Annotated in this window: 304 protein-coding genes, 1 tRNA gene, 1 pseudogene and 1 riboswitch (1 of these 307 only partly in view); of the genes and pseudogenes, 146 read left to right on the top strand and 160 right to left on the bottom strand. The window is 61.1% G+C overall.

Features of this window, described 5'->3' with window-relative positions; all coding sequences use genetic code 11:
* Nucleotides 1-135: 135 nt before the first annotated feature.
* Nucleotides 136-1,335, bottom strand: coding sequence for a tyrosine--tRNA ligase (gene tyrS / locus LCH64_RS19040; protein ID WP_226500994.1), 1,200 nt, complete (start codon nucleotides 1,333-1,335; stop codon nucleotides 136-138).
* 212 nt (nucleotides 1,336-1,547) lie between these two features.
* Between tyrS and LCH64_RS19035 the strand changes: the two genes are divergently transcribed.
* Together LCH64_RS19035 and LCH64_RS19030 are read left to right on the top strand one after the other, a co-directional pair.
* Entirely contained in the window at nucleotides 1,548-2,972 is a 1,425-nt protein-coding gene (locus LCH64_RS19035) for a peptidoglycan DD-metalloendopeptidase family protein (protein ID WP_226500993.1), read from the top strand.
* A 3-nt stretch (nucleotides 2,973-2,975) separates the two neighbouring features.
* Complete coding sequence (locus tag LCH64_RS19030) at nucleotides 2,976-4,067, top strand: anhydro-N-acetylmuramic acid kinase (RefSeq protein ID WP_226500992.1); 1,092 nt, start codon at nucleotides 2,976-2,978, stop codon at nucleotides 4,065-4,067.
* Between the two features lie 75 nt (nucleotides 4,068-4,142).
* Here LCH64_RS19030 and erpA read toward each other — a convergent pair whose 3' ends face one another.
* A complete protein-coding gene (erpA, locus tag LCH64_RS19025; RefSeq protein WP_003228776.1) occupies nucleotides 4,143-4,493 on the bottom strand; it encodes an iron-sulfur cluster insertion protein ErpA in 351 nt (116 codons plus the stop codon).
* A gap of 168 nt (nucleotides 4,494-4,661) precedes the next feature.
* The gene (gene argC, locus LCH64_RS19020; RefSeq protein ID WP_226500991.1) at nucleotides 4,662-5,696 is read right to left on the bottom strand and encodes an N-acetyl-gamma-glutamyl-phosphate reductase; all 1,035 of its coding nucleotides are present in this window, start codon (nucleotides 5,694-5,696) and stop codon (nucleotides 4,662-4,664) included.
* Nucleotides 5,697-5,831: 135 nt separating this feature from the next.
* Between argC and hemJ the strand changes: the two genes are divergently transcribed.
* The 6 genes from hemJ (at nucleotide 5,832) to coq7 (ending at nucleotide 10,412) form a co-directional block, all read left to right on the top strand.
* Nucleotides 5,832-6,260: a protoporphyrinogen oxidase HemJ gene (gene hemJ / locus LCH64_RS19015; RefSeq protein WP_226500990.1), complete on the top strand. Its 429-nt coding sequence runs from the start codon at nucleotides 5,832-5,834 to the stop codon at nucleotides 6,258-6,260.
* 35 nt (nucleotides 6,261-6,295) lie between these two features.
* On the top strand, nucleotides 6,296-7,264 hold the full coding sequence (locus LCH64_RS19010) for a nitronate monooxygenase family protein (RefSeq protein WP_226500989.1): 969 nt from the start codon (nucleotides 6,296-6,298) through the stop codon (nucleotides 7,262-7,264).
* Between the two features lie 79 nt (nucleotides 7,265-7,343).
* Nucleotides 7,344-8,291 (top strand): DUF805 domain-containing protein, encoded by a 948-nt coding sequence (locus tag LCH64_RS19005; protein WP_226500988.1) that lies wholly within the window; start codon nucleotides 7,344-7,346, stop codon nucleotides 8,289-8,291.
* A gap of 61 nt (nucleotides 8,292-8,352) precedes the next feature.
* On the top strand, nucleotides 8,353-9,141 hold the full coding sequence (locus LCH64_RS19000; RefSeq protein ID WP_045122654.1) for an SDR family oxidoreductase: 789 nt from the start codon (nucleotides 8,353-8,355) through the stop codon (nucleotides 9,139-9,141).
* A gap of 80 nt (nucleotides 9,142-9,221) precedes the next feature.
* Nucleotides 9,222-9,560, top strand: coding sequence for a histidine triad nucleotide-binding protein (locus LCH64_RS18995; protein WP_003228789.1), 339 nt, complete (start codon nucleotides 9,222-9,224; stop codon nucleotides 9,558-9,560).
* A 204-nt stretch (nucleotides 9,561-9,764) separates the two neighbouring features.
* Entirely contained in the window at nucleotides 9,765-10,412 is a 648-nt protein-coding gene (gene coq7 / locus LCH64_RS18990) for a 2-polyprenyl-3-methyl-6-methoxy-1,4-benzoquinone monooxygenase (RefSeq protein ID WP_027610738.1), read from the top strand.
* 120 nt (nucleotides 10,413-10,532) lie between these two features.
* Here the strand turns inward: coq7 and speD are convergent, their stop codons facing one another.
* Nucleotides 10,533-11,327, bottom strand: coding sequence for an adenosylmethionine decarboxylase (gene speD, locus LCH64_RS18985; RefSeq protein ID WP_003228791.1), 795 nt, complete (start codon nucleotides 11,325-11,327; stop codon nucleotides 10,533-10,535).
* A gap of 237 nt (nucleotides 11,328-11,564) precedes the next feature.
* Nucleotides 11,565-11,987: an OsmC family protein gene (locus LCH64_RS18980; protein ID WP_003228794.1), complete on the bottom strand. Its 423-nt coding sequence runs from the start codon at nucleotides 11,985-11,987 to the stop codon at nucleotides 11,565-11,567.
* Between the two features lie 238 nt (nucleotides 11,988-12,225).
* Between LCH64_RS18980 and crp the strand changes: the two genes are divergently transcribed.
* The gene (gene crp, locus LCH64_RS18975; RefSeq protein ID WP_003228797.1) at nucleotides 12,226-12,870 is read left to right on the top strand and encodes a cAMP-activated global transcriptional regulator CRP; all 645 of its coding nucleotides are present in this window, start codon (nucleotides 12,226-12,228) and stop codon (nucleotides 12,868-12,870) included.
* A 9-nt stretch (nucleotides 12,871-12,879) separates the two neighbouring features.
* Here crp and LCH64_RS18970 read toward each other — a convergent pair whose 3' ends face one another.
* The 4 genes from LCH64_RS18970 to LCH64_RS18955 all read right to left on the bottom strand — a co-directional run bounded on the left by LCH64_RS18970 (nucleotide 12,880) and on the right by LCH64_RS18955 (nucleotide 16,197).
* Nucleotides 12,880-13,578, bottom strand: a complete 699-nt coding sequence (locus LCH64_RS18970; RefSeq protein WP_226500987.1) for a lipoate--protein ligase family protein — start codon at nucleotides 13,576-13,578, stop codon at nucleotides 12,880-12,882.
* 134 nt (nucleotides 13,579-13,712) lie between these two features.
* Nucleotides 13,713-14,549 carry an indole-3-glycerol phosphate synthase TrpC gene (gene trpC / locus LCH64_RS18965; RefSeq protein ID WP_226500986.1) on the bottom strand — a complete coding sequence of 279 codons (837 nt, stop codon included), beginning with the start codon at nucleotides 14,547-14,549 and terminating at the stop codon, nucleotides 13,713-13,715.
* Nucleotides 14,546-15,595, bottom strand: coding sequence for an anthranilate phosphoribosyltransferase (gene trpD, locus LCH64_RS18960; protein ID WP_003228800.1), 1,050 nt, complete (start codon nucleotides 15,593-15,595; stop codon nucleotides 14,546-14,548). The genes trpC and trpD overlap by 4 nt, the downstream gene beginning before the upstream one ends.
* 8 nt (nucleotides 15,596-15,603) lie before the next feature.
* The gene (locus LCH64_RS18955) at nucleotides 15,604-16,197 is read right to left on the bottom strand and encodes an aminodeoxychorismate/anthranilate synthase component II (protein ID WP_003228801.1); all 594 of its coding nucleotides are present in this window, start codon (nucleotides 16,195-16,197) and stop codon (nucleotides 15,604-15,606) included.
* 408 nt (nucleotides 16,198-16,605) lie between these two features.
* Here LCH64_RS18955 and estP point away from each other — a divergent pair, with 408 nt between their 5' ends.
* Complete coding sequence (estP, locus tag LCH64_RS18950; protein ID WP_226500985.1) at nucleotides 16,606-18,516, top strand: esterase EstP; 1,911 nt, start codon at nucleotides 16,606-16,608, stop codon at nucleotides 18,514-18,516.
* Between the two features lie 175 nt (nucleotides 18,517-18,691).
* On the opposite strand, the gene trpE is transcribed toward estP, so the two are convergent.
* From trpE to LCH64_RS18900, 10 genes are all read right to left on the bottom strand, one after another.
* Nucleotides 18,692-20,173, bottom strand: coding sequence for an anthranilate synthase component I (gene trpE, locus LCH64_RS18945; RefSeq protein WP_003228804.1), 1,482 nt, complete (start codon nucleotides 20,171-20,173; stop codon nucleotides 18,692-18,694).
* Nucleotides 20,174-20,244: 71 nt separating this feature from the next.
* The gene (locus LCH64_RS18940; RefSeq protein WP_226500984.1) at nucleotides 20,245-21,063 is read right to left on the bottom strand and encodes a phosphoglycolate phosphatase; all 819 of its coding nucleotides are present in this window, start codon (nucleotides 21,061-21,063) and stop codon (nucleotides 20,245-20,247) included.
* Nucleotides 21,060-21,734 (bottom strand): ribulose-phosphate 3-epimerase, encoded by a 675-nt coding sequence (rpe, locus tag LCH64_RS18935; RefSeq protein ID WP_003228808.1) that lies wholly within the window; start codon nucleotides 21,732-21,734, stop codon nucleotides 21,060-21,062. Before rpe ends, LCH64_RS18940 begins: the two co-directional genes overlap by 4 nt.
* 80 nt (nucleotides 21,735-21,814) lie before the next feature.
* Nucleotides 21,815-22,963, bottom strand: a complete 1,149-nt coding sequence (locus LCH64_RS18930) for an iron-containing alcohol dehydrogenase (RefSeq protein WP_226500983.1) — start codon at nucleotides 22,961-22,963, stop codon at nucleotides 21,815-21,817.
* 224 nt (nucleotides 22,964-23,187) lie between these two features.
* The gene (locus LCH64_RS18925; protein WP_103520816.1) at nucleotides 23,188-24,012 is read right to left on the bottom strand and encodes an ABC transporter permease; all 825 of its coding nucleotides are present in this window, start codon (nucleotides 24,010-24,012) and stop codon (nucleotides 23,188-23,190) included.
* Nucleotides 24,013-24,024: 12 nt separating this feature from the next.
* The gene (locus tag LCH64_RS18920) at nucleotides 24,025-25,272 is read right to left on the bottom strand and encodes an ABC transporter permease (RefSeq protein ID WP_003228813.1); all 1,248 of its coding nucleotides are present in this window, start codon (nucleotides 25,270-25,272) and stop codon (nucleotides 24,025-24,027) included.
* A 240-nt stretch (nucleotides 25,273-25,512) separates the two neighbouring features.
* Complete coding sequence (locus tag LCH64_RS18915) at nucleotides 25,513-26,556, bottom strand: ABC transporter substrate-binding protein (protein ID WP_103485889.1); 1,044 nt, start codon at nucleotides 26,554-26,556, stop codon at nucleotides 25,513-25,515.
* Nucleotides 26,557-26,604: 48 nt separating this feature from the next.
* On the bottom strand, nucleotides 26,605-27,729 hold the full coding sequence (locus LCH64_RS18910; protein WP_108591995.1) for an ABC transporter ATP-binding protein: 1,125 nt from the start codon (nucleotides 27,727-27,729) through the stop codon (nucleotides 26,605-26,607).
* 350 nt (nucleotides 27,730-28,079) lie between these two features.
* Nucleotides 28,080-28,709, bottom strand: a complete 630-nt coding sequence (locus LCH64_RS18905) for a response regulator transcription factor (protein WP_003228820.1) — start codon at nucleotides 28,707-28,709, stop codon at nucleotides 28,080-28,082.
* An 84-nt stretch (nucleotides 28,710-28,793) separates the two neighbouring features.
* Complete coding sequence (locus tag LCH64_RS18900) at nucleotides 28,794-31,190, bottom strand: sensor histidine kinase (protein ID WP_226500982.1); 2,397 nt, start codon at nucleotides 31,188-31,190, stop codon at nucleotides 28,794-28,796.
* Nucleotides 31,191-31,264: 74 nt separating this feature from the next.
* Between LCH64_RS18900 and LCH64_RS18895 the strand changes: the two genes are divergently transcribed.
* The gene (locus tag LCH64_RS18895) at nucleotides 31,265-32,254 is read left to right on the top strand and encodes an alpha/beta hydrolase family protein (RefSeq protein WP_226500981.1); all 990 of its coding nucleotides are present in this window, start codon (nucleotides 31,265-31,267) and stop codon (nucleotides 32,252-32,254) included.
* A 131-nt stretch (nucleotides 32,255-32,385) separates the two neighbouring features.
* Here LCH64_RS18895 and LCH64_RS18890 read toward each other — a convergent pair whose 3' ends face one another.
* The 3 genes from LCH64_RS18890 to LCH64_RS18880 are packed head-to-tail and all read right to left on the bottom strand — an operon-like array spanning nucleotide 32,386 to nucleotide 34,842.
* On the bottom strand, nucleotides 32,386-33,153 hold the full coding sequence (locus LCH64_RS18890; protein ID WP_226500980.1) for a TerB family tellurite resistance protein: 768 nt from the start codon (nucleotides 33,151-33,153) through the stop codon (nucleotides 32,386-32,388).
* A gap of 1 nt (nucleotide 33,154) precedes the next feature.
* The gene (gene murU / locus LCH64_RS18885; RefSeq protein ID WP_201136429.1) at nucleotides 33,155-33,826 is read right to left on the bottom strand and encodes an N-acetylmuramate alpha-1-phosphate uridylyltransferase MurU; all 672 of its coding nucleotides are present in this window, start codon (nucleotides 33,824-33,826) and stop codon (nucleotides 33,155-33,157) included.
* Nucleotides 33,823-34,842 (bottom strand): phosphotransferase, encoded by a 1,020-nt coding sequence (locus LCH64_RS18880; RefSeq protein WP_226500979.1) that lies wholly within the window; start codon nucleotides 34,840-34,842, stop codon nucleotides 33,823-33,825. The genes murU and LCH64_RS18880 overlap by 4 nt, the downstream gene beginning before the upstream one ends.
* A gap of 130 nt (nucleotides 34,843-34,972) precedes the next feature.
* Between LCH64_RS18880 and LCH64_RS18875 the strand changes: the two genes are divergently transcribed.
* The 11 genes from LCH64_RS18875 (at nucleotide 34,973) to LCH64_RS18825 (ending at nucleotide 49,072) form a co-directional block, all read left to right on the top strand.
* Nucleotides 34,973-37,771 (top strand): LPS-assembly protein LptD, encoded by a 2,799-nt coding sequence (locus tag LCH64_RS18875; protein ID WP_226500978.1) that lies wholly within the window; start codon nucleotides 34,973-34,975, stop codon nucleotides 37,769-37,771.
* On the top strand, nucleotides 37,752-39,068 hold the full coding sequence (gene surA, locus LCH64_RS18870; RefSeq protein WP_003228836.1) for a peptidylprolyl isomerase SurA: 1,317 nt from the start codon (nucleotides 37,752-37,754) through the stop codon (nucleotides 39,066-39,068). Before LCH64_RS18875 ends, surA begins: the two co-directional genes overlap by 20 nt.
* On the top strand, nucleotides 39,065-40,054 hold the full coding sequence (gene pdxA / locus LCH64_RS18865; RefSeq protein ID WP_226500977.1) for a 4-hydroxythreonine-4-phosphate dehydrogenase PdxA: 990 nt from the start codon (nucleotides 39,065-39,067) through the stop codon (nucleotides 40,052-40,054). The genes surA and pdxA overlap by 4 nt, the downstream gene beginning before the upstream one ends.
* Nucleotides 40,051-40,869 carry a 16S rRNA (adenine(1518)-N(6)/adenine(1519)-N(6))-dimethyltransferase RsmA gene (gene rsmA / locus LCH64_RS18860; protein ID WP_226500976.1) on the top strand — a complete coding sequence of 273 codons (819 nt, stop codon included), beginning with the start codon at nucleotides 40,051-40,053 and terminating at the stop codon, nucleotides 40,867-40,869. Before pdxA ends, rsmA begins: the two co-directional genes overlap by 4 nt.
* 114 nt (nucleotides 40,870-40,983) lie before the next feature.
* Entirely contained in the window at nucleotides 40,984-41,364 is a 381-nt protein-coding gene (gene apaG, locus LCH64_RS18855; protein ID WP_003228843.1) for a Co2+/Mg2+ efflux protein ApaG, read from the top strand.
* Entirely contained in the window at nucleotides 41,364-42,245 is an 882-nt protein-coding gene (locus tag LCH64_RS18850; protein ID WP_003228845.1) for a symmetrical bis(5'-nucleosyl)-tetraphosphatase, read from the top strand. The genes apaG and LCH64_RS18850 overlap by 1 nt, the downstream gene beginning before the upstream one ends.
* 33 nt (nucleotides 42,246-42,278) lie before the next feature.
* Nucleotides 42,279-42,608 (top strand): thiosulfate sulfurtransferase GlpE, encoded by a 330-nt coding sequence (glpE, locus tag LCH64_RS18845; RefSeq protein WP_003228847.1) that lies wholly within the window; start codon nucleotides 42,279-42,281, stop codon nucleotides 42,606-42,608.
* Nucleotides 42,609-42,903: 295 nt separating this feature from the next.
* Nucleotides 42,904-44,826 carry a PrkA family serine protein kinase gene (locus tag LCH64_RS18840; RefSeq protein ID WP_003228848.1) on the top strand — a complete coding sequence of 641 codons (1,923 nt, stop codon included), beginning with the start codon at nucleotides 42,904-42,906 and terminating at the stop codon, nucleotides 44,824-44,826.
* A 121-nt stretch (nucleotides 44,827-44,947) separates the two neighbouring features.
* On the top strand, nucleotides 44,948-46,219 hold the full coding sequence (locus tag LCH64_RS18835) for a YeaH/YhbH family protein (RefSeq protein ID WP_003228849.1): 1,272 nt from the start codon (nucleotides 44,948-44,950) through the stop codon (nucleotides 46,217-46,219).
* On the top strand, nucleotides 46,216-47,778 hold the full coding sequence (locus tag LCH64_RS18830; protein WP_003228850.1) for a SpoVR family protein: 1,563 nt from the start codon (nucleotides 46,216-46,218) through the stop codon (nucleotides 47,776-47,778). The genes LCH64_RS18835 and LCH64_RS18830 overlap by 4 nt, the downstream gene beginning before the upstream one ends.
* A 64-nt stretch (nucleotides 47,779-47,842) precedes the next feature.
* Nucleotides 47,843-49,072 carry a multifunctional CCA addition/repair protein gene (locus LCH64_RS18825; RefSeq protein WP_226500975.1) on the top strand — a complete coding sequence of 410 codons (1,230 nt, stop codon included), beginning with the start codon at nucleotides 47,843-47,845 and terminating at the stop codon, nucleotides 49,070-49,072.
* An 84-nt stretch (nucleotides 49,073-49,156) separates the two neighbouring features.
* Here the strand turns inward: LCH64_RS18825 and folK are convergent, their stop codons facing one another.
* Together folK and folB are read right to left on the bottom strand one after the other, a co-directional pair.
* Nucleotides 49,157-49,675 carry a 2-amino-4-hydroxy-6-hydroxymethyldihydropteridine diphosphokinase gene (gene folK / locus LCH64_RS18820; RefSeq protein ID WP_103521082.1) on the bottom strand — a complete coding sequence of 173 codons (519 nt, stop codon included), beginning with the start codon at nucleotides 49,673-49,675 and terminating at the stop codon, nucleotides 49,157-49,159.
* Nucleotides 49,666-50,022 (bottom strand): dihydroneopterin aldolase, encoded by a 357-nt coding sequence (gene folB / locus LCH64_RS18815; RefSeq protein ID WP_003228857.1) that lies wholly within the window; start codon nucleotides 50,020-50,022, stop codon nucleotides 49,666-49,668. Before folB ends, folK begins: the two co-directional genes overlap by 10 nt.
* Nucleotides 50,023-50,096: 74 nt before the next feature.
* Between folB and plsY the strand changes: the two genes are divergently transcribed.
* Nucleotides 50,097-50,666 (top strand): glycerol-3-phosphate 1-O-acyltransferase PlsY, encoded by a 570-nt coding sequence (gene plsY, locus LCH64_RS18810; protein WP_103485902.1) that lies wholly within the window; start codon nucleotides 50,097-50,099, stop codon nucleotides 50,664-50,666.
* A gap of 23 nt (nucleotides 50,667-50,689) precedes the next feature.
* On the opposite strand, the gene tsaD is transcribed toward plsY, so the two are convergent.
* Nucleotides 50,690-51,715, bottom strand: coding sequence for a tRNA (adenosine(37)-N6)-threonylcarbamoyltransferase complex transferase subunit TsaD (gene tsaD / locus LCH64_RS18805; protein WP_103485903.1), 1,026 nt, complete (start codon nucleotides 51,713-51,715; stop codon nucleotides 50,690-50,692).
* A 199-nt stretch (nucleotides 51,716-51,914) separates the two neighbouring features.
* Here tsaD and rpsU point away from each other — a divergent pair, with 199 nt between their 5' ends.
* The 16 genes from rpsU to LCH64_RS18725 all read left to right on the top strand — a co-directional run bounded on the left by rpsU (nucleotide 51,915) and on the right by LCH64_RS18725 (nucleotide 72,595).
* Nucleotides 51,915-52,130 (top strand): 30S ribosomal protein S21, encoded by a 216-nt coding sequence (gene rpsU, locus LCH64_RS18800; protein WP_002551877.1) that lies wholly within the window; start codon nucleotides 51,915-51,917, stop codon nucleotides 52,128-52,130.
* Between the two features lie 483 nt (nucleotides 52,131-52,613).
* The gene (gene dnaG, locus LCH64_RS18795; RefSeq protein WP_226500974.1) at nucleotides 52,614-54,578 is read left to right on the top strand and encodes a DNA primase; all 1,965 of its coding nucleotides are present in this window, start codon (nucleotides 52,614-52,616) and stop codon (nucleotides 54,576-54,578) included.
* A 67-nt stretch (nucleotides 54,579-54,645) separates the two neighbouring features.
* Nucleotides 54,646-56,493: an RNA polymerase sigma factor RpoD gene (gene rpoD / locus LCH64_RS18790; RefSeq protein WP_003228865.1), complete on the top strand. Its 1,848-nt coding sequence runs from the start codon at nucleotides 54,646-54,648 to the stop codon at nucleotides 56,491-56,493.
* Between the two features lie 126 nt (nucleotides 56,494-56,619).
* On the top strand, nucleotides 56,620-60,366 hold the full coding sequence (locus LCH64_RS18785) for a bifunctional diguanylate cyclase/phosphodiesterase (RefSeq protein ID WP_226500973.1): 3,747 nt from the start codon (nucleotides 56,620-56,622) through the stop codon (nucleotides 60,364-60,366).
* 15 nt (nucleotides 60,367-60,381) lie between these two features.
* Nucleotides 60,382-60,458 (top strand) — tRNA-Ile (locus tag LCH64_RS18780).
* Between the two features lie 395 nt (nucleotides 60,459-60,853).
* Entirely contained in the window at nucleotides 60,854-61,228 is a 375-nt protein-coding gene (locus LCH64_RS18775; RefSeq protein WP_346269200.1) for a PBECR2 nuclease fold domain-containing protein, read from the top strand.
* Between the two features lie 296 nt (nucleotides 61,229-61,524).
* A complete protein-coding gene (locus LCH64_RS18770; RefSeq protein WP_007966501.1) occupies nucleotides 61,525-61,986 on the top strand; it encodes an Lrp/AsnC family transcriptional regulator in 462 nt (153 codons plus the stop codon).
* Nucleotides 61,987-62,330: 344 nt separating this feature from the next.
* Nucleotides 62,331-64,013, top strand: a complete 1,683-nt coding sequence (locus tag LCH64_RS18765; RefSeq protein WP_003228871.1) for an NAD(P)/FAD-dependent oxidoreductase — start codon at nucleotides 62,331-62,333, stop codon at nucleotides 64,011-64,013.
* Between the two features lie 12 nt (nucleotides 64,014-64,025).
* Entirely contained in the window at nucleotides 64,026-64,820 is a 795-nt protein-coding gene (locus LCH64_RS18760; RefSeq protein WP_226500972.1) for a carbon-nitrogen hydrolase family protein, read from the top strand.
* 48 nt (nucleotides 64,821-64,868) lie between these two features.
* A complete protein-coding gene (pqqF, locus tag LCH64_RS18755; RefSeq protein WP_226500971.1) occupies nucleotides 64,869-67,286 on the top strand; it encodes a pyrroloquinoline quinone biosynthesis protein PqqF in 2,418 nt (805 codons plus the stop codon).
* A gap of 158 nt (nucleotides 67,287-67,444) precedes the next feature.
* Complete coding sequence (gene pqqA / locus LCH64_RS18750) at nucleotides 67,445-67,519, top strand: pyrroloquinoline quinone precursor peptide PqqA (protein WP_003422658.1); 75 nt, start codon at nucleotides 67,445-67,447, stop codon at nucleotides 67,517-67,519.
* An 81-nt stretch (nucleotides 67,520-67,600) separates the two neighbouring features.
* Nucleotides 67,601-68,512, top strand: a complete 912-nt coding sequence (pqqB, locus tag LCH64_RS18745) for a pyrroloquinoline quinone biosynthesis protein PqqB (protein ID WP_103520389.1) — start codon at nucleotides 67,601-67,603, stop codon at nucleotides 68,510-68,512.
* A gap of 137 nt (nucleotides 68,513-68,649) precedes the next feature.
* The gene (gene pqqC, locus LCH64_RS18740; RefSeq protein WP_003228879.1) at nucleotides 68,650-69,402 is read left to right on the top strand and encodes a pyrroloquinoline-quinone synthase PqqC; all 753 of its coding nucleotides are present in this window, start codon (nucleotides 68,650-68,652) and stop codon (nucleotides 69,400-69,402) included.
* Nucleotides 69,399-69,674 (top strand): pyrroloquinoline quinone biosynthesis peptide chaperone PqqD, encoded by a 276-nt coding sequence (gene pqqD, locus LCH64_RS18735; protein WP_003228880.1) that lies wholly within the window; start codon nucleotides 69,399-69,401, stop codon nucleotides 69,672-69,674. Before pqqC ends, pqqD begins: the two co-directional genes overlap by 4 nt.
* On the top strand, nucleotides 69,646-70,818 hold the full coding sequence (pqqE, locus tag LCH64_RS18730) for a pyrroloquinoline quinone biosynthesis protein PqqE (RefSeq protein ID WP_226500970.1): 1,173 nt from the start codon (nucleotides 69,646-69,648) through the stop codon (nucleotides 70,816-70,818). The genes pqqD and pqqE overlap by 29 nt, the downstream gene beginning before the upstream one ends.
* A complete protein-coding gene (locus LCH64_RS18725) occupies nucleotides 70,784-72,595 on the top strand; it encodes a S9 family peptidase (RefSeq protein WP_226500969.1) in 1,812 nt (603 codons plus the stop codon). Before pqqE ends, LCH64_RS18725 begins: the two co-directional genes overlap by 35 nt.
* A gap of 133 nt (nucleotides 72,596-72,728) precedes the next feature.
* Here the strand turns inward: LCH64_RS18725 and LCH64_RS18720 are convergent, their stop codons facing one another.
* The 4 genes from LCH64_RS18720 to LCH64_RS18705 form a co-directional block, all read right to left on the bottom strand.
* Complete coding sequence (locus LCH64_RS18720; protein WP_003228885.1) at nucleotides 72,729-72,887, bottom strand: YqaE/Pmp3 family membrane protein; 159 nt, start codon at nucleotides 72,885-72,887, stop codon at nucleotides 72,729-72,731.
* A gap of 109 nt (nucleotides 72,888-72,996) precedes the next feature.
* Nucleotides 72,997-73,317, bottom strand: coding sequence for a DNA-binding transcriptional regulator (locus LCH64_RS18715; RefSeq protein ID WP_003228888.1), 321 nt, complete (start codon nucleotides 73,315-73,317; stop codon nucleotides 72,997-72,999).
* Nucleotides 73,310-73,666 (bottom strand): type II toxin-antitoxin system RelE/ParE family toxin, encoded by a 357-nt coding sequence (locus tag LCH64_RS18710; protein WP_226500968.1) that lies wholly within the window; start codon nucleotides 73,664-73,666, stop codon nucleotides 73,310-73,312. Before LCH64_RS18710 ends, LCH64_RS18715 begins: the two co-directional genes overlap by 8 nt.
* Nucleotides 73,667-73,901: 235 nt before the next feature.
* Nucleotides 73,902-75,185, bottom strand: a complete 1,284-nt coding sequence (locus LCH64_RS18705) for an aminotransferase class III-fold pyridoxal phosphate-dependent enzyme (RefSeq protein WP_226500967.1) — start codon at nucleotides 75,183-75,185, stop codon at nucleotides 73,902-73,904.
* Between the two features lie 169 nt (nucleotides 75,186-75,354).
* On the opposite strand from LCH64_RS18705, the gene LCH64_RS18700 reads away from it, so the two are divergent.
* Nucleotides 75,355-76,284, top strand: coding sequence for a LysR family transcriptional regulator (locus tag LCH64_RS18700; RefSeq protein WP_226500966.1), 930 nt, complete (start codon nucleotides 75,355-75,357; stop codon nucleotides 76,282-76,284).
* A 227-nt stretch (nucleotides 76,285-76,511) separates the two neighbouring features.
* On the opposite strand, the gene LCH64_RS18695 is transcribed toward LCH64_RS18700, so the two are convergent.
* The 9 genes from LCH64_RS18695 to bioB form a co-directional block, all read right to left on the bottom strand.
* Nucleotides 76,512-78,290, bottom strand: coding sequence for an acyl-CoA dehydrogenase C-terminal domain-containing protein (locus LCH64_RS18695; RefSeq protein WP_201136416.1), 1,779 nt, complete (start codon nucleotides 78,288-78,290; stop codon nucleotides 76,512-76,514).
* A gap of 188 nt (nucleotides 78,291-78,478) precedes the next feature.
* The gene (locus LCH64_RS18690; protein ID WP_003228895.1) at nucleotides 78,479-79,768 is read right to left on the bottom strand and encodes a GGDEF domain-containing protein; all 1,290 of its coding nucleotides are present in this window, start codon (nucleotides 79,766-79,768) and stop codon (nucleotides 78,479-78,481) included.
* A gap of 193 nt (nucleotides 79,769-79,961) precedes the next feature.
* The gene (locus tag LCH64_RS18685) at nucleotides 79,962-81,767 is read right to left on the bottom strand and encodes a phenylacyl-CoA dehydrogenase (RefSeq protein ID WP_226500965.1); all 1,806 of its coding nucleotides are present in this window, start codon (nucleotides 81,765-81,767) and stop codon (nucleotides 79,962-79,964) included.
* Between the two features lie 276 nt (nucleotides 81,768-82,043).
* On the bottom strand, nucleotides 82,044-82,340 hold the full coding sequence (locus LCH64_RS18680; protein WP_003228898.1) for a hypothetical protein: 297 nt from the start codon (nucleotides 82,338-82,340) through the stop codon (nucleotides 82,044-82,046).
* A gap of 108 nt (nucleotides 82,341-82,448) precedes the next feature.
* The gene (gene bioD, locus LCH64_RS18675; RefSeq protein WP_003228900.1) at nucleotides 82,449-83,129 is read right to left on the bottom strand and encodes a dethiobiotin synthase; all 681 of its coding nucleotides are present in this window, start codon (nucleotides 83,127-83,129) and stop codon (nucleotides 82,449-82,451) included.
* Nucleotides 83,126-83,938, bottom strand: a complete 813-nt coding sequence (gene bioC, locus LCH64_RS18670; protein WP_003228902.1) for a malonyl-ACP O-methyltransferase BioC — start codon at nucleotides 83,936-83,938, stop codon at nucleotides 83,126-83,128. Before bioC ends, bioD begins: the two co-directional genes overlap by 4 nt.
* Nucleotides 83,931-84,662, bottom strand: a complete 732-nt coding sequence (locus tag LCH64_RS18665; protein WP_226500964.1) for an alpha/beta fold hydrolase — start codon at nucleotides 84,660-84,662, stop codon at nucleotides 83,931-83,933. The genes bioC and LCH64_RS18665 overlap by 8 nt, the downstream gene beginning before the upstream one ends.
* Nucleotides 84,655-85,833, bottom strand: a complete 1,179-nt coding sequence (gene bioF / locus LCH64_RS18660; protein ID WP_226500963.1) for an 8-amino-7-oxononanoate synthase — start codon at nucleotides 85,831-85,833, stop codon at nucleotides 84,655-84,657. The genes LCH64_RS18665 and bioF overlap by 8 nt, the downstream gene beginning before the upstream one ends.
* 146 nt (nucleotides 85,834-85,979) lie before the next feature.
* Nucleotides 85,980-87,035, bottom strand: a complete 1,056-nt coding sequence (bioB, locus tag LCH64_RS18655) for a biotin synthase BioB (RefSeq protein ID WP_103486447.1) — start codon at nucleotides 87,033-87,035, stop codon at nucleotides 85,980-85,982.
* Between the two features lie 91 nt (nucleotides 87,036-87,126).
* Here bioB and LCH64_RS18650 point away from each other — a divergent pair, with 91 nt between their 5' ends.
* From LCH64_RS18650 to rarD, 5 genes are all read left to right on the top strand, one after another.
* Nucleotides 87,127-87,861 carry a ComF family protein gene (locus LCH64_RS18650; RefSeq protein WP_226500962.1) on the top strand — a complete coding sequence of 245 codons (735 nt, stop codon included), beginning with the start codon at nucleotides 87,127-87,129 and terminating at the stop codon, nucleotides 87,859-87,861.
* Between the two features lie 187 nt (nucleotides 87,862-88,048).
* Complete coding sequence (locus LCH64_RS18645; protein ID WP_226500961.1) at nucleotides 88,049-88,813, top strand: TOBE domain-containing protein; 765 nt, start codon at nucleotides 88,049-88,051, stop codon at nucleotides 88,811-88,813.
* 71 nt (nucleotides 88,814-88,884) lie between these two features.
* The gene (locus tag LCH64_RS18640) at nucleotides 88,885-90,786 is read left to right on the top strand and encodes a PhoX family phosphatase (protein WP_226500960.1); all 1,902 of its coding nucleotides are present in this window, start codon (nucleotides 88,885-88,887) and stop codon (nucleotides 90,784-90,786) included.
* 209 nt (nucleotides 90,787-90,995) lie between these two features.
* Nucleotides 90,996-91,970 (top strand): serine/threonine protein kinase, encoded by a 975-nt coding sequence (locus LCH64_RS18635; RefSeq protein WP_226500959.1) that lies wholly within the window; start codon nucleotides 90,996-90,998, stop codon nucleotides 91,968-91,970.
* 193 nt (nucleotides 91,971-92,163) lie between these two features.
* The gene (gene rarD / locus LCH64_RS18630) at nucleotides 92,164-93,051 is read left to right on the top strand and encodes an EamA family transporter RarD (RefSeq protein WP_226500958.1); all 888 of its coding nucleotides are present in this window, start codon (nucleotides 92,164-92,166) and stop codon (nucleotides 93,049-93,051) included.
* A 222-nt stretch (nucleotides 93,052-93,273) separates the two neighbouring features.
* Here rarD and LCH64_RS18625 read toward each other — a convergent pair whose 3' ends face one another.
* Nucleotides 93,274-93,792 (bottom strand): glycine cleavage system protein R, encoded by a 519-nt coding sequence (locus tag LCH64_RS18625; RefSeq protein ID WP_003228919.1) that lies wholly within the window; start codon nucleotides 93,790-93,792, stop codon nucleotides 93,274-93,276.
* A gap of 606 nt (nucleotides 93,793-94,398) precedes the next feature.
* Between LCH64_RS18625 and LCH64_RS18620 the strand changes: the two genes are divergently transcribed.
* A complete protein-coding gene (locus LCH64_RS18620; RefSeq protein WP_226500957.1) occupies nucleotides 94,399-96,576 on the top strand; it encodes a malate synthase G in 2,178 nt (725 codons plus the stop codon).
* Between the two features lie 206 nt (nucleotides 96,577-96,782).
* Here LCH64_RS18620 and LCH64_RS18615 read toward each other — a convergent pair whose 3' ends face one another.
* Nucleotides 96,783-97,229, bottom strand: a complete 447-nt coding sequence (locus LCH64_RS18615; RefSeq protein ID WP_226500956.1) for a response regulator — start codon at nucleotides 97,227-97,229, stop codon at nucleotides 96,783-96,785.
* 259 nt (nucleotides 97,230-97,488) lie between these two features.
* Between LCH64_RS18615 and LCH64_RS18610 the strand changes: the two genes are divergently transcribed.
* From LCH64_RS18610 to LCH64_RS18575, 8 genes are all read left to right on the top strand, one after another.
* Nucleotides 97,489-99,423, top strand: coding sequence for a DUF294 nucleotidyltransferase-like domain-containing protein (locus LCH64_RS18610; RefSeq protein ID WP_315975171.1), 1,935 nt, complete (start codon nucleotides 97,489-97,491; stop codon nucleotides 99,421-99,423).
* Nucleotides 99,420-100,127: a 3'-5' exonuclease gene (locus tag LCH64_RS18605; RefSeq protein WP_226500955.1), complete on the top strand. Its 708-nt coding sequence runs from the start codon at nucleotides 99,420-99,422 to the stop codon at nucleotides 100,125-100,127. Before LCH64_RS18610 ends, LCH64_RS18605 begins: the two co-directional genes overlap by 4 nt.
* Before the next feature lie 206 nt (nucleotides 100,128-100,333).
* Nucleotides 100,334-100,852 (top strand): RNA polymerase sigma factor, encoded by a 519-nt coding sequence (locus LCH64_RS18600; RefSeq protein WP_226500998.1) that lies wholly within the window; start codon nucleotides 100,334-100,336, stop codon nucleotides 100,850-100,852.
* On the top strand, nucleotides 100,849-101,820 hold the full coding sequence (locus LCH64_RS18595; protein ID WP_226500954.1) for a FecR family protein: 972 nt from the start codon (nucleotides 100,849-100,851) through the stop codon (nucleotides 101,818-101,820). The genes LCH64_RS18600 and LCH64_RS18595 overlap by 4 nt, the downstream gene beginning before the upstream one ends.
* Before the next feature lie 234 nt (nucleotides 101,821-102,054).
* Entirely contained in the window at nucleotides 102,055-104,481 is a 2,427-nt protein-coding gene (locus LCH64_RS18590) for a TonB-dependent siderophore receptor (RefSeq protein ID WP_226500953.1), read from the top strand.
* A gap of 75 nt (nucleotides 104,482-104,556) precedes the next feature.
* Nucleotides 104,557-105,681 (top strand): PepSY domain-containing protein, encoded by a 1,125-nt coding sequence (locus tag LCH64_RS18585; RefSeq protein WP_201136407.1) that lies wholly within the window; start codon nucleotides 104,557-104,559, stop codon nucleotides 105,679-105,681.
* Nucleotides 105,678-105,857, top strand: a complete 180-nt coding sequence (locus LCH64_RS18580; protein WP_226500952.1) for a hypothetical protein — start codon at nucleotides 105,678-105,680, stop codon at nucleotides 105,855-105,857. The genes LCH64_RS18585 and LCH64_RS18580 overlap by 4 nt, the downstream gene beginning before the upstream one ends.
* Nucleotides 105,858-106,050: 193 nt before the next feature.
* Entirely contained in the window at nucleotides 106,051-106,680 is a 630-nt protein-coding gene (locus LCH64_RS18575) for a glutathione S-transferase (RefSeq protein ID WP_103521261.1), read from the top strand.
* A gap of 172 nt (nucleotides 106,681-106,852) precedes the next feature.
* Here LCH64_RS18575 and creD read toward each other — a convergent pair whose 3' ends face one another.
* The 4 genes from creD to LCH64_RS18555 all read right to left on the bottom strand — a co-directional run bounded on the left by creD (nucleotide 106,853) and on the right by LCH64_RS18555 (nucleotide 111,071).
* Nucleotides 106,853-108,223, bottom strand: coding sequence for a cell envelope integrity protein CreD (gene creD, locus LCH64_RS18570; RefSeq protein ID WP_226500951.1), 1,371 nt, complete (start codon nucleotides 108,221-108,223; stop codon nucleotides 106,853-106,855).
* A 174-nt stretch (nucleotides 108,224-108,397) separates the two neighbouring features.
* Nucleotides 108,398-109,816: a two-component system sensor histidine kinase CreC gene (gene creC / locus LCH64_RS18565; RefSeq protein WP_226500950.1), complete on the bottom strand. Its 1,419-nt coding sequence runs from the start codon at nucleotides 109,814-109,816 to the stop codon at nucleotides 108,398-108,400.
* On the bottom strand, nucleotides 109,816-110,496 hold the full coding sequence (creB, locus tag LCH64_RS18560) for a two-component system response regulator CreB (protein WP_103486457.1): 681 nt from the start codon (nucleotides 110,494-110,496) through the stop codon (nucleotides 109,816-109,818). The genes creC and creB overlap by 1 nt, the downstream gene beginning before the upstream one ends.
* Nucleotides 110,497-110,564: 68 nt before the next feature.
* Nucleotides 110,565-111,071: an ATP-dependent zinc protease gene (locus LCH64_RS18555; protein ID WP_103486433.1), complete on the bottom strand. Its 507-nt coding sequence runs from the start codon at nucleotides 111,069-111,071 to the stop codon at nucleotides 110,565-110,567.
* Between the two features lie 310 nt (nucleotides 111,072-111,381).
* Between LCH64_RS18555 and LCH64_RS18550 the strand changes: the two genes are divergently transcribed.
* The gene (locus tag LCH64_RS18550) at nucleotides 111,382-112,269 is read left to right on the top strand and encodes an acyltransferase (RefSeq protein WP_226500949.1); all 888 of its coding nucleotides are present in this window, start codon (nucleotides 111,382-111,384) and stop codon (nucleotides 112,267-112,269) included.
* 1 nt (nucleotide 112,270) lies between these two features.
* On the opposite strand, the gene LCH64_RS18545 is transcribed toward LCH64_RS18550, so the two are convergent.
* Nucleotides 112,271-112,828 carry a DUF2780 domain-containing protein gene (locus LCH64_RS18545; protein WP_003228952.1) on the bottom strand — a complete coding sequence of 186 codons (558 nt, stop codon included), beginning with the start codon at nucleotides 112,826-112,828 and terminating at the stop codon, nucleotides 112,271-112,273.
* Nucleotides 112,829-112,976: 148 nt separating this feature from the next.
* Here LCH64_RS18545 and LCH64_RS18540 point away from each other — a divergent pair, with 148 nt between their 5' ends.
* Together LCH64_RS18540 and LCH64_RS18535 are read left to right on the top strand one after the other, a co-directional pair.
* Nucleotides 112,977-113,612: a sigma-70 family RNA polymerase sigma factor gene (locus LCH64_RS18540; protein ID WP_226500948.1), complete on the top strand. Its 636-nt coding sequence runs from the start codon at nucleotides 112,977-112,979 to the stop codon at nucleotides 113,610-113,612.
* On the top strand, nucleotides 113,609-114,283 hold the full coding sequence (locus tag LCH64_RS18535) for an anti-sigma factor (protein ID WP_226500947.1): 675 nt from the start codon (nucleotides 113,609-113,611) through the stop codon (nucleotides 114,281-114,283). Before LCH64_RS18540 ends, LCH64_RS18535 begins: the two co-directional genes overlap by 4 nt.
* A 125-nt stretch (nucleotides 114,284-114,408) precedes the next feature.
* On the opposite strand, the gene fdhA is transcribed toward LCH64_RS18535, so the two are convergent.
* The 8 genes from fdhA to LCH64_RS18495 all read right to left on the bottom strand — a co-directional run bounded on the left by fdhA (nucleotide 114,409) and on the right by LCH64_RS18495 (nucleotide 124,565).
* Nucleotides 114,409-115,608, bottom strand: a complete 1,200-nt coding sequence (fdhA, locus tag LCH64_RS18530) for a formaldehyde dehydrogenase, glutathione-independent (protein WP_103484819.1) — start codon at nucleotides 115,606-115,608, stop codon at nucleotides 114,409-114,411.
* 201 nt (nucleotides 115,609-115,809) lie between these two features.
* On the bottom strand, nucleotides 115,810-116,667 hold the full coding sequence (gene purU, locus LCH64_RS18525; RefSeq protein ID WP_003228959.1) for a formyltetrahydrofolate deformylase: 858 nt from the start codon (nucleotides 116,665-116,667) through the stop codon (nucleotides 115,810-115,812).
* Nucleotides 116,668-116,872: 205 nt separating this feature from the next.
* On the bottom strand, nucleotides 116,873-117,505 hold the full coding sequence (gene soxG / locus LCH64_RS18520) for a sarcosine oxidase subunit gamma family protein (protein ID WP_226500946.1): 633 nt from the start codon (nucleotides 117,503-117,505) through the stop codon (nucleotides 116,873-116,875).
* Nucleotides 117,506-117,699: 194 nt separating this feature from the next.
* Nucleotides 117,700-120,717 carry a sarcosine oxidase subunit alpha gene (locus LCH64_RS18515; RefSeq protein ID WP_226500945.1) on the bottom strand — a complete coding sequence of 1,006 codons (3,018 nt, stop codon included), beginning with the start codon at nucleotides 120,715-120,717 and terminating at the stop codon, nucleotides 117,700-117,702.
* The gene (locus tag LCH64_RS18510; protein WP_003228964.1) at nucleotides 120,714-121,043 is read right to left on the bottom strand and encodes a sarcosine oxidase subunit delta; all 330 of its coding nucleotides are present in this window, start codon (nucleotides 121,041-121,043) and stop codon (nucleotides 120,714-120,716) included. The genes LCH64_RS18515 and LCH64_RS18510 overlap by 4 nt, the downstream gene beginning before the upstream one ends.
* Before the next feature lie 14 nt (nucleotides 121,044-121,057).
* Nucleotides 121,058-122,308 carry a sarcosine oxidase subunit beta gene (locus LCH64_RS18505; RefSeq protein ID WP_003206307.1) on the bottom strand — a complete coding sequence of 417 codons (1,251 nt, stop codon included), beginning with the start codon at nucleotides 122,306-122,308 and terminating at the stop codon, nucleotides 121,058-121,060.
* Between the two features lie 20 nt (nucleotides 122,309-122,328).
* On the bottom strand, nucleotides 122,329-123,582 hold the full coding sequence (glyA, locus tag LCH64_RS18500) for a serine hydroxymethyltransferase (RefSeq protein ID WP_226500944.1): 1,254 nt from the start codon (nucleotides 123,580-123,582) through the stop codon (nucleotides 122,329-122,331).
* Between the two features lie 272 nt (nucleotides 123,583-123,854).
* On the bottom strand, nucleotides 123,855-124,565 hold the full coding sequence (locus LCH64_RS18495; RefSeq protein WP_226500943.1) for a TraX family protein: 711 nt from the start codon (nucleotides 124,563-124,565) through the stop codon (nucleotides 123,855-123,857).
* Nucleotides 124,566-124,691: 126 nt separating this feature from the next.
* On the opposite strand from LCH64_RS18495, the gene LCH64_RS18490 reads away from it, so the two are divergent.
* Entirely contained in the window at nucleotides 124,692-125,732 is a 1,041-nt protein-coding gene (locus LCH64_RS18490; RefSeq protein ID WP_003228968.1) for a low specificity L-threonine aldolase, read from the top strand.
* A gap of 262 nt (nucleotides 125,733-125,994) precedes the next feature.
* Nucleotides 125,995-126,819 carry an NAD(P)-dependent oxidoreductase gene (locus tag LCH64_RS18485; protein WP_226500942.1) on the top strand — a complete coding sequence of 275 codons (825 nt, stop codon included), beginning with the start codon at nucleotides 125,995-125,997 and terminating at the stop codon, nucleotides 126,817-126,819.
* Nucleotides 126,820-126,940: 121 nt separating this feature from the next.
* Here LCH64_RS18485 and gbcB read toward each other — a convergent pair whose 3' ends face one another.
* A complete protein-coding gene (gene gbcB / locus LCH64_RS18480) occupies nucleotides 126,941-128,041 on the bottom strand; it encodes a glycine-betaine demethylase subunit GbcB (protein WP_103484824.1) in 1,101 nt (366 codons plus the stop codon).
* Nucleotides 128,042-128,321: 280 nt separating this feature from the next.
* Here gbcB and gbcA point away from each other — a divergent pair, with 280 nt between their 5' ends.
* Nucleotides 128,322-129,617 carry a glycine-betaine demethylase subunit GbcA gene (gene gbcA, locus LCH64_RS18475; RefSeq protein WP_016772823.1) on the top strand — a complete coding sequence of 432 codons (1,296 nt, stop codon included), beginning with the start codon at nucleotides 128,322-128,324 and terminating at the stop codon, nucleotides 129,615-129,617.
* A 103-nt stretch (nucleotides 129,618-129,720) separates the two neighbouring features.
* Here the strand turns inward: gbcA and LCH64_RS18470 are convergent, their stop codons facing one another.
* The 9 genes from LCH64_RS18470 to LCH64_RS18430 form a co-directional block, all read right to left on the bottom strand.
* Nucleotides 129,721-130,965, bottom strand: coding sequence for a metallophosphoesterase (locus tag LCH64_RS18470; protein WP_226500941.1), 1,245 nt, complete (start codon nucleotides 130,963-130,965; stop codon nucleotides 129,721-129,723).
* A gap of 25 nt (nucleotides 130,966-130,990) precedes the next feature.
* Nucleotides 130,991-132,859 (bottom strand): hypothetical protein, encoded by a 1,869-nt coding sequence (locus LCH64_RS18465; protein WP_226500940.1) that lies wholly within the window; start codon nucleotides 132,857-132,859, stop codon nucleotides 130,991-130,993.
* A gap of 198 nt (nucleotides 132,860-133,057) precedes the next feature.
* Nucleotides 133,058-136,510, bottom strand: a complete 3,453-nt coding sequence (locus tag LCH64_RS18460; protein ID WP_226500939.1) for a GMC oxidoreductase — start codon at nucleotides 136,508-136,510, stop codon at nucleotides 133,058-133,060.
* Nucleotides 136,511-137,581: 1,071 nt separating this feature from the next.
* Nucleotides 137,582-138,352 carry an electron transfer flavoprotein subunit beta gene (locus LCH64_RS18455; RefSeq protein WP_226500938.1) on the bottom strand — a complete coding sequence of 257 codons (771 nt, stop codon included), beginning with the start codon at nucleotides 138,350-138,352 and terminating at the stop codon, nucleotides 137,582-137,584.
* Nucleotides 138,353-138,362: 10 nt separating this feature from the next.
* Nucleotides 138,363-139,583: an electron transfer flavoprotein subunit alpha/FixB family protein gene (locus LCH64_RS18450; RefSeq protein ID WP_226500937.1), complete on the bottom strand. Its 1,221-nt coding sequence runs from the start codon at nucleotides 139,581-139,583 to the stop codon at nucleotides 138,363-138,365.
* On the bottom strand, nucleotides 139,583-141,532 hold the full coding sequence (gene dgcB / locus LCH64_RS18445) for a dimethylglycine demethylation protein DgcB (RefSeq protein ID WP_226500936.1): 1,950 nt from the start codon (nucleotides 141,530-141,532) through the stop codon (nucleotides 139,583-139,585). The genes LCH64_RS18450 and dgcB overlap by 1 nt, the downstream gene beginning before the upstream one ends.
* A 154-nt stretch (nucleotides 141,533-141,686) precedes the next feature.
* Complete coding sequence (gene dgcA, locus LCH64_RS18440; protein ID WP_226500935.1) at nucleotides 141,687-143,747, bottom strand: dimethylglycine demethylation protein DgcA; 2,061 nt, start codon at nucleotides 143,745-143,747, stop codon at nucleotides 141,687-141,689.
* A 15-nt stretch (nucleotides 143,748-143,762) separates the two neighbouring features.
* Nucleotides 143,763-144,293 carry a DUF5943 domain-containing protein gene (locus LCH64_RS18435; protein WP_003228980.1) on the bottom strand — a complete coding sequence of 177 codons (531 nt, stop codon included), beginning with the start codon at nucleotides 144,291-144,293 and terminating at the stop codon, nucleotides 143,763-143,765.
* A 214-nt stretch (nucleotides 144,294-144,507) separates the two neighbouring features.
* Nucleotides 144,508-145,485: a dipeptidase gene (locus LCH64_RS18430; RefSeq protein WP_126367160.1), complete on the bottom strand. Its 978-nt coding sequence runs from the start codon at nucleotides 145,483-145,485 to the stop codon at nucleotides 144,508-144,510.
* Nucleotides 145,486-145,719: 234 nt separating this feature from the next.
* On the opposite strand from LCH64_RS18430, the gene LCH64_RS18425 reads away from it, so the two are divergent.
* On the top strand, nucleotides 145,720-146,121 hold the full coding sequence (locus tag LCH64_RS18425; RefSeq protein WP_003228981.1) for a lysozyme inhibitor LprI family protein: 402 nt from the start codon (nucleotides 145,720-145,722) through the stop codon (nucleotides 146,119-146,121).
* A gap of 48 nt (nucleotides 146,122-146,169) precedes the next feature.
* Nucleotides 146,170-146,586 (top strand): DUF3010 family protein, encoded by a 417-nt coding sequence (locus LCH64_RS18420; RefSeq protein WP_064589572.1) that lies wholly within the window; start codon nucleotides 146,170-146,172, stop codon nucleotides 146,584-146,586.
* A gap of 137 nt (nucleotides 146,587-146,723) precedes the next feature.
* On the opposite strand, the gene LCH64_RS18415 is transcribed toward LCH64_RS18420, so the two are convergent.
* Nucleotides 146,724-147,668 carry a GlxA family transcriptional regulator gene (locus LCH64_RS18415; protein WP_226500934.1) on the bottom strand — a complete coding sequence of 315 codons (945 nt, stop codon included), beginning with the start codon at nucleotides 147,666-147,668 and terminating at the stop codon, nucleotides 146,724-146,726.
* Between the two features lie 190 nt (nucleotides 147,669-147,858).
* Here LCH64_RS18415 and LCH64_RS18410 point away from each other — a divergent pair, with 190 nt between their 5' ends.
* Together LCH64_RS18410 and LCH64_RS18405 are read left to right on the top strand one after the other, a co-directional pair.
* Nucleotides 147,859-148,803, top strand: coding sequence for a choline ABC transporter substrate-binding protein (locus tag LCH64_RS18410; RefSeq protein WP_226500933.1), 945 nt, complete (start codon nucleotides 147,859-147,861; stop codon nucleotides 148,801-148,803).
* A gap of 75 nt (nucleotides 148,804-148,878) precedes the next feature.
* Nucleotides 148,879-149,766 carry a 3-keto-5-aminohexanoate cleavage protein gene (locus LCH64_RS18405; protein ID WP_103484867.1) on the top strand — a complete coding sequence of 296 codons (888 nt, stop codon included), beginning with the start codon at nucleotides 148,879-148,881 and terminating at the stop codon, nucleotides 149,764-149,766.
* Nucleotides 149,767-149,833: 67 nt separating this feature from the next.
* Here LCH64_RS18405 and LCH64_RS18400 read toward each other — a convergent pair whose 3' ends face one another.
* On the bottom strand, nucleotides 149,834-151,210 hold the full coding sequence (locus LCH64_RS18400; RefSeq protein ID WP_003228991.1) for an L-serine ammonia-lyase: 1,377 nt from the start codon (nucleotides 151,208-151,210) through the stop codon (nucleotides 149,834-149,836).
* A gap of 434 nt (nucleotides 151,211-151,644) precedes the next feature.
* Here LCH64_RS18400 and LCH64_RS18395 point away from each other — a divergent pair, with 434 nt between their 5' ends.
* The 3 genes from LCH64_RS18395 (at nucleotide 151,645) to choV (ending at nucleotide 154,679) form a co-directional block, all read left to right on the top strand.
* Nucleotides 151,645-152,592 carry a choline ABC transporter substrate-binding protein gene (locus tag LCH64_RS18395; RefSeq protein WP_003228992.1) on the top strand — a complete coding sequence of 316 codons (948 nt, stop codon included), beginning with the start codon at nucleotides 151,645-151,647 and terminating at the stop codon, nucleotides 152,590-152,592.
* 66 nt (nucleotides 152,593-152,658) lie between these two features.
* Entirely contained in the window at nucleotides 152,659-153,504 is an 846-nt protein-coding gene (choW, locus tag LCH64_RS18390; RefSeq protein WP_003228993.1) for a choline ABC transporter permease subunit, read from the top strand.
* Nucleotides 153,501-154,679 carry a choline ABC transporter ATP-binding protein gene (gene choV / locus LCH64_RS18385; protein ID WP_003228994.1) on the top strand — a complete coding sequence of 393 codons (1,179 nt, stop codon included), beginning with the start codon at nucleotides 153,501-153,503 and terminating at the stop codon, nucleotides 154,677-154,679. The genes choW and choV overlap by 4 nt, the downstream gene beginning before the upstream one ends.
* 201 nt (nucleotides 154,680-154,880) lie before the next feature.
* On the opposite strand, the gene betT is transcribed toward choV, so the two are convergent.
* Nucleotides 154,881-156,878, bottom strand: a complete 1,998-nt coding sequence (gene betT, locus LCH64_RS18380; protein WP_003228995.1) for a choline BCCT transporter BetT — start codon at nucleotides 156,876-156,878, stop codon at nucleotides 154,881-154,883.
* A 428-nt stretch (nucleotides 156,879-157,306) separates the two neighbouring features.
* Between betT and betI the strand changes: the two genes are divergently transcribed.
* From betI to yccS, 9 genes are all read left to right on the top strand, one after another.
* Entirely contained in the window at nucleotides 157,307-157,927 is a 621-nt protein-coding gene (gene betI / locus LCH64_RS18375; RefSeq protein ID WP_003228996.1) for a transcriptional regulator BetI, read from the top strand.
* A 62-nt stretch (nucleotides 157,928-157,989) separates the two neighbouring features.
* Nucleotides 157,990-159,462, top strand: coding sequence for a betaine-aldehyde dehydrogenase (gene betB / locus LCH64_RS18370; RefSeq protein WP_003228997.1), 1,473 nt, complete (start codon nucleotides 157,990-157,992; stop codon nucleotides 159,460-159,462).
* A 180-nt stretch (nucleotides 159,463-159,642) separates the two neighbouring features.
* The gene (gene betA, locus LCH64_RS18365; RefSeq protein ID WP_226500932.1) at nucleotides 159,643-161,346 is read left to right on the top strand and encodes a choline dehydrogenase; all 1,704 of its coding nucleotides are present in this window, start codon (nucleotides 159,643-159,645) and stop codon (nucleotides 161,344-161,346) included.
* Between the two features lie 271 nt (nucleotides 161,347-161,617).
* On the top strand, nucleotides 161,618-163,060 hold the full coding sequence (locus LCH64_RS18360) for a TldD/PmbA family protein (RefSeq protein WP_226500931.1): 1,443 nt from the start codon (nucleotides 161,618-161,620) through the stop codon (nucleotides 163,058-163,060).
* The gene (locus LCH64_RS18355) at nucleotides 163,060-164,397 is read left to right on the top strand and encodes a TldD/PmbA family protein (protein WP_103485212.1); all 1,338 of its coding nucleotides are present in this window, start codon (nucleotides 163,060-163,062) and stop codon (nucleotides 164,395-164,397) included. Before LCH64_RS18360 ends, LCH64_RS18355 begins: the two co-directional genes overlap by 1 nt.
* Nucleotides 164,398-164,584: 187 nt before the next feature.
* Nucleotides 164,585-166,024, top strand: coding sequence for a multidrug transporter subunit MdtD (gene mdtD, locus LCH64_RS18350; protein WP_201136380.1), 1,440 nt, complete (start codon nucleotides 164,585-164,587; stop codon nucleotides 166,022-166,024).
* A 230-nt stretch (nucleotides 166,025-166,254) separates the two neighbouring features.
* Nucleotides 166,255-167,640, top strand: a complete 1,386-nt coding sequence (gene dbpA / locus LCH64_RS18345) for an ATP-dependent RNA helicase DbpA (RefSeq protein WP_103485210.1) — start codon at nucleotides 166,255-166,257, stop codon at nucleotides 167,638-167,640.
* A gap of 152 nt (nucleotides 167,641-167,792) precedes the next feature.
* Nucleotides 167,793-168,971: an NAD(P)/FAD-dependent oxidoreductase gene (locus LCH64_RS18340; RefSeq protein ID WP_226500930.1), complete on the top strand. Its 1,179-nt coding sequence runs from the start codon at nucleotides 167,793-167,795 to the stop codon at nucleotides 168,969-168,971.
* Nucleotides 168,972-169,198: 227 nt separating this feature from the next.
* Nucleotides 169,199-171,382, top strand: a complete 2,184-nt coding sequence (gene yccS / locus LCH64_RS18335) for a YccS family putative transporter (RefSeq protein ID WP_103522146.1) — start codon at nucleotides 169,199-169,201, stop codon at nucleotides 171,380-171,382.
* Between the two features lie 127 nt (nucleotides 171,383-171,509).
* Here the strand turns inward: yccS and LCH64_RS18330 are convergent, their stop codons facing one another.
* Nucleotides 171,510-172,247 carry a transporter substrate-binding domain-containing protein gene (locus LCH64_RS18330; protein WP_003229003.1) on the bottom strand — a complete coding sequence of 246 codons (738 nt, stop codon included), beginning with the start codon at nucleotides 172,245-172,247 and terminating at the stop codon, nucleotides 171,510-171,512.
* Between the two features lie 256 nt (nucleotides 172,248-172,503).
* Here LCH64_RS18330 and LCH64_RS18325 point away from each other — a divergent pair, with 256 nt between their 5' ends.
* Nucleotides 172,504-172,956, top strand: a complete 453-nt coding sequence (locus LCH64_RS18325; protein WP_226500929.1) for a GNAT family N-acetyltransferase — start codon at nucleotides 172,504-172,506, stop codon at nucleotides 172,954-172,956.
* A gap of 116 nt (nucleotides 172,957-173,072) precedes the next feature.
* On the opposite strand, the gene LCH64_RS18320 is transcribed toward LCH64_RS18325, so the two are convergent.
* Genes LCH64_RS18320 through LCH64_RS18310 form a run of 3 tightly spaced genes read right to left on the bottom strand, consistent with a single transcriptional unit; the run spans nucleotide 173,073 to nucleotide 176,049 of the window.
* Nucleotides 173,073-173,369 carry a winged helix-turn-helix domain-containing protein gene (locus tag LCH64_RS18320; protein ID WP_003229005.1) on the bottom strand — a complete coding sequence of 99 codons (297 nt, stop codon included), beginning with the start codon at nucleotides 173,367-173,369 and terminating at the stop codon, nucleotides 173,073-173,075.
* Nucleotides 173,370-173,390: 21 nt separating this feature from the next.
* A complete protein-coding gene (locus tag LCH64_RS18315) occupies nucleotides 173,391-173,882 on the bottom strand; it encodes a M48 family metallopeptidase (protein ID WP_003229006.1) in 492 nt (163 codons plus the stop codon).
* A 43-nt stretch (nucleotides 173,883-173,925) separates the two neighbouring features.
* On the bottom strand, nucleotides 173,926-176,049 hold the full coding sequence (locus LCH64_RS18310; RefSeq protein WP_226500928.1) for an EAL domain-containing protein: 2,124 nt from the start codon (nucleotides 176,047-176,049) through the stop codon (nucleotides 173,926-173,928).
* Between the two features lie 334 nt (nucleotides 176,050-176,383).
* On the opposite strand from LCH64_RS18310, the gene LCH64_RS18305 reads away from it, so the two are divergent.
* Nucleotides 176,384-177,052, top strand: a complete 669-nt coding sequence (locus tag LCH64_RS18305; protein WP_226500927.1) for a polysaccharide lyase family 7 protein — start codon at nucleotides 176,384-176,386, stop codon at nucleotides 177,050-177,052.
* A 495-nt stretch (nucleotides 177,053-177,547) separates the two neighbouring features.
* Here LCH64_RS18305 and fba read toward each other — a convergent pair whose 3' ends face one another.
* From fba to tkt, 6 genes are all read right to left on the bottom strand, one after another.
* Entirely contained in the window at nucleotides 177,548-178,612 is a 1,065-nt protein-coding gene (gene fba, locus LCH64_RS18300) for a class II fructose-bisphosphate aldolase (protein ID WP_003229012.1), read from the bottom strand.
* Nucleotides 178,613-178,864: 252 nt separating this feature from the next.
* Nucleotides 178,865-179,197, bottom strand: coding sequence for an MliC family protein (locus tag LCH64_RS18295; protein ID WP_064589596.1), 333 nt, complete (start codon nucleotides 179,195-179,197; stop codon nucleotides 178,865-178,867).
* 57 nt (nucleotides 179,198-179,254) lie between these two features.
* Entirely contained in the window at nucleotides 179,255-179,476 is a 222-nt protein-coding gene (locus LCH64_RS18290) for a hypothetical protein (RefSeq protein WP_003229014.1), read from the bottom strand.
* A gap of 34 nt (nucleotides 179,477-179,510) precedes the next feature.
* Nucleotides 179,511-180,674, bottom strand: coding sequence for a phosphoglycerate kinase (locus LCH64_RS18285; RefSeq protein ID WP_226500926.1), 1,164 nt, complete (start codon nucleotides 180,672-180,674; stop codon nucleotides 179,511-179,513).
* 26 nt (nucleotides 180,675-180,700) lie between these two features.
* Nucleotides 180,701-181,759 carry an erythrose-4-phosphate dehydrogenase gene (epd, locus tag LCH64_RS18280; RefSeq protein ID WP_103485200.1) on the bottom strand — a complete coding sequence of 353 codons (1,059 nt, stop codon included), beginning with the start codon at nucleotides 181,757-181,759 and terminating at the stop codon, nucleotides 180,701-180,703.
* Between the two features lie 152 nt (nucleotides 181,760-181,911).
* Nucleotides 181,912-183,909 carry a transketolase gene (gene tkt, locus LCH64_RS18275; protein WP_226500925.1) on the bottom strand — a complete coding sequence of 666 codons (1,998 nt, stop codon included), beginning with the start codon at nucleotides 183,907-183,909 and terminating at the stop codon, nucleotides 181,912-181,914.
* Between the two features lie 258 nt (nucleotides 183,910-184,167).
* On the opposite strand from tkt, the gene LCH64_RS18270 reads away from it, so the two are divergent.
* The 4 genes from LCH64_RS18270 (at nucleotide 184,168) to LCH64_RS18255 (ending at nucleotide 188,774) form a co-directional block, all read left to right on the top strand.
* Entirely contained in the window at nucleotides 184,168-185,163 is a 996-nt protein-coding gene (locus tag LCH64_RS18270; protein ID WP_226500924.1) for a metalloregulator ArsR/SmtB family transcription factor, read from the top strand.
* A gap of 18 nt (nucleotides 185,164-185,181) precedes the next feature.
* Nucleotides 185,182-186,372, top strand: coding sequence for a methionine adenosyltransferase (metK, locus tag LCH64_RS18265; protein WP_103485198.1), 1,191 nt, complete (start codon nucleotides 185,182-185,184; stop codon nucleotides 186,370-186,372).
* A 234-nt stretch (nucleotides 186,373-186,606) separates the two neighbouring features.
* A complete protein-coding gene (gene ligB, locus LCH64_RS18260; RefSeq protein ID WP_226500923.1) occupies nucleotides 186,607-188,283 on the top strand; it encodes an NAD-dependent DNA ligase LigB in 1,677 nt (558 codons plus the stop codon).
* A 95-nt stretch (nucleotides 188,284-188,378) separates the two neighbouring features.
* Nucleotides 188,379-188,774: a DUF1090 domain-containing protein gene (locus LCH64_RS18255; RefSeq protein WP_003229029.1), complete on the top strand. Its 396-nt coding sequence runs from the start codon at nucleotides 188,379-188,381 to the stop codon at nucleotides 188,772-188,774.
* A 178-nt stretch (nucleotides 188,775-188,952) separates the two neighbouring features.
* Here the strand turns inward: LCH64_RS18255 and LCH64_RS18250 are convergent, their stop codons facing one another.
* On the bottom strand, nucleotides 188,953-189,402 hold the full coding sequence (locus tag LCH64_RS18250) for a cytochrome c (RefSeq protein WP_003229030.1): 450 nt from the start codon (nucleotides 189,400-189,402) through the stop codon (nucleotides 188,953-188,955).
* 128 nt (nucleotides 189,403-189,530) lie between these two features.
* On the opposite strand from LCH64_RS18250, the gene LCH64_RS18245 reads away from it, so the two are divergent.
* Nucleotides 189,531-190,715 (top strand): MltA domain-containing protein, encoded by a 1,185-nt coding sequence (locus LCH64_RS18245; RefSeq protein WP_226500922.1) that lies wholly within the window; start codon nucleotides 189,531-189,533, stop codon nucleotides 190,713-190,715.
* A gap of 140 nt (nucleotides 190,716-190,855) precedes the next feature.
* On the opposite strand, the gene LCH64_RS18240 is transcribed toward LCH64_RS18245, so the two are convergent.
* A complete protein-coding gene (locus LCH64_RS18240) occupies nucleotides 190,856-191,239 on the bottom strand; it encodes an MAPEG family protein (protein ID WP_003229034.1) in 384 nt (127 codons plus the stop codon).
* Nucleotides 191,240-191,278: 39 nt separating this feature from the next.
* Nucleotides 191,279-192,112 (bottom strand): EamA family transporter, encoded by an 834-nt coding sequence (locus LCH64_RS18235; RefSeq protein ID WP_226500921.1) that lies wholly within the window; start codon nucleotides 192,110-192,112, stop codon nucleotides 191,279-191,281.
* Nucleotides 192,113-192,269: 157 nt separating this feature from the next.
* Here LCH64_RS18235 and LCH64_RS18230 point away from each other — a divergent pair, with 157 nt between their 5' ends.
* Nucleotides 192,270-193,535 (top strand): sodium:proton antiporter, encoded by a 1,266-nt coding sequence (locus tag LCH64_RS18230; protein WP_064589608.1) that lies wholly within the window; start codon nucleotides 192,270-192,272, stop codon nucleotides 193,533-193,535.
* On the opposite strand, the gene LCH64_RS18225 is transcribed toward LCH64_RS18230, so the two are convergent.
* Both LCH64_RS18225 and LCH64_RS18220 read right to left on the bottom strand, forming a co-directional pair.
* On the bottom strand, nucleotides 193,536-194,435 hold the full coding sequence (locus LCH64_RS18225; protein WP_226500920.1) for a formate/nitrite transporter family protein: 900 nt from the start codon (nucleotides 194,433-194,435) through the stop codon (nucleotides 193,536-193,538). It abuts the gene before it with no gap.
* 237 nt (nucleotides 194,436-194,672) lie between these two features.
* Entirely contained in the window at nucleotides 194,673-195,080 is a 408-nt protein-coding gene (locus LCH64_RS18220; RefSeq protein ID WP_275948736.1) for a hotdog domain-containing protein, read from the bottom strand.
* Nucleotides 195,081-195,276: 196 nt separating this feature from the next.
* Nucleotides 195,277-195,375: riboswitch (S-adenosyl-L-homocysteine riboswitch) on the top strand.
* Nucleotides 195,376-195,398: 23 nt separating this feature from the next.
* On the opposite strand from LCH64_RS18220, the gene ahcY reads away from it, so the two are divergent.
* The 4 genes from ahcY to LCH64_RS18200 all read left to right on the top strand — a co-directional run bounded on the left by ahcY (nucleotide 195,399) and on the right by LCH64_RS18200 (nucleotide 200,909).
* Nucleotides 195,399-196,808, top strand: a complete 1,410-nt coding sequence (gene ahcY / locus LCH64_RS18215; RefSeq protein WP_003229045.1) for an adenosylhomocysteinase — start codon at nucleotides 195,399-195,401, stop codon at nucleotides 196,806-196,808.
* Nucleotides 196,809-196,968: 160 nt separating this feature from the next.
* Nucleotides 196,969-197,814 carry a methylenetetrahydrofolate reductase [NAD(P)H] gene (metF, locus tag LCH64_RS18210; protein WP_003229047.1) on the top strand — a complete coding sequence of 282 codons (846 nt, stop codon included), beginning with the start codon at nucleotides 196,969-196,971 and terminating at the stop codon, nucleotides 197,812-197,814.
* A gap of 192 nt (nucleotides 197,815-198,006) precedes the next feature.
* Nucleotides 198,007-198,819: a transporter substrate-binding domain-containing protein gene (locus tag LCH64_RS18205; protein WP_226500919.1), complete on the top strand. Its 813-nt coding sequence runs from the start codon at nucleotides 198,007-198,009 to the stop codon at nucleotides 198,817-198,819.
* A 221-nt stretch (nucleotides 198,820-199,040) separates the two neighbouring features.
* Nucleotides 199,041-200,909, top strand: coding sequence for a DEAD/DEAH box helicase (locus LCH64_RS18200; RefSeq protein ID WP_003229051.1), 1,869 nt, complete (start codon nucleotides 199,041-199,043; stop codon nucleotides 200,907-200,909).
* Nucleotides 200,910-201,175: 266 nt separating this feature from the next.
* On the opposite strand, the gene LCH64_RS18195 is transcribed toward LCH64_RS18200, so the two are convergent.
* The gene (locus LCH64_RS18195; RefSeq protein ID WP_003229053.1) at nucleotides 201,176-201,769 is read right to left on the bottom strand and encodes a YceI family protein; all 594 of its coding nucleotides are present in this window, start codon (nucleotides 201,767-201,769) and stop codon (nucleotides 201,176-201,178) included.
* 31 nt (nucleotides 201,770-201,800) lie between these two features.
* Entirely contained in the window at nucleotides 201,801-202,352 is a 552-nt protein-coding gene (locus tag LCH64_RS18190; protein WP_103485193.1) for a cytochrome b, read from the bottom strand.
* Nucleotides 202,353-202,664: 312 nt separating this feature from the next.
* On the opposite strand from LCH64_RS18190, the gene LCH64_RS18185 reads away from it, so the two are divergent.
* Both LCH64_RS18185 and LCH64_RS18180 read left to right on the top strand, forming a co-directional pair.
* Nucleotides 202,665-204,071 carry an adenosylmethionine--8-amino-7-oxononanoate transaminase gene (locus LCH64_RS18185; protein WP_226500918.1) on the top strand — a complete coding sequence of 469 codons (1,407 nt, stop codon included), beginning with the start codon at nucleotides 202,665-202,667 and terminating at the stop codon, nucleotides 204,069-204,071.
* Nucleotides 204,072-204,222: 151 nt separating this feature from the next.
* A complete protein-coding gene (locus LCH64_RS18180) occupies nucleotides 204,223-204,942 on the top strand; it encodes a 16S rRNA (uracil(1498)-N(3))-methyltransferase (RefSeq protein ID WP_226500917.1) in 720 nt (239 codons plus the stop codon).
* A gap of 74 nt (nucleotides 204,943-205,016) precedes the next feature.
* On the opposite strand, the pseudogene LCH64_RS18175 reads toward LCH64_RS18180, so the two are convergent.
* Nucleotides 205,017-205,127: pseudogene (locus LCH64_RS18175) on the bottom strand (metal ABC transporter ATP-binding protein); the annotation flags it as partial.
* The gene (locus LCH64_RS18170) at nucleotides 205,124-205,741 is read right to left on the bottom strand and encodes a hemolysin III family protein (RefSeq protein WP_003229061.1); all 618 of its coding nucleotides are present in this window, start codon (nucleotides 205,739-205,741) and stop codon (nucleotides 205,124-205,126) included. The pseudogene LCH64_RS18175 and the gene LCH64_RS18170, both read right to left, overlap by 4 nt.
* Before the next feature lie 142 nt (nucleotides 205,742-205,883).
* Between LCH64_RS18170 and LCH64_RS18165 the strand changes: the two genes are divergently transcribed.
* Complete coding sequence (locus tag LCH64_RS18165) at nucleotides 205,884-206,798, top strand: LysR substrate-binding domain-containing protein (protein ID WP_226500916.1); 915 nt, start codon at nucleotides 205,884-205,886, stop codon at nucleotides 206,796-206,798.
* A 111-nt stretch (nucleotides 206,799-206,909) separates the two neighbouring features.
* Here the strand turns inward: LCH64_RS18165 and madM are convergent, their stop codons facing one another.
* From madM to pilG, 16 genes are all read right to left on the bottom strand, one after another.
* On the bottom strand, nucleotides 206,910-207,674 hold the full coding sequence (gene madM / locus LCH64_RS18160; RefSeq protein ID WP_226500915.1) for a malonate transporter subunit MadM: 765 nt from the start codon (nucleotides 207,672-207,674) through the stop codon (nucleotides 206,910-206,912).
* Nucleotide 207,675: 1 nt separating this feature from the next.
* Entirely contained in the window at nucleotides 207,676-208,092 is a 417-nt protein-coding gene (gene madL / locus LCH64_RS18155; protein WP_003229065.1) for a malonate transporter subunit MadL, read from the bottom strand.
* Between the two features lie 66 nt (nucleotides 208,093-208,158).
* Complete coding sequence (mdcH, locus tag LCH64_RS18150) at nucleotides 208,159-209,079, bottom strand: malonate decarboxylase subunit epsilon (RefSeq protein ID WP_226500914.1); 921 nt, start codon at nucleotides 209,077-209,079, stop codon at nucleotides 208,159-208,161.
* The gene (locus LCH64_RS18145) at nucleotides 209,076-209,696 is read right to left on the bottom strand and encodes a malonate decarboxylase holo-ACP synthase (protein WP_226500913.1); all 621 of its coding nucleotides are present in this window, start codon (nucleotides 209,694-209,696) and stop codon (nucleotides 209,076-209,078) included. The genes mdcH and LCH64_RS18145 overlap by 4 nt, the downstream gene beginning before the upstream one ends.
* Nucleotides 209,690-210,475, bottom strand: coding sequence for a biotin-independent malonate decarboxylase subunit gamma (gene mdcE, locus LCH64_RS18140; RefSeq protein WP_226500912.1), 786 nt, complete (start codon nucleotides 210,473-210,475; stop codon nucleotides 209,690-209,692). Before mdcE ends, LCH64_RS18145 begins: the two co-directional genes overlap by 7 nt.
* Nucleotides 210,472-211,323, bottom strand: a complete 852-nt coding sequence (locus LCH64_RS18135; RefSeq protein WP_226500911.1) for a biotin-independent malonate decarboxylase subunit beta — start codon at nucleotides 211,321-211,323, stop codon at nucleotides 210,472-210,474. Before LCH64_RS18135 ends, mdcE begins: the two co-directional genes overlap by 4 nt.
* Nucleotides 211,316-211,615 (bottom strand): malonate decarboxylase subunit delta, encoded by a 300-nt coding sequence (locus tag LCH64_RS18130; protein ID WP_003229075.1) that lies wholly within the window; start codon nucleotides 211,613-211,615, stop codon nucleotides 211,316-211,318. Before LCH64_RS18130 ends, LCH64_RS18135 begins: the two co-directional genes overlap by 8 nt.
* The gene (locus LCH64_RS18125; protein ID WP_226500910.1) at nucleotides 211,615-212,487 is read right to left on the bottom strand and encodes a triphosphoribosyl-dephospho-CoA synthase; all 873 of its coding nucleotides are present in this window, start codon (nucleotides 212,485-212,487) and stop codon (nucleotides 211,615-211,617) included. The genes LCH64_RS18130 and LCH64_RS18125 overlap by 1 nt, the downstream gene beginning before the upstream one ends.
* The gene (gene mdcA, locus LCH64_RS18120; RefSeq protein WP_226500909.1) at nucleotides 212,487-214,157 is read right to left on the bottom strand and encodes a malonate decarboxylase subunit alpha; all 1,671 of its coding nucleotides are present in this window, start codon (nucleotides 214,155-214,157) and stop codon (nucleotides 212,487-212,489) included. The genes LCH64_RS18125 and mdcA overlap by 1 nt, the downstream gene beginning before the upstream one ends.
* A 230-nt stretch (nucleotides 214,158-214,387) precedes the next feature.
* Entirely contained in the window at nucleotides 214,388-214,753 is a 366-nt protein-coding gene (locus LCH64_RS18115) for a hypothetical protein (RefSeq protein ID WP_226500908.1), read from the bottom strand.
* A gap of 534 nt (nucleotides 214,754-215,287) precedes the next feature.
* Nucleotides 215,288-215,758 carry a chemotaxis protein CheW gene (locus tag LCH64_RS18110; RefSeq protein ID WP_027610587.1) on the bottom strand — a complete coding sequence of 157 codons (471 nt, stop codon included), beginning with the start codon at nucleotides 215,756-215,758 and terminating at the stop codon, nucleotides 215,288-215,290.
* On the bottom strand, nucleotides 215,751-221,651 hold the full coding sequence (locus LCH64_RS18105) for an Hpt domain-containing protein (RefSeq protein ID WP_226500907.1): 5,901 nt from the start codon (nucleotides 221,649-221,651) through the stop codon (nucleotides 215,751-215,753). The genes LCH64_RS18110 and LCH64_RS18105 overlap by 8 nt, the downstream gene beginning before the upstream one ends.
* A gap of 11 nt (nucleotides 221,652-221,662) precedes the next feature.
* Complete coding sequence (locus LCH64_RS18100; RefSeq protein ID WP_003229088.1) at nucleotides 221,663-223,717, bottom strand: methyl-accepting chemotaxis protein; 2,055 nt, start codon at nucleotides 223,715-223,717, stop codon at nucleotides 221,663-221,665.
* Between the two features lie 144 nt (nucleotides 223,718-223,861).
* A complete protein-coding gene (locus LCH64_RS18095) occupies nucleotides 223,862-224,401 on the bottom strand; it encodes a chemotaxis protein CheW (protein WP_003229089.1) in 540 nt (179 codons plus the stop codon).
* Nucleotides 224,402-224,411: 10 nt separating this feature from the next.
* The gene (pilH, locus tag LCH64_RS18090) at nucleotides 224,412-224,777 is read right to left on the bottom strand and encodes a twitching motility response regulator PilH (protein ID WP_003229091.1); all 366 of its coding nucleotides are present in this window, start codon (nucleotides 224,775-224,777) and stop codon (nucleotides 224,412-224,414) included.
* Nucleotides 224,778-224,837: 60 nt separating this feature from the next.
* On the bottom strand, nucleotides 224,838-225,242 hold the full coding sequence (pilG, locus tag LCH64_RS18085; protein WP_003229093.1) for a twitching motility response regulator PilG: 405 nt from the start codon (nucleotides 225,240-225,242) through the stop codon (nucleotides 224,838-224,840).
* A 225-nt stretch (nucleotides 225,243-225,467) separates the two neighbouring features.
* Between pilG and gshB the strand changes: the two genes are divergently transcribed.
* The 7 genes from gshB (at nucleotide 225,468) to LCH64_RS18050 (ending at nucleotide 231,555) form a co-directional block, all read left to right on the top strand.
* A complete protein-coding gene (gene gshB, locus LCH64_RS18080) occupies nucleotides 225,468-226,439 on the top strand; it encodes a glutathione synthase (RefSeq protein WP_003229095.1) in 972 nt (323 codons plus the stop codon).
* Nucleotides 226,440-226,546: 107 nt separating this feature from the next.
* Nucleotides 226,547-227,446, top strand: a complete 900-nt coding sequence (locus LCH64_RS18075; protein WP_003229097.1) for an energy transducer TonB — start codon at nucleotides 226,547-226,549, stop codon at nucleotides 227,444-227,446.
* A 211-nt stretch (nucleotides 227,447-227,657) separates the two neighbouring features.
* A complete protein-coding gene (locus LCH64_RS18070) occupies nucleotides 227,658-228,230 on the top strand; it encodes a YqgE/AlgH family protein (RefSeq protein ID WP_103485179.1) in 573 nt (190 codons plus the stop codon).
* Nucleotides 228,230-228,667, top strand: coding sequence for a Holliday junction resolvase RuvX (gene ruvX / locus LCH64_RS18065; RefSeq protein ID WP_003229101.1), 438 nt, complete (start codon nucleotides 228,230-228,232; stop codon nucleotides 228,665-228,667). Before LCH64_RS18070 ends, ruvX begins: the two co-directional genes overlap by 1 nt.
* An 80-nt stretch (nucleotides 228,668-228,747) precedes the next feature.
* Nucleotides 228,748-229,254, top strand: a complete 507-nt coding sequence (pyrR, locus tag LCH64_RS18060) for a bifunctional pyr operon transcriptional regulator/uracil phosphoribosyltransferase PyrR (RefSeq protein WP_003229104.1) — start codon at nucleotides 228,748-228,750, stop codon at nucleotides 229,252-229,254.
* Between the two features lie 28 nt (nucleotides 229,255-229,282).
* Nucleotides 229,283-230,287 carry an aspartate carbamoyltransferase catalytic subunit gene (locus tag LCH64_RS18055; protein WP_003229107.1) on the top strand — a complete coding sequence of 335 codons (1,005 nt, stop codon included), beginning with the start codon at nucleotides 229,283-229,285 and terminating at the stop codon, nucleotides 230,285-230,287.
* On the top strand, nucleotides 230,284-231,555 hold the full coding sequence (locus LCH64_RS18050) for a dihydroorotase (RefSeq protein ID WP_226500906.1): 1,272 nt from the start codon (nucleotides 230,284-230,286) through the stop codon (nucleotides 231,553-231,555). The genes LCH64_RS18055 and LCH64_RS18050 overlap by 4 nt, the downstream gene beginning before the upstream one ends.
* A gap of 107 nt (nucleotides 231,556-231,662) precedes the next feature.
* Here the strand turns inward: LCH64_RS18050 and LCH64_RS18045 are convergent, their stop codons facing one another.
* Nucleotides 231,663-232,094: a TM2 domain-containing protein gene (locus tag LCH64_RS18045; protein ID WP_041063521.1), complete on the bottom strand. Its 432-nt coding sequence runs from the start codon at nucleotides 232,092-232,094 to the stop codon at nucleotides 231,663-231,665.
* Nucleotides 232,095-232,342: 248 nt separating this feature from the next.
* Here LCH64_RS18045 and LCH64_RS18040 point away from each other — a divergent pair, with 248 nt between their 5' ends.
* Complete coding sequence (locus LCH64_RS18040; RefSeq protein ID WP_103521226.1) at nucleotides 232,343-232,969, top strand: C40 family peptidase; 627 nt, start codon at nucleotides 232,343-232,345, stop codon at nucleotides 232,967-232,969.
* Between the two features lie 132 nt (nucleotides 232,970-233,101).
* Here the strand turns inward: LCH64_RS18040 and LCH64_RS18035 are convergent, their stop codons facing one another.
* Nucleotides 233,102-234,136, bottom strand: coding sequence for a type IV pilus twitching motility protein PilT (locus tag LCH64_RS18035; RefSeq protein WP_103485177.1), 1,035 nt, complete (start codon nucleotides 234,134-234,136; stop codon nucleotides 233,102-233,104).
* A 56-nt stretch (nucleotides 234,137-234,192) separates the two neighbouring features.
* On the opposite strand from LCH64_RS18035, the gene LCH64_RS18030 reads away from it, so the two are divergent.
* The 11 genes from LCH64_RS18030 (at nucleotide 234,193) to LCH64_RS17980 (ending at nucleotide 241,865) form a co-directional block, all read left to right on the top strand.
* Nucleotides 234,193-234,879 (top strand): YggS family pyridoxal phosphate-dependent enzyme, encoded by a 687-nt coding sequence (locus LCH64_RS18030; RefSeq protein WP_226500905.1) that lies wholly within the window; start codon nucleotides 234,193-234,195, stop codon nucleotides 234,877-234,879.
* 28 nt (nucleotides 234,880-234,907) lie between these two features.
* On the top strand, nucleotides 234,908-235,726 hold the full coding sequence (proC, locus tag LCH64_RS18025) for a pyrroline-5-carboxylate reductase (RefSeq protein WP_226500904.1): 819 nt from the start codon (nucleotides 234,908-234,910) through the stop codon (nucleotides 235,724-235,726).
* A 10-nt stretch (nucleotides 235,727-235,736) separates the two neighbouring features.
* Nucleotides 235,737-236,327, top strand: coding sequence for a YggT family protein (locus LCH64_RS18020; protein WP_003229120.1), 591 nt, complete (start codon nucleotides 235,737-235,739; stop codon nucleotides 236,325-236,327).
* The gene (locus LCH64_RS18015; RefSeq protein WP_182402856.1) at nucleotides 236,324-236,617 is read left to right on the top strand and encodes a DUF167 domain-containing protein; all 294 of its coding nucleotides are present in this window, start codon (nucleotides 236,324-236,326) and stop codon (nucleotides 236,615-236,617) included. The genes LCH64_RS18020 and LCH64_RS18015 overlap by 4 nt, the downstream gene beginning before the upstream one ends.
* Before the next feature lie 184 nt (nucleotides 236,618-236,801).
* The gene (locus LCH64_RS18010; protein WP_003229124.1) at nucleotides 236,802-237,941 is read left to right on the top strand and encodes a homoserine O-acetyltransferase; all 1,140 of its coding nucleotides are present in this window, start codon (nucleotides 236,802-236,804) and stop codon (nucleotides 237,939-237,941) included.
* Nucleotides 237,942-237,948: 7 nt separating this feature from the next.
* Entirely contained in the window at nucleotides 237,949-238,569 is a 621-nt protein-coding gene (gene metW / locus LCH64_RS18005; protein WP_003229126.1) for a methionine biosynthesis protein MetW, read from the top strand.
* A gap of 26 nt (nucleotides 238,570-238,595) precedes the next feature.
* The gene (locus LCH64_RS18000) at nucleotides 238,596-239,030 is read left to right on the top strand and encodes a DUF4426 domain-containing protein (RefSeq protein WP_003229128.1); all 435 of its coding nucleotides are present in this window, start codon (nucleotides 238,596-238,598) and stop codon (nucleotides 239,028-239,030) included.
* Nucleotides 239,027-239,623 (top strand): RdgB/HAM1 family non-canonical purine NTP pyrophosphatase, encoded by a 597-nt coding sequence (gene rdgB, locus LCH64_RS17995; protein WP_226500903.1) that lies wholly within the window; start codon nucleotides 239,027-239,029, stop codon nucleotides 239,621-239,623. Before LCH64_RS18000 ends, rdgB begins: the two co-directional genes overlap by 4 nt.
* On the top strand, nucleotides 239,620-240,825 hold the full coding sequence (gene hemW, locus LCH64_RS17990; protein WP_226500902.1) for a radical SAM family heme chaperone HemW: 1,206 nt from the start codon (nucleotides 239,620-239,622) through the stop codon (nucleotides 240,823-240,825). Before rdgB ends, hemW begins: the two co-directional genes overlap by 4 nt.
* A 29-nt stretch (nucleotides 240,826-240,854) precedes the next feature.
* Nucleotides 240,855-241,178 carry a DUF3392 domain-containing protein gene (locus LCH64_RS17985; protein ID WP_003229134.1) on the top strand — a complete coding sequence of 108 codons (324 nt, stop codon included), beginning with the start codon at nucleotides 240,855-240,857 and terminating at the stop codon, nucleotides 241,176-241,178.
* A 138-nt stretch (nucleotides 241,179-241,316) separates the two neighbouring features.
* The gene (locus LCH64_RS17980; protein ID WP_003229136.1) at nucleotides 241,317-241,865 is read left to right on the top strand and encodes an RNA 2'-phosphotransferase; all 549 of its coding nucleotides are present in this window, start codon (nucleotides 241,317-241,319) and stop codon (nucleotides 241,863-241,865) included.
* Between the two features lie 129 nt (nucleotides 241,866-241,994).
* On the opposite strand, the gene trmB is transcribed toward LCH64_RS17980, so the two are convergent.
* From trmB to LCH64_RS17960, 4 genes are all read right to left on the bottom strand, one after another.
* Complete coding sequence (gene trmB / locus LCH64_RS17975) at nucleotides 241,995-242,720, bottom strand: tRNA (guanosine(46)-N7)-methyltransferase TrmB (protein WP_226500901.1); 726 nt, start codon at nucleotides 242,718-242,720, stop codon at nucleotides 241,995-241,997.
* Between the two features lie 9 nt (nucleotides 242,721-242,729).
* Nucleotides 242,730-243,524, bottom strand: a complete 795-nt coding sequence (locus LCH64_RS17970; RefSeq protein WP_047297148.1) for a thiazole synthase — start codon at nucleotides 243,522-243,524, stop codon at nucleotides 242,730-242,732.
* A gap of 60 nt (nucleotides 243,525-243,584) precedes the next feature.
* Complete coding sequence (thiS, locus tag LCH64_RS17965; RefSeq protein WP_177434703.1) at nucleotides 243,585-243,785, bottom strand: sulfur carrier protein ThiS; 201 nt, start codon at nucleotides 243,783-243,785, stop codon at nucleotides 243,585-243,587.
* A 79-nt stretch (nucleotides 243,786-243,864) separates the two neighbouring features.
* Entirely contained in the window at nucleotides 243,865-244,236 is a 372-nt protein-coding gene (locus LCH64_RS17960; protein ID WP_226500900.1) for a DUF423 domain-containing protein, read from the bottom strand.
* A 74-nt stretch (nucleotides 244,237-244,310) separates the two neighbouring features.
* Here LCH64_RS17960 and mtgA point away from each other — a divergent pair, with 74 nt between their 5' ends.
* Nucleotides 244,311-245,033, top strand: coding sequence for a monofunctional biosynthetic peptidoglycan transglycosylase (gene mtgA / locus LCH64_RS17955; protein ID WP_003229145.1), 723 nt, complete (start codon nucleotides 244,311-244,313; stop codon nucleotides 245,031-245,033).
* Between the two features lie 198 nt (nucleotides 245,034-245,231).
* Here the strand turns inward: mtgA and rpoH are convergent, their stop codons facing one another.
* From rpoH to ftsY, 4 genes are all read right to left on the bottom strand, one after another.
* Nucleotides 245,232-246,086 carry an RNA polymerase sigma factor RpoH gene (gene rpoH / locus LCH64_RS17950; RefSeq protein WP_003229146.1) on the bottom strand — a complete coding sequence of 285 codons (855 nt, stop codon included), beginning with the start codon at nucleotides 246,084-246,086 and terminating at the stop codon, nucleotides 245,232-245,234.
* A 115-nt stretch (nucleotides 246,087-246,201) separates the two neighbouring features.
* Nucleotides 246,202-247,227: a permease-like cell division protein FtsX gene (gene ftsX, locus LCH64_RS17945; protein WP_003229147.1), complete on the bottom strand. Its 1,026-nt coding sequence runs from the start codon at nucleotides 247,225-247,227 to the stop codon at nucleotides 246,202-246,204.
* Entirely contained in the window at nucleotides 247,224-247,895 is a 672-nt protein-coding gene (gene ftsE / locus LCH64_RS17940) for a cell division ATP-binding protein FtsE (RefSeq protein ID WP_003229148.1), read from the bottom strand. The genes ftsX and ftsE overlap by 4 nt, the downstream gene beginning before the upstream one ends.
* Complete coding sequence (gene ftsY / locus LCH64_RS17935) at nucleotides 247,892-249,400, bottom strand: signal recognition particle-docking protein FtsY (RefSeq protein ID WP_226500899.1); 1,509 nt, start codon at nucleotides 249,398-249,400, stop codon at nucleotides 247,892-247,894. The genes ftsE and ftsY overlap by 4 nt, the downstream gene beginning before the upstream one ends.
* Before the next feature lie 344 nt (nucleotides 249,401-249,744).
* On the opposite strand from ftsY, the gene LCH64_RS17930 reads away from it, so the two are divergent.
* The 5 genes from LCH64_RS17930 to LCH64_RS17910 all read left to right on the top strand — a co-directional run bounded on the left by LCH64_RS17930 (nucleotide 249,745) and on the right by LCH64_RS17910 (nucleotide 255,133).
* Nucleotides 249,745-251,100, top strand: coding sequence for a pitrilysin family protein (locus LCH64_RS17930; protein WP_226500898.1), 1,356 nt, complete (start codon nucleotides 249,745-249,747; stop codon nucleotides 251,098-251,100).
* On the top strand, nucleotides 251,093-252,580 hold the full coding sequence (locus LCH64_RS17925; RefSeq protein WP_226500897.1) for a pitrilysin family protein: 1,488 nt from the start codon (nucleotides 251,093-251,095) through the stop codon (nucleotides 252,578-252,580). Before LCH64_RS17930 ends, LCH64_RS17925 begins: the two co-directional genes overlap by 8 nt.
* Nucleotides 252,580-253,185 carry a 16S rRNA (guanine(966)-N(2))-methyltransferase RsmD gene (gene rsmD / locus LCH64_RS17920; RefSeq protein ID WP_083367657.1) on the top strand — a complete coding sequence of 202 codons (606 nt, stop codon included), beginning with the start codon at nucleotides 252,580-252,582 and terminating at the stop codon, nucleotides 253,183-253,185. Before LCH64_RS17925 ends, rsmD begins: the two co-directional genes overlap by 1 nt.
* 113 nt (nucleotides 253,186-253,298) lie before the next feature.
* Nucleotides 253,299-254,297 (top strand): hydrolase, encoded by a 999-nt coding sequence (locus LCH64_RS17915; protein ID WP_226500896.1) that lies wholly within the window; start codon nucleotides 253,299-253,301, stop codon nucleotides 254,295-254,297.
* The gene (locus LCH64_RS17910; RefSeq protein ID WP_226500895.1) at nucleotides 254,294-255,133 is read left to right on the top strand and encodes an AraC family transcriptional regulator; all 840 of its coding nucleotides are present in this window, start codon (nucleotides 254,294-254,296) and stop codon (nucleotides 255,131-255,133) included. The genes LCH64_RS17915 and LCH64_RS17910 overlap by 4 nt, the downstream gene beginning before the upstream one ends.
* A 111-nt stretch (nucleotides 255,134-255,244) precedes the next feature.
* Here LCH64_RS17910 and LCH64_RS17905 read toward each other — a convergent pair whose 3' ends face one another.
* Both LCH64_RS17905 and LCH64_RS17900 read right to left on the bottom strand, forming a co-directional pair.
* Nucleotides 255,245-256,099 carry a sulfurtransferase gene (locus LCH64_RS17905; RefSeq protein ID WP_226500894.1) on the bottom strand — a complete coding sequence of 285 codons (855 nt, stop codon included), beginning with the start codon at nucleotides 256,097-256,099 and terminating at the stop codon, nucleotides 255,245-255,247.
* Between the two features lie 31 nt (nucleotides 256,100-256,130).
* On the bottom strand, nucleotides 256,131-256,802 hold the full coding sequence (locus LCH64_RS17900; protein WP_027610562.1) for a TetR/AcrR family transcriptional regulator: 672 nt from the start codon (nucleotides 256,800-256,802) through the stop codon (nucleotides 256,131-256,133).
* 145 nt (nucleotides 256,803-256,947) lie between these two features.
* Here LCH64_RS17900 and LCH64_RS17895 point away from each other — a divergent pair, with 145 nt between their 5' ends.
* The 5 genes from LCH64_RS17895 (at nucleotide 256,948) to LCH64_RS17875 (ending at nucleotide 261,650) form a co-directional block, all read left to right on the top strand.
* Nucleotides 256,948-258,378, top strand: coding sequence for a coniferyl aldehyde dehydrogenase (locus LCH64_RS17895; protein ID WP_226500893.1), 1,431 nt, complete (start codon nucleotides 256,948-256,950; stop codon nucleotides 258,376-258,378).
* 28 nt (nucleotides 258,379-258,406) lie between these two features.
* The gene (locus LCH64_RS17890) at nucleotides 258,407-258,952 is read left to right on the top strand and encodes a twin-arginine translocation pathway signal protein (protein ID WP_103484297.1); all 546 of its coding nucleotides are present in this window, start codon (nucleotides 258,407-258,409) and stop codon (nucleotides 258,950-258,952) included.
* Nucleotides 258,953-259,072: 120 nt separating this feature from the next.
* Nucleotides 259,073-260,668 (top strand): GMC family oxidoreductase, encoded by a 1,596-nt coding sequence (locus LCH64_RS17885; RefSeq protein WP_226500892.1) that lies wholly within the window; start codon nucleotides 259,073-259,075, stop codon nucleotides 260,666-260,668.
* 115 nt (nucleotides 260,669-260,783) lie between these two features.
* Nucleotides 260,784-261,263: a pantetheine-phosphate adenylyltransferase gene (coaD, locus tag LCH64_RS17880; protein WP_003229157.1), complete on the top strand. Its 480-nt coding sequence runs from the start codon at nucleotides 260,784-260,786 to the stop codon at nucleotides 261,261-261,263.
* 135 nt (nucleotides 261,264-261,398) lie between these two features.
* Nucleotides 261,399-261,650, top strand: a complete 252-nt coding sequence (locus tag LCH64_RS17875) for a YfhL family 4Fe-4S dicluster ferredoxin (RefSeq protein WP_003195146.1) — start codon at nucleotides 261,399-261,401, stop codon at nucleotides 261,648-261,650.
* 133 nt (nucleotides 261,651-261,783) lie between these two features.
* Here the strand turns inward: LCH64_RS17875 and LCH64_RS17870 are convergent, their stop codons facing one another.
* From LCH64_RS17870 to LCH64_RS17860, 3 genes are all read right to left on the bottom strand, one after another.
* The gene (locus tag LCH64_RS17870; RefSeq protein WP_096795774.1) at nucleotides 261,784-262,107 is read right to left on the bottom strand and encodes a multidrug transporter; all 324 of its coding nucleotides are present in this window, start codon (nucleotides 262,105-262,107) and stop codon (nucleotides 261,784-261,786) included.
* 69 nt (nucleotides 262,108-262,176) lie between these two features.
* On the bottom strand, nucleotides 262,177-262,989 hold the full coding sequence (gene mutM, locus LCH64_RS17865) for a bifunctional DNA-formamidopyrimidine glycosylase/DNA-(apurinic or apyrimidinic site) lyase (protein WP_003229159.1): 813 nt from the start codon (nucleotides 262,987-262,989) through the stop codon (nucleotides 262,177-262,179).
* Between the two features lie 12 nt (nucleotides 262,990-263,001).
* Nucleotides 263,002-263,814: an HDOD domain-containing protein gene (locus LCH64_RS17860; RefSeq protein WP_177434710.1), complete on the bottom strand. Its 813-nt coding sequence runs from the start codon at nucleotides 263,812-263,814 to the stop codon at nucleotides 263,002-263,004.
* A 228-nt stretch (nucleotides 263,815-264,042) separates the two neighbouring features.
* Here LCH64_RS17860 and LCH64_RS17855 point away from each other — a divergent pair, with 228 nt between their 5' ends.
* The 6 genes from LCH64_RS17855 to ilvD all read left to right on the top strand — a co-directional run bounded on the left by LCH64_RS17855 (nucleotide 264,043) and on the right by ilvD (nucleotide 271,795).
* On the top strand, nucleotides 264,043-264,582 hold the full coding sequence (locus LCH64_RS17855; RefSeq protein ID WP_003229161.1) for a type 1 glutamine amidotransferase domain-containing protein: 540 nt from the start codon (nucleotides 264,043-264,045) through the stop codon (nucleotides 264,580-264,582).
* Nucleotides 264,583-264,789: 207 nt separating this feature from the next.
* Nucleotides 264,790-265,986: a class I SAM-dependent rRNA methyltransferase gene (locus LCH64_RS17850; RefSeq protein ID WP_003229162.1), complete on the top strand. Its 1,197-nt coding sequence runs from the start codon at nucleotides 264,790-264,792 to the stop codon at nucleotides 265,984-265,986.
* Nucleotides 265,987-266,423: 437 nt separating this feature from the next.
* Nucleotides 266,424-267,497, top strand: a complete 1,074-nt coding sequence (locus LCH64_RS17845) for a SagB family peptide dehydrogenase (RefSeq protein WP_226500891.1) — start codon at nucleotides 266,424-266,426, stop codon at nucleotides 267,495-267,497.
* A complete protein-coding gene (locus LCH64_RS17840; protein ID WP_003229164.1) occupies nucleotides 267,494-268,471 on the top strand; it encodes a diiron oxygenase in 978 nt (325 codons plus the stop codon). The genes LCH64_RS17845 and LCH64_RS17840 overlap by 4 nt, the downstream gene beginning before the upstream one ends.
* Nucleotides 268,464-269,696, top strand: a complete 1,233-nt coding sequence (locus LCH64_RS17835; RefSeq protein ID WP_226500890.1) for an MFS transporter — start codon at nucleotides 268,464-268,466, stop codon at nucleotides 269,694-269,696. The genes LCH64_RS17840 and LCH64_RS17835 overlap by 8 nt, the downstream gene beginning before the upstream one ends.
* 257 nt (nucleotides 269,697-269,953) lie before the next feature.
* Entirely contained in the window at nucleotides 269,954-271,795 is a 1,842-nt protein-coding gene (ilvD, locus tag LCH64_RS17830; protein ID WP_003229166.1) for a dihydroxy-acid dehydratase, read from the top strand.
* A gap of 225 nt (nucleotides 271,796-272,020) precedes the next feature.
* On the opposite strand, the gene LCH64_RS17825 is transcribed toward ilvD, so the two are convergent.
* Nucleotides 272,021-273,076: a hypothetical protein gene (locus tag LCH64_RS17825; protein WP_003229167.1), complete on the bottom strand. Its 1,056-nt coding sequence runs from the start codon at nucleotides 273,074-273,076 to the stop codon at nucleotides 272,021-272,023.
* A gap of 241 nt (nucleotides 273,077-273,317) precedes the next feature.
* Here LCH64_RS17825 and LCH64_RS17820 point away from each other — a divergent pair, with 241 nt between their 5' ends.
* A complete protein-coding gene (locus LCH64_RS17820; RefSeq protein WP_226500889.1) occupies nucleotides 273,318-274,709 on the top strand; it encodes an L-cystine transporter in 1,392 nt (463 codons plus the stop codon).
* A gap of 106 nt (nucleotides 274,710-274,815) precedes the next feature.
* On the opposite strand, the gene LCH64_RS17815 is transcribed toward LCH64_RS17820, so the two are convergent.
* Nucleotides 274,816-275,328, bottom strand: a complete 513-nt coding sequence (locus tag LCH64_RS17815; RefSeq protein WP_003229170.1) for a dihydrofolate reductase — start codon at nucleotides 275,326-275,328, stop codon at nucleotides 274,816-274,818.
* Nucleotides 275,329-275,413: 85 nt separating this feature from the next.
* Here LCH64_RS17815 and LCH64_RS17810 point away from each other — a divergent pair, with 85 nt between their 5' ends.
* Complete coding sequence (locus LCH64_RS17810; RefSeq protein ID WP_226500888.1) at nucleotides 275,414-276,787, top strand: DUF2868 domain-containing protein; 1,374 nt, start codon at nucleotides 275,414-275,416, stop codon at nucleotides 276,785-276,787.
* Nucleotides 276,780-278,156: a GTPase/DUF3482 domain-containing protein gene (locus tag LCH64_RS17805; RefSeq protein WP_226500887.1), complete on the top strand. Its 1,377-nt coding sequence runs from the start codon at nucleotides 276,780-276,782 to the stop codon at nucleotides 278,154-278,156. Before LCH64_RS17810 ends, LCH64_RS17805 begins: the two co-directional genes overlap by 8 nt.
* A gap of 122 nt (nucleotides 278,157-278,278) precedes the next feature.
* On the opposite strand, the gene LCH64_RS17800 is transcribed toward LCH64_RS17805, so the two are convergent.
* The 7 genes from LCH64_RS17800 to LCH64_RS17770 all read right to left on the bottom strand — a co-directional run bounded on the left by LCH64_RS17800 (nucleotide 278,279) and on the right by LCH64_RS17770 (nucleotide 287,366).
* Nucleotides 278,279-278,836, bottom strand: a complete 558-nt coding sequence (locus LCH64_RS17800; RefSeq protein ID WP_226500886.1) for a phosphonate degradation HD-domain oxygenase — start codon at nucleotides 278,834-278,836, stop codon at nucleotides 278,279-278,281.
* A complete protein-coding gene (locus LCH64_RS17795; protein WP_226500885.1) occupies nucleotides 278,836-279,969 on the bottom strand; it encodes a TIGR03364 family FAD-dependent oxidoreductase in 1,134 nt (377 codons plus the stop codon). Before LCH64_RS17795 ends, LCH64_RS17800 begins: the two co-directional genes overlap by 1 nt.
* Before the next feature lie 146 nt (nucleotides 279,970-280,115).
* A complete protein-coding gene (locus tag LCH64_RS17790) occupies nucleotides 280,116-281,141 on the bottom strand; it encodes a putative 2-aminoethylphosphonate ABC transporter substrate-binding protein (protein WP_003229178.1) in 1,026 nt (341 codons plus the stop codon).
* Between the two features lie 47 nt (nucleotides 281,142-281,188).
* A complete protein-coding gene (locus LCH64_RS17785; protein WP_226500884.1) occupies nucleotides 281,189-282,913 on the bottom strand; it encodes a putative 2-aminoethylphosphonate ABC transporter permease subunit in 1,725 nt (574 codons plus the stop codon).
* Nucleotides 282,913-283,989 carry a putative 2-aminoethylphosphonate ABC transporter ATP-binding protein gene (locus LCH64_RS17780; RefSeq protein ID WP_201136312.1) on the bottom strand — a complete coding sequence of 359 codons (1,077 nt, stop codon included), beginning with the start codon at nucleotides 283,987-283,989 and terminating at the stop codon, nucleotides 282,913-282,915. The genes LCH64_RS17785 and LCH64_RS17780 overlap by 1 nt, the downstream gene beginning before the upstream one ends.
* A 241-nt stretch (nucleotides 283,990-284,230) precedes the next feature.
* Complete coding sequence (locus tag LCH64_RS17775) at nucleotides 284,231-285,094, bottom strand: LysR family transcriptional regulator (RefSeq protein ID WP_041072184.1); 864 nt, start codon at nucleotides 285,092-285,094, stop codon at nucleotides 284,231-284,233.
* A gap of 16 nt (nucleotides 285,095-285,110) precedes the next feature.
* Nucleotides 285,111-287,366 carry a heavy metal translocating P-type ATPase gene (locus LCH64_RS17770; protein ID WP_226500883.1) on the bottom strand — a complete coding sequence of 752 codons (2,256 nt, stop codon included), beginning with the start codon at nucleotides 287,364-287,366 and terminating at the stop codon, nucleotides 285,111-285,113.
* A gap of 84 nt (nucleotides 287,367-287,450) precedes the next feature.
* Here LCH64_RS17770 and cadR point away from each other — a divergent pair, with 84 nt between their 5' ends.
* Nucleotides 287,451-287,900 carry a Cd(II)/Pb(II)-responsive transcriptional regulator gene (gene cadR / locus LCH64_RS17765; RefSeq protein WP_003229189.1) on the top strand — a complete coding sequence of 150 codons (450 nt, stop codon included), beginning with the start codon at nucleotides 287,451-287,453 and terminating at the stop codon, nucleotides 287,898-287,900.
* A gap of 126 nt (nucleotides 287,901-288,026) precedes the next feature.
* Here the strand turns inward: cadR and LCH64_RS17760 are convergent, their stop codons facing one another.
* The 3 genes from LCH64_RS17760 to LCH64_RS17750 form a co-directional block, all read right to left on the bottom strand.
* Nucleotides 288,027-288,998 carry a thymidylate synthase gene (locus LCH64_RS17760; protein WP_047596629.1) on the bottom strand — a complete coding sequence of 324 codons (972 nt, stop codon included), beginning with the start codon at nucleotides 288,996-288,998 and terminating at the stop codon, nucleotides 288,027-288,029.
* A 50-nt stretch (nucleotides 288,999-289,048) separates the two neighbouring features.
* Nucleotides 289,049-289,864 (bottom strand): prolipoprotein diacylglyceryl transferase, encoded by an 816-nt coding sequence (gene lgt, locus LCH64_RS17755; protein ID WP_226500882.1) that lies wholly within the window; start codon nucleotides 289,862-289,864, stop codon nucleotides 289,049-289,051.
* A gap of 93 nt (nucleotides 289,865-289,957) precedes the next feature.
* Entirely contained in the window at nucleotides 289,958-290,740 is a 783-nt protein-coding gene (locus LCH64_RS17750; protein WP_003229195.1) for a sulfite exporter TauE/SafE family protein, read from the bottom strand.
* A 130-nt stretch (nucleotides 290,741-290,870) separates the two neighbouring features.
* On the opposite strand from LCH64_RS17750, the gene LCH64_RS17745 reads away from it, so the two are divergent.
* On the top strand, nucleotides 290,871-291,617 hold the full coding sequence (locus LCH64_RS17745; protein ID WP_003229197.1) for an NRDE family protein: 747 nt from the start codon (nucleotides 290,871-290,873) through the stop codon (nucleotides 291,615-291,617).
* A 116-nt stretch (nucleotides 291,618-291,733) separates the two neighbouring features.
* Here the strand turns inward: LCH64_RS17745 and ptsP are convergent, their stop codons facing one another.
* Both ptsP and LCH64_RS17735 read right to left on the bottom strand, forming a co-directional pair.
* Nucleotides 291,734-294,013, bottom strand: coding sequence for a phosphoenolpyruvate--protein phosphotransferase (gene ptsP / locus LCH64_RS17740; RefSeq protein WP_003229199.1), 2,280 nt, complete (start codon nucleotides 294,011-294,013; stop codon nucleotides 291,734-291,736).
* A 22-nt stretch (nucleotides 294,014-294,035) separates the two neighbouring features.
* On the bottom strand, nucleotides 294,036-294,515 hold the full coding sequence (locus tag LCH64_RS17735; RefSeq protein ID WP_003229203.1) for an RNA pyrophosphohydrolase: 480 nt from the start codon (nucleotides 294,513-294,515) through the stop codon (nucleotides 294,036-294,038).
* A gap of 143 nt (nucleotides 294,516-294,658) precedes the next feature.
* Between LCH64_RS17735 and LCH64_RS17730 the strand changes: the two genes are divergently transcribed.
* Entirely contained in the window at nucleotides 294,659-295,315 is a 657-nt protein-coding gene (locus LCH64_RS17730) for an HAD family hydrolase (RefSeq protein ID WP_003229206.1), read from the top strand.
* 106 nt (nucleotides 295,316-295,421) lie between these two features.
* On the opposite strand, the gene LCH64_RS17725 is transcribed toward LCH64_RS17730, so the two are convergent.
* Nucleotides 295,422-295,847 carry a DUF2269 domain-containing protein gene (locus tag LCH64_RS17725; RefSeq protein ID WP_226500881.1) on the bottom strand — a complete coding sequence of 142 codons (426 nt, stop codon included), beginning with the start codon at nucleotides 295,845-295,847 and terminating at the stop codon, nucleotides 295,422-295,424.
* Between the two features lie 39 nt (nucleotides 295,848-295,886).
* Nucleotides 295,887-297,401, bottom strand: coding sequence for a threonine ammonia-lyase, biosynthetic (ilvA, locus tag LCH64_RS17720; protein ID WP_003229210.1), 1,515 nt, complete (start codon nucleotides 297,399-297,401; stop codon nucleotides 295,887-295,889).
* A 301-nt stretch (nucleotides 297,402-297,702) separates the two neighbouring features.
* Between ilvA and rpiA the strand changes: the two genes are divergently transcribed.
* Nucleotides 297,703-298,377 carry a ribose-5-phosphate isomerase RpiA gene (rpiA, locus tag LCH64_RS17715; RefSeq protein WP_007913886.1) on the top strand — a complete coding sequence of 225 codons (675 nt, stop codon included), beginning with the start codon at nucleotides 297,703-297,705 and terminating at the stop codon, nucleotides 298,375-298,377.
* A gap of 149 nt (nucleotides 298,378-298,526) precedes the next feature.
* On the opposite strand, the gene LCH64_RS17710 is transcribed toward rpiA, so the two are convergent.
* From LCH64_RS17710 to LCH64_RS17695, 4 genes are all read right to left on the bottom strand, one after another.
* On the bottom strand, nucleotides 298,527-299,444 hold the full coding sequence (locus LCH64_RS17710) for an SdiA-regulated domain-containing protein (RefSeq protein ID WP_226500880.1): 918 nt from the start codon (nucleotides 299,442-299,444) through the stop codon (nucleotides 298,527-298,529).
* A 190-nt stretch (nucleotides 299,445-299,634) separates the two neighbouring features.
* A complete protein-coding gene (locus tag LCH64_RS17705; RefSeq protein ID WP_226500879.1) occupies nucleotides 299,635-300,558 on the bottom strand; it encodes an SdiA-regulated domain-containing protein in 924 nt (307 codons plus the stop codon).
* 222 nt (nucleotides 300,559-300,780) lie between these two features.
* Nucleotides 300,781-301,446, bottom strand: a complete 666-nt coding sequence (locus LCH64_RS17700) for a fumarylacetoacetate hydrolase family protein (protein WP_003229216.1) — start codon at nucleotides 301,444-301,446, stop codon at nucleotides 300,781-300,783.
* Between the two features lie 39 nt (nucleotides 301,447-301,485).
* Entirely contained in the window at nucleotides 301,486-302,880 is a 1,395-nt protein-coding gene (locus LCH64_RS17695; protein WP_226500878.1) for an FAD-binding oxidoreductase, read from the bottom strand.
* Between the two features lie 204 nt (nucleotides 302,881-303,084).
* On the opposite strand from LCH64_RS17695, the gene serA reads away from it, so the two are divergent.
* Nucleotides 303,085-304,314, top strand: a complete 1,230-nt coding sequence (gene serA / locus LCH64_RS17690) for a phosphoglycerate dehydrogenase (RefSeq protein WP_003229219.1) — start codon at nucleotides 303,085-303,087, stop codon at nucleotides 304,312-304,314.
* A 62-nt stretch (nucleotides 304,315-304,376) separates the two neighbouring features.
* Here serA and LCH64_RS17685 read toward each other — a convergent pair whose 3' ends face one another.
* A complete protein-coding gene (locus LCH64_RS17685; protein ID WP_226500877.1) occupies nucleotides 304,377-304,802 on the bottom strand; it encodes a DUF4399 domain-containing protein in 426 nt (141 codons plus the stop codon).
* 135 nt (nucleotides 304,803-304,937) lie between these two features.
* Between LCH64_RS17685 and LCH64_RS17680 the strand changes: the two genes are divergently transcribed.
* Nucleotides 304,938-305,504 carry a transporter substrate-binding domain-containing protein gene (locus LCH64_RS17680; RefSeq protein ID WP_226500876.1) on the top strand — a complete coding sequence of 189 codons (567 nt, stop codon included), beginning with the start codon at nucleotides 304,938-304,940 and terminating at the stop codon, nucleotides 305,502-305,504.
* A gap of 120 nt (nucleotides 305,505-305,624) precedes the next feature.
* Here the strand turns inward: LCH64_RS17680 and LCH64_RS17675 are convergent, their stop codons facing one another.
* Together LCH64_RS17675 and LCH64_RS17670 are read right to left on the bottom strand one after the other, a co-directional pair.
* Nucleotides 305,625-306,110: a DUF523 domain-containing protein gene (locus tag LCH64_RS17675; RefSeq protein ID WP_226500875.1), complete on the bottom strand. Its 486-nt coding sequence runs from the start codon at nucleotides 306,108-306,110 to the stop codon at nucleotides 305,625-305,627.
* A 1-nt stretch (nucleotide 306,111) separates the two neighbouring features.
* A complete protein-coding gene (locus LCH64_RS17670; protein ID WP_226500874.1) occupies nucleotides 306,112-306,744 on the bottom strand; it encodes a 2OG-Fe(II) oxygenase in 633 nt (210 codons plus the stop codon).
* Between the two features lie 108 nt (nucleotides 306,745-306,852).
* Here LCH64_RS17670 and LCH64_RS17665 point away from each other — a divergent pair, with 108 nt between their 5' ends.
* Nucleotides 306,853-307,605, top strand: a complete 753-nt coding sequence (locus LCH64_RS17665; RefSeq protein ID WP_201136304.1) for a DUF2059 domain-containing protein — start codon at nucleotides 306,853-306,855, stop codon at nucleotides 307,603-307,605.
* A gap of 103 nt (nucleotides 307,606-307,708) precedes the next feature.
* Here the strand turns inward: LCH64_RS17665 and LCH64_RS17660 are convergent, their stop codons facing one another.
* Complete coding sequence (locus LCH64_RS17660) at nucleotides 307,709-308,656, bottom strand: alpha/beta hydrolase (protein WP_226500873.1); 948 nt, start codon at nucleotides 308,654-308,656, stop codon at nucleotides 307,709-307,711.
* A gap of 99 nt (nucleotides 308,657-308,755) precedes the next feature.
* Here LCH64_RS17660 and LCH64_RS17655 point away from each other — a divergent pair, with 99 nt between their 5' ends.
* Nucleotides 308,756-309,334: a DUF6436 domain-containing protein gene (locus LCH64_RS17655; RefSeq protein ID WP_226500872.1), complete on the top strand. Its 579-nt coding sequence runs from the start codon at nucleotides 308,756-308,758 to the stop codon at nucleotides 309,332-309,334.
* Nucleotides 309,335-309,436: 102 nt separating this feature from the next.
* Complete coding sequence (locus tag LCH64_RS17650) at nucleotides 309,437-311,848, top strand: penicillin acylase family protein (protein ID WP_226500871.1); 2,412 nt, start codon at nucleotides 309,437-309,439, stop codon at nucleotides 311,846-311,848.
* 114 nt (nucleotides 311,849-311,962) lie between these two features.
* On the opposite strand, the gene LCH64_RS17645 is transcribed toward LCH64_RS17650, so the two are convergent.
* Entirely contained in the window at nucleotides 311,963-312,928 is a 966-nt protein-coding gene (locus LCH64_RS17645; RefSeq protein ID WP_226500870.1) for a GlxA family transcriptional regulator, read from the bottom strand.
* A 314-nt stretch (nucleotides 312,929-313,242) separates the two neighbouring features.
* On the opposite strand from LCH64_RS17645, the gene LCH64_RS17640 reads away from it, so the two are divergent.
* Nucleotides 313,243-313,884: an HD domain-containing protein gene (locus LCH64_RS17640; protein WP_103484331.1), complete on the top strand. Its 642-nt coding sequence runs from the start codon at nucleotides 313,243-313,245 to the stop codon at nucleotides 313,882-313,884.
* Between the two features lie 142 nt (nucleotides 313,885-314,026).
* Here the strand turns inward: LCH64_RS17640 and LCH64_RS17635 are convergent, their stop codons facing one another.
* From LCH64_RS17635 to LCH64_RS17600, 8 genes are all read right to left on the bottom strand, one after another.
* Entirely contained in the window at nucleotides 314,027-314,917 is an 891-nt protein-coding gene (locus LCH64_RS17635) for an ABC transporter permease subunit (RefSeq protein WP_226500869.1), read from the bottom strand.
* Complete coding sequence (locus LCH64_RS17630) at nucleotides 314,914-315,795, bottom strand: ABC transporter permease subunit (protein WP_177434709.1); 882 nt, start codon at nucleotides 315,793-315,795, stop codon at nucleotides 314,914-314,916. Before LCH64_RS17630 ends, LCH64_RS17635 begins: the two co-directional genes overlap by 4 nt.
* Before the next feature lie 35 nt (nucleotides 315,796-315,830).
* On the bottom strand, nucleotides 315,831-316,973 hold the full coding sequence (gene potA, locus LCH64_RS17625) for a polyamine ABC transporter ATP-binding protein (RefSeq protein WP_003229245.1): 1,143 nt from the start codon (nucleotides 316,971-316,973) through the stop codon (nucleotides 315,831-315,833).
* A gap of 67 nt (nucleotides 316,974-317,040) precedes the next feature.
* Nucleotides 317,041-318,138, bottom strand: a complete 1,098-nt coding sequence (locus tag LCH64_RS17620) for a polyamine ABC transporter substrate-binding protein (protein WP_275948735.1) — start codon at nucleotides 318,136-318,138, stop codon at nucleotides 317,041-317,043.
* A 187-nt stretch (nucleotides 318,139-318,325) separates the two neighbouring features.
* The gene (locus tag LCH64_RS17615) at nucleotides 318,326-319,435 is read right to left on the bottom strand and encodes a polyamine ABC transporter substrate-binding protein (protein ID WP_226500868.1); all 1,110 of its coding nucleotides are present in this window, start codon (nucleotides 319,433-319,435) and stop codon (nucleotides 318,326-318,328) included.
* Between the two features lie 171 nt (nucleotides 319,436-319,606).
* Entirely contained in the window at nucleotides 319,607-320,971 is a 1,365-nt protein-coding gene (locus tag LCH64_RS17610) for an aspartate aminotransferase family protein (protein WP_103485652.1), read from the bottom strand.
* Nucleotides 320,972-321,027: 56 nt separating this feature from the next.
* Complete coding sequence (locus LCH64_RS17605) at nucleotides 321,028-322,386, bottom strand: glutamine synthetase family protein (RefSeq protein WP_003229252.1); 1,359 nt, start codon at nucleotides 322,384-322,386, stop codon at nucleotides 321,028-321,030.
* A 95-nt stretch (nucleotides 322,387-322,481) separates the two neighbouring features.
* Nucleotides 322,482-322,838, bottom strand: a complete 357-nt coding sequence (locus LCH64_RS17600) for a glutamine amidotransferase (RefSeq protein WP_226500867.1) — start codon at nucleotides 322,836-322,838, stop codon at nucleotides 322,482-322,484.
* 278 nt (nucleotides 322,839-323,116) lie between these two features.
* Here LCH64_RS17600 and LCH64_RS17595 point away from each other — a divergent pair, with 278 nt between their 5' ends.
* On the top strand, nucleotides 323,117-324,493 hold the full coding sequence (locus LCH64_RS17595) for a glutamine synthetase family protein (RefSeq protein ID WP_003229254.1): 1,377 nt from the start codon (nucleotides 323,117-323,119) through the stop codon (nucleotides 324,491-324,493).
* Between the two features lie 249 nt (nucleotides 324,494-324,742).
* A complete protein-coding gene (locus tag LCH64_RS17590) occupies nucleotides 324,743-325,375 on the top strand; it encodes a TetR/AcrR family transcriptional regulator (RefSeq protein WP_226500866.1) in 633 nt (210 codons plus the stop codon).
* Nucleotides 325,376-325,534: 159 nt separating this feature from the next.
* On the opposite strand, the gene LCH64_RS17585 is transcribed toward LCH64_RS17590, so the two are convergent.
* From LCH64_RS17585 to LCH64_RS17550, 8 genes are all read right to left on the bottom strand, one after another.
* The gene (locus LCH64_RS17585; RefSeq protein ID WP_003229256.1) at nucleotides 325,535-325,750 is read right to left on the bottom strand and encodes a TOBE domain-containing protein; all 216 of its coding nucleotides are present in this window, start codon (nucleotides 325,748-325,750) and stop codon (nucleotides 325,535-325,537) included.
* Between the two features lie 33 nt (nucleotides 325,751-325,783).
* Nucleotides 325,784-326,590, bottom strand: a complete 807-nt coding sequence (gene ssuB, locus LCH64_RS17580; protein WP_103486210.1) for an aliphatic sulfonates ABC transporter ATP-binding protein — start codon at nucleotides 326,588-326,590, stop codon at nucleotides 325,784-325,786.
* On the bottom strand, nucleotides 326,587-327,369 hold the full coding sequence (gene ssuC / locus LCH64_RS17575) for an aliphatic sulfonate ABC transporter permease SsuC (RefSeq protein ID WP_093429771.1): 783 nt from the start codon (nucleotides 327,367-327,369) through the stop codon (nucleotides 326,587-326,589). The genes ssuB and ssuC overlap by 4 nt, the downstream gene beginning before the upstream one ends.
* Nucleotides 327,370-327,377: 8 nt before the next feature.
* Nucleotides 327,378-328,526 (bottom strand): FMNH2-dependent alkanesulfonate monooxygenase, encoded by a 1,149-nt coding sequence (ssuD, locus tag LCH64_RS17570; protein ID WP_003229262.1) that lies wholly within the window; start codon nucleotides 328,524-328,526, stop codon nucleotides 327,378-327,380.
* Nucleotides 328,527-328,551: 25 nt separating this feature from the next.
* Nucleotides 328,552-329,532 carry a sulfonate ABC transporter substrate-binding protein gene (locus tag LCH64_RS17565; RefSeq protein WP_003229264.1) on the bottom strand — a complete coding sequence of 327 codons (981 nt, stop codon included), beginning with the start codon at nucleotides 329,530-329,532 and terminating at the stop codon, nucleotides 328,552-328,554.
* Nucleotides 329,533-329,620: 88 nt separating this feature from the next.
* The gene (ssuE, locus tag LCH64_RS17560) at nucleotides 329,621-330,214 is read right to left on the bottom strand and encodes an NADPH-dependent FMN reductase (protein ID WP_003229266.1); all 594 of its coding nucleotides are present in this window, start codon (nucleotides 330,212-330,214) and stop codon (nucleotides 329,621-329,623) included.
* Nucleotides 330,215-330,533: 319 nt separating this feature from the next.
* Nucleotides 330,534-331,172: a peroxiredoxin gene (locus LCH64_RS17555; protein ID WP_103521769.1), complete on the bottom strand. Its 639-nt coding sequence runs from the start codon at nucleotides 331,170-331,172 to the stop codon at nucleotides 330,534-330,536.
* Between the two features lie 294 nt (nucleotides 331,173-331,466).
* Nucleotides 331,467-332,810, bottom strand: a complete 1,344-nt coding sequence (locus LCH64_RS17550; RefSeq protein ID WP_226500865.1) for an OprD family porin — start codon at nucleotides 332,808-332,810, stop codon at nucleotides 331,467-331,469.
* A 366-nt stretch (nucleotides 332,811-333,176) separates the two neighbouring features.
* Here LCH64_RS17550 and tauA point away from each other — a divergent pair, with 366 nt between their 5' ends.
* Complete coding sequence (gene tauA / locus LCH64_RS17545; protein WP_226500996.1) at nucleotides 333,177-334,163, top strand: taurine ABC transporter substrate-binding protein; 987 nt, start codon at nucleotides 333,177-333,179, stop codon at nucleotides 334,161-334,163.
* Between the two features lie 134 nt (nucleotides 334,164-334,297).
* Here tauA and argA read toward each other — a convergent pair whose 3' ends face one another.
* Entirely contained in the window at nucleotides 334,298-335,596 is a 1,299-nt protein-coding gene (gene argA, locus LCH64_RS17540; RefSeq protein WP_003229273.1) for an amino-acid N-acetyltransferase, read from the bottom strand.
* 267 nt (nucleotides 335,597-335,863) lie between these two features.
* Nucleotides 335,864-337,018, bottom strand: coding sequence for an acetylornithine deacetylase (argE, locus tag LCH64_RS17535; protein WP_226500864.1), 1,155 nt, complete (start codon nucleotides 337,016-337,018; stop codon nucleotides 335,864-335,866).
* A gap of 156 nt (nucleotides 337,019-337,174) precedes the next feature.
* Between argE and LCH64_RS17530 the strand changes: the two genes are divergently transcribed.
* Nucleotides 337,175-338,545 (top strand): CYTH domain-containing protein, encoded by a 1,371-nt coding sequence (locus LCH64_RS17530; RefSeq protein ID WP_003229277.1) that lies wholly within the window; start codon nucleotides 337,175-337,177, stop codon nucleotides 338,543-338,545.
* A gap of 142 nt (nucleotides 338,546-338,687) precedes the next feature.
* Here LCH64_RS17530 and LCH64_RS17525 read toward each other — a convergent pair whose 3' ends face one another.
* A complete protein-coding gene (locus tag LCH64_RS17525) occupies nucleotides 338,688-339,152 on the bottom strand; it encodes an Lrp/AsnC family transcriptional regulator (RefSeq protein ID WP_027610503.1) in 465 nt (154 codons plus the stop codon).
* A 126-nt stretch (nucleotides 339,153-339,278) separates the two neighbouring features.
* Here LCH64_RS17525 and LCH64_RS17520 point away from each other — a divergent pair, with 126 nt between their 5' ends.
* Both LCH64_RS17520 and LCH64_RS17515 read left to right on the top strand, forming a co-directional pair.
* A complete protein-coding gene (locus tag LCH64_RS17520) occupies nucleotides 339,279-339,617 on the top strand; it encodes a hypothetical protein (RefSeq protein WP_226500863.1) in 339 nt (112 codons plus the stop codon).
* Between the two features lie 90 nt (nucleotides 339,618-339,707).
* Nucleotides 339,708-339,785: the beginning of a type II/IV secretion system protein gene (locus LCH64_RS17515; protein ID WP_226500862.1), read on the top strand. The gene runs 1,707 nt beyond the window's last position; only the first 78 of its 1,785 coding nucleotides appear in the window; the start codon lies at nucleotides 339,708-339,710; the stop codon falls past the right edge of the window.

Genomic DNA, 339,785 nt, shown 5'->3' with positions numbered 1-339,785 from the left:
CTCGATGAACTGAAGCAAGCCGCTGTCGAAAACTGCGTAACTCATTGAATCTCAAGGAGTTTTCCGTTTCGACTGCGCCGGAAGTGGGGCGAATTATAGACCTCTGAAATTCGCCGTCAACCCTTATTTCAAACTTTATTCAGCTTTCAGTGTGATACGTGCAAATGCCTTCTTGCCTGCCTGGCAAACGTGGGTCGCACCCAGTACATATATAAAGGAGCGATCAACCACCTCACCATCCACACGCACACCACCGGAAGCCAACAGATCACGCGCAGCCGCCGAGTTCTTCACCAGGCCGGCCTTATTAAGGACAGCCGCAATCGGCATATCTTCAGCAGAAGCCAGCTCAATCTCCGGCAGATCATCCGGCAGTTCACCATCCTTCATACGGTTACCAGCAGCGCGATGCGCATTGGCGGCAGCCTCCTCACCGTGGAAGCGAGCGACAATCTCTTCTGCCAGCTTGATCTTGATATCGCGCGGGTTAGCCCCTGCCTCTACATCCGCACGGAAGGCATCGATCTCATCCATCGAACGGAAGCTGAGCAGCTCAAAGTAACGCCACATCAACGCATCCGGGATCGAAACCAGCTTGCCGTACATCACACCTGGCGCTTCCTGGATACCGACGTAGTTGCCCAACGACTTGGACATCTTCTTCACGCCATCCAGACCTTCTAGCAGTGGCATGGTCAGAATGCACTGAGCTTCCTGGCCATATCCACGCTGCAGCTCACGCCCCATCAGCAAGTTGAACTTCTGATCGGTACCGCCCAACTCGACATCCGCGCGCAGAGCAACCGAGTCATAGCCCTGAACCAGCGGATAGAGGAACTCGTGAATGGCGATAGGTTGGTTGGTGGTGTAACGCTTGTCGAAGTCATCACGCTCAAGCATACGCGCGACGGTGTATTGCGAAGTCAGACGAATGAAGTCCGCCGGACCCATCTGATCCATCCAGGTGGAGTTGAACGCAACTTCGGTTTTCGCCGGATCAAGAATCTTGAATACCTGAGACTTGTAGGTCTCGGCGTTTTCCAAAACCTGCTCGCGAGTCAAAGGAGGACGAGTAGCGCTCTTGCCGCTTGGATCACCGATCATGCCGGTGAAGTCACCAATCAGGAAGATCACCTGATGCCCCAATTCCTGGAACTGGCGCAGCTTATTAATAAGCACGGTGTGACCCAAGTGCAGATCCGGGGCGGTTGGATCGAAACCAGCCTTGATACGCAGCGGCTGGCCGCGCTTGAGCTTCTCGATCAGCTCGGACTCGACCAATAGTTCTTCCGCACCACGTTTAATCAGCGCTAGCTGCTCTTCAACCGACTTCATAACAGACCCGCAAGGCTCAGATTCAAAGGGAACCAACCATACAAGATCGTGCACCAATTACAAGTTTTGCCCGGCGCACGGACACCAATCTGCAGACAGGCTGTCTGTAGACTTGCTTCGGGGATGATTTGGTTATATTTTATACAGTTATTTCATCTTCATCATGTCATTCATCTTTTCCAATTCATCTTTTTTCAAAGTCAAAATTACTTATGACCACTGAACCGTCTAAAGCGCCACCGCTTTACCCGAAGACCCACCTGCTTGCCGCAAGTGGAATCGCCGCCCTTCTCAGCCTGGCGCTCCTGGTATTCCCTTCCAGTGATGTTGAAGCCAAAAAGACGACCCTGAGCCTTGAACTGGAAAGTCCTGCTGAACAACTGACACAAGATCAAGACGCTGCTGACGCGCTTCAAGCCACAAATGAGCCAGTAGCCTCACCTTTCGCCCAAATCGAAAACAGCACCGAAGACACCCCGAAAACCGCTGAGGCCGCACCTGCGCCTGCTCCGGCTGCGGAAAAACCGAAAGCCCCGGGACATCGCGAAGTCATCGTCTCAAAGGGCGATACGCTCTCTACATTATTCGAGAAAGTCGGCCTGCCAGCCGCCGCCGTGCATGAAGTCCTGGCCAGTGACAAACAAGCCAAACAGTTCAGCCAGCTCAAGCACGGCCAGAAGCTCGAGTTCGAACTGAACCCGCAAGGCCAACTGACCAGCCTGCACAGCAAGGTCAGCGACGTTGAAACCATCACCCTGACCAAGAACGACAAGGGCTATGCGTTCAACCGCGTCACCGCTAAACCTACCGTTCGCACGGCTTACGTGCACGGCGTGATCAATAGCTCACTGTCACAATCCGCTGCCCGCGCAGGCCTGTCCCATAGCCTGACCATGGATATGGCCAGCGTATTCGGCTACGACGTCGACTTTGCGCAGGACATCCGCCAGGGTGACGAATTCGACGTGATCTACGAGCAGAAAGTGGTCAACGGCAAGGCAGTGGGCACCGGCCCGATTCTGTCTGCACGCTTCACCAACCGCGGCAAGACCTACACCGCCGTGCGTTACACCAATAAACAAGGCAACAGCAGCTATTACACCGCCGATGGCAACAGCATGCGCAAGGCATTCATCCGTACCCCGGTGGACTTCGCCCGCATCAGTTCTAAATTCTCCATGGGCCGCAAACACCCGATCCTCAACAAGATCCGCGCCCACAAAGGCGTCGATTACGCAGCTCCACGCGGTACGCCAATCAAGGCTGCCGGCGACGGTAAAGTGCTGCTGGCTGGTCGCCGCGGTGGCTACGGCAACACGGTGATCATTCAGCACGGCAACACCTACCGTACGCTCTACGGCCACATGCAAGGCTTCGCCAAAGGCGTGAAAACCGGCGGCACCGTCAAGCAGGGCCAGGTAATCGGCTATATCGGTACCACCGGCCTGTCCACCGGACCGCACTTGCACTACGAGTTCCAGGTCAACGGCGTTCACGTCGACCCACTGGGCCAGAAGCTGCCGATGGCTGATCCGATCGCCAAATCCGAACGCGCACGCTTCCTTGCACAGAGCCAGCCGTTGATGGCCCGCATGGACCAAGAGAAGGCCACCATGCTGGCTTCGAGCAAGCGCTAGGCCATGGCTCTTTATATCGGCGTGATGTCCGGCACCAGTCTCGACGGGCTGGACATCGCCCTGATCGAGCAGACCTCGGCGATCAGACTGATCGCCACGCACTACATCCCCATGCCCGAATCCCTGCGCACCGAGTTGCTTGGCCTGTGCGCCAGCGGCCCTGACGAGATCGCCCGCTCGGCGCACGCCCAGCTGCACTGGGTAAAACTCGCCGCACAGGGCATCAACACCCTCCTCGATCAGCAGCAACTCAAACCAGAAGCCATTCGCGCAATCGGCAGCCACGGTCAGACCATTCGCCATGAGCCCGCTCGCGGCTTCACCGTGCAGATCGGCAATCCCGCACTACTGACCGAGCTGACCGGCATCACCGTGATCAGTGACTTCCGCAGCCGTGATGTGGCTGCTGGCGGCCAGGGTGCGCCGCTGGTGCCTGCCTTCCATGAAGCTTTGTTCGAGGAGCGTAGCGGTAACCGTGCGGTCTTGAATGTCGGCGGTTTCAGCAATCTGAGTCTGATTGAGCCGACCAGGCCTGTAGCCGGTTTCGACTGCGGCCCTGGGAATGTGCTGATGGATGCCTGGATTCATCAGCAACGCGGCGAGAACTATGATCGCAACGGTCAGTGGGCAGCCACCGGCACTGTCGAGCCAGTCTTGCTGAAAGCGCTGCTCAGCGATCCGTTCTTCGTGACCAAAGGTCCAAAGAGTACTGGCCGGGAAGTGTTCAACCTGCCTTGGCTGGAACACCATCTCTCAGAGCTACCGAGCTTCGCCCCTGAAAACGTCCAGGCAACGCTGCTCGAACTGACGGCGCTGACCATTGTCGAGTCGCTGCAAACCGCTCAATCCGATACCCGGGAAATGCTGGTCTGCGGCGGCGGCGCTCACAACGCTACGCTGATGAAACGTCTTGCCGAACTGCTGCCAAACACTACCGTTGCCAGCACCGCCACGCATGGCGTAGATCCGGACTGGGTCGAGGCAATGGCCTTCGCCTGGCTGGCCCATTGCTGCCTCGAAGGCATTGCCGCCAATCGCCCGAGCGTCACAGGGGCCAAAGGCCTGCGGGTACTCGGCGCCATCTACCCCAACTGAACAAAACGCCGGCAACAAAAAACGCCGCAGAACCGTAAGGCTCTGCGGCGTTTTGTTGTGTGTAGCGAGGGGCGATCAGATCGAGAACGAAGAGCCGCAACCACAGGTCGTGGTAGCGTTCGGGTTCTTGATCACAAAGCGCGAACCTTCAAGACCTTCCTGATAGTCCACTTCGGCACCCGCCAGGTACTGGAAACTCATCGGATCGACCACCAGACTCACGCCTTCGCGCTCGACGATGGTGTCGTCCTCGGCCACATCTTCATCGAAGGTGAAGCCGTACTGAAACCCCGAACAACCGCCGCCCGTAACGAATACGCGCAGCTTCAAGCGATCATTCCCCTCTTCATCGACCAGGCTCTTCACCTTGTGCGCAGCACCTTGGGTGAATTGCAAAGCCGTGGGGGTGAAGGATTCGACGCTCATGCTGACTATCTCCCGGCGTTACGCCGCCATAATGCGTGATGACGCGCATTATCCGCTTGTCCTAGAAAATCGGTCAACTATTGTTACGGTATATCAATAAACCCGACCAACTGCCCAGAATGTAAAAAGGCCCGTTTGACGGGCCTTTTTGCTGTGTTGCCGAAAGTGTTACGGCAGCATGCCGGCGTGGGACAGGCCGAAGCGCTCATCCAGGCCGAACAGGATATTCATGTTCTGCACCGCCTGACCCGACGCGCCTTTGACCAGATTGTCGATCACCGACAGCACCACCACCAGATCACCATCCTGCGGACGATGCACTGCAATGCGGCAGACGTTTGCGCCGCGCACGCTGCGGGTTTCCGGATGGCTGCCAGCCGGCATCACATCGACAAACGGTTCGTTGGCATAACGCTTTTCAAACAGCGCCTGCAGATCCACCGAGCGATCGACCACGGTCGCATAGAGCGTGGAGTGAATGCCACGGATCATCGGCGTCAGGTGCGGCACAAAGGTCAGATCAACGTCCTTACCGGCAGCGCGACGCAGACCCTGGCGAATTTCCGGCAGATGACGGTGACCTTTCACCGCGTAAGCCTTCATGCTTTCCGACGTCTCGGAGTACAGCGAGCCTACAGACGCGCCGCGACCGGCACCGCTGACGCCGGATTTGCAGTCAGCGATCAGACGCGAAGTGTCAGCCAGACCCGCCTCAAGCAGCGGCAGGAAACCCAACTGCGTAGCGGTTGGATAGCAGCCGGGAACGGCGATCAGACGAGCCTTCTTGATCTGCTCGCGATTGACTTCCGGCAGACCGTAGACCGCCTCGTCCAGCAATTCCGGCGCACCGTGTGGCTGGCCGTACCACTTGGCCCATTCTTCAGCGTCCTGCAGACGGAAGTCCGCTGACAGATCGATGACCTTGGTGCCCGCCGCCAGCAATTCACCGGCCAAGGCATGGGCAACGCCGTGCGGAGTAGCGAAGAACACCACATCACAAGCGCCAAGGGTCTTGATATCGGGAACGCTGAACGCCAGACCGTCATAGTGGCCGCGCAGGTTCGGGTACATGTCAGCCACGGCCAGACCGGCCTCGGATCGGGAAGTGATTACCACCACTTCTGCCTGCGGATGCTGTGCCAACAGACGCAGCAGTTCGACACCGGTGTAACCCGTGCCGCCGACGATACCGACCTTGACCATAAACCTGCCCTCAACGAACCCACTGGAAAGCCGTCGATAATAGGGGCCGCGCGCCCCTGCGACAACCATCAAGGTGACGTGCGGACGCTCAAGCCTCTACTATCCCGGCTACCGTGAACCTGGGAATAACTAAAAATGCTCTATCTGTGGATCAAAACGTTTCACATCGTCAGTGTCGTGTGCTGGTTTGCCGGGCTGTTCTATCTGCCCCGGCTGTTCGTTTATCACGCGCAAAGTGAAGACGCGATCAGCAAGGAACGCTTCAGCGTCATGGAGCGCAAGCTGTATCGCGGCATCATGGGCCCGGCGATGATCGCCACGCTGATCTTCGGCGGCTGGCTGATCTACCTCAATCCGGGCATCTTCAGCATGGGCGGCTGGATTCACGCCAAGCTGACCCTGGTGGTCTTGCTGATCGGTTACCACCACATGTGCGGTGCGCAGGTAAAACGCTTCGCCCGTGGCGAGAACACCCGCAGCCATGTCTTTTATCGCTGGTTCAATGAAGTGCCGGTTCTGATATTGCTGGCTATCGTAATTCTGGTCGTGGTCAAGCCGTTCTAACTTCTATACAGGCATAACACCTCGGGGGATTTCCAATGTCGCTGCCCGCTCTGCTCGAACAACGTCTGCGCCTGCCGGTAGTGGCAGCGCCGATGTTCCTGATCTCCAACCCGGAGTTGGTGCTCGCCTGCTGCCGTAACGGCATGGTCGGCAGTTTCCCGGCGCTGAACCAACGTGAAAGCAGCGGTTTCAAGGCCTGGCTGGAGGAGATTGAAGCGGGCCTGGCGACACTGGACAACCCGGCACCGTATGCAGTGAACCTGATCGTGCACAACAGCAATCCGCGCCTGCAGGCGGATCTGGACATCTGCGTCGAACACAAGGTGCCGATTGTCATCACCAGCCTCGGCGCGGTGAAGGAGCTGGTGGATGCCGTGCACAGCTACGGCGGTCTGGTGTTCCACGATGTGACCACGCGCCGGCATGCCGAGAAGGCCGCCGAAGCCGGAGTCGACGGCTTGATCGCCGTTGCGGCGGGCGCCGGGGGCCATGCCGGCACCTGGAGCCCGTTTGCGCTGATCGCCGAGATCCGCGAGTTCTTCGATAAAACCCTGCTGCTTGCAGGATGTCTGAACCACGGCCATGAGATCCTGGCCGCACAACTGCTCGGCGCGGATCTGGCCTACTTCGGAACGCGATTTATCGGCACCACCGAAAGTCATGCGCCTGACGCCTACAAGGACATGCTGCTGACGGCCAAGGCGGCGGACATCATTCATACTCCTGCCGTCTCTGGCGTGCCGGCCAGCTTCATGCGCCAAAGCCTGGAGGCGGCAGGTTTCGACATGGCCGCGCTGCAAGGCAAGGGTGAGGTCAATTTCGGCGACAAGCTCAAACCGATCAACGACGAAGCCAAGGCCTGGAAGACCGTATGGTCCGCCGGCCAGGGCGTGGGCCAGATTGATGACTTGCCGAGTGTGGATCAGTTGATCGCCCGGCTCGACGCGGAATATCGTCAGGCGCTGGAACGCGCGGCGCAATTGCCCAAACGCTGGCCGCGCTGAGAAAAATCAGGCCAGTGATCGACCGACTGGCCTTACACTTGCTGACTTTCAATTGATTCGCGACAAGGATGCCCCGACCATGAGCGAACCTCGTTACAAGATCGTTTTCGACGGTGCTCTGCAGCCCGGCGTCGATCTCACCACCGCCAAGCTCAATCTGGCGGCCCTGTTCAAAAGCGATGTCGCTGCCATCGAGCGCCTGTTCAACGGCAGCACCGTCGCCCTCAAGCGCGACCTGACTCACAGTGATGCTCAGACTTATCTGCAAGCACTGAGCAAAACCGGGATCGACGCGCGGATCGAGGCGGAAACGGCAATCGAGCTGAATCTGGCGGACGTGCACGAACATCAGCCCGTCATTGCAGAACCAGCCTCCCCCTACGCACCACCACGCGCCGACGTTGGCGAGAACCTGCCGGCCTTCGCTGTGCTCAAGCCTTTCAGCGTTGAAGGCCGGATCGGTCGCCTGCGGTTTTTGGCCTGGACGATGGTACTGAGCCTGGTAACCCTGCCGATCGTTGGCATATTCGCTCTGCTCGCGCTCGGACTGGTCAGTGGCGACTCCACCACCGGTCTGATCATCGGCGGGATATTCGCGTTCTTCCTGTTCCTCGGCTTCATCATTGTCAGCATCCTGTTCAGCGTGCAGCGCCTGCACGATATCGGATGGTCCGGCTGGCTGTGGCTGCTGAACCTGGTGCCGTTCGTGGGCAGCTTCTTCCCACTGGTGATCATGGTCATGCCGGGCAACACCGGCGCCAACCGTTACGGCCCGCCACCGCCACCCAACAGCACGGCGGTCAAAGTGCTGTGCTCGCTATGGATCGTGTTCTTCGCCCTGGTGTTTGCCGGTGGCATGCTCGGCGGTATTTCGGCCATTCAGCAAGAATATGAAACCAACCTCGAGAGCAGCTACGAAAGCGGCTCGGTCACCACCGATGAAGTCGAGGTCGAAACTGAACCGGCGAATTCCGTGGACGATGCAGCCGAAGCGGCCCCGGCCCCTGTAGACTCTGCGAAAGAATGAACAGCGCTCCCCGCCGTGGCACCTGCGTCGCTGGCGCGGAGCTGTTGCGATGGAGAATTGCATGACCCGTTACGCTCTGATCACTGGCGCCTCCAGCGGCATCGGCCTGGCCCTGGCTGAAGCTCTGGCCCGGCGCGGCCGCAGCCTGATTCTGGTGGCTCGCCAGCGTGATCAGCTGGAAAGTATCGCGATCGAACTGACCCAGCGCTTTGGCGTGGAGGTGTTGTTCCGCGCCTGCGATCTCGGCGAGCCATTGCGCTTGTCCGGGTTCCTGCTGGAACTGGAAGAAGGCGACCGGCAGATCGATCTGCTGGTCAATTGCGCTGGCATCGGCACCTGCGGCCCATTCCTCGCTCAGGACTGGATGACCGAGCAGGACCTGATCGAAGTCAACATCCTCGCCCTCACCCGCCTGTGCCACGCCATTGGCAACAGCATGGCGCTGCAGGGCGGCGGGCAGATTCTCAACGTCGCCTCGGTAGCGGCGTTCAATCCCGGTCCGTGGATGAGCACTTATTACGCCAGCAAAGCCTACGTATTGCACTTCTCCGAAGCCCTGCGAGTGGAGCTCAAACAGAGCGCGGTCAAGGTTTCGGTGCTTTGCCCCGGCCCGACCCGCACTGCATTTTTCCGCACGGCGCAGCTCAACAGCGACAAACTCAAGGACAGCAAACTGCTGATGAGTCCCGAGGAAGTCGCGCTGTACACCGTGCGTGCGCTGGAGAAAAACCGCGCCATCATCATTCCCGGGAGGCGCAATCGCTGGTTCGCCTTCCTGCCACGCCTCGGCTCGCGCTGGCTCAATCGCACCCTCGTCGGCATGGTCAACAAGGCTTACTGCCCGCGCTGAACTGTCCTACGGCAAAACACTGGGCGGGGGCATTCCCCATGCGTACACTCAGGCCAGCCCACACAACGGAGAAAACAGCAGTGGATACTCTGTTCACCAAGATCATCAACCGGGAGATCCCGGCCAAGATCATTTACGAGGACGACCAGGTTCTGGCGTTCCACGACATCGCTCCTCAGGCACCAGTGCATTTTCTGGTGATCCCGAAGAAACCGGTGCGTACCCTCAACGACCTGACCGAAGACGACAAGGCACTGGCCGGGCACATCCTGTTCACTGCCCAGCGTCTGGCACTGGAGCTGGGCTGCGAGGAAGGCTTCCGGGTCGTGATGAACTGCAATGAAAAGGGTGGGCAGACCGTCTATCACATTCATATGCATGTATTGGGTCAGCGCCAGATGAACTGGCCACCGGGCTGATTCACTGCATCAGACCCTGTGGGAGCGGGCTTGCTCGCGAAAGCGGATTGTCTGGCACTGATACTTTGAATGTGCCGACGTCTTCGCGAGCAAGCCCGCTCCCACAAAAACACCACCGTGCTCTCTGCATGGCAATGACCCAGCGCAAACCTTCCCCGGCCGATTCGGTTAAACTGGCCGTCGAGATTTTTCCCGGAGGTCAGCATGACTACCCAACGTCACTACTCGCCGATTGACCGTCTTCTGCTGCAAGCCGATGCCGCGATGCGCACCCTGCTGCCCTTCAGTGGCCAGCCGTACCGCCCGTCACCCGCCATCGTGCAGCCGGATGTGCAGATGAGCGACGAAGACACCCGCCACGTCGCCGGCCTGATGCGCATCAACCACACCGGTGAAGTCTGCGCCCAGGCGCTGTATCAGGGGCAGGCGCTGACCGCCAAGTTGCCGCAGGTACGTGCCGCCATGGAACACGCCGCCGAAGAAGAAATCGACCATCTGGTATGGTGCGAACAGCGCATCCATCAACTGGGCAGCCATACCAGCGTGCTCAATCCGTTGTTCTACGGGATGTCGTTCGGCATTGGCGCTGTGGCCGGCCTGATCAGTGACAAGGTCAGCCTCGGTTTCGTCGCGGCCACCGAGCACCAGGTGTGCAAGCACTTGAACGAACACCTGGAGCAATTACCGGCCGAGGACGAGAAGTCCCGGGCGATTCTGGAGCAGATGCGCATTGATGAAGAACATCATGCGGAGAGTGCACTGGATGCGGGTGGTTTCCGCTTTCCGGCGCCGGTGAAGTTCGGGATGAGCCTGTTGGCGAAGGTGATGACCAAGAGTACTTATCGGATTTGAGATTTGTATTGCCACAAAGGGCCTCTTCGCGAGCAAGCCCGCTCCCACAGGGTTCTGTTTTTCGGCAATAAAAAAGGCGACTACCGCACGGTAGTCGCCTTTTTTTTGTGCCCGGGAATCTTACGTCGGCATGTTGCGCGCGTAGAAGATTTCCAGCATTTCGTGTTTCACACGCTCGGTCACCTGAGCGCGCTGCTCGGACGACAGATTGCTGGTGGCGTCGCCGAACAGGTAGTTGTCCAGTTCGAAATTCTTCAGCAGCATTTTCGTGTGGAACAGGTTTTCCTGGTACACGTTCACGTCGGTCATCTGGTACGCGTCGCGAGTGTCTTCGGACAGGTAGTTCTGGATCGAGTTGATCTCGTGGTCGATGAAGTGCTTGTTGCCTTCAACGTCACGGGTGAAGCCGCGCACACGGTAATCCACGGTCACGATGTCCGAATCGAACTGGTGAATGAGGAAGTTGAGCGCTTTAAGCGGTGAAATGACACCACAGGTCGACACGTCGATGTCCACACGGAACGTCGCGATACCGGCGTCCGGATGGATTTCCGGGTAGGTATGCACCGTGATGTGACTCTTGTCGAGGTGGGCAAGGATAATTTCGGGCAAGGGCCCCGGGGACTCTTCGATCTGGCTGTCAGTCGGGGTCACCGGCTCTTCCGAGATCAGAATCGTGACGCTGGCACCCTGAGGCTCATAATTCTGACTGGCAATGTTCAGAATGTTGGCACCAATGATTTCGACAACTTCCGTGAGAATCTGCGTCAGGCGTTCGGCGTTGTACTCTTGATTGATGTACTCGACGTAAGCCTGCTGGTCTTGCGGGGTTTCCGCGTAGCAGATGTCATAGATGTTGAAGCTCAAGGTCTTTGTCAGGTTATTGAACCCGTGGAGCTTGAGTTTGCTTTTCACCGTTAAAAACTCTCTATGTATGCGGCGCAGCCGCGTGATCAAGCATGCCCGTCAAGTGCGAACAACGCACCTGCGTAGGACGGTTAACACCTCTTCGCGATGGCGATTTTGGTTATCTGTTCAGGCGGATGACCCGTCGGCTGACCGATCACTGCCCTGAAAAAAGTGGCGCATTATGCAGACGTCAGCGAGGGATCGCCAGAGTCTGCACTGCTTTTATGATAGTTGAATGTCGGCTCAGCCGAGTTCGACGATTTCATAATCGTGAGTGATCGCCACGCCGGCCGCGCCGAGCATGATCGAGGCCGAGCAATACTTCTCGGCAGACAGTTCGATGGCGCGCTTGACCTGGGCTTCTTTCAGACCCCGGCCCTTGACCACGAAGTGCATGTGGATCTTGGTGAACACCTTCGGATCTTCGGTCGCGCGTTCGGCTTCGAGGAACGCTTCGCAGCTTTCAACCGCCTGACGCGACTTCTTCAGGATGCTGACCACGTCGAAGTTGCTGCAACCGCCAACGCCCAGCAGGAGCATTTCCATCGGGCGAACACCCAGATTACGACCACCGGCGTCCGGCGGACCGTCCATGACCACGACATGACCGCTACCGGATTCGCCGAGGAACATGGCTTCGCCAGCCCATTGGATGCGTGCCTTCATCGCCAAGACTCCACTGTAGAAAAAAGGGTCGCCAGCTTAGCACAGGCCCTTGCTCTGACAGCGCCTGGCGTTCCTAGGACGGATGCCTCTGCGGTGTAGGTAATTTCTCGAATTTTCGACGAAGTGTCTGGTAAGCTGGCGCCAATTCGCTGGCGCCAATTGTCAGCCTGTGTAGCGACCGCCTTCAGCGCCTCATAAAAAATCAAACATCACCGTGCAGTCTTTTCGGGATACAACCATGGTTGCTATTACCCCCACACCCAAAATCAAGAACCTCGACAAGCTGTTGATGCATTGTCAGCGCCGTCGCCATGCGGCCAAGAGCAACATCATCTGCGCCGGCGATCGCTCGGACACGCTGTACTTCATCATCAAGGGCTCGGTGACGATCCTCATCGAAGATGACGACGGTCGCGAAATGATCATCGCCTACCTCAACGCCGGGGACTTCTTCGGCGAGCTGGGCCTGTTCGAACAAGCGGGTCAGGAGCAGGAGCGCAGTGCCTGGGTGCGGGCCAAGGTTGAATGTGAAATCGCCGAAATCAGCTACGTGAAGTTCCGCGAATTGTCGCAGCAGGATCCAGACATTCTTTACGTTCTCAGCGGACAAATCGCACAACGCCTGCGCAATACCACGCGCAAGGTCGGCGACCTGGCGTTCTTCGATGTCACCGGTCGCGTGGCCCGTTGCCTGCTGGAGTTGTGCAAGCAACCTGACGCGATGACCCACCCGGACGGCATGCAGATCAAGGTGACGCGTCAGGAAATCGGGCGGATTGTCGGTTGTTCGCGGGAGATGGTCGGTCGCGTGCTCAAGGATCTTGAAGAACGCAACCTGGTCGATGTGAAAGGCAAGACCATGGTGGTCTTCGGCACGCGCTAAGCGCGCTACTCAGGCGCTGTAGACCTGCGCCAGCATCAGTCGAAACAGCTCATCAAGACGCGCCAAAGCCGTTGGCGCGACGAACTTCTCATGCAGGGCGATGTGGCTTTCGGCCCGTACCCGCTGCTCCAGACCGCAAGCCTCGTTGAAGCGATTGACCGCCGCGACCATCGACTCGCGCTCGTTATCCATCAGCATCGCCCCATGCACCAACCCTACCGGACGCTGACCACCCTGACTCTGGCGCCAGCGCTGAGCGGTGCCGACCATCTTGCGGCCATCGAGATTGACGTTGAAGCGACCGTCGCAGAACGCGCCGGCGATTTCGCCCAACGACGACGTGCCGCCCAACTCATCCAGCAACTCGCAGATCGGATCGCACAGACGCCGGTAGCCGGTTTCGATGCGGTTCAGATCACCCTCACTGCGGGGCGGGGCGTAGACCAACGCGATGTTGATGGTTGAAGCGGATTGCGGGACCGGTTCGCCACCGGTTTCCCGCAGCAATACCGGCCAACCGGCAGCAGCGGAGACTTCGCAGGCATGCTCGAAACCGGGCAGACGATTGAGCCGGCGCGGCATGACCAAGGCGCGATCACTGGGTTGCCAGAACAGCAGGCCGAATTCGGCATCGCCGGCGCAGACGGAAGCGAGCAAGTCTTGTTCGGCTTGCAGGCCGGCTTCGATGGTGAGGGAGGCAGGGATCATAAGGTTTCCGTAGGACGTTCAGTCTGAGGTGAATCTTATGTCGTCATCGCGAGCAGGCTCACTCCTACAGGGGGAACGCATTCCAAGTGTAGGAGTGAGCCTGCTCGCGATGGCGTCTACTCGGTCTGACTGAGTCAGTCGAGGGTCGAACCACTGACCGGCACACCACGTTCCGGGAAGAACAGGCGCTGCAGTTCGGTGCCTGGGCTTTCCGCGCGCATGAACGCTTCGCCGACCAGGAATGCGTAGACGTCGCTGATTTCCATCAGCTCGACATCGGCACGGTTGAGAATGCCGCTCTCGGTGATCACCAGGCGATCGCGCGGGATGCGCGGCAGCAGGTCGAGGGTGGTTTCCAGGCTGACGTCGAAGGTGTGCAGGTTACGGTTGTTGACCCCGACCAGTGGCGTGTCGAGAGTTTTCAATGCGCGTTCCAGCTCATCGCCATCGTGCACTTCAACCAGCACATCGAGACCGACGCCTTTGGCAACCGAGGCCAGCTCGGCCATTTTCACGTCGTCCAGTGCGGAGACGATCAACAGCACGCAGTCGGCGCCCAGCGCACGGGCTTCGACGATCTGGTACGGATCGATCATGAAGTCCTTGCGGATCACCGGCAATTTGCACGCGGCGCGGGCCTGTTGCAGGTAGAGATCAGCGCCCTGGAAGTAGTCGATATCGGTCAGCAAGGAAAGACAGGTCGCCCCGCCCTTCTCGTAGCTCTTGGCGATATCGGCAGGCACGAAGTTTTCGCGGATCACGCCTTTGCTCGGCGAAGCCTTTTTGATTTCGGCGATCACCGCCGGTTGCTTCGTCTTGGCCTGCGCCAGCAGGGCCTGGGCAAAACCACGGGGTGCATCGGCCGCCTTGGCCAGACTTTCCAGCTCGCTCAGGCTGACGCGAGCGCTGCGCTCGGCGACTTCCTGGACTTTGCGCGCCAGAATGTTTTCCAGAACCGTCGGTACACTCATCCCTCATTCTCCACTTTGAATACCGCGGTAAAGGCACCCAACTCCTCGAGTTTTTCCCGAGCAAGACCGGTGTGCAGAGCATCGTGCGCAAGTGCCACGCCTTCTTTGAGACTGGTCGCCAGGTCAGCCGCGTACAGCGCCGCACCGGCATTGAGCACAATCATTTCGGCAGCCTTCTGGCCGTTTTCGGTCTTGCGCTTGCCCAGTGCATCGCGGATCAGCGCCAGCGAAGCTTCCGGGCCTTCGACCGACAGACCGTGCAGGCTCTGGCTCTTCATGCCCAGATCTTCCGGCTCGACCCAATATTCGGTGATTTCGTTGTTCTTCAGCTCAGCCACAAAAGTCGGCGCGGCAAGACTGAACTCGTCCAGACCGTCCTTTGAATGCACCACCAGTACGTGCTTGCTGCCCAGGCGCTGCAAGACTTCGGCCAATGGCCGGCACAGCGCGGGCGTAAACACGCCCACCACCTGATGTTTCACACCGGCCGGATTCGTAAGCGGGCCGAGCATGTTGAACAGCGTACGCAGGCCGAGATCGCGGCGCGGGCCGGCGGCGTACTTCATGGCTTTGTGGTGAGTTTGGGCAAACATGAAACCGATGCCGACGTTGTCGATGCAACGGGCGACCTGTACCGGCGTCAGGTTCAGGTAGATGCCGGCGGCTTCCAGCAGGTCGGCGCTGCCGCTTTTGCCCGACACCGCACGGTTGCCGTGCTTGGCCACGGTGCAACCCGCCGCCGCGACGACGAACGCAGACGCCGTCGATACGTTGAAAATGTTTGCACCGTCACCGCCGGTGCCGACCACATCGACCACGCCGTCGAGGGTCTTGAGTTCGACCTGATCGGCCAGCTCACGCATCACGGAAACCGCGCCGACGATTTCGTCGATGCTCTCGCTCTTCATGCGCATCGCCATCATGAACGCGCCAATCTGCGCCTCGGTGCATTGACCGGTCATGATTTCGCGCATCACGTCGCGCATTTCTTCGGTGCTGAGGTCGAGGTGTTCGACGATACGGCTCAGGGCTGTCTTGATGTTCATGGGAGTCCTTAGCGCGTGCCGCCGGTTTGTTTGAGGAAGTTGGCAAACAGTTCATGGCCCTGTTCAGTCAGGATCGACTCAGGGTGGAACTGTACGCCCTCAATGTTCAGGGTCTTGTGACGCAAGCCCATGATTTCATCGACCGAGCCGTCGTCGTGCTGCGTCCACGCGGTCAGCTCCAGGCACTCGGGCAAAGTATCGTGTTTGACGATCAGCGAGTGGTAGCGGGTAACCGTCAGCGGATGATTCAGACCGGCAAAAACGCCCTTGTCCTCGTGGAATACCGGGCTAGTCTTACCGTGCATTACCTGACGGGCACGCACGACATCGCCGCCGAAGGCCTGACCGATGGACTGATGGCCCAGGCAGACGCCAAGGATCGGCAGTTTGCCGGCGAAATGTTTGATGGCTTCGATGGAGATGCCAGCTTCGGTCGGCGTGCACGGGCCTGGCGAGACCACGATGCGCTCCGGGTTGAGCGCTTCGATTTCAGCGATGGTCAGTTCGTCGTTGCGCACGACCTTGACCTCGGCACCCAGCTCGCCGAGGTATTGCACAACGTTGTAAGTAAAGGAGTCGTAGTTGTCGATCATCAGCAACATGGCGTTTCGAACCTCTTGAATTCTGACTTGAAGACAGCCTTCGAATGACTTGCCCGCAGGGCGCTGCACGATGTCGGACGCGCACAGGTGGCGTCGGCACAGCGGTATTTCAAACGGGCAAGGAAGGCAAAGCGATACAGATCCGGCCGGGCCGGCAGAAAAGATTCAGGCGCGCCAACGCCAACGGGCGTGTGCCTTGATGACTTGATCCAGAAGTTTGCTGACGATCAACACGGGGAAGGTCTCGTTCATACGTTCCGGCACAGTAACTTAGCTGGGCAGAGCGTGCAATATGGCGGGGCTGACGGGGAGCAAAACAACAGGGGTGTTCGCGACCGATGGCAAAAGGCCGGAAGTTTTTGGTACTGTCGTTTTGTTCACTACAACAATAAATAAACGGACTTGCTCATGATCAAACAGACGTTGTTTGTACCGCTCGCCGGTTGCCTGCTCGCCATGGCTTGCGCCCAGGCGTACGCAGCACCCGCGCCCTACTCCAACTTCATCGTGTTCGGCGACAGCCTGAACGATGCCGGGACCTTCAAGGACAGCGGCGGCCCGGCCGGCGCCACGCAACGCTACACCAACCGCACCGGCCCGCTGTACAAGGATGGCACTGGGGAAAACCGCGACCTCAACGCCACCCAGATCATCGGCGGCAAACTGGGTTTCAGCCCGGATCAGACCGCGTCGTCGTCATCGGCCGTGCGTGCCGGTGAAGGTCTGGCCGATGGCAACAACTGGGCGGTGGGCGGCTACCGTACCGACCAGATTCTCGACTCGATCACCACCCAGTCCGCCACCGGCGAACGCACCCGCAGCGGTTACCTGCCGTCGAACGGCTTCCGCGCCGACCCGAACGCGCTGTATTACCTGTCCGGCGGCGGCAACGATTTCCTTCAGGGGCGCGTACTCAGCCTTGATCAAGCCAGCGCCGCGGCCGATCGCCTGGCCGACAGCGCCCGCACGCTGCAAGGCGCCGGGGCCAAATACATCATGGTCTGGCTACTGCCGGACATCGGCCTGACCCCGGCGATCAACGGCTCGCCGCTGCAGGGTTTCACCTCCCAGCTCAGCGCGCAGTTCAACACCGAACTGGTCAGCCAGTTGCAGGGCATCAACGCTGAAATCATCCCGCTCAACATTCCAGTGTTGCTCAAGGAAGTGTTCGCCAACCCGGCGCAGTTCGGTCTCGCCACCGACCAGAACCTGACCGCCACCTGCTTCAGCGGCAACAGCTGCACCGAGAACGCCCGATACGGCATCAACAGCGCCACGCCGGATCCGACCAAGTTGATCTACAACGACTCGGTGCACCCGACCGAAGCCGGCCAGCGCCTGATTGCCGATTACGCCTACTCGCTGCTGGCCGCCCCTTGGGAGCTGACCCTGCTGCCGGAAATGGCCCAAGGTTCGTTGCGCGCGCATCAAGATGAACTGCGCAATCAATGGCTGGCCGACTGGGAAAACTGGCAGGGCATCGGTCAATGGCGGGCGATTGTCGCCGGTGGCGGCCAACATCAGGATTTCGACGGCCAGCACAGCGCAGCCAGTGCCGATGGCAATGGCTATAACCTGAACATCGGCGGCAGCTATCGCGTCAACGAAGCCTGGCGGGTCGGTCTGGCCGCGGGTCTCTACCACCAGAAACTCGAAGCCGGCGACGCTGACTCCGAATACAAACTCAACTCCTACATGGGCACCGCGTTCGCCCAGTACCAGCAAAATCGCTGGTGGGGCGACCTGGCGATGACCGCCGGCAAACTCGACTATGACAGCCTCAAGCGTAAATTCCAGCTCGGGGTCAACGAGCGCGGGGAGAAAGGCGACACCGACGGCTATGTACTGGCGATCAGCGGCCGCATCGGCTACGACATTGCGCAGCAGGCCAGCAGTCCGTGGCACCTGTCGCCGTTTGTCAGCGCCGACTTCGGCAAGACTGAAGTCGATGGTTATTCGGAAAAAGGCGCGGACGCCACAGCGCTGACCTTCGATGACCAGTCACGCAACTCGCGACGTCTGGGCCTGGGTATTCAAGGCAAGTACCAGATCACGGCGCAGACCGAAGTGTTCGGCGAATTCGCTCACGAGCGTGAGTACAACGACGACCGCCAGGATCTGACCATCAACCTCAACAGCCTGCCAGGTAATCGCTTTACCCTCGAAGGCTACGAGCCGCAGACCAACCTCAATCGCCTGAACCTGGGCGTGAGCCACAAGCTCACGCAGGATTTGGCGTTGCGCGCCAGCTACAACGTGCGCAAGGATGATGACTTCACCCAGCAAGGGGTGAACGTGGGGGTCAGTCTGGATTTCTGATCTGTAGGCATAAAAAACGCGGCGCCTGTGAGGGCGCCGCGTTTTTTTATGCCAGACCACAATCCAATGTGGGAGCGGGCTTGCTCGCGAAAGCGGTGTATCAATCGACATCAATGTTGAATGTCAGGCCGCATTCGCGAGCAAGCCCGCTCCCACCCGGGGGAATTGTGCGAACTCAGCTTTCCGGAGTCTGCTCAGCCAGGGCCACGGCACGGAACATTGCCCGGCGCTTGTTCAGGGTTTCTTCCCATTCCAGCGCCGGCACCGAGTCGGCCACAATGCCGCCACCGGCCTGCACGTGCAGTTCGCCGTTCTTGATCACCGCGGTACGAATCGCAATCGCGGTGTCCATGTTGCCGTTCCAGGCGAAGTAACCGACCGCACCGCCATACACGCCACGCTTGACCGGCTCCAATTCGTCGATGATTTCCATCGCACGGATCTTCGGTGCGCCAGACAAGGTGCCCGCCGGCAGAATCGCCCGCAGCGCGTCCATCGCGGTCAGCCCGGCCTTCAACTGGCCGGTGACGTTGGAGACGATGTGCATCACGTTGGAATAGCGTTCGATGACCATTTTCTCGGTGAGCTTCACCGAACCGATTTCCGAAACCCGGCCAGTGTCGTTACGACCGAGGTCGATCAGCATCAAGTGCTCGGCGATCTCTTTGTCGTCCGACAGCAGATCCTCTTCCAGCGCCAGATCCGCCTCTTCGGTAGCTCCGCGTGGACGAGTGCCGGCAATCGGGCGCACGGTGATCAGGTTGTCTTCGACCCGCACCAGCACTTCCGGCGAGCTGCCGACGACGTGGAAGTCGCCGAAGTTGAAGAAGTACATGTACGGCGTCGGGTTGAAGCAACGCAGGGCGCGGTACAGATCGATCGGCGCCGCCTTGAAGTCGATCGACATGCGCTGCGACGGCACGACCTGCATGCAGTCACCGGCCAGGATGTATTCCTTGATGGTGTCGACGGCTTTTTCGTAGTCGCTCTGGGTGAAACTGGAGCGAAACACCGGATCAGCCGCTTGTTGCTTGCTGAAATCCAGGCCACGGCGCGGGGTGATCGGCTGGCGCAGTTTCTCCAGCAGTTCCTGCAATTGCGCCTGCCCCTGCTCGTAAGCATCGGCTTGCGCCGGGTCAGCGAGGACAATCGCGTGCATCTTGCCGGCGAGGTTGTCGAACACCACCACCGCATCAGAGACCATCAGCAGAATGTCCGGCACGCCCAGTGGATCCGGGTTCGGGCATTTGCCCAGACGTTTCTCGACATAGCGCACGCAGTCGTAACCGAAGTAGCCGACCAGACCACCGTTGAAACGCGGCAGACCGGCGATGGTCGGCACGTTGTAGCGGGCCTTGAAGGTTTCGACGAAGGCCAGCGGGTCTTCGACGTCATGGCTTTCGGTCTCGACGCCATCGACGGTGATGCTCACGTGATGGTCGTGCACCCGCAACACGGTGCGGCACGGCAGGCCGATGATCGAATAACGGCCCCATTTCTCGCCACCCTGCACCGATTCGAGCAGATAGGAGTTGGGCTGGTCGGCCAGTTTCAGGTAGATCGACAGCGGCGTGTCGAAGTCGGCCAGGGTTTCGCAGGCCAACGGAATGCGGTTGTAGCCGTCAGCGGCCAGGCGCAGGAATTCTTCGCGGATCATGGGGTGCCTCGTGGTGTGAGGGGCAAATCTGTCAGGTGTGCAAACGCGCCGGCAAGCCGGCCAGGAATCAGTCAGGCGCGCCAACGCCAGCGGGCCAGGGCCTTGATGACTTTCATCCAGAGTTTGCGGGTGACCACCACGATGGCGTTTCCAGAAGGAGATTGAGAAGCGTCGGGCAACGTTATCTCAGCGGCAGTACCGAGGCAACCGGGAATTAGCTTGCGCAGATCGTCGATCACCAGTGCCGGGGATTCCTCGGCAATCGGCCGGCCATGGTTGTAGCCGTAGCTCAGCGCCACGCACTTGACCCCCGCCGCCTTCGCCGCCAGCACGTCGCTGCGCGAGTCGCCGACGAACAGCGATTGCGAGGCCGGGATATTGGCCATTTTCATCACGAAGAACAGCGCGGCCGGATCAGGCTTCTTCTGCGGCAGGGTGTCGCCGCCGATGATCCACTTGAAGTAGCGGCCGATCTTCATCTGATCCAGCAGCGGTGCGACGAAACGCTCCGGCTTGTTGGTGATCAGCGCCATGGCCACGCCCTGTTTGTGCAACCACTTGAGGGTGTCGCGCACGCCGGGATAGACCACGGTCAGCTCATGACTCGCGCCGTAGGCTTCCATGAACACTTCCAGCGCGTGCTCGGCCTCGACGTCGTCCACCGCCGAATGATCGATGCCACCGGCCAGCGCCCGGCGCACCAGCACCGGTGCGCCGTTGCCGACCCACTCGCGCACCGCCTCGATGCCGGCAGGCTTGCGGCCGAGGGAGAGCAGCATGGTGTCCACCGCGGCCGCCAGGTCGGGAACCGAGTCGATCAACGTGCCATCCAGATCGAACATCACCAACCGTGGCAGTTGCCCCGGGAACAGCTGCTCAAAACCGCTCATGGGCGCGCCAGCGCCAGTTCGGAACGCATCTTGTCGATGACTTCCTGATAGTTCGGCGCATTGAAGATCGCCGAACCGGCGACGAAGGTGTCCGCACCGGCCGCGGCGATTTCACGGATATTGTTGACGTTGACGCCGCCGTCGATTTCCAGACGGATGTCGCGGCCCGAGGCATCGATGATCGCCCGCGCTTCGCGCAGTTTATCGAGGGTACCGGGGATGAACTTCTGCCCGCCGAAGCCCGGGTTGACGCTCATCAGCAAGACCATGTCGACCTTGTCGATCACGTACTTGAGCACGTCCAGCGGGGTCGCCGGGTTGAACACCAGCCCGGATTTGCAGCCGCCTTCACGGATCAGTTGCAGCGAACGATCGACGTGCAGCGTGGCTTCCGGGTGGAAGGTGATGTAGGTCGCGCCGGCCTCGATGAAGTCGCCGACAATGCGATCCACCGGGCTGACCATCAGGTGCGCGTCGATCGGCGCGGTGATGCCGTATTTGCGCAATGCCGCGCAGACCATCGGGCCAATGGTCAGGTTCGGCACGTAGTGGTTGTCCATGACATCGAAGTGGACGAAGTCGGCACCGGCGGCCAGAACATTGTCCACTTCTTCGCCGAGGCGGGCGAAGTCGGCGGAGAGAATCGACGGAGCAATTACGAAGGGCTGCATGACGCACCTTTTCTGAGCTAAATCACGATGGCGCGCATTGTATACCTCAAGTTTCCGTGCGCGCACCGTGACCGCGATGATCAGTACGCCGCTCGGTAGATCTTCTCGATATCCGCAGCGCTGAGCTTGCGCGGGTTGTTGCGCATCAAACGCTCGATTCCCGCGGCCTCCACAGCCATGGCCGGGATCGCCTCTTGCGGCACACCGAAACTGCGCAGCCCGGCCGGAATTTCCACCGCCGCGCACAACTCGGTCATGGCCTGCACGGCTTTGTCCGCGGCCTCAGTGGCGCTCAGATGAGCGGTCTTCACCCCCATGGCCTCGGCGATATCCTGCATGCGCTCGACGCAGGCCATCTTGTTCCAGGTCATGACATACGGCAGCAACAACGCGTTACTGACGCCATGGGCAATGTTGAAACGCCCGCCCAACGGATAGGCCAACGCATGCACCGCGCCGACCCCGGCATTGCCGAACGCCATGCCGGCCATCAGGCTGGCGGTGGCCATGTCTTCACGGGCTTGCAGGTTGCCGCCATTGGCGTAGGCCTTGGGCAGCGCCCTGGCGATCAACTTGATTGCGCCGAGCGCCAGCGAGTCGGTGATCGGCGAAGCGTTGACCGACAGATAGGATTCGATGGCATGCACCAGCGCATCGACGCCACTGGCGGCGGTGACGCTGCGCGGGCAGGTCAGGGTCATTTGCGGACTGACCAGCGCCACGTCCGGCAGCAGATAATCGCTGACGATGCCTTTCTTCAGTTGCGCAACCTTGTCGGAGAGGATGGCGACGTTGGTCACTTCCGAGCCGGTGCCGGCGGTGGTCGGGATGGCGATCAGCGGCGGACCTTTGCGCGGTACCTGATCGACGCCGAACAGGTCTTCCAGCGCGCCGTGATAGCCGGCGTACGCGGCAACGCTCTTGGCGATGTCGATGGCACTGCCGCCGCCCAGGCCGATCAAGCCGTCGTGCCCGCCCTCGCAATACACGCGCATGCAATCTTCGACGATGGCGATTTCCGGGTCCGGCAGCACCCGGTCGAAAATCTCGTACTCGCGCCCGCCCAATTGGCACAGCGCCAGCTCCACGGTGCCGGACTTGACCAGCGCGGCGTCGGTGACGATCAGCGGGTTGTCGATATCCAGCCGCGTGAGTTCCGCCGCCAGTTGCTCGATGGCCCCGGCGCCGGTGATCAGTTTGTGAGCGATTTTGAACTGGGACAGACTCATCGTGCGCAGCCTCTTATAGATGTGGGAGCTGAGCACAAGCGTAGTCGAGGGTTTCGGGTTGTCTGGCATTCACCCCATGAATGAGACAAAACTTCGCATACAACACAAATCCCTTGTGGGAGGGGGGCTTGCTCCCGAAAGCGGTGGGTCAGTCGACATCTACTTCAACTGATCCACCGCTTTCGGGAGCAAGCCCCCTCCCACAGTTTTTATCGTGTACAGCTTCAGACTTGGGCAGTGCGAAGTTTTTCGCTGCGACCGCGCAGCCATTCGAGGGTTAACAGCAGGACGACGGAGAAGGCGATCAACAAAGTTGCCGCAGCAGCAATCGTCGGACTGAGGTTCTCGCGAATCCCGCTGAACATCTGCCGTGGCAGCGTCGCTTGCTCGGGGCCGGCGAGGAACAGCGTCACCACCACTTCATCGAACGATGTGGCGAAAGCAAACAACGCCCCGGAAATCACTCCCGGCGCAATCAGCGGCAGGGTCACCCGGCGGAACGTGGTCAACGGCGATGCGCCGAGGCTGGCCGCCGCCCGCACCAGATTCTGATTGAAACCCTGCAACGTCGCCGACACGGTGATGATCACGAACGGCACACCCAGCACCGCGTGCACCACGATCAGCGAGAAGAAGCTGTTGCCCAGACCCAGCGGCGCGAAGAACAGATAACTCGCCACACCAATGATCACCACCGGCACCACCATCGGCGAAATCACCAGCGCCATCACCAACGCCTTGCCGGGGAAATCGCCACGGGTCAGGCCAATGGCGGCCAGGGTGCCGAAGACCATCGCCAGCACGGTCGCCGCAGGAGCGACGATGATGCTGTTCTTCAGCGAGCGCATCCATTCCGCCGAAGCGAAGAAGTCCTGATACCAGTGCAGGGAGAAGCCCTGCAGTGGGTACACCAGAAAACTGCCGGAGTTGAACGACAGCGGCACGATCACCAGCACCGGCAGAATCAGGAACAGCAGGATCAGGCCGCAGAGAATCCGCAAGCTGTAGAACCACACCCGTTCGATGGGCGACATGTAAGGACTCAGCATTTCAAATTCCCCTTAGCTCAGGCGCAGGCGACTGGCGCCCACCAGCCAGCTGTAGATCAGATAAAGCACCACGGTCGCCAGCAGCAACAGGCCGCCCAGCGCAGTGGCCATGCCCCAGTTGATGCTGGTGTTGGTGTAGAACGCGACGAAGTAACTGACCATTTGATCGTTCGGGCTGCCAAGCAGCGCCGGGGTGATGTAGTAGCCGATGGCGAGGATGAACACCAACAGGCAACCGGCGCCGACGCCGGCATAGGTCTGCGGGAAATACACCCGCCAGAAACTGGCGAACGGATGGCAGCCCAGCGAGATCGCGGCGCGCATGTAGGTCGGCGAGATGCCTTTCATCACGCTGTAGATCGGCAGAATCATGAACGGCAGCAGAATGTGCACCATCGAGATGTAGACCCCGGTGCGGTTGAACACCAACTCCAGCGGCTTATCGATGATGCCCATGGCCATCAGCGCGCTGTTGATCAGCCCGCCCGACTGCAGCAACACGATCCACGCCGCGACCCGCACCAGAATCGAAGTCCAGAACGGCAGCAGCACCAGAATCATCAGCAGGTTGCTCTGCCGCGAGGGCAGGTTTGCCAGCAGGTAGGCCAGTGGATAGGCGAGGAACAGGCAGATCACGGTGATGACCAGCCCCATCCAGAAAGTCCGGGCAAAAATGTCGAGGTAGATCGCCTGATCCGGGGTGGCCGGCGCCACTTCACCAAGGTCGTCGATGCGGTGATCGACTGCCGCCAGCAGGTAGTAAGGCGTGATGTTGCTGGTGTTGCGGCGCACCGCTTGCCAGTAGGCCGGATCGCCCCAACGCTCGTCGAGCGCTTCGAGGGCTTCTTTATAGGAGGCCGGCTCGCTGGCGAAAGGCAGCGCGCGGGCGGTTTTGGTCAGCAGGCTGCGATAGCCGGCCAACTCCATGTTCAAGCGCTTGGACAGATCGCCCAAGGTCTGGTTTTTGCGGGCTTCGGCGAGGTCTTCACCGGCGGCTTTATAAACCGGTTCGGCGGGCAGGCCGCGGCCGTCCCAACTGGCGATGGCCGCCACGGTGCGCGGCATGCCGCCGACCACTTCCGGGTTGCCGACGCTTTTATAGAGCAGCGCCACAATCGGCACCAGGAACACCAGCAACAGAAACAGCACCAGCGGCGCAATCAACGCCTGAGCCTTCCAGCGGTTGACCCGCTCGGCGCGCTTGAGCTTCTGCTTCAAGGTGGGGCTGGTGCCCTCGTTCAGGGGAACGGCGATGGCCATGACGTACTCCGCAAATCTTTGATCGTTACAGAGGTGGCGAACCACCTCTGTTGTGTTGAAACACCATGCCTGATGATGGCGATTCCCTGTGGCGAGCGAGCTTGCTCGCGCTGGGCTGCGAAGCGGCCCCAAAATTGTGTGGGCAGTGCCAATTTTGTGAGTGCTGCGCACTGGTGCGCCAGCCCGGTCAAGCGGGAGCAAGCTCCCTCGCCACAGGAGCCCTCATAGTGGGAGCGATGGTTACTTCGCAGCCCAGGAATTGAAGCGCTGCTCCAGTTGCTCACCGTTGTCAGCCCAGAAGCTGACGTCGATCTGCACCTGGTTGGCGATGTTCTCCGGGGTGGTCGGCATGTCTTTCAGTACGTCCTTGCTCAGCAGCGGTACCGCTTGCGTGTTGGCCGGGCCGTAGGCGATGTTTTCCGAGTAGGTCTTCTGTTGCTGCGGCTGAACCGAGTAGGCAATGAACTTCTTCGCAGCATCGGCGCGGGTCTTGTCCAGACCTTTCGGGATGGCCCACGCGTCGAAGTCGTAGATGCCGCCGTTCCAGACGACCTTGAGGTTGGATTCTTTCTGCACGGCCGCGATGCGACCGTTGTAGGCCGAGCTCATGACCACGTCACCGGAAGCGAGGTATTGCGGCGGTTGGGCGCCCGCCTCCCACCACTGGATGTAAGGCTTGAGTTCGTCGAGTTTCTTGAAGGCGCGATCCTGACCGTCCTTGCCGGCCAATACTTTGTAAACGTCTTTTGGTGCAACACCGTCAGCCATCAACGCGAATTCCAGAGTGTACTTGGCGCCTTTACGCAGGCCGCGCTTACCCGGGAATTTCTTGGTGTCCCAGAAATCTGCCCAACTGGCGGGTGGCGCTTTGAGCTTGTCGGCGTTGTATGCCAGCACGGTCGACCAGACGAAGAAGCCCACGCCGCACGGCTGGATCGCGCCTTTTACATAGTCTTCGGTCTTGCCGAACAGCGCCGGGTCGAGTTGTTCGAACATGTCTTCATCACAACCACGGGCCAGCTCCGGGGATTCAACTTCCACCAGATCCCAAGACACACTCTTGGTATCGACCATGGCTTTGACCTTGGCCATTTCACCGTTGTACTCGCCAGCAACGATCTTGCCGTTGCCCGCCGCCTGCCACGGTGCGTAGAACGCTTTTTCCTGGGCGGCCTTGTTCGCCCCGCCAAACGACACCACAGTCAGATCAGGGCCGGCGGCCATCGCGTGTGCCGCACCCATCAGGCCCAGGGTCAGGGCTGTCAACTTCAGGGATCTCAACATTTATTGTTCTCTCCACGTGCAGGGTTGGTGTTGGTATTGCGGGGGCGATCAGTTCGCCTCTAACAGCGGGTCGAGCGCACGAACGTGCTCGACCTGCCAGCCAAGCGGAACCACGTCGCCGACCGCGAGCGCTGGATCGAGCTCGGCAATCGGCTGTTTCACGAAGAAGTCGGTCTTGCCGCAGACTTCCAGGCGCACCCGGACGTGGTCGCCCAGATAGATGAATTCCGCCACCCTCCCTGAGAAGCGGTTGACGCATTGGTCGCTCGAACCGTTGAGGCTCACGCGCTCCGGGCGAATCGACAGGGTCACGGGTTCGCCGGTCTGGCCGACGTTGACCGCCAGCGCCTCGACCTTCTCGCCACGGCCCAGCTCGACCACGCAGCGCTCGCCGCTCTGACTGAGCAGACGGCCGTTGAGGCGGTTGTTCTCGCCGATGAAGTTGGCGACGAAGGTGTTTTTCGGCTCTTCGTAGAGGGTGCGCGGCGGGGCGATCTGCTGGATTTCGCCCTGATGGAACACGGCGACGCGGTCGGACATGGTCAGGGCTTCACCCTGGTCGTGGGTCACGTAGACCACGGTCACGCCGAGGCGCTGGTGCAGGTGCTTGATCTCCATCTGCATGTGTTCGCGCAGTTGTTTGTCGAGTGCGCCGAGCGGTTCGTCCATCAGCACCAATTGCGGTTCGAACACCAGCGCCCGGGCCAGCGCCACACGCTGCTGCTGACCGCCAGACAGTTGCGCCGGATAACGCGAAGCGAACGCGTCGAGCTGGACCATGCTCAGGACTTTCTTGACCTTGTCGCTGACGTCACTCTTGTTCAAGCCACGGACGGTCAGCGGGAAGGCCAGGTTCTCGGCCACGGTCATGTGCGGGAACAGCGCGTAGTTCTGGAACACCATGCCGATGTCGCGCTTGTGCGGCGGCACGTTGTTGATCGCACGGCCGGCCAGGAGGATTTCACCGGCGGTCGGGGTTTCGAACCCGGCGAGCATCATCAGGCTGGTGGTCTTGCCCGAGCCGGACGGCCCCAGCAAGGTCAGGAACTCGCCCTTGCGAATGTCCAGGTTGAGGTCTTTGACGATCAGGTTCTCGCCGTCGTAGCTCTTCTGCACTCCACGAAAGCTGACCAGCACGTCACTGGCCCCTGCGTTTGAATCGACCTGGCTCATACCCACACCTTTGTTATTGGTAACTGCTGTGGAACAAGCCTAGTGGCTGGCGCCAGTCACGCAAATCGGGGCGCAGGAGAGAATCGCCTCAGCCGGATGGAAGGTTGGGGGTAGGGATTGCCCTACAAGGATGGCGCGTTTTGGCAAGCGCGGCGGAATCGACAAGCGGCGAGCCGCAAGAACAGGCAAAAGCGCCTGTCGCTAATGGATATGCCCACAATTTCGGGCGCTATGAAGATCCCCTGTAGGAGTGAGCCTGCTCGCGATAGCGGTGGCTCAGTCACTGAAGTGTTGCCTGACAGAACGCTATCGCGAGCAGGCTCACTCCTACAGTTTTAACTGCGGTGTGCTTAGAGGAGTTTATGTTCCATCGCGTATTTCACCAGCTCGGCCAGCGAGGTGATGTTGAGCTTCTGCATCAGCCGCGCCTTATGGGTGCTGATGGTCTTGCTGCTCAGGGCCAGTTGCTGGGCGATGTCGTTGACGTTGGCGCCTTGGGCCAGGCGCTCGAACACCGAGAACTCGCGTTCGGACAACAGCGAATGCAACGGACGCGTGTCAGTCAGGCCGACCTCGAAGACCATCCGGTCGGCCAGCTCCGGGTCGATGTAACGCCCGCCGGCCGCGACCTTGCGAATCGCCGTCAGCAACAGCGCCGGATCACTGTCCTTGGTCGCATAGCCAGCGGCGCCAACCTTCAGCGCACGGGCAGCCATTTGTGCTTCGTCGTGCATCGACAACACCAGAATCGCCGGCGGATTGTTCAGCGCGCGAATCCGCGGAATCGCTTCCAGTCCATTGACCCCGGGCATCGAGATGTCCAGCAACACCACTTCACATGGCACGCTGCGCAGCGTTTCGAGGAGTTGTTCGCCATTACTCGCCTCCCCCACCACTTGCAGATCCTTGGCCAGGCCGATCAATTGCTTGATGCCTTCACGGACGATGGTGTGGTCTTCGGCTACCAATACACGGATCAAGTTTTTCTCCAGATTTCAGGTACACACCAAACCCTGTGGGAGCGAGCCTGCTCGCGATAGCGTCAGCTCAAACACCACAAACCTTCAGACCTCACTCACCGGCACCCACACATGCAGACTGGTGCCCTCCCCCGGCTCACTCTCAAGTTGCAAGCGCCCGCCCATGATCAGCACCCGCTCGCGGATGCCGACCAGGCCAAAGGACGTCGGCCGATCCGCAGTGGCGACAAAGCCTACGCCATCATCGCTGACCGTCAGACACAACTCATCGCCCTCCAGCACCAGCGTCAGCTCCACAGTATGCGCCTGGGCATGGCGCATGACGTTGGTCAGCGCCTCCTGCAGGATACGGAACAGGCCAATGGCCTTGGCATCGCTGAGCGCCGGCAGATTGTCCGGCACCTGCACCAGACACGGAATCTGCGTACGCGCCTCGAACCGCCGCGCCTGCCACTCGATCGCCGAGGCGATCCCGGCATCGAGGATCGGCGGGCGCAGCGCCGTCGCCACATCGCGCACCAACTGGAACAACTGGGCGATCAGGCGTTTCATGCTGTTCAAGCGCTCGTTCAGCCCCGGGTCGAGCTGCGCATAGGCCAGCTCGCACATCGAGGTTTCCAGTTTCAGAACCGTGAGCATCTGCCCCAGCTCATCGTGCACTTCCCGGGCGATCCGCGCCTTCTCTTCTTCGCGCACGCTTTCCAGGTGCGCCGACAATTCGCGCAGTTGCTCGCGGGACGCGGCCAGCTCCAGTTCAATGCGCTTGCTTTCGCTGATGTCCCAGACGATGCCGTCCCAGACATAAGCGCCATCCTCCAGTTGGCGGGTGATCGCCTTGATCTCGGCCCAGCGCTGTTCGCCCTGGCGAGTGAGGATGCGGCCCTGCCACGACCAGTCACTGTCGGTGTCCAGCGCCTGATCCTGGGTCTGGTGGTAACTGGCCCTGTCGTCGGGATGCACCAGACTGCGCAAGCCCATGTCACGGTGCGCGATGGCGGCCGGCGCGTAACCGACCAGGCTCTCGCTGCCCTCACTGATGTAGGCGAAATCGATCTGCCCGGTTACCGCCGCCCGCTCCAGGCGGAACACCAGCCCCGGTACGTTGGCGGCAATGCCTTGCAAGCGCGCTTCACTTTCCTGCAACGCAGCCAGTGCTCGGCGACGCTCGGTGACGTCGGTGAGATAAACCACCAGATACTCACTGTCGCGAAAGCGCAGAAAACTCAGCGAGACGTCCGCCGGCAGGATGCTGCCATCAGCGCGCACGCAACTGGTTTCAAAGCTCAGCGGCCCTTCTTCACTGGCCCGCGCGCGTTTCCACAGGTTGAGCCAGCGGTCCATGTGCAGACCGGGTTCGAAGTCGATCAGCGGCCGTTCGATCAGCGCACCCTGTGGATAACCGAGCATGTGTTCCGCCGCGCGGTTCGCGTAGCGCACATGGCTGTCCCAGTTGACCCAGAGAATGCCGACGGTGCTTTGATCGATGGAAAACTGGGTCAGGCGCAAGGCTTCTTCACTGGCCGCGCGCAGGGCAATATCTTCCCGGGCCGTCAGCAGGCGCTGTTCGAGGCTATGTTGCTGGCGTCGCTGCCAGACCACGATGGCCACACAACTGAGCAGCAAAACGGCAAACAGCAGACTGAGGTTCTGCCAGAACCCCGGCGATTCGGTGAGCCGCGGGTACTTGGGTTGCAGCCATTGGTTGTGCAGGCGCTCCAGATCCTTGGCCGGGATCGCCCGCAAGGCACTTTCGATAATCCCGGCCAACTGTGGCCAGTCCCGCCGCGAGGCGACTCGCAACAGCTGCGGCAAGCCGATATCGCCGACCACCACCAGCCCGGCGAACTCCGGCTCGGCGGACAATCGCCCGAGTTGCGCTTCGTCCACCACGGCGTAGGACGCTTGCTGAGTCAACAACAGTTGCAACGCCTGACGTTCCAGCGGCACGCCTTGCAGATTCAGGTGCGGATAATTGCTGCGCAAATAATCGGCGGTAACGCTGGGCATGCGCACGGCGACGCGGGACAGGCTGTCGAGCTTTTCCAGCTCGACCACGCCGCCGCTCTTCTGGTCGCTGACCACCAGTTGCGGCACACGCATGTAAGGATCGGAAAACAGCCACAGGCGCAGTGCCTCCGGGGTCTGGGTCAGGCCCGGGGCGATGTCGATTTCACCTTCGCGAGCGGCCTCCTCCAGTTGTGTCAGATCCTGAAAATTGCGCCAGCTCAGATCGACATTCAGGGTTTTGGCCAGTGACTTCATCAATTCGACATTGGCCCCGGACAAGCGCTGCAGACGCCGGTCGTACTGTGCGTACGGTGCCTGCAAGACCAGACCGACGCGCAGCTCTCGGTGCTGCGCCAGCCATTGCTGCTCGCCGGGCGTCAACAGCGCCGCGTGCGCCGCCGGCGCAGACGCCGCCCAGCCCATCAAGGGAAAACACAACCAGCCGATAACCCACAGGCAGCAAAAACGCATCATTGAAGTCTCGTACACTGACAAATTCTGACCAACCCATTAGGCTGCCGGGATACTTTTCTGGCCTGGAATAACCGATGCCCTCTGTCTACCGCCTGGCAATGCCAGCATTGTGCCTGTCGCTGATCCTGCCTTGTGCGTTTTCCGTCGAAGCCGCCGATCCGGCGCCCGCCTCCACCGCCGAGCAACCGGCTACCGAAAAACCGGCCGAACGCCAGCCACTGCTTGAGCGTAGTCAGGAAGAAGCCGCGGCACTCGAACGCAAAGTCCCGGCGCAAGAACAGCAGCAACTGCAGGCTGGCGCCGACACTTTCCTCGCCCTGTGGAAACCGGCCAACACCGCCGACCCGAAAGGTGCGGTGATTATCGTGCCGGGCGCCGGCGAAACCGCTGACTGGCCGCAAGTGATCGGCCCGCTGCGCAACAAATTGCCCGACGTCGAGTGGAGCAGCCTGAGCATCACCCTGCCGGATCTGCAAAGCGATGTCATCGCCCCGCGGGTGATTGCGCCCGCCGCCGCGCCGAAAGCCCCGGAAAGTGGCAGCAAGGATTCCACCACCGCGCAACCGATCGAACAGGCGGCGGGCGGTGAAGCGGAAGTGGCGGATCAGGTGGTTGCCGAAACGACTGAAGAACAGTCCAAGGCGGATGCCGAGCGCATCTTCGCGCGGATCGACGCGGCGATTGCCTACGCTGAGCAACAAAGCGCACGCCGGGTCGTCGTCCTCGGTCACGGCACGGGCGCGTACTGGGCAGCGCGTTTTCTCAGCGAGCGACAGAGTTCGCAGGTCGAGAAGCTGGTGATGGTCGATGCGCAAACGCCAAGCAAGGCCAAGCCGCCACTGGCCGAGCTGACGCCGACCCTGAAGTTGCCGACGGCGGATATTTTCTACATGGACAAGGCGCTGGATCGCACCGCGGCGCTGGAACGCATGCAGGCCAGCAAGCGCTTGAAGACTTCAGCATTCAGCCAGGTGGCACTCAAGGCGTTGCCGGATAAAAAGGCTGAGCAGGAACAGGTGTTCCGGCGGGTGCGTGGCTGGTTGAATCCGCAGAAGGCTGACTGATAGACCGAGTCGCCCCATTCGCGAGCAAGCCCGCTCCTACAGGTGATCGCATTCCACCTGGAGGAATTCGATCACATGTAGGAGTGAGCCTGCTCGCGAAGAGGCCCTCATCAACAACTCAACTCTAGCGATCAGCGAAAATCCCGTCGCGCCCGAATCAACGTAAACGCGTTGTGCAGCTCGCGGGTTTTCTCGGTCGCGTCACGCACCTGCTCCGGCGTTGCGCCGCTGCCGGCGATCTTGTCCGGGTGATGACGGCTGAGCAGTCGTCGATAGGCGCGCTTGATCTGCGCCGGCTCGCTGGTCGCCGACACGCCGAGCAGGCGCATCGCTTCCTGATAACTCATCGCAGCACTGACAATCGGCCGTTTGTTCGGCTCGTAATCATTGGCCAGCGCCTGGATCTGGTGCGTTGTCCACCCCAGCCACTTGCCCCACTGCGCCAATAATTCACGCTCACTGACGCCCGCGCGGCCGTCGGCCCAGACCATCCGCCAGCAGGCGCGCAACACGCCTTCGGCAGCATGCGGCTGAGCACTCAGGCGACGCAGATAACCGCGCAGGCGGTCGCCGCCGGACTTGCCGCGATTGAACGCGGCAATCGCCCGCCGCCGCGCCGGTTCGCTCATTTCCAGGGCGTTCATTTCATGGCGCGCCTGCTGGATATGACCGTCCGTCACCCGCCCGTCACTCTTGGCCAGACGCCCGAGCAACACGAACAGCAATTCGTCGTTGCGCAACATCGGCCGGCCGCCGAGTTTTTCCCGCAAGTGTCCCCAGCTCTGCAAGTGCAGACGCCGATCCAGCGCCTGTCCCAACAATGCCCCAAGCATGGCCCCCGGAATGCTGGCAATCGCAAAACCTGCTCCGGCTCCAATCAGAGTCCCTGGCCACAACATATCAACGACTCGCTTCTATCAATGCTTCAGCTTCGGCCAGACGCTCATGCGTACCGACATCCACCCAATGGCCTTTCAGACGCTCGCCCGTGACCTGTCCATCGGCCATGGCTTTGCGCAGCAATGGTGCGAGCTTGAACGCGCCGTCCGCGCAGCCATCGAACAACTGCGGATGGAGCACGGCGATGCCGCTGTAGGTCAGGGTTTGCGCACCCGCCTGGCCATCGCTCACCCGACCGTCAGTCAGGGTGAAATCGCCCGTCGGATGATGGGCCGGGTTGTCCGCCAGTACGAGATGCGCCAGACCATTGATCGGTTGATGCAGCACGCTGAAGTCGTAATCGGTCCAGATGTCACCGTTGACCACCAAGAACGCGTCGTCACCGAGCAATGGCAAGGCGCGGAAAATCCCGCCGCCGGTTTCCAGCGGCTCACCTTCCGGCGAGTACTGGATGCTCACGCCGAACTGCGAACCGTCGCCCAGATAATCCTCGATCTGCTGACCGAGCCATGCATGGTTGATCACGATCTCGCTGAAACCGGCCGCTGCCAGCGCGCGCAGGTGATATTCGATCAACGGTACGCCGCCGGCACGCACCAGCGGTTTGGGGGTGGTCAGGGTCAGCGGGCGCATGCGCTCGCCCTTGCCTGCCGCCAGAATCATGGCCTTCATGCAGTCACTCCGCCACGCAGACTGGCGAGCAACGCCTGCAGGTCCGCCAGTTCCGGACGACGAGCGATCACCGCTTCTATATAGGCGAAGAAACGCGGCACGTCGGCCAGATAGCGCGGCTTGCCATCGCGATGGCAGATGCGGGCGAAGATGCCGATGACTTTCAGGTGACGCTGTACGCCCATCAGGTCGCTGGCGCGCAGGAAGTCCTCGAAATCGGCCTGCACCGGGATGTTCAGCGCAGCGGCTTGCTGCCAGTAACTTTCCAGCCAGCCACGCACACGCTCTTCAGGCCAACTGAGGAAGGCATCCTTGAACAGGCAGGTGACGTCGTAGGTGACCGGGCCGTAGACCGCGTCCTGAAAGTCGAGCACACCGGGATTCGGCGCGCTGAGCATCAGATTGCGCGGCATGTAGTCGCGGTGCACCAACACTTTCGGCTGGGCCAGAGCGCTGTCGATCAGCAGATCGCTGACGGCTTGCCACTGTTGCTGCTGTGCTGCATCAAACTCGATGCCGAGTTCGCGCTTCACGTACCACTCGGGGAACAGTTCCAGTTCGCGGCGCAGCAGTGCCACGTCGTAACTCGGCAGTGGTGCGACCATCGGCAATTGCTGAAAAGCCAGCAGAGATTGCAAGGCATCGCTGAACAAAGCGTCGGCATTTTCACTGTCGATTACGTCGAGATAGGTCTTGTTGCCCAGGTCATTGAGCAAAAGAAATCCGCGTTCGAGGTCTTCTGCATAAATTTTCGGCACGTTAATTCCGGATTTCGCCAGCAAAAAGGCGATATCCACGAACGGTTTGCAGTTTTCCTGGGGTGGCGGAGCATCCATCACGACGAAGCTGCGGCCCGCTCCTTCCCAACGGAAATACCGCCGGAAACTCGCGTCGCTGCTGGCCGCGGTCAACGTGGCCGGGGGTACGGCGCCCCAGCCCTGATCTGCAAAAAGAATTGCCAACTGTTCATCGAGCCAAACTTTCAGGTGTTGCAAGCGTACATCTTGGTCAGGCATTGCAAGGGTCTCCGACGGCGCTAGCCGTCAAGCGGGTCATGCTTTATTATCCAGCATCTTTTTCAGACCATCGAGAGGCGTGCGGCCCACACCGCGGGCAGATGGCACGCAGGAAGCCCGGACTAATAAGATGGCATTGAAATCCCCCGCGTTTCGTAAAAAATTTCCGTTGTTGGTAACCGGCAGTCTGCTGGCTATGCAACCTCTGGCCAGTCAATTCGTTGTCGCCGCCGAGCAGTATGACTGCGCCGTCTCGGCAACGGGTGGCTGGGCTTGTGCGCCCAAGACGTCGGCAGCTGCATTGCCGCCGCGTCCGGTGCATGACGGCAGTGCCGTCAGCGCCGCTGGCGAAGCCCCGGCCCAGAACGGTTCCACTTCCGACACCGGCGCCAAGCCTGTGCTGGTCACCGAAGCCAAAGGCCGCGGCCTGAAATCCCGTAGCGAAGACTACAGTCACCTCGACTGGGTTCCGCGCGAGAAGCTCACCGCCGCCCAATTGGCCGAGACCGGTCCTTACTGCTCTGGTTCCTATATCGAACCGATTCGTCCTGGCATGAATGACAAGACGAATAAAAGTGACGCACCGACCTTTATCGGCGCCAAAGCCTCGCGCTACAACACCCAAGATCAGGTGGGTACGCTGGCCGGCGACGTGGTCCTGCGTCAGGGCAGCATGCAGGTCGAGTCCGACGAGGCCAGCCTGTACCAGGCCGAGAGCCGCGCCGAACTCAATGGTGACGTGCGCATTCGCGACAACGGTGCACTGATCGTCGGCGACCACGCCGATGTGCAGCTCGATACCGGTGAAGCCAAGGTCGACAACGCCGAATACGTGCTGCACAAATCGCGCATCCGCGGTAACGCGCTGTACGCCAAGCGTGCCGAAAACGCGATCATCCGCTTGAAGGACGGCACGTACACCACGTGCGAACCGAACAGCAACGCCTGGCAGCTCAAGGGCAACAACATCACCCTGAACCCTGCCACCGGCTTCGGTACCGCGACCAACGTGACACTGCGGGTCAAGGACATTCCGATCCTGTACACGCCGTACATCTACTTCCCGATCGATGACCGTCGTCAGTCGGGCTTCCTGCCGCCGACCATCGGCACCGGCAGCGACACCGGCTTCATGCTGGTCACCCCGTACTACTTCAACCTGGCACCGAACTACGATGCCACGTTGTATCCGCGTTACATGAGCAAGCGTGGCATGCTGGTCGAAGGCGAGTTCCGATACCTGACCAAGTCCAGCGAAGGTCAGTTCGGTGCGGCGTACCTCAACGATGAAGATACCGATCGCAGCAAACAGTCCGATTACGAAAAAAATCGCTATATGTACAACTGGCAGCACAAGGGCGGTCTCGACTCCCGCGTGTATACCCAGGTTGACTACACCAAGATCAGCGATCCGTATTACTTCCAGGATCTGACCACCGATCAGATCGGTGTGAAGAGCTCTGACTATGTGAACCAGCAGGGTTCGGTGACCTACCGCGGCGACAGCTACACCGCTCGCCTGAATGCGCAGCAGTACCAATTGGCAACCGTTTCGAACATCACGCCTTACGGCCGTCTGCCGCAGATCACCTTCAATGGTCAGTTGCCGTATCACCCGGAAGGTTTGAATTTCGATTATGAGACCGAAATTGTTCGGTTCGATCGTGACCTGCAAAACGGTAACTTTACCGATGAAGATGGCACCATCTCGCCACGCCTGGATACAAACATCCAAGGCTTGGCGCGCGCTAACGGCGACCGTCTGAATCTGAAGCCAGGCGTCAGCCTGCCGATGAACTGGACTTACGGCTTCCTGAAGCCATCGCTCAAATACCAGTACACCCAGTACCAGCTGGATCTGGACAGTATCGGCAAAGGCCAGATCGCAAATCAAACCGCTGAGCAGAACAAACTCAACGGCACCTTCGACAGCAACCAGAACCGTGGCGTACCGATTGCCAGCGTCGACAGCGGCCTGTATTTCGACCGCAACACGTCGTACTTCGGCACGAACTATCGCCAGACCCTGGAACCGCGTCTGTTCTACCTCTATGTACCCAAGGTTGATCAGGAAGACATTCCAGTATTCGACACCAGTGAATACACCTTCAACTACGCGTCGTTGTTCCGCGACAACCGCTTCTCCGGCTCCGACCGCGTCGGCGACGAGAACAAGCTGTCGCTGGGTGTAACCAGCCGCTGGATCGAAGACAACGGTTTCGAACGTCAGCGCATCAGCGTGGGCCAGGCTTACTACTTCAAGGATCGTGAAGTACAACTGCCAGGCATCGCGTTCAAGGATCGCAAAGATGCCCAGTCCGACGTATCGCCATACGCACTGGAATACGAATACCGCTGGAACCGCGACTGGCGCACCACTGCCGATTACAACTGGGACCCGGACAGCCGCAGCCCACGTTCCGGCAGTGCGATGTTCCATTACCAGCCTGAGGACAACCCGAACAAGATCGTCAACGTCGGCTATCGCTATCGTAATGACCAGGTTCGCTACGACCAGACCACCGGTAAGTGGTCGGTGGGCGGTGGCGACTACGGCACCCCGGGGCAGCCTGGCTACGTGAAGGACTACTACAAGATCCAGCAGCATGACTTCTCGGTCATCTGGCCGATCGTTCCACAGTGGAGCGCGATCAGCCGCTGGCAGTACGACTACAACCGCAACCGTACGCTGGAAGCCTTCGGTGGTTTCGAGTACGACAACTGCTGCTGGAAACTGCGCCTGATCAACCGTTACTGGGTTTCCTATGACGAATTCAGTCAGGAAGCTCCGCAAAACGAAAAAGGCGACCACGGCGTCTTCCTCCAAATTGTTCTGAAGGGACTCGGCGGCCTCACCGGCGCCAAAACCGAGAGCTTCCTCGACAAAGGCATCCAAGGTTATCGTCAACGTGAAGACCAAGCTTTCTGATTGTCTGCGCCCGCTGCTGCTGGGCGCGCTGTTCCTGGGTACTGCGGCCAATGCCGCAGTTCAGTCCATCGATAAAGTGGTCGCGATCGTTGATAACGACGTGGTCATGCAGAGCCAACTGGACCAGCGTGTCCACGAAGTTCAGCAGACCATCGCCAAGCGCGGGGGCGGCATGCCGCCTCCCGGCGTGCTGGATCAGCAGGTGCTCGAGCGTCTGATCGTCGAAAACCTGCAACTGCAGATCGGCGAACGCTCCGGCATTCGCATTACCGATGAAGAGCTGAACCAGGCGGTCGGCACTATCGCTCAGCGCAACAACATGACCGTGGATCAATTCCGCGCTGCTCTGGCTCACGACGGCTTGTCCTACGACGACGCCCGTGACCAGATCAAGCGCGAGATGATCATCAGCCGTGTGCGTCAGCGCCGCGTGGCAGAACGCATCCAGGTCTCCGAGCAGGAAGTGAAGAACTTCCTCGCCTCCGATCTGGGCAAGATGCAACTGTCCGAAGAGCTGCACCTGGCGAACATCCTGATTCCAACGCCGGAAAGCGCCAATTCTGAAGCGATTCAGAGCGCTTACCGTCAGGCCATGGACGTTTACCAGCAACTCAAGCAAGGCGCTGACTTCGGTCAACTGGCCGTTGCCAAGTCCGGCAGCGACAACGCTCTGGAAGGCGGCGACATGGGCTGGCGTAAAGCCGCTCAACTGCCACCTCCGTTCGATCGCGAGCTGAGCAACATGGCGGTGGGTGATATCACCCAACCGGCACGCACACCAGGTGGCTTCATCATCCTGAAAGTGCTCGGCAAGCGTGGCGGTGAAACCCAGATGCGTGATGAGGTGCATGTGCGCCACATTCTGGTCAAGCCAAGCCCGATCCGCGACGAAGCCAAGACCAAAGCGCTGGTGCAGTCGCTGTACGAACGCATCCTGGCGGGTGAAGACTTCGCTGAACTGGCAAAGAACTACTCCGAAGACCCGGGTTCGGCGCTCAACGGCGGCGACTTGAACTGGATCGACCCGAACGCACTGGTACCGGAATTCCGCGAAGTGATGGCCAAGACCCCACAAGGTCAGCTGTCCAAGCCGTTCCAGACTCAGTACGGCTGGCACGTTCTGGAAGTCCTTGGCCGCCGCGCCACCGACAGCACCGAGCAGGCCCGCGAGCAACAGGCAATGACCGTTCTGCGTAACAAAAAATACGATGAAGAGCTGCAAAACTGGCTGCGTCAGATTCGTGAAGAAGCCTACGTAGAAATCAAACTCCCTGGTGCAGACCAGGCAGCGCAGTGAAACCCAAGCGTTTCGCGTTGACACCCGGCGAACCAGCCGGCATCGGTCCCGACCTGTGCCTGCTGCTCGCCTCGCAAGCCCAGCCACACCCCCTGATTGCCATCACCAGCCGCGACCTGCTCCTCGAGCGGGCCGCGCAGCTGGGGCTGGCCGTCACTTTGCTGGAGGTGGCGCCAGATCACTGGCCGGATGTACCGGCACCCGCCGGCAGCCTGTACGTCTGGGATACCCCGCTCAGCGCCCCCGTGGTTGCCGGGCACCTGGACAAGGCTAACGCCGCATTCGTTCTGGAAACCCTGACCCGCGCCGGCAACGGCTGTCTGAACGGCGATTTCGCCGGGATGATCACCGCTCCGGTACACAAAGGCGTGATCAACGAATCAGGCATCCCGTTCTCCGGGCATACGGAATTCCTCGCCGACCTGACCCATACCGCACAAGTGGTGATGATGCTCGCCACCCGCGGTTTGCGCGTGGCGCTGGTCACCACCCACCTGCCGCTGCGCGAGATTGCCGATGCAATCACCCCTGATCGGCTGGAGCGGGTCACACGGATTCTGCACGCCGACCTGCAAGACAAATTCGGCATCGCCCAGCCACGCATCCTGGTCTGCGGACTCAACCCGCACGCCGGTGAAGGCGGCCACCTGGGCCATGAAGAAATCGACATCATCGAACCTACATTAGAGCGCCTGCGCGGCGAGGGCATGGACCTTCGTGGCCCGCTGCCTGCCGACACTCTGTTTACCCCCAAATATCTGGAGCACTGCGATGCAGTGCTGGCGATGTACCACGACCAGGGCCTGCCCGTGCTGAAGTACAAAGGCTTCGGCGCCGCGGTCAACATTACCCTTGGCCTGCCGATCATCCGCACCTCGGTCGACCACGGCACCGCCCTGGATCTGGCCGGCAGCGGCAAGATCGACACCGGCAGCCTGCAGGTCGCCCTGGAAACCGCCTACCAGATGGCCGAGACCCGTTTATGACCGAGCAATACCAACACAAGGCGCGCAAACGCTTTGGCCAGAACTTCCTGCACGATGCCGGCGTCATCGACCGCATCCTGCGCTCCATCAGCGCCAAATCCGGCGACCGCATGCTGGAAATCGGCCCGGGCCAGGGCGCACTGACGGCTGGCCTGCTCTACTCCGGCGCGCAACTCGACGTGGTGGAACTGGACAAGGACCTGATCCCGATCCTCAACCAGCAGTTCGCCGGCAAGAGCAACTTCAACCTGCATCAGGGCGATGCGCTGAAGTTCGACTTCAATACACTGAACGCCGCGCCGAACAGCCTGCGCGTGGTCGGCAACCTGCCGTATAACATCTCCACGCCGCTGATTTTCCACCTGCTGAATAACGCCGGCATCATTCGCGACATGCACTTCATGCTGCAGAAGGAAGTGGTCGAGCGCCTGGCCGCGGGCCCCGGTGGTGGCGACTGGGGTCGTCTGTCGATCATGGTTCAGTACCATTGCCGCGTGGAACACCTGTTCAACGTCGGCCCGGGCGCGTTCAACCCGCCGCCGAAGGTCGACTCGGCCATCGTCCGTCTGGTGCCGCACGCCGTATTGCCACACCCGGCCAAGGATCATCGCCTGCTCGAGCGCGTGGTACGCGAAGCGTTCAACCAGCGCCGCAAGACCCTGCGCAACACCCTCAAGCAATTGATGACCGCTGCCGAGATCGAAGCCGCCGGCGTCGATGGCAGCCTGCGCCCCGAGCAACTGGACCTGGCCGCATTCGTGCGCCTGGCCGACAAGCTCAGCGAACAAGCCCCGCAAGCCCCCGCCGCCGACTGACCGGCGATGAACGCTATCGGGCAGGACGCCACTCTGGTTTACTGCCCGATACTTGCCTAGACTGATTCCCCATCAGCTACGCCTCGCGTTCCGCTTTGCTTAAGGCCCTTTTGCATGTCCGATTCTCGCTATCAGGTCGATGTCAGTGTCGTCACCCACTATCTGGCAGACCAATCGCAACCCGAGCACAACCGCTTCGCCTTCGCCTACACCATCACCGTGCAAAACAATGGCGCGCTCCCGGCCAAGCTGTTGTCGCGGCATTGGGTGATCACCGACGGTGACGGGCATGTCGAAGAAGTGCGCGGCGCCGGTGTCGTCGGCCAGCAACCGCTGATCGACACAGGCAAGAGCCACACTTACAGCAGCGGCACAGTGATGACCACCAAGGTCGGCACCATGCAGGGCTCTTATGAAATGGTCGCCGACGACGGCAAGCATTTCGACGCGATCATCAAGCCTTTCCGCCTCGCTGTACCCGGAGCCTTGCACTGATGACGACGTACGCCGTCGGCGACCTGCAAGGCTGCCTCGAACCGCTCAAATGTCTGCTCAAGCAAGTGGCTTTCGACCCGAAGCTCGATCGGCTGTGGCTGGTCGGCGACCTGGTCAACCGCGGCCCGCAATCGCTGGAAACCCTGCGGTTTCTCTACGGCATGCGTGACTCGCTGGTTTGCGTATTGGGTAACCATGACCTGCACCTGCTCGCTGCGGCCAACAACATTGAGCGCCTGAAGAAGTCCGATACCCTGCGCGAGATCATTGAAGCCCCCGACGCGGCCGATCTGCTCGAGTGGCTGCGCCAGCAAAAGCTCATGCACTACGACGAGCAACGTGAAGTGGCCATGGTGCATGCGGGCATTCCTCCGCAGTGGTCCTTGCGCAAGGCCCTGAAGTACGCGGCCGAGGCCGAAGCGGCACTGCGTGACGACAACCTGTTTCCGCTTTACCTGGACGGCATGTACGGCAATGAGCCGGCGAAATGGGACAGCGAGCTCACGGGCGTGACCCGCCTGCGCGTCATCACCAACTATTTCACCCGCATGCGCTTCTGCACCGCCGAGGGCAAGCTCGACCTCAAAAGCAAGGAAGGCCTCGATACCGCCCCGCCGGGCTACAAGCCCTGGTTCCAGCACAAGGAGCGCAAGACCCGCGGTCTGCGGATCATCTTCGGTCACTGGGCCGCGCTGGAAGGCGACGTTCACGAACCGGGTATCTCGGCGCTGGACACCGGTTGTGTCTGGGGCGGCAGCCTTACATTGATGAACGTCGACAGCGGCGAGCGCGTGTCCTGCAAGTGCGATGAACATGGCGGGCTTGCACCATCAGTCGCACCACTTATCCCCGAAACGTCGCCAGTCAGCGCGCCGCGTTAGACTGCGCATTCTGCCGAGCTACAGGAACCCGCCATGAGCGAATTCAAACGAATCCCCCCGGAACAGGCCCAGGCCCTGCGTGAACAAGGCGCAGTCGTGGTTGATGTCCGTGATCCCGCCACCTTTGCCGCACTGCATATCAGTGGCTCGAAGCATTTGGACAACCATTCCTTGCACGCTTTTATCCAGGGCGCCGACCTTGATGCACCGACTGTCGTCGTTTGCTATCACGGCAATTCCAGCCAGGGTGCCGCCGCGTACCTGATCAGTCAGGGCTTCTCCGACGTCTACAGCATGGACGGCGGTTTCGAGTTGTGGCGTACGACTTATCCTGCAGAAACCGCGCAAGGCACGCCCGAATAATTTTTTTTGTCCCGCGCAGGCCCCGGCTGCCGTGGGCCTGCGCGGGGCAGACGAACGGTCTGCCACAACTAATTACGTATCTCCCCTTTACCTCCCGAATTCCCAACTATCCTTAAGCCCAGGCCATCCAAAACAGGGGAGAGCCGGTACACCGGCGCACGGGTCATCGGGAGTGACTTTCAAGGTTGTCGACCGCGAAAGTGTTCTGGGGGGTAAACAAGTGGCCACAGCGGCTGCTTGCCAGCATCGACTGAGTGATCCGGCGTCGGCTCCACGTATCGAGCGAGGTGACGTCATGAGTATCTTTAGCCACTTCCAACAACGCTTCGAGTCCACACGCCAGGAAGAACTCTCGCTGCAAGAGTACCTGGAGCTGTGCAAGAAAGACCGGAGCGCCTACGTTTCCGCAGCCGAGCGTCTATTGATGGCCATCGGCGAACCGGAACTGCTCGACACATCGACCAATTCGAGGCTGTCGCGCATCTTCTCCAACAAGGTGATCCGTCGCTATCCGGCCTTTGAAGACTTCCACGGGATGGAAGAATGCATCGACCAGATCGTCTCGTATTTCCGCCATGCCGCCCAAGGCCTGGAAGAGAAGAAACAGATCCTCTACCTGCTCGGTCCCGTCGGGGGCGGTAAATCGTCCCTGGCCGAGAAGCTGAAACAGCTGATGGAAAAGGTGCCCTTCTACGCGATAAAGGGTTCGCCGGTATTCGAATCGCCCCTGGGTCTGTTCAACGCCACCGAAGATGGCGCGATCCTCGAGGAAGACTTCGGCATTCCACGGCGCTACCTGAACACCATCATGTCGCCTTGGGCGACCAAACGCCTGGCCGAATTCGGCGGCGACATCAGCCAGTTCCGCGTGGTCAAGTTGTACCCGTCGATCCTCAATCAGATCGCCGTGGCCAAAACCGAACCGGGCGACGAGAACAACCAGGACATCTCGGCGCTGGTCGGTAAGGTCGACATTCGCAAACTCGAGGAATACCCACAGAACGACGCCGACGCCTACAGCTACTCCGGTGCGCTATGCCGGGCCAACCAGGGTCTGATGGAATTCGTCGAAATGTTCAAGGCACCGATCAAGGTGCTGCACCCATTGCTGACCGCCACCCAGGAAGGCAACTACAACAGTACCGAGGGCCTCGGCGCGATTCCGTTCACCGGGATCCTGCTCGCGCACTCCAACGAATCGGAGTGGCACACCTTCCGCAACAACAAGAACAACGAAGCCTTCATCGACCGGATCTACATCGTCAAAGTGCCGTACTGCCTGCGGGTCAGCGACGAGGTGAAGATCTACGACAAGTTGTTGTTCAACAGTTCGCTGGCCAAGGCGCATTGCGCACCGGACACTCTGAAGATGCTGGCGCAGTTCACCGTGCTGTCGCGCCTCAAGGAGCCGGAAAACTCCAACATCTACTCGAAGATGCGCGTCTACGACGGGGAAAACCTCAAGGACACCGACCCGAAAGCCAAGTCGATTCAGGAATACCGCGACTCGGCCGGCGTCGACGAGGGCATGAACGGCCTGTCGACCCGGTTTGCATTCAAGATCCTGTCCAAGGTGTTCAACTTCGATCCGCATGAAATCGCCGCCAACCCGGTGCACCTGCTGTATGTGCTGGAACAGCAGATCGAACAGGAACAGTTCCAGGCCGAGACCCGCGAACGCTACCTGCGCTACCTCAAGGAATACCTGGCGCCGCGTTATATCGAATTCATCGGCAAGGAGATCCAGACCGCGTACCTGGAGTCTTACAGCGAATACGGGCAAAACATCTTCGACCGCTACGTGCTGTATGCAGACTTCTGGATTCAGGATCAGGAATACCGCGACCCGGAAACCGGCGAGATTCTCAACCGTGTCGCCTTGAACGAAGAACTGGAGAAAATCGAGAAACCGGCCGGCATCAGCAATCCGAAGGATTTCCGCAACGAGATCGTCAACTTCGTATTGCGCGCCCGAGCCAACAACAACGGCAAGAACCCGACCTGGCTCAGCTACGAAAAACTGCGGGTGGTCATCGAGAAGAAAATGTTCTCGAACACCGAAGACCTGCTGCCAGTCATCAGCTTCAATGCCAAGGCCAGCAAAGAGGATCAACAGAAACACAACGACTTCGTTACTCGAATGGTCGAACGCGGCTACACCGACAAACAGGTACGACTGCTGTCCGAGTGGTACCTGCGGGTCCGGAAGTCGCAGTGAAGCAGTTGCAAGCTTCTAGCTATCAGCTGCAAGAACAAAGCGCGTAACCCACAGATGCCCGGGAACCTGCTTTTACTTGCAGCTTGAAGCTCACAACTTGAAGCTGCCCGGAGGGCTTCCTATGAGTTATGTGATCGACCGACGTCTCAATGGCAAGAACAAGAGCACGGTGAACCGCCAGCGCTTCCTGCGGCGTTACCGTGATCACATCAAGAAGGCTGTCGAAGAGGCGGTCAGCCGGCGTTCCATCACCGATATGGAACACGGCGAACAGATCAGCATTCCCGGTCGCGACATCGACGAACCGGTGCTTCACCACGGTCGCGGCGGCAAGCAGACCGTGGTTCATCCCGGCAACAAGGAATTCACTGCCGGCGAACATATCGCCCGTCCACCGGGGGGTGGCGGCGGACGCGGTCCGGGCAAGGCCGGCAATTCCGGCGAGGGGATGGACGAGTTCGTCTTCCAGATCACCCAGGAAGAATTCCTCGAATTCATGTTCGAAGACCTCGAACTGCCGAATCTGGTGAAACGCAACCTCAGTGGTACCGACACGTTCAAGACTGTGCGCGCCGGGATCAGCAACGAGGGTAACCCGTCGCGGATCAACATCATCCGCACCCTGCGCTCGGCTCACGCCAGGCGCATTGCGCTGTCCGGCAGCAGCCGTGCCAAACTGCGCGAGGCCAAAGAGGAACTGGCGCGATTAAAGCGCGAAGAGCCGGATAACTTCGGCGATATTCAGGAACTCGAAGCGGAAATCGAAAAACTCAGCGCGCGCATTCATCGCGTGCCGTTTCTCGACACCTTCGACCTCAAGTACAACCTGCTGATCAAGCAACCCAACCCCAGCTCGAAAGCGGTGATGTTCTGCCTGATGGACGTTTCCGGCTCGATGACCCAGGCGACCAAAGACATCGCCAAACGCTTTTTCATCCTGCTGTACCTGTTCCTCAAGCGGAATTACGACAAGATCGACGTCGTGTTCATCCGCCACCACACCAGCGCCCGGGAAGTGGACGAGGAAGAATTCTTCTATTCACGGGAAACCGGCGGCACCATCGTCTCCAGCGCGCTGAAGCTGATGCAGGAGATCATGGCCGAGCGCTACCCCAGCAACGAATGGAACATCTATGCCGCGCAGGCTTCCGACGGCGACAACTGGAACGATGACTCGCCGATCTGCCGCGACATCCTGATCAACCAGATCATGCCGTTTGTGCAGTACTACACTTATGTGGAGATCACCCCGCGCGAGCACCAGGCCCTCTGGTACGAATACGAACGCATCGCCGAAGCCTTTTCCGACACGTTTGCCCAGCAGCAACTGGTCTCGGCCGGGGATATCTATCCGGTCTTCCGTGAACTCTTCCAGCGCAGGTTAGTGACATGACCGCCAAAGAGCAGAAACGCCAACCCATCTCCACCGGCTCCGAATGGACGTTCGAGCTGATCCAGGCCTACGACCGCGAAATCGCCCGGATTGCGGCCGGCTACGCGCTGGATACCTATCCCAACCAGATCGAAGTGATCACCGCCGAGCAGATGATGGATGCCTATGCCTCGGTCGGCATGCCACTGGGCTATCACCACTGGTCCTACGGCAAACACTTCCTCAGCACCGAGAAATCCTACAGCCGCGGCCAGATGGGGCTGGCCTACGAAATCGTGATCAACTCGGACCCGTGCATCGCCTACCTGATGGAGGAAAACACCATCTGCATGCAGGCGCTGGTGGTCGCTCACGCGTGCTACGGGCACAACAGTTTTTTCAAGGGCAACTACCTGTTCCGCACCTGGACTGACGCCAGCTCGATCATCGATTACCTGGTGTTCGCCAAGCAGTACATCATGCAATGCGAAGAGCGCCACGGTATCGACGCGGTGGAGGACCTGCTCGACTCCTGCCATGCGCTGATGAACTACGGGGTCGACCGCTACAAGCGCCCGTATCCGATCTCCGCCGAGGAAGAACGCCGGCGGCAGAAAGATCGCGAAGAGCACATGCAGAAGCAGATCAACGACCTATGGCGCACCATCCCCAAAGGCGCGGACAAATACAGCGACAAGGACAACGCGCGCTTCCCGGCCGAGCCTCAGGAAAACATCCTGTACTTCATCGAGAAACACGCCCCGCTACTGGAGCCGTGGCAGCGGGAGATCGTGCGGATCGTACGCAAGATCGCCCAGTATTTTTATCCACAGCGCCAGACTCAGGTGATGAACGAAGGCTGGGCCACGTTCTGGCACTACACGCTGATGAACGACCTGTACGACGAGGGCCTGGTGACCGACGGCTTCATGATGGAATTCCTCACCTCGCACACCAGCGTGGTGTTCCAGCCGGGCTTCGACAGTCCTTACTACAACGGGATAAACCCCTACGCACTGGGTTTCGCGATGTATCGCGACATCCGCCGCATGTGCGAAAACCCCACCGAGGAAGACCGGCGCTGGTTCCCGGACATCGCCGGCTCCGACTGGCTGTCGAGCATCAAGTTCGCCATGAGCAGCTTCAAGGATGAGAGTTTCATCCTGCAATACCTGTCACCGAAGGTGATCCGTGACCTGAAACTGTTCAGCATTCTCGATGACGATCAGAAGGACGATTTGCTGGTACCGGCGATCCATGACGAAACCGGCTACCGGATCATCCGCGAAACCCTGGCTGCGCAGTACAACCTCGGCAACCGCGAGCCCAACGTGCAGATCTACAGCATCGACCGGCGCGGCGACCGCTCGCTGACCCTGCGTCACCAGCAACATGACCGCAAACCCTTGGGCGACTCCACCGACGAGGTACTGAAACATCTGCACCGCTTGTGGGGCTTCGATATTCATCTGGAAACCCTGCAGGGTGACCAGATCATGAAAACCCACCATGTACCACCGCGAAGTGAACACAGCGAAGGCGATTACGGTCGGCTCGACCTGGCCGTGATTCATCTTTAGATGCGGCTCTGACCTCCGAAAGTCCGGCGCAAGGGTTATCCTGTCGGGCTAACGGAGGTTTTTTATGCAGATTTTCAAGGTTGGCGGTGCGGTGCGCGATCGCTTGCTCGGCTTACCGGTAACCGATATTGATTGGGTGGTGGTCGGCGCCACGGCAGACGAGATGCTCGCCAAGGGTTATCGCCCGGTTGGAGCGGATTTTCCGGTATTCCTTCACCCCAAGACCGGCGAGGAATACGCCCTCGCCCGCACCGAACGCAAAAGCGGTCGCGGTTATGGCGGCTTCACCTTTCACGCCAGCCCCGAAGTCACCCTCGAAGAAGACCTGATCCGCCGTGATCTGACGATCAACGCGATCGCCGAGGACGACCTGCAAAACCTGACCGATCCGTATCATGGCCAGCGCGATCTCGAAGCGCGCATCCTGCGCCACGTTTCCCCCGCATTCGCCGAAGATCCGCTCCGTGTGCTGCGCGTTGCGCGCTTTGCTGCCCGATATGCCAGTCTTGGCTTCACTGTCGCACCAGAAACACTGGAACTGATGCGCCAGCTCAGTGAGTCCGGTGAACTGCAGGCGCTGACCGCCGAACGCAGCTGGAAAGAAATCTCCCGCGCACTGATGGAAGATCAGCCGCAGGTATTCATCCAGGTGCTGCGCGACTGTGGCGCCTTGAAAGTATTGATGCCGGAAGTCGACGCGCTGTTCGGCGTACCGCAACCGGAAGCGCATCACCCGGAAATCGACACCGGCCTGCACACTCTCAGCGTTCTGGAGCAATCAGCGCTGCACGAACAACCGCTAACGGTACGCTGGGCTTGTCTGCTGCATGACCTCGGCAAAGGCCTGACGCCGGAAGAAGAGTGGCCACGACATATCGCCCATGAACACACCGGGTTGAAGCTGATCAAAGCGGTCAACGAACGCTTCAAGGCACCGAAGGATTGTCAGGAGTTGGCCTTGCTTGTCGGCAAGTACCACACCCACTGTCACCGGGCGCTGGAATTGAAGGCCTCAACATTGCTGGAGCTGTTGCAGAACTTTGATGTGTATCGACGACCGCAGCGGTTTGAAGAGTTTATCGGCGCATGCGAAATGGACGCCCGAGGCCGTAAAGGGCTGGAGCAGAGAAGTTATCCACAGGCGGATTATCTGCGCGGCGCTGCCAGGGCTGCACGGGAAGTCGCGGTGCAGCCGTTGCTGGAGAAGGGATTCAAAGGCCCGGAACTGGGCGAAGCGCTGAAGCGAGAACGACTGAAGGCGCTAAAAGCCTACAAAGACGAGGCGTCAGCCTGAAAAGCTTCACGAGCAAGCCCGCTCCCACAAGGGCAATGCATTCCACATGTGGGAGCGGGCTTGCTCGCGAAAGCGGCAGTCAATTCAACGCAAATCCGAAGACGTGAGCTGCTGCCCACGCCACTCAAAGGCCACCGGCGCCAACACCTGATCAATCTGCGCCTCGGCCCACAACGTCGCGAAGCTTTTTCCCACACCTGGATGCACCCGATCCGGCGCAATCAGCGACAGCGGCCACAGCACAAAGGCGTTTTTCAGGATTTCAGCACGCGGCAGAATCAAGCCGTCGAAGTTACCGGTCAGATCGCCGTATAACAGCACGTCGATATCCAGCGGCAGCCCCTTGCGATCCGGCGCATAGCGACCGTTATCGGCTTCGATGAATTTCAGGCGCCGATCCAGCTCCATCAACGGCAGATCGGTCAGCGCCGAGACTACGAAGTTGTAGAACGGCCCGCTCTTGATCCCCACCGGCTGACTCTCGAACACCGCCGAACAGCGGATATCCACCAGAAACGTCGCCAACGCGTCGAGACCGGCGCGCAAATGGGTTTCGCGCTCGATATTGCTACCGAGCCCGAGGTACACCTGAGTCAGCGACATCCGCGCTCGATCTCCACACCCACGCCACCCTTGGCTGCCGGCACGGCGCCAGGTTTAGTCAGCTTCAGACGAACCCAGGTGATCTTGAATTCGGCCATCAGCACTTCGACCAGACGCTCGGCAAAGGTCTCGACCAGTTGATACTGGGATTGCTCGGCAAAGGCCTGGATGCGCGTGGAAACGCTGGCGTAATCGAGCGCCAGGGTCAGGTCGTCACCGGCCGCTGCCGGGCGATTGTCCCAGGCGAAGCTCAGATCAAGACGCAAGCACTGTCGGATGCCGCGCTCCCAGTCGTAGGCACCGATCACGGTGTCAACTTCCAGGCCCTCGATAAACACTCTGTCCAAGCACTTTTCTCCGCTGCACGACAAGGGCGCAATGCGCCGTTAGAATCAGGGCGTCCTCGCCCGGAATAGTTAGCATGTTTTGGTTAGTGGCGATCCTCGCCTACCTGCTCGGCTCTCTGTCCTTCGCCATTTTGCTCAGCCGCCTGACCGGAAATCCGGATCCGCGAATGAGTGGCTCGGGTAATGCCGGCGCCACCAACATGCTGCGCCTGGCCGGTCGCAAACTGGCGATCCTGACCCTGCTGGGTGATCTGTGCAAAGGCCTGGTACCGGTGCTGATCGCAGCGGCCATAGGCCTTTCGCTGCAGGATCAGGCCTGGATCGGCGTGTGCGCCGTGATCGGTCACCTGTTCCCGCTGTATTTCCGTTTTCGCGGCGGCAAAGGCGTCGCCACGGCTGCCGGCATGTTGCTAGGCCTGTATCCGCCCGCCGCACTGCTGGCGGTGTGTGCCTGGCTGCTGACGTTCTACCTGACCCGCACCAGCTCGCTGGCGGCGCTGATTGCCACGCCCCTGACCCTGCCCTTGCTTGCGTGGCAAGAACCGGAGGCGCTACTGCCGATGAGCGCGTTGACGCTACTGATCGTCTGGCGCCACCGCGGCAATCTACGCGACCTGTTTGCCGGGCGCGAACGGCATTTTTAAATACCGCTCAGCCACACTGCCCATCACAGCGCCGACAACTGCTCCATCGGCCAGCGCGCCTGCACGCTGATCGCCAGACTTTCCTGCTGACCGGCCTGCAAACGCTGGCAACCGGCAAACGCGATCATCGCGCCATTGTCGGTGCAGAACTCGGGACGGGCGTAGAACACCTCGCCCTGCATGTCGCCGAGCATCTTTTCCAGCGATGCGCGCAACGCCTTGTTGGCGCTGACGCCGCCAGCGATCACCAGACGCTTCATGCCCGCGTGTTTGAGCGCGCGCTTGCACTTGATGGTCAAAGTCTCCACCACGGCCTGCTGGAACGCCAGCGCGATGTCGCAACGGACTTGCTCGCTGTCGTCCCCGGCGCTGACGCATTGCTGCCAGGTGTTGAGGGCAAAGGTTTTCAGACCGCTGAAGCTGAAATCCAGACCCGGACGATCACACATCGGACGCGGGAAGGTGAAACGCCCTGCGACGCCCTTCTCGGCCAGCTTGGCGATTTCCGGCCCGCCCGGATAATTGAGGCCCATCATTTTCGCGGTTTTGTCGAACGCTTCGCCGGCAGCATCGTCGAGCGTCTCGCCGAGCAGGCTGTATTGGCCAATGCCATCGACCTGAACCAGCTGCGTATGACCACCGGAAACCAACAAAGCGACGAACGGGAATTCCGGCGGTTTTGGCTCCAGCATTGGCGCCAGCAAGTGGCCTTCCATGTGGTGAACTCCGAGTGCCGGAATACCCCAGGCAAACGCCAGCGCCTGCGCGCAAGAGGCACCGACCAGCAGCGCTCCGACCAGGCCGGGGCCCGCGGTGTAGGCGATCGCGTCGATCTCGGTCGGCACGCAGTCAGCCTCGGCCAACACCTGACGAATCAAGGGCAGCATGCGCTTGACGTGGTCACGCGAGGCCAGCTCCGGCACCACACCGCCATAAATGCGGTGCAGGTCGATCTGACTGAACAGCGCGTCGGCCAGCAGGCCGCGTTCACTGTCGTATAATGCGACGCCGGTTTCGTCGCAGGAAGTTTCTAATCCCAGTACTAGCATGGGTTTGCGCCTTGTTTAGGCTGAATTCGAAGGCGCGCATAATAGTCGCCATGCGATGCCCCGACTAGCGGTTTTCGATCAGAGGCTTTGCATTCCGAGCGATGAGGGGTTAACATCCGCAACCCTTAAAAACCGACGTCTTCAAGTGCTCTTTTGCCGCGAGGATGTTGACCCCGGTAATGAATGAAGGTAGCTCTGGATGCCAGCCGTCAAAGTTAAAGAGAACGAACCCTTCGACGTAGCTCTGCGTCGTTTCAAGCGCTCCTGCGAAAAAGCCGGTGTACTGGCTGAAGTTCGTAGCCGCGAATTTTACGAGAAGCCAACTTCTGAGCGTAAGCGCAAAGCAGCAGCCGCTGTTAAGCGTCACGCCAAGAAAGTTCAGCGCGAACAGCGCCGCGCCGTTCGTCTGTACTAATACACAGACGATCGTAGCAAGCTTCTTGCCTAAGCCCGGCCCTCAGCCGGGCTAATGGCATTTGCGTAAAACGCTTGATGCTTCACCGTCGAAGCCGCACATGCGATCGAGACAAAACTGCTTCACCGCGTCAGGCCTGGCTCTTTTGCCAGCGGTGCACGTCTTTTCTGACGAGCCTTTCAAGGCTACTGACGAGCACACCCACTGATTCCTCTCACGACGATCAGCCCAAGGCACCTGCATGCGTGCCCGTTTTATTGAGCTATCCGAGGCCATTTATCGGCCGTCAGCGGATTCAGCGCAACACTTTCAAATAGTCGAAGACTGATAGGCACTAACGTCAGTGGATTTTCGGCAGATACACTTCCCGACAGCGATCACGCAAACGACACCGGTCGAGCCGCCCATTTTGTGCGCTTCACTCAAGACCTGCGTCCGGCCGCCTTTCGCATCGGACTCATTACAAGCACAGACGAGAACGCCATGGCCGGGCTGATTCCCCAGAGCTTTATTGACGACCTCCTGAACCGCACCGACATCGTCGACGTGGTCAGCTCGCGTGTGCAACTGAAAAAGGCCGGCAAGAACTACACCGCCTGCTGCCCGTTTCATAAAGAGAAAACCCCGTCGTTCAGCGTCAGCCCCGACAAGCAGTTCTATTACTGCTTCGGCTGCGGCGCCGGCGGCAACGCCCTCGGCTTTCTCATGGACCACGACAACCTGGATTTCCCCCAGGCCGTCGAGGACCTGGCCAAAGCCGCCGGCATGGAAATCCCCCGCGAGGAAAGCGGTCGCCCGCACAAACCGCGGCAACCGACCGATTCACCACTGTATCCGCTGCTCACCGCCGCCGCCAATTTTTACCGGCAGGCGCTCAAGAGCCATCCCGCACGCAAAGCCGCCGTGGATTATCTCAAGGGCCGTGGCCTGACTGGCGAGATCGCCCGGGACTTCGGCCTGGGTTTCGCACCGCCGGGCTGGGACAATCTGTTCAAGCATTTGAGCAGCGACACGTTGCAGCAGAAAGCCATGATCGACGCCGGCCTGCTGATCGAGAACGCCGAAACCGGCAAACGCTATGACCGCTTTCGCGATCGCGTGATGTTCCCGATCCGTGATACCCGTGGCCGGATCATCGCTTTCGGTGGCCGGGTACTCGGCGACGACAAGCCGAAATACCTGAACTCACCGGAAACTCCGGTGTTCCATAAAGGCCAGGAACTCTACGGCCTCTATGAAGCACGCAAGAACAACCGCAATCTCGATGAAATCATCGTCGTCGAAGGCTACATGGACGTCATCGCTCTTGCCCAGCAAGGCTTGCGCAATGCCGTCGCGACCCTGGGCACAGCGACCAGCGAAGAACACCTCAAGCGCCTGTTTCGCGTCGTGCCGAACGTTCTGTTCTGTTTCGACGGCGACCAGGCCGGCCGCAACGCTGCATGGCGCGCCCTGGAAGCAACACTGCCGTGCCTGCAGGATGGACGCCGCGCACGCTTCCTGTTTCTTCCGGAAGGCGAAGACCCGGACACCCTGGTTCGCGCCGAAGGCACTGACGCTTTCAAGGCACGCATCAATCAGCATGCGCAGCCGCTGGCAGACTATTTCTTCCAGCAACTGACCGAGGAAGCCGATCCGCGCTCGCTCGAAGGCAAGGCTCACATGGCCACCCTCGCCGCACCGTTGATCGACAAAGTGCCGGGCGCCAACCTGCGCATCCTGATGCGTCAGCGCCTGACCGAAATCACCGGTCTGAGCAGCGAAACCGTCAGTCAGCTGGCCCAAAGCGCACCACAGGAAGCGCCGCCCGCCTACGATCCAGGCATCGATTACGACGCAATGCCGGACTACAGCGACTACCATCAGCCGCAGGCACAGGATATGTACGTGCCGCAGCAAGAGTGGACGCCAAAGAAACCCGGCGCCGGCGGCAAGAAATGGGACAAGAAACCCTGGGACAAGAACGGCAAGCGCGGTGGTGATCGCGATCAACAGCGCCCACGCACGCCGATTGGCGTCGAGTCGCCAACCCTGACCGCCCTGCGTACATTGCTGCACCACCCGCAACTGGCCAAGCGCGTTGAAGACGCCGGACACATTGCGGACGAAAATCAGACCAACGCACAGTTACTTGTGGCGCTGCTCGAGGCCGTACAGAAGAATCCCAAGCTAAACTCATTTCAGTTGATCGCGCGATGGCACGGCACTGAACAAGGTCGGTTGCTCAAGGCACTGGCGGAAAAGGAGTGGCTGATTGACGGAGAAAACCTTGAACAACAGTTTTTCGACACCATTACTAGCTTGTCAGCCCGCCAACGCGAGCGAAATCTGGAACAGTTGCTCAGGAAAGCGCGTCAAAGCGAACTGAGCGCCGAAGAGAAAAATCAACTGCGCGACCTTCTAAGTCGCAATGTTTCCGCATCAAACCCGACCTCAACTGGCGCGTGAGGTCATAGCTCAGGTATAATCCTCGGCTTGTTTTTTGCCCGCCAAGACCTTCAGTGGATAGGGTGTTATGTCCGGAAAAGCGCAACAGCAGTCTCGTATTATTGAGTTGATCAAACTGGGTCGTGAGCAGAAGTATCTGACTTACGCCGAGGTCAACGACCACCTGCCCGAGGATATTTCAGATCCGGAGCAGGTGGAAGACATCATCCGCATGATTAACGACATGGGGATCCCCGTACACGAGAGTGCTCCGGATGCGGACGCCCTTATGTTGGCCGACGCCGATACCGACGAGGCCGCTGCGGAAGAAGCAGCTGCCGCGTTGGCAGCGGTGGAGACCGATATCGGTCGCACCACTGACCCTGTGCGCATGTATATGCGTGAGATGGGTACGGTCGAGCTTCTGACTCGTGAAGGCGAAATCGAAATCGCCAAACGTATCGAAGAAGGCATCCGTGAAGTGATGAGCGCTATTGCGCACTTCCCTGGCACGGTTGACCACATTCTCTCCGAGTACACTCGCGTCACCACCGAAGGTGGTCGCCTGTCCGACGTTCTGAGCGGTTACATCGACCCGGACGACGGCATTGCGCCGCCGGCTGCCGAAGTGCCACCGCCGATCGACGCGAAAGCCGCCAAGGCTGACGACGATACCGACGACGATGACGCCGAAGCTTCGGATGACGAAGAAGAAGCCGAAAGCGGTCCGGATCCGGTCATCGCTGCCCAGCGTTTCGGCGCTGTGGCCGATCAGATGGAAATCACCCGCAAGGCCCTGAAAAAGCACGGTCGTCACAACAAGGCAGCGGTTGCCGAGTTGCTGGTCCTGGCCGAGCTGTTCATGCCGATCAAACTGGTACCGAAGCAATTCGAAGCCCTGGTCGAGCGTGTTCGCAGTGCCCTGGATCGTCTGCGTCAGCAAGAGCGCGCGATCATGCAACTGTGCGTACGTGATGCACGTATGCCACGCGCCGATTTCCTGCGTCAGTTCCCAGGCAATGAAGTCGACGAAAGCTGGTCCGACGCCTTGGCCAAAGGCAAGAGCAAATACGCCGAAGCCATTGGTCGCGTTCAGCCGGATATCATTCGTTGCCAGCAGAAGCTGACCGCGCTGGAAACCGAGACTGGTCTGACCATCGCTGAAATCAAGGACATCAACCGTCGCATGTCGATCGGTGAGGCCAAGGCCCGCCGCGCGAAGAAAGAGATGGTTGAAGCCAACTTGCGTCTGGTGATCTCGATCGCCAAGAAGTACACCAACCGCGGCCTGCAATTCCTCGATCTGATCCAGGAAGGCAACATCGGTCTGATGAAAGCGGTGGACAAGTTCGAATACCGTCGTGGTTACAAGTTCTCGACTTATGCCACCTGGTGGATCCGTCAGGCGATCACTCGCTCGATCGCCGACCAGGCCCGCACCATCCGTATTCCGGTGCACATGATCGAGACGATCAACAAGCTCAACCGCATTTCCCGCCAGATGCTGCAGGAAATGGGTCGCGAACCGACCCCGGAAGAGCTGGGCGAACGCATGGAAATGCCTGAGGACAAGATCCGCAAGGTATTGAAGATCGCTAAAGAGCCGATCTCCATGGAAACCCCGATCGGTGATGACGAAGACTCTCATCTGGGTGACTTCATCGAAGACTCGACCATGCAGTCGCCAATCGATGTTGCAACCGTTGAAAGCCTGAAAGAAGCGACCCGCGAAGTGCTGTCCGGCCTCACTGCCCGTGAAGCCAAGGTACTGCGCATGCGCTTCGGTATCGACATGAACACCGACCACACACTCGAAGAAGTGGGCAAACAGTTTGACGTAACGCGTGAGCGGATCCGTCAGATCGAAGCCAAGGCGCTGCGCAAGCTGCGCCACCCGACGCGAAGCGAGCATCTGCGCTCCTTCCTCGACGAGTGATACCAGAACCCCCGGCCCAGGCCGGGGGTTTTGTTTATGGGCAGATTAAATCCCTCTCACCGCCCCTCCCCTGCATACCCCGTCTACACTCGAAAACAATGAATCCCGTGCCATAACGAGACGGTTATGCCCAGACTGGCGCCCTTGCTTTTCTTGCTGTCACTGATGATCTGGACCGCAACGGCTGACGCGCTGACTCTGACCGATGAAGAACGTAGCTGGCTGGCGGCTCACCCGGACTTGCGCCTGGGTGTCGATGCTTCGTGGCCGCCTTTCGAGTTCCGCGATGATGAAAACCGCTATCAGGGCCTGGCCGCCGACTATATCGGCGTGATCCGCCAGCGACTGGCGATCAATCTCACCCCCGTCGAACCGTCGAGCTGGACCGAAGTACTGGAGCAGGTCAAACACGGCAAGATCGATCTGCTGCCGGGCATCATGTCCACCCCGGAGCGGCAAAACTATCTGTCATTCACCCGCCCCTACCTCGACTTCCCCATTGTCATCCTCGCCCACGTCGGCGGCGCCCAGCCTCGCAAGATAGAGGATTTGTACGGTTTGAAAATTGCGGTCGTGGAAAACTACGCCCCCCATGAACTGCTGCGTACACACCACCCGGATCTGAATCTGGTGGCCATGCCCAATGTCAGCTCGACCTTGCAGGCATTGGCCACCGGCCAGGTCGACGCGGTTGTCGGCGATCTCGCTTCCAGTGTCTGGAGCCTGCGCCAACTCAAGCTCGAAGGCTTGTACGTCAGCGGCGAAACACCGTACCGCTACCAGTTGGCGATGGCTGTACCGCGCGACAACAAAATGCTGGTGGAGATTCTGGACAAAGTCCTCGCCGACATGACTCCGGACGAGATCAGCAGCATTCAGGAACATTGGGTCGGCAACGTCCTCGACCATCGGACATTCTGGTCGGACCTGCTGATTTATGGTCTACCCGGTCTGTCGCTGCTGGTGATCATTCTGGCGGTGGTCATTCGCATCAATCGCCGCTTGAGTTCGGAAATTGCCCGACGTGTCGACCTCGAACAGGAATTGCGCAGCAGCGAATACCACTACCGCGGGCTGGTGGAAAGCCTGTCGGCCATCGCCTGGGAAGCGCGCATAAGCGACTTCACCTACAGCTATGTGTCGCCCCATGCCGAGGATCTGCTCGGTTATCCACAGGCGCACTGGCTGATTCCGGGCTTCTGGCGCAACATCATCCACCCCGCCGACCTGACCCGCGCCGAGGCCATCTGTGATGACGCGGTACGTGAAGGACGCGATCACACCCTCGACTATCGGGTGATCACCGCAGACGGGCGCTGTCTGTGGGTACGCGACATTGTCAGTCTGATTGAACATGGCCATGAGCCGGTGATGCGCGGCTTGATGATCGACATCAGCGAAACCAAACGGACCGAAGAAGCGCTGCGCCTGTCGGAACAGAAGTTCGCCTCGGTGTTCCAGCAATGCCCGGACATTCTGGTGATCGCGCGGCTGTCCGATGGCTGCCTGCTGGAAGTCAACGAGGCCTTTGAAGAACAGATAGGCCTGAAAGCGGAAGAAGTCGTCGGCCAGACCGCCACTGAACTCAACATCTGGGGCATTCCCGGGGTCGGCCCGGGATTGTTGCAGCGCTTGCAGGCCGGCAGCATCCGCAACCTGGAGATGCCTTTTCGCCGCAACAATGGCCATGTGTTCACCGGCCTGATTTCCGCCGAGCCGTTCGATCTCGACACCACTCCGGCGCTGGTGGTGGTAGTGCGCGACATCACCCAGCTCAAGGAAACCCAACAGCAACTGCAAACTTCCGAAGAGAAGTTCGCCAAGGCCTTCCACGCCTCGCCGGATGGATTACTGTTGTCGCGGCAAAGCGATGGTCTGTTACTGGAGGTCAACGAGGGCTTCAGCCGCATCACCGGCTTCAACAGCGCGATGTCGGTGGATCGCTCGGCGCTGGACCTGGGGATCTGGGTCAACCTCAACGAACGCAAGCTGATGCTCGATCTGCTGCACCGCGACGGCTTCGTACGCGACTTTACCTGCCATATCCGTCGCAGCGACGGGCAGATCCGTCTGTGCGAAGTGTCCAGCCGCCCCCTGCCAATCGGCGACGAAGACTGCATGCTGACCATCGCCCGGGACATCACCGAGCGCCATTTGATGCAGGAAAAGCTGCAGCAGGCCGCCACCGTATTCGAGAGCACTGCCGAAGGCGTACTGATCACTGACACTCAACAGCACATCAGCGCGGTCAACCGCGCGTTCAGCGAAATCACCGGTTATAGCGAAAGTGAAGCCCTCGGCCACACCCCGCGTCTGCTCGCCTCCGGCCTGCACGACAGCGCGTTCTACGCGGCGATGTGGCACCAGTTGACCGACGAGGGACACTGGCAGGGCGAGATTTCCAACCGGCGCAAGAACGGCGAACTGTACCCGAGCTGGCTGACCATCAGCGCCGTGCGCAACCGCGACAAGTTCATCACCCACTTCGTCGCGGTATTTGCTGACATCTCCAGCCTCAAACACGCGCAAGCCAAGCTCGACTATCAAGCGCACCATGACCCGCTCACCGGCCTGCCGAATCGCACGCTGTTCGAAAGCCGCCTGCTGACCGCGCTGAACAGTCAGCAGGAAAACGGTGGTCAGGGCGCCGTGCTGTTCCTTGATCTCGACCGTTTCAAACACATCAACGACAGCCTCGGCCACCCGGTCGGCGACCTGCTGCTCAAGGGCATTGCCGTGCGCCTGAAAGAACAGCTGCGTGATATCGACACCGTCGCGCGGCTGGGGGGCGACGAGTTCATCATCCTGCTGCCGGGCCTGCAACAAGTCAGCGATGCGGACAACATCGCAATCAAACTGCTCAACTGCTTTAGCGCACCGTTTCAGGCTGGTGAGCACGAGTTTTTTATCAGCGCCAGCATCGGCACCAGCCTGTATCCACGGGACGGCTGTGATGTCGCCACCCTGGTGAAAAACGCCGACGCGGCGATGTACCGCTCCAAGGCCAAGGGCCGCAACCGCGTCGAAAGCTACACCCGTGACCTCACCGCCCAGGCCAGCGAGCGCGTGGCTCTGGAGCACGAACTGCGCCGGGCCATCGAGCGCGAAGAATTGTTCCTCTACTACCAACCGAAAATCAGCCTCGACGACCATCGCCTGGTCGGTGCCGAAGCGCTGATCCGCTGGCGCCACCCGACCTTCGGCGAAGTGCCGCCGGAGCACTTCATCCCGTTGGCCGAAGAGAACGGCATGATCCTGCAGATCGGCGATTGGGTGCTCGAGACCGCCTGCCGGCAGATGTTCGAGTGGAATCAGATCTACGACAGCCTTGGCCCGCTGTCGGTCAACCTGGCCGGCGCGCAACTGCGGCAGCCGAATCTGCTCGGGCGCATCGAACAACTGCTCAGGGACAACCGTCTGCAGCCGGATTTACTGCAACTGGAAATTACCGAAAACTTCATCATGAGCCAGGCTGAAGAAGCACTGGCGGTGCTGCACCAGCTCAAACATCTGGGCGTTCAACTGGCGATCGACGACTTCGGCACCGGTTATTCTTCGCTCAGTTACCTGAAACGCCTGCCGCTGGACATCCTCAAGATTGACCAGTCATTTGTCCGCGGACTGCCCGATGACCCCCACGATGCGGCGATTGTCCGAGCGATCATCGCCTTGGGCCGGAGCATGCAATTCACCGTGATTGCCGAAGGCGTGGAAACTCAGGCCCAGCAACAATTCCTCGCCGCCGAAGGCTGCGAACAGATTCAGGGCTACATCGTCAGCCTGCCACTGCCCCCGGAAGAATTCGCCGCAACGTTTCTTCGTGTAACCGTATCGGATTATTCGGATAGCACAGCCGCCAAACCGTCGCTATAATCCGCGGCCTACTGAGGGCCTATAGCTCAGTTGGTTAGAGCAGAGGACTCATAATCCTTTGGTCCACGGTTCAAGTCCGTGTGGGCCCACCACATTTGAAAGCCGCGCTCCATGCGCGGCTTTTTCTTGGGCGATCGGTTGAGGGGACAATCTTTGCGAGCGCAGTGTTCGGAAGACCTCCCCGAAGGCTGTAGGAATGTTCCGAAGCGATGTTTTCTCCCCTCCCCGTGCCTTGTTGACTGTTTCTCCAGACAAGTAATCTCCGGACGCCACCGCCCGTCCAGAATTGTTTTTATGCTTGTGAATGCTGCGCCACTGATAAGGGAAGCAGCCGACCAACTAATCTGGATCGACCTTGCTCTACCAGATCTGAGAACATTGCCCAGAGAAATTCTGGTCAGCCGCAATCGAAGAAGTCAAAAGGGCTGACGACGCAGAAGGCGCTCTCAAAATCCTTCTGAATCACTTCGGGTTCGTCGACGATTCCGTGCTGGCCGTTACTATCCTCACGCCTATTGGAAACGTTGCAGTCATGCGAGACAAACTGGCCCATATCGTCGAGAAACGTCCAGACTCCCGAGAACGCTATGTTCGGCATGCCATCGATACGCTCACGGGACCATTCGAAGTATGTAAAGTCCTCTACGATAACGGCGGTTTCCGATTGGCATTCATCAACGCCTATGAGGCAAAAAACGACATGCTCGTCGTGGTCGATGTGCGAAACGGGCACGTCCTCTGGAATTTCATGCACGCTCCGTCAAGAGCAATGAACAAGCACCGCCAAGGCGATCTTTTGTACAAGCGGTACATTCTTGAAGACAAAGAAAAGGGCAGCCCGTTGGCTGCCCTTGATATTTGAATCCTGATATTTGCATCCTCAGGAAATAGGATGAAGAGGTCTCACCTTACACCGATGTTGCAGCATCGCTGAGGTACCTACGTCCGCTAAAGCCCTGCAAGGCAGCAGATTTCGCGCTCTTGTTGGCATTCTTGATAACTAGGCCAGGCAAGTCAAACCAAATATTTGATGTTTGTTTTGGCGCAACGATTGCCTCCACGCATAAGTGACGTGCTCAGTCAGCGCCAGCAGCGTGTCGCTGATAGTGCCTGTAACATGCAAACTCATCCGTCCTCGACAGTCATGGAGCCACACCGTTGCCCGACACCCGCCCCCCCGCACTCGACGAAATCGACCGCCAGCTGATCGCCGCCCTGCAAATCAACGCCCGCGAAAGCGTGGCGATGCTTGCCCGGCAGTTGGGCATTGCGCGGACCACCGTCACATCGCGGTTGGCGCGGCTGGAGAAGGCCAAGGTGATCACCGGTTATGGCGTACGTTTGGGGCAGCGCGTGGTCGATGGCGGGTTGCAGGCGTATGTCGGGATCAAGGTGCAGCCGCGTTCTGGCAAGGAAGTGCTGCGTCGCTTGAGTGCGATGGCACAGGTGCAGCAGTTGTGTGCGGTGAGTGGCGAATTTGATTATGTGGCGTGGCTGCGCACGGACTCGCCGGAGCAACTGGATCAGTTGCTGGATCAGATCGGCAGTGTGGACGGGGTGGAGAAGACCACGACGTCGATCATTTTGAGTAGCAAGATTGATCGAGGGCAGCCGGTTTGAGTAATGGCAATAACCTTCCGGTTGGCAAATAGGGCCTCTTCGCGAGCAAGCCCGCTCTCACATTTTGACCGGGTTGAGCGCAGAATCTGCGCCAGACACAAATCCACTGTGGGAGCGGGCTTGCTCGCGAAAGCGGTCTGTCAGCCGCCTTCTTTAGTGGAAGGAATATAGCCTTCGCTCCCACAATGATCGAAGTGACGTCTGAGATTGTCACTTTGATCAATAGAATGGCAAAACGACGACACTTTGCGTCTTATTAACGTGTTCTACGCTCCCTAGAATGGCTGGCATCTTTTCCTATACTCAGACGCGCATCCTGCGTCGGGTCGCCAGCAAGGTCAGCCATGAACAAGAACAATCGCCATCCTGCAGACGGTAAGAAACCAGTCACCATTTTCGGCCCGGACTTTCCGTTCGCCTTCGACGACTGGATCGAACACCCGGCCGGTCTCGGCAGTATTCCTGAACAGCACCATGGCGCTGAAGTGGCGATTGTCGGCGCGGGTATCGCTGGCCTGGTGGCCGCTTACGAACTGATGAAGCTCGGTTTGAAACCGGTGGTGTACGAGGCCTCGAAACTGGGTGGCCGTCTGCGTTCGCAAGCGTTCAACGGCACCGATGGCATCGTCGCGGAACTGGGCGGCATGCGTTTTCCGGTATCCTCCACGGCGTTCTATCACTACGTCGACAAGCTCGGTCTCGAGACCAAACCCTTCCCGAACCCACTGACGCCGGCCTCCGGCAGCACGGTGATCGATCTCGAAGGCAAAACCCATTACGCACAAAGCCTGAAGGATCTTCCTGCACTGTTCCAGGAAGTGGCTGACGCCTGGGCGGATGCACTGGAGGCTGGCTCGCAGTTCGCCGATATCCAGCAAGCGATCCGTGACCGCGACGTACCACGCCTCAAAGAACTGTGGAACAAACTCGTTCCGCTGTGGGACGACCGCACCTTCTACGACTTCGTTGCCACCTCCAAGGCCTTCGCCAAACTCTCGTTTCATCACCGCGAAGTGTTCGGTCAGGTCGGTTTCGGTACCGGCGGCTGGGACTCGGACTTCCCCAACTCGATGCTGGAAATCTTCCGCGTGGTGATGACCAACTGCGATGATCACCAGCATCTGGTGGTCGGCGGTGTGGAGCAAGTGCCGCAAGGCATCTGGCGGCATGTGCCGGAGCGCTGCGTGCACTGGCCGGAAGGCACCAGCCTGAAATCCCTGCACCGTGGCGCGCCGCGTTCCGGGGTGAAGAAAATCGCCCACGCGCCGGACGGCCGTTTCGCCGTCACCGACAACAACGGCGACACCCGCGAATACGCCGCCGTGCTGACCACCTGCCAGAGCTGGCTGCTGACCACCCAGATCGAATGCGACGAAACCCTGTTCTCGCAGAAGATGTGGATGGCGCTGGACCGCACGCGCTACATGCAGTCTTCGAAGACCTTCGTGATGGTCGACCGGCCATTCTGGAAGGACAAGGATCCGGAAACCGGTCGCGACCTGATGAGCATGACCCTCACCGATCGCCTGACCCGTGGCACTTATCTGTTCGATAACGGTGACGACAAGCCGGGCGTGATCTGCCTGTCGTACTCGTGGATGAGCGACGCGCTGAAGATGCTGCCGCACCCGGTCGAGAAACGCGTGGAACTGGCGTTGAACGCGCTGAAGAAGATCTACCCGAAAGTCGACATCGCCGCGCGGATCATCGGCGATCCGATCACCGTGTCGTGGGAAGCCGACCCGCACTTCCTCGGCGCATTCAAAGGCGCCCTGCCGGGCCACTATCGCTACAACCAGCGGATGTACGCGCACTTCATGCAGGACGACATGCCAGCCGAACAGCGCGGGATTTTCATCGCCGGCGATGACGTATCGTGGACGCCGGCATGGGTCGAAGGCGCGGTGCAGACCTCGCTCAACGCGGTGTGGGGCATCATGAAACACTTCGGCGGGTCGACACATAAAGCGAACCCGGGCCCGGGTGATGTGTTCAAAGACATCGGCCCTATCGCCCTGCCCGAGTAAGAGGATTCCCCGATGCGTGTAGCCCTTTACCAATGCCCACCGCTGCCCCTGGACCCCGCCGCCAACCTGCATCGCCTGCAGCAACTGGCGATGGAGGCCAAGGGTGCCGACCTGCTGGTGCTGCCGGAAATGTTTCTGACCGGCTACAACATCGGCAAGGAAGCGGTCAGCACCTTGGCCGAGGTCTACAACGGCGAATGGGCGCAGCAGATCGGTCGAATCGCCAAAGCCGCCGGGCTGGCAATTGCTTACGGGTACCCCGAGCGCACGGCCGACGGGCAGATCTACAACGCCGTGCAGTTGATCGACGCGCACGGCGAGCGCCTGTGCAACTACCGCAAGACCCATCTGTTCGGCGACCTGGATCGTTCGATGTTCAGCCCCGGCGAAGATGCGTTTCCGGTGGTCGAGCTCAACGGCTGGAAGCTCGGTTTCCTGATCTGCTACGACCTGGAGTTTCCCGAGAACGCGCGGCGTCTGGCGCTGGCCGGCGCCGAGCTGATTGTGGTGCCGACGGCGAACATGATTCCTTTCGATTTCGTCGCTGATGTCACCGTGCGCTCCCGCGCCTTCGAAAACCAGTGCTACGTGGCGTACGCCAACTATTGCGAGCATGAAGGTGAGATCCACTATTGCGGGCAAAGCAGCATCGCCGCGCCGGACGGCAGCCGTATCGCCCAGGCTGGCCTCGATGAAGCATTGATCGTCGGTGAGCTGGATCGCCAGTTAATGGTCGATTCCCGTGCCGCCAATCACTACCTCAACGATCGTCGCCCCGAGCTTTACCACGCGTTGAACAAGCGCTGACCCCACGCAATCCGCTAGCATTGGCACTTCACTGTTCTGGAAGTGCCCATGCCTGCGCCAACTCCCCCTCGCCCCCTCACTGAAACCCTGGCCAACGGCTTGCGCGTGACCCTGCGTCAGATGCCCGGCTTGAAGCGCAGCGCCGCTGCGTTGCGGGTGGCGGCCGGTAGCCATGATGTGCCACTCGAGTGGCCGGGGCTGGCGCATTTCCTTGAGCATCTGCTGTTTCTCGGCACTGAGCGTTTTCCTGCGAGTCAGGCGCTGATGGCCTACGTGCAAAGTCACGGTGGGCAAGTGAATGCCAGTACCCGTGAACGCACCACCGACTTCTTCTTCGAATTGCCGACCTCGGCCTTCAGCGCCGGGCTTGAGCGTCTGTCAGACATGCTCACCCACCCGCGTATGAATCCGCACGATCAATTGCGCGAACGGGAAGTGCTGGACGCGGAATTCGTCGCGTGGTCGCAAGATCCGACGGCTCAGCAGGAACTGGCGCTGTACGAGGGATTGCCGGTCACACATCCGCTACGCGGATTTCATGCGGGGAATCGCGACAGCCTGAAAGTTGAGTTACCAGCGTTTCAGCAGGCACTGAAGGATTTCCATCAGCAGTTTTATCGCACCGGGCAAATGACGCTGAGCCTGGTCGGGCCGCAGAGCGTTGAGGAATTGCGCGTCCTTGCGCAGCAGTTCGCCGCAGCGCTGCCGGTTGGGGATAAAGTCCAGCAGGCTGCGCCGCTGCCGTTGACGGTGAAAAGTTATCAACAGGTCGGCGAGCGAAGCAGCAATCTGTTGTTCGTTTTCGAAGCACTGCCCGATCCATCCGCCGAGGCGTTGGCATTTCTCTGCCATTGGCTGAACAGCGCCAAGCCCGGCGGGCTGCTCGCCCATCTGCAACAACAAAGCCTCGCGGACGGTTTGAAAGCCGTGCCGCTGTATCAGTTCGCCGGGCAAGCGTTGCTGCACCTGCAATTCACCGGTCCCGCCGAATCCCTCAGCGCCATTCGTGAACAGCTGCTGGACTGGTTGAGCTTCTTTGCCGCGCAACAGGACTGGGCAGCGTTGCGCGAGGAGTACATCAAGTTGCTTGAGCGTCAGCAGCAAATCAGCGGCGCCCTGCCACTGGCGCGGCTCGACAGTGAACAACGCGAAAGCGGTCTGTCGGAAAGCGGCGTCGTTGCGCTCAAACAGATCCTGCGCGACCTCGGTGTTGTGGATAACTTCAGCGACCATTGGCACCTGCCTGCCGCCAACCCTTTCCTGCGCTCCAGCGAACCGCTGGCCAACGCCGGCCTGATTCGCGGCCAGACCAGCGCTCACCGTGGTTTGCGTACTTTCGCTCAGGATCGCTCCCGCGGGCGGCGTGAGCGTTCACCGATGCAATTCAGCCAGGCGTTGCCGGACAACAGTGATCTCGGCGCGATTTACCTGCGCTGGCAAACCGAAGCGGTGGCCAGTGTAAAACTGCAAGCCGAGCTGCAACGCAGTCTGCGGGAAACGCAGGAAGATGCGCGGCAGGCCGGCGTCGAGTTGGCGTTCAGTGCCACCGGTACGCAGTGGCTACTGAAACTGACCGGCCTGCAGGAGCCGATGCCCAGTGTCCTCGAACACGCGCTGAAATGCCTGACACGAATTGACGTCGATTCCGTCAACGCAGAGCCGAAAGCACCGCTGATACCGATCCGCCAGTTGCTCAAGGCATTGCCTGAGCATTGCCTGCCATCGGCCGTCGAGTCGGACGACGCCAGACAGCTGTGGAAAAGTTCGCGCTGGGACGGACTGGCCCTTGGCCTCAACGCGCAGACGCAATCGGCCATGGGCCTGGCCCTGAGCCGCATTCCCGGCACACCGGACAATCAATTGCCGGCAACGCCTGCGATCAACACGCAACATCTATGGAGCCACATCGACACCGCGTCCAGCGAACACGCCTTGCTGCTGTTCTGCCCGACCGCCAGCCACGAGATTGCCGATGAGGCTGCCTGGCGCCTGCTCGCGCAACTGTGCCAGACCCCGTTCTATCAGCGTCTGCGGGTCGAATTGCAATTGGGCTACGCGGTGTTCAGCGCCCTGCGGCAGATGCATGGCCAGAGTGGATTGCTGTTTGGTGTGCAGTCGCCAAATACTGCGCCAGTTGAACTGCTTGGGCATATCCAGCAGTTCCTCGAGGGCATTCCTGCGCTGATCGAAAACCTCGATGAAGAGGACTTCAAACAGCAACGCCAGTCACTCGCGGATCAGTTCGATGAGAGTCATCTGTCCGGCAAAGACGCCGCCGAGTTGCTGTGGCAGGCCAAGCTCGCCGGCCACTCGTCGGATTATCTGGCGCAACTGCACACAGCCATTGGTCAACTGGAACGCTCAACATTGCTGGCGGCAGCGCAGCGCTTGCTCAACGCCGAGGGCTGCCGGCTGTGCCTGGCCAGCGAATCGGTACCCGGCGCACCTTGGCAAGCGACAAAATGATCATTACCAAGGCTGCAAGGAGCTTTCTCAAAGATTCACGGGCAATCGTGCTGAAATTTTGAGTAACATAGCAGCCTAACTATTTGGAACATCCCGGCGCGGCCATGGACTATACCTATGGATAGCGCTATCCCACCCACCCAATGAGGAGTCACCTTATGTCCTGGACAAAACCGGCTTACACCGACCTGCGTATCGGCTTCGAAGTCACCATGTACTTCGCCAGCCGCTGAGTTCTGCCTACGCAGACTTGCAGTGCAACGCCTCGGCTCGCCGGGGCGTTTTATTTTCAGCGTTGAAAGATGGGAGCGTTCATGTTCGTCCAGATTCTGGGTTCGGCCGCCGGTGGCGGATTTCCGCAGTGGAACTGCAACTGCGTCAATTGCGCAGGCTTTCGCGACGGCAGCCTGAATGCCAAGGCCCGCACCCAATCGTCCATCGCGATTTCCGATGACGGCGTGAACTGGGTGCTGTGCAACGCTTCGCCGGACATCCGCGCGCAATTGCAAAGTTTCGCCCCGATGCAACCGGGCCGAGCCCTGCGCGACACCGGCATCAGCGCGATCATCCTGATGGACAGCCAGATCGACCACACCACTGGCCTGCTGAGCCTGCGCGAAGGCTGCCCGCATCAGGTCTGGTGCACGGACATGGTTCACGAAGATCTGAGCACCGGTTTCCCGCTGTTCAAGATGCTGACCCACTGGAACGGCGGACTGAACTGGAACCGCATCGAGCTCGACCAGAGCTTCACCGTCGCTGCCTGCCCTAACCTGCGCTTCACCCCGCTGCCGTTGCGCAGCGCCGCGCCACCGTATTCGCCGCACCGTTTCGACCCGCACCCGGGCGACAACATCGGCCTGATCGTCGAAGACCTCAACACCGGCGGCAAACTGTTTTACGCCCCGGGCCTGGGCAAGGTCGACGCGCCGCTGCTGGAGATCATGGCCGGCAGCGATTGCCTGCTGGTGGACGGCACAATGTGGGATGACGATGAAATGCAGCGCCGTGGCGTCGGCACCCGCACCGGTCGCGAGATGGGCCACCTGGCGCAGAACGGCCCCGGCGGCATGCTCGAAGTGCTGGAGCAGTTGCCTGAGCAGCGCAAGGTGCTTATCCACATCAACAACACCAACCCGATTCTCGATGAGGATTCGCCGGAGCGCGCGGAGCTGGCGCGGCGTAATGTTGAAGTGGCGTTCGATGGCATGAGTATTGTGCTGTAGCGGATGGCCTCTTCGCGAGCAAGCCCGCTCCCACATTGGATCTGTGGCGTTCACAAACCCTGTGGGAGCGGGCTTGCTCGCGAAGACGTCCGAACAGACACCCAGAATTCCAACGGTTGTTCCCCCGGAGAACCGCAATGACCGACACCCCGCTGTCCCCCACCGAATTCGAAGCGGCCCTGCGCGCCAAAGGCGCCTATTACCACATCTACCACCCGTATCACGTGGCGATGTACGAGGGCCGTGCCACCCGCGAGCAGATTCAGGGCTGGGTCGCCAACCGCTTCTACTATCAGGTGAACATCCCCCTGAAAGACGCGGCGATCCTCGCCAACTGCCCGGATCGCGAGATCCGTCGCGAGTGGATTCAACGCCTGCTCGATCACGACGGTGCCCCGGGTGAGGACGGCGGGATCGAAGCCTGGCTGCGTCTCGGGCAGGCGGTCGGCCTCGACCCGGATCAACTGCGCTCCCAGGAACTGGTGCTGCCCGGCGTGCGTTTCGCCGTCGACGCCTACGTCAACTTCGCCCGCCGTGCCAGTTGGCAGGAAGCCGCCAGCAGCTCATTGACCGAACTGTTCGCGCCGCAGATCCACCAGTCGCGCCTCGACAGCTGGCCGCAGCATTACCCGTGGATCGACCCGGCCGGTTACGAATATTTCCGCACCCGCCTCGGTCAGGCGCGGCGCGATGTCGAGCATGGTCTGGCGATCACGCTCGAGCACTACAAGACCCGCGAGGGTCAGGAGCGCATGCTGGAAATTCTCCAGTTCAAACTGGACATTCTTTGGAGCATGCTCGATGCCATGAGCATGGCTTACGAACTGAACCGCCCGCCCTATCACAGCGTCACCGAGCAGCGGGTCTGGCACAAAGGAATCACCCTATGAGTTTTGATCGCAGCAAGATCCCGACCTGGCGTCCCGGCTACCGTTTTCAGTATGAACCGGCGCAAAAAGGCCACGTGCTGCTCTACCCCGAGGGCATGATCAAGCTCAACGACAGCGCCGCGCTGATCGGCGGCTTGATCGACGGTGAACGCGATGTCGCGGCGATCATCGCCAAACTCGACGAGCAGTTCCCCGGCGTGCCTGAGCTCGGTGAAGACATCGAGCAATTCATGGAGGTTGCCCGTGCGCAGCACTGGATCGAACTTGCCTGAGGCATCGGTGCAAGTACCGCCAAAACCTGAAGTCGGCCTGCCGCTGTGGCTGCTCGCCGAGCTGACCTACCGCTGCCCGCTGCAATGCCCGTACTGCTCCAATCCGCTGGATTTCGCCCAGCAGGGCAAAGAGCTGAGCACCGAACAGTGGATCAAGGTGTTCCGCGAAGCGCGGGAGATGGGCGCGGCGCAACTGGGCTTTTCCGGTGGCGAACCGCTGGTGCGTCAGGACCTCGCCGAGCTGATCCGTGAAGCGCGGCAGTTGGGTTTCTACACCAATCTGATCACTTCCGGCATCGGTCTGACCGAGCAGAAGATCAGTGACTTCAAGAGGGCTGGTCTCGATCACATCCAGATCAGTTTCCAGGCCAGTGACGAACAGGTAAACAACCTGCTCGCCGGCTCGAAAAAGGCCTTCGCGCAGAAGCTGGAAATGGCCCGGGCGGTGAAGGCCCACGGCTATCCGATGGTGCTGAACTTCGTCACCCACCGGCACAACATCGACAAGATCGACCGTATCATCGAGCTGTGTATTGCGCTCGAAGCAGACTTCGTCGAACTCGCCACCTGCCAGTTCTACGGCTGGGCGCAGCTCAACCGTGTCGGCCTGTTACCGACCAAGGAACAACTGGTGCGTGCCGAACGCATCACCAACGAATACCGCGCCAAACTGGAAGCCGAAGGGCATCCGTGCAAGCTGATATTCGTCACCCCGGACTACTACGAAGAACGCCCGAAAGCCTGCATGAACGGCTGGGGCAGCATCTTTCTGACGGTTACTCCGGACGGCACTGCCCTGCCCTGTCATGGCGCCCGACAGCTGCCGGTACAATTTCCCAACGTGCGCGACCACAGCATGCAGCACATCTGGTACGACTCGTTTGGCTTCAACCGCTTTCGCGGTTACGACTGGATGCCCGAGCCGTGCCGCTCGTGCGACGAGAAGGAACAGGATTTCGGCGGCTGCCGCTGTCAGGCGTTCATGCTCACGGGGGACGCGAGCAATGCCGACCCGGTGTGCAGCAAGTCCGAACATCACGGCGTGATTCTCAAGGCCCGCGAAGAAGCCGAGACCGCCACCCAGACCATCGAACAACTGGCCTTCCGTAATGAACGAAACTCACGCCTCATCGCCAAGGGCTGAGCCTTTCAGCGCCGCCCAAGCCGTCGCCGCCGGCATGGATTTCGCCGAGCTGCAACTCGGCGCCCACGGTTTGTTCTGGAATGAATATCGCCCGCAAGACGCCGCGTGCCGGATCTGGCAGTGGCGCGACGGCGTGGCGAAATGTCTGACGCCGGACGGTTTCAGTGTGCGTAGCCGGGTGTACGAATATGGCGGTGGCGCGTTTTGTCTGACGCCGGACGGAGTGGTTTTCGTCAATGAGGCGGATCAGCAGTTGTATCGGCAAGTGCTGGATGGCGCGCCTGAAGCGCTCACGTCTGGCGAGTGTCGTTATGGCGATCTGCATTTTGCTTTCGGCCAGGTGCTGGCGGTTGAGGAGCTGCGCGACCAGCATCGACTGTTAGCAATCGATCTGGCCGACGGCACACGGCATTTGCTGGCTGAAGGTGCAGATTTTTATGCAGCGCCGGTGATCAGCCTGGACGGTTCGCGGTTGGCGTGGATCGAGTGGAGTCGGCCGCATCAGCCGTGGACCTCCACGCGATTGATGGTGGCCGAGCGTCTGGCTGAGGGTGGCTTTGGCGCACCGCGTTGCGTGGCGGGGGCTGACCTTGAAGAGTCGATCCAGCAACCGCGGTTCGACGTGAAAGGACGCTTGTTGTGCCTGACTGATCGCGACGGTTTCTGGCAGCCGTGGGGCGAAACGTCCGACGGTTTGCATCGACTGCCCTGTGCCGAGGCCGATCATGCGCCCGCCCCGTGGCAAATGGGTGGCTGCACCTGGTTGCCGGTGGGCGATTCGTTTCTGGCGAGCTGGAGCGAAGGCGGTTTTGGTCGTCTGGCGCTCGACGGCGAGGACTTTACTGGCGACTACAGCCGCTTCCGGCATCTGGCGCTGGATCAGCAGTTCATCTACTGCATCGCCGCTTCGCCGATCAGCCCTTCGGCGGTGATCGCCATTGATCGCGCTACCCGCGAAGTGAATGTGCTGGCCGGCGGTGTGGCGCCTTTGCCGGCGGAGCGCATCAGCTGTCCGCAGACCTTGCGCTACCCGAGTTGCAGCGGTGAGGCTCACGGCTTCTTTTATCCGGCGATGAACGACGAAGCGCGACCGCCACTGGTGGTGTTCATCCACGGCGGCCCGACCTCGGCCTGCTACCCGATGCTCGACCCGCGCATTCAGTACTGGACGCAGCGTGGTTTCGCCGTCGCCGACCTCAACTATCGCGGCAGCAGCGGTTATGGTCGCGAATACCGTCAGGCGTTGCATCTGAGTTGGGGTGAGGTGGATGTCGAGGACGCCTGCGCGGTGGTGGCGTATCTGGCCGAACAAGGTCTGATCGATGGCGAGCGGGCATTTATCCGCGGTGGCAGCGCCGGGGGTTACACCACGCTGTGCGCGCTGGCGTTTCAGCAAGTGTTCCGCGCGGGCGCCAGCCTCTATGGCGTCAGCGACCCGGTGGCACTGGCTCGGGCAACCCACAAATTCGAAGGTGATTATCTCGACTGGCTGATCGGCGATCCCGAACAGGATGCTGAGCGCTACGCCGCCCGCACGCCGCTACTGCACGCGAGCAACATCCGTGTGCCAGTGATTTTCTTTCAGGGTGAACTGGATGCGGTGGTGGTGCCGCAACAGACGCGCGACATGGTCGCTGCGCTGGAGCACAACGGCATCCCGGTCGAGGCGCATTACTACGCCGAGGAACGCCATGGCTTCCGCCGGGCGGCGAACCAGGCGCATGCGCTGGAGCAGGAATGGAAGTTTTATCGGCGGGTGATGGGGTTGACGGACTGAGCACCGCGCCTCTTTCAAAATAGCGTCGTCCCATTCGCGAGCAGGCTCGCTCCCACATTGGATCTGTGTTGTTCACAAAACCCCTGTGGGAGCGAGCCTGCTCGCGAATGCTATCTATCAGATGCCGCTGAACTCAACGCTTGGCGATGATATACACCGCATGCACGATCCCGGGAATGTAGCCGCACAGCGTCAGCAGAATGTTCAGCCAGAACGCCCCGCCGAACCCGACCTGCAGAAACACACCCAGTGGCGGCAACAGAATGGCGATGATGATACGAATGAAGTCCATGGGTCAGCTCCTGAATGGGGGTTGGCTCACATGAGCCATACAAGCTAATCGACCTGCGCCGTTCTTCAGGGTTCACTGCCAATCAAAGTCTCAGTGCCAAATTGATGGCTCAGGCAAGAATTTGCAGCCCATGCTTCTGCACGATGCTCAGCAGTTTCAGCGCCATTCCGCTGGGATGTTTATCTCCCGACTCCCATTGCTTGACTGTCGATGCACTGGTATTCAAGTAGCGTGCAAATACCGGCTGGCTGACGTTATTACGCTCGCGCAGCGCCTTGATCTGTTCCGCCGGGATCGCGTCAGGCACCGTCGCCAGGCAGGACTCGTCAAACTCACGCATCGTCGCCTTGCTGATGGCTCCGACCGCGAGCAAAGCCTTGGCCGACTCATGTACCGACTGAAAAACTTCACTTTTGTATTTCTTACTCATGGGAAATCTCCACAAACTCCTTCATCGCTAGCAATCCCTGAAGCTGCTCATGCGACAGTTGCGCATAAGCCTTGGCCAATTTGCGTAAATCCTTTAGCTCTGCGGTACTGATATTGCTCCGGTCCTTCTTGGCGAACAGCACTTGATAAATCCAGTAACGACCGCCCTTCGCCAGAACAATCGAGCGGTGGCGATTGGCATTCAGACGTTTCTTCCAGACCCCACCGCCAAGATTGTCAGCCTGTCCATCGAGCATCTCGGCGAATGCCTCCAGTAATTCCTCATCCGTGATCCATGCCTTGCTGGCCTGTACCGCAAAGCCTTTGGTCTTGAACAATCTGAATGACATCGGTATCCCTTCCAAAAAACATACCACCTGGTGGTACATATTACAAAGCCAGTCTTGGTGACACCGCACTCCCTGTCGGCACCTTCTAAAAGAGCATTCGTCCGATAAGTTCTCAAGTGCCAGAAAGCACTTGGCAAAACCCGGGTACAAAAAAACGCCCCACGCCAAAAGAATCAGGCGTGGGGCGTGCGTTATACCGCGAGACGGTTCTTGAAATCGGGTAGGAAACTTCAGCTCAGACGGCAATCCCTTTGCGGCATTGCAGTTGCGCGGTGCGCACTCGTGAGAAGGCGCGGGTCAGGCGCAGGAGCATTTCGTCGATGTTGGCCTTGCTGACGGTGAGTGCCGGGGTGAAACGCAGGCAGTTGGCTTGCGGCGCGTTGAGCAGCAGGCCTTCATGCAAGGCGGCTTTGACTACGGCATCGGCGGAATCCTCTGACAGGCTCAGTCCCCAGAACAGGCCTTGCCCGCGCAACTCGCCATGTCCGTAACGGTGCGCCAGTCGCGCGAGTCCCTCGCGCAGGTGCTGGCCGTGGTGTTTGATCTGCTCGAGAAATACCCGATCCTGCACGCTATCAAGCACCACCAGACCGGCCGCTGTCATCAGCGCATTGCCGTGATGAGTGCCGCCCAGTTCACCGGCGTCAAAACAGCAGGCCTTGCCACGGGCCAATAACGCCGCCAGAGGAACACCACCGCCGAGGCCTTTGCCGAGCACAACGATATCGGCGCGCACGCCGTAGGACTGTTCGGCGAGCAATGTGCCGCAGCGCCCGATGCCGGTCTGCACTTCGTCGAGGATCAGCAAAATGCCCAATTCTCGGCACAGGCGCTCGACGCCTTTGAGGTAATGCTCGGTGGCCGGAATCACTCCGGCATCGCTCTGGATCGGTTCGAGCATGATCGCCACGGTTTGCGCATCGACGGCGGCATGCAGCGCCGGCAAATCGTTGAAGGGCACCCGATCGAAACCCGGCAACAAGGGTGCGAAACGGTTGTGCAGGTTGCAACTGTCCGACGCGGAAATCGTCGCCAGACTATGGCCGTGACAGCCTTGTCTGGCAACAATGATCCGCGAGGCGCCGCCACGATGCAGTTGGCCCCATTTGCGCGCCAGTTTGATCGCCGCTTCACAGGCCTCGCTGCCGCTGTTGAGCAGGTAAGCCTGATCGCTGGAGGTGCTGGCGCACAGGCGCTCGGCAAGGCTGAGCATGCCGCGATTGTGCAGATTGAAACCGGGGTTGATCAGCGCCTGGGCCTGGCCGGCGATGGCTTTGACCAGTGCCGAAGGGCTGTGGCCGAGGCTATTGGCACCGCCGGCCTGGGAAAAGTCGAGGTAGGCGCGGTCATTGCTGTCCCACAGCCATGAGCCCTGACCGCGAACGAACACCTGCTGCGGCCGTTCGACACTGGGCATCAGGCGCTCGGCATTCAGGCTGTCGCCTGCCTGGGGTGAAGCGGCCTCGAAAGCGAGGTCATCAAGACTCGGCGCCTGGCGCCGCAAACTGAACAGATTCATTGAAAAAAACCTCGGTTGAGGTTTTTTGAACTGCCTATGCAAACACTGTCGAAGCAAACGCTATTCATCGCGCTCTCTGGCCCTGTAAGCCTTGTGATTGCGGTTAGACTAGGCTCACTGACGGCTTCGGGCCATTTCGATTTACCAGCATTTTCGATAAGCGCTACTTATGGATTTCAAACAACTGCGTTATTTCGTCGCGGTCTACGAAGAGGGCCATGTCGGCCGCGCTGCCGAGCGCCTGTCGATCTCGCAACCGGCGCTGTCGCAGCAGATTCGCCAGCTCGAACAGAACCTCGACGTCACCCTGTTCGAACGCAGCAGCAAACGTCTGTTGCCGACACTCGCTGCACACACGCTGTACAACCACGCCCTGCCGCTGCTCGACGGTCTGCAGCGGGCGCGGGAAGCGCTGGGCAACTTCAAGGGACAGGCCCTGCGCACGCTGGCGATCGGCGTACTGCAAACCGTGCACACCAGCCTCGTGCCGCAAATGCTCGAACGGGTGCGCAAGGCGCAGCCGCATCTTGTGGTGCAGATCTATGAACTGACGGGGCTGGAGATCGAGCGCCGTTTGCTCAACGGCTCGCTGGACATCGGCATCAGCTACCTGCCGCCGCGCCAACCAGGGCTGCATGGCGTGCTGCTGTACGAAGACGAACTGACGCTGGTCATCCCGGCGGATCACCCGCTGCGTGAATTCAAGAAGGTCTCGATGCGCCAGGCTGCTGAATTGCCCATGTTGCTGCTGGGCGAAGAGTTTCAGATCCGGCAGATCTGGCAGGCGCAGCTGACCAGCCTGGGGCGGCGCCCGCAAGTACAGGCCGAGCTGAACAATATGCTGGGGATTCTCGACAGTCTGCCGCACACCAAACTGGCGACGGTGTTGCCCGGGCGCTCACAGAGGGAATACGACGAACAGGATCTGCTGTGGAAACCGTTGAGCGAACCACGGGTGCCGCTGAAGGTTGGGCTGGTATGCCGAGACGTGCAGCGCCAGCAGGCGTCTTTGGCGTTGCTGCGTACGTTGCTGGAAGAGGTGATTCAGCGTGAGGACAAACCGCATAAAGCTGCTCCGCCACTGGATCCGCTGGCCTGAAAACTTTTCTGCAGGCAAAAGAAAACCCCGCCGAAGCGGGGCTTTGCAGACTGTTTCCCTGACATCCATTTCACTCCGCCACCCTGGCAGAATCCTACGTGTCCGTGTTGTTGCTTTGCGCTTCCTGCGCGACGTCCATGAGTTGTAGATTAGCTGTGGATCCAATCCACGCCTATGGGAGAACAGCAGCACGTCATGTAAGAGAATGCTTACATGACGTTACATCATCAAAACTGTTCAGCGTTCAGCAGGAACAACGACTCGCTGCCAGCCTTCACCGATGCACTCAGTGAGTGGATACGCGGCAGCAGACGGGCGAAATAGAAGCGCGCGGTGCCCAGCTTGCTGGCGTAGAAATCGTCTTGGGCTTCTTTACCCAGCGCGGCTTTCGCCATCAGTGCCCACATGTAGGCATAAGCGGTGTAGCCAAACGCTTGCAAATATTCGACCGAGGCCGCGCCGATTTCGTTCGGATTGGTTTTCGCCCGATCCAGCAGCCACGCAGTCAGTTCATCAAGGGTGCTGACGGCATCGTTCAGCGGCTTGGTGAATTCGCCGAGGTCAGCGCTGGCAGTCGCGGTGAAGTGGCGGATCTCGTCAGCGAACAGCTTGTAGAACGCGCCGCCGCTGCCGACGATCTTGCGCCCGACCAGGTCCAGCGCCTGAATGCCGTTGGTGCCTTCGTAGATCTGGGTGATGCGCACGTCACGCACCAGTTGCTCCTGACCCCACTCGCGGATGTAGCCGTGGCCGCCGAAAATCTGCTGGCCGTGCACGGTGGTTTCCAGGCCCAGGTCCGTGAGGAATGCCTTGGCCACCGGAGTCAGCAACGCGACCAGGTCTTCTGCGCGCTTGCGGGTGGTCGCGTCTTCGCTGAACTTGGCGGTGTCGAGTTGCATCGCCACGTAGGTGGAGAAGGCGCGACCGCCCTCGTTCGAGGCTTTCATGGTCAGCAGCATGCGACGCACGTCCGGGTGGACGATGATCGGGTCGGCAACCTTGTCCTTGTTCTGCGCGCCGGTCGGCGAACGGCTCTGCAGACGATCACGCGCATATTCGACGGCGTTCTGATAAGAGCGCTCGCCGCTGGCCAGGCCTTGAATGCCGACGCCCAGACGCTCGTAGTTCATCATGGTGAACATCGCCGCCAAGCCCTTGTTCGGCTCGCCGACCAGATAACCCACGGCTTCGTCGAAGTTCATCACGCAGGTCGCGGACGCCTGGATGCCCATCTTGTGCTCGATCGAACCGCAGTTCGCCGGGTTGCGCGCGCCCAGGCTGCCATCGGCATTGACCATGAACTTCGGTACCAGGAACAGCGAAATGCCTTTCGGGCCGGCCGGGGCGTCCGGCAGTTTCGCCAGCACCAGGTGAATGATGTTCTCGGTCAGGTCGTGCTCACCGCCGGTGATGAAGATCTTGGTGCCGCTGACCTTGTAGGAACCGTCGGCCTGCGGTTCGGCCTTGGTGCGAATGATCCCCAGGTCGGTGCCGGCGTGCGGCTCGGTCAGGCACATGGAACCGGCCCAGACGCCGGCGTACATGTTCGGCAGGTACGCGGCCTTCAGCTCCTCGCTGGCGTGGGCGTTGATCGACAGGCAGGCGCCGGCGGTCAGCATCGGGTACAGACCGAACGACAGGCTGGCGGAGTTGACCATTTCTTCGACCTGCGCCGAGACAGCCTTGGGCATGCCCATGCCGCCGTAGGCCGGATCGCCACCGACGCCGACCCAGCCGCCCTCTGCGTAAGTCTGATAGGCCTGTGGGAAACCGGCCGGAGTGCTGACGGCGCCGTCCTTCCAGTGGCAGCCTTCTTCGTCGGCTGCGCGGCTCAGGGGGGCAATGCTTTTGCTGGTGACCTTGCCGGCTTCTTCGAGAATGGCTTCTACGGTTTCTGCATCGACGGTCTCGGCCAAGGCCGGCAGTTCGGCCCAGAGTTTGGCGACTTCGAATACTTCATTGAGGACGAAGCGCATATCGCGCAGCGGCGCTTTGTAGTCAGCCATGGCAAACCTCGCAAGATCTAAACAGGTGATTCGTGGAAGAGTGTTTTCGTTGAGGCCGAGTGTACCTCAACAACTTTTGCGACACATAGGGTCAACCGGTGACTGATTTGTTATTTTTGGTCACCAGCGTTCAGCGATAAAACAAAGCCCGCAATCAGCGGGCTTTTTAGTGATGGTTGTGGCGTGATTCAGCCAGCGGCGCTGTCCATGCGCACTGCGCCGCGACGGTTCTGTCCGAACGCCATGACGCAGTTACGCCCGGCGCCCTTGGCGCTGTACAACGCCTGGTCGGCGGACTTGAGGACTTCTTCCGGCGTCCGCTGCTCGACCCGTTCGGCAACGCCAATACTGACCGTGACCGAGACACTGGAAGCACCGCTGCCGCTACGGCGCTGGCGACCTTGCTGGTCGTCCTGCGGGCGGTTCTCCTGATTGCGCAACTGGATGTTGTAGGAGGCAATCGACTCGCGGATCACTTCCAGGTGCGGCATGCATTCCTCGAGGGTTTTGCCCGCAAACACCAGGGCGAATTCCTCACCACCATAGCGATATGCCCTACCGCCGCCGCTGATTTTCGACAGTTTGCTGGCGACCAGTCGCAGCACTTGGTCACCAACATCGTGACCGTGAGTGTCGTTGAATTTCTTGAAGTGATCGACGTCGCTCATCGCCAGCACATAGTTGCGCCCCAGGCGCTGCATCCGCTCATTGAGCGCGCGCCGCCCCGGCAGACCGGTGAGTTCATCGCGGAAGGCCATTTGATAGGCCTCGTGCGCCACGGCAGCCGCAACCATCAGCATCACCTGACTGCACATGATGTTCAGGGTGAATGGCAGGATGAAGGTTTTCGGCAGCATCCAGAACAAACCGAGCAAGCCGACCAGTTGCGCCGCATGCAGCGGGCGCGGGTTGCGCCAGTACTGCCAGGCCAGCAGCAGGAACGCCGAGAGGAATACCGGATAGGACATCTGGATCAGGCTCATCCAGGCGCCATGCAGCGCCGGCCAGCGGATTTCCGAGAGCCACATGAGCAGAGCCTGGGGATAACTCTGCTCAAGGCCGAGGGCGACGCTGCCGAAGGCCAGCAACACAGCGAACCGCGCCACCATGTCCTGAAACAGATGGGTACGTTCCTGCCACGCGGCGAACAGCCCGAACAGCAGCGGCAACAACAGACAGACAAGGTGGAATACCACGGCAGCGTCTTCGCGCACTTTGCCATTGTCGCGGTAATAGTCGGTCTGGGTGTCGAGCAAAAAGTAGGCGATGTACACCGTGAGCATCAGAAACAGTTCGCGCTGACGTCGGTAAACCGCACAGTAAGCGCCGCCCAACAGCAGCACCAGGGTCGGCAACACGTTGAACAGCGAAGTGAAGAATACGTTGAGGTCTTTGACGTACGCAGCCGCCAACCCCGCAAGTAACAACAGCAGTGAAGGTAGGAAATGGCTGAAACGTACAGCAGAAGAACGCGGCAAGGGTAAAGCTCCGACCCGTCAAATCAAAGAGATGGCATTGTGCCTGCAATGTGGCCAGTTAAGCACACACAATGTGATCCAGATCACACGCAGTCTCTTTAACGGCAGAAAACTCGGGTTTCTGAGCGATTCAGAAACAAAAAAAAACCGCTGCCCCATGGGAGCAGCGGTTTTCGTCAGACCGCGTTGAGGCTTAGTAGCCCAGTGCGAAGTCTTCTTCTTTCATGTCCATCAGGTTGTTGGCGCCCGACAGCATGGTGGCCACGTGAGTACGGGTACGTGGCAGGATGCGCTGGAAGTAGAAGCGCGCGGTTTGCAGCTTGGCGGTGTAGAACGCTGCGTCGCCGGTGCCTTCTGCCAGCTTCTCGGCCGCCACACGTGCCATGTCGGCCCAGAAGTAGGCCAGGCAGGCGTAACCGGAGTACATCAGGTAGTCCACGGAGGCCGCACCGACTTCTTCGCGATCTTTCATGGCCGCCATACCGACCTTCATGGTCAGCTCGCCCCATTCCTTGTTCAGTGCAGCCAGCGGTGCAACGAACTCTTTGACGGCTTCGTTGCCTTCGTTGTTCTGGCAGAACTTGTGGACGATCTTGGTGAAGCCTTTCAGAGCCTCGCCTTGGGTCATCAGCACTTTACGGCCCAGCAGGTCGAGTGCCTGGATGCCGGTGGTGCCTTCGTACAGCATCGAAATACGGCTGTCGCGGACGTTCTGCTCCATGCCCCACTCGGCGATGAAACCGTGGCCACCGTAGATCTGCACGCCGTGGTTGGCGGCTTCGAAACCGACTTCGGTCATGAACGCTTTGGCGATCGGCGTCATGAACGCCAGCAGAGCGTCGGCCTTCTTCTTCTCTTCTTCGTCGACGCCGTATTTGACGATGTCGACCTGCTTGGCAGTGAAGTACACCATCGCGCGATTGCCTTCGGCGAAGGCCTTCATGGTCAACAGCATGCGACGTACGTCAGGGTGCACGATGATCGGGTCAGCAGCCTTTTCCGGCGCTTTCGGGCCAGTCAGGGAGCGCATTTGCAGACGATCGCGAGCGTATTTAAGGCCACCCTGGAAGCCGATTTCGGCGTGGGCCAGACCTTGCAGCGCGGTACCCAGACGTGCGGTGTTCATGAAGGTGAACATGCAGTTCAGGCCTTTGTTCGCCGGGCCGATCAGGAAACCGGTCGCGCCGTCGAAGTTCATCACGCAAGTGGCGTTGCCGTGAATGCCCATCTTGTGTTCCAGCGAACCGCAGCTCACTGCGTTGCGCGCACCGAGGGTGCCATCGGCGTTCGGCAGGAACTTTGGAACGATGAACAGGGAAATGCCTTTGGTGCCAGCCGGTGCGTCCGGCAGACGAGCCAATACGATGTGGACGATGTTGTCGGCCATGTCGTGTTCACCGGCCGAGATGAAGATCTTGGTGCCGGAAACTTTGTAGGAACCATCAGCCTGAGGCTCGGCCTTGGTGCGCAGCATGCCCAGGTCGGTGCCGCAGTGCGGTTCGGTCAGGCACATGGTGCCGGTCCACTCGCCGGAAACCAGTTTGGTCAAATAGGCTTCTTGCTGCTCAGGGGTGCCATGCTCGGAGATGGTGTTCATCGCGCCGTGCGACAGGCCTGGGTACATGCCCCACGACCAGTTGGCTTCACCGACCATTTCGCTGACGGCCAGACCCAGCGACTCCGGCAGGCCTTGACCGCCGTGCTCAACGTCGTGCGCCAGGCTTGGCCAGCCGCCTTCAACGAACTGCTTGTAGGCTTCTTTGAAGCCAGTCGGGGTCTTCACGCCGGACTCGCTCCAGGTGCAGCCTTCGAGGTCGCCCACGCGGTTCAGCGGTGCCAGTACCTGCTCACAAAACTTGGCGCCTTCTTCGAGAATGGCGTCAACCATGTCTGGCGTTGCGTCGGCGCAAGCCGGAAGGCTCTGATAGTGCGCTTCGTAGCCGAGCAGTTCGTCACGAACGAAGCGAATATCACGCAAGGGGGCCTTGTAGTCAGGCATAGCGATAAACCTCTGCTGATGTAACCGGGAATGAACGACCGTGTTGATTTGTTGTGACGGTCAAACAGTTGTTTGAAACATACGTTTACGCCGAAATCTTGTCAAGCGTCGATCTTTTGCCGTTCGTCATCACTTTTTTCAAACGCCGGACACAGCAAACCGCCATGGACTGCACAACGCCACGGGCCATAAAAAAAGATTAGTTGAGGGAGAAGGACTTACAACGAAAAACGCCGCGACAAGGCGCGGCGTTCAGCAGGCGGGAGACGCGAAAAATCAGGCAAACGTATCGATGATCGTACCGAGCATTTCATCGGAAGCCTTGGCGACCTTGGTGCCCAGCTCTACCTGAAATTTGCCCTGGGCCATCTCGGCCATGGCGCTGCCCGGATCCATTTGCTGACTGCGGTCGATACCACGCAGACGATCGACCTGAGCCTCCGAAGACTGGCTGGTGACCGAACGCTCGATGGTGTTGTTGGCGATCTGGCTCGCGGCCTGGTCGACACGGTTCTGCCCGGTTTGAATGGTGCTCAAACCTGCATAAAAAGCTGTGTTACCGGAGATTTCCATAGCACTCTCATCCTTGGGAAGGATCAATGGTGGTCATTGAAGCAGAGGCGCCAGAAAAACACCCGTCAAAAATACTGATGGCACAGTGCCTTGTCATAGCCAAAAGCATTAATCCAGCAGATCGAGTTGCAGATGATCGGCCACAGCCTCTGCGCTGAGCGATTTCAGTTTCGGTACCCGCCCCAGACACGGCGCCGGAAGCCGCTCGGCCAACGTCGCCAGATTCTCCTCCAGCCGCGACGTCTTCGGATCGATGATATTCGCCACCCAACCCGCCAGTTGCAGGCCATCGCGAGCAATTGCCTCGGCCGTCAGCAACGCATGGCTGATGCAGCCCAGGCGCACACCCACCACCAGAATCACCGGCAGCTTCAACGCGATGGCCAGATCCGACAGATTGTCCTGATCGGCCAACGGCACCCGCCAGCCACCCGCCCCTTCGATCAACGTGAAATCGGCATTCAGCGCCAGAATTTCGCGCATCGGCGCCAGCAACGATTGCACGGTCAGCGCGACGCCGGCCTCACGCGCTGCCAGATGCGGCGCAATCGCTGGCTCGAATGCCACCGGATTGACCTGTTGATAAGTCAGCGGCACCGAACATTCAGCCAGCAACGCCAGCGCATCGGCATTGCGCAAACCCTTGGGGGTGACCTCGCAGCCCGAAGCAACCGGTTTCCCCGCCGCCGTACTCAGCCCTGCCGAGCGCGCAGCATGCAGCAACCCGGCAGCCACGGTGGTCTTGCCGACATCGGTGTCAGTCCCGGTGATGAAATAGGCTGCGCTCATAAGGGTTTCTCCAAAACGGCGTAGACCACCTGGTAAGTCGCCGGCAATCCCTGCGCCTCACGGAACTGCTCGTAAGCCTCGATCAAGCCGAGAATCCGCGCGCGCCCGGTCAAGCCACCCGGCCGGCCAGGGTTCAGATTGTGCGCGCCGAGCGCCTTGAGTTCATGGGTCAGGCTGCGCACATCCGGGTAGTGCAGCACATGCGCCTGATTCTGCAGACTCACCGTACGCAAGCCACTGGCGGCACACAACTGCTCATACCGGGCGAACTCGCGGAAGCGGTTGACGTGCACCAGACCATCGACCTGCCGCCAGCTGTCCCGCAACTCGTACAACGTCCCTACACAAAGACTAGCAAACGCAAAAATCCCACCGGGTTTCAGTACGCGAAAAGCCTCACTGAGCACCGATTCGAAGTCCGCACACCACTGCACCGCAAGGCTGGAAAAGATCAGCTCACAGGTCGAATCCTGCAACGGCAGACGTTCCGCATCGCCAGCGATGAAATGCTGCGCACCACCCAAAGGACGGGCGTGATTGAGCATGCCCTCGGCGATATCCAGTGCCAGACCATGACCCTCGACAAATCGCTCGGCCATTGCGCGAGTGAAATACCCGGTGCCGCAGCCCAGATCCAGCCACCGCGCCGGCACAAAACCCGCTGGCAAGCGTGCGAGCAACTGCGAACCGACATCACGCTGCAGCTCGGCAACACTGTCGTAACTGGCCGCCGCACGTGAGAAAGACGCCGCGACCTGGCGCTTGTCAGGCAAGCCGCCAGGCAGCGCAACAAGAGACAAATCAGTCATCACCGCACTCGTGTAGAAAAGCCTGGATCGCACCCGCCACGCCATGGGGGTCTTCCAGAAGAAATGCATGACTGGCCTGTTCGATCAGACCAATTTCGATATCCGGCAACAACGCGAACAACGCCCCTGCTGCTTCTGCCGGCACCAGGCCGTCCTGCCCGGCGAACAGATGCAACTGCGGGCCGCGAAAGGCCTGCAACGCTTCACGGGTATCCAGTTGTGCGAGCAATTCCAGGCCGGCCATCAAGGTCTCGGGGGCTGCATTCGGCGCCCCGCCCAGCATCAGCCGCGACAAGCCGCGCGGATCTTGCGCGCCTTGGGCACACAGCAGCGAGAAACGCTTGAGGGTCATTCGCGGGTTGGTCTGGCAGCCGGCGAGAAACGCATCGAACGTCTCGCCGGGCATCGCGCTCGGCCATTGCTCATGGGCGACAAACGAAGGATTGCTCGCCAGTGTCAGCAGCCCGCAGCAATGTTCTCCACGCCGCGCCGCCAACTCGCCGGCAAGCATGCCGCCGAGCGACCAACCGCCCAGCCACACGTCCTGAGGGATCCGTTCATCGAGTTCGTCGAGCCAATTCTGCAAGTCGCAAGAATCGAGTTCCGGCAACGGCTCGATCTCGACATGCAGGTGCTCGTCGAGCCCATGCAATGCCGCGGCCAGAGGCTCCAGCGGCGAAACGCCGAGGCCCCAGCCGGGCAGCAGAATCAGGCGATCACGCATGGCTTGGCTCCGACGAGAGTTGGGCAAAGCAATCGGCCAGTCCTTCTAACAATAGCTGCACCTGCGCCTCGCTGTGGGCGGCGGTCAGGGTCACGCGCAGGCGTGCACTTCCCGCCGGAACGGTAGGCGGACGGATGGCCGTGACCATCAAGCCGCGCTCGCGCAACATCTGCGACAGACGCACGGCGCGACCGGCATCGCCGATCAGAATCGGCTGGATCGGGGTGAAGCTGTCCATCAGTTGCAGACCGATCTGCTCGGCCCCTCGACGAAATTGGCGGATCAGCAGGTTAAGGTGCTCACGCCGCCAATGCTCGGTGCGCAGTAATTCCAGACTTTTCAGGGTCGCGCAGGCCAGCGCCGGCGGCTGGCTGGTGGTGTAGATGTAGGGCCGGGCGAACTGGATCAGGCTTTCGATCAGCTCTTCACTGCCAGCGACAAAAGCGCCAGCAGTACCGAACGCTTTGCCAAGGGTGCCGACCAGCACCGGCACATCCTCCTGACTCAGACCAAAATGCTCGACGATCCCGCCGCCATTGGCGCCGAGCGGGCCGAAGCCATGGGCATCGTCGACCATCAACCACGCGCCTTTGGCCTTGGTTTCCCGGGCCAGCGCTGGCAGATCGGCGAGGTCGCCATCCATGCTGAATACACCATCGGTGACCACCAGCGTATTGCCGGTGGCTTTCTCCAGCCGCTTGGCGAGGCTGTCGGCGTCGTTGTGCAGGTAACGATTGAACCGCGCGCCGGACAACAGACCGGCATCCAGCAACGACGCATGGTTGAGCCGGTCTTCCAGCACCGTATCGCCCTGCCCGACCAGCGCCGTGACCGCACCGAGGTTGGCCATGTAGCCGGTGGTGAACAGCAACGCACGGGGCCGGCCGGTGAGATCGGCAAGGGCTTCTTCCAGTGCGTGATGCGGGCCGCTGTGACCGATCACCAGATGCGACGCGCCGCCGCCCACGCCCCAGCGCTCGGCACCGTCGCGCCAGGCTTCGATCACCTGCGGATGATTGGCCAGGCCAAGGTAATCGTTGTTACAGAACGCCAGCAACGGCTGGCCGTCGACCACCACTTCAGGCCCCTGCGGGGACTCGAGCAGCGGGCGCTGACGATAGAGATTTTCGGCACGGCGGGCAGCAAGGCGTGCGGCGAGATCGAAAGACATGCAGGCCTCGACTTTCAAGTGACACAGATCTCCTGTAGGAGTGAGCCTGCTCGCGATGGCGGTGTATCAGTCGACATTATTGGTGAATGTCAGACCGCTATCGCGAGCAGGCTCACTCGTACAGGGTTTTGCGTTTCGAGCGAAGATCAGACCGCAGCGTTATAGAACTGCTCGCTGCTCTTCTGCTCCACTAGCGCCTGCTCGATCGCGGCCTGATGCACCTCGTCGGAATGCTCTTCGCGCGCTTCCGGTTGAATGCCCAGGCGCGCGAACAGTTGCATGTCCTTGTCGGCCTGCGGGTTGGCGGTGGTCAGCAGTTTGTCGCCGTAGAAAATCGAGTTGGCACCGGCAAGGAATGCCAACGCCTGCATTTGCTCATTCATCGCCTCGCGGCCGGCGGACAGGCGCACGTGGGATTGCGGCATGAGGATGCGCGCCACGGCGAGCATGCGGATGAAGTCGAACGGATCGACGTCATCGGCGTTTTCCAGCGGCGTGCCGGCCACCTTCACCAGCATGTTGATCGGCACCGACTCCGGATGCTCCGGCAGATTGGCCAACTGGATCAGCAGGTTGGCGCGGTCGTCCAGCGACTCGCCCATGCCGAGAATGCCGCCGGAGCAGATCTTCATCCCCGACTCACGCACGTAGGCCAGCGTCTGCAAGCGTTCGCTGTAGGTGCGGGTGGTGATGATGCTGCCGTAGAACTCAGGCGAGGTGTCGAGGTTGTGGTTGTAGTAATCGAGGCCAGCCTTGGCCAGCGCCTCGGTCTGTTCCTGATCGAGACGACCGAGGGTCATGCAGGTTTCCAGGCCCATGGCCTTCACGCCTTCGACCATCTTCAGCACATACGGCATGTCTTTGGCCGACGGGTGCTTCCACGCAGCCCCCATGCAGAAGCGGGTCGAGCCGATGGCTTTGGCGCGGGCAGCCTCTTCGAGGACTTTCTGCACTTCCATCAGCTTTTCTTTTTCCAGGCCGGTGTTGTAGTGACCGGACTGCGGGCAGTACTTGCAATCTTCCGGGCAGGCACCGGTCTTGATCGACAGCAGCGTGGAAACCTGCACGCGGTTGGCGTTGAAATGGGCGCGGTGCACCGTCTGCGCCTGGAACAGCAAGTCGTTGAATGGCTGTACGAAGAGCGCTTTGACTTCGGCTAAAGACCAGTCGTGACGCAGGGTGGCAGAGGTGCTGGCGCTCATGGGCAGTTCCTTGGTTATGCTTGGCTGGCGGCTGCGGGAACGGAATACCCACAGGCGCGACACGGATGTTCGGCATATTTAAGGAAGAGTCATGCGCTGTCAACCACTACACGAACAACAGGTTTACATCTGTTTAAAAAACGTACAGACCTGCTTGCTGTGCGATGAACCCGCAGAAGCAGAAATGCCAATCTGCGTCGCCTGCGAAACCGATCTGCCTTGGCTCGGCGACCAATGCCAGACCTGCGCCTTGCCGCTGCCCAGCGCTGGCATGACCTGCGGCGGGTGCCTGCTAGAGCCGCCGGCGTTCGAACAGGTGGTGGTGCCATGGCGCTATGACTTCCCGGTGGACAGTTTGATTACGCGTTTTAAACACAACGCGAAATGGCCGTTTGGTCACCTGCTCGCCGACGTTGCCGGACAATACCTGCAACATCGCTTCGATGAAGGTTTGCCGCGACCCGACCTGTTGGTGCCGGTGCCACTGGCCAGCAAACGTCTGCGTCAACGTGGGTTCAATCAAGCGGCAATGCTGGGGCGATGGTTGAGCCAACAGCTGGATCTGCCTTTTGAGGAACAGGCTCTAAGGCGGATTCATGACACCAGCGCCCAACAGGATCTCGACGCCAAGGCACGCAAGCGCAACTTGCGTCACGCCTTCGCCCTGGCCCCGGACGCAAAGGTAAAAGGTCGGCACTTCGCATTGATCGATGACGTGCTGACCACCGGCGCCACGGCCCAGGCACTGGCGCGACTGTTAAAAGATGCCGGTGCAGCGCGGGTTGACGTGTATTGCCTGGCGCGCACACCAAAACCCGGAAGCTGAAACCGACAAAATCCCTTGTAGGAGTGAGCCTGCTCGCGATAGCGCAATCACTGCCAACATTGATGCTGACTGTTCCACCGCCATCGCGAGCAGGCTCACTCCTACAAGGGCACTGTGTTTGGCTTGACTGATGCGTCGCAAGCCGCCAACTTCACTTCCCACCGCCACTGTGAAAAAGCCCCCACCAATGTCCCTGCCCACCCTGTTGTCCCAGCACATCGTCCGCCGTCCGCAGCGCATCGCCCTGCTGCAACACATTGCCGAACAGGGCTCGATCACCCGCGCCGCGAAAAGCGCCGGGCTCAGTTACAAAGCCGCCTGGGATGCAATCGATGAGCTGAACAACCTGGCGCAGAAACCGCTGGTGGAACGTGCGGTCGGTGGCAAGGGCGGCGGTGGCGCCAAACTGTCCAGCGAAGGCGAACGGGTGTTGCGCCTTTATCAAAAGCTGCAGGCCTTGCAGGCACAGGTGCTCGAAGCCGCCGAAGACGCCAGCGATCTGGATCTGCTCGGGCGCCTGATGCTGCGCACCAGCGCGCGCAACCAGTTGCACGGCAAAGTCGTCGCCATCGAAGGACAGGGCCGCAATGACCTGATTCGCCTCGAACTGGCCGAAGGCCTGTGGATCAACGCGCAGATCACCCACGACAGCACCGTGCACCTGGAACTGCAACCGGGCACCGAAGTGGTGGCACTGATCAAGGCCGGCTGGCTTGAATTGCTGGCCCCGGAGCAAGTTGCAACATCTGGACACAATCTTCTGCAGGGCACCATTGAAGCCATTCTCGATGCCGAGGACGGCCCCAGCGAAGTGCGCATCACCTTGCCCAACGGCCAGACGCTCTGCGCTCTGGCGGAGCCGCTGCAGCTTCGCACCCGCAACCTGAATGTCGAGCAACCAGTGCAGGTGCAATTTTCGCCGTCCAATGTGCTGATCGGCACGCCGCTGTAACGGACTTTCTGCAACAAAAGCTTCATCGCCCCCCATTAAGGTTGCTGCCAAAACCAAGCAGGGAGCCTGATGTGAGCCTATTAGAAGAAAACCAATCGACTGATCTGGAAAAAATGGTCGGCCTCAGCCGTCGCGGTTTCATCAGTGCCGGGGCACTGTGCGGCGCCGCCATGTTCCTCGGCGGCAACCTGCTGAGCCGTAGCGCGCTGGCCACCGGCATCAGCGCCGGCAATAGCCGCCTGCTCGGTTTCGAGAGCATTCCCGCCGCGACCACCGACGTCATCAGCCTGCCCAAGGGCTACAAGTCCTCGGTGCTGATCAGTTGGGGTCAACCATTGCACAAGAACGGCCCGGCGTTCGACCCGAGCGGCAATGGCACCGCCGCCGCCCAGGAAGTGCAGTTCGGCGACAACAACGACGGCATGAGCCTGTTCGAATTCCCCGACGACCGAAACCGTGCGTTGATGGCGATCAACAACGAATACACCAACTACCGCTACCTCTACCCGCACGGCGGCATGCCGCAATCGGCCGAAGACGTGCGCAAGGCGCTGGCCTGCGAAGGGGTGTCGGTGATCGAAGTGCAGCGCAAAAATGGTCAGTGGCAGTTCGTCCAGGGCTCGCGCTACAACCGTCGCATCCATGGCAACTCGCCGCTGCGCATCAGCGGGCCGGCGGCCGGTCATGAGCTGATGAAGACGGCCGCCGACAAGCACGGCAAAAAAGTCCTCGGCACCTTCCAGAACTGCGCCAACGGCAAGACGCCGTGGGGCACCTACCTGACCTGCGAAGAAAACTTCACCGATTGCTTCGGCAGCAGCAACGCGCAGCAGCAGTTCGACCCGGCACAAAAGCGCTACGGCGTGTCGGCCGCCAGTCGCGAAATCAACTGGCACCCGTTCGACCCGCGTTTCGACATGGCGAAGAACCCCAACGAACTCAACCGTCACGGCTGGGTGGTCGAGATCGATCCGTTCGATCCGCAATCGACCCCGGTCAAGCGTACGGCGCTGGGTCGCTTCAAGCATGAAAACGCCGCCCTCGCCGAGACCGATGACGGTCGCGCCGTGGTGTACATGGGCGACGACGAACGCGGCGAGTTCATCTACAAGTTCGTCAGCCGCGATCGCATCAACCATCGCAACCCGAAAGCCAACCGCGACATTCTCGACCACGGCACGCTGTATGTGGCCAAGTTCGACGCCGGTGACGGCAACCCGGATCACCCGAAGGGCCAGGGCCAGTGGATCGAACTGACCCACGGCAAGAACGGCATCGACGCCAGCAGCGGTTTCGCCGATCAGGCCGAAGTGCTGATCCACGCCCGCCTCGCCGCCAGTGTGGTCGGCGCCACGCGTATGGACCGCCCGGAGTGGATCGTGGTCAGCCCGAAGGACGGCCAGGTTTATTGCACCCTGACCAACAACGCCAAGCGCGGCGAAGACGGGCAGCCGGTGGGCGGGCCGAACCCGCGCGCGAAGAACGTCTACGGGCAGATCCTGCGCTGGCGCACCGACCGCGACGATCACGCGGCGAAGACCTTCGCCTGGGACCTGTTTGTGGTCGCCGGCAATCCGGGTGTGCATGCCGGCACGCCGAAGGGCGGCTCGTCGAACATCACCCCGCAGAACATGTTCAACAGCCCGGACGGTCTGGGCTTCGACAAGGCCGGGCGCTTGTGGATTCTGACTGACGGCGACTCGAGCAACGCCGGCGACTTCGCCGGGATGGGCAACAACCAGATGCTCTGTGCCGATCCCAAGACCGGCGAGATTCGCCGGTTCATGGTCGGGCCGATTGGTTGCGAAGTCACCGGGATCAGCTTCTCGCCGGATCAGAAAACCCTGTTTGTCGGGATTCAGCACCCGGGCGAAAACGGCGGTTCGACCTTCCCCGAGCATCTGCCGAATGGCAAGCCACGGTCTTCGGTGATGGCGATTACTCGTGAGGATGGCGGGATCGTCGGCGCCTGATAAACCGCTTTCGCGAGCAAGCCCGCTCCCACATTGGATCGGCTGAGTGCATGAGATGGTCGGCACACCGGAGATCCACTGTGGGAGGGGGCTTGCTCCCGAAGAGGCCCTTCCAGGCAGCCCACTATTCAAGGCAAAACCCTCAACCTCCACAGTCTGCGCTACCATGCTGGGCCGGACGCGGCAGCCTGCTGCGCGCAGGAGTCAGCATGGCCCACCCGTTTGAAACCCTTACCCCCGACCTTGTACTCGATGCCGTTGAAAGCATCGGGTTTCCCAGTGATGCGCGCATTCTCGCGCTCAACAGCTATGAGAACCGCGTCTATCAGGTCGGTATCGAAGACTCCGAACCGCTGATCGCCAAGTTCTACCGTCCGCAACGCTGGACCAACGAAGCCATCCTCGAAGAACACCAGTTCACCTTCGAACTGGCCGACGTCGAAATCCCGGTGGTGGCGCCGCTGATCCACAACGGCCAGACCCTGCACGAACACGCGGGTTTCCGTTTCACCCTGTTTCCGCGTCGCGGCGGCCGTGCGCCGGAGCCGGGCAATCTCGATCAGTTGTATCGTCTCGGCCAGTTGCTCGGGCGTATTCATGCGGTCGGCGCGACCAAGCCGTTCGAACACCGTGAAGCACTGGGCGTACAGAACTTCGGCCATGCCTCGCTGGCGACGTTGCTTGAAGGCAACTTCATCCCCAAGAGCCTGCTGCCGGCCTACGAGTCAGTGGCCCGCGACCTGCTCAAGCGGGTCGAAGACGTCTACGCCGCCACGCCGCACCAGAACATCCGCATGCACGGCGACTGCCACCCCGGCAACATGATGTGCCGCGATGAAATGTTCCACATCGTCGACCTCGACGACTGCCGCATGGGCCCGGCCGTGCAGGACATCTGGATGATGCTCGCCGGCGACCGTCAGGAATGCCTGGGCCAGCTCTCGGAACTGATGGACGGCTACAACGAATTCCACGACTTCGATCCGCGCGAACTGGCGCTGATCGAACCGCTGCGCGCCCTGCGCCTGATGCACTACAGCGCCTGGCTGGCGCGGCGCTGGGACGACCCGGCGTTCCCGCACAGCTTTCCGTGGTTTGGTACGGAGCGGTATTGGGGCGATCAGGTGCTGGCGCTGCGCGAACAACTGTCCGCGCTGAATGAAGAGCCACTGAAACTCTTCTGATTCACCACAAACCTTTGTGGGAGGGGGCTTGCTCCCGAAGGCGGTGTGTCAGGCAATTATTCTGCTGCTGATACACCGCATTCGCGAGCAAGCCCGCTCCCACATTTGGCCAGTATTCACAAATTCAAAACTCATTTGCCAACAAATCTCCTTACAATCCCTGCTTTGTCAGCTGCCTAAGCAAGGATTCTGCATGCAAGCCGCCAACCCGCGTCGCGGGTACATTCTGGGCCTGAGTGCCTACATCATCTGGGGCCTGTTCCCGATCTACTTCAAAGCCATCGCTGAAGTCCCCGCTGTCGAGATCATCATTCACCGCGTGCTGTGGTCGGCACTGTTCGGCGCCTTGCTGCTGATGGTGTGGAAGCATCCGGGCTGGTTGCGTGAGTTGCTCGACAACCCGAAACGCCTGGCGATTCTGGCCTTGAGTGGCACCTTGATTGCGGCCAACTGGCTGACCTATGTGTGGTCGGTAAACAACGGACGCATGCTCGAGGCGAGCCTCGGTTACTACATCAACCCGCTGGTCAACGTGCTGCTGGGGATGCTGATTCTCGGCGAACGTCTGCGGCGCATGCAGTGGGTCGCGGTGGGCCTGGCGGCCATCGGCGTGGCGCAGCAGGTGTGGCAGGTCGGCAGTCTGCCGTGGGTCTCGCTGGTGCTGGCACTGACCTTCGGCTTTTACGGTTTGATCCGCAAACAGGCGCCGGTCAAGGCCTTGCCGGGGCTGGTGGTGGAAACGTGGATGCTGGTGCCGATCGCCTTCGCCTGGTTGCTGTTCAACCAGACCGCGACCAGCGCACAACCGGCGTTCTGGGCCACCTCCCAAGCCTGGTGGCTGGTGGCTGCCGGCCCGGTCACGCTGGTGCCGCTGGTGTGCTTCAACGCCGCTACCCGGCACTTGCCCTACACCACCATCGGCTTCCTGCAATACCTGGCACCAACGCTGGTACTGCTGCAGGCGGTGCTGCTGTTTGGTGAGCATTTGTCGTCGAGCACGCTGATCGCGTTCATCTTCATCTGGGCCGGTCTGGCCGTTTACAGCGTCGATGCAGTGATCAGTTTGCGCCGGCGCAGCTGATCAAAAAACGCACAAAGCTTCGCAGGCCACGGTTCTCGTGGCCTGCAACGTTCCTTCCCAAGGTTATCCACAGCGTGATCCCCGCCGTTTGTGCGCAAGTCACTGAATGCTGGCGGTTTTTTGATCAGTTCCCGGCAAGCCACGGCTGACGCGGGGTTGCGCCCGGTCTCTACAGGTTACCCACAGGCAGGTGCACGTTAAAACTGGATAACCCGGCGGCGCTTAAAGGTCTGTGCGTAACACCAGTTCGACCATCAGATCATCGGCCAGGGTTTCCAGCCGCGATTGCAGCACGTCCAGCGACAGGGTCAGCGGCACCGCCAGAATCGCTTCGGCGTGGAACAGCGGCTCGCTGCTCATCGGTGCCGGGCGCACTTCGGTCACCAGCCGTTCGAGGTTCACCCCCTGCTCGCTGAGCAACCGGGTGATGTCGCGCACGATGCCCGGGCGGTCATTGCCCACCAGCTCCATGGCGATCGGTTTCCAGGTGCAGGACTGCTCGATGCCACTCTCGGCGATCAGCACGCGAATGCCCTGTGCCGCCAGTGCTTGTAAGGCATCGACTAATTCGTCGTAAGCCTCCGCCGGTACGCCCACCCGCAAAATCCCGGCGAACTGCCCGGCCATCCGTGACATGCGGCTTTCCAGCCAGTTGCCGCCGTGCTCGGCGATGCATTGGGCGATGCGCTCGACCTGCCCGGGCTTGTCCGGGGCAAACACAGTGAGTACGAGATGGTCCATGGCGCCGCCCTCTTGTCATGACTTTTGTTATAGAAAGGCAAGTATAGGCAAGCACCGACATTCAGCCGCCATGCTCAACTGAACAACACCTGTGGCGAGGGAGCTTGCTCCCGCTGGCGGCCGCAGGACGCCCTCTCCAGTCAGTAATAGCTTTTGCGGGTGCTTTGCACCCGAGCGGGAGCAAGCTCCCTCGCCACAAATGCAGGCTCAGCGACGCTGAATGGAAGCCGCACAGGATTTATGTGTACAACTTTTTATATTTAGCTGGAACAATCCGATGGTTTTTTGAGAACATCCCGTTCCGCGACGTGACCGCAATGCGTCATGAGGTCGCAGAACGACGTAATTAGTCTGATTTTCACAAGCGCAACGCATCATGTAGTATGCCTCGGCGCGCACTACATAACGCTGGATCGATGTCTGCCCAAGGCACGTTCGCAACCTTGAAAGCCCCGTCAGCAAGGCCCCCAAGCCGTTGATTGGTCCCAGCCCAGCCGCCAGCAATGGCATGTACTGGTCGGAAGGTTTGTGGTTTAAATGGCCAGAGGCTTCATTGTCAAATTGAAGAGCTGAAAAGCGAAATAGCTGAGCAGAGTGAGGCAAGCAATGACTGAACACGTTCAAGTCGGTGGCCTGCAGGTCGCCAAAGTCCTGTTCGACTTCGTGAACAACGAAGCCATTCCCGGTACCGGCCTCACCGCCGAAAAATTCTGGGAAGGTGCCGACAAGGTCATTCATGACCTGGCGCCGAAGAACAAAGCCCTACTCGCCAAACGCGATGACTTCCAGGCTCGCCTTGATGCCTGGCTCCAGGAACATGCCGGCCAGGCGCACGACGCCGTGGCTTACAAAGCCTTCCTGCAAGAAATCGGTTATCTGCTGCCAGAAGCGGCTGATTTCCAGGCAACGACGCAAAATGTCGATGATGAAATCGCCCGTACCGCCGGCCCGCAACTCGTGGTGCCGGTGATGAACGCCCGCTTCGCCCTCAACGCCTCGAACGCCCGCTGGGGTTCGCTGTACGACGCCCTCTACGGCACCGACGCGATCAGCGAAGACGGTGGCGCGGAAAAAGGCAAAGGCTACAACAAGGTGCGTGGCGACAAAGTCATCGCCTTCGCCCGTGCGTTCCTCGACGAAGCGGCTCCCCTGGCCGCTGGCTCCCACGTCGATTCGACGGCTTACAAAATCGTTGACGGCAAACTGCTGGTCACCCTCAAGGGCGGCAGCAACACCGGCCTGCGCAACGATGCACAGCTGATCGGCTTCCAGGGCGATGCCAATGCCCCGATCGCGATCCTGCTGAAGAACCACGGCCTGCATTTCGAAATCCAGATCGACGCCAGCACCCCGGTCGGCCAGACCGATGCCGCCGGCGTCAAAGACATCCTGATGGAAGCGGCACTGACCACCATCATGGACTGCGAAGACTCCGTGGCCGCCGTCGATGCCGACGACAAAGTGGTGATCTACCGCAACTGGCTCGGCCTGATGAAGGGCGACCTGTCCGAAGAAGTCGCCAAGGGCGGCCAGACCTTCACCCGCACCATGAACCCGGATCGCACCTACACCAGGGTCGATGGCAGTGAACTGACCCTGCACGGTCGCTCGCTGCTGTTCGTGCGTAACGTCGGTCACCTGATGACCATCGACGCCATCCTGGACAAGGACGGCAACGAAGTGCCGGAAGGCATCCTCGACGGTCTGGTGACGTGCCTGGCGGCGATGCACAACCTCAACGGCAACACCTCGCGCAAGAACACCCGCACCGGCTCGGTCTACATCGTCAAACCGAAGATGCACGGCCCGGAAGAAGCGGCGTTCACCAACGAGTTGTTCGGTCGCATCGAAGATGTGCTGGGCCTCAAGCGCAACACCCTGAAAGTCGGGATCATGGATGAGGAGCGCCGCACCACGGTCAACCTCAAGGCCTGCATCAAGGCTGCCAGCGAGCGCGTGGTGTTCATCAACACTGGTTTCCTCGACCGTACCGGCGACGAAATCCACACCTCCATGGAAGCCGGCCCGATGGTGCGCAAGGCTGACATGAAGGCCGAGAAGTGGATCGGCGCCTACGAGAACTGGAACGTCGATATCGGTCTGAGCACCGGCCTGCAAGGTCGTGCACAAATCGGTAAAGGCATGTGGGCGATGCCCGATCTGATGGCGGCGATGCTCGAACAGAAAATCGCTCACCCGCTGGCCGGTGCCAACACCGCCTGGGTGCCATCGCCGACCGCGGCTGCGCTGCACGCGCTGCATTACCACAAGGTTGACGTGTTCGCCCGTCAGGCCGAACTGGCCAAGCGTGCCCGTGCTTCGGTGGACGACATCCTGACCATTCCGCTGGCGGTCAACCCAAGCTGGACGCCGGAGCAGATCAAGAACGAACTGGACAACAACGCCCAGGGCATTCTCGGTTACGTGGTGCGCTGGATCGACCAGGGCGTGGGTTGCTCGAAGGTGCCGGACATCAATGACGTCGGCCTGATGGAAGACCGTGCAACGCTGCGGATCTCCAGCCAGCACATCGCCAACTGGCTGCGCCACGGTATCGTCACCGAAGCGCAAGTGATGGAAAGCCTCAAGCGCATGGCGCCGGTGGTCGACCGTCAGAACGCGAACGACCCGCTGTACCGTCCGCTGGCACCGAACTTCGACAGCAACATCGCCTTCCAGGCGGCGGTCGAACTGGTGATCGAAGGCACCAAACAGCCGAACGGCTACACCGAGCCGGTACTGCACCGTCGTCGTCGCGAGTTCAAGAAGGCCAACGGCCTGTAACTAGCGCTCAATGCCGGACATGAAAAAGCCCTGATCTTGCGATCAGGGCTTTTTTGTTGGCCGCTAAAATCTAACAACCACTGATGATCCATTGTGGGAGCGGGCTTGCTCGCGAAGGCGGTGGGACAGTCACCACAGGTGTTGAATGTTACTGCGCATTCGCGAGCAAGCCCGCTCCCACAGGGGGGGGCGGTGTCGCTTGAGAGTCAGGGTTCGATGCCCAATTCGTGTTTGACCAGACCCAGCAACTTCGCCGTATCAATCGGCTTGAGCAGAAAATCCACCACGCTCAGGTGCATCGCGGCAATCGCGTCCTTCACATCGGCATCGCCGGAAACAATGATGATCGGCAACGCCGCCCGCTCCGACTCACGCACCTGCCGAATCAGATCCAGCCCACCGACGTGGCCCATGCGCAGATCAGTGATCACCAATCCAATCGAGGGCTTTTCCGCGAGCATCTTCAGCGCGGTTTCACCGCTGGCGGCGGTCATGCAATGAATGCCATCCAACGCGAGTATCTCCGACAAAAGCTCCCGGGCGTCCTTGTCGTCATCGACGATCAGTACACGCTGCGGCGGCAGATCGGGTTCGAGCATTACAGCACTGAGCGCTTCACGCTCGGCGTCGCTCAAAATATCGTGGTCGGACATGGGATTCTCTACGTTTTCAATTCAGTCACCTGGCACAGTCGTCAGACATCGCTAAGCAGAGCTTCAATGTGCACTTCGTCGGATTTTTTTCCAAGAGGCTGGCGGGAGAATTTCCGACTGTTTTTGTAGGGCACTTCCCAAATGTGCCGAACGGCAGCGCAAACCTAGACTTACGTCCAATGGGCACCCCGCGCGCAGGGGCCGACCATGGCTGCAACGATCCGACAACAACAATTCAAAAAAGACTGCGGTAATGGTTATGAGTAAAGCGGACGCCTTCACCCAGGCAGGGAAAACCGCGGTGTTGCAGAACATTCAGGGCACCCTGCAATTCCTTCAGCGCTTCCCGCCCTTCAATCAGATGGAACACGCGCACTTGGCTTATCTGGTGGAACAATGTCAGCTGCGTTTCTATGGCCAGGGCGAGAGCATCATCAAACCCGCCGACGGGCCGGTCGAATATTTCTACATCGTCAAACAGGGTCGCGTGGTCGGCGAACGCCAGCACATCACCCGGCCCGGCACCGAAACCACCTTCGAGATCACCACCGGGGAATGCTTCCCGCTGGCCGCGCTGATTGGCGAACGGGCGACCCGCACCGAGCATCTGGCCAGCGAAGACACCTTCTGCCTGCAACTGAACAAACCGGCGTTCATCAAACTGTTCGCCCTGTCCAACAGCTTCCGCGATTTCGCTTTGCGCGGGGTCAGCAGCCTGCTCGATCAGGTCAACCAGCAAGTCCAGCAGAAAGCCGTGGAAACCCTCGGCACCCAGTACTCGCTGAACACCCGCCTCGGCGAATTGGCGATGCGCCATCCGGTGACGTGCAGCCTGGACACGCCACTGCGCGAAGCGGTGAAGCTGATGCACGAGCAACAGGTCGGCAGCATCGTCGCGGTGGATGAACACAAGGCGCCGCTGGGGATTTTCACCCTGCGCGATCTGCGCGAAGTGGTCGCCAATGGCAGCGGTGATTTCAGCGAGACCATCGAGCGGCACATGACCTGTTCGCCGTTCTTTCTGTCGCCCGATCACAGCGCATTCGACGCGGCGATTGCCATGACCGAACGGCACATCGCCCACGTTTGTCTGGTCAAGGATCAGCGTCTGTGTGGCGTGGTTTCCGAGCGCGACCTGTTCTCGCTGCAACGGGTCGACCTGGTGCACCTGGCCCGGACCATCCGCAGTGCCCAGCGCATCGAGCAACTGGTGAGCCTGCGCGGCGAGATCGGCCAACTGGTCGAACGCATGCTCGCCCACGGTGCGTCTTCGACGCAGATCACCCACATCATCACCCTGCTCAACGACCACACCGTGTGCCGGGTGATCGAACTGACCCTCGCCGAAAAAGGCGACCCCGGCGTGCCGTTCAGTTGGCTGTGCTTCGGCAGCGAAGGCCGGCGCGAACAGACGCTGCACACCGATCAGGACAACGGCATTCTGTTCGAAGCGCGGGACGCGGCACATGCGGCGGAGATTCGCGGCAAGCTGCTGCCAATCGCCCAGCAGATCAACCAGAGCCTGGCGCAGTGCGGCTTCAGTCTGTGCAAGGGCAACATCATGGCCGGCAACCCTGAGCTGTGTCTGTCGCGAGCAGAATGGGCGCGGCGCTTTGCGGCGTTCATCCGCGAGGCGACGCCGGAGAACCTGCTCGGTTCGAGCATTTACTTCGACCTGCGGGTGGTCTGGGGCGACGAGAAAGGCTGCGCGCAACTGCGCCGGGGGATTCTCGATCAGGTCGGCGACAACCGTTTGTTCCAGCGCATGCTGGCCGAGAACGCCCTGCGCAATCGTCCGCCGGTGGGGCGTTTCCGCGAGTTTGTGCTGGCGCGCAAAAACGGCGAGAAAGCCACCCTTGATCTCAAGGTTCAGGGCCTGACGCCCTTCGTCGACGGCGCACGCCTGTTGGCACTGGCCAATGGCATCGAAACCAACAACACCCTCGAACGCTTGCGCCAACTGGTTGAAAAAGAGGTGATCGAACGTCTCGACGGCGCCGCGTATGAAGAGGCCTACCACTTCATTCAGCAGACGCGCATGCAGCAACACCAGATTCAGACGCGGGAAAATCTGCCGTGGTCGAACCGGGTCGATCCCGACAGCCTCAATCATCTGGACCGACGCATCCTGCGTGAATCCCTGCGCCAGGCGCAGCGCCTGCAGAGCAGCCTGGCCCTGCGGTATCAGCTATGAGCCTGTTCTCGTGGCTGCGGCCGGCCAGCCCTCTGCTGTCGGTAGACCTGCAACAACGTCTGGCAAAACTGCCGGCGATCAGCGAACTGAAAGAATGCAGCCTGCGTGAACAGCGCTGGGTGGTGCTCGATCTGGAAACCACCGGGCTGAACCTGAACAAGGATCGCGTGCTGTCGATCGGCGCGGTGGTCATCGAAGACGGCGCGATCGACTTCAGTCAGCAGTTCGAGCGCACTCTGCAATGTCGGGAGCTGAAGCTCAGCCCGAGCGTGTTGATCCATGGCCTGGGGCCGAACGCGATTGCCGCCGGCAGCGACCCGGCCGAGGCGTTGCTGGAGCTTATGGAATTTATCGGTAACAGCCCGGTGCTGGCGTTTCATGCGCCCTTCGATCAGCACATGCTTGGGCGCGCGCTGCGGGAACACCTGGGTTACAAGCTGCAGAATGTGTTTCTGGATGTCGCGGACATGGCGCCGCTGCTGTGTCCGCAGGCGAATATCCGCGAGGCCGGGCTGGACGAATGGATCGACTGGTTCAGGCTGGAGGTGTTCGAGCGGCACAACGCGAGTGCCGATGCGCTGGCCACGGCAGAGCTGGCGTTGATTCTGTTCAGCCGCGCGCGACAGCAGCAGATTCATAGTCCGCTGAATCTGCAGCAGCGCTTGAGTCAGTGGAAGCGCCGACAGCAGGCGCCTTCCTTGTAGATTTTCTGCGCCTGTTCCGGCCCCTTCGCGAGCAAGCCCGCTCCCACCCTGGAACGCATTCCCCTGTGGGAGCGGGCTTGCTCGCGAAGAACGATGACGCGGTCCTGCTGATACCACCCGACCAGTGGCCAATTGCTAACCATTCCCACCTCTGCGAGAATCGCGAACAATTCTCGTTGGTTAACATTTCCCAATCGGTGCGTCTGGTGTCGTCAGTCCCAAGCCCTCACAGTGAACTCGTCGGTGCGTTGTATCGCGACCATCGCGGTTGGCTGCTGAGCTGGTTGCGGCGCAATGTGGCTTGCCCGCAACGGGCCGAAGACCTGAGCCAGGACACCTTCGTCCGTCTGCTCGGTCGCGATGAGTTGCTGACGCCGCGCGAACCCCGGGCGTTTCTGGTGGCGATCGCCAAGGGCCTGCTGTTCGACTACTTCCGCCGCGCCGCACTGGAGCAGGCCTACCTCGCCGAACTGATGCTGATCCCCGAAGGCGAACAACCCTCGGTCGAAGAGCAGCAACTGATCCTCGAAGACCTCAAGGCTATCGACCGCCTGCTCGGCAAGCTGTCGACCAAGGCCCGCGCCGCCTTCCTTTATAACCGCCTCGACGGCCTCGGCCATGCTGAAATCGCCGCGAAGCTTGGCGTCTCCGTGCCGCGTGTGCGGCAGTATCTCGCGCAGGGCATCCGCCAGTGCTACATCGCCCTGTACGGTGAGCCGACATGAGTCCGGCCAGCTCCAAACCGGTCTCCGCGCAGGTGCTGGACGCGGCGATTGCCTGGCAGTTGTCGCTGGATTCCGGCAGCCCGCTGGAGCGCGAAGAGTTCGCCAAATGGCATGCAGCGAATGAAGAACACGCCCGCGCCTGGCGGCAGTTGGGCATGCTCGATCAGCGCTTCAGCGTCGCCAACGGCCCGGCCCGCGCAGCCTTGCTGCAATCGCGCGAAGGCATTCGGCGGCGCGTGCGCAAGCTCGGCAGCGGATTGGCCAGCGTGGTGGCGCTCGTCGGTCTGGCGTTGTTTGCCGGTGATCGCTACTTGCCGCTGGATTACTGGCTCGCCGATCAACGCACCGCCACCGGCGAGCAGCGTACGGTGCGCCTGGCCGATGGCACCGTGCTCAACCTCAACACCCACAGCGCGGTGGATGTGCGTTTCGATGCCAGGCAGCGGCTGATCGTGTTGCAGGAAGGCGAGATCATGGTCGAGACCGGTCACGGCGACGCGCGGCCGTTCATCGTCGAAACTCGCGAAGGCAGCATGCGCGCATTGGGCACACGGTTTCTGGTCAAGCGCGAGGAACAAGGCACGCGCCTGAGCGTGTTGCAGTCAGCGGTGGCGGCGCATCCGCAAAGTCACCCCGAAGAGCAGATCCTGCGCGAAGGCCAGCAAGTGCTGATTCGCAACGACGGCCTCGACACAGTCGCTGCGCTCACGCCCGGCGCCGATGCCTGGACCCGCGGCATGCTGGTAGTGGACAACGCGCGGCTCGCAGACCTGGTGCATGAACTGGCTCGTTATCGCCGCGGATATCTGGGCGTGGCGCCGGAAGTCGCTGACCTGCGCATTACCGGCAGCTTCCCGCTGCACGACACCGACAAGGCCCTGAGCGCCCTGCTGCCGACCCTGCCGGTACAGATCGAGCAGCACACGCCGTATTGGGTCACGGTGGCGAAGGCTGGTACCAAGCCTTAAAAAATTCGTTGTCAGGGAAATAGCTATCGCGAGCAGGCTCACTCCTACAGTAGGAATGCGTTCCCCCTGTAGGAGTGAGCCTGCTCGCGATAGGGCCACCCGCAGCACTCGAAAATTCCGAATCAGCAGCCCCACTCCCAGTTAATCGAAATTATTTTCATCCAGCCCTATCACTTTTCAATTCTCGTCCGGCACACAGGCAATTGAGAAATATTTCCATTCAGGAGCCTTCGCATGTCCCGTTCGCTAGACACCTTGCTGCGCCCCAGTCTGCTGGCCGTCGCCATCGCCCTCAGCGCGCCGCTGATCAGCAGCCCGTTGCTCGCCGCCGAACAGGCCTCCAGCGTACGCGCCTACAACCTGCCGGCGGCGCCGCTGTCGACCACCCTGAACCAGATCGCCAGCCAGGGCGGCCTCGCGCTGTCACTGAATCCGTCGCTGGCGGCGGGCAAGACCTCCGCACCGGTCAGCGGCCAATACGATGCCGCCGGTGCGCTACGCGCTGCCCTGCGTGGCACCGGTCTGCAACTGGAACAAAGCAGCACCGGCACTTACACCCTGGTGGCGGTGCCGGAAGGGACACTGGCGCTGCCGGAAACCGCAGTCATCGGCGTGGAAAACCTGGAAACCGCCTGGGGCCCGGTCGAAGGCTACACCGCCACCCGGACCGCCGCTGGCACCAAGACCGACACCGCGCTGGTCGAAGCACCGCGCTCGATCTCGGTCGCTACCCGTCAGCAAATGGATGACCGCAGCGTACACAGCCTCGATGACGCCGTGCGCTACATGCCGGGCATCACCGCCAGCAGCTACGGCAGCGACACCCGCGCCGACTGGCTGCGCGTGCGCGGTTTCGAGCCGACCCAGTTCCTCGACGGCCTGCCCCTGCCAAAAGGCGTGTACGCCAACCCGAAACAGGAAACCTGGAACCTCGACCGTCTCGCCCTGCTCCGTGGCCCGGCCTCTTCCGTCTACGGCCAGACCCCGCCGGGCGGCCTGCTGGACATGGTCAGCAGGCGCCCGAGCAGCGACGCCAGCAGCGAAATCCAGTTGCAGTACGGCAGCGACAACCACCGTCAGATCAACTTCGCCAGCACCGGCAAGATCGACGACGCCGGCCAGTTCCTCTACGGCATCAGCGGCGTGGTGCGTGACAGCGGTACCCAGATCGACCACATCGACAACAAGCGCTACAACATCGCGCCGAGCCTGACCTGGAACATCGACGACGACACCAAATTCACCCTGCTGAGCCAGTTCACTCGCGACGATACCGGTATTACCAGCCAGTTCCTGCCGGTGCAGGGCACCAAGATCGACATGCCGTTCGGTAGCGTCTCGCACCACAAAAATCTCGGCGATCCGGATTGGGAATACTACGACCGCACTTACTACGCGCTCGGTTATGCCTTCGAACACCGGCTGAACGATGTCTGGCAGTTCAAGCAGAACCTGCGTTACACCAAGTCGGACCTGTCGTTCCAGGCCCTGACCGTCGGTTCTTACCCGTACACCATGGTGGACGATCAAGGTAACGTCGGGCGCACCAGCACCAGCGTTGACGAAGACATCAGCCAGTTCGCGGTGGACAACAACTTCCAGGCCGACTTCGCCACCGGTGACATTCGCCACACCGTGCTGTTGGGGCTGGATCACCAGCGCAGCAACACCAACTACCTGTCGATCTACGGTGACGGCCTGAAAACCAACGTGCTGAACCCGATCTACGGCCAGCCGATCGTTCGTCCGGATCGCTCGACGGCGTATTACGACTACGACCAGAAGACCTACCAGACCGGCCTCTACGTGCAGGACCAGATGGCCCTCGACCAATGGCGCCTGACGCTGGGCGGTCGTGAAGACTGGGTCCACACCGGCACCACGTTCTTCAACAAGGCCGACGCGACCAACACCCAGCGCGACAAGAACTTCAGCGGTAACGCAGCGCTCAGCTACGTGTTCGACTCGGGCTTCGTCCCGTACATTTCCTACGCCGAATCCTTCCAGCCAACCACCGGCGCCGACGCCTCCTCCAGCGGTTCGCTGAAACCGACCGAAGGCAAGCAGTGGGAAATGGGCGTCAAGTACCAGCCACCGGGCAGCAAGACCCTGCTGACCGCCGCCGTGTATGACCTGACGCAGAAAAACGTCGCGGTCACCACCACCGTCGGCAACACCCCGATCACCAGCCAGACCGGCGAAGTGAAAGTCAAAGGCCTGGAACTGGAGGCGACCTCGGACGTCACCGATAACCTCAAAGTGATTGCCGCCTACACATTGGCCAAGTCCGAAGTGCAGAAAGGCGACTACAAAGGCAACCGCCTGCAACTGATGCCGAACCAGCAAGCCTCGCTGTGGACTGATTACACCTGGCACAGCGGCGTGCTCGACGGCTTCGGTATCGGCGGTGGCGTGCGTTACACCGGCAACACCTATGGCGATCAGGGCAACACCTGGCTGGGCAAGGCCAATGCCTACACCGTGTTCGATGCCTCGGTGCATTACGACCTCGGGCGTCTGGACAACAGCCTCAAAGGTGCGTCGCTGGCCGTCAACGCGACCAACCTGTTCGACAAGGACTACATCTCCACCTGCGATGGCTTCTACTGCTACTACGGCGACCAGCGCAGCGTCGTCGCCAGCGCCACCTACAAGTGGTAAGCGACTGAGTGCCAACCGGTCCTGTCATCAGGCCGTCCCTGCGGGGACGGCTTTGGTGTTTTTGAAGGTCACGAAATGAAAAGTAAAACCATCCGCCGCTGGTCGTTCATCCACACCTGGACCAGCCTGATCTGCACCGTGTTTCTGCTGTTGTTGGCATTGACCGGCCTGCCGCTGATTTTCCATCACGAGATCGAGCACCTGCTCGGCGATGCGCCGCAAGTGCGCGAGATGCCCGCCGACACGCCGCGCCTGAATCTGGCGCAACTGGTCGACGCCGCAGAAAAACATCGTCCCGGCGAAGTGGTGCAGTACTTCGGTTTCGAAGACGACGAGCCCAACGCCGTGCTGACGATCATGGCGAAAACCGCCGGTACCGAACCGAACTCTTCGCACACCTTCATGCTCGATGCGCGTACCGGTGAAGCGCTGGAAACCCCGTCGGCCAATGGCGGCCTGATGCTGTTCATCCTGCGCCTGCACGTCGACATGTTCGCCGGGTTGCCGGGCAAGTTGCTGCTGGCATTCATGGGCCTGCTGTTTGTGGTCGCGATCATTTCCGGGACGGTGCTGTATCTGCCATTCATGCGCCGTTTGCAGTTCGGCACCGTGCGTCAGGACAAGTCCACCCGCCTGCGCTGGCTCGATCTGCACAACCTGATCGGCATCGTCACCCTGACCTGGGCCTTGGTGGTCGGCGTCACCGGAGTGATCAGCGCCTGCGCCGACCTGATCATCGCCGCGTGGCGCAATGACACGCTGACCGCCATGGTCGCGCCCTACCGCGATGCCCCGCCGCTGACCCGACTGGCCCCGGCCACCCGCCTGCTGGACATCGCCCGCGACGTGGCGCCGGGCATGAACCCGGATTTCATCGCTTTCCCCGGCACGCGGTTTTCCAGCGAGCATCATTATTCAGTCTTCATGAAGGGTGGCACGCACCTGACCTCGCACCTGCTGACGCCGGTACTGATCGACGCCAGCACCCTGCAAGTCACCGCCGTCGGTGAACGCCCGTGGTACATGGACGCCATGGGCATGTCACAGCCGCTGCACTTCGGCGACTACGGCGGCATGCCGATGAAAATCCTCTGGGCGACCCTCGACGTGCTGACCATCATCGTGCTCGGCAGCGGCGTGTACCTGTGGGTGGTGCGGCGTAAAGCGGCGAAACCGGTGACGGCGGAGGCTGCTGCATGAAGCCGCGTCAGTCGAGTTTCTGGAAAGTGTTCAGCACCCCGCTGGTGATTGCGCTGCTGAGTGCGGCGGGGCTGTTCGCGGCGTTGTTGGGGGATGGAATCTGGGATGCGTTGAGCTGGGTCGGGCTGGGTGTGCCGGCGTTTCTGGCCGTAAGAGGCTTGCTGCAGCGTGGGTGATTTTTGTGCTGCCTGACAGGGCCTCTTCGCGAGCAAGCCCGCTCCCACAGGGGATTTGTGAACGAAACAGATCCAGTGTGGGAGCGGGCTTGCTCGCGAAGGCGGCCTCATGAGCACCCGCAAATCCCTCGCCAGCCGCTCTGTATCTGACTAGGCTAACCTCCTGCTCTTCGATGACCACCGAGGTTTGCCAATGTCCGCCCCCAGCATGACCCTGTTCCATAACACGCTTTCCCCGTTCGTGCGCAAAGTGATGGTGCTGCTGCACGAGACCGGCCAGCAGGATCGCGTCGCTCTGCAAGACTGCGTCCTCAGCCCGGTCAGCCCGGATCCGGCGCTCAACGCCGACAACCCGCTGGGCAAGATTCCGGCCCTGCGTCTGGCCGACGGCAGTGTGATTCATGACAGTCGCGTGATTCTCGAATACCTCGACCAGCAGCACGTCGGCAATCCGCTGATCCCCCGCGAAGGTGCGGCCCGCTGGCGGCGTCTGACCCTGGCATCGATGGCCGACGGGATCATGGACGCCTCGGTGATGGTGCGTTACGAACTGGTGCTGCGCGCCCCGGAAAAGCACTGGGACGAGTGGCTCGACGCCCAGCGCGACAAGATTCGTCGCGCCCTGGCCTATCTGGAAAGTGACGCCATTGCCGAGCTGACCAGCCATTTCGACGTGGCGGCGATCAGCGTCGCTTGTGCACTGGGTTACATCGATCTGCGTCATCCGGATCTGGACTGGCGCAGCGCCAATCCGCAACTGGCCAACTGGTATTTCGACGTGAGCCAGCGACCGTCCATGGTCGCCACCCTGCCCAAGCCCTAAGGCTGCGGCGTCTGATCCGGCCCCTTCGCGAGCAAGCCCGCTCCCACATTGGAATGCGTACTCCTGTGGGAGCGGGCTTGCTCGCGAAGGCACCACCTCGTTTCCACAGGCAGAAACCCGACAATCCGCGTCACCAACTCTTCCTTCCAGCGCTGCTCCTCTCGCAATCCACTCATTGCATCCCCCCCACATCAAACTCCAGCGGCTTGGCCGGTTTCTGCCCGATCCCGTACCAGTCGAGTTTGCGCGTCAGCACCATGAACACCCCGAGCAGGCCGAACAACAGCAGCGAGCCCATCAGCAGCGCGTAATCCTCGGCGCTCAGCAAGCCATACAGCAGGCCATACAACGCCGCCAACCCCGCGGAAAAACTCAGGCCATGACGCACGCTGTGCAGCACGTGGCAAACATAAAACCCGATCAACAACACACAGCCACTGGCCGACAGCAGATACGCCAGAGCAAAGCCGATGTGCTCCGACAACGACAACAGCAACAGGTAAAAGAACGCCAGCGCCACCCCGACCAATGCGTATTGCACCGGGTGCACCGCCAGACTTTTGAGCACTTCGAACAGGAAGAAACCGGCGAACGTCAGGACGATGAACAACAGCGCATATTTGATCGCCCGATCACTCTTCAGGTACTGATCCACCGGATCGATGAAGCTCACACCAAAGCTGCGCCCGTTGAACGCCTCGCAGTCATTGCCGATCACGCAACGGCTCATGGCTTCTTGCAGGTTGGTGGAGAAGAACGTGGTCTGCCAATCGGCGCTGAAGCCCTGATCGCTGATCTCGCGTTTGCCCGGCAAGAAGTTGCCGACAAAGCTTGGATGCGGCCAGTTGGCGGCAAGACTGACGTGGCTGGTCTTGCCCACCGGCAGCACCTGCAACGAACCGGTGCCTTGCAGACGCAGGTCGAAACCGAAGGTCAGCTCTGTAGCGTTGCGAGTGTCCAGCACCGGCAGCGTGACCCGTACACCTTCGCCGAGCCAGCCGACCTGGGTGCCGGGTACGAAGTCCAGGCGTTGGCCGTCGAGTTCCAGTTTCAGCGCGTTTTCGATGCCGCGAATATCGCTGATGCCCACCGCCAGAAACGGCGCATCGAACTGGTAGTCGGCGAAATCTTCCTGGATCCCCAACTGCGCCGGCAACGAGAAATGCCCATTGATGCGATTGTCGGCGTGGAACAGTCGCGCTTCGTAAATACCGCGATTGCGCAACTCGGTCTGCACCTGGCCGTCGAGCTCGAAGCGCTCCGGCAAAAAATACAGACGACCGCGTTCTTCACTTGGCTCGTCGTAGCGCTGGTTGGTTTTGTCGTTGAGCTTCCAGTTGTGAATCACTTTGCGATACGGCACTACCATCACCGGCCCGCTCAGTTGCTGGCTGTTACTGGAGCTGCGGGCAATGTCTTCAAGCACGCCATCGCGCCGTTGCTGGCGGTCATCGATGATGCCGTCAATCATCAGCAGCGGTATCAGCAACAGCAGGATCAGCAGGGCAATCGCCCCGAGCTTGATGGTCAGATTCTTGTTCATGGGACTCTCCCTGTTTGGATGGGCAGAGTCTGGTGTTGATGTATGAGGTGAATGTGGGGGGAATATGGAGATTGTGTGGAGACTGTTATGGCCCCATCGCGAGCAGGCTCACTCCTACAGTTGATCGCGTTTTCCCGTAGGAGTGAGCCTGCTCGCGATAGCAGCGACGCGGTTTCAAGGCAGGCGCAAAATCACTTCCACGCCATTCTCGACGTTGCGGATCTGCATCGACCCACCGTGCAACTTCACCACCTCTTCAACGAAGTTCAGCCCCAAACCGGTGCTCTTGCGCCCACTGTCCGGACGCGGCAATGAGTAAAACCGCTCACTCAGACGCGGCAAGGCGTACTCGGGAATCGCCGCCGCTTCGTTGAACAAGCGCAACTCGACCTGCTCTCCAACACGCTCGGCACTGAAACGCAGCAACCCGCCGACCGGGGTGAAATCCAGCGCATTCTCCAGCAGATTGCCCAACGCCTGACGCAGCAGAAACGGCTCGCCGATCAGCAACAGATCCGACGCAATCGTCTGCTCGACCTTGAGCCCCCGGCCTTCGATCCGCGCTGCCTGCGCCTGCAACAACTCGTCGACCAGTCCTGCCAGCGGCACCGCCACCCGCTCCTCAAGCCCCTGCCGCTGCTCGACTTGCGCGAGGTTCAACAGGCGCTCGATCAACTGCTGCATCCGCGCGCTTTCGCTGTCGATGTTGCCGATAAAGCGCAGGCGCTGAATCGCTGGCATGTCACCCTGCAGCAATTCCGCCGCACCGCGAATTGCTGCCAGCGGACTTTTCAATTCATGGGTCAGGGTGTGCACGTAGCGTTCGACGTAAGCTTTGCCTTCGAGCTGGGTGCGCATCTGCTCCAGCGCCGTGGCCAGTTGCTCCAGCTCGCCGCCACGGTAATGCGGCACTTCAACCCGGCGCCCTTCACTCACCGCTTTGGCGTAGCCGGTCAAACGGTGCAGCGCGCGGCTCAGCCACCACGACAGCAAGGCGCCGAACAGCAGGCCGAGGCCGATCAGCCCGGCACCGTAAAACAGCAAGCGCCGCTCGGTGCGATCGACATAAGGCTGCAACGAGCTGTTGGGCTTGGCCACGGTGACCACTCCGATGATCCGCCCGTTGTCGCGGATCGGCGCGCCGACGTGCATCACCGAGGACGCCGGGTCGTTCGGATCGCTGCGGGTCGAGCGCGCGCCGTATTCGCCGCGCAGGGTCAGGTAGACGTCGTTCCAGCGCGAGTAATCCTTCCCGACCGCCACGCCGCTGGAATCCAGCACCACGATGCCTTTGGCGTCGGTGACGTAGATGCGGTGGTTGACCTGGTTTTTCGGCAGGCCCCAGATCGTCGCCTGTGGCTGGCGTTCGCCGTAGGCGCGCAGCAATTCGGGCCAGCGGTTCTCGCTGAGCGTGCCGGCCTTGAAATCATCACGGAGAATTTCCGCCATCAGGTTGGCGGTGTCGACCAGGGTTTCTTCGGTGGACTGGCGCACGCCGGGGCGGATTTCTTCCATCACCGTGTTGAGCACGAAATAACCGGTCAGGCCGACAAACAGCACATACACCAGAAAAATCCGCAGCCCCAGCGACATCAGCTGTGCCCCGGGCTGTAGCTGTAACCGAGGCCGCGATGGGTCTGGATCGGCTCGGCGTCGGCCCGCACCAGACGCAGTTTGGCACGCACGCTCTTGATGTGGCTGTCGATGCTGCGCTCGTAGCCGGCGTCGGCGGCAACCCCCAGCGCGTCGAGCAATTGCTCGCGGCTGAACACCCGCTGCGGTTGTTCGAGCAGGCATTGCAACAGGCGGAATTCGTGGCGGGTCAGGTTCAGCGGCTGGCCCCGGTAGACGATCTGCACGCGCTCGGGATCGATGCGAAACAGCGCCGAGGAGGCTTCAACCACGGGACGCGGCGCCATGCGCTTGAGAATCGCCCGGACCCGCGCCGCGACCTCACGCGGGCTGAACGGCTTGACCACGTAATCGTCGGCGCCGATCTCCAGCCCCACCACCCGGTCGATCTCGGCGTCCCGGGCGCTGAGGAACAGCACCGGCACTTCACTGAAGCGCCGCAGCTGTTTGCAGGTTTCGAAACCGCTGATGTCCGGCAGGCCGATGTCGAGAATGATCAAGTCAGCCGGGGTCTGCCGTTGATGCTCCAGCGCCGCCGCGCCGAGGCTCAGCCACGTGGTAGCAAACCCCTCGCCCTGCAGGGCAAAAATCAGCGTGTCGGCAATCGCCGCTTCGTCTTCGACAATCAGGATATGAGGCATGGCGTCCGAGCCCATGGGTTAAGTGCGCGAACGGTGCCCCAAGCCTGACCTTACGTCAATGAGACCACTTAGCAGTCCGGCTTGTCGGCAGTGAAACGCCGTGCCGGGTTCACTGCCGCGCCGAACTCGCGCAGGGCCTTGGCGCCGATCAGCAGTGGATAGTTGAAGTGACTGCGGTCGGTCAGGTTGACCTCAACGGTGCGCTTGACGTTGCCCAGGCACAGCTCCAGATCGACCACCGGACGCTTGGCGACTTCGGTGACGTCGCGATCTTCATCGTCCTCGTCGGAGCGACTCTTGATCTTGCTGATCCGCGCGACCTTGTGCTCGTAGACCTTGTTATCGGCATCCTTGGTAGCGAGGCGAAAACGCACCCAGTCTTCGCCATCGCGGGTGAAGGTCTCGATGTCCTTGGCCGACAGCGAAGCGGTCAGCGCGCCGGTGTCCATCTTGGCCTTGAGCACCTCACCACCGATTTCCGGCAGCGCGATGTATTCGTAACGCCCGTACAGGGTCGGCTCGGCGGCCATGACCGGCAGGGCGACGAGGGCAAACAGTGCAAGGAGGGATTTCACGTAGAGGGCTTCCTTGGAAAATGAGGGCGTCAGACGCGAGATTTTAGACAGCCATTGGGCAATTCGTTCGCCCTGAATCCGCCTTCGCGAGCAAGCCCGCTCCCACAGGGGATCGGGGATCTGTTGAAGATGGCATGCACACTGAACATCCACTGTGGGAGCGGGCTTGCTCGCGAAGAGGCCAGCCCTGCCAGCACAGTAATCAGCTCCAGCATAGCCAGCCAAAAGTGAAACATTCGTCACCATCGATTTGGCCTCTCACCCGAAGCCACTTATCATGGCGCGCCCATCCGCCTTCATAGAGTTGCTTATGCGCCGCCTGCTCACCGGCTGTTTCGTCACCCTGCTGCTGTTGCTCAACACCCTGATTCTGATCGGGCCGTTGCTGGTCTTTGCCCTGCTCAAATTTATTGCGCCGGGGCGCTGGCGCGATTACGCCTCGTGGGCGGTGATGTGGATTGCCGAGACCTGGGCGGAAATCGACAAGCTGATCTTTCGCCTGTGCATCCCCACTCAATGGGACATTCGCGGCGGTGACAACCTGCGTGGTGACACCTCGTATCTGGTGGTCAGCAACCACCAGTCGTGGGTCGACATTCCGGCGCTGATCCAGACCCTCAACCGGCGCACGCCGTTCTTCAAGTTCTTCCTCAAGAAAGAGCTGATCTGGGTACCGTTCCTCGGTCTGGCGTGGTGGGCGCTGGATTACCCGTTCATGAAGCGCTACAGCAAGGCGTTCCTCGCCAGGCACCCGGAGCTGGCGGGCAAGGATCTGGAAATCACCCGACAGGCCTGCGAGCTGTTCAAGCGCCAGCCGGTAACGGTGGTGAATTATCTGGAAGGTACTCGCTACACCGCGGCGAAAAGCGCGCAGCAGCAGTCACCGTTCAAGCACCTGCTCAAACCCAAGGCGGGTGGCGTGGCATTTGTTCTGGCGGCGATGGGCGAACAGCTGGACGCGCTGCTCGACGTGACCGTGGTGTATCCACAGCAGAAGATCCCGGGATTCTGGGATTTGATCAGCGGCAGCGTGCCGCGGGTGATCGTCGACATCCAGACCCGCGAACTCGACCCGGCGCTGTCGCAGGGCGATTACGAGAACGATCCGCTGTTTCGCCAGCAGGTCCAGAACTGGGTCAACCAGCTCTGGACCGAGAAGGATCAGCGCATCAGCCAACTGCGCGGCGAGCGCGCCTGAATCAGCTACCGGTACCGGCGCCCCAGATACTGCCCAGGCTCTGCAGCAGTGGGCCGCCGACGCCTTGATCACCCAGGTACTTGAGCAGCACCGGGGCAAACTGACCGACCATGCCGCTGTCCATGCCCAACGCACCGAAGGCATTGTTCAGGTCGCTGGTGTTCTTGACGTTACCCAGCGCGTTTTCCAGCCCGGCGGATTTGCCCGACGAGCCGAGCAACCCGCTCAACGCCGCCAGGTTGCCGCTACCGCCCGACAGTTTGTCGATGCCCGGCACTTCTTTGGCCAACTGCGAATAATCGGTGCTGCTCAATTGGTTCTTGGCCAGGCCAAGCATGGCGCTGGTGCCACCGACGGCTTGCTGCGGCGTAACACCGAGATCGGTGACCGCTTTCAGCAAACCAGCCGTTTCCGAGGTCGGCGCGGCGGCGGTGGCAGCGTTGCCACCCTGCATGCTCGAAGCCGCTTTGGTCACGTCTTCCAGACTGAACCCTGCGAACACCGGGCCAGCCGCAAGGGTCATCAGTGAAGCCAAGGCAATACCGCGTGAAATCTTCATTCAGACATCCTCTTGCGCTGTGGTGACCGCCCCTCAATGGGCGGCAAAACTGCCGATTTGACCGGGTTTCAGCCAGCATGTTCCTCGCCGGCGCATCCATTTTCAGCATGCCCACGTATATAAAACGTGAAACCGCGGATAACCCGAGATGAATGGCACAAGCGCTGTCCCTGAACTAGCCTGTGAACAGCCCGAGCACCGCCCTCGTCGCCCGCTCATTGCCTGGAGAGCCGTCATTTCCATCGCCGACCCCGATCAGTTGCGCCAGCTGCTGGCCCAGTGCTCACTGGGTGACCGTACTGCGTTCGAAACGCTCTATCGCAGCGTTGGCCCGCGTCTGCACGGCGTGGCCCTGCGCATCATCGGCCGGGCGGATCTGGCCGAGGACGTGCTGCAGGAAAGCTTCGTCCGCATCTGGAACAACGCCTCGCGCTACGAAGCCCACTTGTCGGCGCCGCTGACCTGGATGATCAACATCACTCGCAATCAGGCCATCGACCAATTACGCAAACAGCGCGAGCGGCCGCTGACCGACTTCGAACAGGACACCCTGCCGGACGATGGCCCTTCAGCCCACGACCTGTTGAACAGCAGCCGCGAAGCCAGCGCGCTGCATCGCTGCCTGGACACCCTCGACGGCATGCAGCGCCAGTCGATCAGCGTCGCCTACTTCCAGGGCCTTTCCTGCTCGGAACTGGCCGAACAGCTGGCCGCACCGCTGGGCTCGGTGAAGTCGTGGATTCGCCGAGGCATGGAGCGTCTGCGCAGGTGCCTTGAATCATGAACTACCAGACCCCCGCCCTGCGCCGCGCCCTCGCTGCCGATTACGCCATTGGCCTGATGTCTGCGGCGGCGCGCAGGCGCTTTGAACAATTGCTGCTGGATGACGCAGCACTGCGAAGCGAGTTGGCGCAGTGGCAGGAGAGCCTTGCCAGCCTTACCGAAACGCTGCCGGAGCAACCGGTGCCGGATCGGGTGTGGCAAGGCATCACCGCGCGGATCGAACCGCAAGTGCTGCACGTCCCGGAAAAACGTCCGTTCTGGAACTGGCTACGGGTCACCGCCGCGCTGTGTTCGATCGTGATCCTGGTATTCCTCGGCCCGCTGTACAACCGCGATGACGCCCGCTACCGCGCCACCCTGCTGACCGCCGACGCGCAGCCGGCACTGAAGGTCGAGGCGCATGCCGATTATCTGCAAGTCGAGCCGCTGACATTGGCGGCAGTCGGGCCTGATCGCAGCCTGGAATTGTGGGCGATTCCAGCGGATGGCAAGCCGATTTCGCTGGGGGTGATTCCGGCGGGGGGCAAGGGCAAGGTTGAATTGAGCGCGGCGCAGAAAGTCTTGATCGGCCAGCCGATTGCGCTGGCGGTGAGTCTGGAGCCGAAGGGTGGCTCGCCGACCGGGCAACCGACCGGGCCGGTGCTTTACCAAGGCGCTTTGGCAGCCCTCTGATTGCAAAAATCAAAAGATCGCAGCCTTCGGCAGCTCCTACAGGGATCAGTGTAGGAGCTGCCGAAGGCTGCGATCTTTTGATCTTTTGACGTAAGAAGGGCGACCTGCGGGTCGCCCTTTGTTACTTACGCCGCACTGAACAACCGATGCGGATCGATCACAAACTTCTTCGGCACACCGGCATCGAACTCGCCGTAACCTTCCGGCGCCTGATCGAGGCTGATCACTTGCACGCCCACCACTTCGGCGATGTTGATGCGGTCCCACATGATCGCCTGCATCAGTTGGCGGTTGTACTTCATCACCGGGGTCTGGCCGGTGTGGAAGCTGTGGGATTTGGCCCAGCCCAGACCGAAGCGGATGCTCAGGCTGCCCATTTTCGCGGCGGCGTCCACGGCACCCGGATCCTCGGTGACGTAGAGGCCCGGAATACCGATCTTGCCGGCGACACGCACCACGCCCATCAGCGAGTTGAGCACGGTGGCCGGGGCTTCGGATTTCACCCCGTCATGGCCGTGACCACGGGCTTCGAAGCCCACGCAGTCCACCGCGCAATCGACTTCCGGTTCGCCCAGCAGCTCGGCGATCTGCTCGTGCAGCGGCGTGTCCTTGGACAGGTCGACCACTTCAAAACCCTGAGCCTTGGCGTGCGCCAGGCGGATGGTGTTGACGTCGCCGATGATCACCACCGCCGCGCCCAGCAGACGCGCCGAGGCAGCCGCGGCCAGACCGACCGGGCCGGCGCCCGCGATATAAACGGTGCTGCCCGGGCCAACGCCCGCCGTCACCGCACCGTGATAGCCGGTCGGGAGGATGTCGGAGAGGCAGGTCAGGTCGCGGATTTTCTCCATGGCCTTGTCGCGATCCGGCAGTTTCAGCAGGTTGAAGTCGGCGTACGGCACCAGCACGTACTCGGCCTGGCCGCCAGTCCAGTCGCCCATGTCGACGTAACCGTAGGCACCGCCGGCACGGGCCGGGTTAACGGTCAGGCAGACACCGGTGTGTTGCTCCTTGCAGGAACGGCAGCGCCCGCAAGCTACGTTGAACGGTACGGAAACCAGATCGCCGATTTTCAGGTTCTCGACGTCGGAACCCTTTTCGATCACTTCGCCGGTGATTTCATGACCCAGCACCAGACCGGTCTGCGCCGTCGTACGGCCGCGCACCATATGCTGGTCGGAGCCACAAATGTTGGTGGATACCACACGCAGGATTACACCGTGCTCGATCTTCCTGCCGCGCGGGTCCTGCATTTTCGGATAGTCGATTTTCTGCACTTCGACCTTGCCAGCGCCGAGATACACCACACCACGATTGCCAGACATGCTTTCACCTCGCTGTTGTTTTTATGGAACCGCGTTGCCCAGGCAGGCAGCGCGTTAAGTGCTCGGGTTATTGCTTGTTGGTCTTGCGTTGTCAGTTATGGCCCCTTCGCGAGCAAGCCCGCTCCCACATGATCTTTGGTGTGACAGAGAGCTGTGTTTCAACACAAATCCCTGTGGGAGCGAGCCTGCTCGCGAAAGCTTCTAAAGAACGACAGTTCTGTTGGCGTTCAAAAACACCCTTCTTTCGATGTGATAACCAACGGCCCGGGCCAGGGTCAGGCCCTCGATATCGCGCCCCTTGGCAATCAGATCCTCGGGGTAATGACTGTGATCCACCGCCTCGACGCCCTGGGCAATGATCGGCCCTTCATCGAGGTCGTTGTTGATGTAATGCGCTGTCGCGCCGACCAGCTTCACGCCCTTGTTGTAGGCCTGGTGATACGGCTTGGCACCCTTGAACCCCGGCAGCAGCGAGTGATGGATGTTGATCGCCTTGCCATCGAGCTTGCGGCACAGCTCCGGCGACAGCACCTGCATGTAGCGGGCGAGGATCACCAGTTCGGCGCCGGACTCTTCGATCACCTGCCACACCTGACGCTCCTGCGCCGGCTTGTCGTTGGGGTCGAGGGGGAAATGGTAGTAGGGAATCTGGTGCCAGTCGGCCAAAGGCTTGAGATCCGGATGGTTGGACACCACCGCCGCGACGTCCATCGACAACTGGCCGATGCGCTGGCGGTAGAGCAAGTCGTTGAGGCAGTGATCGGCCTTGGAAACCATGATCACCACTTTCGGCCGGTAGTTCGGCGCGGTCAGTTCGAAGACCATGCCGAACGCCTGACCGCGCTCGGCAAGGCCGGCGCGGAAGGATTGTTCGTCGAAACCGTCAGGCTGACGGAATTCCACGCGAATGAAGAAACGGCCCGAGAGCCGGTCATCGAACGAATGGTGCTCGGTGACGTAGCAACCCTGCTCGAACAGAAAACGCGTCACCGCGTCCACCGTGCCGAGCACGCTGGGGCAGTCGGCGGTCAGAATCCATGTGTCTGGGGCGCGGCTCATGGTGCGGTGACTCCTGTTTCAACATCTGTGAGCAGAGTGAACTCTGTGGCGAGGGAGCTTGCTCCCGCTGGGTTGCGAAGCAACCCCAAGATCAGCAACCGCGTTCTTTCAGAAAGAATGCGCTCGCAGGTTTTTGCGACTGCTTCGCAGCCGAGCGGGAGCAAGCTCCCTCGCCACAAGAAGCAATCGCGGCAACCACTTAGTGTTACGCCTGAACGCTCAGCCCGTACTCGGCCGAAGCATCCTGCAGCCACAACCACCAGTAGTCCGAGAAGCTGCGGCGGATCAGCAGTTCCCAGGTGTCTTCGGCGGTGTGGCGGATCATCAGCTGCGACTTGGCGAACACCGTGCCCACCGCTTTGCCGACCGGGAAGTTGTTCGGGTGCACGTCATAGCTGGTGGATTTCATCAGCACCTGACGCACGTTCGGCCCGCTCAGTTCGAGCACTTGCTGGCCGCCGCTGACGTTGACGATCGCGATATGCTGGTCGCCCAGCGCTTCGCGCAGTTTCTGCTCGGCGGCGAACTCTTCGCCGCTTGGCACGATCAGCAGCCACTCGTCCGGGCCCATCCATTGCAGGCTGGTGTCGCCTTTGACGATCACGCTCAGGGCTCCCGGCAACTCGATGCCGAGGGCCTTGTGCACACCGGCGGCGAAGGCTGCATCGTGGCCATCGCCACGAATGGTCAGGTGACCGAGGAGTTTCTTTTCACGAACGATGACGCCGGCGTTCTTGCGACCCTTGCCGACCAGGCTGGCGAGGTCGGCATGGTGCAGCGACGACTCGGCACGGGCCCCGGTGGTCGGGCGTTGTTGGTACACGTTGGCTGTGGTCATAAAGCACCTATCTCAATTCTGTTGGTCCGGTCCTTGTGGTGGCTGTACTGCCGCCTTCGCGAGCAAGCCCGCTCCCACAGGGGACTGATGCCTGACACAAATTCCATTAACGACCCGGAACCTGTGGGAGCGGGCTTGCTCGCGAATCGATCAGACGACTCGCACCCACTGACACCCCACCGTCCCCCGAGCAATCAGATGTTCTGCCGATCACCCTTCGGATCGAAGAACACCGAAGACACAATCTCCGCCTCGATCACGCTGCCATCGGCCAGCGGCGCAAACACCCGCTCGCCCATACGCTTGAGACCGCCTTTGACCACGCCCATGGCAAACGAATAACCGAGGGAGTTGTGCGCGTAGCTGGAAGTCACGTGGCCGACCATGGTCATCGGGATCGCCTGCTTGGTGTTGAACACCAGTTGCGCACCTTCCGGCAGCCAGACGTTCGGGTCGATCGGCTTCAGGCCCACCAGTTGTTTACGCTGATCCTTCACGCAGTCTTCACGGTTCATGCCGCGCTGGCCGATCCACGAGAACGGTTTGGTACGACCGACGCACCAGCCCATGTTCAGGTCGTCCGGGGTCATCGAGCCGTCGGTGTCCTGGCCGACGATGATGAAACCTTTCTCGGCGCGCAGGACGTGCATGGTTTCAGTGCCGTACGGCGTCAGGTTGTACTGCTTGCCGGCCTCGACGATTTTCTCCAGCACGCCCATCGCGTAGTCGGCCTGCACGTTGACTTCGTACGACAGCTCACCGGTGAACGAGATGCGGAACACCCGCGCCGGCACGCCGCCGACCAGGCCTTCTTTCCAGGTCATGAACGGGAACGCTTCGTTGCTCAGATCGATGTCGGTCACGGCGCTGAGCAGCTTGCGGCTGTTCGGCCCGGACAGGGTCATGGTCGCCCAGTGGTCGGTGACGGAAGTGAAGTACACCTTCATCTCCGGCCATTCGGTCTGGTGGTACAGCTCCAGCCATTGCAGGACGCGCGCGGCGCCGCCGGTGGTGGTGGTCATGACGAAATGGTTGTCGGCCAGGCAGGCCGTTACCCCGTCGTCGAAGACCATGCCGTCTTCTTTGCACATCAGGCCGTAACGCGCCTTGCCCACGTCGAGCTTGGTCCAGGCGTTGGTGTAGACGCGGTTGAGAAACTCGCGGGCATCCGGGCCTTGAATGTCGATCTTGCCGAGGGTCGAGGCGTCGAGCAGGCCGACGCTGTCGCGTACGGCTTTGCATTCACGCTTCACCGCGGCGTGCATGTCTTCACCGTTTTTCGGGAAGTACCATGGACGTTTCCACTGGCCGACGTCTTCAAACTCGGCGCCGTTCTTCACATGCCAGGCATGCAGCGCGGTGTAGCGCACCGGTTCGAAAATGTGCCCACAGTGACGACCGGCCACGGCGCCGAACGTTACCGGCGTGTAGTTGGGACGGAACATCGTGGTGCCCATCTGCGGGATGGTCACGTTCAGCGAACGCGCGGCGATGGCCAGACCGTTGACGTTGCCGAGCTTGCCCTGATCGGTGCCGAAACCCAGCGCGGTGTAGCGTTTGACGTGCTCGACCGACTCGAAACCTTCGCGGGTCGCCAGTTCGATGGCGGCGGCGGTGACGTCGTTCTGCAGGTCGACGAATTGCTTCGGTGCCCGCGCAGTGCCCTTCTCATGCGGCACCTGGAACAGCGCCAAAGTCGCTTCTTCGAGACGGCTCAGGGCCTTGGGCAGCGTGCCTTCGACCACCCCGAATCCGGCTTCACTGGCAGCGCGAGCGCCCCCTTCGAAACCATCGGCCAGCGAATCACCGAGGCCGTAAACGCCGTTGATGCCGCCGACGCACACACGCTTCTGCGGTGCTTCGCCCGGTACGAAACCGAGGATGTCTTCACGCCAGATCGGCTTGCCGCCGAGGTGCGAAGCCAGGTGAACCACCGGGCTGTAACCGCCGGAACTGGCGATCACGTCGCAGTCGAGCCATTCGCCCGGGCTGGTCACGCTGTGCGCTTTGACGTCGATCGCAGCGACGCGGGCAGCGGTGACGCGCTTGCTGCCACGGGCCTCGATCACGGCGCTGCCGGTGAGGATGCGAATGCCTTTGGCGCGGGCTTCTTCCACCAGCGCACCCCGCGGATTGCTCCGCGCATCGGCGATGGCCACCACTTGCAGGCTGGCGTCGAGCCAGTCCAGCGCCACGCGGTAGGCGTGATCGTTGTTGGTGCTCAGCACCAGCTTCTTGCCCGGTGCCACGCCGTAACGGCGTACGTAAGTCGAGACCGCACCGGCAAGCATGTTGCCCGGCACGTCGTTGTTGCCGTAGACCAGCGGACGCTCGTGGGCGCCGGTCGCCAGCACCACACGCTTGGCGCGGACGCGGTGGATGCGCTGACGAACCTGACCGATTGGCGCACGATCACCGAGGTGATCGGTGAGGCGTTCGTGAATGGTCAGGAAGTTGTGGTCGTGGTAACCGTTGACCGTGGCGCGCGGCAACAGCAGCACGTCCGGGGTGTCCTTGAGTTCAGCGATGACGCTGGCCACCCACTCCATCGCCGGTTTGCCGTCGAGGCTTTCGCGGGAATCAAGCAGGCTGCCGCCGAACTCTTCCTGCTCATCAGCGAGGATTACCCGCGCACCGCTGCGCGCAGCCGCCAGGGCAGCGGCGAGACCGGCAGGGCCGGCGCCGACGATCAGCACGTCGCAGTGCTGGTTCATGTAGTCGTAGGTGTCCGGATCGACTTCGGTCGGCGAACGGCCCAAACCGGCAGCCTTGCGAATGTACTTCTCGTAGGTCATCCAGAACGATTGCGGGTACATGAAGGTTTTGTAGTAGAAACCCGGCGGCATCAGCTTGCCGCCGACCTTGCCGAGAATCCCCATCATGTCGTTGTTGACGCTCGGCCAGCCGTTGGTGCTGGTGGCGACCAGGCCTTGGTACAGCGCCTGTTGCGTGGCGCGCACGTTGGGAATCTGCGTGGCTTCGGTGGCACCGATCTGCAGCACGGCGTTCGGCTCTTCGGCACCGGCGGCGAAGATCCCGCGTGGACGCGAATACTTGAAGCTGCGACCGATGATGTCGACGCCGTTGGCGATCAGTGCCGAGGCCAACGAGTCGCCCTCGAAGCCTTTGTAGCTCTGACCGTTGAAGGTAAAGCTCAGCACTTTGTTGCGGTCGATCCGTCCACCGTTGGACAGGCGATTGGTCTGGCTCATACCTTCTCTCCCAGCGCCGTCGTGGCTGTTTTCGCCGTATCAGCCTTGTCGGTGAATTGCGGCTTGGTGCCGATCTTGTAGGTTTCGAGAATCTCGTAGGTCACGGTGTCGCGGGTGACGTTGAAGTACTGGCGGCAACCGGCGACGTGATCCCACAGCTCGTGGTGCAGACCGCGCGGGTTGTCGCGGAAGAACATGTAGTCGCCCCACTCTTCATCGGTGCAGGCGTTCGGATCCAGCGGACGCGGGATGTGCGCCTGACCGGATGCATGGAATTCCTCTTCGGAGCGCAGTTCGCCGCAGTGAGGACAGAAGATATGCAACATGGGGATTTCTCCTGTTAGTGGGCGACGGCAGCAGCGCCGTGTTCGTCGATGAGTGCGCCGTTGTGGAAACGGTCGATGGAAAACGGTGCAGCCAACGGGTGCATTTCACCCTTGGCGAGGCTGGCGGCAAACACGTTGCCCGAGCCGGGAGTTGCCTTGAAGCCACCGGTGCCCCAACCGCAGTTGAAGAACATGTTCGGCACCGGGGTTTTCGAAATGATCGGGCAAGCGTCCGGGGTGGTGTCGACGATGCCGCCCCACTGGCGGTTCATGCGCACCCGCGACAGCACCGGGAACATCTCGACGATGGCCTGGATGGTGTGTTCGATCACCGGGTACGAACCGCGCTGGCCGTAGCCGTTGTAGCCGTCGATACCGGCGCCGATCACCAGGTCGCCCTTGTCCGACTGGCTGATGTAACCGTGCACGGCGTTGGACATGATCACGCTGTCGATAATCGGTTTGATCGGCTCGGACACCAGCGCTTGCAGCGGGTGGGATTCGATCGGCAGACGGAAACCGGCGAGCTTGGCCATGTGCCCGGAGTTACCGGCGGTGACCACGCCGACGCGCTTGGCGCCGATGAAACCCTTGTTGGTTTCAACGCCGATGCACACGCCGTTTTCCTTGCGGAAACCGATGACTTCGGTCTGCTGGATCAAGTCCACGCCCAAGGCGTCGGCGGCACGGGCAAAGCCCCAGGCCACGGCATCGTGACGGGCGACGCCGCCGCGACGCTGAACAGTCGCGCCCATTACCGGGTAACGGGTGTTTTTCGAGCAGTCGAGGTACGGAATCTCGTCGGCCACTTGCTTGGCATTGAGCAGTTCGCCGTCGACGCCGTTGAGGCGGTTGGCGCTGACCCGACGCTCGGAATCACGGATGTCCTGCAGGGTGTGGCACAGGTTGTAGACGCCACGCTGGGAGAACATCACGTTGTAGTTCAGGTCCTGCGACAGGCCTTCCCACAGTTTCATCGCATGTTCGTACAGGTGCGCCGACTCGTCCCACAGGTAGTTGGAGCGCACGATGGTGGTGTTGCGCGCGGTGTTACCGCCGCCCAGCCAGCCTTTCTCGACCACGGCCACGTTGGTGATGCCGTGCTCTTTCGCCAGATAGTAGGCGGTCGCCAGACCGTGCCCGCCGCCGCCAACGATGACCACGTCGTAGACCTTCTTCGGCGTCGGCGTGCGCCACATGCGCTGCCAGTTTTCGTGGTGGCTGAGGGAGTGTTTGAAGAGGCCGAAGCCCGAATAGCGTTGCATAGTCATTTACTCCAAACCGCTCAGCGATAAACCGGGTAGTCGGCGCACAGTGCCGCGACGTTCTTGGCCACATTCGCTTCAACGTCGGCGTCACCGAGGTTGTCGAGGATGTCGCAGATCCAGCCGGCCAGCACTTCGCACTGGGCGACCTTGAAGCCGCGGGTGGTGACGGCCGGGGTGCCGATGCGCAGGCCCGAGGTCACGAACGGCGATTGCGGATCGTTCGGCACGGCGTTCTTGTTGACGGTGATGTGCGCACGGCCAAGGGCGGCGTCAGCATCCTTGCCGGTCAGGCCCTGACGGATCAGGCTGACCAGGAACAGGTGGTTGTCGGTGCCGCCCGACACTACATCGTAGCCACGTTTGATAAACACGCTGGCCATCGCCTTGGCGTTGTCGATCACTTGCTGCTGATAAGCCTTGAAGCCAGGCTCCAGCGCTTCCTTGAAGCACACCGCTTTACCGGCGATGACGTGCATCAGCGGGCCGCCCTGGGCACCGGGGAATACCGCGGCGTTGAGCTTCTTCTCGATCTCTTCGTTGGACTTGGCCAGGATCAGCCCGCCACGCGGACCGCGTAGGGTCTTGTGCGTGGTGGTGGTGACCACGTCAGCGTACGGCAGCGGATTCGGGTACAGGCCAGCAGCGACCAGGCCGGCGACGTGGGCCATGTCGACGAACAGCAGCGCACCGACCTTGTCGGCGATCTGCCGGAAACGCGGGAAGTCCAGGGTCTTGGAGTAGGCGGAGAACCCGGCAACGATCATCTTCGGCTTGCACTCGACGGCCAGACGCTCGACTTCGTCGTAATCGATCAGCCCGGTATCGGTGTTGATCCCGTACTGCACCGCGTTGTACAGCTTGCCCGAGGACGACACTTTCGCGCCGTGGGTCAGGTGGCCGCCGTGGGCCAGGCTCATGCCCAGAATGGTGTCGCCCGGCTGGATCAGCGCCAGGTACACCGCGCTGTTGGCCGAGGAACCGGAGTGCGGCTGGACGTTGGCGTAATCGGCGCCGAACAGCTGCTTGGCGCGCTCGATGGCCAGCGCTTCGACTTTATCCACATGCTCGCAGCCACCGTAGTAGCGCTTGCCCGGATAGCCTTCGGCGTACTTGTTGGTCAGGCCGCTGCCTTGCGCTTCCATCACGCGTTTGCTGGTGTAGTTTTCCGACGCGATCAGCTCGATGTGATCTTCCTGACGCTGCTCCTCGGCATTCATCGCCGTCAGCAGTGCATCGTCATAACCCTGGATCTGGTCTTGCTTGCTGAACATCGCGTCTCTCCCAGCGGCGGCAGTGCGCCATTTTGTCTTGGTCAGGCACGCGGCTTGCGACGGTGCCCTTTGATGCGATGGTATGGCCGGCGCAGACAGCCCAGATGCCTACGGACGCCACACAAAGGTGCGTTTACGACATGGCGGGAAATGACCGATTGAATCCACGCAGATCCCTTGTGGGAGCGGGCTTGCTCGCGAAAGCGGTGTGTCAGTCGACATCTATGCCGTCTGATACAACGCTTTCGCGAGCAAGCCCGCTCCCACCGGGGTTATGTGCAGGCCGTGCGAATGGCGAGCAGCAAGAGGAAATGCAGGGGATAGAGCGCGTACGCCCAACGGCGCATGGGCAGCGGATGGATAGATCTGAAGTGTCGCAACAAGAACAGCCCGAGCATTGGCGCAATCAGGCATGCCGCGATGCCGAACACCGCCACGTAGTTGCCAAACTCCGCCGCCTCATACAGCACCTGCCACTGATTCCCCGCCAGACACACCAGCCCCGGCAGCAGGCCGAAGTACCAGGGGCGACGGATCACCCACAGCAGCGCCAGCGGCAGCAACACGCCAAACACGCCGAACATCAGCCACTGCGAAAACAGCGCCGCCAGCAGCAAGGCACCGACGCCCAACAGGCGCGATAGTAAGGTTCGACCCTGCCACCCTCGCGCCACCAGCAAACCGAGCGCCAGCGTGGGCATCACGTTCAAGGTGTCGGGATCAGGAATGTACAAGCGGTAGGGAATCTCGCTGATCAGGCTGAACAGCAGCAACCAGCCCAGATAGCGCCACTCGGTCTTCTGCGCACCGGCCCGGGCAAGGTTCGCCGCCATCGCCAGACAGAACCACGGGAACGCCAGACGCCCCGGCACATACAGCCAATCGGCGCTGATCCCGACATATCGCAGGTGATCGAGCAGCATGCTCAGCAGCGCCAGCCACTTGAGCAAATCCAGCGCGCCGTCGCGTTTAGTCACGTGCATAATCGGGCAACAAACTGGTAATTTTCTGACAGCGACATCCCGTGTGCTCCCCGGAAGATCTTCGGTAAAGTGCGCACCATCATTGACCACGAGCCTTCACAAGAGTCTCGACCACGGAAGCCGGCCATGACCGACAAGAGCCAACAATTCGCCAGCGACAACTACTCCGGTATCTGCCCTGAAGCCTGGGCTGCCATGGAACAGGCCAACCACGGCCACCAGCGCGCTTATGGCGACGATGAATGGACCGCACGCGCTTCGGACTATTTCCGCAAATTGTTCGAAACCGACTGCGAAGTGTTTTTCGCCTTCAACGGCACCGCCGCCAACTCGCTGGCGCTGTCGTCGCTGTGCCAGAGTTACCACAGCGTGATCTGCTCGGAAACCGCCCACGTCGAAACCGACGAATGCGGCGCACCGGAATTCTTCTCCAACGGCTCGAAACTGCTGATCGCCGGCACCGAAAACGGCAAGATCACCCCGCAGTCGATTCGCGAAGTCGCGCTCAAGCGGCAGGACATCCACTACCCGAAACCGCGCGTCGTGACCCTGACTCAGGCCACTGAAGTCGGCAGCGTCTACACCCCGGAAGAAGTCCGCGCCATCAGCGCCACCTGCAAGGAACTGGGCCTGCACCTGCACATGGACGGCGCGCGTTTCTCCAACGCCTGCGCCTTCCTCGGCTGCTCGCCGGCCGATCTGACCTGGAAGGCCGGTGTCGACGTGCTGTGCTTCGGCGGCACGAAAAACGGCATGGCCGTGGGTGAAGCGATTCTGTTCTTCAACCACAAACTGGCCGAAGACTTCGACTACCGCTGCAAACAGGCCGGGCAACTGGCGTCGAAAATGCGCTTCCTCTCGGCACCGTGGGTCGGCATCCTCGAAAACGACGCCTGGCTCAAATACGCCCGCCACGCCAACCACTGCGCACAACTGCTGGCCGAACTGGTCAGCGACATTCCGGGCGTGGAACTGATGTTCCCGGTGCAGGCCAACGGCGTATTCCTGCAACTCTCGGAACCGGCCATCGCCGCGCTGACCGCGAAAAACTGGCGTTTCTACACCTTCATCGGCAAGGGCGGCGCACGCTTCATGTGCTCGTGGGACACCGAAGAAGAACGCGTACGCGAACTGGCTCGTGACATCCGCGAAGTGATGTCGGCCTGATTCCTTGGCAAATGAACTCCTGTAACGAGTTGATCCCCTGTGGCGAGGGGATTTATCCCCGATCGGCTGCGCAGCAGTCGTAAATCCTGAAAACGCGGTCTTGCTGGTAGATCGCGTTCATAGGTTTTGGGGCTGCTGCGCAACCCATCGGGGATAAATCCCCTCACCACAAGTCATCTTCGCCGCCCCTATCGCGCCAGCTGCTTGGTCTACATTGTCTGTCGAGCCCCCCGCTCACATAACAACAAGCAGGAGCATCGGCATGTCGCTACAAGGCAAAACCCTGTTCATCACCGGCGCCAGCCGTGGCATCGGCCGTGAGATTGCGCTGCGGGCCGCGAAGGACGGGGCTAATATCGTGATTGCGGCCAAGAGCGCCGAAGCTCATCCGAAACTGCCCGGCACCATCCACAGCGTCGCCGCAGAAGTCGAAGCGGCGGGCGGCAAGGCATTGGCGCTGCAAGTCGATGTGCGTGATGAAGACGCGGTGCGCAGTGCGCTGGCCCAGGCCAACGAGCATTTCGGCGGCATCGATGCGCTGATCAATAACGCCGGGGCGATCAAGCTCACCGGTGTGCAACACATCGAACTCAAACGCTTCGACCTGATGCACCAGATCAACACCCGCGCGGTGCTGCTGTGCAGCCAGGCCGCCCTGCCCTATCTGAAAAAATCCGCCGGACACATCCTCAACCTGTCGCCGCCGCTGAATCTGGCAAGCAAATGGTTCGCCCAGTACAGCCCCTACACCGTGACCAAATACGGCATGAGCATGCTGACGGTGGGCATGAGCGAGGAATTCGCCAATTACGGGATCAGCGTCAATTCGCTGTGGCCGCAGACCATGATTGCCACGGCGGCGATCGAGTTTCAGCTGGGCAACAGAGAGTCGTTCAAGCATGCGCGCACGCCAGCGATCATGGCGGATGCGGCGCATGTGATCCTGAGCAGCAGCGGGCGGCAGATCAGCGGTCGGCTGTTGATTGATGAGGAGATTTTGCGAGAAAACGGCGTGACCGAATTCGATCAATACCGATTCGAGCCGGACAGCGACGCAACCCTGATGCCCGACCTGTTCATCGATTGAAAACACATCCCCCTGTGGGAGCGGGCTTGCTCGCGAAAGCGGTGTGTCATTCAACACGTTTGCCGACTGATCCGACGCTTTCGCGAGCAAGCCCGCTCCCACAGGGGATTTGCATCGATCCTTAGAACTCGATGCGCACGTCGCCCTTCGGCACGCTGCAGCACGACAGGATGAAACCTTCCGCCTCGTCGTCCTCGGTTATCCCGCCGTTGTGCTCCATCTCCACTTCGCCACCGAGCTTGAGCACCTTGCACGTGCCGCAGATCCCCATGCCGCAGGCTTTCGGGATCATCAGGCCAAGCTTGGCCGCGGCTGCGTGCACGGTTTCGCCCGGGCCCACGCGAATGCTTTTGCCGGAGGCGGTGAACTCGACCTGATGCAGATCCGCCGCATCAATTTCCGGTGCCTCGGCCGCCTGTTCGGCTTGTTCCACCGCGTCGGCACGGGCCTCGGGTGGCGTGGCGCCGAAGGATTCCTCGTGATACCGCGACATGTCGTAACCGGCGGCTTCCAGCAAGCGCTTGACCGCGGTCATGTACGGCGTCGGGCCGCAGCAGAACACTTCGCGTTCGAGGAAGTCCGGCACCATCAGTTCGAGCATCTTGTGATTGAGGTAGCCGCGATAGCCGGCCCATGGCTCGCCCAGCCCGTGTTTTTCGCAGATCAGGTGCAGGCTGAAGTTGTCGATCCGCGACGCCATGTGCTCCAGTTCGCGGTGGTAAATGATGTCTTTCGGCGAGCGCGCGCTGTGGATAAAGGTCATGTCGACGTTGGCGTTGGTATCGTAGAACCAGCGCGCCATCGACATGCAAGGGGTGATCCCCACGCCGCCGCTGAGATACAGCACTTTCGGACTCGGGAAGTCGATCGCGTTGAACAGCCCGACCGGCCCGTGCACCGCCAACTCCTGGCCTTCATGCAGGGTGTCGTGCAGCCAGTTGGAAACCTTGCCGCCCGGCACGCGCTTGATGGTTACCGAGAAGCTGTAAGGCACCGACGGCGAACTGGAAATGGTGTACGAACGCATGATCGGCTGGCCGTCGATTTCCAGCTCCAGGGTCACGAACTGCCCGGGCTTGAAGAAGAACAGGATCGGCTGGTCGGCCATGAAACAGAAGGTGCGCACGTCCCAGGTTTCCTGGATGACTTTGACGCAACGGACGATGTGTCGGCCATTGGCCCAGGTCTGGGTGGTGACCGGATTCAGGAAGCTGTTGGACATGCTGTTCTCCACGGCCGACTGTCGGCCTTCATGTGGCGATTCTGCGTATAGCGTGAACCGTCCGTTTACCTATCCGCGACATCGGCATGCTTATCGCGACCAGCCCCCAACCACCGGGGGTTGCGCGTCGGGAACAGATTGCACCATGTCGCCCATGGATAAGGTTCCGCCCAGCGCCGGCCCCACACTCGCCTCACATCAAACAGATTCTTTACACCTTGCGTAGCAACCCTGATCAGCCACTTTCGCGGCCACGCAGATGGCCTTGAGGAATACATCGATGGACGTCACCGCAAAAATCAGCCTGGGCGATCCGCTGGAACCCGCACGCAAGGCCACCGCACAGATGCTGCAAGAGCGCGAGCGCACCTTTTCCCTGCCGCAACCGTTCTACAGCGATGAGCGCCTGTTCGATATCGACATGCAGGAGATCTTCCAGAAAGAGTGGTTGATCGCTGGCATGACCTGCGAGATCCCGGCCAAGGGCAACTACCTGACCCTGCAGGTCGGCAAGAACCCGATCATCGTCATTCGTGGCGCTGAAGGTGTGGTGCATGCTTTCCATAACGTATGCCGTCACCGTGGCTCGCGCCTGTGCACCAGTGAAAAAGGCAAGGTCGCCAAACTGGTCTGCCACTACCACCAGTGGACCTATGAGCTGGACGGTCGTCTGCTGTTCGCCGGCACCGAGATGGGCGCCGACTTCGACATGAAGCAGTACGGCCTCAAACCGGTGAACGTGAAGACTGCCGGCGGCTACATCTTCATCAGCCTGGCGGAGAATCCGCCGGCCATTGATGACTTCCTGTCGACGCTGAACCACTACATGGAACCGTACGACATGGAGAACACCAAGGTGGCGATCACCACCACCTTGATGGAAAAGGCCAACTGGAAACTGGTACTGGAAAACAACCGCGAGTGCTACCACTGCAACGCGTCGCACCCGGAACTGCTGAAAACCCTGCTGGAGTGGGACGACGTCACCGACCCGCGCGCCGATCAGGCGTTCAAGGATCACGTCGCCGCCTCCGCCGCGGCGTGGGAAGCCGAGAAGATCCCTTACGCCCACGCCAGTTTCGGCCTGCGCAACCGTATCGTGCGCATGCCGCTGCTCAAAGGCACCGTGTCGATGACCCTGGACGGCAAACAGGGCTGCGCCAAACTGATGGGCCGGATCAAGAACCCCGACCTCGGCTCGATGCGCATCCTGCACCTGCCGCACTCGTGGAACCACTGCATGGGCGACCACATCATCGTGTTCACCGTGTGGCCGATCAGCGCCCAGGAAACCATGGTCACCACCAAATGGCTGGTGCACAAGGATGCGGTCGAAGGCGTGGATTACGACGTCGAACGCATGCGCCAGGTGTGGGACGCGACCAACGACCAGGACCGGCGTCTGGCTGAAGAGAACCAGCGCGGGATCAACTCCACCGCTTATCAGCCGGGGCCGTATTCCAAAACCTATGAGTTTGGTGTGGTCAACTTCGTGGACTGGTACAGCGAGCGGATGCTGAACAACCTTGGGGCCGAGCCTGCGCCGTACCTCAAAGGCGTCCCGGTTCAGGGCTAAGATCAAAGGCAAAAGCTTCGCGAGCAAGCCCGCTCCCACATTTGGAATGCATTCCACCTGTGGGAGCGAGCTTGCTCGCGAAGAGGCCGGCCCAGTCACCGCGTCACTTGGATGACCACCTCACCGAACCATCCTCGCCAATAAACTCCTCAAAAATATCCTCCCCCACCAGCCTGATTTTCGCGTAGCCATTCAACACCCGCAGCGGATACGCCGGATCGTTGGCATCCTGCGTCTCCGACCACAACACCCGCGAATGCCCGTCCAGCTCGCTGGCATTGCCATAGGGAATCGCCCCGTGCCCGGCGCAGCGCGCATGCAAACCGCCCTGTTGTGCGTAGACGATGCCGTTGTGCAGATGTCCCCAGTACCAATAATCCGGCTCGCGCCCCAGGGCATCGCACACCGGTTGATACAGCGCGGTCTTGTTGTGCCCGGAAATGTCGAAGCCCTGATGATGGCTGAGCACCATGATCTTTTTGCGTTTCGGCAGGCCCTTCATCCAGACGATCTGCGGCTCGTTCAGCGTGCCATCCATGTACAGGTTCATCGCATCCGAGGCGTAGGCCGAATCGAGGCCGACCACCAGCCAATCGTCATTGATCAAGGCGAAATAACTGGTGCCCTGCTGCCCCGGAAAGCGCTTGGCCAGTTCCTTGAAATAGCCGTGGGCGCCGCTGTACATCTCGTGGTTGGAGTTGAGGGTGAACGAGCCGTGGCTGCCCATCGGCCAACCGGCCATGTCGACGTCTTCCTGCGAATGGCTGCCGGCGTAGTAGACGTCGCCCAGATGGATGGTGAAATCGGCCTGCGCCAGTTGCATCTGGTTGGCGACTGAAACCGCCGGCGCATGACTGTCAAAGGGGCCGGTGCCCCAGTCGCCGGCAATCGCCAGGGTCACGTCGCGCTCCATCTGCACCACCGCCGGGTCAGTGCCGAAGGTCGCGTGATGACGCAGGTTTTCAATCCACTTGAGCAAAGCCTCGCTCCACAGCAGGTCGAGCAACTCCCACTTGCGACAGCCGAGCAGGCTGCCGTCCTTCAGCACACGGGTTTGCAGTTGATCGCTCGACTGCGGCAACGGCGTGGCATTGCCGATGCGCAGGATCGACAAACCGTGGGACAGCTCCCAGGGTACGCTCGGCTCGTCGCCCGGCAACTCGCCGTTTTTCAGCACGTACTGCGCCTGATCGTGACCACGCTGTAGCAACTTGATAATGGCCTCGAACTCCTTCGGTTCAAGTTCGCTGATGAGCTTCATCCAGGCCATTTCCATGCGCGTGAACAAGCCGTGAATGCGCACTTTGACCTTGTCGTATTCGTGTTTCAGATGACCGACCGCTGACATGGCGTATTCCTCTATCCGTAAGGGCTCACAGGGTTTTCATGAATTCGATCAACGCACGCTTGTCGTCGTCCGACAGCGTCGTGCCATACAGGTGACCGCTGTTGTGGTTGCCCTCCAGCCGCGTGTCGTATTTGAAGTCCGCCGAGGCCTTGGCCTGGGCGCCGCTGGTGACGAAACCGACGTTGACCGGGTCGTAGACGTCGGACCCGGTGATGAACACCACCGGACGTTTTTCCGGCGGTTGCAACAGATCCCACAGGGTCGGTACCGAACCGTTGTGCAGATACGGCGCGCGCAGCCAGATGCCGTCAGTCGGCGTGTTGCTGTAGCTCTGGGTCTTGCGATACGCGCCGAAGTCGAACGGCGGTTTCTTGAAGGTGTGGAACGCCGTCACCAGACCGGTGGTAAACGAGTCCAGCCGATGCGGATCGGTACCGAGCTGATCGATGTTGGTGGTGACCTGCCCGGTGTCGGCACGCCCGAAGTCATGGCAACCGGCGCAAGTGGCTTCCCAGATCGGTTTGCCCTGCGCGACTTTCGCTTGATCCAGCGCCCACGGCCACGCCGGCGGCTTGTGCCCGAGCAGCCAGTTGGTCACCCGGTTGAAGCTCGGCGGCAGCACCGATTCCGGGGTCGCGCCCACGGCCATAGCGGCGGCGTAGTTGCGTTCGTGGATCTTGTTGTTATTGCCGTCCCAGTGCAGGTACATCGATTCCCGCGGTTTCTGGTTCCACACTTGCGGCAGGTCGACGGTGCCGATGGTCGAGTCATCCGGGAAGCCGAACACCACCATTTTCGTCGGGTTGAAGGTGTCGGTGCGACCCGGCCCCTGAGCGGGCCGCAACTTCTGCCAGGCATAGGCCTGTTTCTGTTTGAGCAGCGCGCTCTTGGCCATCGGGATGATCAGGTAGCGGTTGTAGAGCTTCTCGAAAAAGCCCAGCTGGAACTTGCTGTTGATCGCCGCCATCACCGCGTCGGTGGTGAATTTCGGATCGCTGGCGCAATCGTAGGCGTACCACTGGAAGGCTTGCAGTTGCAGGGTGTTGGCCGGCGCGCTCGGCACATTGACCGCGACGTCGCTGGCATTGGCCCGGTAGGAGCCGGTGTGGCACAGCGCGCAGTTCGGCTCTACGGTCGGGTAACCGATTTGTCGCTTGGCCATGCCGATCGGCAGGTCCTTGCCGTTTTCATAGAGGAAGCCGAACACTTCCCAGCCGCCGGGTTTGGGCATTTTTTCCGGGCACATCTGCGGCAGCACGGCGAACAGGTAATACGGGATCCGCGCTTCGATGCCCAAGCCGATGGCGGCGTATTTGTAGTGGTCTTCGTCGGAGGCGTATTCCTGCTCCGGCACCACGCGCAGCATCTGGTACCAGGTTTCGTAACCGATGAAACTTAGTAGCGCCACCACGATCAAGGTGCCGACCTTGAAGGCGTGGCTCTGCCATTGCCGCGCCCAGGCCGCGCGCCACTCGCGCCAGCCATCGCAGAGCAATGCCCATGGCCGGTGCTCGGGCGTGGTGCCCAGGTACAGCAGAATGCCGAGGATCAGAAAGAAGCTCAGATCGCCCATCAGCATCGGCACGAACACCGAACCCTGACTGCTGGTATTGATCAGGTAAATCCAGAACACCACGGCGATCAGCCGCGTCAGTACGCACAACCAGGAATACACCACATAGCGCGGCGCGTTGAAGCCCGACGGCATGTAAAACACGCTGATGCCCACCAGCAGCATCCCGGCGTTTTCCAGCCACGGGTCGGAGAGTTGCGGCGGCAGGCCGACCACCGATGTCAGCAACCCTGGCGCAAACAGCGCTGGGATCGCGAACACCATGTTCATTGCAATGCCGATCCAGATGAAGCGTTGAAACCAGCGGATACAGGTATCCATGTCATCCATTTCCTTGTGCAGACCTTAGGAGAGTCCCTCTGTGTGATGAGCTTTTGTGGCGAGGGAGCTTGCTCCCGCTCGGCGGCGCAGCCGTCGTAAACCCGGCAGATGCGGTGTTTCAGGAAAACCGCACGCTCAGATTTTGGGGCCGCTTCGCAGCCCAGCGGGAGCAAGCTCCCTCGCCACAGGAAGACTTCCTCAACCGAGGGCCGTTTTCTCCAGGTGTTCAAGGATGATCGGATACACATCGACCACCGCGTTCTTGCCGAACATGCAATCGATGTGGCCATAGCCCGGCACCACATGCCGGCTGTAGCGCTCCGGTCCGTGCTTCTCGCAAAACCGCTGGTAAGTCTTGAGCGTGCTTTCCGGCAGATAACACTGGTTTTCCGCGCCGCTGATGAAACAGATCGGCATGGTCAGCCGGTCGAAGTGCGGCATGTACACATCGTTGCCCTTGAAATCCACCAGATGCCCTTTGCGCACGATCAGCGCCAGGTGCTCGAAGGTCTCGATGTTCGACTCGCCGAACAGTTCGTGCAGGTTGTCATGCAGCGTCTCGTTGAGGGTGTCGTGGCGGTACAGCGAGGCGTACATGAAGGTGATGCGGTGGCACACCGGATTGGTGCAATAACCCTGTGCTTCAATCCGCGCGTAGCCGTTGAGGGCCTTGTCGTAGAGCCGGTTGAACCAGTTCTCCTTGCTGTCGGCGTAAGCGGTCATCGACTTGATACCGATGGCGTCGAGCATCCCCGGCAGGTGCAGACCGGCTTTCAACCCGGTAGCCGTGGCGACCACGGTGTCAGCGGCAATCTGCGAGCAGACCACCGAACGCACGCCCTGCAGCCCCGCCAGCAACGACATGAAGAACGTGGTCGCGCCGTAGCAATGCACCACGCACTGCACGTCTTTGGCCTGGGTCTCCCGCTGAATCTGCGCGATGGCAGCCTTGAAGTCGTACTGGGCAATCTGATCGCCGTTCCATTCTTTCTTGCTCGCTGGCAGCAGAATGCTCACGCGGAAATCCAGCAGCCACACGTCATAGTCGTGCTTGCACAGGTATTCCAGCAGGTTGGTCTGGATGGTGTCGGTGGAAAAGATATTCGAACCGACGCCCAGGCCATGCACCAGCATCACCGGGCCTTTGCTGCCGGCCTGATAGCGGGTCAGGCGCAGCTCGACGCCGTCCTCGGTGGGGAAGAAATGCACCGCCGGGGTCGGCGCATCCAGCGGCCGTTTCAACCGTGGCGGCGCGTCGGGATTGAAGTAGACATCACCGGCAAACACTCCGCCGTAACTCTCCCAGAGGATTCCGGCGAAGAACTTGCCGAAGCGTGCCAGGCCCTCGATGCGCTCACGCTCGTTGCGCGCGTTGAGCACTTTCATGGTGGTCATCTGCTTGGCGAAATCGGTCGGATGAATATGCATCACCCCGGAGCCGATCACCTCGCCGCTCTTGTCCGGCCCGCGATACAGCGTCACATACAAGGTGCTGGTGTCGTGCCAGATGTTCAGCACGCCGTTGTCTTCCGGCACGGTTTTGAAAGCGCTGAAGAAATAGTCGTTGCCGTCCTCGGCGGTCAGTTTCATGTCGTATTTCATGTGGCGCGTGTCGACCTGTTGCTCGAATTGCTCGAACAGGTTGAACACGCCATTGCTGGCGGTCAGCGGTTGCGGCGACAGCGCCGGGGCGATCACCGTACCGACAATGGTCGCGGCGTGTTCCGGCTCCTTGATCATCCGATTGAGGTCGTTGGCGGTGATGGTCAGGGTGAAGTCGATCGGCGAATTGTCCGCCTCGCCGCGTTTGGCCGCCGCTTCATAGACTTTCAGATCGGTGCTCTGCGCGGCGGTGAAGGCCCGGGAAAAATAGCCCTTCATGGTTTCGGTGAACTGCACGCCGAGGGTCGGTGGTGCCACCTGTTTGCGCGGTGCCGACGGCAGCGTGTAGTCGATCTTCCAGCCACGGTCGGCGGCCAGCAGGCCCATGTTGCGTTCACTCACGGCGGAGATGGTCAGCAGCGGATTGACCGCCAGCGAGGTCGGGATCACCGCGCCATCGGTCACGTAGAGGCTGGCGTAGACATCAGTGCCGTTGGCGCCGCTGAACACCTGGCCCTTGTGATTGACCACGCCTTGCGCGGCGTCCTCGCCCATCACGCAACCGCCCAGCGGATGCACCGAGACGATGCTGTGCTTGAGCAGTTGGGTCCAGATCGGATTCTCCACCCAGACCCCGCCCAACGCCTTGGTGCTCTGGTACAGACGTTCGTTGCCGAGCTTGAAGTTTTCCTGCTCGCCGACACCCGGCCAGTCGATACGCAACTGGTCCTTGTTGTCGAGAAGCATCCGGCCCTGGCCGCTGTCGTGGCTCATGATCAGGTAGGTCTGCATGTTGTGCAGCGCGCCGTAATACGGGCCGCGCAGAAAGCTTTCGGCTTCGCGTTCCTTGTAGCCGAGCTTGCCGCTGAAACTGTCGTCAGTGGCCACACCGATCATCTCGGCAAACCCGGCCATCGCCGGCACCATCGGCCGGCCGAGGGCGCCGGGGATCGAACCTTCCTCGATGACCATGCGGCTGCGCCAGTCACCTTCGGTGCGCATGTCGATGACCGAGGTGATGCACGGGCCAACCGGCTGCAGCTCCTTGGCCGAGTGCGCGCCGAAACCGATGCCATTGATGGTCTGCTCGCAGTTATGGCCGAAGCCGAGGATGTCGCCGTTGCCGCTCATGTTCTCGCCGAGCTGACCGGACATCACCAGGCCCTTGTCCCGCGAGCGCAGAAGAATCTCGGTCGAACCAAGAGTGCCGGCGGAGACCACGACGATATCGGCCTTCACAAACAACGTTGGCGCGTCGAATTTCTCGCGACCGCTGTCGAGATACTGGAAGTGCACGATCCAGCCATCGCCATCGCGCTCCAGATAGCGCACCTCGGCCTGACAGAAAATCTCCGCGCCGTGGTTCCAGGCGTCCGGCAGATAGTTCATCAGCGTGGTGTTCTTGGCCTTGTTGTTACAGCCCGAGACACAGTCGCCGCACTGATTGCACGGCAGCTGTTCGACGCCGACGTGGTTGAGGTTGTTCGGCAGTTTGTCGAAGGTCACGTTGATCGGCGGCTTGTAGAAATGCGCGCCCTGCTTGAGGTAGTCCGCAGACTTTTTGTTGGCGTCGAGCTTGGGCAGGTTCGGCGCGTTGTTCGGGTACGGATTGGGCTTGAGCATTTCCCGGGCGCGGGCGTAACCGTCCTTGAGCAAGGTGTCGCGGTGTTCGCGCACAGCTTGAGGCCAGCGTGGGTCCTCGAACACGCCGGGCTCGGGTTCAAGCGCGACGTTGGCATTGATCAACGACGTACCGCCGAGGCCGCAACCGACCACCACGTTCTGCTGCGCATTCACATGCAGGTCGAACAGTCCGGTGCGCGAACCGATATGGCCGTCGGGGTCGTGCACCTGCAATTCTTCGGTCGCGGCAATCATCGTGTTGGGGTATTCGCCGGGCTGGATCTCCCGGCCCCGCTCCAGCAGGCACACCTGCTTACCCGCCCTGGACAGGCGTGACGCAGCAATGCCGCCGCCATAACCGGAGCCGATGACAATGACGTCGTAGTGTTCCTTGATCTCGCTGATGGGCGTTGCGATGCGTGTCATGAGACTGATCCTTTCTCAGGCTGATGGGGCAACTCTGCGGTTGCCTGCAATCAATGGGCGAACGAGCACCTGGCCTCCGGGGCAAACCCGGCGACAGCACAGCGGTTAAAGCAGGAGGTCGCTACAGACGAGCGCGTTGATTGGCCGCACGACGTAACGTGCGCTTGCGTGGCAAGGGGGGATGGCGGTGTGGGCGGCTATCCATCATGCGTTCTCCCAGAACCTGATGTGGATAAGTGACGGCTGTCCTTGTGCCATTGCAGTGAAGACAGCGCAGGAATCGAAGTCAAGGCAACGCCTTAGAACTGTATGAAATCTGATCAATTGCTGTTTGGACTATGCCTGGCGGGGCCTGCAGGGTTTGGCGAACAACTTATCCACATAGCCACCCACAGCAAATGGGGGTAACTGTGGATGAGTGGAAAAATAACTGACTGATTTGTGAAGAAAAATCGTGACTTATCCAGAAGGACGGATTGCGCGCCGGATTGGCTGTTTTTTAATCAACACCCTGCAAGCCACGTTTCACTTGGCCTGTAGAGGATGGCGAACACGTTATCCACAGAAGCGCCAACAGACTTCGGGGGTAACTTTGCGGATGCTGTGGAAAAGCACTGAGGGCTGTGTGAAATCGGGGTTTTCGCAGGGATTACCAGCCTGAATAGCCCAATTGATCACTTATTGACCAAATCTCTACGGGCCACGTTTTATATGGCTTGCAGCGGACAGCGAACATCTTGTCCACAGAAGCGCCAACAGAGATTGGGGGCAACTTGCAAAGTTATTCAGGAGAAAAAGCCCGGAAAAACCGTGACTTAGGCTGGTCGTTTTTTGAGCTAAGGCCTGGAGGGCTTGATTGGCGTGGGGTGCAGGGATGGGCAAACACGTTATCCACAGATCCGCCAACAGGGATTGTGGGTAAACACACTGAGATCTGCTGCCCCCTTAACCAATGTGGGAGCGGGCTTGCTCGCGAAAGCGGTGGGTCATTCAACTTTGATGCAGCTGAAACGACGCTTTCGCGAGCAAGCCCGCTCCCACAGGGGGTGTTCACTGTCTGGAGGATTGTGGCTAGCGGACGACGCCTTCTTCGATCAGAAGTTTGAGAATCGCGTCCGCCCCGGCCTGCGCGGTCACGCCTTTGAGCACCTGCCCACCGCCACCACTGGCCTTGGCCGTCGCGGCTTTCATCCGGTCAGCGCCGCTCTTGGCCTTGATCACCTTCAGGCGTTTCGGCCGTGGCTTGGCCGGTTGCAACGTGGCAACCGCCAGCAATTCATCATCCAGCACCTCCACGTCTTCGGCGTTCAACACGCCACGCTGCGCCGGGCCATACGCACTCTGCCGCGGCTTGGGTGCGGCGTTATCCACAGTCGCCAGAAACGGCAGGCGCACCTTCAAGCGCCGCCGCTGGCCACGGGGCAAGGCTTGCAGCACCAGCGCCGAACCGTCGGTGATCGACTCGACCTGCGCCAGCCCCACCACCAGCGGCCAGCCCAGCCCTTCGGCGAGCAGGAACGGCAACATGCCCGAGCCCTCACCGGTTTCCGCCTGACTGCCGGTCAGCACCACCTGAGCGCCAGCCTCGCGCAGATACGCGGTCAGCGCCGGCAAGGCGTCGGCGCCAGCGGGTTGCTCCAGCACATGCAGCTGTTCCAGGCCCATGCCCAGATAGGCGCGCAGCGCCGGTTCCGCGACATCCCCGGCATGCAGCACTTGCAGGTTATCCCCAGCCAGTTGCAGGCCCAGTTCCACGGCGCGGGCGTCCTGTTCGGCGCGGCGTGGCCGGCCCGACGTCGGGTGCGCACCGATGGAAACCAGACTGATGATCTTTGTGCTCATAACCCGTTCCTTAAGCCGCATCGCGCTTTGCTTCGTTGCGGTAAGCCGCTACCGCCGCGATCAACGCCTGAAGAATTTCTGCGCTTTCGCCAATCACCGAAAGATCGGCGCGTTTGATCATGTCGCAACCGGGGTCGAGATTGATCGCCACCACCTTGTCGCAGGCACCGATGCCTTGCAGGTGCTGGATCGCCCCGGAGATACCCACAGCCACGTAAACCCGTGCGGTGACCCAGGTGCCGGACGCACCGACCTGCCGATCACGCGCCATGAAGCCGTCGTCCACCGCGACCCGCGAGGCGCCTTCGGTGGCGCCGAGCGCCGCTGCGGTCTGGTGGAACAGCGCCCAGTCCTTGACCCCGTTGCCGCCGGAGAAAATGAATTCGGCCTCGGCCATCGGAATCGCCGCCGGGTCCACCGCCACCGCGCCAAGATCCTCGATCCGCGACAGGCTGCGCGCAATCGTTGTGGATAACTCCACTGGCAGGGCTTCGTGACGGGTTTCGCTGACCGGTTCTGCGCATTCGGCGGAAGCCAGAATCAAGCGTGCGACCGGCCGCGCCAAATCTTGCAGGCCCGCACCAGCACGGCCGATGCATTGCTCATCCTTGACCTGCCACACCCGCGTCGCCGGGCGTTCGCCCAGTGCCGCGGCAAAACGCCGACCGAGTTCACCGCCACAGCTGCGGCTGTCCGGCAGCAGCCAGTGACGCGGGTTGAACTGGTTATCCACAGCCCGCAGGCCCTGCACCCGTTGCTCCGGGGCATAACCGCTGAATTGGTCGCCCTCCAGTACCAGCAAGCGATCAACGCCGGCCGTGGCGAAGGTGTTCTCTTTGTGTTCGCCAAACACCACCGCCAACACCGCGCCGTCGCTGCCGGCCAGTTGATGAGCGAGGCCGAGCAAGTCGCGGTCGTGGCTGCTCAAGCGACCGCCGACCATGTCCGGCACCACGCTGATGTAGAACGCCGGGGCCGGTACCTGATGCAGCGGCAATTGCACTTCAACCGTGGCCGAGCGTTTGACCGCCCCGCCCTGTTGCGCGCCGCTGCGGTCGATCCGCTTGATGCCGTTGGGGCCGATGAAACCGATGCCGTGCAGGTTCTTGCGGATGACGCCGTTAGGCCCCATCCAGCTGTGTTGCGCCGGTTGCATCGCCGCGTGCAACGGGTGCAGGCGGTTACGCGCAATCCATTCGGCGCGTGGGTCGCGGCGGATAATGTCGCTCATCAGTGGGCCTCCGCAGGTTCACGTTTGGCCGGTGCAGTCGGCTTGCCTGGCGCGGCGTCTTCAAGCAGCGCGTCGGCCACCAGTTCGGCGATGTCCTTGATCAGCGGACGCGGTTCGACCACGCCTTCCAGCATCGCCGTGCACTGTGGACAACCCACGGCCACCAGCTCGGCGCCGGTCTCGCGAATGTCGTCCATGCGCATGTCGGGAATCCGCTGCTTGCCCGGAATATCAGTGATCGGCGCGCCGCCACCACCGCCGCAGCAGCGCGAGCGGAAGCCGGAGCGTTGCATCTCTTTGACCTCGATGCCGAGGGCACGCAGCACTTCGCGCGGTGCCTCGTACTCGCCGTTGTAGCGACCGAGGTAGCACGGATCGTGGTAGGTCACGCTGTTGCCTTTGTGCTGACCGAGGTTCAGCGCACCGGCCTGAATGATTTCCGCCATGTAGGTGCTGTGGTGCTGGACGAGGTAGTTGCCGTCGAAGGCGCCGTACTCGTTTTTCAGCACATGGAAGCTGTGTGGATCGCAGGTGACGATGCGGTTGAAGCTGTATTTGGCCAGGGTCTGGATATTGCGTTTGGCGAGCAACTGAAAGGTCGCTTCGTCACCCAGACGACGGGCCACGTCGCCGCTGTCGCGCTCTTCCAGGCCGAGTACGGCGAAGTCGATTTTCGCGGCTTTCAGCACTTTGACGAACGCGCGCAAGGTGCGCTGGTTACGCATGTCGAAGGCACCGTCGCCGACCCAGAACAGCACGTCGGTGGATTTCTTTTCGCTGAGCAGATTGAGATTCAGATCCGCCGCCCAGTTCATCCGCCCGCCCGGGGCGAAACCGCCGGGGTTGTCGGTGGCGATCAGGTTCTCGAGAACTTCGGCGCCCTTGTTCGGGGTCGCGCCTTTTTCCAGCGTCAGGTGGCGGCGCATGTCGACGATGGCATCGACGTGCTCAATCATCATCGGGCACTCCTCGACGCAGGCGCGGCAGGTGGTGCACGACCACAAGGTCTCGGCATCGACCAGACCGTTGACAATCGGTTGATGCGGATTGCCGCTGTGTTCGCCAATTGGCTTGCCCGGATACGGGCTGCCGGCAAAGTTGGCATCGGTGCCGCCAGCGAGGCCGACGACCATGTCCTGAATCAGCTTTTTCGGGTTCAGCGGCTGGCCGGCAGCGAAGGCCGGGCACGCCGCTTCGCACTTGCCGCACTGCACGCAGGCGTCAAAACCGAGCAACTGGTTCCAGGTGAAATCCTTGGGTTTTTCCACGCCCAGCGGTGCGGATGGATCGTTGAGGTCCAGCGGCTTCAAACCGGTGGAACGACCGCCGCCAAAGCGTTCGGCGCGACGGTGCCAGGCCAGGTGCAAGGCGCCGGCGAACGCGTGCTTCATCGGCCCGCCCCAGGTCATGCCGAAGAACAATTCCGACACGCCCCACAAAACCCCGAGCCCGAGAATCGCCGCGATCAGCCAGCCGCCGAAGTTCTCCGGGAGGATGCCGGCCACCGGCAGGGTCACCAGGAAGAACGACGCGGAGAACGCCAGCAGGCTTTTCGGCAGGCGCATCCACGGGCCTTTCGACAGGCGTGCCGGCGGATTGAGCCGGCGCCGGTAGACGAAGATCGCCCCGACGAACATCACCGCCGTCATCAACAGCAACGCGTAACCGAGGATGCGGTTATGCAGGCCGAAACCGTGCACCAGAATCGCCAGCACGATCGACGCCACCGCGCCGCCCGCCGTGGCGACGTGGGTGTTGGCGATGTATTTGTCTCGCGCCACCACGTGGTGCAAGTCGACCATGTAGCGCTTGGGCATGGCGAACAGGCCGCCGAGCAGATCGACCTTCGAGGCCCGGCCCCGACGCCACATGGCCACCCGCCGCAACGCGCCGAGGACACCAAGGCCCAGGGCGGCGAACAACAGGATTGGAAGAAGGGTGTTCAACATGGTGAAGCTCCCACCAGTACAGCCTGGAGAAACACGGTCTGCATTACTGTGGGAGCGGGCTTGCTCGCGAAAGCGCTGGATCAGTCAACTCATGCAGAACTGACAGAATGCATTCGCGAGCAAGCCCGCTCCTACAGGGGTCATGTGCAAGTCCTTAGAAGTCTTTGCACAACCGCAGGGCGTCGTAGATCGCAGCGTGGGTATTACGCTGCGCCACGCAGTCGCCGATACGGAACAGCAAGTAGCCGTCACCGGTGCTGCTCAACGATGGCTGCGGCTTGATCGCGAACAAGGCATCGATGTCGATCTGCCCCTTGTTGCGCGAACCGTCCTTGAGTCCGTAATACAGCTCTTCATCCGGACGCACGCCGTTTTCCACCACCACCTGATCAACCACCCGCTCCTCTTTGGCGCCGGTGTATTCGTTCTCCAGCACCGCCACCAGCTTGTCGCCTTCGCGGTAGACCTTCTCCAGCATCATGTCACCGGTCATGATCACTTCTTTCGGGTACATGCTGCGGTAGTAGGTCGGGAACGATGTTCCGCCAATGGCCACACCCGGCTTGATATCGTCGGTGACGATCTCGACCTGGCTGCCCTTGTCGGCGAGGAAGTCGGCGACCGACATGCCGGTGAACTCGCAAATGGTGTCGTAGACCAGCACGTTCTTGCCCGGCGCCACCTTGCCGTCGAGCACGTCCCAACTGCTGACCACCAATCCTTCGGCGGCGCCCCAGTGTTCGTTCTGCTCAAGGAACGGATGCCCACCGACCGCCAGCACCACCACGTCCGGACGCAGATCGAGGATGGTTGCTGCATCGGCTGCTGTACCCAGACGCAGGTCGACTTTCAGCCGCGCCAGCTCCAGCTGGAACCAGCGGGTGATGCCGGCGATCTGGTCACGCTGCGGCGCTTTCGACGCGGTAGTGATCTGCCCGCCGATAAATTCTTTCTTCTCGAACAGGGTCACGTCGTGGCCCCGTTCGGCCGCCACGCGCGCGGCTTCCATCCCGGCCGGGCCGGCACCGACCACCACCACTTTGCGTTTCGGCCCGGTGGATTTCTCGATGATGTGCGGCACGCCCATGTATTCACGGGACGTCGCGGCGTTCTGGATGCACAGCACGTCCAGACCCTGGTACTGACGGTCGATGCAGTAGTTGGCGCCGACGCATTGTTTGATCTGGTCGACCTGGCCCATCTTGATCTTGGCGATCAGGTGCGGGTCGGCGATGTGCGCGCGGGTCATGCCGACCATGTCGACGTAACCACCTTCAAGGATGCGCGTGGCCTGGTTCGGGTCCTTGATGTTCTGCGCGTGCAGCACCGGTGCTTTCACCACTTCCTTGATCCCGGCCGCCAGGTGCAGGAACGGCTCCGGTGGATAACTCATGTTGGGGATCACGTTGGCCAGGGTGTTGTGGGTGTCGCACCCTGAACCCACGACACCAATAAAATCGATCATGCCGGTGTCGTCGTAATACTTGGCGATCTGTTTCATGTCCTCGTGGGACAGGCCGTCAGGGTGGAATTCGTCACCGCAGATACGGATGCCGACGCAAAAATCGTCGCCGACTGCCTTGCGCACAGCCTTGATCACTTCGAGGCCGAAACGCATGCGGTTCTCGAAGCTGCCGCCCCACTCGTCAGTCCGCTTGTTGACGCGCGGGCTCCAGAACTGGTCGATCATGTGCTGGTGCACGGCAGACAATTCGACGCCGTCCAGGCCACCGGCCTTGGCCCGTGCCGCAGCAGTGGCGTAGTTGCCGATCACCCGCCAGATTTCTTCCGGCTCGATGGTCTTGCAGGTCGCACGGTGCACCGGCTCGCGGATGCCCGACGGCGACAGCAGGGTCGGCCAGTGCTCGCCGTCCCAGCGCGAGCGACGGCCCATGTGGGTAATCTGGATCATGATCTTGGCGCCATGCTTGTGCATGGCGTCGGCCAGATTCTGGAAGTGCGGGATGATCCGGTCATCTGCCAGGTTCACCGATTTCCACCAGCCTTGCGGGCTGTCGATGGCCACGCTGGAAGAACCGCCACAGATCGCCAGGCCGATGCCGCCCTTGGCCTTCTCTTCGTAGTATTTGACGTAGCGGTCGGTGGTCATGCCGCCGTCAGTCGCGTAGACCTCGGCGTGCGCGGTGCTGAGCACGCGGTTGCGGATGGTCAGTTTGCCGATCTGGATCGGCTGGAACATTGCTTCGAAAGCCATGGCGGGTTCCTCGACTTACAACGGCTTGACGGTGAACAGGCCGTCGTCGTGGCCTTCTTCGGAGCCACCGTAGACTTGCTCGGCCACCGTACGAATCTTGCTGCCGCGTGCGGCGAGGATCTGATCCATGGCGCCGGCAAACCAGCCGGTGAACATGTAGTCGACCTTGCGCCCGACCTTGCCGTACACATAGACGAATGCCGAGTGTTCGAGCTTGACGCTGGCGGTGCCTTTGTCGAGGTCGATGTCCTGAATCTTGAACAGGCCCCAGCCGCGTTGCGACAGGCGTTTCATGTAGTGTTCGAACACCGCGACGCCTTCCAGGCCGTGGCATTCGGCTTCTTTTTCACACCAGTGCCAGGCGGACTTGTAGCCAGCCTTGTAGAGGATTTCGGCATAGGCTTCGGCGCCCAGCACTTCCTCGATACCCATGTGGTTGTTGACGAAGAAATGCCGTGGCACATAGAGCATCGGCAGGGCGTCGGAGGTCCAGACACCGGTCTCGCTGTCGACTTCGATTGGCAATTGCGGGGCGATCTTGGCCATGGAAACTTAACTCCAGAAAAATTCGTGGTCGGTGCAGAGCAAAGCTTTTGCTTTGCTCTTATAAAAAAGCCGTATGAATGACTTTGGAGCCGTAGCGAGCACGTCGAGAGCAAGGAAGGACCGGAGCGACAAGCGAGACAGTACGGGACGTACGGCGAGTTTGGCGCGAGGACCTGACGCAGCTATCGGCGAGCGGAGTAGGCTCCAGAGTTATTCATTCGCCCCAGACGTCCTTTAGGACATTGACCCAGTTTTCGCCCATGATCTTGCGCACCACGCGCTCGGAGTGGCCGCGCTTGAGCAGGGTTTCGGTCAGGTTCGGGAATTCGCCGACAGTGCGGATGCCCAGCGGGTTGATGATCTTGCCGAAGCTGGTCAGTCGACGGGCGTAGCCCTTGTCGTGGGTCAGGTATTCAAAGAACTCCTGGCCGTGACCCTGGGTGAAGTCGGTGCCGATGCCGATGGCGTCTTCGCCGACAATGTTCATGGTGTATTCGATGGCTTCGGCGTAGTCGTCGATGGTCGAATCGATGCCCTTGGCGAGGAACGGCGCGAACATGGTCACGCCGACAAAACCACCGTGGTCGGCGATGAACTTCAGTTCAGCATCGGACTTGTTGCGCGGGTGCTCTTTCAGACCCGACGGCAGGCAGTGGGAATAGCAGACCGGTTTTTTCGATTCGAGGATGACTTCTTCGGACGTCTTGGAGCCGACGTGGGACAGGTCGCACATCACGCCGACGCGGTTCATCTCGGCGACGATTTCGCGACCGAAGCCCGACAGGCCGCCATCACGCTCGTAGCACCCGGTGCCCACCAGGTTCTGGGTGTTGTAGCACATCTGCACGATGCCGACGCCGAGCTGCTTGAACACCTCGACATAGCCGATCTGGTCTTCGAACGCGTGGGCATTCTGGAAGCCGAAGAGGATGCCGGTCTTGCCCTGTTCCTTGGCGCGACGGATGTCGGCGGTGGTGCGCACCGGCATCACCAGGTCGCTGTTTTCGCGGATCAGCTTCTGGCTGGCGGCGATATTGTTCACAGTCGCCTGAAAGCCTTCCCACACCGACACAGTGCAGTTGGCCGCCGTCAGACCGCCCTTGCGCATGTCTTCGAACAGCTCGCGGTTCCATTTGGCAATGATCAGACCGTCGATAACGATGCTGTCGGCGTGTAATTCGGCTGGGCTCATCAGGCGTCCCCTTATTGGCGATTCATGCGCCGAATCGTCTGCCGGCGCTTTGGGGCCAGCATATGCCTCGGTGCCGGGGCGACCGGGTGCAAAAACGACAGGGGAATTGCCGAAAGCGTCAATCCGCGACAAAGCGTCATCAGGCGACCCGACCAGCCACCTGTTCAAGCCCGCAAGCTTGAGCCAGAATCTGGCGCATCTTGGATACACCACTGGATTAGAGCGGCGACATCAATGAAATCGATCTTCCTGGCCTTGGCACTGATTGCGACCGGCGTACACGCCGCCGAAGACACCGACAACAACCCGTGCGACGCGGTGGAAAACGACGTCCAGACCCTGGAATGCTCGACCTACAGCCGCACCACCGCCGAAGACCTGCTCAAGGACAACTACGCCAGCCTCAACGAACGCATGCAGGCCACCTACGGCAAAAACGCCGCGCAACTGGCCGACATCACCGCCAAACTCAAAACCGCCCAGCAACAATGGCTGAAAACCCGCGATGCCGATTGCGCCGTGGAAGCATTCCCCGCCACCGAAGGCAGCAAGGCGTTCAAGATTGCGCAGAATGACTGTGTGGCGCGGATGAGTGACGAACGGTCGGAGTTTTTGGAGTCGATTGGGCAGGAGTGAGGATCTGCGCTGTAAGCTGCACCTCATATAGCCAATCAAGGGACACTCATGAACATCTGCGGCATCGAAATCAAAGGCAGCGAAGCGATCATCGCCGTGGCCTCCCTTGACGGGGCAACGCTGAGCCATGTGGCGCTCAACACCAAGAAAATCGCCCTCGACGATGATGACGAGGCGGCCAACGTCAAACGCTTCGCGGCGCAGGTGGCGTCGTTTGTACGCGAGCATTCGATTGACCGGATTGCGATCAAGAAGCGCAGCAAGAAGGGTGAGTTTGCCGGTGGCCCGACCACGTTCAAGATCGAGGGTGTGTTTCAGCTGCTGGACGGGTGTGAGGTGACGTTGTTGTCGCCGCAGACGATCAATGCGCAGGCCAAGAAGCACAACTTTGAGCTGCCGGGGACGCTGAACAAGTATCAGCATGAGGCTTACAAGGCGGCGTGTTCGGCGTTGGTGAAGAAGTAAGCGTCCTGTCAGGCAACATAAAACCTATGTGGGAGCGGGCTTGCTCGCGAATGCAATCTGTCAGTCGACAATGGTGTTGAATGACACTCCGCATTCGCGAGCAAGCCCGCTCCCACATTAGTTTTGAGTGCATCCGTTCAGACTTGTGCAGTACGCCGGTCTTCGCGAGGGCAGCGTGCGAACTTCGCCCGGTAGCTGCGGGTGAAATACGACGGCGATTCAAACCCGCAGGCGATGCTGACTTCCAGCACGCTCATATCGGTCTGGCGCAATAACTGCCGGGCCTTTTCCAATCGCAACCGCAGATAGAAATTGCTCGGCGTGTCGTTCAGGTGCAGCCGAAACAAGCGCTCCAGCTGTCGCCGCGTCACCTTGATCGATTCCGCCAGTTGCAGTGTGGTCAGCGGTGGTTCGCTGTGCTGTTCCATCTCGCCAATCACTTGCACCAGTTTCTTGTTGCTGATGCCGTAGCGCGTGGCGACTTCCATGCGCTGGTGGTCTTTGCGCGGACGAATCCGCCCCAATACAAACTGCTCGCTGACCTGAATCGCCAGTTGCGGGCCATGGGCCTGGGCGATCAGGTCGAGCATCAAATCGATGGAGGCGGTGCCGCCCGCCGAGGTGATGCGTCGGCGATCGATCTCGAACAGCTCCTGGGTCACGCTGAGCTGTGGATAAGACTCTTTGAACGCATCGATGGCTTCCCAGTGCAGGGTCAGGCGATGACCGTCGAGCAGGCCGGCCTCCGCGAGCACGAAACTGCCGGTGTCGATGGCGCCGAGGGTCACGCCTTCGTTGTCCAGCCGGCGCAGCCAGTGTTCCAGCGTTGGCGTGGCGAACTTCAGCGGTTCGAATCCGGCGACCACCAGCAGCGTCGCGCCCTTTTTCAGCGGCTCCAGCGCCGCGTCGGCATTGACCGACATGCCGTTGCTCGCCAGCACGGCCCCACCATCGGCGCTGAGCACATGCCAGCGGTACAACTCGCCGCGAAAGCGGTTGGCCACCCGCAGCGGTTCGATCGCAGAGATGAAGCCGATGGCGGAGAACCCCGGCATCAGCAGAAAGTAGAAATCCTGGGACATGGGCGCACTCGGTTAGCGGGGAGCGTGAATCGTTGATACGCCGTTTGGCGTCGGCGTTCAAGCGCACAGGTCGCTACAGTGCAAGAGCCAGTCGCCGCAGTGCGCTTTCAAGGGCGTCCAGCTGCGTAACTTGGCATCACCGGCGCGCAGACGCCGGAACTCACAATAATGACCTGCCGAGGAACCCGACATGAAACGACTGATCAGCAGCTGCGTTCTTGCACTCAGCGGTACCGCTTTCTTGAGCGCCAGTGTCATGGCGGCCGAACCTGCGTCGTGCCAGAACGTACGCATGGGCGTAGTCAACTGGACCGACGTGATCGCCACCAGTGCCATGACCCAGGTGCTGCTCGATGGCCTCGGCTACAACACCAAACAAACCAGCGCCTCCCAGCAAATCATCTTCGCCGGGATTCGCGATCAGCGGCTGGACCTGTTCCTCGGTTACTGGAACCCGCTGATGACCCAGACCATCACCCCGTTCGTCGACGCCAACCAGGTCAAAGTCCTCGAAGCCCCGAGCCTGAAGGACGCCCGCGCGACCCTCGCCGTGCCGACTTATCTGGCCGACAAGGGCCTGAAAACCTTCGCCGACATCGCCAGATTCGAGAAGGAACTGGGCGGCAAGATCTACGGCATCGAACCGGGCTCGGGCGCCAACACGCAGATCAAGGCGATGATCGCCAAAAACCAGTTCGGCCTCGGCAAGTTCCAGCTGGTCGAGTCCAGCGAAGCCGGGATGCTCGCCGCCGTCGACCGCGCCGTACGCCGCAAGGAAGCCGTGGTGTTCTTCGGCTGGGCGCCGCACCCGATGAACGTCAACGTGAAAATGACTTACCTCACCGGCAGCGACGACGCCCTCGGCCCGAACGAAGGCATGGCCACGGTGTGGACCGTCACCGCGCCGAAATACACCGAACAATGCCCGAACGTCGGTCGCCTGCTGAGCAACCTGACGTTCACCGCCGAAGAAGAGAGCCGGATGATGCAGCCGCTGCTCGATCACAAGGACGCCTTCGAATCGGCCAGGCAATGGCTCAAGGACCACCCCGAAGACAAGCAGCGCTGGCTCGACGGTGTGACCACCTTCGACGGCAAACCGGCGGCTGACAACCTGCAACTGACCAGCCAATAACGCACCCCGAATCAATCCTTCGCAGCCTGAAAAAGGGCTGCGAACAGACCCATCACGCCTGAAGGAAACCGCACCATGAACCACGACGTCATCATCACCTGCGCACTCACCGGTGCTGGCGACACGACCGCCAAGAGCCCGCATGTGCCGGTCACCCCGAAACAGATCGCTGCCGCCGCCGTGGAAGCCGCCAAGGCCGGTGCCACGGTTGTGCACTGCCATGTGCGCGACCCGCAGACCGGCAAGTTCAGCCGCGACGTGGCGCTGTACCGCGAAGTGATGGAGCGCATCCGTGAGGCTGACGTCGACATCATCGTCAACCTCACCGCCGGCATGGGCGGCGACCTGGAAATCGGTGCCGGCGAGCACCCGATGGAGTTCGGCCCGAACACCGATCTGGTCGGCCCGCTGACCCGTCTGGCCCACGTCGAAGAGCTGCTGCCGGAAATCTGCACCCTCGATTGCGGCACGCTGAACTTCGGCGATGGCGACACCATTTACGTCTCGACCCCGGCGCAACTGCGCGCCGGCGCCAGGCGCATCACCGAGCTGGGGGTGAAGGCCGAGCTGGAGATTTTCGACACCGGTCACCTGTGGTTCGCCAAGCAGCTGATCAAGGAAGGTTTGCTCGACAACCCGTTATTCCAGCTGTGCCTGGGCATCCCGTGGGGCGCGCCGGCTGACACCACCACCATGAAAGCCATGGTCGACAACCTGCCCGCCGACGCGGTCTGGGCCGGGTTCGGCATCGGCCGGATGCAGATGCCGATGGCCGCGCAAGCGGTACTGCTCGGCGGTAACGTGCGGGTCGGGCTGGAGGACAACCTGTGGCTGGACAAGGGTGTGCTGGCAACCAATGGCCAACTGGTCGAACGCGCCAGCGAGATCCTCAGCCGCCTCGGCGCCCGGGTGCTGACCCCGGCTGAGGGCCGCAAGAAGATGGGCCTGACCCAGCGCGGCTAAATCATCACTCATTCCCCCCCTGTGGGAGCGGGCTTGCTCGCGAAGAATTCCACTCGGTATTGCTGATTCAGCACTCAACCGCACTGACCGCCAACCCACCGCGCGATGTCTCTTTATATTTGTCATGCATATCCGCGCCGGTATCACGCATGGTGCGGATCACCCGGTCCAGCGAGATGAAGTGCTGACCATCGCCACGCAAGGCCATCTGCGCCGCGTTGATCGCCTTCACCGCGGCAATCGCGTTGCGCTCGATGCACGGCACCTGCACCAGCCCACCCACCGGATCGCAGGTCAGGCCGAGGTTGTGTTCCAGGCCGATTTCCGCCGCGTTGCACAGTTGCTCCGGCGTCGCGCCCAAAATCTCCGCCAGCCCCGCCGCCGCCATCGCGCAGGCCGAACCGACCTCGCCCTGGCAACCGACTTCGGCACCGGAGATCGAGGCGTTCTTTTTGCACAGAATGCCCACCGCCGCCGCGCCCAAGAAGTAGTCGACCACGTTGGCGTCGGTGACCGCTTCGCTGAATTTCATAAAGTAGTGCAACACCGCCGGGATGATCCCCGCTGCGCCATTGGTCGGTGCGGTGACCATGCGCCCGCCGGCAGCATTTTCTTCGTTGACCGCGAGGGCAAACAGGTTGACCCACTCCATGGCACTGAGGGTCGAGCCGATCACGTTGGGTTTGTTCAATTCCTGCAGGCTGCGATGCAGCTTGGCCGCGCGCCGTCGCACATTCAAACCGCCAGGAAGAATGCCTTCGTGCTTGAGGCCCTGCTCGACGCAATCCTGCATCGCCCGCCACAACTTCATCAGCCCGGCACGGATTTCCTCTTCGCTGCGCCAGACCTTTTCGTTGGCCATCATCAGTTCGGCGACGCGCAGGTTGTTCTGCTTGCACAGCTCCAGCAGCTCCACCGCGCTGGAAAAGTCATAAGGCAATTCGGTGCGATCCAGATCGACCACGCCGCTGGATGCCTGCGCTTGATCCACGACAAAACCGCCACCGACCGAATAGTAGGTGTCGCGATGAATCTCGCCGTGATCGCCTTCGGCAATCAGGGTCATCGCATTGGGGTGGAACGGCAGGTTCTCGTCGATCAGACGCATGTCGCGAGCCCAGACAAACGGCACCGACAAGCGCCCATCCAACAGAAGTGTGTGGGTTTCACGCAGCGCCTGAATCCGTGGGCCGATCTGCGACGGGTCGATTGCGTCCGGCCACTCGCCCATCAGGCCCATGATCACTGCGTTGTCGCTGCCGTGCCCGATACCGGTGGCCGACAGCGAACCGAACAGTTGCACCTCTATACGCCGTACCTGCTCCAGCAGGAATTTGTCGCGCAACGACTCGACAAACAGGGCGGCGGCGCGCATCGGCCCGACGGTGTGAGAACTGGACGGGCCAATGCCGATCTTGAACAGGTCGAAAACGCTGATAGCCATTGCTGCAGAGCTCCTGAGGATGCCGTTCCCGGGCATTAAGCGCCCGCTGGCGGAGCTGCTACGCTCAAGCTGCGATCCGCCGGAATGCCCGCATCATCAGGCTTTTGCCGAGTCGCTCGGCGTCTGACACCGACGCACTCATGCCCACCAACGCCGTGCCGGTTTTCTCCCGTGTTTTCGCCGTTTTTATGCGGTTCAGATGGCCAGACGGGGCAGAAAAAAGCTGTAAACGACGTCACTGACACTGGATGCGACCATCCCTGTACTGGATACGACCCACCCTGTAGGCGTCAGATTTTCACTGGTACATGATCGTTATGACTCGATTGCAAGGCGCCGTGGTAGAGCTGTCTCCAGAACGCCATCCAACCGCAACCTATAAGTGCGGTGGTCCAGTCGGAACACTGCCAAAAAAAACACCAAGGAGTCCATCCATGAAAGGTTCCCCGTCGTTGTTGTTGGCCGCCATGCTGAGTCTGCCGTTACTGGCTCAAGCTGCAGAACCCGCTCAGTGCAGTACCGTGAACTTCTCCGATGTCGGCTGGACCGACATCACCGCCACCACCGCCACCACCTCGGTGGTGCTCGATGCGCTCGGCTACAAGACCAAGACCACCATGATTTCCGTGCCCGTGACCTACAAGTCGCTGGCCGACGGCAAGAACATGGACGTGTTCCTCGGTAACTGGATGCCGACCATGGAAAACGACATCAAGGCCTACCGTGACGCCGGCACCGTGGAAACCGTGCGCACCAACCTCAAGGGCGCCAAGTACACCCTCGCCGTACCGCAGGCGCTGTATGACAAAGGGCTGCATGACTTTGCCGACATCGCCAAATTCAAGAAAGAGCTCGATGGCAAGATCTACGGCATCGAGCCTGGCAACGACGGCAACCGCCTGATCCAGAGCATGATCGACAAAGACGCCTTCGGTTTGAAAACCGCCGGCTTCAAGGTCGTCGAGTCGTCCGAAGCGGGCATGCTCTCGCAGGTCGACCGCGCGCAGAAACGCGACACCGCCGTGGTCTTCCTCGGCTGGGCGCCGCACCCGATGAACAAGCGCTTCAAGATTCAATACCTGACCGGCGGCGATGACTTCTTCGGCCCCGATTTCGGTGCTGCCACCGTGGCGACCAACACTCGCAAGGGCTACAGCACCGAATGCAGCAACGTCGGTCAGTTGCTGAAAAACCTGGAGTTCACCGTCGACATGGAAAGCGAACTGATGGGCAACATCCTCGACGACAAGATGAAGCCTGACGCGGCCGCCAAGGCCTGGCTGAAAAAGAATCCACAGGTGCTCGATACCTGGCTCGCTGGCGTGACCACCATTGACGGTAAACCAGGCCTGGAGGCCGTGAAAGCCAAGCTCGCACAGTAATTGCCTTACGCCGGGCGAGTTCGCTCGCCCGGGCTGTTTATTCCTTGCATGCGGACGTTCACTACCATGCTGATTGATCAGAAAATCCCTTTAGGCCAGTACATCGCGGGCTTCGTTGAATGGTTGACGCAACACGGCGCCAGCACCTTCGACGCAATCGCCGTGACACTGGAAACGATGATCCACGGCGTGACGTTTGCGCTGACCTGGTTCAATCCTTTTGTGTTGATCGGCCTCATTGCCCTGCTCGCACATTTCATCCAGCGCAAATGGGGGCTGACTGTTTTTGTGATTGCCTCGTTCCTGCTGATCCTCAACCTGGGGTACTGGCAGGAAACCATGGAAACCCTCGCCCAGGTCATGTTCGCGACCCTGGTCTGCGTGGTCATCGGCGTGCCGTTGGGCATCGTCGCCGCGCACAAGCCGATGTTCTACACACTAATGCGTCCGGTACTCGATCTGATGCAGACCGTACCGACCTTCGTTTACCTCATTCCTACCCTGACCCTCTTCGGGCTGGGTGTGGTGCCGGGCCTGATCTCCACGGTGGTGTTCGCCATCGCTGCGCCGATCCGCCTGACCTACCTGGGCATCCGCGATGTCCCGCAAGAACTGATGGACGCCGGCAAGGCCTTCGGCTGCTCGCGTCGCCAATTGCTCTCACGGATCGAACTGCCTCACGCCATGCCGAGCATCGCTGCCGGCATCACCCAGTGCATCATGCTGTCGCTGTCGATGGTGGTGATCGCGGCACTGGTGGGCGCCGACGGACTCGGCAAACCGGTGGTCAACGCACTGAACACTGCTGATATCGCCCTGGGCTTCGAAGCAGGCCTGGCGATCGTACTGCTGGCGATCATGCTCGACCGTATCTGCAAACAACCCGACGCCAAAGCAGGGGGTGACGCATGAGCATAATTCGCTTCGAAGACGTCGACGTAATCTTCTCCAAGGATCCACGCGAGGCGCTCAAGCTGCTGGATCAGGGCATGACGCGTAACGAGATCCTGAAAAAGACCGGACAGATCGTCGGTGTGGAAAAAGCCACGCTGGATATCAACAAGGGCGAGATCTGCGTGCTGATGGGCCTGTCCGGCTCCGGCAAGTCGAGTCTGCTGCGCTGCATCAACGGCCTCAACACCGTGAGTCGCGGCAAGCTGTTCGTCGAGCACGAAGGCAAGCAGATCGACATCGCCTCCTGCACCCCGGCCGAACTGAAGATGATGCGCACCAAACGCATCGCCATGGTGTTCCAGAAGTTCGCCCTGATGCCGTGGCTGACCGTGCGCGAGAACATCAGTTTCGGTCTGGAAATGCAGGGCCGACCGGAAAAGGAACGGCGCAAGCTGGTCGACGACAAGCTTGAGTTGGTGGGCCTGACCCAGTGGCGCAACAAGAAACCCGATGAACTCTCCGGCGGCATGCAGCAGCGTGTGGGCCTGGCCCGGGCACTGGCGATGGACGCCGACATTCTGCTGATGGACGAACCGTTCTCGGCACTCGACCCGCTGATCCGTCAGGGCCTGCAGGATGAACTGCTGGAACTGCAACGCAAGCTGAGCAAGACCATCGTGTTTGTCAGTCACGACCTCGACGAGGCACTCAAACTGGGTAGCCGCATCGCGATCATGAAGGACGGCCGGATCATCCAGTACAGCGTGCCGGAAGAAATCGTGCTCAATCCGGCGGACGACTATGTGCGCACCTTCGTTGCCCACACCAACCCGCTCAACGTCCTGTGTGGCCGCAGCCTGATGCGCACGCTGGACAACTGCAAACGCATCAACGGTTCGGTGTGCCTCGACCCGGGCGGCGACTCGTGGCTGGATCTGGCCGAAGGCAACACCATCAAAGGCGCGCGGCAGAACGGTTCGGTGCTGAACCTGCAGAACTGGGCACCGGGGCAAGCGGTGGAAGCGCTGGAGCGCAAGCCGACACTGGTGGATTCGAATATCGGCATGCGCGATGCGTTGCAGATCCGCTACCAGACCGGCAACAAACTGGTGCTGCACGACAACAACCATGTGGTGGGGATTCTTGGCGACAGCGAGCTGTATCACGCGCTGCTGGGCAAGAACCTGGGGTAAGAACCCCGCAGACACAAAAACGCCGCGAGAGGATCGCGGCGTTTTTGTTTATACAGAAATTTGACCTGAAACACGGACAACTGTGGCGAGGGAGCTTGCTCCCGCTTGAGTGCGCAGCACTCACAAATTCTTGGGGTCGCTTCGCAACCCAGCGGGAGCAAGCTCCCTCGCCACAACAGCTTTGCCGCATTCACTCAAGGTTTAGCTATACACCCGGCCAAGGAGCTGCCGATGGCTTTCAAACTGATCGAGCACATCGCGTGTGATCTGATCCTGCGTGAAGCCCATCAGGTCGTAATCCTGGCTGCCGTTGTGCAGGTACACCTCGGCGCGATAGTAACGCTGGCGCGCTTCATCGGACTGGGCCGATTCGGTCGGGGTCGCCAGATAACCATCCAGGCTCACTTCGTAGACGAAAGGGTTGCCCTCTTCCATCTCGACGCGCACGCCCATGCAGCGCTTGGATTTGCCCAGCAGCGTCTGCACTTCCAGACCCTGCGCACGCATTTGTGCGGCAGCGTCTTCCAGCGCCGGGCTGACCTGCTTGTCCATGAAACGCTGCACCACCGATTGGCTCGGTTGCAGGTCCAGCTGCGTCAGACGCTCGCTGAAGCCACGACGACCGCGCTCGGCCAGTTGCGCCTGCTCCTGTTCGATCTGCACGTCCTGACGCATCGCCTTGTGCAGGCCGAACATGAAGAACACCAGCACCACCGAGAACGGCAGACCGGCCAGCACCACCATGGTTTGCATGGCTTCGAAGTTACCGGCGAACAGCAGACCGATGGTCACCAGCGTGATCACCACCGACCAGAAGATCCGCAGCCAGTGCGGCGCATCTTCGTCAACGTTACCGCCCTTGCAGGACAGGTTGGCCATCATCACCGCGCCGGAGTCGGCCGGGGTCAGGAACAGCACGAAACCGACGAAGATCGACACACCGATAACGACTTTCGACGCCGGGTAGTGTTCCAGCAACTGGTAGATCGCCATCGACGGCTGTTCCAGCGCCGTCTTGCCGAGTTCCACCGCCCCCTGGTTCATCACCAGATCCAGCGCCGAGTTACCGAAGATCGACAACCAGGCCAAGGTGAAGCCCAGCGGGATCAGCAGCACACCGGCCACCAGTTCACGCACGGTACGACCGCGGGAAATACGCGCGATGAACATGCCGACGAATGGCGCCCAGGAAATCCACCACGCCCAGTAGAACAGGGTCCACAGGCCCAGCCAGCGGTCCGACTTGGCGCTGTCGCCTTCATAGACGTACAGGTCGAAGGTTTTCAGCACCACGCCGTTGAGGTAGTCGCCGATGTTCTGCACAAAGCCGTTAAGCAAGTGCAGGGTCGGGCCGAACAGCAGGACGAAAATCAGCAGACCGCTGAACAGCACGATGTTCAGGTTGGACAGACGACGGATGCCGTTTTCCACACCGGACACGGCAGCGATGGTCGCCACGGTGCTCATCACGATGATCACGATCAGCAGGTTGGTGTTGCTGTGTTCCATGCCGAACAGGTTTTCCAGGCCGGAGGACACTTGCAGCGAACCGATCCCCAAGTTGGTCACCAGACCCAGCAGGGTCACGAACATACCGAAGCCGTCCACCGCATGACCGGCCGCGCCCTTGACCCAACGCTCGCCGACCAGTGGATACAGCGCAGAGCGCAGGGCCAATGGCTGGTTATGACGGTAGGCAAAGTACGCCACGGCCAGACCGACCAGTGCGTAGATCGCCCAGCCGTGCAGGCCCCAGTGCAGGAAGGTCAGCTGTACAGCTTGACGCGCGGCCATGTTGGTGGCCGATGCGCCTTCCGGCGGATTGAAGTAGTGGTCCAGCGGCTCGGAGGCGCCGAAGTACAGCAGCGAAATACCGATACCCGACGAGAACAGCATCCCCGCCCAGGCGCCGTAACTGAAATCCGGGGTGTCGTCCTTGCTGCCCAGTTTGAGTTTGCCGTAGGAGGAAAACGCCAGGCCCACCACAAACACCAGGTAGGCGGCGATCACCACCATGTAGTACCAGCCGAAGCTGCGCGACAACCAGGCCTGAGCGATACCCAACAATCTGCCGGCCTCTTGCGGGGCGATGATCAGAATGGCGGTCAACAACAGAATCAACGCGGTAGAGGTGTAAAACACCCAACCGTTGACCGTCACCTTCTCGGGCGGGGTCTTTATAAGAGAGGCAGAACTCATGGCACAAATGCTCCAGGCAGTGCGAGAGAAGAACACAAGGCAACACGGAACCCGACCAATCGGTTAGTTGGCAGCCGACCGGCGGGTGATATAAAGACACCCCGAAAAAAGCCCGAACCTGCCGAAATGGCGTTGCGAATCGCTTTCGTGGCCAAAGCAGTGCGGACGTTCATCCGAAACCTGGCCCCGAGCGTCTTGCCCTTTCAACACGTCCATCGAATAGCGAACCGCGCCATGCCCCACGCAGGTTTCAAGCATTTTCGGATGTCGTTTTATCGCCATTTACAAGCAGAAAAAATCTGTAGGCAGCGACGATTTGTCGCAGATCTTATTCTTTGTTGATTGAACGTTCAATCAAAACAAAATAGACTGGCCCTCAATCCGATAGGCGTTTATCGCCCGTCGGAAGGCCTAAGGAGATGTGCAAGATGCCCAAGGTCGGTATGCAACCCATCCGCCGCCAACAACTGATCGAAGCCACGTTGCAAGCGGTCGATCAGGTCGGAATGGGGGACGCCAGCATTGCGCTGATCGCCCGTTTGGCCGGTGTCTCGAATGGCATCATCAGTCATTACTTTCAGGACAAGAACGGCCTGATCGCCGCCACGATGCGGTATCTGATGAACGTCCTCAGCGAGAACGTCACCGCGCGCCGTCAGGCGCTGGCAGACAGCAGCCCACGGGCGCATCTGCAGGTGATCATCGAAGGCAACTTCGACGCCAGCCAGGTCAATGGCCCGGCAATGAAAACCTGGCTGGCCTTCTGGGCCACCAGCATGCACCAGCCGTCTTTGCACAGGTTGCAGCGGATCAACGATCACCGTCTGTATTCCAACCTGTGCTGCGAGTTCCGCCGTGTGTTGCCGCTCGAAGAGGCGCGCAGCGCAGCGCGTGGACTGGCAGCGTTGATCGACGGCTTGTGGTTGCGCGGCGCGCTGTCGGGAGACGCTTTCGACACGGCGCAGGCGCAACAGATCGCTTACGAATACATGGATTTCCAATTGGCCAAGCAGGTGAGCCAGAGCACACAGAAAACGCTCGGCACCTGAACCGCCACCGCAGTTTCAGCGCGGTGGTCGACGCCAACCACTAATGCACTTGCGAGGACACTATGGCCCGTTTCGAACTGCAAAAACTCTACATCGATGGCGCGTACTCCGACGCTGGCAGCGATGCCACCTTCGAAGCCATCAACCCGGCGAACGGTGAAGTCCTCGCCCAAGTGCAACGTGCGACCAAGGAAGACGTCGAGCGCGCTGTGGTCAGCGCTGAAAAGGGCCAGAAAATCTGGGCTGCGATGACCGCCATGGAGCGTTCGCGCATCCTGCGTCGCGCCGTCGACATCCTGCGCGAGCGCAACGATGAACTGGCGGCTCTGGAAACCCTGGACACCGGCAAGGCTTACTCCGAAACCAAATACGTCGACATCGTCACTGGCGCCGACGTGCTGGAATACTACGCAGGCCTGGTGCCGGCGATCGAAGGCGAGCAGATCCCGCTGCGCGACACGTCCTTCGTCTACACCCGTCGCGAGCCGCTGGGCGTGGTCGCCGGTATCGGCGCGTGGAACTACCCGATCCAGATCGCGCTGTGGAAATCCGCACCGGCCCTGGCGGCCGGTAACGCGATGATCTTCAAGCCAAGCGAAGTCACCTCGCTGACCACCCTGAAACTGGCCGAGATCTACACCGAAGCCGGCCTGCCAAACGGCGTGTTCAACGTACTGACCGGTAGCGGCCGTGAAGTCGGCACCTGGCTGACCGAGCACCCGCGCATCGAGAAAGTCTCCTTCACCGGCGGCACCGACACCGGCAAGAAAGTCATGGCCAGCGCTTCGGCTTCGTCGCTGAAAGACGTGACCATGGAACTGGGCGGCAAGTCGCCGCTGATCATCTGCGACGACGCCGACCTCGATCGCGCCGCCGACACCGCGATGATGGCCAACTTCTACAGCTCCGGTCAGGTTTGCACCAACGGTACTCGCGTATTCGTACCGAGCCACCTGAAAGCCGCTTTCGAAGCCAAGATCGTCGAGCGCGTAGCGCGTATCCGCATCGGCAACCCGGAAGACGAAAACACCAACTTCGGCCCACTGGTCAGCTTCGCCCACATGGAAAGCGTGCTGGGCTACATCGCCAAGGGTAAAGAAGAAGGTGCCCGCGTCCTGTGCGGCGGCGAGCGTCTGACCGACGGCGAATTCGCCAAAGGCGCCTTCGTCGCGCCGACCGTGTTCACCGATTGCACCGACGAGATGACCATCGTCCGTGAAGAAATCTTTGGCCCGGTGATGGCGATCCTCTCCTACGAGACCGAAGAAGAAGTGATCCGCCGCGCCAACGACACCGACTTCGGCCTGGCCGCCGGTATCGTCACCAAAGACCTGAACCGCGCGCACCGCGTAATTCATCAACTGGAAGCCGGTATCTGCTGGATCAACGCCTGGGGCGAGTCCGACGCAAAAATGCCGGTGGGCGGTTACAAGCAGTCGGGCGTGGGCCGCGAAAACGGCATCAGCTCGCTGACCAACTACACACGCATCAAATCGGTACAGGTCGAGCTGGGCGATTACGTTTCGGTGTTCTAAGCCCCGAGTCTTGTATTGCCTGCGAGGGCCTCTTCGCGGGCAAGCCCGCTCCCACAGGTCTGGAGTCGTCCATCAAATCTGTGGCAGCTCCCAATCCTTGTGGGAGCTGGCTTGCCAGCGATTCGAGTGCGCAGCACTCGCCGAGGTCCTACCTGACCACATCTAAAGAGGGTGCATTCAATGTCCCAAGAATTCGATTACATCATCATCGGTGCCGGCTCGGCCGGTAACACCCTGGCGACCCGTCTGACTGAAGACGAAGGCGTCACCGTTCTGCTGCTCGAAGCAGGCGGCCCGGACTACCGTTTCGACTTCCGCACGCAAATGCCGGCCGCGCTGGCGTTCCCGCTGCAGGGTCGTCGCTACAACTGGGCGTACGAAACCGATCCAGAGCCACACATGGACGGTCGCCGGATGGAATGCGGTCGCGGCAAAGGCCTCGGCGGTTCCTCGCTGATCAACGGCATGTGCTACATCCGTGGCAACGCGATGGACTACGACAACTGGGCGAAACTGCCAGGTCTGGAAGACTGGACCTACCTCGACTGCCTGCCGTACTTCCGCAAAGCGGAAACCCGCGACATCGGCCCGAACGACTACCACGGTGGCGACGGTCCGGTCAGCGTGACCACGCCGAAGGCGGGCAACAACCCGCTGTTCCACGCCATGGTTGAAGCCGGCGTGCAGGCCGGTTACCCGCGCACCGAAGACTTGAACGGCTACCAGCAGGAAGGCTTCGGCCCGATGGACCGCACCGTGACGCCGAACGGCCGTCGTGCATCCACCGCCCGTGGCTACCTCGACGTCGCCAAAAAGCGCTCGACCCTGACCATCGTCACCCACGCCCTGACAGACAAGATTCTGTTCGAAGGCAAGCGTGCGGTCGGCGTACGTTACCTGGTCGGTTCGGCGGAAGAACGCGTTGAAGCCAAAGCACGCAAAGAAGTCCTGCTGTGCTCCGGCGCCATCGCTTCGCCACAGATTCTGCAGCGCTCCGGTGTCGGCCCGGCCAAACTGCTGGAAAGCCTCGACATCCCGGTGGTCCACGACCTGCCGGGCGTCGGTGAGAACCTGCAGGATCACCTTGAGCTGTACCTGCAATACGCTTGCACCCAACCGGTCTCGCTGTACCCGTCGCTGCTCTGGTACAACCAGCCGGCCATCGGTGCCGAGTGGCTGTTCAACGGCACCGGTATCGGCGCCAGCAACCAGTTCGAAGCCGGCGGTTTCATCCGTACTCGCGAAGAGTTCGAATGGCCGAACATCCAGTACCACTTCCTGCCGGTGGCGATTAACTACAACGGCAGCAACGGTGTGAAAGAGCACGGTTTCCAGGCGCACATGGGTTCCATGCGTTCGCCGAGCCGTGGCCGCATCCAGGTCAAATCCAAGGATCCGCGCCAGCACCCGAGCATCCTGTTCAACTACATGGCCACCGAGCAGGACTGGCAGGAATTCCGTGACGGCATCCGCCTGACCCGCGAAATCATGCAACAGCCGGCACTGGACGCCTTCCGTGGCCGCGAAATCAGCCCGGGCATCGAAGTGCAAACCGATGAGCAGTTGGACAAGTTCATCCGCGAGCACGCCGAAACCGCGTTCCACCCGTCCTGCTCGTGCAAGATGGGCACCGACGAGATGGCCGTAGTGGATGGCGAAGGTCGCGTGCACGGCATGCAGAGCCTGCGTGTGGTCGATGCTTCGATCATGCCGATCATCACCACCGGCAACCTGAACGCGCCGACGATCATGATGGCCGAGAAAATCGCCGACAAGATCCGTGGCCGCAAACCACTGCCGCGTAGCACCGCTGCCTACTACGTCGCTGGCAATGCGCCGGTGAAAGGCAAGCCGATGCGTGATATCACGCCTGTTGCTCAGTAAGACGTAATACCGAGGCGCGGCCTTCGTCGGAACGCCGCCCGGAGACAAGCTCGCTCCCACATTGGAATGCATTTCAAAGGTGGGAGCGAGCTTGCTCGCGAAGGGGCCCTCACATTCAGCACAAATTCCCCTGCTGCACAGTAAATCCTCCTACACCCCCTCTTCACTTGATCCTACCCCCACGCAGGCCTACTCTAGACCTCGCGCAACCGTTTCACCCCTCCCCGCCGAATCGCTTCACCCCGCAACTCCATAACAAGGAGGTTCCCGAATGTTCGATTTCCACCCCCAGCTCAAGCAGCGCTTCGCTGCCTTGCGCACGGGCGCCGAGTTTTTTTCCCTGCGGTATGTACGCGAGTCCGGCCAGTACCTGTCGGTGCGCAAGAACGTCGCCGAGCCACCAAGCCTGAGCCGCGACGAAGGGGCGATGCTCACTGTGCGCGTCAACGGCGTTGAAGCCTACGCGGCGACCAACGACCTGTCGCAGCAAGGCCTGCAAGCCGCCCTTGCACGCGCCGAGCAGCAGGCCCGGCGGCTCAAGCCGCACGCCCTGCTCGACCTGCGCGACCAGCCAGTGTCGAGCGACCGCGCTGATTACTTTTCGCCCAATCTCGAGCAACCCTTCCCGTCCCTGAGCGAATGCTTCGAGCTGCTCGGCGCGGAATCCGCCTCGGTGCCAAAGGATGAGCGCCTGGTGAATTGGGAAGCGAGCATCGGCATCACCCATGTCGAACAGATCTACCTGAGCAGCGCCGGTGCCGAATTGCGCCAGGCCCAGCGCTTCGTCTATCCGAGCCTGGATGTCACCGCCTACGACGGCAACGACAGCCAGACCCGCTCCCTCGGCCGCGAGAACTTCGGCCAGCAGGGCGGCGCGGACGTGATCAGCCGTTGCGGCCTGGTCGGCGCCGGCCCGAAAGTGGCCGATCAGGCCCTGCAACTGCTGCTCGCGCCGAACACCCCGCAAGGCCCGCGCGATCTGTTGCTGATGCCGGACCAGATGATGCTGCAGATCCACGAGTCCATCGGTCATCCGCTGGAGCTGGACCGCATCCTCGGTGACGAGCGCAACTACGCCGGCACCAGCTTCGTCAAAACCAGTGACTTCGGCAGCCTGCAATATGGCTCGAAGCTGCTCAACGTGACCTTCGATCCAGACATTCCCGAAGAGCTCGCCAGCTACGGCCACGATGACGACGGCAGCAAGGCCAGCAAACAATTCCTGATTCGCGAAGGCTTGCTGCTACGGCCACTGGGCGGCGCGCTGTCGCAGTTCCGCGCCGGTCTCGACGGCGTTGCCAACAGCCGCGCCTGCGGCTGGAACCGGCCGCCGATTGACCGCATGGCCAACCTCAACATCGAGCCGGGCGATCAGTCGCTGACGCAACTGATCAGCAGTATCGAGCATGGCATTCTGATGAGCACCAACCGTTCGTGGTCGATTGACGACGCGCGCAACAAATTCCAGTTCGGTTGCGAGTGGGGTCAGTTGATCGAGAACGGTGAACTTAAAGGTGTGGTGAAAAATCCGAACTACCGGGGCATATCCGCGCACTTCTGGAAGAGTCTGCGCGCGGTCGGCGACGCCGGCACCCGTAGGGTGCTGGGCACGCCAAACTGCGGCAAGGGCGAGCCGAACCAGGTGATCCGCGTCGGCCACGCTTCGCCGGCCTGCGTATTCAGCAACGTTGATGTGTTTGGGGGAGACGCCTGATGAGCATTTCGAAGAGTCAGTCCGACGCCTTCAAGGTCATCGTCAATTGGCTGCGCGACAGTGTGCGCGAGCCGGAACAGTTCACGCTCAGCTATGCCGCCGAATCGTCGGCGTTCGTCCGTTTCAACCACGCCAAGGTGCGTCAGGCCGGCCAGGTGCAGCAAGCCGACGTCGGGCTGAAGCTGATCAACGACGGCCGCCACGCTGACCTGCACATCACCCTGTCCGGTGATCAGGAAGCCGATCTGCAACGCCTCGCCGAAGGCCTGCAGCAACTGCGCGAAACCCTGCCGCTGCTGCCGCAGGATCCGTACCTGCTGCTCAACCACAACGGCTGGCAGAGCAACAACGTGCAGGAACACCCGTTGCCGGACACCGAGCAGGTGGTCGAGGAAATCTGCACCGCTGCTGAAGGTCTGGATCTGGTCGGTTTCTATGCTGCCGGCCCGATCAGTCGTGGTTTCGCCAGTTCCTCGGGAGCGTTCGGCTGGCATCAGGCCAACAGCTTCAACTTCGACTTCAGCCTGTTCCACGAAAATGGCGAAGCGGTAAAGGCCAGCTACGCCGGGCACGACTGGAGCAGCGAAGGCTTCGCCCGACGCTTCCAGCAGGCCCGCGAGCAACTGGCGTTCCTCGGTCGCCCGCTACGTACTCTGGCACCGGGGCAATACCGCGCTTATCTGGCGCCGGCCGCGCTGGAAGAAATCATGGGCATGCTCAGTTGGGGCGGTTTCTCGGCGCAGTCGATTGCCAGCAAGAGCAGCCCGCTGCAGAAGCTGTATGTCGGCGATCAGACGTTCAGTCCACTGGTATCGCTGGATGAGAAAGTCAGCGAATCGTTGAGTCCGGCGTTTTCCGCCGAGGGTTATCCGCGCAGCGATCTGCGGCTGATCGTCGAAGGCAAGGCCGGTGATCAATTGGTCGGTTCACGCAGTGCCGCCGAATACGGCCTGACCGCCAACGGTGCCAGCGGCGGCGAATCGCCGAGCGCACTGAACATGGCGGCCGGTGATCTGTCACAGGCAGAGATTCTCAAGCAGTTGGGCACCGGGTTGTACATCAGCAACCTGTGGTACCTGAACTTCTCGGATCAACCGGCGGCGCGCCTGACCGGCATGACCCGCTTCGCAACTTTCTGGGTCGAGAACGGCGAGATTCAGGCGCCGGTCAGCACCATGCGTTTCGACGACAGCGCCTACAACCTGCTGGGTTCGCAGCTGGAAGCGTTGACCGCCGAGCGTGAGTTGCTGCTGTCGGCGAGCACGTACAGCCAGCGCAATACGTCGTCGGCACTGCTGCCGGGGGCGCTGGTGAGCCGACTCACGCTAACGCTATAACACTGTGGCGAGGGAGCTTGCTCCCGCTGGGGTGCGAAGCGCCCCCAAAACCTGTCAACTCGGTGTTCCTGTAATACCGGGTTGGCTGAATTTACGGCTGCTGCGCAGCCGAGCGGGAGCAAGCTCCCTCGCCACAAAAGCTTCAAGCCAGGACAAGCATTCGGATCAATAACCCACAAGAGGTTCCATGCCCACACGCCCGCCTCTCGACGCCATTACCGCCCGCTGGTTGCCGTGGGTCGTCGCCATTGCGTTCTTCATGCAGTCCCTCGACGGGACCATCCTCAACACCGCCCTGCCGGCCATGGCCAAGGATCTGGCCGAAAACCCGTTGCGCATGCAAGGCGTGGTCATCGCCTACATGCTCACCGTGGCCTTGCTGATTCCGGCCTCGGGCTGGATCGCCGACCGCTTCGGCACCAAGAAAATCTTCTTCGGCGCGATCCTGCTGTTCAGTTTCGGCTCACTGCTCTGCGCGTTATCCAGCAGCCTGACCATGCTGGTCGGCGCGCGGGTCATTCAGGGCCTCGGTGGTGCGCTGATGTTGCCCGTCGGGCGGCTGGTGGTGCTGCGCGCCTACCCGCGTTCGGAACTGGTGCGGATCATGGGGTTCATCACCATTCCCGGTCTGCTCGGCCCGCTGATTGGCCCGACCATGGGCGGCTGGATGGTGCAATACCTGACGTGGCACTGGATCTTTCTGATCAACCTGCCGGTCGGCCTCATCGGTTGCTACGCGGTGTGGAAATTCATTCCCGACCTGCGCGGCACCGAGCGCACGCGTTTCGATAGCCTCGGTTTCCTGCTGTTCGGCGCGGCGATGATTCTGATCACCATCGCCATGGAAGGCCTGGGCGAACTGCACTTGCCGCACCTGCGGGTGATGTTGCTGCTGTTCGGCGGGCTGGCCTGTCTGGCGGCTTACTGGTTGCGTGCCGGGCGTGTCGAAAATCCACTGTTCTCGCCATCGCTGTTCAAGACCCGGACCTTTGCGGTCGGAATCATCGGCAACCTGTTCGCCCGTCTGGGCAGCGGTGCCCTGCCGTTTCTGGTGCCGTTGCTGCTGCAAGTGGCGCTGGGTTATTCACCGGCGCAAGCCGGGATGAGCATGCTGCCACTGGCGGCGGCGGCAATGATCGCCAAGTGGGTGGCGCGACCGCTGATCGAACGTCTTGGCTATCGCATCGTGCTCACCGGCAACACCCTGGCGCTGGGGATCATGCTGGCGAGCATGGGCCTGGTCAGTGAGCAGACGCCTTATTGGCTGTTGCTGTGCCTGCTGGCGATTCTCGGCGCAATCAACTCGCTGCAGTTCACCGCGATGAACACCGTGACCCTGATCGACCTCGACGACGCCAGCGCCAGCAGCGGCAACAGCTTGCTGTCGGTGGTGGCGCAACTGTCGCTGAGTCTGGGGGTGGCCTGTGCCGGTGCGTTGCTTGGCGGGTTTACGGCGGAGATCGGCAACGACGGTGTCGAAACCGTGTTGGGCGCGTTCCAGCTGACGTTTGTCACGGTCGGAGTGATGGCGATGCTGGCGGCGACGATCTTCTCGCAACTGTCGAAAGAAGACGGCCGCCGGGTCAAACGCCCGGATGAACATCCGGATGAACACATCGAACACTGACCAAACAGCGAAGGCCTTTGTGGCGAGGGAGCTTGCTCCCGCTGGACTGCGCAGCAGGCCCCCGCTTTTTGAGTTGAAGAGCGGGGCCGCTTCGCGCCCCAGCGGGAGCAAGCTCCCTCGCCACAGTTGATCTCTTTCCATGAGATTCAGGCACTGTTCGTCCAGAACTTTCGAGGAAAGTGGCACGGGGCTGCTACACTGCGCGACATTTTGTTTTGCAGGCCAGTCCCGTGACCACCATCGCCACCGCTTTTAATACTCTGCCGCTGTCCGCCGCCATGCTGGCTAACCTCGAATCCCTCGGTTATGCCCAGATGACGCCGATCCAGGCGCAGAGCTTGCCGGTGATCCTCAAGGGGATGGACCTGATCGCCCAGGCCAAGACCGGCAGCGGCAAGACCGCCGCGTTCGGCATCGGCCTGCTCAACCCGATCAACCCGCGCTACTTCGGTTGCCAGGCGCTGGTGATCTGCCCGACCCGTGAGCTGGCCGACCAGGTCGCCAAGGAAGTCCGGCGTCTGGCCCGTGCCGAGGACAACATCAAGGTCCTGACCCTGTGCGGCGGCGTGTCGTTCGGCCCGCAGATCGCTTCGCTGGAGCACGGCGCGCACATCATCGTCGGTACCCCGGGACGTATCCAGCAGCACCTGCGCAAGGGTTCGCTGGTGCTCGACGGTCTGAACACGCTGATCCTCGACGAAGCCGACCGCATGCTCGACATGGGCTTCTACGACGCCATCGAAGACATCATCGAAAAGACTCCGGCACGCCGTCAGACCCTGCTGTTCTCCGCCACGTACCCGGTGGGCATCAAGCAACTGGCGTCGAAATTCATGCGCGATCCGCAAACGGTGAAAGCCGAAGCGTTCCATGACGACACGCAGATCGAACAGCGCTTCTACGAAATTTCTCCGGAAGAGCGCATGAGCGCAGTGACCAAAGTCCTGCACCACTTCCGCCCGGACTCCTGCGTGGCGTTCTGCTTCACCAAGCAGCAGGTGCAGGAAACCGTCGATCACCTGACCTCCAAAGGCATCTCCGCCGTCGGCCTGCATGGCGATCTGGAACAGCGTGACCGCGACCAGGTGCTGGCGATGTTCGCCAACCGCAGTACGTCGGTCCTGGTTGCCACCGACGTGGCCGCCCGTGGTCTGGACATCGATGCGCTGGACATGGTGATCAACGTCGAGTTGGCCCGTGACTCGGAAATCCACATTCACCGCGTTGGCCGTACCGGTCGTGCCGGCGAGAAAGGCATCGCGGTCAGCCTCGTTGCGCCGTCCGAAGCGCATCGCGCGCAAGCCATCGAACAGCTGCAGAAAGCTCCGCTGAACTGGGATCAGGTCGACAACCTCAAGTCCCAGGGCGGCGCCCCGCTGCAGCCACCGATGAGCACGCTGTGCATCGCCGGCGGGCGTAAAGACAAAGTGCGTCCGGGCGACATCCTCGGCGCACTGACCGGCGACGCCGGCATCCCGGGCGCGCAGGTCGGCAAGATCGCGATCTTCGACTTCCAGTCGTACGTGGCCGTTGAACGCACCGTGGTCATGCAGGCGCTGCAGCGCTTGAACAACGGCAAGATCAAGGGCCGTTCGCTGCGCGTGCGGGTTTTGTAAACGATCTTCCACCCAAAGAAGATCCCCTGTGGGAGCGGGCTTGCTCGCGAATGCAATCTGTCAGTCGACATCATGTTGAATGACACACCGCTTTCGCGAGCAAGGCCGCTCCCACAGTTTGTTTTGTAGCGACCCACCAAGAGGACACCGTTTTGCGCTCTACCGAAGTCGTGATCATTGGCGCTGGCGCCGCAGGGTTGATGTGTGCACTGACCGCCGCCGGGCGTGGGCGTCAGGTATTGCTGCTCGACCACGCGAACAAGGCCGGCAAGAAAATCCTGATGTCCGGTGGTGGCCGCTGCAATTTCACCAACATGTACACCGAGCCGAGCAATTTCCTCTCGCACAATCCGCATTTCTGCAAATCGGCACTGGCGCGCTACACCCAGTGGGATTTCATCGGCATGGTCGCCAAGCACGGCGTGCCGTACCACGAGAAGAAACTCGGCCAGTTGTTCTGCGATAACAAATCCAGCGACATCCTCGGCATGCTGCTCGACGAGTGCGATCAGGTCGGCGTCGAGCTGCACCTGGACACCTCGATCCAGACCATCGAGAAAGTCGAGAACGGTTACCTGCTCGACACCACCCTCGGCCAGCTCCAGTGCCAGTCGCTAGTGATTGCCACCGGCGGGCTGTCGATCCCGACGCTGGGCGCTACAGGCTTCGGTTATCAGGTGGCCAAACAGTTCGGCCATGAACTGCTGCCGACCCGCGCCGGGCTGGTGCCGTTCACCATCACCGATCAGCTCAAGGAACTGTGCACCGAGCTGTCCGGTACTTCGGTGGATTGTCTGGTCAGCTGCAACGAGCAGAGCTTTCGCGAGAACATTCTGTTCACTCACCGTGGCCTCAGTGGCCCGGCGATTCTGCAGATCTCGTCGTTCTGGGAGCCGGGCGACACCGTGGAGATCAACCTGCTGCCGGATCACGACACCGCCGCATGGCTGCAGCAGCAAGTGGCCGAGCGTCCGAACAGCGAACTGAAAACCCTGCTCGGCGAGATCTTCACCAAGAAGATGGCCAATCTGCTGGCGGACAACTGGTTCGTTTCCAAACCGATGAAGCAGTACACCCACGCCGAACTGGCGCAGATCGCCGACAAACTCGGCAGCTGGAAAGTCGTCCCGGCCGGCACCGAAGGCTACCGCACCGCCGAAGTCACGCTGGGTGGCGTCGATACTCGCGAAGTGTCGTCCAAGACCATGGAATCGCTGAAAAGCCCTGGCCTGTATTTCATCGGTGAAGTGCTCGACGTCACCGGGCATCTGGGTGGCTTCAACTTCCAGTGGGCCTGGGCCTCGGGTTACGCGGCTGCGCAGTACGTCTGATCCAACACAAATCAAAAACTGTGGGAGCGGGCTTGCTCGCGAATGCGCTGGATCAGTCGACATACATGTTGAATGACACACCGCTTTCGGGAGCAAGCCCCCTCCCACAGTTGTTATGAGTGATGCAGTAAGGAACACTTTTTGCTGTCAGATGTGATCGGCGCCATTGCGTCGGCGTCATTACTGGCTCAATTTAGCGGCATCGCCTCGGAAGGCCTTCGCACTTCATGTCCTCGACCTCGTTTCGTCAGTCTTTGCGGCGCCTGTGGGCGCTGGATAAATTCAGCTACAGCGTGCGGGTGTTCATCGCCCTGACCGGCAGCATGGCGCTGTGTTGGTATCAGGATGAAATGGGCCTGTTGATCCCGTTGTTCCTGGGGATTATCGCCAGCGCCCTGGCCGAGACCGACGACAGCTGGCAGGGCCGCCTCAACGCACTGGCGGTCACACTGGTGTGTTTCAGTATCGCCGCGCTGTCGGTGGAACTGCTCTTCCCCTACCCCATCGTATTTGCCATTGCTCTGGCACTGGCCAGCTTCGGCCTGACCATGCTCGGCGCGCTCGGCGAGCGTTACGGGGCGATCGCCTCGGCGACGTTGATTCTGTCGGTCTATACCATGATCGGCGTGGATCAGCGCGGCGGCGCGGTCACCGATTTCTGGCACGAGCCGATGCTGCTGGTGGCGGGTGCCGCGTGGTACGGCCTGCTCTCGGTGCTGTGGCAGGCGATGTTTTCCAACCAGCCGGTGCAGCAGAGTCTGGCGCGGCTGTTCCGTGAACTCGGTTTCTACCTGAAGCTGAAAGCCTCGTTGTTCGAGCCGATCCGCCAACTGGACGTCGAGGGGCGACGGCTGGAACTGGCGCAGCAGAACGGTCGAGTGGTGGCAGCGCTGAACAGCGCCAAGGAAATCATTCTGCACCGGGTCGGCAACGGCCGTCCGGGCTCGAAAGTCAGCCGTTATCTGAAGCTGTACTTCCTCGCCCAGGACATCCACGAACGCGCCAGCTCTTCGCACTATCCGTACAACGCGCTGGCCGATGCGTTCTTCCACAGCGACGTGCTGTTCCGCTGCCAGCGTTTGTTGCGCCAGCAGGGCAAGGCCTGCCGCGCATTGGCCGAATCGATCCAGATGCGCCAGCCGTTCGTCTACGACGCCAGTTTTGCCGAAGCCCTGACGGACCTCGATGCCTCCCTTGAACACCTGCGCATCCAGAGCAATCCGGCGTGGCGCGGCCTCCTGCGTTCGCTGCGTGCACTGGCGGCCAACCTCGGCACCCTCGACCGTTTACTCAGCGACGCGAGCAACCCGGATGCCTTGGCGGACGCCACCGACAGCAGCCTGCTCGACCGCTCGCCGCGCAACCTCAAGGACGTGTGGATTCGTCTGCGCACGCAACTGACACCGACTTCCCTGCTGTTCCGCCATGCCCTGCGCCTGCCGCTGGCGCTGAGTATTGGCTACGGCATGGTGCACCTGATTCACCCGTCGCAGGGCTACTGGATTATCCTCACCACCCTGTTCGTCTGCCAGCCGAACTACGGCGCAACCCGGCGCAAACTCGGTCAACGGATTCTCGGCACCGCCATCGGCCTGACCGTGGCCTGGGCGCTGTTCGATCTGTTCCCCAGCCCGCTGGTGCAGTCGTGCTTCGCGATCGCCGCCGGGGTGGTGTTCTTTACCAACCGCACCACGCGCTACACGGTGGCGACCGCCGCGATCACGATCATGGTGCTGTTCTGCTTCAACCAGATCGGCGATGGCTACGGGCTGTTCCTGCCGCGCCTGTTCGATACCCTGCTCGGCAGCCTGATCGCCGGCCTGACGGTGTTCCTGTTCCTGCCGGACTGGCAGGGTCGACGCCTGAATAAAGTGCTGGCCAACACCCTGACCTGCAACAGCATCTATCTGCGCCAGATCATGCAGCAATACGCCGCTGGCAAGAGTGACGACCTCGCCTATCGCCTGGCCCGACGCAACGCGCACAACGCCGATGCGGCGCTGTCGACCACCTTGGCCAACATGCTGATGGAGCCGGGGCATTTCCGGAAGGAGGCGGATGTCGGCTTCCGTTTCCTGGTGCTGTCACACACCCTGCTCAGTTACTTGTCCGGACTCGGCGCGCATCGCGAAACGCAGCTACCGGCGGACGTGCGCGAACAGCTGATCGACGGTGCCGGGGTGAAACTGGCCGCGAGCATCGACGACATCGCCCAAGGCTTGGCGAACAAGCAACCAGTGGCGATTCAGAGTGACGAAGAGGAAGCACTGGCCAACGAGCTGGAGCAGATGCCGGACGAGATCGATGAAGGGCAGCGACTGGTGCAGACCCAACTGGCGTTGATCTGCCGGCAGCTGGGGCCGTTGCGGACGTTGGCGGCGCATTTGATCAAGGACACCAGCGAAGCCTGAGTTTTGCGGTGTTTGTCAGGGCCTCTTCGCGAGCAAGCCCGCTCCCACAGGAGAACGCATTCCAAATGTGGGAGCGGGCTTGCTCGCGAAAGGGCCATCAGCCACACAGCCATTTCCGGATCAACCCCTACATCCCATGCTGACGCAGCAACTTGTCATAACTCCCATCCGCCTTCATCGCCGCAATCGCCTTATCAAACCCGGCCACAATCTGTTCATGCTCAGGGTTCTTCAGGCTCACCAGAATGTGCAGGCTGTTCTCGCTCAACGGCTTGGGCAGAAACTCCACGGCGTTGCGCACTTTCGGTGATTCGCGGGCCAGGTAATAACGCGCGACGTATTCATCTTCCAGGGTCAGCTTGACCCGATCCGCCGCGAGCATGCGCACGGCCATGGCGAAGTTATGCACAGGGACTTTCTCGAGCGCGGTATCCGCATCGAACGCCTGCGAGTAGGCATAGCCGCGCACCACCGCCACCGGATAGGTGTGCAGTTGCTCCAGGTTGCTGTAGTCCAGCGGCGTGTCTTTGCGCTTGAGAAAGCGGATGCGATTGAGCAGGTATTCGCCAGAGAACTGGCCGAGTTTGGTGCGTTCGTCGTTGTACCAGGCGTTGACCAGAACGTCGTAGCGCCCCTCGCCAACCCCCAGCAGCGCCCGCGCCCACGGCACCTGCTCGTAGTCGCTGGCATAACCGGCCCGGGCCAGCGCAGTGCTGACGATGTCGGTGGCCAGGCCGCCGTTGACCAGCGTGTCGTCGGTAAACGGTGGCCAGATATCAAACACCAGCCGCAACTTGTCCGCTGCGGCGGTTTGGGCCAGCAAGAGCAATCCGACCAACGCAAAGGCTCGATGCAGTCGCGGCATGCTTGAAAATCCTTAGCGGGCGAGTTGCCCGGCGTGTTTTCAGTCAAAACCCCAAGGCCCCTTACCGGCGAAACCCAGGCCCTAACATTAGCTCATTGAAGCCAGTGCACAGCGCTTTCCAGCAGATTACACAAAGCAGCCGCCGCCGCGAGAAAGGAATGATGGCATTTTGACCTTTGTCACAGACTCTTCCGCCATACAGACATCCAGGGCCTGTGCGCTTAGTATCGGGCGACGGAGTTCAAGGAGTTGGAAGATGACAATCGAGTGGATCTGCAAGCATCACAGCGATCTGGGCAAAGAGCAGCTGTACGCGCTGTTGAAGCTGCGCTCGGAGGTGTTCGTGGTCGAACAGAAATGCGCCTACCCGGACCTCGACGGCCAGGATCTGGACGGCGACACCCATCACCTCATGGGTTGGGAAAATGATCAGTTGATGGCCTATCTACGCCTGCTGGATCCCGAATCCCAGGGCGGTGACGTGGTGATCGGCCGCGTGATCATTGCGCCGCAGGGCCGTGGCAAAGGGCTGGGGCATGTGATGATGGAACACGCACTGAAACAGGCCGAGAAGCATTGGCCGCAGGTGCCGATCTATCTGTCGGCGCAGGCGCATTTGCAGGGGTATTACGGCAGGTACGGGTTTGTCGTGGCGGGTGAGGAGTATCTGGAGGATGACATTCCGCACATAGGCATGCGTCGTCCTTGAGGGCCCCTTCGCGAGCAAGCCCGCTCCCACATTTTGATCGCATTCCATCTGAAGGAACTCGGTCTACTGTGGGAGCGGGCCTGCTCGCGAAGGCGTCAGCTCAGGCACTGCGAAACTCAGGGATACTCCAGCACAGCCTTGATCTGCCGCAGATTACGCTCGATCCACCCGCGATCAATCGCCCCCCACTCGCGAATCCGATAGCGCCCGGCATGGTTGCGCGCGCCCTCTTCCTGCTCGAATTCACAGACGATATCCAGATCCGCCAGCGCGGCGATCGTGTCCTGCGCCGTGCGCCGGGGCATGCCGGTCACTTCGGTCAGCGCCGGGACGCTTGGGGCCAGGCCGCTGTCGATCAGGTAGGCCACGTACAGGCGCCGGTAAAAACTGCTTTTGGTCTTGCTGACGTCCATCCACACGCTCCTTGTTAACGGCTATTGCAGATCCCGCCACGTCAGGTACACCCGCAGATCGAACTCGACCTGGTGATACCCCGGCAGCATGTGCTCGCACAATTTATAGAAGGCCTTGTTGTGATCCGATTCCTTGAAGTGCGCCAGTTCATGCACGACGATCATCTTCAGGAACTCGGGCGCTGCCTCCTTGAACAACGAGGCGATGCGAATCTCTTTCTTGGCCTTGAGCTTGCCGCCCTGCACCCTTGAGACCGTGGTGTGCAGGCCCAGCGCGCGGTGCGTCAGGTCGAGGCGGTTGTCGAACAGCACCTTGTCGATGGCCGGCGCGTTGCGCAGGTATTCCTGCTTCAGGTCCAGCGCGTAGCTGTACAGCGCCTTGTCGCTCTGCACGTCGTGACGCCCCGGATAGCGTTGGCTCAGGTAGTCACCCAGACGCTGTTCGGCGATCAGTTGGCGCACCTGATCCTGCAATTGCGCGGGGTAGGCCTGGAGGTATTTCAACGCAGTCATGGACACGGCAACACGGTTCGAAAAGAGCGCCAGTGTAGCGAATTCAAACCGGCAGCGCGCCCCAGTCGAAGGGCTCGGCGAAGCTGGCGGCGTCTTCGGAGGTCAGCGGGCGCGCCACCAGGAAACCCTGCACATATTCGCAGCCATGCGCTTGCAGCCATTGGTACTGTTCGATGGTTTCCACGCCTTCGGCGATCACCAGCAAACCGTACTGCTTGCACAGATTGATCACGTTGCTGACCAGCGCCGCGTCGCGCGTCGAATCCGGCAGCCGCGCAATCAGGTGTCGATCGAGCTTGAGCGTGTCCAGTTCCAGATCTCGCAGATGCGCCAGCGAACACGGTCCCGAACCAAAATCATCCAGCGCCACGCGCACCCCGAGATTACGCAGCAGGCGCAGCTGTTTGCGGGTCTCGTCGGGGTTGTGCATCAGCGCGTCTTCGGTGATTTCCACCTCCAGTTGCCGCGGCTGCAGCGAGTGCCGCTCCAGCACCTGGCGTAACTCGGTGACCAGGTTCGGCAGCCCGAACTGGGTGTTGCTCAAACTCACGCCAAGCACCAGATCCTCGGCGAACAGGGTTTCCCAGGCTTTACGCTGGCCGGCGCCGCGATGATAGATCCAGCTGCCGAGCCGACTGATCAGCCGCGCCTCTTCCAGCAACGGCAGGAACAACCCCGGCGGCACATCGCCGACGCTCGGATGCTGCCAGCGCAGCAACGCCTCGAAACCGCGGATCTGCCCGCTGTCGATCGCGACCTGTGGCTGATACACCAGATTGAAATCACGGCTCTCGATGGCATTGCGCACGCTCTCTTCGAGCATCAGCCGCGAGCGGGCGCGGCCGTTCATTTCGTGATCATAAAAGCGATATTGCTGACGCCCGGCGCGCTTCGCCTCATACATGGCGATGTCCGAGGCGCGCAGCAAGCCGTCGAGGTTAGAACCGCAGTCCGGGTAAGTGGCGATGCCGATACTCGCGCCGAGGGCGATGTCCAGTCCTTCGATTTGCTGACAGATCGACACCCGTTCGATGAGTTTTTCGGCAATCTTCGCCGCTTGCTCGGGGAATTCCAGATCGAGCAGCGCAGTGAACTCATCACCGCCCATGCGCGCCAGAATGTCGAACGGTCGCAAACAGGCTTTCAACTGCTCGGAGACCCAGCGCAGCACTCGGTCGCCGGCATCGTGGCCGAGGGAATCGTTGACCCGCTTGAAACCATCGAGGTCGAGGTACAACAGCACCCAACTGCTGTCGCTGCGTTCACCGCGCAGCAGCAGGTTTTCCACCGTCTGATAAAAGCCCCGGCGATTGAGCAGACCGGTCAACGGATCGGTGACCGCTTGAAATTCCAGCTGCTGATGCAGGTGACGCACCACCGACATGTCCAGCACCGTCACCACCATCGCCCGCTGCTCGGCGGGCAGCGGCGCGCAGGACAACGCCACCGGCACCTGCTGCCCCGGCGCCGTGCGCAACAACGCATCGTGCAGACGCAGGGTCTCACCGCGCTTATAGCCAGCCAACAACTCGGAATCGGCCCACAGCGGGATGTGCGGTTTCTGCAGGTAATCGAGAAACTCTTTGCCCGCCAGCTCTTTCACCGGCGCATTCAGCAGTCGCGAAATCGCCGGATTGGCGAAGCGGATCAAGCCGTCCTCGCCGAGTACCAGAATGCCTTCCGCCGCGTTATCCAGCACCGAGGCATTGAAGGCCCGCGCGACCTCCAGATCATGACTCAGGCGCTGCAAGGCGCGGCGGTTGCGCTGGTGTTCGAGCAACGCGTGGACTTTCGGTTTGAGGATCTGCGGATCGAACGGCTTGAACAGATAATCCACCGCACCACTGGCGTAGCCCTTGATCACGGCGTCCTGGGACTGTTCGTTGGCGGTGAGGAAAATGATCGGCGTGAGGCGTGTGCGCTGGCTGCCGCGCATCAATCGCGCGACTTCAAAGCCGTCCATGCCCGGCATCTGCACATCCAGCAGCACCAGGTCGACGTCGTGTTCGAGCAGCAGATTGAGTGCCTCGAAGCCGGAGGCGGCGGTCATGACGTGCCAATCCTGACGCTGCAGCAACGCGCGCATGCTGATCAGGTTTTCAGGGTAATCATCAACGATCAAAAGGACAGAGCTGCCTTCACCTGGCTGGGGTTGCGCGCATTCCATGCTGCTTCTCTTGTCGGGACATCTCTTGTCGGACTATCGGCCGGTTCTTGGGAAAACCGTACAGTTACTGAGCCATCACTCTAGTCGCGGATCTGTGAAAGCAGAAGCTGTCACGCCGCCATCATTTAGCCAAAGCGGCGACTTACCGACTAACGGTCACCCCTGCAGCCCGCGGAAACCGGCACACATGGCATTTCGACAGGATGTTGACGCCAATCATCTGCCAAACGGGCGTTAACAAAAAACTCCTCTACGCTTATAACTGCCGCCCGAAAAGGCGCGGGCTAGAGCTTCTGGCACTCGCGTTCAGGATGAATTGAGTGGAAGAACCGACATGATCGATCTCGCAACCTGGAACCTCAGCGTTCCCGTCGGCAATCCGCCGTACACCGTCGAAACCTCCAAACTGGTGAATGGCTTCAAGGATCAGTACTTCCATTCCGACACCGGCACGCTGTTTTTCTGGTCCCCGGTCACCGGGTCAAAAACCGAAAACGCCATCTACCCGCGCACCGAACTGCGCGAAACCTTCAGCAACGGCACCCTGCGCAACTGGTACTACCCGGACGCCGACAACACCCTGCGCGCGACCCTCGCGGTGAACAAGGTGCCCAGCTCCGGCAAGATCGTCATCGGCCAGATCCACGCCTATGAAAGCCAGAAGCCGATGGTCAAACTCGAATACCAGTACAAGGAAAAGACCCAGACCGGCAACCTGGTGATCAAGGTCCGCATGCACCCGGACGATGACGAAAGCCGTGTCATCACCCTGGCGACCGGTATCAAGCTGGACAACGAATTCAACTACCTCATCCACCTCAGTCCCGGCGGTGCGCTCGGCGTGAGCGCAGCGGGTTACCAGTGGGATTCACAGATCAGCGCAACCTGGCGGAATAAGCCGCTGTACTTCAAGGCCGGCGTGTATGTGCAGGACAACACCGGGTATACCAGTGAGGGTGGGCAGGTGACATTTACCAAGCTGGATATTGATCACGATAAATAACGCTTCATTGGCACAAATCCCTGTGGCGAGGGAGCTTGCTCCCGCTGGGGCGCGCAGCGGCCCTAAAAAAGCAAGGCCTGCTGCGCAGTCCAGCGGGAGCAAGCTCCCTCGCCACAGTGTTGTTTATTGCCAGTCGGACATCCTTTAAACGGTGTTGTTTAGATCGCTCGGCGGTTACTTCCCGATGCCTACAACAACTTGCGTGGATACCTATGGCTACGCCAGAATCCGCCGGCTTGTGCGCAGGGCGCCTTCGGGCGCGCCGGTCGCGTCTCCCCGGTCTACTAACCTGCGTTCAGCTACCACCCCTTCGTTTAGTAGCGATCCGGTGTCGGCTCCATTTACCGGAGACGAAACATGACCAGATCAACACCACACCCGCTAGACACAGATCCAGCCTCCCCTACGAATCCCTCAACCCCAAATTTGTTTAATTACGCCCATAAAAAACCCGCCTCTCGGCGGGTTTCTTGTATCAGCGGTTCAAGCTAAGGCTTAGTTAACCTTCGCGTTCAACTCACCTTTCAGATAACGCTGGAACATCGCTTCCAGCGAGATCGGCTTGATCTTCGAAGCATTACCGGCAGTACCGAACGCTTCATAACGAGCGATACACACGTCACGCATCGCCGTCACGGTCGCGCCGAAGAATTTACGTGGGTCGAATTCGCTCGGGTTGGTGGCCATCAGGCGACGCATGGCGCCGGTGGATGCCAGGCGCAGGTCGGTGTCGATGTTGACCTTGCGTACGCCGTACTTGATGCCTTCGACGATTTCTTCAACCGGTACGCCGTAGGTTTCTTTGATGTCGCCGCCGTACTGGTTGATGATCGCCAGCCACTCTTGCGGAACCGAAGAGGAACCGTGCATCACCAGGTGGGTGTTCGGGATGCGTTTGTGGATTTCCTTGATGCGGTCGATCGCCAGTACGTCGCCGGTAGGTGGCTTGGTGAACTTGTAGGCGCCGTGGCTGGTGCCGATGGCGATAGCCAGGGCATCGACCTGAGTCTTCTTGACGAAATCAGCGGCTTCTTCCGGGTCGGTCAGCATCTGGCTGTGATCCAGAACGCCTTCAGCGCCGATGCCGTCTTCTTCACCGGCCATGCCAGTTTCCAGCGAACCCAGGCAGCCCAGCTCGCCTTCAACCGAAACGCCGCAGGCGTGAGCCATGGCCACGGTCTGCTGGGTCACGCGGACGTTGTATTCGTAGTCGGTCGGGGTCTTGCCGTCTTCGCCGAGGGAGCCGTCCATCATCACCGAGCTGAAGCCCAGTTGAATCGAGCGCTGGCAGACGTCAGGGCTGGTGCCGTGGTCCTGGTGCATGCACACCGGGATGTGCGGGAATTCTTCGATCGCGGCCAGGATCAGGTGACGCAGGAATGGCGCGCCGGCGTATTTGCGAGCGCCGGCCGAAGCCTGGACGATCACCGGGGAGTCAGTCTTGTCAGCGGCTTCCATGATGGCGCGCATCTGCTCAAGGTTGTTGACGTTGAAGGCTGGAACGCCGTAGCCGAACTCGGCTGCGTGGTCCAGCATCTGGCGCATGCTGATAAGTGCCATTGTGTGTGTCTCTCCCGGTTGAGGGTCGTTAATCGTGCCAGCCTGCCGGAGCGGCGGCGGCTATTCAAGTGATTGCAGATCGGGGGTCGAAGCCCGGTCTGGTGATTCGATAAAGCAAAATCCTGAGAACTGCACAGATCCCCTGTAGGAGCGAGCCTGCTCGCGAAAGCAATCCTGCAGCCAGTACTGCAGCGACTGTCATACCGCTATCGCGAGCAGGCTCACTCCTACAATGGGCCTGCGGTGTGTCAATTACTGCGCCTTGCAGCCGCGACCGATCAGGTCATTGGTGGCGACCCAGTACACAAGGCCTTCATCACCCTTGACGTGAAACGCCAGCATGCCGTCGCTGTACAGCACGCCCGAGGCGCCCGGTTCTTCTTTCAGGCGATAGACCTGATCGCCGCCGCCCAGTCGAACATCGACTTCCTTCTGGCTGGCATCGGTGTAGCGCCACAGCACTTTGGCCTGGCTGTCGCAGGTCCATGTCGTCCAGTTGTCAGCAGGGGCGGACGACTGAAACAGATTCATCTGCGCGCAACCGCCCAACAATGCCAACGCCGCAATGGCGATCAAGCCTTTCATCCGTGTTCCTCGACTGACGGCGCACGCCGCCAGTCCTGAGTTAAAGAGTCAGACCGGTCAAGGACAACCATGTTCCTTGGCCGGGGTTTGCGTCTCGTACTTGTCCAGGCCGTCCGGCCCCGAGCGCTTGTTCAGCACCGGGTTGGTTTCGGCCTGCCAGTCGGCCTGGTAGCAGCCTTTCTGCACCGCATCCGGCGCAGGTGTCGCCTCGGCCTTAGGGTTACTCCCGCAGGCCGCCAATGTACCGGTCAGCAACAACAGCACTAACGACTTGACCATGTAACCACTCCTTTGCCTGGCCAAACGGGCGGCCTCAGGCCTTGGCCCGGCTTTCCAGAACTTCAACGGCCGGCAGCACCTTGCCTTCGACGAATTCGAGGAACGCGCCACCACCGGTGGAAATGTAGGAGATTTGCTCAGCCACGCCATATTTATCGATGGCCGCCAGGGTGTCGCCACCGCCGGCAATGGAGAACGCCGCGCTGTCAGCGATGGCCTGGGCCAGCATTTTGGTGCCGTTGCCGAACTGGTCGAATTCGAACACGCCGACCGGGCCGTTCCACAGGATGGTTTTCGACGATTTCAGCAGTTCGGCGAAGTTGGCCGCGGTCTGCGGGCCGATGTCCAGAATCATGTCGTCAGCAGCCACGTCAGCGATCAGCTTGACGGTGGCTTCGGCGCTTTCCGCGAATTCCTTGGCGACGACCACGTCCACCGGCAGCGGCACGCTGACCTTGGCGGCGATGGCGCGTGCGGTGTCCAGCAGGTCCGGCTCGTACAGCGACTTGCCGACCGGGTGACCGGCGGCAGCGAGGAAGGTGTTGGCGATGCCGCCACCGACGATCAGTTGATCGCAGATCTGGCTCAGGCTGTTGAGTACGTCAAGTTTGGTCGACACCTTGGAGCCGGCAACGATCGCAGCCATTGGCTTGGCCGGTGCGCCCAGCGCCTTGCCCAGTGCGTCCAGCTCAGCGGCCAGCAGCGGGCCGGCAGCGGCGACTTTGGCGAACTTGGCCACGCCGTGGGTCGAACCCTCGGCGCGGTGCGCGGTGCCGAAGGCGTCCATCACGAACACGTCGCACAGGGCGGCGTATTGCTGGGCCAGGTCGTCGGCGTTCTTTTTCTCGCCCTTGTTGAAGCGTACGTTTTCGAACAGCACGATGTCGCCGGCCTTGACGTCAACGCCGCCCAGGTAATCGGCCACCAGCGGCACTTCGCGGCCCAGGGCCTTGCTCAGGTAGTCGGCGACTGGCTTGAGGCTGTTCTCGGCGGAGAACTCGCCTTCGGTCGGACGGCCCAGGTGCGAACACACCATCACCGCCGCGCCTTTTTCCAGGGCCAGCTTGATGGTCGGCAGCGAAGCCAGGATACGCGCATCGCTGGTGACAACACCGTCCTTGACTGGGACGTTGAGGTCTTCGCGGATCAATACGCGCTTACCTTGCAGATCGAGGTCGGACATCTTCAACACGGTCATGGGTCGCACTTCCTGAGTAGCTGTTCTTAGAGAGCAGGTTTTTTTGAAATCGCTGTTTGCAGATAGTGTTCTGCAACGTCCAGCATTCGGTTGGCAAAACCCCATTCGTTGTCGAACCAGGCCAGGATGTTCACCAGCTTCGGGCCGGAAACACGGGTCTGACTGGCATCGACGATGGCCGAATGTGGGTCATGGTTGAAATCACAGCTGGCATGCGGCAACTCGGTGTAGGCCAGCAGACCTTTGAGCGGGCCATTGGTGGCGGCCTCGCGCAGGATCCGGTTGACCTCGTTCGCGTCGGTCGCGGTGGCGGTCTGCATCGTGATGTCGAGGCAGGACACGTTAACCGTCGGCACGCGTACGGCTTTGGCCTGAATTCGCCCGGCAAGTTCCGGCAGCAGGCGCTCGATGCCACGCGCCAGACCGGTGGACACCGGGATCACCGACTGGAACGCCGAACGGGTGCGGCGCAGGTCTTCGTGGTGATAGGCGTCGATCACCGGCTGATCGTTCATCGCCGAGTGAATCGTGGTGATCGACACGTAATCCAGGCCAATCGCCTTGTCCAGCAGACGCAACAGCGGCACGCCGCAGTTGGTGGTGCAGGAGGCGTTGGACACCAGCAGTTCGGCGCCGGTCAGGCAATCCTGATTGACGCCGTAGACGATGGTGGCGTCGACATCCGCCTCGCTGGCCATCGGCTGCGAGAACAGCACGCGTGGCGCGCCGGCGTCGAGGAAACGCTGGCCGTCTTCACGGGTGTGATAGGCGCCAGAGCACTCCAGCACCAGATCGACGCCAAGAGCGGCCCAATCGATGCCTTCGGGGGTGGCACTGCGCAAGACCTTCACGCAGTCGCCATTAATATGCAGACAATCGCCTTCTACTCGCACTTCGCCGGGAAAGCGGCCGTGGGTGGAGTCGAAGCGTGTCAGGTATTCGATGCTGGCCATGTCCGCCAGATCGTTGATCGCGACAATTTCAAACCCTGCCTTCGCCCCTCGCTCAAACAATGCACGCAAGACGCAACGACCAATCCGGCCGTAGCCGTTGAGTGCAACTTTGTAGGGACGCGGTTGAGGCATGGGGTTCTCGATTACCGTGGTGAATCAGAAAGCTCTTTATTGTCTGAATCGACGCTATCGCGAGCAGGCTCACTCCTACATGGGCAACGTACAACCCTGTAGGAGTGAGCCTGCTCGCGATGGCGTCAGCCCGGACAACACAACTGTCGGACTTAGTCTTCCAGCAGTTCTTCAGCCTGACCCAGGATGTTTTCCAGGGTGAAGCCGAACTCTTCGAACAGTGCCGAAGCCGGAGCCGATTCGCCGTAGGTGGTCATGCCGATCACGCGACCTTCCAGACCCACATACTTGAACCAGAAGTCGGCGTGAGCCGCTTCGATCGCGATACGGGCGCTGACCTGCAGCGGCAGAACCGATTGCTTGTAGCCAGCGTCCTGAGCGTCGAACACGCTGGTGCAAGGCATGGAAACCACGCGCACCTTGCGGCCCTGCTCGGTCAGCTTGTCGTAGGCCTGAACGGCCAGGCCGACTTCCGAACCGGTGGAGATCAGGATCAGCTCAGGCTCGCCTGCGCAGTCCTTCAATACGTAGCCACCGCGGCTGATGTCGGCGATCTGGCCGGCATCGCGTTCCTGGTGCTGCAGGTTCTGACGCGAGAAGATCAGCGCCGATGGGCCGTCTTTACGTTCCAGAGCGTTTTTCCAGGCCACCGCCGATTCCACGGCGTCGGCTGGACGCCAGGTGTCGAGGTTCGGTGTGGTACGCAGGCTGGTCAGTTGCTCGATCGGCTGGTGCGTCGGGCCGTCTTCGCCCAGACCGATGGAGTCGTGGGTGTAGACGTGAATCACACGCTTCTTCATCAGCGCCGACATGCGCACTGCGTTGCGCGCGTATTCCATGAACATCAGGAAGGTCGCGCCGTAAGGCACCAGGCCGCCGTGCAGGGACACGCCGTTCATGATCGCGGTCATGCCGAATTCGCGCACGCCGTAGTACATGTAGTTGCCGCTGGCGTCTTCAGCGCTGACGCCTTTGCAACCTTTCCACAGGGTCAGGTTGGAACCGGCCAGGTCAGCCGAACCGCCGAGCAGTTCCGGCAGCAGCGGGCCGAACGCGTTCAGGGTGTTCTGGCTGGCTTTACGGCTGGCGATGGTTTCGCCCTTGGCAGCCACTTCAGCGATGTAGGCCGAGGCTTTTTCAGCGAAGTCAGCCGGCAGTTCGCCGCTCAGACGACGAATCAGCTCGTTGGCTTCGGTCGGGAACGCCGCGGAGTAAGCAGCGAAACGCTGATCCCACTCGGCTTCGGCGGCGCGACCTTTTTCCTTGGCATCCCACTCGGCATAGATGTCGGCCGGGATTTCGAACGGGCCGTAGTTCCAGTTCAGCGCCTTGCGGGTCAGGGCGATTTCGGCGTCGCCCAGTGGCGCGCCGTGGCAATCTTCCTTGCCCTGCTTGTTCGGCGAACCGAAACCGATGGTGGTCTTGCAGCAGATCAGGGTCGGCAGCGGGCTCTTGCGCGCGGTTTCGATGGCGGTCTTGATCTCTTCCGGATCGTGACCGTCGACGTTGCGGATCACCTGCCAGTTGTAGGCTTCGAAACGCTTCGGGGTGTCGTCGGTGAACCAGCCCTCGACTTCGCCGTCGATGGAGATGCCGTTGTCATCGTAGAAGGCGATCAGCTTGCCCAGGCCCAGGGTACCGGCCAGGGAAGCGACTTCGTGGGAAATGCCTTCCATCATGCAGCCATCACCGAGGAACACGTAGGTGTGGTGATCCACGATGTCGTGGCCAGGACGGTTGAACTGCGCGGCCAGCACTTTTTCTGCCAGGGCAAAACCCACAGCGTTGGCCAGACCCTGACCCAGCGGGCCGGTGGTGGTCTCGACGCCCGGGGTGTAGCCGAATTCCGGGTGACCCGGGGTGCGGCTGTGCAGCTGACGGAACTGCTTGAGGTCGTCGATCGACAGGTCGTAACCGGTCAGGTGCAGCAGCGAGTAGATCAACATCGAGCCGTGGCCGTTGGACAGCACGAAGCGGTCACGGTCGGCGAACGACGGGTTGCTCGGGTTGTGCTTGAGGTAGTCGCGCCAAAGTACTTCGGCGATATCTGCCATACCCATGGGGGCACCGGGATGGCCGCTGTTGGCTTTTTGCACGGCATCCATGCTGAGGGCACGAATGGCGTTGGCACGCTCACGACGGCTAGGCATCGCTGATCTCCTGGGTGTGAATAATTGAAACGGAAAAAAGGAGGGCATTTTCCCTCACCGGAGCGCCTCGGGGCAATGACAGATAGTCATACGGAGGCGTTTTTCCCATGGTTAACAGTGGATTCGCCTGGTGAAACCTTTCCGCTGTTCGTTTGTAGAGCTAACCAGCCAGTGAGAAGTGCCATCTATCGTGCAATATCAAAACTTTTTGATATTGCCCTTGCGGCGATTTCCCGCCGTCACTAGACTGCTGGCCCTATGAACTTACGCGTGCCTTCCATTCGCCATGACGACTGCGACGAGCTGGCGGCCCTGTGCAAGGCCGGTGGCGACCCGCTGCGCCTGAATGTACTGCGCGCGCTGGCCAACGATTCGTTCGGTGTACTGGAGCTGGCGCAGATTTTCGGTATCGGTCAGTCCGGCATGAGCCATCACCTGAAGGTTCTGGCCCAGGCCGATCTGGTGGCAACGCGCCGCGAAGGCAACGCGATTTTCTATCGTCGCGCCCTGCCTCACACCGAATTGCTGGGCGGTAAACTGCACGCAGCGTTGTTAGAAGAAGTCGACAACCTGGCGCTGCCAGAGGACGTGCAAGCGCGTATCGCCCAGGTTCACGGGCAACGTGAAGCGGCCAGCCAGGAATTTTTCGCTCGGGTCGCAGAGAAATTTCGCGCCCAGCAAGACTTGATCGCAGGCCTGCCGCAGTACCGCGACAGCGTGCTGGCCCTGCTCGACAAACTGAACTTCAATGGTGCTGCCACGGCCATTGAAGTCGGCCCCGGCGATGGTGCTTTTCTGCCGGAACTGGCCCGTCGCTTCGGCACCGTAACCGCGCTGGACAACAGCCCGGCGATGCTCGAACTGGCGCGTCAGGTATGTGAACGTGAACAGCTGGCTAACGTCAGCCTGCAATTGGCCGATGCATTGAATGGCTCCAGCCTTCAGGCCGATTGCGTGGTACTGAACATGGTGTTGCACCATTTCGCCGCGCCGGCCGAAGCGCTCAAGCACATGGCCGGCCTGCTGCAACCGGGCGGTAGCCTGCTCGTGACAGAGTTATGTAGCCACAACCAGAGTTGGGCCAGGGAGGCCTGCGGTGATCTGTGGTTGGGGTTTGAACAGGACGATTTGGCCCGTTGGGCCACCGCTGCGGGACTCGTTCCCGGGGACAGCCTCTATGTAGGCTTACGTAATGGTTTCCAGATCCAGGTTCGCCACTTTCAGCGACCGGCTGGCGACACTCACCATCGGTAAATTCAGGAAAACATCGAGATGAGCGAATACTCCCTCTTCACCTCCGAGTCCGTGTCCGAAGGGCATCCGGACAAAATCGCCGACCAGATTTCCGATGCGGTGCTGGACGCCATTATCGCCCAGGACAAACACGCACGCGTTGCCGTGGAAACCCTGGTCAAGACCGGCGTAGCCATCGTCGCCGGTGAAGTGACCACCAGCGCCTGGGTCGACCTGGAGCAGATCGTTCGTGACGTGATCTGCGACATCGGCTACACCAGCTCCGAAGTCGGCTTCGACGGCGCTACCTGCGGCGTGATGAACATCATCGGCAAGCAGTCCCCAGACATCAACCAGGGTGTTGACCGTGCCAAGCCTGAAGATCAGGGCGCCGGCGACCAGGGCCTGATGTTCGGCTACGCCAGCAACGAGACCGACGTTTTGATGCCGGCGCCGATCACCTTCTCGCACCAGCTGGTGCAGCGTCAGGCCGAAGCCCGCAAATCGGGTCTGCTGCCGTGGCTGCGTCCGGACGCCAAGTCGCAAGTGACCTGCCGTTACGAAGGCGGCAAGGTGGTCGGTATCGACGCCGTTGTACTGTCGACCCAGCACAACCCTGAAGTGTCGTACAAAGACCTGCGCGAAGGCGTGATGGAGCTGATCGTCAAGCACGTACTGCCTGCCGAACTGCTGAGCAAGGACACCCAGTTCCACATCAACCCGACCGGCCAGTTCATCATTGGCGGCCCGGTAGGTGACTGCGGTCTGACCGGTCGCAAGATCATCGTCGACAGCTACGGCGGCATGGCCCGTCACGGCGGTGGCGCGTTCTCCGGTAAAGATCCATCGAAGGTTGACCGTTCGGCTGCCTACGCTGGCCGTTACGTTGCCAAGAACATCGTCGCGGCCGGCCTGGCCGAGCGTTGCGAGATCCAGGTGTCCTACGCCATCGGTGTCGCTCAACCGACTTCGATCTCGCTGAACACCTTCGGTACCGGCAAGATCAGCGATGACAAGATCATCAAACTGGTGCGTGAAGTGTTCGACCTGCGTCCATACGCGATCACCACCATGCTCGATCTGCTGCACCCGATGTACAAGGAAACTGCAGCCTACGGCCACTTCGGTCGTGCTCCGCAGACCAAGACGGTTGGCGAAGACACCTTCACCACCTTCACCTGGGAAAAAACCGACCGCGCCGACGCTCTGCGTTCTGCCGCTGGTCTGTAAGCCTTCCCGGCTGCACAAAAAGCCCCGCACGGTTCGCGCCCTGCGGGGCTTTTTCATGCCTGAAATACCATTCCAATATCAATCAAGAACCCTGTGGGAGCGGGCTTGCCCGCGAAGAGGCCAGTCCCGGCAACCCGAGTTTGAGCATGGAAACACCATGCAAAACACCCACCCGGTGCGTCTCTGAATCCTCACCTAGCCTTCAAGCATTGCCCCTGAGCAAGGACGCTCAAAATGCTTGTCACGCTGCGCCTGCTTTCAACGCTTCTACTGAGCTTCACCCATCTGATCGCTTACGCAGCCTGCCCGGACTGGTCAGCCAGCAAGGCGCAAATTGAAGTCTCGGCCCTGCAAAAGCAGATCGATCAATGGGACGACGCCTACCACCGCGAAGGCCGCTCGCTGATTGCCGACGAGCTCTACGATCAATCGCGCTTGCGACTCATCGAATGGCGCCAGTGCTTCGCGCGGCACTCGGCGCCCGCCCCTTTGCGCACAGCATCAGGCTCCGTCGCGCATCCGATCGCCCACACTGGCCTGGACAAGATTCACGAGGCATCGGCCATTGAAACCTGGCTGCGGGATCGAAAGGATGTCTGGGTACAACCCAAAGTGGATGGCGTTGCCGTGACGCTGATCTATAGCGGTGGCGTCTTGCGGCAGGCGATCAGTCGTGGCGACGGAGTCAACGGTCATGATTGGACTCCTTCCGCGCAGAAGATCAGCGCCATTCCCCAACGCTTGACACGCCCGGTGGATCTGCTGGTCCAGGGCGAACTCTATTGGCGCCTGGACAAGCATGTTCAGGCCAGTTCCGGCAGCGTCAACGCCCGTGCGACCGTTGCCGGCCTTATGGCGCGCAAAACCTTGAGTGCCGAACAAGCGGCCGGGGTCGGCCTGTTCGTCTGGGACTGGCCGCAAGGGCCGATCGAACTGCCGGATCGAATTTCCATGCTGGCGACATTGGGCTTCGCCACGACCGCACCTTACAGCCAGCCGATCAGCCATTTCGCCGAGGCTCAGACATGGCGCGAACACTGGTATCGCTCACCCCTGCCGTTCGCCACGGACGGGATCGTTCTGCGCCAAAGCCAGAGGCCTCCCGCCGAACGCTGGCAGGCGCGCTCGCCCTACTGGGCCATCGCCTGGAAATATCCGTTCGCGCTGGCCTTGGCACAGGTGCGCAAAGTCAATTTCAAAGTCGGTCGCACCGGGCGTATCAGCCCCGTTCTGGAACTGAAGCCCGTTGCCCTCGATGACCGTCAGATCAAACGTGTCAGCGTCAGCTCGCTGAAGCGCTGGCAGGAACTGGACATTCGTCCCGGCGATCAGGTTGCCATCAGCCTGGCCGGACTGACCATTCCGCGACTCGACAGTGTGGTGCTGCGCAGTGTCGAACGCGTCGATCTGGAGATCCCCGACGCCCGCGACTTTCATGCCCTGAGCTGCTGGCAACCGACGCCGGAATGCAAAAGCCAGTTTCTCGCTCGACTGACCTGGCTCAGTGGCAAACAAGGACTGGCGCTGCAGAATGTCGGGCGCGGCACCTGGGAGAAACTTCTGGAAACAGGCCGCCTGAACAACCTGCTGGATTGGTTAACCCTTGATGAGCCAGAGCTTGCTAACATTGCCGGCTTCGGCGAACGCAGCAGCGCACGCCTGATCAACAGCTTTCACAGCGCCCGGCAACGGCCGTTCGCCCAGTGGCTCAAAGCGTTGGGCATGCCGCCGACAGGTCAGGCCCGACTGGCCGACTCGTGGCAGGCGCTGGCGCAACGCGACACCGAACAATGGCAGGCACAAGCCGGAATCGGCCCGGGCCGCGCGGCGCAATTGAGCGCATTCTTCCGCGACCCGCAGGTGCTGGCCCTGAGTGAAACATTACGCGCCGCCGGAATCGACGGTTTCTGATCACGCAATCCCCCGCCAGCCGGGAACCCAAGGGCCGTCAGACGCTCAAACAGCGCAGTGCCCCCAACCCGACTGCCTTTGCACATGGAGCTTTTATGAAATTTCTTGCACCGCTCGCCTTGCTGACTCTCTGTGGCGTCCTGGCCGCGCCTGTGATGGCCGACGAAGATGCACCGGGCCTGACCGGTTGCGCCGCCAAGAAGCAGGGCATCATCAATCAGCTCGAACAGGCCAAGTCCCGGGGCAACACCGATCAGCAGGCCGGCCTGCAAACCGCCCTGGATGAAGTGACGAAGAACTGCACCGATGCCGGCCTGAAGAAAGAACGCGAAAACAAGGTGCTGGAAGCCAAGCACGAAGTGAGCAAGCGCCAGGCTGATCTCGACAAGGCGATGAAGAAAGGCGATCCGGAGAAGATCGACAAGCGCAAGAACAAGCTCGCCGAGTCGCGCAAAGAACTGCAGGACGCGCTGGACCAGATCGACAAGTAACCCGTATTGAAGGCGATGTCCTGTGGCGAGGGAGCTTGCTCCCGCTCGGCGGCGCAGCCGTCGTAAACCCATTCAATCGAGTTGAGTCTGTTACAGCGCGATTGAATGGGGTTGGGGCCGCTTCGCGGCCCAGCGGGAGCAAGCTCCCTCGCCACAGTTTTCCAGCAGTCTCAGACAATCAATGATCCCGAAACTCTTTATGGCAAGCGCTGCAGGCATCTTCAACCTTCTGCACCGCCGGCCCGAGGTTACTGGCCTTGTACGGCTGAACCTTGCTGGCGGTCACCAGCTCACCGGTGGCGGCCTCAAGGTTGCGGGCCAGTTCCTGAAAGCGTGCCTGACGCGACCAGACATCGTCCTTGGCGCTGGTGTGATCTTCCTCACGCACCTGCGGGAAATGCTTCCACGGCTCATGGGACAGCGCGTCGAGCTTCACTGCACCCTCGGTGAATTTCGGCCCGTCGAACGGAATGCGTCCGCGCAACATGCCGCCCAGGTCTTCGCCGGTCTTGAGCATCTGCTTGAAGATCGCTTTGCGTTGCCCCAGCGGAGAATTCGGATCGACACCGCCACAGGCGGACAAGGTCAGACAGGCCAGCAATACAACAGAAATTCTTTTAAGAGTCATGGTGGCTTCAAGTCACGGAATTCGGCGGCCAGTATCCTCGCGTCGCCGACAAACACCAATAGCCCTATTAAAAATACGGGTTGCCCGAGCGCATGGAGCACTTGGGCAACCGGCACAGGAATCACTCCATGAACAGCCGTTTCAAGGCCTGGCGTCACCCACTGATCGCAACCCTGCCGCTGCTGGCAATCCTTGCCGGCTGTACGGGCGGCGACAATGCCAAACCGAAAACCCACGCCTTGGCCACTTATTCCAGCACCACCTGGGAAGCCCTGCCGGCGGTGTCCGACAGCGATCTGGTGGCCGGTTTCGGCTCGTGGCGCAGCGCCTGCACCCGACTCAAGGCCGACCCGGTCTGGGGCGGCACCTGCGCCGCAGCGGCCAACGTGCCGCCGAGCGCCAACGAGATCCGCGCGTTCCTCAAGCAGAACCTCGATGTGTTCGGCCTGCGCGCCGAGCATGACAACCCCAACGGTCTGATAACCGGTTACTACGAACCGGTCTACCCCGGCGGCCTGACGCCCACCGACGTAGCCAACGTGCCGGTGTATGGCGTGCCGGAAGACATGATCATCGTCTCGCTGGACAGTATTTATCCGGAACTCAAGGGCAAGCGCTTGCGCGGCCGCCTTGAAGGTCGGGTGCTCAAGCCTTACGACGACGCGGCGACCATTGAATCCAAAGGCGTAAAAGCGCCGGTGGTGGCGTACCTCACCGACCCGATGAACCTGCAGTTTTTGCAGATCCAGGGCTCGGGGCGGATTCAGACGCCGGATGGCAAGCAACTGCGCATCGCCTACGCCGACCAGAACGGCCACCCGTACCGACCGATCGGCCGCTGGCTGGTGGAACAGGGCGAGTTGAAGAAAGAAGACGTGACCATGAGCGCGATCAGCAACTGGGCCAAGGCCAACCCGTCGCGCATCCCGGAACTGCTGGGCAGCAACCCGAGCTACGTGTTCTTCACCCGTAACCCGGACAGCAACGAAGGTCCGCGCGGCTCGCTCAATGTGCCGCTGACCGCCGGCTACAGCGCAGCGGTGGATCGCAAGGTGATTCCGTTGGGCAGCCTGCTGTGGCTGTCGACCACCCGCCCGGATGGCACCGCTTTGGTTCGCCCGGTCGCGGCGCAGGACACTGGCGGCGCGATTGCCGGCGAGGTGCGCGCGGACCTGTTCTGGGGCACGGGCGACGCGGCCGGGCAGTTAGCCGGGGACATGAAGCAGCAGGGACAGATCTGGATGCTCTGGCCTAAAGGTGCGGCGTTGCCGCAAGTGCCGCAAGTCGCCGATACGGTGAAGGACAAACCTTAAGCGCCTCGGCGCCTGATCTATCGCCTTCGCGGGCAAGCCCGCTCCCACAGGGTTCTTTGGTGTACACAGGATTTGTGCTCGCCATTGATACCTGTGGGAGCGGGCTTGCCCGCGAAGAGGCCAGCAGCAACACCCGAGATTCAGACAGACACAAAGAAGAACGCAGCAATCAGCCCCATCCCGACAAACCACACCAGCGACCGCAGAATCGCCCAGTCCGCCAGGTAGCAGATGATGTACAGCAGGCGACTGGTGATGAACATCACCGCCAGCACATTCACCGTCACCAACTGCGCCGTGCCCACCAGATGCGCAACGATCACCGCTGCCGCAAACGCCGGCATCACCTCGAAACTGTTCAACTGCGCCGCATGCGCCCGTCGGGCCACGCCGTTCAGACTTTCGAGAAAGTCCCGGGGATCATGGTTGTCCTGAAGCCTGAAACCGCCGCTGGCCTTGGCCACGATCGTGCACACATACGGCAGGAAAATCGCGATCAATACGCACCACAGAGCCACCGTCATAAAGCCGTCCTTCTTCGAGTGATAGAGAATTGCGGGCGGTCAGAACTTCATCACCAGCATGCCGATCAGCACCAGCCCACAGGCTAAGAGCCGCGGTCTGCCGAAAGGTTCTTTCAGGTAACGCATGCCGAACAGCACCACCAGAATCACGCTGATCTCGCGCAACGCCGCCGCTTCGGCAATCGAGCCCAACTGCATCGCCCACAGCACCAGAGCGTAGCTGAACAACACGCAGAACCCGACCGCCAGCCCCAACTTCCACTGCTCGCGCCAGAACAACAGAAATGCCGGGCGTTTCGCCACCCATGCCAGCAACGGAAACGGCCAGGCGCTGAGCAACGTGACCCAGACCAGGTAATCCAGTGGATGCGACCAGCGCCGCAAGGCCTGGCCATCGATGTAGGTGTAGCAGCCAATGCACAACCCGATCAGCGCCACCACCGGCAGCATCGACCACGGCAGATGTTTGCCGCCGCCGCCCTGCCAGAGCAGGCAGGCCATGCCCAGCGGAATCAGCATGATCCCGAAGATCTGCTGCGCCGTAAGCACTTCGCCGGCGAAGATCAGGGTCAACGCCAGCACCACCAGCGGCGACAAGCCGCGCATCAGCGGATAGACCAACCCGAGGTCGCCGACCCGATAGGCTTGAATCAGCAAATAGCGATACAGCAACTCGAACGCCGCCGAAGCCAGAATCCACGGCCAGATTTCCGCCGGCGGCAGGCTGATGAATGGAAATGCGAGGGCGACAAACAGCAGCGCCACCGTGTCCATGCACGCCACCACCAGCAGCCGTTCGGCGCTGAACTTGATCAGCGTATTCCACGTCGCATGCAACAGCGCCGCCATCAACACCAGAACTGTCGCCAGCACGTTCCACTCCTTGATTTTTATTGTTGACCCTACACCAATGTGCGCGGCCGACCAACCGAGGGGACATAGTTGTGTCCCCACCCCGAATCAGCCCATCCAACCTTTGCGCCGAAGAATCGGGGCGCTGTCTTTCCACCCCCCATCCAAAGGAGCCCGGATGCTTGAACTCGTAGCCGCATTCATCTGCCTCACCACCCTTCTCACCTTCGTCAACTACCGCTTCATCGGCCTGCCGCCGACCATCGGCGTGATGGTCACCGCGCTGATGTTCTCCCTGTTGCTGCAAGGCCTGAGCCTGCTCGGCTATCCCGGCCTCGAAGAACGCGTGCAGCAACTGATCGGCCAGATCGACTTCGGCGATCTGCTGATGAACTGGATGCTGTCGTTTCTGCTGTTCGCCGGCGCCCTGCACGTCAACCTGAACGACCTGCGCAGCTATCGCTGGCCGATCGGCCTGCTGGCCACTTTCGGCGTGCTGATTGCGACCGTCGTGATCGGTAGCCTCGCCTATTACATTTTTGCCCTGTTCGGCTGGCACGTGAGCTTCCTCTACTGCCTGTTGTTCGGCGCGCTGATTTCGCCGACCGACCCGATTGCGGTGCTCGGCGTCCTGCGCACCGCCAACGCTTCGAAGCCGCTGAAAACCACCATCGTCGGCGAGTCGCTGTTCAACGACGGCACGGCGGTGGTGGTGTTCACCGTGCTGCTGGGTATCGCCCAATTGGGTGAAACACCGACGATCAGCGCCACGGCGATGCTGTTCGTTCACGAAGCCATTGGCGGCGTGTTGTTCGGCGGGCTGATCGGTTATGGGGTGTACAGGATGATCAAAAGCGTCCAGCAGCATCAGATCACCGTGATGCTGACCCTGGCGCTGGTGATCGGCGGTTCGGCGATGGCCACCGAGCTGCACGTCTCGGCGCCGATTGCGATGGTGGTCGCCGGTCTGATCATCGGTAACCTGGGGCGCAACCTGGCGATGAACGACATGACCCGCAAGTACCTCGACGGCTTCTGGGAGCTGCTCGATGACATGCTCAACGCTCTGCTGTTCGCGCTGATCGGCATGGAGCTGTTGCTGCTGCCGTTCAACTGGGCGCACGTGGCGGCGGCCAGTCTGCTGGCGCTGGCGATTCTGCTGTCGCGCCTGCTCACCGTGGCCCCGGCCATCGTTCTACTACGCCGTTGGCGCACAGTGCCGCGCGGCACCATCCGCATCCTGACCTGGGGCGGTTTGCGCGGTGGTGTCTCGGTGGCACTGGCGCTGGCCCTGCCGCTGGGCCCGGAGCGCGATCTGCTGCTGAGCATCACCTACATCGTGGTGCTGTCGTCGATCCTGTTGCAGGGTCTGACCATCGGCAAACTGGTCAAGCACGCCACCCGTGACGAGCCGGCCACAGCGGCCGAGCCCGCGCATCACTGATCATTTTCTGATCTGCTGCGGATCGGGCTTCTTGGCCTGATCCGCAGACTCTTTGCCAGTTTCTTTCGGCGCGCCGCTCTCGCTGCGGATCTGCGCATGGCTGATCAGGGCGAAGATGAAACTGCCGCCGATGATGTTCCCCGCCAGCGTCGGCCCGGCAAACACCATCCAGAAATCACTCCACGGCAGCTCGCCGGCAAACACCAGATACGACACTTCCGCCGAACCGACCACGATATGGGTGAAATCGCCCAGCGCCATCAGGTAGGTGATGAGGATGATGATCCACATCTTCGCGCTCTCCATGGACGGGATCATCCAGACCATGGTGGCGATCATCCAGCCGGAAACGATGCCCTTGGCGAACATTTGGCTGGCGTGGTTTTCCATGACCTTGCGGCCGATTTCAAGGAAGGCGTGATCGGTCTTGGCGTCGAAGATCGGCAGCTCGAGCATCACGTACGCCACCAGAATCGTCCCGCACAAATTACCGAACAGGACCACGCCCCACAGGCGGATCAGCCGGCCGAAATTGGCCAGGGTCGGTTTGCTCATCACCGGGAGGACGGCGGTCAGGGTGTTTTCGGTGAACAGTTGCTGGCGGGCGAGGATCACCGCGAGGAACCCCGCGCAGTAGCCGAAACTGGCGATCACCTTGAATTCCTCGCCCTCGGGCAGGCGCGAATTGAGCAGGCCCATGCCCATCAGCGACAGGCCCATGGTCAGCCCGGCGGCGAGCGCCGACCACCACAGCGCGGCGATGCTGCGCTCCAGTTCCTGATCGCCTTGAGTGCGGATGATTTCATGCAGAACCGCCGCGCGGGGCGGCTGGTTTTTCTCGACTTCGTGTTGTTCATCGGTCGAGAGGTTGGGGGTCTTGCCGTCTGTAGGCGTGGTCATGGCGTGGGAACCGGGTGGGGGCTTTTAGCTACGACCGTTCTTGCCTGGAATACGTTCTGTATGCGCCACGCAAATCCCCGATTTTACGCATGCCCCTGTAGGAGCTGCCGCAGGCTGCGATCTTTTGACTTTGTTTATGTAAAGCAAGATCAAAAGATCGCAGCCTGCGGCAGCTCCTACAGGTTCAGTGTCAACCCTGTGGGAGCGGGCTTGCTCGCGAAGGGCGCGCCGCCGATGTCACTTGGTTACGAGTTCATCTTCCTTGGACTGATCTTTCACATACTTGATTTCAGTGCGCCCGTGCGGGGCCGGCAGGCCATCCTCGCCAAGGTTGACGAAGACCATCTTCTCGACCGTGAGGATGCTCTTGCGGGTGATCTTGTTACGCACTTCGCAGGTCAGGGTGATCGAGGTGCGGCCGAACTCGGTGGCGGTGATGCCCAGCTCGATGATGTCGCCCTGGCGCGAGGCGCTGACGAAGTTGATCTCGGAAATGTACTTGGTCACCACGCGCTGATTGCCCAACTGGACGATGGCGTAGATCGCCGCTTCTTCGTCGATCCAGCGCAGCAGGCTGCCGCCGAACAGGGTGCCATTGGGGTTGAGGTCTTCGGGTTTTACCCATTTGCGGGTGTGGAAATTCATGTTCACTCCTGAGCGTTTGCCGAAAGATGGCGCCATCTTGGCAGACCGGACGGTCATGCTCCATGAGCCTTCTACTATGGTCGCTATTAGCGATCTTCATTTGGCCGACAGAAACCCTTTGGAAGATCAGTCTAGACGGCTATAATCGCCCCCGTTTCAAAACGGTAACGTTCACCTGCTACCGTTTTCCCGCCACCTGTCCGAGGGGCGCTGCAGCAGGATCAACCTGTCAGGCTCGGATGGGGCGTTGACTGGCCACGGCCGGACACTAAACGCACAACGGCGCCCATTCGCATACATTACGAATGGAGGCTCTTCATGAGCGCTGTTATCACGCCTGCAGATTTTAACGATTACAAAGTTGCCGATATGTCCCTGGCCGCCTGGGGCCGTCGCGAAACCATCATCGCCGAATCGGAAATGCCGGCCCTGATGGGTCTGCGCCGCAAGTACGCCTCCGAGCAGCCGCTCAAGGGCGCGAAAATCCTCGGCTGCATCCACATGACCATTCAGACTGCCGTTCTGATCGAAACCCTGGTTGCCCTGGGTGCCGAAGTACGCTGGTCGTCCTGCAACATTTTCTCGACTCAGGATCAGGCCGCTGCGTCCATCGCTGCCGCCGGCATCCCGGTTTTCGCCTGGAAAGGCGAGACTGAAGAAGAGTACGAGTGGTGCCTGGAGCAGACCATCCTGAAGGATGGCCAGCCATGGGACGCCAACATGATCCTCGACGACGGCGGCGACCTGACTCAGCTGCTGCACGACAAGTACCCACAGGTGCTGGACCGCGTTCACGGCGTGACCGAAGAAACCACCACCGGCGTTCACCGCCTGCTGGACATGCTGGCCAAGGGCGAGCTGAAGATCCCGGCGATCAACGTCAACGACTCGGTGACCAAGTCCAAGAACGACAACAAGTATGGCTGCCGTCACAGCCTGAACGATGCGATCAAGCGCGGTACCGACCACCTGCTGTCCGGCAAGCAAGCGCTGGTCATCGGTTACGGTGACGTGGGCAAGGGCTCTGCTCAGTCGCTGCGTCAGGAAGGCATGATCGTCAAGGTTTCCGAAGTTGACCCGATCTGCGCCATGCAGGCCTGCATGGACGGTTTCGAACTGGTTTCGCCGTTCATCGACGGTATCAACGACGGCACCGAAGCAAGCATCGACAAAGCGCTGCTGGGCAAGATCGACCTGATCGTGACCACCACCGGTAACGTCAATGTTTGCGACGCGAACATGCTCAAAGCCCTGAAGAAGCGCGCTGTTGTCTGCAACATCGGTCACTTCGACAACGAAATCGACACCGCTTTCATGCGCAAGAACTGGGCATGGGAAGAAGTGAAGCCACAGGTACACAAGATCCACCGTACCGGCCCGGGCGCTTTCGACGCACAGAACGACGACTACCTGATCCTGCTGGCCGAAGGCCGTCTGGTGAACCTGGGCAACGCCACCGGTCACCCGAGCCGCATCATGGACGGTTCGTTCGCCAACCAGGTACTGGCACAGATCTTCCTGTTCGGCCAGAAGTACGCCGACCTGTCGCCAGCCGAGAAAGCCAAGCGTCTGACCGTTGAAGTACTGCCGAAGAAACTCGACGAAGAAGTGGCCCTGGAAATGGTTCGCGGCTTCGGCGGCGTGGTTACTCAACTGACCAAGCAACAGGCTGACTACATCGGCGTCACCGTCGAAGGCCCGTTCAAGCCGCACGCTTACCGCTACTGATTGACGCGGCGGCCTGCTCTCCCTGTGGGAGCGGGCTTGCTCGCGAAAGCGGTCTGTCATTCAGCATTGATGTTGCCTGACCCGCCGCTTTCGCGAGCAAGCCCGCTCCCACATGGGCGGTGCAAGCCTCACAGGCTTCGTGTTTCCAAGGGTATTTCCCATGTCCCAAGACCGTCGCTACAGCTTCGAGTTCTTCCCGACCAAGACCGATGCTGGGCATGAAAAGCTGCTCAACGTTGCCCGTCAGTTGGCAACCTACAATCCCGATTTTTTCTCCTGCACCTATGGCGCTGGTGGTTCGACCCGTGATCGCACCCTCAACACCGTTCTGCAGCTGGAAAGCGAAGTCAAAGTACCGGCCGCACCGCACCTGTCGTGCGTCGGCGACAGCAAGGACGACCTGCGCGGCCTGCTGAACGAATACAAGGCTGCCGGTATCAAGCGCATCGTTGCCCTGCGCGGCGACCTGCCGTCCGGCATGGGCATGACCAGCGGTGAGCTGCGTCACGCCAATGAACTGGTTGAATTCATTCGTGAAGAAACCGGCGATCATTTCCACATCGAAGTTGCCGCTTACCCGGAGATGCATCCGCAAGCGCGCAATTACGAAGACGATCTCGCCAACTTCGTGCGCAAGGCCCGCGCCGGCGCCGACAGCGCGATCACCCAGTACTTCTTCAACGCCGACAGCTACTTCTACTTCGTCGATCGTTTGCAGGCACTGGGCGTGGATATTCCGGTGGTACCGGGGATCATGCCGATCACCAACTACAGCAAACTCGCGCGCTTCTCCGATGCCTGCGGTGCGGAAATCCCGCGCTGGATCCGCAAGCAACTGGAAGCCTACGGCGATGACAGCCAAAGCATTCAGCGCTTCGGCGAGCAAGTTGTCAGCGAAATGTGCGAACGCCTGCTGCAGGGTGGCGCACCGGGGCTGCACTTCTATTCCATGAACCAGGCTGAACCTAGTCTGGCGATCTGGAATAACCTGAAGTTGCCGCGTTGAAACAGCTGCAAGCTTCAAGCTGAAAGCAACAAGCAAGATCAAAAGATCGCAGCCTTCGGCAGCTCCTACGGGTGTAATCAATACCCATGCAGGAGCTGCCGAAGGCTGCGATCTTTTGCTTTTGAATCCCCGAATTAGAGCTTGTGCAGGCACTTTCTGGCTCTTTCGCGTTTCTCGTCGTAATCTCAAGTCATGCCTTTGATCGCGCAACTATTCACGGTACTGGTTTTTGCTTGCCTGAGCTTTGCCGCTCGGGGCGAGAAGTTGCGTATTGTCACCGAGCCGTGGGCTCCTTACGTGTATGAGGAGGACGGCAAGAACCTCGGGCTGGACTACGAAACCACCGCCATCGTGTTCAAGCGTTTGGGAATCGAAGTCGAATGGCAGTTCCTGCCGTGGAAACGCTGCCTGTCGATGCTCGAGACCGGCCAGGCTGACGGCGCGCTGGATATCTTTCACAGCGACGAGCGCGACGCCACCCTGCTCTATCCGAGTGAACCGTTGTCGGACGTCGAGTTCGTGATGTTCTATGCCAACGACCGGCCACACCCCTTCAGCAAGCTCGAAGAACTCAAAGGCCTGACGATCGGCACTTCGCCGGGCTATCTGTACAGCGCCGATTTCAGCCAGTCGCCACTGTTCACCCGCGAGCCGGCACCGACCCACGAGGCCAACTTCGGCAAACTGCTGCGCGGACGCATCGACTTGCTGATCACCGATCGCCGCGTCGGTCAGCATTTGCTCGATCAGCTGAATATTCGCGATCAGATCAGCGAAAACCCGACGATCATCAGCCGTCAGAGCCAATATCTGGCCGTTCGACGCAATGCCGGGATGGATCTGCTGGTGGCGCGTTTCGGTGCCGAACTCAAGCGTTTCAAGCGTGAACCGGCCTACGCCGAGCTCAGCGCACGCTACGGCGCAGCCCCGGTCGACGCCGCTCCGCTGAGCAACGCCTCGGCCAGCCGCAAAACCGTTGAGCAGCAGGAAAGCAGCGCGCAGTGATTGCTCTGTTATACTCCGGCGTTCCCGCCAGGCTCACGCCCGGACGCCCGGAACCGTAACAGGCCTCTCGACCCGCTACAGCGCAGCTTTCAGCCCGCGCGAGCGCTCCTGACGTGCCTTCGGAACCGCAGCAGGACCGGACGGGATTGCGTCCTCTTAAACGTGATTCGCGCCAGGCAAGACTCCCATTGGGCCAAGCCCTAACTAAAACAGGATTACTCATGTCCTTTGCTTCCCTCGGTCTCTCCGAGGCTTTAGTCCGTGCCATCGAAGATGCGGGCTATACCGAGCCTACTCCGGTGCAACAGCGGGCCATTCCCGCCGTGTTGCAAGGTCGCGACCTGATGGTTGCGGCACAGACAGGTACCGGTAAAACCGGCGGTTTCGCCCTTCCGATCCTGGAGCGGTTGTTCCCCAACGGTCACCCGGACAAATCCCAGCGTCATGGCCCGCGCCAACCGCGCGTTCTGGTCCTGACCCCGACCCGCGAACTCGCGGCCCAGGTACACGAGAGCTTCAAGATCTACGCCCGTGACCTGAAATTCGTCAGCGCCTGCATCTTCGGCGGCGTCGGCATGAACCCGCAAGTCCAGGCCATGTCCCGTGGCGTTGACGTACTCGTCGCCTGCCCGGGTCGTCTGCTCGACCTCGCAGGCCAAGGCAGCGTCGATCTGTCCCACGTCGAAATCCTCGTCCTCGACGAAGCCGACCGCATGCTCGACATGGGCTTCGTCCACGACGTGAAGAAAGTCCTCGCGCGTCTGCCGGCCAAGCGTCAGAACCTGCTGTTCTCGGCGACATTCTCCAAAGACATCACCGATCTTGCCGGCAAGCTGCTGCACAACCCGGAACGCATCGAAGTGACACCGCCGAACACCACGGTCGAGCGCATCGAACAACGCGTGTTCCGTCTGCCGGCCAGCCACAAGCGTGCCCTGCTGGCGCACCTGATCACCGCCGGCGCCTGGGAACAGGTACTGGTGTTCACCCGTACCAAACACGGCGCCAACCGTCTGGCCGAGTACCTGGACAAACACGGCCTGCCGGCTGTGGCGATCCACGGCAACAAGAGCCAGAACGCCCGCACCAAAGCCCTGGCCGACTTCAAGGCCGGTGAAGTGCGCATTCTGGTAGCGACCGACATCGCCGCGCGCGGTCTGGACATCGACCAGTTGCCACACGTGGTCAACTTCGAACTGCCGAACGTCGATGAAGACTACGTGCACCGTATCGGCCGTACTGGCCGTGCCGGTCGTTCGGGCGAGGCGATCTCGCTGGTGGCCCCGGACGAAGAAAAACTGCTGAAAAGCATCGAACGCATGACCAAGCAGAAAATCGCCGACGGCGACCTGATGGGCTTCGATGCCAGCACCATCGAGGCCGAGAAGCCTGAAGTGCGCGAGCGTCCGGACATGCGCAACCCGCGCAACGCCCGTGGCCCGCGTGGCGACGGTCCGAATGGCGGCGGTGGTGGCGGCGGTCGCAAGGACAAAGGCAAAGACAAGGGCAAGGAAAAACCGGCCGGCGAACGCGGCGAGCGCCCTGCCCGTCAGCAGAAACCACGTGAAGGCACCCCGGCCCGCGAACAGCGTCCGAGCCAGCCACCACGTGCGGCGGCTGATCGTGCACCGGACGAGTTCCTCGACGACGATATCGATAACTTCGGTAACCGCGTGGATTACGTGCCGAAAGCCGCCCCTGCCGGTGGCCGTGGCCGTCGTCCGGGTGCGCCGGCACAAGGTGCAGGCGCTGGCGCCCCTCGTGGCGGGCAGCCGCAAGGTCGCCAGAACGGTCCGCGCAACAGCAACGGTTCGAGCACCGGCACCCCGCCGGCCAAACGCAACGGCCCGCGCAACGGCGCGCCGCGTGATGGCCAGGGCCGTCGTGACGAGTCCTCGTCGCGCAACCGCCGCCCGGCTCGCGACGATCAGCCACGTACCGAGCCAGCCGTGCAGAACCCGCGCAGCAACGGGCCGAAGATCATGCACAAGGAATCGAAAGCCGACCGCTTCCCGACGCCTGAGCAGCTCGATCAACTGCCGACCCGTCCGCGCGGCGAGAAACCAGCACTGCTGACCCGCAATCGCTGAGTTATCGCAGCAATGAAAAATGCCCCGGCTCGCAAGAGCCGGGGCATTTTTCATGAGCAAGCCAATATCCCTGAATCACCACATCACTTGTGGGAGCGGGCTTGCTCGCGAATGCAGTCTGTCTGTAACGGAAGTATCGACTGGCCCGCCGCATCCGCGAGCAAGCCCGCTCCCACAGTGGATCTGCGGTGAGATCAGTGTTGTGAAGGACAATAAAAAACGCCCCCGGCCTTGCGACCGGGGGCGTTTTTGCATGGCGGCGAAAATTACTTCGCTTTCACACCTTCGAACGAGATGTACAGATCGACGTTGTCGGACTGTGGACCCAGATCCATCATCTTGCCGAAATCAGAGCGCTTGATGCTGGTGGTGCCTTCAAAGCCGGCACGGTAGCCGCCCCATGGATCCTTGCCTTCGCCCAGGAACACAGCCTTGACCACGATTGGCTTGGTCACGCCGTGCAAGGTCAGGTCGCCGGTCACGTCAGCAGTGTCTTTGCCCTCGGCGTTCTTGCCGGTGGATTTGACGCTGGTGGAGACGAATTTGGCGTCAGCGTATTTGCCCACGTCCAGGAAGTCTTTGCTGGAGATGTGCTTGTCGCGCTCGGCGTGGTTGGTGAACACGCTGGCGGTTTTCACGTTGAATTCGATTTTGCTGTCTTCAGGCTTGGCGGCGTCAAAGCTGAACTTGCCGTCGATGTCCTTGAAGGTACCGGTGATGTAGCTGTAGCCCAGGTGGCTGATCTTGAAGTCGACGAAAGCGTGCTGGCCTTCCTTGTCGACAGTGTAATCAGCAGCCATCACGTTCGCGGACAGTACGGCAGAACCGATTGCCAGAGCGGCCAGAGTCTTTTTCAACATGCTTTCTTTTCCTTTGAGTCGAGGTTGAATTTCAGGCTTTGCGACCGAGCATTCGCGTCAGGGTCGCATCACGATCGATAAAGTGGTGCTTCAATGCTGCCAACGCATGGAGACCGGAAAAAATTACCAGCGCCCACGCCAGCCAGAGATGAATCACCCCAGCGGTATCTGCCTGATCCGGTAGTCCGGAAACCAGTGCAGGAACTTCAAACAGGCCAAACACCGGGATCCCGACACCGTCTGCGGTGGAAATCAGGTAACCGGCAATCATCACGGCGAACAGCGCGAGGTACAGAAACCCGTGGCCGAATTTGGCGCCGATGCGGGTCATGCGGCTGTAGCTCTGCAGCGTTGGCGGCGGCGGGCTGACAAAGCGCCAGAGCACCCGCAACACCATCACGCCCAGCAACACCAGACCGATGCTCTTGTGCAGATCCGGCGCGTCTTTGCGCCAGCTGCTGTAGTAATCCAGCCCCACCATCCACAGACCCAACGCGAACAGTCCGAAGACCGCCAGCGCCACGCCCCAGTGCATGAAGATGCTGACCCAACCATAGCGAGAAGCAGAGTTACGTAGCTGCATTGCCCAAATCCTGTGAGAACTGCGAACCAAGACTAGCGAGTTATCTATCGAATTAAAGCGGAAAATTTTGCTTTGAAATATCGAGAAATGCGATCAAGAGTCTTGAACAGATGAGTTAAGGAAAGATTAAAGGGGATTCCTTGCTGGCTCTCGAGTGTTTTTTGGCAGGCAATGACAACGCCATCTGCGTCCTCTGTCAGCCCATACAAAGTAGCTCAATCCACACAATGGGTTGTCCCGGCGCGATGCATTGCATAGGCTTGCGCGATTGTTTGCCCGCGCCTGACGCGAGCCGCCTCGAGGAGACTGTAAATGGGCCTGAATAACCAGTGGATGCAACGCGACCTCGCGGTGCTGTGGCATCCCTGCACCCAGATGAAAGACCACGAACAGCTGCCGCTGATCCCGATCAAACGCGGTGAAGGCGTCTGGCTCGAAGATTTCGAAGGCAAGCGCTACCTCGATGCCGTCAGCTCCTGGTGGGTCAACGTGTTCGGCCACGCCAATCCGCGGATCAACCAGCGCATCAAGGATCAGGTCGATCAGCTGGAACACGTGATCCTCGCCGGTTTCAGCCACCAGCCGGTGATCGAGCTGTCCGAGCGTCTGGTGAAGATGACGCCCGAAGGCCTGAACCGGGTGTTCTACGCCGATAACGGTTCGTCCTGCATCGAAGTCTCGCTGAAAATGAGCTTTCACTACTGGCTCAATCGCGGCCAGCCGAACAAGAAACGCTTCGTCACCCTGACCAACAGCTACCACGGTGAGACCATGGCGGCGATGGCGGTCGGCGACGTGCCGCTGTTCACCGAAACCTACAAAGCGCTGCTGATGGACACCATCAAGGTGCCAAGCCCGGATTGCTACCTGCGCCCGCAGGGCATGAGCTGGGAAGAACATTCACGCAACATGTTTGCGGCGATGGAACAGACGCTGGCCGAAAACCATGACAGCGTCGCGGCCGTGATCGTCGAGCCGTTGATTCAGGGCGCCGGCGGCATGCGCATGTACCACCCGGTGTACCTCAAGCTGCTGCGCGAAGCCTGCGACCGCTATGGCGTGCACCTGATCCTCGACGAAATCGCCGTCGGTTTCGGCCGCACCGGCACCATGTTTGCCTGTGAACAGGCCGGCATTCGCCCGGACTTCCTCTGCCTGTCCAAGGCCCTGACCGGCGGCTACCTGCCGCTGGCGGCGTGCCTGACCACCGACGAGGTCTACAGCGCGTTCTACGACGACTACCCGACCCTGCGCGCCTTCCTCCACTCGCACAGCTACACCGGCAACCCGCTGGCCTGTGCGGCGGCGCTGGCGACGCTGGACATATTCGAGCAGGACAACGTCATCGAGAACAACCAGGCCCTGGCCCGGCGCATGGCCTCGGCCACTGCGCATCTGGTCGATCACCCGAACGTCTCGGAAGTGCGCCAGACCGGCATGGTGCTGGCCATCGAGATGGTCAAGGATAAAGCCACGAAAGAGGCCTACCCTTGGCAGGAGCGACGCGGCCTGAAGGTGTTCCAGCATGCGCTGGAGCGCGGCGCGCTGCTGCGTCCGCTGGGCAGCGTGGTGTATTTCCTGCCGCCGTACGTGATCACCCCGGAGCAGATCGACTTCCTCGCCGAAGTCGCCAGCGAAGGCATCGACATCGCCACCCGTGACAGCGTCAGCATGGCCGTGCCGAAGGATTTCCACCCGGGGTTCCGCGATCCGGGCTGATTTGAATTGTTCAAGATTGTGGTGCCTGGGCTGCCGCTTTCGCGAGCAAGCCCGCTCCCACATTTGGAATGCATTTCCCTGTGGGAGCGGGCTTGCTCGCGAATGAAGTCGACACCGTTCCAACTGATTCACATCTTTCCAGAGACCCGAAATGAGACTGTCCCGCTTCTTTATCGACGCCCCCCTGAGCACCGGCGAACACGAACTGCCGGAAGCCCAGGCGCATTACATCAGCCGCGTGCTGCGCATGGCCGAGGGCGATGCGGTGCAGTTGTTCGACGGTTCCGGCCATGAGTTTCGCGGCTCGCTGGTGGAAGTCGGCAAGAAACGCGTCGTCGTGCAGATCGACGAGCAACTGCCCGGCCAGATCGAATCGCCGTTGCAGATCCACCTCGGTCAGGGCCTGTCCCGGGGCGAGCGGATGGACTGGGCGATCCAGAAAGCCACCGAGTTGGGCGTGAGCGAAATCACCCCGATCTTCAGCGACCGCTGCGAAGTGCGCCTGAAGGACGAACGCGCCGACAAACGCCTGGTGCACTGGCGTCAGGTGGCGATCAGCGCCTGCGAGCAGTGCGGTCGTTCGCGGGTGCCGGTGATTCACCCGCCGCTGCTGCTGGCCGACTGGCTGAAGCAGGCCCAGGCCGAATTGAAACTGGTGCTGCACCCGGTGGCCGAGCCGCTGGTGAGCCATGCCAAACCGGCGACACTGGCGTTCCTGATCGGGCCGGAGGGTGGCTTGTCGGATGCCGAGGTTGAGCAGGCCAAGGGCAATGGTTTTCACGCGGCACGCCTTGGGCCGCGCGTGTTGCGTACCGAGACCGCGCCGGTGGTGGCGCTGGCGGTAGCCCAGCAGCTTTGGGGTGACTTCTAGGGCCTCTTCGCGAGCAAGCCCGCTCCCACAGTAGTTCTTGGGTGTACACGGCATTTGTGTTCACTGCAAATCCACTGTGGGAGCGGGCTTGCTCGCGAATGCGGTGTGTCATTCAACAAAGATGTTGGTTGACTTGACGCCATCGCGAGCAGGCTCACTCCTACAGGGGATGGCGGGGCGTTCAGAGGACATAAAACAGAATCGCCACAAAGTGCAGCAGACTCCCGGCGATCACAAACAGATGCCAGATCCCGTGCGCATGCCGCAACCGGTGATCGAGGGCAAAAAAGATGATGCCCACGGTGTACAGCACCCCGCCCGACGCCAGCCAGGCAAACCCTGTCGTACCCAGCGCCGCGATCAACGGCTTGACCGCCACCAGCACGATCCAGCCCATCACCGCATAGATCACGATCGACAGGATCCGCGCCTCCGAGCGTGGCTTGATCTCCTGCAAGATGCCGATCAGCGCTAGCCCCCAGACAATCCCGAACAGCGTCCAGCCCCACGGCCCGCGCAGGGTCACCAGACAAAACGGCGTGTAGCTGCCGGCGATCAACAGGTAGATCGAAAAGTGATCGACCTTCTGCATGATCGCTTTCTTGCGCCCGCGCACGCTGTGGTACACGGTCGAGGCGCTGTAGAGCACCAGCAAGGTAAAGGCGTAGATCGCCACGCTGACAATTTTCCACGGACTGCCGTCGAGGCTGGCAATCACCAGCATCCACACGCCGCCGATAAACGCTGCCACTGCCCCGACCAAGTGCGTCCAGGCGTTGAGTTTTTCTCCGTGATACATGTGTCACTCACCTCGTTATTCGTCACCGCAGCGCGCAAGGCTCGGGCCTTGAGCGTAAAAGCGCAATGTTTCTGTTCAAAGCCAGGCTGCGATCTTTTGCTCTTCCGGGCACAATCGGCCGACATAAAAAAGAGTCCGCGCCATGCTGATCGACGAAGAATTGACCCTGAAAAAACTCGAGGTGTTCCTCGCCTTCATGCGCACCGGCAATCTGGCGCGCGCCGCTGCCGAGCTGCAGACCAGCAATGTCAGCGTGCACCGGGCGATCCATTCGCTGGAAAGCGCCCTGCGCTGCCCGCTGTTCAAGCACGAAGGCCGCAACCTGACGCCACTGGAAAGCGCTTACGTGCTCGAAGAGCGCGCGCAGAAGCTGATCCAGGACGTGGTCGAAAGCGTACGCCTGACCCGCGAGGCTGCCGGATTCTCCGCTGAACGCTTCAAACTCGGCTCGTTGTATTCGCTGACGGTGAAAACCGTACCGCAACTGATCATGGGCCTGAAGATCCGCCGCAGCGAACTCAACATCGACCTGATCCTCGGCTCGAACATCGACCTGCTCTACAAGCTGAAGAACATGGAAGTCGACGCGATCCTGGTGTCGCTGGATGACACGGTCAGCGATCCGGACTGCGAGCAGATCCCGCTGTTCTCCGACGACATTTTCCTCGCCACGCCGGCAGATTCAAGATTCGCCCAGCGTCAGGAGGTCGATCTGGCGGAAGTGCGCGACGAAACCTTCATCACCCTGACCCAAGGCTTCGCCACCCATCAGGACGGCATTCGGGTGTTCAAGCAGGCGGGGTTCGAGCCGAAGGTGGCGATGCAGGTCAACGACATCTTCACCCTGCTGAGCATGGTCAGCTCGGGGGTCGGTTATGCGTTGCTGCCGGGAAGGATTGCAGCGGTGTACGAGAACCGCGTGAAGCTGATTCCGTTGCAGGAGAAGTACCGCCTGCAGCAGCACATTGGCGTGGTGTTTCTCAAGGCCAAGGAGCGCGATCCGAATCTGCTGGCGTTGCTGGCGGAGTGTCGGATGTATGCCAATCGCCAGACTTGAGACCGAGTCGCGCCCTTCGCGAGCAAGCCCGCTCCCACAGGGGAACGCATTCCAAATGTGGGAGCGGGCTTGCTCGCGAAAGCGTCAGCCCAGACAACTCAAATTCCGTATCTAGCCAACAATACCGCGAACAATGAAGAACAGCAGCGAAGGCCCCAGCAAACAGCCAAGCCCAGTGTGGAACGTAGCGGTCAACGCCCCATAAGGCACCAAGCGCCGATCCGTCGCCGCCAGCCCCGCGGTTACCCCGCTCACCGTACCGGCCAAGCCGCCGAACACCATCGCCGAACGTGGGTTATCCAGGCCCATCCAGCGCGCTGCGACCGGCGTGCCGACCATCACCAGAATCGCCTTGATCAATCCGGTGGCAATCGACAGCGCCATCACATCCGAGGTCGCGCCAATCGCCGCGCCGGTCACCGGGCCGACGATATAGGTCACCGCGCCCGCGCCGATGGTGGTCATGCTTACCGCATCGCGATAGCCGAAGGCCCAAGCCATACACGCGCCGACGATGAACGGCAGGATCGTACCGAGCAGCAGCGCAATCACGCCGATCAACCCGGCCTTCTTCGCCTCGGTCGCCTGCACTTCGAACGCCGTGGCGACAATTGCGAAATCACGCAGCATCGCCCCGCCCATCAGGCCGATGCCGGAGAACAGCGTCAGATCCGCCAGGCCTTTCTGACCGCCAGTCAGGGTGCCGCCGACCCAGGCCAACACCAGACCGATGACGATGGCAATCGCCGAGCCGTGAATGCGCCCGAAGGTCAGGCGTTTCGAGAGAATCACCGAGACCCACATGATCACGCCGACGAAAGCGAATGCGGTGATCAGGCCGTTGTGTTCCAGACCATTTTCAATGAGATCCCACATGTCAGCGACCTCCTACCGGGGTGCCGACCGGAGTGACTTCCACCGGTTCGTCGGGCAACGGTTCGCCCTTGTGGGTGCGGCTGATCAAGGCAATCGTGCAGCCACAGACCACTACCGAACCGATTGCCGCGAGCACCGCCACCGGGCCGCCGTGCAGGGCGGTGACGACGTTCTGTTGCGCGGCCATCGCCACCACCACCGGAATGTACATCGCGCCCCAGAAGCCGACGCCCATTTCGCAATCCTTGGTCATGCCGCCGCGCTTCTGCATCCACAACCGCGCGCAGATCAACAGGATCATGGCGATGCCGACCCCGCCGACGTTGGATTTGACGCCCAGCAACACGCCGAGCATGTCACCCATGATCACCCCTGCCAGCGTACAGATCGCCAACAGCGCCACACCGTAAATAATCATTGTTGTAGTCCTCAAAGTGCATCGTCGAATGTTGTTTTTGTTGTTCGAAGCCTGAGTCGCGGCGGTTTATGGTCGGCGGCCACCCTCCTCTCGCAACAGCGCCTGCAAGGTGTCCAGACGCGCACTGTCGAAGGCAGTGACCGTGCCCGATTCAAACACCCGGCGCGCCAGCCCGGTCAGCACCGCACCGGGCGGCAGTTCGATTTGTAAACGTACGCCGCGCTCGTAAGCGCTTTGCACGGTGCCGCGCCAGTCCACCACGCGGCACATGTTGAAAGCGAGGTCGTCGCGCAGGGCTTCAGGCTTGATCAGCGGACGCGCGCGGCTGCCACTCAGGTAAGCGATTTTCGGGGTCTTCAGTGCAACCTTGGCAAAGACTTCGGCGAGGGTTTGCGCCGGTGCCTCCAGCAGCGGGCAGTGCGACGGCATACTCACCGCCAGGCGTTTCGCCAGACCGGCACCACGACTGCGCGCCAGTTCGGCCACCGCTTGCATGGCCTGCTCGCTGCCGGCAATCACCACCTGGTTATCGGCGTTGATGTTGGCCAGGTACACCGGCGACTCCGCGCTGTGTACCTGCGCCAGCAGCGTTTCGACGGTGGATAATTGCAGGCCGATGATTGCGGTCATGCCAAAGCCTTGTGGATAAGCCTGCTGCATCAACTCGCCACGCAGGCTGACCAGATGCAACGCGTCGCTGAAGCTCAGCGCCCCGGCGACCACCGCTGCCGGGTACGCACCGATGGACAGGCCGGCGACGTAATCCGCCGTGAGTCCGTCCTGCAGCAATTGTCGTGAAGCAGCGACCCCGGCGATCAACAGGCACAGCTGAACCGCCCGGGTGCTGCGCAACGCATCGGCAGAATCGAGCAGCGCGACATCTTCACCGAGCACGTCGCTGGCCTCGATCAACGCTTCCCGAGGCAAACGCTGGAGCATGCCCGGTTGCTGCGCGCCCTGGCCGGGGAACACCAACAGGCTGCTCACGCTGCCTGCTCCTGCGGGTTCCATGGATCAGCGACCAGACAGGCTTGATGGGCGTTTTTCAGCAGCACCCGTGCAGACCCGCTGGCCCATTCGCGCAACGCGACTGCACCGAACGGCGTCTGCAATTGCATGTCGACCCGGCACACGGCTTGATCAAAAACCGCGACCAGTTTGCGTGCCTGATTACGCGTGATCAGTTGCGGTGTCCGCAGAATCAGATCGAGGTCACTGGCCGCGTGCATCGCGGTAAAACCACTGGCCAACTCAAACCCGACACTGCCACTGATGCCCCAGACCCAACCGCAGTCATCGAGCATTGGCCGCAGTTGTTTGAGGGCCTGCATCACTGGCAGATCGCGCGCGCAATCGACATGACTAAGCGCTTCGGGGCTGACCCGACAGGCAATCGAATCGAGCGCCATAAACGCCGCTAGCCGCTGCTCACGCAACACACCGCGAATGCCCACCGCGACCCAACCTTCCGCGCTCACCGCGCGCCGCACGACCACCGGTTGCCCGGTAGCCAACGACTCGATTGCCCACTGCGGCGCATCCGCCGGTAGCTGCGCCGGGGTCATGCCCCACAGCAGGTCGTGGGCCAGTGGCATGTTCACCACTGCGCCCTCAACAGTTCGCGCACGCGGCTGGAGGCTTGGCGATTTTTTGCGCCGAGACGATTGCTCAAGTCAGTGCTGGAGATATCGCCGATGGCCTGTTTCAGGCACTCGGTCACCCGCGCCAGATCCTCCGCCGTCGGCTGCTCGATCTGCTGCACCGAAAAAGTCTCCCAGAGCAAACCGAGGCTGGCGTAGCTGTCGATGTCATAGGCCATCGGCGGCACGCTGGCGGCCAGCGCTTCCAGTTCCTCGACACTGCGCAGCGTCACCCGCGCCGCCGAAGCCTTGCCCATCGCATGCACCATCACCCCCGGATCGCGCAGGGCAATCAAACGGTTGGCCTGATAACCGTGGGCGAGAAACGCTCCGGACATGGCCTTGCCCACCAGCAGCGCAATCACCGGATGCCCGGCCAAACGGGCGCGGGCATAGCTGTCCGCCGCACCGGCCAGGGCCTGATGAATGCCGAGGGCTTCTTCGCGACGACCGTAAGCCTGGCTCGGAACATCGACGATGGCGATGATCGGGCGCTTCTGCGCTTCGTCGCGATCTGCCGTGATCACGTCATCCACAGCTTTGGCCAGACCCCAGCCTTCGAGCAAGCCAACTTCACCGTTGCGAGCCCGTGGGAAACGGTTGTCCGGGTCAGCGACCACCGCGATAAACCGCCCAAGTTCGCCGTCGGCGACCTTCAACGATGGCGGCAAACCTTCGACCGTTTTCGCACCAGCGCTCAGGGCATTGAACCAGTTCAAACCGCGCACGGAATAACCACTCATGAGCGCTCTCCTTGATACAGATCGCGAACCACCGACGGTTCGATTTGCTTGGCGGTGTCCAAACGGTTCAGGCGTTGCAGGAACCAATCGGCGCGCTGACTGCGTGGCTGGGTTGGCAAGCCTTGTTGCAACAACTCGCCCACCTGCTGGCGAATCTGCGCCACATCATCGGCGACATAACGATCCACCAGAGCACTGGCGAAACGCTGTTCGCCACCGGTCAGGCTCCAGATGAAGGGCCGGTCGCGGGAGTCGTATTCTTCGATCCCGGCCTCCTGCTCGATCACTTGCGGGCCGTTGAGGCCGAGGCGTGCTTCCTGGGTCACCAGCAAATAGCTGCACAGCGCGGCGGCAATCGACATGCCGCCGAAACAGCCGACGCTGCCCGCGACCACGCCGACCACCGGTTGGTACTGCTGCAAATCGACAATCGCCGCGTGAATATCGGCAATCGCCGCCAGCCCGAGGTTGGCTTCCTGCAAACGCACGCCGCCGGTTTCCAGCAGCAACACGGCGCGAGTCGGGATGCCTTTGCGGTTGTCTTCGGCGGCCAGTTCCAGCGCGCCGGCAATCTTCGCCCCGCCGACTTCGCCGAGGCTGCCGCCCTGAAACGCGCCTTCGATGGCGGCGATCACCACCGGCAAACCGTCGAGGCTGCCCTTGGCGATTACTACGCCGTCATCGGCTTGCGGCACCACGCCCTGGCGTTCGAGCCACGGCGACATGACCCGTTGAAACGGGTCGAGCAATTCGCGGAAGGTCCCGGCATCGAGCAAGGCTTTCGCCCGTTGCCGTGCGCCGAGTTCGACGAAGCTGTGTTTGTTGAGCAACGCTGCGCTGTCAGTCATGGCCGATCTCCTCGAAACCTTGTTCCAGACGCAGACGCACCACACCCGGCGTGGCGCCGAAATCGTGGATATCGATGGCCATTGCCGGTGGCGTGGTGCCGTCGAACATCCGCGCGAACAGGTGCTGCCAGCGCTGCTGCGCACCGTTGACCGAGGTCTGCACATTGATCGTCAGCTTGCCGGCCAGCCCCGGTTCGATCAGCACTTCCAGATCGCCCGAGCCGACACAACCGACCAGCGCCCGCCCGCGTGGCGGCTGCCCGGCGGGGAATTCAAAGGATAAGGTTTCCATCAAAACGCTCCCTGAAGGATGCCGTCGCGCTCGATACGGTCGAGCAGCAGCGTGGCGGCGAGCAAGTCGGCGGCGCCACCGGGCGAGGCATTCAATGCGATGAGTTGTTGATCCAGTTCGTGCAGGCGACGACGCCCGGTGAGGCTGGCGCTGCCACCAGCGTCAAGCACCGCTTGCGCACCTTGTTGCATAGCGTGCAGGCCCTGTTCACCGGCGCGGTAGAGCACGCAGGTGTCGGCCAGATCGGTCATGATCGCCAGCAGCGCATCGAGCCGGGCGTTCTGTTCGCCGTGGCCGTTGGCGCGGCTGCGCTTGAGTTGCGGCAGGCCACGTTGCAGCACGGACGGAAAGCCGAGTTGCGCTTCTTCGCGGGCACCGCGTGCGCCGTAGCGCAGGGCAACTTGCGCGCCGTGGCTGAGTGGGCGCGGTGCGTGGCGGTCATCGATTAAAGCCAATCGCGCAGCGCGTACGGCGACGGCACTGGCGCCGCTGGATTTAGGTTCCAGTGCCACGGCGGTGATCAACAACCCCAAGGCCCAGATCGCCCCGCGATGAGTGTTCACGCCGTTGGTGGTCGTGAGCATGGCTTGCTCGCCTTCACGGCCGATCCGACCAATCGCTTCGCGCAACGTTGAATCGACTTCGCCGATGTCCACCGCCGCTTCAGCCATTTCCTTGAACGCCGGCCATAACGACAACGCCGAAGCGTGCATCAGGCCCAAGTGCAGATCGCTGTGCGCGCCATTGCCACGCCGGTCGACCAGCGCCGGTTTCGGCGACAGATCGGCTTCGTCGATCAGCGCATCCACCGCCAGATCGGCCAGGCGTTCGCTGAGGCTCAGGGGTTTCGCTTGCAGATTGAGTGCGTGCATTACCAGCTCCTGAATTTGGCGGGCGGGTTGTACAAACCGCCGGACCACTCGACCAGATCGGCCACGCTTTTCGCCGCCAGCAGTTCGCGGGTGGCGTCGGTGCGGCGGATGCCGAGGTCTTCGGGCAAGGCAATCAGGCCTTCGCGGCGCATGCGTTCGGTGTCTTTCGGGTTGTGGCGCAGACCGATGGCGGTCACGCCGGCCACCGCTGCGATCATCGCCTGGCGCTCTTCCAGCGAGCGCGCCTTGTACAGGTAGGCGATGCCCTCTTCGGTAAGCAGGTGGGTGACGTCGTCGCCGTAGATCATGATCGGCGCCAGCGGCATACCGCTTTTCTTCGCCACTTCCACCGCGTCGAGGGTTTCGACGAAGGTCGGTTTGCCGCCCTCCTGGAAGGTCTCGACCATTTGCACCACAAGTTTCTTGCCGCGTTCGAGCATCGGTTGCGGCGCGTCGTCGTGGCGCATGTCGAGCCACGCCGGGGTGCCGTGACGGCGACCGCGCGGGTCGTGGCCCATGTTCGGCGCACCGCCGAAACCGGCGAGGCGGCCACGGGTCACGGTCGAGGAATGCCCGTCGCCATCGACCTGCAATGTTGCGCCGATAAACAGATCCACCGCGTACTGCCCCGCCAGTTGGCAGAACATCCGGTTGGAACGCAGCGAGCCGTCGCGCCCGGTGAAGAACACGTCCGGGCGCGCGGCGATGTAGTTTTCCATGCCCAGTTCAGTACCGAAGCAATGCACGCTCTCGACCCAGCCGCTCTCGATCGCCGGGATCAGCGTCGGGTGCGGGTTGAGCGTCCAGTTGCGGCAGATCTTGCCTTTGAGGCCGAGGGATTCGCCGTAGGTCGGCAGAATCAATTCGATCGCGGCGGTGTTGAAACCGATGCCGTGGTTGAGCGACTGCACGTTGTGTTTTTCGTAGATCCCACGGATCGCCATCATCGCCATCAACACGTGCACCGGTTTGATGTGCCGTGGGTCGCGGGTGAACAGCGGCTCGATGTAGAACGGCTTGTCGGCCACCACCACGAAATCCACCCATGAGGCCGGGATGTCGACGCGCGGCAGTTCGCTGACGTCATCGACCAACTGGTTGACCTGGACAATGACGATGCCGTCGCTGAACGCGGCCGGTTCGATCAGTGCCGGGGTGTCTTCGGTGCTGGGGCCGGTGTAGATATTGCCGGCGCGGTCGGCCATGAACCCGGCCGAGAGCACGACGTTGGGGATCAGGTCCACCACCAGCCGGGCGTAGAGTTCGATGTAGGTGTGAATCGCGCCGATTTCCAGCAGGCCGTCTTCGAGCAACTGGCTGATGCGCAGGCTTTGGGTGCCGGCGAAGGAGAAATCGAGCTTGCGGGCGATGCCGCGTTCGAACAGATCCAGATGCTCGGAGCGACCGACGCTGGGCATGATCATGTGCAGATCATGCAGCTTTTCCGGATCGGCTTTGGCCAGCGAACGGGAAAGGAAATCCGCCTGCTTCTGGTTATTGCCCTCCAGCACCACCCGGTCGCCGGGATGGATCAGCGCTTCAAGCGCCGCGACGATCTTGTCGCTGGGCAACACCACACCGTCGGCCAGCCCGCGCACCTTGTCGAGACGCCGCTGCTTCTCGTCACGCCGCCGCGTCCAGCGCGAGTCGGGGGAAATTGTTGTTGTCATGCTCACTCCACGGGGTTCGCTGTCGTGGAGCCAAGGTAGGCGTGTGAGCGGGGCGCATCAATCAAGCGCGGTGGTGAATCATTACGCTGAGCGTAACGTTCGCTGACGCATTCGCGAGCAAGCCCGCTCCCACAGGGGGATCTTTGTCGTACACAACATCTGCATCCACTGGAGATCCCCCTGTGGGAGCGGGCTTGCTCGCGAAGGGGCCAGTGCTATCACCGCATGACTCAGCCAGTTGGCACCAGCTTGTCCAACACCCGATTGACCGCCATTTCCGCCACCATCACCACCTGAGCAATACCCTGCAACGTCTTGCGGTGCGAGCCTTCAACCAGCGCCGCATGATTGTTGAGCATGACCGTGGCCGAGCCGAGGGATTCACTGGCGTCGGCCAGCAGGGATTCGCTGTCGGCGTCGGGGTTGGCCATGTACAGCGTGTTGGGGGTGTAGGGCGTGGCCATGAGGTCGGGTTTTGGCGGGCCGAGGTAATGGTCGAGGGCGCGTTCGGCGGCTTCGTGGAATTTCTTTGATTCGGGGGCTTCGTAGGGGGACGCCGTGTCTGTGGACGGCGGGTTTGGTGTTGGTTTGAACATGGTGACTAACCTCGGTGAGGCCGCAATCCTTTCGCCGCTAAGCAAAAGGGTGGCGGCTATGCGCAAGTTAGCGGACCGGTAGTCACCAAAAACCCGGCGCACCCGAAGGTGCCATGCGCACAGCCACCATCAAGTGCAGGCGAATGCCTGACTGGATGAGACATGTGCAACCGTAGGGACTAGCCGAGCCGCTAAGCTCGATCACTGGAAATCAGTGACGGGATCAAGTTACGCAGCCTGCCCAAGGCGCACAAGCCGGCGGATTCTGGTGCATGCGTAGGCAGCGGCGCAAGGATTTGTAGGCTGCTGACCGTAACCTTGGGTGTCTTTAAACAGCTGTGCTGAATGGTGTTTATTGCGCTGTAGAAATTGAGGGTTTGTCTGTCGGATCAGAGTGAAGCGACTGGCGCCTTCGCGAGCAAGCTCGCTCCCACAGGGGATGTGTGTCGTGTCCAAAATCTGTGTTCACTGAAGTTCCAATGTGGGAGCGAGCTTGCTCGCGAAGAGGCCAGCAAGATCACCACAAACTCTGGATCAGTGAACCAGCCCAGCCTCCACCAACAACTGTTCCAACCCCAACAAATCCGGCACCTTGGCTACCTGCTCCCCCACCTGCACCGCTGCCTGTTCCAGCGCACACAACGGCACATCGACATAACTCAACTGACTGTCGAGCTTGTACGAACGCGGGATCCCCTGCACCAGCAGCGCAATGAATTTCAGCTGTGGCAAGCCGCCAAGTGCGTTGAGGATGACGATCCGCGCGCGTTCGCCGATGACGATTTTCTGCCCGCAGGCTGACTCGAAACTCAGTAGCGGAATCTGCCGTTCGCGCCAGCTCACCCGCCCCAGATACCACGGCGGTGTGTCGAGGTCGAAGGCGCTGGCCTGGTAGTCGATCAGTTCGGCAACGGCGACGTTGGGCAGGATCAGGTTGCGGTCGGCCAGCGGCAGCAGCAGGCCGGTGAGTTGGCTGGTGCGCGCGTTGTGGCGGCGCTCATGCATGTTTCTTGCTCCAGTGGGCAATGCTTTCGAGCAGCACCGATTCCTGATACGGCTTGCCGAGGTAGTCGTTGACGCCGATGGCCATCGCGCGGTCGCGGTGTTTCTGCCCGGTGCGCGAGGTGATCATGATGATCGGCAGGTGTTGCAGGCGTTCGTCATTGCGTACCTGGGTGGCGACTTCGAAGCCGTCCATGCGCGGCATTTCGATGTCGAGCAGCATCAGGTCAGGCATGTGTTCTTCGAGCAGCAACATGGCGTCGACACCGTCCTTGGCGGTCAGCACATTCATGCCGTGGCGTTCGAGTAAACGGCTGGTGACCTTGCGCACGGTCACCGAGTCATCGACCACCAGCACCAGCAGTGGCTTCTGCGGTTCGCTGTCGATTTCCGCCTGCGCCGGACGCTGCGCAACCCGCGCCTGCATCGCGCGGATCGGTGCGAGCAAATCAAGAATCAGCACCACCCGGCCATCGCCGAGAATCGTCGCCCCGGACACGCCCTGCACTGCCGCGAACTGCGGGCCGAGGCTCTTGACCACGATCTCGCGGGTGCCAGCCATCGCATCGACCTGCACCGCGATGTGCCGGTCATTGCACTGCACCAGCAGCACCGGCAACGGCAGGCTCTGGCCGAGCAGTTTCGGCCGTGGCGCGGTTTTCAGCAGCTCGCCCAGATAGCACAACTCGTAGCGCTGACCGGCGTAGTGATAGCTCGGCGGATCGTTGCGGTAGTGCCCTTCCAGATCATTCGGCAACACGCGGACGATGCCTTCGATGGTGTTCAGCGGAATCGCGTATTGATCCTCGCCGCACTGCACCATCAGCGCGCGGTTGACCGACACGGTGAACGGCAGACGAATGCGGAAGTGCACGCCCTGCCCCGGCACCGAATCGATGCTCATGGTGCCGCCGAGCTGGCGGACTTCCTCATGAACCACGTCCATGCCAACGCCGCGCCCGGAAATCTGGGTGATCTTTTCCGCCGTGGAGAAGCCCGGCTGCAGGATGAATTGCAGCACGTCGCGGTCGCTGATCTCGGCGTCCGGTGCCAGCAGGCCGCGCTTGATCGCCTTGCGCCGCACCGCGTCCAGCGGCACCCCGGCACCATCGTCACGAATATCGAAAACGATGTCGCCACCCTCGCGGGTCAGGTCGAGGGTGATCGTACCCTGCGCCGGTTTGCCCGCCGCCAGCCGCACTTCGGCCGACTCCAGTCCATGGTCGACGGCGTTGCGCAGCATGTGCTCCAGCGGCGCGGCCATGCGCTCCAGCACGTTGCGATCCATCTCGCCTTCGGCGTTGCCGATGATGAACGCGACGTCTTTGTTCAGCTCTTCGGCGACCTGACGCACGATGCGTTTCAGGCGCGGCAGCATGCGTTCAAACGGCACCATGCGCGTACGCATCAGGCCTTCCTGCAACTCGGTGTTGATCCGTCCCTGTTGCTGTAACAGGTTCTCGGCGTCGTGGTTGCGGCGGTCGAGGGTTTCCTTGAGATCGAGCAAGTCGGAGGCAGATTCGAACAGCGCCCGCGACAGTTGCTGCAACTGCGAATGACGGTCCATTTCCAGCGGATCGAATTCTTCGTAGCCGAGGCGTTCGGCATCGACTTGCTGACGGCTGAGAATCCGCCCCTGGGTTTCGGTGTCGAGCCGGCGAAGCTGATCGCGCATGCGCTCGATGGTGGTTTCCATCTCGTTCAGCGCGGTTTGCGCATCGCTGACTTGCTGCTCGATACGCCCACGGAAAATCGAGGTTTCCCCAGCCAGGTTGACCAGCTCATCGAGCAGTTCGGCGGAGACCTTGACCATGTCCGCGCCGGCATCAGCGGCGGGTGACGCAGGCTCGGTCTTGGTTGGAATCGGCAGCAGCGGCGGCGTGTCAGGGGTCACCGGGTGGCTGAAATTCTGGATCGCGTTGATCAGCCGATCCGCCGGTGGGCATGGCTGCCCGGCGCGCACGCCATCAAGCATTTGCGCCAGCCGGTCATGCCCGCGCTGCACCAGCGCGAACAGTTCGGCGGACGGTTGCAGCACGCCGGTGGCGAGGCTTTCGTAAAGGTATTCGAGCTCATGGGCGAGGTCACCGATCGGGCCGATCTCGACCATCCGCGCACCGCCCTTGAGGGTGTGCAGATCGCGCAGCAGGGTTTCCACTTCCTGGCGATTGCCGGGTTCGGCCTGCCAGCGCAGCAGCGCCGCGCCGGAGCTTTCAATGATGTCGAAACCTTCTTCGAGGAAGATTTCCAGCAGCTCCGGATCATGCGCCGCGCTGTCGTGTTCAGCCGTCGGCTGCGCCGTTTCGGCACTGCCGGCCTGGCCCTGGCGGAACTGGCGGATCGCTTCGATCAGGTCTTGCGCCGGGGTCAGCGCCTGATGGTTTTGCAACTGTTCGAGCAACTGCGCCAAGCGGTCGTGGCTCTTGTGCAGCAAGCGTCCGAGCAGCTCACTGTAGCTGTGGCGACGATCTACCAGACCTTCGTAGAGACTTTCCAGCTCATGGGCCAGATCGCCGATGGCGTCGACTTCGGCCATCCGCGCGCCGCCCTTGAGGGTGTGCAAATCGCGCTGCAACGACGACAGCGGCGCAGCGTTGTCCGGGTCGCTCACCCAACGCTGCAAGGCCTGACCGGCACTGTCGAGAATATCCACCGCTTCTTCGAGGAAGATTTCAACGATCTCGTCGTCCGGTGCGGTCTCGGCATGGGTGTGGGCGAGTTCGGCGGTCGCGGCGCCCAGTTCGCTGATGCTCAAGGTGCGGCTGCCGTCGCTGCGAATCAGCCCCATCGCCGTCGGATCGAGGCTTTCATCGAGCAGTTCGTGCAAGGCGCGGACGCGCTGCGGCTGTGGAGTGATTTCCTGGCCTGCAGCCAGTTCGTCGAGCATGTTGATCAACGCTTCGTGGGCGTTCTGCGCCTCCTGGAAAAACCTGTCGCTGACCGCCAGGCTGCTTTCTTCGACGGCGCCATAGAGGTCGAGCAAGGCTTCGCACAACACGTCCACCGGCAGCAGATCGGCGAGGTGCGCGCCTTCGCCAAGGGTCGTCAGTTCGTCCAGCAGCGCGCTGAGTTCCTGACGTTCGCCGGGGTGTTGTTGCCAACGCTGCAACAGGCTTTCGGCGTCGAGCAGGATGTCCATGCCCTGGGCGAGGAAGTTGTTGATCAGTTGCGCATCGCGCTTGATCCGCAGACCGGTATTCGGTGCGCTGAGGATCGCTTCCAGACGTTCGGCGAGCAGCGTTTCGGTGCGTTTGATCAGCGACTGCGCACCGACAATCGGCGCCAGCGGATCGTGCTTGAGCTGGCGCAGACCGACGCGGAACAGGCCTTCGGCTTCGAGGAGCAATTCCACTTCATCGAGATCCAGCGGCAACTGATGCGCCTTGAACTCGCGCGCCAACTTATCCAGCGGCGCCGCCAGTTCGGCAATCGGCAACACGCCGGCCATCGACGCACTGCCCTTGAGCGTGTGCAAGGCGCGTTGCAATTCGTCGCTGGCCGGCAGCGGCACATGCTCGGCGGCCTGATCGAGGAAGCGGTTGAGGCTGGCGAGGTGGGTTTCGGCCTCGTTGCGGAAAATCTCCAGCAACAGCGGATCGAGGGCCGCCACATCATCGACGTCTTCGGCCGCCAGCGGCTCGACACCTTTGGCCAGCGCATGCGCACGGGCCGCCAGTTGATCGACATCGCTGCGCTGACGCTGGCGGTGCGTGGCAAATTCGCTGATCAGTTCCGGCAGCAGCAACACCGTGTCGGTGAGCAACTGCTGCACCTGCGCGCCGGGTTCTACGCTGTGTTCCAGCACGCGGTTGAGCAGGTTTTCCACGGCCCACGCCAGCTCGCCAAGGATCAACGCGCGAACCATGCGCCCGCTGCCCTTCAAGGTGTGAAAGGCCCGACGCAATTCAGTCAGTGCGGCGCGGTCATGGGTGTCGGCCGACCAGCGCGGCAGGTATTCGTGCAGAACCTCAAGCACCTCGTCGGTCTCTTCGAGGAACACTTCGCGCAGTTCATCGTCCACCGGTTCTTCGTCGGCGGGCGGTGGCATCAGGTTGCCGGGGGTGATCAAGGCCGGCGGGTTGACCGCCGACACCGGGCTGGCCAGCACCTCGGCCAGCGACTTCACGGTCTCGGGGTCATCCAGTGCCTGCAGGTCCTGCATCACCAGCGCTTCGCTGGGGCTGAGTACATCGTCGAGCACCGGCACGTGCTGCTCATGTGGAAAGAAACCGAGGCTGGCGAGGCTTTTCTGTGCGACATCCAGCAGTTGTTCATTCGGTGCCTGCGGGTCGTCGCTCAGGCGCTCGAGGTAATACTCGAGGCTGGTGATGACGTCGGCGAGGTGATCCAGTTGCTGCCAGCCCGGCTCGTGCGGATCCAGCAGCAAGTGTTCGCGAATGAAGCTGTTGCAGGCCTCGACCAGACTCGCCGCGCGGCTCAGAGGAATCATCGCCAGCGCGCCGCGCACCTGGGTCAGCAGTTCCGGCAGCGGTTGCAGTTGCTGGCGATCCCAGTCGGCGTCGATGTAGTCGACGATCATGTCCTTGGCCTGTTGCAGGCAGATGCGTGCTTCCTTGATCACGATCTGATGGATCTGCGTCAGATCAGTGGTCGGCAGGCGCGCGTCTTCGGGGCTTTCCGGCTCTACGGTGCCGACCATTCCGGCGAGGTTGGCTTCGACGTAAAGCAGCGCGCCGGCCACGTCCATCAGGGTCGCGTCGTTCGGTTCGCGCTGGCCCTGAACGAGGCCGAGTACCACCGCCAGTTGATCGATGATGACTTTGCGCGGCTGGCCGAAACCGAGCACCGCGAGGGTGTCGGCGATCTGCCGCAGCGGCGCCAGCAGACTCTCCAGATCGGAGGTGTGCTGACGGTCGCTGCGCACGAACAGGTCGAGGCGTTCCTTGACCCGCACCAGTTCTTCGCACAATGCCGCCAGCACCGAGCGCATCGCATCGCGGTCGGGACCGGCCAGACGCGCGCGTTCTTCGTCGACCATCGCGCTGTCGGGCAACGCGTCGTCCAGGGAGTAGCGATCTTTCATGGTCAGCATCTGCCCGGTGGGATGTTCGGCTTTGGCAATATAGAACAGCAGGCTTTTCAGCAGCTCCGGCGGGGGCGGCTGATTGAGGCCGCGCATGCCCTGTTCGAGCAGGCGCTTGAGCTCCTTGTCGGCGTCCTTGAACAGGCTGCGCAACGCCGGACTGTTGGCGATGGCACCTTCGCGCATGCCTTCGACCAGGGCTGAAGCGACCTGCCACAGCGGACTTAACGGCGCGTCAAAGCTCAGCGCTTCGAGGCGCTGGAAGACTTTCGCCAGGTATTCGAGGTGGGTCTGGTCATCCTGCTCGCGCAGCAAACCGACCAGCGCCATTTGCAGCATCTGGCGCAATTTGCGCAGCACATTGGGCAGGTCGGGAGGCTCCAGCGCGGCCAAGGCTTGTGCGCTCAACGGCGGCAAGTCAGGCAAGGGCGGGCTGAACAGGCTGGTTTCCGAGAGCAGGCTGTCGCCGCGTGCACTGCGCAAATCGTTGATCAGCGGCAGCACCACCAGCGGCAGGTCGCGGCGGGCGCTCTGCACGCGATCGAGGTAGATCGGCAATTGCCCGAGGGCTTGCAGCAGCAGGTGCAGGGCTTCGTCACGATGGCTGACGCGCTCCTGCTGCAAGGCTTCGACCAGATGCTCCATCTCTTCGGCGAGCAAAGCGGCGCCGTAGAACTCGACCATCTGCAGGCTGCCGTGCACCTGATGAATATACGTCAGACACTCGTCCAGCCCCGGTGAGGCCTGCGGGTCATCGAGCACGGCTTCAATCGCCTGATGCGCCTGCCTCAGCGTTTCGGCAATTTCACCCTTGACCCATTCGAGGGCCACGTAGTCGTGCCGGTCACCCATAACCACTCCACTCACGCCTTGTCCGTCGCGGACGCCGACGGCAAGGTGAAACCGGATACCGAACGACGCAGCTGACTGGCCATCTTCGCCAGATTGCCGATGCTCTCGGCGGTGGCGGTCGAGCCGGATGACGTCTGCGTGGTGATCTGCTGGATCACGTTCATCGTCATGGAAATCTGCCCGGCCGACGAGGTCTGCTGCTGCGCCGCATTGGAGATGCTTTGAATCAGCGCGGCAAGGGTCTTCGATACGCCTTCGATTTCTTCCAGCGCCACTCCGGCATCCTGCGCCAGTCGCGCGCCGCGCACCACTTCGGTGGTGGTCTGCTCCATGGAAATCACCGCTTCGTTGGTGTCAGCCTGAATCGCCCGCACCAGCGTTTCGATCTGCCGGGTGGCCGCGGACGAGCGCTCGGCCAGCCGCTGCACTTCGTCGGCGACCACGGCAAAACCGCGTCCGGCATCTCCGGCCATCGAGGCCTGAATCGCCGCGTTGAGCGCGAGGATGTTGGTCTGGTCGGCAATGTCGTCGATCAGGCTGACGATGTCGCCGATTTCCTGCGACGACTCGCCCAGGCGCTTGATGCGCTTGGCGGTGTCCTGGATCTGCTCGCGGATGTTGTCCATGCCGTGGATGGTGTTGTGCACCACCTCGTTGCCCTTGTTGGCGATTTCCACCGAACGCTCGGCCACCGCCGATGATTCAGCGGCGTTGGCCGAGACCTGATCGATTGACTGGGCCATGTCGCTGATCGCGGTCGAGGCTTCGGAGATCTGCTGCGCCTGATGTTCCGAGGCCTGGGCCAGGTGCATGGCGGTGGCCTGGGTTTCCTGCACGGCGGCGGCGACTTGGCCGGCGGTGAGGTTGATGGTCGCGACCAGATCGCGCAGTTGATCGACCGAGTAGTTGATCGAATCGGCGATGGTCCCGGTGAAGTCTTCGGTCACCGAGGCGGTCACGGTCAGGTCGCCGTCGGCGAGGTCTTCGATCTCGTCGAGCAGGCGCATGATCGCGTTCTGGTTGCGTTCGTTCTTCTCGGCGGTCTCGCGCAACTGGCGATTGGTTTCACGGACCATGACCATGCCGATCAGGATGATCGAGGCCAGCGCCAGCAAGCCCAGCACGTAGCCGCCGATGGTGTCGGTGCTGCGCCCGCCGGCAAGGTTTTCGAAACCGGTAGCGAGGTGCGAGGCTTCGTCGAGCAGGGTCTGCGACAGGCTGAAAATGTTGCTCGCCGACTCCCGGACCTTGAACAGCTCCGGTGAGGTTTCGAGGATTTCATCCACGGAGCCGGAGACGAACTGGAACAGCTCGGAAATTTCACTCAGCCGCGCACGGGCATCACGGTCTTCAACCTGGCTGATTTTCAGGGTCGGGTTGCCCTGCAACATGCCGTTGAGGACTTGGCCGAAACGGGTGGCATCGCGGCCAAAAGCGTCGGCAGCCTGCTGCGAGTTTTCGTCACCGGCCAGCACGGTGTTGACCGCGCCGAGAATGCGTTCAGCGAGCAGCGATTGGCGCTGGGCCATCGCCACTTGCGCTGCCGGGGCGCCGCGTTGCAGAAGGATCTCGACGACTTTTTCGTATTCGATCTGCAACTGCGGCACGGTTTCGGCCAGCGTCGCGGCGACTTGATGCAGCGAGAGCACGGTCTGTTCGCTGGAGAGAATCGCATCGGTATTTTTCAGCAGGCGTTCCCAGTCCAGCTGCACCGCGCGCATTTCCGGGCGCACGCTGGCCGGCGCGGGTGGCAGGCCGGTGGCCGGATCGCCCTTCTTCAAGTAACCCCAGCGCTGGGCGAAATCGTTGCGCGCATCGCTCAGCAACTTGAACGCGGCGGCCTTGCCGGCGGCGGCTTCAGTGGCGTTCTTGGCAATCCGCTGCGACAGCACGCGCAGCTCACCGGCGTGGCCAATGTACTGCTTGTCGTAGTTGGCCTGGGTGTTGAGGTAGGCGAAGTTGGCGAACAGCAGCATGATGAACACGATCAGTGCGATGAACAGCACAATGATCTGCGAACGACTGCGCGACCCTTCCGCCGATTTGCCTGTTTTTGCTTTTGTCATCGGTCCTCGCCTGTTTGAAGCTCACCCGTAGAACCTGTAGGAGTGAGCCTGCTCGCGATTGAACGATAACGCGGTGTATTTGATACACCGCGGTGCCTGAACCGCGAGCAGGCTCACTCCTACAAGGGATCTTTGTTGTTACGGCTATATCGCGACGCTCATGAACACCGGCGACTTGGCCAGTGCAAACAGGCTGAACACCCGCCAGTTCTGCTCGCGCCGGAAATAGCCTTTGACGAACTCCGCCTTGGAACCCTGGCGCTTGCTGATCGAGATCGGCTCGAAGCTGTCCTGCTCGAAGTGCTGCAGGCCGAACACCTCATCAACCAGCAGCCCGGCGAACACGTCCTGATGCTCCACTACCAGCACCCGCCGCTGTTTGCGCAGCGGCGACAGCTCATGGCCGAAGAAGCCGCACAGGTCCATGATCGGCAGCAAGCGCCCACGCAGGTTAGCCACCCCTTTGACCCACGGCTTGACCCCGGGCAACTGAGTGCAGCGCGGTTCGTGCAGCACTTCGCTGACTTCGCCCATCGGCGTCACGTACCAGTGCTCGCCGAGGCGAAAGCCGATGCCGCTCCAGCGATCCTGACGACCGGCTTGCGACGGCAGGTCCGCCGCCAGCAGGCGGCAGCGCTGGTCGATCTGCCACAGCAGTTCGAACGCGGTCAGCGACTGGTTCATGGCGGCGCGATCAACCGGCCAATACGTTGTTCAGGGTCTTGATCAGGGTGTCTTCTTCGACCGGTTTGGTCAGGTAATCCTTCGCGCCCTGGCGAGTACCCCAGACCTTGTCGGTTTCCTGATCCTTGGTGGTGATGATGATCACCGGAATATGGCTGGTCTCGGCATCCTTGGTCAGTTGCCGGGTGGCCTGGAAGCCATTGAGGCCGGGCATGACGATGTCCATCAAGACCGCGTCGGGCTTTTCCTGACGGGCCAGGGCCACGCCGTCGGCGCCGTTTTCGGCCTTGAGCACTTCATGGCCGTGCTTTTCGAGCATGCCGGTGAGTTTGTACATTTCAGTCGGCGAATCATCGACGATCAGGATACGTGCCATGGTCTTCCCCATTTTTCTTGTCGACATCCGGCCCGCTGGCCGAGCGTCACTGTACGTGTCTTACTGCGGCAAAACGGCGGCAAAGCCCGGAACGTGGGCCTGAATCGCGTCGAGCAGTTCTTCCTTGCTGAAAGGCTTGGTCAAAAATTGATCAGAACCGACAATCCGCCCCTTGGCCTTGTCGAACAGCCCGTCACGCGACGACAGCATGATCACCGGCGTGGCCTTGAACGCACTGTTGTTCTTGATTAAAGCGCAGGTCTGATAACCATCCAGACGCGGCATCATGATGTCGACAAAAATGATCCCGGGGTGGTGGTCGGCGATCTTCGCCAAAGCGTCAAAACCATCAATCGCCGTGATGACTTCGCAGCCCACATTTTTCAACAGTGTTTCGGCGGTGCGACGAATCGTTTTCGAGTCATCGATCACCATGACCTTCAAGGCGCTGGACTGCTGTTCCATAAGGGGGCTCTACCGTCGCCTTTGCGAATCAAATTGTCCGTTTTGCAATGAGTAATGGCTGGAAACCCTTGATGCTCAAGGGCCAGCACGATATGCCAGCCTTTTTAGCACAGTCTCCAGATGCAATCTATCGACGGGTTTTTCCTTGACCGAAAACCCGCCCGGCGCCACTCTGGCGGCACTTTTTCAATACCGATCCGGTAGCCAATTTTCGAGGAAAACCCAATGAGCGTTCGCGTCGGGATTGTCATGGACCCTATCGCCAGCATTTCCTATAAAAAGGATAGCTCGCTGGCCATGCTGCTGGCCGCGCAGAAACGTGGCTGGGAACTGTTCTACATGGAGCAGCGCGACCTGTATCAGGCCGAAGGTCAGGCGCGGGCGCGCATGAAGCCGCTGAAAGTCTTCGCCAACCCGGAAAAATGGTTCGAACTGGACGCCGAGCAGGACAACCTGCTGAGCGATCTGGACGTGATCCTGATGCGCAAGGATCCGCCGTTCGACATGGAGTTCGTCTACTCCACCTACCTGCTGGAACAGGCGGAAACCGCCGGCGTGCTGGTGGTCAACAAGCCGCAGAGCCTGCGCGACTGCAACGAAAAACTGTTCGCCACGCTGTTCCCGCAGTGCACCCCGCCAACCGTGGTCAGCCGCCGCGCCGATGTGCTGCGCGAATTCGCCGCCAAGCACGGTGACGTGATCCTCAAGCCGCTGGACGGCATGGGTGGCACTTCGATTTTCCGCCACCGCGCGGGCGATCCGAACCTGTCGGTGATCCTCGAAACCCTGACCGCCCTCGGCAACCAGCAGATCATGGGCCAGGCCTACCTGCCGGCGATCAAGGATGGTGACAAGCGCATCCTGATGATCGACGGCGAGCCAGTGGATTACTGCCTGGCGCGGATTCCGGCCCAAGGCGAAACCCGTGGCAACCTCGCGGCCGGTGGTCGTGGCGAAGCGCGGCCGCTGACCGACAAGGATCGCTGGATCGCCGCTCAGGTCGGACCGACTCTGCGCGAGAAAGGCCTGCTGTTCGTCGGTCTGGACGTGATCGGTGAAAACCTCACCGAAATCAACGTCACCAGCCCGACCTGCATCCGCGAAATCGACAACGCTTTCGGTACCGACATCGGCGGCCTGCTGATGGACGCGATCGACAAGAAGCTGCAAGCCGCCGGCAAAAAGCCGCAAGCTTGACGTGTGTCACATGCAGCTTGTCGCTTGAAGCGTGAAGCCCAAGGCGTGAAACCAACATTGCGTTATCATGCGCAGCCTCTGAAAAACGCGATGTTGGTTTTCTTGTCATGACCCTCCCGTCCGATCTGCCCGCAGAACTCGCCCATCGTGGCGTGCGCCCGGCCGATCGCCTCGGATTTACCCTGTTTCTCGCGGCGCTGATTCATTTGGCGCTGCTGCTCGGTGTCGGCTTTACCATGGTCGAGCCCAAGCAGATCAGTAAAACCCTGGAAATCACCCTTGCCACCTTCAAGAGCGAAACCAAGCCGAAAAAGGCTGATTTCCTCGCTCAGGAAAACCAGGAAGGCAGCGGCACCCTGGACAAGAAGGCGATTCCCAAGACCACCGAGGTCGCGCCGTTCCAGGACAATCAGGTCAAGAAGGTCACCCCGCCCCCGGCCGCCAAACCGGAAGTGCGCGAAGCCGCGCCCAAGGCTGCAGTGACGACGGTGGCGCCGAAACAGCAAAAGGCGCCGACCAAGAAAGAAGAAACCAGGACCGAGACCAAACCTGCGGTCAACGCGCCGACGTTCGACAGCTCGCAGCTGTCCAGCGACATCGCCAGCCTCGAAGCGGAACTGGCCAACGAACAGCAGCTGTACGCCAAGCGCCCGCGCATTCACCGTTTGAGCGCCGCCTCGACCATGCGCGACAAGGGCGCCTGGTACAAGGACGACTGGCGCAAGAAGGTCGAGCGCATCGGCAACCTCAATTACCCGGAAGAAGCGCGGCGCAAGCAGATCTACGGCAACCTGCGGCTGATGGTCTCGATCAACCGCGACGGCTCGCTGTATGAAGTGCTGGTGCTGGAATCCTCCGGCCAGCCGCTGCTGGATCAGGCGGCGCAGCGCATCGTCCGACTGGCGGCACCGTTTGCGCCGTTTACCGGCGATCTGTCGGATATCGACCGACTGGAAATCATCCGCACCTGGAAATTTGCCCGGGGCGACAAGCTTTCCAGCAACTGACCGCCGGCATAAGGGCTTTTGTGGCGAGGGAGCTTGCTCCCGCTGGGCTGCGAAGCGGCCCCCTGCATTTATCAGATACACCGAGATATCAGTTTTTACGACTGCTGCGCAGCCGAGCGGGAGCAAGCTCCCTCGCCACAGTGGGCGGGAAGACCATTCGCAACGCATCCCCAGCTTGTCAGTTCGCCCCTTGAACGCCACACTATCGCTCATGAAAAACGTCAGCCCCAGCTACCTCAAGCATCACTTCCTGATCGCCATGCCACACATGGCCGACCCGAACTTTGCCCACACCTTGACCTACATCGTCGAGCACACGGCCAATGGCGCCATGGGGCTGGTGGTCAATCGACCGCAAGAGCTGAATCTGGCTGACATCCTCGAGCAATTGCGCCCGGACATCGATCCGCCAGCGCTGTGCCAGCATGTGCCGATCTTCATTGGTGGCCCGGTGCAGACCGATCGCGGTTTCGTCCTGCACCCGGCGGGCAAGACCTTTCAGGCCACCGTCGAGCTGGACGGTAATCTGGCGCTGTCCACCTCCCAGGACGTGCTGTTCGCCATCGCCGACGGTGTGGGCCCGGCGAAAAGCCTGATTGCCCTCGGCTATGCCGGTTGGGAAGCCGGGCAACTGGAGGCCGAACTGGCCGACAACGCCTGGCTGACCTGCCCGTACGACGCCGACATCCTGTTCAACACCAGCAGCGAACTGCGGCTTGAGGCAGCGGCCCGGCACCTGGGGATCAACCTCAGCCTGCTGACCAGCCAGGCGGGGCACGCCTGATGGCCCTGCGCCTGATTCTCGGCTTCGACTACGGCACCAAACAGATCGGCGTTGCGGTCGGCCAGGTGATTACCGGCCAGGCCCGCGAGCTGTGCACCCTGAAAGCGCAGAACGGCGTGCCCGACTGGAATCAGGTCGAAGCGCTGTTCAAGGAATGGAAACCCGACGCCGTGGTGGTCGGCCTGCCGCTGAACATGGACGGCACGCCGAGCGAGATGTGCCTGCGCGCGGAGAAATTCGCCCGGCGCCTCAATGGCCGCTTCAATGTGCCCTTCTATACCCACGACGAACGTCTGACCACCTTCGAAGCCAAGGGTGAGCGACTGGTGCGTGGCGGGCAGAAAGGCAGTTACCGCGACAACCCGGTGGACGCCATCGCCGCCGCCCTGCTGCTGCAAGGCTGGCTCGACGAAAACACTGCATTGTTTGAATCCTGACAAGCGCTTCGGCGCTTTTCTTTTGAGCTACGACCCGAGCCGCGTCCAAGGACCCGGCTCGGCCCCAAGAAGGAGCAACCATGAGCCTGCCCAATCCCGCCGATCTGATCAGCCAGATGGCGATCCGCCTCAAGGCGCACCTGGCACAGCGTGATATCCGCGAACCGCGTTACATCGGCATCCGCACCGGTGGCATCTGGGTCGCGCAGGCCCTGCTCAAGGAATTGGCCAGCGACGCGCCACTGGGCACGCTGGATGTTTCCTTCTACCGCGACGACTTCAGCCAGAACGGCCTGCACCCACAGGTGCGCCCGTCGGCCCTGCCCTTCGAGATCGAAGGCCAGCATCTGGTGCTGATCGATGACGTACTGATGAGCGGCCGGACCATCCGCGCCGCCATGAACGAATTGTTCGACTACGGCCGCCCGGCCAGCGTGACCCTGGTCTGCCTGCTCGACCTGGACGCTGGCGAACTGCCGATCCGCCCGAACGTGGTCGGCGCGACCCTGTCGCTGGCCGCCAACGAGCGCGTCAAGCTGTCCGGCCCGGAGCCGCTGACGCTCGAACTGCAAGACCTGAATCCTTAACCCGCCCTTATTGAGAGTCCCCCTCGCGATGACGCCTCTAGATACCAAGCGCCCGCTGCAGCTCAATGATCAGGGCCAGCTGCGCCACTTCCTCTCGCTCGACGGCCTGCGCCGCGAGTTGCTGACGGAAATCCTCGACACTGCCGACTCGTTCCTCGAAGTCGGTGCCCGGGCGGTGAAGAAGGTCCCGTTGCTGCGCGGCAAGACCGTGTGCAACGTGTTCTTCGAAAACTCCACCCGCACCCGCACCACCTTCGAACTGGCGGCCCAGCGGCTGTCGGCGGACGTGATCACCCTGAACGTGTCGACCTCCTCGGCCAGTAAAGGTGAAACCCTGCTCGACACCCTGCGCAACCTCGAAGCGATGGCTGCCGACATGTTCGTCGTGCGCCACGGTGACTCCGGCGCCGCACACTTCATCGCCGAACACGTCTGCCCGCAAGTAGCGATCATCAACGGCGGCGACGGCCGTCACGCCCACCCGACCCAGGGCATGCTCGACATGCTCACCATCCGTCGGCACAAGGGCGGTTTCGAAAACCTCTCGGTGGCGATCGTCGGCGACATCCTGCACTCGCGAGTGGCGCGCTCGAACATGCTCGCCCTGAAGACCCTCGGCTGCCCGGACATCCGCGTGATCGCGCCGAAGACCCTGCTGCCGATCGGCATCGAGCAGTACGGCGTCAAGGTCTATACCGACATGAACGAAGGCCTGAAGGACGTCGACGTGGTGATCATGCTGCGCCTGCAGCGTGAGCGCATGACCGGCGGCCTGCTGCCGAGCGAAGGCGAGTTCTACCGCCTGTTCGGCCTGACCACCGCGCGTCTGGCCGGGGCCAAACCCGATTGCATCGTCATGCACCCGGGGCCGATCAACCGTGGGGTAGAGATCGAGTCCGCAGTGGCCGACGGCCCGCACTCGGTGATCCTCAATCAAGTCACCTACGGCATCGCCATCCGCATGGCCGTGCTGTCGATGGCCATGAGCGGGCAAACAGCGCAACGTCAATTCGAGCAGGAGAACGCCCAGTGAAGCTCAGCATTCTCGGCGCCCGCGTCATCGATCCAAGCAGCGGCATGGATCAAATCACCGACATCCACGTTGAAGCCTGCAAGATCGTCGCCCTCGGCGCCGCACCGGCCGGTTTCACCGCAGTAGAAACCATCGACGCCAGCGGGCTGGTCGCCGCACCGGGGCTGGTCGACCTGAACGTCGCCCTGCGCGAACCGGGTTACAGCCGCAAAGGCAGCATCGCCAGCGAAACCCGCGCCGCTGCGGCCGGCGGCGTGACCAGCCTGTGCTGCCCACCGAAGACCAAACCGGTGCTCGACACTTCGGCCGTGGCCGAACTGATCCTTGACCGCGCCCGCGAGGCCGGCAACACCAAGGTGTTCCCGATTGGCGCACTGAGCAAAGGCCTGGACGGCGAGCAACTGGCTGAACTGGTGGCGCTGCGCGACGCCGGTTGTGTGGCGTTCGGCAACGGTCTGGAGAGCTTCCGCAACACCCGCACCCTGTGCCGGGCGCTGGAGTACGCAGCCACCTTCGACCTGACGGTGATTTTCAATTCGCAGGATCACGATCTGGCGGATGGCGGTCTGGCCCATGAAGGCCCGGTCGCCAGTTTCCTCGGTCTGCCGGGGATTCCGGAAACCGCGGAAACCGTGGCCCTCGCTCGCGATCTGCTGCTGGTCGAGCAGACCGGCGTGCGCGCGCACTTCAGCCAACTGACCAGCGCGCGCGGTGTGGCCCTGATCGCCCAGGCGCAGGCCCGTGGCTTGAAGGTCACCGCAGATGTCGCCCTGTATCAGCTGATCCTCACCGATGAAGCGCTGATCGACTTCAGCAGCCTGTATCACGTGCAACCGCCGCTGCGCACCCGCGCCGACCGCGATGGCCTGCGCGAAGCGGTGAAATCCGGGGTCATTTCGGCGATTTCCAGCCATCACCAACCGCATGAGCGCGACGCCAAACTGGCACCGTTCGGCGCGACCGAGCCGGGCATCAGCAGTGTTGAATTGCTGCTGCCGCTGGCGATGACGCTGGTTGAGGATGGCTTGCTGGACCTGCCGACCCTGCTGGCGCGCCTGAGTGCCGGGCCTGCGGATGCGCTGCGTCTGCCGGCGGGCAAACTGGCGGTGGGCGGTGCGGCGGATATCGTGCTGTTCGACCCGAAGGCGTCCACCGTGGCCGGTGAAGGCTGGCTGTCGAAGGGCGAGAACTGCCCGTTCCTTGGGCATAGTTTGCCAAGTGTGGTGCGCTATACGCTGGTGGACGGGCGAATCAGCCACCAGGCGTAACTCTGTGGCGAGGGAGCTTGCTCCCGCCGGGCTGCGCAGCAGACCTTCTTTTGGATCAAGAGAGGGGCCGCTTCGCGGCCCAGCGGGAGCAAGCTCCCTCGCCACAATTACTGGAAGGCGCCTCTGTTCTGCGCGTTGCGCACCGACACCTGATCATTCAGGGTCCAGAAGTCATACAACACGCCGACAAAGAACAACCCGCCGGTCAGCAGATACAGCAAGCCGCTGATCCACTTGCCCTGGTACATCCGGTGCACGCCGAATACGCCCAGGAAGGTCAGCAGAATCCACGCCACGTTGTATTCGATCGGTCCTGCGGTGAAACGCAGATCCGCCTCGCGATCCATTGCCGGGATCAGAAACACGTCGATCAGCCAGCCAATGCCCAGCAGACCGAAGGTGAAGAACCAGATCGTCCCGGTCACCGGCTTGCCGTAATAGAAGCGGTGCGCGCCGGTGAAACCAAAAATCCACAGCAGATACCCGATGATTTTGCTGTGCGTATCCTGCGGTGCAGCAACCTGCTGATAGCGGTTCATGAAGACCTCGATTCACCCAATAGATAAATTTTCTTTAATTCTTTGTGACTTTTTTACATGTGGCCGACGTACGGCAAATGTTACCGTGTCGTCCGTCAAAGCCTTATAGCACCGGACTTCTGTCCGACAATTGCGTCCATTTGCCGCTTGTTTGGTTCCGTTGCCCTCAGATGGAATCGACCAACGGCCTCGGAAGGGACGAAAAAGCTGTTATAAAGTTGCGCGCTACCACATAAGAGCCACGCCTAATGCGACCATTTTTCAAGACATGGCTAACTATTTGCCTATTAATGCCACTGGCCGCCCACGCCACCAATCGTGAGCAACGTCTTCCCAACGTTAACGGTTTCACCCCTAAATCCCATGCTTCGGCTCCTTCGAGCAAGAGCAGCAAACAAACGAAACACACCACGCTCGCCAGCAAGCATCACGGCAAGCTGGTGCCACCGATGGCCAACAAGGAAAGCAGCAACGTCCTGAGCCGTGCGGTGAACGTCCTTGGTACTCCTTATCGTTGGGGCGGCAGCAGCCCAAGTAAAGGGTTCGATTGCAGTGGTCTGGTGAAATATGCGTTCAACGACGCGACCTTCGACCTGCCACGTACGTCCAACGCGATGGCCAGCGGTCATGGCGAGAAAGTCGAACGCAAGGATCTGAAACCGGGCGACCTGATTTTCTTCAACATCAAGAGCCGTCGGGTCAACCACGTTGCCATCTACCTGGGCAACGACCGCTTCATCCACGCCCCACGCCGTGGCAAAGCGGTGAGCATCGATACGCTGAACAAGCCTTATTGGGAACAGCATTACGTGGTTGCCAAGCGTGTATTGCCGAAAGAACCGGCTGGCAAGCAGATGCGTGTGGTTCAGCGCTGAGCTGACTGATCCAGAATCTGTTCAAGCAGTACTGACCCCTTCGCGAGCAAGCCCGCTCCCACATGGAAATGCATTCCAATGTGGGAGCGGGCTTGTTCGCGAAGAGGCCAGTGAAAGCAACACAAGCCTCTCTCAGAAATTATCCGGCGTACGCGCCTTCTCCCGCGCATGCTCGCGGCTGATCAGGCCCTTGGTCACCAGCTCCTTCAGGCACATGTCAAGTGTCTGCATCCCCAACGATCCGCCGGTCTGAATCGCCGAATACATCTGCGCCACCTTGTCCTCGCGGATCAGGTTCCGGATTGCCGACGTTCCCAGCATGATCTCGTGCGCCGCCACCCGTCCACCGCCGATCTTCTTGATCAGGGTCTGCGACACCACCGCCAGCAATGACTCGGACAGCATCGAACGCACCATGGACTTCTCGTCGCCCGGGAACACATCGACAATACGGTCGATGGTCTTGGCGGCTGACGTCGTGTGCAGCGTGCCGAACACCAGATGCCCGGTCTCGGCAGCGGTCAGGGCCAGGCGAATGGTTTCCAGGTCGCGCATCTCGCCCACCAGAATCACATCCGGGTCTTCGCGCAGCGCCGAGCGCAACGCCGTGGCGAAGCTGCGGGTATCGCGATGGACTTCGCGCTGATTGATCAGGCATTTGCGCGATTCGTGGACGAACTCGATCGGGTCTTCGATGGTGAGAATGTGGTGATGGCGATGGGTGTTGAGGTAGTCGATCATCGCCGCCAGCGTGGTCGACTTGCCGGAGCCGGTCGGCCCGGTCACCAGCACCAGCCCGCGCGGGGCATCGGTGATCTTGCGAAAGACATCGCCCATGCCGAGGTCTTCCATGCTCAACACTTTCGAGGGAATGGTGCGAAACACCGCGCCAGCGCCACGGTTCTGATTGAACGCATTGACCCGAAAGCGCGCGACACCGGGGACTTCGAACGAGAAATCCGTTTCCAGGTGTTTCTCGAAGTCGACCCGCTGGGTGTCATTCATGATGTCGTAGATCAATTCGTGCACTTGTTTGTGATCCAGCGCCGGCAGATTGATCCGCCGCACATCGCCATCGACGCGGATCATCGGCGGCAGACCGGCCGACAGGTGCAGGTCGGAAGCGCCCTGTTTGGCGCTGAACGCCAGCAGTTCAGTGATATCCATAGCGTCCCTCAATTCCAGTAGAATGCCGCGAACCTTCAGACCGCCGGCGCCTCTTGATGTCCACGATAGCAGACAACATTCTTCAGGTTAGTTCGCGTATCCAGGCAGCGGCTAAAGCTGCAAACCGCGATGAACACAGCATCCAGTTGCTGGCCGTGAGCAAGACCAAACCGGCGCAAGACCTGCGTGAAGCCTACGCCGCCGGCCTGCGTGACTTTGGCGAGAACTATCTGCAGGAAGCCCTGGGCAAACAGCTCGAACTGGCCGACCTGCCCTTGATCTGGCACTTCATCGGCCCCATTCAATCGAACAAGACTCGCGCCATCGCCGAGCATTTCGACTGGGTGCACTCCGTGGATCGCCTGAAAATCGCCCAACGCCTGTCCGAACAGCGCCCGGCCGAGCTGCCGCCGCTGAACATCTGCATTCAGGTCAACGTCAGTGGTGAAGCCAGCAAGTCAGGCTGCACCCCGGCCGACCTGCCGGCGCTGGCCGAGGCCATCAGCGCCCTGCCCCGGCTGAAACTGCGCGGGCTGATGGCGATTCCCGAGCCGACCGAAGATCGCGCCGAACAGGATGCCGCTTTTGCTGCCGTGCAACGTTTGCAGACCAGCCTGAATCTGCCGCTCGACACACTTTCCATGGGCATGAGCCACGACCTCGAGTCGGCCATCGCCCAAGGCGCCACGTGGGTGCGGATCGGTACCGCGCTGTTTGGCGCCAGAGATTACGGTCAGCAATGACCGACAGCCATCTGAAAAAGGACCTGACATGAGCAACACACGCATTGCCTTTATCGGTGCCGGCAACATGGCCGCCAGCCTGATCGGCGGCCTGCGGGCCAAGGGTCTGCAAGCCAGCCACATCCGCGCCAGCGATCCGGGCGAAGAGACCCGAACGCGCGTCAGCGCCGAACACGGCATCGAAACCTTCGCCGACAACGCCCAGGCCATCGATGGCGTCGACGTGATCGTGCTGGCGGTCAAGCCACAGGCGATGAAAGCCGTGTGCGAAGCCATCCGCCCAAGCCTGAAACCGCAGCAACTGGTGGTGTCGATCGCCGCCGGCATCACTTGCGCGAGCATGACCGCATGGCTCGGCGAGCAGCCGATCGTGCGCTGCATGCCGAACACCCCGGCGCTGCTGCGTCAGGGCGTCAGCGGCCTGTACGCCACCAGCGAAGTGACCGCCGAGCAGCGTCAGCAGGCTGAAGAGCTGCTGTCCGCCGTGGGTATCGCGCTGTGGCTGAATGAAGAACAGCAACTCGATGCGGTGACCGCCGTCTCCGGTTCCGGCCCGGCGTACTTCTTCCTGCTGATCGAAGCGATGACCGCCGCTGGCGTCAAACTCGGCCTGCCAAAGGAAATCGCCGAGCAACTGACCCTGCAAACGGCTCTGGGCGCCGCGCACATGGCGGTATCCAGCGATGTCGACGCTGCCGAACTGCGCCGCCGCGTGACCTCGCCAAATGGCACCACTGAGGCCGCGATCAAATCATTCCAGGCTAACGGCTTCGAAGCCCTGGTGGAAAAAGCACTCGGCGCCGCCGCGCACCGCTCGGCCGAAATGGCCGAACAACTGGGCAAATAAGGAGCCTTACATGATTGGATTGAACACTGCAGCGGTTTACGTGCTGCAAACCCTCGGCAGTCTGTACCTGCTGATCGTGCTGCTGCGCTTCGTCCTGCAACTGGTGCGCGCGAACTTCTACAACCCGCTGTGCCAGTTCGTGGTCAAGGCTACCCAGCCACTGCTCAAGCCACTGCGCCGGATCATCCCGAGCATCTTCGGCCTCGACATGTCGTCGCTGGTGCTGGCGATTCTGGTGCAACTGGCGCTGATGGCCCTGACCCTGCTGCTGACCTACGGCACCACCGGCAACCCGCTGCAACTGTTTATCTGGTCGATCATCGGCGTTACCGCGCTGTTCCTGAAGATTTTCTTCTTCGCCCTGATTATCAGCGTGATCCTGTCGTGGGTCGCCCCGGGCAGCCACAACCCGGGCGCTGAACTGGTGAACCAGATCTGCGAGCCGGCGCTGGCACCGTTCCGCCGCATCCTGCCGAACCTCGGCGGTCTCGACCTGTCGCCGATTTTCGCCTTCTTGGCGCTGAAGCTGATCGACATGCTGGTGATCAACAATCTGGCGGCGATGACCATGATGCCGGACATCCTGCGCCTGCTGATGTGAGCTGGTTTCGCTGGGACGGCGACGATCTGATCCTCGAATGTCATCTGCAACCGGCAGCCCGCAGCGATGATTTCGCCGGGCTGCACGGTGACCGCCTGAAGATCCGCCTCACCGCGCCGCCGGTCGAGGGCAAGGCCAATGCGTATCTGATGGGCTTTCTGGCCAAGGCGTTTGGGGTTTCCAAGAGCCAGGTCAGTTTGCTCAGCGGCGAGTTGAACCGGCAGAAACGGGTGAAGATCTGTGCGCCGAAGAAGCTGCCGGAGTTGCCTGATCTGACGCGTCCAGCCTGATCCACCGAGTCGCTCCATTCGCGAGCAAGCCCGCTCCCACAGGAGATCGCATTCCCCTGTGGGAGCGGGCTTGCTCGCGAATGGCCGCACCTCGGTCCAAAGCGAACAAACAGGCCCCATCGTTGCTTGCCGCTAACCCCCCCGGTCTTTAGACTTACGCCTCATTTCAACGAGAGCAGGGTCGATGCCAGCTGCCTTTCCCCCCGATTCTGTTGGTCTGGTGACGCCGCAAACGGCGCATTTCAGTGAACCTCTGGCTCTGGCCTGTGGCCGTTCGCTGCCTGCCTACGACCTGATCTACGAAACCTACGGCACGCTGAACGCACAGGCGAGCAACGCCGTGCTGATCTGCCACGCCTTGTCTGGTCATCATCACGCTGCCGGCTATCACAGCCCCGACGACCGCAAGCCCGGTTGGTGGGACAGCTGCATCGGCCCGGGCAAACCGATCGACACCAATAAGTTCTTCGTGGTCAGCCTGAACAATCTAGGCGGCTGCAACGGCTCCACCGGCCCGAGCAGTATCAACCCGGAGACTGGCAAGCCATTCGGCGCAGATTTCCCGGTGCTCACCGTCGAAGACTGGGTGCACAGTCAGGCGCGTCTGGCTGACCTGCTCGGCATTCGTCAGTTCGCCGCCGTCATCGGCGGCAGCCTCGGCGGCATGCAGGCGTTGCAATGGACCATCACTTACCCGGATCGCGTGCGCCACTGCCTGGCCATCGCCTCGGCCCCCAAGCTGTCGGCGCAGAACATCGCCTTCAACGAAGTGGCGCGCCAGGCAATCCTTACCGACCCGGAGTTCCACGGCGGTTCGTTCCAGGAAGCGGGCGTGATCCCCAAGCGCGGGCTGATGCTGGCGCGGATGGTCGGGCACATCACCTACCTGTCCGACGACTCGATGGGCGAGAAATTCGGCCGTGGCCTGAAGAGCGAAAAGCTCAACTACGACTTCCACAGCGTCGAGTTCCAGGTCGAAAGCTACCTGCGCTATCAGGGTGAAGAGTTTTCCGGGCGTTTCGACGCCAATACCTATCTGTTGATGACCAAGGCGCTGGACTACTTCGATCCGGCGGCGAACTTCGACGATAACCTGGCGAAAACTTTCGAAAACGCCACCGCCAAGTTCTGCGTGATGTCGTTCACCACCGACTGGCGCTTCTCCCCGGCCCGCTCGCGAGAACTGGTGGACGCGCTGATGGCGGCACGCAAAGACGTCAGCTACCTGGAAATCGACGCGCCACAGGGCCACGACGCCTTCCTGATTCCGATCCCGCGCTATCTGCAGGCGTTCGGCAATTACATGAACCGAATTACGGTGTGAACAAGCCATGAGAGCTGATCTGGAAATCATCCAGGAATGGATCCCCGCCGGCAGCCGCGTGCTCGACCTCGGTTGCGGCGACGGCGAACTGCTGACCTGGCTGCGCGACAACAAGAACGTCACCGGTTACGGCCTGGAAAACGACGCCGACAACATCGCCGAGTGCGTGGCCAAGGGCATCAACGTCATCGAGCAGGACCTGGACAAGGGGCTGGGCAACTTCGCCAGCAACAGTTTCGACATCGTCGTCATGACCCAGGCCCTGCAAGCCGTGCATTACCCGGACAAGATCCTCGACGAGATGCTGCGGGTCGGTCGTCAGTGCATCATCACCTTCCCCAACTTCGGTCACTGGCGCTGCCGCTGGTATCTGGCAAGCAAGGGCCGGATGCCGGTCTCCGAGTTTCTGCCGTACACCTGGTACAACACGCCGAACATTCACTTCTGCACCTTCGAAGATTTTGAAGAACTTTGTCGCGAACGTGATGCGAAGGTCATTGATCGGCTTGCCGTGGATCAACAGCACCGTCACGGGTGGGCCAGTAAGCTATGGCCTAATCTGTTAGGTGAGATCGGTATCTACCGCGTCAGCAGCCCGGTGCTTGCAGATCATCGGGTCGCGGTCTGAACCACGACATTTCGAGGAGAACGATCATGGGTCGTCTAGCCCTGTTGTTACTGACCGCCTGCCTGAGCGCCAGCGCCATGGCAGCGGACATCATCAAAAGTGAGCGCCAGGAAACCTTCGGCGACGTGACGGTGCACTACAACACCTTCAACTCCACCTACCTGCAGCCGGACATCGCCAAAGCGGCCGAACTGATCCGCAGCAAGACTCAGGGCGTGATCAACGTCTCGGTGATCAAGGACGGCAAACCGCTGAGCGCCAACGTCACCGGTACGGTCAAAGACCTGACCAGCCAAAGCGTGCCGCTGAACTTCCGCCAGGTCACCGAACAGGGCGCGATCTACTACATCGCCCAGTACCCGGTGGAACAACAGGAAACCCGCACCTTTGAAATCAAGGTGCAGACGGGCGACAAGATCAACACCATCAATTTCAACCAAGAACTCTTTCCCGGCGAATGATGAACATCAAGCAGCTCGTACTGGCCAGCCATAACGCCGGCAAACTCAAGGAACTCCAGGCCATGCTCGGCGATTCGGTGCAACTGCGCTCGATCGGCGAATGGAGCAAGGTCGAGCCGGAAGAAACCGGCCTGTCGTTCGTCGAGAACGCGATCCTCAAGGCGCGCAATGCCGCACGCATCTCCGGTCTACCGGCGCTGGCCGATGATTCCGGTCTGGCGGTGGATTTCCTCGGCGGTGCACCGGGCATCTACTCGGCGCGGTATGCCGACGGCAAGGGCGATGCGGCGAACAACGCCAAACTGCTCGACGCCCTCAAAGATGTGCCGGAAGCCGAGAGCGGCGCGCAGTTCGTCTGCGTGCTGGCACTGGTGCGTCACGCCGATGATCCATTGCCGATTCTCTGCGAAGGTCTGTGGCACGGACGCATCCTGACCGCCGCCAGCGGCGAGCACGGTTTCGGCTACGACCCGCTGTTCTGGGTGCCGGAGCGTGACCTGTCCAGCGCCGAGCTGAGCCCGGCAGACAAGAACCGGATCAGCCACCGCGCCCGTGCAATGGATCTGCTGCGCCAGCGTCTGGGCCTGAAATGACCGATACCCCCTCCGCGTCGTCGCTGATCATCGGCGGCGCCGCCTCTTCGCCGCGGGCGCCGCTGCCAACGCTGCCGCCCCTGGCGCTGTACATCCACATCCCGTGGTGTGTGCGCAAATGCCCGTATTGCGATTTCAACTCGCACACCGCCAGCCCGGTGCTGCCGGAGCAGGAATACGTCGACGCGTTGCTGGCCGATCTCGATCAGGATCTGCACGCGGTGTACGGCCGTCAGATCAACTCGATCTTCTTCGGTGGCGGTACGCCGAGTCTGTTCAGCGCCGAAGCGCTCGGGCGCTTGCTCAAAGGCGTCGAGCAGCGCATCCCGTTCGCCCACGACATCGAGATCACCCTGGAAGCCAATCCCGGCACCTTCGAGCAAGAGAAGTTCGTTGCGTATCGCAAACTGGGGATCAATCGCCTGTCGATCGGCATCCAGAGCTTCCAGCAGCAGAAACTCGAAGCGCTCGGGCGTATCCACAACGGTGACGAAGCGGTACGCGCGGCGGGAATGGCGCGCCAGGCCGGCTTCGATAACTTCAACCTCGACTTGATGCACGGCTTGCCGGATCAGTCGCTGGACGATGCCTTGAGCGATCTGCGCCAGGCCATCGAACTGAAACCGACGCACATCTCCTGGTATCAGCTGACACTGGAGCCGAACACGGTGTTCTGGAACCAGCCACCGGTGCTGCCGGAAGACGACACGCTGTGGGACATTCAGGAAGCCGGGCAAGCGCTGCTGGCCGCGCACGGTTACGCGCAATACGAAGTCTCGGCCTACGCGCAGCCTGGGCGCCCGGCGCGGCATAACCTCAATTACTGGAGTTTCGGCGACTTCATCGGCATCGGTGCTGGCGCCCACGGCAAGCTCAGCCACCCGGACGGGCGCATCGTCCGCACCTGGAAGACACGCCTGCCGAAGGACTATCTCAACCCAGCCAAGAGCTTCCAGGCCGGCGAGAAAGCCCTGAGCAACGACGAGATGCCGTTCGAGTTCCTGATGAACGCTTTGCGCCTGACGGCCGGGGTGGAATCACACCTGTATCCCGAGCGCACCGGCCTGCCGCTGGAAAGTCTCGCCGAACACCGCCGCGAGGCCGAACAAAGCGGCCTGATGCAGGTCGAACCGTCACGTCTGGCGGCCACCGAGCGCGGACAACTGTTTCTCAACGATTTGCTGCAGAAATTTCTGAGCTGAGCCCTAACGGCCGCCCCAAGGAAAACCGCATGGATTTGATACTCGATCTGCTCGCCACCGTGTCCCGCTGGAGCCGCAGCAACCTCTCGGAAATCGCCCTGGCGCTGGTGGGCTGCCTGCTGGTGCTGTTCGGCGCCGACTTCAAAGGCTGGGTCGAACAACGCCTTGGCAGCATCGCCGGCGCCCTGCGCGTACCGCTGATGGCCCTGCTGTGCGTGATCGGCAGCGGCGCCGCACTGATCTACGCCACACCGTGGGTGGTCAAGGGCCTGAGCCAGTTCAACAACTACAGCCTGGCGCCGGTGCTGCTGGTGGTCCTCGTCCTTATTGGCGTAGTCGCCGACCGCCGCTGATTCTGCAAATACCCCAAAACAACTGTGGGAGCGGGCTTGCTCGCGAAGGCGTCGGGTCAGTCAACATCAACGTTGAATGATCCACCGCTTTCGCGAGCAAGCCCGCTCCCACAGTTGATCGCAATGACAGGGACGTTCATGAGCAAAAAACTGTTGGACGAGACAAGCAAATTTCTCAGCTTCGTGTTGCGCCATGAACCTCAGGCGGTTGGTCTGACGCTGGATTCTGAAGGCTGGGCGAATATCGACGCACTGATCAGCGGCGCTATGGGTGACGGTCGTAAACTGGATCGCGAACTGATTGAAGCAGTCGTTACAAGTAGCGACAAAAAGCGCTTCTCGATTTCCGAGGACGGCCAACTGATTCGTGCGGTTCAGGGCCATTCAACGAAAAGCGTGGATCTGCAGTTTGAGCAGAAACAGCCCCCGCAAATGCTGTATCACGGCACGGCGACGCGCTTTCTTGAGTCAATCAAAGAACAAGGCCTGATCCCGGGATCACGCCATCACGTGCACCTTTCCCAAGACATCGACACCGCTACGGCGGTCGGGCAGCGCTACGGTACCGTGGTGATTTTGAAAGTCGCCGCACGACAAATGGAAGAACAGGGCTTCAAGTTCTATCAGGCCGAAAACGGTGTCTGGCTTACAGAACAGGTGCCGGCTCGATTTCTTTCCACCCTGTAATTTCTGAGCACACAAAACAACTGTGGGAGCGGGCTTGCTCGCGAAGGCGTCGGATCAGTCAACATCAACGTTGAATGATCCACAGCCTTCGCGAGCAAGCCCGCTCCCACATTGGGTTTTGCGTGATGCTTAGGAGATTTTCTCGAACTTCAGATCCCACACGCCATGCCCAAGACGTTCGCCGCGGCGTTCGAACTTGGTGATCGGCCGTTCGGCCGGGCGCGGTACGCATTTGCCGTCTTCGGCGAGGTTGCGGTAGCCCGGGGCGACGTTCATCACTTCCAGCATGTACTCGGCGTACGGTTCCCAGTCGGTGGCCATGTGCAGGATGCCGCCAACCTTCAGCTTGCTGCGCACCAGTTCGGCGAAGGACGCCTGAACGATACGACGCTTGTGGTGACGGCTCTTGTGCCATGGATCCGGGAAGAACAGCATCAGGCGATCGAGGATGTTGTCGGCGATGCAGCGGTTGAGCACTTCGATCGCGTCGCAATCGTAGACCCGCAGGTTGGTCAGGCCCTGAGTCAGCACGCCGTTGAGCAGCGCGCCGACACCCGGACGGTGCACTTCCACACCGATGAAGTCCTGATCCGGCGCCGCCGCGGCCATTTCCAGCAGCGAGTGGCCCATGCCGAAACCGATCTCCAGCGAGCGCGGCGCCGAGCGGCCGAACACCTGATCGTAATCCACCGGCGCGTCGGCCAGCGGCAGCACGTACAGCGGCGCGCCCTGATCCAGACCACGTTGCTGGCCTTCGGTCATGCGCCCGGCGCGCATCACGAAACTCTTGATGCGGCGGTGTTGGCGCTCGTCGCCCTCTTCCGTCTGGAGAGGCGTGTCGTTCGATTCAGTCATCAATGGCTCTTACTTGATCAGACCATCCAGCGGCGAAGAGGCGCTGGCATAGAGTTTTTTCGGCATGCGGCCGGCGAGGTAGGCCAGGCGGCCCGCGACGATCGCGTGTTGCATGGCTTGGGCCATCATCACCGGTTGCTGGGCGTGGGCGATGGCCGAGTTCATCAGCACCGCGTCACAGCCCAGCTCCATGGCGATGGTAGCGTCGGAAGCGGTACCGACACCGGCATCCACCAGCACCGGAATTTTCGCTTCTTCGAGGATGATCTGCAGGTTGTACGGGTTGCAGATCCCCAGACCGGAACCGATCAGACCGGCCAGCGGCATGACCGCGATGCAGCCGATTTCCGCCAGTTGCCGGGCGATGATCGGGTCATCACTGGTGTAAACCATCACGTCGAAGCCTTCCTTGACCAGCGTTTCTGCGGCCTTGAGGGTTTCGATCACGTTGGGGAACAGGGTTTTCTGGTCGGCCAGCACTTCCAGCTTCACCAGGTTGTGACCATCGAGCAGCTCACGGGCCAGCCGGCAGGTGCGCACGGCTTCGATAGCGTCGTAGCAACCGGCGGTGTTCGGCAAAAAGGTGTAGCGATCCGGCGACAGCACGTCGAGCAGGTTCGGCTCGCCTTCGATCTGGCCCAGATTAGTGCGGCGCACGGCGAAGGTGACGATCTCGGCACCCGAGGCTTCGATGGCCTGACGGGTTTCTTCCATGTCACGGTACTTGCCGGTACCGACCAGCAAACGCGACTGGTAAGTACGACCGGCCAGAACGAAAGGCTTGTCGCTACGAACGATGCTCATGGGGAATCCTCTTTAAGGGTGAGGGTCTTGCAGAATTCTGTGCCCTTGCGGACCCGGCGGCTAGCCGCCGCCGATGGCGTGCACCACTTCGACGTTGTCGCCGTCGTTGAGAACGGTCTCGGCATGCTGGCTGCGTGGAACGATGTCCAGATTGAGTTCGACTGCCACCCGGCGTCCGGTCAGTTCCAGGCGGGTGATCAGGGCCGCAACGGTTTCACCGTCGGGCAGTTCAAGGGATTCGCCGTTCAACTGAATGCGCATGCGCCAGGCCGCCATCATTTTTAGGGGGTGGCATTCTAGCCCGATCATGACCTAAAGGTCAGCACCAAGCGTCAAGCGGTTACTGCAGGCGCCAGGCGGCCAGTCCAAGGCACAGCCAGCCGAGCAGAAACGCCAGGCCACCGAACGGGGTGATGATGCCGAGCTTGCTGATGCCGGTGGTGGTCAGCACATACAGACTGCCGGAGAACAACAGGATGCCGATGGCGAACGAGATACCGGCCCAGGTCACCAGACGTCCCTGAATCTGCGTGGCCAGCAGCGCAACGCCGAACAGCGCCAGGGTGTGCACCAGTTGATAGGTCACGCCGGTGTGGAAAATCGCCAGATACTCGGGGGTCAGGCGGCTTTTCAGGCCATGAGCGGCGAAGGCGCCCAGGCCCACACCGGTAAAACCAAAGAAAGCGGCCAGCATCAGAAAGCCACGCAGCATGTGGAACTCCAGTCAGACTCGTTCGGCAGGGTCTGTATAATGGCCCGCTCTATCGGTTCGGCCAAGCCATCTCTATGCTGCGTTCACTTTTGCGTCGTCTCACGAAGGCCCTGCTCTGGTTCGCGGGCGGCAGTGTATTGCTGGTGTTGCTGTTTCGCTTCGTGCCACCGCCGGGCACGGCGCTGATGGTCGAGCGCAAGATCGAATCCTGGGTCGACGGCGAGCCGATTGACCTGCAACGCACTTGGAAGCCGTGGGACGAGATCTCCGACGACCTCAAGGTCGCGGTCATGGCCGGCGAAGACCAGAAATTTCCCGAGCACTGGGGTTTTGACTTCGGCGCGATCCAGGCTGCATTGGCCCACAACGAGCTCGGCGGTTCGATTCGCGGCGCCAGCACTTTGAGCCAGCAAGTCTCCAAGAACCTGTTTCTGTGGTCGGGCCGCAGTTATCTGCGCAAAGGCCTGGAGGCGTGGTTTACCGCATTGATCGAGGTGTTCTGGCCCAAGCAGAGGATTCTTGAGGTTTATCTGAACAGCGTCGAGTGGGACGACGGGGTGTTTGGTGCCGAAGCGGCGGCACGCCATCACTTTGGCGTGAGCGCCAAGTCGTTATCGCGGCAGCAGGCGAGCTATCTGGCGGCGGTGCTGCCCAACCCGCGAGTGTGGAGCGCCAGCCATCCTACGGCTTATGTGTCACGCCGGGCCGGGTGGATTCGGCAGCAGATGAGCCAGTTGGGCGGGACCAGCTATCTGCTGGGGCTCAACGATTCGCGCCGGGCGCCTTGGGCCGAATAACCACATTCAATTATTCAGACACCATCAATCACTGTGGGAGCGGGCTTGCTCGCGAAAGCGGTGTGTCAGCTTGCATTGATGTCACTGATAAACCGCATTCGCGAGCAGGCTCACTCCTACAGGAATTTGTGTTGAGCCAGAAACGAAAACGCCCCGATCATCGCTGATCGGGGCGTTTTTTGTTTGCCGAGGCGCCGGTTATGCGGCGATCGACAACTTGAGCTTGTTCATCGCGCTCTTCTCGAGCTGACGGATTCGCTCGGCCGACACGTTGTACTTCTGCGCCAGGTCGTGCAGCGTGGCTTTTTCTTCTGCCAGCCAGCGCTGGTAGAGGATGTCGCGGCTACGTTCATCCAGCACTTCCAGCGCTTCGTGCAGGTTGTGGTTGGAGTTGTCGCTCCAGTCGGCATCTTCCAGTTGACGCGCCGGGTCGTACCGGTGGTCTTCAAGGTAGTTGGCCGGCGACTGGAAAGCACTGTCGTCATCGGCTTCAGCAGCCGGATCGAAGGCCATGTCATGACCGGTCAGACGACTTTCCATCTCGCGCACTTCACGTGGTTCGACGCCGAGGCTTTCCGCCACACGGTGGACTTCCTCGTTGTTCAGCCACGCCAGACGTTTCTTCTGGCTGCGCAGGTTGAAGAACAGCTTGCGCTGGGCCTTGGTGGTCGCGACTTTCACAATGCGCCAGTTGCGCAGGATGAACTCGTGAATTTCCGCCTTGATCCAGTGCACGGCGAACGACACCAGACGCACACCCATTTCCGGGTTGAAGCGCTTCACGGCCTTCATCAGGCCGACGTTGCCTTCCTGGATCAGGTCAGCCTGAGCCAGACCGTAGCCGGAATAGCTACGGGCAATGTGTACGACAAAACGCAGGTGGGCGAGCACCATCTGCCGAGCCGCCCCCAAATCCTGCTCATAGTAGAGACTCTCGGCCAGTTCACGCTCCTGCTCCGGCGTCAGCAATGGAATGCTGTTGACGGTGTGCACATAGGCTTCCAGGTTCGCACCCGGAACCAACGCATACGCAGGTTGCAAAGAATTGGTCATGCGAAAAAACCTCCCACTTACATACTCGTGCCTCTCGGCACTGCGAAAAATTGACCGGGAATTCAAGTACAAGTTCCCAAAAAAACCGCGAGGTCAATCACGCGCAAAAAAGATTCTACTTCGGCGCCAGCTCCCTGAGATGACGTGCGACTGCAATCCATGCACCGATATAACCCAACAGCACCGCGCCAAGCAAGAGCGACAGACCGTCGGCAACTGGCACTCCGGCCAGCGCGAAATCACTGCCGTACAAACCGGCCAGTCCAACCACCGCGTCGTTCAGCCAGTTGAGGCCGAACGCCAGCACTCCCCAGGACAGAACACCCGCACCGAAGCCATACAACGCGCCCATATAAAGAAAGGGACGACGCACATAGCTGTCAGTGCCGCCGACGAGTTTAATCACTTCTATCTCTGTGCGGCGGTTTTCAATATGAAGACGAATGGTATTGCCTATCACCAAAAGTAATGCAGAAACCAGTAGCACTGTCAGACCGAAGACAAAACGATCACCGAGCTTGAGGATAGCGGCCAGACGCTCGACCCAGACTAGATCAAGTTGCGCCTGTTGTACCTTCGGCAGCTCGGAAAGTTTTTGTCTTAATGCTTCCAGCGTCGGCTTGTCGACTTCCTTCGGGGTCACCAGCACCACGCCCGGCAGCGGGTTTTCCGGCAGCTCGCGCAGGGCCTCGCCCAGACCGGACTGCTGCTGGAACTCCTCCAGCGCCTGATCACGGCCGACATATTCGGCATCAGCAACGCCGGGCATGCCTTTGATCTGCTCGCGCAACGCCTCACCCTGCGCGGGCGTGGCATCCAGCTGCAGGTACAGCGAAATCTGCGCCGCACGCTGCCACGAACCGCCGAGACGCTCGACGTTGTTGATCAGCAGCGACAGGCCCATCGGCAGGCTCAACGCCACGGCCATCACCATGCAGGTGAAAAAGCTGCCGATCGGCTGCTTGCCGAGGCGACGCAGGCTGTCGAGCAGGCTGGCGCGGTGACTTTCGATCCACGAACGCAACAGCGTGGAAAAGTCCGGGCCGTCGTCATCGTCGTGTTTTTTCTTCTTCGGCGGCTGCGGGTCGGCGGCTTTCGGGGCCACGCGCTCGGAAACCTTCGGACTGCGTGTCGCACTCATACGCCGGCCTCCCCGTCGCCGATCAATCGGCCGCGCTGCAAGGTCAGCATGCGGTGGCGCATACGCGCAATCAGGGCCAGATCGTGACTGGCGATCAGCACGCTGGTGCCCAGCCGGTTGATGTCTTCGAACACGCCCATGATCTCGGCCGCCAGACGCGGGTCGAGGTTACCGGTCGGTTCGTCCGCCAGCAGCAGGGCCGGACGGTGCACGATGGCGCGAGCGATGCCGACGCGCTGTTGCTGACCGGTGGACAGGTCGCCCGGGTACAGATCGGTTTTATCCGACAGCGCCACGCGCTCCAGCGCCGAATCGACGCGCTTGGCGATTTCGGCCTTGGACAGGCCGAGAATCTGCAGCGGCAGCGCGACGTTGTTGAACACCGTGCGATCAAACAGCAACTGGTGATTCTGGAACACCACGCCGATCTGCCGACGCAGGAACGGAATCTGCGCGTTGCTGATGGTGCTCAGATCCTGCCCGGCCAGCAGCAGTTTGCCGCTGGTCGGACGCTCCATCGCCAGCAACAGGCGCAACAGCGTGGACTTACCGGCACCGGAGTGACCGGTGACAAACAGAAACTCGCCACGACGGACTCGAAAGCTCAGCTCATGCAAGCCGACGTGACCGTTCGGGTAGCGTTTACCGACCTGTTCGAAACGAATCATGAACGCTCCCGCTCGGCAAACAGTGCCTGGACAAAGGGTTCGGCTTCAAAGGTACGCAGATCGTCGATGCCTTCACCGACGCCGATGTAGCGGATCGGCAAACCAAACTGCTTGGCCAGGGCGAAAATCACCCCGCCCTTGGCGGTACCGTCCAGCTTGGTCAGCGCCAGGCCGGTCAGTTCGACGGTCTGGTTGAATTGCTTGGCCTGGTTGATCGCGTTCTGACCGGTGCCGGCGTCGAGCACCAGCAGCACTTCGTGCGGCGCGTCGGCGTCGAGCTTGCCGATTACCCGGCGAACTTTCTTCAGCTCTTCCATCAGGTTGTCTTTGGTGTGCAGACGACCGGCGGTGTCGGCGATCAGCACGTCGATGCCACGGGCCTTGGCGGCCTGCACGGCGTCGAAGATCACCGACGCAGAGTCGGCGCCGGTGTGCTGGGCGATCACCGGGATCTTGTTGCGCTCGCCCCAGACCTGCAGCTGCTCAACGGCAGCGGCGCGGAAGGTGTCACCGGCGGCGAGCATGACTTTCTTGCCTTCCAGTTGCAGCTTCTTCGCCAGTTTGCCGATGGTGGTGGTCTTGCCAGCGCCATTGACGCCGACCACCAGAATCACGAACGGCTTGTGCTGCGAGGCAATTTTCAGCGGCTGCTCGACCGGCTTGAGCATCGCCGCCAGCTCGGCCTGCAACGACTTGTACAGCGCGTCGGCGTCGGCCAATTCTTTGCGGGCGACCTTCTGGGTCAGGCGCTGGATGATCTGCGTGGTGGCTTCGACACCGACATCGGCGGTCAGCAGGCGGGTTTCCAGCTCATCGAGCAGGTCGTCATCGATGGTTTTACGGCCGAGAAACAGGCTGGCCATGCCCTCGCCGATGCTGGCGCTGGTTTTCGACAGGCCTTGCTTGAGGCGGGCGAAGAAGCCGACTTTGGTTTCTTCGCTGCGCGGGGCTTCGACTGGCGTTTCAGCAACCACTTCCACCGGCACAACCGGAGCAGCGACGACCGGTGCAGGTGCAGGTGCAGGCTCGGGCTGCTGAACGACCGGCGAAACAGGGGCAACGAACACCGGGGCCACCGGCTCGGCAACAACCGGCGCAGGCTCGACAACCGGCTCAACCACTGGCGCCGGAGCAACTTCAGGAACGAACGCTGCCGGCGCCGGAATCGGCGGCGTCACATGCGGCGCGGCCTCTTCGACCAAGGCCACCGGTTCTTCCGCCACCGGCAAGGTCAGCCACGGCTCGGTCGCCGGGGTCAGTGGCAGCTCGGCCGCCACCGGGGTTTCAGGTTCTGGCTCGGGCTCGACCGGTTGCAGCACCGGCTCGGCAATCGGCAGAACGATCGGCGCCGGCTCTGCTTCTATGACTGGCGCCGGGGCTGGCTCAGGAATCACGGGCGGCTGTTCGACGACGGGTTCCTGCGGTTTCTTACGCAGCCATCCGAACAGGCTTTTCTTCTCGCCAGCCGCAGCTGGGGTCTTCTTGTCGTCGTTGGAACCAAACATGGAGGACGGCTATCTCACGGTAGCGACGCGCCATAAGGGCGCCCCGGCAAATAAATATTCGATGCAGAACAGACTGTGTTTCATCCAGCTTGTTCACGCGCAACATTTTGTCGAGGCGCCAGCGGCACCTCAAAGAATCGTATAAACGAAGGACTAAACCGGCAAAATCGGCGAAAAAGCGAAGTCTAGTCGATAAACCGCAGCTTTCTGCCGCAAACCCATACAGCCGGTTCAGGCCTGAAAACCTGATAGGCGTGGTCGCCGGTAAAACGGATCAGTATCCTAGCACCCTCTCGCCCGCCGACGCTAAGACCAAGCGGGCAGCCCAACAGGTTAAAAAACGAATGAATGCTCTAGCCCGCCGCGCTGCAGGCCTGCTGCTCAGCACAGTCTGCCTGCCCCTTTCGGCCCTGGCGGCCGACCCGCAACCGACCCACGAATTCACCCTCGACAACGGCCTGAAGGTCGTCGTGCGCGAAGACCATCGCGCGCCGGTGGTGGTGTCGCAGGTCTGGTACAAGGTCGGTTCCAGCTACGAAACCCCGGGCCAGACCGGCCTGTCCCACGCGCTTGAGCACATGATGTTCAAGGGCAGCGAGAAAGTCGGCCCCGGCGAAGCCTCGTTGATCCTGCGCGATCTGGGCGCCGAAGAAAACGCCTTCACCAGCGACGATTTCACCGCGTATTACCAGGTGCTGGCCCGCGACCGTCTGGGCGTGGCCTTCGAACTGGAAGCCGACCGCATGGCCCATCTGCGCCTGCCGGCTGACGAGTTCGCCAAGGAAATCGAAGTCATCAAGGAAGAGCGTCGCCTGCGCACCGACGACAAGCCGATGTCCAAGGCTTACGAGCGCTACAAGGCGATGGCTTACCCGGCCAGTGGCTACCACACGCCGACCATCGGCTGGATGGCCGACCTCGATCGGATGAAGGTCGAAGAGCTGCGGCACTGGTATCAGTCCTGGTATGTGCCGAACAACGCCACGCTGGTGGTGGTCGGCGACGTCACCCCTGATGAGGTGAAGACCCTCGCCCAGCGCTATTTCGGGCCGATTGCCAAGCGCGACGTGCCGCCAGCGAAGAAACCGCTGGAACTGGCCGAGCCGGGTGAGCGCCAGATCACCCTGCACGTGCAGACTCAACTGCCCAGCCTGATGCTCGGTTTCAACGTGCCCAGCATCGCCACCGCTGAAGACAAGCGCTCGGTCAACGCCCTGCGCCTGATCTCGGCGTTGCTCGACGGCGGCTACAGCGGGCGCATCCCGACGCAACTGGAGCGCGGCGAAGAGCTGGTCTCCGGCGGTTCGTCGAGCTACGACGCCTACACCCGTGGCGACAGCCTGTTCACCCTGTCGGCGACGCCGAACACGCAGAAGGACAAGACCATGGCGCAAGCTGAAGCCGGTCTGTGGAAACTCCTGGACCAGTTGAAAACCACCGCACCGTCCGCCGAAGAACTCGAGCGCGTGCGGGCGCAAGTGATCGCCGGCCTGGTGTTCGAACGTGATTCGATCACCAGTCAGGCCACCGCCATCGGCCAACTGGAAACGGTCGGTCTGTCGTGGAAGTTGATGGACACCGAACTCGCCGATCTGGAAAGCGTGACCCCGCAAGACATCCAGAACGCCGCCAAGCTGTATTTCACCCGCGAACGTCTCAGCGTCGCCCATGTCCTGCCACTGGAGACGACTCATGAGTGAGCGTAAAACCCCACGCCTGTTGCTCGGCCTGATCGCCATCGCTGTGATCGGCTCTGCCGCGTTCTATCTGATGCCCGGCGTTAAAACCGACGCCAGTGAAGCACTGGACAACGCCAAGTCCAGCCAGAAGCTGCAATCGCTGGCCGAACTCGATGGCAAGGCCCCGGCCAGCCGCAAGCTCGACGTGCAGAGCTGGAATACCGCCGAAGGCGCCAAGGTGCTGTTCGTCGAAGCCCATGAGCTGCCGATGTTCGACATGCGCCTGATCTTCGCCGCGGGCAGCAGCCAGGACGGCAATGCGCCGGGCCTGGCAATCCTGACCAACGCCATGCTCAACGAGGGCGTGGCGGGCAAGGACGTTGGCGCCATCGCCCAGGGCTTCGAAAGCCTCGGGGCGGATTTCGGCAACGGCGCCTACAAGGACATGGCGCTGGCTTCGCTGCGCAGTCTGAGTGCCGCCGACAAGCGCGAGCCGGCGCTGAAGCTGTTCTCCGAGGTGGTCGGCAAACCGACCTTCCCGGCCGATTCCTTCGCGCGCATCAAGAACCAGATGCTCGCCGGTTTCGAATACCAGAAACAGAACCCCGGCAAACTCGCCAGCCTCGAGCTGATGAAGCGTTTGTACGGCGACCACCCGTATGCGCACTCCAGCGACGGTAATGCGCAGAGCGTGCCGAAGATCACCCTGGCGCAACTGCGTGAATTCCACGCCAAGGCCTACGCGGCCGGTAACGTGGTGATCGCACTGGTCGGTGACTTGTCTCGCGCCGAGGCCGAGGCGATTGCCAATCAGGTCTCCTCTGCCCTGCCGAAAGGCCCGGCACTGGCGAAGATCGCTCAGCCGCAGGAACCGAAAGCCAGCATCAATCACATCGAGTTTCCGTCGAAGCAGACCAACCTGTTGCTCGCGCAACTGGGCATCGACCGTGACGACCCGGATTACGCGGCGCTGTCGATGGGCAACCAGATCCTCGGTGGCGGCGGTTTCGGTACCCGTCTGATGAGCGAAGTGCGCGAGAAGCGCGGCCTGACCTACGGCGTCTACTCGGGTTTCAGCCCGATGCAGGCTCGCGGCCCGTTCATGATCAATCTGCAGACCCGTGCGGAAATGAGCGAAGGCACCCTGAAACTGGTGCAGGACGTGCTCGCCGATTACCTGAAGACCGGCCCGACCCAGAAAGAACTCGATGATGCCAAACGCGAACTGGCCGGCAGCTTCCCGCTGTCCACCGCGAGCAACGCCGATATCGTCGGCCAGCTGGGCGCCATGGGTTTCTATAATCTGCCGCTGAGCTATCTGGAAGACTTCATGCGTCAGTCCCAGAGCCTGACAGTCGAGCAGGTCAAAGACGCGATGAACAAACACCTGAGCACGGACAAGCTGGTCATCGTCAGCGCTGGCCCGACCGTGCCGCAAAAGCCGTTACCGGCCCCATCTGATAAACCTGCCGAGCAACCGCTCGGGGTTCCGGAGCATTAATGGCTACTCGCCCTAAAAAACCTGCGCAGAACGTCCACAACGGTGTGAACCAGCTGCGCATCATCGGCGGCGAATGGCGCAGCCGCAAACTGAGCTTCCCCGATGCCCCCGGCCTGCGCCCGACACCGGACCGCGTGCGCGAAACCCTGTTCAACTGGCTCGCGCCGTATGTGGCCGGGGCCAAGGTGCTGGATCCGTTCGCCGGCAGCGGCGCGCTGTTTCTGGAGGCATTGTCCCGCGGCGCGGCCATGGGCCAGGCGCTGGATGCCAGCAACGTTGCGGTATCGAGCCTGAAGGAACACCTTGGCACCCTGCGCTGCACCAACGGCCAGGTGCAGACTGCCGACGCCCTGCGCTACCTGGAAACCCAGGTCGCCACGCCGTTCGATCTGGTATTTCTCGATCCACCGTTCAACCAGAACCTGCTGCCTGCGGTCTGCACCCTGCTGGAAGAACGCCAATGGCTGGCGCCGGATTCGTGGATCTACACTGAAAGCGAGACCGCGCCTTCGACGCTGGGCCTGCCGGGCAACTGGCGCCTGCACCGCGAGCAGAAATCCGGGCGGGTGTACTACGCGTTGTGGCAACGTATGGCAGTCAACTAAACGTATTGAACAACCCTGTGGCGAGGGAGCTTGCTCCCGCTGGACTGCGCAGCAGTCCCAAAAAAGGGCCGCTTCGCGCCCCAGCGGGAGCAAGCTCCCTCGCCACAAAAGGTGTGTGCACTCTGGAAACTGAACGCTTCACCCCCGCCTTCGGCCTCGGCAATCCGCACCTGCAAACCTTGTGGGGGCCGCTGTGGCGCAAAACCGTCCACCTCGATCGCCAGCGCGAACGCCTGTGGCTGGACGACGGGGACTTCCTCGACCTCGACTGGCATGGTCCGCACAGCGCCGACGCGCCGCTGGTGCTGGTATTGCACGGGTTGACCGGTTCTTCCAATTCGCCCTACGTCGCCGGAATTCAGGCCGCCCTCGCCGCACAAGGCTGGGCCAGTGTCGCGCTGAACTGGCGTGGCTGCTCCGGCGAACCCAATCTGCTGCCGCGCAGCTACCACTCCGGTGCCAGCGAAGACCTCGCCGAAGCCATCCAACACTTGCGCGCCAAACGCCCGCTGGCGCCGCTGTATGCGGTCGGTTATTCCCTCGGCGGCAACGTGTTGCTCAAGCATCTCGGCGAGACCGGCAGCGACAGCGGCGTGCTCGGTGCGGTGGCGGTGTCGGTGCCGTTTCGCCTTGATCAGTGTGCGGACCGGATCGGTCAGGGCTTCTCCAAGGTCTATCAGGCGCATTTCATGCGCGAGATGGTCGCCTACATCAAGAACAAGCAACGGCAGTTCCAGCACGACGGGCGCGAGGATGGCCTGGCGGCTCTGGCGGCGCTCGGTTCACTGGAGAACATGCGGACTTTCTGGGACTTCGACGGCCGGGTCACTGCGCCGCTGCACGGTTTTACCGATGCCGAGGATTACTATCGCCGGGCGTCGAGTCGCTACTTTCTCGGCGAGATCCGCACCCCGACCCTGATCATTCAAGCCGCTGACGATCCGTTCGTATTCCCCCACAGCCTGCCGACGGCCGAAGAGCTGTCCGCCACCACGCAGTTCGAGCTGCAGGCCAAGGGTGGGCATGTCGGGTTTGTCGATGGCACGTTGCGCCAGCCCGGTTACTACCTGGAACGGCGCATCCCGCAATGGTTGGCCCGTGTGACCTCATGAGCGACCAGGGCGAGTCGATCCGTTTCTGGCAGACCGCGCCACTGGCCGGGGTCGAGTTGCTGTCGGCGCGTTACATCGAGCATCGCTTCGCCCCGCACGTCCACGAGGGTTATGTGATCGGCATGATCATGGCCGGCGCCCAGCGTTATCGCTATCGCGGTGCCGAACACCTGGCTGGCAGCGGCACCCTGGTGCTGATCAACCCGGACGAATTGCACACCGGGCACAAGGGCACCGAGGACGGCTGGCTGTACCGGGCGTTTTATCCCGATACCGGAAAGATCGTTTCACTGCTCGAAGAACTGGAACTGCCCACCGCACCGATGCCGGCGTTTGGCGCGACGCTGTATCGCGACCCGGATCTGGTCAACGGTTTCTGTCAGCTGCATCGCTTGCTGGAAAGCCCCGCCACCGCGCTGCAACAGCAAACGGTATGGCGCGAGATGATGATGCTGCTGTTGCAGCGGCACGCGGCGGTGCAGATCAACGGTAAACCGGGCAAGGAACACCGCGCGGTGGTGATGGCCAAGGAGTTGCTGCATGCGCAACTCGCTGCGCCGCCGGCGCTGGAAGAGCTGGCGGCCGCAGTGAATCTGTCGCCCTTCCACTTCGCCCGGGTATTCCGCCGCGCCACCGGCATGCCACCGCACACCTGGCTGATGCAGCAGCGCATCGCCACGGCCCGGGGTTTATTGCAGCACGGTTGCCTGCCGGTGGAAGTCGCCATGCAGTTGGGCTTTGCCGACCAGAGTCATCTGAGCCGGCAGTTCAAGCAGGTGTATGGCGTGGGGCCGGCGGCGTATCGCAGTGCCCGACAACCTGTTAGCGGCGATTAACCCCTGTGGGAGCGGGCTTGCTCGCGAAAGCGGTGTTTCAGTCGACAATGATGCCTGCTGATACACCGCTTTCGCGAGCAAGCCCGCTCCCACATTGGGGGGATGGTGACGTTATTCGCCGGTGGCAATCCCGCGAGAAGGCTCGTTGATCCACTCACTCCACGACCCGGCATACAGCGAACCCAGCGGATACCCCGCCAGGCACAACGCAAACAGGTTGTGACACGCCGTCACCCCGGAGCCGCAATAGGCGACCAGTTCCGCAGGTGAACGCTCGCCGAGTTTCGCGGCAAAGCGCCGCTTGAGCTGCTCCGCCGGCAGGAATCGCCCGTCGCTGCCAAGGTTTTCGGTAAACGCTGCGCATTGCGCGCCGGGAATGTGCCCAGCAATCGGGTCAATCGGCTCCACCTCACCCTTGAAACGCGGCAAGGCCCGGGCGTCGATCAGGGTCAGGCTTGGCTGACCGAGGCGTTGCTGCAATTGCTCGGCACTCAGCAGCAGGTTCATGTCCGGCTGCCCGCTGAAGTTGCCCCGGGTGACCGATGGCGCATCCAGGCTCAGCGGCAGACCCGCCGCGTGCCAGGCCTTGAGCCCGCCGTCGAGAATGAACACGCCGTCGCGCTTGCCCAGCCACGCCAGCAACCACCAGGCCCGAGCCGCATAGGCACCGGGGCCGTCGTCGTACAAAACCACATCGCTGTCGGCATTGATGCCCCACGCCTGCAGACGCTCGATCAGCGCCGCCGGCTCAGGCAGCGGGTGACGTCCGGTGACGCCTTTGATCGCCTTGCCGCTGAGGTCACGCTCAAGGTCGGCGAAGCGGGCGCCGGCGATGTGCCCTTCGGCATAGCTGCGCTGCCCGTAGTCCGGGTCTTCGAGGGCAAAACGGCAATCGAGAATCACCAGCCCCGGCTGCTCCTTGCGGGCATCCAGTGCATTCGGGCTGAGCAGTTGCGCAATCGGCATAACGGACTCCTGTGAGCGACTTCGAAATGGTTTACCGCCCTTCCTCGAGGGCCTGGGCCAGCGGCACGTAGAACTCGTCGAACAAGGCATTCACCTCTTCGCGCGCCTGATCAGTGACGAATCCGGCTTCCAGCACCAGCACCTGATACACGCCACGCTTGATGGCCTGTTCGCTGAGGTGGTTGGAGTTTTCCCGGGTGGTGCACAGAAAGCGCACCCACGAGGTGAGGATGATCCAGGCATTGATCGTCAGGGATTCGATCTGCACCCGATCCATCTTGAGGATGCCGGCGGCGACGAAGCCCTCGTAGATCGCCATGCCCTGGATCACGCAGCGCTGGGAAAAACGCCGGTAGCGCGCGGCCAGGTCCGGATCGCTGTCGAGCAGGTGCTCGAGATCCCGATGCAGAAAGCGGTAGCCCCACATCGCCGACAGCAGCTCCTTGAGGTAATAGCGCTTGTCTTCGACGGTGGCGGCACGCCCCTGCGGCGGGCGCAGAAAGCTGTCCACAAGCGTCTCGTACTCACTGAACAGCACGGCGATGATCGCCTGCTTGTTCGGGAAGTGGTAGTACAGATTGCCCGGAGAAATCTCCATGTGGGCGGCGATGTGATTGGTGCTGATGCTGCGCTCGCCCTGCTGATTGAACAGTTCGAGGCTGTTCTGCACGATGCGCTCGCTGGTTTTTATTCGTGGGGCCATGGCTTGAGCTTTAATTCAGAGTGCGGTGAGGAGCATCTTACGACCTAACCGGAATGGGATAAAACAAAGCTGTGTCGGGAAGTCATTTGACTTTCTAGAGCATAGACTCTAGAACGTCATCACTACAATAAATCCGGAGCCGACGATGACTGCCGACATTGCTTATCTGCAAACGCTGCAACAGCCCCTGGAAGAGCTGGATCGGCTGTTCGCGGCACAGCGCGCCGCCTATGCTGCCAACCCGATGCCGCCGGCAGATCAGCGCCAGCAGTGGCTCAAGGCGTTGCGTGAGTTGCTCAGCAACGAGCGGCAGGCGCTGGTCGAGGCCATCAGCGCGGATTTCAGTCATCGCAGCGCCGATGAAACCCTGCTCGCCGAATTGATGCCCAGCCTGCACGGCATCCATTACGCCAGCCGCCATCTCAAAGGCTGGATGAAGTCGTCGCGGCGCAAAGTCGGTATGGCCTTTCAGCCGGCGTCGGCGAAAGTCGTGTACCAGCCGCTTGGCGTGGTCGGCATCATCGTCCCGTGGAACTACCCGTTGTATCTGGCCATCGGTCCACTGGTCGGCGCACTCGCGGCGGGTAACCGGGTGATGCTCAAGCTCAGCGAATCGACCCCGGCCACCGGCCAGTTGCTCAAGACCCTGCTGGGACGGATTTTCCCCGAAGATCTGGTCTGCGTGGTGCTTGGCGAGGCCGATATTGGCGTGGCGTTCTCCCGCCTGCGTTTTGATCACCTGCTGTTCACCGGCGCCACCAGCATCGGCAAACACGTGATGCGCGCTGCGGCGGAAAACCTGACTCCGGTGACCCTCGAACTGGGCGGCAAGTCCCCGGCCATCGTCTCTCGCGACGTGCCGCTCAAGGACGCCGCCGAACGCATCGCCTTCGGTAAAACCCTGAATGCCGGGCAGACCTGCGTCGCCCCCGATTACGTGCTGGTGCCGCAAGACCGCGTCGGCGCGTTCGTCGAAGCCTATCGTCAGGTGGTGAACAATTTCTATCCAACCCTCGCCGACAACCCGGACTACACCGCGATCATCAACGAGCGCCAACTGGCCCGGCTCAACGGTTATGTCAGCGACGCCACGAGCAAGGGCGCGCTGCTGATCCCGCTGTTCGAACAAGGCCAGGGCCGGCGTATGCCGCACAGCCTGCTGCTCAATGTCACTGACGAGATGACCGTGATGCAGGACGAAATCTTCGGCCCGCTGCTGCCGATCGTGCCGTATCAGGATCTGGATCAGGCGTTTGCCTACATCAATCAGCGCCCGCGTCCTCTGGCGCTTTACTACTTTGGCTACGACAAGCGCGAGCAGAATCGCGTGCTGCACGAAACCCACTCCGGCGGCGTGTGCCTGAACGACACCCTGCTGCACGTGGCGCAGGACGACATGCCGTTCGGCGGCATCGGCCCATCGGGCATGGGCCATTACCACGGCCACGAAGGCTTCCTGACCTTCAGCAAGGCCAAGGGTGTGCTGATCAAACAGCGCTTCAATGCAGCGAAGCTGATTTATCCGCCCTACGGCAAATCGATTCAGAAACTGATCCAGAAGCTGTTCATCCGCTAATCGTCGTCACCGCCGGGTAATAACAACAATGCACCCAAGCCTGACCGAAACACCCGCCCTGTCGCGCCGTGGCCTGCTGAAGTTCAGCCTCGGCGCCACGGCGTTTCTCGCCACCGCCGGCCTCGGCGCCAGCCTCAGTGGCTGTTCATCGAGTGTCGCGGCCAATGGCTTCGTCACTTTGCGCGACGGCGACCTGCTGTTTCTGCGCGCACTGATTCCGGTGATGCTCGAAGGCGCCGTGGCCGCCGAGAAAATGCCCGGTGCGGTGGATGGCACCCTGAAGTCGCTGGACTACAGCCTCGATCACCTGTCGCCGGAAATGCTCAAGCTCACCCGGCAATTGTTCGATGTGCTCGGCATGGCGGTCACGCGTGGCCCGCTCACGGGCATTTGGGGCAGTTGGGAAAACGCCAGTCCCGAGGCGCTGCGCCACTTCCTCGAGCGCTGGCAGAACAGTTCATTGAGCCTGCTGCGCATGGGCCACAGCTCATTGCAGCAGATGGTGATGATGGCCTGGTACACCCGCGCCGAGTCCTGGGGCCATTGCGGCTACCCCGGCCCGCCTGCTGTTTGAAACCGAGTCGCGCCCTTCGCGAGCAGGCTCGCCCCCACATTTGCAATGCGATTCCCCTGTGGGAGCGGGCTTGCTCGCGAAGAGGCCCGCAAGAACAACAAAAACAAGAGAACCTGATCCATGCCCGTACCCGACCCGTTCCGCGAAGGCCTCGCCCGTGGCTGGAAAACCTACAACGGCGCACAACTGACCGGTGACCTGACGCTGGAAGCCGACGTGGCGATCATCGGCAGCGGTGCCGGTGGTGGCACCACGGCGGAGATCCTCAGCGCCGCCGGCTACAAAGTGCTGCTGATCGAAGAAGGCCCGCTCAAGACCAGTTCCGACTTCAAGATGCTCGAAGACCAAGCCTACAGCAGCCTCTATCAGGAAGGCATCGGCCGCATGAGCAAGGACGGCGCGATTACCATCCTCCAGGGTCGTGCCGTCGGTGGCACCACGCTGATCAACTGGACCTCGAGTTTCCGCACGCCCGAGCCGACCCTCGAGCACTGGGCCAAGGAGCACAACATCAAAGGCCACAGCCCGGCCGAGATGGCGCCGTGGTTCGAAAAAATGGAGCAGCGCCTCGGCGTCGCGCCATGGATGGTGCCGCCCAACGCCAACAACGACGTGATCCGCAAGGGCTGCGAGCAACTCGGCTACAGCTGGCACGTGATCCCGCGCAACGTCCGTGGCTGCTGGAACCTTGGCTATTGCGGCATGGGCTGCCCGACCAACGCCAAGCAGTCGATGATGGTCACCACCATCCCGGCGACGCTGGAAAAGGGTGGCGAGCTGCTGTACCTGGCCCGTGCGGAAAAGCTGTTGATCAGCGGCGACAAGATCACCGGCCTGCAATGCGTGGCGATGGACGAGCGCTGCGTCGCGCCGACCGGCCACACCATCACAGTCAAGGCGCGGCATTACGTGCTGGCCGGTGGCGGCATCAACAGCCCGGCCCTGCTGCTGCGTTCGGACGCGCCAGACCCGCATCAGCGCCTCGGCAAACGCACCTTCCTGCATCTGGTGAACATGTCCGCCGGGCGTTTCGACGAAGTGATCAACCCGTTCTACGGCGCGCCGCAGTCGATCTACTCGGATCATTTCCAGTGGAAGGACGGCACCAGTGGGCCAATGGGCTACAAACTCGAAGTGCCACCGCTGCAACCGGCACTGGCCGCGACCTTGCTCGGCGGCTTCGGCCAGCAGAACGCCGAACACATGGCCGACCTGCCGCACACCCACGCGATGCTCGCGTTGCTGCGCGACGGTTTCCACCCGGACAGCCCCGGTGGCAGCGTCGAATTGCGCGGTGACGGTTCGCCAGTGCTCGACTATCAAGTCTCGCCTTACGCCTGGGAAGGCTTGCGCCGCGCCTTTCACAGCATGGCCGAGATCCAGTTTGCCGGCGGCGCCAAAGCCGTGATGCCGATGCACGCCGATGCGCGCTACGTGAAAACCCTGGCCGAAGCCCGCACTTTGATCGACAGTTTGAGCCTTGAGCTGTACCGCACGCGCCTGGGCAGTGCCCACGTGATGGGCGGTTGTGCGATGGGCGAAGAGCCGAAAAACGCGGTCACCGACAGCCTCGGCCGGCATCATCAACTGAGCAATCTGTCGATTCACGACGGCTCGCTGTTCCCCACCAGCATTGGCGCCAACCCGCAATTGTCGGTGTATGGGCTGACTGCACAATTGGCGACGTCCCTCGCTGATCGGCTGAGAAATCCGTGAAAAAACCGGTTTATCGCGTCGTCTATAGTGCTTTCTTACCCAACAGGCGACTTGGCCGACCGGGACGGCTGCGATACCATCCGACTCCCCAACGGACTCCCGCCAGGACGACGCGATGAACCGAGTGTTGTACCCAGGTACCTTCGACCCTATTACCAAAGGGCATGGCGATCTGGTCGAACGCGCCTCGCGCCTGTTCGATCACGTGATCATTGCGGTCGCCGCCAGCCCGAAGAAAAATCCGCTGTTCCCGCTGGAACAACGGGTTGAGCTGGCTCGCGAGGTCACCAAACACCTGCCCAACGTCGAAGTGGTCGGCTTCTCGACGCTGCTGGCGCATTTCGCCAAGGAGCAGAACGCCAATGTGTTCCTGCGTGGCCTGCGTGCTGTGTCGGACTTCGAATACGAATTCCAGCTGGCCAACATGAACCGCCAACTGGCCCCGGACGTCGAGAGCCTGTTTCTCACCCCGTCCGAGCGTTATTCGTTCATTTCCTCGACGCTGGTGCGGGAAATCGCCGCGCTGGGCGGCGATATCAGCAAGTTCGTGCACCCGGCCGTGGCCGATGCCCTGACGCTACGCTTTAAAAAGTAGGAACTGCCGCAGGCTGCGATCTTGGCTTTTGATTTCAGCCCTTGATCGCAGCCGCGTGCACTGCGCTCGCCAATGCGGCACAATTGCGCGCATTGATTTATAGCGCCCGGGCCTGCCGCCCCGGCTGGAGTTAGCATGTCCCTGATCATCACCGACGATTGCATCAACTGCGACGTCTGCGAACCCGAGTGCCCGAACGCCGCCATTTCCCAAGGCGAAGAGATCTATGTGATCGACCCGAACCTGTGCACCCAGTGCGTCGGCCACTACGACGAACCGCAGTGCCAGCAGGTCTGCCCGGTGGATTGCATTCCACTGGACGAGGCGCATCCGGAGACTGAAGAACAGTTGATGGAGAAGTACCGCAAGATCACCGGCAAGGCCTGATCCGGCAATTTTGTAGCGCTCTTTCGGGCCTCTTCGCGAGCAAGCCAGCTCCCACAGTTGGAATGCATTTCAATGGTGGGAGCGGGCTTGCTCGCGAAAGGGCCATCAGCCACACCGAAAAACCCGGATCAGCTCACTCACGCTGCTCAAACCCCTCCCCTGTACACCCCAAACAGCGCACAAACGCCGCTTTCGCCGGATCCACCACCAGCGCCTGTCCCGCATCGCCCACCCCGCCACCCAGCGCGGTAAACGGCAATGACACCACAAACACCCCCGCACCCAGCACCGTTGCCACCACCAATAAAGGTCGGGCAATCAGCAAATCGCCGATCATGGCGTAGGCGGGAGGGTTCTGGATGGTGTAGCGCGGATCACCGCTGCCGTTTTCCGTGGCCTGAACGGCCAGGCTGGAACACAGCAGCAGTGCTGCAAACAGGACTTGCAAGGACTTCATGGCACGATCCTTCGGGCTGAACAGTGAGACAACTCACTATAGACCGTAGGACTTTTTCAGCTTTTTGCCTCAGGTCTGGCAACGCGGACAGAACACACTGGCCCGTTGACCCAGCTTCACTTCGCGCAGGCCGGTGCCGCAGACCTTGCAGTGCTCACCGCCGCGACCATAGACAAACAGTTCCTGCTGGAAGTAGCCGGGCTGCCCGTCGCCGCCGATGAAGTCCCGCAACGTGGTGCCGCCGCGCTCGATGGCCGCAGCGAGAATCCGTTTGATCTCGATCGCCAGCTTCAGATAACGCGCCCGGGAGATGCTTTTGGCTTCGCGGCGCGGATCGATCCCGGCAGCGAACAGCGCTTCGGTCGCGTAAATGTTGCCGACGCCGACCACGACAGCGTTGTCCATGATGAACGGCTTGACCGCCATCGAACGCCCGCGCGACAGCTGGAACAGGCGCTCGCCGTCGAACAGATCGGTCAACGGCTCTGGCCCGAGGCGAATCAGCAGTTCGTGATTGAGCGGGTCGGTACTCCACAGCATCGCGCCGAAACGGCGTGGATCGGTGTAGCGCAGCGCCAGACCGGATTCCAGCTCGATATCGACGTGCTCGTGCTTGAGCGCCGGCAACCCGACCTCCACCAACCGCAGGTTGCCCGACATGCCCAGGTGACTGATCAGCGTGCCGACCTCGGCATTGATCAACAGGTACTTGGCCCGCCGCTCGACCAGCACGATGCGCTGCCCGGACAGGCGCACATCGAGGTCTTCAGGGATCGGCCAGCGCAGCCGGCGGTCACGCACGATCACCCGGCTGACGCGCTGGCCTTCAAGGTGCGGGGCAATACCCCGGCGGGTGGTTTCGACTTCCGGCAGTTCAGGCATGGTGTCCTCGAATCAATGCGCGCCGAGGTCGCGGATCGTTTGTTTGAGGGTTTCGAAGTCGTAATCCGACAGGCCGACGTAATCGAGCACCAGCGGCCCGACAGCGTTCCATTCGAAGTCTTCGGTCTGATTGCCCAGCACCCGGTAAGACGCGCAGATGTGCTCGGCCATCTTCAGGATCGCCAGCAGGTTTTTCAGCTGGCTGTTGCGTGACGACTCGTCGCTGAAGATCGCCAAGGCGTTGTGGTGATTGGCAATCGCCGCGCTGACGTGCTCCGGCAGGCGCCACGACTTGGCAGTGTAATAACCGACCACGGCGTGGTTGGTGTTGAACTCGCTGTTTTCGGTGTCCACCACCCGGCACTCGGCGCTGGCATTGGCATAGGCCTTTTCCAGCACCGACATGTAATTGGGGAAGCGCTGCAGCATCAACGGCACGCCACAGTCATGGAACAGACCCAAGGCATAGGCTTCATCACCGGCCTGGGTGCCGATGCGCTTGGCCAGGGTCAGGCAGGTCATCGCCACGTCCTGAGCGGTGTCCCAGAAACGGTTGAGGGTGACGATGGTGTCGTCGTTCATCTCGCCCTTGATCGACTGCGCGTTGATCAGGTTGATGATCGAGCGGCTGCCCAATAGGTTCACCGCACGCTGGATCGAGGTGATCTTGTTGCTCAGGCCGTAATACGGCGAGTTGACGATTTTCAGCAGCGAGCCGGACAGGCCTGGGTCCTGGGAGATCAGCTTGGCGATCACCTCCAGGTCCGGGTCGGGCATGTACTGCTCCATTTGCAGATCCACCATGATCTGCGGCTGCGCCGGCACACTGATGCCTTGCAGGGATTGTTGAATCTGTTCGGTGGTCAGCTCTTGGGACATAAGTACACACTCTGGGACAGGCGGCGATTCTAACCTCTAAAAACCGCACGACGACACACCAGTGGGCATTTGTCAGGAACTTTCATTCCCGCTCAGGCTTCGGACTTTGTAAGGCCGACCGGACACTCAAGCACCGGCTCGGCGGCAATTTCCCGCAGACTCAGGAGCTTAATCATGGCTAATTCCCTCAGCGGCAAGCGTGTCGCCATTTTGGTAACAGACGGTTTCGAACAGGTCGAACTGACCGGGCCCAAGCAAGCACTGGAGCAGGCCGGCGCCCAGGTCGACATCCTTTCGGCCGAGGCCGGCAAGGTCAAAGGCTGGAACCACGACAAACCGGCAGATGACTTCAAGGTCGACCAGACCTTTCAAGGCGCCAGCAGCGAGCAGTACGACGCGATCGTCCTGCCGGGCGGCGTACAGAACTCCGACACCATCCGCATCGACCAGGATGCCCAGCATCTGGTCAAGACCGGCGCCTCCGCTGGCAAACCGATCGCGGTGATCTGCCACGGCAGCTGGCTGCTGATTTCCGCCGGGCTGGTCAACGGCAAGACCCTGACCAGCTACAAGACGCTCAAGGATGATCTGGTGAATGCCGGGGCCAACTGGGTCGACAAGGAAGTGGTCAAGGACGGCCACCTGATCAGCAGCCGTCAGCCGGACGATATTCCGGCGTTCAACCGTGAGTTGATCGACGCGCTCTCTGCCTGACGCGCCTCTGTGGCGAGGGAGCTTGCTCCCGCTCGGCTGCGCAGCAGTCGCAAGCCCTGCCAACCGGTTCTTCCCGATGAATCGAGTTGCATGAATTGGGGCCGCTTCGCAGCCCGGCGGGAGCAAGCTCCCTCGCCACATGTCCAGCGCTGAACCTGCACACGCATCAACACGGTATACTCCCGCTCTTTTTTCCGGAGCGACGTCATGTCCCTGCCTAGCCTGCGCCTCAAAGCCAACGCCGACCGTCGCCTGCGCAACGGCCACTTGTGGGTCTACAGCAACGAAATCGATGTGGCCGCCACGCCACTGCACGGCTTCAAGGCCGGCGATCAGGCGATCCTCGAAGCCGCCGGCGGCAAGCCGCTGGGCATCGTCGCGATGAGCCCGAACAACCTGATCTGCGCTCGCCTGTTGTCGCGCGACATCAAGCTGCCTCTGGACAAATCGCTGCTGGTGCATCGTCTGAACGTGGCCCTGTCGCTGCGCGAGCGCCTGTTCGACAAGCCGTTCTACCGCCTGGTGTACGGCGATTCCGACCTGCTGCCGGGTCTGGTGGTCGACCGTTTCGGCGACATCCTCGTGGTGCAGATTGCCTCGGCAACCATGGAAGCGCACAAGGATGACGTGATCGCTGCACTGACCCAAGTGCTCAAGCCAAGCGGCATCCTGTTCAAGAACGACTCCGCCGCCCGTGACGCCGAAGGCCTCAACCGCTACGTCGAAACCGTGTTCGGTCTGGTGCCGGAGTGGGTTGCGCTGGAAGAGAACGGCGTGAAGTTTGAAGCGCCGGTGATCGGCGGCCAGAAAACCGGCTGGTTCTACGACCACCGCATGAACCGCGCCCGCCTGGCCCCCTATGCCAAAGGCAAACGCGTGCTCGACCTCTATAGCTACATCGGTGGCTGGGGCGTGCAGGCTGCGGCATTCGGCGCCAGCGAAGTGTTTTGCGTCGACGCATCCGGCTTCGCCCTTGACGGCGTTGAGCGTAACGCTGCACTGAACGGCTTCGCCGACAAGATGACCTGCATCGAAGGCGACGTCTTCGAAGCCTTGAAAGAACTCAAGGCCAGCGAAGAACGTTTCGACGTGATCGTTGCCGACCCGCCAGCGTTCATCAAACGCAAGAAAGACATGAAAAACGGTGAAGGCGCCTACCGTCGCTTGAACGAGCAAGCCATGCGCCTGCTCACCAAGGACGGCATTCTGGTCAGCGCTTCGTGCTCCATGCACCTGCCGGAAGATGATCTGCAGAACATCCTGCTGACCAGCGCCCGTCACCTGGACCGCAACATCCAGTTGCTGGAACGTGGTGGTCAAGGCCCGGATCACCCGGTACACCCGGCCATCGCCGAGACCCGCTATATCAAGAGCATCACCTGCCGTCTGCTGCCGAACAGCTGATTGGCCATGAAACGGGGAGCCTGCGGGCTTCCCGTTTGCTTACGGCGATGCAATGTCGTCGAATTCCTTGGCTTTTTCCTACAACCAACTTCCTACATGTACGCAGGACATTTCCCTGCGCATTAAATTTCAAGAATTAAAACTTACAAGCCCGCCCTTGCAGCATGCCCGCTCCGACAAAATTAATAGAAATTTCCTACCCAAGTATCGCTTGCCAATAATTCATTACAACCTATTATTAAGTTGTCACCACGACGGTGACATTCACTCTCAATGAACAAGGAGTTCATACTTATGAAAGCAATTACTCTGGAAACCAACAAGATCGCAAACCTGGCCTTCCTGGTTGCGCCTAAAGCCCGCTAAGTGAGCCAGAACGCTGGGGAGTGCCGGCACCCCAGCGTTCTTTCGACCCTTTCCAGAGCGATCTATATAACATGCACATCAATCCTTACTTATTCATATTGCCGCGCACACCCGGACAAATAGTCTGGAATTATAAAGACCATACTCAGCATGAGCTGGACCTGACTTATTCCTGTCGACTTGCACAACTTATCAATAATCCGGAGCAATTCGACAGACGCAACATAATAGACTCACAACTTCTGAATGCGGGCATATTAACCGTTGCAAAAATAGACAGCCCGCCATGGGGGTGGGATGAATTGTCGAAGATTTATCATATCGGCACCCAGAACATTCCCTGCGAACAGATACCCCAGAATATTCATGAGTGGTCCAGGCAATACCTGAACCATTGCAGCGCCGTGCTGACCACACCGGCACCCGCGCAAGATCGTCCGATACAACAGGACGAACCCCGAATCGCCCTCCCCGCCTCCTTCGCCCTGACCGTTGCCAGTCTTGGCAATGTCCTGCGCCTGAGAAAAACCTGCCGCTCCTTTACTGGCGCATCAATCACCCTCGGTGACGTCGGCACACTGATGTATCTCTCGCTGGGTTTTCTTCGCCACCGCGACCATGATCGCGACGAGAGTATCGCCGAGGGCCTGGGCGCCCGTCGCAGCAGTCCTTCGGGTGGCGGGTTGAACGCCTGTGAAGGGTTTCTCCTGGCTCGCAATATCGAGGGCCTGGAACCCGGCATCTATGCCTATCACCCGGCAGAACACGCGCTCAGCCGGGTCAATCCCTTGCCCGAACCCGCGCTCGGCCATTTGCTGGCGGGCCAGCATTTCATCAATAACCTGCCGCTGGGTCTGTTCATCACCGCCCGCTTCGACAAGCTCTGGTGGAAGTATGAACACTCGCGCGCCTATCGCATGGCGTTCGTCGAAGCGGGTCACCTGTCGCAGACCTTTCAACTGGTGGCCACGGCGCTGGGCCTGGGAACGTGGCTGACCGGCGCGTTTGCCGATCGGCAGGTCGAAGCCCTGCTCAAACTCGAAGGCAGCGCTGAACAACCGTTGTTCTTTGTCGGCTGCGGCGCCAGCGACGGTCAGGCGATGTGTCAGGAAATGCGTGACCTGTTGCAGGAGACGCGTACATGAACGTGCCAACCGCGGAACAGCCCGAAACACCTGAGTCCTGGATGCTTCGCTTCACGCTTGGCGATTGGGACAACCGCGCTTCGGTGCGTACCAGCCGGCACGACTACCAGTTGCCGGCAGACCTGCAGTTACAACTGCAGACCCGCTTCTGGTTTCCGCCGGCCTTCCTGCCGTACCTGTCCCACCCGGCCATCGAAGCCGCAGGCAGCAGGGTCATGCATCGACTGGCGGCCAATCACCTGGTGCACTTCCTCGACTACACCACGCTGCTTGAACACCGCATCGTCAACCGCGCCGTGGAAACCATCGTCCACGGCGAGTTACCTGCCTACATTCCTTCACGGATGAAAACCGCCGCGCTGCAGCTCTATACCGACGAGGGTTATCACGCGCTGTTCTCTCATCGTCTGGCCGAACAGATCGCCGAACTGCATGGTTTCACCGGCCGACCGCAGATGCCCCTGCGCATTACCCGCCTGACCGGTCAGATCGCCCGAACACCGGAGAGCAAACGCCCGCTGGCATGGTTTCTGCTCGGTTTCGTCTCGGAAACCATCATCGCCCGGGAGCTGCTGGATGTGTGCCGGGAGACGCTGGTGACCAGCGTGAGTGACATGTTGCGCGACCACCTCGCTGACGAAGCCCGGCACAGTCGGTTTTTTTCCGAAGTCTTTCACTACCTCTGGCTGACCCTGAACAGCCGTCAGCGCGCCTTCGCGGCCAGAACCTTGCTGGAGACCCTGGCGACCTTCTTCGAAGTCGACGAGCAATGGCTACATCAGAGCCTGCGCCGCGCCGGCATTGGCGAAGGCGCAATCAAGGAGATTCTCGATGACCTGACCAACGAACAGGCCAGCCGCCAGCGTGCCAGATCCGGAGCCACGGCTACGCTTGCTGCACTCGAAAGGGCCGGATTCTTCGCGCACCCCAACAACCGCAAACTTTTCGCCAAGGCAGGACTGATCGATGCTTGAAGGAAGAACGGTGGTAACGACCCGACAACGACGCGGGGCGGTCAGTCTGCTGTTGGCCATGGTGCTGCTGGGAGTGTTTCCGCTGGACGTCCTGCTGCCGTCGTTCCCGGCGCTGGCCGAACACTTCGCCAGCACCCCGGCCGACATCGCCCTGTCGATCAGCCTGTTCGCGGTGGGCATCGCCTTTGCCCAACTGCTGATCGGGCCGTTGTCCGACGTCATCGGGCGCAAGGGCTTGTTGCTCGCCGGCATGGCTGTCTCGATCGTCGGCGCCATCGGCTGCGTCATGACCAGTGACTACAGACTGTTCATGACCTTTCGCATCGTGCAGGCCATCGGCTGCGGCTGTTTCGTCCTGTCACAGGCACTGGTGCAGGACCTGTTCGAGGGCGAACAGCGCGATCGCCTGCGGATCCTGATGGTGACCGCCACCGGGATCTTCATCTCGGTATCGCCGCTGGCCGGGACCTTTCTGCAGGCGACCCTGGGCTGGCGCGGCAGCTTCTGGCTGTTCATCGCACTGGCGGCTGTGGTGTTGCTCAAAGCCTGGGTGTTTCTGGACAACAGTCGGCCCGCTGTCAGAGATACACCGATCCATTTTCTCAAGGCTTACCGACGGGTGCTGGGGGACTTCGACTTCGTTGGCTACTGGCTGATCTCGGCTTTCGCATTCGCCTGCCACTTCTCGTTCATTGTCATTTCGCCGCTGATTTTCATGGATCAATTGCAGCTGTCAGCCTATGACTTCTCGCTGATCCTGCTGATCTACGGCGCGGCGTATGTCGCTGGCGGCATCGTCGCCACGCTGCTGAGCCGGCGCATTTCGCCCGGGCAGCAAATGGTGGTCGGGCTGAGCCTGATCCTGCTGGCGGGGCTGGTGATACTGTTCATGGCCAGGCACCTGGCGCTCTCGGTGGCCACGGTGCTGATCCCGATGCTGATCTGCACCGCCGGTACGACCATCGCGCGCCCTGCTGCCACTTCGCGGGCCATGAGCCTGTTCCCGGAAAATGCCGGCACCTCGGCCTCCGCAGGCAGCACGATCATTTTCATCTGTGGCGGCCTGATCAGCGCCCTGATCAGCCTGAGCCCAAGCAACCTGCAAGCCACCCTCGGCTACTGTTTTATCCTGCTCAGCTGCATCGCACTGGCGTTGAACAAGCGGATCAGCCACCGCGCCAGAGTCATCGAAACCAGCGCCATCACGCCCTCTGGCAGCGATTGAGCCTGCCGGTCGTCATGCCACACGCACCGTCGGCGCTGGAACAACGCTTTGCGCCATTCCCTCCAGACGCCAGCGGTGTAGAATCGGCTGATTCATCGCCATTCATCCCCCGGCGGGTTTATGAGCTCAGGCTGAGGCAAGCGGCGATCCCGCAAAGTCATCGGCAACATCCAGGACACACGGCCATTTCTGAGTGTTCCAGACGTCAATAGAAGCTCACTCCCTTTTGATACCTGATTAGCCGCCCGGAGTGCTCCATGCCAGATTACCGCTCGAAAACATCCACCCACGGCCGCAACATGGCCGGCGCCCGCGCACTGTGGCGCGCCACCGGGATGAAAGATGACGACTTCAAGAAGCCGATCATCGCCATTGCCAACTCCTTCACCCAGTTCGTGCCGGGCCACGTGCACCTCAAGGACCTCGGTCAACTGGTTGCCCGGGAAATCGAACGCGCCGGTGGCGTCGCGAAAGAATTCAACACCATCGCCGTGGACGACGGCATCGCCATGGGTCACGACGGCATGCTGTATTCGCTGCCGAGCCGCGAGATCATCGCCGACTCCGTCGAGTACATGGTCAACGCCCACTGCGCCGACGCCATCGTCTGCATCTCCAACTGCGACAAGATCACCCCGGGCATGCTGATGGCCGCCCTGCGCCTGAACATTCCGGTGATCTTCGTTTCCGGCGGCCCGATGGAAGCCGGCAAGACCAAACTCGCTGCCCACGGTCTCGACCTCGTCGACGCCATGGTGATCGCCGCCGACTCCAGCGCTTCTGACGAGAAGGTTGCCGAGTACGAGCGCAGCGCCTGCCCGACCTGCGGTTCGTGCTCCGGCATGTTCACCGCCAACTCGATGAACTGCCTGACCGAAGCCCTCGGTCTCGCATTGCCGGGCAACGGTTCGACCCTCGCGACCCACAGCGACCGCGAACAACTGTTCCTGCAGGCTGGTCGTACCATCGTCGAGCTGTGCAAGCGTTACTACGGCGAGAACGACGAGTCGGTGCTGCCGCGCAACATCGCCAACTTCAAGGCGTTCGAGAACGCGATGATGCTCGACATCGCCATGGGCGGTTCGACCAACACCATCCTGCACTTGCTGGCTGCGGCTCAGGAAGCCGAGATCGATTTCGACCTGCGCGACATCGACCGTCTCTCACGCAGCGTGCCGCAACTGTGCAAAGTGGCGCCGAACATCCAGAAGTACCACATGGAAGACGTGCACCGCGCTGGCGGCATCTTCAGCATCCTTGGTTCGCTGGCCCGTGGCGGTCTGCTGCACACCGACCTGCCGACCGTGCACAGCCGCAGCATGGAAGAAGCCATCGCCAAGTGGGACATCACCCAGACCGACGATGAAGCCGTGCACCACTTCTTCAAGGCCGGCCCGGCAGGCATCCCGACCCAGACCGCGTTCAGCCAGTCGACTCGTTGGGAAACCCTCGATGACGACCGTGAAAACGGCTGCATCCGCAGCTTTGAACACGCCTACTCGAAAGAAGGCGGCCTGGCCGTGCTGTACGGCAACATCGCCCTCGACGGCTGCGTGGTGAAAACCGCCGGCGTCGATGAGTCGATCCACGTCTTCGAAGGCAATGCGAAGATCTTCGAAAGCCAGGACAGCGCCGTGCGCGGCATCCTCGCCGACGAAGTGAAGGAAGGCGACATCGTCATCATTCGCTACGAAGGCCCGAAAGGCGGCCCGGGCATGCAGGAAATGCTCTACCCGACCTCGTACCTGAAGTCCAAAGGTCTGGGCAAAGCCTGTGCGCTGCTCACCGACGGTCGCTTCTCTGGCGGTACTTCCGGCCTGTCGATCGGCCACGCTTCGCCAGAGGCTGCGGCCGGTGGCGCGATCGGTCTGGTGCAGGACGGCGACAAAGTGCTGATCGACATCCCGAACCGCTCGATCAACCTGTTGGTCAGCGATGAAGAACTGGCTGCGCGCCGGGTCGAACAGGACAAGAAAGGCTGGAAACCGGTCGAGCAGCGTCCACGCAAAGTGACCACTGCCCTGAAGGCCTACGCCCTGCTGGCGACCAGCGCCGACAAGGGTGCGGTGCGCAACAAGGCGATGCTCGACGGGCTGTAAGTTTTAGCCGCCGAATAAAAATGCCCCGCCAAGTGCGGGGCATTTTTTTGCCCGACCAAAATATCCCAGACACAGAAGATCAAAACGGTGGGAGCGGGCTTGCTCGCGAAAGCGGTCTACCGGTCAAAAAACCTCTCGCCTGACACTCCCTCTTCGCGAGCAAGCCCGCTCCCACAGGGGACTGTCAGTGATTCTGGAATCTGCGCTCCAACACAGAATTGGGTCTTACTGAATTTCTTCTGGCTTCACGATCACCCAGTTTTTGTCCGCCGTCACCGGCAACCCTTCCTTGGCCTGCGCTGCCGCGTTCTTGGTCATCATGCCGTTGAGCTGGGTCATGTATTTGTCTTTGCGGTTGACCCACAAGTGGATGCCGCCCTTGGCCACGTCAACACTGTGGAACAACATGTAACCGTCGCTGGTCGGGGTATCGCCGCCCACCAGTACCGGTTTTTTCCACTCGTCGATGTAGGTCAGGATCGCCGCGTGCTTGCCGGCCATCCAGGTCGCCGGGGTCCACAGGTACGGGGTCAGTTCGAGGCCGAGGTTGGCTTTCTCGTCATACTTGCCGGCAGTGATCTGTTTGCGCGCGGTGGTCAGCTCGCCGGTTTCGCGGTTCTTCAACAATGTGCTCACGCCGATCACGTTCTGCGGTTTGACGTTGTAGCCGTACTTCGGATCAGCCGCGACCATGCGCACCAGTTCTTCGGAGGCGGCGGTCATCACGTAAACCTCAATCCCGTTCTCCATCAGTTTGTTGTACAGCTCGGCCTGACCGGTAAAGACTTTGGGTGGCTGCACCTCAAGGTTCTTGACCACGTCACCATCGTAATAAGTGGTCGGCACCGGTTTGCCCGAGGCCATCAGCTCATCGACGTAGCCTTTGAGTTCCTTGAGGGTAAAGCCAGAGAACACCTGCGCCACCCATGGGTAGCAGACCATGTCGTCGACTTCGCACAGGCGATAGTAATAGCTGAACAGGCTTTCCTTATGGTCAGCGGTGTCCTTGAACGGCATCAGTTTCAGGGAGGGATCAAGCGTCTCGCGGGTGATCAGCCCCTTGTTCTCCATGAACGGCAACAAGGACTCTTCGAGGTCATAGCGGTAGCTGGTGTTGTCCATGTCGAACACCGCGTAGTTACCCTTGTTGGCGTTGGCCGCGATCATCGCGTCCAGTGCCTTGGCCTGATCCGCCGGCCAGTGCTTCAGATCGGTGGCGAATGCGTGAGCGGCCAAGCCCAATCCAAGAACCACAGCGAGCATTTTCGGTGCGAACTTCATCGGCGTTTTCTCCCTGACTGAAAGACATCGACGCTAACAAATAAGTGTGACAATCCTCGTCTGTCAGCGACCGCTTACGTCTCCTCAACGCCAGCTGCATTGCCGAGAGCGACAGGCGCTTATTCCAAAAACGACGGACGACCTGCGATTTCGGTATTAATTCATTGGAAATCAAACTGTTAGGCTTGCCGGTTCGCAGTTGCCCAAGAAGGCGACTGGCACAAGTCTTATCGGAGTCTTCATGAATCTGCCGCTGATCCTCAATCTGCTGGTGTTCCTCGCCCTGCTCTTCGGTCTGGCGCAAACCCGCCACACTACGTGGAGCCTGGCGAAAAAAGTCCTGCTCGCGCTGGTGCTCGGCGTGGCGTTCGGCGTCGCCCTGCACACCGTTTACGGTGCCGGCAACCCGGTACTGAAAACCTCGATCGGCTGGTTCGATCTGGTCGGCAACGGCTACGTGCAGTTGCTGCAAATGATCGTGATCCCGCTGGTGTTCGCCTCGATCCTCAGCGCGGTCGCGCGTCTGCACAACGCCTCGTCGCTGGGCAAGATCAGCTTCCTGACCATCGGCACGCTGCTGTTCACCACCGCGATTGCGGCGCTGATCGGTATCGGTCTGACCAACCTGTTCGGCCTCACCGCCGAAGGTCTGGTCGCCGGCACTCAGGAAATGGCCCGTCTGCAAACCATTCAGACCGACTACGCCGGCAAGGTTGCCGACCTGAATGTGCCGCAGCTGCTGCTGTCGTTCATTCCGCAGAACCCGTTCGCCGACCTGGCCCGGGCCAAGCCGACCTCGATCATCAGTGTGGTGATCTTCGCCGCGTTCCTCGGGGTCGCGGCGCTGCAACTGCTCAAGGATGATGTCGAAAAAGGTCAGAAAGTGATCAACGCCATCGACACCCTGCAAGCCTGGGTGATGCGTCTGGTGCGTCTGGTGATGAAGCTCACCCCGTACGGCGTGCTGGCGCTGATGACCAAAGTGGTCGCCGGTTCCAACCTGCAGGACATCATCAAGCTCGGCAGTTTCGTGGTGGTCTCGTACCTCGGTCTGGGCCTGATGTTCGTGGTGCATGGCCTGCTGGTGTCGGTGGCCGGGATCAACCCGCTGCGGTTCTTCCGCAAGATCTGGCCGGTGCTGACGTTCGCGTTCACCAGCCGCTCCAGCGCGGCGAGCATTCCGCTGAGCATCGAAGCGCAGACCCGTCGCCTGGGCATTCCGCAGTCGATCGCCAGTTTCGCCGCCTCGTTTGGTGCGACCATCGGCCAGAACGGTTGCGCCGGTCTGTACCCGGCGATGTTGGCGGTGATGGTTGCGCCAACCGTCGGCATCAACCCGCTGGACCCGCTGTGGATCGCGACGCTGGTGGCGATTGTGACCCTGAGCTCCGCCGGTGTGGCCGGTGTTGGCGGTGGCGCGACGTTTGCTGCGCTGATCGTGCTGCCGGCGATGGGCTTGCCGGTGTCACTGGTGGCGCTGCTGATTTCGGTGGAGCCGCTGATCGACATGGGTCGTACGGCGTTGAACGTGAGTGGTTCGATCACCGCCGGTGCGATTACCAGCCAAGTGATGCAGCAGACCGATAAAGCACTGCTGGATGCGGATGAGCATGCGGAGCTGGCACAGGCCTGACAGCAACACTTGTGGCGAGGGGATTTATCCCCGATGGGTCGCGCAGCGACCCCATGCTCTTGGGGCTGCTACGCAGCCCATCGGGGATAAATCCCCTCACCACAATTCAAGCCTTTTCCCAGACTTCGAAGCTGTACGCGGGCTTGTCGCCCTCAGCCGGATTCGGCACATTCGACACCAGTCTCCACTGGTTCGGATCGAACTCGGGAAACCACGCATCACCCTCCGGACTCAGCGCCACTCGGGTCAGGTACAGACGATCCGCCTGCGCCAGCCCTTGCGCATACAACTGCGCGCCGCCAATCAACATCAATTCATCGACGCCCTGCGCTTTCGCCCATTCCTCGGCGCGAACCACCGCGGCTTCCAGCGACGGATACACCTCTGCCCCTTCCAGCAGCAGATCCGGCTGACGGCTGACCACGATGTTCAAGCGCCCCGGCAGCGGACGGCCGAGGGAATCCCAGGTCTTGCGGCCCATGATGATCGGCTTGCCGAGGGTCGTGGCCTTGAAGTATTTGAAGTCCCCCGGCAGGTGCCAGGGCATGCTGTTGTCGACGCCGATCACGCGGTTTTCACCGAGGGCTGCGATCAGGCTGAGGGGGAGTGATTTAGTCATGCCGGCGAGGATACCAGAGCCTCGCTTGACCCGATAAGCGCCACAGCGGTTATGCTCACTGCTCAATCGAGCAACGGAATGGCGCGTGACTGAACTGACTCCACTGCAAAACCTCTGGCTGACCGAAACCATCCGCCTGCGCGAAGAACACGCAGGTCCCCTGGAGGATCTGGAAGTCAATCGACTGGCCCGCGCGGCCGGCGGCGATCTGCCGGGCCGTATTCAACGCCGCGCCTTGTGGCTGGCCGAGCGCGACGGGCTGAGCGCAGCACTCAAGCACTGGCTGCAAGGCGCGCGTCTGGCGCTGGTGCTGCTGGTCATTTTCGCGCTGCTGAGCGGCGCCGGGCTGGCCTTCGCCGCACTGAGCCAGACGCCGGTCAATGTGTTCTGGGCTCTGGGCAGCCTGCTCGGGCTGAACCTGATTCTGCTGCTGAGCTGGGCGCTGGGGCTGATCTTTGCCGGTGAACACGGCGCCACCCTCGGGCGCTTGTGGCTATGGCTCAGCGAAAAACTCGCCCGCGATGCCAAAGCCGCGCAACTCGCGCCGGCCCTGCTGCTGATGTTGCAGCGCAGGAAACTCAATCGCTGGGCGCTCGGCACTTTGGTCAATGGCCTGTGGTTGCTGGCGATGCTCAGCGCGCTGCTGTTGCTGCTGACACTGATGGCGACCCGGCGCTACGGTTTCGTCTGGGAAACCACCATTCTCGGCGCCGACACCTTTATCAACCTGACCCAAGCCCTCGGCGCGCTGCCGGCACTGCTCGGCTTCAACGTGCCGACCGTGGAGATGATCCGCGCCAGCGGCGGCGCAGCGCTGGATATCGAAAGCGCGCGACAGGCCTGGGCAACCTGGCTGGTCGGCGTGCTGGTGGTCTACGGCGTGCTGCCGCGTCTGCTGCTGGCGCTGTTGTGTTTCTGGCGCTGGAGTCGCGGCAAAGCCGCGCTGACGCTGGACCTGAACCTGCCCGGTTACGCCCAGTTGCGTGAACGGCTGATGCCGACCAGCGAACGCCTCGGCATCAACGACGCCGCGCCTGCGCAGTTGCATCGAGTTGAAAGCAGCGTCAGCGAACACGCCAGCGACGGCGCTTTGCTGGTGGCCATCGAACTCGACGATCAGCGCCCGTGGCCACCGGCCCTGCCGAAAACCGTGAGCAACGCCGGAATCCTCGACAGCCGCGAATCGCGGCACAAACTGCTCGAACAGCTCAGCCGTTTCCCTCCGGCGCGCCTGCTGATCGCCTGCGATCCTCGGCGCTCGCCGGATCGCGGCAGCCTCGCGCTGATCGCCGAACTGGCGCGCAACGCCAGCGCCACCCAGGTCTGGCTGCTGCAAGCACCGCCCGGCGAAGCGCTGGACAGTGCCCGCCTCGGCGACTGGCACGTCGCGCTGCAACAACTGGAGTTGCCGTTCGCCGATTGCGCACCGATGAACTGGCTGGAGAGCGGTCATGACTGATGCCCGGAAAGCGCCGCTGAAACTCGCGGTGGTCGGCCACACCAACGTCGGCAAGACCTCGCTGCTGCGCACCCTGACCCGCGACGTCGGCTTCGGCGAAGTCTCGCATCGCCCGAGCACCACTCGACATGTCGAGGGTGCGCGGTTGTCGGTGGACGGCGAGCCGTTGCTCGATCTCTACGACACCCCCGGGCTGGAAGACGCCATCGCCCTGCTGGATTTCCTTGAGCGTCTGGAGCGCCCCGGCGAACGTCTCGACGGCCCGGCGCGACTGGCGCGGTTTCTCGACGGCAGCGAAGCGCGTCAGCGTTTCGAACAGGAGGCGAAAGTGCTGCGACAGCTACTCGCCTCCGACGCCGGCCTGTATGTGATCGACGCCCGCGAACCGGTGCTGGCCAAGTATCGTGACGAACTCGAAGTGCTCGCCAGTTGCGGCAAGCCGCTGTTGCCGGTGCTGAATTTCGTCAGCAGCGCCAACCATCGCGAGCCGGACTGGCGCGAAGCGTTGGCGCGGCTCGGCCTGCATGCGCTGGTGCGCTTCGACAGCGTTGCGCCGCCGGAAGATGGCGAGCGGCGCCTGTACGAAAGCCTTGCGCTGTTGCTGGAAAACGCCCGTCCGCAACTGGAGCGCTTGATCGCCGATCAACAGGCCCAGCGCCTCGCCCGCCAACAAAGTGCGGCGCGTTTGATCGCCGAATTGCTGATCGACTGCGCCGCGTGCCGACGCAGCGTGGTCAGCGAGGCCGAGCAGGAGCAGCAAGCGATCAGCGAACTGCGCAAAGCCGTGCGCCAGCGTGAACAGAAATGCGTCGAAGCGTTGCTCAAGCTCTATGCGTTTCGCCCGCAGGATGCGGCGGCCAGTGATCTGCCGTTGCTCGATGGGCGTTGGGGCGATGATCTGTTCAACCCGGAAACCCTGAAGCAACTCGGCGTGCGGGTGGGCGGCGGGATTGCGGCCGGTGCCGCTGCCGGGGCTGGGGTGGATCTGCTGGTCGGCGGCATTACCCTCGGTGCGGCGGCATTGGCCGGTGCGATTGCCGGCGGCGTCCTGCAAACCGCGCGCAGTTATGGCAGCCGCTTGCTGGGCAAGATCAAGGGACAGCGGGAATTGACCGTGGATGACGGCGTGCTGCGGCTGTTGGCGTTGCGTCAGCGCCAACTGTTGCTGGCGCTCGATCAGCGCGGGCATGCGGCGATGGAAGCGGTTCAGGTCGCCACCCCGCAGGACAAGACCTGGCGCGAAGGCAAGCTGCCTGAAGCGTTGCACAAGGCACGGGCGCATCCGCAGTGGTCTTCGCTCAATCCGCATCCGAAGCTGAATCAGGCGGAGCGGCAGGAGCAGATTGATTTACTGGCTGCAGATTTGTAGCGCCTGATCTGGCCTCTTCGCGAGCAAGCCCGCTCCCACAGTTTGATCGCATTCCTTATGGTGGAACTCGGTCGAATGTGGGAGCGGGCTTGCTCGCGAATGGCGCGACTCGGTGACACGGATTACGCCGCCAGCAGGCGCAACGCCTTCTCCTTCAATACTCCCAGCTCCATCACCGGCACCGCCCTCTCCTTGGCCAACTCATCCCACTGCCGCATGCGCAAACTCACGGTACACAATGGATCGCGCTCAAACGCATCCGCCTCAGCCTCGCTCATCACCCCGCCCTGATATTCCAGCGTCCGGCGACTCGCCTCACTCAACTGCTCGAAATACCCCGGTTCACGTAGCGTCAGATAGCGCTTGGCCTGCACGTGATATTCCACCAGCCGCGCCATACGCTCGCTGAATCCCGCCTCACGCAAATAATCCGCGCCCAGCCGCTCATGGCTGACCACGCCATAACCGCCCATGTTCTCGGCACCTTCGGCACACAAATGGCCGATGTCGTGGAAGAACGCGGCGAGCACCACTTCATCATCAAAGCCTTCAGCCATCGCCAACTGCGCTGCCTGAGACATGTGTTCGATCTGCGACACCGGCTCGCCGATGTAATCACTGGCACCAAAGCGTTCATACAGCGCAAACACCCGGTCAACGACTTGCGCATGCCCCGCCATCACATTTCCTCCAGCAATTGCGCCACGTTGCGCTCGGCCAGTGCCGGACCGACGCTCATGCCGACGCCGGTGTGCATCAGCGCCACACTCAAGCCCGGTGCCGGGCGCAGGAATGAGAACGGCCCCGGCCCACGGGCACCGTAGACGCCCTGCCAGCGCTCGACCACTTGCACCTTGCAGCCCAGCGTGTGCTCGGCCAGTTCGAGCATCCAGTTGTCCACTTGCTCGGCGTTGAACGGCGACGGATCGCTGCCGTAATGGTGCGAGTCGCCGATGATCAGCTCGCCATACGGCGTCGGGCTGATCAGCAGGTGAATGCCGTTGTCGTGCAGGTGCGGTTGTTCGCGCAGGATCTGTGCCTGCACCGCCGCCGCTTCTGGCAAATCGGCGAAGGCGCCGTAGTGCACGCAGCTCAAACCGGTGAGCAAGGCGTGTTGCAGATTCAGCTCGATCTGCGGTTTGGCGCGGAGCATTTGCAGACGGCAGATCTGCGGGCCGAGCGTGGCAATCGGCTCGGCCAGCAGGGTCTGATAATCGTGGCCGGAGCAGACGATGATTTGCTTCGCCGTGAAACTGCCGGCAGTGCTGTGCAGACGTCCTGGCTCGACGTCACGCACCAGCGTGCTGAAGTGAAACTCGACGCCGAGGTCGCGGCGCAGATAGTCAATCAGCGCCGGGATCGCTTCCCGCGAGTACAACTGTTGATCGTCCATGCCGTGTAGCGCAGCGCGGTGATGGCTGAACTGGCCGTGATACAGATCGCGCAAGGCGGCGCCACGCAGCAAGGCGACGTTGTAACCGTGCTCCACGGCGCGGCCGTTGCAGAAGGCTTCGAGCAATTGCTCTTCGGCTTCGCTGCGGGCGAACAGGTACGAGCCGTTGCGCTTGATCTGCAGACCGGCGAGTTGCGCCCAGTCGCCCCAGATCTCGCGGCTGGCCTTGGCCAGTTCAAGCATCGGGCCGGGTGGCTGGCCGGTGACCAGCGCCTGACCGAAGTTGCGCACCGAGGCGCCGAGGGGCGTGGCGGTGCGTTCGAAAACGCTGACCTTGAGGCCGCGCTTGGCGGCGGCGTAAGCGTGGGACAGGCCGAGGATGCCGGCGCCGACGATGAGCAGGTCTTTGTGTTGTGTCATGGAGATTTTCCCTGAATGGGAGACCGCCTTCGCGAGCAAGCCCGCTCCCACAGGGGATTCTTGGTGCCCACAAAATAGGTGTTCACTGAAGATCCAATGTGGGAGCGGGCTTGCTCGCGAAGAGGCCCTGTCAGTCGATAAAGATCTTACTTGGCAACGACTTTCTCGGACTTGCCGTCATAACGCTTGCGCCATTCGGTCAGGATCTCGTCGCGGTTCTTCGAGGCCCAGGCGAAGTCGTTCTTGATCAGGCGCTGCTCGTAGTCGGCCGGCAGTTCGGTCTGCGGCTTGGCGATGCCCGGCTGAGCGAGGACGGCGAAGTTCTCCTTGTACAGATCCATCGCCTCGGCGCTGGCGGAGAAGTCCGCGAGTTTTTTCGCCGCGTCTTCATGCGGGGTGCCTTTGATCACCGCAGTCGCCTCGATCTCCCAGCCCAGGCCTTCTTTCGGCAGGATGATGTCCAGCGGCGCGCCCTGGCGTTTCAGCTGTACCGCCGGATATTCGAAGGAAATGCCGATCGGGAATTCGCCCGCAGCGGCCAGTTTGCAAGGCTTGGAACCGGAGTGAACGTACTGGCCGATGTTCTGGTGCAGACCGTCCATGTAGGCCCAGCCCTGCTTCTCGCCGAAGGTTTGCAGCCAGGCGCTGACGTCGAGGAAGCCGGTGCCGGAGGACGCCGGGTTCGGCATGACGATCTTGCCCTTGTACTCAGGCTTGGTCAGATCCTGCCAGCTCACCGGTTTGCTCAAACCCTGCTTCTCGGCTTCGACGGTGTTGAAGCAAATGGTCGCGGCCCATACGTCCATGCCGACCCAGGCTGGCGGGTTGGCGGCGTCGCGGTAGTTCGCGCCGATCTTGCCCAGATCCTTCGGTGCGTAGCTTTGCAGCATGCCCTGCTGATCGAGGATCGCCAGGCTCGAAGCGGCCAGGCCCCACACCGCGTCAGCCTGCGGACGGGCCTTTTCGGCGAGGAGTTTGGCGGTGATGATCCCGGTGGAATCGCGCACCCACTTGATCTCGACGTCCGGGTTGGCCTTCTCGAACGCGGCTTTGTAAGCGGTCAGTTGCTCGGCTTCGAGGGCGGTGTACACCGTCAACTCGGTTTTTGCCGCGAAGGCATTCAGGCTGAAAGTAGCGAGCACAGCAGCGGCCAGGGCCATAGGCTTGAACATGATCGTTTTCCTGTAGGTGAGTTGAGGCTGTAGGGATAAGTCGTCAATCAGTGACCGGGCGCGGTTTGCCGCCAGGCCTGGGAACGGCGCAGTAAGCCGCGCGAAGCCCACGCCAGCAGCAAGGACACGCCTGCCGAGGTGAAGAGAATCAGGGTCGACATCGCCGCCGCGCCGCCGACGTTGCCGGCGTCATCCATGTTCAGCACCGCCACCGCCGCGAGGATGGTGTCGGGGCTGTAGAGGAAGATCGCCGCCGACACCGTGGTCATCGCCGAGACGAACAGGTAGCGCACGATGTCCAGTAGCGCCGGCAGGCAGATCGGCACGGTGACGCGCAGGTAATGGCGGTACAGCGGCGCCTTGAGCGACAGCGCGGCGGCTTCGAACTCGGCGTCGAGCTGGCGCAGCGCGGTGGTCGCGGTCATTTGCGCGGTGGTCAAATAGTGCGCAATGGTGCAGACGATCAGCAGCGTCATCGTGCCGTACAGCACGTGCAGCGGATTGCCGCTGAGGTTGAAGAAGAAGACGTAACCCAGGCCAAGCACCAGCCCCGGCACTGCCATCGGCACGAAACTGAGCATGCGCAGGGTCAGGTTGAGGCCGCGTTGGCTGCGGGTTTTCTCCATCAGATAAGCGCCAGTGAAGATCAGCACGCTGCCGATCAGTGCCGTGCCCAGCGCCATCTTCAAGCTGTTGCTGTACGCCAGCCAGCCACCGCCGGCGGTCTCGTTGAACTGATAGTGATTGAGCGACAGCGACAGGTTGTACGGCCAGAACTTCACCAGCGAGGAAAACACCGCCATGCCGAACACCAGCAGCAGCGCCGCACTGATCAACAAAACAATCGCCAGATAGCAGCCATCACGCAATTTCGACGGCGCCGGTTTGAACACCTGGGCGCGGCCGCTCATGGAATCGCCGTGACGGCGGCGCAGCCAGGCATCGACGCCGAAGCTGAACAGCGCCGGCAGCAACAGCACCATGCCGATCAGCGCCCCGCGACCGAATTGTTGCTGGCCGACCACGGCTTTGTAGGCTTCCAGCGCCAGCACTTGATAGTCGCCACCGACCACCACCGGCACGCCGAAATCGGTGATGGTCAAGGTGAACACCAGACAGAACGCAGCGAATACCGCTTGCCGGGTCGCCGGCCAGGTGATGCTGCGAAAGGCTTTCGCCGGACTGGCGCCCATGCTCGACGCCGCATCGAACAGCCGCGCATCGGCCAGCGACAGCGCCGACAGCAAAATCATCAGCGCATGCGGAAAGGTGTAGATCACCTCACCCAGCACGATGCCCCAGAACCCGTAGATGTTGTCCGAGAGCAGCCCGCGCAACATGCCCTGATTGCCGAACAGATAGACCAGTGCGATACCCGGCAGCATCGACGGCGCCATCAATGGCAGCAGGGAAATCCCGCGCCAGATGCCCTTGGCCGGAATCAGTGTGCGTTGCAGGGCGTAGGCAAACAGGTAGGCCAGCGGTACGACGATGGCCGCGACGCTGAGGGAAACTTTCAGGCTGTTGCCGAGCAGCCAGTGGAAATTCTCGCTGGTCACCAGCTCCTTGGCGGCGAGCCAGCCACCGCCCTGCCCGGCCTCGCTGCTGAAGCCGCGCCAGAAGATCGCCAGCAATGGCAGCAGCACGGCGACACCGAGCAGTAACAGCAGCAGGAGTTTGCCGCCGAGGACGAAGATCCGGTCACCGACCTCGGCCCCGGACACTCGCCGCGCCTGCTTGTGCGGTAGCGGCAGTGCGATGTTCGCGCTCATCAGGCAAACACCTGCAGGCTGCGCGGCGGCAAGGCGACCATGATCTGCTGGGCACCGAGGCGCGGCATGGCTTCCGGCGCCAGTTCAGCGAGCAGCGCGTGGCCCGGCAATTGGTCGAGTTCGAAGCTCATGCGGCAGCGATTGCCGAGAAAGGTGATCTCACGGACTTTCGCCGGGAACAGGTTTTCTTCGTGCACCAACGGATTGACGCTGATGGCTTCCGGACGGCAGAACAGTCGGCCCGAAGCGCCGCTGACGCTGCCATCGGCCAGACGCACATCCATCCCGCCAACCCGGGCGTGACTGGCGCTGCTGCGCTGGAACGGCAGCCAGTTGCCCTGCCCGACGAACTCGGCCACGAACGGCGTGGCCGGGCGATTGTAGATTTCCTGCGGGGTGGCGTACTGCTCGACCCGGCCGTTGTGCATCACGGCGATGCGGTCGGCCATCAGCATGGCTTCGTCCTGATTGTGCGTGACCATCAGGGTGGTGATGCCGAGGTTGCGCTGCAGTTGGCGCAGTTCGGTGCACAGATGCTCGCGCACTCGGGCATCAAGGGCCGACATCGGTTCATCGAGCAACAGCAGCGACGGCGCCGGGGCCAGGGCACGAGCCAGTGCGACCCTTTGTTGCTGACCGCCGGACAATTGGCCCGGGTACTTTTTCTCACTGCCGGTAAGGCCGACAAGTTCCAGCATCTGCCCGACGCGACGACGCACTTCGTCACGACCACTGCCGGCGAGGCCGTAGGCAATGTTCGCTTCGACGGTCAGATTGGGGAACAGCGCGTAGGACTGGAACAGGATGCCGTAGTCCCGGGCTTGCGGCGCGAGGTGCGAAACATCGCGATCTCCGAGGTACAACTCGCCGCTGTCCTGCTTCTCAAGCCCGGCGATGCAGCGCAGCAGCGTGGTCTTGCCACAGCCTGACGGGCCGAGCAGGCACACCAGCTCACCGGCCGCGACATCGAGGGAGACGTTATCCAGCGCGGTGAACGCGCCGAAGCGCTTCTGCACGCCGCGCACTTTCATCGGCGCACCGGGGTTGGTCAGGGCAGTTGCGATTGCAGGATTCATGGACAGACCTCATCAAGCTGATGGGGCCAATCCTAGAGTTGTAATGCGTCCGTCATGTGGCAGTGAGGCAAAAACGGCTGATAGTGGTATTCGGGGATTTTGGTTCAGGTTTCAAGTCATGTGTTGCCTGGTCTGACGCCTTCGCGAGCAAGCCCGCTCCCACATTGGATTTGTGTTGTGAACACTATCCCCTGTGGGAGCGGGCTTGCTCGCGAAGAGGCCGGCATGGGCACTGAAGAAATCAGGCCGGGGACATTTCCTGGGCCAATCCCAGAAACGCCGCCGGCAACCGCGCACCCTTGCGCTCCTTGAGGCAATACAGATACTCGGGAATCTGCGGCGCATTCTCGATGGTCAGCACCCGCAACTGCGGATCGTGCGGGACTTCCTGGCGAGCAATGATGCTGATGCCGATATTGCGCAGCACCGCCTCACGGATCGACTCGCGGCTGCCGATCTCCAGCAGCGGGCCAAAACTGACTCCGGCGCTTTCCAGCAACTCCTCGGTCAGGCGCCGGGTGGTCGAACCGGACTCGCGCATCAGCAAGGTATGCCCGGCCAGCGCGCTCAACGCCACATGCTCCTGCGCCGCCAGCGGATGGTTGCGATGCACCGCCAGCACCAGCGGATCGCTACCCAATACCCGGCGAATCAAGCGCGCATCCTCAAGCAACTGCGACGACGCCGCGACATCCACGCGGTAATCCTCCAGCGCTTCGAGCACCTGCTGCGAGTTGCCGATTTCCACCGACACTTCCACCTGCGGCAGGCGCTCGCGGAAGGTTTTCACCAGATCGAGGATGTAATACGGCGCGGTGGCAGCGATGCGCAGCGTGCCCTGCACCTGACCGCTGTTGCGCAGGAAGAACTCGATGTCGGCCTCCTGCTGCAACAGCGCCTTGACCATTGGCAACAGCCGCGCGCCTTCGTCGCTGACACTCAGGCGCCGACCGCCACGGTAGAACAGCTCCACCGAGTACTGACTTTCCAGATTACGGATCTGCGTGGTCACGGTGGGTTGGCTGAGGCCGAGCTTTTTCGCCGCCAGCGTAATGCTGCCCAGGCGGGCGACCATATAAAACGCTTTCAGCTCGGCACTCAGCACAACCATCCCTCATCGTTTATTTGCGCAGCAGGCGCAAACCGTTGAACACCACCAGCAGGCTCACGCCCATGTCGGCAAACACCGCCATCCACATAGTGGCGAGTCCGGCGAAGGTTACCCCAAGAAAGATAGCCTTGATCACCAGTGCCAACGCGATGTTCTGTTTCAAGATGCTCGCGGTGTCGCGCGACAGGCTGATGAACGCCGGGATCTTGCGCAGATCGTCGTCCATCAGGGCGACATCGGCGGTTTCAATCGCGGTGTCGGTGCCGGCGGCCGCCATGGCGAAACCGATTTCGGCCCGCGCCAGCGCCGGAGCGTCGTTGATACCGTCGCCGACCATGCCGACCCGATGCCCCTGTGCATAAAGCTCTTCGATAGCTTGCAGCTTGTCGGTCGGGAGCAAGTCGCCTTTGGCCTGGTCGATGCCGACCTGCGCCGCAATGGCTTGCGCGGTGTGCACGTTGTCACCGGTGAGCATCAGGGTTTTCACGCCCAGCGCGTGCAACTGGCGGATCGCTTCGCGGCTGGATTCCTTGACCGTGTCGGCCACGGCGAACAGCGCCAGCGGGCCGGAACTGTCGAGCAGCAACACCACGGACTTGCCCTGCTTCTCCAGCGCAAACAGCTTCTCTTCCAGTTGCGGCGAGCACAGGCCCAGCTCTTCAACCAGACGGTGGTTGCCCAAGTGATAGGTCTGGCCGTTGACCTGGCCCTTCACACCACGCCCGGCCAGCGCTTCGAAGTTATCCACACTCAGCACGGCGAGGTTTTTATCCACAGCGGCGTTGGCGATGGCCAGCGACACCGGGTGATCGGACCGCCCGGCCAGCGCGGCGGCAATCGCCGGGGCTGTGGCGTCAGTGGTCGGGTCCAGCGACAGGTAATCGGTCTGCACCGGTTTGCCGTGGGTGATCGTGCCGGTCTTGTCCAGCGCCAGATAATCGAGCTTGAAACCGCCCTCCAGATACACGCCGCCCTTGACCAAAATGCCTTTGCGCGCCGCTGCCGCGAGGCCGCTGACGATGGTCACCGGGGTGGAAATCACCAGTGCGCAGGGGCACGCCACCACCAGCAGCACCAGCGCACGGTAGATCCAGTCGAACCACACTGCGCCCATGAACAGCGGCGGAATGATCGCCACGGCCAGCGCCAGCACGAACACCACCGGGGTGTAGATTGTCGAGAACTGATCGACAAAGCGCTGAGTCGGCGCCCGTGCGCCTTGAGCCTGCTCGACGGCGTGGATGATCCGCGCCAGGGTCGAGTTGTTCGCCGCCGCAGTCACCGTGTACTCCAGCGAGCCTGCCTGGTTGATGGTGCCGGCGAAGACTTTATCGCCGATGGTTTTCTCCACCGGCAGGCTTTCGCCGGTGATCGGTGCCTGATCGATGGTCGAGCTGCCGCTGACGACTTCGCCGTCCAGCGCGATACGCTCGCCGGGTTTTACCCGCACGCGGGCGCCGAGTTCGACGCTTTTGACCTCTTGTTCGACCCAGTTGCCGTCGGCTTGCTGCACCGTGGCCTGTTCCGGGGTCATCTGCATCAGACCGCTGATGGCGTTGCGCGCACGATCCAGCGAACGCGCTTCGATCAGCTCGGCCACGGTGAACAGGAACATCACCATCGCCGCTTCCGGCCACTGCCCGATCAGCACCGCACCGGTCACCGCGATGCTCATCAGCGCGTTGATGTTGAGGTTGCGGTTCTTCAGGGCGATCCAGCCCTTTTTATAGGTGGTCAGGCCGCCGCTGAGGATCGACACCAGCGCAATGATCGCCACCACCCAGGTCGGCGCGGCGTTGGTGAAGTGGATCACTTCAGCCGCCAGCGCACCAACGCCGGACAGCGCCAGGGGCCACCAGTGTTTTTTCACCGGCGCCGGGGCCGGGGTTTCGACGCCCGCCTCCAGCGGTTCGGCGTGCATGCCCAGCGAGGTAATCGCCTCGGTAATCGGCGCGGTGTCCGGCAGATTGTGGGTCACGCCGAGCACGCGGTTGATCAGGTTGAATTCCAGCTGCTGCACGCCGGCCAGTTTGCCGAGCTTGTTCTGGATCAGCGTCTGCTCGGTCGGACAGTCCATCGCCTCGATGCGGAAACTGCTCAGTCGGGCGTCAGCGCTGGTCTTTTCGCTCAGTTGCACCCGCGCAGGCGCGGCGGTTTTCGACGCGCAGCAGGAATCGCCACCGTGGTCATGCTTATGCACAGGCTGCAATTTGTGGCTGTGGTCGTGTCCCGCGTGGGATTTGTGGTTGTGCTGGGAATCGCTCATTGGTCGCGTCCATAAAGGTGCCTGTTGCCAAGTAAAGACCCTGTAGCCACTATAGGGTCAAGCACCCTTTTGGAGATTGCCGTCATGAAGATCGGAGAACTGGCGAAACTCACCGACTGCGCCGTGGAAACCATCCGCTATTACGAGCGCGAAAACTTGCTGCCGGAACCGGCGCGCAGCGACGGTAACTACCGCGTCTACACCCAGGCCCACGCCGAACGCCTGACTTTCATCCGCAACTGCCGCACCCTCGACATGACCCTCGAAGAGATCCGCAGCCTGCTGACCTTGCGCGACAGCCCGCAGGACCAGTGCGAAAACGTCAATGCGCTGATCGACGAGCATATCCAGCATGTAAAGGCGCGAATTGATGGGTTGCTGGCGTTGCAGACACAACTGCTCGACCTGCGCCAACGCTGTGGCGAAGGGCCGGGGGCGGATCAGTGCGGGATCTTGCAGCGGCTGGAGGTGAGTGGCGGGGTTGTGGCGACGGAAGTCGAACACTCCCATGTGGGCCGCAGCCACGGCCACTGAGACTTACACAGAACCCAATGTGGGAGCGGGCTTGCTCGCGAAGACGGAGTGTCAGTCGACATCATCGTTAACTGATACACCGCATTCGCGAGCAAGCCCGCTCCCACCAGGTATTGCGTGAAGTTTTTAGACCGCCATTGGCGCGGTCATTGGCGCATGGTGCTCATAGCCTTCCAGCGAGAAATCGCTCGGTTCCACCAGCTCCAGCCACTCCGGCTGATACACACCGGTCTTGGCAAACTCCGGCACACGATCCGAAATCTTCAGCTTCGGCATGGCGAACGGCTCGCGCTTGAGCTGTTCGTTGAGCATGTCCAGGTGGTTCTCGTAGACGTGCGCATCACCGATGAAATAGGTGAACCAGCGCGGCGTGTAGCCGGTCAGGCGCCCGATCAGGCTCAGCAGCGCGGCGCCTTCGGTGAGGTTGAACGGCGTGCCCAGACCCAGGTCGTTGGAGCGGATGTACAGGGTCAGGGAGATCTCTTTGGTCTCGACGTTCGGGTGGAACTGGTACAGCAGATGGCACGGCGGCAGGGCCATCTCATCGAGCTGGGCGACGTTCCAGCCGTGGAACAGGATGCGGCGGCTGCCCGGATCCTTGATGATCGTGTCGACGCACTGGCGCACCTGATCGATGGCTTTGTACAGCACCACGTAGGCCTGGCCGTCTTCTTCGCCCTGGGCGATCTGCTTGTAGCCGTTGCTCAGGGTTTGTTCGATGGCGGCGGTGTTGCTCAGCGGGATCTGCTTGTACGCCGGCCATTTGCGCCATTGCACGCCGTAGATTTCGCCGAGGTCGTCTTCGCCCTGACGGAACGGGTTGGCCAGCCACTGCGCATTTTCGTTGGCGTTCTGGTCCCAGACCTTGCAGCCCAGCGCACGGAATTCAGCGGCATTGTTCACGCCACGCAGAAAACCGCACATCTCGCCGATGGCCGATTTGAAGGCCATCTTGCGGGTGGTGATCGCCGGAAAGCCTTCCTGCAGATCGAAACGCAGCATCGCACCCGGGAAGCTGATGGTGTTGATGCCGGTGCGGTTGGCCTGTTTGGTGCCGTTCTGAATGACGTGCGAGACCAGTTCGAGATATTGCTTCATGAGTTACCTGTGTCCTTTGAGCCCCGGCGTCGCGCGCCGGGGTTCGTAGTTTAAGCGGTCGGCGCGAGCGGTGCTGCCGGCGCGCGACGATAGGCCAGCCAGATCAGGAACAGTCCGGCGACAATCATCGGCACGCACAGCACTTGCCCCATGGTCAGCCAGTTCCAGGCCAGGTAGCCCAGTTGCGCGTCCGGTACGCGGACGAACTCGACGATGAAACGGAAGATGCCGTAGAACAGCGCGAACATGCCGGACACGGCCATGGTCGGGCGCGGCTTACGCGAGAACAGCCACAGGATCAGGAACAGCGCGACGCCTTCGAGCGCGAACTGATACAGCTGCGACGGGTGACGCGGCAGCTGCGCCGGATCGCTGAACGGCGGGAAGATCATCGCCCACGGCACGTCGGACGGCTTGCCCCACAGCTCGGCATTGATGAAGTTGCCGATGCGCCCGGCGCCCAGACCGATCGGCACCATCGGCGCAACGAAGTCCATCAGCTGGAAGAAGGTCTTGCCGTTACGCTTGCCGAACCACAGCGCGGCGAGCATCACGCCGATGAATCCGCCGTGGAACGACATGCCGCCCTTCCACACTTCGAAAATCAGCGTCGGGTTGGCGATGTACGCGCTCAGGTCATAGAACAGCACGTAACCCAGGCGCCCACCGACAATCACCCCCATCGACAGCCAGAACACCAGATCGGAAAGCTTCTCCTTGGTCCAGGTCGGGTCGAAACGGTTGAGCCGGCTCGACGCCAGCAGCCATGCGCCGCCGATGCCGACGAGGTACATCAGGCCGTACCAGTGGATTTTCAGCGGACCGATGGCCAGGGCCACCGGGTCGATCTGCGGGTAAGGCAGCATTGCGACTCCTCGTTAGAGTTGAAACCAAAATTCCCGGGCGACGCTGCCACCTCAGGATTAAGCCAGGATTGCGGCCTGCTCTGAACCAGCAGGTCAGAGCAGGAAATTCAGGCCCACGCAGAACAGCAAAGCGGCGAACAGCCGTTTCAGCAAGCGCGGCGACAATCTGTGGGCCAGGCGCGCGCCGAGACGGGCGAAGACCATGCTGGTCAGGGCAATGCCCAGCAGCGCCGGCAAATAAACAAAACCGAGACTATGCGGCGGCAACAACGAATCGTGCCAGCCCAGAATCATGAAACTTAATGCACTGACCAGGGCGATCGGCAGGCCACAGGCTGACGAGGTCGCCACGGCTTGCTGCATCGGCACGCTGCGCCAGGTCAGAAACGGCACGGTCAGCGAACCGCCGCCGACGCCAAAAATCGCCGACGCCCAACCGATCACGCTCCCGGCCACGGTCAGACCGAGTTTGCCGGGGACGGTTCGACTGGCCTTGGGTTTGATGTCCAGCGCCAACTGCAGCGAGATCACCAAGGCAAACACGCCGATGATCTTTTGCAGGTTCGGCCCGGAAATCGCCTCGGCCGTCAGCGCACCGAAACCGGCGCCGAGCAGTATGCCAACCGCCATCCACTTGAAAATCGGCCAGCGCACGGCGCCACGCCGGTGGTGTTCGCGCACGGCATTGACCGAGGTGAAGATGATCGTCGCCAGCGACGTGCCAACCGCCAGATGTGTAAGGATCGACTGATCGAAACCCTGCAAGGTAAAACTGAACACCAGCACCGGGACAATAATGATCCCGCCGCCCACCCCGAACAGCCCGGCCAGCACGCCCGCACAGGCGCCCAGCGCCAGATAGAGCAGAAATTCCACGGCCGTCTCCCAGACGCATCCCCAAAACCGGAGCGGCATGGTAACGGATGCACACCCTCTGGCGGAACTGGCGATGGATGCACGGACGCTGACTGCGTAGAGTGAGCAAAAAACACACAAGGACCACCTTATGTGCCTGATTGTTTTCGCCTGGCGCCCGGGCCATGCCCAGCCGCTGATCGTCGCGGCCAACCGTGACGAGTTCTACGCCCGCTCGAGCCTGCCGCTGGCGCCATGGGCCGACGCGCCGCACGTGCACGCGGGGCGCGATCTTGAGGCTGGCGGCACGTGGCTGGGAATCGGCGCCAATGGGCGCTTTGCCGCGCTGACCAATATCCGCGATCCGCACCAGCCACCGGCGCGCAAGTCGCGGGGGGAGCTGGTGGCGCGGTTTCTCACGGGCGATGCGTCGATTGATGATTATTTGCGCGATGTGGTCGCTCGCGCGCCGGAATACGCCGGGTTCAACCTGCTGCTGGGCAATGCCCATGAGCTGTGGCACTTCAATGCGCGGACGTCCGAGCCGGTGATGCTCGAGCCGGGGATCTACGGGCTATCGAATGCCGGGCTGGATACGCCGTGGCCGAAACTGCTCAAGGCCAAGGCTGCACTGAGTGCGGTGCTGGATGATCCACAGCCTGCGCGGTTACTGGAGCTGCTGGGCGATGCGCAGACTGCGCCGTTTGCCGAGCTGCCGGATACCGGGGTCGGGCTGGCCACCGAATCGTTGCTGTCGAGTGTGTTCATTGCCAGCCAGAGTTATGGCACACGGGCGAGTACGGCGTTGATAGTGCAGGCGGACGGCACGCGGCGAATGGTCGAGCGCAGTTTCGGGCCGTATGGCGGGCATTTGGGCGAGGTGGAGATTGCTGTTTAGCAGCGTTTGAACTGACGCCTTCGCGAGCAAGCCCGCTCCCACATTCGACCACATTCCAAAGGTAGCACTCGGTCAAATGTGGGAGCGGGCTTGCTCGCGAAGAGGCCCACAAGGTTTTAGAGAGCCTTGTTGACCGCCGGCGGATTCATCTTCGACAGCCCGAGATTCTTCAGCGCCAGTTGCAGCGAGCTGTGGATCACTTGCGGGTTGTCGATGGTCATCAGCTCGGCCAACAGATCCTTGGCCTTGCTCAGGTTGATCTGACGCAGCATCCACTTCACTTTCGGCAGGTTGGTGGCGTTCATCGACAGGCTGTCGAAGCCCATCGCCATCAACAGCACCGCCGCCGCCGGATCACCGGCCATTTCGCCGCAGATGCTCACCGGTTTGCCTTCGGCATGCGCGTCGCGCACCACGGTTTGCAGGGCTTGCAGCACCGCCGGGTGCAGGTAGTCGTAGAGATCGGCCACCCGCGGGTTGTTGCGGTCGACCGCCAGCAGGTACTGAGTCAGGTCGTTGGAGCCGACTGACAGGAAGTCCACCTGCCGCGCGAGTTCCTTGGTCTGGTACACCGCGGCCGGAATTTCGATCATCACCCCGATCGGCGGCATCGGCACGTCGGTGCCTTCGTCGCGCACTTCGCCCCAGGCCCGGTGGATCAGGTGCAGGGCTTCTTCGAGTTCGTGGGTGCCGGAGATCATCGGCAGCAGGATCCGCAGATTGTTCAGGCCTTCGCTGGCCTTGAGCATCGCGCGGGTCTGCACCAGGAAGATTTCCGGGTGGTCGAGGGTGACGCGAATCCCGCGCCAGCCGAGGAACGGGTTGTCTTCCTTGATCGGGAAGTACGACAGCGACTTGTCACCGCCGATGTCCAGGCTGCGCATGGTCACCGGTTGCGGGTGGAACGCGGCGAGCTGTTCGCGGTAGATCGCCAGCTGTTCCTTTTCGCTCGGGAAGCGCTGATTGATCATGAACGGCACTTCGGTGCGGTACAGGCCGACACCTTCGGCGCCACGCTTTTGTGCCCGCGCCACATCGGCCAGCAGGCCGGTGTTGACCCACAGCGGCATGCGGTGGCCATCGAGGGTCACGCACGGCAGATCACGCAGGGTGTCGAGGCCCAGCGCCAGTTGTTTCTCTTCTTCGACCACCTCGGCGAACTGCTTGCGCAGGACGTCGCTGGGGTTGGTGTAGACCTCACCGCGGGTGCCATCGACGATCACTTCAATGCCGTCGACCTTGGCGTAAGGCAGGTCGACCAGGCCCATCACCGTCGGAATGCCCATGGCCCGGGCCAGGATCGCGACGTGGGAGTTACCCGAACCGAGGACCGACACCAGACCGACCAGCGTGCCTTCCGGCACCTCGCCGAGCATGGCCGGCGTCAGCTCTTCGCTGACCAGAATGGTTTTTTCCGGGTAGACCAGATTCTGCTGACGCTCTTCCTGCAGATACGCCAGCAGGCGCCGACCGAGGTCTTTGACGTCCGACGCGCGCTCGCGCAGGTAGGCGTCGTCCATCAGTTCGAAACGGTTGACGTGATCGGTGACCACCTGACGCAGTGCGCCCTGGGCCCATTGGCCGGTCTTGATCACGGTGGTGACTTCGCTGCCCAGCGAGGCATCGTCGAGCATCATCAGGTAAACGTCGAACAGCGCGCGCTCTTCCGGGCGCAACTGGGTCGCGAGCTTGGCGGACAACGCGCGCATGTCGGCGCGCACGCCTTCGATGGCGGTCTTGAACAGCGCCAGCTCAGCGTCGATGTCGGTGATGTGCTTGTCCGGCACCACGTCCAGATCCGCCGGCGGCAGCATGACCACCGCGGTACCGACGGCAGCACCCGGCGAACCCGGTACGCCGACGAACTTGGCTTCCTGAATGCCCTTGCCCTGACGGCCCAGACCGCGGATCGAGCCGGTGGCCTCGGCGTGGGCGATAACGCCGGCGAGCTGCGCGCTCATGGTCACGAGGAAGGCTTCTTCACCTTCGTCGAACTGGCGACGTTCTTTCTGCTGGATGACCAACACGCCGACGACGCGGCGGTGGTGAATGATCGGCGCCCCGAGGAACGAGGCGTAGCGCTCCTCGCCGGTCTCGGCGAAGTAGCGGTAGCGCGGGTGATCCGCGGCGTTTTCGAGGTTCAGGGGTTCTTCACGCGTGCCGACCAGACCCACCAGACCTTCGTTGGGTGCCATGCTGACTTTGCCGATCGAGCGCTTGTTCAAGCCCTCGGTGGCCATCAGGACGAAGCGGTTGGTCTCGGGATCAAGCAGGTAGACCGAGCAGACCTGGCTGCCCATGGCCTCTTTGACGCGCAACACAATAATCCCCAACGCCGCCTTGAGATCCTTGGCGGAGTTAACTTCCTGGACGATCTTGCGCAGCGTATTGAGCATGGCTCGGGGTCGAACTCCGTCGTCAGTCGCGCGCTAAAAGGCGCGGGGCAAGCTCTTTGAGGGCGCGTCGATACACCTCGCGCTTGAATGTCACCACCTGGCCCAACGGATACCAATAACTGACCCAGCGCCAGCCATCGAACTCCGGTTTACCGGTCAAATCCATCCGCACCCGCTGCTCGTTGGAGATCAGGCGCAGGAGAAACCATTTCTGTTTCTGGCCGATGCACAGCGGTTGGCTGTGGGTACGCACCAGACGTTGCGGCAAACGATAGCGCAACCAGCCACGAGTACAGGCCAGTATTTCAACATCTTCACGTTCCAGGCCAACTTCTTCGTTCAGCTCGCGGTACAAGGCGTCCTCCGGCGTCTCCTCGGGGTTGATTCCCCCTTGTGGAAACTGCCAGGCATCTTGATTGATACGGCGAGCCCATAGCACCTGGCCGGCGTCATTCGTCAGAATGATCCCGACATTGGGGCGGAAACCATCGGGGTCGATCACGGCAACAACCTCGCAAACGCATGTCGCCGCATTGTTCCACAAAGCTTGATAAGGCGGCAACGAAGGTTCCTACCTTATGTGCACTCTTGTGAAAAGACCGTATTCTTGTCGCCTTTTTACTGACTTTTCAGCGGGTAACTGCAATGCGCCTGGCTCTATTCGATTTGGACAACACCCTTCTGGGCGGCGACAGCGATCACGCCTGGGGCGACTATCTGTGCGAACGCGGCTTCCTCGACCCGGTGGCGTACAAGACGCGCAACGACGAGTTCTATCAGGATTACCTGGCCGGCAAGCTGGATAACGCCGCGTACCTGAACTTCTGCCTGGAAATCCTCGGCCGCACCGAAATGGCCGTGCTCGAACAGTGGCACAACGACTACATGCGCGACTGCATCGAGCCGATCGTGCTGCCCAAGGCGCTGGAACTGCTGAAACAGCACCGCGACGCCGGTGACAAATTGGTGATCATCACTGCCACCAACCGCTTCGTCACCGCCCCGATTGCCGTGCGCCTGGGCGTTGAAACCCTGATTGCCACCGAGTGCGAGATGGTCGATGGCCGCTACACCGGGCGCAGCACCGATATTCCGTGCTTCCGTGAGGGCAAGGTGACGCGCCTGAATCGTTGGCTGGATGAGACTGGGTATTCGTTGGATGACAGCTATTTCTATAGCGATTCGATGAATGACCTGCCGCTGCTGGAGCAGGTGGCGAACCCGGTGGCCGTTGATCCGGATCCGAATCTGCGCGCTGAAGCCGAGAAGCGTGGCTGGCCGGTGATTTCGTTGCGCGACTGATTACGCCTTCGCGAGCAAGCCCGCTCCCACAGGGGACCGTGTTCACAGCACAAATCCAATGTGGGAGGGGGCTTGCTCCCGAATGGGGCCAACGCGGTGTGAAGCCTTAAACAGGTTTGGCCCCCATCAACCCGGCAATGGCGATAAAGCAGACGAAACTGAACAACGCCAAGGCAAAGGTGAACTTGCCAACGCCACCCGGCGCCTTGCGCAACCGATTCAACCGCACCAGCAACCAGAACCACGCCAGTGCCGCCACGGTGTACAGCACGCTGGAGGCCAGCAACCAGGTTTGTCCCAGCGGCCAGCCAACCAGATGCACCATGCCCCAGCCAGTGAACGGCATGCTCAACAGCGCCAGGCCCATCAACAACCAGATGAACACCCGTGGCCGTTGCAAGGTGCGGCTGCCCGCCGTGGCATCACCTTTGCGCCGCGCGAGAAAAACCCAGATTCCCAGACCCAGCGCACTGGCCAGCAACACCACGGTGGCGACCATGTGCGCGGTTTTCAGGGCAGTTAACGTTTCCATTGTTCGATTTCCTTATGGCCTGCCCATCAGCGTAGCCGCTCAGCCAAGAAACAGCTGATAGGCCGGGTTTTCACTTTCATCCCAATACGGGTAGCCGATTTCTTCCAGTGCCGCCGGCACCAGATGACGCTCGTCATGCGGGACTTGCAGGCCCGCGACCACCCGGCCGTCCGCCGCGCCGTGGTTACGGTAGTGGAACATCGAGATGTTCCAGCGTCCGCCCAGTTTGTTGAGGAAGTTGAACAATGCACCCGGGCGCTCCGGGAATTCGAAGCGAAACACCACTTCGTCGATGACGTGCGCCGCGTGGCCGCCGACCATGTGGCGAATGTGCAACTTGGCCAGTTCGTTGTCGGTCAGGTCGAGCACCGGGAAGCCCTGCCCGGTCAGGCTCGCCAGCAGTGCACTGCGCGGGTCGTTTTCCGGGTGAGTCTGCACGCCAACGAAGATGTGCGCTTCGCTGCCGGTGTTGTAGCGGTAGTTGAATTCGGTGATCTGGCGCTTGCCGATGGCTTCGCAGAACGCCTTGAAGCTGCCGGCCTGCTCCGGGATGGTCACGGCGATGATCGCTTCGCGGCCCTCGCCCAGCTCGGCGCGTTCGGCAACATGGCGAAGGCGATCGAAGTTGACGTTGGCCCCGGAGTCGATGGCGACGAAGGTCTGGCCGCTGACGCCGCGCAACTCGACGTACTTCTTGATCCCGGCCACACCCAAGGCACCGGCAGGTTCGGTGATCGAGCGGGTATCGTCGTAGATATCCTTGATCGCCGCGCAGATCTCGTCGGTACTGACGGTGATCACTTCGTCCACGTAATCCTTGCAGATGTCGAAGGTGTGCTGGCCGATCTGCGCCACGGCCACGCCGTCGGCAAAGATGCCCACGGTCGGCAGCACCACGCGCTCGCCGGCGGCCATGGCCGCTTGCAGGCAGTTGGAGTCGTCCGGCTCGACGCCGATGACCTTGATGTCCGGACGCAGGTATTTCACGTACGCCGCGATGCCAGCGATCAGCCCGCCGCCGCCGACCGGCACGAAAATCGCGTCCAGCGGTTGCGGGTGCTGGCGCAGAATTTCCATCGCCACGGTGCCCTGCCCGGCAATGGTGTGCGGATCGTCGTACGGGTGGATGTAGACGTAGCCCTTTTCATCGACCAGTTTCAGCGAGTAGGCCAGGGCTTCCGGGAAGGAATCGCCGTGCAGCACCACTTTGCCGCCGCGCGAACGCACGCCTTCGACCTTGATCTCGGGAGTGGTCTTGGGCATCACGATGGTCGCTTTCACGCCCAGCACTTTCGCTGCCAGCGCCAGACCCTGCGCATGGTTGCCCGCCGATGCGGTGACCACGCCACGGGCGCGCTCTTCGTCAGACAGCTGGGTCAACTTGTTGTACGCGCCGCGAATCTTGAACGAGAACACCGGCTGCAAGTCTTCGCGCTTGAGCCAGATGTCATTGCCCAGCCGCTCGGAGAGCTGGCGAGCGTTCTGCAGCGGGGTTTCTACGGCAACGTCATAAACGCGCGAGGTGAGGATCTTTTTGACGTACTGTTCGAGCATCGGAAAGCATCACTGAGCGGTTGGGCAGGGCCAAGGAGTCTAACCCGGCTTTTGCCCGGGCGACCACACTGAACAGGGGGTTTTAGGGTGTGGAGAACTATTGTGGCGAGGGAGCTTGCTCCCGCTCGGCTGCGCAGCAGTCGTAAATCAGAACATTCGATTTGTCTGAAAGAATGCAAAGGACCGCTTCGCGCTCCAGCGGGAGCAAGCTCCCTCGCCACAGGGGTGTTTCCCCCTTCACCACCGCGAGGCCTATAATGCCGGCCTTTCCGCACTCACCTTGCCCGCTTCCGGAGCCCGCATGACCCAGGATCAACTCAAACAGGCAGTGGCTCAGGCCGCCGTCGACTTCATCCTTCCGAAACTCGACGACAAGAGCATCGTCGGGGTCGGCACCGGCTCCACCGCCAACTGCTTCATCGACGCGCTGGCCCAGCACAAGGGCGCGTTCGATGGCGCGGTCGCCAGCTCCGAAGCCACTGCGGCGCGCCTCAAGGGCCACGGAATTCCGGTGTATGAGCTGAACACCGTCAGCGACCTGGAGTTCTACGTTGACGGCGCCGACGAGAGCGACGCGCACCTGAACCTGATCAAGGGCGGCGGCGCCGCCCTGACCCGCGAGAAGATCGTCGCGGCCGTGGCCAAGACCTTCATCTGCATCGCCGACGCCAGCAAACTGGTGCCAGTGCTGGGCGAATTCCCGCTGCCGGTCGAAGTGATCCCGATGGCCCGCAGCCACGTGGCCCGTCAACTGGTGAAACTGGGCGGCGACCCGGTGTACCGCGAAGGCGTGCTGACCGACAACGGCAACATCATCCTCGACGTGTTCAACCTGCAGATCACCAACCCGGTGGAGCTGGAAGCGCAGATCAACGCGATCGTCGGCGTGGTCACCAACGGTCTGTTCGCGGCGCGGCCGGCGGATCTGCTGTTGCTGGGCACCAGCGAAGGTGTGAAAACCCTGAAGGCTGAGTAAGCCCGACTGCCCCATTCTTGAGGGTAATTGCATCACCCCCTGTGGGAGCGGGCTTGCTCGCGAATGCGGTGTGTCAGATACATTAATTCGTCTGATACACCGCATTCGCGAGCAAGCCCGCTCCCACATTTGGTTTTTTGGGGTGTCAGTCAGTTTTGCTCAGGTTTCTTGAAGACGTAAAACAAGTTCGGTTCACTCACCAGATACAACGTCCCATCGTCATCCATCGCAATGCCCTCGGCCTGCGGTACGCTCTTCTGTAAACCCTGCCGTCCCTTGTTCAGAGACAGTGTGCTCAACGGCCGCCCGTCCACATCCAGCTCCAGAATCAGCCCCGACTCGTCGGACAGCGCCAGTAAATGGCCGCTGCGCTCGTCGTATTGCAGACTCGACAGATCGCGCACGAACATCCCGGCATCGCGCTTGGGGTTGTTGATCACGTGCACCGCGTAGGACTTTTCCGGATTGAAGTGCGGAAATCCGTGCACTTCATAAATCAGCATCGGATCGCGCTCCTTGGCGACGAACAGACGCTTGCCCACCGAGTCATACGCCAGGCCTTCGAAGCCCTTGTTGCCACTCATGTGCACGCCGAGGGTCATTTGTTCGGCGTCCGCCGCATCGAGGAAGGTCGTGCCCTGCTCCAAATGGACCTTGATCAGCCGTTGCTGACGCTCGTCAGTGATCACGTAGGTGTCGGCGCTGATGAACTCCACCGCTTCCGCATCGCCAAAGCCGATCAACGCGATACGCCGCAGGATCTTGCCTTCAAGCGACAACTCGACCAGTTCGGCATTCTTGTTGGTCACGGTGAACAGGCTCTTGCGCACCGGATCGTAGGTCAGCGCCGACACATCGTCGTTCAGCCCTTCGATGACCCGAGCTTCGACCTCGACCCGGTATTGACCCAGACCAATGGCCTCGCTGCTCAACGGCTGCCACAAGGCCTGCAGATTGAACCAGGCGCGCTCGAACAGGCGCAGGTATTGGCCGACCGCGATCAACGCGATCAGGGCAACAACCGACAGGATGACAAACAGGGGCTTGGGGCGGGCAAGTCGACGCATTCGGGCAGGCTCGGGATCAAAACAGGCGGATGAAATATCACGCCAGTCTGAACTGAAGCTTAATGGCCACTTGCCCTTGCCCACAACAGAACCGTGTAGGAGCTGCCGAAGGCTGCGATCTTTTGATCTTGAAAAACAAAATCAAAAGATCGCAGCCTGCGGCAGTTCCTACAGGGAGAGGTTCAGGCTGCTACTTCTGCTTTTCGAATCGATAGAACAGGTTCGGCTCACTGACCATGTACAGCGTACCGGCGTCGTCCATGGTCACGCCTTCGGCACGGGGAATGGTGTTCTTCAATCCGTTGAAGCCGCCGAGCAGGGTCATGAAGCTGACTTGCTCGCCCTTCTCGTCCAGCTCCAGCAACAGGTGCGAATCGGCGGACAGCACCAGGGTGTGGCCGGTACGCGGGTCGATGGCCAGTGCCGAGAGGTTGCGGATGTCCAGTTCATCATTGGCCAGCTTCTGCTTGTCACCCTTGAGGATCTGGCTGCCGTCGCTTTTCCAGGTGAACAGCGCCGGCGGCCGTTCTTCGCCCAGCAGCAACTGCTGGTTGCGCGGATCCCAGGTAATTGCCTCGAACGCCTTGTTCTGGTTTTTCGACGGACCGAGATCGTATTTCGGGAAGTCGGCGATATTCAGCTCGCGGGTATTGGCATCGACCTTGACGATAGTCAGCAGGTGCTCGCGCTCGTCGACAATCGCCATCAGGCCGTTTTCCATCACGGTCACGCCTTCCGGATTGATCCAGCCCACCAGTGGCATCTTGCGCAGCACATCACCCTGCAAGCTCAGTTCGACCAGGAACGGGTTCTTGCCCATCACTGAAAACAGGGTTTTGGTCTGCGGGTTGTAGGACAGGTCCGAGGCCTCGTCCTTTTCCATGCCCGGCAGCAGCTTGCCATCGATGACCGCCCGATAATCCGGCAACCAGATGCTTGCCTTCTGCTCGGCCTGGCTCTCAAAACGTTCGCGCAGCCACAGCAGGCCACGGTCGTCCCAATGCATGATATGCGCCAGGCCATAAGCGACGGCGAGCACGAGCAATAGCCAGACATACCAGCGCAGGGCAAAACGTGAGCGACGGGAAGTTTTGAGCTGAGTTTGAGCTGACATCAGGGACGCGTTCCGAAAATTCAGGCTATGGGTAATAGCACAAAGAGGCCGGCTCAGACGCCAGAATGAGAGGAATTATCCGGACAGGATGTGAAAAAAACGGCAAATGGCGGGATTGTCGTGCGGCTTTGCGAGCCGCGACACAGAGCCAATGCAGGATCGGCACTTGTGGCGAGGGAGCTTGCTCCCTCGCCACAGTTGCTGTGTATCGAATGCGTTCGGTCAGCGCACGCTGCTGCTGAAGCGGCTCGCGCCAACCAGTTCCAGGACGATGTCGTCGCCGACATTCAGCGGGCCGACGCCCACTGGCGTGCCGGTGAGGATCACGTCGCCGGCCTGCAGCGAGAAGCAGCCGGCCATGTGCTGGATCATCGGCACGATCGGGTTGAGCATCGCGCTGCTGTTGCCGTCCTGGCGTACTTCACCGTTGATGGTCAGGCGGATGCCGATGTCGGTCAGATCAGCGAAGGTGCTGCCGACCACGAACGGGGCAATCACCGCCGCGCCGTCGAACGACTTGGCGATTTCCCATGGCAGGCCCTTGGACTTGAGCTCGGCCTGCTTGTCACGCAGGGTCAGGTCCAGCGCCGGGGCGAACCCGGAGATCGCGTCGAGCACTTCTTCACGGCTCGGCTTGGTCGACAGCGGCTTGCCGATCAACACGGCGATTTCCGCTTCGTAGTGCACCGAGCCGCGCTCGGTCGGAATGCTGAAGCCGCCTTCCAGCGGCACCACGCAACTGCCCGGCTTGATGAACAGCAGCGGCTCGGTAGGCACCGGGTTGTCCAGCTCCTTGGCGTGTTCGGCGTAATTACGGCCAATGCACACGACTTTCCCGATCGGGAAGTGAATGCGCGTGCCGTCGACATACTGGTGCTGATAGCTCATTTACCGACTCCTGCCTTCATTGATTCAGGGGATTGCCAATCAAACCGCGAAAATCTTGCCCGGGTTCATGATGCCGTTCGGATCGAACACCGCTTTGACCGCTTTCATGTACTCGATTTCGACCGGAGAGCGGCTGTACGTCAAGTAGTCGCGCTTGGTCATGCCCACGCCGTGTTCGGCGGAGATCGAACCGTTGTACTTCTCGACGGTTTCGAACACCCACTTGTTGACGGTGGCGCACTTGGCGAAGAACTCGTCCTTGCTCAGGTTATCCGGCTTGAGAATGTTCAGGTGCAGGTTGCCGTCGCCGATATGGCCGAACCAGACGATTTCGAAGTCCGGGTAGTATTCGCCGACGATCGCGTCGATTTCCTGCAGAAATGCCGGCACTTTCGACACGGTGACCGAGATGTCGTTCTTGTACGGTGTCCAGTGCGAGATCGTCTCGGAGATGTACTCGCGCAGCTTCCACAGATTCTGCAACTGGGTTTCGCTCTGGCTCATCACACCGTCCAGCACCCAGCCTTGCTCGACGCAGTGTTCGAAGGTTTCCAGCGCCGTGTTGGCCACTGCTTCGCTGGTCGCTTCGAATTCCAGCAGCGCGTAGAACGGGCAGTCGGTTTCGAACGGCGCCGGTACGTCGCCACGCCCCAGCACTTTGGCCAATGCCTTGTCGGAGAAGAATTCGAACGCGGTCAGATCAAGCTTGCCCTGGAAGGCGTGGAGCACCGGCATGATCGAGTCGAAGTCGGCGGTGCCGAGGACCATGGCGGTCAGGTTTTTCGGCGCGCGATCCAGACGCATGGTCGCCTCGACCACGAAACCGAGGGTGCCTTCAGCGCCGATGAACAACTGGCGCAGGTCGTAACCGGTAGCGTTCTTGATCAGGTCCTTGTTCAGCTCCAGCACATCGCCCTTGCCGGTGACCACTTTCAGGCCGGCGACCCAGTTACGGGTCATGCCGTAACGAATCACCTTGATCCCGCCGGCATTGGTGCCGATATTGCCGCCAATCTGGCTGGAACCGGCCGAAGCGAAGTCCACCGGGTAGTACAGGCCATTTTCTTCGGCGACGTTCTGCAGGTGCTCGGTGACCACGCCCGGCTGACACACGGCGGTGCGATCGGTGAGGTTCACGTCGAGAATCTGATTCATGTAGTCGAACGACACCACCACTTCGCCATTCGCGGCCACGGCGGCAGCGGACAGCCCGGTGCGCCCGCCGGATGGCACCAGCGCCACTTTATGGATGTTGGCCCAGCGGACGATGGCCTGCACCTGCTCGATGGTCTTGGGGAACACGATGGCGCTCGGCGCGGGGGCGAAGTGCTTGGTCCAATCCATGCCGTACGCGTTCAGGGAGTCGGCGTCGGTCAGGACCTTGCCGGGCTCGACCAGGGTCTTCAGTTCATCAATCAGGGCAGGATTGGTCATCGACAGAACTCTCGAACAATTCATGGTCATCCTGAAGACGCTTCACGTCGCAGGAATGAGTGTTTAGCGGGGTGGCTATGCTAGCATACCGACCCCGCAGGCCAGTGCCCAAGGCCAGTTCTGCGGTGACGGCTTTCTTGTCGTCCAGGTCAATGTCTGTTGACCATTTCCTGCCATTTTTCTCCGGGATACAGGTTTACGCAGATGAGCAAGACTTCTCTCGATAAGAGCAAGATCAAGTTCCTTCTTCTCGAAGGCGTCCACCAATCGGCTGTCGACGTCCTCAAGGCGGCGGGCTACACCAGCATCGAATACCTGACAGGCTCCTTGCCGGAAGCCGAGCTCAAGGAAAAGATCGCTGACGCTCACTTCATCGGCATTCGTTCGCGCACCCAACTGACCGAAGAGATCTTCGATCACGCGAAGAAGCTGGTCGCGGTCGGCTGTTTCTGCATCGGCACCAACCAGGTTGACCTGAGTGCTGCCCGCGAGCGCGGCATCGCCGTGTTCAACGCGCCGTACTCCAACACCCGCTCCGTCGCGGAACTGGTGCTGGCCGAAGCGATCCTGCTGCTGCGCGGCATCCCTGAGAAAAACGCTTCCTGCCACCGTGGTGGCTGGATCAAATCCGCAGCCAACTCCTTCGAGATCCGTGGCAAGAAACTCGGCATCGTCGGCTACGGCTCGATCGGTACGCAGCTGTCGGTTCTGGCTGAAGGTCTGGGCATGCAGGTGTTCTTCTACGACACCGTGACCAAGCTGCCGCTGGGCAACGCCACTCAGGTCGGCAACCTGCACGAACTGCTGGGCATGTCCGACATCGTCACCCTGCACGTTCCGGAAACCGCTGCGACCCAGTGGATGATCGGCGAGAAGGAAATCCGCGCCATCAAGAAGGGCGGCATCCTGATCAACGCCGCGCGCGGTACCGTGGTCGAGCTGGATGCCCTGGCGGACGCGATCAAGGACAAGCACCTGATCGGCGCGGCCATCGACGTATTCCCGGTGGAGCCTCGCTCCAACGACGAAGAGTTCGAAAGCCCGCTGCGTGGCCTGGACAACGTGATCCTGACCCCGCACATCGGTGGCTCGACTGCCGAAGCGCAGGCCAACATCGGTCTGGAAGTGGCGGAAAAACTGGTCAAGTACAGCGACAACGGTACATCCGTTTCGTCGGTGAACTTCCCGGAAGTGGCCCTGCCGGCTCACCCTGGCAAGCACCGTCTGCTGCACATCCACGAGAACATCCCGGGTGTGATGAGCGAGATCAACAAGGTCTTCGCCGAAAACGGTATCAACATCTCCGGTCAGTTCCTGCAGACCAACGAGAAAGTCGGTTACGTGGTAATCGACGTCGACGCCGAGTACTCGGAGCTGGCGCAAGAGAAGCTGCAACACGTCAACGGTACTATCCGTAGCCGCGTGTTGTTCTGATCGAACGCCGAGCAATGAAAAAGGGAGCCTTCGAGGCTCCCTTTTTCATGCCGCTGAAAACGTTACTTCACCGTCACGGTGATCTTTTCCGAAACGATTGGCGGGTTGAAAGCCATGTGGCCCTTGTCGCCCAGTTCCAGTTGCAAGGTGTGCTTGCCTGGGGTCAGCGTCAGTTCGGTTTCGGTCTGCGCCTTGCCGAAGTGGATGTGGTTGGCATCTGCCGGAATCACCGCGCCCGCCGGGATGATGTCCTTGGCATCGACCAGCAGGTGATGGTGGCCGGTGTTCGCGGTCGGATCGCCTGCCGGCGCCAGTGCGATGCCTTTGACCTCAAACTTGACCTTGAAAGTCTTGTCGACAACGGCGCCACTGCTCGGCTCGACGATACTGACTGAAGCACCCGCCGGCGCCGGTGTGGCGGCGCTGGCCATCATCGAAGCACCCAACAGAAGGCCAGCCAGCGCTGCACGTGACATGAATGTATTCATTCTCTTCTCCAGTTTTTTCGTAAAATCCGCGCGGTCATGACAACTTCATGACCATTCGTTGTCGAAGGCACTCGACAACCATAGCAAAGCGAGCCTGACTCAGAGCATCGCGATAATGATTTCAAAGGAGTGACCATGCGTTTTCTGCCTGGCCTGATCTGCCTGCTACCCCTTCTGAGCCCGCTGGCTCACGCCGAACTGATTGATGACGTCAACGACCGTGGCGAGTTGCGCATAGCCCTTGAGGCTAATACACCGCCCTTCAATTTCAAGGACGGCGACACACTCAAGGGATTCGAGGTCGAGCTTGGGCAACTGCTGGCCAAGGAGCTGGATGTACGCGCCGACTTCATCGTCACCGACGACGCCGACCTGCTTCAGGGCGTTGAGAGCGGCAAGTACGACGTTGCGCTCAATCACATAGCACTGACACCTGAACTCAAGGATCGTTTCGACTTCAGCGAGTCTTACGGCAAGGTCGACTCGCAGCTATGGGCGAAGAAGGATGAGCAGCCACGGCCGATGGTGCTGGTACAGACGCTGACCGAGGAAAAGCCGAAGGCGACCCCGGTGGAGCTGGCGATTCCGTTTCAGAAGGGCAACCCGGCGTTTCAGGCGAGCCTTGCGGGTGCGTTGCAGCGGATCAAGGCGGATGGGCGGTTGGCGGCGTTGTCCGAGAAGTGGTTCAGCGAGCCCAAATGAACACACAAACCCTGTAGGAGTGAGCCTGCTCGCGATAGCGGTCTGTCAGTCATTCATTGATGTGCTGATAGACCGCTATCGCGAGCAGGCTCACTCCTACAGGGGGTCTACGGTGGGCTTTCAGTCGGGTTGGGTCAGGGCGATTGCGGCCTCAGGCAGTTCGAGCTCACTGAACACCTGAACCCCGTGGCGTTTGAGCAGCGCCGCCGTAACGCCTTCTCCCGAGACCTTCACCCCACTGAACGTCCCGTCATAGGTCAGCAAATTTCCGCAGGAAGGACTGTTGGCCTTGAGCACCGCGACGCGGATGTCATGCTTTTGCACCAGCTCCAGCGCTTGCCGCGCACCATCGAGAAACTGCGCGCTGACGTCCTCGCCCTCGCTGGTGATCACCGCCGCCTGGCCATCGAGCACTTCCGCGCCCTGCCCACCCGGGATCTCCGCCGCTGCCCGCGGGGTTGGCAAACCGCCAGCCACTTCCGGACACAGCGGTACCACGCGGCCCTCGGCGATCCACTGTTCGAGCAGATCGAACGGCCCGCTGGCCCCGCCGTCGTAACGCACGCGGTGGCCCAACAGGCAGCGGCTGACCAGAATCTTCTGCATATCAGAACGGCTCGTTGCCACGGCGGCGGAACCAGCCGGTCAGCGACAGGCGTTCGCGGTGCGCCGGCAGCACTTCATGCGGCACCTCACCGGAGAGGAACACCACCAGACAGCCGCCGGTGGGTTGCACGTCGTGGACGCGCTCATCGTCCAGGTACATGCGCAGCTGACCACCGTCTTCCGGCAACCACGCGTCATTGAGGTAGACCACCGCCGAAACCATGCGCCGGTCATCGTCGCGAAAACGGTCGACGTGCTTGCGGTAAAACGCGCCCGGCGGATACAGGGCGAAATGGCATTCGAAATCCTCAAGCCCGAGGAACAGCCCACGATTGAGCGCCTCGCGCAGACTGTCCATCAGGCTCAGATAACGGTCGCTGGCCTCGGCCTGGCCCGGGTCGATCCACTGGATGTGGTCGCCGCGAATGCCCTCGCGAATCTCCGAAAACGGCCCACGGCCTACCCCCGCCGGCGCCAGTTCACCCTCGGCCTCACGTTTGCGGCACTCGGCCGCCAGCTCACGGGTCAAACCCGCGGGCAGGAAAATGTTCTGCTGCGACCAGCCGTGTTCGGCCAGGTCGTCGACGATGCGTAACAGCAGCGGGTGTTCAGAGGATATTTGCATGGCGCGCATAGTATGCCGGCGGCAAGAAATCCGACAGAGCCACGCAGCGGCTTGCTACGAATTCTCGACAAGTCCCGGCACCGCACGGAGAATAGTCCGCTGCTGACAGGAGTCCCTATGCGCCGTTTGCTTTTTTCACTGTTGATGTTCTGTGTTTTGCCCGCCTGGGCGGACGGCCACGATCAGTTGTACAAGATCGCCGGCTGGCCAGATCAACGTGCGCATTTCAATGATGCCCTGAGTGCCGCGCAGCAGCGCTACCAGAACAACCTGCCGCCAGCGGTGTTTCAAGCCCTGGTCAACAACAGCAACCAGCGCTTCGCCCCCCAGGCCATGGATCAGCGTGCCGAAGCGCAACTGCGCCAGCACCTTGCCGATCCACAACCGGCACTGACCTTCTTTCAATCGCCACTGGGCAAAAAAATCGTCGCCGCTGAATTGCTCGCCACCCGTCGCGATCAACTGGCGAAGAACGCCAAGGGCTTGCCGAAAATGCAGGCCAGCGACAGCCGTCTGTTGATCATCGGCCATCTGGCCCAAGCCCTGCCCGCCCGCGAGGCCGGCGCAGAAGTCAGCCTGGCGATTGCCGGGGTGGCGGCGGACAGTTTGAGCTCGATGATCCCCGGCCTGCTCGGCGGCGGTCAGGCACAGGGCATGCTGAACGGTCAGCGCCAGCGCCTGATGGATCAGATCGGCGCCGATTTGAACAACACGCTGCTCTACGTTTATCGCGATCTGTCGGATGACGAACTGGAGCAGTTCGCGACCTTTGCCGAGTCCAGCGAGGGCAAGGCGTATTACCAGGCGGCGCTGGCGGCGATTCGGGCGGGGTTGGCGGTGGGGCAAAGCTCTTCGAACCTCAGCCAGTGATCTTCATCAACTGTCAGACCGTCATCGCGAGCAGGCTCTCTCCTACAGGAGACCGCGATCAATTGTAGGAATGAGCCTGCTCGCGAAGAGGCCTTAACAGACGCTAAAGATTCCGCCCCCTGATCCGCTTGTTCAGAAACTCGAAATACTCCTCGCGCATCTCCAGCGTCTCATTCGCCAGATGATGCCGCGCCTCCGGCAGCAACAGAATCTGCGGCCGATCGAACTTCCACTTCAGCACCTGCAAGTTGTGCTGCCAGTCCACGGTCATGTCCGCCTGCCCCTGAATGATCAGCGGCCGTCGCGGACTTTTTTTCGCGTGTTCCACACGGATGATCCAGCGCGACAGCGCACCGACCCACGCCGTCGGCAAGCGTTTGGGCTGCAACGGATCGGTCTGCAGAAACGGCAGGAAATCCGGGTCGCTGGAGTTCTCGCTGAAGCGCCGGGTGACGCCCCGCACGAAAGGCCTCAGCAAGTAATAACTGAGCTGCGACCAGCCCCAGGCGCGCGGACGCACCAGCGGCGCCAGCAGAATCAACTGGCCCTGCGCCGGACTGTTCTCGCCATGGTTGAGCACATGATCGACGACGATCGCGCCGCCAGTGCTTTGTCCGCACAGGTGCCAGGGCTGCGGCAGGGCAATCGAACTGGCTTCGGCGAACAACGCCTGCAACGTGTCCTGATATTCGGAGAAGTCGCGGATGCTCGCCCGCGGCCCACTCGACAAACCATGCCCCGGCAAATCACAGGCGATCACCGCAAAATCCTGATCCAGCGCCCACTCGATCACATGCCGATACAGCCCGGTGTGATCGTAAAAACCGTGCAGCAGAAACAGCGTGCCCTTGACCTTCTCCGGCCACCAGCAATGGCTGACCAGCTCATAACCGTCCACCTCGAACCGGCCCATGCCGCGCCAGACATCGCGCTCGGGAAAGTCGGTTTTATAGAACTGCTGATACGCCTTGGCCTCGTCCGACAACGGCTGCCACTGGGCCAAAGGCTTGAGGCTGGCGCGTAAATGATCGGCATCGAAAGTGTCAGGCATGCGGGTATTCCAAAGCGGTAAACAGACTTTATCGGCCTGCGATATTCATCTGTTGCGGCAAGCATGGCAAGCTAGCCCACCTCTTCGGGAACGAAAACCATGCGCTCGCCCTACCGCACCGCACTGTTTGCCAGCCTGCTCGCGCTTGTGTGTGCCGGGGTGCTGTGGGCGGCGTACGACTGGTTTCAGGGGCGTTATCTGCGCGCGTTCAGTCAGCACACCGCGGTGTTTTCCGGGGATCCGTTGCGCCTGCCGGATGAACTGGCCGGCCCCGGCAAAATCCGTCTCGTGCATTTCTGGGACCCGGCCTGCCCATGCAACGTCGGCAATCAACAACACTTGACCGAGATGGCCGAGCAGTACGGCACGCGCGGTGTGGAATTCTTCGCCGTGCAGCGCGCCGGCTCCCACGGTCAGTTGCCCACCACCCTGAGCAACCTGAAAACCATTGCCGTGCTGCCCGGCTCCGAGCAGATCCCGGCCAGCCCCGCCGTGGCGATCTGGGATCGCAGCGGCAAACTGGCGTACTTCGGCCCGTACAGCGAAGGGCTGACCTGCAATTCCAGCAACAGTTTTATCGAACCGATCCTCAATGCCCTCACGCAAGACCGCCCGGTCAACGCCACGCACACCCTGGCGGTCGGTTGTTACTGCCCGTGGCCGGTAGTGGCGCAGTAAGGCATTCCGGACTTTTCAAGGACAGCGATGCACGGCACGGAAGGTCTGTGCTAATTGTTTGCAGCCCGACGGGCGGCAATCCCGCATGCACAAGGAGTCACCATGAAACGCGTCTTCACCGTTCTTGCCTTGCTCATCGTTATCCTGCTCATCGCCATCGGCGGTTACGTCTACAGCAAGCAACCGACGCGTCAGGGTCAGGTGGAGCTGCGCAATCTGCAAGGCTCGGTGACCGTGCGCTATGACGATCGCGGGGTGCCGCACATTCGTGCCGAGAACGAAACCGATCTGTATCGCGCCCTCGGCTACGTGCATGCCCAGGACCGCCTGTTCCAGATGGAAGCCATGCGCCGCCTGGCCCGCGGCGAGCTGGCCGAAGTGCTGGGGCCGAAGCTGCTCGACACCGACAAACTGTTCCGCAGCCTGCGCATCCGCGAACGCGCCGCCAATTATGTCGCCAGTCTCGATAAGCAGTCACCGGCGTGGAAGGCCCTGCAAGCCTATCTGGACGGCATCAATCAATATCAGGACAGCCACGCCGCACCGGTCGAGTTCGACGTGCTGGGCATCCCCAAGCGGCCGTTCACCGCCGAAGACAGCATCAGCGTCGCCGGTTACATGGCCTACAGTTTTGCGGCGGCGTTTCGCACCGAGCCATTGCTGACCTACGTGCGCGATCAACTCGGCGCTGATTACCTCAATGTCTTCGACCTCGACTGGCAGCCCAAAGGCGTGCTCGCCAAAGGTCACGCCAACAAGACCCCGGCCCTCGCCGCTGGCGACTGGAAAGACCTCAATGCCCTCGCCCGTCTCAGCGAGCAGGCCCTGATTGAAAACGGCCTGCCGCAATTCGAAGGCAGCAACGCCTGGGTGATTGCCGGCAGCCGTAGCCAGAGCGGTAAACCGCTGCTGGCCGGTGATCCGCATATTCGCTTCTCGGTGCCGTCGGTGTGGTACGAGGCGCAACTGTCGGCGCCGGGGTTTGAGTTGTACGGCCATCATCAGGCGCTGGTGCCGTTTGCGTTCCTGGGGCACAACCTGGATTTCGGTTGGAGCCTGACCATGTTCCAGAATGACGATCTGGATCTGATCGCCGAGAAGGTCAACCCGGACAACCCGAATCAGGTCTGGTACCACGGCCAGTGGACCGATCTGGTCAGCACCCAGCAGCAGATCGCGGTGAAGGGCCAGGCGCCGGTGACGCTGACCTTGCGCCAGTCGCCCCACGGCCCGATCGTCAACGACGCCCTCGGCACTGCCGCCGGTAAAACGCCGATCGCCATGTGGTGGGCGTTTCTCGAAACGCCGAACCCGATCCTCGAAGGTTTCTACCAGCTCAACCGCGCCGACACCCTGGCCAAGGCCCGTGCGGCGGCGGCCAAGGTGCAGGCGCCGGGGCTGAACATCGTCTACGCCAACGCCAAGGGTGACATTGCCTGGTGGGCTTCGGCGCTGCTGCCCAAACGTCCGGCGGGCGTGCGCCCGGAGTTCATTCTCGACGGCAGCGGCAATCAGGCGGACAAGGACGGCTATTACCCGTTCAGCGCCAACCCGCAGGAAGAGAACCCGGCACGCGGTTACATCGTCTCGGCCAACTTCCAGCCGCTGTCACCCACCGGCATGGAGATCCCCGGTTACTACAACCTCGCCGATCGCGGGCAGCAGCTCAACCGTCAGCTCAGCGACAAGAGCGTGAAGTGGAGCAACGAGGCCAACCAGAAACTGCAACTGGGCACCACCACCGGTTACGGCCCGCGCACCCTGGCGCCGTTGCTGCCGGTGCTGCGTGAAGTGGTGAGTGATCCGGCACAGCTGAAACTGGTCGAGCAACTGGCGCAGTGGCAAGGCGACTATCCACTGGATTCGGTGAGCGCCACAGTGTTCAACCAGTTCCTCTACGACCTCGCCGATGCGGCGATGCGCGATGAGCTCGGCAACGACTTCTTCGAGACGCTGCTGTCGACCCGGGTGATCGACGCCGCCCTGCCGCGCCTGGCGGCGAATGCGGACTCGCCGTGGTGGGACAACCGCAACACACCGAACAAGGAGACCCGTGCCGACATCGTCAAAGCGGCGTGGCAGGCGAGCATGGCGCACCTGAAACAGACCCTCGGCGACAACCCGTCCGACTGGCAATGGGGCACGGCGCACACCCTGACCCACGGTCATCCGTTGGGTCAGCAGAAGCCGCTGGATCACATCTTCAACGTCGGGCCGTTCGCCGCACCGGGTAGCCACGAAGTGCCGAACAATCTCTCGGCCAAGCTCGGCCCGGCGCCATGGCCGGTGACCTACGGGCCTTCGACGCGGCGGCTGGTCGACTTCGCCGACCCGGCGCACAGCCTGACCATCAACCCGGTCGGCCAGAGCGGCGTGCCGTTCGACAGCCACTATGACGATCAGGCCGAGGCGTATGTCGACGGGATGTATGTGCAGGCGCACTTCAGCGAGGAAGAAGTGACGGCCAATACCCGGAGTACCTTGAAGCTGTTGCCGGCGCGGGCTGCCCAATAGTTCTCGGTTAGCCGGACGGGCCCTATCGCGAGCAGGCTCACTCCTACAGGGGAACGCATTCCAATTGTAGGAGTGAGCCTGCTCGCGATGGGGCCCGCCAACTCAACACATCTCTCAGAGCATCAACGCAAAATTCAGCCGAAACTGCTGCGGCGTCACGCCCAGTCGACGGTTGAACACACTGCGCATGTGCTGCGCATCGCGAAACCCGCACTGATAGGCCACGGTCTTCAACGGTGCCGTGGTGCTTTCCAGCAGCACCCGCGCCGCATCCACTCGCGCACTTTCGACGAACTCTGCCGGGGTGACCCGAGCCTCACGGGCGAACACCCGGGAGAAGTTGCGCGCACTCATGTTCGCCGCGTTCGCCAGATCGGCAATCGTCAGATCGCCGGTGAGGTTGGCCAGCACATACAACTGCACCATCGCCACCGCTGACGTCGGCTCCGCATGCGGTGTGAGGAACGGGCTGAACTGCGATTGCCCGCCCGAGCGCTGAGTGAACACCACCAGCCGCTTGGCCACACTCAGCGCCACCTCGGCGCCGTGATCGCGGGCCAGCAGGTACAGCGACAGATCGATCCCGGCGGTGACCCCGGCCGAGGTGTAGAGCGCACCGTCCTCGACGTACAGGCGATCGGCCTCGACCCGGGTCGATGGGCACAACTGCGCCAGGGCCTCGGCGTCGTTCCAGTGGGTGGTGACCGTGCGCCCTTCCAGCAGCCCCGCCCGCGCCAGCATGAACGCACCGTTGCAGATCGAGCCGAAACGCCGTGCACGCGCGCAGGCCTCACGCAGCCAGATATCGAAAGGCTTGCCGAAATCCATGAACGGTAACTGCGGCCCGCCGGCCACCAGCAGCAGGTCATAAGCATCGTGCGCTTCGCTGAAGTGTCGGTGAGCGCTGAGGTTCAGGCCATTGGAGCAAGCCATCGGCCCACGTTCGAGGCCGATCACCTCCAACTGGTAGTGATCCTCGGGCGGCAGAAAGCGGTTGGCCTCGGCGAACACATCCATCGGCCCGCTGACATCCAGCGCCTGCACGCCGGGGAATACCACGATGGCGATGGTTTTGTTCATAAGCCTCCAATGTCCTCAATGCCCTGGCAAACACAAATCCCTGTGGGAGCGGGCTTGCTCGCGAAAGGGCCCTTACATTCAACTTATCTGTTGAATGACACACCGCTTGCGCGAGCAAGCCCGCTCCCACATGGGCCGTGCCTGCCTTGTTGATTGAGCCAACCCTAGCCAATCCTCGTTCAACAAGCGAGATTGGCACGATTTGCAGGTCGATTGGCAAGGATCGCAGCCATGCGTTGATTGTCCGTTTAGTGCCTCGGGGAACAGACTTTGCCCATCAGCGCCACGACGGCGTTTTCGATGAGGATACCTTCATGAGCACGACCATTGCCGGCATCAAGATCCCCGACAGCGCCCTCGCCCGGGCCACCACCGAGTACATTCGCGACATCGAAACCGACCTGCTCTACCACCACTCGCGCCGGGTGTTTTTGTTCGGTGCGTTGAGCGGGGAGCGCCAGCAACTGCCTTACAACCCGGAGCTGCTGTACGTCGGCGCGATGTTCCACGACCTCGGTCTGGTCGAAGGTTATCGCAGTGACGACGAGCGTTTCGAAGTGGATGGCGCCAACGCGGCGGCGGCGTTTCTCAAGCCGTACGGGCTGAGCGATGACGACATCGAGCAGGTGTGGCTGTCGATTGCCCTGCACACCACACCGGGCGTGCCCAAGCATCTGCGTCCGACCGTGGCGCTGGTGACGGCGGGTGTCGAGATGGATGTGCTGGGCATGGATTACGCGGCATTCAGCAGCACCCAGCGCGAGGCGGTGGTGCATGCGCATCCACGCGGGGAAGGTTTCAAGGAGTGCATCATCTGTGCGTTTGCCGACGGCTTGCGCCATCGTCCGCAGACCACGTTTGGCAACGTGAAGACCGATGTGCTGAAGGATCAGGAGCCGGGGTTCAAGCCGATGAACTTCGTCGAGGTCATCCGCCAATCTCCCTGGACTGCCTAATACCCAATGTGGGAGCGGGCTTGCTCGCGAATGCGGTGGATCAGACAACATTTCTGTCGACTGACACGCCCTCTTCGCGAGCAAGCCCGCTCCCACATTTGGATTTGGGTTGGCCCTGAGAAAGTGGCCAACCCGATATGGCTTAAGCCGCTTCCGGCGCAGGCGCGCGGCGTACGTCCGGTTGCTTCCACGAATCGGCGGCGCCTTCTTCGATGGCTTGCTGGATGGCTTTCTTGCGCGCTTCTTCGGCACGGCGGCTGAAGAACCACACCAGGAACGTCACCAGCGACACCGCCAGCAGAATCAGACTGGCCACGGCGTTGATCTCAGGCTTCACGCCCAGACGCACCGCCGAGAACACTTCCATCGGCAGGGTGGTCGAGCCCGGGCCGGAAACGAAGCTCGCCAGTACCAGATCGTCCAGCGACAGGGCGAACGACATCATGCCGCCCGCTGCCAGCGACGGCGCGATCATCGGGATGGTGATCAGGAAGAACACCTTCCACGGCCGTGCACCCAGATCCATCGCCGCCTCTTCGATCGACAGGTCCAGCTCACGCAGACGCGCCGACACCACCACCGCCACATACGCCGCACAGAACGTGGTGTGGGCGATCCAGATGGTGACGATGCCACGTTCCTGCGGCCAGCCGATCATCTGCGCCATGGCCACGAACAGCAGCAACAGCGACAGACCGGTGATCACTTCCGGCATCACCAGCGGCGCGGTGACCAGGCCACCGAACAGCGTGCGGCCCTTGAAGTGGGTGATGCGGGTCAGCACGAAGGCTGCCAGCGTGCCCAGCGCCACGGCAGCAATTGCGGTGTAGCAGGCGATTTCCAGCGAGCGCACCACCGAGCCCATCAGTTGCGTGTTGTCGAGCAGGCCGACGTACCACTTGATCGACCAGCCACCCCACACCGTCACCAGTTTCGAGGCGTTGAACGAGTAGATCACCAGGATCAGCATCGGCGCGTAGATGAACAACAGACCCAGTACCAGCATCAGGCTGGAGAAACGGAAGTTCTTCATTCTTTGCCCTCCATTTCCTTGGCCTGACTGCGGTTGAACAGGATGATCGGCACAATCAGGATCGCCAGCATCACCACCGCCAGGGCGGACGCCACCGGCCAGTCACGGTTGTTGAAGAACTCTTGCCAGAGCACTTTACCGATCATCAGGGTTTCCGGGCCGCCGAGCAGTTCCGGGATCACGAACTCACCGACCACCGGGATGAACACCAGCATGCAGCCGGCAATGATCCCGTTCTTGGACAGCGGAATGGTGATTTTCCAGAAGCTGTTGAAGGTGCTCGAACCGAGGTCGGAAGCGGCTTCCAGCAGGCTGTGATCGTGCTTCACCAGGTTGGCGTACAGCGGCAGGATCATGAACGGCAAATACGAGTAAACGACGCCGATGTAAACCGCCAGGTTGGTGTTGAGGATCTGCAGCGGCTCATCGATCCAGCCCATGCTCATCAGGAAACCGTTGAGCAGGCCGTTGTTGCTGAGGATGCCCATCCATGCGTAGACGCGGATCAGGATCGCGGTCCAGGTCGGCATCATGATCAGCAGCACCAGCACCGTCTGCAGCTCTTTGCGGGCACTGGCGATGGCGTAGGCCATCGGGTAGCCGATCAGCAGACACAGCAGCGTGCTGAAGAACGCCATCTTCAGCGAGCCGAGGTAGGCGGCGATGTACAACTCGTCGTCGCCGAGCATCGCGTAGTTACCGAGGTTCAGCAGCAGTTGCAGCTTCTGCTCGGCGAAGGTGTAGATCTCGGTGTACGGCGGGATGGCCACGTCGGCTTCAGCGAAGCTGATCTTCAGGACGATGAAGAACGGCAGCATGAAGAACAGGAACAGCCAGATGAACGGAACCCCGATGACCAGTTGCCGGCCATTGGGAATTATTCGGTTGAGCCGTCGTTTGAACTTGCGCATGTTCATGAGCGAAGTACCACGCCGCTGTCGTCTTCCCACCACACGTAAACCTGATCGCCCCAGGTCGGACGCTGACCGCGACGTTCAGCGTTGGCAACGAACGACTGCACCAGTTTGCCGCTCGGCAATTCGACGTAGAACACCGAGTGACCGCCGAGGTAGGCGATGTCATGCACTTTGCCGCTCGACCAGTTGTATTCGCAGGTCGGCATTTCAGCGGTGACCAGCAGCTTCTCCGGACGAATCGCGTAGGTCACGGACTTGTCCTGCACCGAGGTGCTGATGCCGTGGCCGACGTAGATCTGCCGGTCGAGGTCCTTGCAGGTGATGGTCGCGTGGCCTTCGGCGTCGTCGATCACTTCGCCTTCGAAGATGTTCACGTTGCCGATGAATTCGCAGACCAGACGGCTGGTCGGGGTTTCGTAGATGTCGATCGGGCTGCCGATCTGGGCGATCCAGCCCAGGTGCATGATCGCGATGCGCTCGGCCATGGTCATGGCCTCTTCCTGGTCGTGGGTCACCATCACGCAGGTCACGCCCACACGCTCGATGATCTCTACCAGCTCAAGCTGCATCTGCGAACGCAGTTTCTTGTCCAGTGCACCCATCGGCTCGTCGAGCAGCAGCAGCTTCGGCCGTTTCGCCAGCGAACGTGCCAGTGCCACACGCTGCCGCTGACCGCCGGACAGTTGATGCGGCTTGCGCTTGGCGTACTGGCTCATCTGCACCAGCTTGAGCATCTCGGCCACGCGCGCATCGATCTCGGCGTTGGGGATCTTGTCCTGCTTGAGGCCGAAGGCGATGTTCTGCGCCACGGTCATGTGCGGGAACAAGGCGTACGACTGGAACATCATGTTGATCGGTCGCTCGTACGGCGGCATGTCGGTGATGTCGACGCCGTCGAGGAAAATGCGCCCCTCCGTGGGCCGTTCGAACCCTGCCAGCATCCGCAGCAGAGTGGATTTGCCCGATCCCGAACCGCCGAGCAGGGCGAAGATCTCACCCTTCTTGATTTCCAGGGACACATCGTCCACGGCAATCGTCTCGTCGAACTTCTTCGTGACCCGGTCGATTTTGACCAACACCTGCTTAGGTGTCTGGTCGCCCTCGAGGGCTTTCTTATAGGCGCCGGAGGCAACTGCCATTTACGAAACTCCCAGAAAAAAACAGTGCAGTTCGCCCAACGCGGACGAACCCAGGATAGTTTGTGCCTTACTTGCCCGACTTGACCTTGGTCCAGCTACGGGTCATCAAACGCTGAATATTGGCTGGCAACTCGACCGACACGTAAGTCTTGTCGAGGACTGCTTGCGGTGGATAAACCGCTTCATCGGTGCGGATGGACTGTTCCATCAGCTTGTCCGACCCTGGGTTGGGGTTGGCGTAACCGACGTAATCACTGACCTGAGCGATCACCTCAGGTTTCAGCAAATAGTTGATGAAGGCGTGGGCCTCTTTGACGTTGGACGAGTCCTTCGGAATCGCCAGCATGTCGAACCACAGCGCGCCGCCTTCTTTCGGGATCGAGTAGGCGATGTTCACGCCCTTCTTGGCTTCTTCGGCACGGTGTTTGGCCTGGAAGATATCGCCGGAGAAGCCGATGGCTACGCAGATGTCGCCGTTGGCCAGATCACCGATGTATTTCGACGAGTGGAAGTAGGTCACGTAGGGACGCACGGCCAGCAGTTTGTCGGTGGCCTTGGCGTAGTCCTTCGGATTGGTGCTGTTGGCGTTCAGGCCCATGTAGTTGAGCACGGTCGGCATCATTTCATCGGCCGAGTCGAGGAACGCGACGCCACAGCTGTGCAGCTTCTTGATGTTCTCAGGCTCGAACAGCACGCTCCAGGAGTCGATCTTGTCGATGCCGAGCACCGCTTTGACTTTCTCGACGTTGTAGCCGATACCGTTGGTGCCCCACAGGTACGGCACGGCGTACTGGTTGCCCGGGTCGTTCTGTTCCAGGCGCTTGAGCAGCACCGGATCGAGATTCGCATAGTTCGGCAGTTGCGACCTGTCGAGCTTCTGGAACGCACCCGCCTTGATCTGCTTGCCGAGGAAGTGGTTCGACGGCACGACCACGTCGTAACCGGTACGCCCGGCCAGCAGTTTGCCTTCCAGGGTCTCGTTGGAATCGAACACGTCGTACACCGGTTTGATCCCGGTGGCTTTCTCGAAGTCGGCCAGGGTGGTCTCGCCGATGTAATCCGACCAGTTATAAATATGCACCGTACCGGCGGCCTGGGCTCCGACTGCGATCGTCAGGCCGGCAGTGGCCAGCAGGGCTTTGCGCAAAGAAGAAAAAATAGGCAAGTGGAGGTCCTCTAAATTAGTTGGGCCCAAGTTGCCCCGCGCTACATGACAGCCATGGCTGCCCGGCAACAAAACCGGCGCGCAACTTACCCTCGAAAAACCGTTCCAGCAAAACTTTCTGTCATTTAATTGATCCGCTGGTCGCCGTCACGGCGACGACGGCCAGCGGTTGTTGCCTCAAACCGGCTTATTTACCGGATTTGATCTTGGTCCAGCTGCGGGTCAGTTCACGCTGGGTAGCGGCCGGCAAGTCGGCGATCGCATACAGCTTGGCCTGCACATCGGCTGGTGGGTAGATGCCTGGATCGGAGGTGATGTCCTTGTTCACGTACTGAGTCGCTTCGGCGTTACCGTTAGGGAAGCGCACAGCGTTGGTGATCTCGGCCATCACTTTCGGTTGCAGCAGGTAGTTCATGAACTTGTAGGCGCCGTCGATGTTTTCCGCATCTTTCGGAATCGCGACCATGTCATAGAAGCTGCCCGCGCCTTCCTTCGGAATGGCGTAGCTGACTTTGACCTTGTCACCGGCCTCGGCGGCACGGGACTTGGCCTGCTGCACGTCACCCGAGTAGCCGACCGCTACGCAGATGTTGCCGTTGGCCAGGTCCGAGATGTACTTGGAGGAGTGGAAGTAAGTGATCGAAGGACGAATCTTGAGGAACAGGTCCTCGGCTTTCTTGATGTCCTCTTTCTTCTGGCTGTCGGTTGGCAGGCCCAGGTAGTGCAGTGCGACCGGAAGCATTTCGGTCGGCGAATCGAGGAAGCTCACACCGCAGCCCTTGAGCTTGGCGATGTTTTCCGGCTTGAGCAGCGTGTCCCAGGAGTCGATGGTGTCGACGCCCAGCGCAGCCTTGACCTTCTCCGGGTTGTAACCGATGCCGATCGAGCCCCACATGTACGGGAAGGCGTGCTTGTTATCCGGGTCGCTGACCGAAACGGCCTTGAGCAGCGACTTGTTCAGGTTGCCGTAGTTGGACAGCTTGGACTTGTCCAGCTCCTGATAGACGCCGGCCTTGATCTGCTTGGCCAGGAAGTTGTTCGACGGCACAACCACGTCGTAACCGGACTTGCCCGCCAGCAATTTGGCTTCCAGGGTTTCGTTGCTGTCGAATACGTCGTAGACGACCTTGATCCCGGACTCTTTCTCGAAGTTGGCGATGGTGTCAGGAGCGATGTAGTCGGACCAGTTGTAGACGTGCAACACCTTGTCGTCCGCGTGAACCGCACCCGCCATCATGCCCGCAACGGACAAAGCGAGAAGAGTCTTGCCAGCAAGCTTTTTACCTAATGCCTTCATGCGTCATGCTCCAAATTTTTCTTTTTTGAACCACTTTGTTCAGCGGCCGAACCCCGACAACTGGAACTGCGGCTAGTCTGGCAAGATCGGAGGCGGTCTTTCAAGAAAAGGCCAACCTTTCTGACACCTTCGAGCGAGAGCGCCGCAGCTCCCCCGCTCGAAGCCTAGCACTTAGGCCTGCAACGCACTGAGGGTCAGGTCCAGGCACTTGCGCGCCTTGGTCACCAGCTCATCGATCTCCGCCTTGCTGATCACCAGCGGCGGCGCAATGATCATGGTGTCGCCCACGGCGCGCATGATCAGGCCGTTATCGAAGCAGAACTGCCGGCAAATCATGCCCACGCCCTTGCCTTCGTAACGTTTGCGAGTGGCCTTGTCCTGCACCAGCTCGATCGCCCCCAGCAGCCCCACCCCGCGTACTTCACCCACCAGCGGGTGATCGTTGAGTTCGCGCAGACGTTTCTGCAAATACGGTGCCGTTTCGTTGTGCGCGTTCTCGATAATTTTCTCGTCGCGCAGAATCCGGATGTTTTCCAGACCCACCGCCGCCGCCACCGGGTGCCCGGAGTAGGTGAAGCCGTGGTTGAAATCGCCGCCTTCGTTGAGCACCTTCACCACTTCGTCACGCACGATCAGGCCACCCATCGGGATGTAGCCGGACGTCAGACCTTTGGCGATGGTCATCATGTCGGGTTTCAGGTCATAGAAATCCGAACCGAACCACTGACCGGTACGGCCGAAACCGCAGATCACCTCGTCGGCGACGAACAGGATGTCGTACTTGGCGAGGATTTCCTTGATGCGCGGCCAGTAGGTGTCTGGCGGAATGATCACGCCGCCGGCGCCCTGGATCGGCTCGGCAATAAAGGCACCGACGTTGTCCACGCCGACTTCGAGAATCTTCTCTTCCAGTTGATTGGCCGCCCAGATGCCGAACTCTTCCGGCGACATGTCGCCGCCCTCGGCGAACCAGTACGGCTGCGCGATATGGACGATGCCCGGAATCGGCAAATCGCCCTGCTCGTGCATATAGGTCATGCCGCCCAGGCTCGCGCCCGCCACGGTCGAACCGTGGTAACCGTTCTTGCGGCTGATGATGACTTTCTTGTTCGGCTGGCCCTTGATCGCCCAGTAGTGGCGAACCATGCGCAGCATGGTGTCGTTGCCTTCGGAGCCGGAACCGGTGAAGAACACGTGGTTCATGCCTTCCGGCGCCACGTCGGCGATAGCCTTGGCCAGTTCCAGTGCCGGCGGGTGCGCAGTCTGGAAGAACAGGTTGTAGTAAGGCAGTTCGCGCATTTGTTTAGCGGCCGCGTCGGCCAGTTCATCGCGGCCATAACCGATCGCCACGCACCACAGACCCGCCATGCCATCGAGGATCTTGTTGCCCTCGCTGTCCCACAGGTACACGCCCTTGGCGTTGGTGATGATCCGTGGACCCTTCTCTTTCAACTGCTTGAAATCGCTGAACGGGGCCAGGTGGTGATCGCTGCTCAGGGCTTGCCACTCACGGGTTTGCGGGTTGTTGCTGGTCATGCCAATTCTCCTTGTTATCGGTGAAGGCGCGGCGGCTGGCCACCGCGCCCGGCGTATCAGACGGCGAAGAGCAGGTACTCACGCTCCCAGGAACTGATCACGCGCTTGAAATTTTCATGCTCGGCCCGCTTGACCGCGACGTAGCCGGTGATGAAGGTCTTGCCCAGGTATTTCTCGATGGTCGCGCTGTTTTCCATACGCTCGAGCGCGTCCTCGATGGTCAGCGGCAGGCGCAGGTTGCGGCGTTCATAGCCACGGCCTACGACAGGCGCGCTCGGGTTCAGCCCCTCGACCATGCCGATGTAGCCGCAGAGCAGGCTCGCGGCAATCGCCAGGTACGGGTTGGCGTCGGCGCCCGGCAGGCGGTTTTCCACGCGACGGTTCTGCGGGCCGGCATCCGGGACGCGCAGGCCCACGGTGCGGTTCTCTTCGCCCCACTCCACGTTTACCGGCGCCGAGGTGTCCGGCAGGAAGCGGCGGAACGAGTTGACGTTCGGCGCAAACAGCGGCAGCAATTCCGGGATCAGTTTCTGCAAGCCACCGATGTGGTGCAGGAACAGCTGGCTCATGGTCCCGTCTTCATTGGAGAACACGTTTTTGCCGGTCTCGATGTCGATGATGCTCTGGTGCAGGTGCATCGCACTGCCCGGCTCGCCCGTCATCGGCTTGGCCATGAAGGTCGCGGCCACGTCGTGTTTGAGCGCGGCTTCGCGCATGGTGCGTTTGAACACCAGGATCTGGTCGGCCAGCGACAGTGCATCGCCGTGACGGAAGTTGATTTCCATCTGCGCCGTGCCGTCTTCGTGGATCAGCGTGTCGAGGTCCAGCTCCTGCAGTTCGCACCAGTCGTAGACGTCTTCGAACAGCGGATCGAATTCGTTCGCCGCTTCGATGGAGAACGACTGACGGCCGATTTCCGGACGTCCGGAGCGGCCGATCGGCGGCTGCAACGGATAGTCGGGGTCGTCACTGCGCTTGGTCAGGTAGAACTCCATCTCCGGCGCCACGATCGGCTGCCAGCCCTTGTCGGAATAGAGCTTCAGGACTTTCTTGAGGACGTTGCGCGGCGACAGCTCGATCGGGTTGCCTTGCTTGTCGTAGGTGTCGTGGATCACCTGAGCGGTTGGCTCGATGGCCCATGGCACCAGGTACACGGCGTTCTGGTCGGGACGGCAGATCATGTCGATGTCGGCCGGGTCGAGCAGTTCGTAATAGATGTCGTCTTCGACGTAGTCGCCAGTCACGGTCTGCAACAGAACGCTTTCTGGCAGGCGCATGCCCTTCTCGGCGATGAACTTGTTGGTCGGCGAGATCTTGCCCCGGGTGATACCGGTCAAGTCGCCGATCATGCATTCGACTTCTGTGATCTTGTGGTCTTTCAACCAATCGGTGAGCTGGTCGAGGTTGTTACTCATAAATGCCTCTGGGCTGAGTCTCCTGACATCGTGTCAGGCAAAGTTTGACGCCGTGGCGTCGCGTTAAAGGGGGCTTGCTTGCGCGCAGTACCGGCTTACGCCTGGCACCGCGCATCGACAATGAAAGAGGAGCTTACCTGCCCTTTACGCTGGCGTTGCATTTCCTGTGCACATTCAAGGCGTGCAGAATCGTGAGCACGGCTCGGGGAGCGGCACAGGCTTTGGGACTCAAAGAGATCTATATTGAAAGGAAACGCCATAAACAGGATGCTGTCCCGTGCGTCCAGAATATCGGACGTTGCCGTTTGGCCTGATGCCGACGAGAACCTCGTCGACCCGCCGCGAGCCATGCTGGCTGCATTACGGACGGATTTGTCGCCACTGATGTGATGAGCATGCAGACCGGACTGTTGCGAGCAGTCGGTGATGCCGATTAACGGCAGGCGAGACATGAAGCACCCCGGTATTATTGCTGTTATGGGTTTGGTCGGAGCTTAGCCTTGTTCATTTTTTTACACAACACCCCCGTAAAAAATACAACACGGCCTGCTCAAGCCTGCGGGTGCCACGTGTTTCAAGGACAAAAAACTGCCCCAAAGTGCCCCATAAATGCCCTTGCAGCGCTTTTTTAGGGCAAAAAAGGCCTCGCTTGACTTCGGCAGGCCGTTCGGGTTGACTGAAACCAGAAAAGATCAATGATTGATATTTTTAACAACAAAGGTGTTGCATCATGTCGGTACCCCCGCGTGCCGTTCAGCTTAACGAAGCGAACGCGTTCCTTAAGGAACATCCTGAGGTTCTGTACGTTGACCTTCTGATTGCGGATATGAATGGTGTGGTGCGCGGCAAGCGCATCGAACGCACCAGCCTCCACAAGGTTTACGAGAAAGGCATCAACCTGCCGGCCTCTCTATTTGCTCTGGATATCAATGGTTCTACGGTGGAAAGCACCGGCCTGGGTCTGGACATCGGCGACGCCGACCGGATCTGCTATCCAATCCCCGATACCCTGTGCAACGAGCCATGGCAGAAGCGCCCTACCGCGCAACTGTTGATGACCATGCACGAACTCGAGGGTGACCCGTTCTTCGCCGATCCGCGCGAAGTGCTCCGTCAAGTTGTTGCAAAGTTTGACGAGCTGGGCTTGACCATCTGCGCCGCGTTCGAACTGGAGTTCTACCTGATCGACCAGGAAAACGTGAACGGCCGTCCACAGCCGCCACGCTCGCCGATCTCCGGCAAACGCCCGCACTCGACTCAGGTCTACCTGATCGACGACCTCGACGAATACGTCGACTGCCTCCAGGACATTCTGGAAGGCGCCAAAGAGCAAGGCATCCCCGCCGACGCCATCGTCAAGGAAAGTGCCCCGGCGCAGTTCGAAGTGAACCTGCACCACGTCGCCGACCCGATCAAGGCGTGCGACTACGCGGTTCTGCTCAAGCGTCTGATCAAGAACATCGCCTACGACCATGAAATGGACACCACCTTCATGGCCAAGCCGTATCCAGGCCAGGCGGGTAATGGTCTGCACGTCCATATCTCGGTGCTCGACAAAGATGGCAAGAACATCTTTGCAAGCGAGGATCCCGAGCAGAACGCCGCGCTGCGTCACGCGATCGGCGGTGTGCTCGAGACCCTGCCGGCGCAGATGGCTTTCCTCTGCCCGAACGTCAACTCGTACCGTCGCTTCGGCGCGCAGTTCTATGTGCCGAACTCGCCGTGCTGGGGCCTGGACAACCGCACTGTGGCGATCCGCGTACCGACCGGCTCTGCCGATGCCGTGCGTATCGAACACCGCGTGGCCGGCGCCGACGCCAACCCGTACCTGCTGATGGCTTCGGTCCTGGCTGGTGTGCATCACGGTCTGGTGAACAAGATCGAGCCAGGCGCTCCGGTCGAAGGCAACAGCTACGAGCAGAACGAACAAAGCCTGCCGAACAACTTGCGCGATGCCCTGCGCGAGCTGGACGACAGCGAGGTGATGGCCAAGTACATCGATCCGAAGTACATCGATATCTTCGTCGCCTGCAAGGAAAGCGAGCTGGAGGAGTTCGAACACTCCATCTCCGACCTTGAGTACAACTGGTATCTGCATACCGTGTAAGCGGATTGCGACCAGATAAAACGCCGTCGGCCGTCTTGGCCCACGGCGTTTTTTTATGGCCGGATTCTGATCTGAATGGCCGCCTGCGGCGGTTCGGGAGCAAGCCCCCTCCCACAGGGGATCTACAGCGGATGGGGATCTTTTGTACGCAGAAGATCAACTGTGGGAGGGGGCTTGCTCCCGAAGGCGTCCTGGCAGACAACACACGGCTCGGCTCGTACAATGCCCGCTGCCCCGCAGGAGACTTCCATGACGCGTCCCGCCCCCGTTCGCAAACCCCGTGCCCGCAGCCAGGCGCGGATCGACTCGATACTCGACGCCGCGCGTACGCTGCTGGCCGCCGAGGGTGTGGCCAGTCTGTCGATCTACAGCGTCGCCGAACGCGCGCAGATTCCGCCGTCCTCCGTGTATCACTTCTTCGCCAGCGTCCCGGCACTGCTCGAAGCCTTGACTGCCGATGTGCACGCAGCCTTCCGCGCCTGCCTGCAAGCGCCGATCGATCACGAGGCGCTGCGCGACTGGCGTGACCTGTCGCGGCTGGTCGAGCAGCGCATGCTGGAGATCTATGACGAAGACGCCGCCGCCCGCCAGCTGATCCTCGCCCAGCACGGCCTCACCGAAGTGACCCAGGCCGACCGCCAGCACGACATCGAACTCGGCGACCTGATGCACAAACTGTTCGACCATCACTTCGAATTGCCGCGCCTGCCAAGCGATGTCGACGTGTTTGCCCTGGCGATGGAACTGGGCGACCGCGTGTATGCGCGCTCGGTGCAGCAACACGGGCAGATCACCCCGCGCATGGCCGAGGAAGGGATGCGGGTGTTTGATGCCTATATCGGCCTGTATCTGCCGCCTTACCTGCCCAAAAGAATTCTCTAGCGTCTTTACCGGCCTCTTCGCGAGCAGGCTCGCTCCCACATTTGGAATGCGGTTCCCTGTGGGAGCGAGCCTGCTCGCGAAGGCCGCGCCGCTGAATTCACGATAAACAAAAAACCCCGAAGGGCTCACGCCCTCCGGGGTTTGTTTTTTTCCACAGGCTTACAACTTGGCGATCGACACCTCGGTGGATTTCACGAAGGCGATCACCTCACTGCCCACCACCAGTTCCAGCTCTTTGACCGAGCGGGTGGTGATCACCGAAGTGACGATGCCGGAAGCGGTCTGCACGTCGATTTCCGACAGCACGTCGCCGAGAACGATCTCCTTGATCGAGCCTTTGAACTGGTTGCGCACGTTGATGGCTTTGATAGTCATGGCTTTGATTCCTGTCGTTGGTTGTAACTTGAGTTATTGAGCCCAACGCAATTGCGTAGGCAGTGGTGAAACAGGCTCCGGCTCCGGCGGTTCGCCAGGCAGGGACAGAACACGGTTGAGCACTTCGGTTTCCAGCGCCGCCAGTCGATGCGATCCGCGCACTCGCGGACGAGGCAACTCCACTTGCAGGTCGAGGCCGACTTCGCCGTCCTCGATCAGAATCACCCGGTCGGCAATCGCCACCGCTTCGCTGACGTCGTGGGTCACCAACAGCACGGTGAACCCATGCTTCTGCCAGAGGCGTTCGATCAGTTGCTGCATCTCGATCCGGGTCAGGGCATCCAGCGCACCCAGCGGCTCGTCGAGCAGCAACAGGCGCGGTTGGTGGATCAGCGCCCGGGCCAGCGCCACGCGCTGCTTCTGCCCACCGGACAAGGCTGCCGGCCATTCATGGGCGCGATCCGCCAGACCGACTGCTTCCAGCGCTTCCAGTGCTTGCGGACGCCAGTTGCCTTTAAGGCCGAGACCGACGTTGTCGATGATCTTTTTCCACGGCAACAGCCGTGCTTCCTGGAACATCAGCCGGGTGTCTTCCCGCGCATCGCTGAGCGCTGCGGCACCGGCCAGCAGGTCGCCGCCAGTCGGTTGATCGAGGCCGGCGAGCAAGCGCAGGAAGGTGCTCTTGCCGCACCCGCTGCGCCCGACCACGGCGACGAACTGCCCCGCCGGAATGTGCAGGTCGATGTCGCGCAGCACCTGCCGCGCACCGAAGGTTTTCTGCAGGTTGCGCACCACCAGTGGGATCCCGCGCAGCAGGCGTGGAGGTTGTTGAGCGGTCATGCTGCACCTCCCTTGGCCACCTGATACGCCGGATGCCAACGCAGCCACACACGCTCAAGTCCACGGGCGGCGAGGTCAGCGAGCTTGCCGAGTACCGCGTAAAGCAGGATCGCCAGCACCACCACATCGGTCTGCAAAAACTCGCGGGCGTTCATCGCCAGATAGCCGATGCCGGAGCTGGCCGAGATGGTTTCGGCGACGATCAGCGTCAGCCACATGAAGCCCAGGGCGAAACGCACACCGACCAGAATCGAAGGCAGCGCGCCCGGCAGGATCACCTGCCAGAACAGGCTGAAACCGCTCAAGCCATAACTGCGCGCCATCTCCACCAACGCCGGATCGACGTTGCGGATGCCGTGATAAGTGTTGAGGTAAATCGGGAACAGCGTGCCCAGTGCGACCAGGAAAATCTTCGCCGACTCGTCGATGCCAAACCACAGGATTACCAGTGGAATCAGCGCCAGGTGCGGCACGTTGCGGATCATCTGTACCGAGCTGTCGAGCAGGCGTTCGCCCCACTTCGACAGGCCGGTGATGAAACCCAGCGCCAGGCCGATGCTGCCACCGATGGTGAAGCCCAGCGCCGCGCGCCAGCCGCTGATTGCCAGATGCGTCCAGATCTCGCCGCTGCGCACCAGACTGACACCGGCCTCGATCACTGCCACCGGTGCCGGCAGGATCCGCGTCGACAACCAACCGGCCGACACCGACAACTGCCACACCGCCAGCAGGAGCACCGGCAACGCCCAGGGCGCGAGGCTGTGGATAATTTTCTTCATGGCGCGCCTCAGCTCTGCGACGCGGCTTTGGGAAGAATGTCGTTGGCCACCATCTCGCCGAACGGGCTCACGTAACCGGCGCTTTTTGGCAGTTCCGGGCGCTCGATGTCGAGGTGCGGGAACAGCAGTTCAGCGACGCGGTACGACTCTTCGAGGTGTGGATAACCGGAGAAGATGAACGTATCGATGCCCAGATCGGCGTACTCCTTCACGCGGGCGGCCACGGTCGGGCCATCGCCGACCAGCGCGGTACCCGCACCGCCCCGCACCAGACCGACGCCGGCCCACAGATTCGGGCTGACTTCGAGGTTGTCGCGACTGCCGCCGTGCAGCGCGGCCATGCGCTGCTGACCGACCGAATCGAAGCGCGCCAGCGATGCCTGCGCACGTTTGATGGTGTCGTCGTCCAAATGCGAGATCAGCCGGTCTGCCGCTTGCCAGGCTTCGGCGTTGGTTTCCCGCACGATCACATGCAAACGAATGCCGAAGCGCACGGTGCGTCCGAGCTTGGCGGCTTTGGCGCGCACTTGTTCGATCTTCTCGGCCACCGCGGCTGGCGGCTCGCCCCAGGTCAGCACCATCTCGACCTGTTCGGCGGCCAGATCCTGCGCCGCTTCCGACGAGCCGCCGAAGTACAGCGGCGGACGCGGTTGCTGGATCGGCGGATAGAGCAGTTTGGCGCCCTTCACGCTGATGTGTTCGCCGTCGTAATCGACGGTTTCGCCTTCCAGCACCCGACGCCAGATGCGGGTGAATTCCACCGAGGCTTGATAGCGCTCTTCGTGGTTGAGGAACAGACCATCACCGGCCAACTCTTCCGGGTCACCACCGGTCACCAGGTTGAACAGCGCACGACCGCCAGACAGACGATCCAGGGTCGCAGCCTGCCGCGCCGCCACCGTCGGGGAAATGATCCCGGGGCGCAGGGCGACAAGGAATTTCAGACGCTGGGTCACCGGGATCAGCGACGCGGCCACCAGCCACGAGTCCTCGCAGGAACGGCCGGTGGGAATCAGCACGCCGCCAAAGCCCAGACGATCCGCCGCTTGCGCGACCTGTTGCAGATAACCGTGGTCAACGGCGCGTGCGCCTTCAGCGGTGCCAAGGTAATGGCCGTCGCCGTGGGTAGGCAGGAACCAGAAGATGTTGAGGCTCATGGAGTGGTCTCCTTGGGGATTCGATTTACTGGGCTTGGGTAACCGAGCTTTGGGCCACAGCGGCCGGTGGTGTCCAGATCACGTCCTTGATGCTCAACGGCTTGGGAATCAGCTTGAGCTGGTAGAAGGTGTCGGCGATTTTCTGTTGCGCGGCGACCACGTCCGGGGTCAGGAACAACGCACCGTAGCCCTGGCGTTTCACCGAAGTCAGGGTGATCTCCGGCGACAGGCCGAGCAGCGGCGCGACCTGTTGGGTCACGTCCTGCGGGTTGGCCCTGGACCACTCGCCCACCGCGCGCACTTCCTCGACGAGGGTCTTGATCACCTCGGGATTTTTCTGCGCGTAAGGTTTGGTCGCGAGATAGAACTGGTGGTTGTCAACGATGCCTTTGCCGTCACGCAGGGTGTGCGCCTGCAGCTGGTTTTCGGCAGCGGCCTGGTACGGATCCCAGATCACCCAGGCATCGACGCTGCCACGCTCGAACGCGGCGCGGGCATCGGCCGGCGGCAGGAATACGGTTTGAATATCAGAGTATTTGAGACCGGCGTCTTCCAGTGCGCGCACCAGCAGGTAGTGCACGTTGGAGCCTTTGTTCAGGGCGACTTTCTTGCCCTTCAGATCGGCCACCGATTTGATCGGCGAGTCTTTCGGCACAAGGATCGCTTCGCTGGTCGGTGCTGGCGGTTCGTAGGCAACGTAGAGCAGATCGGCGCCGGCAGCCTGGGCGAATACCGGTGGCGTCTCACCGGTGACGCCGAAGTCGATCGAGCCGACGTTCAGGCCCTCGAGCAGTTGTGGGCCGCCGGGGAATTCAGTCCATTGCACGTCCACGCCTTGGGCGGCCAGACGCTTTTCCAGTGTGCCTTTGGCCTTGAGCAGCACCAGCGTGCCGTACTTCTGATAACCGATCCGCAAGGTCTCGGCTTGAGCTTGAGTAATGGCGCCGAAGGACACAGCCGCAGCAAACAGAGCGACCAGACCGCGACGCAAAAATACAGTGCGCATAGCGCTCTCCTTTTTGCTGTTGGGTTGTGGCTGCACCTGCTTGCCCGTTGGCGGGCGAGTAAGGCCAGTACTTCAATTCCGGTGAGGCTTAAATGCTCCAGCGAGCACTCAACAAACGTTCATTCAACAGCCCCGGCTCCAGCGGCTTCGGCCGGCGAGCCATGGCACTGACAAACTGATCCAGCGCTTCATGCAGACGCTGCTCCAGCGCGGGTGCCAGTTGCGCCGCGGCACTGCCTTCGCCGTAAGCGATCTGGCTGTCCTCGGCAAAAATTCCTTGCAGCATTTCCTGCGCTTTCAATGCCGACAGAACCGGTTTGAGCGCGTAATCGACCACCAGCATGTGGGCGATGCTGCCGCCCGTGGCCATCGGCAAAACGATCTTGTGGTTCAGGGCACGTTCCGGCAGCAGATCCAGTACGGTTTTCAGCGCACCGGAAAACGACGCCTTGTACACCGGCGTGGCGATCAGCAGGCCATCGGCGTTTTCAATCTGCGCCAGCAGGTCGAGCACTTTCGGGCTATCGAAGCGGGCATGGAGCAGATCTTCGGCCGGGAAGTCCCGCACCTGATAACTCACCACTTCGACCCCTTGCTGCCGCAACCAGTGTTGCGAGCGTTCCAGCAGCACCCCGGAACGGGAGCGCAGGCTGGGACTGCCACCGAGTGAGACGACCAGCATTCAGACGATTCCTTACGCGTTACAGGCGATTCGCGGGTTGCGATCTCGCTTCGATGGGAGTGACCTTACCAGCTGATTTATATATCCATAAATCATATTTATTCATTTGGTTATGCGTTTTAGAGATATGTTATTTGCTTTGTTCCGGGCAAAAAAACAGGCCGTGAACACGGCCTGAAATTCCCTGCTTTGTGGTTCCGTGGTGGCTGGACTAACGCCTTCGCGAGCAGGCTCGCTCCCACATTTTGGAATGCGTTTCCCCTGTGGGAGCGGGCTTGCTCGCGAAGGCGGCGGTAGCTACAGCCCAAATTTCACTGATTCACTTATTCGGCTGCGGCGTCAGACGCAGGTAGGGCTTCACCGCGCGATAGCCTTTGGGAAAACGCCGCTTGATCTCTTCCTCATCCTTCAACGACGGCACGATCACCACCTCATCACCGTCCTGCCAGTTGGCCGGGGTCGCCACCTTGTAATTGTCGGTGAGTTGCAGCGAATCGATCACGCGCAAGATCTCGTGGAAGTTGCGCCCGGTACTCGCCGGGTAGGTGATGGTCAGGCGAATCTTCTTGTTCGGATCGATCACGAACAGCGAACGCACGGTCAGGGTGTCGTTGGCATTCGGATGGATCAGGTCGTAGAGGTCGGAAACCTTGCGATCGGCGTCGGCCAGGATCGGGAAGTTGACGAGGGTGTTCTGGGTTTCGTTGATGTCCTCGATCCACTTGTGGTGCGAGTCCACCGGGTCGACCGACAGCGCGATGGCTTTGACGCCGCGCTTGCTGAACTCATCCTTGAGCTTGGCGGTGAAGCCCAGCTCGGTGGTGCACACCGGGGTGAAGTCGGCCGGGTGGGAGAACAGCACGCCCCAGCTATCGCCCAGCCACTCGTGAAAACGAATCTTGCCGGCGCTGGAATCCTGTTCGAAGTCGGGGGCGATGTCGCCGAGTCTGAGGCTCATGGTGCTGCTCCTGATGAGTTGTTGGAGAACTCAACTGTAGCTCGGGATTCGACATCATGAAAAAGAATAAATAAATAGATATCTAGAATCTAAAGGAATATTAAACATCGTTCACTGGACGCTCGACGGCATCGCGACGAACATCGTTCTCAAGGTTCGAGAAGGCCTTGAGTTGCTGCAAAGAGGGAATTTCGGGACAGGCTTACGGGGGTGAGCCTGACTCGAAAACGCAAAAGCCCCGTCCGGCACGGTGCCGGACGGGGCTTTTTTTACATCAGCAGTTTGAACGCGCTATTACAGCAGCGGGATCGAGTAGCTGACGATCAGGCGGTTTTCGTCCTGAGAACGGGTGTTCGCCAGGTCGGTACGCCACATCGCGTTTTTCCAGGCTACGCCGAGGTTCTTCAGCGGGCCTTCCGGAATCACGTAACCGATGGTCAGGTCACGTTCCCACTCGGTTTTTTCGCCCAGCGGGGTGTCGATGTTGTTACCACGCAGGTAGATCAGGTTGGCGGTCAGGCCAGGAACGCCGATCTTGGCGAAATCGTAGCCGTAGCGAGCCTGCCAAGTACGCTCGCCAGCACGGGCGAACTTCTGGATCTGCATGTCGGTGATGGTGCTGTTGGACGAGCCGTCACCCTGGTTCAGCCAAGGGAAGTCGCTGTCACCTTTGGTGTACTGGTAACCGGCACCGAAGGTGTGACCTTCAACCGAGTACAGGGCCAGGTAGCTGTACAGATCGTTGTCGACCTTGCCTTTGACAGTTTTGCCACCGTAGTAACCGCTGGTGTAGTAGGCAGCGGTATCGCCGTTGGCACCGTTGTCACGGCTGCGGTAGTAACGCAGGTCGCTTTTCAGTACGCCCGGGCCGATGCCCCAGTTGTGTACCAGACCCAGGAAGTTCTGCGAGTAGAAGTCTTTCAGCTCGCCGTAGTAGTACGAAGCGGTCAGGTCTTTGGTGACCTTGTAGTCAGCGCCACCGTAGTAGAACTTGTTGCTGAACACACCGGTATCGTAGTTCGAGCTGGCGTTCGCACCAGCGATCGACATGTTCTCGTTGTTGCTGGAGTTACGACCCTTCACGGCCTCAACCTGACCGGCAGTCAGAGTCAGATCCTTGAACTCGTTCGAGGTGATCGCTTCACCCTGGAAGGTTTGCGGCAGCAGACGACCATCGTTGTACTTGATGACCGGGTTGTTCGGCAGCAGGGTACCGACCTTCAGCTCGGTCTGGGAGATCTTGACCTTGCCGGTCACGCCCAGGCTGGCGAAGTCATTCACAGCTTTGTTGCCATCGCTCGGGAACACAGTACCGCCCGAAGCAGTGCCGGTGTAGTTGCCGTGTTCTGCACGGCTGGAGTCCAGACGCACGCCGTACAGGCCGATCGCGTCAACACCGAACTGCACGGTGCCTTGGGTGTAACCGGAGATGAAGCGCAGATCGAAGCCTTGGCCCCACTCGGCGTTCTTGTTGCGCGTGTTGGACGTAGCCGATGGCTGGCCATCACGGTTGTCAGTGTTGATGTAGAAGTTGCGCAAGCCCAGAGTGGCCTTGCTGTCTTCGATGAAACCGGCGGCGCCTGCCTGCTGCGCCAAAACCCCTACGGCCACAGCCAGGGCCAAGGTGGACTTGTTCATGTAAAGCTCCTCTCGTTTCTAATTCTTGTGTTCCTGGTCCTGGTCGAATGCCCGGATCCGTAGGTTCGCGATTAGCGCCAGAGCGTGACTGACAAGTCAATCGTAACCTTGTGTGTCTACGACCAAGGTCTAATCGCAGTATTTGGGTCCCTGCACAGTACTGACTTTCCTGATAACCCCAAAAAGAATTATTTCATTCTTTTTTATACTATCTAGCTATATGGCCCAGTAATGGCCACCTGCAGCGCAACACAGGATATCGGCTACTAAGCTAATTACTAAATGGTATTTGTTCGCCCTTTTTTAGATCGCTTAGCGTTGACGTATTCAAATCACGTCAAACCCTATCCAAAAGGCGACGCCATCATGGCCAAACGGGCACTATCTAGTCAATTTGTTACAGTTTGTGTGTCAGCGATAATTTCTTTCTCCGCTCAAGCCGCCAACCTCACGGTGGGTTATCAAACCGGTATCGACCCGAGCAAAGTCCCTCAGGCCGACGGTACTTACGAAACAACCATCGGCCAGAAGATCGACTGGCGACGCTTCAATAGTGGCCCGGAAGTTGTGACAGCCATTGCATCGGGCGATGTGCAGATCGGCAATCTCGGCTCCAGCCCTTTGGCAGCGGCCGCCTCACGCAATCTGCCGATCGTCGCCTTCATTGTTTCAGCCCAAATCAATGCAGCCGAGGCCTTGGTGGTGCGTAATGGCAGCGGCATCAATAGCCCGCAGGATCTGGTCGGCAAGACCATCGCCACGCCCTTCGTTTCCACGTCCCATTACAGCCTGCTCGGCGCACTCAAGCATTGGGGCCTGGACACCTCGAAAGTCAAAGTGGTGAACCTGCAACCGGCGGAAATCGCTGCGGCATGGAAGCGTGGCGACATCGACGGCGCATTTGTCTGGTCACCGGCACTGGGCGAAATCCGCAAGACCGGCAAGACCCTGACCGATGCTGCACAAGTCGGCCAATGGGGCGCCCCGACGTTCGAAGTCTGGGTCGCACGCAAGGACTACGCCGAGAAGCATCCTGAGGTGGTGGCCAAATTTGCCAAGGTCACTTTAGACGCGTTTGCCGATTACGCCAGCCATAAAGACAGCTGGACCGCCGAATCCGAGCCGGTACAGAAAATCGCCAAATTGACCGGTGCCAACGCCGCCGATGTGCCGGAACTGCTCGCCGGTTCGGCGTTCCCGGACGCCAAGGCGCAGCAATCCACCGCGTTGCTGGACGGCGGCACGGCGAAGGCGATTGGTGAGACCGCGAAGTTTTTGAAGGAACAGGGCAAGGTTGAAACGGTGCTGCCGGACTATTCGCCGTATGTCAGCGCGAAGTTTGTAACTGAATAAAGATACATATGTGGCGAGGGAGCTTGCTCCCGCTGGAGGCCGAAGGACTCCCAATTCCGGCAAACACCGGTTTGGGGCCGCTTCGCAGCCCAGCGGGAGCAAGCTCCCTCACCACAAGAATCACTCGCTAATCTTCAGAGGGTCTTTTCGAAGATCTTCGAGTTGCGCTGATAGTTGTACAGCGACGCCCGCGCCGCCGGCAGGCGCTCGACGCTGCTGGGTTCGAACCCGCGCTCGCGGAACCAGTGCGCCGTGCGGGTGGTGAGGACGAACAGGGTCTTCAACCCTTGCGCCCGGGCACGGGTCTCGATGCGCTCAAGCAGCTCATCGCCGCGACCACCATGGCGATACTCCGGATTCACCGCCAGGCACGCCAGCTCACCGGCATCCGAGTCGGCGATCTGATACAGCGCCGCACAGGCGATGATCATCCCTTCACGCTCGACCACGCTGAACTGCTCGATCTCGCGCTCCAGCACTTCGCGCGAACGGCGCACCAGAATCCCCTGCTCCTCCAGCGGACTGATCAGGTCGAGCAAACCGCCGACGTCTTCAATCGCCGCCTCGCGCACCAGCTCGAATTGCTCCTGGGCCACCAGCGTACCGCCACCATCACGGGTGAACAGTTCGGTCAGCAGCGCACCGTCCTCGGCATAACTGACGATATGGCTGCGCGCCACGCCGCCACGGCAGGCTTCGGCGGCGGCATCCAGCAATTCCGCCTGATAGTTGTTGCCCAGACGTTGCAAATGCGCCGGCACCTGCTGCGGACGCAGTTCGCGCACCAGTTTGCCGTTCTCGTCGATCAGACCGAGGTCGGCGCCGAACAGCAGCAGCTTGTCGGCACCGAGGTCGATGGCGGCGCGGGTAGCGACGTCTTCGCAGGCCAGATTGAAAATTTCACCGGTCGGCGAATAACCCAACGGCGATAGCAGCACGATCGAGCGCTCGTCCAGCAGACGATTGATACCTTTGCGATCGACCCGGCGCACTTCGCCGGTGTGGTGATAGTCGACGCCTTCGAGCACGCCGATCGGCCGCGCGGTCACCAGATTGCCGCTGGCCACCCGCAGACGCGAACCCTGCATCGGCGACGAAGCCATGTCCATCGACAGCCGCGCTTCGATGGCGATGCGCAACTGGCCGACCGCGTCGATCACACATTCCAGCGTCGCCGCGTCGGTGATGCGCATGCCGTGATGGTAGTGCGGGGTCAGGCCGCGGGCGGCGAGGCGGGTTTCAATCTGCGGGCGCGAACCGTGGACCAGCACCAGGCGCACGCCGAGGCTGTGCAACAGCACCAGGTCGTGGACGATGTTGCCGAAGTTCGGATGCTCCACGCCGTCGCCGGGCAGCATGACGACGAAGGTGCAGTCGCGGTGGGCATTGATGTAAGGGGACGCGTGACGAAGCCAATTAACGTATTCGGGCATGAACCTGGGCCTGTAATAAATAGCAGCCGGAAAAAGGGCGAAACGGAAAACGCACAGCGGGCTGATGGTTATCGTCGGAACAGGCTTGGCGACACGCGCGCTCTCCTCATGAATACGGGTTGGGGTGCTGGCAATTTACAGCGTTTGGTCAGACAAAACACCGTCCCCCCTGTGGGAGCGGGCTTGCTCGCGAAAGCGGTGTATCAGGTACATCCATGTCGACTGACCCACCGTCTTCGCGAGCAAGCCCGCTCCCACAGGGGGACATCAGGGTTTGTCCGGGCCCAGGCAGTAATGTTCAATCAACTGCCGCAATAGATGCACGGTAGGCTGCAAACGTGACATTTCAAGGTATTCGCCGGGCTGGTGCGCACAGGCAATGTCGCCGGGGCCGAGCACGATGGTTTCGCAACCCAGGCGCTGAAGATAAGGCGCTTCGGTGCCGAACGCTACTGCTTCGGCACTGTGACCGGTGAGCTTTTCGGCGATGCGCACCAATTCGGTGTCTGCGGCCTGCTCGAATGGCGGCACTTCCGGGAACAACGGCTTGTAATCGATCTTCACCTGATGCCGCTCGGCCACCGGATTGAGCTTGCGCAGGATTTCCGCACGCAGGACATTGGGGTCCATGCCCGGCAGCGGACGCAGGTCGAACTCCAGCGAACACTGGCCGCAAATGCGATTCGGGTTGTCGCCGCCATGAATACAGCCGAAGTTCATGGTCGGTTGCGGCACGCTGAACTGCGGGTTGTTGAATTCACGCTGCCACAACAGACGCAAACCGCGCAGTTCGCCGATGGCATCGTGCATCGCTTCGAGGGCGCTGTGGCCCAGGCGCGGATCCGACGAATGGCCGCTCTGCCCGAGGATGTCGATGCGCTCCATCATCACACCTTTATGCAGGCGGATCGGTTTGAGCCCGGTCGGCTCGCCGATCACCGCCGCACGGCCCAGCGGCTTGCCGGCCTCGGCCAGTGCCCGGGCACCGGACATCGAGCTTTCTTCATCGCAGGTGGCGAGGATCAGCAGCGGTTGCTTGAACGGTTGGTCGAGCAACGGCTGCACGGCCTCGATGATCAGCGCGAAAAAACCCTTCATGTCGCAACTGCCCAGCCCGACCCAGCGGCCGTCGACCTCGGTGAGTTTCAGCGGATCGGTCTGCCACAGCGCATCGTCGTAAGGCACCGTGTCGCTGTGCCCGGCCAATACCAGACCGCCGGGGCCGCTGCCGAAACTGGCGAGCAGGTTGAATTTGCCGGGGCTGACCTGCTGGATATCGCAGCTGAAGCCCAGATCGCCCAGCCAACCGGCGAGCAAATCGATCACCGCCCGGTTGGACTGATCCAGGCTCGGTTGGGTGCAACTGACCGACGGTGCGGCGATCAGTGCAGCGAACTGGTCTTGCATGGATGGCAAAGGCATCGCTGACTCCAACTCCCGATTTGAAGTCCATCATAGAGCCATCCGGCGCTCGGAATAAACCGCCGCAGGGCGTAGGAAGTTTGAGTCCTGTACACTGCACGGCCTTGGCAGCCACACATTCCCCCGGCTGCGCTCCCGATCCTGGATTTTCCGGCCATGCAGAAAGAAACCGAAATCAAACTCCGCGTCAGCCGCGAAACCCTCGCTGCCCTGCGCGAGCACCCGCTACTGAAAAAACGCAACAAAAATGGCTGGGAACGCCGTGAGTTGATGAACCAGTACTTCGACACCCCCGAGCGCGATCTGGCTCAGGCCAAAGTCGCCCTGCGCCTGCGCAAGGACGGTGACGAAGTGATTCAGACCCTCAAGACCCGTGGTCAGAGTGTTGCCGGTCTGTCCGAGCGTAACGAGTACGACTGGAAGTTGCCCAAAGCCAAGCTCGACGTGAAGAAACTCGACGGCGAATGCTGGCCCGAGTCGCTGGCCGAGCTGGACAAGAAAACCCTGAAGCCGATCTTCACCACCGATTTCGTCCGCGAGCGCGCGGAAATCGCCTGGGGCCGTGGCAAGGCCAAAGTGGTCATCGAAGCCGCGCTGGACCTCGGTCACGTGGTGGTCGGCAAACAGAAAGAAGAAATCTGCGAGCTGGAACTGGAGCTGCGCGAAGGCGAGCCTGCCGCGCTGCTGGAACTGGCCGCCGAACTGGCCGAAACCCTGGCCCTGATGCCGTGCGACATCAGCAAGGCCGAGCGCGGCTACCGTCTGTACGACGCCAACAGCTACTCGCTGAGCCTGCCGGCGCCGCAACTGACCCCGGAAACCCAACTCGACGACGCTTTCGCCGCGCTGGGCTGGCACTTGCTCGGCAGCAGCCAGCGTCTGGCTGAACAGTATCGTTTCAACGGCCACTGGCGCCTGCTGCAGGACTGGGTCGAGAACCTTGCGGAAATGCGCGCCCTGCTCAGCAGCCTCGGCCAGGCCGCACCGCGTCCGGCCACTCACGACCTGCGCGTGGCGCTGGACGCATTGCTCGAAGACTGGCGCCCGCTGGTTCAGGTCGGCATCGAAGACGAAGACGTGCGCAAAGCGGCGCCGGAACAGTTCCTTGAGGAGCTGGAAGACCCGCGTTGGGGTCTGTTCTCGCTGACTGCGTCGCGCTGGTTGCTGGCTCGCACCTGGACCGCCGAGCGCAACACCCGCGGCAACCGCCAGGGCGCCGCGCAACTGCACAGCTGGCTGCCGCGCCTGCTCGGCGAAGAAGCCACGTCCCTGCAATTGCAGCGCTATCAGCAGCAACCGGAAGATCTGGCCGAGCAACTGCCGCGCATCGAACGCATCCAGGTCTGGCTGCACCATGCGCGTAACGTGCTGGAGATCGCGGAAATGGATCGCCTGTACGGCGAGCTGAACAAACTGGCGCAACTGGCCAACGAACCGACCATCACTGACGAACTGCTCGATGCGCGCAAGCAGCAGGCGATTGCGGTTTATCAGAATCGTGCGTGGAAAATGCTGCTGCGCATGTGATGCTCAGCAACACCTGAAAACTGTGGCGAGGGAGCTTGCTCCCGCTGGAGGCCGAAGGACTCCCGATTCCTGCAATTGCAGATTTTGGGGCCGCTTCGCAGCCCAGCGGGAGCAAGCTCCCTCGCCACAGAGGCCATCCGTGCTAGACCGGAAGGCTGGTCGTCGACTTGATCTCCGACAACGCCACAATCGAGTTCACTTCCTGAATCCCCGGCACCAGCGACAGCTTCTCGAAGAAAAACCGCTCATACGCCTCGATGTCCGCCGCGACAATCCGCAACAGAAAATCCACCGCGCCCATCAGCACATAACACTCCAGCACTTCCGGAAAACCGCGAATCGCCTCGGTGAATTCGGTGAAGTTCGAACGCCCGTGGGCGTTGAGTTTGATCTCGGCGAAGATCTGCGTGTTCAGGCCGATCTTCTTGCGATCAAGCAAGGTCACCTGCCCGCGAATGATCCCCTCCTCCTTCATCCGCTGAATCCGCCGCCAGCACGGCGACTGCGACAGTCCCACCTGCTCGGCGATCTGCGCGCTGGACAGTGACGCGTCCTCTTGCAGCAAGGCGAGAATCCGCCGGTCGTAGCTGTCCAGCTCGCTATGCATAACCAATCCTCAAAGTGTTCATTTTGCGAATCGTTCCAGTCGTGCAATCCGCGAATCCGCTCATCTTAGACAAGAAATGCCCGACACCGAATGTAAAAATTCCTCCACTGACTCTGGAGACCGGACATGCCTCACCTCGAAGCCGTGAATACCCCTGCGCCCCGCGCCGATGTGTGGAACGTCAACAACGCCCACTGTTGTGCGCGATATCAGCTGCTCGCCGAAGCCGAGCCGGATCTGCTGGTGCGGGTGCTGAACCTGTTCGCGTTGCAGTTCCTCACGCCGCAGCAGGTCCACGTCGAACGGCTCGACGATCTGCTGTCGATCGACATCGTCATCGACGGGCTCAGTTGGCATCGCGCGCAGGTGATTGCGGAAAAACTTCGTAACTTGATCAGCGTCTGCTCGGTGAACCTGCAAAACGCTGACACGGCGTGGGCTGCGCCAGCCCAGGCGGCCGGCTGACAAATCCGGCAACGGCTTTGTCGGGTAGTGGCCCAACAGTCTGCGGGGCCACGACTATCCTTTGCGCACAGTCGTTCAAAAGGAGCCCGCATGTCCGTTCAACTCGCCACTCAGGACCGCTGGCTGGATCTCAACGATGTGTTGCGTGAACTGGTCGCCCAGGGCTTT

Source organism: Pseudomonas sp. MWU16-30322 (assembly GCF_020515535.1).
In the GTDB taxonomy this organism is placed as follows: domain Bacteria; phylum Pseudomonadota; class Gammaproteobacteria; order Pseudomonadales; family Pseudomonadaceae; genus Aquipseudomonas; species Aquipseudomonas fluorescens_H.
This window is presented reverse-complemented; position numbering and strand designations above follow the sequence as displayed.

Coding starts and splice junctions, on each gene's coding strand:
- LCH64_RS18785 (WP_226500973.1), top strand. CDS start 56,620: ATGCCCAGACTGGCGCCCTTGCTTTTCTTGCTGTCACTGATGATCTGG.
- metF (WP_003229047.1), top strand. CDS start 196,969: ATGTCCCAAGACCGTCGCTACAGCTTCGAGTTCTTCCCGACCAAGACC.
- creC (WP_226500950.1), bottom strand. CDS start 109,816: ATGTCGCTGGGGCTGCGGATTTTTCTGGTGTATGTGCTGTTTGTCGGC.
- mdtD (WP_201136380.1), top strand. CDS start 164,585: ATGCCCACACGCCCGCCTCTCGACGCCATTACCGCCCGCTGGTTGCCG.
- erpA (WP_003228776.1), bottom strand. CDS start 4,493: ATGAGCGTCGAATCCTTCACCCCCACGGCTTTGCAATTCACCCAAGGT.
- LCH64_RS17600 (WP_226500867.1), bottom strand. CDS start 322,838: ATGTCTCGCCTGCCGTTAATCGGCATCACCGACTGCTCGCAACAGTCC.
- LCH64_RS19035 (WP_226500993.1), top strand. CDS start 1,548: ATGACCACTGAACCGTCTAAAGCGCCACCGCTTTACCCGAAGACCCAC.
- pqqB (WP_103520389.1), top strand. CDS start 67,601: ATGTTCGTCCAGATTCTGGGTTCGGCCGCCGGTGGCGGATTTCCGCAG.
- ligB (WP_226500923.1), top strand. CDS start 186,607: ATGCTTGTCACGCTGCGCCTGCTTTCAACGCTTCTACTGAGCTTCACC.
- LCH64_RS18470 (WP_226500941.1), bottom strand. CDS start 130,965: ATGTCAGCGGTCGGTCATCTGAAACACGAATACGACAAGGTCAAAGTG.
- folK (WP_103521082.1), bottom strand. CDS start 49,675: ATGTCGCTGACTCAGGTGTACCTCGGGCTCGGTAGCAATATCGAGCGC.
- LCH64_RS17850 (WP_003229162.1), top strand. CDS start 264,790: ATGTCCCTGCCTAGCCTGCGCCTCAAAGCCAACGCCGACCGTCGCCTG.
- LCH64_RS17820 (WP_226500889.1), top strand. CDS start 273,318: ATGAATCTGCCGCTGATCCTCAATCTGCTGGTGTTCCTCGCCCTGCTC.
- LCH64_RS18850 (WP_003228845.1), top strand. CDS start 41,364: ATGACGACGTACGCCGTCGGCGACCTGCAAGGCTGCCTCGAACCGCTC.
- LCH64_RS18195 (WP_003229053.1), bottom strand. CDS start 201,769: ATGTTGAAAAAGACTCTGGCCGCTCTGGCAATCGGTTCTGCCGTACTG.
- rpe (WP_003228808.1), bottom strand. CDS start 21,734: ATGCAGCCCTTCGTAATTGCTCCGTCGATTCTCTCCGCCGACTTCGCC.
- LCH64_RS18920 (WP_003228813.1), bottom strand. CDS start 25,272: ATGGCCATCGCCGTTCCCCTGAACGAGGGCACCAGCCCCACCTTGAAG.
- LCH64_RS18315 (WP_003229006.1), bottom strand. CDS start 173,882: ATGACTGCGTTGAAATACCTCCAGGCCTACCCCGCGCAATTGCAGGAT.
- LCH64_RS18100 (WP_003229088.1), bottom strand. CDS start 223,717: ATGACAAAAGCAAAAACAGGCAAATCGGCGGAAGGGTCGCGCAGTCGT.
- LCH64_RS18115 (WP_226500908.1), bottom strand. CDS start 214,753: ATGTTCAAACCAACACCAAACCCGCCGTCCACAGACACGGCGTCCCCC.
- argC (WP_226500991.1), bottom strand. CDS start 5,696: ATGGTCAAGGTCGGTATCGTCGGCGGCACGGGTTACACCGGTGTCGAA.
- LCH64_RS18075 (WP_003229097.1), top strand. CDS start 226,547: ATGACCCTCCCGTCCGATCTGCCCGCAGAACTCGCCCATCGTGGCGTG.
- LCH64_RS19010 (WP_226500989.1), top strand. CDS start 6,296: ATGTCGCTGCCCGCTCTGCTCGAACAACGTCTGCGCCTGCCGGTAGTG.
- thiS (WP_177434703.1), bottom strand. CDS start 243,785: ATGCGCATTCAGTTGAACGGCGAATCCCTTGAACTGCCCGACGGTGAA.
- ruvX (WP_003229101.1), top strand. CDS start 228,230: ATGGCCCTGCGCCTGATTCTCGGCTTCGACTACGGCACCAAACAGATC.
- mtgA (WP_003229145.1), top strand. CDS start 244,311: ATGCTGCGTTCACTTTTGCGTCGTCTCACGAAGGCCCTGCTCTGGTTC.
- LCH64_RS18020 (WP_003229120.1), top strand. CDS start 235,737: ATGATTGGATTGAACACTGCAGCGGTTTACGTGCTGCAAACCCTCGGC.
- LCH64_RS18915 (WP_103485889.1), bottom strand. CDS start 26,556: ATGTTGAGATCCCTGAAGTTGACAGCCCTGACCCTGGGCCTGATGGGT.
- LCH64_RS17805 (WP_226500887.1), top strand. CDS start 276,780: ATGACTGATGCCCGGAAAGCGCCGCTGAAACTCGCGGTGGTCGGCCAC.
- LCH64_RS18495 (WP_226500943.1), bottom strand. CDS start 124,565: ATGCACGTGACTAAACGCGACGGCGCGCTGGATTTGCTCAAGTGGCTG.
- LCH64_RS18625 (WP_003228919.1), bottom strand. CDS start 93,792: ATGGACCATCTCGTACTCACTGTGTTTGCCCCGGACAAGCCCGGGCAG.
- crp (WP_003228797.1), top strand. CDS start 12,226: ATGGTTGCTATTACCCCCACACCCAAAATCAAGAACCTCGACAAGCTG.
- ftsE (WP_003229148.1), bottom strand. CDS start 247,895: ATGATTCGTTTCGAACAGGTCGGTAAACGCTACCCGAACGGTCACGTC.
- coaD (WP_003229157.1), top strand. CDS start 260,784: ATGAACCGAGTGTTGTACCCAGGTACCTTCGACCCTATTACCAAAGGG.
- LCH64_RS18490 (WP_003228968.1), top strand. CDS start 124,692: ATGACCGACAAGAGCCAACAATTCGCCAGCGACAACTACTCCGGTATC.
- LCH64_RS18890 (WP_226500980.1), bottom strand. CDS start 33,153: ATGTTGTGGCCAGGGACTCTGATTGGAGCCGGAGCAGGTTTTGCGATT.
- LCH64_RS18110 (WP_027610587.1), bottom strand. CDS start 215,758: ATGCATGAGCGCCGCCACAACGCGCGCACCAGCCAACTCACCGGCCTG.
- LCH64_RS17710 (WP_226500880.1), bottom strand. CDS start 299,444: ATGCGTCGACTTGCCCGCCCCAAGCCCCTGTTTGTCATCCTGTCGGTT.
- LCH64_RS18955 (WP_003228801.1), bottom strand. CDS start 16,197: ATGTTGCTGATGATCGACAACTACGACTCCTTTACTTACAACGTTGTG.
- ahcY (WP_003229045.1), top strand. CDS start 195,399: ATGAGCGCTGTTATCACGCCTGCAGATTTTAACGATTACAAAGTTGCC.
- LCH64_RS17870 (WP_096795774.1), bottom strand. CDS start 262,107: ATGAAGTCCTTGCAAGTCCTGTTTGCAGCACTGCTGCTGTGTTCCAGC.
- LCH64_RS17550 (WP_226500865.1), bottom strand. CDS start 332,810: ATGAACAAGTCCACCTTGGCCCTGGCTGTGGCCGTAGGGGTTTTGGCG.
- LCH64_RS18320 (WP_003229005.1), bottom strand. CDS start 173,369: ATGGACGTCAGCAAGACCAAAAGCAGTTTTTACCGGCGCCTGTACGTG.
- LCH64_RS18045 (WP_041063521.1), bottom strand. CDS start 232,094: ATGAACCGCTATCAGCAGGTTGCTGCACCGCAGGATACGCACAGCAAA.
- argE (WP_226500864.1), bottom strand. CDS start 337,018: ATGCCTTTGCCATCCATGCAAGACCAGTTCGCTGCACTGATCGCCGCA.
- LCH64_RS18095 (WP_003229089.1), bottom strand. CDS start 224,401: ATGAACCAGTCGCTGACCGCGTTCGAACTGCTGTGGCAGATCGACCAG.
- dnaG (WP_226500974.1), top strand. CDS start 52,614: ATGGCCGGGCTGATTCCCCAGAGCTTTATTGACGACCTCCTGAACCGC.
- LCH64_RS19030 (WP_226500992.1), top strand. CDS start 2,976: ATGGCTCTTTATATCGGCGTGATGTCCGGCACCAGTCTCGACGGGCTG.
- LCH64_RS19005 (WP_226500988.1), top strand. CDS start 7,344: ATGAGCGAACCTCGTTACAAGATCGTTTTCGACGGTGCTCTGCAGCCC.
- LCH64_RS18200 (WP_003229051.1), top strand. CDS start 199,041: ATGTCCTTTGCTTCCCTCGGTCTCTCCGAGGCTTTAGTCCGTGCCATC.
- epd (WP_103485200.1), bottom strand. CDS start 181,759: ATGCCTCAACCGCGTCCCTACAAAGTTGCACTCAACGGCTACGGCCGG.
- LCH64_RS17985 (WP_003229134.1), top strand. CDS start 240,855: ATGGATTTGATACTCGATCTGCTCGCCACCGTGTCCCGCTGGAGCCGC.
- LCH64_RS18010 (WP_003229124.1), top strand. CDS start 236,802: ATGCCAGCTGCCTTTCCCCCCGATTCTGTTGGTCTGGTGACGCCGCAA.
- ilvA (WP_003229210.1), bottom strand. CDS start 297,401: ATGCTCGAACAGTACGTCAAAAAGATCCTCACCTCGCGCGTTTATGAC.
- madM (WP_226500915.1), bottom strand. CDS start 207,674: ATGTGGGATCTCATTGAAAATGGTCTGGAACACAACGGCCTGATCACC.
- LCH64_RS18900 (WP_226500982.1), bottom strand. CDS start 31,190: ATGATGCGTTTTTGCTGCCTGTGGGTTATCGGCTGGTTGTGTTTTCCC.
- pqqD (WP_003228880.1), top strand. CDS start 69,399: ATGAGTTTTGATCGCAGCAAGATCCCGACCTGGCGTCCCGGCTACCGT.
- LCH64_RS18410 (WP_226500933.1), top strand. CDS start 147,859: ATGAAACGACTGATCAGCAGCTGCGTTCTTGCACTCAGCGGTACCGCT.
- ssuB (WP_103486210.1), bottom strand. CDS start 326,590: ATGACCGCTCAACAACCTCCACGCCTGCTGCGCGGGATCCCACTGGTG.
- lgt (WP_226500882.1), bottom strand. CDS start 289,864: ATGCTGCCTTACCCGCAGATCGACCCGGTGGCCCTGGCCATCGGTCCG.
- glyA (WP_226500944.1), bottom strand. CDS start 123,582: ATGTTCAGCAAGCAAGACCAGATCCAGGGTTATGACGATGCACTGCTG.
- LCH64_RS18430 (WP_126367160.1), bottom strand. CDS start 145,485: ATGAGCCCAGCCGAATTACACGCCGACAGCATCGTTATCGACGGTCTG.
- LCH64_RS18400 (WP_003228991.1), bottom strand. CDS start 151,210: ATGGCTATCAGCGTTTTCGACCTGTTCAAGATCGGCATTGGCCCGTCC.
- LCH64_RS17840 (WP_003229164.1), top strand. CDS start 267,494: ATGAACGTGCCAACCGCGGAACAGCCCGAAACACCTGAGTCCTGGATG.
- LCH64_RS17700 (WP_003229216.1), bottom strand. CDS start 301,446: ATGAGCTATCAGCACCAGTATGTCGACGGCACGCGCATTCACTTCCCG.
- trpC (WP_226500986.1), bottom strand. CDS start 14,549: ATGAGTGTACCGACGGTTCTGGAAAACATTCTGGCGCGCAAAGTCCAG.
- bioF (WP_226500963.1), bottom strand. CDS start 85,833: ATGTCTTTCGATCTCGCCGCACGCCTTGCTGCCCGCCGTGCCGAAAAT.
- LCH64_RS18540 (WP_226500948.1), top strand. CDS start 112,977: ATGAATGGCACAAGCGCTGTCCCTGAACTAGCCTGTGAACAGCCCGAG.
- LCH64_RS17680 (WP_226500876.1), top strand. CDS start 304,938: ATGCGTTTTCTGCCTGGCCTGATCTGCCTGCTACCCCTTCTGAGCCCG.
- LCH64_RS18545 (WP_003228952.1), bottom strand. CDS start 112,828: ATGAAGATTTCACGCGGTATTGCCTTGGCTTCACTGATGACCCTTGCG.
- tyrS (WP_226500994.1), bottom strand. CDS start 1,335: ATGAAGTCGGTTGAAGAGCAGCTAGCGCTGATTAAACGTGGTGCGGAA.
- rdgB (WP_226500903.1), top strand. CDS start 239,027: ATGATGAACATCAAGCAGCTCGTACTGGCCAGCCATAACGCCGGCAAA.
- rsmA (WP_226500976.1), top strand. CDS start 40,051: ATGACCGAGCAATACCAACACAAGGCGCGCAAACGCTTTGGCCAGAAC.
- LCH64_RS17780 (WP_201136312.1), bottom strand. CDS start 283,989: ATGAATCCTGCAATCGCAACTGCCCTGACCAACCCCGGTGCGCCGATG.
- LCH64_RS18645 (WP_226500961.1), top strand. CDS start 88,049: ATGTCCCTGCCCACCCTGTTGTCCCAGCACATCGTCCGCCGTCCGCAG.
- LCH64_RS18460 (WP_226500939.1), bottom strand. CDS start 136,510: ATGACACGCATCGCAACGCCCATCAGCGAGATCAAGGAACACTACGAC.
- LCH64_RS17815 (WP_003229170.1), bottom strand. CDS start 275,328: ATGACTAAATCACTCCCCCTCAGCCTGATCGCAGCCCTCGGTGAAAAC.
- betB (WP_003228997.1), top strand. CDS start 157,990: ATGGCCCGTTTCGAACTGCAAAAACTCTACATCGATGGCGCGTACTCC.
- LCH64_RS18595 (WP_226500954.1), top strand. CDS start 100,849: ATGAGTCCGGCCAGCTCCAAACCGGTCTCCGCGCAGGTGCTGGACGCG.
- estP (WP_226500985.1), top strand. CDS start 16,606: ATGATCAAACAGACGTTGTTTGTACCGCTCGCCGGTTGCCTGCTCGCC.
- LCH64_RS18765 (WP_003228871.1), top strand. CDS start 62,331: ATGAACAAGAACAATCGCCATCCTGCAGACGGTAAGAAACCAGTCACC.
- ssuE (WP_003229266.1), bottom strand. CDS start 330,214: ATGCTGGTCGTCTCACTCGGTGGCAGTCCCAGCCTGCGCTCCCGTTCC.
- LCH64_RS18220 (WP_275948736.1), bottom strand. CDS start 195,080: ATGAATTTCCACACCCGCAAATGGGTAAAACCCGAAGACCTCAACCCC.
- yccS (WP_103522146.1), top strand. CDS start 169,199: ATGTCCTCGACCTCGTTTCGTCAGTCTTTGCGGCGCCTGTGGGCGCTG.
- choV (WP_003228994.1), top strand. CDS start 153,501: ATGAGCATAATTCGCTTCGAAGACGTCGACGTAATCTTCTCCAAGGAT.
- LCH64_RS18070 (WP_103485179.1), top strand. CDS start 227,658: ATGAAAAACGTCAGCCCCAGCTACCTCAAGCATCACTTCCTGATCGCC.
- LCH64_RS17615 (WP_226500868.1), bottom strand. CDS start 319,435: ATGAAGGCATTAGGTAAAAAGCTTGCTGGCAAGACTCTTCTCGCTTTG.
- LCH64_RS18205 (WP_226500919.1), top strand. CDS start 198,007: ATGCCTTTGATCGCGCAACTATTCACGGTACTGGTTTTTGCTTGCCTG.
- madL (WP_003229065.1), bottom strand. CDS start 208,092: ATGATTATTTACGGTGTGGCGCTGTTGGCGATCTGTACGCTGGCAGGG.
- LCH64_RS17960 (WP_226500900.1), bottom strand. CDS start 244,236: ATGCTGCGTGGCTTTCTGATGCTGGCCGCTTTCTTTGGTTTTACCGGT.
- apaG (WP_003228843.1), top strand. CDS start 40,984: ATGTCCGATTCTCGCTATCAGGTCGATGTCAGTGTCGTCACCCACTAT.
- creD (WP_226500951.1), bottom strand. CDS start 108,223: ATGAACAAGAATCTGACCATCAAGCTCGGGGCGATTGCCCTGCTGATC.
- pilG (WP_003229093.1), bottom strand. CDS start 225,242: ATGGAACAGCAGTCCAGCGCCTTGAAGGTCATGGTGATCGATGACTCG.
- LCH64_RS18895 (WP_226500981.1), top strand. CDS start 31,265: ATGCCCTCTGTCTACCGCCTGGCAATGCCAGCATTGTGCCTGTCGCTG.
- LCH64_RS18240 (WP_003229034.1), bottom strand. CDS start 191,239: ATGACGGTGGCTCTGTGGTGCGTATTGATCGCGATTTTCCTGCCGTAT.
- ssuC (WP_093429771.1), bottom strand. CDS start 327,369: ATGAAGAAAATTATCCACAGCCTCGCGCCCTGGGCGTTGCCGGTGCTC.
- LCH64_RS17795 (WP_226500885.1), bottom strand. CDS start 279,969: ATGACACAACACAAAGACCTGCTCATCGTCGGCGCCGGCATCCTCGGC.
- mdcE (WP_226500912.1), bottom strand. CDS start 210,475: ATGAGTGGTTATTCCGTGCGCGGTTTGAACTGGTTCAATGCCCTGAGC.
- potA (WP_003229245.1), bottom strand. CDS start 316,973: ATGGCAGTTGCCTCCGGCGCCTATAAGAAAGCCCTCGAGGGCGACCAG.
- LCH64_RS18230 (WP_064589608.1), top strand. CDS start 192,270: ATGCTTGAACTCGTAGCCGCATTCATCTGCCTCACCACCCTTCTCACC.
- LCH64_RS18980 (WP_003228794.1), bottom strand. CDS start 11,987: ATGAAGGCACGCATCCAATGGGCTGGCGAAGCCATGTTCCTCGGCGAA.
- rpsU (WP_002551877.1), top strand. CDS start 51,915: ATGCCAGCCGTCAAAGTTAAAGAGAACGAACCCTTCGACGTAGCTCTG.
- betI (WP_003228996.1), top strand. CDS start 157,307: ATGCCCAAGGTCGGTATGCAACCCATCCGCCGCCAACAACTGATCGAA.
- mdcA (WP_226500909.1), bottom strand. CDS start 214,157: ATGACAACAACAATTTCCCCCGACTCGCGCTGGACGCGGCGGCGTGAC.
- LCH64_RS18295 (WP_064589596.1), bottom strand. CDS start 179,197: ATGAAAGGCTTGATCGCCATTGCGGCGTTGGCATTGTTGGGCGGTTGC.
- LCH64_RS18970 (WP_226500987.1), bottom strand. CDS start 13,578: ATGATCCCTGCCTCCCTCACCATCGAAGCCGGCCTGCAAGCCGAACAA.
- LCH64_RS17585 (WP_003229256.1), bottom strand. CDS start 325,750: ATGACTATCAAAGCCATCAACGTGCGCAACCAGTTCAAAGGCTCGATC.
- LCH64_RS18830 (WP_003228850.1), top strand. CDS start 46,216: ATGACCGCCAAAGAGCAGAAACGCCAACCCATCTCCACCGGCTCCGAA.
- LCH64_RS17785 (WP_226500884.1), bottom strand. CDS start 282,913: ATGAGCGCGAACATCGCACTGCCGCTACCGCACAAGCAGGCGCGGCGA.
- pqqC (WP_003228879.1), top strand. CDS start 68,650: ATGACCGACACCCCGCTGTCCCCCACCGAATTCGAAGCGGCCCTGCGC.
- rpoH (WP_003229146.1), bottom strand. CDS start 246,086: ATGACCAATTCTTTGCAACCTGCGTATGCGTTGGTTCCGGGTGCGAAC.
- LCH64_RS18125 (WP_226500910.1), bottom strand. CDS start 212,487: ATGCACGCACTCAATCTGCAAGCGAAACCCCTGAGCCTCAGCGAACGC.
- LCH64_RS17905 (WP_226500894.1), bottom strand. CDS start 256,099: ATGCCGATTGCGCAACTGCTCAGCCCGAATGCACTGGATGCCCGCAAG.
- rpoD (WP_003228865.1), top strand. CDS start 54,646: ATGTCCGGAAAAGCGCAACAGCAGTCTCGTATTATTGAGTTGATCAAA.
- LCH64_RS17895 (WP_226500893.1), top strand. CDS start 256,948: ATGACTGCCGACATTGCTTATCTGCAAACGCTGCAACAGCCCCTGGAA.
- LCH64_RS18940 (WP_226500984.1), bottom strand. CDS start 21,063: ATGAGCGGTTTTGAGCAGCTGTTCCCGGGGCAACTGCCACGGTTGGTG.
- serA (WP_003229219.1), top strand. CDS start 303,085: ATGAGCAAGACTTCTCTCGATAAGAGCAAGATCAAGTTCCTTCTTCTC.
- LCH64_RS17610 (WP_103485652.1), bottom strand. CDS start 320,971: ATGACCAGCAACAACCCGCAAACCCGTGAGTGGCAAGCCCTGAGCAGC.
- purU (WP_003228959.1), bottom strand. CDS start 116,667: ATGAGCCGCGCCCCAGACACATGGATTCTGACCGCCGACTGCCCCAGC.
- LCH64_RS17565 (WP_003229264.1), bottom strand. CDS start 329,532: ATGCGCACTGTATTTTTGCGTCGCGGTCTGGTCGCTCTGTTTGCTGCG.
- LCH64_RS18415 (WP_226500934.1), bottom strand. CDS start 147,668: ATGTCCCAGGATTTCTACTTTCTGCTGATGCCGGGGTTCTCCGCCATC.
- rarD (WP_226500958.1), top strand. CDS start 92,164: ATGCAAGCCGCCAACCCGCGTCGCGGGTACATTCTGGGCCTGAGTGCC.
- rpiA (WP_007913886.1), top strand. CDS start 297,703: ATGACCCAGGATCAACTCAAACAGGCAGTGGCTCAGGCCGCCGTCGAC.
- LCH64_RS18305 (WP_226500927.1), top strand. CDS start 176,384: ATGATCGATCTCGCAACCTGGAACCTCAGCGTTCCCGTCGGCAATCCG.
- gbcB (WP_103484824.1), bottom strand. CDS start 128,041: ATGTCCAACAGCTTCCTGAATCCGGTCACCACCCAGACCTGGGCCAAT.
- LCH64_RS18835 (WP_003228849.1), top strand. CDS start 44,948: ATGAGTTATGTGATCGACCGACGTCTCAATGGCAAGAACAAGAGCACG.
- LCH64_RS18665 (WP_226500964.1), bottom strand. CDS start 84,662: ATGCGTGATCGCCTGATTCTGCTGCCCGGCTGGGGCCTCGGCGTTTCG.
- LCH64_RS17635 (WP_226500869.1), bottom strand. CDS start 314,917: ATGAAGAACTTCCGTTTCTCCAGCCTGATGCTGGTACTGGGTCTGTTG.
- LCH64_RS18185 (WP_226500918.1), top strand. CDS start 202,665: ATGGGCCTGAATAACCAGTGGATGCAACGCGACCTCGCGGTGCTGTGG.
- LCH64_RS18030 (WP_226500905.1), top strand. CDS start 234,193: ATGTCCACGATAGCAGACAACATTCTTCAGGTTAGTTCGCGTATCCAG.
- LCH64_RS18130 (WP_003229075.1), bottom strand. CDS start 211,615: ATGGAAACCTTATCCTTTGAATTCCCCGCCGGGCAGCCGCCACGCGGG.
- LCH64_RS18310 (WP_226500928.1), bottom strand. CDS start 176,049: ATGGAATGCGCGCAACCCCAGCCAGGTGAAGGCAGCTCTGTCCTTTTG.
- LCH64_RS17790 (WP_003229178.1), bottom strand. CDS start 281,141: ATGTTCAAGCCTATGGCCCTGGCCGCTGCTGTGCTCGCTACTTTCAGC.
- LCH64_RS18650 (WP_226500962.1), top strand. CDS start 87,127: ATGCGCTGTCAACCACTACACGAACAACAGGTTTACATCTGTTTAAAA.
- LCH64_RS17595 (WP_003229254.1), top strand. CDS start 323,117: ATGTCGGTACCCCCGCGTGCCGTTCAGCTTAACGAAGCGAACGCGTTC.
- LCH64_RS18635 (WP_226500959.1), top strand. CDS start 90,996: ATGGCCCACCCGTTTGAAACCCTTACCCCCGACCTTGTACTCGATGCC.
- bioD (WP_003228900.1), bottom strand. CDS start 83,129: ATGAGCGCAGCCTATTTCATCACCGGGACTGACACCGATGTCGGCAAG.
- LCH64_RS18605 (WP_226500955.1), top strand. CDS start 99,420: ATGAGCCTGTTCTCGTGGCTGCGGCCGGCCAGCCCTCTGCTGTCGGTA.
- LCH64_RS18710 (WP_226500968.1), bottom strand. CDS start 73,666: ATGTCATTCAGATTGTTCAAGACCAAAGGCTTTGCGGTACAGGCCAGC.
- LCH64_RS17675 (WP_226500875.1), bottom strand. CDS start 306,110: ATGCAGAAGATTCTGGTCAGCCGCTGCCTGTTGGGCCACCGCGTGCGT.
- hemW (WP_226500902.1), top strand. CDS start 239,620: ATGACCGATACCCCCTCCGCGTCGTCGCTGATCATCGGCGGCGCCGCC.
- gshB (WP_003229095.1), top strand. CDS start 225,468: ATGAGCGTTCGCGTCGGGATTGTCATGGACCCTATCGCCAGCATTTCC.
- ssuD (WP_003229262.1), bottom strand. CDS start 328,526: ATGAGCCTCAACATCTTCTGGTTCCTGCCTACCCACGGCGACGGCCAT.
- LCH64_RS17685 (WP_226500877.1), bottom strand. CDS start 304,802: ATGAATACATTCATGTCACGTGCAGCGCTGGCTGGCCTTCTGTTGGGT.
- LCH64_RS17695 (WP_226500878.1), bottom strand. CDS start 302,880: ATGACCAATCCTGCCCTGATTGATGAACTGAAGACCCTGGTCGAGCCC.
- LCH64_RS18695 (WP_201136416.1), bottom strand. CDS start 78,290: ATGGCTGACTACAAAGCGCCGCTGCGCGATATGCGCTTCGTCCTCAAT.
- LCH64_RS18720 (WP_003228885.1), bottom strand. CDS start 72,887: ATGGACTTCATTCGTATCATCATCGCCATTCTGTTGCCGCCACTGGGT.
- LCH64_RS18425 (WP_003228981.1), top strand. CDS start 145,720: ATGAAATCGATCTTCCTGGCCTTGGCACTGATTGCGACCGGCGTACAC.
- LCH64_RS18170 (WP_003229061.1), bottom strand. CDS start 205,741: ATGTATCACGGAGAAAAACTCAACGCCTGGACGCACTTGGTCGGGGCA.
- LCH64_RS17640 (WP_103484331.1), top strand. CDS start 313,243: ATGAGCACGACCATTGCCGGCATCAAGATCCCCGACAGCGCCCTCGCC.
- LCH64_RS17650 (WP_226500871.1), top strand. CDS start 309,437: ATGAAACGCGTCTTCACCGTTCTTGCCTTGCTCATCGTTATCCTGCTC.
- LCH64_RS18580 (WP_226500952.1), top strand. CDS start 105,678: ATGAAGCCGCGTCAGTCGAGTTTCTGGAAAGTGTTCAGCACCCCGCTG.
- LCH64_RS17655 (WP_226500872.1), top strand. CDS start 308,756: ATGCGCTCGCCCTACCGCACCGCACTGTTTGCCAGCCTGCTCGCGCTT.
- LCH64_RS18435 (WP_003228980.1), bottom strand. CDS start 144,293: ATGGCCAAGATCGCCCCGCAATTGCCAATCGAAGTCGACAGCGAGACC.
- LCH64_RS18505 (WP_003206307.1), bottom strand. CDS start 122,308: ATGCAACGCTATTCGGGCTTCGGCCTCTTCAAACACTCCCTCAGCCAC.
- proC (WP_226500904.1), top strand. CDS start 234,908: ATGAGCAACACACGCATTGCCTTTATCGGTGCCGGCAACATGGCCGCC.
- creB (WP_103486457.1), bottom strand. CDS start 110,496: ATGCCTCATATCCTGATTGTCGAAGACGAAGCGGCGATTGCCGACACG.
- ilvD (WP_003229166.1), top strand. CDS start 269,954: ATGCCAGATTACCGCTCGAAAACATCCACCCACGGCCGCAACATGGCC.
- bioC (WP_003228902.1), bottom strand. CDS start 83,938: ATGACTGATTTGTCTCTTGTTGCGCTGCCTGGCGGCTTGCCTGACAAG.
- LCH64_RS18405 (WP_103484867.1), top strand. CDS start 148,879: ATGAACCACGACGTCATCATCACCTGCGCACTCACCGGTGCTGGCGAC.
- LCH64_RS18825 (WP_226500975.1), top strand. CDS start 47,843: ATGCAGATTTTCAAGGTTGGCGGTGCGGTGCGCGATCGCTTGCTCGGC.
- LCH64_RS18135 (WP_226500911.1), bottom strand. CDS start 211,323: ATGACTGACAGCGCAGCGTTGCTCAACAAACACAGCTTCGTCGAACTC.
- cadR (WP_003229189.1), top strand. CDS start 287,451: ATGAAGATCGGAGAACTGGCGAAACTCACCGACTGCGCCGTGGAAACC.
- LCH64_RS17980 (WP_003229136.1), top strand. CDS start 241,317: ATGAGCAAAAAACTGTTGGACGAGACAAGCAAATTTCTCAGCTTCGTG.
- LCH64_RS18725 (WP_226500969.1), top strand. CDS start 70,784: ATGAACGAAACTCACGCCTCATCGCCAAGGGCTGAGCCTTTCAGCGCC.
- LCH64_RS18455 (WP_226500938.1), bottom strand. CDS start 138,352: ATGAGCACAAAGATCATCAGTCTGGTTTCCATCGGTGCGCACCCGACG.
- LCH64_RS17770 (WP_226500883.1), bottom strand. CDS start 287,366: ATGAGCGATTCCCAGCACAACCACAAATCCCACGCGGGACACGACCAC.
- LCH64_RS18585 (WP_201136407.1), top strand. CDS start 104,557: ATGAAAAGTAAAACCATCCGCCGCTGGTCGTTCATCCACACCTGGACC.
- choW (WP_003228993.1), top strand. CDS start 152,659: ATGCTGATTGATCAGAAAATCCCTTTAGGCCAGTACATCGCGGGCTTC.
- hemJ (WP_226500990.1), top strand. CDS start 5,832: ATGCTCTATCTGTGGATCAAAACGTTTCACATCGTCAGTGTCGTGTGC.
- LCH64_RS18245 (WP_226500922.1), top strand. CDS start 189,531: ATGAACAGCCGTTTCAAGGCCTGGCGTCACCCACTGATCGCAACCCTG.
- pilH (WP_003229091.1), bottom strand. CDS start 224,777: ATGGCACGTATCCTGATCGTCGATGATTCGCCGACTGAAATGTACAAA.
- ftsY (WP_226500899.1), bottom strand. CDS start 249,400: ATGTTTGGTTCCAACGACGACAAGAAGACCCCAGCTGCGGCTGGCGAG.
- LCH64_RS18610 (WP_315975171.1), top strand. CDS start 97,489: ATGAGTAAAGCGGACGCCTTCACCCAGGCAGGGAAAACCGCGGTGTTG.
- LCH64_RS18875 (WP_226500978.1), top strand. CDS start 34,973: ATGGCATTGAAATCCCCCGCGTTTCGTAAAAAATTTCCGTTGTTGGTA.
- LCH64_RS18290 (WP_003229014.1), bottom strand. CDS start 179,476: ATGGTCAAGTCGTTAGTGCTGTTGTTGCTGACCGGTACATTGGCGGCC.
- LCH64_RS18395 (WP_003228992.1), top strand. CDS start 151,645: ATGAAAGGTTCCCCGTCGTTGTTGTTGGCCGCCATGCTGAGTCTGCCG.
- trmB (WP_226500901.1), bottom strand. CDS start 242,720: ATGACTGAATCGAACGACACGCCTCTCCAGACGGAAGAGGGCGACGAG.
- rsmD (WP_083367657.1), top strand. CDS start 252,580: ATGGCTACTCGCCCTAAAAAACCTGCGCAGAACGTCCACAACGGTGTG.
- LCH64_RS18190 (WP_103485193.1), bottom strand. CDS start 202,352: ATGCAGCTACGTAACTCTGCTTCTCGCTATGGTTGGGTCAGCATCTTC.
- soxG (WP_226500946.1), bottom strand. CDS start 117,505: ATGACCACAGCCAACGTGTACCAACAACGCCCGACCACCGGGGCCCGT.
- LCH64_RS17845 (WP_226500891.1), top strand. CDS start 266,424: ATGCACATCAATCCTTACTTATTCATATTGCCGCGCACACCCGGACAA.
- LCH64_RS17605 (WP_003229252.1), bottom strand. CDS start 322,386: ATGAGTAACAACCTCGACCAGCTCACCGATTGGTTGAAAGACCACAAG.
- LCH64_RS18450 (WP_226500937.1), bottom strand. CDS start 139,583: ATGAGCGACATTATCCGCCGCGACCCACGCGCCGAATGGATTGCGCGT.
- fdhA (WP_103484819.1), bottom strand. CDS start 115,608: ATGTCTGGCAATCGTGGTGTGGTGTATCTCGGCGCTGGCAAGGTCGAA.
- LCH64_RS17555 (WP_103521769.1), bottom strand. CDS start 331,172: ATGAGCCTCAGACTCGGCGACATCGCCCCCGACTTCGAACAGGATTCC.
- LCH64_RS18225 (WP_226500920.1), bottom strand. CDS start 194,435: ATGACCACGCCTACAGACGGCAAGACCCCCAACCTCTCGACCGATGAA.
- LCH64_RS17930 (WP_226500898.1), top strand. CDS start 249,745: ATGAATGCTCTAGCCCGCCGCGCTGCAGGCCTGCTGCTCAGCACAGTC.
- LCH64_RS18330 (WP_003229003.1), bottom strand. CDS start 172,247: ATGCCGCGACTGCATCGAGCCTTTGCGTTGGTCGGATTGCTCTTGCTG.
- mutM (WP_003229159.1), bottom strand. CDS start 262,989: ATGCCTGAACTGCCGGAAGTCGAAACCACCCGCCGGGGTATTGCCCCG.
- LCH64_RS18285 (WP_226500926.1), bottom strand. CDS start 180,674: ATGACCGTGTTGAAGATGTCCGACCTCGATCTGCAAGGTAAGCGCGTA.
- LCH64_RS18040 (WP_103521226.1), top strand. CDS start 232,343: ATGCGACCATTTTTCAAGACATGGCTAACTATTTGCCTATTAATGCCA.
- LCH64_RS17730 (WP_003229206.1), top strand. CDS start 294,659: ATGCGCCTGGCTCTATTCGATTTGGACAACACCCTTCTGGGCGGCGAC.
- LCH64_RS18880 (WP_226500979.1), bottom strand. CDS start 34,842: ATGCCTGACCAAGATGTACGCTTGCAACACCTGAAAGTTTGGCTCGAT.
- ftsX (WP_003229147.1), bottom strand. CDS start 247,227: ATGAGTGCGACACGCAGTCCGAAGGTTTCCGAGCGCGTGGCCCCGAAA.
- LCH64_RS18325 (WP_226500929.1), top strand. CDS start 172,504: ATGACAATCGAGTGGATCTGCAAGCATCACAGCGATCTGGGCAAAGAG.
- LCH64_RS18105 (WP_226500907.1), bottom strand. CDS start 221,651: ATGGGTGACCGGCACGACTACGTGGCCCTCGAATGGGTCAAGGGTGAA.
- LCH64_RS18165 (WP_226500916.1), top strand. CDS start 205,884: ATGCTGATCGACGAAGAATTGACCCTGAAAAAACTCGAGGTGTTCCTC.
- LCH64_RS17800 (WP_226500886.1), bottom strand. CDS start 278,836: ATGGCGGGGCATGCGCAAGTCGTTGACCGGGTGTTTGCGCTGTATGAA.
- fba (WP_003229012.1), bottom strand. CDS start 178,612: ATGGCACTTATCAGCATGCGCCAGATGCTGGACCACGCAGCCGAGTTC.
- LCH64_RS18685 (WP_226500965.1), bottom strand. CDS start 81,767: ATGCCTGACTACAAGGCCCCCTTGCGTGATATTCGCTTCGTTCGTGAC.
- LCH64_RS18705 (WP_226500967.1), bottom strand. CDS start 75,185: ATGAATCTGTTCAGTTTGCGGCGCCAGGCGCCGAGTCTTGATGACCTC.
- LCH64_RS18360 (WP_226500931.1), top strand. CDS start 161,618: ATGTTCGATTTCCACCCCCAGCTCAAGCAGCGCTTCGCTGCCTTGCGC.
- betA (WP_226500932.1), top strand. CDS start 159,643: ATGTCCCAAGAATTCGATTACATCATCATCGGTGCCGGCTCGGCCGGT.
- LCH64_RS18180 (WP_226500917.1), top strand. CDS start 204,223: ATGAGACTGTCCCGCTTCTTTATCGACGCCCCCCTGAGCACCGGCGAA.
- LCH64_RS18575 (WP_103521261.1), top strand. CDS start 106,051: ATGTCCGCCCCCAGCATGACCCTGTTCCATAACACGCTTTCCCCGTTC.
- plsY (WP_103485902.1), top strand. CDS start 50,097: ATGTTTTGGTTAGTGGCGATCCTCGCCTACCTGCTCGGCTCTCTGTCC.
- LCH64_RS17910 (WP_226500895.1), top strand. CDS start 254,294: ATGAGCGACCAGGGCGAGTCGATCCGTTTCTGGCAGACCGCGCCACTG.
- pyrR (WP_003229104.1), top strand. CDS start 228,748: ATGAGCCTGCCCAATCCCGCCGATCTGATCAGCCAGATGGCGATCCGC.
- LCH64_RS18355 (WP_103485212.1), top strand. CDS start 163,060: ATGAGCATTTCGAAGAGTCAGTCCGACGCCTTCAAGGTCATCGTCAAT.
- tauA (WP_226500996.1), top strand. CDS start 333,177: ATGGCCAAACGGGCACTATCTAGTCAATTTGTTACAGTTTGTGTGTCA.
- LCH64_RS18910 (WP_108591995.1), bottom strand. CDS start 27,729: ATGAGCCAGGTCGATTCAAACGCAGGGGCCAGTGACGTGCTGGTCAGC.
- LCH64_RS17825 (WP_003229167.1), bottom strand. CDS start 273,076: ATGAAGTTCGCACCGAAAATGCTCGCTGTGGTTCTTGGATTGGGCTTG.
- LCH64_RS18465 (WP_226500940.1), bottom strand. CDS start 132,859: ATGGATACCTGTATCCGCTGGTTTCAACGCTTCATCTGGATCGGCATT.
- LCH64_RS18590 (WP_226500953.1), top strand. CDS start 102,055: ATGTCCCGTTCGCTAGACACCTTGCTGCGCCCCAGTCTGCTGGCCGTC.
- LCH64_RS17525 (WP_027610503.1), bottom strand. CDS start 339,152: ATGCATAGCGAGCTGGACAGCTACGACCGGCGGATTCTCGCCTTGCTG.
- LCH64_RS17890 (WP_103484297.1), top strand. CDS start 258,407: ATGCACCCAAGCCTGACCGAAACACCCGCCCTGTCGCGCCGTGGCCTG.
- LCH64_RS18680 (WP_003228898.1), bottom strand. CDS start 82,340: ATGGAAATCTCCGGTAACACAGCTTTTTATGCAGGTTTGAGCACCATT.
- LCH64_RS18715 (WP_003228888.1), bottom strand. CDS start 73,317: ATGAGTAAGAAATACAAAAGTGAAGTTTTTCAGTCGGTACATGAGTCG.
- LCH64_RS18925 (WP_103520816.1), bottom strand. CDS start 24,012: ATGCTGAGTCCTTACATGTCGCCCATCGAACGGGTGTGGTTCTACAGC.
- murU (WP_201136429.1), bottom strand. CDS start 33,826: ATGAAGGCCATGATTCTGGCGGCAGGCAAGGGCGAGCGCATGCGCCCG.
- LCH64_RS18250 (WP_003229030.1), bottom strand. CDS start 189,402: ATGACTCTTAAAAGAATTTCTGTTGTATTGCTGGCCTGTCTGACCTTG.
- LCH64_RS17875 (WP_003195146.1), top strand. CDS start 261,399: ATGTCCCTGATCATCACCGACGATTGCATCAACTGCGACGTCTGCGAA.
- LCH64_RS18270 (WP_226500924.1), top strand. CDS start 184,168: ATGAACTTACGCGTGCCTTCCATTCGCCATGACGACTGCGACGAGCTG.
- LCH64_RS18840 (WP_003228848.1), top strand. CDS start 42,904: ATGAGTATCTTTAGCCACTTCCAACAACGCTTCGAGTCCACACGCCAG.
- LCH64_RS17885 (WP_226500892.1), top strand. CDS start 259,073: ATGCCCGTACCCGACCCGTTCCGCGAAGGCCTCGCCCGTGGCTGGAAA.
- LCH64_RS17530 (WP_003229277.1), top strand. CDS start 337,175: ATGCAGAAAGAAACCGAAATCAAACTCCGCGTCAGCCGCGAAACCCTC.
- LCH64_RS18535 (WP_226500947.1), top strand. CDS start 113,609: ATGAACTACCAGACCCCCGCCCTGCGCCGCGCCCTCGCTGCCGATTAC.
- LCH64_RS17665 (WP_201136304.1), top strand. CDS start 306,853: ATGCGCCGTTTGCTTTTTTCACTGTTGATGTTCTGTGTTTTGCCCGCC.
- trpE (WP_003228804.1), bottom strand. CDS start 20,173: ATGATCCGCGAAGAATTCCTGCGCCTGGCCGCTGACGGCTACAACCGC.
- gbcA (WP_016772823.1), top strand. CDS start 128,322: ATGGACGTCACCGCAAAAATCAGCCTGGGCGATCCGCTGGAACCCGCA.
- tkt (WP_226500925.1), bottom strand. CDS start 183,909: ATGCCTAGCCGTCGTGAGCGTGCCAACGCCATTCGTGCCCTCAGCATG.
- bioB (WP_103486447.1), bottom strand. CDS start 87,035: ATGAGCGCCAGCACCTCTGCCACCCTGCGTCACGACTGGTCTTTAGCC.
- LCH64_RS18930 (WP_226500983.1), bottom strand. CDS start 22,963: ATGAGTCTGTCCCAGTTCAAAATCGCTCACAAACTGATCACCGGCGCC.
- metK (WP_103485198.1), top strand. CDS start 185,182: ATGAGCGAATACTCCCTCTTCACCTCCGAGTCCGTGTCCGAAGGGCAT.
- LCH64_RS19000 (WP_045122654.1), top strand. CDS start 8,353: ATGACCCGTTACGCTCTGATCACTGGCGCCTCCAGCGGCATCGGCCTG.
- LCH64_RS18515 (WP_226500945.1), bottom strand. CDS start 120,717: ATGAGCCAGACCAATCGCCTGTCCAACGGTGGACGGATCGACCGCAAC.
- LCH64_RS18420 (WP_064589572.1), top strand. CDS start 146,170: ATGAACATCTGCGGCATCGAAATCAAAGGCAGCGAAGCGATCATCGCC.
- LCH64_RS17745 (WP_003229197.1), top strand. CDS start 290,871: ATGTGCCTGATTGTTTTCGCCTGGCGCCCGGGCCATGCCCAGCCGCTG.
- LCH64_RS17660 (WP_226500873.1), bottom strand. CDS start 308,656: ATGCCTGACACTTTCGATGCCGATCATTTACGCGCCAGCCTCAAGCCT.
- LCH64_RS17855 (WP_003229161.1), top strand. CDS start 264,043: ATGGCTAATTCCCTCAGCGGCAAGCGTGTCGCCATTTTGGTAACAGAC.
- LCH64_RS17645 (WP_226500870.1), bottom strand. CDS start 312,928: ATGAACAAAACCATCGCCATCGTGGTATTCCCCGGCGTGCAGGCGCTG.
- LCH64_RS18615 (WP_226500956.1), bottom strand. CDS start 97,229: ATGTCCGACCACGATATTTTGAGCGACGCCGAGCGTGAAGCGCTCAGT.
- LCH64_RS18485 (WP_226500942.1), top strand. CDS start 125,995: ATGTCGCTACAAGGCAAAACCCTGTTCATCACCGGCGCCAGCCGTGGC.
- glpE (WP_003228847.1), top strand. CDS start 42,279: ATGAGCGAATTCAAACGAATCCCCCCGGAACAGGCCCAGGCCCTGCGT.
- LCH64_RS17970 (WP_047297148.1), bottom strand. CDS start 243,524: ATGAGCATCGTTCGTAGCGACAAGCCTTTCGTTCTGGCCGGTCGTACT.
- argA (WP_003229273.1), bottom strand. CDS start 335,596: ATGCCCGAATACGTTAATTGGCTTCGTCACGCGTCCCCTTACATCAAT.
- LCH64_RS17835 (WP_226500890.1), top strand. CDS start 268,464: ATGCTTGAAGGAAGAACGGTGGTAACGACCCGACAACGACGCGGGGCG.
- LCH64_RS17520 (WP_226500863.1), top strand. CDS start 339,279: ATGCCTCACCTCGAAGCCGTGAATACCCCTGCGCCCCGCGCCGATGTG.
- LCH64_RS17760 (WP_047596629.1), bottom strand. CDS start 288,998: ATGAAGCAATATCTCGAACTGGTCTCGCACGTCATTCAGAACGGCACC.
- ptsP (WP_003229199.1), bottom strand. CDS start 294,013: ATGCTCAATACGCTGCGCAAGATCGTCCAGGAAGTTAACTCCGCCAAG.
- LCH64_RS18000 (WP_003229128.1), top strand. CDS start 238,596: ATGGGTCGTCTAGCCCTGTTGTTACTGACCGCCTGCCTGAGCGCCAGC.
- LCH64_RS17925 (WP_226500897.1), top strand. CDS start 251,093: ATGAGTGAGCGTAAAACCCCACGCCTGTTGCTCGGCCTGATCGCCATC.
- LCH64_RS18550 (WP_226500949.1), top strand. CDS start 111,382: ATGCGCCGCCTGCTCACCGGCTGTTTCGTCACCCTGCTGCTGTTGCTC.
- LCH64_RS18760 (WP_226500972.1), top strand. CDS start 64,026: ATGCGTGTAGCCCTTTACCAATGCCCACCGCTGCCCCTGGACCCCGCC.
- metW (WP_003229126.1), top strand. CDS start 237,949: ATGAGAGCTGATCTGGAAATCATCCAGGAATGGATCCCCGCCGGCAGC.
- tsaD (WP_103485903.1), bottom strand. CDS start 51,715: ATGCTAGTACTGGGATTAGAAACTTCCTGCGACGAAACCGGCGTCGCA.
- LCH64_RS18035 (WP_103485177.1), bottom strand. CDS start 234,136: ATGGATATCACTGAACTGCTGGCGTTCAGCGCCAAACAGGGCGCTTCC.
- betT (WP_003228995.1), bottom strand. CDS start 156,878: ATGAGTTCTGCCTCTCTTATAAAGACCCCGCCCGAGAAGGTGACGGTC.
- LCH64_RS17725 (WP_226500881.1), bottom strand. CDS start 295,847: ATGGAAACGTTAACTGCCCTGAAAACCGCGCACATGGTCGCCACCGTG.
- LCH64_RS18255 (WP_003229029.1), top strand. CDS start 188,379: ATGAAATTTCTTGCACCGCTCGCCTTGCTGACTCTCTGTGGCGTCCTG.
- dgcA (WP_226500935.1), bottom strand. CDS start 143,747: ATGGCTTTCGAAGCAATGTTCCAGCCGATCCAGATCGGCAAACTGACC.
- trpD (WP_003228800.1), bottom strand. CDS start 15,595: ATGAACATCAAGACAGCCCTGAGCCGTATCGTCGAACACCTCGACCTC.
- LCH64_RS17705 (WP_226500879.1), bottom strand. CDS start 300,558: ATGTCAGCTCAAACTCAGCTCAAAACTTCCCGTCGCTCACGTTTTGCC.
- LCH64_RS18510 (WP_003228964.1), bottom strand. CDS start 121,043: ATGTTGCATATCTTCTGTCCTCACTGCGGCGAACTGCGCTCCGAAGAG.
- LCH64_RS18055 (WP_003229107.1), top strand. CDS start 229,283: ATGACGCCTCTAGATACCAAGCGCCCGCTGCAGCTCAATGATCAGGGC.
- LCH64_RS18700 (WP_226500966.1), top strand. CDS start 75,355: ATGGATTTCAAACAACTGCGTTATTTCGTCGCGGTCTACGAAGAGGGC.
- LCH64_RS17670 (WP_226500874.1), bottom strand. CDS start 306,744: ATGCGCGCCATGCAAATATCCTCTGAACACCCGCTGCTGTTACGCATC.
- LCH64_RS17900 (WP_027610562.1), bottom strand. CDS start 256,802: ATGGCCCCACGAATAAAAACCAGCGAGCGCATCGTGCAGAACAGCCTC.
- pqqF (WP_226500971.1), top strand. CDS start 64,869: ATGCCTGCGCCAACTCCCCCTCGCCCCCTCACTGAAACCCTGGCCAAC.
- coq7 (WP_027610738.1), top strand. CDS start 9,765: ATGACTACCCAACGTCACTACTCGCCGATTGACCGTCTTCTGCTGCAA.
- LCH64_RS17590 (WP_226500866.1), top strand. CDS start 324,743: ATGACGCGTCCCGCCCCCGTTCGCAAACCCCGTGCCCGCAGCCAGGCG.
- dgcB (WP_226500936.1), bottom strand. CDS start 141,532: ATGTTGAACACCCTTCTTCCAATCCTGTTGTTCGCCGCCCTGGGCCTT.
- LCH64_RS18620 (WP_226500957.1), top strand. CDS start 94,399: ATGACTGAACACGTTCAAGTCGGTGGCCTGCAGGTCGCCAAAGTCCTG.